Annotated in this window: 413 protein-coding genes and 2 pseudogenes (1 of these 415 running past the window's edge); 194 read left to right on the top strand and 221 right to left on the bottom strand. The window is 55.9% G+C overall.

The features are described from left to right. Positions 1-947 precede the first annotated feature (947 nt). A complete protein-coding gene (locus FWJ25_RS19585; protein WP_188093560.1) occupies positions 948-1,562 on the top strand; it encodes a glycosyltransferase in 615 nt (204 codons plus the stop codon). A 28-nt stretch (positions 1,563-1,590) separates the two neighbouring features. On the opposite strand, the gene FWJ25_RS04480 is transcribed toward FWJ25_RS19585, so the two are convergent. The 3 genes from FWJ25_RS04480 to FWJ25_RS04470 form a co-directional block, all read right to left on the bottom strand. After that, a complete protein-coding gene (locus FWJ25_RS04480; RefSeq protein ID WP_149599018.1) occupies positions 1,591-2,454 on the bottom strand; it encodes a glycosyltransferase family 2 protein in 864 nt (287 codons plus the stop codon). Between the two features lie 63 nt (positions 2,455-2,517). Next, complete coding sequence (locus FWJ25_RS04475) at positions 2,518-4,431, bottom strand: hypothetical protein (RefSeq protein WP_149599017.1); 1,914 nt, start codon at positions 4,429-4,431, stop codon at positions 2,518-2,520. 77 nt (positions 4,432-4,508) lie between these two features. Beyond that, entirely contained in the window at positions 4,509-5,234 is a 726-nt protein-coding gene (locus FWJ25_RS04470; RefSeq protein ID WP_281292517.1) for a pilin, read from the bottom strand. Between the two features lie 129 nt (positions 5,235-5,363). Between FWJ25_RS04470 and pilB the strand changes: the two genes are divergently transcribed. The 12 genes from pilB (at position 5,364) to yihG (ending at position 19,295) form a co-directional block, all read left to right on the top strand. Beyond that, positions 5,364-7,076: a type IV-A pilus assembly ATPase PilB gene (pilB, locus tag FWJ25_RS04465; RefSeq protein WP_149599016.1), complete on the top strand. Its 1,713-nt coding sequence runs from the start codon at positions 5,364-5,366 to the stop codon at positions 7,074-7,076. 2 nt (positions 7,077-7,078) lie between these two features. Beyond that, on the top strand, positions 7,079-8,296 hold the full coding sequence (locus FWJ25_RS04460) for a type II secretion system F family protein (protein ID WP_149599015.1): 1,218 nt from the start codon (positions 7,079-7,081) through the stop codon (positions 8,294-8,296). Between the two features lie 75 nt (positions 8,297-8,371). Beyond that, positions 8,372-9,241: a prepilin peptidase gene (locus FWJ25_RS04455; protein ID WP_149599014.1), complete on the top strand. Its 870-nt coding sequence runs from the start codon at positions 8,372-8,374 to the stop codon at positions 9,239-9,241. 3 nt (positions 9,242-9,244) lie between these two features. Beyond that, positions 9,245-9,844 (top strand): dephospho-CoA kinase, encoded by a 600-nt coding sequence (coaE, locus tag FWJ25_RS04450; protein ID WP_149599013.1) that lies wholly within the window; start codon positions 9,245-9,247, stop codon positions 9,842-9,844. Then, entirely contained in the window at positions 9,837-10,907 is a 1,071-nt protein-coding gene (locus FWJ25_RS04445; protein ID WP_306462851.1) for a hypothetical protein, read from the top strand. The genes coaE and FWJ25_RS04445 overlap by 8 nt, the downstream gene beginning before the upstream one ends. 19 nt (positions 10,908-10,926) lie before the next feature. After that, positions 10,927-11,670: a tRNA (N6-threonylcarbamoyladenosine(37)-N6)-methyltransferase TrmO gene (gene tsaA, locus FWJ25_RS04440; RefSeq protein WP_149599012.1), complete on the top strand. Its 744-nt coding sequence runs from the start codon at positions 10,927-10,929 to the stop codon at positions 11,668-11,670. Positions 11,671-11,740: 70 nt separating this feature from the next. Then, on the top strand, positions 11,741-14,065 hold the full coding sequence (locus FWJ25_RS04435) for a response regulator (RefSeq protein ID WP_149599073.1): 2,325 nt from the start codon (positions 11,741-11,743) through the stop codon (positions 14,063-14,065). A 44-nt stretch (positions 14,066-14,109) separates the two neighbouring features. After that, a complete protein-coding gene (gene yacG / locus FWJ25_RS04430) occupies positions 14,110-14,298 on the top strand; it encodes a DNA gyrase inhibitor YacG (protein WP_149599011.1) in 189 nt (62 codons plus the stop codon). 142 nt (positions 14,299-14,440) lie between these two features. Beyond that, positions 14,441-15,001 (top strand): YfaZ family outer membrane protein, encoded by a 561-nt coding sequence (locus FWJ25_RS04425; protein WP_149599010.1) that lies wholly within the window; start codon positions 14,441-14,443, stop codon positions 14,999-15,001. Positions 15,002-15,135: 134 nt separating this feature from the next. Continuing rightward, positions 15,136-17,328: a hypothetical protein gene (locus tag FWJ25_RS04420; RefSeq protein WP_149599009.1), complete on the top strand. Its 2,193-nt coding sequence runs from the start codon at positions 15,136-15,138 to the stop codon at positions 17,326-17,328. Between the two features lie 92 nt (positions 17,329-17,420). Beyond that, a complete protein-coding gene (locus FWJ25_RS04415) occupies positions 17,421-18,353 on the top strand; it encodes a glucosaminidase domain-containing protein (protein ID WP_149599008.1) in 933 nt (310 codons plus the stop codon). Positions 18,354-18,389: 36 nt separating this feature from the next. Continuing rightward, on the top strand, positions 18,390-19,295 hold the full coding sequence (yihG, locus tag FWJ25_RS04410) for a 1-acylglycerol-3-phosphate O-acyltransferase, YihG family (protein WP_149599007.1): 906 nt from the start codon (positions 18,390-18,392) through the stop codon (positions 19,293-19,295). A 6-nt stretch (positions 19,296-19,301) separates the two neighbouring features. Here yihG and FWJ25_RS04405 read toward each other — a convergent pair whose 3' ends face one another. From FWJ25_RS04405 to zapE, 5 genes are all read right to left on the bottom strand, one after another. Next, positions 19,302-21,992, bottom strand: coding sequence for a LuxR C-terminal-related transcriptional regulator (locus FWJ25_RS04405; protein WP_149599006.1), 2,691 nt, complete (start codon positions 21,990-21,992; stop codon positions 19,302-19,304). A gap of 254 nt (positions 21,993-22,246) precedes the next feature. Next, a complete protein-coding gene (locus FWJ25_RS04400; RefSeq protein ID WP_149599005.1) occupies positions 22,247-23,608 on the bottom strand; it encodes a DUF1329 domain-containing protein in 1,362 nt (453 codons plus the stop codon). Positions 23,609-23,646: 38 nt separating this feature from the next. Beyond that, complete coding sequence (locus FWJ25_RS04395) at positions 23,647-25,473, bottom strand: DUF1302 domain-containing protein (RefSeq protein ID WP_149599004.1); 1,827 nt, start codon at positions 25,471-25,473, stop codon at positions 23,647-23,649. Positions 25,474-26,041: 568 nt separating this feature from the next. After that, complete coding sequence (locus FWJ25_RS04390; RefSeq protein ID WP_149599003.1) at positions 26,042-27,226, bottom strand: thiolase family protein; 1,185 nt, start codon at positions 27,224-27,226, stop codon at positions 26,042-26,044. Positions 27,227-27,310: 84 nt separating this feature from the next. Continuing rightward, positions 27,311-28,408, bottom strand: coding sequence for a cell division protein ZapE (gene zapE, locus FWJ25_RS04385; protein ID WP_246166656.1), 1,098 nt, complete (start codon positions 28,406-28,408; stop codon positions 27,311-27,313). A 232-nt stretch (positions 28,409-28,640) separates the two neighbouring features. Here zapE and FWJ25_RS04380 point away from each other — a divergent pair, with 232 nt between their 5' ends. Beyond that, positions 28,641-29,084 carry a Z-ring associated ZapG family protein gene (locus tag FWJ25_RS04380; protein ID WP_149599001.1) on the top strand — a complete coding sequence of 148 codons (444 nt, stop codon included), beginning with the start codon at positions 28,641-28,643 and terminating at the stop codon, positions 29,082-29,084. A 214-nt stretch (positions 29,085-29,298) separates the two neighbouring features. Here FWJ25_RS04380 and FWJ25_RS04375 read toward each other — a convergent pair whose 3' ends face one another. From FWJ25_RS04375 to FWJ25_RS04325, 11 genes are all read right to left on the bottom strand, one after another. Beyond that, positions 29,299-30,042, bottom strand: coding sequence for a Nif3-like dinuclear metal center hexameric protein (locus tag FWJ25_RS04375; RefSeq protein WP_149599000.1), 744 nt, complete (start codon positions 30,040-30,042; stop codon positions 29,299-29,301). 174 nt (positions 30,043-30,216) lie between these two features. Beyond that, positions 30,217-31,269: a histidinol-phosphate transaminase gene (hisC, locus tag FWJ25_RS04370; protein ID WP_149598999.1), complete on the bottom strand. Its 1,053-nt coding sequence runs from the start codon at positions 31,267-31,269 to the stop codon at positions 30,217-30,219. Continuing rightward, the gene (gene hisD, locus FWJ25_RS04365) at positions 31,262-32,581 is read right to left on the bottom strand and encodes a histidinol dehydrogenase (protein WP_149598998.1); all 1,320 of its coding nucleotides are present in this window, start codon (positions 32,579-32,581) and stop codon (positions 31,262-31,264) included. The genes hisC and hisD overlap by 8 nt, the downstream gene beginning before the upstream one ends. 30 nt (positions 32,582-32,611) lie before the next feature. Then, the gene (gene hisG / locus FWJ25_RS04360; RefSeq protein WP_149598997.1) at positions 32,612-33,259 is read right to left on the bottom strand and encodes an ATP phosphoribosyltransferase; all 648 of its coding nucleotides are present in this window, start codon (positions 33,257-33,259) and stop codon (positions 32,612-32,614) included. Positions 33,260-33,288: 29 nt separating this feature from the next. Then, positions 33,289-34,551, bottom strand: a complete 1,263-nt coding sequence (gene murA / locus FWJ25_RS04355) for a UDP-N-acetylglucosamine 1-carboxyvinyltransferase (protein ID WP_149598996.1) — start codon at positions 34,549-34,551, stop codon at positions 33,289-33,291. A gap of 29 nt (positions 34,552-34,580) precedes the next feature. Beyond that, complete coding sequence (locus FWJ25_RS04350; RefSeq protein WP_149598995.1) at positions 34,581-34,823, bottom strand: BolA family protein; 243 nt, start codon at positions 34,821-34,823, stop codon at positions 34,581-34,583. Between the two features lie 104 nt (positions 34,824-34,927). Further along, the gene (locus FWJ25_RS04345) at positions 34,928-35,260 is read right to left on the bottom strand and encodes an STAS domain-containing protein (protein WP_149598994.1); all 333 of its coding nucleotides are present in this window, start codon (positions 35,258-35,260) and stop codon (positions 34,928-34,930) included. After that, positions 35,257-35,910, bottom strand: coding sequence for an MlaC/ttg2D family ABC transporter substrate-binding protein (locus FWJ25_RS04340; RefSeq protein ID WP_149598993.1), 654 nt, complete (start codon positions 35,908-35,910; stop codon positions 35,257-35,259). Before FWJ25_RS04340 ends, FWJ25_RS04345 begins: the two co-directional genes overlap by 4 nt. Positions 35,911-35,952: 42 nt before the next feature. Next, positions 35,953-36,402 (bottom strand): outer membrane lipid asymmetry maintenance protein MlaD, encoded by a 450-nt coding sequence (mlaD, locus tag FWJ25_RS04335; RefSeq protein ID WP_149598992.1) that lies wholly within the window; start codon positions 36,400-36,402, stop codon positions 35,953-35,955. A gap of 34 nt (positions 36,403-36,436) precedes the next feature. After that, positions 36,437-37,219 carry a lipid asymmetry maintenance ABC transporter permease subunit MlaE gene (gene mlaE, locus FWJ25_RS04330; protein ID WP_149598991.1) on the bottom strand — a complete coding sequence of 261 codons (783 nt, stop codon included), beginning with the start codon at positions 37,217-37,219 and terminating at the stop codon, positions 36,437-36,439. Beyond that, the gene (locus FWJ25_RS04325) at positions 37,216-38,028 is read right to left on the bottom strand and encodes an ATP-binding cassette domain-containing protein (protein ID WP_149598990.1); all 813 of its coding nucleotides are present in this window, start codon (positions 38,026-38,028) and stop codon (positions 37,216-37,218) included. Before FWJ25_RS04325 ends, mlaE begins: the two co-directional genes overlap by 4 nt. A gap of 216 nt (positions 38,029-38,244) precedes the next feature. Between FWJ25_RS04325 and FWJ25_RS04320 the strand changes: the two genes are divergently transcribed. The 12 genes from FWJ25_RS04320 to yjgA all read left to right on the top strand — a co-directional run bounded on the left by FWJ25_RS04320 (position 38,245) and on the right by yjgA (position 47,546). After that, on the top strand, positions 38,245-39,225 hold the full coding sequence (locus FWJ25_RS04320; protein WP_149599072.1) for a KpsF/GutQ family sugar-phosphate isomerase: 981 nt from the start codon (positions 38,245-38,247) through the stop codon (positions 39,223-39,225). Then, on the top strand, positions 39,225-39,794 hold the full coding sequence (locus FWJ25_RS04315; protein ID WP_149598989.1) for a KdsC family phosphatase: 570 nt from the start codon (positions 39,225-39,227) through the stop codon (positions 39,792-39,794). The genes FWJ25_RS04320 and FWJ25_RS04315 overlap by 1 nt, the downstream gene beginning before the upstream one ends. Continuing rightward, on the top strand, positions 39,791-40,372 hold the full coding sequence (gene lptC, locus FWJ25_RS04310; RefSeq protein WP_149598988.1) for an LPS export ABC transporter periplasmic protein LptC: 582 nt from the start codon (positions 39,791-39,793) through the stop codon (positions 40,370-40,372). Before FWJ25_RS04315 ends, lptC begins: the two co-directional genes overlap by 4 nt. Continuing rightward, positions 40,356-40,907 carry a lipopolysaccharide transport periplasmic protein LptA gene (gene lptA / locus FWJ25_RS04305; RefSeq protein WP_149598987.1) on the top strand — a complete coding sequence of 184 codons (552 nt, stop codon included), beginning with the start codon at positions 40,356-40,358 and terminating at the stop codon, positions 40,905-40,907. Before lptC ends, lptA begins: the two co-directional genes overlap by 17 nt. Next, on the top strand, positions 40,885-41,610 hold the full coding sequence (gene lptB, locus FWJ25_RS04300) for an LPS export ABC transporter ATP-binding protein (protein WP_149598986.1): 726 nt from the start codon (positions 40,885-40,887) through the stop codon (positions 41,608-41,610). Before lptA ends, lptB begins: the two co-directional genes overlap by 23 nt. Positions 41,611-41,800: 190 nt before the next feature. Continuing rightward, positions 41,801-43,327 carry an RNA polymerase factor sigma-54 gene (locus FWJ25_RS04295; RefSeq protein ID WP_149599071.1) on the top strand — a complete coding sequence of 509 codons (1,527 nt, stop codon included), beginning with the start codon at positions 41,801-41,803 and terminating at the stop codon, positions 43,325-43,327. 107 nt (positions 43,328-43,434) lie between these two features. After that, complete coding sequence (gene hpf, locus FWJ25_RS04290; RefSeq protein ID WP_149598985.1) at positions 43,435-43,743, top strand: ribosome hibernation promoting factor; 309 nt, start codon at positions 43,435-43,437, stop codon at positions 43,741-43,743. Between the two features lie 84 nt (positions 43,744-43,827). After that, positions 43,828-44,298 carry a PTS IIA-like nitrogen regulatory protein PtsN gene (gene ptsN, locus FWJ25_RS04285; RefSeq protein WP_149598984.1) on the top strand — a complete coding sequence of 157 codons (471 nt, stop codon included), beginning with the start codon at positions 43,828-43,830 and terminating at the stop codon, positions 44,296-44,298. A gap of 64 nt (positions 44,299-44,362) precedes the next feature. After that, complete coding sequence (gene rapZ, locus FWJ25_RS04280) at positions 44,363-45,247, top strand: RNase adapter RapZ (protein WP_149599070.1); 885 nt, start codon at positions 44,363-44,365, stop codon at positions 45,245-45,247. A 7-nt stretch (positions 45,248-45,254) separates the two neighbouring features. Further along, positions 45,255-45,524, top strand: a complete 270-nt coding sequence (locus tag FWJ25_RS04275; RefSeq protein ID WP_149598983.1) for an HPr family phosphocarrier protein — start codon at positions 45,255-45,257, stop codon at positions 45,522-45,524. Between the two features lie 104 nt (positions 45,525-45,628). Next, positions 45,629-46,993 (top strand): magnesium transporter, encoded by a 1,365-nt coding sequence (mgtE, locus tag FWJ25_RS04270; protein ID WP_149598982.1) that lies wholly within the window; start codon positions 45,629-45,631, stop codon positions 46,991-46,993. 19 nt (positions 46,994-47,012) lie between these two features. Further along, positions 47,013-47,546 (top strand): ribosome biogenesis factor YjgA, encoded by a 534-nt coding sequence (gene yjgA / locus FWJ25_RS04265; RefSeq protein ID WP_149598981.1) that lies wholly within the window; start codon positions 47,013-47,015, stop codon positions 47,544-47,546. Between the two features lie 16 nt (positions 47,547-47,562). Here the strand turns inward: yjgA and FWJ25_RS04260 are convergent, their stop codons facing one another. The 7 genes from FWJ25_RS04260 to FWJ25_RS04230 are packed head-to-tail and all read right to left on the bottom strand — an operon-like array spanning position 47,563 to position 56,733. Beyond that, positions 47,563-48,402, bottom strand: a complete 840-nt coding sequence (locus FWJ25_RS04260; RefSeq protein ID WP_149598980.1) for a carbon-nitrogen hydrolase family protein — start codon at positions 48,400-48,402, stop codon at positions 47,563-47,565. A 12-nt stretch (positions 48,403-48,414) separates the two neighbouring features. Continuing rightward, positions 48,415-52,179 (bottom strand): YhdP family phospholipid transporter, encoded by a 3,765-nt coding sequence (locus FWJ25_RS04255; protein ID WP_149598979.1) that lies wholly within the window; start codon positions 52,177-52,179, stop codon positions 48,415-48,417. A 40-nt stretch (positions 52,180-52,219) separates the two neighbouring features. Continuing rightward, the gene (rng, locus tag FWJ25_RS04250) at positions 52,220-53,698 is read right to left on the bottom strand and encodes a ribonuclease G (protein ID WP_149598978.1); all 1,479 of its coding nucleotides are present in this window, start codon (positions 53,696-53,698) and stop codon (positions 52,220-52,222) included. Further along, a complete protein-coding gene (locus tag FWJ25_RS04245) occupies positions 53,695-54,300 on the bottom strand; it encodes a Maf family protein (RefSeq protein ID WP_149598977.1) in 606 nt (201 codons plus the stop codon). Before FWJ25_RS04245 ends, rng begins: the two co-directional genes overlap by 4 nt. A gap of 2 nt (positions 54,301-54,302) precedes the next feature. After that, positions 54,303-54,779, bottom strand: coding sequence for a rod shape-determining protein MreD (gene mreD / locus FWJ25_RS04240; protein WP_149598976.1), 477 nt, complete (start codon positions 54,777-54,779; stop codon positions 54,303-54,305). Next, on the bottom strand, positions 54,779-55,663 hold the full coding sequence (gene mreC, locus FWJ25_RS04235) for a rod shape-determining protein MreC (RefSeq protein WP_149598975.1): 885 nt from the start codon (positions 55,661-55,663) through the stop codon (positions 54,779-54,781). Before mreC ends, mreD begins: the two co-directional genes overlap by 1 nt. 29 nt (positions 55,664-55,692) lie before the next feature. Next, complete coding sequence (locus FWJ25_RS04230; RefSeq protein ID WP_149599069.1) at positions 55,693-56,733, bottom strand: rod shape-determining protein; 1,041 nt, start codon at positions 56,731-56,733, stop codon at positions 55,693-55,695. 384 nt (positions 56,734-57,117) lie between these two features. Here FWJ25_RS04230 and gatC point away from each other — a divergent pair, with 384 nt between their 5' ends. The 3 genes from gatC to gatB are packed head-to-tail and all read left to right on the top strand — an operon-like array spanning position 57,118 to position 60,368. Continuing rightward, positions 57,118-57,405 (top strand): Asp-tRNA(Asn)/Glu-tRNA(Gln) amidotransferase subunit GatC, encoded by a 288-nt coding sequence (gene gatC / locus FWJ25_RS04225; protein ID WP_149598974.1) that lies wholly within the window; start codon positions 57,118-57,120, stop codon positions 57,403-57,405. A gap of 29 nt (positions 57,406-57,434) precedes the next feature. Next, entirely contained in the window at positions 57,435-58,892 is a 1,458-nt protein-coding gene (gene gatA / locus FWJ25_RS04220; protein ID WP_149598973.1) for an Asp-tRNA(Asn)/Glu-tRNA(Gln) amidotransferase subunit GatA, read from the top strand. 24 nt (positions 58,893-58,916) lie between these two features. After that, on the top strand, positions 58,917-60,368 hold the full coding sequence (gene gatB, locus FWJ25_RS04215; RefSeq protein ID WP_149598972.1) for an Asp-tRNA(Asn)/Glu-tRNA(Gln) amidotransferase subunit GatB: 1,452 nt from the start codon (positions 58,917-58,919) through the stop codon (positions 60,366-60,368). A 64-nt stretch (positions 60,369-60,432) separates the two neighbouring features. Here the strand turns inward: gatB and FWJ25_RS04210 are convergent, their stop codons facing one another. Then, on the bottom strand, positions 60,433-61,380 hold the full coding sequence (locus FWJ25_RS04210) for a LysR family transcriptional regulator (protein ID WP_149598971.1): 948 nt from the start codon (positions 61,378-61,380) through the stop codon (positions 60,433-60,435). 176 nt (positions 61,381-61,556) lie between these two features. On the opposite strand from FWJ25_RS04210, the gene FWJ25_RS04205 reads away from it, so the two are divergent. From FWJ25_RS04205 to FWJ25_RS04195, 3 genes are read left to right on the top strand one after another with little or no spacing between them, the layout of a single operon-like run. Next, positions 61,557-62,972 (top strand): acetyl-CoA carboxylase biotin carboxylase subunit, encoded by a 1,416-nt coding sequence (locus tag FWJ25_RS04205; RefSeq protein ID WP_149598970.1) that lies wholly within the window; start codon positions 61,557-61,559, stop codon positions 62,970-62,972. A 19-nt stretch (positions 62,973-62,991) separates the two neighbouring features. Next, positions 62,992-64,797 carry a sodium-extruding oxaloacetate decarboxylase subunit alpha gene (gene oadA / locus FWJ25_RS04200; protein WP_149598969.1) on the top strand — a complete coding sequence of 602 codons (1,806 nt, stop codon included), beginning with the start codon at positions 62,992-62,994 and terminating at the stop codon, positions 64,795-64,797. Positions 64,798-64,820: 23 nt separating this feature from the next. Beyond that, entirely contained in the window at positions 64,821-65,486 is a 666-nt protein-coding gene (locus FWJ25_RS04195; protein ID WP_149598968.1) for a carbonic anhydrase, read from the top strand. A 72-nt stretch (positions 65,487-65,558) separates the two neighbouring features. On the opposite strand, the gene rimO is transcribed toward FWJ25_RS04195, so the two are convergent. Continuing rightward, positions 65,559-66,905 (bottom strand): 30S ribosomal protein S12 methylthiotransferase RimO, encoded by a 1,347-nt coding sequence (gene rimO, locus FWJ25_RS04190; protein ID WP_149598967.1) that lies wholly within the window; start codon positions 66,903-66,905, stop codon positions 65,559-65,561. Between the two features lie 306 nt (positions 66,906-67,211). Here rimO and FWJ25_RS04185 point away from each other — a divergent pair, with 306 nt between their 5' ends. The 4 genes from FWJ25_RS04185 (at position 67,212) to FWJ25_RS04170 (ending at position 71,810) form a co-directional block, all read left to right on the top strand. Next, positions 67,212-67,619, top strand: coding sequence for a PilZ domain-containing protein (locus FWJ25_RS04185; RefSeq protein ID WP_149598966.1), 408 nt, complete (start codon positions 67,212-67,214; stop codon positions 67,617-67,619). A gap of 168 nt (positions 67,620-67,787) precedes the next feature. After that, entirely contained in the window at positions 67,788-68,696 is a 909-nt protein-coding gene (gene cysD / locus FWJ25_RS04180) for a sulfate adenylyltransferase subunit CysD (protein WP_149598965.1), read from the top strand. 1 nt (position 68,697) lies between these two features. Then, complete coding sequence (cysN, locus tag FWJ25_RS04175) at positions 68,698-70,356, top strand: sulfate adenylyltransferase subunit CysN (protein WP_149598964.1); 1,659 nt, start codon at positions 68,698-68,700, stop codon at positions 70,354-70,356. Between the two features lie 437 nt (positions 70,357-70,793). Beyond that, positions 70,794-71,810, top strand: coding sequence for a nucleoid-associated protein (locus FWJ25_RS04170; RefSeq protein ID WP_149598963.1), 1,017 nt, complete (start codon positions 70,794-70,796; stop codon positions 71,808-71,810). Between the two features lie 152 nt (positions 71,811-71,962). Here FWJ25_RS04170 and trmH read toward each other — a convergent pair whose 3' ends face one another. Next, positions 71,963-72,694: a tRNA (guanosine(18)-2'-O)-methyltransferase TrmH gene (gene trmH / locus FWJ25_RS04165; protein WP_149598962.1), complete on the bottom strand. Its 732-nt coding sequence runs from the start codon at positions 72,692-72,694 to the stop codon at positions 71,963-71,965. A gap of 180 nt (positions 72,695-72,874) precedes the next feature. Between trmH and miaB the strand changes: the two genes are divergently transcribed. The 5 genes from miaB to lnt all read left to right on the top strand — a co-directional run bounded on the left by miaB (position 72,875) and on the right by lnt (position 78,157). Next, the gene (miaB, locus tag FWJ25_RS04160) at positions 72,875-74,221 is read left to right on the top strand and encodes a tRNA (N6-isopentenyl adenosine(37)-C2)-methylthiotransferase MiaB (RefSeq protein WP_149598961.1); all 1,347 of its coding nucleotides are present in this window, start codon (positions 72,875-72,877) and stop codon (positions 74,219-74,221) included. Between the two features lie 85 nt (positions 74,222-74,306). After that, positions 74,307-75,293 (top strand): PhoH family protein, encoded by a 987-nt coding sequence (locus FWJ25_RS04155; RefSeq protein WP_149598960.1) that lies wholly within the window; start codon positions 74,307-74,309, stop codon positions 75,291-75,293. Then, complete coding sequence (ybeY, locus tag FWJ25_RS04150; protein ID WP_149598959.1) at positions 75,290-75,763, top strand: rRNA maturation RNase YbeY; 474 nt, start codon at positions 75,290-75,292, stop codon at positions 75,761-75,763. Before FWJ25_RS04155 ends, ybeY begins: the two co-directional genes overlap by 4 nt. Next, on the top strand, positions 75,760-76,605 hold the full coding sequence (locus FWJ25_RS04145; RefSeq protein WP_149598958.1) for a CorC family transporter: 846 nt from the start codon (positions 75,760-75,762) through the stop codon (positions 76,603-76,605). Before ybeY ends, FWJ25_RS04145 begins: the two co-directional genes overlap by 4 nt. After that, positions 76,595-78,157, top strand: a complete 1,563-nt coding sequence (gene lnt, locus FWJ25_RS04140; RefSeq protein ID WP_149598957.1) for an apolipoprotein N-acyltransferase — start codon at positions 76,595-76,597, stop codon at positions 78,155-78,157. The genes FWJ25_RS04145 and lnt overlap by 11 nt, the downstream gene beginning before the upstream one ends. On the opposite strand, the gene FWJ25_RS04135 is transcribed toward lnt, so the two are convergent. After that, positions 78,126-78,674 carry a zinc ribbon-containing protein gene (locus tag FWJ25_RS04135; RefSeq protein ID WP_149598956.1) on the bottom strand — a complete coding sequence of 183 codons (549 nt, stop codon included), beginning with the start codon at positions 78,672-78,674 and terminating at the stop codon, positions 78,126-78,128. The genes lnt and FWJ25_RS04135 overlap by 32 nt on opposite strands. A gap of 169 nt (positions 78,675-78,843) precedes the next feature. Between FWJ25_RS04135 and leuS the strand changes: the two genes are divergently transcribed. From leuS to FWJ25_RS04110, 5 genes are all read left to right on the top strand, one after another. Continuing rightward, positions 78,844-81,429: a leucine--tRNA ligase gene (gene leuS, locus FWJ25_RS04130; RefSeq protein ID WP_149599068.1), complete on the top strand. Its 2,586-nt coding sequence runs from the start codon at positions 78,844-78,846 to the stop codon at positions 81,427-81,429. 1 nt (position 81,430) lies between these two features. Continuing rightward, on the top strand, positions 81,431-81,997 hold the full coding sequence (locus FWJ25_RS04125) for an LPS-assembly lipoprotein LptE (protein ID WP_149598955.1): 567 nt from the start codon (positions 81,431-81,433) through the stop codon (positions 81,995-81,997). Further along, positions 81,994-83,001 carry a DNA polymerase III subunit delta gene (gene holA / locus FWJ25_RS04120; protein WP_149598954.1) on the top strand — a complete coding sequence of 336 codons (1,008 nt, stop codon included), beginning with the start codon at positions 81,994-81,996 and terminating at the stop codon, positions 82,999-83,001. Before FWJ25_RS04125 ends, holA begins: the two co-directional genes overlap by 4 nt. A 116-nt stretch (positions 83,002-83,117) precedes the next feature. Further along, positions 83,118-83,381 (top strand): hypothetical protein, encoded by a 264-nt coding sequence (locus FWJ25_RS04115; RefSeq protein ID WP_149598953.1) that lies wholly within the window; start codon positions 83,118-83,120, stop codon positions 83,379-83,381. Positions 83,382-83,563: 182 nt separating this feature from the next. Further along, positions 83,564-84,199, top strand: a complete 636-nt coding sequence (locus tag FWJ25_RS04110; RefSeq protein ID WP_149598952.1) for an endonuclease — start codon at positions 83,564-83,566, stop codon at positions 84,197-84,199. 65 nt (positions 84,200-84,264) lie between these two features. Here FWJ25_RS04110 and FWJ25_RS04105 read toward each other — a convergent pair whose 3' ends face one another. The 8 genes from FWJ25_RS04105 to bioB form a co-directional block, all read right to left on the bottom strand. After that, entirely contained in the window at positions 84,265-86,055 is a 1,791-nt protein-coding gene (locus tag FWJ25_RS04105) for an acyl-CoA dehydrogenase C-terminal domain-containing protein (RefSeq protein ID WP_149598951.1), read from the bottom strand. Between the two features lie 211 nt (positions 86,056-86,266). Beyond that, positions 86,267-88,066 carry an acyl-CoA dehydrogenase C-terminal domain-containing protein gene (locus FWJ25_RS04100; RefSeq protein ID WP_149598950.1) on the bottom strand — a complete coding sequence of 600 codons (1,800 nt, stop codon included), beginning with the start codon at positions 88,064-88,066 and terminating at the stop codon, positions 86,267-86,269. A gap of 277 nt (positions 88,067-88,343) precedes the next feature. Continuing rightward, entirely contained in the window at positions 88,344-88,997 is a 654-nt protein-coding gene (locus FWJ25_RS04095; RefSeq protein ID WP_149598949.1) for a putative metalloprotease CJM1_0395 family protein, read from the bottom strand. A gap of 9 nt (positions 88,998-89,006) precedes the next feature. Next, complete coding sequence (locus tag FWJ25_RS04090; protein WP_149598948.1) at positions 89,007-89,252, bottom strand: flagellar biosynthesis protein FlgE; 246 nt, start codon at positions 89,250-89,252, stop codon at positions 89,007-89,009. 50 nt (positions 89,253-89,302) lie between these two features. Beyond that, on the bottom strand, positions 89,303-89,995 hold the full coding sequence (gene bioD, locus FWJ25_RS04085; protein WP_149598947.1) for a dethiobiotin synthase: 693 nt from the start codon (positions 89,993-89,995) through the stop codon (positions 89,303-89,305). Positions 89,996-90,057: 62 nt separating this feature from the next. Then, the gene (gene bioC / locus FWJ25_RS04080; protein ID WP_149598946.1) at positions 90,058-90,849 is read right to left on the bottom strand and encodes a malonyl-ACP O-methyltransferase BioC; all 792 of its coding nucleotides are present in this window, start codon (positions 90,847-90,849) and stop codon (positions 90,058-90,060) included. After that, positions 90,846-92,021, bottom strand: a complete 1,176-nt coding sequence (gene bioF / locus FWJ25_RS04075) for an 8-amino-7-oxononanoate synthase (RefSeq protein ID WP_149598945.1) — start codon at positions 92,019-92,021, stop codon at positions 90,846-90,848. Before bioF ends, bioC begins: the two co-directional genes overlap by 4 nt. A gap of 173 nt (positions 92,022-92,194) precedes the next feature. After that, positions 92,195-93,268 carry a biotin synthase BioB gene (bioB, locus tag FWJ25_RS04070; RefSeq protein ID WP_149598944.1) on the bottom strand — a complete coding sequence of 358 codons (1,074 nt, stop codon included), beginning with the start codon at positions 93,266-93,268 and terminating at the stop codon, positions 92,195-92,197. Positions 93,269-93,426: 158 nt separating this feature from the next. Here bioB and FWJ25_RS04065 point away from each other — a divergent pair, with 158 nt between their 5' ends. Beyond that, positions 93,427-94,053: a ComF family protein gene (locus tag FWJ25_RS04065; RefSeq protein ID WP_246166641.1), complete on the top strand. Its 627-nt coding sequence runs from the start codon at positions 93,427-93,429 to the stop codon at positions 94,051-94,053. Here the strand turns inward: FWJ25_RS04065 and FWJ25_RS04060 are convergent. Beyond that, the gene (locus FWJ25_RS04060) at positions 94,050-95,177 is read right to left on the bottom strand and encodes an NAD(P)/FAD-dependent oxidoreductase (RefSeq protein ID WP_149599067.1); all 1,128 of its coding nucleotides are present in this window, start codon (positions 95,175-95,177) and stop codon (positions 94,050-94,052) included. The genes FWJ25_RS04065 and FWJ25_RS04060 overlap by 4 nt on opposite strands. A 103-nt stretch (positions 95,178-95,280) precedes the next feature. Between FWJ25_RS04060 and FWJ25_RS04055 the strand changes: the two genes are divergently transcribed. Genes FWJ25_RS04055 through cmoB form a run of 5 tightly spaced genes read left to right on the top strand, consistent with a single transcriptional unit; the run spans position 95,281 to position 98,937 of the window. Continuing rightward, positions 95,281-95,727 (top strand): hypothetical protein, encoded by a 447-nt coding sequence (locus FWJ25_RS04055; protein ID WP_246166640.1) that lies wholly within the window; start codon positions 95,281-95,283, stop codon positions 95,725-95,727. An 11-nt stretch (positions 95,728-95,738) separates the two neighbouring features. After that, positions 95,739-96,755: a serine/threonine protein kinase gene (locus tag FWJ25_RS04050; RefSeq protein WP_149598942.1), complete on the top strand. Its 1,017-nt coding sequence runs from the start codon at positions 95,739-95,741 to the stop codon at positions 96,753-96,755. 33 nt (positions 96,756-96,788) lie between these two features. Then, positions 96,789-97,187 carry a PA3694 family proteiin gene (locus FWJ25_RS04045; protein ID WP_149598941.1) on the top strand — a complete coding sequence of 133 codons (399 nt, stop codon included), beginning with the start codon at positions 96,789-96,791 and terminating at the stop codon, positions 97,185-97,187. Beyond that, the gene (gene cmoA, locus FWJ25_RS04040) at positions 97,180-97,932 is read left to right on the top strand and encodes a carboxy-S-adenosyl-L-methionine synthase CmoA (protein ID WP_149598940.1); all 753 of its coding nucleotides are present in this window, start codon (positions 97,180-97,182) and stop codon (positions 97,930-97,932) included. The genes FWJ25_RS04045 and cmoA overlap by 8 nt, the downstream gene beginning before the upstream one ends. A 12-nt stretch (positions 97,933-97,944) precedes the next feature. Continuing rightward, positions 97,945-98,937 carry a tRNA 5-methoxyuridine(34)/uridine 5-oxyacetic acid(34) synthase CmoB gene (gene cmoB / locus FWJ25_RS04035; protein WP_149598939.1) on the top strand — a complete coding sequence of 331 codons (993 nt, stop codon included), beginning with the start codon at positions 97,945-97,947 and terminating at the stop codon, positions 98,935-98,937. A gap of 71 nt (positions 98,938-99,008) precedes the next feature. Here cmoB and FWJ25_RS04030 read toward each other — a convergent pair whose 3' ends face one another. From FWJ25_RS04030 to FWJ25_RS03980, 11 genes are all read right to left on the bottom strand, one after another. Beyond that, positions 99,009-100,304, bottom strand: coding sequence for an adenylosuccinate synthase (locus tag FWJ25_RS04030; RefSeq protein WP_149598938.1), 1,296 nt, complete (start codon positions 100,302-100,304; stop codon positions 99,009-99,011). 81 nt (positions 100,305-100,385) lie between these two features. Further along, on the bottom strand, positions 100,386-101,567 hold the full coding sequence (locus FWJ25_RS04025) for an ATP phosphoribosyltransferase regulatory subunit (protein WP_149598937.1): 1,182 nt from the start codon (positions 101,565-101,567) through the stop codon (positions 100,386-100,388). Between the two features lie 179 nt (positions 101,568-101,746). Beyond that, the gene (gene hflC / locus FWJ25_RS04020; protein WP_149598936.1) at positions 101,747-102,622 is read right to left on the bottom strand and encodes a protease modulator HflC; all 876 of its coding nucleotides are present in this window, start codon (positions 102,620-102,622) and stop codon (positions 101,747-101,749) included. 2 nt (positions 102,623-102,624) lie between these two features. After that, positions 102,625-103,812: an FtsH protease activity modulator HflK gene (gene hflK, locus FWJ25_RS04015; protein ID WP_149598935.1), complete on the bottom strand. Its 1,188-nt coding sequence runs from the start codon at positions 103,810-103,812 to the stop codon at positions 102,625-102,627. A gap of 80 nt (positions 103,813-103,892) precedes the next feature. Beyond that, positions 103,893-105,191 (bottom strand): ribosome rescue GTPase HflX, encoded by a 1,299-nt coding sequence (hflX, locus tag FWJ25_RS04010; protein WP_149598934.1) that lies wholly within the window; start codon positions 105,189-105,191, stop codon positions 103,893-103,895. A 116-nt stretch (positions 105,192-105,307) separates the two neighbouring features. Then, on the bottom strand, positions 105,308-105,559 hold the full coding sequence (gene hfq, locus FWJ25_RS04005) for an RNA chaperone Hfq (RefSeq protein ID WP_149598933.1): 252 nt from the start codon (positions 105,557-105,559) through the stop codon (positions 105,308-105,310). Between the two features lie 33 nt (positions 105,560-105,592). Next, complete coding sequence (miaA, locus tag FWJ25_RS04000; protein ID WP_149598932.1) at positions 105,593-106,639, bottom strand: tRNA (adenosine(37)-N6)-dimethylallyltransferase MiaA; 1,047 nt, start codon at positions 106,637-106,639, stop codon at positions 105,593-105,595. Positions 106,640-106,645: 6 nt separating this feature from the next. Beyond that, positions 106,646-108,568 carry a DNA mismatch repair endonuclease MutL gene (mutL, locus tag FWJ25_RS03995; RefSeq protein ID WP_149598931.1) on the bottom strand — a complete coding sequence of 641 codons (1,923 nt, stop codon included), beginning with the start codon at positions 108,566-108,568 and terminating at the stop codon, positions 106,646-106,648. A 20-nt stretch (positions 108,569-108,588) separates the two neighbouring features. After that, positions 108,589-109,914 carry an N-acetylmuramoyl-L-alanine amidase gene (locus tag FWJ25_RS03990; protein ID WP_149599065.1) on the bottom strand — a complete coding sequence of 442 codons (1,326 nt, stop codon included), beginning with the start codon at positions 109,912-109,914 and terminating at the stop codon, positions 108,589-108,591. Positions 109,915-109,975: 61 nt separating this feature from the next. Further along, positions 109,976-110,473, bottom strand: a complete 498-nt coding sequence (tsaE, locus tag FWJ25_RS03985; RefSeq protein WP_149598930.1) for a tRNA (adenosine(37)-N6)-threonylcarbamoyltransferase complex ATPase subunit type 1 TsaE — start codon at positions 110,471-110,473, stop codon at positions 109,976-109,978. Further along, positions 110,470-112,002, bottom strand: coding sequence for an NAD(P)H-hydrate dehydratase (locus FWJ25_RS03980; RefSeq protein ID WP_188093558.1), 1,533 nt, complete (start codon positions 112,000-112,002; stop codon positions 110,470-110,472). The genes tsaE and FWJ25_RS03980 overlap by 4 nt, the downstream gene beginning before the upstream one ends. 148 nt (positions 112,003-112,150) lie before the next feature. Between FWJ25_RS03980 and queG the strand changes: the two genes are divergently transcribed. Next, positions 112,151-113,233: a tRNA epoxyqueuosine(34) reductase QueG gene (queG, locus tag FWJ25_RS03975; RefSeq protein ID WP_149598929.1), complete on the top strand. Its 1,083-nt coding sequence runs from the start codon at positions 112,151-112,153 to the stop codon at positions 113,231-113,233. A gap of 5 nt (positions 113,234-113,238) precedes the next feature. On the opposite strand, the gene orn is transcribed toward queG, so the two are convergent. Continuing rightward, positions 113,239-113,781: an oligoribonuclease gene (orn, locus tag FWJ25_RS03970; RefSeq protein WP_149598928.1), complete on the bottom strand. Its 543-nt coding sequence runs from the start codon at positions 113,779-113,781 to the stop codon at positions 113,239-113,241. Positions 113,782-114,026: 245 nt separating this feature from the next. Here orn and rsgA point away from each other — a divergent pair, with 245 nt between their 5' ends. After that, positions 114,027-115,082 (top strand): small ribosomal subunit biogenesis GTPase RsgA, encoded by a 1,056-nt coding sequence (gene rsgA / locus FWJ25_RS03965; protein WP_149598927.1) that lies wholly within the window; start codon positions 114,027-114,029, stop codon positions 115,080-115,082. A 6-nt stretch (positions 115,083-115,088) separates the two neighbouring features. On the opposite strand, the gene motB is transcribed toward rsgA, so the two are convergent. Continuing rightward, on the bottom strand, positions 115,089-116,045 hold the full coding sequence (motB, locus tag FWJ25_RS03960) for a flagellar motor protein MotB (protein ID WP_149598926.1): 957 nt from the start codon (positions 116,043-116,045) through the stop codon (positions 115,089-115,091). Positions 116,046-116,076: 31 nt separating this feature from the next. Next, complete coding sequence (motA, locus tag FWJ25_RS03955; protein ID WP_149598925.1) at positions 116,077-116,928, bottom strand: flagellar motor stator protein MotA; 852 nt, start codon at positions 116,926-116,928, stop codon at positions 116,077-116,079. A gap of 176 nt (positions 116,929-117,104) precedes the next feature. Here motA and asd point away from each other — a divergent pair, with 176 nt between their 5' ends. Next, entirely contained in the window at positions 117,105-117,959 is an 855-nt protein-coding gene (gene asd, locus FWJ25_RS03950) for an archaetidylserine decarboxylase (protein WP_149598924.1), read from the top strand. 12 nt (positions 117,960-117,971) lie between these two features. Here asd and epmA read toward each other — a convergent pair whose 3' ends face one another. Both epmA and efp read right to left on the bottom strand, forming a co-directional pair. Beyond that, a complete protein-coding gene (epmA, locus tag FWJ25_RS03945) occupies positions 117,972-118,937 on the bottom strand; it encodes an EF-P lysine aminoacylase EpmA (protein WP_149598923.1) in 966 nt (321 codons plus the stop codon). Positions 118,938-118,944: 7 nt separating this feature from the next. Further along, positions 118,945-119,520: an elongation factor P gene (efp, locus tag FWJ25_RS03940; protein ID WP_149598922.1), complete on the bottom strand. Its 576-nt coding sequence runs from the start codon at positions 119,518-119,520 to the stop codon at positions 118,945-118,947. A 45-nt stretch (positions 119,521-119,565) separates the two neighbouring features. Between efp and epmB the strand changes: the two genes are divergently transcribed. From epmB to FWJ25_RS03925, 3 genes are all read left to right on the top strand, one after another. Next, positions 119,566-120,600: an EF-P beta-lysylation protein EpmB gene (epmB, locus tag FWJ25_RS03935; RefSeq protein ID WP_149598921.1), complete on the top strand. Its 1,035-nt coding sequence runs from the start codon at positions 119,566-119,568 to the stop codon at positions 120,598-120,600. A 274-nt stretch (positions 120,601-120,874) separates the two neighbouring features. Beyond that, positions 120,875-122,674: a cyclic-di-GMP receptor FimW-related protein gene (locus FWJ25_RS03930; protein WP_497755917.1), complete on the top strand. Its 1,800-nt coding sequence runs from the start codon at positions 120,875-120,877 to the stop codon at positions 122,672-122,674. Positions 122,675-122,788: 114 nt separating this feature from the next. After that, positions 122,789-124,873 carry an EAL domain-containing response regulator gene (locus FWJ25_RS03925; RefSeq protein ID WP_149598919.1) on the top strand — a complete coding sequence of 695 codons (2,085 nt, stop codon included), beginning with the start codon at positions 122,789-122,791 and terminating at the stop codon, positions 124,871-124,873. Between the two features lie 61 nt (positions 124,874-124,934). Here the strand turns inward: FWJ25_RS03925 and serB are convergent, their stop codons facing one another. Both serB and parC read right to left on the bottom strand, forming a co-directional pair. Further along, the gene (gene serB / locus FWJ25_RS03920) at positions 124,935-126,167 is read right to left on the bottom strand and encodes a phosphoserine phosphatase SerB (RefSeq protein WP_149598918.1); all 1,233 of its coding nucleotides are present in this window, start codon (positions 126,165-126,167) and stop codon (positions 124,935-124,937) included. Next, positions 126,160-128,454 (bottom strand): DNA topoisomerase IV subunit A, encoded by a 2,295-nt coding sequence (gene parC, locus FWJ25_RS03915; protein ID WP_149598917.1) that lies wholly within the window; start codon positions 128,452-128,454, stop codon positions 126,160-126,162. The genes serB and parC overlap by 8 nt, the downstream gene beginning before the upstream one ends. Positions 128,455-128,670: 216 nt before the next feature. Between parC and FWJ25_RS03910 the strand changes: the two genes are divergently transcribed. Together FWJ25_RS03910 and FWJ25_RS03905 are read left to right on the top strand one after the other, a co-directional pair. Further along, the gene (locus FWJ25_RS03910; protein WP_149598916.1) at positions 128,671-128,913 is read left to right on the top strand and encodes a hypothetical protein; all 243 of its coding nucleotides are present in this window, start codon (positions 128,671-128,673) and stop codon (positions 128,911-128,913) included. Positions 128,914-129,048: 135 nt separating this feature from the next. Next, positions 129,049-130,686, top strand: coding sequence for a methyl-accepting chemotaxis protein (locus tag FWJ25_RS03905; protein ID WP_149598915.1), 1,638 nt, complete (start codon positions 129,049-129,051; stop codon positions 130,684-130,686). Between the two features lie 57 nt (positions 130,687-130,743). Here FWJ25_RS03905 and FWJ25_RS03900 read toward each other — a convergent pair whose 3' ends face one another. Both FWJ25_RS03900 and FWJ25_RS03895 read right to left on the bottom strand, forming a co-directional pair. Further along, positions 130,744-131,328 (bottom strand): YceI family protein, encoded by a 585-nt coding sequence (locus FWJ25_RS03900; RefSeq protein ID WP_149598914.1) that lies wholly within the window; start codon positions 131,326-131,328, stop codon positions 130,744-130,746. A 71-nt stretch (positions 131,329-131,399) separates the two neighbouring features. Further along, a complete protein-coding gene (locus tag FWJ25_RS03895) occupies positions 131,400-131,945 on the bottom strand; it encodes a cytochrome b (RefSeq protein ID WP_149598913.1) in 546 nt (181 codons plus the stop codon). A gap of 548 nt (positions 131,946-132,493) precedes the next feature. Between FWJ25_RS03895 and FWJ25_RS03890 the strand changes: the two genes are divergently transcribed. Next, the gene (locus FWJ25_RS03890) at positions 132,494-133,735 is read left to right on the top strand and encodes an EAL domain-containing protein (protein WP_149598912.1); all 1,242 of its coding nucleotides are present in this window, start codon (positions 132,494-132,496) and stop codon (positions 133,733-133,735) included. Here FWJ25_RS03890 and FWJ25_RS03885 read toward each other — a convergent pair. The 7 genes from FWJ25_RS03885 to FWJ25_RS03855 all read right to left on the bottom strand — a co-directional run bounded on the left by FWJ25_RS03885 (position 133,725) and on the right by FWJ25_RS03855 (position 145,118). Continuing rightward, complete coding sequence (locus FWJ25_RS03885) at positions 133,725-135,497, bottom strand: SLC13 family permease (RefSeq protein WP_149598911.1); 1,773 nt, start codon at positions 135,495-135,497, stop codon at positions 133,725-133,727. The two genes, FWJ25_RS03890 and FWJ25_RS03885, sit on opposite strands and share 11 nt — an antisense overlap. Positions 135,498-135,647: 150 nt before the next feature. Continuing rightward, positions 135,648-137,543, bottom strand: a complete 1,896-nt coding sequence (parE, locus tag FWJ25_RS03880; RefSeq protein WP_149598910.1) for a DNA topoisomerase IV subunit B — start codon at positions 137,541-137,543, stop codon at positions 135,648-135,650. Positions 137,544-137,610: 67 nt separating this feature from the next. Then, positions 137,611-138,096, bottom strand: coding sequence for a protease complex subunit PrcB family protein (locus tag FWJ25_RS03875; protein ID WP_149598909.1), 486 nt, complete (start codon positions 138,094-138,096; stop codon positions 137,611-137,613). After that, positions 138,093-140,774 carry a S8 family serine peptidase gene (locus FWJ25_RS03870; RefSeq protein WP_246166639.1) on the bottom strand — a complete coding sequence of 894 codons (2,682 nt, stop codon included), beginning with the start codon at positions 140,772-140,774 and terminating at the stop codon, positions 138,093-138,095. Before FWJ25_RS03870 ends, FWJ25_RS03875 begins: the two co-directional genes overlap by 4 nt. A 147-nt stretch (positions 140,775-140,921) precedes the next feature. After that, positions 140,922-142,973, bottom strand: coding sequence for a TRAP transporter large permease subunit (locus FWJ25_RS03865; RefSeq protein WP_149598908.1), 2,052 nt, complete (start codon positions 142,971-142,973; stop codon positions 140,922-140,924). A 17-nt stretch (positions 142,974-142,990) separates the two neighbouring features. Further along, positions 142,991-144,001 carry a putative solute-binding protein gene (locus FWJ25_RS03860; protein ID WP_149598907.1) on the bottom strand — a complete coding sequence of 337 codons (1,011 nt, stop codon included), beginning with the start codon at positions 143,999-144,001 and terminating at the stop codon, positions 142,991-142,993. A gap of 52 nt (positions 144,002-144,053) precedes the next feature. Further along, the gene (locus FWJ25_RS03855) at positions 144,054-145,118 is read right to left on the bottom strand and encodes a hypothetical protein (RefSeq protein WP_149598906.1); all 1,065 of its coding nucleotides are present in this window, start codon (positions 145,116-145,118) and stop codon (positions 144,054-144,056) included. Positions 145,119-145,492: 374 nt separating this feature from the next. Between FWJ25_RS03855 and FWJ25_RS03850 the strand changes: the two genes are divergently transcribed. Continuing rightward, positions 145,493-147,997 carry a penicillin acylase family protein gene (locus FWJ25_RS03850; RefSeq protein ID WP_149598905.1) on the top strand — a complete coding sequence of 835 codons (2,505 nt, stop codon included), beginning with the start codon at positions 145,493-145,495 and terminating at the stop codon, positions 147,995-147,997. Between the two features lie 65 nt (positions 147,998-148,062). Here the strand turns inward: FWJ25_RS03850 and FWJ25_RS03845 are convergent, their stop codons facing one another. Then, on the bottom strand, positions 148,063-148,686 hold the full coding sequence (locus FWJ25_RS03845) for a TetR/AcrR family transcriptional regulator (protein ID WP_149598904.1): 624 nt from the start codon (positions 148,684-148,686) through the stop codon (positions 148,063-148,065). A 152-nt stretch (positions 148,687-148,838) separates the two neighbouring features. Between FWJ25_RS03845 and FWJ25_RS03840 the strand changes: the two genes are divergently transcribed. The 8 genes from FWJ25_RS03840 (at position 148,839) to FWJ25_RS03805 (ending at position 160,241) form a co-directional block, all read left to right on the top strand. Beyond that, a complete protein-coding gene (locus tag FWJ25_RS03840) occupies positions 148,839-150,659 on the top strand; it encodes an acyclic terpene utilization AtuA family protein (RefSeq protein WP_149598903.1) in 1,821 nt (606 codons plus the stop codon). Next, complete coding sequence (locus tag FWJ25_RS03835; protein WP_149598902.1) at positions 150,656-151,522, top strand: SDR family oxidoreductase; 867 nt, start codon at positions 150,656-150,658, stop codon at positions 151,520-151,522. The genes FWJ25_RS03840 and FWJ25_RS03835 overlap by 4 nt, the downstream gene beginning before the upstream one ends. Positions 151,523-151,533: 11 nt before the next feature. After that, on the top strand, positions 151,534-153,150 hold the full coding sequence (locus FWJ25_RS03830; protein WP_149598901.1) for an acyl-CoA carboxylase subunit beta: 1,617 nt from the start codon (positions 151,534-151,536) through the stop codon (positions 153,148-153,150). A 252-nt stretch (positions 153,151-153,402) separates the two neighbouring features. Beyond that, on the top strand, positions 153,403-154,563 hold the full coding sequence (atuD, locus tag FWJ25_RS03825; protein WP_149598900.1) for a citronellyl-CoA dehydrogenase: 1,161 nt from the start codon (positions 153,403-153,405) through the stop codon (positions 154,561-154,563). 20 nt (positions 154,564-154,583) lie between these two features. Continuing rightward, positions 154,584-155,405 carry an enoyl-CoA hydratase/isomerase family protein gene (locus FWJ25_RS03820; protein ID WP_149598899.1) on the top strand — a complete coding sequence of 274 codons (822 nt, stop codon included), beginning with the start codon at positions 154,584-154,586 and terminating at the stop codon, positions 155,403-155,405. Positions 155,406-155,550: 145 nt separating this feature from the next. Then, the gene (locus FWJ25_RS03815; RefSeq protein ID WP_149598898.1) at positions 155,551-157,518 is read left to right on the top strand and encodes an acetyl/propionyl/methylcrotonyl-CoA carboxylase subunit alpha; all 1,968 of its coding nucleotides are present in this window, start codon (positions 155,551-155,553) and stop codon (positions 157,516-157,518) included. Then, the gene (locus FWJ25_RS03810) at positions 157,518-158,345 is read left to right on the top strand and encodes an SDR family oxidoreductase (RefSeq protein ID WP_149598897.1); all 828 of its coding nucleotides are present in this window, start codon (positions 157,518-157,520) and stop codon (positions 158,343-158,345) included. The genes FWJ25_RS03815 and FWJ25_RS03810 overlap by 1 nt, the downstream gene beginning before the upstream one ends. A 66-nt stretch (positions 158,346-158,411) precedes the next feature. Next, positions 158,412-160,241 (top strand): long-chain-acyl-CoA synthetase, encoded by a 1,830-nt coding sequence (locus FWJ25_RS03805; protein WP_149598896.1) that lies wholly within the window; start codon positions 158,412-158,414, stop codon positions 160,239-160,241. 188 nt (positions 160,242-160,429) lie between these two features. On the opposite strand, the gene FWJ25_RS03800 is transcribed toward FWJ25_RS03805, so the two are convergent. After that, positions 160,430-161,410 carry an NADPH:quinone oxidoreductase family protein gene (locus FWJ25_RS03800; RefSeq protein WP_149598895.1) on the bottom strand — a complete coding sequence of 327 codons (981 nt, stop codon included), beginning with the start codon at positions 161,408-161,410 and terminating at the stop codon, positions 160,430-160,432. A 265-nt stretch (positions 161,411-161,675) separates the two neighbouring features. On the opposite strand from FWJ25_RS03800, the gene FWJ25_RS03795 reads away from it, so the two are divergent. The 5 genes from FWJ25_RS03795 (at position 161,676) to FWJ25_RS03775 (ending at position 166,374) form a co-directional block, all read left to right on the top strand. After that, a complete protein-coding gene (locus tag FWJ25_RS03795) occupies positions 161,676-162,287 on the top strand; it encodes a trimeric intracellular cation channel family protein (protein WP_149598894.1) in 612 nt (203 codons plus the stop codon). A 178-nt stretch (positions 162,288-162,465) separates the two neighbouring features. Beyond that, the gene (locus FWJ25_RS03790) at positions 162,466-163,764 is read left to right on the top strand and encodes an NCS2 family permease (RefSeq protein WP_149598893.1); all 1,299 of its coding nucleotides are present in this window, start codon (positions 162,466-162,468) and stop codon (positions 163,762-163,764) included. A 30-nt stretch (positions 163,765-163,794) separates the two neighbouring features. Continuing rightward, the gene (locus FWJ25_RS03785; protein ID WP_149598892.1) at positions 163,795-164,337 is read left to right on the top strand and encodes an adenine phosphoribosyltransferase; all 543 of its coding nucleotides are present in this window, start codon (positions 163,795-163,797) and stop codon (positions 164,335-164,337) included. 20 nt (positions 164,338-164,357) lie between these two features. Next, entirely contained in the window at positions 164,358-165,020 is a 663-nt protein-coding gene (locus FWJ25_RS03780) for a fumarylacetoacetate hydrolase family protein (protein WP_149598891.1), read from the top strand. A 46-nt stretch (positions 165,021-165,066) separates the two neighbouring features. After that, the gene (locus FWJ25_RS03775; RefSeq protein WP_149598890.1) at positions 165,067-166,374 is read left to right on the top strand and encodes an ABC1 kinase family protein; all 1,308 of its coding nucleotides are present in this window, start codon (positions 165,067-165,069) and stop codon (positions 166,372-166,374) included. 77 nt (positions 166,375-166,451) lie between these two features. Here FWJ25_RS03775 and FWJ25_RS03770 read toward each other — a convergent pair whose 3' ends face one another. Both FWJ25_RS03770 and FWJ25_RS03765 read right to left on the bottom strand, forming a co-directional pair. Then, positions 166,452-167,126, bottom strand: coding sequence for an SIR2 family NAD-dependent protein deacylase (locus FWJ25_RS03770; protein WP_149598889.1), 675 nt, complete (start codon positions 167,124-167,126; stop codon positions 166,452-166,454). After that, on the bottom strand, positions 167,126-168,529 hold the full coding sequence (locus tag FWJ25_RS03765) for a D-2-hydroxyglutarate dehydrogenase (protein ID WP_149598888.1): 1,404 nt from the start codon (positions 168,527-168,529) through the stop codon (positions 167,126-167,128). The genes FWJ25_RS03770 and FWJ25_RS03765 overlap by 1 nt, the downstream gene beginning before the upstream one ends. Positions 168,530-168,719: 190 nt before the next feature. Between FWJ25_RS03765 and serA the strand changes: the two genes are divergently transcribed. After that, positions 168,720-169,949 (top strand): phosphoglycerate dehydrogenase, encoded by a 1,230-nt coding sequence (serA, locus tag FWJ25_RS03760; protein ID WP_149598887.1) that lies wholly within the window; start codon positions 168,720-168,722, stop codon positions 169,947-169,949. Positions 169,950-170,025: 76 nt separating this feature from the next. Here serA and FWJ25_RS03755 read toward each other — a convergent pair whose 3' ends face one another. Together FWJ25_RS03755 and FWJ25_RS03750 are read right to left on the bottom strand one after the other, a co-directional pair. Further along, positions 170,026-170,682, bottom strand: coding sequence for a YiaD family glycine zipper/OmpA-like lipoprotein (locus tag FWJ25_RS03755; RefSeq protein WP_149598886.1), 657 nt, complete (start codon positions 170,680-170,682; stop codon positions 170,026-170,028). A 41-nt stretch (positions 170,683-170,723) separates the two neighbouring features. Continuing rightward, complete coding sequence (locus tag FWJ25_RS03750) at positions 170,724-171,731, bottom strand: alpha/beta hydrolase (RefSeq protein ID WP_149598885.1); 1,008 nt, start codon at positions 171,729-171,731, stop codon at positions 170,724-170,726. 79 nt (positions 171,732-171,810) lie between these two features. Between FWJ25_RS03750 and FWJ25_RS03745 the strand changes: the two genes are divergently transcribed. Beyond that, positions 171,811-172,704, top strand: coding sequence for an alpha/beta hydrolase (locus tag FWJ25_RS03745; RefSeq protein ID WP_149598884.1), 894 nt, complete (start codon positions 171,811-171,813; stop codon positions 172,702-172,704). Here FWJ25_RS03745 and FWJ25_RS03740 read toward each other — a convergent pair. Genes FWJ25_RS03740 through FWJ25_RS03720 form a run of 5 tightly spaced genes read right to left on the bottom strand, consistent with a single transcriptional unit; the run spans position 172,682 to position 176,858 of the window. Then, positions 172,682-172,960: a GIY-YIG nuclease family protein gene (locus tag FWJ25_RS03740; RefSeq protein ID WP_149598883.1), complete on the bottom strand. Its 279-nt coding sequence runs from the start codon at positions 172,958-172,960 to the stop codon at positions 172,682-172,684. The two genes, FWJ25_RS03745 and FWJ25_RS03740, sit on opposite strands and share 23 nt — an antisense overlap. Next, positions 172,950-173,858: a DMT family transporter gene (locus FWJ25_RS03735; RefSeq protein WP_149598882.1), complete on the bottom strand. Its 909-nt coding sequence runs from the start codon at positions 173,856-173,858 to the stop codon at positions 172,950-172,952. Before FWJ25_RS03735 ends, FWJ25_RS03740 begins: the two co-directional genes overlap by 11 nt. A 51-nt stretch (positions 173,859-173,909) precedes the next feature. Then, on the bottom strand, positions 173,910-174,710 hold the full coding sequence (locus FWJ25_RS03730) for a mechanosensitive ion channel family protein (RefSeq protein WP_149598881.1): 801 nt from the start codon (positions 174,708-174,710) through the stop codon (positions 173,910-173,912). An 11-nt stretch (positions 174,711-174,721) separates the two neighbouring features. Then, positions 174,722-175,984 (bottom strand): hypothetical protein, encoded by a 1,263-nt coding sequence (locus FWJ25_RS03725; protein WP_149598880.1) that lies wholly within the window; start codon positions 175,982-175,984, stop codon positions 174,722-174,724. A 34-nt stretch (positions 175,985-176,018) separates the two neighbouring features. Further along, a complete protein-coding gene (locus tag FWJ25_RS03720) occupies positions 176,019-176,858 on the bottom strand; it encodes a 23S rRNA (adenine(2030)-N(6))-methyltransferase RlmJ (RefSeq protein ID WP_149598879.1) in 840 nt (279 codons plus the stop codon). 468 nt (positions 176,859-177,326) lie between these two features. Here FWJ25_RS03720 and FWJ25_RS03715 point away from each other — a divergent pair, with 468 nt between their 5' ends. From FWJ25_RS03715 to FWJ25_RS19995, 6 genes are all read left to right on the top strand, one after another. Next, a complete protein-coding gene (locus tag FWJ25_RS03715; protein WP_149598878.1) occupies positions 177,327-178,622 on the top strand; it encodes an imelysin family protein in 1,296 nt (431 codons plus the stop codon). A gap of 6 nt (positions 178,623-178,628) precedes the next feature. Then, complete coding sequence (locus FWJ25_RS03710; protein ID WP_149598877.1) at positions 178,629-180,029, top strand: di-heme oxidoreductase family protein; 1,401 nt, start codon at positions 178,629-178,631, stop codon at positions 180,027-180,029. Positions 180,030-180,038: 9 nt separating this feature from the next. Further along, positions 180,039-181,079: an imelysin family protein gene (locus tag FWJ25_RS03705; RefSeq protein WP_149598876.1), complete on the top strand. Its 1,041-nt coding sequence runs from the start codon at positions 180,039-180,041 to the stop codon at positions 181,077-181,079. Between the two features lie 14 nt (positions 181,080-181,093). Further along, positions 181,094-182,218 (top strand): DUF1513 domain-containing protein, encoded by a 1,125-nt coding sequence (locus FWJ25_RS03700; RefSeq protein WP_149598875.1) that lies wholly within the window; start codon positions 181,094-181,096, stop codon positions 182,216-182,218. A gap of 75 nt (positions 182,219-182,293) precedes the next feature. Beyond that, positions 182,294-183,610 carry an MFS transporter gene (locus FWJ25_RS03695; protein WP_188093556.1) on the top strand — a complete coding sequence of 439 codons (1,317 nt, stop codon included), beginning with the start codon at positions 182,294-182,296 and terminating at the stop codon, positions 183,608-183,610. Positions 183,611-183,817: 207 nt separating this feature from the next. Beyond that, positions 183,818-183,949 (top strand): hypothetical protein, encoded by a 132-nt coding sequence (locus FWJ25_RS19995; RefSeq protein ID WP_281292515.1) that lies wholly within the window; start codon positions 183,818-183,820, stop codon positions 183,947-183,949. A gap of 90 nt (positions 183,950-184,039) precedes the next feature. Here FWJ25_RS19995 and FWJ25_RS03690 read toward each other — a convergent pair whose 3' ends face one another. Both FWJ25_RS03690 and FWJ25_RS03685 read right to left on the bottom strand, forming a co-directional pair. After that, complete coding sequence (locus FWJ25_RS03690) at positions 184,040-185,452, bottom strand: thrombospondin type 3 repeat-containing protein (protein ID WP_149598874.1); 1,413 nt, start codon at positions 185,450-185,452, stop codon at positions 184,040-184,042. Between the two features lie 16 nt (positions 185,453-185,468). After that, complete coding sequence (locus tag FWJ25_RS03685) at positions 185,469-186,539, bottom strand: OmpA family protein (protein WP_149598873.1); 1,071 nt, start codon at positions 186,537-186,539, stop codon at positions 185,469-185,471. Positions 186,540-186,926: 387 nt separating this feature from the next. Between FWJ25_RS03685 and FWJ25_RS03680 the strand changes: the two genes are divergently transcribed. After that, the gene (locus FWJ25_RS03680) at positions 186,927-187,301 is read left to right on the top strand and encodes a DUF6316 family protein (RefSeq protein ID WP_149598872.1); all 375 of its coding nucleotides are present in this window, start codon (positions 186,927-186,929) and stop codon (positions 187,299-187,301) included. A 4-nt stretch (positions 187,302-187,305) separates the two neighbouring features. Here FWJ25_RS03680 and FWJ25_RS03675 read toward each other — a convergent pair whose 3' ends face one another. The 4 genes from FWJ25_RS03675 to FWJ25_RS03660 form a co-directional block, all read right to left on the bottom strand. After that, entirely contained in the window at positions 187,306-187,632 is a 327-nt protein-coding gene (locus FWJ25_RS03675; protein WP_438616552.1) for a DUF4870 family protein, read from the bottom strand. Positions 187,633-187,742: 110 nt separating this feature from the next. Further along, on the bottom strand, positions 187,743-189,383 hold the full coding sequence (locus FWJ25_RS03670; RefSeq protein ID WP_149598870.1) for a methyl-accepting chemotaxis protein: 1,641 nt from the start codon (positions 189,381-189,383) through the stop codon (positions 187,743-187,745). Between the two features lie 230 nt (positions 189,384-189,613). Next, positions 189,614-191,647: a PhoX family protein gene (locus FWJ25_RS03665; protein WP_149598869.1), complete on the bottom strand. Its 2,034-nt coding sequence runs from the start codon at positions 191,645-191,647 to the stop codon at positions 189,614-189,616. Between the two features lie 154 nt (positions 191,648-191,801). Continuing rightward, positions 191,802-192,059 (bottom strand): hypothetical protein, encoded by a 258-nt coding sequence (locus FWJ25_RS03660; RefSeq protein ID WP_149598868.1) that lies wholly within the window; start codon positions 192,057-192,059, stop codon positions 191,802-191,804. A gap of 218 nt (positions 192,060-192,277) precedes the next feature. Here FWJ25_RS03660 and FWJ25_RS03655 point away from each other — a divergent pair, with 218 nt between their 5' ends. Continuing rightward, positions 192,278-193,546, top strand: coding sequence for an alkane 1-monooxygenase (locus FWJ25_RS03655; protein WP_149598867.1), 1,269 nt, complete (start codon positions 192,278-192,280; stop codon positions 193,544-193,546). A 3-nt stretch (positions 193,547-193,549) separates the two neighbouring features. Here the strand turns inward: FWJ25_RS03655 and FWJ25_RS03650 are convergent, their stop codons facing one another. Both FWJ25_RS03650 and FWJ25_RS03645 read right to left on the bottom strand, forming a co-directional pair. Then, positions 193,550-194,329 carry a crotonase/enoyl-CoA hydratase family protein gene (locus FWJ25_RS03650; protein WP_149598866.1) on the bottom strand — a complete coding sequence of 260 codons (780 nt, stop codon included), beginning with the start codon at positions 194,327-194,329 and terminating at the stop codon, positions 193,550-193,552. Further along, on the bottom strand, positions 194,329-196,131 hold the full coding sequence (locus FWJ25_RS03645) for an acyl-CoA dehydrogenase (RefSeq protein ID WP_149598865.1): 1,803 nt from the start codon (positions 196,129-196,131) through the stop codon (positions 194,329-194,331). The genes FWJ25_RS03650 and FWJ25_RS03645 overlap by 1 nt, the downstream gene beginning before the upstream one ends. Before the next feature lie 114 nt (positions 196,132-196,245). Between FWJ25_RS03645 and FWJ25_RS03640 the strand changes: the two genes are divergently transcribed. Next, entirely contained in the window at positions 196,246-197,223 is a 978-nt protein-coding gene (locus FWJ25_RS03640; protein WP_149598864.1) for a GlxA family transcriptional regulator, read from the top strand. On the opposite strand, the gene FWJ25_RS03635 is transcribed toward FWJ25_RS03640, so the two are convergent. Continuing rightward, positions 197,191-198,348 carry an ABC transporter substrate-binding protein gene (locus FWJ25_RS03635; protein WP_149598863.1) on the bottom strand — a complete coding sequence of 386 codons (1,158 nt, stop codon included), beginning with the start codon at positions 198,346-198,348 and terminating at the stop codon, positions 197,191-197,193. The two genes, FWJ25_RS03640 and FWJ25_RS03635, sit on opposite strands and share 33 nt — an antisense overlap. Positions 198,349-198,533: 185 nt before the next feature. Here FWJ25_RS03635 and FWJ25_RS19580 point away from each other — a divergent pair, with 185 nt between their 5' ends. After that, positions 198,534-198,698, top strand: a complete 165-nt coding sequence (locus FWJ25_RS19580; protein WP_188093555.1) for a hypothetical protein — start codon at positions 198,534-198,536, stop codon at positions 198,696-198,698. A 42-nt stretch (positions 198,699-198,740) separates the two neighbouring features. Here the strand turns inward: FWJ25_RS19580 and FWJ25_RS03630 are convergent, their stop codons facing one another. Next, the gene (locus FWJ25_RS03630; protein WP_149598862.1) at positions 198,741-200,795 is read right to left on the bottom strand and encodes an NADPH-dependent 2,4-dienoyl-CoA reductase; all 2,055 of its coding nucleotides are present in this window, start codon (positions 200,793-200,795) and stop codon (positions 198,741-198,743) included. A gap of 349 nt (positions 200,796-201,144) precedes the next feature. On the opposite strand from FWJ25_RS03630, the gene FWJ25_RS03625 reads away from it, so the two are divergent. From FWJ25_RS03625 to FWJ25_RS03590, 8 genes are all read left to right on the top strand, one after another. Beyond that, entirely contained in the window at positions 201,145-203,946 is a 2,802-nt protein-coding gene (locus FWJ25_RS03625) for a monovalent cation/H+ antiporter subunit A (protein WP_149598861.1), read from the top strand. After that, on the top strand, positions 203,946-204,314 hold the full coding sequence (locus FWJ25_RS03620; protein ID WP_149598860.1) for a Na+/H+ antiporter subunit C: 369 nt from the start codon (positions 203,946-203,948) through the stop codon (positions 204,312-204,314). Before FWJ25_RS03625 ends, FWJ25_RS03620 begins: the two co-directional genes overlap by 1 nt. Beyond that, positions 204,311-205,828 (top strand): monovalent cation/H+ antiporter subunit D, encoded by a 1,518-nt coding sequence (locus FWJ25_RS03615; RefSeq protein WP_149598859.1) that lies wholly within the window; start codon positions 204,311-204,313, stop codon positions 205,826-205,828. The genes FWJ25_RS03620 and FWJ25_RS03615 overlap by 4 nt, the downstream gene beginning before the upstream one ends. Continuing rightward, positions 205,829-206,317, top strand: a complete 489-nt coding sequence (locus tag FWJ25_RS03610; RefSeq protein WP_149598858.1) for a Na+/H+ antiporter subunit E — start codon at positions 205,829-205,831, stop codon at positions 206,315-206,317. Next, a complete protein-coding gene (locus FWJ25_RS03605; RefSeq protein ID WP_149598857.1) occupies positions 206,314-206,583 on the top strand; it encodes a K+/H+ antiporter subunit F in 270 nt (89 codons plus the stop codon). Before FWJ25_RS03610 ends, FWJ25_RS03605 begins: the two co-directional genes overlap by 4 nt. A 39-nt stretch (positions 206,584-206,622) precedes the next feature. Beyond that, positions 206,623-206,955, top strand: coding sequence for a Na+/H+ antiporter subunit G (locus FWJ25_RS03600; protein ID WP_149598856.1), 333 nt, complete (start codon positions 206,623-206,625; stop codon positions 206,953-206,955). 108 nt (positions 206,956-207,063) lie between these two features. Beyond that, positions 207,064-207,345 carry a pyrimidine/purine nucleoside phosphorylase gene (gene ppnP, locus FWJ25_RS03595; protein WP_149598855.1) on the top strand — a complete coding sequence of 94 codons (282 nt, stop codon included), beginning with the start codon at positions 207,064-207,066 and terminating at the stop codon, positions 207,343-207,345. Positions 207,346-207,500: 155 nt separating this feature from the next. After that, positions 207,501-209,144 (top strand): fatty acid--CoA ligase, encoded by a 1,644-nt coding sequence (locus FWJ25_RS03590; protein ID WP_149598854.1) that lies wholly within the window; start codon positions 207,501-207,503, stop codon positions 209,142-209,144. Positions 209,145-209,206: 62 nt separating this feature from the next. On the opposite strand, the gene FWJ25_RS03585 is transcribed toward FWJ25_RS03590, so the two are convergent. The 6 genes from FWJ25_RS03585 to FWJ25_RS03560 form a co-directional block, all read right to left on the bottom strand. Further along, a complete protein-coding gene (locus tag FWJ25_RS03585; RefSeq protein ID WP_149598853.1) occupies positions 209,207-210,640 on the bottom strand; it encodes an alkaline phosphatase PhoX in 1,434 nt (477 codons plus the stop codon). 12 nt (positions 210,641-210,652) lie between these two features. Further along, positions 210,653-212,386, bottom strand: a complete 1,734-nt coding sequence (locus tag FWJ25_RS03580) for an alkaline phosphatase D family protein (protein WP_149598852.1) — start codon at positions 212,384-212,386, stop codon at positions 210,653-210,655. A gap of 185 nt (positions 212,387-212,571) precedes the next feature. Next, positions 212,572-213,825, bottom strand: coding sequence for a D-amino acid dehydrogenase (locus FWJ25_RS03575; RefSeq protein WP_149598851.1), 1,254 nt, complete (start codon positions 213,823-213,825; stop codon positions 212,572-212,574). 152 nt (positions 213,826-213,977) lie between these two features. Continuing rightward, complete coding sequence (locus FWJ25_RS03570; RefSeq protein WP_149598850.1) at positions 213,978-214,340, bottom strand: translation initiation factor Sui1; 363 nt, start codon at positions 214,338-214,340, stop codon at positions 213,978-213,980. 29 nt (positions 214,341-214,369) lie between these two features. Beyond that, positions 214,370-214,900, bottom strand: coding sequence for a DUF4136 domain-containing protein (locus tag FWJ25_RS03565; RefSeq protein ID WP_149598849.1), 531 nt, complete (start codon positions 214,898-214,900; stop codon positions 214,370-214,372). A 75-nt stretch (positions 214,901-214,975) separates the two neighbouring features. Continuing rightward, positions 214,976-215,581, bottom strand: a complete 606-nt coding sequence (locus FWJ25_RS03560; protein ID WP_149598848.1) for a YigZ family protein — start codon at positions 215,579-215,581, stop codon at positions 214,976-214,978. A gap of 13 nt (positions 215,582-215,594) precedes the next feature. Between FWJ25_RS03560 and FWJ25_RS03555 the strand changes: the two genes are divergently transcribed. Next, positions 215,595-215,786: a hypothetical protein gene (locus tag FWJ25_RS03555; RefSeq protein ID WP_149598847.1), complete on the top strand. Its 192-nt coding sequence runs from the start codon at positions 215,595-215,597 to the stop codon at positions 215,784-215,786. On the opposite strand, the gene FWJ25_RS03550 is transcribed toward FWJ25_RS03555, so the two are convergent. Next, the gene (locus tag FWJ25_RS03550) at positions 215,763-217,082 is read right to left on the bottom strand and encodes a sensor histidine kinase (protein ID WP_149598846.1); all 1,320 of its coding nucleotides are present in this window, start codon (positions 217,080-217,082) and stop codon (positions 215,763-215,765) included. The two genes, FWJ25_RS03555 and FWJ25_RS03550, sit on opposite strands and share 24 nt — an antisense overlap. Continuing rightward, positions 217,079-217,765, bottom strand: coding sequence for a response regulator transcription factor (locus FWJ25_RS03545; RefSeq protein ID WP_149598845.1), 687 nt, complete (start codon positions 217,763-217,765; stop codon positions 217,079-217,081). The genes FWJ25_RS03550 and FWJ25_RS03545 overlap by 4 nt, the downstream gene beginning before the upstream one ends. Before the next feature lie 178 nt (positions 217,766-217,943). Here FWJ25_RS03545 and FWJ25_RS03540 point away from each other — a divergent pair, with 178 nt between their 5' ends. The 3 genes from FWJ25_RS03540 to FWJ25_RS03530 all read left to right on the top strand — a co-directional run bounded on the left by FWJ25_RS03540 (position 217,944) and on the right by FWJ25_RS03530 (position 220,282). Then, positions 217,944-218,324, top strand: a complete 381-nt coding sequence (locus FWJ25_RS03540) for a hypothetical protein (protein ID WP_246166638.1) — start codon at positions 217,944-217,946, stop codon at positions 218,322-218,324. A 56-nt stretch (positions 218,325-218,380) separates the two neighbouring features. Next, positions 218,381-219,538, top strand: coding sequence for a GNAT family N-acetyltransferase (locus tag FWJ25_RS03535; protein WP_149598844.1), 1,158 nt, complete (start codon positions 218,381-218,383; stop codon positions 219,536-219,538). A gap of 75 nt (positions 219,539-219,613) precedes the next feature. Further along, on the top strand, positions 219,614-220,282 hold the full coding sequence (locus tag FWJ25_RS03530; RefSeq protein WP_149598843.1) for a hypothetical protein: 669 nt from the start codon (positions 219,614-219,616) through the stop codon (positions 220,280-220,282). Here FWJ25_RS03530 and FWJ25_RS03525 read toward each other — a convergent pair. Beyond that, positions 220,269-220,484, bottom strand: a complete 216-nt coding sequence (locus tag FWJ25_RS03525) for a dodecin (RefSeq protein ID WP_149598842.1) — start codon at positions 220,482-220,484, stop codon at positions 220,269-220,271. The two genes, FWJ25_RS03530 and FWJ25_RS03525, sit on opposite strands and share 14 nt — an antisense overlap. A 72-nt stretch (positions 220,485-220,556) precedes the next feature. Here FWJ25_RS03525 and FWJ25_RS03520 point away from each other — a divergent pair, with 72 nt between their 5' ends. Beyond that, complete coding sequence (locus FWJ25_RS03520) at positions 220,557-221,321, top strand: DUF3750 domain-containing protein (RefSeq protein ID WP_149599060.1); 765 nt, start codon at positions 220,557-220,559, stop codon at positions 221,319-221,321. A gap of 88 nt (positions 221,322-221,409) precedes the next feature. Here the strand turns inward: FWJ25_RS03520 and FWJ25_RS03515 are convergent, their stop codons facing one another. From FWJ25_RS03515 to FWJ25_RS03505, 3 genes are all read right to left on the bottom strand, one after another. Continuing rightward, a complete protein-coding gene (locus FWJ25_RS03515; RefSeq protein WP_149598841.1) occupies positions 221,410-222,732 on the bottom strand; it encodes an SPM autocatalytic domain-containing protein in 1,323 nt (440 codons plus the stop codon). 112 nt (positions 222,733-222,844) lie between these two features. After that, the gene (locus FWJ25_RS03510) at positions 222,845-223,156 is read right to left on the bottom strand and encodes an AzlD family protein (RefSeq protein WP_149598840.1); all 312 of its coding nucleotides are present in this window, start codon (positions 223,154-223,156) and stop codon (positions 222,845-222,847) included. Further along, positions 223,153-223,890, bottom strand: coding sequence for an AzlC family ABC transporter permease (locus FWJ25_RS03505; protein WP_149598839.1), 738 nt, complete (start codon positions 223,888-223,890; stop codon positions 223,153-223,155). Before FWJ25_RS03505 ends, FWJ25_RS03510 begins: the two co-directional genes overlap by 4 nt. Positions 223,891-224,468: 578 nt before the next feature. Here FWJ25_RS03505 and FWJ25_RS03500 point away from each other — a divergent pair. The 3 genes from FWJ25_RS03500 to FWJ25_RS03490 all read left to right on the top strand — a co-directional run bounded on the left by FWJ25_RS03500 (position 224,469) and on the right by FWJ25_RS03490 (position 230,625). Further along, entirely contained in the window at positions 224,469-227,951 is a 3,483-nt protein-coding gene (locus FWJ25_RS03500) for an indolepyruvate ferredoxin oxidoreductase family protein (protein WP_149598838.1), read from the top strand. Positions 227,952-228,021: 70 nt separating this feature from the next. Further along, on the top strand, positions 228,022-229,122 hold the full coding sequence (locus tag FWJ25_RS03495; RefSeq protein WP_149598837.1) for a Glu/Leu/Phe/Val family dehydrogenase: 1,101 nt from the start codon (positions 228,022-228,024) through the stop codon (positions 229,120-229,122). A gap of 90 nt (positions 229,123-229,212) precedes the next feature. After that, complete coding sequence (locus tag FWJ25_RS03490; protein ID WP_149598836.1) at positions 229,213-230,625, top strand: sodium-dependent transporter; 1,413 nt, start codon at positions 229,213-229,215, stop codon at positions 230,623-230,625. Positions 230,626-230,670: 45 nt separating this feature from the next. On the opposite strand, the gene FWJ25_RS03485 is transcribed toward FWJ25_RS03490, so the two are convergent. Continuing rightward, positions 230,671-231,573 carry an NAD-dependent protein deacetylase gene (locus tag FWJ25_RS03485; RefSeq protein WP_149598835.1) on the bottom strand — a complete coding sequence of 301 codons (903 nt, stop codon included), beginning with the start codon at positions 231,571-231,573 and terminating at the stop codon, positions 230,671-230,673. Between the two features lie 184 nt (positions 231,574-231,757). Further along, entirely contained in the window at positions 231,758-232,309 is a 552-nt protein-coding gene (locus FWJ25_RS03480; RefSeq protein WP_149598834.1) for a DUF1415 domain-containing protein, read from the bottom strand. A 305-nt stretch (positions 232,310-232,614) separates the two neighbouring features. Between FWJ25_RS03480 and FWJ25_RS03475 the strand changes: the two genes are divergently transcribed. Beyond that, positions 232,615-232,893 carry a peptidylprolyl isomerase gene (locus tag FWJ25_RS03475; RefSeq protein WP_149598833.1) on the top strand — a complete coding sequence of 93 codons (279 nt, stop codon included), beginning with the start codon at positions 232,615-232,617 and terminating at the stop codon, positions 232,891-232,893. Then, entirely contained in the window at positions 232,893-233,816 is a 924-nt protein-coding gene (locus FWJ25_RS03470) for a succinyl-CoA synthetase subunit beta (protein WP_149598832.1), read from the top strand. The genes FWJ25_RS03475 and FWJ25_RS03470 overlap by 1 nt, the downstream gene beginning before the upstream one ends. Before the next feature lie 2 nt (positions 233,817-233,818). Here the strand turns inward: FWJ25_RS03470 and FWJ25_RS03465 are convergent, their stop codons facing one another. Beyond that, complete coding sequence (locus tag FWJ25_RS03465; protein WP_149598831.1) at positions 233,819-234,997, bottom strand: M24 family metallopeptidase; 1,179 nt, start codon at positions 234,995-234,997, stop codon at positions 233,819-233,821. A gap of 139 nt (positions 234,998-235,136) precedes the next feature. Between FWJ25_RS03465 and FWJ25_RS03460 the strand changes: the two genes are divergently transcribed. Beyond that, complete coding sequence (locus FWJ25_RS03460) at positions 235,137-236,258, top strand: MBL fold metallo-hydrolase (protein ID WP_149598830.1); 1,122 nt, start codon at positions 235,137-235,139, stop codon at positions 236,256-236,258. On the opposite strand, the gene FWJ25_RS03455 is transcribed toward FWJ25_RS03460, so the two are convergent. Beyond that, positions 236,185-237,015 (bottom strand): DUF2059 domain-containing protein, encoded by an 831-nt coding sequence (locus tag FWJ25_RS03455; RefSeq protein ID WP_149598829.1) that lies wholly within the window; start codon positions 237,013-237,015, stop codon positions 236,185-236,187. The genes FWJ25_RS03460 and FWJ25_RS03455 overlap by 74 nt on opposite strands. Before the next feature lie 89 nt (positions 237,016-237,104). Here FWJ25_RS03455 and FWJ25_RS03450 point away from each other — a divergent pair, with 89 nt between their 5' ends. Then, complete coding sequence (locus FWJ25_RS03450) at positions 237,105-237,773, top strand: transglycosylase SLT domain-containing protein (protein WP_149598828.1); 669 nt, start codon at positions 237,105-237,107, stop codon at positions 237,771-237,773. A gap of 23 nt (positions 237,774-237,796) precedes the next feature. Here FWJ25_RS03450 and FWJ25_RS03445 read toward each other — a convergent pair whose 3' ends face one another. Continuing rightward, complete coding sequence (locus FWJ25_RS03445) at positions 237,797-238,699, bottom strand: LysR family transcriptional regulator (protein WP_149598827.1); 903 nt, start codon at positions 238,697-238,699, stop codon at positions 237,797-237,799. A gap of 150 nt (positions 238,700-238,849) precedes the next feature. Here FWJ25_RS03445 and FWJ25_RS03440 point away from each other — a divergent pair, with 150 nt between their 5' ends. After that, positions 238,850-239,044 (top strand): hypothetical protein, encoded by a 195-nt coding sequence (locus tag FWJ25_RS03440; RefSeq protein WP_149598826.1) that lies wholly within the window; start codon positions 238,850-238,852, stop codon positions 239,042-239,044. Between the two features lie 77 nt (positions 239,045-239,121). Here FWJ25_RS03440 and FWJ25_RS03435 read toward each other — a convergent pair whose 3' ends face one another. Both FWJ25_RS03435 and FWJ25_RS03430 read right to left on the bottom strand, forming a co-directional pair. Continuing rightward, positions 239,122-240,804, bottom strand: coding sequence for an AMP-binding protein (locus tag FWJ25_RS03435; protein ID WP_149598825.1), 1,683 nt, complete (start codon positions 240,802-240,804; stop codon positions 239,122-239,124). 360 nt (positions 240,805-241,164) lie between these two features. Beyond that, entirely contained in the window at positions 241,165-241,818 is a 654-nt protein-coding gene (locus FWJ25_RS03430; RefSeq protein ID WP_149598824.1) for a protein-L-isoaspartate(D-aspartate) O-methyltransferase, read from the bottom strand. A gap of 197 nt (positions 241,819-242,015) precedes the next feature. Here FWJ25_RS03430 and FWJ25_RS03425 point away from each other — a divergent pair, with 197 nt between their 5' ends. Continuing rightward, positions 242,016-242,681, top strand: coding sequence for an AbiTii domain-containing protein (locus tag FWJ25_RS03425; RefSeq protein ID WP_149598823.1), 666 nt, complete (start codon positions 242,016-242,018; stop codon positions 242,679-242,681). A gap of 8 nt (positions 242,682-242,689) precedes the next feature. Here FWJ25_RS03425 and FWJ25_RS03420 read toward each other — a convergent pair whose 3' ends face one another. Beyond that, on the bottom strand, positions 242,690-243,466 hold the full coding sequence (locus FWJ25_RS03420) for a TSUP family transporter (RefSeq protein ID WP_149598822.1): 777 nt from the start codon (positions 243,464-243,466) through the stop codon (positions 242,690-242,692). A 208-nt stretch (positions 243,467-243,674) separates the two neighbouring features. On the opposite strand from FWJ25_RS03420, the gene FWJ25_RS03415 reads away from it, so the two are divergent. The 5 genes from FWJ25_RS03415 to FWJ25_RS03395 all read left to right on the top strand — a co-directional run bounded on the left by FWJ25_RS03415 (position 243,675) and on the right by FWJ25_RS03395 (position 247,375). Next, entirely contained in the window at positions 243,675-244,748 is a 1,074-nt protein-coding gene (locus tag FWJ25_RS03415; RefSeq protein ID WP_149598821.1) for a PA0069 family radical SAM protein, read from the top strand. Between the two features lie 147 nt (positions 244,749-244,895). After that, complete coding sequence (locus FWJ25_RS03410; RefSeq protein ID WP_149598820.1) at positions 244,896-245,564, top strand: c-type cytochrome; 669 nt, start codon at positions 244,896-244,898, stop codon at positions 245,562-245,564. Positions 245,565-245,579: 15 nt separating this feature from the next. Further along, positions 245,580-246,560: a c-type cytochrome gene (locus tag FWJ25_RS03405; RefSeq protein WP_149598819.1), complete on the top strand. Its 981-nt coding sequence runs from the start codon at positions 245,580-245,582 to the stop codon at positions 246,558-246,560. A 51-nt stretch (positions 246,561-246,611) separates the two neighbouring features. Beyond that, a complete protein-coding gene (locus tag FWJ25_RS03400) occupies positions 246,612-247,070 on the top strand; it encodes a hypothetical protein (RefSeq protein ID WP_149598818.1) in 459 nt (152 codons plus the stop codon). A 23-nt stretch (positions 247,071-247,093) separates the two neighbouring features. Continuing rightward, positions 247,094-247,375, top strand: coding sequence for an Rdx family protein (locus tag FWJ25_RS03395; protein ID WP_149598817.1), 282 nt, complete (start codon positions 247,094-247,096; stop codon positions 247,373-247,375). Positions 247,376-247,377: 2 nt separating this feature from the next. Here FWJ25_RS03395 and FWJ25_RS03390 read toward each other — a convergent pair whose 3' ends face one another. After that, positions 247,378-248,286: a LysR family transcriptional regulator gene (locus FWJ25_RS03390; RefSeq protein ID WP_149598816.1), complete on the bottom strand. Its 909-nt coding sequence runs from the start codon at positions 248,284-248,286 to the stop codon at positions 247,378-247,380. A gap of 203 nt (positions 248,287-248,489) precedes the next feature. On the opposite strand from FWJ25_RS03390, the gene FWJ25_RS03385 reads away from it, so the two are divergent. From FWJ25_RS03385 to FWJ25_RS03375, 3 genes are all read left to right on the top strand, one after another. After that, positions 248,490-250,001, top strand: a complete 1,512-nt coding sequence (locus FWJ25_RS03385) for a CoA-acylating methylmalonate-semialdehyde dehydrogenase (protein WP_149598815.1) — start codon at positions 248,490-248,492, stop codon at positions 249,999-250,001. A 16-nt stretch (positions 250,002-250,017) separates the two neighbouring features. Next, complete coding sequence (locus FWJ25_RS03380) at positions 250,018-251,691, top strand: GMC family oxidoreductase (RefSeq protein ID WP_149598814.1); 1,674 nt, start codon at positions 250,018-250,020, stop codon at positions 251,689-251,691. 87 nt (positions 251,692-251,778) lie between these two features. Next, positions 251,779-252,399 (top strand): LysE family translocator, encoded by a 621-nt coding sequence (locus tag FWJ25_RS03375; RefSeq protein WP_149598813.1) that lies wholly within the window; start codon positions 251,779-251,781, stop codon positions 252,397-252,399. 3 nt (positions 252,400-252,402) lie between these two features. Here the strand turns inward: FWJ25_RS03375 and FWJ25_RS03370 are convergent, their stop codons facing one another. From FWJ25_RS03370 to FWJ25_RS03355, 4 genes are all read right to left on the bottom strand, one after another. Beyond that, on the bottom strand, positions 252,403-253,074 hold the full coding sequence (locus tag FWJ25_RS03370) for a Rossmann-fold NAD(P)-binding domain-containing protein (RefSeq protein ID WP_149598812.1): 672 nt from the start codon (positions 253,072-253,074) through the stop codon (positions 252,403-252,405). A 128-nt stretch (positions 253,075-253,202) separates the two neighbouring features. Then, the gene (locus FWJ25_RS03365) at positions 253,203-254,729 is read right to left on the bottom strand and encodes a tripartite tricarboxylate transporter permease (RefSeq protein WP_149598811.1); all 1,527 of its coding nucleotides are present in this window, start codon (positions 254,727-254,729) and stop codon (positions 253,203-253,205) included. After that, positions 254,729-255,175, bottom strand: coding sequence for a tripartite tricarboxylate transporter TctB family protein (locus FWJ25_RS03360; protein ID WP_149598810.1), 447 nt, complete (start codon positions 255,173-255,175; stop codon positions 254,729-254,731). The genes FWJ25_RS03365 and FWJ25_RS03360 overlap by 1 nt, the downstream gene beginning before the upstream one ends. Further along, on the bottom strand, positions 255,172-256,149 hold the full coding sequence (locus FWJ25_RS03355) for a Bug family tripartite tricarboxylate transporter substrate binding protein (protein WP_149598809.1): 978 nt from the start codon (positions 256,147-256,149) through the stop codon (positions 255,172-255,174). The genes FWJ25_RS03360 and FWJ25_RS03355 overlap by 4 nt, the downstream gene beginning before the upstream one ends. Positions 256,150-256,362: 213 nt before the next feature. On the opposite strand from FWJ25_RS03355, the gene FWJ25_RS03350 reads away from it, so the two are divergent. Both FWJ25_RS03350 and FWJ25_RS03345 read left to right on the top strand, forming a co-directional pair. Continuing rightward, positions 256,363-258,003 (top strand): ATP-binding protein, encoded by a 1,641-nt coding sequence (locus FWJ25_RS03350; protein WP_149598808.1) that lies wholly within the window; start codon positions 256,363-256,365, stop codon positions 258,001-258,003. Continuing rightward, positions 258,000-258,686: a response regulator gene (locus FWJ25_RS03345; protein WP_149598807.1), complete on the top strand. Its 687-nt coding sequence runs from the start codon at positions 258,000-258,002 to the stop codon at positions 258,684-258,686. The genes FWJ25_RS03350 and FWJ25_RS03345 overlap by 4 nt, the downstream gene beginning before the upstream one ends. On the opposite strand, the gene FWJ25_RS03340 is transcribed toward FWJ25_RS03345, so the two are convergent. Next, the gene (locus tag FWJ25_RS03340; protein WP_149598806.1) at positions 258,668-259,567 is read right to left on the bottom strand and encodes an alpha/beta fold hydrolase; all 900 of its coding nucleotides are present in this window, start codon (positions 259,565-259,567) and stop codon (positions 258,668-258,670) included. The genes FWJ25_RS03345 and FWJ25_RS03340 overlap by 19 nt on opposite strands. 121 nt (positions 259,568-259,688) lie before the next feature. Here FWJ25_RS03340 and FWJ25_RS03335 point away from each other — a divergent pair, with 121 nt between their 5' ends. After that, positions 259,689-260,732, top strand: coding sequence for a GlxA family transcriptional regulator (locus FWJ25_RS03335; protein WP_149598805.1), 1,044 nt, complete (start codon positions 259,689-259,691; stop codon positions 260,730-260,732). A gap of 53 nt (positions 260,733-260,785) precedes the next feature. Next, on the top strand, positions 260,786-261,805 hold the full coding sequence (locus FWJ25_RS03330; RefSeq protein WP_149598804.1) for a sterol desaturase family protein: 1,020 nt from the start codon (positions 260,786-260,788) through the stop codon (positions 261,803-261,805). A 6-nt stretch (positions 261,806-261,811) separates the two neighbouring features. On the opposite strand, the gene FWJ25_RS03325 is transcribed toward FWJ25_RS03330, so the two are convergent. The 3 genes from FWJ25_RS03325 to FWJ25_RS03315 form a co-directional block, all read right to left on the bottom strand. Beyond that, positions 261,812-262,591: a substrate-binding periplasmic protein gene (locus FWJ25_RS03325; protein ID WP_149598803.1), complete on the bottom strand. Its 780-nt coding sequence runs from the start codon at positions 262,589-262,591 to the stop codon at positions 261,812-261,814. 189 nt (positions 262,592-262,780) lie between these two features. Beyond that, on the bottom strand, positions 262,781-263,665 hold the full coding sequence (locus tag FWJ25_RS03320) for a DMT family transporter (protein ID WP_149598802.1): 885 nt from the start codon (positions 263,663-263,665) through the stop codon (positions 262,781-262,783). A 148-nt stretch (positions 263,666-263,813) separates the two neighbouring features. Beyond that, positions 263,814-264,053 (bottom strand): TIGR02647 family protein, encoded by a 240-nt coding sequence (locus FWJ25_RS03315; protein ID WP_149598801.1) that lies wholly within the window; start codon positions 264,051-264,053, stop codon positions 263,814-263,816. 52 nt (positions 264,054-264,105) lie between these two features. Here FWJ25_RS03315 and FWJ25_RS03310 point away from each other — a divergent pair, with 52 nt between their 5' ends. The 3 genes from FWJ25_RS03310 (at position 264,106) to FWJ25_RS03300 (ending at position 266,985) form a co-directional block, all read left to right on the top strand. After that, complete coding sequence (locus FWJ25_RS03310) at positions 264,106-264,801, top strand: pseudouridine synthase (protein WP_149598800.1); 696 nt, start codon at positions 264,106-264,108, stop codon at positions 264,799-264,801. 17 nt (positions 264,802-264,818) lie between these two features. Continuing rightward, positions 264,819-266,165, top strand: a complete 1,347-nt coding sequence (locus tag FWJ25_RS03305; RefSeq protein ID WP_149598799.1) for a dicarboxylate/amino acid:cation symporter — start codon at positions 264,819-264,821, stop codon at positions 266,163-266,165. Positions 266,166-266,286: 121 nt separating this feature from the next. After that, positions 266,287-266,985, top strand: a complete 699-nt coding sequence (locus tag FWJ25_RS03300; protein ID WP_149598798.1) for a lytic transglycosylase domain-containing protein — start codon at positions 266,287-266,289, stop codon at positions 266,983-266,985. Between the two features lie 42 nt (positions 266,986-267,027). Here the strand turns inward: FWJ25_RS03300 and putA are convergent, their stop codons facing one another. Both putA and FWJ25_RS03290 read right to left on the bottom strand, forming a co-directional pair. Then, entirely contained in the window at positions 267,028-270,657 is a 3,630-nt protein-coding gene (putA, locus tag FWJ25_RS03295) for a bifunctional proline dehydrogenase/L-glutamate gamma-semialdehyde dehydrogenase PutA (protein WP_149598797.1), read from the bottom strand. A gap of 171 nt (positions 270,658-270,828) precedes the next feature. Continuing rightward, entirely contained in the window at positions 270,829-274,353 is a 3,525-nt protein-coding gene (locus tag FWJ25_RS03290) for an NAD-glutamate dehydrogenase (protein ID WP_149598796.1), read from the bottom strand. Between the two features lie 160 nt (positions 274,354-274,513). Here FWJ25_RS03290 and FWJ25_RS03285 point away from each other — a divergent pair, with 160 nt between their 5' ends. Continuing rightward, positions 274,514-274,966: an Lrp/AsnC ligand binding domain-containing protein gene (locus FWJ25_RS03285; RefSeq protein ID WP_149598795.1), complete on the top strand. Its 453-nt coding sequence runs from the start codon at positions 274,514-274,516 to the stop codon at positions 274,964-274,966. A gap of 16 nt (positions 274,967-274,982) precedes the next feature. On the opposite strand, the gene FWJ25_RS03280 is transcribed toward FWJ25_RS03285, so the two are convergent. After that, on the bottom strand, positions 274,983-276,935 hold the full coding sequence (locus FWJ25_RS03280) for a sigma-54-dependent Fis family transcriptional regulator (protein ID WP_149598794.1): 1,953 nt from the start codon (positions 276,933-276,935) through the stop codon (positions 274,983-274,985). A 339-nt stretch (positions 276,936-277,274) separates the two neighbouring features. On the opposite strand from FWJ25_RS03280, the gene FWJ25_RS03275 reads away from it, so the two are divergent. Both FWJ25_RS03275 and FWJ25_RS03270 read left to right on the top strand, forming a co-directional pair. Beyond that, positions 277,275-279,071, top strand: coding sequence for a flavin-containing monooxygenase (locus FWJ25_RS03275; RefSeq protein ID WP_149598793.1), 1,797 nt, complete (start codon positions 277,275-277,277; stop codon positions 279,069-279,071). Between the two features lie 146 nt (positions 279,072-279,217). Continuing rightward, positions 279,218-279,673: a hypothetical protein gene (locus FWJ25_RS03270; protein WP_149598792.1), complete on the top strand. Its 456-nt coding sequence runs from the start codon at positions 279,218-279,220 to the stop codon at positions 279,671-279,673. 25 nt (positions 279,674-279,698) lie between these two features. Here FWJ25_RS03270 and efpL read toward each other — a convergent pair whose 3' ends face one another. From efpL to FWJ25_RS03250, 4 genes are all read right to left on the bottom strand, one after another. Then, entirely contained in the window at positions 279,699-280,265 is a 567-nt protein-coding gene (gene efpL / locus FWJ25_RS03265) for an elongation factor P-like protein EfpL (protein WP_149598791.1), read from the bottom strand. A gap of 72 nt (positions 280,266-280,337) precedes the next feature. Continuing rightward, the gene (locus FWJ25_RS03260) at positions 280,338-280,841 is read right to left on the bottom strand and encodes an acyl-CoA thioesterase (RefSeq protein WP_149598790.1); all 504 of its coding nucleotides are present in this window, start codon (positions 280,839-280,841) and stop codon (positions 280,338-280,340) included. A gap of 66 nt (positions 280,842-280,907) precedes the next feature. Then, positions 280,908-286,214: a two-partner secretion domain-containing protein gene (locus FWJ25_RS03255; protein ID WP_188093553.1), complete on the bottom strand. Its 5,307-nt coding sequence runs from the start codon at positions 286,212-286,214 to the stop codon at positions 280,908-280,910. 32 nt (positions 286,215-286,246) lie between these two features. Continuing rightward, positions 286,247-287,908 (bottom strand): ShlB/FhaC/HecB family hemolysin secretion/activation protein, encoded by a 1,662-nt coding sequence (locus tag FWJ25_RS03250; RefSeq protein WP_149598788.1) that lies wholly within the window; start codon positions 287,906-287,908, stop codon positions 286,247-286,249. Positions 287,909-288,153: 245 nt separating this feature from the next. Between FWJ25_RS03250 and FWJ25_RS03245 the strand changes: the two genes are divergently transcribed. Continuing rightward, a complete protein-coding gene (locus FWJ25_RS03245) occupies positions 288,154-289,104 on the top strand; it encodes a helix-turn-helix domain-containing protein (protein ID WP_223163215.1) in 951 nt (316 codons plus the stop codon). Positions 289,105-289,151: 47 nt separating this feature from the next. Next, positions 289,152-291,014, top strand: a complete 1,863-nt coding sequence (locus FWJ25_RS03240; protein WP_149598786.1) for an alkaline phosphatase D family protein — start codon at positions 289,152-289,154, stop codon at positions 291,012-291,014. 51 nt (positions 291,015-291,065) lie between these two features. On the opposite strand, the gene FWJ25_RS03235 is transcribed toward FWJ25_RS03240, so the two are convergent. Beyond that, positions 291,066-291,764 carry a crotonase/enoyl-CoA hydratase family protein gene (locus tag FWJ25_RS03235; RefSeq protein ID WP_149598785.1) on the bottom strand — a complete coding sequence of 233 codons (699 nt, stop codon included), beginning with the start codon at positions 291,762-291,764 and terminating at the stop codon, positions 291,066-291,068. Between the two features lie 179 nt (positions 291,765-291,943). Between FWJ25_RS03235 and FWJ25_RS03230 the strand changes: the two genes are divergently transcribed. Further along, positions 291,944-292,789: a DUF72 domain-containing protein gene (locus tag FWJ25_RS03230; RefSeq protein ID WP_149598784.1), complete on the top strand. Its 846-nt coding sequence runs from the start codon at positions 291,944-291,946 to the stop codon at positions 292,787-292,789. A gap of 55 nt (positions 292,790-292,844) precedes the next feature. After that, on the top strand, positions 292,845-293,714 hold the full coding sequence (locus tag FWJ25_RS03225) for a transporter substrate-binding domain-containing protein (protein ID WP_149598783.1): 870 nt from the start codon (positions 292,845-292,847) through the stop codon (positions 293,712-293,714). A gap of 29 nt (positions 293,715-293,743) precedes the next feature. On the opposite strand, the gene FWJ25_RS03220 is transcribed toward FWJ25_RS03225, so the two are convergent. The 3 genes from FWJ25_RS03220 to FWJ25_RS03210 are packed head-to-tail and all read right to left on the bottom strand — an operon-like array spanning position 293,744 to position 295,240. Then, complete coding sequence (locus tag FWJ25_RS03220; protein WP_149598782.1) at positions 293,744-294,541, bottom strand: SDR family oxidoreductase; 798 nt, start codon at positions 294,539-294,541, stop codon at positions 293,744-293,746. Positions 294,542-294,573: 32 nt separating this feature from the next. Beyond that, the gene (locus FWJ25_RS03215; RefSeq protein WP_149598781.1) at positions 294,574-294,897 is read right to left on the bottom strand and encodes a hypothetical protein; all 324 of its coding nucleotides are present in this window, start codon (positions 294,895-294,897) and stop codon (positions 294,574-294,576) included. A 34-nt stretch (positions 294,898-294,931) separates the two neighbouring features. Then, positions 294,932-295,240, bottom strand: coding sequence for a hypothetical protein (locus FWJ25_RS03210; protein WP_246166637.1), 309 nt, complete (start codon positions 295,238-295,240; stop codon positions 294,932-294,934). A gap of 166 nt (positions 295,241-295,406) precedes the next feature. Between FWJ25_RS03210 and FWJ25_RS03205 the strand changes: the two genes are divergently transcribed. The 3 genes from FWJ25_RS03205 (at position 295,407) to arfB (ending at position 298,041) form a co-directional block, all read left to right on the top strand. Next, complete coding sequence (locus FWJ25_RS03205) at positions 295,407-296,600, top strand: multidrug effflux MFS transporter (protein WP_149598780.1); 1,194 nt, start codon at positions 295,407-295,409, stop codon at positions 296,598-296,600. Between the two features lie 83 nt (positions 296,601-296,683). Then, positions 296,684-297,622, top strand: coding sequence for a GGDEF domain-containing protein (locus FWJ25_RS03200; protein WP_149598779.1), 939 nt, complete (start codon positions 296,684-296,686; stop codon positions 297,620-297,622). A gap of 8 nt (positions 297,623-297,630) precedes the next feature. Beyond that, positions 297,631-298,041, top strand: a complete 411-nt coding sequence (arfB, locus tag FWJ25_RS03195; RefSeq protein ID WP_149598778.1) for an alternative ribosome rescue aminoacyl-tRNA hydrolase ArfB — start codon at positions 297,631-297,633, stop codon at positions 298,039-298,041. Positions 298,042-298,048: 7 nt separating this feature from the next. On the opposite strand, the gene FWJ25_RS03190 is transcribed toward arfB, so the two are convergent. Both FWJ25_RS03190 and FWJ25_RS03185 read right to left on the bottom strand, forming a co-directional pair. Further along, positions 298,049-298,573, bottom strand: a complete 525-nt coding sequence (locus FWJ25_RS03190) for a cytochrome b (RefSeq protein ID WP_149598777.1) — start codon at positions 298,571-298,573, stop codon at positions 298,049-298,051. Between the two features lie 64 nt (positions 298,574-298,637). After that, the gene (locus FWJ25_RS03185) at positions 298,638-298,982 is read right to left on the bottom strand and encodes a hypothetical protein (protein ID WP_149598776.1); all 345 of its coding nucleotides are present in this window, start codon (positions 298,980-298,982) and stop codon (positions 298,638-298,640) included. A gap of 232 nt (positions 298,983-299,214) precedes the next feature. Here FWJ25_RS03185 and FWJ25_RS03180 point away from each other — a divergent pair, with 232 nt between their 5' ends. Together FWJ25_RS03180 and FWJ25_RS03175 are read left to right on the top strand one after the other, a co-directional pair. Further along, entirely contained in the window at positions 299,215-299,925 is a 711-nt protein-coding gene (locus FWJ25_RS03180; RefSeq protein ID WP_223163223.1) for a response regulator, read from the top strand. Beyond that, positions 299,922-301,364: a sensor histidine kinase gene (locus FWJ25_RS03175; protein WP_149598774.1), complete on the top strand. Its 1,443-nt coding sequence runs from the start codon at positions 299,922-299,924 to the stop codon at positions 301,362-301,364. Before FWJ25_RS03180 ends, FWJ25_RS03175 begins: the two co-directional genes overlap by 4 nt. A 17-nt stretch (positions 301,365-301,381) precedes the next feature. On the opposite strand, the gene FWJ25_RS03170 is transcribed toward FWJ25_RS03175, so the two are convergent. The 4 genes from FWJ25_RS03170 to FWJ25_RS03155 form a co-directional block, all read right to left on the bottom strand. Further along, positions 301,382-302,593, bottom strand: coding sequence for an MFS transporter (locus FWJ25_RS03170; RefSeq protein WP_246166636.1), 1,212 nt, complete (start codon positions 302,591-302,593; stop codon positions 301,382-301,384). Between the two features lie 136 nt (positions 302,594-302,729). Beyond that, positions 302,730-303,830, bottom strand: coding sequence for a helix-turn-helix transcriptional regulator (locus tag FWJ25_RS03165; protein ID WP_223163214.1), 1,101 nt, complete (start codon positions 303,828-303,830; stop codon positions 302,730-302,732). Between the two features lie 2 nt (positions 303,831-303,832). After that, the gene (locus tag FWJ25_RS03160; RefSeq protein ID WP_188093552.1) at positions 303,833-305,053 is read right to left on the bottom strand and encodes a helix-turn-helix transcriptional regulator; all 1,221 of its coding nucleotides are present in this window, start codon (positions 305,051-305,053) and stop codon (positions 303,833-303,835) included. A gap of 105 nt (positions 305,054-305,158) precedes the next feature. Further along, positions 305,159-305,776, bottom strand: a complete 618-nt coding sequence (locus tag FWJ25_RS03155; protein ID WP_149598771.1) for a pyridoxamine 5'-phosphate oxidase family protein — start codon at positions 305,774-305,776, stop codon at positions 305,159-305,161. A gap of 104 nt (positions 305,777-305,880) precedes the next feature. Between FWJ25_RS03155 and pdxR the strand changes: the two genes are divergently transcribed. Continuing rightward, positions 305,881-307,326, top strand: a complete 1,446-nt coding sequence (gene pdxR / locus FWJ25_RS03150) for a MocR-like pyridoxine biosynthesis transcription factor PdxR (protein ID WP_149598770.1) — start codon at positions 305,881-305,883, stop codon at positions 307,324-307,326. Positions 307,327-307,357: 31 nt separating this feature from the next. Here pdxR and FWJ25_RS19990 read toward each other — a convergent pair whose 3' ends face one another. After that, positions 307,358-308,578: a DUF6351 family protein gene (locus FWJ25_RS19990; protein ID WP_223163213.1), complete on the bottom strand. Its 1,221-nt coding sequence runs from the start codon at positions 308,576-308,578 to the stop codon at positions 307,358-307,360. A gap of 7 nt (positions 308,579-308,585) precedes the next feature. Then, the gene (locus tag FWJ25_RS19985) at positions 308,586-309,992 is read right to left on the bottom strand and encodes a DUF6351 family protein (RefSeq protein WP_223163212.1); all 1,407 of its coding nucleotides are present in this window, start codon (positions 309,990-309,992) and stop codon (positions 308,586-308,588) included. A gap of 294 nt (positions 309,993-310,286) precedes the next feature. Here FWJ25_RS19985 and FWJ25_RS03140 point away from each other — a divergent pair, with 294 nt between their 5' ends. From FWJ25_RS03140 to FWJ25_RS03090, 11 genes are all read left to right on the top strand, one after another. Then, positions 310,287-311,159, top strand: a complete 873-nt coding sequence (locus FWJ25_RS03140; protein ID WP_149598769.1) for a sugar phosphate isomerase/epimerase family protein — start codon at positions 310,287-310,289, stop codon at positions 311,157-311,159. A gap of 23 nt (positions 311,160-311,182) precedes the next feature. After that, a complete protein-coding gene (locus tag FWJ25_RS03135; RefSeq protein WP_149598768.1) occupies positions 311,183-312,199 on the top strand; it encodes a fatty acid desaturase family protein in 1,017 nt (338 codons plus the stop codon). 10 nt (positions 312,200-312,209) lie between these two features. Then, on the top strand, positions 312,210-313,085 hold the full coding sequence (locus FWJ25_RS03130) for an ABC transporter permease (RefSeq protein WP_246166635.1): 876 nt from the start codon (positions 312,210-312,212) through the stop codon (positions 313,083-313,085). A gap of 49 nt (positions 313,086-313,134) precedes the next feature. Continuing rightward, entirely contained in the window at positions 313,135-314,169 is a 1,035-nt protein-coding gene (locus FWJ25_RS03125; protein ID WP_149598767.1) for an ABC transporter substrate-binding protein, read from the top strand. 14 nt (positions 314,170-314,183) lie between these two features. Then, positions 314,184-314,975, top strand: a complete 792-nt coding sequence (locus FWJ25_RS03120) for an ABC transporter ATP-binding protein (protein WP_246166634.1) — start codon at positions 314,184-314,186, stop codon at positions 314,973-314,975. 11 nt (positions 314,976-314,986) lie between these two features. Then, positions 314,987-315,745, top strand: a complete 759-nt coding sequence (locus FWJ25_RS03115; protein ID WP_149598765.1) for an MBL fold metallo-hydrolase — start codon at positions 314,987-314,989, stop codon at positions 315,743-315,745. Positions 315,746-315,749: 4 nt separating this feature from the next. Then, positions 315,750-316,124: a LysR family transcriptional regulator gene (locus tag FWJ25_RS03110; RefSeq protein ID WP_149598764.1), complete on the top strand. Its 375-nt coding sequence runs from the start codon at positions 315,750-315,752 to the stop codon at positions 316,122-316,124. Between the two features lie 210 nt (positions 316,125-316,334). Beyond that, the gene (locus FWJ25_RS03105) at positions 316,335-316,778 is read left to right on the top strand and encodes a YtoQ family protein (RefSeq protein ID WP_149598763.1); all 444 of its coding nucleotides are present in this window, start codon (positions 316,335-316,337) and stop codon (positions 316,776-316,778) included. Between the two features lie 631 nt (positions 316,779-317,409). After that, positions 317,410-317,868 carry a MarR family transcriptional regulator gene (locus FWJ25_RS03100; RefSeq protein WP_149598762.1) on the top strand — a complete coding sequence of 153 codons (459 nt, stop codon included), beginning with the start codon at positions 317,410-317,412 and terminating at the stop codon, positions 317,866-317,868. After that, complete coding sequence (locus tag FWJ25_RS03095; RefSeq protein WP_149598761.1) at positions 317,868-318,932, top strand: HlyD family secretion protein; 1,065 nt, start codon at positions 317,868-317,870, stop codon at positions 318,930-318,932. Before FWJ25_RS03100 ends, FWJ25_RS03095 begins: the two co-directional genes overlap by 1 nt. Before the next feature lie 7 nt (positions 318,933-318,939). Next, on the top strand, positions 318,940-319,989 hold the full coding sequence (locus FWJ25_RS03090; RefSeq protein ID WP_149598760.1) for a DUF2955 domain-containing protein: 1,050 nt from the start codon (positions 318,940-318,942) through the stop codon (positions 319,987-319,989). 35 nt (positions 319,990-320,024) lie between these two features. On the opposite strand, the gene ovoA is transcribed toward FWJ25_RS03090, so the two are convergent. Next, entirely contained in the window at positions 320,025-322,190 is a 2,166-nt protein-coding gene (gene ovoA / locus FWJ25_RS03085; protein ID WP_149598759.1) for a 5-histidylcysteine sulfoxide synthase, read from the bottom strand. Positions 322,191-322,480: 290 nt separating this feature from the next. Here ovoA and codB point away from each other — a divergent pair, with 290 nt between their 5' ends. From codB to codA, 3 genes are read left to right on the top strand one after another with little or no spacing between them, the layout of a single operon-like run. Beyond that, entirely contained in the window at positions 322,481-323,764 is a 1,284-nt protein-coding gene (gene codB / locus FWJ25_RS03080) for a cytosine permease (RefSeq protein WP_149598758.1), read from the top strand. Continuing rightward, positions 323,765-324,388: a PucR family transcriptional regulator gene (locus FWJ25_RS03075; protein WP_149598757.1), complete on the top strand. Its 624-nt coding sequence runs from the start codon at positions 323,765-323,767 to the stop codon at positions 324,386-324,388. It abuts the gene before it with no gap. A 28-nt stretch (positions 324,389-324,416) separates the two neighbouring features. Then, a complete protein-coding gene (codA, locus tag FWJ25_RS03070; RefSeq protein WP_149598756.1) occupies positions 324,417-325,640 on the top strand; it encodes a cytosine deaminase in 1,224 nt (407 codons plus the stop codon). Between the two features lie 81 nt (positions 325,641-325,721). Here codA and FWJ25_RS03065 read toward each other — a convergent pair whose 3' ends face one another. Next, positions 325,722-327,635, bottom strand: a complete 1,914-nt coding sequence (locus FWJ25_RS03065) for a hypothetical protein (protein ID WP_149598755.1) — start codon at positions 327,633-327,635, stop codon at positions 325,722-325,724. 232 nt (positions 327,636-327,867) lie between these two features. On the opposite strand from FWJ25_RS03065, the gene FWJ25_RS03060 reads away from it, so the two are divergent. From FWJ25_RS03060 to FWJ25_RS03050, 3 genes are all read left to right on the top strand, one after another. Next, positions 327,868-328,503 carry an HPP family protein gene (locus FWJ25_RS03060; RefSeq protein ID WP_149598754.1) on the top strand — a complete coding sequence of 212 codons (636 nt, stop codon included), beginning with the start codon at positions 327,868-327,870 and terminating at the stop codon, positions 328,501-328,503. A gap of 111 nt (positions 328,504-328,614) precedes the next feature. Further along, complete coding sequence (locus tag FWJ25_RS03055) at positions 328,615-329,679, top strand: hypothetical protein (RefSeq protein ID WP_149598753.1); 1,065 nt, start codon at positions 328,615-328,617, stop codon at positions 329,677-329,679. 1 nt (position 329,680) lies between these two features. Continuing rightward, a complete protein-coding gene (locus FWJ25_RS03050) occupies positions 329,681-332,248 on the top strand; it encodes an EAL domain-containing protein (RefSeq protein WP_149598752.1) in 2,568 nt (855 codons plus the stop codon). Positions 332,249-332,251: 3 nt separating this feature from the next. On the opposite strand, the gene FWJ25_RS03045 is transcribed toward FWJ25_RS03050, so the two are convergent. The 10 genes and pseudogenes from FWJ25_RS03045 to FWJ25_RS03005 form a co-directional block, all read right to left on the bottom strand. Next, positions 332,252-333,391 (bottom strand): glycerate kinase family protein, encoded by a 1,140-nt coding sequence (locus tag FWJ25_RS03045; protein WP_149598751.1) that lies wholly within the window; start codon positions 333,389-333,391, stop codon positions 332,252-332,254. A gap of 1 nt (position 333,392) precedes the next feature. Then, complete coding sequence (locus FWJ25_RS03040; RefSeq protein WP_149598750.1) at positions 333,393-334,736, bottom strand: GntP family permease; 1,344 nt, start codon at positions 334,734-334,736, stop codon at positions 333,393-333,395. A 144-nt stretch (positions 334,737-334,880) separates the two neighbouring features. Next, a complete protein-coding gene (locus tag FWJ25_RS03035) occupies positions 334,881-335,969 on the bottom strand; it encodes a sugar diacid recognition domain-containing protein (protein WP_188093551.1) in 1,089 nt (362 codons plus the stop codon). A gap of 31 nt (positions 335,970-336,000) precedes the next feature. Then, positions 336,001-336,681 (bottom strand): monofunctional biosynthetic peptidoglycan transglycosylase, encoded by a 681-nt coding sequence (gene mtgA, locus FWJ25_RS03030; protein WP_149598748.1) that lies wholly within the window; start codon positions 336,679-336,681, stop codon positions 336,001-336,003. A 46-nt stretch (positions 336,682-336,727) separates the two neighbouring features. Beyond that, positions 336,728-337,105: pseudogene (locus FWJ25_RS20480) on the bottom strand (methyl-accepting chemotaxis protein); the annotation flags it as partial. A 162-nt stretch (positions 337,106-337,267) separates the two neighbouring features. Then, positions 337,268-337,951, bottom strand: a pseudogene (locus tag FWJ25_RS20475) (PAS domain-containing protein); the annotation flags it as partial. A gap of 255 nt (positions 337,952-338,206) precedes the next feature. Then, on the bottom strand, positions 338,207-339,778 hold the full coding sequence (locus FWJ25_RS03020; RefSeq protein WP_188093550.1) for a WG repeat-containing protein: 1,572 nt from the start codon (positions 339,776-339,778) through the stop codon (positions 338,207-338,209). 29 nt (positions 339,779-339,807) lie between these two features. After that, positions 339,808-340,809, bottom strand: coding sequence for a hypothetical protein (locus FWJ25_RS03015; protein ID WP_149598745.1), 1,002 nt, complete (start codon positions 340,807-340,809; stop codon positions 339,808-339,810). A gap of 66 nt (positions 340,810-340,875) precedes the next feature. Continuing rightward, the gene (locus FWJ25_RS03010) at positions 340,876-344,019 is read right to left on the bottom strand and encodes an efflux RND transporter permease subunit (protein WP_149598744.1); all 3,144 of its coding nucleotides are present in this window, start codon (positions 344,017-344,019) and stop codon (positions 340,876-340,878) included. A gap of 6 nt (positions 344,020-344,025) precedes the next feature. Beyond that, positions 344,026-345,147 carry an efflux RND transporter periplasmic adaptor subunit gene (locus tag FWJ25_RS03005; protein ID WP_149598743.1) on the bottom strand — a complete coding sequence of 374 codons (1,122 nt, stop codon included), beginning with the start codon at positions 345,145-345,147 and terminating at the stop codon, positions 344,026-344,028. Between the two features lie 341 nt (positions 345,148-345,488). Here FWJ25_RS03005 and FWJ25_RS03000 point away from each other — a divergent pair, with 341 nt between their 5' ends. After that, positions 345,489-347,489 carry a PA domain-containing protein gene (locus tag FWJ25_RS03000; protein WP_149598742.1) on the top strand — a complete coding sequence of 667 codons (2,001 nt, stop codon included), beginning with the start codon at positions 345,489-345,491 and terminating at the stop codon, positions 347,487-347,489. Between the two features lie 92 nt (positions 347,490-347,581). On the opposite strand, the gene FWJ25_RS02995 is transcribed toward FWJ25_RS03000, so the two are convergent. Then, positions 347,582-348,532: an adenosine deaminase gene (locus FWJ25_RS02995; protein ID WP_149598741.1), complete on the bottom strand. Its 951-nt coding sequence runs from the start codon at positions 348,530-348,532 to the stop codon at positions 347,582-347,584. A gap of 202 nt (positions 348,533-348,734) precedes the next feature. On the opposite strand from FWJ25_RS02995, the gene FWJ25_RS02990 reads away from it, so the two are divergent. Both FWJ25_RS02990 and FWJ25_RS02985 read left to right on the top strand, forming a co-directional pair. Continuing rightward, the gene (locus tag FWJ25_RS02990; RefSeq protein ID WP_149598740.1) at positions 348,735-349,361 is read left to right on the top strand and encodes a DUF6436 domain-containing protein; all 627 of its coding nucleotides are present in this window, start codon (positions 348,735-348,737) and stop codon (positions 349,359-349,361) included. Positions 349,362-349,378: 17 nt separating this feature from the next. Beyond that, on the top strand, positions 349,379-350,944 hold the full coding sequence (locus FWJ25_RS02985; protein WP_188093549.1) for a methyl-accepting chemotaxis protein: 1,566 nt from the start codon (positions 349,379-349,381) through the stop codon (positions 350,942-350,944). On the opposite strand, the gene FWJ25_RS02980 is transcribed toward FWJ25_RS02985, so the two are convergent. Further along, complete coding sequence (locus FWJ25_RS02980; RefSeq protein ID WP_149598738.1) at positions 350,934-351,830, bottom strand: alpha/beta hydrolase; 897 nt, start codon at positions 351,828-351,830, stop codon at positions 350,934-350,936. The genes FWJ25_RS02985 and FWJ25_RS02980 overlap by 11 nt on opposite strands. Before the next feature lie 209 nt (positions 351,831-352,039). Here FWJ25_RS02980 and FWJ25_RS02975 point away from each other — a divergent pair, with 209 nt between their 5' ends. Beyond that, complete coding sequence (locus tag FWJ25_RS02975) at positions 352,040-352,243, top strand: DUF3185 family protein (protein WP_149598737.1); 204 nt, start codon at positions 352,040-352,042, stop codon at positions 352,241-352,243. Between the two features lie 86 nt (positions 352,244-352,329). Here the strand turns inward: FWJ25_RS02975 and FWJ25_RS02970 are convergent, their stop codons facing one another. Both FWJ25_RS02970 and FWJ25_RS02965 read right to left on the bottom strand, forming a co-directional pair. After that, positions 352,330-353,130, bottom strand: a complete 801-nt coding sequence (locus tag FWJ25_RS02970) for a PEP-CTERM sorting domain-containing protein (protein ID WP_246166633.1) — start codon at positions 353,128-353,130, stop codon at positions 352,330-352,332. Between the two features lie 164 nt (positions 353,131-353,294). Continuing rightward, positions 353,295-353,981 (bottom strand): DUF6445 family protein, encoded by a 687-nt coding sequence (locus tag FWJ25_RS02965; protein ID WP_149598736.1) that lies wholly within the window; start codon positions 353,979-353,981, stop codon positions 353,295-353,297. A 137-nt stretch (positions 353,982-354,118) separates the two neighbouring features. Here FWJ25_RS02965 and FWJ25_RS02960 point away from each other — a divergent pair, with 137 nt between their 5' ends. After that, positions 354,119-355,678: a tryptophan halogenase family protein gene (locus FWJ25_RS02960; RefSeq protein ID WP_149598735.1), complete on the top strand. Its 1,560-nt coding sequence runs from the start codon at positions 354,119-354,121 to the stop codon at positions 355,676-355,678. A gap of 62 nt (positions 355,679-355,740) precedes the next feature. On the opposite strand, the gene FWJ25_RS02955 is transcribed toward FWJ25_RS02960, so the two are convergent. Then, positions 355,741-357,771 carry an NADPH-dependent 2,4-dienoyl-CoA reductase gene (locus tag FWJ25_RS02955; RefSeq protein ID WP_149598734.1) on the bottom strand — a complete coding sequence of 677 codons (2,031 nt, stop codon included), beginning with the start codon at positions 357,769-357,771 and terminating at the stop codon, positions 355,741-355,743. Positions 357,772-357,889: 118 nt separating this feature from the next. On the opposite strand from FWJ25_RS02955, the gene FWJ25_RS02950 reads away from it, so the two are divergent. Together FWJ25_RS02950 and FWJ25_RS02945 are read left to right on the top strand one after the other, a co-directional pair. Beyond that, positions 357,890-358,504, top strand: coding sequence for a TetR/AcrR family transcriptional regulator (locus FWJ25_RS02950; RefSeq protein ID WP_149598733.1), 615 nt, complete (start codon positions 357,890-357,892; stop codon positions 358,502-358,504). 198 nt (positions 358,505-358,702) lie between these two features. After that, on the top strand, positions 358,703-360,250 hold the full coding sequence (locus tag FWJ25_RS02945; protein WP_149598732.1) for an AMP-binding protein: 1,548 nt from the start codon (positions 358,703-358,705) through the stop codon (positions 360,248-360,250). 125 nt (positions 360,251-360,375) lie between these two features. On the opposite strand, the gene FWJ25_RS02940 is transcribed toward FWJ25_RS02945, so the two are convergent. The 6 genes from FWJ25_RS02940 to FWJ25_RS02915 all read right to left on the bottom strand — a co-directional run bounded on the left by FWJ25_RS02940 (position 360,376) and on the right by FWJ25_RS02915 (position 364,905). Further along, a complete protein-coding gene (locus FWJ25_RS02940) occupies positions 360,376-361,365 on the bottom strand; it encodes a porin (RefSeq protein ID WP_149598731.1) in 990 nt (329 codons plus the stop codon). A gap of 150 nt (positions 361,366-361,515) precedes the next feature. After that, the gene (locus tag FWJ25_RS02935) at positions 361,516-361,824 is read right to left on the bottom strand and encodes a ribbon-helix-helix domain-containing protein (protein ID WP_149598730.1); all 309 of its coding nucleotides are present in this window, start codon (positions 361,822-361,824) and stop codon (positions 361,516-361,518) included. A gap of 55 nt (positions 361,825-361,879) precedes the next feature. Continuing rightward, positions 361,880-362,461 (bottom strand): DJ-1/PfpI family protein, encoded by a 582-nt coding sequence (locus FWJ25_RS02930; RefSeq protein ID WP_149598729.1) that lies wholly within the window; start codon positions 362,459-362,461, stop codon positions 361,880-361,882. 96 nt (positions 362,462-362,557) lie between these two features. Then, entirely contained in the window at positions 362,558-362,989 is a 432-nt protein-coding gene (locus FWJ25_RS02925) for a DUF3010 family protein (protein WP_149598728.1), read from the bottom strand. Positions 362,990-363,053: 64 nt separating this feature from the next. Beyond that, the gene (locus FWJ25_RS02920; protein WP_149598727.1) at positions 363,054-364,382 is read right to left on the bottom strand and encodes a DUF2135 domain-containing protein; all 1,329 of its coding nucleotides are present in this window, start codon (positions 364,380-364,382) and stop codon (positions 363,054-363,056) included. Continuing rightward, complete coding sequence (locus FWJ25_RS02915) at positions 364,375-364,905, bottom strand: hypothetical protein (RefSeq protein WP_149598726.1); 531 nt, start codon at positions 364,903-364,905, stop codon at positions 364,375-364,377. Before FWJ25_RS02915 ends, FWJ25_RS02920 begins: the two co-directional genes overlap by 8 nt. Before the next feature lie 191 nt (positions 364,906-365,096). Here FWJ25_RS02915 and FWJ25_RS02910 point away from each other — a divergent pair, with 191 nt between their 5' ends. Together FWJ25_RS02910 and FWJ25_RS02905 are read left to right on the top strand one after the other, a co-directional pair. Continuing rightward, positions 365,097-365,594 carry a DUF2780 domain-containing protein gene (locus FWJ25_RS02910; RefSeq protein WP_149598725.1) on the top strand — a complete coding sequence of 166 codons (498 nt, stop codon included), beginning with the start codon at positions 365,097-365,099 and terminating at the stop codon, positions 365,592-365,594. 45 nt (positions 365,595-365,639) lie between these two features. Further along, positions 365,640-366,218, top strand: a complete 579-nt coding sequence (locus FWJ25_RS02905; protein WP_149598724.1) for a nucleoside 2-deoxyribosyltransferase — start codon at positions 365,640-365,642, stop codon at positions 366,216-366,218. Here FWJ25_RS02905 and FWJ25_RS02900 read toward each other — a convergent pair. The 5 genes from FWJ25_RS02900 to FWJ25_RS02880 all read right to left on the bottom strand — a co-directional run bounded on the left by FWJ25_RS02900 (position 366,206) and on the right by FWJ25_RS02880 (position 370,193). Further along, positions 366,206-366,385, bottom strand: coding sequence for a hypothetical protein (locus FWJ25_RS02900; RefSeq protein WP_149598723.1), 180 nt, complete (start codon positions 366,383-366,385; stop codon positions 366,206-366,208). The two genes, FWJ25_RS02905 and FWJ25_RS02900, sit on opposite strands and share 13 nt — an antisense overlap. 37 nt (positions 366,386-366,422) lie before the next feature. Further along, the gene (locus FWJ25_RS02895) at positions 366,423-367,223 is read right to left on the bottom strand and encodes an alpha/beta fold hydrolase (RefSeq protein ID WP_149598722.1); all 801 of its coding nucleotides are present in this window, start codon (positions 367,221-367,223) and stop codon (positions 366,423-366,425) included. A 107-nt stretch (positions 367,224-367,330) separates the two neighbouring features. Further along, a complete protein-coding gene (locus tag FWJ25_RS02890; RefSeq protein ID WP_149598721.1) occupies positions 367,331-368,635 on the bottom strand; it encodes a TRAP transporter large permease in 1,305 nt (434 codons plus the stop codon). Further along, the gene (locus FWJ25_RS02885) at positions 368,625-369,119 is read right to left on the bottom strand and encodes a TRAP transporter small permease (RefSeq protein WP_149598720.1); all 495 of its coding nucleotides are present in this window, start codon (positions 369,117-369,119) and stop codon (positions 368,625-368,627) included. The genes FWJ25_RS02890 and FWJ25_RS02885 overlap by 11 nt, the downstream gene beginning before the upstream one ends. 60 nt (positions 369,120-369,179) lie before the next feature. Next, positions 369,180-370,193 (bottom strand): DctP family TRAP transporter solute-binding subunit, encoded by a 1,014-nt coding sequence (locus FWJ25_RS02880; RefSeq protein ID WP_188093548.1) that lies wholly within the window; start codon positions 370,191-370,193, stop codon positions 369,180-369,182. Positions 370,194-370,397: 204 nt separating this feature from the next. Between FWJ25_RS02880 and FWJ25_RS02875 the strand changes: the two genes are divergently transcribed. Beyond that, positions 370,398-371,360: a DUF6635 family protein gene (locus FWJ25_RS02875; protein ID WP_149598719.1), complete on the top strand. Its 963-nt coding sequence runs from the start codon at positions 370,398-370,400 to the stop codon at positions 371,358-371,360. Positions 371,361-371,408: 48 nt separating this feature from the next. Here the strand turns inward: FWJ25_RS02875 and FWJ25_RS02870 are convergent, their stop codons facing one another. Further along, the gene (locus FWJ25_RS02870) at positions 371,409-373,682 is read right to left on the bottom strand and encodes an arylsulfatase (RefSeq protein ID WP_246166632.1); all 2,274 of its coding nucleotides are present in this window, start codon (positions 373,680-373,682) and stop codon (positions 371,409-371,411) included. A 101-nt stretch (positions 373,683-373,783) separates the two neighbouring features. Between FWJ25_RS02870 and FWJ25_RS02865 the strand changes: the two genes are divergently transcribed. After that, positions 373,784-374,632 carry an alpha/beta fold hydrolase gene (locus FWJ25_RS02865; protein WP_188093547.1) on the top strand — a complete coding sequence of 283 codons (849 nt, stop codon included), beginning with the start codon at positions 373,784-373,786 and terminating at the stop codon, positions 374,630-374,632. A gap of 24 nt (positions 374,633-374,656) precedes the next feature. On the opposite strand, the gene FWJ25_RS02860 is transcribed toward FWJ25_RS02865, so the two are convergent. Then, on the bottom strand, positions 374,657-375,550 hold the full coding sequence (locus FWJ25_RS02860; RefSeq protein ID WP_149598716.1) for a LysR family transcriptional regulator: 894 nt from the start codon (positions 375,548-375,550) through the stop codon (positions 374,657-374,659). 111 nt (positions 375,551-375,661) lie between these two features. Here FWJ25_RS02860 and FWJ25_RS02855 point away from each other — a divergent pair, with 111 nt between their 5' ends. Further along, on the top strand, positions 375,662-376,309 hold the full coding sequence (locus tag FWJ25_RS02855; RefSeq protein WP_149598715.1) for an NAD(P)-dependent oxidoreductase: 648 nt from the start codon (positions 375,662-375,664) through the stop codon (positions 376,307-376,309). A gap of 92 nt (positions 376,310-376,401) precedes the next feature. On the opposite strand, the gene FWJ25_RS02850 is transcribed toward FWJ25_RS02855, so the two are convergent. The 12 genes from FWJ25_RS02850 to FWJ25_RS02795 form a co-directional block, all read right to left on the bottom strand. After that, positions 376,402-376,704, bottom strand: a complete 303-nt coding sequence (locus tag FWJ25_RS02850) for a hypothetical protein (RefSeq protein WP_149598714.1) — start codon at positions 376,702-376,704, stop codon at positions 376,402-376,404. Positions 376,705-376,732: 28 nt separating this feature from the next. Then, positions 376,733-377,212 (bottom strand): FKBP-type peptidyl-prolyl cis-trans isomerase, encoded by a 480-nt coding sequence (locus FWJ25_RS02845; RefSeq protein ID WP_149598713.1) that lies wholly within the window; start codon positions 377,210-377,212, stop codon positions 376,733-376,735. 131 nt (positions 377,213-377,343) lie between these two features. Beyond that, positions 377,344-377,718, bottom strand: a complete 375-nt coding sequence (locus tag FWJ25_RS02840; protein ID WP_149598712.1) for a hypothetical protein — start codon at positions 377,716-377,718, stop codon at positions 377,344-377,346. A gap of 156 nt (positions 377,719-377,874) precedes the next feature. Beyond that, positions 377,875-379,656 (bottom strand): DNA repair helicase RadD, encoded by a 1,782-nt coding sequence (gene radD, locus FWJ25_RS02835; protein ID WP_149598711.1) that lies wholly within the window; start codon positions 379,654-379,656, stop codon positions 377,875-377,877. Between the two features lie 23 nt (positions 379,657-379,679). After that, complete coding sequence (locus FWJ25_RS02830; RefSeq protein ID WP_149598710.1) at positions 379,680-380,069, bottom strand: hypothetical protein; 390 nt, start codon at positions 380,067-380,069, stop codon at positions 379,680-379,682. A 17-nt stretch (positions 380,070-380,086) separates the two neighbouring features. Further along, positions 380,087-381,412: a hypothetical protein gene (locus tag FWJ25_RS02825; RefSeq protein WP_149598709.1), complete on the bottom strand. Its 1,326-nt coding sequence runs from the start codon at positions 381,410-381,412 to the stop codon at positions 380,087-380,089. A gap of 133 nt (positions 381,413-381,545) precedes the next feature. Further along, a complete protein-coding gene (locus tag FWJ25_RS02820; RefSeq protein ID WP_149598708.1) occupies positions 381,546-381,989 on the bottom strand; it encodes a PACE efflux transporter in 444 nt (147 codons plus the stop codon). A 266-nt stretch (positions 381,990-382,255) separates the two neighbouring features. Next, positions 382,256-382,498, bottom strand: a complete 243-nt coding sequence (locus FWJ25_RS02815; RefSeq protein WP_149598707.1) for a PA2433 domain-containing protein — start codon at positions 382,496-382,498, stop codon at positions 382,256-382,258. Positions 382,499-382,553: 55 nt separating this feature from the next. Next, positions 382,554-383,051 carry a flavin reductase family protein gene (locus tag FWJ25_RS02810; protein WP_149598706.1) on the bottom strand — a complete coding sequence of 166 codons (498 nt, stop codon included), beginning with the start codon at positions 383,049-383,051 and terminating at the stop codon, positions 382,554-382,556. A 16-nt stretch (positions 383,052-383,067) separates the two neighbouring features. After that, entirely contained in the window at positions 383,068-384,096 is a 1,029-nt protein-coding gene (locus FWJ25_RS02805) for a methionine synthase (RefSeq protein WP_149598705.1), read from the bottom strand. A 27-nt stretch (positions 384,097-384,123) separates the two neighbouring features. Then, positions 384,124-385,119 (bottom strand): DUF1852 domain-containing protein, encoded by a 996-nt coding sequence (locus tag FWJ25_RS02800; RefSeq protein WP_149598704.1) that lies wholly within the window; start codon positions 385,117-385,119, stop codon positions 384,124-384,126. A 181-nt stretch (positions 385,120-385,300) separates the two neighbouring features. Then, complete coding sequence (locus FWJ25_RS02795) at positions 385,301-386,893, bottom strand: L,D-transpeptidase family protein (RefSeq protein WP_149598703.1); 1,593 nt, start codon at positions 386,891-386,893, stop codon at positions 385,301-385,303. 151 nt (positions 386,894-387,044) lie between these two features. On the opposite strand from FWJ25_RS02795, the gene FWJ25_RS02790 reads away from it, so the two are divergent. Then, the gene (locus FWJ25_RS02790; RefSeq protein WP_149598702.1) at positions 387,045-387,773 is read left to right on the top strand and encodes a murein L,D-transpeptidase catalytic domain family protein; all 729 of its coding nucleotides are present in this window, start codon (positions 387,045-387,047) and stop codon (positions 387,771-387,773) included. 41 nt (positions 387,774-387,814) lie between these two features. Here FWJ25_RS02790 and FWJ25_RS02785 read toward each other — a convergent pair whose 3' ends face one another. From FWJ25_RS02785 to FWJ25_RS02770, 4 genes are all read right to left on the bottom strand, one after another. Continuing rightward, positions 387,815-388,231, bottom strand: coding sequence for a helix-turn-helix domain-containing protein (locus FWJ25_RS02785; RefSeq protein WP_149598701.1), 417 nt, complete (start codon positions 388,229-388,231; stop codon positions 387,815-387,817). Positions 388,232-388,236: 5 nt separating this feature from the next. Next, positions 388,237-388,407 (bottom strand): type II toxin-antitoxin system HigB family toxin, encoded by a 171-nt coding sequence (locus FWJ25_RS19835; RefSeq protein ID WP_281292518.1) that lies wholly within the window; start codon positions 388,405-388,407, stop codon positions 388,237-388,239. Positions 388,408-388,525: 118 nt separating this feature from the next. Then, the gene (locus FWJ25_RS02775; RefSeq protein ID WP_149598700.1) at positions 388,526-389,182 is read right to left on the bottom strand and encodes a DsbA family oxidoreductase; all 657 of its coding nucleotides are present in this window, start codon (positions 389,180-389,182) and stop codon (positions 388,526-388,528) included. A gap of 14 nt (positions 389,183-389,196) precedes the next feature. Beyond that, complete coding sequence (locus FWJ25_RS02770; RefSeq protein ID WP_149598699.1) at positions 389,197-389,583, bottom strand: DUF2750 domain-containing protein; 387 nt, start codon at positions 389,581-389,583, stop codon at positions 389,197-389,199. Positions 389,584-389,779: 196 nt separating this feature from the next. On the opposite strand from FWJ25_RS02770, the gene FWJ25_RS02765 reads away from it, so the two are divergent. Next, complete coding sequence (locus FWJ25_RS02765; protein WP_149598698.1) at positions 389,780-390,103, top strand: type II toxin-antitoxin system RelE/ParE family toxin; 324 nt, start codon at positions 389,780-389,782, stop codon at positions 390,101-390,103. After that, positions 390,100-390,390 carry a helix-turn-helix domain-containing protein gene (locus FWJ25_RS02760; RefSeq protein ID WP_149598697.1) on the top strand — a complete coding sequence of 97 codons (291 nt, stop codon included), beginning with the start codon at positions 390,100-390,102 and terminating at the stop codon, positions 390,388-390,390. Before FWJ25_RS02765 ends, FWJ25_RS02760 begins: the two co-directional genes overlap by 4 nt. 13 nt (positions 390,391-390,403) lie before the next feature. Here the strand turns inward: FWJ25_RS02760 and FWJ25_RS02755 are convergent, their stop codons facing one another. From FWJ25_RS02755 to FWJ25_RS02740, 4 genes are all read right to left on the bottom strand, one after another. Then, positions 390,404-391,036, bottom strand: a complete 633-nt coding sequence (locus tag FWJ25_RS02755; RefSeq protein ID WP_149598696.1) for an ankyrin repeat domain-containing protein — start codon at positions 391,034-391,036, stop codon at positions 390,404-390,406. Between the two features lie 111 nt (positions 391,037-391,147). Then, positions 391,148-391,447, bottom strand: coding sequence for a type VI secretion system PAAR protein (locus FWJ25_RS02750; protein ID WP_149598695.1), 300 nt, complete (start codon positions 391,445-391,447; stop codon positions 391,148-391,150). 270 nt (positions 391,448-391,717) lie between these two features. After that, a complete protein-coding gene (locus FWJ25_RS02745; protein WP_149598694.1) occupies positions 391,718-392,359 on the bottom strand; it encodes a DUF1294 domain-containing protein in 642 nt (213 codons plus the stop codon). A gap of 59 nt (positions 392,360-392,418) precedes the next feature. Then, entirely contained in the window at positions 392,419-392,748 is a 330-nt protein-coding gene (locus tag FWJ25_RS02740; protein WP_149598693.1) for a thioredoxin family protein, read from the bottom strand. A 287-nt stretch (positions 392,749-393,035) separates the two neighbouring features. Between FWJ25_RS02740 and FWJ25_RS02735 the strand changes: the two genes are divergently transcribed. Both FWJ25_RS02735 and rlmF read left to right on the top strand, forming a co-directional pair. Further along, on the top strand, positions 393,036-393,380 hold the full coding sequence (locus FWJ25_RS02735) for a PBPRA1643 family SWIM/SEC-C metal-binding motif protein (protein ID WP_149598692.1): 345 nt from the start codon (positions 393,036-393,038) through the stop codon (positions 393,378-393,380). Positions 393,381-393,408: 28 nt separating this feature from the next. Beyond that, positions 393,409-394,353, top strand: coding sequence for a 23S rRNA (adenine(1618)-N(6))-methyltransferase RlmF (rlmF, locus tag FWJ25_RS02730; RefSeq protein WP_149598691.1), 945 nt, complete (start codon positions 393,409-393,411; stop codon positions 394,351-394,353). A gap of 60 nt (positions 394,354-394,413) precedes the next feature. On the opposite strand, the gene FWJ25_RS02725 is transcribed toward rlmF, so the two are convergent. The 11 genes from FWJ25_RS02725 to FWJ25_RS02670 all read right to left on the bottom strand — a co-directional run bounded on the left by FWJ25_RS02725 (position 394,414) and on the right by FWJ25_RS02670 (position 405,483). Beyond that, on the bottom strand, positions 394,414-395,343 hold the full coding sequence (locus FWJ25_RS02725; protein WP_149598690.1) for a nuclease-related domain-containing protein: 930 nt from the start codon (positions 395,341-395,343) through the stop codon (positions 394,414-394,416). A gap of 378 nt (positions 395,344-395,721) precedes the next feature. After that, positions 395,722-396,054, bottom strand: a complete 333-nt coding sequence (locus FWJ25_RS02715; RefSeq protein WP_149598689.1) for a hypothetical protein — start codon at positions 396,052-396,054, stop codon at positions 395,722-395,724. An 88-nt stretch (positions 396,055-396,142) separates the two neighbouring features. Then, positions 396,143-396,961, bottom strand: coding sequence for a hypothetical protein (locus FWJ25_RS02710; protein ID WP_149598688.1), 819 nt, complete (start codon positions 396,959-396,961; stop codon positions 396,143-396,145). A gap of 67 nt (positions 396,962-397,028) precedes the next feature. Continuing rightward, positions 397,029-397,934 carry a Fic family protein gene (locus FWJ25_RS02705; protein WP_149598687.1) on the bottom strand — a complete coding sequence of 302 codons (906 nt, stop codon included), beginning with the start codon at positions 397,932-397,934 and terminating at the stop codon, positions 397,029-397,031. A 127-nt stretch (positions 397,935-398,061) separates the two neighbouring features. Beyond that, the gene (locus FWJ25_RS02700) at positions 398,062-398,352 is read right to left on the bottom strand and encodes a hypothetical protein (RefSeq protein ID WP_149598686.1); all 291 of its coding nucleotides are present in this window, start codon (positions 398,350-398,352) and stop codon (positions 398,062-398,064) included. After that, positions 398,333-400,357 (bottom strand): phosphotransferase, encoded by a 2,025-nt coding sequence (locus tag FWJ25_RS02695; protein ID WP_149598685.1) that lies wholly within the window; start codon positions 400,355-400,357, stop codon positions 398,333-398,335. Before FWJ25_RS02695 ends, FWJ25_RS02700 begins: the two co-directional genes overlap by 20 nt. Before the next feature lie 90 nt (positions 400,358-400,447). After that, on the bottom strand, positions 400,448-400,672 hold the full coding sequence (locus FWJ25_RS02690) for a hypothetical protein (RefSeq protein ID WP_149598684.1): 225 nt from the start codon (positions 400,670-400,672) through the stop codon (positions 400,448-400,450). Between the two features lie 157 nt (positions 400,673-400,829). Beyond that, on the bottom strand, positions 400,830-401,774 hold the full coding sequence (locus FWJ25_RS02685; protein WP_011784144.1) for an IS5 family transposase: 945 nt from the start codon (positions 401,772-401,774) through the stop codon (positions 400,830-400,832). 637 nt (positions 401,775-402,411) lie between these two features. Further along, positions 402,412-403,662, bottom strand: coding sequence for an NAD(P)/FAD-dependent oxidoreductase (locus tag FWJ25_RS02680; protein ID WP_011784143.1), 1,251 nt, complete (start codon positions 403,660-403,662; stop codon positions 402,412-402,414). Between the two features lie 73 nt (positions 403,663-403,735). After that, positions 403,736-405,076: a cytochrome P450 gene (locus FWJ25_RS02675; RefSeq protein WP_246166651.1), complete on the bottom strand. Its 1,341-nt coding sequence runs from the start codon at positions 405,074-405,076 to the stop codon at positions 403,736-403,738. An 86-nt stretch (positions 405,077-405,162) separates the two neighbouring features. Continuing rightward, a complete protein-coding gene (locus FWJ25_RS02670) occupies positions 405,163-405,483 on the bottom strand; it encodes a 2Fe-2S iron-sulfur cluster-binding protein (protein ID WP_031209878.1) in 321 nt (106 codons plus the stop codon). A 132-nt stretch (positions 405,484-405,615) separates the two neighbouring features. Between FWJ25_RS02670 and cypR the strand changes: the two genes are divergently transcribed. After that, complete coding sequence (gene cypR, locus FWJ25_RS02665; RefSeq protein WP_031209879.1) at positions 405,616-406,683, top strand: transcriptional regulator CypR; 1,068 nt, start codon at positions 405,616-405,618, stop codon at positions 406,681-406,683. A 41-nt stretch (positions 406,684-406,724) separates the two neighbouring features. Here cypR and FWJ25_RS02660 read toward each other — a convergent pair whose 3' ends face one another. Further along, complete coding sequence (locus FWJ25_RS02660; protein ID WP_011784139.1) at positions 406,725-407,339, bottom strand: TetR/AcrR family transcriptional regulator; 615 nt, start codon at positions 407,337-407,339, stop codon at positions 406,725-406,727. Positions 407,340-407,597: 258 nt separating this feature from the next. Here FWJ25_RS02660 and FWJ25_RS02655 point away from each other — a divergent pair, with 258 nt between their 5' ends. The 5 genes from FWJ25_RS02655 to FWJ25_RS02635 are packed head-to-tail and all read left to right on the top strand — an operon-like array spanning position 407,598 to position 413,585. Next, positions 407,598-408,083 (top strand): PaaI family thioesterase, encoded by a 486-nt coding sequence (locus tag FWJ25_RS02655; RefSeq protein WP_031209883.1) that lies wholly within the window; start codon positions 407,598-407,600, stop codon positions 408,081-408,083. Next, positions 408,080-408,571 carry a PaaI family thioesterase gene (locus FWJ25_RS02650; protein WP_011784137.1) on the top strand — a complete coding sequence of 164 codons (492 nt, stop codon included), beginning with the start codon at positions 408,080-408,082 and terminating at the stop codon, positions 408,569-408,571. The genes FWJ25_RS02655 and FWJ25_RS02650 overlap by 4 nt, the downstream gene beginning before the upstream one ends. Beyond that, a complete protein-coding gene (locus FWJ25_RS02645) occupies positions 408,561-409,463 on the top strand; it encodes an alpha/beta fold hydrolase (protein WP_011784136.1) in 903 nt (300 codons plus the stop codon). Before FWJ25_RS02650 ends, FWJ25_RS02645 begins: the two co-directional genes overlap by 11 nt. A 37-nt stretch (positions 409,464-409,500) precedes the next feature. Continuing rightward, positions 409,501-410,553 (top strand): efflux RND transporter periplasmic adaptor subunit, encoded by a 1,053-nt coding sequence (locus FWJ25_RS02640; protein WP_011784135.1) that lies wholly within the window; start codon positions 409,501-409,503, stop codon positions 410,551-410,553. Continuing rightward, positions 410,550-413,585, top strand: coding sequence for an efflux RND transporter permease subunit (locus FWJ25_RS02635; protein WP_011784134.1), 3,036 nt, complete (start codon positions 410,550-410,552; stop codon positions 413,583-413,585). Before FWJ25_RS02640 ends, FWJ25_RS02635 begins: the two co-directional genes overlap by 4 nt. Before the next feature lie 396 nt (positions 413,586-413,981). Here FWJ25_RS02635 and FWJ25_RS02630 read toward each other — a convergent pair whose 3' ends face one another. The 13 genes from FWJ25_RS02630 to urtA all read right to left on the bottom strand — a co-directional run bounded on the left by FWJ25_RS02630 (position 413,982) and on the right by urtA (position 425,716). Beyond that, entirely contained in the window at positions 413,982-414,557 is a 576-nt protein-coding gene (locus tag FWJ25_RS02630; RefSeq protein ID WP_149598683.1) for a HupE/UreJ family protein, read from the bottom strand. A gap of 44 nt (positions 414,558-414,601) precedes the next feature. Beyond that, positions 414,602-415,240, bottom strand: coding sequence for an urease accessory protein UreG (ureG, locus tag FWJ25_RS02625; RefSeq protein WP_149598682.1), 639 nt, complete (start codon positions 415,238-415,240; stop codon positions 414,602-414,604). A 164-nt stretch (positions 415,241-415,404) separates the two neighbouring features. After that, positions 415,405-416,118, bottom strand: coding sequence for an urease accessory protein UreF (locus tag FWJ25_RS02620; protein WP_149598681.1), 714 nt, complete (start codon positions 416,116-416,118; stop codon positions 415,405-415,407). After that, the gene (gene ureE, locus FWJ25_RS02615; protein WP_149598680.1) at positions 416,090-416,650 is read right to left on the bottom strand and encodes an urease accessory protein UreE; all 561 of its coding nucleotides are present in this window, start codon (positions 416,648-416,650) and stop codon (positions 416,090-416,092) included. The genes FWJ25_RS02620 and ureE overlap by 29 nt, the downstream gene beginning before the upstream one ends. A 21-nt stretch (positions 416,651-416,671) precedes the next feature. After that, positions 416,672-418,375, bottom strand: coding sequence for an urease subunit alpha (gene ureC, locus FWJ25_RS02610; protein WP_149598679.1), 1,704 nt, complete (start codon positions 418,373-418,375; stop codon positions 416,672-416,674). 155 nt (positions 418,376-418,530) lie between these two features. Continuing rightward, positions 418,531-418,842 carry an urease subunit beta gene (locus FWJ25_RS02605; RefSeq protein WP_036129940.1) on the bottom strand — a complete coding sequence of 104 codons (312 nt, stop codon included), beginning with the start codon at positions 418,840-418,842 and terminating at the stop codon, positions 418,531-418,533. A gap of 10 nt (positions 418,843-418,852) precedes the next feature. Further along, a complete protein-coding gene (gene ureA, locus FWJ25_RS02600; RefSeq protein ID WP_149598678.1) occupies positions 418,853-419,155 on the bottom strand; it encodes an urease subunit gamma in 303 nt (100 codons plus the stop codon). 25 nt (positions 419,156-419,180) lie between these two features. Continuing rightward, complete coding sequence (locus tag FWJ25_RS02595; RefSeq protein WP_149598677.1) at positions 419,181-420,074, bottom strand: urease accessory protein UreD; 894 nt, start codon at positions 420,072-420,074, stop codon at positions 419,181-419,183. Further along, positions 420,071-420,769, bottom strand: a complete 699-nt coding sequence (gene urtE / locus FWJ25_RS02590; protein WP_149599054.1) for an urea ABC transporter ATP-binding subunit UrtE — start codon at positions 420,767-420,769, stop codon at positions 420,071-420,073. The genes FWJ25_RS02595 and urtE overlap by 4 nt, the downstream gene beginning before the upstream one ends. A gap of 17 nt (positions 420,770-420,786) precedes the next feature. Beyond that, entirely contained in the window at positions 420,787-421,611 is an 825-nt protein-coding gene (gene urtD, locus FWJ25_RS02585) for an urea ABC transporter ATP-binding protein UrtD (protein ID WP_149598676.1), read from the bottom strand. Continuing rightward, positions 421,608-422,729: an urea ABC transporter permease subunit UrtC gene (gene urtC, locus FWJ25_RS02580; RefSeq protein WP_149598675.1), complete on the bottom strand. Its 1,122-nt coding sequence runs from the start codon at positions 422,727-422,729 to the stop codon at positions 421,608-421,610. Before urtC ends, urtD begins: the two co-directional genes overlap by 4 nt. Before the next feature lie 3 nt (positions 422,730-422,732). Then, complete coding sequence (gene urtB / locus FWJ25_RS02575) at positions 422,733-424,337, bottom strand: urea ABC transporter permease subunit UrtB (RefSeq protein WP_149598674.1); 1,605 nt, start codon at positions 424,335-424,337, stop codon at positions 422,733-422,735. A gap of 80 nt (positions 424,338-424,417) precedes the next feature. Next, entirely contained in the window at positions 424,418-425,716 is a 1,299-nt protein-coding gene (gene urtA, locus FWJ25_RS02570) for an urea ABC transporter substrate-binding protein (protein WP_149598673.1), read from the bottom strand. Positions 425,717-426,071: 355 nt separating this feature from the next. On the opposite strand from urtA, the gene FWJ25_RS02565 reads away from it, so the two are divergent. The 3 genes from FWJ25_RS02565 (at position 426,072) to FWJ25_RS02555 (ending at position 428,689) form a co-directional block, all read left to right on the top strand. Continuing rightward, positions 426,072-426,767 carry a GntR family transcriptional regulator gene (locus FWJ25_RS02565; protein WP_149598672.1) on the top strand — a complete coding sequence of 232 codons (696 nt, stop codon included), beginning with the start codon at positions 426,072-426,074 and terminating at the stop codon, positions 426,765-426,767. A gap of 546 nt (positions 426,768-427,313) precedes the next feature. After that, a complete protein-coding gene (locus tag FWJ25_RS02560; RefSeq protein WP_149598671.1) occupies positions 427,314-427,583 on the top strand; it encodes a ComEA family DNA-binding protein in 270 nt (89 codons plus the stop codon). Between the two features lie 152 nt (positions 427,584-427,735). Continuing rightward, a complete protein-coding gene (locus FWJ25_RS02555; protein ID WP_149598670.1) occupies positions 427,736-428,689 on the top strand; it encodes a DMT family transporter in 954 nt (317 codons plus the stop codon). Between the two features lie 8 nt (positions 428,690-428,697). Here the strand turns inward: FWJ25_RS02555 and gloA are convergent, their stop codons facing one another. After that, on the bottom strand, positions 428,698-429,246 hold the full coding sequence (gene gloA / locus FWJ25_RS02550; protein ID WP_149598669.1) for a lactoylglutathione lyase: 549 nt from the start codon (positions 429,244-429,246) through the stop codon (positions 428,698-428,700). A 136-nt stretch (positions 429,247-429,382) separates the two neighbouring features. Here gloA and FWJ25_RS02545 point away from each other — a divergent pair, with 136 nt between their 5' ends. From FWJ25_RS02545 to FWJ25_RS02525, 5 genes are all read left to right on the top strand, one after another. Beyond that, complete coding sequence (locus FWJ25_RS02545; protein WP_149598668.1) at positions 429,383-430,039, top strand: GntR family transcriptional regulator; 657 nt, start codon at positions 429,383-429,385, stop codon at positions 430,037-430,039. Positions 430,040-430,205: 166 nt separating this feature from the next. Beyond that, on the top strand, positions 430,206-431,222 hold the full coding sequence (locus FWJ25_RS02540; RefSeq protein ID WP_149598667.1) for a DUF6160 family protein: 1,017 nt from the start codon (positions 430,206-430,208) through the stop codon (positions 431,220-431,222). Between the two features lie 65 nt (positions 431,223-431,287). Next, the gene (locus FWJ25_RS02535) at positions 431,288-432,346 is read left to right on the top strand and encodes a lysylphosphatidylglycerol synthase transmembrane domain-containing protein (protein ID WP_149598666.1); all 1,059 of its coding nucleotides are present in this window, start codon (positions 431,288-431,290) and stop codon (positions 432,344-432,346) included. After that, the gene (locus tag FWJ25_RS02530) at positions 432,343-434,580 is read left to right on the top strand and encodes a glycosyltransferase (RefSeq protein ID WP_149598665.1); all 2,238 of its coding nucleotides are present in this window, start codon (positions 432,343-432,345) and stop codon (positions 434,578-434,580) included. The genes FWJ25_RS02535 and FWJ25_RS02530 overlap by 4 nt, the downstream gene beginning before the upstream one ends. Before the next feature lie 90 nt (positions 434,581-434,670). Continuing rightward, positions 434,671-435,618, top strand: coding sequence for a YbgA family protein (locus tag FWJ25_RS02525; RefSeq protein ID WP_149598664.1), 948 nt, complete (start codon positions 434,671-434,673; stop codon positions 435,616-435,618). Here FWJ25_RS02525 and FWJ25_RS02520 read toward each other — a convergent pair whose 3' ends face one another. The 3 genes from FWJ25_RS02520 to FWJ25_RS02510 all read right to left on the bottom strand — a co-directional run bounded on the left by FWJ25_RS02520 (position 435,619) and on the right by FWJ25_RS02510 (position 438,298). Continuing rightward, entirely contained in the window at positions 435,619-436,350 is a 732-nt protein-coding gene (locus FWJ25_RS02520) for a DUF481 domain-containing protein (protein ID WP_149598663.1), read from the bottom strand. It abuts the gene before it with no gap. A 20-nt stretch (positions 436,351-436,370) separates the two neighbouring features. Further along, positions 436,371-437,396, bottom strand: coding sequence for an oxygen-dependent tRNA uridine(34) hydroxylase TrhO (gene trhO, locus FWJ25_RS02515; RefSeq protein ID WP_149598662.1), 1,026 nt, complete (start codon positions 437,394-437,396; stop codon positions 436,371-436,373). Positions 437,397-437,566: 170 nt separating this feature from the next. Beyond that, positions 437,567-438,298 (bottom strand): DsbA family protein, encoded by a 732-nt coding sequence (locus FWJ25_RS02510; protein ID WP_149598661.1) that lies wholly within the window; start codon positions 438,296-438,298, stop codon positions 437,567-437,569. Positions 438,299-438,517: 219 nt separating this feature from the next. On the opposite strand from FWJ25_RS02510, the gene FWJ25_RS02505 reads away from it, so the two are divergent. Then, the gene (locus FWJ25_RS02505) at positions 438,518-439,318 is read left to right on the top strand and encodes a substrate-binding periplasmic protein (protein WP_149598660.1); all 801 of its coding nucleotides are present in this window, start codon (positions 438,518-438,520) and stop codon (positions 439,316-439,318) included. Here FWJ25_RS02505 and FWJ25_RS02500 read toward each other — a convergent pair. Further along, the gene (locus tag FWJ25_RS02500) at positions 439,294-439,653 is read right to left on the bottom strand and encodes a chaperone modulator CbpM (RefSeq protein ID WP_149598659.1); all 360 of its coding nucleotides are present in this window, start codon (positions 439,651-439,653) and stop codon (positions 439,294-439,296) included. The two genes, FWJ25_RS02505 and FWJ25_RS02500, sit on opposite strands and share 25 nt — an antisense overlap. Before the next feature lie 12 nt (positions 439,654-439,665). Further along, complete coding sequence (locus tag FWJ25_RS02495) at positions 439,666-440,625, bottom strand: DnaJ C-terminal domain-containing protein (RefSeq protein ID WP_149598658.1); 960 nt, start codon at positions 440,623-440,625, stop codon at positions 439,666-439,668. Positions 440,626-440,825: 200 nt separating this feature from the next. On the opposite strand from FWJ25_RS02495, the gene FWJ25_RS02490 reads away from it, so the two are divergent. From FWJ25_RS02490 to FWJ25_RS02475, 4 genes are read left to right on the top strand one after another with little or no spacing between them, the layout of a single operon-like run. Continuing rightward, positions 440,826-441,518, top strand: a complete 693-nt coding sequence (locus FWJ25_RS02490; protein ID WP_149598657.1) for a DUF3348 family protein — start codon at positions 440,826-440,828, stop codon at positions 441,516-441,518. Next, positions 441,515-443,473 carry a DUF802 domain-containing protein gene (locus tag FWJ25_RS02485; RefSeq protein ID WP_149598656.1) on the top strand — a complete coding sequence of 653 codons (1,959 nt, stop codon included), beginning with the start codon at positions 441,515-441,517 and terminating at the stop codon, positions 443,471-443,473. The genes FWJ25_RS02490 and FWJ25_RS02485 overlap by 4 nt, the downstream gene beginning before the upstream one ends. Further along, complete coding sequence (locus FWJ25_RS02480; RefSeq protein ID WP_149598655.1) at positions 443,473-444,144, top strand: OmpA family protein; 672 nt, start codon at positions 443,473-443,475, stop codon at positions 444,142-444,144. The genes FWJ25_RS02485 and FWJ25_RS02480 overlap by 1 nt, the downstream gene beginning before the upstream one ends. Next, positions 444,134-444,778 (top strand): DUF2894 domain-containing protein, encoded by a 645-nt coding sequence (locus FWJ25_RS02475; protein ID WP_149598654.1) that lies wholly within the window; start codon positions 444,134-444,136, stop codon positions 444,776-444,778. The genes FWJ25_RS02480 and FWJ25_RS02475 overlap by 11 nt, the downstream gene beginning before the upstream one ends. A gap of 33 nt (positions 444,779-444,811) precedes the next feature. Here FWJ25_RS02475 and FWJ25_RS02470 read toward each other — a convergent pair whose 3' ends face one another. The 5 genes from FWJ25_RS02470 to tkt form a co-directional block, all read right to left on the bottom strand. Then, a complete protein-coding gene (locus tag FWJ25_RS02470; RefSeq protein ID WP_149598653.1) occupies positions 444,812-445,642 on the bottom strand; it encodes a mechanosensitive ion channel family protein in 831 nt (276 codons plus the stop codon). 121 nt (positions 445,643-445,763) lie between these two features. Then, positions 445,764-446,828, bottom strand: coding sequence for a class II fructose-bisphosphate aldolase (gene fba / locus FWJ25_RS02465; RefSeq protein ID WP_149598652.1), 1,065 nt, complete (start codon positions 446,826-446,828; stop codon positions 445,764-445,766). 48 nt (positions 446,829-446,876) lie between these two features. Then, entirely contained in the window at positions 446,877-448,037 is a 1,161-nt protein-coding gene (locus FWJ25_RS02460; protein ID WP_149598651.1) for a phosphoglycerate kinase, read from the bottom strand. A 29-nt stretch (positions 448,038-448,066) separates the two neighbouring features. Further along, positions 448,067-449,101: a type I glyceraldehyde-3-phosphate dehydrogenase gene (gene gap, locus FWJ25_RS02455; RefSeq protein WP_149598650.1), complete on the bottom strand. Its 1,035-nt coding sequence runs from the start codon at positions 449,099-449,101 to the stop codon at positions 448,067-448,069. Next, positions 449,101-451,101, bottom strand: coding sequence for a transketolase (tkt, locus tag FWJ25_RS02450; RefSeq protein WP_149598649.1), 2,001 nt, complete (start codon positions 451,099-451,101; stop codon positions 449,101-449,103). The genes gap and tkt overlap by 1 nt, the downstream gene beginning before the upstream one ends. A 224-nt stretch (positions 451,102-451,325) precedes the next feature. On the opposite strand from tkt, the gene FWJ25_RS02445 reads away from it, so the two are divergent. The 4 genes from FWJ25_RS02445 to metF form a co-directional block, all read left to right on the top strand. Continuing rightward, positions 451,326-452,327: a metalloregulator ArsR/SmtB family transcription factor gene (locus tag FWJ25_RS02445; protein ID WP_149599053.1), complete on the top strand. Its 1,002-nt coding sequence runs from the start codon at positions 451,326-451,328 to the stop codon at positions 452,325-452,327. A gap of 151 nt (positions 452,328-452,478) precedes the next feature. Beyond that, positions 452,479-453,669, top strand: coding sequence for a methionine adenosyltransferase (metK, locus tag FWJ25_RS02440; RefSeq protein ID WP_149598648.1), 1,191 nt, complete (start codon positions 452,479-452,481; stop codon positions 453,667-453,669). Positions 453,670-454,144: 475 nt separating this feature from the next. After that, on the top strand, positions 454,145-455,539 hold the full coding sequence (gene ahcY / locus FWJ25_RS02435; protein WP_149598647.1) for an adenosylhomocysteinase: 1,395 nt from the start codon (positions 454,145-454,147) through the stop codon (positions 455,537-455,539). Positions 455,540-455,551: 12 nt separating this feature from the next. Next, positions 455,552-456,099: the 5' portion of a methylenetetrahydrofolate reductase [NAD(P)H] gene (gene metF, locus FWJ25_RS02430; RefSeq protein WP_149598646.1), read on the top strand. It continues 322 nt past the right edge of the window; the window shows 548 of its 870 coding nt (coding positions 1-548); it begins with the start codon at positions 455,552-455,554; its stop codon lies off the right edge, out of view.

Raw genomic sequence — 456,099 nt, 5'->3', positions numbered from 1 at the left:
TCGATGGGCCTGGTGGCTCCATTCCACCGCCTTGACCTTGAACTCAGTGCTGTATTGCTGTGTTTTCTTCCCCGTGATCATTTCCGGCATCAGTTTTCTCCTGCTTCGGAGTTATCGATGCGTGTCCACTAGATCGGGGGAAGTCCAAAGCCGACTTTCAGTAGTCGTTAGGTTAACAATAACCAAGAAATAACCCCCTTATTAAGAAAGGAAGATTTCGAGATAAAAATTCCAAATCTTCGAAACCAGTGAAAATCTCAAAATACAAACTCAAAGTAAACCCAAACTCGAACTACAGTCGTTTACCCATTAAAAAGATAGAGGTATAGTCATAAGGATCTGTCAGACCCGTCTTCGCATGAATAAAACCATTGCAAACTATCACTTCATACAACTACTATACACCTTGGCTCGCTACCTCGCTCGGTAAAAACTCAACTATGCCCTTAAAATATTCCGACCTGAAAATTATATACCATCATCCCCGAGAAATAACGCCATACGGCCTTTCCGGAAGCCAAGTCCGCCCGTATAAAATGCTTACAGCATTCAAACAACTCGGCATAAGAGTCACCGAGGTAACCGGCACCGCCAGCTCTCGCAAAAAAATAATGCGAGACACAATTAAGAGAATTCGCAATGGAGAACAGTTCGATTTTGTTTACTCGGAGAACTTAACCATCCCATTTTCTATGTCTGAATCACATAGGTTACCGTTACACCCTTTTTTAGATCACAATTTTCTTAGTTTCTGTAACTCATGCGGAATTCCGGTCGCACTATTTAACAGGGACGTGTATTGGCGCGATAAGTGTTACAGGACAATGCTCCCTTGGTGGCTACGTATCGTGACAATCCCATTACACTGGTATGACCATTGGCGCCAACTTCGCTACCTGGACACATTTTACCTCCCATCTCCATCTATGAGCAGCGTACTACCATGGATGCAGAAGTTCAAAAACGTTAAATATCTTCCGCCAGGAGCAGAAATCGATGATACCCGTCCACCTAAAATACAGGCGAACAGCAATGACCTTAAAGTTTTCTACGTAGGAGGCATAGAGCCTCCTACGTATGATCTTCGGCCCTTACTCTCTGCAGTCAATCAGGCTCCGTCATCAGTTACATTAACAATATGCTGCCGAAAGAAGGAATGGGATCAGGTAGGACACCTTTACCTTCCTCTACTAAATAGCAGGATCAAGGTTGTCCATAAGTCAGGTCAAGATCTTAACGACCTATACCGAGACGCAGATCTTTTCGCTATTGTAAGAAGCCAAGGTAGCTACCTTGACTACTCAGTGCCAATCAAGATTTATGAAGCGATTGGTTTTAGCCTACCTATATTATGTACTCCTGGCGGCGAAACAGCTCGGATTGTTGAATCGGAAAAACTGGGGTGGGTTAAAGATGAAAAAGATATTTCTGGCTTTCTAGAAACACTCTCTAAACAACCTCAAACTCTAAAAAGAACAAGCATGGAGATCAAAGATCGTCAAAACAAACATACTTGGCTACACAGAGCATCACAGGTTTGCGAAAACATATTAGGGCACTAGGATAGTGCCCGCAGTACTCACCTATTTATTACTTCCCACTATCTTTATACATAAGCGCCGTAATTTGTTCAGAAACCAACCCAACCATGAATATTACCAATGATGTTGTAAACATCAACGCACTCATATTAGTAAACTGATTAGCGGAAAAATAGGTATATCCATAATACAAAAGGCCAATCAAAAACACCGAAACTGAGACAGGAACAAAAACCTTAAGCGGAGAATAAAGGGTTCCTATCTTAAATATAATAAGAAGAAACCTTACACCATCTTTAATTGGCCGTATATGGCTTTTGCCTTCTCTTTTCGCTGCCTTTATTGATATATACCCAACTTGATATCCGGCTCGAAAGAATGCCATCGTTGAAGTAGTAGGGTAAGAAAAACCATTGGGTAATAAATAAAGAAATTGGCGAAATTTTTCAGCTCTGGCAGCACGGAAGCCAGATGTTAAATCGCTAACCCTCTCGCCCGTCATGTAGGTTGCGAGCCGATTATATAATCTATTAGCAAGCCCCCTACCAATGCTGGCCTGAGAGGCGCTATCCCTGGCTCCAACCACCATATCGAGCCCCTCATCTATACCAGCCAGAAGCTGCGGGATATCTCGAGGTGAATGTTGGCCATCGCCATCCATAAATACCAATATTTCTCCGGTAGAAGCCCTTACACCTGACTTTATTGCAGCGCCATTCCCTTTACTATTCTCATGCCTCACAACAATTAAACCATGCTCTTCAGCCACAATTCGAGTATCGTCAGTTGACCCATCATCAACTAAAATTACCTGCTGATCTCCATAAGCTCTCATCAAATCAGGCAAAAATTTCCGTAGATTAGAAGCTTCATTTTTAGCCGGAATTATTATACTAATCGGCGAATTAGCCATTAACCACCACCCTACACCTTAAATTAGAAATTCTAAAACCAACTCAACTTAACTTAACTTAACTCAATAACGCTCTGTCCTACTTTTCGCGTTATCAAGCGACTGCCGTTGATTTTCGGTCAATACCATATCATTGATTTTTTCGAATAGCTCCGGCATTTCATCTCCGCGACCGGATGAAAGGAGAAGCACTGCCAAGTTCACTGCTGCTTGGGGGTCCTCAGGATAGTGCTGATAAGCCACCACAGAGTAGTAAATTGCCACCTCCAGATCCGAAAAACTGAGGGCCACAGTAGATGCTGCCCCAGCAATAGCTGCCCTGTGAACCTTAGCGAGCTTTTGGTTGTCCATTGCTGCCGAAATCAAGAGGCTGATATCTTTAGAGGTAAGCTTACACCGGCCTTCAGACTGACAAATCAAAATGTCAACAAATGCCCTCCAATCATAAGGGCGCTGCCGCCCCTCTGATAGCTTTTCAGCAAGATCAAGCAGTAAACCGGAAGCTGGATACAAGCCTACATCTTGATACAAGATCACTAAGTGAGAATATCCAGCTACCCCTCCTTGAGGCGCCAACGATGCCTGCTTATAGAACAGCTTTGCTAGCTTAAACTCTTCTGACGACTCACTAGCCTTTCCTTCACTGTTCATTTTGTCAGCGAAGAAAGCAGCCGAATCAAGGTTTGCACGAGGAGAAAGCGGGCGGCGCTCTACTTCAGAAAGCACTAACGATTCTGCCGAATGCCAATCAATGGCCCGACTATGGGTCGCAGCCGCATATACCAAAACGAAGGAGCCACACACCACCAGGAGGGCCAGTCGTCTGCAATTCTCAAGAAGCCAGAACGCCCCGGCCCCCATCATCACAAACAAACCAACAGCAGGAAAATAGTTCCTATGCTCATGTACCAATTCCAAACCAACAAACGTTGATTCAATAAGATGTCCAACAAAGAACCACAGAACAGCCAAAGCAAAAAATGGGAGGCGTTTCTTAACAAGCAGTGCTGAAAGCAAAATTACACAGATGGCAGCAATACTAAAAACAACCACTGGGTCGAGAATTGAACTGCGTATTACGGTATCATCATGATATAGCGACATCGCTGATGGATCAGGCCATAACCAAAGCTTCAGGTAAAACAGCAATACACCCGACTCAGTCATCAATCGCTCGTACATTGAGAACGGACGCGTGCTGAAAACCACATCCCCCTTACTAATATTCCAGATCACATACAGCACAGCTAGCAACGCATATATTCGCATGCACCCCAACGAAAACAGGTATAAGCCATCCTTCCCCTTTACCCTATCCGGCACTATCGCCCAATGAAGAACCAGAGAAATCAAAGGAAGAATTAATGCATTCTCCTTTGAAAACATCGCCATAGCCCAGAATAATATATACCCGCCAATCAGAAAAAGACGATAACGAATGTTCGATACTGGCGAACGATAAAAAATAACTTGGCAAATCAATGCAGCAACCATAAATACGGCTGCCATGCTCGTCATACGCTGAACCACATATAATACGGACGTAAGTTGCAGCGGGTGAACCGCAAACAAAATACCTGCAATCATTCCTGCCCAAACCGTCCGACCCGAACTACTATATTTTAGCGCCAAGATCAGATATGACAAAACCGCCACTAAAACACTGCAAAGCCAGTGAACTGTGAGATTACCCCACTTATATGGCTGTGCACTATCACCGAAGATCCAGTCCGTTAAAATGAAAGAGGCCACGGGAATCGGCCGCTTTAGCGGTCCTGCATTGCCGGAAAAAGCACCACTTAAAAGCCCACTTATAGATTTCTCTGCACCAATTACAGCCTGTGACTGTACAATATTGGAATAATCATCGAAAACAAATGGCCCCGCCAGACCTGGCCAATACAACACGAGTAAAGCGCACCACATAAGTAGTGCAAATGCCGTGAAGTGTATGACCGTTTTAGCCTGTCCTGTCATATAAATCTCTTCAAACCAAAAAAAGAAGCAGCCCGAAGGCTGCTTCTATATCACCACTCTGTTATTGCCGGCTAAACTTAGTTACGGCAATCGGAGGGCAGATACTTATTTTCCAGAGTTGTGGAGTCGCTACCTTTATCGTCGATTCCAGACGGAGTAGCCGCTTTACCACAAATCCAGGCAATACCGCCAGCCTCGTTCAGACCGGGGCGGATCGTAAGAACACTGCCAGCGATCGCAGTGTTGGCGCGATTACCGTATGTAACATCGATAGCACCGGAATTACCAATATCAATAGCAGATACGTAGTTACCTTTGTAACTACCCGCTGCACTGGCAAGGCCGTATGCATCAAGCGTATCGACAAAATTACCGCGGGCAGAATGGTACTCGGACACTGCGGTCTTAATTTCAGAAGCCATGGTCATGCCTTCGGAGACCTGAGCACGAATTGTATAATCCTGATAAGCCGGAATCGCAACCGCTGCGAGAATACCGATAATCGCAACAACGATCATCAATTCGATCAGAGTAAAACCTTGCTGACCACGTGCCATTTGAATTGCTTTCATATTTTCCACCTCTAAATTGACATTTCCATATTTTGCAACTTCAGCGTAGCCAAGCCTGCGCCACTGCCGCAACAACCTCAACGAAAGATAAGCATCAGATGTGCCAAAAGCAAGAAAATTTGGCAACCAGTTGAAATAAATTGGAAATGTCGTTTGTCCTGAAACAAGTCCAGACAAGATGCGACAAGGTCGACCAGCCCCAGCGTGTCCAGTCGTGACAAATTTTGTCACCCAAGTGCCGCTCGCCAAACACAGCGGTTTGCGACTTACGCGGAGACAGTCCACTGCAAGCTTTCCAAAACGAGACAACGCATCTAAACTCTGTATTCAAATACTTACATGATCTTCTTCAGAGCACCTATGGCGAGCAAAAACCCAAACATCACCCTCACAGGACTGGCCCGCAGGTTTGTAGATGATGGACTATTGGACGACGACGTCGCCAAAGATGCATTTTTACAAGCATCCCAGAACCGAATTCCTCTAATCACCTACCTAACTCAGAATGAGCTGGCGGACAGCTCTAAACTCGCATTCGCAGCGGCGATGGAGTTTGGTGTATCAGTTCTCGACCTTGATTCGTTTCTACCCGAAATGACGCCGGAGAAAATCGTCGACGAAAAGCTGATCCGCAAACACAATGCGCTTCCTCTTTTCAAACGAGGCAACCGTCTGTTTATTGCGGTTTCAGATCCAACGAACATTCAGGCTCTGGACGAAATAAAATTCAACACAGGCCTCAGCACTGACGCCGTACTTGTTGATGACGCCAAGCTCCGGACTCACATAGATAAATACCTCGAAGCCCAAGATACGACCATGGGCGACCTCGATGACGCCGATCTCGAAGGTGTTGAAACCGAGGGCGGAGACCAGGACGATGATGGAGCAGTTTCGGCATCTGATGTCGACGACGCACCTATCGTCAAATACGTCAACAAGATGTTGCTCGACGCTATCCGGGGCGGGGCATCTGATATTCACTTTGAGCCTTACGAAAAAATTTATCGAGTCCGGTACCGTACAGACGGTATTTTGAAGGAGGTATCCAGACCTTCCATCAAACTCGCACCCAAGATTTCGGCACGCGTAAAGATTATGTCGCAACTAGACATATCCGAACGCAGGATTCCCCAGGATGGCCGGATCAAAATGAAGCTTTCCAAAACCAAAGCGATCGACTTCCGGGTAAACACCCTCCCCACTCTCTGGGGTGAAAAGATCGTTTTACGGATTCTCGATCCCAGCCAAGCCAAGCTGGGCATTGACGTACTTGGGTATGAAGAAGACCAAAAACAAATGTACCTTGAGGCGCTTGAGCAACCTCAGGGCATGATCCTGGTTACTGGCCCTACAGGCTCAGGTAAAACCGTTTCGCTTTATACCGGGCTTAATATCCTAAATACCAATGAGCGCAATATTTCCACGGCCGAAGACCCCGCGGAAATTAACCTGGAAGGTATCAACCAGGTAAACGTCAATACAAAAGTCGGCCTAGGTTTTGCCGAAGCTCTCCGTGCATTCCTCCGCCAGGACCCCGACATCATAATGGTTGGGGAGATCCGGGATTTGGAGACAGCGAACATCGCCATCAAGGCCGCTCAAACCGGGCATCTCGTTCTCTCCACTCTCCACACGAACAGCGCAGCAGAAACGCTCACCCGAATGATGAACATGGGCGTTCCCGCGTTTAACATCGCAACTTCAGTAAGCCTAATCATTGCCCAGCGCCTTGGGCGCAGACTCTGCAGTTGCAAAGAGGCTGCAGACATTCCAAATGACGTCCTTTTGAAGGAAGGGTTCACACAAGAACAAATTGATACAGGGTTCACGTTGTACCGCCCTAAGGGCTGTGATAAATGCAATGGAGGATACAAAGGCCGCGTCGGTATTTACGAAGTGGTCAAGATTACTGATGAGCTGGCGAATATGATTATGGAAGAGGCCAGTTCCATTAAAATTGCACAGCAGGCTCAGGCAGAAGGTTTTCGCAACCTCCGTCAATCTGCCCTTCTGAAAGTTATCGAAGGGGTGACGAGTCTTGAGGAAGCGAACCGCGTGACGAAGGATTAAGCATGGCAGAGAAAGCAACGAAGCTGGAAGCGTACGTTTGGCAAGGCAAGGACAAAAAAGGCAATAAAACGAAAGGCGAAATAGCCGGCACCAATATTGCCTTGGTTAAGGCCCAGCTGCGTAAACAAGGTATCCTCGCGGACAAGGTGAAGAAAAAGCCCAAGCCCTTATTTGGCAGTAGCAAAAAGATCACGCCATTTGATATCGCAATGCTCACCCGGCAACTGGCGACCATGATGAAAGCAGGCGTGCCTTTGGTTCAAAGCTTCGATATCGTAGCTGAAGGTCTTGAGAACAAGGGACTGCAGGAACTCGTCATAAACATCCGAAATGACATCGCTTCCGGCACCAACTTTGCCGGCGCATTGCGTCGACACCCGAGATACTTCGATGACCTTTACTGCAATCTGGTTGACTCCGGCGAGCAGGCTGGGGCACTTGAACAAATGCTTGACCGTATTGCGACGTATCTTGAAAAAACGGAACTGTTAAAGAAGAAAGTCAAGAAAGCGATGACATATCCTGCGGCCATTATCGTAGTCGCAGTTATCGTAACCGCAATCCTGCTGGTTAAGGTAGTTCCGCAATTTGAGAGTTTGTTCCAAGGCTTTGGTGCCGACCTTCCTGTATTCACCCAATTCATTATTCGAATCTCAGAATGGCTGCAGGAATGGTGGTTCATCGTGCTCTTGGGTATCGTTGGCGTTATCTTTTTATTCAAAGAATCGAAAAGACGGTCACCAAAATTTTCTGATTTTGTAGACAAGTATGTCCTCAAGTTGCCTATCATTGGGGAAATATTAGATAAGTCAGCTGTTGCGAAGTTCGGTCGGGTATTGTCGACCACATTCGCTGCGGGTGTGCCTCTGGTAGACGCGTTAGACTCCGTTGCCGGAGCCACAGGCAATGCAGTATACAGGGACGCCATTCAGAACATTAAAAACGACGTTTCAAGCGGCACCCAACTTCAAACGTCCATGCGCCAGCAAGGAATTTTCCCCGTTATGGCAGTACAGTTGACCGCCATTGGAGAGGAGTCAGGCAACCTGGATGACATGCTGACTAAAGTGGCTGAGCACTACGAGGGCGTAGTTGACGACATGGTCGATAACCTGACGGCCTTGATGGAACCCATGATTATGGCGGTTCTGGGCGTACTTGTTGGTGGCCTGATAATTGGCATGTATCTCCCAATCTTCCAGATGGGCCAGGTGATTTAATTTTTTCAACTCCTATGAGCCCGGTTTCTAACTGGGCTCACAAATTTCTTTTTTGATAAAGCCTTTGTCCAACCCATGCTTTCAGAACTACTCGCAAACCCCTGGCTGCTGTATGTCTCGGTAGCCTTGATTTCCCTCTGCATCGGCAGCTTCCTAAACGTCGTCATTCTTCGCCTGCCGAAGATGATGCATCAGGACTGGCGATGCCAGTGCGAGGAGTTTCTGGAGGTTCCGGAGCAACAGCGAAAGCAGGAAGAGCAGGTAACGCTCTCCAAACCAGCGTCAACCTGCCCCTCCTGTGGCCATAAAATACGGGCCTGGGAGAACATTCCCGTTATCAGCTATCTGATCCTGGGCGGCAAATGTGCCTCCTGCAAAACCCGGATTTCGCCTCGCTATCCGATTATCGAGGCGGCTACGGCAATCTTCTCCGTTATCACGGTTTGCCTGCTTGGTCCCACGGAATCAGCTCTGTGGGCATTGCTTCTGGTTTGGGCACTGGTCGCGCTGACGATGATCGATTTCGACACCCAGTTACTGCCAGACAGCATCACACTGCCGCTGATGTGGCTTGGGTTGATTCTCAATTACTTCGGTATGCTCACGGATTTCACCAGTGCGTTCTGGGGTGCTGTGGCGGGCTACCTGTCCCTCTGGTCGGTGTACTGGCTGTTCAAGATCGTAACGGGCAAGGAAGGCATGGGGCACGGAGATTTCAAACTTCTGGCCGCGCTGGGCGCCTGGCTCGGCTGGCAGATGTTACCCGCCATTATTATTCTGTCTTCCGTTGTGGGTGCCGTTGTGGGTATTACCTTGATGGCCGTCAAGAAGCATGGCCGCGAAGTGCCGATTCCGTTTGGCCCCTATCTCGCCGCCGCCGGGTTGTTAGCACTGTGGTTTGGCCCTGAGATTCAGGCGCTCTGGTTCAGTTATCTGGGTATGTAATTCATGGCAATTGTTGGTCTTACGGGTGGGATTGGCTCGGGCAAATCGACGGTTGTCCGGCAATTCGGTGAATTGGGCGTTCACTGGGTGGATGCCGATGATGTAGCGCGGGAAGTGGTCGAACCGGGCACGCCCGCTCTGAAAGCCATCGAAGCGCATTTCGGCAGAAGAATACTGCAACCGGATGGCTCTCTGGACCGGGCCCAACTTCGGCAAATCGTGTTTGAAACCCCCGATGAACGAACCTGGCTTGAAAGGCTGCTGCACCCGGTTATCAGGGAAGAGCTTATCCGGCAACTCAAGCCGGATAACTACCATCTTCCCTATGTGCTTCTCGTGTCTCCCCTGCTCCTGGAAACGGATCAGCACAACCTGGTGGATCACATTCTGGTTGTGGATGTGCCAGTCGAGGTTCAGCTCGAACGCACTATGGCACGGGACAATAACTCCCGGGAGCAGGTCGAACGCATCATTGCAGCTCAGATTTCAAGAGAGCAACGCTGTTCAAAAGCGGACGATGTGATTAATAATGATCGCCCGTTAGAGGTAGTAGAGCGTCAGGTTCGTGAATTGCACGACAGGTTTATGGTGGATTTTGGCTAACCGAGCCCTGGTTGTATTGTGTAGCTGTTTAGCACTGCCCACTGTTTACGGCGCCGAGCCCGTTTTCCGGATTCAGCAACGGGCAATTTCGGATACGCTCGCTCCGGAAACCCTTCCCGGGGATTTTTACGACTTCTCGCCGGACGAGTACTGGGCCGAGCCCCTGGATTCCTACTGGGTCAACTTCAGTAACTGGGTATTATCACAGGAGCGTACTCAGGGGCCGAGAGTTCAATGGCTTGGCCAATGGGCAGACCAGACACTCTCCGGCAGCACCCAGAGCCTGCCAAACAATGCGAGCTACCTGCGTATCGGTTTCGCCTCCGAGACCGAACAGGGGCGCCCCACGAAATTTGAACCGGAAGCCCGCTTCCGGCTCGACATCCCGACGACTCGCCGAAAGCTTCGCCTGGTTATTGAAAGTGAGAGCGAGGAACTCATCCCTCTCGAAGAACGACAACGGGACCGACAGTTAACACAGCCAGACCGGACAGAAACCGAAGCCACGGGTGCGCTGCGCTATCTCACCATGATCGGCGATGCGATCAATTTCTCAACGGATGTCGGTGCCCGGCTGCACATTCCGCCGGATGCCTTCGTGCGGGCGACCGCCCAGAAGAAGTGGCAGGCTGATGAACACTGGCGCCTGATCGCCCAGCAGAGGGTTTATTATTACCATCAGGACGGCTGGGGCGAACGTACCTGGTTTGCCGCCGGTCGGCCAACCTTTGATGACTGGTACTTCCGCACATCGTCCGAACTGGAGTGGGTTCACCGGGACCGGAAGTTTGTGGCTGCCCAGATATTTAGCCTGCAAAAGCAGGTCAGTAATCGATCTACGCTCACTCCGCGCATTGGCGTTCTGGGAGAGAACCAGCCCTCTTGGCGGACCACCTCCGCATTTGCGGATCTTACCTGGCGTTACCGGCTGCACAGCGACTGGGTCTATGGCGAGATCATTCCCGCCCTCACCTTCCCGCGTGAGGAGCGCTTCAAAGATCAGTCATCCATTATTTTGCGGGTCGAGATGTATTTTTCCGGTAGTATCCAATCCTCATACTGACCCCGAACCCGATTGCACCATGCCCAGACATCCTTCCCGCCCAGCAGACGAAGCGCTCACCCTCACGCCGATTGCCTACACGCATTCCTGTTTTCAGGATAAATTCGGCGTGCCCCGGCAACCCGGCCTTACGCGCTATGCCCGGGCAGATCTGGTGATCGAACCGCCCTTTGATCGGGAAGATGCTTTTCGCGGCCTGGAGACCGCCAGCCACCTGTGGCTGACATTCCAGTTCCATGAGGCAGTGCGAGCCGAATGGCGGCCGGTGGTTCGTCCACCGCGCCTGGGTGGAAACAAAAAAGTGGGGGTGTTTGCCAGCCGCTCTCCGTTCAGGCCAAACAGTCTGGGGCTGTCGGTTGTCCGCAACGAAGGACTCCTCAGGAAGGATGGCAGGCTGGTACTTCAGATCAGTGACCATGATCTGATTGAAGGCACCCCTATTCTCGATATCAAACCCTACCTTCCCTTTGCTGACTCGGTTGCAGATGCCTCTCTGGGCTGGGCAGAGACGCCACCAACTGAAAAGCTTCCGGTCGTCTTTCTTCCGGAAGCCGAGCAGCAATTGTCACAACTCCCTGCTGACAAGTACCCGGATTTACGACTGTTAATTGAAGATGTGGTCAGCTATGACCCCAGGCCATCGTTTCGACGCGGCCGGGAGGAAGAGCGGATTTATGGCGCACACCTGTATGATCTTAACGTTCGGTTTCGTTTTGTGAATGAGGGTTCATTGGACCGTGTCGAAATCCTGACGGTCTGTTAAACTCCGACAGGTGATTTTGTAGTCGACACAGGGAATTTGTGCATTGCTTTCTAACCAGTTTCTGAAGCGAATGGGCGTAAGGCCACTGGCAGCCAGGCTGTTGGCTTATGTCCTCCTGTTCAGCGTGGTTTTGTCCCTGGTTGCAACCGGCGTGCAAATGATTGGTGAGTTCGACCGACGCAAGGCGGATCTCGAAAGTTCACTGACCAAAGCCGCGGAGCTGGTTTCCGGCGGGATGAGCAACAATATCTGGCTGATGAATTTCAGCGAAGTAGCGAACGGCCTGGACGACATGAAGGCCGTGCCCGCCATTAACTATGCCCGGGTGATCACCTCTACTGGCGAAGAATTCACCACCGGCGTCTATCCGGAAGGCCGGATCATCACCCAGACTTACCCTCTGATTTTCAACCGCTCCAAGTTCCGCGCACCGGAAGAAGTAGGCAAGCTGACCCTGGTCGCCTCGGTTGAACAGGTTTACGATGAACTCAGGGATCGGGCCCTGCTCAATCTGCTTTTCCAGTCCCTGGTCGTCATGCTGGGGACCCTGGGCCTTCTCGTGATCGTGCGGCTGACCCTGTCGAGGCATCTCGAGAGCATGGCGGACTATGCTGCCCGCCTGAACCTTGATGCGCTTGTGGACCCCCTGAAACTCAAGCGTAAGCCCCGAAAATCTCCTGATGAACTGTCCGAACTGGAGCAGGCTCTTAACAAGATGCGCTTGCAGATCCTCGCCGACACTCAGGATCTCAGGCAGTCCACCATCCAGTCCCGGGACGAGCGGGACGAAGCGATCCGGGCCAACCACGCCAAGAACCAGTTCCTGGCCAACGTGAGCCATGAGCTTCGGATTCCTCTGCAGTCTGTTCTGGGCTATGCAAATCTGATGACCGATACGCCCCTGGATCAGGAGCAGCGTGAATACGTCCAGACCCTGCTCAGCGCGTCAGAAAGCCTGTCAGCCATCATCAATGACTTGCTGGACATCTCCAGTATGGAGGCAGGGAAGCTCGTCCTTGATGATCTTCCTTTTGATCTCCGGGAAACCCTGAACGATCTGGTTCATATGCTCGGCTCCCGCGCTCGGGAGAAGGGCCTGGCGCTGGAGCTTCGGGTGGACGAAAACCTGCCCTGGGCGCTCAAGGGCGATCCGGTACGCATCCGCCAGATCCTGCTGAACCTCACCGCCAATGCCATCAAGTTCACAGACTCCGGCCACGTGCTGATCAGTATTGAAGTGCTTGGCCGCCGGGATGATGTAGCCCGGATTCGTATCGCAGTCGAGGACACCGGCGTTGGCATCAACCCGGAAGACATCCCGCTGGTCTACGAACCCTACGTGCAGCTTGGCCAGCAGTTCCAGCGCCAGTTGCCCGGCGCCGGCCTCGGGCTGACAATCTGCCGCCAGTTAATCAACCTGATGGACGGTTCTCTGGATCTGGAGAGCCGCCCGGGAGAAGGTTCCACCTTCTGGATCGAGTTATCACTACCGGTGGCACCAGAAAGCTCAACCCGCGTGCGTCCGGACACCCGCATGGTGAACGGAACCCGCATTCTGGTGGTCGATTCCTACGAGCTTTCCCGGAAGATCACCCTGGAAATGCTGTCCCGGCATGATGTCCACATCGAAGCCGTCAAATCCGCAGGGGAAGCTCTGACATCCTTGCGCCAGGCATTCGATAACCATCAGCCCTTTGATGCTCTGATTCTTGACGGTTTCGTTCCGGATATGGACAGCGACCTGCTCTGCCGTCAGATCAGGAGTAACCCGCTGTGGTCAGACATGCGCCTGCTGATTCTGTCTTCCAACCCTCAGCGAGGTGACGCAGAACATTTCCGACAGGCAGGCGCGGATGCTTTCCTGAGCAAGTCCCTGCGTGAATCCTGCCTCACTCCCATCCTGAACCAGTTGTTCTCCGATGCCGCGAAAAAGGAACGGCGATTCCTGACACGATTCTCGCTGCAGTCCGTGAGCGATTCATCCCGGCGCAGAGAATTACCCTGTGGCCGCATGAAGGTCCTGCTGGTTGAAGACAATCCGGTGAACAGAACCCTTACCCGAAGGCTTCTCGAAAAGCTCGGGTGCGACGTCATGACCGCTAACGACGGCGAGGCAGCCGCCAGCCTCTGGCAATGGCATCCGTTCGACCTGATCTTCATGGATTGTATCATGCCCCGGGTGGATGGTTTTGAAGCCACCCGCCGCTTGCGGGAATGGGAGCAGGTTCGCAATCGTGGCCGGGTGCCCGTCGTGGCTCTGACCGCCAGTGCTATGGAAGAAGACGAAGAAAAATGCCGGCGCGCCGGTATGGATTCTTTCGTTGCCAAGCCTGTCAATATTGAAATGTTGCGGGCAGTACTGGAACAATACTGTAAAACCTCCGCCAACTCCTGAGCCGGCGGAGGGCCAAGCCCCTTTCATCGGACAGATCGCCAGCCATGAACGTAGAATGCCCGACTTGCCAAAAGTCCGTCGAATGGACGGACGCCAACCCCTACCGCCCGTTTTGCTCGGAACGCTGTAAACTCATCGATCTGGGCGCCTGGGCCAACGAGGAATACCGCGTGCCGGCAGAGAATGCGTCCCCGGACGACCTCGACCAGGGCGGCGAGACAACACGCCATTAAAGCTACCCGCCCGTTGGAACAGGCATCCTGCATGCGGGTTAACAGGGGCTTAACGCCTTTTAAGTTGAGCCCCTCAGGGGCCCCCGTATAATGGCGGCACATAGTCTAACGAAACACTCTAAAGCAAAATAAAGGTGCACGAATGAAAGCGTCCCGTATTTCCCTGATGGTTCTGTCACTGGCTGCAGCACCCGCTTTTGCCGGTGATGTCGATCTGAGCCTCACCGACGATTCCGTCAAGGGCCAGGTAAACTTCTTCGGCAACGATAACGACATTCAGCTGGGTACCGGTTACACCTACCATGAAGGCGGGCTGGATATCCTGAACGTGGATTTTCACGCCCAGGGCCGCACCGCAATCGGCAACCTGCCCACCACCGCGGGCATTGGCATGCGCGGACTGGCCTGGGATGCGGACCACCTCGACGGTGGCGCGATTGGCCTCGGTGGTTTCGGGACCGTCAACATTCCGGACGTTCCGGGCCTGTCCTTCACTGGCGCCCTGCACTATGCGCCGAGCATTCTGTCCTTCGGAGACTCGGATGACCTCACCAGCCTTGAGCTGCGCGCCAATTACCGTGTGATCCGTAACGCTGAAGTGTTCGCCGGCTACCGTTACCTGAACACCGATCTTGATGTACGCGGTGCCGGTGACGTTGATCTGGACGAAGGCATCATGGCTGGCATGAAGATCTTCTTCTGATTCCCCGCTCAGCCGAGCTTAAGATCTGATACAGGTACCCGATCTTTGGGTACCTGTTTCGTGCCCTCCTTCACGCTTTACACACTTTCCCACTGCTAGACTGACCGCCCGAATACGCTTCACGGACGGTAGCTATGCAACCTCGCTTCAGCTTGATTCTCTCTTGCACCATGCTCGTGATTGCGGGGTGTGGCGGCAGCGGCGATGCCATCGATGCGGTCAGATCCGACCCCAATGATTTTGCAGGCACCAGCAACCCAGTCGATGATTTCAGTTCCGGCAGCACCGGAGATTCCAGCAATGCCGGTGATCTGGCAAACAATGAAGTTCGCATCACTATGGAAGTGCCGGGCAGCATCGCACCCGATGCAGAACTGACCCGGAGAAACCTTCGTATTGTCCAGCCAGACCGCCTTAGCGTATACGAGACGAATCCAGCCCTGCAGAACCTCGGATCTGTAGACACGTCGACCCGAATTGACAGTAACGGCCACACCATCATCACCTTCGCCGAGGGACTGCCTCTCGCGCCAGACGTCATTATCGAAGCCAGCTACGGCAATATCCGTATGAGGGCCTTCGCGGCCGATGCCGACCAGGACGTCAAAGTAAATCCCTTTTCCGAGTACCTGGTGCGCAACACCCTGCCTGATTACACCTCGGGAGAGTTCCAGTCGATTCTCGACTGTGTCGGCGATGCGGGCGGCCAGTTATGCCTCAACAAATATGTGTGGTCCACCATTGCCGACCAGGTCCATGACTTTGAAATCGATATTCCGGATTCCGCCAACCTCGATAGCGCCTTGGCATTACTGGATGATCATGGCGATTTTGCCAGCTATGTTGCGTCCATGGCTGACTATGCACTGCTTAACGACACCTCGTCCGGCAAGATCAGCGCCACATCCGCCGATTACAACTCGGTTTTCCTCGGGGTTGAGCTGGGCCAGACGTTCATGGAAAGCTCCCTCTCCGGGTCTGGCCAGTGGGGTGTAAGAACAGCTCAGGAAGAGCTGGTACAGGACACCAATGGCAGCGCCTATATCTATCCGGGCCTCACACTGACCAGTTTTGACGCTTTCAACATCAAAGTGACCTCCCTGGCCAGCGACATTCCCTACGATCGTGAAACGCTGATCCATCAGGCAGGCAACACATTCTTCAGCCGCGGAGCAGACCAGTGGGAACTCAACACCCACGCCTCATCCCCCGGTGCAGCAACCCTTCTTTCGGACACCCGACTGCTCGCGGGTCGGGCCCTGTACCAGAGCATCACCGGCCGAAACAGCTCACGAATCATCGGCTGGACCCGAAACCCCTACTATCTGGATGCCTACACCAGCACTCCGGTAGACGATACGACCGGCCCGGATCGCCTGGTCAGCGGTTACTTCAGTTCGGGCAAGGCCATAGAGCTCCAGGCATCAGGGGATTCACTCTCCCGCCTGGAGGTATTGGAAAACCAGCACGTCTCGGTACTCGAGCTGGATCTTCTCAGGCAGGAAGGCTTTGACGCAGGTACGCTGGACAACCGGCACTACAATGTTGTCTATCTCGCCCTGCAATTCGATGATGGCGCCTTATCCCCCACTGCTCCCTCCACCGCAACCCTCACTGTCGAATCCGGCGTTGGTTCATGGCAGATTATTGATGGCAGCATCACCCAGTCACACACGACCGATACGGTCCTTCGCGATAACAGCGGCGCGGTCGGGACCGCAACGGGTACACGGAGCGGAACCTGGACGCTCAGCGATCGCACATCCCGGCTCAGCGATCAAGACAAAGACATCGGACGCCTCAACCTCGACATAACCACTGAATCCAGCGATTTCGAGCAACCTGATCTGGGCATCGGAGCTGCAACGCCGGATGGCACTATGATGGCGTTTAACCTGGACGACAGCCCCTTCGGTGATGGCCTGCTCATTGCTGCAGAGCGGACCGGTGTCGCCGCACCTTCGAGTGGACGATACCGGCTGCAGGGCCTGACAATGGGGTTAGGCGCAGACACCAATCACCTCCGGCATTTCGATAACGCTGAGCTGTCCATTACTTCTGCAGCAAGCGCAGCCCTGACACTCAGTACCCTCGACATCACTCACAAGGTCAGCGAAGAATCGGTTTCTTCGCCGGTATTAAACAATACGCCCGATATGCCGTTGGCGTACTCTGCTTCCGGGAACGGACGAGTGGAACTGTCAAACGGGGACCTCACGCTGGACGGCTTCCATACTGCTGACGGCGATCAGTTTTACTTCCGGATTCGTAACACCACGGGTGACGAAGAACAGATAGGCCTCGTCATAGCCACACGACTCCCTTGATAAAAAAGGCCTGTGCACCGCCTGAACCGTGAGGAAGACGAAACCGTACAACCTGTTATAATTATTGGCATATCGACTTTTCGCGAGGCAGTATGTCTGCAGGAAAACGGGCCCTTTTACTGGCAATACCCCTGATTGCAGTAGCAATTGGTGGTGGTTTCTATGTTCCCCCCAGCGGTATGAGTTCCAGCTGGTCCAGCACTGATTCGGAACTGGCGCTGGAATCCCTGCCCAAGCTACCCGGCTGGGCAAATACCGATCTGCCGGATTTTTCCCAATACAGTGATACCACCGAAAGGAAAGCGGCCTTTTTCTCATTTCTCTACCCGAGGATCGTACTGGCGAACTCCCGGGTGCTTCTTGAACGTCACTATCTCGACAGCCTCGCAGACAAATCCGAACTGACCGACGAAGAGCAGCAATGGCTCGACAACCAGGCCGAACGCCTGCGGGTAGATGCGGAAACCGGCAGCGCCAGACAGCTAACCCTGCTTCGCAAGCGCCTTGATGTCATTCCCCCATCACTGATCATGGCCCAGGCGGCGAACGAATCAGCCTGGGGCACCTCCCGCTTCGCAACCGAAGGCAATAACCTGTTTGGCCAGTGGTGCTTTACCAAAGGCTGCGGCCTGGTGCCAACCGCTCGTGGTGAAGACGCCACCCATGAGGTGGCCAGTTTCACCTCGCCATACCGTTCTGTTCGCGCTTATATACAGAACCTGAACCGCCATCCTACCTACCAGCAGCTCAGGGAGCTTCGGCATTCCGACCGAAACGACAATGAAGCGCTCTCAGGGCTCGAACTGGCCGGAGGCCTGCTCGGCTATTCCGAGCGGGGCGAAGACTATGTAGAAGAGATCAGGTCCATGATCCGTTACAACAACCTGGAATTCTACGACGACGATTTCAGGGAGGTGATCAGGGACCAAAGCCCGGACCATCTCGTTCAGCTGGCATCCTCCAGCCCTGAGACCGCACTGCTTCCGGGACAGAACGGAGCGGATGACATTCCGGCTGAAGGCTAGTCCACCCAATACAAAACGACCCAGAGATTTACCTGCATGCTGTATTTTTTGCCCGCGCCGCTCAAAGGAACCCTCGCGGTACTTCTGATTCTGCTCAACACACTGGTTCTGTTCCCGGTGCTCCTGCTGTTCGCCATCCTGAAGCTGATTATTCCGGTCACCCTCGTCAGAAAAGGTTGCACCCTCGTCCTTAATGGGATTGCCTGGATCTGGATCGGCTTCAACAACCTGCTGATGAAACTGCTCCACCGGGTGGAATGGGACGTTCGGGGGGCAGAGACTCTGGATTCCCGGCACTGGTATTTCGTTACCTGCAATCATCAGGGCTGGGCAGACATCCCCGCTATCCAGTTTGTACTCAACAGCCGGATCCCCTTGCTCAAGTTCTTCCTGAAAAAGGAGCTTATCTGGGTTCCTTTCCTTGGTATCGCCTGGTGGGCACTGGATTTCCCGTTCATGCACCGCCACACCAAGGATCAGATCGCCCGAAAGCCGGAACTCAAAGGCAAAGATATTGCCGCTACTCAGGCCGCCTGTGAGAAATTTCGTTATACCCCGGTCACCGTGTTCAACTTTATGGAAGGCACGCGTTTTACCCCGGCCAAACACAAGAATCAACGCTCACCCTACAAACACCTGCTCAAACCCCGGGCTGGGGGCACCGCCTTTGTTCTGCAGGCTATGGGTGAAATGATCCACACCATGCTGGATGTGACCATCGTATACCCGAATGGAAGTGCGGGAATATGGGATTACTTGTGTGGGCGCATTGACCGGATCATCATCGATATACGAACCCACGAGATCCCACCCCGGTTCCTGGGCATGGATTACGAGAACAACCGGGAAACACGGGTAGACTTCCAGCGCTGGGTCAGTGACTTGTGGGCCGAGAAAGATAACCGGATCGAAGCACTGAAGGGCAGCACCTCCGCGGGTTAATGCCCGTTAAAGCAGCCCAAGCTCACGGGCCCGGACAATCGCCTGGGTTCGTGATTTCACTTCCAGCTTTGCGTTGATCCTGCGGGCATGGGTTTTAACCGTATGCAGCGAGATATGCAGTTTGTCTGCAATTTCCTGGTTTGAAAGCCCCTGAGCAATCAGCTCCAGAACCCCTTGTTCCCGATAACTGATCGGTTCTGCCAACTCTTCCACAGGCGAACTGGCTGCGTTGAACCGGAACAGGCGGCCAAGATCTTCTTTGAAAGCTCCTTCAGGAATCTGAGCAAAATGAGCCTCAATAAGACTCTGAAGCTCAATCCGCAACTCTGCAAAGGGACTGATAAAGTGCTCCTGTGAAGCTTCTGTCACGACGGCCAGCAGAACCTTTCGAGACGAAGTAGGCCCTTTGTCGCCCTGGATCAACACGGCCTCGAGCAGGCGGATATGCAGTTCGACACCCCAGGGGATGGCATCTTTATAGCGCCCGCGGGTAGCCTCAAGCTTCTCCCGTGCCCGAACCAGATCGCCACGAGCAAGATCCACCCGGACCTGCATGCAATCCAATAATCCAGGCATCATCGGGAACAATTCGGGAACGCAGCCTGCTTCCCGGTATGGTTCCAGCTTCCTGACAGCCTGGGCTGCGCTGTCTATTTGTCCCTGGGAAAGCCAGCAACTCGCCTTCAGTGCTTCCAAGACCGGAACAAACAGGGATTCGTCCACCTGCCAGGCATGCATGGTTCGCTCCGCCCGACCAATCCAGACAAAGGCATCATCAAGACGCCCCTCAACCCGGCACATCAGCACACGGATCGTCATCACCAGCAACAACCCAAGGTCTCGAGCCTGTTCTGCATGCCTGCCACAGTTCACCAGCAAGCGATCTGCTTCGCGATACCGGCCCTGATGCCACAACACCAGCACCAGGTTGAGCTGCAGGCGGGTTTCACCCACTCTCGCAGGCCTCGCAAGCTCCTGCATCGCAGTATCCAGCCCAGTACGCAACAGCTGTTCTGCATGTTTCAGCGCCCCCTTGCCCAGCTCGATGCGGGCATGGGTGTAGACAGCAAGGGCCTCGGAACCGGAATCCCCTGCTTCCCGGGCGAGACGTGCCGTCGCTCTGTTCGCCTCCCGGGCTTCCGTAAAATTGCCAGCGGCACAAAGCGCACTGGAACGCACGATCTGGGTAACAAGACAGGCCTGGGGTGACAACTCACCCAACTCCAATGCCCGTTCCGCCATTTCCAGGGCTTCGCCTACACGCCCCTCTCCTCTGATGATAAAGGCTTTCAGCGCAAAGATTCGGGCTTCATGTTCCTTGAAATCTTCTTCTGAAAGGTCGTCAATCAGCGCTTTTGCCTGTCGGAACTGCCCACCAATAGCATGCACCCAGCTATAGACAATCCGAAGCCGGGCACTGCGTTCCAATAATCCGGCGGGCAAACTCTTGCGCAAACGCAATAGTGACGCGGTGTCCTGCCCGAGAAGCAGCGCTTCGGAGCCCTCAGACGCTATCTGGACCACTTCATCAATATTACTGGAAAGCAACGCGTACCGGAGTGCCTCCGGGAACTGATCACGGTGTCCGAACCATCGGCTGGCCAACAACATCCTTTCGGGATAGCCTGGCATAACCGGTGTTTTCAGCCATTCCTGAAGCAAAGGATTCAATCGATACCAACGCCCTCTTCCCGGCACGCTACGCAGAGGCAAACCGTGTTCGCGGGCAACTGACGGCACAAACCCGGTATCAGGTAGCGCCGGCTCTAACGCCAGGTAGAGATCGTCGGAACTTAACTCCAGTTCCGCCATCACCCGAAGCGATCTCTGCTGACCAGGCGCCAGGCCGCCCAGAACGGATTCCTTAAGAAAGCGTTCCACGCTCCCCGTTTCCTGTACCGGCTTACGCTCTCCATCCCTCGTGATTTCGCGCCGGTAAAGCGCAAGAGGTGTAACCCAACCTTCCGTCAAGTCGTAGAGATTGTCGATCGCAACGCTTGTCAGCTGATTGTTGTTCAGGATCGGTTGGAAAAACTCAAAGGTTTCGGAACGGCTCAACTCGAGAGCTTCAATGCCCAGGCGGGTAAACCGATTCTCCAATTCCAGCCCATGGCTCTCAAACGGTAGGGCTTTTCTGGAAATAAGAACGATCGATAGAGAGTCAGGTAACTCGGTAACCAGTTGTTGCAACAAAGCAACCACCGCCGGATTGGTCAGATAATGGAGATTATCAAGAACCACCACCTGACGATGCTCAGACGCCTTACGATGCAGAGCGATCAACATCATCGCAAGCGCGTCGGTAAAGCTGGCACCGGTTTGCAGGTTACTTTCCGGGGCTTCAGGGAGATCGAAAACAATGGCGATCAGGGAAAGAAAGCGGGAAGGCGAATTATCCTGCGCATTGAGAGAAGCCCAGCGAACGCTATTTCCCACGGACGAAACGGCATTAAGTCCGGAAATAACTGCATGAGATTTACCGTACCCACAGGGTGCCTCGATAAACACCGCCCCGCGGGGGATAAGGGCCTCGGTAATCAGGGAATCAAGATGTGATCGCTGCAGCGAGTCTGCCGGAATAGCCGGCACCTGGACCCTCTGCCGAAGCAGATCCCTGACCAGTTCTCCACGTTGTAACCCACTGTTTGCTGACTGAAACTCGTCGTTGGCCGCACTGCCATCATTAAATGGTTTCACTCACTGCCCCACTTGAAGCCGGCCAGAATTGTGTCCCTGTAGCCGGAAATTTGCGACGCTCTTCTTTGGATGCGCCTTTAGTATTAGAAGAAGGTTAAACCAAGTGAGGGGGTGGCTGCAAAATTTTGACGTGAAAGGAATTTCCGAGGCGGCAGTTTTTTAACAGATAGAGTGATTTCGGATTCACCATTTTCCAGATACAAAAACGGCGGGCTCATTGGCCCGCCGCTGAATTGCTACGTGTCGGGTACCCGTTAACGGGTACCCGCGCGACGCAGAGCTGCCGGAGTGTAATCACGGGACCGGCGCTGAACACCAAACTCATACGGATTGGTTTCTTCGTTGGTCAGACCCAGGGCCAGGTAGCGGCCTGACAGCAGGTCATAAAGGGTTTCGATGGCGTACCACGGCACGTCCTGATCGTAGAACTGCATCGCATGGGCTTCTGCCACACGCCACAGTTCACCACGGCCGTCGTAGTGGTCGATGACCGCTGCCTGCCAGGAGTCTTCATCAATGTAGAAATCACGCTGAGCATAGATGTGACGCTCACCTTCCTTCAGAGTCGCACGTACGTGCCATACGCGGTGCAGTTCGTAACGTGTCAGATCCTGATTAATGTGACCAGCCTTGATGATCTGATCGTAGGACAGGCTCTGGTCAACCAGCTTGTAGGAGTTGTAGGGGATGTACATCTCCTGCTTGCCCACCAGCTCCCAGTTGTAGCGATCCGGCGCGCCGTTGAACATGTCGAAGTTATCCGAGGTACGCATACCATCGGAAGCGGTACCCGGGCCATCGTAAGCCACCTGAGGCGCCCGGCGAACCCGACGCTGACCAGCGTTGTAGATCCACGCACGACGCGGTTCTGCTACCTGATCAATAGTTTCATGCACCAACAGCACGTTACCCGCCAGGCGGGCTGGCGCTGTGATCGCCTGCTTGAAATAAAACAGTACGTTGGCATCTTCACCAGGCTTGTAGTCATCCAGTGCAGTCCGCCAGGTCAGCTCGTCCTGGAATTTGACGATGGAAAAGTCACCGCTCGCGGTCGGAGTTGCCTGCCCGACGGTACGCTGCACAGAACCACCGCGGTAGCGGGTGATGTGGTTCCAGATAACTTCCAGACCATTCTGAGGGATCGGGAACGGAGTATCTGTCTCATAGTTACCGAGGCCGTTACCACCTTTGATCAGTTCAGACTGGGTCGCGTTCTTCACAGTCTGGTCCATCACCGCCTGCGGATAAACGGCAGATCGATGAGTCTGGTAGACCGGCATGACGTAATCAGGGTACTTCTTGATCATGGCAATCTGACCCGGCGACAGCTTGTCGGCGTACTGGTCAACATTGCTCTGATTGATGGTGAATTTTGGCGTCTCGTCAGCGAACGGGTTTACATAAACGCCGTCACCCTTGTAGCCAGCCGGGGGGCTTGAGAGGCCACCCGTCCAGGCTGGGATATCACCACCGTTGCCGGCTTTTTCAGCACCGATCGGCGTAAGCGTATCGCCGAGCTTGGCAGCTTCAGCAGCAGAAACAGCGCCGTAGGCATGGCTTGCAAAGAGGCTTGCAGCCAATACACCAGTCGCCAGTAGTTTCTTGTTCAGTTTCATTTAAGTTACCTCGTTAAACGAATTCGTTGCGGCCAGAATCAGAATGAGTAAGAAACACTCGCGCTCACGAAATCACGGTCAGTCAACTCGTTGTATGGCTTGCCACCGAAGAAGTTGGTGTAGCCGATGTCACCGGTGATCTTGTTCTGGTAAACCGCCTGCAGGGAGAGGCCGATTGCCTTGCTACCCTCGTTGAAGGCACCACCAGGCTGCGGGCTGTATCCCTTCACATCGTGGCTCCAGGCCAGCTGCGGGTTCAGGTTGATACCGGCAAAAGCGTTCGGGTAGTTCCAGACAAACCGGGCACGGTAACCCCAGGAGAAGTCTGTGGTCAGGCCATCAGTGGTGCAGTAATCTGAATTCAGGTTCAGCTGCTCACAGCCACCACCGGGCAGCGCCGGAATACCGAAGTTACCTGAACGACCGTACTGGGCTTCGTCATAATCCGGCAGGTCATGCACGTAGGTCGCACCAAATTCGGTAATGAACGACAGACGGCTGGCACCCATGACCTGATCGAAGAACTTGATCAGGGTGAACTGAGCCTGGGACACCTTAAAGCGATCATAACCGCTGGACTCCAGGCCACTGGTATCACTGATGCCCAGCTCGGCCTCACGCTGATCCTGCAGGAGACTGGCATTCTCACCCGTTACGGGGTTCTGCAGCTGAAGGCCCGCATAGATCAACTGGAACGCGTTCCACTGCAGCGGCACGTTATCCCGGAAGCTGTATTCCGCACCCAGAGACCAGCCACCCGGAGTCGTGGTGTTAACACTGATGCCGTAAAGGTTGATGTTTTCAGGGTACTCAACGTAGTAGGACGGGAACGAAACACCATTGGCCGGATCATTCACAACACCGCTGATGTAGGGGAGACGGCTGTTGTACTTGATGTAGTAGAAGCCGAATTCGGAGTCGTTAAGTTCCGGCACATACCAACGCATAGCCACACCGAACTGATCTTTTTCATCAGCCTCTTTATCGCCAACACGCGGAGTTACAAAGCCCTGCTGCAAAGCATCAAAGTCGGACAGTTGGCCGGCCAGGAGAACGGGGCCACAACCATCAGACACGATGTCTGTGGTCGAGAAGAAGGTACCACAATCGTCCGGGCGTACTGGCGCCCAGTCTGTTTGCACGAATGTTTCGATCGTAATGTTCTCAGTCACACCTGCAGACATGTAGAACATTTCAACCGGCAGCAATGCGTCTTTGAGCTCGGACCCCGGTGCACGGAAAGCAGGGACATCTACCGGGTTAATGACGTTAATACCGCCTTGGATGAAGGTGCTCTCGCCCCAGCTGACAACCTGCTTACCATAACGGAGACTGACGGGCACATTTCCCAGGTACCAGTCTGAAAACACGTAAGCATCGAGGATTTCACCACCGGAGGCATTGCCCTTGGCGGAGTCATTGAGTTCGCGAACATTGCCGCGGTAATCCGCAGCGCGGCTTTCGTCTTTGAGTTCAAAATCGTACCAGTAACGGCCACGGACCAGGCCGCCCACGCGGGTCAGCACATCGCTGTCGGTGTAGTAATCGAGGAAAAGTTCGGTGTTACCTTTGACGATTTTCGAGTAGGTATCGCCCTTTTCGAAGTTCAGGTTACCGTCATCAAAGTTGTTTGAGGAGGAACCAACGGCGGCGTTTTCCGGAGCCAGGTTACCCTGAGCGATCAGGCGCGCGTCGCGGTCAGATACCCGCCAGCCTGCACCGGCCGAGAGCGTGGTATTCAGAGAGGCTTCCACGTCCCCCATATAAAATGAAAACGCCGATGCGTGGCCAGATACCCCGGCGGCGATAGCGACGGCCAGCGGCAATTTTGTCCAACGCTGCCATTGATGTGTTTTTCTTGTCATTGGAAGGCTACTCCATTGTTGTTCTGAGTCGCTGCTCTGATTATTGGTGTTCACGATGTTTTGGAGGCTTCATGCACAGTGCTCGTGATGTTGGCACTATAGCTAACGCTGTCGAGTGCTTTGATCAGTCAAAAGTATGATTTTGCCCTCATTCCTCTCTGACACCGGGGTACTTGTTTGGAAACACTATAGACAACAAATGGGGATGCAACCACTTTGGTTTTTGTGGTTTTTTTAATTTTTCGAGGTGGGAATTCCGGATCTTTGGGGGGATGCATCAAGGGGGTGAATTCTTCTCCGGGAAACGCTACAAGCACATCCATGTGCGCTTGGCTCCGGCCATCCATGGCCTCCGACATTCCCGGAGAAGAATTCACCCCCTTGACGCTCAGACTCTGGGCTCTCCCTTCTTTGTGAAGGCCGACGCCGCCGCCTGATTGGCCGGTATGTTGGCCCGCCCCGAAACTGTCGGCAGCATGGATGCTGCCGTCAAGCGTACAGGGACGTATTTACAGCGGGTTTTGGGGCGGGCCAACATACCGGCCACACTCCAATGCCAAGACAACGATCAGATCAGCTCGATAGCCATGGCAGTAGCTTCACCACCACCGATGCAGAGGGCAGCTACACCTTTTTTCTTGCCGTAGCGCTGCAGGGCATACATCAGGGTAACCAGCAGGCGGGAACCGGTGGAGCCAACGGGGTGACCCTGGGCACAGGCGCCGCCGTGGATGTTGACTTTTTCCGGGTCCAGGCCGAGTTCGCGAATCGGCATCATCGCTACCATGGCAAAGGCTTCGTTGATCTCGAACAGGTCAACGTCTTCTTTGCTCCAGCCGGCTTTGCCCAGCAGGGTTTCAATAGCGCCAACAGGGGCACAGGTGAATTCTGACGGATGCTGAGACTGGGTGCTGTGGGCAACGATGCGCGCCAGCGGCTTAAGGCCTCGCTTTTCGGCTTCGGATTCACGCATCAGCAGCAGTGCGGAGGCACCGTCGGAGATGGAGGAAGCATTAGCGGCAGTCACGGTGCCGTCTTTGGCGAACGCAGGCCGCAGGGTCGGGATTTTTTCCAGGTTAGCGGTCAGCGGCTGCTCATCATCCTCAACAACCACCTCGCCTTTGCGGGTTTTGACGGTAACCGGGATGATTTCGTCTTTCAGCAGGCCTTCTTTGATGGCTTTCTGGGCACGCTTCAGGGAGTTAATGGCGTAATCGTCCATTTCTTCCCGGGTGTAGCCTTTCTTGTCAGCCATTTCCTGAGCAAAGGCGCCCATCAGACGACCGGTTTCCGCATCTTCCAGGCCATCCAGGAACATGTGATCCTGCGGCGCCGGTCCAGGACCCATACGGTAGCCTTTGCGGGCGCCCAGCAGAACGTATGGCGCGTTAGACATGCTCTCCATGCCACCGGCAACCATGATGTCATTGGTGCCAGCCTTGATGAGGTCGTGTGCGAACATGGTCGCCTTCATACCAGAACCACACAGTTTGTTGATGGTGGTGGCACCGGTGTTGTCTGGCAATCCTGCCTTGCGCATGGCCTGGCGGGCAGGACCTTGTTTCAGGCCGGCAGGCAATACGTTGCCCATGATAACTTCCTGCACATCTGCAGGCTGCAGGCCCGCGCGTTTTACCGCTTCAGCGATGGTGAGCGCACCCAGGTCAGTAGCATTTACATCGGCAAGGCTGCCCTGGAAGCCGCCCATCGGCGTACGTACACCACTGACGATAACTACGTTGTCGTTGCTCATAATCGGAATCTCTCTGTCACTCTGTAGAGGGTGTTTTTGTGTGTCCGCTGACGATTCAGTGTTCTGAATTCTTATCGGTTTTAATCAGGGTTTGTGCGGCGCCTCAAGGTATTCCTGAGACTGCATTTCCAACAAGCGTGACTCAGTCCGTTCAAACTCGAAGCTGAGGCGACCGCCTGCATAAAGCTCTGTAATCGGCGCTTCAGCCGAAATAATGACCTTGACGTTACGGTCGTAGAATTCGTCGATCATGTTGATGAAGCGACGGGCCTGGTCATCTTTATCGCCACCGAGGATCGGTACATTGCTGACGATAATGGCGTGGAACTGCCGGGCCAGTTCGATGTAGTCATTCTGGCTACGGGGGCCATCACAAACGGCTTTGAAATCAAACCAGACAACGTCATCCGCGTGGGCCACAGCCGGAATTTTGCGGCCGTTGATTTCCATGGAAGCGCTATGCCTTGCCGCCTCTACCGCAAGTGCGTCGAAACTTTTGTGCAGGCTGACATCCGCCGCATCATCCAGCGGCGCGTGAAACAACTCAGCTTGCTCCAGGGTACGCAGGCGGTAATCAACGCCGCCGTCGACGTTCACCACATCGGTATATTTTTTTACCAGCTCAATCGCTGGAAGGAAGCGAGCCCGCTGCAGGCCGTCTTTGTATAGCCCGTCGGGAACGATGTTTGAGGTACAGACAAGGCTCACACCGCGGCCGAACAACCCTTCCATCAGGGTTGCAAGGATCATCGCGTCGCCAATATCAGACACGAAGAATTCGTCAAAGCAGATGACCCGTGTTTCCTCGGCAAACTTCTTGGAAACCAGATCCAGCGGGTTCTTCTCGCCTTTCAGCACTTTCAGTTCGTTGTGCACCCGCTGCATGAAGCGGTGAAAATGCACCCGCATCTTGCGATCGAACGGAAGAGCCTCGTAGAAGGTGTCCATCAGGTAGGTCTTACCTCGGCCTACCCCACCCCAGAAATACAGGCCGGTTACCGGCTCTTCTTTGCCCTTCTTGAATTTCTTGCGCAGCCGGGACATGGCATTCGGACGTTCACTTTCGGCTTCCACCAGTTTGTCGTAAAGTGACTGCAAACGCCGGACGGCATCTTCCTGTGCTGCATCTTTCTGGAAATCCGGGCGTTCAAGATCCTTCTGGTATCTTTCCCAAGGGGTCAGGTTCGCACTGGTTTCGGAAGACATAGCTGCAGTCATTGAGACATTCCCGGAATGTTTAACAAAGAATTTGGGCGCCGTATTGTCGCTCATTTCACGATTTTTCGCCATGCCACTGGATTTTTGAAGCAATAAGACGATAGGCGCAGACAGGAGGCATGGGCTGTTTTGTCTTCGGGCGTTATACTGTTTCCAAGGGCTAGGCTCATTTAAAGGCAAAAGGACGACACAGCATATGACGAACCTGATTCTGGCAGCGATTGCCGCATTGGTTGTTGGCATTGTCATCGGGGTTTTTGTTGGCCGCTCCGGGCAGGGAACCACGCTTAGACAGCGTCGTGCGGAGCAACAGATAGAGGAGCTCAGGAGCGAATACACTCGCTACCAGGCTCAGGTGAATGAGCATTTCATGGAATCTGCCCATCTGCTCCGACGCTTCAATGATGCTTATCGCGATGTAAACCAGCACATGGCACGAGGCGCGAACCGTCTGTGCAATGATGAGGACTGGATGGAAGAGCTGGCCCAGGAGACTTCCCGGAAGCGCCTGGAAGAGGTCAGCGACGACGGCGTGGAGCCGCCTCGTGATTACGCTCCGAAGACAGATCCGGAAGCGAAAGGTACGCTGGCTGAGGATTATGGTCTGAAGAAAGGTGACAAGCCGGCTACCCAGGCCTGAACATTACAGGACTGAAGATTCTGGTGCTTGAGCAGGGTACGGCATGTTTGCCAAAACCCGCTCAAGCACGTCCATGTGGCGCTTGAGCTCCGCCATCCATGGCTCCGCACAGTTTTGGCAAACATGCCGCACCCTGCTCTCAAACCTTGTGCTTTCGCAGCTCTAAGTCAAACTACCGAATCAGCCGTCCTGGCAAATTGCTTTGTCTTATAAATCACACTGGATTATCGCAATCGACAAACTGGTGCTTCACCCCGAATTCGTTCGCTAACGCTTCTCCCAACGCCTGAACACCGTAACGTTCCGTCGCATGGTGCCCAGCCGCAAAGTAATGAATCCCGCATTCTCTGGCCGTGTGAGTCGTCGGTTCTGAAATCTCGCCGCTGATGTAAGCATCAAGACCTGCGTTCAACGCAGCATCAATGAAGCCTTGAGCGGCACCCGTGCACCAGCCTACCCGTTTAATCTCAGCAACGCCCTCACCTACCCACAAAGGTTCACGATGCAGCTTACGAGCCAAGTGCAGGCAGAACTTTTCAGGCGTCATCGGCTCGGACAACTCGCCTTCCCAGACCAGACCACCCAATGGCCGCGCATTCTGGATCTCCAGCACGTCGGCGAGTTGGCGGTTATTGCCGTATTCCGGGTGATCGTCCAGGGGGAGATGGTAGGCAACCAGGTTAATGTCATGATCCAGAAGCTGCTTGATGCGCTTCCGTTTCATGCCCTGGATTCGCTGATCTTCACCTTTCCAGAAGTAACCGTGGTGAACCAGGATCATATCGGCGTTCGCCTCAACGGCAGCGTCAATCAACGCCTGGGAAGCGGTAACGCCGGAGACGATGGCTTCGACCTGCTCCCGGCCTTCAACCTGAAGCCCATTCGGGCAGTAGTCCTGGAAGTTTTCTGGCTGGAGCCATTCAGCAATGGTTCTGAGGATTTCATGACGGGATGCCATAACTGTTCTCCCGGGTAGATTGAATATTTTCGAGGAGTTTGACGAGCGGTTCAGCCGCCACCTTCCGGGAATGTCGTAGGCCAAGGATGGCCGGAGACAAGCGCACATGGATGTGCTCGTAGCGGTTCCCGGAAGGTGGCGGCTGAACCGCTCCCCCCCCCCSAAATTAGAAGGCTAGAGCGAACGAAGCCCCGAAATCAAAGCATCATTCTGCTCAGGAGTACCAATGGTAATCCGCAAATAATCGCTAATTCGCGGCTTATTGAAGTGACGAACAATGATGCCCTGCTCTCTCAGCCCTTTAGCAATTTCCTCACCCGCTCTGGACGTATGGCGAGCAAACACAAAGTTCGCCTTCGAAGGCAACACCTCAAAAGACAGTTCTTCCAAAGCCGCCGTCAGACGTTCCCGCTCAGAGATGACACCGTTACAGCACCGCTGGAACCACTCTTTATCCTCAAAAGCCGCACGGGCACCCGCCAGCGCCAGACGATCCAGCGGATAACTGTTAAAGCTGTTTTTTACCCGATTGAGCGCTTCAATCAAATCCGGATGACCAACCGCAAAGCCCACGCGCAGACCGGCCAGAGAGCGAGCCTTGGAAAGGGTCTGACATACCAGCAGGTTCGGGTAGCGATCGACCAGAGCAATAGCCGTGTCGCCTCCGAAATCCACATAAGCCTCATCAACCACAACAACGCGATCAGGATTGGCCTTCAGTATCGCTTCCACATGCTCCAACCCGAGGTAACGCCCCGTCGGCGCATTCGGGTTCGGGAAGATGATGCCGCCATTTGGCTGCCTGTAATCGTCAGGATCAATTTCAAAACTGTCCGTCAGCGGAACAACTCTGGCCTCGATGTTGTAGAGCCCGCAGTAAACCGGATAAAAGCTGTAAGAAATATCCGGGAACAGCACCGGCTCTCCGTGCTGGAACAACCCATGAAAAATGTGGGCCAGCACTTCGTCTGAACCATTGCCGAGAAAGACCTGCCCCGAGCTGACATTATAATAGTCAGCAATGGTCTGACGCAGGCTTTCGCCTTCCGGATCCGGATACAGCCGAAGGCTATCGTTCAGCTCGGCCTGGATGGCTTCGATCACCTTCGGTGACGGGCCATAAGGATTTTCATTAGTGTTCAGCTTGACCAGATTGGCCATCTTGGGCTGCTCACCAGGAACATAGGGAACAAGGTCGTTGACCAGGGGGCTCCAGAACTTACTCATTGCTTTCCCCGGCAATCCGATATTCCGCTGAACGGGCGTGCGCTGTCAGCCCCTCACCGCGAGCCAGAACTGAAGCAACACGCCCCATCCGATCCGCACCCTGTGCACTGAAGCCAATCAGCGAGGAACGCTTCTGGAAATCGTATACGCCCAGAGGGGATGAGAATCTGGCCGTTCCGCTGGTGGGAAGCACGTGATTTGGGCCAGCACAGTAATCACCCAGCGCCTCGGCAGTATATCGGCCCATGAATATCGCACCGGCGTGGCGAATCTCCTCCACCAGCGCCACCGGATCTTCAACCGACAGTTCCAGGTGCTCCGGTGCAATCCGGTTTGAAACCTTCGCGGCTTCGCTGAGATCCGCCACCTGAATCAGAGCCGCCCGGCTACCCATGGACTCGGCGATGATCTCAGACCGCTCCATGGTCGGCAGCAACTTATTGATACTTGCCTGAACTGCGTCGAGAAACTCTGCATCCGGACTGACCAGAATGGACTGCGCCTGCTCGTCGTGCTCGGCCTGGGAGAACAGATCCATGGCAATCCAGTCCGGATCGGTTTTGCCATCACAGATCACGAGAATCTCGGATGGTCCGGCAATCATGTCGATTCCGACCACACCGAATACTTCGCGTTTTGCAGTCGCCACGAAGATGTTACCCGGGCCGACAATCTTGTCGACCGAAGGAATGGTGTCAGTACCGTAGGCCAGCGCCGCGACAGCCTGGGCACCACCGATGGTGAATACCCGATCCACACCGGCAATTGCCGCAGCGGCCAGGACCATGTCGTTCACCACACCGTCAGGCGTCGGAACAACCATGATCACCTCACCGACACCCGCTACCTTGGCCGGGATCGCATTCATCAACACCGAGGATGGATAGGCAGCCTTGCCGCCAGGTACGTACAGTCCCGCCCGGTCCAGCGGCGTTACTTTCTGGCCCAGCACCGTGCCGTCGGCATCTTCATACTGCCAGGATGTCTGATTCTGGCGTTCGTGGTAGTCGCGAACACGATCAGCAGCCTGCTCCAGAGCCACACGCTGGTCCTGAGGAATCGCTTTCAGTGCCTGCTGCAGTCGTTCCTGGCCCATTTCAAGCTCAGCAACACTGCCAGCCTTCAGGCGGTCGAACTTCTCGGTAAACTCCAGAACCGCCTGATCACCACGGGTCTTCACCTCATGCAGGATGTGACGTACCGACTCGTTTACCTGATGATCAACACTGTCATCCCATGCCAGCAGCGCGCTCAGGGCGCTGTCAAAATCACGTTGGGAGGCATTCAGTCGCTTGATACTCACGTCGGTCATTTCGTCATTCCTGCGTAAGGAGAGTAGTGCTTACTTTTCAGCGCGCCGTTTATCAACAGCCGCTGACATCTTTTCGATAATGGGGTTGATACGCCCATGCTTCATCTTCATGGAAGCACGATTCACCACCAGCCGGGAACTGATATGCTCAATCAATTCCCGAGCCTCCAGCCCATTGGCTTTCAGCGTATTGCCTGTGTCGACAATATCGACAATCTCGTCCGCCAGGCCAAGGATCGGAGCCAACTCCATCGCGCCATACAGCTTGATGATGTCAGCCTGCCTGCCCTGCGCGGAATAATAGCGACGAGCCAGGTTCACAAACTTGGTTGCCACTTTGATGCGGCCACCAGGCGGTTGCTGATCCTTCGGACCGGCTGTCATCAGACGGCAGCGGGAAATGTTCAAATCCAGCGGCTCGTAAAGCCCTTCCCCGCCATGTTCCATCAGCACGTCCTTGCCGGTTACGCCCAGGTCGGCGCCGCCATACTGAACGTAGGTTGGCACGTCTGTCGCCCGGATAATCAGCACACGAACATCAGGATCGGTGGTGGGGAACACCAGCTTTCGGGATTTTTTGACATCGTCGATCAGCTCAATCCCCGCCTCTGCCAGCAACGGCAGGGTCTCTTCGAGGATACGTCCCTTCGACAATGCAATGGTGATGGAATCTGTCATTCGTCCTTCCGGTTTCCCGTTTGAATCTGTTACGCCGGCAGCCGGCGGATGGTCGCACCCAGCAACTGCAGCTTTTCTTCAATACACTCGTAGCCGCGATCGATGTGGTAGATACGATCAACGATGGTGTCGCCATCCGCAACCAGGCCAGCGATAACCAGGCTCGCAGAGGCCCGCAGATCGGTAGCCATAACCGGCGCACCATTCAGGCGTTCGACCCCTTTAATAATGGCCGCATTCCCCTCGAGGGTAATATCCGCACCCATCCGGATCAGTTCCTGAAGGTGCATGAAACGGTTTTCGAACACGGTTTCGACAATGGTTCCGGAGCCTTCAGCCACCGTATTCATCGCCGCAAACTGAGCCTGCATGTCGGTCGGGAATGCAGGATACGGGGCCGTGCGAAGGCTAACGGCTTTCGGACGGTTGCCTTTCATATCCAGCTCGATCCAGTCCTTGCCGGTACTGATGTGAGCTCCCGCCTCTTCCAGCTTGAGCAGAACCGCTTCGAGAAGGTCATCCCGGGTATCTTTCAGCTTGACCCGACCACCGGTCGCCGCAGCGGCAACCAGATAGGTACCGGTTTCGACCCGATCGGGCAGGACATCGTAATGACAGCCGTGGAGACGTTCGACACCGTTAATCTCGATGGTCGCCGTTCCATGCCCCTTGATGTCCGCACCCATGGCAATCAGGCACTCGGCCAGATCCACCACTTCCGGTTCGCGGGCAGCGTTTTCAAGGATGGTTTTGCCGTCAGCCAGTGCGGCCGCCATCATCAGGTTCTCGGTGCCTGTAACAGTAACCGTATCCAGGAAGATGTGCGCGCCTTTCAGGCGACCGTTGGTTTTCGCCTTGATATAACCATTCTCAACCTTGATATCCGCGCCCATCATTTCCAGGCCATGGATGTGCAGGTTCACCGGACGACTACCAATCGCACAACCACCAGGCAACGACACTTCTGCCTCGCCAAAGTGTGCCACCAGCGGCCCCAGTACCAGAATGGAAGCCCTCATCGTCTTAACCAGCTCGTACGGAGCATGGAAGTGCTTGATGGTGTTGGCGTGAACTTCCACGCTCATTTTTTCATCAATCATCAGTTCCACACCCATGCGACCCAGTAGCTCGATCATGGTTGTTACATCATGCAGATGCGGCAGGTTGCCAACGGTTACCGGCTCATCCGCCAGCAGGGTTGCGGCCAGAATCGGAAGCGCTGCGTTCTTGGCGCCGGAAATCCGGATCTCACCGTCCAGAGGCTTACGCCCCCCAATCAGAAGTTTGTCCACAATGACTGTCCTGTTATTTATGGGCTCGATCAGCCCTGGCGCTCAGCCCACTCAGCCGGAGTAAATGCACGCGGATGCAAAGCGTGAATAGTGCCGTCCATTACCTGCTGGAACAGCGCCTTGTTGATCAGCTGCTGTCGTTTGATGGTCGACAGGCCTTCAAAAACGTCACCCACCGCAACGACCATATAATGGGTACCATCGACCTGAACCTGCACTTCGCATCCAGGCAAAGCGTCTTTAACCAAATCGGCGACTTCGGTGGCGTCCATAAAACATCCTCGGGTGTTTGAAAAAATCTGGGGCGAGATTGTAACCAATTACGGTGCCCGGGTCAGCTTTACCATACGGTAACCCGGGACCGGAATCAGATCAGTCAGTGCGGATGGGAAGAAGACAAATGGGCAAAGCCGCCCAATTGTTCATCTATATTACTGAGGGCGGCCAGAGAGGAGAGCCGATCGCTGACACCCTGGAAAATCAGAGATACCCCTTGTTGCCGGGCATAACGCTGCCAGCACAAGAGCATCGACAGGATAACGCTGTGCGCCGTTTCCAATTCGGACAGGTCAACGGTGAGCGAGCCCGACACGGTGCCTATCAGCGTCTCTCCTTCTTTCCGAAGAGCCACAACCTGATCCACCGCGACATTTCCGGTTACCGAGAGTACCTGATGACTCAGCTCTACTCCCGGCGAACGAGTACTCATGACTGATTCACTTCCTCATCCAGGTTCAGGGATTCAACGGCATCACTCCAGCCATCGATCACCGCCTGAATCTGGCCGCGATTCTGTTCCATCTCCTGGGTGAAGCGATCTCTGAATGCCAAACCGATGTTAACCCCCTCGACAATGACATTTTCCATCAGCCAGCGCCCTTCTCCGTTGCGGTACATGGAATAAATGACGGGATAACGGTTGCCTGAGGAACTGATCACTTCCATATCTACCGATGCGCGATCATCATGCTGCGGATGAATTGCCGCTTCCTTGACGACGATCTCGAAGTTATCTGCATTCACCAGCGCCTGAGCGTAGCTGTCAAACAGGCTGCGTTTGAACTTTGCAACGAACGCATCCCTCTGTTCCGGCGTGGTTTGCCGGGCATAACGCCCCATAACACGGGCGGCAATACGGCGAAAATCAACGAATTCGCTCAGTGCTTCATCCATGCTGGCGTAAAATGCTTCCGGATCCGATTCGTACAGTCCCTTTTCCTTGTTCAGTTTCTCAACCAGCTGCTGGGTGTTCTCATCGACGTACTGGCGCAGCTCGTCCGCCGCATCCGCCCGCACCGGGCCAACCAGCACCAGCGTCAGAGCCAGCAGGATCAGAAAACGCTGTTTGAATATAACCATCAGGATCTCCCTTGAAACCTTTCTGTCACTAGCCTGACCGGATCAGCGTCCGGAGGCGAAATTACTGATCAGCCGCTCAAGATTCATGGCTGACTGAGTAGAGTAAAACGTGTCGCCGTCCTGCAGCGAGTCCATATCTCCACCTATGGATATATCAATGTACTGCTCTCCGAGCAGACCGGATGTACGTATTACTGCGGAACTGTCCGCCGGAATGGTGTCGATATCCGACTGAATAGACATGGTGACCCTCGCCTGGAAGGTGTTCTTGTTCAGGGCAATCGACTCAATCGTGCCGACCGTTACGCCGGCCATGGAAACACGCCCGCGGGGTGTCAGCCCACCGGTATCGTTAAAATCCGCATACAGCGTGTAGGTACTCTCTGCTGCCTTTGGCGAAAGGCCGCTAACCTGCAGCGCCAACACCAGCAATGCCGCCAGCCCCGCTATCATGAACAGCCCGACAATGATCTCTGTTGTTCTCTGCGCCATTACCGGCTCCCATTCCTTTCGATTAGTCGTTTCATCAAAAATTACCGAACATGACCGCAGTCAGCACAAAATCCAGCCCCAGCACTGCCAGAGAGGAATAGACCACGGTCTTCGTGGTGGCAGAGCTGATGCCCGCCGAGGTTGGCACGCAGTCGTACCCCTGGTACACAGCAATCCAGGCGCACACAAAACCAAACACGATACTTTTGATGACTCCGTTCATTACATCATCAACAAAGTCCACTGAAGACTGCATGTTGCCCCAGAACGACCCTTCGAACACGCCCAGCCAGTCCACGCCGACAAGCATGCCCCCCCAGATACCGACCACGGAAAAAATCACTGCCAGCACCGGCATGGCAACAAAACCGGCCCAGAGTCTGGGAGCAATAACCCTACGCAACGGGTCGACCCCCATCATTTCCATACTGGAAAGTTGCTCTGTCGCTTTCATCAGGCCTATTTCGGCTGTCAGAGCGGACCCCGCCCGGCCAGCGAACAATAAAGCAGTCACCACTGGTCCCAGCTCCCGGACCAGCGTCAGGGCGATCATCTGTCCAATTGCAGCTTCCGAACCGTAGTCACTCAGGATCGTGTAGCCCTGAAGCCCAAGCACCATGCCGATAAACAGACCCGAAACCACCACAATCGCCAGTGACAGCACGCCAACGGCGTACAACTGTTTGACCAGCAGTGGAAAACCGGTTGCAGGATTCGGAACTCCGGCAAGCACACCGGCCAGAAAACGGCCCGAACGACCCAGCGAAGAGACAATATCGAGACCCATTCGGCCCAGTGAAGCAATTCTGGCAATCATGAATCACCTCCCATAAGACCGTAATCCTCGGCCGCATCGGTGGCCGGGTAATGGAATGGCACCGGCCCGTCGGGCTGACCCTGCAGGAACTGCTGAACCTGCCTCGAAGGGTGGTCGCGTAATTCATCTGGCGTGCCAGCCCCAATGACCTTGCCATCGGCGATAATACAGGCGTAATGGCAGATGCTCAGGGATTCCGGAACATCGTGGGAAACCAGCACACTGGTGAGCCCCATCGAGCGGTTCAGGTCGCGAATGAGTTTGACAAGCACACCCATGGCGATCGGGTCCTGCCCGGCAAAGGGCTCGTCATACATGATCAGCTCCGGATCCAGGGCAATACTGCGCGCCAGAGCGACACGACGGGTCATACCTCCGGACAGTTCTGAAGGCATCAGTTTCCGGGCGCCACGAAGCCCTACCGCCTCCAGTTTCATTAATACAATGTCCCGGATCATGTCTTCCGGTAAATCGGTATGAACCCTCAGAGGAAAAGCAACATTCTCGAACACACTGAGATCGGTAAACAGGGCTCCGCTCTGAAATAGCATGCCCATCTTTTCACGCAGGGCGTATAGCTGCTTCCGCCTGAGCGCAGGAACCTGGTGACCATCCACTTCAATGCTGCCGGAATCCGGGCGGAGCTGGCCGCCAATCAACCGGAGCAATGTTGTCTTGCCGGTACCACTCGGCCCCATGATCGCGGTGATCTTGCCACGAGGGATCTCCAGCGATACGCCGTCGAAAATCCGGCGACCAGAACGGGAGAAAACAACATCCTTGAGGGATACGTACGCCGATGAGTCCATAGTTCCTACCTTTGAGCGAGGGGCTACATTATGCCAAGAGGGCTTCAAGCTCAATCCGGAACAGGCAAAATGTATTGATCACCTTGCTCAGTTTGACTGAACATTCCGTAAGGACGGAGATTTATGCCGAAAATGATATACTTCCGGCAACCTATCAGAGCGCACTCTGTTTTTCGCAAACAAGGCACTCTCTACAGCAACAAGGCACAGGCCCAGATGACCGAGCAGACTGCACAGAATTTTCACAATTCCGCAATTCGCGCCATCCACATTGAACGTGATGCCATTGACGCGCTGACCCAGCGAATCAATGACCAGTTCAGCAAAGCCTGCGAAGTCATAATGGCCTGTAAGGGTCGGGTGGTCGTCACCGGAATGGGTAAATCCGGGCACATTGGCAACAAGATTGCTGCTACTCTCGCCAGCACCGGCACCCCTTCTTTTTTTGTGCACCCCGGCGAAGCGAGCCACGGAGACCTGGGAATGATCACCAGCCAGGATGTGGTTATCGCTATTTCCAACAGCGGCAACACCAGCGAAGTGGTCACTATCCTGCCACTGATCAAGCGCATGGGAGCCCCCCTTATCAGCATGACGGGAAATGCCGATTCGGTTCTGGCCAGAGAGGCCGTAGCCAATCTGGATGTCAGCGTTTCCGAAGAAGCCTGCCCTCTGGGGCTGGCACCAACGTCCAGCACCACCGCCACTCTGGTAATGGGAGACGCCCTCGCGGTTGCCCTGCTGGAAGCCCGGGGGTTCAGTGCAGAAGACTTTGCGTTTTCCCACCCCGGCGGCAGCCTTGGAAGGCGCCTGCTACTTAAAGTCTCCGACATCATGCACACAGGTGATCGCATCCCGAAAGTCAGTGAAGGCACGACACTTAGCGGTGCCCTGCTGGAAATTTCCCGAAAGGGACTGGGGATGACGACAGTCATCGACGCCAACGGGCATCTCTCCGGTGTCTTTACCGACGGTGACCTGCGCCGCACTCTGGACAGGAACATTGACGTTCACAACACTGCGATCGAGCAGGTCATGACCCGCAACGGAAAAACCATCGAAGCAGATCATCTGGCGGCCGAAGCACTCAACATCATGGAAGAGATGAAAATCAATGCCCTGCCGGTGACTGGCCCCAGCGGTGATCTGGTCGGTGCAATCAACATGCACGACCTTCTGCGCGCCGGGGTGATCTGATGCCAGACCATACCCCTCCCCTCACCAACGAATGGCCCGCTGAGCTGCTCAGGAAGGCGGACGGGATTCGCCTCATCGCGCTGGATGTCGACGGCATCATGAGCGACGGGCGCCTGTATTTCAGTGCAAAGGGTGACGAGCTCAAGGCCTTCAACATCCTCGACGGACTTGGCCTGAAGCAGCTGATGGCTGCAGGCATAACGGTCGCGGTGATCACCGGCCGAAGCTCGCCGCTGACGGAAAAGCGCATGAGAGATCTGGGCATCCCCCACCTGATGCAGGGACGGGAAGACAAGAAGGTCGCCCTTAAAGAGCTGGTCAGCACGCTGAGCATTCCGGCTGAGGCCATCGCCTACATGGGGGACGACCTCCCTGACCTGCCTGCCATCCGGTTCGCCGGACTCGGCATTACGGTACCCAACGGTTACTGGCTGGTTCGCCAGCATGCAGACTACTGCACCAGCGTAACCGGCGGCAGCGGCGCAGTGAGAGAGGCTTGCGATCTGATCCTCTACGCCCAGGGCAAGCTCGACGACGCCTTGTCAAACTATCTGGGGCCGGATGCATGACGCCGGCAGAGAGCCCCTGGCTCCGCACACTGGCACTTACGTGCACGCTCGCCGCTACTGTTTTCCTGCTCTGGCAAAGCGATGAACCGGCTATTGTTCAGAACGATGCGGCGGACCTTCGGGGCAACACCGAGCCCGATGGATTTGTGGTCAACGGGGAGTACACATCCTATGACGCCCAGGGTAACGTCAAGGTCCACTTCACCAGCCCTCGCATAGAACAGTTCGAAGAAGGCAGCGTGGCCACCATCATATCGCCACGGGCCGAGCTGTTCAGTGATCAGGCCAGCGAACCCTGGATTGTGGAGGCTGAAAATGGCAGCCTCCTGCAAAATGAGAACATCCTGTATCTGACCGGTAATGTGCGTGTGCTGCGCACCACCGGAGAGCGCCAGGCCACGCTGGCAACCTCTTCACTGACACTGGATAACGACACGGGCACCGTATACACGGACGCCCCGGTAGAGATCACTGACGCTACCGGGGTGACCCGGGCAACCGGCATGAAGGCCTGGATCGACAAACGTATTCTGGAACTCAATTCCCAGGTGGAAGGACGCTATGAAATCGGTCACTAAACAACTGCTGGCGCCGTTCGCGACTCTTGTGGTCCTGATCACCGCCACACCTGCAGCAGCGTTTGACCTCAATTCGGAAACCCCGATTCTGGTCAGCGCAGACAACGCCCGGCTTGACGATTCCAGCGGCGTTGCAACATACACTGGCACTGTTGAACTGACTCAGGGCAAAACGCGCCTGAACGCAGACAAAGTCACCCTGTACCGGGATAACGACGGGCTGAGCCGGATAGAAGCATCCGGTGATCCGGCACATTACCGCCAGCCGACCCGGGACGGAACCGGCGAAACAGACGCGAAGGCTCAGCACATCACCTGGTCTGCCAGCGACCGTGAGCTGACGTTTGAGCGGGAGGCGGTCATCGAGCAGAACGGCAACCTGTTCCGGGGCGACGTCATTCATTATGATACCGTCCGCCGGGTTGTCACCGCCGAAGGCGGCGCAGACACTGGCTCAGGCACAGGCCGTGTTGAAATGGTCATTCAGCCACGTAGCACCAAGCAGGGATCTGATGGCAATTCTGAGAGCCAGTAATCTGGCAAAAAGCTATAAACAGAAAAAGGTGGTCATCGATGTTTCTCTGGAGATTCGCAGCGGGGAAATCGTTGGACTGCTGGGCCCGAATGGTGCAGGTAAAACGACCTGTTTCTACATGATTGTTGGCCTGGTGCCCGCCGATCACGGACGGATCACGATCGACAGCGAAGACATCACACCTGAACCGATGCACGGCCGCGCCAGAAAGGGCATAGGCTACTTGCCCCAGGAAGCTTCGGTATTCCGCAAGCTCACGGTGCGCGACAACATCATGGCCATTCTTGAGACCCGCAAGGACCTCAGCCGCGCAGACCGGGAGCAGAAGCTCCAGGAGTTACTTGAGGAGTTTCACATCACCCACATCCGGGACAGTGTGGGCATGGCATTGTCGGGGGGGGAAAGACGGCGGGTCGAGATTGCCAGAGCCCTGGCCATGGAGCCCGCGTTTATTCTGCTTGACGAACCCTTTGCCGGTGTTGACCCCATCTCGGTCAGTGACATCAAACACATTATCCGCCACCTTCGCGACAAGGGCATTGGTGTCCTGATAACGGATCACAACGTCCGCGAAACACTGGATATCTGCGAGAACGCTTACATTGTCTCCGGCGGTCACATCATTGCGTCTGGTAACGCCGACGCAATCCTCGCAAACCAGCAGGTCAAGGAAGTGTATCTCGGCAACGAATTCCGTCTATGACACCTTTAGGCTGATTGTGTTGATGATCTGGAGCAAGTAAACTCGGCAAAGAACTTGCTAGGGTAACGCCTCATTCTGCGCTGCCCCGGCAAGTAACCGCCATAACTGGCATTTTTCTGAACACCTCGCAGCACAACGTAATTCCAGACACAACAAAGCGCTGACAAGTAACGGATCCTGAATCATGGTGATGAAAGCCTCATTACAACTAAAGCTGGGTCAGAGCCTGACGATGACGCCCCAGCTGCAGCAGGCGATCCGGCTACTACAGCTATCAACTCTCGATCTTCAGCAGGAAATCCAGCAGGCTCTGGAATCCAACCCCATGCTGGAAACCAATGAAGACGATGAGCAGCCGGAGCCTGCGGCGGCGGACAATTCAGAAACCAGCAATGACACCGACACCTCTGCCGACTCAGAAAGCCTGACGGACTCCAGTTCCGACTGGGACGAGCCAGAGGACGCACCGGACTGGGCCAGCGAGAATGAAGTTCCCGATAACATTCCTGACGACCTTCCTGTAGACACCGCCTGGGACGACATTTACCAGTCTGCACCGGCACCTGCAGTCAGGAACGATGACGAGAACGACCACGACTTCGAAACCCGGAACTCCCCGACGGAAACCCTGCAGGATCACCTGGAGTGGCAGCTGAACCTGACCCCTCTCAGTGAAGGGGATCTCGCGATCGCGCACTCTTTGCTGGATGCCGTGGATGAACGTGGATACCTCACCAGCCCACTGGAAGAGATTCATGCCGGGCTGATCGACGAATCGGATGAAGAACCACTGGAACTGGACGAAGTCGAGGCCGTCCTGCATCGGCTCCAGCACTTCGACCCTCCCGGGGTTTTCGCAAGAGACCTGCAGGAATGCCTGCTGATACAGCTCAACCAGTTGCCACCAGACACTCCCTGGCTCGCTCAGGCGCGACTGGTCATTACCCACTACATCAACCTGCTGGGTAACCGAGACTACGCTCAACTGCTGCGCAGGAGCCGTCTGAAAGAAGATCAGTTACGGGAAGTTCTCGCACTGATCACCGGGCTGAACCCGCGTCCCGGCGACGTCATTGATCGTGCCGAACCCGACTACGTCATCCCCGACGTTATTGTTCGCAAGAACCAGGGCCGCTGGAAAGTTGAGCTGAATCCGGAAATTGCACCACGCATTCGCGTCAATGCAAGCTATGCTTCACTTATAAAGCGTGCGGATAGTAGTGCTGACAACACGTACCTCCGGGATCAGCTGCAGGAAGCCAAATGGTTCATCAAGAGCCTGCAGAGCCGGAACGAGACCCTGCTCAAGGTTGCTACCAGGATTGTTGAGCACCAGCAGGGTTTTCTGGACCACGGTGAGGAGGCCATGAAACCTCTGATCCTTTCAGACATCGCTCAGGCGGTCGAAATGCATGAATCCACGATTTCCCGTGTGACCACGCAAAAGTACATGCATACGCCTCGGGGTATCTTCGAGCTGAAATACTTTTTCTCCAGCCACGTCAGTACCGACGAGGGCGGTGAATGCTCCTCAACAGCGATTCGGGCCATGATCAAGAAGCTGATTGCAGCAGAAACTCCGAAAAAGCCGTTGAGTGACAGTAAGATTGCAGCCATGCTAGGGGAACAGGGTATTAAAGTGGCAAGGCGGACGGTGGCAAAATATCGCGAAGCCATGCATATTCCGCCCTCGAATGAGCGAAAACGACTGGTCTAGGAAGATCCTGGTCTACTGATCTTCCCGCCAACAACAACCGCCGGCGCACGACGTGCCGGCATCAAGCCCGGTGAGGACCACCGGCACGATGACAACAGGAGACGCCTATGCAACTCAATATTTCAGGCCATCACGTAGAACTGACTTCTTCCCTGAAGGATTACGTTTCCGAGAAATTCGAAAAACTGGAGCGTCACTTCGACCACATCAGCAATTGCCAGGTAACCCTGGAAGTGGACAAAGTGCGCCAGATGGCGGAAGGTACGCTTCACGTGGTTGGCGGTGAAATCCACGCAAAGGCAGAAAGTGAGGACATGTACGCAGCTATTGATGCACTGGTAGACAAACTTGATCGCCAGATCCTCAAGCACAAGGAAAAGAACGTAGACCGGATGCACGGAAACGGCAGTCGTTAACCTCCGATTCCGTTTCTATCACCTGAACGCGCTGCGGCAAGGTCGACCTGCCGCAGCATTTTTTTACGGAAATGCAGTCGATCCATGAGCGACACAACCCTGACCATAGACAACATACTTGCTCCGGAACTCACCCTTTGCCGGGTGCAAGCATCCAGCAAGAAGCGGGTTCTGGAATTCATCGCTGAGCACATCCACGAACATGACAGTTCACTCAGCGACACCCAGATCTTCAACAACCTGGTCTCTCGTGAGCGCCTGGGCTCCACCGGTATCGGACAGGGTATTGCCATACCCCATTGCCGCCTGGAAGGGCTGGATCACGTTATCGGCGTACTGGTAACCCTGGAAGAAAGCATTGAGTTTGACGCCATCGACAACCAACCCGTCGATCTCGTATTCGCACTCATAGTGCCCAAAGAGGCGACAAGCGAACATCTTGAACTGCTCAGCCAGCTGGCCGAGAAGTTCAATGAGCGGACGTTTTGTGATCGCCTTCGCCAGGCCGAAGACCCAGCCACGTTGTACGAGCGCATGATCACCGAGAACACCTGAGAACGACCCATTTGGGGCAGGGTGAGACTGGGCAGTAGCTAGCAAGGAGACCACCAGGGTGACCATGAAACTGATCATCGTCAGCGGCAGATCCGGGTCCGGCAAGAGTACCGCGTTGCATGTCCTCGAGGACCTCGGTTACTACTGTATTGATAATCTACCCATCGGCCTGTTGTTCCCCCTGACCCGGGAAGCAACCGAAAAGGCAGCGCTTGGTCGTCTCAGCAAGATGGCGGTCAGCATTGATGCCCGTAATCTGTCCGGGGAACTGGCCAATTTCGAAGCCATTTATGACCAGCTCCAGCAAACCGGCGTCACGGTTGAAATCATTTTCCTGGATGCCGATGAGCAATCATTGCTCCAGCGTTTCCACGCCACTCGTCGCAAGCACCCGCTGAGCAACGAAAAAACCTCCCTTCGGGAAGCCGTTAACAGCGAGAAGCTTCTTCTTGAGCCGATCTCCAAGCTGTCTGACCTTTATGTGAATACCACCGGGATGTCCATGTATGAGCTCAGGGACATCATCAAGCAGCGGGTGGTCGGCCGCAAGGATCAGGAGCTGGCGCTGCTTTTTCAATCGTTCGGTTTCAAACACGGTGTGCCGCTGGACTCCGACTACGTTTTCGATGTGCGCTGCCTGCCCAATCCCTATTGGGACACCAGCTTGCGCAAGTTCGTCGGCACGGACCAACCCGTGATCGATTTTCTTGAGAATGAGCCTGCATCCGGCAAGATGCTCAATGACATCATTGCTTTCCTGGAAACCTGGCTTCCGTCCTTTGCTGACAGCAACCGAAGCTACATGACCATTTCCATCGGCTGCACCGGCGGCCAACATCGTTCGGTATACGTTTGCGAGCAGTTAGGCGCCCACTTCCGCCAGAACTACAGCAACGTTCAGGTTCGGCACACCGAACTACCACATCTGCAAAGCCGTGGGGAGATCTGAGGCAGAGATGATTCGCCAGCCGATTACCATAATCAACAAACTCGGCTTACACGCCAGAGCTTCAGCCAAGCTGGTTGCAACAGCATCAGAGTTCGACTGCAGCGTCCGGATCAGTGGTAAGGGTCGGGAGGTGGACGCAAAAAACATTATGCAGGTCATGATGCTTGCCGCAGGCCAGGGAACCGAGGTGGAGCTGATTGTGGATGGCACGGACGAACAGAAGGCAGTTTCAGCACTTTCCGAACTGATCAACGACTATTTTGGCGAGGGAGAATAAGCCGCATCAGGGCCTGTATTTCTGCGGCATTCACCTACAACTCCCTTTCACTGACAAAGCGTAACTCCGCTATAATACGGGCGTTTTCTGACTGTAGGTGACTCATGACCGATGATCTTCTGGAGAAAAGCCAGGCTCGCCAACGCCTTCGCTCACTGAGTGAAGCGCTGGACAGCGGCGCCCTGAAACAGGTAGCCCGGATCCTGAACGGTGGTCTGAGCCCCAGTGACATTGCCCACCTACTGGAGTCCTCCCCTCCCCGCCAGCGTGCATTGCTCTGGAACCTGGTGGAAAAGGACCTGGAAGGTGAGGTCCTCCAGTATCTCAGCGATGACATCCGAAGCTACTTCCTGAGCCAGCTGAACGCTCAGGAACTGGCGGATATTATCGAAGACTTCGAGTCGGACGATCTCGCCGACTTGCTCCAGCAGTTGCCCGATACGGTGATCCAGGAAGTTCTGGACACCATGGACGAACAGGACCGGCTGCGGGTAGAGGAAGTACTTTCCTATCCGGAAGATACCGCCGGCGGCCTGATGAACACGGACACCATCACGGTGCGCCCGGACATCAGCATTGACGTTGTTCTCCGATACTTGCGCAGGCACCGGAATCTTCCGCCCATGACTGACAGCCTGATCGTGGTCAGCCGTCGGGACGACTTTATTGGCATGCTGCCCATTACCACCATGCTGGTTTCCAATCCCGCTTCCACCGTGCGGGAGGTTATGGACACCGATATCGAACCGATTCCGGTCTCTCTCACCGACACCAAAGTCGCGACACTGTTCGAGCGCTACGACCTGATTTCCGCCCCGGTGGTGAACGAGGACGGCCGCCTGTTGGGCCGCATCACCATCGATGACGTCGTTGACGTTATCCGGGAAGACGCCGACCACTCGCTGATGAGTATGGCGGGGCTGGATGAAGACGAGGATACCTTTGCCCCGGTCTGGAAAACCACCCGGCGCCGGGCGGTGTGGCTGGGCATCAACCTGATTACGGCATTTATCGCCTCGGGAGTGATCGGCCTGTTTGAAGAGACCATCACTAAAGTTGTTGCCCTGGCCGTGTTGATGCCCATCGTGGCCAGCATGGGCGGTATCGCGGGCAGCCAGACCCTGACCCTGGTCATCCGCGGCATGGCTGTGGGACAGATCAGCGGCGCCAATGTGGGCTGGCTGCTCAACCGGGAGTTTCTGTCTGGAGCCCTCAATGGCGTATTCTGGGCCCTTGTAGTGGCCTCTGCTGCTGCGGTCTGGTTCCAGGACCTGCTGATTGGTGGGGTGATAGCCGCTGCGCTGATTATCAACCTGGTGGCCGCGGCATTGGTCGGAACCGTCTTACCACTGTTCCTGAAATCCCGGAACATCGACCCTGCCCTGGCGGGCAGCGTCATACTCACAACGGTTACAGACGTCGTAGGCTTCATGGCCTTCCTTGGCCTGGCTACCGTGTTTTACGCGTAACCCCTTTGCGGACTATCCAATGAGTCAACACGATCAAGAACACTACGAAGAAGACGAGTTTGGCAAAAGCAAATCCCAGCTGAAGCGGGAAATGCAGTCCCTGCAGGATCTAGGCAAACGTATGCTGGACCTGAGCGACGAGCAACTGGCGACACTGCCCATCAGTGAAAGCCTGCGCTCCGCGATTGTCGAATCCCGCCGTATTCGCCAAAACGAGGCGCGACGTCGGCACCTGCAGTACATCGGAAAGGTGATCAGAAAGGAAGACGACCCTGAAGCCGTACAAAGGGCCATTGATGCGTTTGATTCGGGAAGCGAAGAACACACCCGTCGCCACCATCTGGCGGAGAGATGGCGTGATCGTATGGTCGCCGAGGGAGACTCAGCCGTGGGAGAGTTTATCAGCTACTGCCCCGGCGCAGAGATCCAGCACCTGCGAAATCTGGCCAGAAATGCCAAACGGGATATCGAGAAGCAAAAGAATACCGGGCACGCCCGAAAGCTGTTCCGCTACATTCGGGAATGCATCGACGACGTTGAAGCCGCTGACTGAACCCGGAGTTCGCAGGCTATAGCCTGCGATGTTCCCAGACCGGCATCCGCTGCCTTAGTGCCTGCAGCCGCTGCAGGTCCAGTTCGGCCGTAACCACACCTGGCCCTTCTGCCCATTCAGCTACCACTTTGCCCCAGGGATCACAGATCAGGCTGTGCCCGTATGTGCGTCGACGCTCGCTGTTCTGGCCTCCCTGGCCGGCGGCCACCATCCATAGCTGGTTTTCGATGGCTCTTGCCCGAATCAGCGGATGCCAGTGCGCATCACCGGTCTGCCATGTAAAAGCACTGGGCAGGCAAACCCACTCCGCCCCCTGCTCCCGCAAGGCCCGGAACAACTCCGGGAAACGCAGGTCATAGCATATGGCCATACCCAGCTTTCCGGCCGGAGTGTCTACCGTCACAACCTGATTACCGGGCTCGAAGGTGTCCGACTCACGGTACTGGCCATGAGCATCTTCCACCATGGCATCGAAGAGGTGAATCTTGTCGTAGCGGGCAACTTCCGTTCCCAGGTCGTCGAACACCAGGCAGGCTGCCCGGACCCGGTGTCCTGCGGCCGTGCCATCGGGTCGACTGGCGATCGGTAACGAGCCGCCCACTATCCAGATGCCCAGTTCCCGTGCCTGGTCAGCCAGAAATTCCCGAATCACCGGGGCCGAGCCAGCTTCGATATTTCCACATTCCAGCATCTGCGCGGTTGCAAGCACCGCAAAGTTTTCAGGCAGTACCGCAACACGGGCGCCATCATCAGCGGCTTGGTTAAGCAGTCTTCGGGCTTCATCCAGGTTAGCGTCGAGATCCGATCCGCTCACCATCTGGATCGCTGCAACACGGCTGGAGACTGTCTCGTTCATTGCCTTACCCCGCTATTCGCCAGTATCAAATACCCGCTTCAGGTCCACCAGGGGATCATCCCAGGAGCCGGTAACGCTATAGGTAGCGCTCGTCAGCCTGCTTAAAGGATCGCCCAGAATCTTGTCGAGAACAAACAAAGCACCCCCAATCGGTGCTCCGGCTCCCATCAGCAAAGCCGCCAGCGGAAGATTTTGGGTCAGGGGGAGCACAACCACCAATCGCATATCCAGCGTTTCAGTGCTGATGTCGGTAACACCACTGAGTTTGAACGCTCCAGACGGCCCCACTACCTGCACCTCCGGATCAAGGCTGACCAGACCGTTTCGGATGTTTGCTTTGCCCGAAATGGCATCAAAGGCAACACCCCGTTCGTAAAGGTCGGAAAAATCGAGCTTCAGCCGCCGCCAGAGCGTGTCGGCATTAAGCAGGTTGAATATCCGGAAAAGCTGGGCCGTATTGTTCTGCTCCAGAATCACCCCTTCATCCAGCCGGAGACTGACACTACCGTTAAGTTCCGACAGGGAGAGCTCATCAGGGCGGCCAGGCCAGTCGATGGCCAGCTCGATGTTGGTTGCGTTATTGGTCAGCGGGATATCAGAGCCCAGCAGTTCATTAATATCCGCCAGGGCTCCTCCGGTCACAGAACCATTAAAACGACTGATCTCGCGCCCACCCTGAACTCCCCAGATCATATCCCCGAGCAGGGTCAATGAGCTGAGCCGCCCTTCAATCTCATCAACCGACAAGCGATCCGGCGTCGGCCTTAGCTTGAAGGACCAGCTACCCAGAGTGTCCTCGTTCAACTGCAGGTCCGCAATAGTGACATTTACATCCGGCCAGCGCCCAAGGTCCAGTTCGCGGAAGGTCTCAAGCTGCTCTTCGAGAGTCAGGCGCTGCGAAGCCTTCGCACTGTCTTCGGCCCTCACCAGACGAATCGTCTCAAAATCTGCCACTACCGGGCTATCATCCCCTGGCAATACGACCCGGCCCTTTGCCCGCTCGGACTCCGTGGATACAACCCAACGGTCACCCAGATCAAGAGCCTCAACACGAATGTCGCGCAGTGCATGTCGCCCCAGGTAGAGGTGACTGAAGTCGAGTTCAAACCCGGTATCCTTCCAGAGCAGGTCAAATGCCAACCGGTTTTCCCACTGGCCGCTCACCGCCATCCCCGCTGCCCCCCGTGGATCCAGAACAATATCAAGGGGAGCCGCTTCCTCAGCCGGCTTTCCCAGCGGCTCAGGCCAGTCAACCGAAAGCCCGACAAGGTCGGACCGGGCACGGATACCGGACGTCGAGTCTACCCCAACGTCCAGTGTTGCCGTGTAGGAGACCCTCCCTTCAAGACCAAACCCCTGCCCGGCAGCAGCTCCGATATCAGACAAGAGATCAGGAAGGGAAAGCACCCCAGACTGGCGAACAGACAAAGCATCGCCACCGGGGCTTTTACCCAGCTGGATTTCGACCGGAGAATCGAAAAACCGGGCATTCACCGGCCCGCCGGAAAAACCATCGACCGAGTGGTAAGTCAGCTCTCCCGCGATCTCATGCCAACTCAGGTTGGCGGGGGGATAAGTGATAGAGCCGCCCTGGGCTGATACCTTTGCTTCCACAATGGGGCCACTCTCTTTCCCCAGTGGCAGTTCAATGCCCAGATTCAGCCCATATTCGCCCTCGTACTGCAGCTTCGCTGCTTCCGTACCAGCCATGTCACCGAGCGGACTATTCTCCATCCAGTACGCCACGGCTTCTCCAGGCACCGTTGCATTTGCGTCCACCAGAATCGTGGCACCGTCTGCCCCCGGCACCAGCCGGACAAGACTCGGTGAAAGGCTCAGCCCTCCGGTATCTGCGGCATCCAGGTCTACCCGGGTATTGCCGTTATCAACCACGACCTGCCCCGATGCTCCGGTTACCTCTGGCCAGCGCTCATCATAGGCTACAGCAGCGTTTTGAAATTCGAATTTCATGGACGTCGAGAACGAGTGCCTTGGAGCCCCCCTGTCGATCTGGCCATGGCCGTAGAAAACACCTGACGTAATGTCGGCCTGCAGGATAGCGGTGGTCAGCCAGTCGTAAAGCTCGGGTTTAACCACTTTTGCCGGCACAAATTCTGCCAACATGTCCGCCCGGCCATTTTCAACCCCAACGCGCAGACCGAGGTTATCTTCACCTTCCTTATCCAGCCTGAGATCAAAGCCACCATTCAGGACAGTGTTCTCACCATAGGTCATACGCAGATTGTCAGCGTAAACCCGTGTTACAGGACCATCCAGCTCCCACGCAACCAGCCCTTCAGCTCCGGACAGCGACCAGTTATTCGAGAACAGCAGTGGGAAACCCAGATTCACAGGCTGCTCCGCATTTTCTATGCGGACGAAACCTGAGTGCCGGTCCAGATACAGAAAGCCATTGATGCCGGTTGCCCCCGGTGCGCCCTGATGAGCAGCAACACTCACTTCCCGCAGCTCTCCGGAGAGGTTAAATCCCTCTGAGGGGTTGTCAGGCAAATTCAGTTCCAGTCGGTCGATAAAACCACCGGGCTGGTAACTCACCAATGCACTGGCAGCTTTGTCTGGCAGCACCGGCAGCAATGAAACCAGTCTCCGCAGGGGATCCAGTGGCAACGCATCAGCGATGGCTGTCAGCCCGTTGGCACCGGGCATCAGGCGGAGGCTGAAGGCAGGCACATCTTCGCCATCCCAGGTCCACTGCAAATCCTGAAGGTGCCACTCCCCAGGCCCATTCTCCGGCGGTTGCCCAACCGTCTCCGTTCCCTCCTGCTCGGACAGAACATCTGCGTGTCGACGCCATCCGAACCGTGCCTGAATATCTTCCAGCGGCGCCAGGGATTCGCTGCCTACACCCAGCTGAAGATAAGGCGTTTTCACCGTTCCGGTAACCTGCTGCAGGGTTCCTTCCCGGAAGGTGAGCCAGGCCTCCCCACCCAGATCAAAACCTTCAACACGCACGGTCTTCCATTGGTACTCATCGATCAGGCCATCAAAAAGACGCCCGGAATCCACGCCGATATAGAGCTGACCGGTGAAATCACCCCTGAAGAAGCGCTGCCCCACCAGGCTGAAGCTCGCGAGCTGCTGTGTCGTCCCCGGCTGCATCGCCCGGCCGGAGGCCCTGAACAGCCCCTGGCTGTATACAAGATCGAGTTGGGGGATATCGACATGGCGAAAGCCGCCTTTGCTGTCCCGTATTCCAAGGTTGAAGCGGGTAATCTTGAGATAGGGATCGGAGAGCCACTCGCCTGCCAGACTTAGCCACCGCTGCATACGGTTGTGGGCGGGTTCGGGTAAGTCGGCACCGCGAACACCTACCTCCCCGGCAGCCGATTGATTGAGCGTCAGCTGTAACCCATCAACTTCAAAATCTTCAAAAACGACACGCAGCCGCAGAAGGGACGACAGGAAATCAAAGCGCACCCTGAGATATTCCACATCAGCTACCGGAATCCCGGTTTCCGGGTTGCTGACAGAGATATCCCGGGCAATAAAAGACGGGTCGAGCCAAATCCAACTGGATTCCAGGCTTCCTATCGTAACGCTCTGGCCAGTGCGGGTAGAGAGCTCATAAGCCAGTTCGTCAGTGAATGCATCAATATTGCGGGTGAGCTGTCGCCCGATACCGGCATAGAGAGCAAACAGCAGAAGAAGTGCCAGCAACAACCACCAGACCAGACTGGACAGCCTCGCCATAAGCCTGACCGGAGAGCTCTCCGGAACAGCCCTGGCCAATGGCGGCTCGTGCTTGGCGGATGACATCAGCTGCCGTTACCTCCAGAGCCAGCCATCCACTCCCTGATCAGAGCAGAACCACATCATACTGTTCCTGGCTGTAGAAAGGTTCGACCTGAAAACGGATGGTCTTACTGATAAAAGTTTCCAGATCCGCAACATTGTCGGATTCTTCGTCCAGCAGGCGATCCACCACACTTTGGGAAGCCATGACCAGATAGCTTTCAGTATCGTAGGCGCGGTTGACCCGCAGGATTTCCCGGAAGATCTCGTAACATACGGTTTCGCTGGTTTTAAGAAAACCGCGGCCGTCACACACCGGGCAGGGTTCACAAAGCACCTGCCCCAGGCTTTCCGTGGTGCGCTTGCGAGTCATTTCGACAAGGCCAAGCTCGGAAACACCGGTAATTTTGGTCTTGGCATGATCACGCTCAAGCATTTTCTCGAGCATACGATGCACCTGCCGCTGGTGCTCCGGATCATCCATATCGATGAAGTCGATAATGATGATGCCACCGAGATTACGCAGCCGGAGCTGCCGACTGATAGAGCGGGCAGCCTCCAGGTTAGTCTTGAAAATGGTTTCTTCGAGATTTCTGTGGCCGACAAAGGCGCCGGTATTTATATCAATCGTGGTCATCGCCTCCGTCTGGTCGATGATCACATAGCCGCCGGATTTGAGCTGGACCTTTCTGCTCAGTGCCTTCTGTATTTCATCTTCCACCGAGTACAGATCGAAGATCGGGCGTTCACCGGGGTAATACTCCACCTTGTCAGCAAATTCGGTCACGAACTCCTGAACAAATTCGATCACCCGCTGATAGCTCTCCCGGCTGTCGATCCGGACCTTTTCAGTCTGGGGCCGGATGAGATCGCGAATGGTACGGATGAACAGGGGCAGGTCCTGATAAACCACAGAAGGCGCCTGAGCCCTGGAGATACGCTCGTGAATGGACTGGCTGAGGCGATGCAGGTAGGCCATGTCGCCCAGCAGTTCTTCTGAAGACGCAGCCTCTGCGGCTGTACGGATGATATAGCCACCCTCAACCTCGTGCTTTTCGGCTGCAGCCTCTTCGAGTATGCCCTTGAGGCGACTCCTTTCGTTCTCGTCTTCAATACGCTGGGAGATTCCAACGTGGCTAACGCCTGGCATGAACACAAGATAGCGGGAGGGAATGGAGAGCTGCGTTGTCAGCCTGGCACCCTTGGTGCCGATTGGATCCTTGGTGACCTGAACCACCAGTGACTGCCCTTCCCGCAACAGTGTGCGTATATCCGGGACAGTCTTGGGGCCATCTCCTGCATCGTCTCCGGACTGACTAACAACCACGTCGGACGCATGAATGAACGCTGCCCGCTCCAGTCCGATATCAACAAATGCCGCCTCCATGCCCGGGAGTACCCTGACCACCTTGCCCTTGTAGATATTCCCTACAATGCCCTTGCGGCTGGTACGCTCAATGTAAGCTTCCTGCAGCATACCGTTTTCAACAAGTGCTACACGGGTTTCTACCGGAGTCACGTTGATCAGGATTTCTTCACTCATGTTCGGTTCTCCAACCTCCGGGGCCAGTTTTCCCATACCGGAACGCCGGCTTCAGCAATCAGGGCTGCAGTTTCCTGAAGGGGCAACCCGACAACGGCACTGTAACTGCCACGAATTTCCCTGACAAAAATACCACCAAGTCCCTGAATTCCATAGCTTCCCGCTTTATCCATCGGTTCACCACTGAAAACATAGGCTTCCACCTCGGGTTCTGACAGCTCTCGAAACCGGACATCGGTAACAACCAGTGTAGACTTGCACAGCCCGTTGCGAACCACAGCGACCCCGGTCATCACCTGATGAGACGCCCCGGAAAGTCTGCCCAACATCGCTACGGCATCGTCATGATTGTCAGGCTTTCCGAGTATTTCACCCAAAAGCACGACTGAGGTATCCGACCCGATCACCAGCTCATCGCCAGAGAGCCGGCCCGCCACAACCATGGCCTTTTCCCGGGCCAGACGCTCCACATAGCATTGCGGACTTTCACCTTCTTCAACCGATTCATCCACATCGGCAGGATGAACGGTAAAGTCCACACCGATCTGCCGGAGCAGCTCTGCCCGACGAGGTGATGCTGAGGCCAGAACAATATCAGCCATCCCTAACCCAGTTTCCTGTTGATATTGTCGAGAATGACGCAGACAAACGGCCAGGCGGCTGCACTGGTCAACGCCGGCCACAGGTAGCTGAATCCCGCATCTTCGCCACCAAGCACCTGCTTGATGAAATGAACAAGCATCTGGTTGATACCAAGCAACAGGAATACCATCAGGCACTGCTGCGGTAATGGATACATGCGCAGGCGCTGATGGACAGTCAAAACGAGGAAGGCAATCAAGCCCATGGCAAGGCCGTTAACCCCCAGAGGGGTAGCCTCCAGAACATCCAGCAACAACCCGAGGCACCACGCCAGCAGAATGCCGAATTGAGCCGGAGCCCTGAACGTCCAATAAAACACGACCAGCCCGAGCCATTCCGGCCGGAACTCAAACCAACCGACGGGAAACAGGGAAATACTGAAGACCAACGCTACGACCACCGACAGCGCGAACACCGGATAGCTGATTACCGACAACATCAGTTTGCTCCCTCCTGGGAATCCGGCGCCGGGGCGTCTTCAGTTTCCGACTCAACCTCTTCAACAGCGGCTTTTTCCGGTGGGAAAACCACCAGCACCAGTCGACTCTGGTTTAGCTCCGCCTTCGGCGTCGCCTCAATGGAGACAAAGGGTTCGCCCGGTTCCTTGGTAATTCTCGTTACTTCCGCTACCGGATAACCTCTCGGGAACAAACCACCCAGTCCAGAGCTCACCAGAAGGTCACCTTCACGGATGTCGGCAGTGTCCGGCACGTGCACCAGGTCCAGGCTGTCAGGATCTCCGGTACCCAGCAGAATCGCCCGCAGTCCGTTCCGGATAACCTCCACCGGTACCGCATGGCTGCTGTCGGACACCAGAAGCACACGGGAAGTCAGTTGACTGGTCTGCACCACCTGCCCCATCAGGCCATGGGCATCCAGCACAGCCTGCCCGACGCTCAGCCCGTCGCGCTGACCTTTGTTGATGATGACTTCATGGGAGAAAGGATCCGGTGATACGCCAACCACTTCACCAACGATGACACGGTCGTCAAGCACCTCAGAGGAATTCATCAGGCGCCGGAGTTCGTTGTTCTCGGAGGCAAGCGCTGCATACTTCAGGGCGCGGCGTTCGAGGATCATCAAGCGGGCCTTGAGGTCCTCGTTTTCCTGCTGGAGATCGTCCTTATTGACGAACAACCCGGCTACCCAATCGCTGAACTCGTAGGGCGCATTGCCAAGCCAGTAAACAGGGGCAAGCCCGGTCGCTATAACGCTACGGACAGGAGAGAGCTTCTCGAAACGCGCATCGGCAACCACGAGGGCTGCCGATACGAGAACGATTAGAAAGAGTCTGAAGCCCGGAACCGGGCCCTGGACAAAGATCGTTTTAATGGTGAATCCTCCCCACAGGATTATCCCTCCTGGGAGAACATTCCAATACCACCCCGATCAATCACTTCCAGCGCCTTGCCACCGCCACGGGCAACACAGGTCAGCGGATCTTCAGCAATGATAACCGGCAGCCCGGTTTCTTCGCTGATCAGTTTGTCCAGACCCCGCAGCAACGCGCCACCACCGGTCAGCACGATGCCTCGCTCTGCGATGTCAGACGCCAGCTCCGGCGGTGACTGTTCGAGAGCGCTTTTAACGGTCTGTACGATCTGGGCAAGAGATTCCTGAAGGGCGTCCAGGATTTCTTCGCTGTTCAGAGTGAACGCACGGGGCACACCTTCTGCCAGGTTGCGACCACGGACGTCGATTTCGCGGATTTCCAGGCCCTCATACGCACAGCCGATTTCATGCTTGATACGCTCGGCAGTGGTATCGCCGATCAGGCTACCGTAGTTACGGCGGACGTAGGTGACAATAGCTTCATCGAACTTGTCGCCGCCAACACGAACGGACTCCGCATAAACGATGCCGTTCAGAGAGATAATGGCGATTTCAGTGGTGCCCCCTCCGATATCCACAATCATGGAACCACTGGCCTCTTCGACCGGCAGGCCGGCACCGATGGCGGCCGCCATCGGCTCCTCAATAAGGAAGACTTCTCGAGCACCTGCGCCCAGGGCAGATTCTCGAATAGCCTTACGCTCTACCTGGGTGGATTTGCTCGGCACACAGACCAGCACCCGAGGGCTCGGAGTAATAAAGCTGTTCTCGTGCACTTTATGAATGAAGTGCTGGAGCATTTTCTCGGTGACAACAAAATCGGCAATCACGCCGTCTTTCATGGGCCGGATAGCCGTAATATTTCCCGGAGTACGACCCAGCATCCGCTTGGCCTCGGCGCCGACTGCGGCGACCATTTTCTGGGAATTGTTGGTGCGGATGGCCACCACGGAGGGCTCATTCAGGACGATGCCGCGCTCACGCACATAAATAAGGGTGTTGGCGGTGCCCAGATCAATGGACAGATCGCTGGAAAATAAGCCTCGGAGTCTTTTTATCAACATTCGTGTAGTTTCAACCTGAGAGTTGCGGTTGCAAAAGGATGCGGCAACTTTAGCAGTGAGCACCGGTACAGGCAAGGCGCCATCGGGCGCCAAGCCTTACGGTTCTCACACTTTCTCAGCAGTTTGGCCTCTCCCGCGCAGCCCCTAATCTGTTACCATAGCCGCTTTATTTCCGATGTTCAGTGCATCTCCGATGGGAGGGCTGTTCGAAGGGGGCCGTCCAAAACTGTGCGGAGCCATGGATGGCGGAGCCCAAGCGTCACATGGATGTGCTTGAGCGTGTTTTGGACGGCCCCCTTCGAACAGCCCGGAACCCCGGCAAAGATTTCAGAACTCAAACGCAATTAATTACAGACATTTCATATACCTGGGAGGCAATGCGTGACCATTTCCCGTAAGGACATAGAGAAAGTCGCTGTGCTCGCCCGCATCCGTGTGGACGAGGAACAAGTTTCGGCTCTGGAGAAAGATCTGGGCAATATTCTTGACCTGGTGGATCAACTGAGTGCTGCAGATACTGACTCTGTCGAACCTATGGCTCACCCGCTGAACGCCGTTCAGCGTCTGCGCGCAGACGAAGTGACCGAAACCGATCAGCGGGCCTCATTCCAGGCTATCGCCCCGGCTACCGAGAACGGACTGTATCTCGTACCTCGCGTTATCGAATGATCTGACGAACAGCGATTTCAGGATTTATCATGCATAACAAATCTGTAGCAGAGCTTTCCCGTGATCTGGAAAGCGGCAAGGTTTCCAGCGTCGAGCTGACCCGGGAGTTTCTTGACCGAATCAAGCAGGAAGACGGCAAGTACAACAGCTTTATTACTGTGACCGAAGAGCAGGCCCTGGCCGAGGCCCGCGCTGCCGACGAACAGCGGGCGGCAGGCAACGCCACCATCTGGACCGGCGTCCCCTTTGCTCACAAGGACATTTTCTGCACCAACGGCGTTCGCACCACCTGCGGCTCCAAAATGCTGGAGAACTTCATCCCGCCTTACGACGCCACCGTGACCGACAACTTCCGAAAAGCAGGCGCGGTCAGCCTCGGCAAGACCAACATGGATGAGTTCGCCATGGGCTCATCCAACGAATCCAGCCACTTTGGTGCAGTAACCAACCCCTGGGGACTGAGCAAGGGTGAAAAGCGCGTTCCTGGCGGCTCATCCGGCGGCTCGGCTGCAGCTGTGGCAGCCCGTCTTGTGCCAGCAGCCACCGCAACGGATACCGGAGGCTCCATCCGCCAGCCGGCCGCCCTGTGTGGCGTAACCGGCCTGAAACCAACCTACGGCCGGGTTTCCCGCTACGGCATGATTGCCTTCGCATCCAGCCTTGATCAGGGCGGCACTATGGCCCGCACAGCGGAAGACAACGCTCTGATGCTGAACGTGATGGCTGGCTTTGACCCCAAAGACTCCACCTCCCTGGACCGGGAAGTGCCGGACTACACCGCAACCCTGAACGAGCCGTTGAAAGGCCTTCGCATTGGCCTGCCAAAAGAGTATTTCTCGGACCAGCTCAGCCCGGCGATGGAAGAGCAGATTCGCTCTGCAGTAAAAGAATACGAGAAGCTTGGCGCCACAGTAAAAGAAGTCTCCCTGCCGAACGCCAGGCTCGCGATCGCAGCCTATTACGTCATCGCTCCGGCAGAGGCGTCCGCCAACCTGTCCCGTTTTGACGGCGTTCGTTACGGTTACCGCTGCGAAGATCCAAAAGATCTCATGGATCTTTATACCCGCACCCGGGCAGAAGGCTTTGGTACCGAGGTAAAACGCAGGATTCTGGTAGGCACCTACGCGCTGTCGGCTGGCTACTTCGATGCCTACTATCTCAAGGCACAAAAGGTACGCCGCCTGATTCAGCAGGATTTCATCAACGCCTTCAAGGACGTTGATGTACTGATGAGCCCGACGTCCCCTTCTCCTGCGTTTATTCAGGGCGAGAAGACCAATGATCCGGTGACCATGTACCTGGAAGACATTTTCACCATCGCCGTTAACCTCGCGGGCGTTCCGGCCATGTCGGTGCCTGCCGGCTTCATTGACGGATTGCCGGTAGGCCTGCAGATCATCGGGGATTACTTCTCTGAAGCCCGACTGCTCAACGCCGCCCATCAGTTCCAGCAGGTGACCGACTGGCACCAGCGCGAACCGCAATAAGCCCGATTAGAGGAGAGAAGCACTATGCAATGGGATATTGTGATCGGGCTGGAAATTCACGTTCAGCTCGCCACCAAAACCAAGATTTTTTCTGGCTCCAGCACCGCCTACGGCGCTGAGCCCAACACCCAGGCCAACGCAGTAGATCTGGCCATGCCCGGCACTCTGCCCGTTCCCAACGAGCAGGCATTTCGCTACGCGGTGATGTTCGGCCTTGCGGTCAACTCGGAGATCGAGCGTCGCTCTGTGTTCGAACGGAAAAACTATTTCTATCCAGACCTGCCAAAAGGCTATCAGACCACCCAGCTTGAGCGGCCAATCGTAGGCCCCGGCTATGTGGATATTGATCTGTCTAACGGCGAGTCGAAGCGTATCCGCATTCACCACGCTCACCTGGAAGAAGATGCCGGAAAATCCCTGCACGAGGACTTCCACGGCATGACCGGGGTCGACCTGAACCGGGCAGGCACACCGCTTATCGAAGTGGTTACAGAGCCGGACATGACCAATGCCGAGGAAGCCGTTGCCTTTGCCAAGAAACTTCACAGCCTGGTAACGTCACTGGGCATCTGTGATGGCGATATGTCTCAGGGCTCCATGCGCTTCGACGTCAACATCTCGCTCAAACCCAAAGGTTCCGACACGCTGGGTACCCGGACCGAAACCAAGAACCTGAACTCATTCCGGTTCATGGAGCAGGCCATTGCCCACGAAGTCGAGCGCCAGATGGACATCCTCGAGGATGGCGGCGTTATTGAGCAGGAAACCCGCCTGTACAATGGTGACAGGGACGAGTCCCGTTCCATGCGCACCAAGGAAGAAGCCAATGACTACCGCTACTTCCCCTGCCCGGATCTGCTGCCGGTCGAAATCGATGAGTCGTTTATTGACGATGCCAGAAGTCGACTACCGGAGCTGCCGGACGCACGCAAAGCTCGCTTCAAGGACCAGTATGGTCTGAACGACTACGACGCCGGCCTGCTCTCAGGCGACGCCACACTGGCAGCCTTCTTTGAGGAAGCAGTAGCCCACGGAAAAGACGCCAAACTAACGGCCAACTGGATTCAGGGCGAGTTTTCAGCGCGCCTGAATGCCGAAGAGAAGTCGGTAGCCGATTCGCCTATCACCGGCGCCCAGCTTGGCAACATGGTGACCCGCATATCTGACAACACCATTTCATCCGCCGGCGCCAAGAAGGTATTTGACGCCCTGTGGACCGGTGAAAACGACAATGTGGACGCCATCATCGATGCCAAGGGACTGAAGCAGGTGTCCGACACCGGCGCACTGGAGCAAATGGTGGATGAGGTTCTGGCAGGCATGCCGGATCAGGTGGCCCAGTTCCAGGCCGAGGAAGACCCCAAGAAGCGCAAGAAGATGCTTGGCGGATTCATGGGGCCGCTGATGAAGGTCTCCAAAGGACAAGGCAACCCGAAACTCTTCAACGAGATTCTTCTCAAGAAACTCGGGGGCTAACCCGGCTCCGCGCCGCCCGCTCCATCTGGCGGGCAGCGCGGCATCTCATTTCAATCCCGGGATATCAGTAACTCCGGCGCAGGAACATTTCCTCAAACTGGCGAATGTTCTGCTGAATATACTCCAGGAAGGTTCTCATGGCCGGTGTCGGATGCCTGGCCTGGGGGTACACCACACACCAGCTTCGTCGTAGCGGAAAACCGGCTACATCCGCCACTTCCAGGCTTCCCAGAGCCAATTCGGACAATATACTCAGCTTGGGCAATACAGCTACCCCAAGCCCCGCCAGCACCGCATGCTTGACCGCATCGTTGGAACCCAGCGCCATGCTGGGCATGACCCGCAACCCCTGCTGCTGACAGTGCAACTCAAGGGCCAGCCGACTTCCGGAGCCATGCTCCCGAACCAGCAGCTGACTATCCAGAAAGGCCTGAGCCGAGACACCCTTTTGACGGGCCAGGGGGTGACCCGCAGGCACCACCGGCACCAGCTCATTGTCCAGGAATGGTAACGATGCCAGAGGCTTCTCTGTCGGTACCATCCCCATGATAACGAGATCATCACGATTCTCGCTCAATCGCTCCAGCGCGGTGGCCCGATTCACAACAATGACCGACACCTGGACCTCGGGATTAAGATCCAGAAAGGCCCGCAGCAGATACGGCACGATGTATTGTGCGGTATTCACAGCGACCAGTTTGAGCTCACCAGCCACCCGCCCCTCCAGCGCTGCGAGCTTGGTCTGCACCCGCTCCAGTTCGCCAAATACGGAGCGAACACACTCCATCATCTCTTCACCGGCAGCGGTACAGTAGAGGCGGCGCCCCACGTACTCAAACATCGGCATTCCCAGAGCCTGCTCGAGATGGCGAATCTGACTGCTTACAGCGGGCTGGGTCAGCCCCAGCAAATCGCCGGCCTTGCTGTAACTCTCCAGCTCATACACAGCCTTGAACACCTGCAACTGCCGAAACGTCAGGCGGTTGCTTATCTTCTGAATACTAAGCGGCATCGGACAAACAGGCTCCCAGAGACATACATAACAAATATCTTATACATAAACTTAATATTATCAATTTTTACTTTTACACCCCACCCGCTAGTCTCTCTTCAACCTTCATTCGGGATAACGAAACGAGGAACCATTCATGTTGACGATGAATTTCCCAAGCTGAAGAGGAACTTGCCATGCTAAAGAAAGTTCTGATCGCAAACCGGGGCGAAATCGCGGTACGGATCATCAGGGCCTGCGCCGAGATGGGCATCCGTTCCGTCGCCATCTACACTGAGCCCGACCGTTACGGTCTCCACGTGAAACGCGCTGACGAATCCTACTCTCTGGGCGAAGACCCCCTGTCGGGCTATCTGGACCCGGCACGGATCGTCAACCTGGCCGTCGAAACCGGCTGCGACGCCATACACCCCGGCTACGGCTTCCTGTCCGAAAATGCCGAGTTCGCCCGCCTGTGTGAACAGAAAGACATAACATTCATCGGCCCGAAGTCCGAAGTCATTCACAAAATGGGGGACAAGACCCAGGCCCGCGACAGCATGCGGGCAGCTGGTGTACCTATCACTCCCGGCTCAGAAGGCAACCTGGACAGCCTGGAAGACGCCCTGTCCCTGGCCAATGACATCGGTTACCCGGTGATGGTGAAGGCAACCTCTGGCGGTGGTGGCCGCGGTATTCGACGCTGTGACACACCGGCAGAACTGAAAGCCCAGTACCCTCGGGTTATCTCCGAAGCCACCAAGGCATTCGGTTCCGCCGAAGTCTTCATGGAGAAGTGCATCGTCAATCCGCGTCACATCGAGGTCCAGATCCTCGCCGACAGCCAGGGCGAAGCGGTACATCTGTTCGAGCGGGACTGCTCTATCCAGCGCCGGAATCAGAAGCTGATCGAGATCGCTCCCAGCCCTCAACTCACACCCGAACAACGTCAGTACATCGGCGGCCTCGCGGTAAAGGCAGCCAAGGCGGTGGGCTACGAGAATGCCGGAACCGTAGAGTTTTTGCTCTCCGGCAACGAAGTCTACTTCATGGAAATGAACACCCGGGTTCAGGTTGAGCACACAATCACTGAAGCCATTACCGGGGTGGACATTGTCCGTGAGCAGCTACGCATTGCCTCCGGACTGCCACTGAGCTATCGCCAGGAAGATATCCAGTTCCGGGGCTACGCGCTGCAATTCCGGATTAACGCGGAAGATCCTAAAAACGACTTCCTGCCAAGCTTTGGCCGCATCACCCATTACTATGCGCCGGGCGGCCCCGGGGTGCGTGTCGACACGGCCATCTACACTGGCTATGAGATCCCACCTTATTACGACTCTATGTGCCTGAAACTGGTTGTCTGGGCCCTGACCTGGGACGAAGTGATCGCCCGGGGTAAACGCGCCCTGGATGATATGCGCCTGCACGGTATCAAAACCACGGCCGCCTATTACCAGCAGATTCTGGACCACGCGGATTTCCGCGCCGGTATTTTCAATACCAGCTTCGTGCCCGAACACCCGGAACTGCTGAATTATTCAACCAAGCGCGACCCGGCCGAAATCGCCCTGACCATTGCTGCCACCATCGCCGCACACGCCGGCTGGTAACTCGCAGGAGGAACAAGATATGAGCAACGCCAAGAAAATCGAAGTCACTGACGTTATCCTGCGCGACGCGCACCAATCGCTGATCGCAACCCGCATGCGTACAGAAGACATGCTGCCGATCTGCGAAAAACTGGATCAGGTTGGCTACTGGTCCCTGGAAGTCTGGGGCGGCGCCACCTTTGACGCCTGTGTTCGCTTCCTCAAGGAAGATCCGTGGGAGCGTCTGCGTCAGTTGAAAGCGGCGCTACCGAACACACGCCTGCAAATGCTTCTGCGCGGCCAGAACCTCCTCGGCTACCGCCACTATGCCGATGACGTCGTTGAGGCCTTTGTCCAGAAAGCCGCTGATAACGGTATCGACGTGTTCCGTGTGTTCGACGCACTGAACGATCTGCGCAACATCGAAACCGCCATGAAGGCGGTGAAGAAAGCCGGCAAACACGCCCAGGGCACAATCTGCTACACCACCAGCCCGGTTCACACGCCTGAGCTGTTCGTGAAACAGGCAAAAGACATGCAGGCAATGGGCGCTGACTCCATTGCGATCAAGGATATGGCCGGCCTGCTTACGCCATACGCAACCTATGAGCTGGTCAAAGCCATCAAGTCCGAAGTGGATCTTCCTCTGGTCGTACACAGCCATTCCACATCCGGCCTCGCGCCGCTGTGTCAGCTCAAGGCCATCGAAGCCGGAGCCGATCGTATCGATACGGCCATCTCATCCTTTGCCAGCGGCACCAGCCACCCGGCCACCGAGTCTCAGGTTGCCGCACTGAAAGGCACAGACTACGACACCGGCCTGGACCTCGAACTGCTTAGCGAGATTGCCGACTACTTCCGCGAAGTCCGCAAGAAGTATCACCAGTTCGAGAGCGAGTTCACCCGCGAGGACGTTTCGGTACAGATCAACCAGGTACCGGGCGGCATGATGTCCAACCTTGCTAACCAGCTCAAAGAACAGAACGCCCTGGAACGCATTCGGGACGTTTTCGATGAAATCCCCCGCGTCCGCAAAGATCTGGGCTATCCGCCGCTGGTCACTCCGACGTCACAGATTGTCGGCACCCAGGCTGTCTACAACGTGCTCGCTGGCCAGCGCTACAAAACCATCACCAACGAGGTGAAGCGTTACCTGCAAGGCGGGTATGGCCAGCCACCAGCGGACGTCAACGCTGACATTCAGAAAAAAGCGATTGGCAACGAATCCGTTAACGAAGGCCGCCCGGCAGACCTGCTTAGCCCCGAGTTGAACAAACTGCGGGACGACATCGGCGCACTGGCACAGAGCGAGGAAGATGTTCTCACCTACGCCATGTTCCCGGACCTGGGCCGCGAATTCCTGCAGCAACGTCAGGACGGCACCCTGAAGCCGGAAGAACTTCTGCCAGCAGAACAGCATGGCAAGTCTGGAATGGGCACCGCTGTGGCAACCGAATTCCGTATCGACGTCCACGGTGAGACTTACGAAGTGGCGGTGACCGGTGTCGGCGATTCCGGTGCTGGCAAGCGCAAGATCTACCTGTCGCTGGATGGCATGCCGGAAGAGGTAGTGTTCGAATCCCTCAACGAGTACGTCGCTGAAGGTGGAAGCGGCCGCGCGCGGGCATCCGAGCCGGGCCACGTAACCACCGCAATGCCAGGCAACGTCGTCGACGTACTGGTCAATGAAGGTGACACCGTGACCGCAGGCCAGGCCGTGCTGATCACTGAGGCCATGAAGATGGAAACCGAGGTGCACTCAAGCATCGACGGTACCGTAAAGGCCGTATACGTCACCAAGGGCGACCGGGTAACCCCGGGCGAAGTTCTGATCGATATTGCCTGATAACTACCTTAAGAGGAGTTCACATGGACCACATCGTTCGCGGCGTACTGGATTTCAAGAAGAACGTTTATCCGGAACGCAAAGACCTGTTTGGAGCTCTGGCCGATGGCCAGAGCCCCGAGGTGCTGTTTGTCACCTGCTCGGACTCGCGCATTGACCCCAACCTGGTCACTGGCTCCCATCCCGGTGACCTGTTCATCTGCCGTAACGCGGGCAACATCATTCCGCCTCACAGCAATGAAACCGGGGGCATGACCGCCTCCATCGAGTATGCAGTGGCCGTGCTCAAGGTACGTCACATTATCATCTGCGGGCACACGGACTGCGGAGCCATAAAAGGCGCGCTGGATGTTGAGGGCCTGAAAGGGCTACCCCACGTCAAGGAGTGGCTGGGACACTGTCGCTCAGCCATGGAGATTGTCCGTGAGCGGCACGACATCGATACCGATGCACGGCTGGACGGCAAATACCTGAACGAAGCTATCGAGCAAAATGTGCTTCAGCAGGTACAACACGTACGCACCCATCCCGCCGTAGCGGCCAAACTGGCCACCCAGAAGGTTCAGATCCACGGCTGGGTGTACGACATCAAATCCGGCGGCATACGCTGCTGTGGCCAGGACAGCGTTGACTTCCTGCCATTCGAAGACTTCTACGCAGATATTGTGGAGCGGGTCAGAGAAGATTAAAAAAGGCTAAAGGCTCTCCGGCCCAGCACAGGCTTTCCACCTGTGCTGGGCCGGCATCAGAACCAGCGAGAATCAGCAGAGCGTCGCCCAGAGGTCGTGCTCATCCGCATGATCAACAACCGCCCGAACCACCTGCCCCGGCTCAAGCTCCGTCTCACCATTCAGGTAAACCATACCGTCAATTTCCGGCGCATCCGCCTTGGAACGTCCAATGGCACCTTCTTCATCGACTTCATCAATCAGCACATCAATGGTTTTTCCGATTTTGGCCTGAAGGCGTGCCGCTGAGATCTCCGCCTGCTTGGCCATAAAGCGAGCCAGACGTTCCTCCTTGACGTCCTCCGGAACGGCACCTTCCAGTTCATTGGCTTTCGCCCCTTCAACCGGGCTGTAGGTAAATGCACCCACACGGTCCAGTTGCGCCTCGTCAAGCCAATCCAGGAGATACTGGAAGTCTTCCTCGGTTTCCCCCGGGAACCCTACGATAAAGGTTGAGCGAATCGTAAGCTCCGGGCAGATTTCACGCCACTTCCGGATACGCTCAAGCGTCTTACTATCGTGAGCGGGGCGTTTCATGGCCTTGAGAACCTTGGGACTGGCGTGCTGGAACGGGATATCCAGGTACGGAAGGATCTTGCCTTCAGCCATCAACGGAATGATGTCATCCACATGCGGATATGGGTAAACATAGTGCAGGCGTACCCACACCCCCATGTCACCAAGGGCTTCACAAAGCGCCTGCATTTTGGTTTTGACCGGACGCCCCTGCCAGAAGCCGGTGCGATACTTGATATCAACGCCGTAGGCTGACGTATCCTGGGAAATCACCAGCAACTCTTTGACCCCGGCATCGACCAGGCGCTGCGCCTCATCCATCACATCGCCAATCGGGCGACTGACGAGATCGCCACGCATGGATGGAATAATGCAGAAGGTGCACCGGTGATTGCAGCCTTCCGAAATTTTCAGGTAGGCGTAATGCCTCGGCGTCAGTTTAACGCCCTGGGGTGGTACCAGATCCGTGAACGGATCATGCTCCTTCGGCTTCGGTGGCACGTACTCGTGGACGGCACCAACCACTTCCTCATAGGCATGCGGGCCGGAGACTGCCAGCACCCCGGGATGAGTCTCACGAATTTTGTCCGCTTCTACCCCCATGCAGCCGGTCACGATGACCTTGCCGTTTTCACTGATCGCCTCACCGATGGCATCCAGGGACTCCTGTTTGGCCGCATCAATAAATCCGCAGGTGTTGACCACCACCACGTCTGCGTCGTCATAGGTCGGCACAACATCATAGCCATCCAGCCGAAGCTGGGTGAGTATGCGTTCGGAGTCAACCAGGGCTTTTGGGCAACCAAGGCTGATAAAGCCGACTTTACCGTTTGCGGCTGAGGCACTGGGGGTTTTATCTGTCATAGGGGAGCTTCGAAATTCCAGGGGCCGGAAACGGCCAGAAATGAATGAACGAGGCCGCTATTTTATCTCAGTTACAGGGCTGTCTGCAGCAAATCTCTCGATTCTGCCGGTTGCATTCATAACTGACTCGTATCAAATTTGTGACGCCTTGTTCACAAAAAAAGCATCAAATCTGCCACAATGAACGACAGGCTCTTGCTGATCACTAATTAAACAACTAAACTTTCAGACGTTTAAGTGTTTTTCTGGATGTAAATTATGGGAAAGGCAGCTGTATTCCAAACTAACCAGGCCAGAAGAGTAAACATGAAACCCGTTGCGAAACCGAACTTGCGCAATCAGCAGCGCGTTGACGTAACCACGAAGATTACCATTGAGAAACCGGATGGTGGCTGCCTGACCTGTTCGGTTTCCAATCTGTCCCGTACCGGCATCATGGTGTCCTGTAATCAGGAAGCCATCAAAGAGCTCATTCCCGATCAGCGCACGCCCGCACCCGGGCGCTGGATTTCCGTGAAAACCCGGTTCTCGGTTCCGGTTATCCCCACCCAACCCGTCTCTGTTATTGCCGATGGCAACATTGTTCACATGCGCCGCATCGCCCGTGATGAGTTCCAGTTGGGCATACAGTTTTCGGAGTTTGAGGGCAATGGATTCGACTACATAGACCGGTACGTAGGCAAGCTGCTTTCCGACGCGCGAACACTGCTCTGATCTCACTGATCAAGACGCTCTCCAGCCCCGTACAGCGGGCGTCTATTGCTATATTATTATAACCCCAAACTATACTTGCATCCCTTCTTATACCCTATCTGCCTCTGGTATAGTTGAGAAATCAATTCTCATAGTCATCAATGCCCGCACAGCGGCAGTTGGATTCCCATGACCTCATATAATCTCACTCACCTGAAACAGCTGGAAGCAGAAAGCATCCACATAATCCGGGAAGTGGCAGCCGAGTTCGACAACCCGGTCATGCTCTACTCCATCGGCAAGGATTCGGCAGTCATGCTGCATCTTGCCCGCAAGGCGTTTTACCCGGGCAAACCGCCGTTCCCGCTGATGCACGTTGATACCACCTGGAAGTTCAAGGAAATGATTGAATTCCGGGATAAGCAGGTCAGCAAATACGGCCTGGACCTCATCGTTCACATCAACGAGGAAGGCGTGAAGCAGGGCATTGGTCCTTTCACCCACGGCAGTGCCAAGCACACAGATGTCATGAAAACCCAGTCTCTGAAGCAGGCACTGAACAAGTACAAGTTCGACGCAGCCTTTGGCGGCGCCCGTCGTGACGAAGAGAAATCCCGCGCCAAGGAGCGGGTCTATTCGTTCCGCGACGAGCACCATCGCTGGGATCCAAAGAACCAGCGCCCCGAGCTGTGGAACATCTATAACGGCAAGGTCAACAAGGGCGAAAGCATCCGCGTCTTCCCCCTGTCGAACTGGACCGAGCTGGACATCTGGCAGTACATCTATCTCGAGAACATCGACATTGTTCCGCTGTACTACGCCGCAGAGCGCCCGGTGGTGGAGCGGGACGGCACACTGATCATGGTTGACGATGACCGCATGCCACTGAAGGAAGGCGAAAAGCCGATGATGAAATCGGTACGTTTCCGGACACTCGGCTGCTATCCACTGACCGGTGCCATCGAGTCTGAAGCCAACACCCTGCCCGAGATCATCCAGGAAATGCTCCTGGCGACCAGCTCTGAGCGCCAGGGCCGCGTTATTGATCACGACTCAGCCGGGTCCATGGAACAGAAAAAGCGGGAAGGGTATTTCTAAGATGTCACACCAGTCTGATCTGATTGCTGAAGATATTCAGGCCTACCTGAAACAGCACGAAAACAAGGAACTGCTGCGCCTCCTGACCTGCGGCAGTGTTGATGATGGCAAGAGTACCCTCATCGGGCGCCTGCTTCACGATACAAAAATGATCTACGAAGATCACATGGCCAGCCTCAAGACCGACAGCGCCAAAATGGGCACAACCGGCGAGAAGCTGGATCTGGCCTTGCTGGTAGACGGTTTGCAGGCAGAACGTGAGCAAGGCATCACGATCGATGTCGCCTATCGTTATTTCTCGACGGATAAGCGCAAGTTCATCATCGCTGACACTCCGGGCCATGAGCAGTACACCCGCAACATGGCAACGGGTGCATCCACCGCGCAACTGGCGATCCTGATGATCGACGCCCGCCACGGCGTGTTGACCCAGACTCGCCGACACTCGTACATCGCATCCCTGCTGGGCATCCGTCACATCGTCGTGGCGGTGAACAAGATGGACCTGGTGGACTTCAGCGAACAACGCTTCAATGAAATCAAGGATGAGTACCTGGCATTTGCCGCCAAGCTCGGCCTGAAAGACATCCGCTTCGTTCCTCTTTCCGCGCTGGAAGGCGACAACGTGGTGAATCGCAGCGAGAACACCCCCTGGTTTACGGGGCAGCCGCTGATGGACATCCTGGAGACGGTGGAAGTTTCCCGGGACAAGAACCTGGAACACTTCCGCTTCCCGGTTCAATATGTCACCCGCCCGGACCTTAACTTCCGCGGTTTCTGCGGCACCATTGCATCGGGTGTGATTCGCCCGGGCGACCAGGTGATGGCGCTTCCTTCACGCCGCACCAGCACTGTGAAAGACATCGTTACGTTTGATGGCAACATGGAAGAGGCCTACATCGACCAGGCCGTCACCCTGACCCTCAACGACGAAATCGACGTCAGCCGCGGGGATATGCTCGTCAAGGTAGAAGACGAACCCGAGGTCGCCAGCCGCTTCAATGCCAACATCGTCTGGATGACCGATGCCCCGCTGGAAACCGGCCGCCTGTATGACATCAAACTGGGTTCCACCTTTACCTCCGGTTCAGTGAAATCCATTCACCACCAGACCGATGTAAACACGCTGGAACAGCAGGCCAACCCGGCTCAGTTGCAACTCAACGAAATCGGTCTGTGCGAGTTGACCCTGAACCAGCCGGTCGCATTTGACGTTTACCAGCGCAATCACGCCACCGGCAGCTTCATCGTCATCGACCGCCTGACCAACGTCACCATTGGTGCAGGAATGATCGCCGGCTTCGCAGATGGAAACGAATCGCTGGACCCGGTCACCGCCGAAGAACGCGAACGCCGCCTGGCCCAGAAGCCAGCCATCATTGCCTGTAACGGCAAACAGGCCCCGGCTCTGGCACTCGCGCTTGAACGAGCACTGTTCGATCAGGGCAAGACCGCCGTGGTTGTGTCCGAAGAAAACGCCGGTGACGCCGACGAACGCCGTCGCGTTGCGCAGCTACTGACCGCTCACGGCCTGGTAGCCGTGGCCGTTAACCTCGGTTCCGATGTCGCTGCCGCAACAGCTTCGGCTGACAGCGAGGATGATATTCCTGCTGCCGTCAGCGCGCTGGTTCAGGATCTGGTTCGTTCTCGGCGGATCTGATTCTGGTTGTAGCCTTCTGGTAATAGACTGAGATACCTCCATCTTTGGTGTATGGCGCCGGGGTGGGGGTATTTTTTTCTTTGGAAAAATAACTCGCTTCGCTCAGACATCTTTTTCCGGCAGAAATAAATACCCCCACCCCACCGCCGTTCACTCATGGCTTAGGCCTGCCTTTATTTTGTCGAACAGGGAAACGCACATTGGGCAAAGCGTCGACTGAACGAGGTCCACACGATGTTTGCTGGTCGTGGGGTTGGGCGGTCTTTTTCTGCAGAAAATATGTCTGAGCGAAGCGAGTTGTTTTTTCGAAAGAAAAAGACCGCCCGACTCCGCGACCCACATCCAAATCAATCAGGCTACAAATGAATCCAACACCATTTCATGTCAAAATCCCGCTCCTCTAAGCCAACCGCACAAACCAACAGGAGCCGCACTAAATGGCCATCAAACACCTGCGCACCGCCTTTGCCAGCCAGTACCAACCGGGACAACCTGCCCGCCTTGTTGCCGGCGATGCCCTGCAGGAGCCCGGTGGTGATTACGAGGGTCTCCACAAGCAGATGAAGCGGCTGTTCAACAGCAAACCGGGCAAGAAATACGGTCGCTTCTCCGAGGATCTGGGCGAGTGTCCGTTCAGCAGTTGGTTGAAGGACTATCTGGAAGATAAGCAAAGCTTCAGTGCGATGACGGACCGTCTGTTTGGCCAATGGCAGGAGCTGCTGACCGGCTGTCAGGAGGAGTTCGACGGACACCTGATGATGGTCCACGATGCTCTGGCGGATGCCGAAGTGGTTTACTTGTTCATTCTGGAAACCGACAGCGCCATGCGTTTCGACGGTAACGAATCCCTGGATGCAACTGACGTACTGAGCCTTTCACGCCTGAACCTTGCTATTCGCATCGAGCTGGACGACTGGAAAAGCGACAATGCCAGCGAGAACTATCTCACCCTCGTCCATGGCCGCGGCACCGGTGAGCCGGGCGAGCTTTTCATTCGCCTCTCGGGGTTCACCAATCAGGTAGACGTTGACAAAGAAACCATGACGTTTCTTGATGCCGTAGAGGCGTTTGCCAAGTCATCCGAACCCGAAAAGGCAGGCGAAGTCCGCAGCAAGGCCTATGAATTCTGTAAAGAGCAGCATGCGCTGGGTGAGCCGGTCGAAATCGAGGCGCTGTCCGGATACCTGGATGAGAGCGAGCCGCAACGATTCAAGGAGTTCGCTTCAAAAACGGCAGAGTTGCCGGAAAGCGGCGTGCTGCACCCGGACCACCGCAAGGTCAAGAAGCTGGTTCGGATTGCGGGTTCTGGTGGCGGAATGAGTGTGTCGTTTTCTTCGGATCTGGTGAATCAGGCGGTTTACTATGACCGCGATAAGGATGCGTTGACGATTACGCGGTTGCCCAAGGCGTTGCGGGAGCAGTTGCAGCGGTATCTTGAGGCCCGGGAGGAGTAACAGTCCGCATTTTTTGTTTGGTGGCTGGCCAGGGGGTGGGAGCTCTTTCTTCTGGAAAAAACAACTCGCTTTGCTCAGACATTTTTTTCCGGCAGAAAGAGCTCCCCCCCCTGACCGATCTGACAATGAGCTAACAGCTCTACTGCCGAATGTCAGAGTGACGAAGCCTCTACTTCCCCGTTCCATCTGGGGCGATTCGCCCTCAATTTTCTGACTTCCTGCATCCAGCCTACGCCATCGATCAGGTCACCGGTTTCGAGGTCGATGGGCGGGTATGGGAGGTTGCGGTCGTCGCAATAGCGTTTGACGGTGGGTTGGCACCAGCTGAAAAAGAGACGGTCGTATTCGTCCTGCGGCAAGCGCTGCTGATCGAACATGCCGGCAAGTTTGCGCTGGCGCTGGGCTTCGGAGAGGATGATGGCGCAGGCGGCGGAAACGTTGAGGGATTCCACCATGCCCATCATGGGTACCACTATGTGCTCATCTGCGATGTCCGCCGCGCTGGCGCTGACGCCGTCTACCTCATTCCCCATGATGATCGTGCACGGCGCGGTGTAATCAGCTTCGCGGAAATCGATCGCCCGGCCCGACAGTTGGGCGGCATAGAGTTTGTGACCCTGGGACTTAAGCTCCGACACTGCGTCATCCATGGTGGGATGGGTATGAGTCGTCACCCAGTTGTAACTTCCGCCAGCCGTCTTCCTGAATGCCCGAAACCCCTCCTTCGGCCAGACTACGTGCATGTTGGCCAGCCCAAAGGCATCGCAGGAACGAATAATCGCAGACAGGTTTCGGGGTTTGTGCACCTGATCCGTCAGGACTCTCAAGTCCGGTTGGCGGGTGTCCAGGATGTGTTTGATTCGGGCAAGGCGTTCGGGGGTCATAATTCTTTGATGGTAATTTATTAAAGTCGGCAAATAATACCACACGATATCTAGCAACAAGCCGAGACAAAGGTGGTTGCAGAATAATCACCCCGTTATAATACGCAGTTCCTTTTTGCCAGCGCCCGCCGAGAGCTCTCGGTAATTCCGGCGCACCATACATCAGATAACGTGAGACCCATGGCCAAGAAGCTGTATATCAAAACCCACGGCTGCCAGATGAACGAGTACGATTCTGCCCGCATGGCGGACCTGCTCAAGACCGGAGAAACGGTTGAAATGACCGATTCCCCGGACGATGCCGACATTCTGCTGCTGAATACCTGCTCCATTCGCGAAAAAGCGCAGGAAAAGGTCTTCCACCAGCTCGGCCGCTGGAAATCCCTGAAAAACAGCAAGCCGGATCTCATCATCGGTGTGGGTGGCTGCGTGGCTTCTCAGGAAGGTCAGGCGATTATCGACCGAGCCCCCTACGTGGATATGGTTTTCGGCCCTCAAACCCTGCACCGGTTACCGGACATGATCACGGAAGTGCGAGCCAAGGGTAACGGCGTGGGAGTGGTGGATGTCAGCTTCCCGGAGATCGAGAAGTTCGACAACCTGCCGGAACCCGGTGCAGACGGCCCGTCAGCATTTGTGTCCATCATGGAAGGCTGCAGCAAGTACTGTACTTTCTGCGTGGTGCCTTATACCCGCGGAGAGGAAGTCAGCCGTCCGGTGGATGACGTCATTGCCGAGGTAGCGCACCTGGCCAGTCAGGGCGTGCGTGAAGTGAATCTGCTCGGTCAGAACGTGAACGCCTACCGTGGCGAGACCCACGACGGCGACATCATGGATATGGCAGAGTTGATCGAGCTGATTGCCACCATCAACGGCATCGACCGAATCCGCTACACCACCTCCCATCCGGTGGAGTTCTCCGACGCGCTGATCGACGTTTACGAGAAAGTACCCGAACTGGTCAGCCACCTGCATCTGCCGGTACAGAGCGGCTCCGACCGTATTCTCGCAGCCATGAAGCGCGGCCACACAGCCCTGGAGTACAAATCCAAACTGCGTCGCCTGCGTAAAATCCGTCCGGATATCAGCTTTTCGTCCGACTTCATCATCGGCTTCCCCGGCGAAACCGACAAGGATTTCGAGGACACCATGAAGCTGATCAACGACATCGGCTTCGATGTATCCTTCAGCTTTGTCTACAGCGCCCGTCCGGGTACACCGGCTTCGGATCTGCCGGATGACACGCCGATGGAGGTCAAGAAGCAGCGCCTGAGTATCCTGCAGCAGAGAATCAATCAGCAGGCAATGGACATCAGCCGCAAGATGGTGGGTACTACCCAGCGGATTCTGGTGACCGGTCTGTCCAAAAAAGATCCGGGGGAATACGCGGGCCGAACAGAGAACAACCGGATTGTAAACTGCCGGCACGAAAACCCCGATGTCATCGGGAACTTTATTGACGTGGAGATTGTCGAGGCTTTCCCGAACTCTCTGCGCGGGGTGCCGGTGAACGCCGAGTTGCTTTAAGCGTCGGCCTGACACCAGAGCACTACCCCAAGCCTGAAAGCCCTACTCGCCTGAAGCCGGGGTGAGACACTGAAACGGAGCAAGATTGAACACGAACGACAGCAGACAATTTGACCTGCACCCGGCAGACCAGCGCCGGCTGACCACCCTTTGTGGCCAGTTCGATGAAAACCTCAAGATGATCGAGAAGCGTCTCGAGGTAAAAATCGGGCGGCGCGGCCATCACTTCCGCGTGGAAGGCGCCACCGAACATGTGGCGGCTGCGGTGGAAGTGATTCGGCACCTTTACCGGGAAACCGAAGCGACCCAGGACATTTCTCCAGACACCGTGCATCTCTATATCCGCGAGACTGGTCTGGAACGTCTGCCGGACGATGTACCCTATGACGAGGGCGCCGTTACCGTCATCAAGACTCCCAAGCTGACCGCCAAGCCACGGGGCCGGAACCAGCAGAAGTACGTCCACAGCATCCGCACCCACGATATCAACTTTGGTATCGGGCCTGCCGGTACCGGCAAAACCTGGCTCGCAGTTGCCTGTGCAGTTGAAGCACTGAAAGATGAGCAGGTGAAGCGAATCCTGCTGGTGCGCCCGGCGGTTGAGGCTGGCGAAAAGCTGGGGTTTCTGCCCGGCGATCTGGCGCAGAAGGTCGACCCATACCTTCGCCCGCTCTACGACGCCCTCTATGAAATGCTCGGCTTTGATCAGGTAACCCGCCTGATCGAGAAAAGCGTCATCGAGATCGCGCCCCTGGCCTTTATGCGAGGCCGGACACTGAACAATTCGTTCATCATTCTCGATGAGAGCCAGAACACCACACGGGAGCAGATGAAAATGTTCCTGACCCGGATCGGCTTTGGTTCGACCGCCGTCATTACCGGCGATACCACCCAGGTCGACCTGCCCAGGGGCCAGGATTCAGGCCTCATCCACGCCGCAGGCGTGCTGAGCAAGGTCACAGGCATTGGCTTTACCCGCTTTGACTCCAAAGATGTGGTTCGCCATCCATTGGTGCAGCGCATCGTGGAAGCCTATGATTCCTTTGATGATGGCAGCGGATCAAGACGTTGAGCACACTGACAGTCGATTTTCAGAACGTGTACGATGGCTCTGGCGTTCCCGACGAAGCGCTCTTCCAGACCTGGGCCCAGAAGGCCTGGCAGGGAGAGCAGGATTCGGAAGTTACCATCCGGATTGTTGGCGCCCTGGAAAGCCAGTCGCTTAATCATGAGTACAGGGGCAAGGACAGACCCACCAATGTTTTGTCCTTCCCATTTGAGGCGCCAGCCGGTATAACGGTTCCATTGGCCGGAGATCTCATCATTTGCGCGCCAGTTGTCGAAAAAGAGGCCCACGAGCAACACAAAACATGCGTTGCCCACTGGGCTCACATGGTGGTCCACGGCATGCTGCACCTGCAGGGCTACGATCACATTGAAGACAGTGATGCCGAGGTCATGGAAGCCCTTGAAATCAGGCTGTTAAGCCAACTTGGATTCAACAATCCTTACGACGCAGAGGAAACGGAAACAGACTCATGAGCGACGATCAGTCGAGTCGCAGTCAGGGCAACAAGTCCTGGCTGGAACGCATATCACAGGCCTTCTCCAGCGGGCCTGAGTCCGTTGAGGACGTGCTGGAAATTCTGCGGGATGCCGAGTCCCAGGATATTATCGACACCGATGCCATGAGCATCATCGAAGGCGCCATGCAGGTCATCCACATGCGCGCTGACGAAATCATGATCCCCCGATCCCAGATGGTCACCGTGAAGGCTTCGCAGGAGCCCAAAGAGTTTCTCGGTGAAATCATTTCCTCTGCCCACAGCCGGTTTCCTGTCATTGGCGACAGCCAGGACGACGTGATCGGTATTCTGCTGGCCAAGGACCTGCTGCCCCTGGCCCTGAACAATGAGCTGAATTGGTCAGGCATCCGGGAAGTCCTGCGCCCGCCAACGTTCGTGCCCGAGAGCAAGCGTCTGAATCAGTTGCTCAAGGAGTTCAAGGAAAACCGTAATCACATGGCCATTGTTGTGGATGAATATGGCGGTACGGCCGGGCTGATTACCATCGAAGATGTTCTCGAGCAGATTGTGGGTGAAATCGAAGATGAGCACGATATCGACGAAGAAACCCAGATCAAGGCCCGCGGCGACGGTACCTTTGCCGTCAAAGCCGTTACTCCGGTCGAGGACTTCAACGAATTCTTCAAGACCGATCTGGATGAAGAGGAATTCGACACCATAGGCGGTCTGGTACTCAAGGAGTTCGGCCACCTGCCCAGACGGGGCGAGACGGTTGCATTCGGCGGTTTGCGCTTTACTATTGCCAACGCCGATAACCGTGTCATTCGTCTGTTGCAGGTAACGCGAAGTGAGCAATAACGTCGAAACCCCTCAAGGTCTGAAAACGCCACTTTCCAGTCATCGTTGGCTGGGCGTGGCCAGCCTCCTGGTGGCCGGAGCACTCCAGACCCTGACCTTTGCACCTTACTTTCTGTGGTGGCTGGGGCCTGTATCCGTTCTGCTGATACTCCTCGTCGCTGTCCCACTCGCACCGGAAAAGCTGTTCAAAGCTGGCTGGCTGACCGGTCTTGGCCTGTTTGGCACCGGAGCGAGCTGGGTGTACATCAGCATCAGCCATTTCGGTAACACATCCATCCCTGTATCCGTCCTGCTCACCATTGGTTTTGTCGCCGGACTGGCCTTATTTCATGCCATTGCCTTCTGGTTTTGGGGCATACTGGCCAAAGGCAGCGCGGTTCGCAGGCTGATTCTGTTTCCCGCCATTTGGCTCCTCGGTGACTGGCTACGAGGCTGGTTGCTTACCGGCTTCCCGTGGCTCTATATGGGCACAGCCCACACTGACGGCCCCCTTGCCGGACTGGCACCGCTGATCGGCGTTCACGGCATCACATTCTGGGTTACCGTCACCGGAGCTGCCCTGTATGGCGCCTGGTGGCTGATACGCCACTTACACCACGTAGCCGCCGCCGTCACACTGGTTGTTGCCGTGACTCCCTGGCTCTTCGCCCCTACCCTGAACCGCATTGACTGGACGGATATCAGCACCGAGCCCACCACCGTCGCGGCCATGCAGGGCAATATTCCACAACTCATGAAATGGGACCCGGAGTTTCTGAAAGATCAGATCGTGGCCTATCTGGGAATGACCGAAGAGCATTGGGAAACCGACCTTATCCTGTGGCCCGAGACCGCTATCCCCATTCCCCACAATCAGGCTGGCAAGATCATTGAGCACATCGAACAACAACTCGGGGAAAACAGCACGCTGATCACTGGCATTCCCTGGTATGGTTTCAGCGACCAGATTGAGGACTTTACGTTCCACAACAGCATCATGGCGATCGGAAACGGCGAGGGCATCTACCACAAACAGAAGCTGGTGCCTTTTGGAGAGTACGTGCCATTGCAGGGAATACTGCGGGGCCTTATCGGCTTCTTCGACTTGCCTATGAGCGACTTCACCCGGGGGCCAGAATATCAGGGCCCACTCATCGCCAATGGCATCCGCGTTATGCCTTTTATCTGCTACGAGGTGGCCTATCCCGATTTTGTCGCCTTTAACAGCCGCAACACAGATCTGCTGCTGACCATCAGCAATGACGGCTGGTTCGGCGACTCCATTGGTCCGCTACAGCACTTGCAAATCGCCCGTATGCGGGCACTTGAAACCGGCAGGTATATGTTACGCGGCACCAACAATGGGGTGACGGCAATCATCGACAATCGCGGACAAATCACCACTACCATTCCGCACTTTGAGCGCGCTACGCTGACAGGCGAAGTCTATACAGCGTCAGGCAACACGCCCTACATGCAGACGGGGTCGTGGCCGGTGCTGACCCTCGCCATTATCCTGGTGGTGTTTGTCCGCGAGCGGGTTATTCCTCCTTCCTCGGCCACCGGCTCGTAACCCGCTCGAAATAGTGGGAACCACAGGCCTCACAGGGTTCCAGATGGCTGGTCGCTGTGAGGCAAACCATGTGGCTGCAGTTCAGGCAGCGGAACATACCAGCCGTAGCGACTTCCCCGGAGATGTAGTGGCCTGCATCGTCATTCGCCAACTTCTGTTTTAACTCAAGGTTATCTACCAGGGTCTTATCGGCCACGGACAGCAACTGCTCTGCCAGTTGATGCTCCAGCAACGAAATATCCAGCTGAAGCCATTCATCCAGGCTTTCGCCGGTTTCACTGACAAAATGCAGCAGATGCTCCATGTCTCTTTGGACGTAGGCACCCAGAAGGTCCGCCTCCTCTCTGGTCATTTCTTCCAACTCATACTCAAACTCAACTGCCTTGACGATTTCGTCTTCCAGAGTCTTCAGGGTCGCTTCGGGGACAGCAGTCAAGCCTGTCTGCACTTTTTCCAGCATGCGGTTATAGACATCAAGCGCTTTACCGGACAGGTGATTACGTTCTGGTTCGGTCATAACGACTCCTATGTGATATCCGGGGAGTTGGCAGGCGCCTCCCCCTATAACTCTAATCATGGCACAGGAATCACGGATTGGCAGACTACCTGTCAGGCCTTCTGTGCGTTAGAATGTTCGGCCGCTCCGAACATCATTTTTAGACAGGTTGACTTTGGTAATGGCAGGAATGGACGAGCAATACAATCCAGGTAGTGTAGAACAGAGTGCCCGTAGCTTCTGGGAAGAGAATGAAACCTTCAAGGTAAAGGAAGAGCCTGGCAAGCCCAAGTACTACTGCCTGTCGATGTTCCCCTACCCCAGCGGCAAGCTGCACATGGGGCATGTTCGCAACTACACCATCGGCGACGTAATTTCCCGCTACCAGCGCATGCAGGGCAAGAACGTCATGCAGCCCATGGGCTGGGACGCTTTCGGCCTGCCCGCCGAGAATGCTGCCATTGCCAACAAGACGGCACCTGCCAAGTGGACTCGCTCCAACATTGACTACATGAAGCAGCAGCTCAAGCAGCTGGGCTTCGGGTATGACTGGAGCCGGGAACTGGCAACCTGCGATCCGGACTACTACCGCTGGGAGCAGTGGTTCTTTGCCCGCCTCTACGAAAAAGGGCTGGTCTACAAGAAAATGTCCACGGTTAACTGGGATCCGGTAGATCAGACCGTTCTGGCCAATGAACAAGTGGTTGATGGTCGCGGGTGGCGTTCAGGCGCACTGGTTGAACAGAAAAAGATTCCTCAGTGGTTCATTCGCATTACCGATTATGCTGAAGAACTATTGAATGATCTCGACGACCTTGAGGACTGGCCTGATCAGGTCAAGACGATGCAGCGCAACTGGATCGGCAAATCTGTAGGCACAGAGCTCACCTTCCCGCTCAAAGACAGCGACGACGGGCTGACGGTTTACACCACCCGTCCGGACACTCTGATGGGCGTGAGCTACATGGCCGTTGCGGCAGAGCATCCGCTGGCAAAGGCTTCTGCCGAACTGCATCGGGATGTTGCCGAGTTTGTGGATGAGTGCCGCAACAGCAAGGTGGCTGAGGCTGAGCTGGCCACCATGGAAAAGAAAGGTATCGACACAGGGTTCAAGGCCATCAACCCTCTGACCCACGAAGAAATTCCCGTCTGGATCGCCAACTTCGTGCTGACCGATTATGGCACCGGCGCGCTGATGGCAGTCCCGGGACACGATGAGCGTGACCATGAGTTCGCCCTCAAGTATCGCCTGCCGGTCAAGCAGGTCATCGCACCGAACGATAGCCGCGATATTGATGTCCAGGAAAAGGCCTTTACCGAGAAAGGCGTTCTCGTTTCGTCTGGCAAATACAGCGGCCTGAGCAGCGAAGAAGCGTTCGAGCAGATTGCAGATCATCTGGAAAGCAACGGCATCGGCAAGCGCACCGTGAACTACCGCCTTCGCGACTGGGGCGTATCCCGTCAGCGCTACTGGGGCGCGCCCATCCCGATGATGACACTGGAAGATGGTACCGAAATGCCGGTGCCTGACGACAGGTTGCCGGTTCGCCTGCCGGAAGACGTGGAGATGGACGGCGTCCAGTCTCCGATCAAGGCAGACCCCGAATGGTGCAAGACCGAGTACAACGGCCAGGCTGCCACACTGGAAACCGATACCTTCGATACGTTCATGGAATCGTCCTGGTACTATGCCCGTTTCTGCAGCCCCAATTATGATAAGGGCATGCTGGACCCGGCTGCTGCCAACTACTGGTTGCCGGTCGATCAATACATCGGCGGTATCGAGCACGCTATCCTGCACCTGCTTTATTCCCGGTTCTTCCACAAATTGCTCAGGGATGTAGGACTGGTCACCAGTTCAGAGCCATTTAATCGCCTCCTGTGCCAAGGCATGGTACTGGCTGAAACCTACTACCGTGACGAACAGAACGGCGGTAAAACCTGGTTCAACCCATCAGAAGTCACCACAGAAAAAGACAGCAAGGGACAGGTCATTCAGGCGGTACTCAAGGAAGATGGCCAGCCAGTTGAGATTGGCGGCGTTACCAAGATGTCCAAGTCCAAGAACAACGGCATTGATCCGCAGGCGATCATTGACCAGTATGGTGCCGATACCGTTCGTCTGTTCATGATGTTCGCAGCGCCCCCGGAGCAGTCCCTGGAGTGGTCTGACAGTGGCGTAGAAGGTGCTCACCGTTTCCTCAAGCGCCTGTGGCGGATGGTTAACGAACACGCTGAGAAAGGCCCGGCTCCGACACTCAATGTGGCCGAGCTGAACGATGCCCAGAAAGGCCTGCGCCGTAAGACCCATGAAACCATTGCCAAGGTGAGCGACGACATCAGCCGTCGCCTGACCTTCAACACGTCTATTGCTGCCGTCATGGAACTACTGAACGAAGTCGGTAAACTTCAGGACGATGAGCCACAGTCCCGCGCGGTTCGCCAGGAAGCCCTGAATACCGCCGTGCTGGTGCTGTCCCCGATCGTGCCACACATCAGCCACACGCTCTGGCAGGCCCTGGGTCATGAAGAACCAGTGGTTGATGCAAGCTGGCCCGCAGCGGACGAAAAGGCCATGGTCCGCAGTGAAGTTCAGGTTGTACTTCAGGTTAACGGCAAGGTACGTGGCAAGGAAAACGTAGCAGCCAATATCAGCAAGGAAGACCTTGAAAAGCTGGCCCTGGAAAACGAAAACGTGAAACGGTTTATCGAAGGCGCGACCGTCCGCAAGGTCATCGTGGTTCCCGGTAAACTAGTGAACGTGGTGGCCAACTGATATGCCCTTGATGAAAGCCGTTATCTCCCCGCTTGTGGTAACCCTGCTGGTAGCCCTTCAGGCAGGTTGCGGCTTTCAGTTACGAGGCGCGCCTCCGGTATCTGACGCCCTTCAACCCCTTGCGGTTGACTGCGGCTCACAGATTCCGGACAGCCTGTGCAGAACCCTGAAAGAACAGCTCAGGCTCGGGGAAGTTGCCCTCAGCGACGACGGCTCCGCCAGGTACCGCCTCAAGCTTTCCAGCTTTGAGCAGGATCGCCGGGCATCGGCGATTACCAGCCAGGCAGCTGCCGCAGAATACACACTACGGCACTCTGTCGACCTTGAAGTGGTCAGTGACGACAATATCCCTATGGTTTCCAAAACCCGCCTGACCACCAGCGAAAGCTATCGCTACGACGAGACCAACGTACTCGCCAAACAGCGCGAGGAAGACGCCCTTCGGCAACAGCTCAGCGACCGCCTGGCCCAGCAGATCATCTTCCGTCTGGCACCGCTGTCAGAGGCCCGGATTAATGCCATCCGGGAAGACTACAACTCTGCCAGCAACAACGCAGCGACTCCATGAAAACCCAGCCGGCCCAGCTTCCACAGCTACTGAAAAAAGGACTGGCTCCGGTATATCTGGTTTCTGGCGACGAACCGCTGCTTGTGCAGGAATGCTGTGACCAGATAAGGAAAGCCGCCAGGGCCGCCGACTTTCATGATCGACTGACCTTTCATGCAGACAACAACCTGGACTGGAATTCTGTCGCAGACGAATTCGGCGCCATGTCCCTGTTCGCCGAGAAACGTCGTATAGAAATTCATCTGCCGACCGGCAAGCTGGGTAACGGGCGTAACGTCCTGGAACGGGTCCTGCAGGACCCACCGGAGGATATTATCCTGCTGCTGATCAGCACTCGCCTGGATGCGGCGGAAACCCGGCGCAAATGGTACAAGGATCTGCAGAACAAAGGCGTCCATATTCCGGTCTGGCCGATCGACGCCAATAAGTTTCAGGGCTGGCTACAACAGCGCGCTACCAACCAGGGCCTACAATTGACCCGTGGTGCTTTATCAATGCTGTCTGAACGACTGGAAGGCAACCTTCTGGCCGCCAGCCAGGAACTGGATCGCCTCTCCCTTCTGACCAACGGCGGTACGATAGACGAAGAAACCATCGAACAAGCCGTTCAGGACAGTTCCCGCTTCAACGGATTTGAACTGGTCACTGAACTCCTCGCAGGCCAGGCAAGCCACGCGGGCAAAATCATCGGCGTGCTTCAGCAGGAGGGTGAAAACCCTCTCGGCTTGTTGAGCGTGCTGAGCCGGGACCTCAACCTTATCCTGGAACTCAAAGCCTCTTCCGGCACGGGCGAGGCACCTGCCGCTTTTCTCAAGAAACGCGGCGTGTTCCAGCCTCAGCGTGTACGCGCCATCGAACAGGCCAACCGGCGCCTGAACCGCAGCCAGCTCCATTCCGCGATTGAATTGTGCAGCACCATCGACCGGGCAGCGAAAGGCTTTGACGACCGCTCGCCCTGGCATCATCTCAGGGACCTGTCGACCCTACTGGCAGCCAGATCCTGATCTGGATCAAACGCCCGTCAGCCTGAGCTTTCCCACCACTTGACGCTAATGGTGTTCAGGCGCATTGTAAATCCACCATCAATGCATTTGACCGTCAACGCAAGGAGGTGTTTGAAATGAGTCTTCAAGACGAACTCAAGAAGCTGTCTGAGAAAATCAAACAGTACCGGGATGAGGCTCGTGTGCAGCTACACCTGGCTCAGGAAGACGTAAAAGATGAATGGGACGATCTTGAGCAGGACTGGGATCGTTTTCGGACAAAACTCGAGCAGGTTTTGCACGACGCTGAGGATGCATCCCAGGAAGCCAGGCAAACAGCCCATAAGCTCGGCGAAGATCTTAAATCCGGCTACGAAAACATCCGGAAGAAACTACAATAGCCGCCAACGCGATAGAACTGGATCACAAATATTGTATCCGGAGGCTCTTGCAACAAGAGCCTCTGTGCCATACTTCACAGTATAAATGAACAAAGCGTCATTTCTTTGGCCATCCCCGGACCTTTCCCCCAGGGGCCCGATTAGCCAAGGTGTTCTGTGATACTGCGAGGTATAAAAGGCGCATGAAACATCATCTGCTTCTCCCTGCAACGCTCGTCCTGTCATGCACTACCGGCCTGGTTATTGGGCAGAATACCCGTTTCAGTGACCCGGACACAGTGATCAAGGAACAGTTCTGGGGAAACCTTTACGCCGATGGCGGCCAATCCTTTTTCTGCGATACACCTTTCACCAGGAAGGGCTTCGTGCTTACAGACGGTTATGTCTATCCGTTGGCGGATATTCGCACCGCCCTTGATTGCGGAACATCCAGACAATGCGAGCAGGACAACCGTTATCGCCAGATCGCATCGGACCTTCACAACATGGTGCCGGTGCGCACCCGCACCGAGATGCAACGCAGAAATGTTCGTTATGAGGAGTTGGGCGAAAGTGTCAGCCCCGACGAGTGCAATATGCGCGAAAGTGCCGGCTTCTTCGAGCCACCATCTCGGGTTAAAGGGGACGTAGCCCGGGCAGTGGCCTATATGGTGGACACTTACGGACTGCCATGGCTTGGTGCGAAGCCCGTATTCAAGGGCTGGAACCGACAGGACCCTCCGGATGACACCGAACTGACACGGCATCGCCGAATTGTAGAGATCCAGGGCAACGAAAACCCCTTTATAACGGACAGAGGGCGGATGGAAGAGCTTTGATCCCGCTTAAAAGACACATAGAAAAGCAGACCCGAGGGCCTGCTTTTTTAACGCCAGGATCCTGATCAGATCTCTTCGACGGTCGGCGCCATCATGGAATCACTTCCACTACGGATACTTTCGGCCAGAGAAACCGTCTTCGGTAGCAGACGATCGAAGTAGAAACGAGCGGTCTTCAGCTTACCGGTGTAGAACCCGGAAGTGTCCCCTTCCGCCTTCTCTGCAGCAGCTTTGACCATCTTCGCCCACATGTAGGCCAGAGCAGTCAGACCGAACATGTCGGTGTAGTCCACAGACGCCGCTCCGATCTCGTTCGGATTCTCGGCGGAGACCTTGATCACATGCTCGGTGACGTCATCGAGACGCTCAACTGCGGCAGACAACTGCTCCAGGTAAGGACGCAGCTGCTCGTCACCGCTGTTCTCCTCAATGAAGCTGGCAATATCCTGGGCAAATAGCTCGTAAAGCTTACCTTTGCTTGCAACAACCTTACGGCCCATCAGATCCAGCGCCTGAATACCGTTGGCACCCTCATAGATCTGAGTGATGCGGCAGTCGCGAACCAGTTGCTCCTGGCCCCACTCACGGATGAATCCGTGGCCACCAAACACCTGCTGACCAATCACGCAGGCATCAAGCGCGCGATCTGTCAGGAACGCCTTGGCTACCGGAGTAAGCAGGGCAACCATGCCTTCAGCGTGCTGGCGACGTTCATCGTCTTCCGCGTACTTGGAGATATCCAGCCACTGAGCCACGTAGGTAGAGAACGCACGGCCCCCTTCAACGTAGCTTTTCATGGTCATCAGCATGCGGCGCACGTCCGGATGCACAATGATCGGGTCGGCGGCTTTCTCTGGCTGCTGAGCACCAGTGGGTGCGCGGCTTTGAATACGGTCCAGTGCGTACTCACGGGCATTCTGCAAAGAAGCTTCAGCAGCACCGATACCCTGGACACCCACACCCAGACGCTCGTAGTTCATCATGGTGAACATCGCCGCAAGGCCCTTGTTCTCTTCGCCCACGAGCCAGCCTCGGGCTCCGTCAAAGTTCATGACGCAGGTTGCGGAACCCTTGATACCCATCTTCTTCTCGATGGAACCACAGCTGAAGGTATTGCGCTCACCCAGGGAACCGTCTTCGTTCACCAGGAACTTCGGCACCAGGAACAGAGAGATACCTTTCGGCCCCTTGGGCGCATCCGGCAGCTTGGCCAGCACGAGGTGGATGATGTTCTCCGCCATGTCGTGCTCGCCCCAGGTAATAAAGATCTTGGTGCCGGTTACATTGAAGGAACCGTCATCATTGGGCTCAGCCTTGGTACGGATGATGCCCAGATCGGTACCCGCATGCGGCTCGGTGAGGTCCATAGCGCCAGACCAGACACCCGAATACATATTGGGAAGGTATTTTTCCTTCAGCTCCTGGCTGGCATGGGCATTGATTGCCAGACACGCTCCGGCGGTCAGCATCGGCGCCAGACCAAAAGAGATACTTGCGCCTTGCACCATTTCTTCAAACTGGGCGACCAGAGTCTTCGGCATCCCCATACCGCCAAACTCAGGGTTACCGCCCAGCCCGTTCCAGCCACCTTCCACAATGGTCTGGTAGGCTTCCTTGAAGCCTTCCGGGGCGGTCACTTCACCATCGTTCCACTGACTACCCTGCTCATCGGATTCGCGGTTGAGAGGCGCCAGTACGCCACTGGCAATCTTGCCAGCCTCTTCCAGAATGGCCTCGGCCGTATCCGGATCAACGTTTTCCGCCACTTTCGGCAGGGAAGCCCACAGCGCAGGCGCGTCGAATACTTCATTCAATACAAAGCGAATGTCACGCAGGGGTGCCTGATAATCAGCCATCTAAAACTCTCCAAATAATCCAGTCAGTCTTTACAGGTGGCAACACAGGACCAGATACGGCCGGCTCACCTGTTTGGGCTATGTGTCCGCTGAATATTTTTAATTATGGTCGCGTATTCTACCTCAAAAGCGGACACCAACTCATGAAAAAAGCCCGCCTCCTGAGAGCGCGGGCTTTCTTCATTCAGGATCGTCCGTTCTAGCCCGCGCCTTAAAGGGCGAAGGCTTCTTCCGGCATATCCAACAGGGTGTCGGCACCGGCCAGCATGGTTTCTGCGTGAGTCCGGGTACGCGGCAGCATGCGCTTGAAGTAGAAGCGAGCAGTCTGAACCTTGGCGTTGTAGAACATCTCCTCTGAGGTGCCTTCAGCCATCTTGTCCAGGGCTACCTTGGCCATACGGGCCCACAGGTATGCAAATACTGCATAGCCGGAGTACATCAGGTAATCGACAGAGGCCGCACCAACTTCCTCACGGTTCTTCATGGCGGTCATGCCAACCTTCATGGTCAGGTCGCCCCACTCCTTGTTGATCGCCGCCAGCGGCTCAACGAACTCCTTGAGTTGTTCGTTGTCTGCATTTTCCTTGCAGAACAGGTGAACGTGCTTGGTGAACACCTTCAGAGCCTCACCCTGGGTCATCAGAACCTTACGACCCAGAAGGTCCAGCGCCTGAATACCGGTGGTACCCTCGTAAATCATAGAGATACGGGAGTCACGGACGTTCTGCTCCATGCCCCACTCAGCGATGTAGCCGTGGCCACCGAAAACCTGCATGCCCAGGTTCGCAGACTCATAGCCCACTTCGGTCAGGAAGGCCTTGGCGATCGGCGTCAGGAAGCCCAGCAGTGCGTCAGCAGCCTTGCGCTCTTCTTCAGTTTTACCGGAGTGAACAACGTCAACCTGCTGTCCAGCCATGTAAATCAGGGCACGAGCACCTTCAGCGATGGCTTTCTGGGTCAGCAGCATACGACGGACGTCCGGGTGAACGATGATCGGGTCAGCAATGCCTTCCGGATTCTTCGGACCACTCAGGGAACGCATGGCCAGGCGCTCTTTGGCGTATGCCAGGGAACCCTGGAAGCCCAGTTCTGCTGAACCCAGACCCTGGATAGCCGTACCGATACGGGCGGTGTTCATGAAGGTGAACATGCAGTTCAGGCCCTTGTTCTCAGGACCGATCAACCAGCCCTTGGCGCCGTCAAAGTTCATGACACAGGTAGCGTTGCCGTGGATACCCATCTTGTGCTCCAGGGAGCCACAGGATACGGCATTGCGCTCACCAACAGAGCCATCTTCGTTCGGGATGCACTTGGGAACGATGAACAGGGAGATACCTTTGGTACCTTCCGGCGCACCCGGCAGACGAGCCAGAACGATGTGTACGATGTTCTCCGCCATGTCGTGCTCACCGGCAGAGATGAAGATCTTGGTACCGGTGATGCTGTAGGTACCGTCAGCATTCGGCTCAGCCTTGGTGCGCAGGGTGCCCAGGTCGGAACCACAATGCGGCTCAGTCAGACACATAGTGCCCGTCCACTCACCGCTGATCAGCTTGGTCAGATACGTTTGCTTCTGCTCTTCGGTGCCGTGTGCTTCAACTGTGTTGGTCGCGCCGTGGCTCAGGCCCGGGTACATACCCCAGGACCAGTTAGAGGTACCAACCATCTCGCTGATCACCAGACCGATGGAGTGCGGCAGACCCTGGCCACCATAGGTCACATCGGCAGTCATGGAAGGCCATCCACCTTCAACGTACTGCTGATAGGCTTCTTTGAAGCCTGTCGGGGTGGCAACACCGTCTTCACTCCAGGTGCAACCTTCCTGATCACCTACCTGGTTCAGAGGAGACAGTACCTGCTCACAGAACTTGGCACCTTCACCAATGATTGCTTCCACCATATCCGGAGTTGCATCTTCGGCACCTTCCAGGCTGCTGTAGTGCTGCTCGCTGTTCAGCAGTTCGTTCATTACGAATTTGATGTCACGCAGGGGCGCTTTGTACTCAGGCATCGGGTCCACCTCTAAATTATCGTCGGCCTCGGCTGATTCAGTAATGGCAGCCTGTGGCCCTGGTTTGCTCAGACACTGCAGCAGCATGCGCCGCAGCCTTAATTAAACACTTGTTTGAAACATACGTTTACTAGCACAGAATTGTCAATAGCCTGATAAAAATTTTGTTCGGGGAAAACATGCCGGAAACTCCGCCCAGCGCTGCGCTTAGCGGAGTTACAGCAAGTATGCATTCAGACCGGGAGGCGGCCTGAAGGAGACGAAACGAAAGAATGTTTCAGGCAGAAACCGACATCAAACCGGAGGACTCACCGGCAAGGGACGACGACATACCAGCAACCTGCTGATAAGTGTCACTGGCCCTCTGACCGGAACGGGTAATCTCGCGCTTAACCCCGCCTTCCTCATCACTATTCTCGTCTGATGAACTGCTTTTCTGCTCTGAAGCCAGCTCGGCCTGTGCCTGCAGCATGGTCTGCATGGCCTGGGCGGCAACGGCACGATCCTGTCCGGACGGCTCAGCCGGGGCCAACGCCGCTGCCCGCACCGTACGCATCTTTTCAATCGTCGCCTGGGGATTGCCCTCTACCGCGCCAACATCAATGGATACTTCACCGCCGACGGCATACTGGGCGCCGTCAGGACCTCTCTGGTAGGTGAAAGACATTGCACCAGCATGCTGGCCACCCGCGGCCTGATGAGCCGCTTCGTGGGCCCGAACCTCGCGATCACGGGCTTTGAGCTCCGCAAGTTGCTTGAGCTCTTCCGGGGCCAGGCCCTGTTCTGAAGCAGATTCCGACGTCGCTGACGGACGCTGCGATGTCGCCTCGGAACCACCAGCGTTATCATCTGCTGTTGCGGTGCGGCCAGCCGCTCCGCTGGAAGCTGAAGTGAAAGGATTAAGAGAAGGGATAGAAGAGAGCGTATTCACGACCAATGCTCAGGCCATAATATCCAAAAGCGTGCCCAGCGTTTCATCCGCTGCCTTCACGACCTGGGCTGAGGCCTCAACGCTACGCTCGTATACCTTGAGCTCCACAATCGGCTCGACAAGCCCGCCAGCACCATCGGACGAACCTTGAGGACCGTCGACACCACCACGGGCAATCTTGCGGGCCGCATTCTCCATTCCAGCCATGCCATCCTGCATGCCCTGAATGCCAATGCCGAGTGTGTTGTTGATCATAACCAGCTATCCAATGACCACTAATTGACACCAGTTAGCCACAAAACTGGTCAATTTTCAAACAAACATTGAATGTCCAGAGAACGCGCCAACACCCTGGGATCTGCGGACGACTCCCATGGCAACACACCCAGGCAGGGGGTTCCAAGGTGCTCGAGCAGGTACGTCAGCGTTTCACGCTCACAGCTCATTTGCTCCGGATCTGGCCGATTGGCCACCCAACCAGCAATCTTGAGACCATCCGCACGAATCGCCTCAGCCGTAAGCATAGCGTGGTTGATACACCCGAGCTTCAGCGAAACCACCAGCACAACCGGAATATCCAGCTCTCGGGGAACTGCCGAAAAGACCTCGCGGTCATTCAGCGGCACCCTCCAGCCACCCGCCCCTTCGATGAGCATCAGATCCGCAGGCTGCATCTGCAACCCACGACTGAAGCCAACCAGCCTTTGCGCCGTAATCGACCGCCCTGCCTGCTGAGCAGCAACATGGGGCGCAATGGCAGGCTCCAGTGCAATCGGATTGATCTGATCGTAAGAAAGCGATTCAGTCATCGCCTGCTGCAACATCAGGGCATCTTCATTTCTCAGTCCATCAGGTGTGGATTCACAGCCAGAGGCAATAGGCTTCATCCCCAGCGTGCGCTTACCCAACTGCCGCGCAGCTTCCAGAATGGCCGCGGACACCATGGTTTTGCCCACGCCGGTATCGGTTCCCGTCACAAAATAGGTTTTCTTCGCCATGCTCAACAATATCCCCGGCAGAGTCGCCGTTAACAGATGCCTTCAACAGATATAAAAGCGTGTTACAAAGATGCCGTTTCCCAGTAAACCCAGGCGGCCTCATAACTGGCCAGCACCCGTCCGTCGGGCTGGATCGGATAGCGCCGGCACATTTTCCGCCATCGCCCCGGCCCCGTCACCGACTTGCGCCGTTGCTCACTTTTGTAGCCCGCGCCCAGATTCTTGAGCTCACTGGCAAGATCCTGAGGGCTTTCATACGGCAATTGCAGCGTCCGCACCTCAAGACAAGCGCCCGGCAAAATATCATCCAGTCGGGACCGGAAATCGCTTTCAGACAGGAACTGATTGACGTGTTCGACACCGGGATCGACCTCGGACCAGGCTTGCCGTAACTCAGCGAGTGTGCCATCCAGCAGGGATGAGATCATCAAACGGCCACCCGGTTTCAATACCCTCTGACATTCCTGGAAGACCACCCGAGGATCCTGGCACCACTGCAGCATCAGATTGCTGAAAATCAGGTCGACACTCTGATCCGGAAGCGGAATGCTTTCAGCATCTGCCACCCGCCAGCAGAACTCCGGCCCACTACTTCGCCGGGCATGGGCAATCATACCGGGCGACAAATCCATGCCGGTTATTTCGGCGTCAGGAAAGGCCTCTCCCAGCTGTCGGGAAAACCAGCCCGTACCACATCCCAGATCCAGTATGCAGGTCGGCAGGACCGACTGCGCGCCCGACTGAACCTTCTGCAGCATGGTATTGCCCATGAACCGCTGCAGCCGCGACACTCCTTCATAAGTTTCACACGCACTACCGAAACCACGGGCAATATCCGGTTTCAGGGCGATCATACTGCCAGATCCGTGTTGTCCAGCAGATGCCGGCAACTATTCAATGCAGCCAGAAGGCGTTCAAGATCCTCAAAACTGTGAGTAGCACTGAATGTCACTCTTAGCCGCGCTTCGCCCACAGGCACGGTCGGTGGCCTGATGGCAGTCACCAGCAACCCCTGCTCTTCGAGCGCCTGACTGAGCGCCATTGCAGCCCAGTTATCCCCGACCATTATGGGCTGGATGGGTGTGCGCGAGTCCATCAGCGTATAGCCCATGGCCGTGGCCCGTACCCGGAACTCAGAGATCAGGCTGCCAAGATGATCACGCCGGGCATTGTCCCGTTCAATGAGATCAATGCTCGCGCAGGTTGCGATTGCAATCGCCGGTGGCATAGCGGTTGTATAAATGTAAGTACGTGCCTTTTGTACCAGATAGTCCATCAGCACCTCTGGGCCAGCCACAAAAGCACCACTGGTCCCCACGGCTTTTCCCAGCGTCCCGATGAGGACCGGTACATCGTCTTCGCTAAGCCCACACTCAGCGATACTTCCCCGACCCTCGGGGCCGAGCACCCCAATACCATGTGCATCATCCACGACCAGCAGAGCGTCATAATGCTTGCACACCCGCGCTAGCTCTTTCAGCGGAGCCATGTCACCGTCCATGCTGAACACGCCATCCGTAACCACCAGCTTGTGACCGGACGTATTGGCCAGCATGGTTTCCAGAGCGGCAACGTCGTTGTGGGGATAGCGGCGGATAGTCGCCCGACTGAGAATACAGCCATCAATAATGGAAGCGTGGTTGAGGCGATCGGAAAATATCGTATCGCCGCGGGCCGCCAACGCCGAGATCACACCCATATTGGCCATGTAACCGGTAGAGAAAAACAGCGCCGAACTGCGCCTGGTGAATGCCGCCAGCCGTTCTTCCAGTTGGTGATGAGCAGTATGGTGCCCGCAAATCAGATGAGAAGCAGCACCGCCCAGCCCCGTTTCAGGCAGTGCGTTCCGGAGAGCATCGAGGTTTCCCGGATGATTAGCCAGCCCTAGGTAGTCATTGCTGCAGAATGACAACATGGGCTTGCCATTGACCGTCAGCTCCGGTTGCTGCGGCCCGGACACAAGCCGACGAGTGCGATACAGGCCAGTCTGCTTTCGTTGTTCGATTTCTTCGGCAAAATTACGCATAACTATCGACCTCACCAATATCTGAAGGCGACTCAATAATGTGAGTAAAGGCCGGGCGGCTGCTTCCGGAACTGTTGAGGGCCAAGGACGGCCCGAAACAAGCGCACATGGATGTGCTCGTAGCGTGTTCCGGAAGCAGCCGCCCGGCCTTTACCTGCACCCATGCATCAGGCTCAGGCAGATTCGCGAGTAGCGTCATAGAACATGTGGCGGGTTGCCTCATACTCCACAGCGTCCGCAATGGCCTCTTCTTCCTGCTCCTCGGTTGCACACTGCTCCCGCTGCTCAGGTCGGATACCCAGCCGGCGGAACAACTGCATGTCCGCGTCGGCCTCGGGGTTCGATGTCGTTAGAAGCTTTTCGCCATAGAAAATGGAGTTGGCACCGGCCATGAAACACAGGGCCTGCATCTGTTCATTCATCTGTTCACGGCCAGCGGATAAGCGAACGTGGGATTCCGGCATCATGATGCGGGCAACGGCAATGATGCGGACAAATTCGAACGGGTCCAGGTCATCCACGTTTTCCATGGGCGTTCCCTTGACCTTGACCAGCATATTCACCGGAACACTTTCCGGATGATGCGGCAGGTTGGCCAGCTGAACCAGCAGACCAACACGATCATCCTCATCTTCACCCATTCCCATAATCCCGCCACAACAAACCTTCATGCCGGCCTTGCGAACGTTATCCAGGGTATCGAGACGGTCCTGGTAGGTTCGGGTGGTGATGATGTGGCTGTAGTATTTTTCGGAGGTATCAAGGTTGTGGTTGTAATAATCCAGTCCCGCGTCGGCCAGCTCCTGAGCCTGCTCTTCTTTGAGCATGCCGAGCGTCATACAGGTTTCCATACCCAAGGATTTGACCTGACGGACCATGTCCAGCACATAAGGCATGTCTTTTTTGGTCGGGCTACGCCAGGCAGCCCCCATGCAGAACCGGGAAGCGCCTTTTTCTCTGGCAACACGCGCTTCAGCCACCACCTTCTCAATTTCCAGGAGCTTTTCCTTATCAAGCCCGGTGTTGTAGTGACCACTTTGCGGACAGTACTTGCAGTCTTCCGGGCAGGCGCCGGTCTTGATGGAAAGCAAGGTACTGACTTGCACTTCATTAGGATCAAAGTGCTGCCGATGCACCGTCTGGGCGTGGAACAGAAGATCATTGAAGGGAAGCTCAAACAGTTCGCGAGCGTCTTGCAGTGTCCAGTCGTGACGAATCTCGCCAGCAGCGGCTTGGGTAGCGGTCATGAGAAAGTCCTGTTAACCTTTTCCGGTCTCTGGGTTTACGGATGAAACAGATGATAAAGGGACCAGATTTCCTGTCAACCATTAAAGGAATAATGGTTAACACCCAAAGGTCAGGCGGACGTTGCGTAGCCTGCCTATCTCAAAACAGCACGGACGGCTTGTGCCCCGCATGCCGCGATGACCTGCCAACCAATCATTGGTGTTGCCGTACCTGCGCATTGCCTCTGGCATTTCCGGGCAAGGAGCTGCAGTGCGGAGATTGCCTGAAGGCGCCCCCGCCCTACGACCGCTCCCGAATTCCATGGCGTTACCAATACCCCGTCGACAGTATGATCAGCCGATACAAATACCATGGGCAGCGAAAGTTTGTCCGCCCCCTGGTAACCGAGTTTGGCGCTTTCCTCGCAGAACAACTGGAAGCCTCTGAAGCGACGAGGCCAGACTGCCTGATCCCCGCCCCGATGCTGCCATCCAAAAGACGAAAACGAGGGTTCAATCAGGCGAAGGACATCGCTGAGCATTTGGGACGGGTGCTGGACATCCCCGTGAATAACCAGATTGTCCACCGGCGGAGACAGGCAATGGCACAACAGGGGCTAAACAGAGAGCAGCGACTGGCTAACCTTCAGGGGGTCTTCGAGGTAGAGAACCCTGCGCCCGAGCGTCTGGCTATCGTTGATGACGTGGTGACAACGGGTGCAACCGTCCGCCTGCTGGCCAGCCTTCTCCGTGATGCCGGCGCAAAAGAGATTGAAGTCTGGGCGCTGGCCCGAACACCGGGTTAATCCAGCTTAGCGGCAACCAGTTCAGCAATGGCCAGGCAAGAGGTGAGCCCGGGAGATTCGATACCAAACAGGTTAACCAGCCCTTCGACTCCATGCTCTTCCTGCCCGTCAATCCGAAAGTCAGCAGGGCCTTCGCCGGGACCACACAGCTTCGGCCGGATACCTGCATACGCCGGCTGGAGCCGACCCGCATCCAGCCCTGGCCACCATTGCCCTACAGCTTCAGCAAACGCGACGGAGCGCACCGGATCCACATGATAATTTTCGGATTCTATCCACTCCACATCCGGGCCAAACCGAGCCTGGCCAGCAAGATCCAGAGTCAAATGAATACCCAGGCCACCGGGTTCCGGCACCGGATACACGAGTGTGCTGAACGGATGGCGCCCGCTGTAACTGAAATACACTCCCTTCGCCAGCCATTGCTGAGGTGTGCGGCGCTCAGGCAAACCTTCCCAGACCTGCGCAATCCTCACAGCGCCCAGCCCGGCACAATTCACTACCCTGCGAGCGATTAGCGTGCATGGGGCACGACCACCAATACTCAACCGATGGCCCTCACGCCCGGTACTGGCGGCAACAACCGGCGCCTCACACACAAATTGCCCACCCGCATCATGGAGCTCTCCTAGCAGGGAAAGCATCAGCCCATGACTATCTACAATTCCGGTTTCCGCTGACCAAAGCCCTGCCACGGCATGGACGCCCGGCAGCTGTGCTTCAACGGCCTTCTGATTCCTGAATTCAAGGTGAACACCATTGCCCGCCGCCTTTTTCCTGATGCCTTCAAGAACCACGCGCTGAGACTCACCGGATCCGATGATCCATTTACCACAACGGCGGTACCCCACCTTCCGGCGTTCGCAATAGTCATACAACCGTTGCCGACCCTCAACACACATACGTGCCTTCAGGCTGCCTGCCGGATAATAGATCCCGGCATGGATTACCTCGCTATTCCGGGAGGATGTGCCCTCTCCGAACCTCGGGCCAGCCTCCAGCACCAGAACCTCCTGCCCTCGCTGAGCCAACGTCCTTGCGACGGCCAAGCCGACGACACCGGCGCCGATTACCACGGTTTGCGCTAGCAGGACATCCCCAGGCACAGTTTCCTCCCTCGTCATACACACTTGAACGTGAAGCATAACTGATCCTCACAGGAACAGCGCAAACGCCTCACGCCTGAGATTACTCAGGACGTTATACAGGGTATACTGGACGCCTTGAATGGATTCGGGAGCCAGGGAAATGTTGTCAGATAGCCGCCAGTTTGTTCTGGTGATGGTGGTAGCCGCTTTGTTTGTAGGCTGGCTGGGATGGCGAGGCTTTGAAGTCATCAGCCTGAACGAGCGCCTTAAAGCAGATAGTGTCGTCAGCAGCTATCCATACCAGCACCGCGTTCTCAGAGTGGAAGGCAATACCGCCATCATGAGTTCACTGCGGTCGCTGAGCACCCCAACCCAGCAGGCTCTGGAAGCCGTGTTCCCAAGCATGCGGAATCTTGGTGACAACCATCGTGACTGGCAGCGCGCCGAGCGTGAGCTGGCACAGTTGCAGGCAAAGGCTGCCGCGATCGTTCTTTCGGACCCGGGCATTGACCGCGTTCGATGGGAACTGGACAGGAACTGGTACCATCTGAAATCCATGAGATCCAAATACGAAGCAGCGCTCTGACAGCGACCCCCATGACAGCCGATGCCCCATTAACTCCGTCATCCCACCCCTACGATGCCCTGACCCCGGATCTCATTCTGGATGCCATGGACTCCGTAGGATTCCCCGCCAGCGGTCGACTGTTCGCACTCAACAGCTACGAGAACCGGGTTTACCAGATTGGCCTCGACGACACCTCTCCGGTCATTGCGAAATTCTATCGCCCCGGACGCTGGAGCGAAGCACAGATCCGGGAAGAGCACGATTTCACCCGTGAACTGCTTGCGGCAGATATTCCTGTTGTTGCCCCGCTCGAGATGCCATCCGGCGACACACTGGCGGAACACGGCGGATTCCTCTTTGCGGTTTTCCCGCAACGGGGTGGACAGGCGCCGGATACCAGCGTAACCGATACCCTGTATCGACTCGGGCAATGGCTTGGCCAGATGCATAACGTCGGCGCGGAACGGCCATTCGAGTACAGGCCCGCCATCGAGCTGCTCAATGGCATTGAGAGCAACAATAGGGAGTTGCTGGAGGGAAACTGGATCCCCACGGATCTGAGACCGGCCTGGGACAGCCTGATACCAGACCTTGTTCAACTCTGCGCCGCCCGCATTGATGAAGCTGGCCCCGTCGAAACCCTGCGAATCCATGGCGACTGTCACGCCGGCAACATACTGTGCCGGGATGAGCAAATGCTGTTTGTCGATCTGGATGACTGCCGTACCGGCCCCGTCATTCAGGATATGTGGCTGCTGCTGAACGGAGAGGATACTGAGCGGGGCGCCCAGCTTGGTGAACTGATTGAAGGTTATGAGATGTTTCGGGATTTCAACCGCCGCGAACGCCATCTCATCGAGCCCCTTCGCTGCTACCGGCAAATCGCTCACTGCGCCTGGCTCGCCCGTCGCTGGGATGATCCTGCTTTCCCACGCTTTTTCCCCTGGTTTGCCCAGCCCCGGTTCTGGTCCGACCAGATCCTGTCATTGCGGGAACAACTGTCCGCCTTGCAGGAACCCGCCATATCACTTCCAGGTCAATACTGACGTCCCGGAACATCCAAACATCAAGAGGTACCCATGAGCCAGAATGAAGCCCGATTCACCGTGCGCAGCCTGATTGTCACCGCAGTGGCTGCCGTTATCGGTACGGTACTGGTGCTGGAGGGCAGCGGCCGAATCGACCATTCCGACAACAAGGATTTTGTGCCTGTTGGCGATTTCCAGGCCATTCATATCAACCCCGATGAGCCATTCCGGATGTCTCCCAAATCATCAGAACTGCACGCAGTCTGCGAAGACGGCTACCTGGCCATTGCGGCTGATGCAGACCCCAACTTCCTGGGCATTCTGGTAGATTACAAAAACCGCGGTGTACGCTGCCACCGACGATCTCCGGCAGTGGCGGAGCCCGCAGAAGAGCAGCAGGCCGAAAAGGCATCGGCGGCCAGCATAGCGGAAGACGCCACCCATGAGTGATCCGAAACATCCAGAGCAGTTAACCGACCGCCTGTTTGCCACCGAGCGTAACCCGGAGGATTTCCGGTTTGATGCGTCGGTAGCCAGGGTGTTCCCGGATATGATCCGGCGTTCGGTACCGGGCTATACCACGGTCATCCCGATGATTGAGGTCATTACGGAACAGTACGTTCAACCCGGAACCAACTGTTACGATCTTGGCTGCTCGCTCGGCGCAGCGACCCTCGCCATGCGCCATGGCATTGCCCACGCAGACTGCCAACTGATTGGTGTCGACAACTCCAGCGCCATGATTGAGCGTTGTGAACATTACGTCGCGCTAGACGATCATCCGCTGCCGGTGACTCTTCGGTGCGAAGATATTCTCACCACCGAGCTCTCAAACGCGTCCGTCACTACGCTGAACTACACACTGCAATTTGTACCACCAGCGCAACGGTTGGGGCTCCTTGAGCGTGTTGCGGGCGCCACCCGGCCGGGCGGCGCACTCATCCTGTCCGAAAAGATCCGTTTTGAATCCGAGCAGGAACAGGATACCCAGACCCGCCTTCACCACGAATTCAAACGGGCCAATGGCTATTCAGACCTGGAAATCAGCCAGAAACGCGCGGCCATCGAACAGGTACTCATCCCGGAAACCCTCGAAACCCACAGGCAGCGCCTCTTGAAGGCCGGGTTTGACCAGGCTCTGCTCTGGTACCAGTGCTTCAATTTTGTGTCCATACTGGCAATAAAAGCGGAGTAGAACAGTTCAAATATGGCTACATTCGACTGGCAATCCCGATTCGCCTCCCTGTTTCAGTCATTGATCGACGCCGGCTATCAGGACTGGGTCCAGATTCTGGAGGAACAGCTCACCCGCCGGTTTAACGACAACCCGCACGGTGATATGGCGCGCTGGCTGACAGCTCTTGAAAAGCTCCCCGGTATTCCCGGGACCAGCGTTGACTTCAACAGCCCTGCAATCTCCGTACAATCTCCATCGGCACTGTCAGACAGTGAACGCAACCAGCTTGACGAAGGCCTCAGAGGGCTTATGCCCTGGCGCAAAGGCCCCTTCGACTTCTTCGAAACCTACATCGATACCGAATGGCACTCAGACTGGAAGTGGGACCGTGTGGCACCCTATCTTTCGGATCTTCAGGGTCGACGAATTCTCGATGTAGGGTGCGGCTCGGGATATCACTGCTGGCGAATGTTCGGGGAAGGCGCAGACCGGGTTATTGGCATAGACCCGGGGCTGCTGTTCATGTTCCAGTTCCTGAGCGTCAAGCGCTACACCGGAGACGTCCCGGTAGACCTGCTACCTATACGAATGGAAGACCTGCCGGAAAATCTGGAAGCCTTTGATACCACCTTCTCCATGGGAGTTTTGTATCACCGGCGCTCGCCTCTGGACCATCTGCTCGAGCTTAAGGGCACACTGCGTCGGGGCGGGGAACTGGTTCTGGAAACCCTCGTCGTGGATGGACCTGAAGGTTTTAGCCTGATGCCGGAAGACCGTTACGGTCAGATGCGGAATGTCTGGTTCCTGCCCAGCTGCGACACTCTGCTGCGCTGGCTGGACCGGACCGGATACCGCGATGCCCGGGTGGTTGACGTTACGGAAACCACGACCGAGGAACAGCGTTCGACAGACTGGATGCGATTCAATTCACTGCAGGACTTCCTGGACCCGGACGACCCCGGCAAGACCATCGAAGGTTACCCGGGCCCCAAGCGCGCTACGGTAATCGCTACCAAGCCCTGATATCGGGATACAAAAAAGCCGCTGCAGACTGTCTGCAGCGGCTTTTCACTAACGCCATTTGAGTCGAGCGATTATGCTCCGAACGGATGGCGTAGCGTAATGGTTTCAATCCGGTCCGGACCCGTCGAAATGATGTCGATCGGCGCTTCGATCTGCTCCTCCAGGAAGCGGATGTAGGCCTTGGCATTTTCCGGCAACTGATCAACGCTGGTCAGACCTACCGTGCTTTCGCTCCAGCCTGGCAGCTCTTCGTACACCGGCTCGATGTCCTTGAAGCTGTCACAGCCAATGGGTGGACGGGAAATTTCGCCATTCGGGGTCTTGTAGCCCACACACACTTTCACGGTTTCCAGGCCGTCCAGAACGTCCAGCTTGGTCAGACAGATGCCGGATACACTGTTGATCTGAATAGCGTGGCGCAGGGCAACGGCGTCAAACCATCCGCAGCGCCGGGAGCGGCCTGTGGTGGTTCCCACTTCGTTACCTTTAACGGCCAGATGCTCACCCATTTCATCAAACAGCTCAGTCGGGAACGGACCGGAGCCGACGCGGGTGGTGTAGGCCTTGGTGATCCCCAGCACGTAATCCAGGAACAGAGGGCCGAAACCAGAACCAGTGGCCGTGCCACCAGCAGTGGTGTTGGAAGAGGTCACATACGGGTAGGTTCCCAGGTCGATATCGAGCAGGGAACCCTGAGCACCTTCAAACAGGATATGTTCGCCACGCTTGCGGTAGTCGTGCAGCATGTCCGTCACATCCGCAGCCATCGGCAGGATTTCCTCGCCCATGGCTTTCAGTTCTGCCAGTGCCGCATCGATATCTTCGGCTTCTTCCTTGAAATACTGGGTCAACACAAAGTTGTGGTACTCCATGATTTCACGGAGCTTCGCTTCAAAATCAGCAGGGTTACACAGGTCGCCCAGACGCAAACCCCGACGAGATACTTTGTCTTCATAGGCGGGGCCGATACCACGGCCAGTGGTGCCGATCTTGTCGTTGCCACGGGCACGCTCGCGGGCCTGATCGATCCGCACGTGAGTCCGAAGAATGATCGGACAGGCCAGACTGATCTTCAGACGCTCACGAACGGCAACACCATTGGCTTCCAGCTCGCGAACTTCCTTCAGCAGGGCTTCCGGCGACAGGACCACGCCGTTACCAATCAGACATTGCACGTCCTGGCGCAGGATACCAGAGGGAATCAGGTGCAGCGCCGTCTTTTTGCCCTCAATGACCAGGGTGTGGCCGGCGTTATGGCCGCCCTGAAAGCGGACAACCGCCGCTACCTTGTCTGTCAGCAGGTCAACGATCTTACCTTTGCCTTCATCACCCCACTGGGTGCCCAGCACAACTACGTTTTTGCCCATGATTCTCTCTCAATACGGCAGCCCGAAGGACGCCCGTTTCGCAAGTTTACCTGAAATAGTCTTACCGACACCCAAAGGGCATCAGCCCAAATTCTCAACAACCCACTGGCCATCCCGCTTGACCAGTTGACGGTCACACCCCTGCTCGACAGGATTACTTCCGGCTCCGCCAGGTAGCTCGCATACCACCGTCTCAGTCATACGGAGACCGGAAATCACGCCTTTGAGGGCCGGATCCGGGTCCGCTGGTGCCCAGACAGCGCCGGGGCGGGTCTGAACGCGCTCACCCAAAGAAACCAGAGCGCGAATATCAAGACTGAAGCCAGTCGCTGGACGTGCGCGGCCAAAATCACTGCCAATCGCGTCGTAGCGACCACCCTTGGCAACCGCATCACCGTGCCCCGGCACATAGGCTGCGAACACCAGCCCGGTGTGGTAGTTGTAACCGCGAAGCTCACAAAAATCGAAACCGTACTGTACGTCAGGAAAATCCCTGGACAACATTTCGGAAACCCGGCCAAGCTTTTCCAGCGCGGCATCCAGTTCGGCAGACGCTCCTGCAAGGATGGAACGGGCTTCTTCAAGCGCCTCCGGACCCCCACTGACCCGAGCCAGAGCTCTCAACCTGGCACCTGCGGAGTGTTCGGGGCACTGCCCGAGCAGCTCATCAAGCTCCGGAACCGACTTGCGGGCCATCGCGTCAAAAATCGCTTCCTGGGTATCGCGGTCGAAATCGGCTTCACCAATCAGGCTCTCGTAGATGGACACGTGAGCAAGGTCAAGGTGAATACGGGGCAGCCCGGCTACACGAAGCGTCTCCAGCATCAGGCTGATGACTTCCATATCCGCCGCTTCAGACTCGCTGCCGAAGAGCTCACAACCAGCCTGGATCGGGGTACGACCGGTCAGCATATGGCGCGGACGAGTATGCAGAACATGCCCGGCGTAACACAGTCGGGTAATGCCCTCATGCCCCAGAGTATGGGCATCAATTCGGGCGGCCTGGGGTGTCATATCTGCGCGAACGCCCATCATTCGGCCGGTCAGTTGATCGGTGAGCTTGAATGTCTGAAGCTCCAGATCATGTCCGGTACCGGTAAACAGGGATTCGAGGTATTCAATCAGCGGTGGGATTACGAGCTGGTAGCCCCAACGCTGGCAGGTATCCATTACGTCCCGGCGCAGGGATTCGATCCGTCCAGCCAGCGGCGGCAGAATGTCTTCTACCCCGTCCGGCAGTAACCAGCGATCAGATACTGTCATGAGATTTCGTTGTCCGTCATGCCCGCACCGGCGTCAGCGCCGTGGGGATTTCACAGGATTTAAGGCGAATTCCGGGCAGGAAAACCCGGAACAAAACCGCCAGAATTCTACACGGTTGGCGCGCACAAAAAAACCGGAATACCGAGGTATTCCGGTTTTTCCAATCATCGCACCAAAGCTTATCGAGCGCCTTGGGGATCCTTAAGGAACTTCATGAAGTCACTTTCGGAATCAATGACCATGAGATCATCCTTGTTTGCAAAGGTTTTCTCATAGGCCTGCAGGCTGCGATAGAAGCTGTAAAACTCCGCATTGGAGCCGTAGGCGTCGGCGTAAATCTTGGCTGCCTGACCGTCGCCCTCACCGCGGGTCTGTTCTGACTGGGCAAAAGCCTCTGCCAGAATCACGGTACGCTGGCGGTCAGCATCCGCACGGATACCTTCTGCCAACTCCTTACCGCGGGAGCGGAACTCCTGAGCCAGTTTCTCCCGCTCGGTGGCCATCCGACGATAAACGTTGTCGCTGACCTGACCTGGCAGTTCGATCGCCTTGACCCGAACGTCAAGAACCTCAATGCCGAATTCCTGAACGGATGTCTCGTTCACACGGTCACGAAGAGTATGCATCAGCTCGTCACGCTGGCCCGATACCACTTCATGCATGGTACGAACACCGAACTCATCCCGGAGGCCGTTATCCACCCGGGACAACAGCAGGGATTGCGCACGGTACTCGTCACCGCCGGTAGAACGATAGAACTGATCTACATCCTTGATTTTCCAAGCGATGTAGGAATCAACATCCAGCGGTTTCTTCTCAACGGTCAGATACTGACGGGACGGAAGATCCATGGTCAGAACGCGGATATCAAATTCCCGAACCTGATCGATCACCGGAGTCTTGAAGTGAATACCCGCCTGAATGTCGGTTTCAACCAACTCACCGAAGCGCAGCAGGACGCCACGATGGGTCTCCGGGATGATGTAAACACTCGACAGCACCAGCAGGACAACAATAAGGGCGCCTGCAAGACCCACTACACCTTTAGGTCCCATGATTATCTGCTCCTTCTTGTACTGCTGGCCTGACGGGCATTGAGCTCCCGGATTACCTGATCGGTCAGGGACTGAATATCGACAGAATCGCTGCCATCAGACGACAACTGGCTTGCAGACCGCGACACTGATCCCTGACCCAGACGATCCAGCGGCAGGTACATCATGTTACCGCTACCCTCTGTATCCACCAGGATCTTGCTACTGTTCGAAAACACCGATTCAAGTGTCTGCAGGTACAGACGGTCACGGGTCACGTCCGGAGCATTCTCGTAAACGGCCAGCAACTCAGTGAAACGTGCGGTTTCACCGCGGGCACGGTCGATAATTTCAGCTTTGTAGGCGTTTGCCTCTTCGATCATGCGCTGGGCCTTACCACGAGCCTCAGGCACAACCTTGTTGCGATAGGTTTCTGCCTCTTCCTTCACCCGCTGCTCATCTTCACGGGCACGCTGAACTTCACGGAATGCGTCCTGAACTGCAGCCGGCGGCTGGGTACTTTCAACGTTCACGCGAACAATTTCCAGGCCGGTGCCATATTCTTCCAGGAAGTTCTGCAGGCGCTGTTCAACACGCACGGCCAGTTCAGCACGACCTTCTGTCAACACATCATCCAGAGATGAGCTGCCTACTTCGTGGCGCAGGGCGCTGTCAGTTGCAAACGCCAGAGCCTGATTGGAATCTCTCACGTTCAGCACGTAAGCCTGAGCGTTAGACACCCGGTACTGAACCTGAAGATCCACGGTTACCAGGTTTTCGTCCTGAGTCAGCATCTGCCCAGTGGATTCGGCTGTGCGCACGTTGGTCACACGAACCTTGGTCACGTCATCAATCAGCGGCACTTTGAAGCGCAGGCCCGGGCTTTCAGTCCGGTTGTACTCGCCGAAACGAAGCACTACGGCCCGCTCCTGTTCATCCACCGTGTAGAATGACTGGAAAATCACGTAGCCAACAATAAGAATGCCAGCCAGCGCCAGAATGGCACCGAAGCCGCCACTACTGCTACTTCCGGAACCCCCGTTACTGCCGGATTTTCCACCTTTTCCACCCAACATCTTGTTAAGCTTGTCGAGGCCTTTCTTCAGCGCCTCATCAAGGTCTGGCGGTCCCTGATCATTGCCGCGACGACCACCACCGTTCCCCCAGGGATCGTTGTCGTTACGGTTTCCACCCGGTTCGTTCCAGGCCATAGTGCTCTCCGTTCCTGACTAAATAGAATGGCTGCAAATACTAGGGATTAATACGCGCCCCGGCAATAGCCGGCTCTCTTTCAGGCCGAATCCTGCTCGAGACGCACCGATTCTTCATTAAGCCCTGCCCGACTGAGTATCTGTTTCCAGTCGCGGTTCTGCATTCGGACCTCGAGTACAGTATCACCTGAGTCCCGATATTTCTCTCCAAGCACCGAGCCGGCTTCATGCAGCAGCGCCCTCAGCTTTCCATCGGTGGGGCCAAGCACCACAAAGTGATGCACAACATCCTCCGCAAGCCGCTCCACGATGGCATCAAAGAGTATATCCATACCCTCGCCGGTGACCGCAGAAACCCACACCCTCACCGGAATGCCTTCCTCGTTGCGATCAACCCTGGGGGCGAAGTGATCAAGCAGGTCAATCTTGTTGAACACCTGCAATACCGGTATTTCGTCGGCACCGATTTCTGCAAGTACCTCTTCAACCTGCTCGATATTGTCGTCCCTGCGATCGTCATGACTGTCGATCACATGAAGCAACAGTGACGCTTCGGTCGATTCTTCCAGGGTTGCACGAAAGGCTTCTACCAGTTTGTGAGGCAGATGCCGGATAAAGCCCACCGTGTCGGCCATTACGACCGGCCCGATATCTGGAAGTTCCAGCCTTCTCAACGTTGGATCAAGCGTCGCAAACAACTGATCAGCGGCATAGACCGTTGATGTTGTCACCCGATTGAACAAGGTGGACTTGCCAGCGTTGGTATAACCCACCAGCGACACCGTCGGAATATCGGCCCGTTTACGGGCACGACGCCCCTGATCACGCTGACGGCGGACTTTATCGAGTCGTTTATTGATAGACTTGATACGCTCACGCAGCAATCGGCGGTCGGTTTCAAGCTGCGTCTCACCCGGACCGCGGAGACCGATACCACCCTTCTGGCGTTCAAGGTGGGTCCAGCCCCGCACCAGACGAGTGGACATATGCTCAAGCTGGGCGAGCTCTACCTGCAACTTACCCTCGTGTGTACGGGCTCGCTGGGCAAAAATATCGAGAATCACGCCAGTACGGTCAAGCACACGACATTCCAGCTCCCGCTCAATATTGCGCTCCTGACTGGGACTGAGCGCATGATTGAACAGGACCACATCCGCTTCATAAGCAGCAATGGCATCGCGGATTTCGTCGAGTTTGCCTTCGCCGACAAACAAACGGGGGCTTGGCTGTTTGCGAGTACCGCTCACCAGCGCGACAGCGTCAACGCCTGCGGAACTCACCAACTCCCGAAATTCATCGGGATCTTCAGCCTCATCATGGGAAGTGAAATCGATGTGGACGAGAATGGCCCTTTCACCGACATCAGGACGTTCAAACAAGTGGTATGGACTCCAATGGTATCTATTCTGTGTCTGCCAAAAAACAAACACCCGCGCCCCTCGGAACCCTGAGGCTCGTCGGAAACGCGGGTGATCAAACCGTCAGACTGGAAAGATCAGTCTTCCGACTCACCTTCACCTGCCGGGTTCTGCTGCGGGATACGCACGTTACGCGCGGGAACCACAGTTGAAATCGCGTGCTTGTAGACCATCTGGCTGACAGTGTTTTTCAGCAAAATCACGAACTGGTCAAAAGACTCGATCTGGCCTTGCAGCTTGATGCCGTTGACCAGGAAGATGGAAACCGGGATGCGTTCCTTGCGCAAGGCGTTGAGGTAAGGGTCTTGTAATGAGTGCCCTTTTGACATGTGTATTCTCCTGTTTTTAGTAAATGCAGATCGTCATAATCCAGAATTAAATGTGGTGCGTTGTCCGATTTTTTTCAAGGCTACCTTAGTGATAAGTTTGTCTTCACTATCGAGCCATTCCACGTCGGACCACTTCCGCAACCAGGTTAACTGCCGTTTGGCCAGTTGGCGCGTGGCAGCAACGCCCTTGCTTACAAACGTGTCGTAATCATAGTCACCGGCCAGGTAAGCCCAGGCCTGACGATATCCGACACAACGCATGGAAGGTAGATCAGGGTTCAAGTCATCCCTGGCCATCAGCGAACGCATCTCGTCAAGAAAGCCTGTTTCCAGCATTTTGAGGAATCGCAGTTCAATTCTTTCATGCAGCACTCGGCGCTCAGATGGCGCCACGGCAAGCTGCACAACAGTATACGGAAGCGAAACGCTTTCGTCTGCCTGCCATTGGGTGAAATAGGTGTAATCCTCGACCCGCCGGCCATCCTCCCCGGTAGCCGCACCAACAGGCTCTGACGCCCAGAATGAGGAAATAGGCTTCCCGGTCAGCCTTATCACCTCGAGAGCACGTATCAGCCGTTGACGGTTATTCGGGTGAATCAGCCGTGCTGCGACCGGATCAGCCTGCTCAAGCTCCCGATGCAACTGTGACCACCCCCGTTCTTCGGCCTCTTTCTCCAGCTGAGCCCGCAACTCCGGGTCTGCAGATGGCAGGCTGGACATCCCGTGCAGCAGCGCCTTGAAGTACATCATGGTACCGCCCACCAGCAGGGGAATTCGCCCCGCTTCGGTAATCTTCGCCATTTCCGCCAGTGCATCTCTGCGAAAATCCGCAGCGGAGTAGGTTTCTGCCGGATCACAAATATCGATCAACCGGTGCGGAGCCTGCGCCAGCTCTTCGGCGGTTGGTTTAGCAGTGCCGATATCCATGCCCCGGTAGATCATGGCGGAATCGACACTGACAATGTCACACGGAAGGTGTTCGCACAGTTCGATCGCCAGATCCGTCTTGCCTGACGCGGTCGGCCCCATCAGGAAGATCGCCAGAGGCGGCTTATCACTTTTCGCCGTTTGTTCGGTCATATCCGGTCACCGGCCACGCAGGAACAGCTTATCAAGCTCAGACAGTGTCACCAGAGTCCAGGTAGGTCGCCCGTGGTTACACTGCCCACTGCGTTCCGTCGCTTCCATATCCCGCAACAGGGAATTCATTTCCGGTATAGTGAGCTGGCGATTGGCGCGAACCGAGCCGTGGCAAGCCATGGTGCCCAACAACTCATGGGTTACAGCTTCTACCCGATCACTCTGACCGTGCTCAATCAGGTCTGCCAACACATCCCGGACGAGTTGCTCCGTATCGGCTCCCCGCAACAGGGCGGGCACCTGCCGCACAGCGAGGGTTTCCGGGCCGATACGTTCAATCTGAAGCCCGAGCTTGTGCAACTCTTCGCCGTGACTTTCTGTCAATGACGCCTCTTTCTGACTCACCGCGAGAGACAAAGGAACCAGCAACGGCTGACTTTTCAGATCCTGTTCCGCCAGTGCTCGCTTCATTCGCTCATAGGTAATCCGCTCATGGGCCGCATGCATATCAACAACAATGAGGCCAGCTTTACCCTGGGCGAGGATATAAATGCCATGAAGCTGGGCGATGGCGTAGCCAAGGGGCGGCTCTTCATCACTATCTACCGGTGGTGTCAGCCCCGGCGTCATGACCGGGGACGTTACCGGCTGCTGCGACTGACCATGATCAACTCCGCCGCCGGCGTTCAGAGACTGATAGAATGCCATCTGATCACTGGCACGCCACTCCTGCTGAGGCGCGCCCGCACCAGGCTGACCACCATAGCTATGACCTGAAACCGACGGCACAGATTGTCCGGATGCGGCCTGCCCCGGATGCCACGCGCTATCAGGCTGAGCGCTATGGATACCGGCACCAACTGGCTCCTGCGTCGCAGCTTCACGGCCAAATGACTGAGCAACGGCACCGCGCAGATGATCATCCGGGCGAACATCCGCCAGGGCCTTGTGCAAGGTACGGAAGATGAAATCATGGACCAGCCGCCCATCCCGGAAACGCACTTCGTGTTTGGTGGGATGCACGTTTACATCGACGGTTGCCGGATCCACCTCGAGGTAGAGCACAAACGCGGGATGGCGATTGTTGTAGAGCACATCCCGGTACGCCTGGCGAACGGCATGAGCCACCAGACGATCACGAATAACCCTGCCGTTTACAAAGAAATACTGAAGATCCGCCTGGCTCCGGGAAAACGTCGGCAGGGCAACCCAGCCCCAGAGCCGAAGCCCGGTGGCTTCGGCATTGATCACCACCGAGTTGTCGATAAACTGCTGGCCACACAGGGAACCAATACGACGCTCCTTGTCCAGCGGAGTCTCAGCCGGGCGAAGGCTTTGCACGGTTCTCTGGTTATGTCGCAGGGTAAAACCGGCATCAAAACGGCTCAGAGCCTGACGACGCACACATTCTTCAACGTGGTTGAATTCGGTCTTTTCCGTACGCAGGAACTTGCGACGGGCTGGCGTATTGAAAAACAGGTCGCGCACTTCTACCGTGGTCCCCACTGGGTGGGCTGCCGGAGAAATTCGCGCATCCATATCACGCCCCTCCACCTCAACCCTGGATGCAGCTTCCTGGGATTCGGTTCGGGAAGTCAAAGACAGCCGGGAAACAGAACTGATACTGGCTAGCGCCTCGCCACGAAAACCCAGCGAGGCCACTGCCTCAAGGTCTTCAAGGCTTGAAATCTTGCTGGTCGCATGACGACTGAGAGCCAGAGGAAGATCATTTTCTTCAATGCCGCAACCGTCGTCCCGGACCCGAATCAGTTTGACGCCGCCCTGTTCTACGTCAACATCGACCCGGTTGGCACCTGCGTCCAGAGCATTTTCAACCAACTCTTTAACGACCGATGCGGGGCGCTCCACGACCTCGCCCGCGGCAATCTGGTTCGCGAGCCGCGGCGAGAGCAATTGGATGTGGGGCATATTGCGGGAAAACCTCTTGATCAGGATGCGGGAATACGAATGGTTTGCCCTACCATAACACGGTCATCCCTCAAGCCGTTAAACTGCATGAGCTCGCTGACAGTTGTTTCGTTTTCCCGAGCCACGCCAGACAGGGTATCGCCGCGTTGAATCCGGTATTGGCTGACACTGGCACTACCGCGTCGCTGCTGTTTCTGCCAAGCCAGCAGTGTGCCTGGTGGCGGTGTTTTCTGAAAATATTCATCGACTCCACTCATGATGGCTTTCGCCAACTTATCCCGATACCACTGGGTCGAAAGATTTTTCTCTTCCTGGGGATTGGAGATAAACCCGGCTTCCACCAGGATGGAAGGAATATCCGGTGACTTCAGCACGACGAACGCGGCCTGCTCGACCCCAGACTTATGCAATTTTGCCACTTTCCCCAGATTCCCCAGTACGGAACTTCCCACCCCCAGGCTGGCGTTAATACTGGCAGTCATCGAAAGATCCAGCAAAACGCCGGCAAGGGTATCGTCCCGCCCGTCCAACGACACACCGCCGGTTAGATCGGAACGGTTTTCGGATTGCGCCAGCCAGCGCGCCGTCTCACTGGTTGCTCCACGCTGGGACAGGGCGAACACGGACGCTCCCTTGGGCTGAGGCGTGCGGAATGCGTCAGCGTGCACGGACACAAACAGGTCCGCGTTGTGCTTGCGTGCAAGCAGGGTCCGGTTACGCAAACCAATGTAATAATCACCCGTACGGGTCAGCTTCGCGGTATACCCCGGCTGCTTGTCAATCAGGCTGGCAAGTGTCCTCGCCATTTTCAGAACCACGTCTTTTTCCCGGGTACCACGAGGGCCAATCGCCCCGGGGTCCTCGCCACCGTGTCCCGCGTCTACCACTACCACAATATCCCGTTTACCCGCAGAATCCTGGGTAACCGTTGGCTTGGCCGGTTCATCAAACTTCCTGCCACCCTCGTCAATCAGATCCACCACCAGGCGGTGCCCATACTGGCCGTTCGGCTCCAATTGAAAACTTCTGGGCTTGATATCGGCCTTCAGGTCCAGCACAACCCTGAGGTCTGAGCCATTACGGGGCGCACTACGAATTTTCCGAATGGGGCTGCCGGACAGGTCCAGCCTGCCAAAGTCAGTCTTCAGGTCAGCATTTTTCAGGTCGATCACCAACCGGGACGGTCCTTTCAGGGAGAAGATGTTATGTTCAACCTGACCAGCAACGTCCAGAACCAGGCGGGTGTGATCCGGCGCAGGCCAGACCCTGACACCTTCCACACGGGTCGCAGACTGAGCAGCCATCGACAGGATCAACAACAGCGCACCCACCCCTGCCGCCAGCATTCTGACGTTGTTTATGTACAGTTTTTTCATACGGACATTCCGTTTTTTACAACCCGGGCCATCAGGCTTCTGGCCCAAACATATCGAGTTCATTGAGCATGGCCACACCCCGTTCGGAATGTACCCTCAAAATCGCTGAACGCCCCTGCCCCTCGCGGTCCAGATGAATTTCCAGATCCGGCTCTGGCAGCAGGCCATGCCCCCGCTCCGGCCATTCGATCAGGCAAAGGTTCTCGCTGGCAAAATAATCACGAATACCCATATACTCCAGCTCTTCCGGATCACCCAGCCGGTAAAGGTCAAAGTGATAGGCGGGCGGCTCCAGACTTTCATAGGGCTCAACCAGGGTATATGTCGGGCTCTTGACCGCCCCTTCATGGCCCAGTCCACGCATCACACCACGGCTCAGGGTCGTTTTCCCCATGCCCAGATCACCATCGAGATAAATCACCAGCCCGTGCCCTGACTTGCTCACCAGCTTCGCCAGTTCCCGACCCAGTTTCTCAGTCTCGTCTTCACCTTCGAGGTAGAGCCGCCGCTCATTCCCGAAAATTGTCATTCTTCAGACTCCTTGAACACCATAGGCAGTGCATCAATCACATCTGTAGGTAGCAAGCCGATGTACCCTCTTTCCTGTGATGCCCGGTCAGCAGCCGCCAGATGAACCGATGCCCCCAGGATTGCAGCCTGCGCCGGGTCGCCGAGCTGGGCATACAACGCACCAATGACACCGGCCAATACGTCGCCCATACCACCGGTAGCCATACCTGGATTGCTGCCGCTAACCAGATCCACCGGGGCATCCCCGGTGGCGATTACAGTACCCGCCCCTTTGAGGAGCACCACCCCACCGTATAGTGACTGCAATTTCTTGGCTGCTGAGATCCTGTCCGCCTCAATTTCCGGCACCAGGCATCCAAGCAGCCTGGCGGCTTCCCCCGGGTGCGGCGTCAGAACACGCCCATCAGCCCGGATCGCCACCCGTGACGACATCAGATTCAATGCGTCAGCATCCAGAACCTGAGCCTTTCCGCTGGCTAACACTTGCTCCAGCATCTGCTGCCCCCAGGCGCTACGCCCGATCCCCGGACCACAGACAATCACATCAGCGGGCTCCAGCAACGGAGGCAACTCCGAACCATGGATAACCCCGTGAACCATCACCGATGGACACCGGGCCAGCGCCGCCGAAACATGCTCAGGCCTTGTCGCCAGGGATACCAGCCCGGCGCCGGATCGCCCTGCGGCTTCCGCTGCCATCAAACCGGCGCCGCCAAAACCGCGATCACCGGCAACAATCAAGACATGCCCGAACCGTCCCTTGTGCGCATTGGCAGGCCTGGGCATAAGCCAGCGACGGGTCGACAACCAATCCCGGCGTGTTGCAATCGGGCACTCTCCACTGTCGCTGGCCCCTTGTTCTACTCCAAGCGCATCAAACTGAACCAACCCGCTCACAGCGGGCCCATGACCGGTAAAAAGTCCGGCCTTCAGTCCGATAAACGTAACGGTCATATCGGCACGGACCACTTCGCCATCCACCGCTCCGGTCGTTGCATTCAGTCCCGAAGGCAGGTCAATTGCCAGGACGGGGACTCCAGCGCCATTGCACCGGGCAATCATCGCCGAAAACGGCTCACGGGGCGCTCCGGACACGCCGGTCCCCAGCATGGCGTCAACAATCAGACCTGAGCCGGAGAAGAGCTGATCCAGAGCAGCAGCATCCAGCCCACCCAGCGCCAGGATTGAAACCCCGTCATCCACAGCCTTCTGCCATGCCTTGCGCGCATCGCCCGAGAGTTTGTCTGCAGGCGCAACTGAAAGACAACGAACCTCGAGTCCATGCCTGGCTGCGTTCGCGGCCACCAGATAACCGTCGCCGCCATTGTTACCCGAACCACACAGCACGAGAATCGGACCGCTCTCCGGCCAGCGCTGCACCAGCCGATGAAACGCCGCACGGGCCGCGGCCTGCATCAATTCGAAACCATCAACACCTTGCTGCTCAATAACATAGCGATCAATCGCCCGCACAGCATCGGCGGAGAACAACGCGTCTGGTAAACTGCTGGAAACGGACGACGCCATGTTACTGAGCTCCCGCTACAGAAACCGGTTTAAGAAAAATGGCCAGATACCTGTAAAGCATAGCAAAACGACCGAAAAGGTCATAACTTAATCAAATTAAAAAACGGCATGACACCCAGACCCTTAATCAGCCACGCCTACATAATCAATGACAACGACATCTGACGCCACCAATACGGCTGACGCTCTGACATCTGTGGCAAGCGATATCCGCGCCTGGGCCACTGAACTCGGCTTCTCCGACGCTGGCATTACCCACCCCGATACCGGCATTCACGGGCAGCACCTTCAGGACTGGCTTGCCGCTGGCTATCAGGGGGAAATGGAATACATGGGGCATCACGGAGACAAGCGCTACACCCCGAAGTCGCTGGTGCCCGGCACCGCTCGCGTCATTTCAGTTCGCATGGATTACATGCCAACACCGGACAGCCCGAAAGAAGCGCTCACTAACCGGGAGAATGCCTATGTTACGCGCTACGCTCTGGGACGGGACTACCACAAGCTGATTCGCAAACGGCTGGCCACACTCGCCAAACGCATCGACGACGCGGTCAGCGGATACGACTATCGTGCCTTTGTAGACAGTGCCCCGGTACTGGAGCGCGCGCTCGCTCAGCGGGCGGGACTGGGCTGGATTGGCAAGAACAACATGCTGATTCACCCCAAATCCGGCTCTTTCTTCTTTCTGGGGGAAATATTTACCAGCGCGCCTCTGCCTCTCGATGCTCCATTTGAGACCGACCACTGCGGCAGCTGTTCCGCCTGCCTGGACCTCTGTCCGACGGATGCCTTTGTTGGCCCTCACAAACTGGACGCCCGGCGCTGCATCAGCTACCTCACCATCGAGCTGAGAGGCAGCATCCCCGAAGAATTACGCGCCCCAATGGGCAACAGGGTATTTGGCTGTGACGATTGCCAGCTGGTCTGCCCCTGGCAAAAGTTCAGCAAGCCGACAAAAGAGGACGACTTTCACCCCAGACACGGTCTCGACAACACGTCCCTGGCCGAGCTGTTCATGTGGACCGAAGAACAATTTCTGAAACGCACCGAGGGATCGGCAATACGCCGCACGGGCTACGAAGGCTGGCTGAGGAATATTGCAGTGGGATTGGGCAACGCTCCATCCACCATCCCGGTGATTGAGGCACTCAGGAAGAGAGCGGACCACCCGTCAGAGATGGTCCGCGAACACGTGCAGTGGGCCTTGAGGCGCCACGGAATCCAATAAATCGCTTACAGCTTGAAGAACTCTTCCCTGTAATGGCGCAACTCGTTGATGGAATCCCGGATGTCATCCAGTGCCAGGTGGCTTCCCTGCTTCTTCACACCGGCCAGCACATCCGGCCGCCAGCGGCGGGCAAGCTCTTTGATGGTGGACACATCCAGATTCCGGTAGTGGAAGAAGGCCTCCAGCTTCGGCATGTACTTCACCAGAAAGCGGCGGTCCTGCCCGATGCTGTTTCCGCACAGCGGTGATTTTCCGGGTTCAAGGTACTTGGCCAGGAAGTCCAGAGTCTGCTGTTCCGCCTCTGCTTCTGAAGTAGTGCTGTCTTTTACACGCTGGGTCAGACCATTGGCACCGTGGGTGTTGGTACACCATTCATCCATCGCATCCAGCAGACTGTCTGGCTGGTGAATCGCAATCACAGGCCCCTCAGCCACGAGATTAAGTTCTGAATCGGTAACGATAGTCGCTATTTCGATAATCCGTTCTTTTTCCGGATCCAGGCCGGTCATCTCAAGATCAATCCAGACCAGACGGTCGTTTTCTGCCATAACTTGTAGCCTTCTGCCTTGGGTGGAGGTGGCGCTGAAGATAGCCCTTCCGAGAACCGCTACGAGCACATCCATGTGCGCTTGACTCCGGCCATCCATGGCCTCCGACATTCTCGGAAGGGCTATCTCCAGCGCCACTCAGACTTCGTGATCGCCTACCGGTCGCTATAACGAGCCGAGTATTCAAGTTTCGCGTATGATGGCACACCAACGGGAAAACTTTCATCAGGTTATCTGACCAGTTTATGGCGAAGCGTCGACTTAACAAGCAGCAGCAGTTCCGCATCCGGAAGGTTCAGGAAGAACGGGCTGCCCGGGCAGCCCGCAAGGAAAAGGCCATTCAGGCTCAGGCGGAGTCTGGCGAACTGGGGCCAGAGCAGGAAGGGTTAGTCATTGCTCACTATGGCCAGCAACTGGATGTCGAAGGGCTGGAAGGCGAACACATCGGCGAAGTTGTTCGCTGCTTCGTGCGCGCCAACATCGACAGTCTGGTGACAGGTGACCGCGTGGTCTGGCGCCCTGGCCATGACAACACCGGGGTTATTGTTGCCCGCTGTGACCGCCAGAACCTGCTGCAGCGCCCGGATAATTTTGGCGCCCTGAAACCGGTTGCCGCCAACATCGATCACATCATTCTGGTGATCGCCCCGGAACCAGAACCACACGATAACCTGATTGACCGGTATCTGGTGTCGTCTGAAATCACCGATATTCCTGCAGTCATTCTGTTGAACAAGACCGACCTCATCACCGAGAAAAACCAGGAACAGATCGACGCCCTGCTCGCCCGCTATGAAGCCCTGGGTTATCAGGTGGTTCGCACCTCAGCGGCGGAATCCGGCGACAAACCCTCACCAGAGGTGGAAGCCTTGGTCAAAGGCCAGACCAGCGTCTTCGTCGGTCAATCGGGTGTGGGCAAATCCTCGATCATCAAAACCCTGATGCCGGATGAAACCATCCGTGTGGGAGCCGTTTCCGAAGCAACCGGCAAAGGGGTTCATACCACAACGACCGCCAAGCTGTTCCATGTTCCGGTCGGCGGGGATCTGATTGACTCGCCGGGCATCCGGGAGTTCGGGTTGTGGCATATGACACCTCAGGAGATCGAGTACGGGTTCCGGGAGATTCGCGAGGAGATTGGTCACTGCAAGTTCCGCAACTGTCGCCACATGGGTGACCCGGGCTGCGCCATTGATGCCGCTGCAGACGCCGGGCGCATCAGCCCGGAACGGCTCAGAAGTTTCCACCGGATTCTTCAGGATATGGCGGAGCAGCAGGCCCGGGGCCTGAAAATAGACTGAACCGGGTTACCAGTTCAGTTCGCCGGGCTTCGGTTCCGGCTTTTCTTCCAGCCAGTTACCGCTCTCCAGTTTCGTTCTTGCTTCTTCTTTCTGCGCTGCGGTGGGTTCCGTCAGGTCGATGACGGGTTCACCGCCACCCGCACTGGACTGGATGCCCTGAGCGGCTTTTTTATTCAAGACGATGATGGAAATACGGCGATTCACCGGGGCCGTCGGATTATCTTTGTCAAACAGCACGGAATCACTAAGCCCCACAACCCGGGCAATCTGGGCGCCACGGACACCACCGGCTACCAGCGCCCTTCTCGCGGTATTCGCCCGATCTGCCGACAACTCCCAATTGGTATAGCCAGGACGTCCGTTGAAGGGTGTTGCATCGGTATGTCCGGTGATACTGAGTTTGTTATCGACGGAACCCAACGTCTTGGCCAATTCAAACAGAATGTTCTGGGAGTAATATTTCAGCTCAGCGCGCCCACTATCGAACATCGGCCGACCGGAGCGGTCAACGATCTGGATTCGGAGTCCTTCGTCGGTAATATCAATCAGCAGTTGATCCTTGAACTCCTGCAGGGTCTCGTTCTGCTCTATCCGCTCCTTCAGCTCCTGAAACAGCTCCTGCATCCGACGCTGCTCCAGCGTTTCCGAAAGCTCATCGACCACTTGATCCTCAATCTGGATCTGGCTCCGCTCGATGTCCATGGCAGATTCTTTCACCACCGACGCGCTGCCTTCCAGATCTACCGGATTGGGCGATCCGCCCTCGGTGAAGCCAACCGGGTCCTTGAAGTAACCTTCCACCGCACGCTTCTGTTCTGGTGATGCGGTCGCCGTAAGCCACAACACCAGGAAGAACGCCATCATGGCTGTCGCAAAATCCGCAAAGGCCACTTTCCAGGAGCCCCCATGGTGGCCTCCGGCAACAACCTTCTTGCGCTTAATGATTATCGGCTGGTCTTCCAAAGGTCAGCTCCGGGTGGTGTCGTTAGCCAGGTTACTTCGAGCGAACGTGGTCATTGAGTTCCTGGAAAGCGGGTCGCTTGTCCGTCGGCAATGCCTTGCGTCCAAACTCAATGGCCATTTGTGGAGCTTGCCCCGACACCGTGGCGACCACTGCGGATTTCACACATTCATACGCCTTGAGTTCGTACTTTGCCGCATGCTCCATTGCGATGGAGGTTGGCCCGATGAAGCCGTAGCCCATGAAGATACCCAGGAAGGTGCCCACCAGCGCAGCAGCAACACTCAAACCAATACGTTCGGGACCTTCAGAGAGGAAGTTCATGGTAATGACAATACCGAGGACCGCCGCCACTATCCCCAGCCCTGGCAGCGCATCGGCGATCTTGTTCACCGCATGAGCCGGTTCCTCAAGCTCATGCTGACGGCTGTCGATTTCATTTTCCATCATGCCTTCCAGCTCATGGGTAGCCATGTTTCCGGCGCTGATAATACGGAGATAATCGGTAATAAAGGCCATCAACTCCCTGGACTTCATAATGGCCGGGTAGCGGCTGAAAATCTGGCTCGACTCCGGATTGTCTATATCTTCCTCGATCGACATCACCCCCTGCTTCCGGGACTTGTCGAACACTTCATACAGCAGGCTTAGCAAATCCATGTAATAGGACTTGTTGTACGGTGAGCCGGTCAGCAGTCGCAGACCGCTTTTGAACACTTCCTTGATGGTGTGCAGCGGGTTGGCAATGACAAAGGAGCCAAACGCTGCACCGAAGATGATGAGTATTTCTGTAGGCTGCCAGAGTACCAGGAGGTTCCCGCCATGGAGTACATATCCGCCCATTACGCAGGCAAAAACGACAACTGCACCAATGATTAGAAGCATGAAGAGAACTAGCGCCCTTGTAATTGCTGGTTATTGACGGTAGCCGGACAGAATTTCCGGAAATATGTCCAGATAATAGCAAGGCTCTCGCATAACCGCGAAGCTGTGAAACAATTTCTATACAGTGGCCAGTCTTGCTAAACTTCGCGCCTTCGAGTGCCAAGGGTCCAAGATTAATGAAAGACAAGCTGTTTGTTCTGAGCCAGTACCTCACCCCGCAACTGGCGGTATCCCGCCTTGCCGGCCGGCTGGCAGACTATGATCGGACACCGGCGCTCAAGAATCGCGTGGTCAAATGGTTTATAGGCCGCTACGGTGTCAACATGAGTGAGGCCCTGGAGTCTGACCCTGAAGCCTACCCCAGTTTTAACGCATTTTTTACCCGTGAGCTAAAGCCTGGCATCCGCCCCCTTGCCGGCGGTGACGAAACCTTCGTCAGCCCTGTGGATGGCGCAATCAGCCAGTTGGGCCAGGTGAATGACGACAGGGTATTCCAGGCCAAGGGCCAGTCCTTCAGCCTGAACGAACTGCTCGGCGACGATCAACGCCTTACCCGGGAATTCGACGAGGGCGAGTTCGCCACTATTTACCTGTCTCCCAAAGACTACCACCGCATCCACATGCCAATGGCCGGCACCTTGCGGGAAATGATCCATATTCCGGGCAAGCTGTTTTCAGTCAATCCGGTCACAGCGGAAAACGTTCCCAACCTGTTCGCCCGCAATGAGCGGGTGGTTTGCATTTTCGACACAGAGGCCGGCCCTCTAGCAATGGTTCTTGTAGGCGCAATGATTGTCGGCAGCGTGGAAACCGTATGGAACGGTGTTGTTGTGCCAAGAGGCAACCAGGTCAGTGCTACCCGTTACCAGGGCGAACAGGCCCGCGCATTCGCCAAAGGCGAGGAGATGGGCAGATTCAGGCTCGGCTCTACCGTTGTAATGGTTATGCCCAAAGGCAGTGTTCGCTGGAACAAAGAGCAGGTAGCGGGAAAATCCGTACGCATGGGCGAGGCATTCGGCAGCCTCGACTGATCGAAATCGCCATCAGGCCCTTTCGAACGGGAAGCCCAGGACATCCGCGATATCCTGGGTGCCCATTTTCACCATCAACAGCCGGTCCAGCCCCAGGGCCACACCCGCGCAATCAGGCAAACCGGATCCGATGGCGGCGAGAAATGGCTCGTCAATCGCCATCACAGGCTTTCCAGCCCGCTTTCTCAAAACATTATCCGCTTCGAAGCGACGACGCTGCTCTTCAGGATCTGTCAGCTCCCAGTAGCCATTACACAGCTCGAGGCCGTCAACATACAATTCGAATCGGTGCGCCACACGAATGCCCTCGCATTCGGAAGTTCTGGCCAGAGCTGCTTGCGACGCCGGATAGGCGGTCAGAAATACAGGGAAGTCGCGCCCCAGATCAGGTTCCACGACAAAGCTCATGATCATATCGAGACAGGCGTCACGGCTCATGTCTGCCAGTTGAATGGGGTCAAGCCACTCTTCGCACCGACGCCTGAGCTGATGGTCAGACACATCGAACGGGTCCAGATGCGCATATGCGAGCAGAGCTTCGCGGTATGTCAGCTGCCGGGGCCGCTCACAACCCAGCCAGCCACAGACCAGATCGCCTACCTCGGACATCAATGACTGATCATCGAACCCCGGCCGGTACCACTCCAGCATGGAGAACTCAGGATTGTGGCGCCGCCCTCGCTCGCCATCACGAAACACCCGGGAAACCTGGAAGATGGGGCCCGAACCGGCCGCCAGAAGGCGCTTCATGTGGTATTCCGGAGAGGTCTGCAGCCAGCCGCCACTAACCCCTTGGGCGGAGACGTCAGCCTGAACGCTGTCGAGATTGAGATCCGTCACTGAGTGACGTCCGAGGATGGGCGTTTCAACTTCCAGGACAGATCTGTCAGCAAAAAAGCCGCGCACGTAGGCCAGCTGCCGTGCACGGCTTTCCAGGGCAGCCTGTGCGGCCGATGGCCGCCAGACAGTTCCGGTCATGGGGTAATCAGCTGCTCTTGACGCGGCTGACGTAGTCCCCGGTCCGGGTATCTACCTTCAGCACTTCACCAATGGTGATAAACAGAGGAACGTTGACGACAGCACCCGTCGTCAGGGTTGCCGGTTTGGAACCACCCTGAGCGGTATCACCTTTCATGCCGGGGTCAGTATCCACAACTTCCAGCTCGACGAAGTTCGGCGGAGTTACACTCAGGGGCGCACCGTTGTACAGGGTTACGGTGTAGACATCCTGCTCTTTCAGCCACTTGGTGGTGTCGCCCACGGCTTTGGCATCGGCTGCGTGCTGCTCGAAAGAACCATCGGTCAGCATGAAATGCCAGAACTCACCATCGGTATAAAGGTATTCCATATCCAGATCGATAACGTCTGCAGCTTCAAGACTTTCACCGGACTTGAAGGTACGTTCCCACACCCGGTTGGAGTTCAGATTGCGAAGTTTCACACGGTTGAACGCCTGACCTTTCCCCGGCTTTACGAACTCATTTTCAAGGATGATACATGGGTCACCATCCAGCAAAACCTTAAGACCACTGCGGAATTCATTGGTAGAATATGAAGCCATGAAATGTCCACCTGACAAAATGCTGTTAAAAATTCAAAGGTCGCTATGATACAGCGAACCCCCGCCCGTATAGAAGCCCACGTTGCGGACGATGATACCTCATGGCAACAACTGTTCTCCGAATCCGTCACCACCCCGGAGGCTCTGTTGCGCCGACTGGAACTGCCCCAGCAATGGTTTCAGGGCGCTCTGGCAGGGCATGAGCTGTTTCCGATACGGGTGCCCGAACCGTTTCTGAACAGAATGCGCAAAGGGGATCCCTCCGACCCCCTGCTGCGACAGGTTTTGCCCCTGGAGGATGAAACTGACGAGATGCCCGGGTTTGTCCGGGATCCTCTGCAGGAAGACTCAGCCATTAATATCACCGGCCTGATCCGGAAATATCAGAGCAGAGCCCTGGTGATGGTGACAGGGCAGTGCGCCGTCAACTGCCGCTATTGTTTTCGCAGGCATTTTCCATACGACGAACAACGACTGTCTCCCACAGATCGCCAGACCGTCATCGACACTCTGCACGCCAGCCCGGAAATCAATGAAGTCATTTTCAGCGGCGGCGATCCTCTGGCAGTGAACGATCGCCTGTTGGCTCAATGGGTGGAGGCCATAAGCTCGGTACCGCACATTCGCCGGCTGCGCATTCACAGCCGACTGCCAGTGGTCATCCCCCAGCGAGTCTGCGACGCCCTGCTGAAATGGATCACGTCCACCAAGCTCAAGGTCATCATGGTTCTGCACATTAACCATGCTGCAGAAATAGACATGGCAACCCGTCGGGCTCTCGGCTACCTGCGTTCTGCCGGCGTTACCCTGCTGAACCAGAGTGTGATTCTCCGGGGCGTGAATGATAACGCCAGTACCCTCGAAGAATTGAGCGAAACCCTGTTCGATGCCGGCGTGCTGCCGTACTACCTGCACGCATTTGATCCGGTTAGAGGCGCACATCATTACGACGTCTCCGACGAACAGGCTCGCCGACTGATGCGCGAATTACTGGAGAGACTGCCAGGATTTCTGGTTCCGCGACTGGTCAGGGAGATTCCCGGCGAGAAGAGCAAAACACCGATAAACCTGTTCCCGTAATACCTGTTAGAAAGCGGTCTACCAGTGTTTCCCGTGAAGCAATTTTCAGCACCACAGACAGGAAACTGTGAAAGATTGTCAACTAGTGAACTTCTCGCTTTTTGTCACGAGTTTGCTATTTTAAAGTTCGGTGACAACCAATCATAACAATATCGACTTTCGGTGCCCCCGGTTGTTACCGGACAGCAAAGATTAATCAGAAAAACATCTTTAAAGGCTGACCGCACCGGTTAATGACGACGAATGGCGCAATCCCAAGAAAGGCATGGAAGGCATGACCCTGAAACCAGATCTCAGAGTTCCTGAACAGAAAACACCGAGCCTGTCATTCTGTGACACGACCCCAAAAGCCTTCAGGGCCTGGGTCGAACAGCTACCAATGGCCAACATCGGTGAGGCATCACGCCAGCTCTACCATGCCATTATCGAGATCAATCATCTGTTCACCCCGCCCCAGCAACGGATTCAGTATCTGGAACTGGTTCGGGAAAAGATTCATTTTGTCTGCAACGAGTTATCCCGGCATTTTCTCGGTCTGGCTGTCGCCCTTCCGGAAAAGCAGCGCAAGATAGCCAACCTGGCGCAGGCTCTGCAGTTGCATCTGGCCTCAGGCTACAAGCTGTGCGTACTGGAGTTCCTGGACAACGGCGGACTGGAGAAGAACCGCAAACCGGTTGCGATGGCTATCCACCGGGCCATATCGGAGCTTGGCTCCACCATTATGCGATCTCACCAGCTGTATTGTCCCAGCCCGGCACAAAGCTGGCTTGAGTGCCACCGTCTTTTCCGATTCGCCAACCGCAACAAACTGGGCAGCCTTCAGATAGACGATGACACCCTGCAATATCGTCGCTCCAGCTCGGTGGCAGACAGTTATAAACGGGTTCTTCTGCTGGGCTGCGCACGCCCGAACCAGCTGCGTCAGCCAGAGCTGATACAGGCATACGAACTGTTTGAAAACTGGACGGACTTCACCAGCTTCGGGACTAACTCCAATTCCGACAGTCTTTTTGTGGTCAACATGGAAAGTGATACGCCGCCGGTGTACCGGAGCCTGCTCGGGCAGCAACCCGGTGAGGAAAGCCTGGATTTTGATACCCGGGATTTGTCCGCCAAGGTTTCCGAAACTCTGCAGGCACGGCGAAGCCGCACGGACACCGCCGCCGACCTCCAGATCCCGGCAAAAGTCAGCGACACTCTGCTGACGCACCTGAGCCAGGCTCTTGGCATTCTGGCGAAGCGTAACTTCAACCGGGTCGCCAGTGAAGGCACTCTGGAGATCTGTGTTGGCCTGACAGCCGCGCATTACTTTATTGCCGGCGAAAAAACCTTCACGGAATTCGTCAGTGGCAACAACAACGCCCCTCAAGACGAAGGCAACCTGTTCCTGCGCGAGCCCCGCAAAGAAGCAGATCCATGGGCCGGAGCCTACGACGCCGGGCCCAGTGACAACCCGGCGCAGAGATCCGACGCGCCCATCAATTTCCGGGACAGTAACGGAACCACACCGACTCACATTGCAGAACGAAATATTCCGGATTCCCACCATGCCTGGCTGATAAACACCAGTCCGGGCGGCTATTGCGTTGCCTGGGAGAGCGGCATTCCCAACACACTGCAGGCTGGCGAACTTCTGGGGGTCCGCGAACAGACCTCACATCCGTGGAGCGTTGCCATTGTCCGGTGGATACGGCAGATCAAGAACCAGGGCACCCATGTCGGTATTGAGCTGCTGGCTCCCAGCGCCTCCCCCTGCGGTGTGCGGCTGATCCAGAAGATCGGCAACAACAGCGAGTATCTTCGCGGCCTCCTGCTCCCCGAAATAAGCGTGGTTAACCAGTCAGCCACGCTGATTACTCCGCGACTGCCATTTCAGTCCGGAAGCCGGATTTCCCTGCTCCATGATGGCCGCGAGGATCAGGGTTACCTGTCCAGCAAGGTTTCCGCAACCGGCAGCATAAGTCAGTTTGAATTGAAATTGCAGAACAACAAAACTCTCTCGCCCGCCGCTGCACAGCAGGGGCAGCCGAGTACCAGCGAAGATGAGTTTGATTCTCTCTGGCCATCGCTCTGATACCCAACGGAGATCAAATTACAGGCATCCGGCGCGCCCTCAGGGTTGTTATTGCAGCATATCCCCTTCATCATTCAGCGTAAGTAACCGAGTACTCGACGAGATACATTACGAATGCAGAAGAAGAATGCGACCGTACACCTGCTGATTCTCGACCCGTCCCAGAATGATGCTGAATCACTGGTCAGCTTGCTCCGAAATTCCGGCAAAGCAACCCGGGCTCACCGAATCACGTCAGAAGAAGATCTTGAGGAAGCGCTGAAATCGGGAAACTGGGACCTGTTGCTTGCCCGGGATACCGAACAGGAGTTTGGTGCCGATGACGCCCTGGGGATGATTCGGAGGCTCGACAAGGACATTCCTTTCATTCTGCTGACCGAAGACCAGAGTCGCGAGCGAAAGGTGTCTGTCATGAAAGCCGGCGCCCAGGACACCGTCCCCGCCGATTACACCGATCTTCTGGTACTGGTGGTTAACCGCGAACTCGCAGCGCTGGAGGAGCGTCGGCGTCGTCGGGCACTCGACTCCCACCTGCGGGAAGCAGAGCAACGCTGCCAACTTCTTCTGGAAAGCTCCAAAGATGCCATTGCCTATATCAACGACGGCATGCACATCTACGCCAACCAGTCGTACATGGAATTCCTCGGCTATGACGACATCGATGATCTCATCTGCATCCCTGTTCTCGACACGCTCACCTCAGAGAGCCAGGACGCCTACAAGGACTTCATGAAATCCTTCGCGGATAAGCGTGAAGATGGCATGTCATTCAATTTTACCGCGGTCCGAAGCGACGATCAGGAGTTGAGCGTTACCGTATCCGTGTCTGCCGCGACCTACGATGGCGAAGCCTGTACCCAGATCGTCCTCCAGCCGGAACACAGCGATGCCGAACTGGAAGAGAAGCTACGCCAGATCAGCAGCCAGGACCTGCTAACCGGGTTGTATAATCGCCAGTACCTGATGGATGCCCTGGCCGAAAATATTGCCAAGGCCGGCAAGAACAACGAATCCGGCGCGCTTGCGTACATTGCTCTGGACAGTTTCATGAGCCTGAAGAGCAAGGTCGGCATTGCAGGAGCCGATCTGCTTCTCGGTGATCTGGCTAACCTGCTTAAAGAGCAGGTCAGCGACGACATCACTCTCGCTCGCCTGAGCGATGATGCGTTCTGTTTCATGGCCCAGCCCGGCGACGAGAAGTCCATGGCTGCATTCTGTGAAAAAGTACGCAAGGCCATCGAAGATCATCTGTTCGACATCAACGGACGCACCGTTCAGATCAGCGTCAGCATTGGTGTAGCAGCGATTACAGAGAACTCACCCAAAGCAGAAGAGCTGCTCGGACGAGCCCACACCGCATCTGCCGACGTCAAGAAGAAAGAGGGACACGAACAGGGCAACGGCGTCAACGTGTACAACCCTGCCGATTATGAATCCCTAGACGAAAGCAACTCGATCGAAGCCATCCAGAGAGCGCTTGACGAGAATCGCTTCAAGCTTCTGTTCCAGCCTATTATTAACCTTCGGGGCGAAGGCGAAGAGCACTACGAAGCCTTTGTTCGAATGCTGGACAAGGAAGGTAATGAAGTCTCACCTTACGACTTCCTCCCTCCCATGGGACCCTCGGATACGGCTATCAAGATCGATCGCTGGGTCATTCTCCAGACCATCAAACAGCTATCCAGCCACCGGTCGAGGGGGCACGATACCCGTCTGTTCCTTAACGTGACCGCAGAGACCCTGCAGGACAAGACCTTCACGCCGTGGCTCAGCGTCGCTCTTAAAGCGGCGCGTCTGCCAGGCGACTCGCTGATTTTCCAGATCCGGGAAGGGGATGCGAACAACTTCATGAAGCAGGCCAAAGAGTTCGCGAAAGCCGTTCACGAACTCCATTGCAAACTTTCGATCAGCCAGTTCGGATGTGCGCTGAATCCGTTCAACACCCTCAAACACATCGAAACCGATTATGTGAAAGTCGATGGTTCGTTCACTGAGGAAATCCAGAAGAACGAAGAAGCCAAGGAGCACCTCAAGGAAATGGTTCAGAGCCTCCAGAACGCGGGCAAACTCACTATTATCCCGTTGGTGGAAAATGCCAGCATTCTGGCTACGTTGTGGCAGGCTGGTGTGAACTACATCCAGGGTTACTACCTCCAGGCTCCTGTACCGGAAATGAACTACGACTTCGGGGATCAGTAACTACCGGTTCACACAAACAAAAACGGCGCCTCAAATCGGGCGCCGTTTTTGTTTCTCCAGATCAGAATCCCGACTTTTCGAGACTCTGGTTAGCCTCGCTTTCCCTGAACCCTATCAGGTAGAGGATCGCATCCAGCCCCAGAGTGGAAATAGAATGGCGCGCAGATTCTTTCACCAGCGGCTTGGCACGGAATGCCACCCCAAGACCCGCCTGGCTTAGCATCGGAAGGTCATTGGCACCATCACCAACAGCAATGACCTGCTCACGGGAGATATGCTCTTTCCTGGCGATTTCCTGCAGCAGTTCAGCCTTGCGTTTGCCATCCACAATCTGACCCGAAACCCGGCCAGTCACTTTTCCGTCTTCGATTTCCAGCTCGTTGGCATATACGTAATCGATTCCCAACTTGTTCTGCAGGTGCCGGGCGAAATAGGTGAATCCACCGGAAAGAATAGCAGTACGATACCCCAGCCCCTTGAGGCTACGGATCAGATGTTCTGCACCCTCTGTCATTTTCAGGCGGGCGGCAATACCCTCCAGCACCGATTCATCAAGCCCCTTGAGCAGCGCCAGACGCTCAGCAAAACTCTGGCTGAAATCCAGCTCCCCCTGCATCGCTCGCTCAGTGATTTCAGCCACCTGTTCTCCAACACCGGCCTCCATCGCCAGTTCATCGATAACCTCGGCTTCAATCAGAGTGGAGTCCATATCAAACACCACCAGACGTCGATTGCGGCGGAAGATGGAATCTTCCTGGAATGCGATATCGACATTCATCTCGCCGGCGATATGGAGGAAATCCGCCCGAAGCGTTTCCAGATCCGACGGCGTGCCCCGCACAGAGAACTCGACACAGGCGATGCGATTCTCCGATGAGTTCAGCGACGGGCGGGCAGATAGCCGGGATATATTGTCAATATTGAGCCCATGACGAGCAGTAATCGCTGACACCCGGGCTATCTGCTCTGCTTTGATATCTCTGGACAGCAGCGTAACGATGTAGCAGGCACGATTACGACCCGCAGCCCAGGCCTGGTACTCTTCAATGGTAATCGGCGCAAAGTGCACCTGCAGATCCAGTGCATGGAGCCGGAACAGCAGGTCGCGGATAACCGGCGACGACTTTGACTCATCTGGAATCTCGATCAGAATTCCCCACGTCAGATGATCATGGATAACGGCCTGACCAATATCGAGAATACGCACGTCATACTGACCCATGATGCCAGTAATTTCGGAAGTCAGTCCCGGCTTGTCGCGGCCGGATACGTTAATCAGTACCAGTTCACTCACTCTCGGAGCTCTCCTCTTCCTGGACCCTGGCCGCCGATGGAATGACATCAATGGCATCTACACGCTGAAGCCCTCTTGGCAGCTTGTGACCACGACGGCCACGCTCGCCCAGGTAGTGCTCCAGATCACTGAATTGCAGCCCCATCTTGCGTTTACCTGCCCGGATCTCCAGCTGGTCATCCTGGGCGAATACCGCAAGTGCAACGACATATTCCTCCCGGTTCATCACGCGGGCTGACGGGATACTGATGATCTTGTTCCCCTTACCCTTGGCCAGCTGAGGCAACTCACTCAACGGGAACACCAGCATCCGGCCCTCGTTGGAGACCGCACCGATAAACAGATCCTTTTCAGTATCGGGAATATCGACAGGCTCCATAATTTTCGCGCCCTTGGGCACAGAAACCACCGCTTTGCCGTTGCGGTTCTTGCTGACCATGTCGCCAAGGTTTGTCACAAAGCCGTAGCCACCATCCGTAACCAGAAGCACCCGTTTGGCGGCCTCGCCCATGAGCACCCCGGCAAAGGTCGCACCGGCAATCGGATTGATGCGGCCGGTCAGCGGCTCGCCCTGCCCTCGGGCGGAAGGCAGTGAATGCGCCATAAGCGAGTAGGCCCGGCCCGTGGAGTCCAGGAATATCGCCTGCTGGTTGTTCCGCCCCCGCGCAGCGAGAGCAAACCGGTCTCCGGACTTGTAGCTGAGGCCCTGAGCATCAATGTCATGGCCCTTGGCCGCCCTGACCCATCCTTTCTCGGACAGCACAACGGTTACCGGGTCGTTGGACACCAGATCCGCGTCGCTGAATGCACGGGCCTCTTCTCGCTCAACAATGGGCGATCGACGATCGTCACCAAAGGCTTCCGCGTCAGCCCGCAGTTCGTCTTTAATGAGTTCGCGCAGACGATCTTCTGAGCCCAGAATCGCTTGCAACTCATCACGTTCGGCAGCGAGCTCATCCTGCTCACCCCGGATCTTCATTTCTTCGAGTTTCGCAAGGTGGCGCAATTTCAGTTCAAGGATAGCCTCGGCCTGCTCAGCCGACAGACCAAAGCGCGCCATCAACTCCTGTTTGGGCTTGTCTTCGTTGCGGATAATCGCAATAACCTCATCAATGTTCAGATAAGCGATCAACAAACCTTCGAGGATATGCAAGCGCGCCAGCACCTTATCCAGACGGTACTGGAGTCGGCGGGTGACGGTATCTTTACGAAACGCCAGCCATTCGGTCAGGATCTGGACCAGCCCCTTCACACCCGGACGACCATCGTTGCCGATGACATTGATATTCACCCGGTAAGTCTTTTCCAGATCAGTGCTGGCAAACAGATGGGCCATCAGGCCGTCGAGATCCACCCGATTGGACCGGGGAACAATCACCAGTCGGGTCGGGTTTTCGTGGTCAGACTCATCCCGCAGGTCCGCCACCATCGGCAGCTTCTTGGTCTGCATCTGCTGGGCTATCTGTTCCAGAACCCGGGCGCCAGAAACCTGATGAGGGAGGTCGGTCACCACGACTTCGCCATTCTCACGCACCCACCGCGCCCGCATCCGCAGGGAGCCACGACCAGTCTCGTACATCTGCCGGATATCTTTGCGAGGCGTAATCACCTCAGCCCGTGTCGGGAAATCGGGGCCTTTAATGTGTTCACACAGGTCGTCGACGGTTGAATCCGGTTGATCCAGCAAGCGGATACTGGCGGCAGCTACTTCCCGCACGTTATGGGGAGGAATATCCGTTGCCATTCCCACCGCAATGCCGGTAGTACCGTTCAGCAACACGTGAGGCAAACGGGCCGGGAGTACAGACGGCTCATCCATCGTGCCATCAAAATTCGGGACCCAATCCACCGTGCCCTGGCCCAGTTCGCCGAGCAGTACATCTGCGAATGGTGCCAGACGTGATTCTGTATATCGCATGGCCGCGAAGGATTTAGGGTCATCCGGGGAGCCCCAGTTGCCCTGACCATCCACCAGCGGGTAACGATAGGAAAAAGGCTGCGCCATCAGAACCATGGCTTCGTAGCAGGCGCTATCACCATGGGGATGAAATTTACCCAACACATCACCAACGGTCCGGGCAGACTTCTTGTACTTGGAAGTGGACTTGAGGCCCAGCTCCGACATCGCGTAGACAATGCGCCTCTGTACTGGCTTCAGCCCGTCTCCTACGTTCGGTAACGCCCGATCAAGGATGACGTACATTGAGTAATCAAGGTAAGCCTTTTCTGTATACTCCCGCAGTGAAACCCGCTCAAAACCTTCATCCGTTGTCTGGAACTCTGGCATGGATGCCTCTTTCGCCTGTTTTGAATTCGCCGGTGATGCTACCCTCTGCGCCGCAAATATTCACGACACGGGCGCGACGCCACATTATATGGACGCTTGCGCGGATACACCAATTTCCAATAGCGGAATTCCCGAATGGAGAGCCTGTAATGTGCGCCGTATCCTCGTCCCCAGTGAGATAGAAGACCGTTTTACAATCCAGGCAAGCGGAACACTATGAAACCTAACCTCAAAGCCTGCGGGCAAGCCATGGCAACAGCGATGGTGAACGCGGTACTGGCGGTGGCTCTGATGCTCCTCGTGGAGTTTGCAATCAGTGGCAACTTTCAGGTGCCAGAGCCCTATCTTTGGGCAGGGCTGCTGATCTGGCTGGTCATTTTTGCAGGTCAGTTCTGGCGACAGCGCCATCTGTGCAACTCCTGCAAGACGCCCAAAGAATCATCCAAGCCGTCACACTGATCCGTCCGGGTACGGGCCAACCTATTCCGATGTTCAGGGGCAGTCGCCCCTGAAAATCTCTTTCTCAAACCCCACCTTGCGTTCTGATCCCTGCTATCATTCGAGGAAAACACGACAAATAACAAGAGGTGGATCTTGAAGTTCCTCACACGCCTTGGTCTGCGTACAAAAATCGCCCTACCGTTCATCATTACCGCCATAGCACTGGTGTTCGTTGGCCTGTACAGCGTCAACACCACCAGCAACCTGGTAGAAGACACTGACGATATCTCCCGCATTTACCTCCCGTCAGTCAGTGAGGTTCTGAACGGAGACCGGGATCTCTACCAGGCTCTGGTTGCCCAGATGGCATACATTGACGCGGTAGCAAACAACCGCGATGGCAACGAACTGGTCGGAGAGTTCAACGAGAATGCCCAACAGGCACTTGATCGCTTCAAGAAGGCCGCCAAACAACTCCAGAACACGGGTGTTGAAGAGGTCACAACGGGTTTTGATAGTGCTTACAACCGCTGGCTGACTTCCGCCAGAAAGGTCATCGAGTTGGCTGGCTCGGGCGATATCCGGGGTGCCCGGGCCCTGGAGCAGACGGAAACCAGTACTCGTTTTTCTGAATTGCGGGACTTTTTCGACAAGGTGGGCGCTCACGCCGACGAGCAGGCCCAGCAGCGCGCGGCAGATTCGTCATCCGAAGGACAGAGCAGCTCATTTGCCATACTGGTAATCACCATCATTGCCGTCATCATCTCAATCCTGCTGTTCGCACTTTTCCTGAAGGTTATTATCAACTCCATCAAAACCCTCAGAGATCAGTTGGATAACATTGCACAGGGCGAGGGCGACCTGACTCAGCGGGTACCCGTGGAAGCTGAAGACGACCTGGGCGAACTCGCCAGGAGTTTCAACCAGGTACTGCAAAACCTCCAGGGCATGATCGGCAGCATCCAGACCCTGAGTAAAGAACTCGGTCAGGGTGCGAGCGATCTGGCAACAGCAGCGAACGACAATCACGAAGGGGTTGCTAAACAGACTGACGCCATTTCCATGGTAGCGACCGCCATTAACGAAATGCAGAGTGCCATCGAAGAAGTGGCAGGCAACGCCTCACGGGCTGCAGAAAGCACTCAGGAAGCTGAGACCAATGGCCGCAACAGTGCTGAGATTATCCGCAACTCTTCGCAGCAGGTTCGTCGTTTGGCCGCCCAGATTGAAAAAGCGGTTGAGGTGATCCGTAAGCTGTCCGCCGATTCAGAAAACATCACCTCCGTTCTGGATGTGATTCGCGGCATTGCGGAGCAGACCAACCTGCTCGCACTGAATGCCGCGATAGAGGCCGCAAGGGCGGGAGAACAGGGACGGGGCTTTGCGGTTGTTGCTGATGAAGTCCGTACCCTGGCCCAACGTACCCAGCAGTCAACAGAAGATATCCAGACCATGATTACCACACTGCAGACCGGTGTATCAGATATCGTATCTGTCATGGAAAGCGGGAGCGCCGAAGCGGCCGAAACCGAAAAACTGGCCGCAGAAGCCGAGTCCCAGTTGCATAGCATTCTGGAAGCCATGGGCAATATCAGTGATGTGAACACCAGTGTCGCCTCGGCTACGGAGGAGCAGACTCAGGTGGTCGACGAGATCAACCGGAGCATCACGGAAATCAATGATCTGGCGGAAACCAGTGCGGCACGTTCGCGGGATATTGATGGAATCAGCCAATCGCTGGAAGGGTATGCGCGCCAGCTTCGGGAACAGACAGGCAGGTTCCGGGTTTAGCCCGGACCTGCCCTGTCTTGACCTGCGCCGCGCTGTGCTGCGTAGGGAAGATGAGGCTTACTGTCGGATACCCTCGACAGAAATAATGATTTCGACCGTTTCGGAGGCTTTACCAAGCTCCATCGGAATACCGAAGTCCTTCAGGCGCAATTCTGTTTCTGCCTCAAAACCCATGCGGTATCCGCCCCATGGATCAGCACCATGACCAATCATCTCTGCGTCCAGCGTCACTTCTTTGGTAACACCACGGAGGGTCAGATCACCAATGATGTCTGCCTCTCCGTCGTCGTCAACGACAACACGCTTGCTCTTGAAGCTGGCCTCCGGGAATTCGTCCACACTCAGAAAATCCTTGCTACGGAGGTGTTTGTCGCGCTCTGCATGGTTCGAGTCAACACTGCTTGTGTCGATGGTCACATTGACTGAGCTGTTTGCCGGGTTCGCTGCATCATAAACGAACTGGCCGTCAAAGTTGTTGAAGCGGCCGTAAAGCCAGCTGTAGCCCAAGTGGGAAATCCTGAACGTGATGAACTGGTGAGTTTGCTTGCTGTCGAACGCGTAGGTACCACCATGATCGTCAGCAGCCGCGGAACCAGCTACCAGAGCCATGGATACAGCAGAGGCAAGCAGAACTTTCTTCATGAATATCTCCTTTTCAATGAAACCCAAGCGGGCATGTACGACGAGAAATGTAAAACGTTTCGTTAGTCTGCTCAGTGACCGATCATGCGCTTCAAAGTTTCATCCCGATCGACAAAGTGATGCTTCAGAGCGCCCACGGCATGAATACCTGCAAGCACAACCAGAGCCCAGGTTGACCAATAGTGAACGACACCAGCGGTGTCTTCCATACCTTTGATCTGCCCTGTGACTGACGGCACTTCGAACCATCCGAATACACTGATCGATGATCCGTCGGCGGTAGAAATCAGGTAGCCACTGATCATCGCAACGAATAACAACAGGTAAAGGAACAGGTGAGCCAGATGCGCCCCCACGATCTCCCAGCGCTGATGGCCGGCCAAGGCTTCGGGTGATCGGTTCACGACCCGCCACACAACCCGGAACACCATCACAGCAAGCAGCAGGATACCGAGGCTCCGGTGAATATCCGGCCCCGTTTTGTACCACTCGCTGTAGTAAGTCAGGTCAACCATCCAGTATCCGAGAGCAAACAATCCAATCACAGCCAGGGCAACGAGCCAATGAATCACGACAACGACCAGGCCATAGCGGGACGCAGTATTACGAAGTTGCATAGTACGAGAAGACCTCATTCCCTGAAGAAGCAGTACGGCTGAATAACGGTACGGCAGAGTTTAGAAAGCTGTCAGCGCGAAACAAACTGAAATGTTTTGCAATGCAGCATCAGAATTTCTGACTGACTTTCCCGGGTTAGGTTCCCAAGCCTTTGGTCGAATACGGGTTCTACGGATTGTTCAAAATTATAGCAACGATAACATTTAGCAATATCAGGTAGCCCGATGACGGGACATCATCAGCAGCGAGGAAGAGACATGGAACTCGAATTCGACGAAAACGTAGTAGTACCCAGCAACAACTGATTGAGAAGATACAAACGGTTTCCATCTTCCATTATGAAATGGTGGTAATGATTGTCATTTTTTGGCAATCTCCGGACACTTCTCAGGGGCAAGCATCCATTGAAATTGTCCAATCTGAGCGTTGACAGTTCAGGCCTCACTTTCTGAGGCGACTGATGTGTTCGTTTACCGATTCAGAACCGTTTATGTCTTCATTTCTCTCTCAAAATCTGACAGTTCCGGAATTAGACCTGCTGTCGCCGATGCTAAACAAAGAGGGAGAATCATGGAGCGCCAGCTTCCAGGGCCTTACCCTGAGAACGGCGCTCCAACCGATATACAGTATCTCTCACAAACGCATCATTGGCTACGAAGCCCTTATCCGTGCGTTTGACACCGACAATTCCGCCGTTCTCCCCACGCACCTGTTCCAGCTTCCGTCATCTGATGCCGAGAACCTGCTGCTGGACCGTCTTTGCCGATATCTCCATATCCAGAACTATAGCGGCATAGAAGACCAGCTTAACTGGCTGTTTCTCAACGTTTCCCCCAGAGTCGTCACAACCGGTAGCCGCGCGGACTCGTTCTTTGGCCAGTTGCTGCAACGAACCGGGTTGCCACCCCACCGGATCGTAATGGAAATCGTGGAACAGCCGACAGACGATGCCGAACGACTGAAAGATACTGTTTCCTACTACAAAAAGCTGGGGTGTCTGACGGCGATCGACGACTTTGGCGCAGGCCACTCCAATTTTGAGCGTATCTGGAACCTGTCCCCGGACATCGTGAAACTGGACCGCACTCTGCTGACCCGGGCCACCGACGATCACAAAGCCCGGCAGATCCTTAACGGCATAGTATCCCTGCTTCACCAATCTGGGTGTCTGGCACTACTGGAAGGCGTAGAGACCCACGAACAGGCCATGATCGCCATTGATGCAGGCGTGGATTTTGTACAGGGTTTTTATTTCCAGAAGCCAACCACAGACCTTGGAGAGATCTCGCAGACACCGGCCAATTTTGATGATCTTCTGAAGGACTACAAGAACCGAAGGGCGGTCAGCCACGACCCCGCGCAGCAGTTACAATCCTTTTTCTCGCGAATATTCACTGATGTAACCGAGCAACTTATCCAAGGGCACAGCCTGCGGAATGCATGCTCAGAACTGTTGGCCCACCCGGCCGTCTCACGCAGTTATCTGGCTGATCACAGGGGCATCCAGCTTGAGGACACCATTATCTCCGACAGCCGGGCACGTTCACTGGATCCGCGCTTCCGCCCGCTCGAAAGTACCACCAGTGCAGACTGGTTCAGGCAACAATATCTGCGACAGGCACTCGCGCATCCGGGGCAGCTTCAGGTAACTGCGCCCTACCTCTGCGTAACCGGCGCCTACATGTGTGTCACTCTGTCGCTGGGCTTTTATCAGCAAGGAGAGCTCAGGGTTTTGTGCTGCGACATCCTTGCCAATGCCACAGATACCCTCGCGACGCTTAAAGACTGATACCGTATACCAGAGAGATCGTTGCTACGGTAACCAATCCGATGAATACATTCATCGGCAGCCCTACCCGCAGAAAATCACCAAAGCGGTAACCACCCGGCCCGAACACCATCATATTTGTCTGGTACCCCAGCGGCGTTGCAAAGCTGGCAGAAGCCGCCATCATGACCGCAATCACAAACGGTTCCGGGGTTACACCCATGGTTGTGGTCATGGAAAGTACGATGGGAATAACCAACACCGCGGCAGCGTTATTCGTGATCACCTCCGTCAATACCGAAACAGCAAAGTAGACCAGCAGTATGGCCAGCAACACATGGCCGTGACTCATGCTGAGAATACCTTCTGCCACATAAGTCGCAGCACCTGTTTGCTGTAACGCCGCTCCCAGGGCAAAAGAGGAAGCAATGGTAAGAACCACCGGTATATCCACTGCCTTCTGGGCCTGGATGACCGAACAACAGCCAAACAGGATCATCAGCGTCGCACCGAGTAACGCCGCATTAAGCATGGTGAGCACGCCACACGCCGCCAGCCCAACCAAAACAACCAGTATGCCCCAGGACAGCCACGCACGATCATGCCGGGGAGTTTCCGTATCCAGATCATTGATCAGCAGGAAATCCTTGTTGTAGCGCTGACGGCTGACAAACGCCGGACGCGCTTCCAGTAGCAGAACATCACCGGGCTTCAGGCGGATATTGCCGAGATTTCCCGAAACACGCTCACCACCACGAGCCACCGCCAGCACAACCGCACCGTAACGATCCCTGAAACGGGCATCCCTGATCGTCAGCCCCAACACATCAGACTGTGGTGACAGGGCCGCTTCTACCAACCGGCGCTCTGCCCTGTCCTTACTCAAACTGGGCTCATCCTCATGCACGGACGGCACAATGCCATTGATCCTCAGCAGATCAGAGATGGCCTGGGTGTCACCAGCAAACACAAGACGATCTCCGCCCCGCAGCCGCTCCTCTGACGGCACCGCTGTTACCACACTTCCATCCCGCTCGATCTCAACCAGATAGAGCTGCTCCAGTTCTCTCAACCCGGCTTCACCAACGCTTTTTCCTACTAGCGGCCCGTCAAACGACACGGCGACTTCCAGCGTGAACTCTCTCATGGCGCCAAATTTCTGCTGGTCCTTGCGATCTGGTAGCGTGCGTGGCAATACCAGCAGCATCACTGCCACACCAATAACGGCAACGGGCAAGCCCACGGAGGTAATGGAGAAGATGGAGAAACCTTCAGAGCCGGTGAGCTGCTGATACTGCCCGTTAACCACCAGGTTGGTACTGGTTCCGATCAGTGTCAGTGTACCCCCGAGAATGGCCGAATAGCTCAAGGGAATCATAAGCTTGGAAGGCGACACGCCGATTTTACGTGACCAGGCGTGTACCGCAGGAATCATGGTTGCAACGACAGGAGTGTTATTGAGAAAGCCGCTCAGGAAGGAAACCGGAAGCGCGATGCGCGCTTGAGCACTACGGACAGTTTTCGGCGAGCGGAGCAGGTATCGGACCAGAAGATCAACACCACCCGAATGATGAATACCGGAAGCCACCACAAACAGGGCCACCACGGTAATCAGACCGCTGTTGCTGAAGCCAGACAACGCCTGATCCGGAGACACAATACCGCTGACGCTCAGGATAACCAGTACACCCATCATAACCATATGGGGTGCAAATCGCCCGGAACTCATCAATGCCAGTGCGATGCCGGCCAATCCCAGCGAAAACCAGCCCTGCCAGTCCATTTACGGTATTCCCCGCGAAGAAAACTGGCAGCATAACGACTTTTGAGAAGACAGAAAAAGAATAAAGAGTGATTTTTAAATCACTACGAAGAATAAGCAGGCGAGCGAGGGAAATTTCAATCAGACATGCCGTTACCCCGAGGCGTTTAGTCAAACAGCAATATCGGCCATATTTCCATATGTTTCCAGCCAGGCCCGGCGGTCAGAAGCACGTTTCTTACCCAGCAGCATGTCCATGCGCTCGTCCGTCTGATCGCCGTCTTCCAGAGTCAGCATCACCAGACGTCGAGTGTCCGGAGCCATGGTGGTCTCCCGGAGTTGCAGGGGGTTCATTTCACCCAAGCCCTTGAAGCGGGTAACAGATACCTTGCCACGCCGATTCTCTGCGGCCAGGCGATCAATAATGCCCTGCTTTTCATGCTCATCAAGAGCGTAGAAAGTTTCCTTGCCAAGATCCACCCGGTACAGAGGCGGCATCGCGACAAAAACGTGTCCGGCAGCCACCAGAGGACGGAAGTGTTTGACGAACAGCGCACATAGCAAGGTGGCAATGTGTAAGCCATCGGAATCCGCATCCGCAAGGATGCAGACCTTATTGTAGCGAAGCCCGGTCAGGTCATCCGAACCGGGGTCCACACCGATCGCAACGGCAATATCATGGACTTCCTGGGACGCCAGAATCTCGCCGGAATCCACTTCCCAGGTGTTCAGAATCTTGCCGCGCAGCGGCATGACTGCCTGAATTTCACGGTCCCGGGCCTGTTTTGCGGAACCGCCAGCAGAATCACCCTCCACCAGGAACAACTCAGAACGGGCGGTATCGCCACCGGAACAGTCCGCCAGTTTTCCTGGCAGCGCGGGGCCGGAGGTCACCTTTTTACGGGCGACCTTTTTACTCGCTCTCAAACGGCGCTGGGCATTGGCAATAAACAGTTCGGCGAGGGCTTCAGCCACGTCTGTATGTTGATTCAGCCACAGACTGAAGGCATCTTTCACCACGCCGGAAACAAAGGCCGCCGCCTCCCGGGATGACAGACGCTCCTTGGTCTGACCGGAAAATTGTGGTTCCTGCATCTTGAAAGAAAGGACGTACGCCGCCCTCTCCCAGATATCTTCAGGTGACAGTTTTACCCCTCGCGGTAGCAGGTTGCGGAATTCACAAAACTCCCGCATCGCCTCTAGCAGCCCGGTACGCAGGCCGTTCACGTGGGTTCCGCCCTGGGCAGTCGGGATCAGGTTCACATAGCTTTCCATCACCGCTTCGCCACCTTCCGGCAGCCACTGGATAGCCCAGTCGACCGCTTCCTTGTTACCGGAAAACGAACCGGTAAACGGATCAAGGGGAACCGCCTCAATATCCGCGAGGGCAGTACGAAGATAATCCCGCAGGCCATCCTCGTAGAACCATTCATCCTTCTCACCGGTTTTTTCCTGCAGGAAAGTCACCGTCAACCCTGGGCACAGCACGGCTTTGGCCCGCAAATTGTGGCGCAGGCGACTCACGGAAAAATTCGGGCTGTCGAAATAACTCGGATCCGGCAGGAATTTAAGGCGGGTACCGGTATTGCGCTTGCCGACGGTATCGATAACTTCCAGATCTGTCGCCTTTTCGCCGTCAGCAAAGGTGATCCGGTGCAGCTGGCCATCCCGCTTGATCAGGACTTCCAGATGGTTGGACAGCGCATTGACTACGGAAACCCCCACACCGTGCAGACCACCGGAGAAATTGTAGTTACCCTGGGAGAACTTGCCGCCAGCGTGCAGGCGGGTCAGGATCAGTTCGACACCGGGCAGCCCCTCTTCCTTGTGCATGTCTACCGGCATACCCCGGCCGTCATCTTCTACGCTCAGGGAACCATCGCTGTAGAGCACAACGTCAATGCGACGGGCGTGTCCGGCCAGGGCTTCATCCACACTGTTGTCGATCACTTCCTGGGCCAGATGGTTCGGGCGGCTGGTATCGGTATACATGCCCGGCCGTTTACGGACAGGGTCCAGACCGCTCAGAACTTCAATGGCATCGGCGTTATATTGTTGCTGGCTCATAGACAGGAAGTGACTCCGCATTTGGAAAAATAAGCTGAGCCATAGCTTAGGGAATCGGCGGCAAAGATCAACGGTTGTTTTCCGCCTGGATCACACGGATATCGTCCCAGCCGCTTGCGGTAACCGCAATAGCAGCACAGGGGGTAGTCAGCACCTGGACGACCATGTCTCCGGGCCCGGGTGATTTTGTCGATACCGTTAACCTGAGTTCTTCGTTCTCTATCTCCGACCCCATCAACGTGACCGAATAGCCACCCGTCGGCTTCTGGCCCGCTGCAACCAGCACCACTTTTTCCTCAGCGAAGTCGATAGCCCTTAGCGGCGCAAGAGACAGGTTCCGCCCGGGCAGGCCTTCCAGTTTGTCCAGATCCTCTTCACGGGTCACCGTCAGATGACCTGGAGCTGAGAGTCCGCAATGAGCCGATTGGGCGATCTGCCTGGCCAGAGGCGCACCAGAAGCAGTTTCCGTTTCAATCTGACTAACGGCACACCCGGATGCAAAGACACCGGCAAGAAGAACGGTCAGCGTGTTCAGTGAAAAAGGTTTTGTCATGGAGTCGCAACGGTTTTCAGGGTTTGAGTATCAGCAGTCCTGTCCAGCAGGCGATACCCGGAAAAGTCCGGTCGTGGCAGCTGGTTTGGCGAACTGGCCGAGATGGTCGGCCGGGTATAGCTGGTTGTCATCCGGATTCCGGTAATGGGCTGCCCTTCTTCGATCGTAATTTCTTCCCGCAAGCCAGCGACCGGGTATTCCGCACAGGCTTCACCAGCGTGGCAGATCAGTCCATCGTTATCCAGATCGGTACCGGCAACCAGAATGTAATTGCCCGGTGGCACTTCGTTGATCAGGGTTGGAGAGACACCATCGTCCGGAATAAAGCTAAAGGTGTACAGGCCATCCTCGGCCACCGAACTGGTCTGGGCAACCGATTCATAGAAACCGTCAGCTGTCGGTTCCGGATTCACCAGCAACACAAAGTGGCGACCGGCATTGCGAGCCTGAAGGTCACTGACGGTTTGCCCGACGACCGGGATGTCCAGGGAGCGAGCCTGGTCGGTGGTGTAGCTGATGGTGACTGTCGCCCGCTCTGAAACACCACTGTCCAGCAACTCCGGATGCAACGTCATAACCAACTGCAAACTCGACACCGTTCCTGGCGGGTCCGGGCTGACGTCTACAGTCAGCCAGTCTGCTGCTTCTGTGACGGCGGTGATTGTTGCGTCGCCGCTTTCAGAATCCAGCAGGGAAACCGTCACGGTCTGTTGTAACGAACCTTCCGAAGACAGGCTCACAATAGCAGGAGATGCAACAAGGATAGCTGGAATAACGCCGTCAGTCGCAGCAAGCACCGCTTTGCCAGCATCCAGCAGGCCCCACCCCAACTCACTGGTTTTCGCGCAGGGTTCCGCAGCACAACTCGTCAGCTGACCGCTCTGCAGCAACGCGCTGATAGCGCCATACTCCAGAGTAGGCTTAACATTTTTCATCAGTGCAAGCACCGCAGACACATGGGGGGCCGCCATTGATGTGCCCTGGAGGCCGATGTAGGTTTCCTGCAAGCTGCCGTCAATTGATGTCGCACTGGTACTGCTGACCAGGTCACCGTAACCATCGGCGTTGCCATCGCGGCTGGCATCACCGCCCGGCGCAGCAACATCCACCCAGCTTCCATAGTTGGAGTAGGTCGAGAGCTGCCCGGCACCATCAACTGCACTGACCGCCAATACGTTATCAAAAGCCGCAGGGTAGGACGGGGCTGTTGAAGCTGAATTACCCGCCGCAGCGACAAATACGATACCCCGATCAGTCGCGGTGTTAATCGCAGACTGAAGGGAAGATATGTAGGGAAGTCCACCAAGACTGAGGTTCACCACATCCGCTCTGGGTGAACCCGCATCCGGCCCTGCGATCCATTGCAGTGCATCCAGCAGGTCCTCCGACGATCCGGTGCCTCCTTCTCCCAGAACCCTCACAGGCAACAAATTCGATTCATAGGCCACCCCGGCTCCTCCGGAACCGTTGACTACGGCTGCCACGGTCCCCGCCACATGGGTGCCATGATACACACTGCTACCAACGTCATTTCCCGGGTCTCTTGGGTCGCTATCGTCATCGACGAAATCAGCTCCCAGGGGCAGCGGTGAGAGGACGTTCGCGGCAATATCCGAATGCCAGGCTCCGGGTGAACTGGCGAACAGCCCTGTGTCCATCACCGCCACCGTGACCCCCTGCCCGCCATTACCCACGATTTGCCAGGCCGTTGGCGCGTTGAGCAGACTGTAATGCCATTGCTGACCTAAAGTCGGGCTGTTATACAAAGGTTCGTCCAGAGGCGTTGCCATGGCTCGCATCCGGTAGTTGGGCTCGGCTGATCTGACTTCCTGCCGGGAACGCATCTCCCGGATCCACTCCAGGGTGGCAGCCTTCCGTGACTGCTCATTCCCTGCCATACCGGCCGGAGGCATGGCCACGCGCCAGAGCCCTTTGCCTATCTCGCGCTTGAACTCCCCCGCAACTGCCAGACTATTTGCACCGGCCCGTTCATCGTCGGCCAGCGCAACAAGGGCTTCTCCTTCCACAAACTCGTAATCGGGCCACTCAAACGCACGGAATTCTCCGGCAGTGGCAACGGAACTGGAAAGCACATAGAGCATTGGCGTATTACCGCCAGCCGACACCGTTATCGTGTAGGTTCCATCCGCCTCGGTGGTAGGCAACGCCACACTGACCTCCGTGGAGTTGGCATCGGATGAGGCACTATCAATCACCGTCCCGCCTTCGGATAACACCACATCCAGGGAAGAAACACCTGCCCTTGAGGCAAAGGCTTGCAGGTAAATACGTTGTCCGGATTTCAGGTTAACCGTGTACACATCTTCCGGATCAGCAAAATACGGGGCGGCTGCAAACCCACTCAGAGGTGCATAGCTGCCATCCGTGGCGCTGACGTAGCCGGCAAGCAGATACTCCGGAGGCAGGACTTGTGGAGAGGACAGCGGCGTGTCATTCAACAGGAGAACGTCGGCGGTGTCTGCATCGACACGGGTGCCCACCTCGATATCGATCACGCCGGAAAGCGCAACGTTGACCGGCACAGAGCTGTCGCCAGACCCACCGCCACCACATCCGGCGATGGCACCAGCCAGGATAGCCAGCATTGCCGGCCGCAGAGGCCAAACCGCCATACATCCCAATGCCATTTCCAACCCTCCCCGTTCCCCTACAATCATAGAGCATCCTGCCGCCCTGATGGATTTACCAAGTATTCACGGTACTGTTCACTGTGCTGTCCATAGTGCGGGGCAAACACTATCCTCAGACAAAAAAGCCGCCTGACGAGTTCCCCCGCCGGCGGCTTTCACGGTATCCGTCAAAGGTTACAGAGCGTAGAACAGCATCGGCACGAAAGCCACCAGCAAAAGTGTCGGCCCCATCACAGCCAGAGGTAGCAACAGACGCTCATATTTGTGCCAGAACGATCCTCGCCGTTCTGCTGCCAGAACTTCCGTCTCTCCAACCACCTGGCGAGTCAGCAAGTGATTCAGCGCAACTGGCGGGCTGAGATAGCCCAACTCGAATGCCACCAGGCAAACCAGCCAGAAATGCAGTGGGTCGATGCCCAACTGGATGGCTGGCTGAGCAATGGTCGCCGATACCAGGATAACCGCGCCAAACGGGTCCATCACCATACCAATGAAGGTCAGCATCACCACGATCACCAGCATAGCAATCCACGGGCTGGTCAGATCCTCAGGGAACAACGCATGGACGATATCCGAGCGCTCAAGTATACCCCCAAGGCAGATCGAAAACCCGATCAACGCCAGCAAAGCCCCGATGTGAACAGCCGAATCGCTGGCAGCGGAAGCGCTCCGTGCCCAGAACGCCTGAGCCCGGGATTCGCCGTCGTTCCGGCTATCTTTACTGGCATCGAGGAACACCAGAGCAAGCATAACCAGAGGCAGAATCAGGGGCGCGCTGTACTCATTGAACTTCAGGCCCAGGATGATCCATATCGCCAGAATGACACCGGCACCGACAACGGCGTAAGGAGCCAGCGGCTTGAGCCGGGCAACGGACTCGCGAAGAGCGCCCGGCGCTGGACGTGGTTTCCAGTTCCCTTCGGTTTTACAGACAATGATCGAGAACAGCGTGGCTGACATGATGAAGATCCAGAAGCCCCAGCCGTACATCTCGGTGGTGGTTACTTCCTTGTTCAGGGCCGCTACAACCACAATCAGCAGGCAGGGGTTAAGGACCACACCAAGACTGCCGGACATTGCAGTTGTCGCCAGGGAGAGTTGGCGGCCCGCGCCCGCTCTGCGCAGTTCGTCGTAAACAACCCCACCCACGGCCAGGATGAAGATACCAGAAGCACCCGTAAAAGCGGTCGGGAACGCGGTCGCGAAGATAATTACCGAGGCAAGCATGGGCGCCGGCAGATTAAAGGGCTTAATGACGCTCAACAGCAGTTCCGGCAGGCGGGTCTGCTTCAGGATCATACCGACCAGTACATAGAGCCCGATGTTGATGAACATTGATGACAGGTTCGACATCATGCCGAAGTAGATAGCAAGCCCCGAGGCGTACCCGTCTACCAGGAAGAAATAGCTCATGGCAATCAGGCCCATGACGCAATACAAAGGCACCACCAGACCTGAAGACAGCGAGAGCTTACCGGCTTTCACCCGCGACGGAACATTGACGAACCGGATGGCGTTTATAATCATGAACAGACCAAACACCGCAGCCCATCCATACTGCAGATTCATCGTGCTATCAGCTTCTGGCGACGTGGCCAGCTTGCCGAGGTACGAATAAAGGGACGACACCATCAAGCCATTAACTACGAACTGGGCACCCTGACTCAAACGCCATTCGGCGCTGTTACGGGGCAGCCGTAAGGAAATATGGTCAGCATCCAGCGCCGCAATGGCAGCCGCCATGGCAAACATCGCCATGAACAGGAACTTGGTCAGGTCGATGTTATCCAGCAGGAATTTGGCCAACCCCTGCTCTACCGTCTTGAACACACCCAGCGCCGGCGTGGCGTTGGCCATGTTCTGCTCGAATAGCGCATACTCCTGGGCGCACAGCGCCATATTCCGTTCCAGAGAGGTGCGGATTGCATCCGGATTGGGCGGTGAACTGAAAAGATCATCGGGGTCAGGCTTGTATGCGGCCATCCGTTTCCGGATCTCAGCATCAACATCCATCTCCAACTGACAAGTCGGCTCCGTGGCATCTGGATTGAGCAGGTAGTAATTGGGCCAGGTTTGCTCCCCGATCCACAACAAACGTGAATGCAGAGAGTTGCCCATCCCCAACAAGAGGGTAAACATCAGGAGCAGGAGCAGAACCGCCCCGTGCATTTTATGCACGGGGTAGAGGGTTTTAGCTCCTGTCGCCGCCATTGCGCGCCAGTTCATTGAGAGTCAGCCTCGTATTATTCCCGGTTGTCCGCAGTACATTCGGACGCGGTCGGGTTGCTGGCACAACGGATCTTGGCCAGCAGGCTCAGCATTTTCGGGTCGTAGACGTTAGGAGCGCCGTTCTTACCGTCACGCATTTCCAGACGGTTCTCACGGAACATTTCCTGATAACCTTCGATATCTGCGTCGGATAGAGAGATCCACTTGTCACCAGGAATGGCTGCTTCCTGGGCCTTGATCAGGTCCATAGTCTGCGGGAACATTCCCCAGGCCACTTCCCGCGCTTCCTGAGCCTTGGCGTCGTCAATCACGTCGTCCTTGGCAATAACCTGAATCGTCAACTGGGCCAGCGGATATTTGACAACACCCCCGCCATTACTCAGTCCCTTGTATAGTTCAAGAGCCTCGTAGGCAAATGCCGGTGCATAGGCTGTATCCACGGAACCGTTGTTGAATTTGCCCGCAAAGTTGGTGATATCAGAAGGCACGACGGTTGCTTTTACATAGTTGACCATATGAATCGCGTCTTTCTGGTAATCCAGGGTGGCCATACGCTTACCAGCCAGTTCACCAGCCGTGTCGATACTGCGGTCATCCACAAACAGGTAACCCGCTCCCACCGGGAATATTCCGAGGACTTCATACCCGCCGCTTTTCATCAATGGCGCCGCTTTTGCCTGTGCAAGCGTTGCCAGCACGGTTTTAAGGTCGTCGTAGGTTGGCAGGGCACCCACCGCACTGACAGAACCGGTAAAGCGGTTGAATGGACGGGTCCGCAAGTCGGTGGCGATAACAACATCACACTGACCCGCATTGAAATCACCGACCGCAACGCCTTCGTCAGTGTAGGGTTTCAGTTCCAGATCCACGCCATGAGCTTTAAGCTCCAGAGCGTAGTCCTTGGCAACGTTGAACATATCACCGTTGGCTCCGATAACGTCGAAGACACAGGTCGGGATACTCTGAGCAGATGCCAGCGGAGCTGCCGCGGCAAGAGTGAGGGCTGCAAGGGATTTACGGATCATATCGACCTCCCGGTCATTTTTGTGGTTGTAATCCAGTCTTGGCATTTCCTGCTTAGAGCAGGTCATCCAGGCTCATAGTTTCGACATTTTCGGTGTCACGCTCTGGCGACATCTTTCCAAAAAAGCTCTGCGGTGTGCGGTAGCCGTAATGGGCAACCCAGTGTTTGTCAGAAGCGAACTGAACAACATTCCGAGCCACCTCATCTACGAGGCGATAGTCATCCCAGACTTTGACGGTTGACTCGGATTCTGCAAACTGGCCGATAACTTTTTCAAGAACGTCCGGGCGCCCAAAGGTTTCGGCAGCCACCGCTTCAAGAGCCATCGAGGCACGCATACCCTTGGCGATACTCAGCTCTGAGCTGTGTTCGAGCACCATCCAGGGATCCGGAGAGAGCGCTGGGCGGGTGTCAGGCAGCAACAGCCAGACCAGTGACCGGATTGCGTTGGGCAGGCCACCCCACTTCTCGTTGTCGACACACTGCGCGGCGCGCTCAGCCTGGGGAGCAATATTGCGGGGAACACCGGCCATGGAACCGGAGTTGGCATCGTTCACGATGGCCTGAAGACCGGTGAGCAGCCCCAGCAGGAAGGTCAGCTCATCCTGATCATCAAACAGGAACGGGCACTCGACGGGCTCCATGGACGGATCGAATTCGTAGGCTTCCATGGCACGCTGGAAAGAGAGATAACGCCGCTTGGCCGTCATCGCGTTCAAACGCTTGGCTCGTTCCCTTGCATCTTTTGCTGCCGGGACGATGCCTTGAAAATCTGCGCTGAGATACTCAAGCTCAGCCTCCCACGCCTTGGCTTCAGCACAGTTACCTGCGAGGAGCATCAGCAGCGAGCCGGTGGTGTTGGGAGCAGAGGTCACCCGGGAAAAGGAGTACAACAGCGGATCGAGCCCCTCACCCAATGAGCAGGCCATCTGAGTATCGGACATCTGCAACACGTAAGGTGTTGCCTCGCCCTCGGAGTAGCTCGACAGCACCGTACCAGTGGTGCTGTAGATGGGGTTTGCCTGACAGCCCGCAAGCAAAGCCAGCATGGCAAGGGACATGATTCGATAGGTGTTGCCGAAGGCCCACACCAGCATATTCGTCAGTGAAGAAATCATAATTCGCCCTGTTCCGCATTATTTTTATGTATCTGGGATACCATCTTTGGTGCCCGCCTCGATGGAACACACGCGACAAACCGAAAAAGGTTTCCCCCCACCGTGGTTTCCATGACACAAGAATGCGATCAAAGCCATAAGACCAAAATGGCAGGAATGCCGACACGGGCATGCCGATGAGGCCAATGGCCTCCGGGTGACATTCTTCAACTACTCATTTTTTGACGCAGATCAAAGACTTCCACAACCCACTGTTTCCCAGACAATTTCCACACTGAAATATTTACTTCCAAAAATTCCCGCCCAGCGGAACCTTTTAGACCTTCCTCCGTTTTTTCGAATGTCGTCACAAAAACAATACAAGGCAGACAAACATGGCACACACCAAGTCCATTTTTCCCTTACTACTCGGCGCTACACTGATGGCTGGATGCCTTTCCGATTCGTCGTCGCAGGCGCCATCGTCAACCCAGCCCTCTGATGACAGCGCACGTAACGTCGCCGGCGATCAACAACAGAACCCCCGCAAAGCCACTCTGAGGCGCACTTCTTTCGGCATCCCTCACATTGAAGCCAAAGATTTCAACGGCATGGGGTATGCCTATGGATATGTACAGGCCGAAGACAACCTGTGCCTTCTGGCCCGCGACACGTTAACCATCCGCGGTCTGCGCTCCCGGTATCTGGGGCCAACCGGTGATTACACAATTCCATCCAATGGCACTTCGACCACCAACCTGAATGCCGACTTCTTCTGGCGGGCGACCCTGACAGCCCAGGCAATAGCTCCGTTCCGCAACAACAGTGATCAGGAAGTGCTCGACGCCTCCAGTGGCTACGTTGAGGGTTTTAACCGCTACGTTCAGGAAATTCGGGACGGCAAACATCCGGGACGGCACGAGGAATGCAGAAACGCCGAGTGGTTGCTGACACTGGAAGACGACGACATGTACCGACGTTACCTCCGCCTTGCGGTGCTGGCCAGTTCGTCCGTGTTTATCGACGGCATTGCCAGCGCGCAGCCACCTGCAACCGCGGATCTGTCGCAACCGGATATCGAAGGTTTGATCAATGCTCTGTCCGACGTATCCGGAGATGCCCTGCCTTTTCCGGTCGGTGGAGAACTCCCAATCGGCAGCAATATGTACGGGCTGTCGGCCGGTGCCAGCCGTACTGGTGAATCTATCCTGTTCGGCAACCCTCACTTCCCCTGGAAAGAAACCGAACGACTGTACCTGGCCCACCTGAAAGTGGGTGACGACACAGAAATCATGGGTGCTACCCTGTATGGTCTTCCCGCGGTGCTGATCGGCTTCAATGACCATCTGGCCTGGAGCCACACGGTTTCTACAGCCTACCGATTTACTTTCTACGAACTCACCCTGAACCCGGCCGATCCGACCCAGTACCTCTATGAGGGCGAGTTTCTGGATATGGAAAGTTCAGATATCACCATCGAAGTTCTCGAAAGCGACGGAAGCATCGGGCAACGCTCGCGTACACTCTACCGCTCAAAATTCGGCCCGATGCTGACCTTCGAAGCCGCCGGACTTCCGATCCTGAACTGGACCTCGCTGAAGGCTTACACCCTCAGGGATGCCAATGCCGAAAATGATCGCCTGATGAACCAGTTTTTCCGATGGAATCAGGCCAACAGCCTGGATGAGTTTATTGAGCTCCATGGCAGTGTTCTCGGCGTACCCTGGGTCAATACCGTGGCCACTGGCCCGGGACAGCCCGCATACTACGGCGACGTAACAGTCGTGCCGAATGTACCCGATGCTAAAGTTGCCAGCTGCGCTACCGTGCTTTCCCCGGTTTTCGGGTTGTTGGCTCCCGGCCTCCCACTGCTGGACGGATCCCGGGCTGAGTGCGAGTGGGACACCGATGCCGACGCCCCCGCACCGGGCATATTCGGCGTAGGCAACCTGCCCACACTTACCCGCTCAGACTGGGTCCATAACTGTAACGACAGTTACTGGGCCACCAATCCGGCGCAGCCCCTCACCGGGTTCGCCGCCATTATCGGGGATGAAGAAACCCCTCGAACCTTAAGAACACGGAAGTGTATGCAACAGGTCGAGGAGCGTATCAGCGGAGCCGACGGCCTGCCCGGCAGTGTCGGCTTTGATATGGACAATCTGCAATCAGTGGTGCTTAACAGCACCGTTCAGTCCGAACAGCTGGCCCGCCAGTCTGTTCTTGATGCCTATTGCCCTATTGGTGTTCTGCTCAGTTCTTCAGGGCAGTTAGTGGATATCTCTGGCGCCTGCGAGGTGCTGACCCAGTGGGATGGAAGCAACAACCTGGGCTCCGCCGGTGGTCATATCTGGCGGGAGTTCTGGCGTGGTATTGATCCACTGCCCATCACTTCTCCAGACAAATGGCTGGTGCCGTTTGATCCCGCAGACCCGGTGAACACCCCTGCGGGACTGAACGTGGTCAGTCCACTGATTCAGGCGGCCTTCGCGGATGGTGTAAAACGTATTCAGGACTCGCCGATCGCCCTGAATGCGACGATGGGCGAGATTCAGCAGTCCGGAATTCACAACACCGCCATACCACTGTTTGGCGGTGAAGGATTTGAAGGCAGCTTCACTATCGCCAGCTCCCGACCGAACGATCTCAGAGACGGCACCTATGATGTGAACTACGGCAACAGCTATATTCAGACGGTCACCTGGGATGAGGGCGGAGCACCTGTAGCGGAAGGGTTCGTCACCTACTCCCAGTCAACCGACCCCGCTTCGCCTTACTACAAGGACATGACCGAGGCCTATTCGAAAAAGCAATGGATTAGCTTCCCCTATACTGACGAAGCTATCCGGTCCGATCCCGGGCTGGTGCAATACAATTTGTTCGAACGGGCGAACAACTAGGCCTGCAACAAAAAAACCGGGCGCCCGAGTGAGGCGCCCCGTTTTCTGATGCGACTGACAGGTTTTCAGTTCGCCGGAGAAAAGCCCAGCATCGCCATCACCTGATCCGTCAACCCATCCAGCGTCAGACCACCCCGTTCCGGGTGATACCAGGTGACAGTCCAGCTCAGTGCGCCAGTCAACATACGGCGCACAACAAAAGGTTCCGCCAGCAGTGCCCCCTCAGCCTTAAGGGTTCCAAGCACATCCAGCCAGAGCGCTTCATAGATCTCCCTCAGTGCAAGCACATCCGCCTGGGAATCCTCTGACAGACTGCGCCATTCAAACACCAGCACCGCCATGGCTTCTCCGGTCTGGCCGTTAATGGATTCCAGTTCCGCCCGCACCAGCGCTCTTAGCTTCTGCTCCGGCGTACCCGCTTCGTCCACCGCTGCCTGCATGATCGCAGTATTCAACCGGATGGTCTCAACCATCACTGCTTTCAGAATATCTTCCTTGGTACGGAAATGATGAAACAGGCTGCCAGACTGGATGCCGACAGCCGCCGCGAGGTCACGGACTGTTGTTCGTTCGTAGCCCTTGTCCCGAAACAATCGGGCCGCCTCCTGCAGCAGCCGTCCACGGGCGCCCTTTGGGTCCGAGACAAGATTTTCAGCGATGAGTGCTTTGAGAATGTCGGATTGGCTCACAGGTGATTTCCAGCAGTCGAATCAGGCCAACAATTCTACCTGACATTTTCAGGTTTACAAACCAAGCGCTTGCTTGGTATCGTCATTTGTATTGTGAGCCAGCCGCCTGGCCGAACCAAACTGCAAACCCAAAAACAAACAAGGCAGACATAATGGAAGACTCCACCGCCCGCAGGACAAAGCCCGTACGCATCGGCTGTTCAGCGGCCTTCTGGGGCGACACCGAAACGGCAGCCGCCCAGTTGGTCCGAAAAGGCAACATTGACTATCTGGTCGCGGACTATCTGGCTGAGATAACCATGTCGATCATGGCCGGCCAGAAGATGAAGGATCCGAGCCAGGGGTATGCACGGGATTTTGTCGAAACCGTGATGGCGCCACTACTTGGAGAAATAAAGGATCAGGGGATCAGGGTCCTGGCCAACGCTGGCGGCGTTAATCCCGTCGCCTGTCGTGATGCATTGCAGGCTGTGTGTGAAAGAGCCGGTGTGGAGATGAAGATCGCGCTTGTACTTGGTGACGATCTTCTACCCCAGAAAAAGCAGCTGACCGAGGCCGGCACCACCGAGCTCTCTACGGGCCAGGCCATGCCCCCGATGATGGTAAGCCTGAACGCCTACCTCGGCGCCCCGGGGCTGGTTGCGGCGCTGGCGCAAGGGGCTGACATCATCATCACAGGACGGGTTGCCGACAGTGCGCTGGTACTTGCACCACTCGTCCACGAATTCGGCTGGCACTGGACAGATTACGACAAACTCTCCCAGGGCAGCCTTGCAGGACACCTGCTGGAATGCGGGGCACAGTCCACCGGTGGCAACTTCACTGACTGGGAAGACATCGCCGATGGGTTTGCGGATATGGGCTTTCCAATTGCAGAAGTCAGCCCGGACTCCAGCTTCATCATCACCAAGCCCGCCGAGACTGGCGGTCAGGTCAGCCGGGGCACCGTTGCCGAGCAACTGGTTTATGAAATTGGCGATCCCCGTGCCTATCTGCTGCCCGATGTCACCTGTGATTTCACGGGTGTGTCACTTGAAGAAACCGGCCATAACGAAGTGCGGGTAACCGGCGCCCAGGGTAACCCGCCAACAGACAGCTACAAGGTTTCCGGCACCTGGCCGGACGGCTTCAAGTGCACGGTCACCTTCCTGATGGCGGGAATCGATGCTCCGGCCAAGGCGCAGACAGTGGCTGATGCCATTCTGACCAAAACATCCAGGATGTTGGCCGAGCGAGGGCTGTCGGACTACACCGAAACCAGCGTTGAGCTTCTGGGTACCGAAGCCACTTATGGTCCTCATGGCCTTCGGCATGATACCCGCGAAGTGGTGGTCAAAATCAGTGCGGCGCATGCCAGGAAACAAGCTCTGGTTCTGTTCTCCCGGGAAATTGCTCAGGCGGCTACCGGCATGGCGCCGGGCATCACTGGCATTGTTGGCGGGCGCCCTGCTGTCTGGCCGAAAATTCGGCTCTACTCCTGCCTGGTGCCGAAAGAAAACATCAGCGTTTCCATTCAGCTCAACGCTGACCCCCTACCGGTCGATATCAACACAGCCGGAGGTTTTGATCCTGCCCAACCTGAAGAGCAGCCTGCCAGTTATGACGCCCCGGCGACCGACACGACGGTTCCGCTCATCAGACTCGCCTGGGCTCGCAGTGGCGACAAAGGTGACCACAGCAACATAGGCGTGATCGCCCGGGACCCGGCCTATATGCCATTCATCGAAGCGGCGCTCACCGAGGATGCAGTCGCTCGCTGGATGGCACACACACTGAACCCGAAAACAGGCAAGGTCACACGCTGGGCCCTGCCAGGCCTGCACGCGTTCAACTTCCTGCTGGAACACAGTCTCGGTGGCGGCGGCGTCGCGAGCCTGAGGATCGATCCCCAGGGCAAGGCTTTTGCACAACAGCTACTCGAATTCCCTGTACCGGTCTGTCAGGCCACTCTGGATAAAGGACAGTACTCATGAGTTACCAATCCATTTTTCATCCCGATCTGTTCAAAGACCAGGTATTCATTGTGACCGGCGGCGGCTCAGGCATTGGCCGCTGCACAGCTCACGAGTTGTCGGCCCTTGGCGCCCGGGTGGCGCTGGTTGGCCGGAAGGTGGAAAAAGTCGAACACGTGAAGGCCGAAATTCTGGAAGACGGAGGCCAGGCTTCCGCGCACGTCTGTGACATCCGTGAGGAAGAGTCGGTCAAAGCGACCGTCGCCGCTATCCTCGAAGAACATGGCCGACTGAATGGTCTGGTCAACAATGCTGGAGGCCAGTTTCCGGCACCGCTCACCAACATCAACCAGAAGGGTTGGGAAACGGTGGTACGCACCAACCTCACCGGTGGGTTCCTGATGGCTCGCGAGGCTTACACCCAGGCCCTGGCCAGTACTGGTGGTGCGATCGTCAACATCGTTGCCGATATGTGGGGCGGCATGCCGGGTATGGGGCACTCGGGCGCAGCCCGAGCCGGGATGGTCAACTTCACCCAGACTGCCGCCGTTGAATGGGGCGTGTCGGGAGTGCGAGTCAATGCCGTCGCACCTGGCTGGATAGCGTCCAGCGGCATGGATAACTATCCGGAGCACATGAAACAGTGGATTCGCAGCCTTGGGGATAACGTCCCCATCAAGCGTATGGGAACTGAATCCGAAGTCAGCGCTGCCATCTGTTTCCTGCTCAGCCCCGGCGCCGCATTCGTCAACGGTGACTGCCTGCGCATTGACGGTGGCGCCTCCCAGGGCGGCCGGGTCTGGCCACTGCCAAAGGCCAAGAACAACGAACCCTTCAACGGGTTCCATCGGGCATTTACCCCCAAAGTTCTGAGCGAGGATTAAGGGTTACGTTTATGCAAATACTGGAATCCGGCATCAACACAAACTCCGATGAGTTCCGTGCCAACGTCTACGTTATGGAGTCCCATATCGGGGAGTTTCGGGCCGTTGAACAGAAAGTTCTGGACCTGGCAGAATCTGCCCGTGAGAAATTCACCAGCCGGGGAAAACTTCTGCCCCGGGACCGGATAAACCGGCTGCTGGATCGCGGCACCCCGTTCCTCGAACTCTGCTCCCTCGCCGGCTACAAAATGCATGATGACAAAGACGGCAGTATGGCCGGAGGCGGCATTATTGCAGGCATCGGCACCGTTAGCGGTGTACGTTGCCTGGTGGTCGCCAGCAACAGCGCCATCAAGGGTGGCACCATTACCCCGGCGGGGCTGGACAAGACCTTGCGGCTACAGCGCATTGCCATGGAAAACAAACTGCCCGTGGTGTCTTTGTCCGAGAGTGGCGGCGCCAACCTGAACTACGCCACAGACATTTTCGTGCAGGGTGCCCGGGGTTTTGCCAACCAGGCCCGCATGTCTGCAGCGGGCCTTCCGCAGATCACTGTGGTTCATGGCAACGCAACTGCCGGCGGAGCCTACCAGCCCGGGTTGTCTGACTATGTTGTGGCAGTCCGGGGCAAGGCGAAAATGTTCCTCGCCGGCCCTCCCCTACTGAAAGCCGCCACCGGCGAAGTGGCCACCGATGAAGAACTGGGTGGTGCAGAGATGCACGCCCAGGTTGCCGGTACCGCAGAATACCTTGCAGAAGACGATGCCGACGGTATCCGGCAGGCTAGAGACATCCTGGAAGCCCTGCCCTGGAACGAGCAACTGCCTCCGGTTCGGGAAACACAATGGGAAGACCCGCTCTACGCCGCAGACGAGTTGCTGGGCGTCATCCCGTCAGATTCGAAAAAGCCCTACGATGTCCGAGAGGTTCTTGCACGGATAGCCGACGGCTCGAAGTTCATGGATTTCAAAAACGAGTTCGACGACCAGACTGTGTGCGGCACCATCCGGATTGAAGGCCACTCCGTCGGCATCATCGGCAACAATGGCCCGATCACACCGGCAGGCAGCGCCAAAGCCGCTCAATTCATCCAGCTTTGTGATCAGGCAGGAACTCCTCTGCTGTTCCTGCACAACACCACCGGTTTTATGGTGGGTACTCATTCCGAACAGAACGGCATCATCAAACACGGGTCCAAGATGATTCAGGCCGTGGCCAATTGCCGTGTTCCCAAAATCGCCGTTGTGATCGGCGGGTCCTACGGCGCCGGCAACTATGCCATGTGCGGCAGGGGGCTGGACCCGCGTTTCATCTTCGCCTGGCCCAACAGCCGAACCGCGGTGATGGGGCCGGCTCAGGCGGGCAAGGTGATGCGTATTGTGGCGGAGGACAAACAGCGCCGAAACGGTATGGAACCGGATGCCAAGACCCTGGATTTCCTGGAGCAAGCGACGGCCAAGAAACTGGAAGATGGATCTACAGCGCTTTTCGGAACGGCACGGCTCTGGGATGACGGATTGATTGACCCGCGGGATACCCGCCGGGTTGTAGCAATGGTTCTGGATGTTTGCCGTGAGGCTGAGCTACGGCAGTTGCGGCCCAATACCTTTGGCGTAGGCCGCCTGTAGGCCTTGTTGGTCTGGCGTTGGAACCGGCTGGGCAGAGCGTTCCAAAAAACGCTACGAGCACATCCATGTGCGCTTGGCTCCGGCCATCCCTGGCCTCCGACATTTTTGGAACGCTCTGCCCAGCCGATTCAGGAACTACGGTGATGGCCTCAGTTCAGATAGAACAAAACAGAGTGCAACGGAATTAGCAGAGATAGCGGGCAACTAACAGATCCATCAGGCACGAACTCACAACATCAGGAGAACAAGAACGTGAAATTCACAGCCGAACACGAAGCCCTGAGAAAAACCGTACGGGATTTCGTTGAAAAGGAAATCAACCCGCATTGCGACGAATGGGAAGAAGCCGGCACGTTTCCCATCCATGAGCTGTTCAAGAAACTCGGCGGCCTTGGTCTTCTCGGCGTTCAGAAGCCGGAAGAATACGGCGGCATGGGTCTGGATTACAGCTACAACCTGGTAGTTGCTGAAGAACTCGGTATGGCCCACTGCGGTGGCGTGCCATTGGCAATTGGCGTGCAGACAGATATGTGTACCCCGGCCATGGCGCGCTTCGGCTCGGATGAACTGAAAAGAGATTTTCTGGCCCCGGCCATTGCCGGTGACATGGTCGGCTGCATCGGTGTGAGCGAAGTAGGTGCGGGCTCAGATGTCGCAGGCATGAAAACCACCGCCCGAAAGGATGGCGATGACTACATCATCAACGGCTCAAAAATGTGGATCACCAACAGCCCGCAGGCCGACTTTATCTGCCTGCTGGCCAATACCAGCGACGACAAACCCCATAAGAACAAATCACTGATCGTGGTACCCATGAACTCACCGGGCATCTCATTCAGCCCACACCTGAACAAACTCGGCATGAGGTCGTCCGAAACCGCCCAAATCTTCTTCGACGATGTTCGTGTGCCACAACGGAATCGGATAGGCGCCGAAGGTACCGGATTCATGATGCAGATGCTGCAATTCCAGGAGGAGCGGATGTGGGGTGCAGCCAACGTGATCAAGGCACTGGAAAACTGCATTAACCAAACCATCGACTACTGCCGGGAGCGCAAGACCTTTGGCCAACCGCTGATCGACAACCAGGTCATCCACTTCCGCCTCGCTGAGCTCCAGACCGAAGTCGAAGCATTGCGCGCCCTCACCTACCAGGCCTGCGAACTGCACATCGAAGGCAAGGATGTTACCCGCCTCGCCTCAATGGCCAAACTCAAGGCCGGACGTCTGGGCCGCGAGGTTACCGACAGCTGCCTCCAGTATTGGGGAGGCATGGGCTATATGTGGGACAACCCACTATCACGTGCATTCCGGGATGTACGTCTCGTGTCCATTGGCGGTGGTGCAGACGAAATCATGCTCGGAATCATCTGCAAGATGATGGGTACATTGCCTGGCAAAACCCGCTCTTAACGTTGGTGGAGGAACAGTCAATGGCATCCTTTCCTCATTGCGAAACACTGCTACTTGAGAAGAACGGCCCGGCGCTGCACGTCACCATCAATCGCCCGGACGTCCGCAACGCCATGAGCCTGCAAATGGTGGCTGAACTTTCAACCGTGTTCAGCCAGATCGAATCGGACCTGCACATCCGGGCCGTGGTCATTCGTGGTGCCGGTGGGCATTTCTGCGCTGGTGGCGACATCAAGGACATGGCCGGAGCACGGGGGCAACAGGCCGGAGATGGCGAAGCTGATCCGTTCTACCGGCTAAACCGGGCCTTCGGTCAGATGATCCAGCAGGTCAACGAATCCAGCAAAGTCGTCATCGCCGTAACCGAAGGCGCAGTGATGGGTGGAGGATTCGGCCTGGCCTGCGTCTCCGACGTCGCCATCGCCGGGGCAACCGCCAAATTCGGCATGCCGGAAACCACTCTCGGCGTCATACCAGCCCAGATTGCCCCGTTTGTGGTGGAACGCATCGGCCTGACCCAGGCCCGAAGGTTGGCTCTGCTGGGACTGCGAATCGGCGCCGAAGAAGCGTGTCGTCTCGGCATCGTTCATCAGACAGCACATTCCGATGACGAGCTCCGGGAAATGATCGGCCAGGCCATCGAACGAGTGCGTCACTGCGCTCCGGTGGCAACCGCTGAAACCAAAGCGCTACTGCACCGGGTCGGCCATGAATCCATGAGCGGCTTACTGGACAGTGCAGCGGAGAAATTCGCCGAGGCTATACGAGGCGATGAAGGCGCAGAAGGCACCCTGGCCTTCATGCAGAAGCGCCCGCCCGCCTGGGCAGGAAATCAAGAATGATCGCGGAGAGGGTATGCAGGTAGGGGGCATCAGAAAATGTTGGAGGCCAAGGATGGCCGGAAACAAGCGCACATGGACGTGCTCGTAGCGGTTTTCTGATGCCCCCTACCTGCATACCCGCCCCCCCCAAAGCGAGACCAGAACAATGCTAACTAAACTCCTGATAGCCAACCGAGGCGAAATCGCCGTCAGAGTGATTCGCACAGCAAAATCCCTGGGTTATCGCACAGTAGCCGTTTACTCGGAAGCCGACGCCAACGCCCTGCATGTCGAGATGGCTGATGAGGCCGTTTGCATAGGGCCGGCTCAGGTTTCCGCTTCGTACCTGAATGCGGGAGCCATCCTGGACGCCGCGAAGAAGACCGGTGCCGACTGCATTCACCCCGGCTACGGATTTCTGTCTGAAAATGCCGCCTTTGCCGAAGCCTGCGAGACAGCCGGTATAGTCTTCGTTGGCCCGCCAGCGTCCGCCATCGAACTTATGGGCAGCAAACGACGCTCCAAAATTGCCATGCAGGACGCCGGCGTTCCCGTTGTCCCCGGTTACGAAGGCAACAATGCCTCCGATGAAGAACTGATCTCCGCAGCCTCAGACATCGGCTACCCGCTGATGATCAAAGCCTCAGCCGGTGGCGGTGGACGGGGAATGCGACTGGTTCAGAACGACAGCGAACTGGCCGACAACATCAAACGTGCACGCTCCGAAGCCAGACAGGCCTTTGGCGATGACGAACTGATCCTGGAAAAAGCGGTTATCGAACCCCGGCACGTTGAGATACAGGTCTTCGCAGACCAGCACGGCAACGCCGTTTATCTTGGAGAGCGGGACTGTTCCATCCAGCGCAGACACCAGAAAGTGGTTGAAGAAGCCCCGTCTCCTTTCGTCACCCCGGAACTCCGGGAAGCGATGGGGCAAGCTGCGGTAAAAGCGGCGTTAGCCTGCCAGTACGAAGGCGCAGGTACCGTCGAATTCCTGGTGGACAAGGACCGGAATTTCTACTTCCTGGAAATGAACACCCGGCTTCAGGTAGAGCACCCGGTGACTGAATTGATTACCGGACAGGATCTTGTCGCCTGGCAGCTGTCAGTTGCCGAAGGCCTTCCGCTGCCGCTGAGCCAGAACCAGATAAAACTGGATGGCCACGCCATCGAAGTCCGCCTCTATGCCGAGGATCCCGCACAGGAATTTACACCTCAAACCGGTGTCCTGCAGCAATTCCGTCCAGCACAGGGCGATGGCATCCGCTTCGACACCGGCGTTCGCTCAGGCGACAGCGTTACCCCGCACTACGACCCGATGCTGGCAAAGGTCATTGCCTGGGGCTGCAACCGGGACGAAGCCCGGCGCCGGCTGATTCGCGCACTCGAGGATACGACGATTTTCGGCGTAACCACCAACCGGCACTTTCTCAGCCGCATCATCAGCAACGACACCTTCGGTGAAGGTGAGGCAACGACCGCGTTCCTGCAACAACACCTCAAGGGTGATCCGTCCACCTTGCCTCAGACAATGGGCATACGGGAACTCGCCATTGCTGGCGGCATTCTGAACCACGGCATTTCAGGCCAAGCGACCTGGAGCAACACGCTCACCACGGCGACACCACTGAAACTTGAAGCGGGTGAAAGCACCGTTGAATTAACCCTGAGCCACACTGGCAACCTATGGACTGTACGGTCTGGCACCAGCACACACAGTTTTGAAGTTGTAAGCATGGATCAGGATGAGCTGTGCATTATCGACAACGGCATTCGTCAGCGTTGCCAATATCATCGTCAGGGTGATTACCTATATTTGCAGGCATCCGGCCAATCCTGGTCTGTCAGAGATGTGACCCATCAACCGACAGAAACCACAGGTGGAACCTGCAATGGCCGGGTACAGGCAACTATGGACGGTGCAGTTATCGATGTGTTGATTGAACCCGGTGCCCAGGTGCAACGGGGCGACACTCTGGTGGTGCTGGAAGCCATGAAAATGGAGCATCCGGTGAAAGCCGGCCGTGATGGTATCGCGGGTCAGCTTCTGGTCAACAAAGGGGACCAGGTCCAGCGTAACCAGTTACTGATGGAAGTCATAACAATTGATAACACTGAACAGGAGAATGCCTGATGGACAAGTTAAGCAGTCGAACCATATTTATTACCGGGGGGAGCCGGGGTATCGGCAGAGCCATCGCTCTGGCCTGCGCCAAACAAGGGGCCAATGTGGTGATCGCCGCCAAATCCGACACTCCCCACCCTAAACTTCCTGGCACCATCCATACGGTTGCTGAAGAAATCGAGGCTGCGGGTGGCAAAGCCCTGCCTTTGGTACTGGATGTCCGTAATGAGGACCAGGTAAAGCAGCGGATAGATGAAGCCGCGGAACATTTTGGTGGCATTGACGCTCTGGTCAATAACGCAGGCGCAATCCGGTTAACCGGTGTTGAGAACCTGAAGGTCAGCCGCTACGACCTTATGCATCAGGTAAACGCCCGTGCGGTGTTCTCCTGCAGTCAGGCCGCTTTGCCGTATCTCAGGACTTCGGATCAGGCTCATATCCTCAGCCTTTCGCCGCCGCTGAACCTGGATAAAAAGTGGTTCGCCCAATATGGGCCCTACACCACAACGAAATATGCGATGACTATGCTGAGCATGGGCATGGCCGAAGAATTTAAACGTTACGGTATTGCTGTGAATACCCTTTGGCCGAAAACCCTGATATCCACTGCAGCCATCGAATTTGAGGCAGGTGGTGCAGAATTGATGGCCCACGGCAGGAAACCCGAGATTATGGCCGATGCCGCTGTCAGCATCCTGGGCAAGAGTGCCAGCGAACTCAGCGGTGAAAACCTCATTGATGAAAATGTCCTCAGAGCCGAGGGCGTAACGGACTTTGATCACTACCGGTATAGCGCTGGTAACAAACAACTGATGCCGGATCTGTTTCTGGAGTAACCCCATCTGACCCCGGGGCAAGGAACAGACAAAACAGAAAATAATGGACTGCCTACGGGAGCAATCATGACTGACAACACAGTATCAGCCCTGGACATCGCACGCAGCCTGCCTGGCGTCCTGCGGCGCCTGCCCTCTATTGCGAAAGGGTTTTACTACTACGCGGTCGACAATGAGAACAAGGAGTTAACCCTTGGTACTCTGATCGAACAAAACGCTGAAAAATACGCCCAACGCCCCGCCGTACTCTTTGAAGACCGCTCCCTGAGCTGGCGTGAATTCAACGGCTGGGCCAACCAGATTGCCCGCTTCTTACAGGCCCGGGGCCTGCAAAAAGGCGACGCCATCGCGGTATTACTGGAAAACCGGCCGGAGTTGCTGGCCGTCGTTGCCGGTGCAGCCAAGCTTGGCGTAGCCTGCGCCATGCTTAACACCTCCCAGAAAGGCAAGGTACTCACCCACTCCATAAACCTGATAGAGCCCTCAATGGTGGTGGTTGGTGAAGAACTCGTCGAAACGTTCAACGATGTTCGGGACGATCTGAAAACAGGACATGCCAACCCATTCCTGTTTATGGCAGACACCAATACACTGGCCGTTTTCGGCGACGAACCGGAGGGCTACCTGAACATGGCCCAGGCCGTCAGCACCTATAACCGCGACAACCCGGTCCTGAGCGACTCGCCAAAGATGGGCGACACGGCGGTATACATTTATACCTCCGGCACAACAGGACTGCCCAAAGCGGCACCCGGCTCACACCGGAAGTTCATCAAGGCCTACGGTGGTTTTGGCCTGATGTCCCTCTCCATGGAACCCGAAGACGTACTTTATTGCACACTCCCCCTTTACCACGCGACCGCTCTGATCGTCTGCTGGGGCTCGGTCCTCGCTGGCGGATCGGCGATTGCCATCCGGAGAAAGTTCTCTGCAAGCGCATTCTGGAACGACATCCGCCGCTACCACGCCACCACGTTCGGCTATGTTGGCGAGCTCTGCCGTTACCTGCTGAATCAGCCAGCAAGTGATCAGGATCGAAACCACAGCCTGACCAAGATGATAGGCAACGGCCTGCGCCCCTCGATATGGAAAGAGTTCAAGGATCGCTTTGGCATCGAAAAAGTCGCGGAACTCTATGCCTCCAGCGAGGGCAATATCGGCTTCAGCAATTTCTTCAACATGGACAACACCGTCGGTTTCTCCACGGCACCCTATAAACTCGTGAAGTTCCATGACGGCACGCGGGACCCGATCCGCAACAGCCGAGGCTTCATGGAAGAGGTCGACAAGGGCGAACCCGGGCTGCTGATCGGCGAAATCACCAAAAAGTGGGCCTTCGAGGGCTACACCCAGAAAGAAGCCACCGAAAAATCCATCCTGAGGGACGGGTTCAAAAAAGGTGACTCCTGGTTCAACACTGGCGATGTACTTCGTGAAATCGGCTGCCGCCACCTGCAGTTTGTGGATCGTATGGGCGATACCTTCCGCTGGAAAGGCGAGAACGTATCGACCACGGAAGTTGAAAACATCCTCGACGGCTCGGGCATGCTCGAAGAGGCCATCGTATACGGCATCGAGATTCCCAATACCAACGGCAAGGCCGGAATGGTTACGCTGGTTCCCCAGAACAATGGAAAGGACTTCGACATCAACCGGCTGTTTGCCTACCTGAAAGACAACCTGCCGCCCTATGCCATTCCCGTGTTCGTGCGCGTGACTCACGCCATCGAAAAAACCGGTACGTTCAAATACCGGAAAGTGGACATCCAGAAACTCGGCTACTCTCTGGATCGCCCCCACGAAGAGGTGTTCGCCTGGCTACCGCGCTCAGACGGTTACACCCGGCTCACACCGGAACTGGCCGGCGATATTGATTCCGGCAATGTGAACTTCTGACTTTCGGAATGAGCGGTCTCAAACGGCTCCCAGCCTGCGTGGTTGGGAGTTAGTGAGTGGTGGGGCCCACGCCCAAAAACCGCTACTAGCACATCCATGTGCGCTTGGCTCCGGCCATCCATGGCCTCCGACATTTTTGGGCGTGGGCCCCACCACTCACTTATCCGACCTTAGGGGGATAGGGATGTTCAGGAGCCGATTTTAAGCACCACTTTTCCGGTAGCCTTGCGACCTGTCAAAGCTCCCAGAGCATCAACATACTCATCGAATTCGTAGACCTGGCTGATCTTCGGATCGATCTTGCCTTCCGCGAACAGTTTCATCAGATCCATCATGTTCTGTGCATTCACTTCCGGTTCACGGCGAGTGAAGTCACCCCAGAAAACGCCCACAACGGAGCAGCCCTTGAGCAATGTGAGGTTGGCGGGGATTTTCGGGATGTCACCAGCCGCAAAGCCGATCACCAGATGGCGGCCGTTCCAGGCCATTGCACGCAGAGCTTGCTCGGTGAATTCACCACCGACTGGATCGTAGATAACATCCACGCCTTTGCCCTTGGTGAGATTCTTGGCGGCGTCCTTGAGGGACTCTTCCGAGTAGTTGATGACCTCATCTGCGCCCGCCGCTTTGGCGATTTCCAGTTTCTCCGCGGTGCTTGCGGCGGCGATGACCCGTGCGCCCATGGCCTTACCAAGTTCTACCGTTGCCAACCCAACACCACCACTGGCGCCCAACACTAACAACGTTTCGCCGGGCTGGATGTTCGCACGCTGTTTCAGAGCGTAGTAGGACGTGCCATAAACCATGGTGAACGCAGCAGCCTTCTCGTCTGACATGCTATCCGGCACCGGTAGCAACCGGTCTTCAGCCACCACAATTTCTTCCGCAAAGGCACCAAAGCCGGTCAGCCCGGCTACACGATCACCGGGTTTGAATCGGGTCACCTGCTCCCCGACTTCCATCACTTCACCCGACATTTCACCACCCGGTGAGAACGGAAGCGGTGGTTTGAACTGGTATTTGTTCTCGATTATCAGGGTATCCGGGAAATTGAGGCCGGCCGCTTTCACGCGGATTTTCACTCCACGCCCTTTCACGTCCGGGCTGGGAACGTCTTCAATGACCAGTTTGTCCGCCGTGCCGTATTCCTTGCATAGGATTGCTTTCATGGATGCTCCTGAGATGACGTTGTTCTTGATTTATATCGTTGACGCTAACCAGAGTAAGGCCATGAAGCAAATCATCATCGCTTATTGAACTTTATTAGTATTATTTATAGGCGGCCCGAAAGGTATCAATGAGGCACATACTGCTATCACAAGTTGATCACCGGACAGATGATTCAAAGCCCTTTTTTCGCTATCCTTCGCACACCTGTTTGGGGCTTGAACCGCCCCGTTGTTGCCGCTTTCCAAGTTCCCTTCAGGGCCTGCCATGTTCGATATTATCTACCTGCTTGAAATGATTGGAATTGTCGCGTTCGCCATCTCCGGCATGATCGTGGCACGCTCCAAGAACATGGATCCTGTGGGGGTATTCACCATCGGCTTTATTACGGCGTTGGGCGGTGGAACCCTTCGCGACCTGATGATGGACAACCATCCGCTGTACTGGATCAAGCATCAGGAGCAGCCGATTCTTATTCTATGCATGGCGATTGTATTCAGTTACTGGAACCGGGCCGAGCGTATCCGGGAATCCCGGATCGTGTTCCCGGATGCTATCGGCCTGGGGATCTTTTCAATCCTGGGGGCGCAGCTTGCCCTGGATCTGGGCCATTCCTGGTTCATTGCGTCGTTGCTCGGCGTGATGACCGGCACCTTCGGCGGCGCGCTTCGTGACACCCTCTGCAACGAAGTTCCGTTCATTTTCCGAAAAGATCAGATCTACGCCTCGATCTCATTTGCCGGTTGTTGGCTATATTTCGTGTGTCAGTGGTATTTCCATAACGAGACACTGCCGCTCACCATTGGCCTTCTGTTTATCGTAATTGTACGGATGGCAGCCGTACGTTTTGATATCCGGCTGCAACGGGACAAGGCCTGACGGGGCTTTGATATCCGGGCACTACCGATCCATCAGAGGCTACAACTGAACCACAGATCATCCCTTGGCCTGAGGATCATCAGCCGGTAACATTGCCGTTTTTTCACGCTAGTTCGGTTTCCGTTCAAACCAGATTCCCAAACTTTCACATTTTGGCACCCTGAAAGGCAGGCACGTCATGCTAGAGCGACTGTTCCAACTCCAGGCCCACGGCACCACTGTTCGCAGAGAAGTGGTCGCGGGCATCACCACCTTCCTGACCATGGCGTACATTATCGTGGTCAACCCCAGTATCCTGTCCGCCACAGGCATGGACTTTGGCGCCGTCTTCGTCGCCACCTGCCTGGCAGCCACCATCGGCACGCTGATCATGGGCTTGTGGGCAAACTACCCAATTGCCCTTGCTCCGGGTATGGGTCTGAATGCCTTCTTCTCCTTCACGGTAGTGGGGAGCATGGGATACAGCTGGCAGGTAGCGCTGGGCGCGGTCTTCCTGTCGGGCCTGATCTTCTTTCTGCTCAGTATCTTCAAGGTGCGGGAGTGGATCATCAACAGCATCCCGATGTCACTGCGTTTCGGCATTTCCGCAGGTATCGGTTTTTTTCTGGCGCTGATCGCACTCAAGAATGCCGGTGTGGTAGTTGATCACCCAGCCACACTCGTCGGCCTTGGCGATGTCAAAGTAGCCGAAAGCCTGCTGTTCTTCGGTGGTTTTGTGCTGATCTGCGCTCTGTCTTTCCGCCAGATTACCGGCGCTGTGATGATTGGCATCATCGCTGTGACAGCTGTTGCGATGATGCTGGGCATGGTGGAGTTTGATGGATTCATTTCCGCACCTCCGAGCCTGGCACCTACCTTCCTGGAGCTCGATATTGCCGGCGCTCTCAATGTGGGGCTGGTGAGCATTGTGTTTGCATTCCTGTTTGTAGATCTGTTTGACACCTCCGGCACCCTGATCGGCGCCGCCCAGAGAGGGAATCTGCTGGACAAGGACGGTAAGCTGCCACGCCTCGGTCGCGCTCTGATGTCAGACTCCGTTGCCACCATGTCCGGTGCCGCCCTGGGTACCTCCACAACCACCAGCTACATCGAGTCTACCGCGGGTATTGCCGCCGGTGGCCGTACCGGCCTGACAGCCGTTGTTGTGGCCCTGCTGTTCCTTGCCTGCCTGTTGCTGTCGCCTATCGCCAGCATCATTCCGGCCTACGCCACGGCTCCCGCCCTGCTCTATGTCGCCGTACTCATGGCCGGCGGCCTGAAACTGGTGGACTGGGATGACATCACCGATGCCGCACCTGCTGTCGTAACCGCACTGATGATGCCACTGACCTTCTCAATCGCTAACGGCATCGCCCTGGGCTTCATTACCTATGCGATCGTCAAGGCACTGAGTGGCCGCTGGTCTGATCTGAATGCCAGCGTGGTAACCATTGCCGTCATATTCATTCTGAAATTCATTTTCCTGGATGCGGCCTGATCCGCATCCTGAGTACCAGCGGGAACTGTCATGGATTATTTCTCCGAAAACATCAAGAAGGCCATTCGCACCGTACCCGACTGGCCAAAGCCCGGTGTTGCTTTCCGGGACATCACTACCGTTCTGCAGGACAAAACAGCTTTCCGGAAGCTGATTGACGCGTTCGTTCATCGCTACCACGGACAGCACATCGACGCTGTAGCCGCGGTGGATGCCCGGGGTTTTATCATTGGCTCAGCACTCGCCTACGAACTTAACGCCTCACTGGTACTGGTTCGCAAGAAAGGCAAGCTGCCGTTCGATACCCTGGTTGAAGACTACGAACTGGAGTACGGGACTGCCTCTGTCGAACTGCATAAAGACGCGTTCAAACCCGGCGACAAAGTGGTTCTGATAGACGACCTGATTGCTACCGGCGGAACCATGCTGGCAGCGTCCCGCCTTATCCGCCGGATAGGCGCAGAGATTGTGGAAGTCGCCGCGATGATTGACCTCCCCGACCTGGGAGGTTCACGCAAGCTGCAGGAAGAAGGTCTAGAGGTTTATACTGTCTGTTCTTTTGACGGCGAGTAACTGACATCAGGGGGAAGGCCATGCAGGATTACCAACACCACTGGAAAGATGGCACTCCGGTTCACCTTCCCCTTGGCAAGATCGTCTGCGTCGGGCGCAACTACGCAGAACACGCCCGTGAACTGAACAACCCGATTCCAGACGAACCTCTGCTCTTCATCAAGCCATCGACATCCGCGGTGTACATGACCCGACCGCTTGAGGTTCCCAGAGACCGGGGTGATGTCCACTTTGAAACCGAACTCGCAGTTCTCATTGGCCGCCCGCTCTCCAATGCCTCAGACAGCGAAGCGGAAGCGGCCATTCTTGGCTATGGCCTCGCTCTGGATCTCACCCTGCGCGATGTCCAGAGCCAGCTGAAGGCCAAGGGGCAACCTTGGGAACGAGCCAAGGCATTCGATGGTGCCTGCCCACTGTCACCGTTTATTCCAGCTGACAGGTTCACCGGAACCGACATCCGCTTCACCCTGGACATAGACGGCGACCGTCAGCAAACCGGCGATACCGGGGACATGCTGAACCCCATTATTCCGCTCATAGCCCACATGAGCAGCCAGTTTTCTCTTCTCCCCGGTGACGTGATCCTTACCGGGACCCCGAAGGGCGTCGGCCCGCTCATCTCTGGCCAGACCCTTTCTCTGGAACTGGAAGACCTGCTTTTCGTGGAGACGAAAGTAGCTTAACGTGTCTGTTGGAAATCCCGATCCGCATTAAGGACGTACAACAGGCATGGCCAAGAAACCGGTGACCTCCCGCAGTGGGCGATTCCTCAAACTCGCAGGCATGACAGCTTCTGTTGCCGGACAATATGCCGGTCAGAAAGCTCGCCGCATGTTCCGTTCGGAGAATGACGAAGGCGCCCAGAGCGAAAGTTATACCCGTATGGCAGGACAGATTGCCGATACGCTGGGAGAGCTCAAGGGCGCAGTGATGAAGGTTGGCCAGATCGCCTCCCAGACTCAGGACTTTCTGCCCCGGGAATTTTCAGAAGCCCTCGAAAAACTTCAGAAAGAAGCCCCTCCCATGCCGTTCGAGGTTATCGTCCAGCAAATTGAATCGGAGCTGGGCAAGCCCATCCCCGCGCTGTTCGAATACCTTCAGGAAACACCCTACGCAGCGGCTTCCATCGGCCAGGTACATCGGGGCCGGCTGCTCGACGGCACAGATGTCATTGTGAAGGTCCAATACCCCGGTGTGGATGAGTCCTGTGACTCAGACCTGAAACAGCTGAGATTAGCCCTCAAGCTTGGCGGCCTGCTGAAGATGCCCAAGGAGTCCGTCGACCAGCTATTCGCCGAGATCCGGGAACGACTCAAGGAAGAACTGGACTACGAGAACGAAGCCAGGAACCTCCAGATGTTCCGCGATTTCCACAAGGACCAACCCTGGGTCCATATTCCTCAAGTCATTTCAGGCCATTCCACTCGTCGCGTCCTCACAATGGAACTAATTGAGGGCGATCACGTGAGCAAGGTAAACCGCGACCGATATGACCAGGGCACCATCAACCTGATCGGACAGCGGATCTTCGAGTTGATGGCTGACCAACTGTTCCGGTTCCAGTGCATCCACGGCGATCCACACGCTGGCAACTTCGCGTACCGGCCTGATGGCTCAATCGTGATGTATGACTTTGGCTGCGTGAAAAAGCTCAAGCCAGAGATTGTCGAAGCGTACCGGAATGCGCTGACAGCCGCCCTGTCGGAAGACTATGAAGCCCTTGATCGTTACCTGATTGATCTTGGTGCCCGGGTCAGCAATCAGCCAGCGGTGGATGAAGCCTACTACGCCATGTGGCGAGACATTCTGATCGTGCCGTTTGAGCAGGAGGGATTCTATGACTTTGCCGAAGCCGAAATTCACAAGCAGGTAGCGGCCAAAACCAGCACGGTTTTCAAATACCTGGATCGATTCAAGCCTCCAGTGGAAAGCATCTTTATAGACCGCATGATTGCGGGTCATTACTGGATGCTGAAACGGCTGGGCGTACAGGCAGCCTTCCGAGCGGAACTGGACAAGTATTTAAACGACCACTAAACACTATCGTTTTGAATTGCCCGCTTTTTGGATTGCCCGACCCCAGTGGCCAGTTATTCACGAATTCAGGATCGCTTCTATAGCCGGCTGATCCATTCTGCAACGCCTTCGGAAGCCCGTTTCCGTATCACGCGGGCCCGGGACACCGAAGCCGGCTCACCAGGGTCAATAACCGTGATAGGAACATCAACGTCCACTTCGTGAACCAACCCCGCCGCCGGATACACCTGCAAAGATGTGCCCACAATCAGCAACTGGTCCGCCGTGCTCACAACCTCCGCCGCAGATTCCAGCATCGGCACCTCTTCACCAAACCAGACGATATGAGGACGCAGCTGAGCCCCGCGTTCACAGGTGTCGCCCGGTTTGATATCGCGATAGCCGATATCGTAAACCAGCTCCGGATAATGGGAGCTGCGAGCCTTAGTGAGCTCACCGTGAAGATGAATCACGTTGCTGGAGCCACCCCGTTCATGCAGGTTGTCCACATTCTGGGTGACCACAGTTACCCGAAAACGCTCTTCCAGGCTGGCCAGCAGCCGATGAGCCTGATTCGGCTCAACGTCCCTGAGCTGGCGCCGCCGTTCATTGTAGAAACGCAGTACCAGCTCCTGATTACGGGCGAAAGCTTCCGGGGTCGCCACGTCGTAGACACTGTGTTGCTCCCACAGTCCGCCGTTGTCCCGGAACGTGGATAGACCACTTTCAGCGCTGATGCCAGCGCCAGTGAGTACGACGATATGTTGCTGCATCAGTCGAAGATCTTGCCCGGATTCATCACACCGTTCGGGTCAAATACCTGCTTGATCCCCTTCAGGTAGGCAATCTCCGCCTCACTGCGGGTGTACTGCAGGTAGGGCTTCTTGGTCATACCAACGCCATGCTCGGCAGAAACACTGCCTTCATAGCGTTCAACAATCTCAAACACCCACTTATTAACCTGCTGGCATTTTTCGAAGAAATCTTCCTTCGCCATGTTTTCCGGCTTCAGGATATTCAGGTGCAGGTTACCGTCGCCGATGTGGCCGAACCAGATGATCTCAAAATCCGGATAATGCTCGGTGACAACGCTGTCAATTTCCTGCAGGAATTCCGGCACCCTGGAAACAATCACAGAAATATCATTTTTGTAAGGGATACGCGGCGCGATGGATTCAGAAATGCGCTCGCGCAACTGCCACAGGTTCTGGGCCTGGGTCTCACTCTGGCTGATTACGCCATCCAGCACCCAGCCATTTTCGACACACTGTTCAAACAGGGCCATGGCATCGTCCATCACCTGATCAGATACCGCTTCAAACTCCAGCAATGCGTAGTAAGGCGCTGCTGTTTCAAAAGGCGCCTGCACCTGACCGTGAGCCAGCACATGCCCCATTGCCTGATGGGAGAAAAACTCGTAGGCAGTCAGATCCAGCTTCTGCTGGAACGCTTCGAGTACGTCCATAGTGTTGGTGAGATCGTTCAGGCCCAGCACCAGTACAGTGAGATCATCCGGCTGGCGTGTCAGCTTCATGGTGGCTTCAGTAATGAAGCCCAGCGTTCCTTCAGCACCGATAAACAAGTGCCGCAGATCGTAGCCGGTGTTGTTCTTGGCCAGATCCTTGTTCAGATCCAGAATATCGCCCTTACCGGTGACCACTTTCAGACCCGCAACCCAGTCACGGCTCATGCCATAACGGATAACCTTGATGCCCCCGGCATTGGTGGACAGGTTGCCTCCCAGTTGACTGGAACCTGCCGATGCGAAATCCACCGGGTAATAAAGCCCGTTTTCTTCAGCAAAGTTCTGCAGCTGTTCAGTCACAACCCCTGCCTGGCAGCGAACGGTCCGATCGCTGGCATTGAAATCGAGGATCTGATTCATGTTGTCGAACGCAACAACCACTTCTCCATTCGCCGCGACAGCCCCGGCGCTCAGACCAGTCCGACCACCAGATGGAACCAGGGCAACCTGGTTATCATTGGCAAACTTCACCAGCGCCTGGATCTGTTCCGTGGTCTTGGGCAACGCGATCGCTAGTGGCTTGGGCGGATAGATTTTGGTCCAGTCCTTGCCATAGGTATCCAGGTCGTCCGGGTCCGTCAGCACCTTACCCGGAGCATCGCCGGTGGCCAGGAGGTCTTTGATGGCAGCAATGATCTGTTCGGAGTTCATGTGATGTGTCAGTCTCGTCAGGGTTGGGCCGGTCCCAAAAGTACTGGTATCAAGGGGAATTGACTCAGATAAACCGGCGCGCTGTGAAAATCTGCGTTTATGGTATCATACCGCCCCTGTTCTGTGATCCAGCCCGGACGGACGCTGGCCACAGGTCATTTCACGTGACGAAAGGTTCGGAAGCAAGCCCATGTCAAATACGTCTCTTGAAAAGAGCAAAATCCGGATTCTGCTGCTGGAAGGCGTTCATCAATCTGCGATTGATACCCTGAATGCTGCAGGCTACACCAACATCGAGTACCTGACTCACTCACTGGCTGAGGAAGACCTGATCGAGAAGATCGCAGACGCGCACTTCGTCGGTATCCGGTCCCGCACCCAGCTGACAGAAAATGTATTTGAGGCTGCCAAGAAACTGGTGGCAGTGGGCTGCTTCTGTATCGGTACCAACCAGGTAGACCTGAAGGCCGCTACACGCCGCGGTATTGCGGTCTTCAACGCGCCGTTCTCCAACACCCGCTCCGTTGCTGAACTGGTGCTGGCCCAGGCTATCCTGCTGCTGCGCGGCATTCCGGAGAAAAGTGCCAAGGCGCACCGTGGCGAGTGGATCAAATCCGCCAAGGACAGCTACGAGATCCGTGGCAAGAAGCTTGGCATTATCGGCTACGGCAACATCGGCACCCAGTTCAGTGTTCTTGCCGAAGCGCTGGGCATGGAAGTCTACTTCTACGACGTAGTCTCCAAACTGTCCATCGGTAACGCCACCCAGGTCGGCACCATGCAGGAACTGCTCAACATTGCCGATGTTGTTTCCCTGCACGTTCCTGAGACGCCGGCCACCAAGTACATGTTCAAGGCCGAGCAGTTTGCCCAGATGAAACCTGGCAGCATTCTGATGAACGCCTCCCGCGGTACCGTTGTTGACATCGAAGCGCTCGCCGACGCACTGAGCTCCGGCAAGCTGCTGGGTGCCGCCGTGGATGTATTCCCGGTTGAGCCGAAGTCCAACAACGAAGAGTTCGTCTCTCCGCTGCGTGAATTCGACAACTGCATCCTGACACCGCACGTCGGTGGCTCCACCATGGAAGCCCAGGAAAATATCGGTCGCGAAGTTGCCGAGAAGCTGGCCATGTATAGCGACAACGGCACGTCGGTTTCCTCCGTTAACTTCCCGGAAGTTGCCCTGCCCTCACATCCGGATCAGCACCGCCTGCTGCACATTCACGAGAACGTGCCGGGCGTCATGTCCGAAATCAACCAGGTGTTCTCCGAGAATGGCATCAACGTCTGTGGCCAGTACCTGCAGACCAAGGAAGATATCGGCTACGTCGTAGTAGACGTCGACAAGGCCTATGGCGAACTGGCGCTTGAGAAGCTACTCAAGGTCAAAGGCACCATCCGTTGCCGCGTACTGTTCTGAGCCGTCACTGACGGTTAATGAACAAAAAAGCCGGAGCTCAGCTCCGGCTTTTTTATATCTGCTGTCCTGCCGATACTTACTGCATCGGAACCAGGGTCAGCTCAACGCGACGGTTCTGCTCACGACCAGCCGCAGTGTCGTTTGAAGCAACAGGGTAACGCTCGCCATAGCCCACGGCACGGGTACGGCTGGACTGAATGCCCTGATTGAGCAGGAAGTCCCGGACGGAGCTTGCCCGCTTCTCACTCAGCAGCTGGTTATAGCTGTCAGAACCTGAACTGTCGGTGTGACCTTCGATCTGAATGATGGTCTTGTCAAACTCAGCCAGTACCAGAGCAACCGACTCCAGCGTGCCACTGAATGACGGCTTGATGGATGCCTGGTTCAGGTCAAACGTGATGTTGCCCGGCATAACCAGCTCAATCTGATCACCGTTGCGCACAACCCGGACACCACTACCTTCCAGCTTGGCCCGCAACTGGGCTTCCTGGCGATCCATGTAGTAACCGATACCACCACCCACAGCCGCACCACCCGCTGCGCCGATCAAGGCACCTTTGGTGCGGTCGCTCTTACTGGAGGTCGCGGCACCAATGGCAGCACCACCGATTGCACCAATAATGCTGCCGGTAGTGGCATTGGAAGTTTTTTCCTCGCCAGTGTACGGATCGTAGGTCATACAACCGCCGAGAGTAACCGTCGCAACGGTAAGCGCAAAAATAGTCTTTTTCACAGCATTCTCCTGTGCCGATTTATTTCCGGTGGACGCCCCTGTCAGCGGCGCGCCTCCGAGTCATTCATGAATGAGTCAATGATGGTATTGAACACGGTTGCCTGCAAATCCTGGGCTTCATTCACCAGATGGTGACGGCCATCAGGAACTCTCACTTCCTCTACCCCGGCGAACTTGTTCCTGATAATCCGGAGATTATGCTGCCAGTCCACCGTCTGGTCCTTCTCCCCCTGGACAACCGTAACCGGAAAATCCACGGGGCGGGCAGACTCAATATGAGGAACCCACTTTCGCAAGGCACTCACCCAGTCCACATGGACCGCCCGGGCCTGCAGAGGATCGTGATCCCGCAGGAACCTCAGGAAACGGGTGTTGCCACTATTCGCACCAAATACCCGACGCCAGCGGGAGATAAATGGTTTCATAACGCTATGTAATATTTTGGCGCCGAGCCAGCCCGCAGGCCTGACCAGTGGCGCCAGAAGTACCACCGAACGAAAGTCCGATGTTGCCCTCGAATGGTGGTTGGACAGCAGATAATCAATCAATATCGCACCACCGGTGCTTTGCCCGACTGCATACCAAGGGCCCCGAACTTTACCTTTCACCTGGGTGAGCACATCAGATAACACACCCTGATATTCCAGAAAGCTACCGATTGCAGCCGGTGTGCCACTAGACAGGCCATGGCCCGGCTGATCATAGGCCAACACGTCAAATCCGGCCCCGAGACAACGTTCAATTAACTGGCTGTACAGCCCGACATGGTCAAAATAGCCATGAAAAATAAAAACGGTACCCCGTTCACCACGGCTGTCCGGCAAGCGGTAATAGTGCACCATCACCTGGTGCCCGCCGGCGTTCACATAGCCCTGATGGTAGGTCACCTCAGGGTGTTCAACCCAGAGGTCCAGGCCGTAGAACCGGCAATAACCAACCATTTCATCGCTGAGTTCGCCGGAACTGGCCGGATCGAAGCGTACAAGACGTTCCAACAGGGAATGCCTGTCCCAATCTGGTATTTCTATGGTATCTGTTTTCCAGTACACGTAGAGTTAAACGCCTGTCATGATTGATTAGTTAGCTGATGGGTTTCTAATCGTAACCTATCACGGGGAGAGAACACAGATGCTGCAACACCTTCTGGAGGCCGGCCTGAGGCAGACCATGACGCGCCTGGTGCGTCCACTACTGACTCCGGCCCTGCCCGTATCACTCCAGAGAACGCTTATTGCCCAGGCTTACCGCAGCTCAATCCCGCCCCGGGGGAGCCTATTCACTAAAGAGATCCTAGCTACAGTACCCGTGACCCGGTGTCAGTATGGTGAAAGCACACGGGGCGTCATACTATACCTCCACGGCGGCGGCTACATCATAGGCTCCAGCAAAACACATCGCGGTTTGACCGGTCATCTGGCCAAGACCTCCGGCTGCGAAGTGATCGCTCCGGATTATCGCCTGGCCCCCGAGCACCCCTTCCCGGCAGCGCTGGAGGATGCTCTTGCGGTCTATCAGAGTCTGCTGTCACAGGGCTGCAACGCCGGCGACATTGCAGTTGCGGGGGATTCTGCCGGCGGTGGGTTGACCATAACCCTGGCTCTGCGGCTAAAAGAACTGGGGCTGCCACTGCCGTCATCCCTGACCGTATTTTCTCCATGGACCGACCTGACCCAAACAAACCTGTACTCACCGGAATGCGAACCGGTGCTACAGGAAGCCTGGACGGAGAAGGCCGCAACACTCTATGCGGGCAAAGAAGCTCTGACCAATCCCCTGATCTCCCCGGTTTTCGGCGACCTGAGCGGACTACCGCCATTGCTGATTCAGGTAGGTAGCGAGGAAATCCTGCTGAATGATGCCGAGCGGCTTGCGAAAGTTGCCGATCGGGACGATGTCGAGGTGCGGTTAGAGGTGTACAACAGCCTCTGGCATGTTTTCCAGGTGCACAGCGGCCAACTCGAAAGAGCGACCACCGCCCTGGAGGCCGCAGGCCGCCACATCAAAGCTCATCTGGCAGGCTGACGTCGCCACGAAGCAAGGCTTCTTTTCGTGTCCTGGGCCACTGCTTGATTCGGGCTTCCAGCCGCGACGCCCGGCTCCGGTCGCCCACCTGGGCGTGGAACTCCAAAGTTAGCGGACCTTTCCCTCTGAGACTCCGGGCGCCCTTGGGCGCGCCCGCCTGATGCTCGCTGAAACGACGCTGTACGTCCGTCGTAATCCCGGTATAGAGTGCGCCGCGGGCTGTCCTCACCATGTAGAGAAACCAGTCAGGCTTCATTGGCCAGCCCCCTTTCACGATTGCGCACCTTCACCTGCTGCAACCAAAGGCCGGCCATAATGAGAACCAACCCCACATAGGTCGAAGGCAGTATCTGTTCACCAAGAATGAAGTAAATGAATACCAGGGACAGGAACGGCGAGATAAAGATGAGGTTGCTGACCCGTGACGTGTTTTCCGCTTTCTTCATGGCGTAGGACCAGAGTACAAAGGCCACACCCATCTCGAAAACACCCACGTAGATCGCTGCTCCGAAGGCCGTCCCCGAGCCCAGCGAAAAGCCTTCGGTCCACCAGCAGATCAGCGTAATCACCGGCAAACCAAAAACAAAATTCAGAAACAGACCGACCACCGGGTCACGGGTATCTCTCGTGGCGATGATCCAGTACGAAGCCCATACCAGTGTGCTGGCAATGGCCAGAGCCACGCCGAGGGGATCAGAAAAACTCAGAGAGGTAACCGCGCCACGAGTCGCAATCACCACAACCCCCGTGTAGCAGATAAGACCCGCAATAATATCCAGGCGGCGCAACCGCTGCCCCAGAAACGGTACCGAAAGATAAGCCAGAACCAGCGCCCACGTATAGTTCAGCGGCTGCGCCTCCTGGGCCGGAAGGCGATCAAAGGCTCCGAACAATACGAAATAGTAGAGACAGGGGTTAATCAGCCCCATTCCGAAGGACTGGATATACTGCCTCCGGTTCAGTTGAAACACCTGTGACCACCGTCCCTGCAGCATCAGTATCACCGCCATTACAGCAATAGAGGACACACAGGCGATCAGCAGCATCTGCACGGGAGCCAGATCTCTCAGGGCCAGTTTGAAAGCGGTCGCCACAGTTGACCAAAGCAGAACGGTCGCGAGACCAAAAAACATCGCCTGCTTCTGGTTCGGCATCAGTAAACTCCTTGAATATCAGGAACAGTAAATCAGCAAGCGGAGAGGGCTTCAGTCGCCGGCTACCGGAGCAGAAACAAATCCTACTCCCTCTGCGGCCAGGACCCCAGCACCACGGGCAGTAAGGTCAGTGACGAAGTGAAACTGCTCCTTTGGCTCATTCGGATAGGCTTTTACCCGGTACTTCATTCCCCACGGCTGGTTCGAAACAACCACCGTTACCGGCATCCACGTGCGGGTCATGGGGCTGGTGAAGGCGACATCCCGCAGCAGGCTCAGCACGCGACGAACATCATGGTTCGGTTCCAGATAGAATTCCGCTACGCACATCAGATTATCAGTACCGTCGTTGCCGTTGGATATCAGCGAGTTCCAGAGGGTACTGTGGGGAATGATGACAACGGAATCGTCCGGCGTGACAATCTCTGCCGTGCGGGAACCGATGTAGCGGACTTCGCCGTATTTTCCGTCCACTTCGATCCAGTCACCCGGGCGGTAAGGCATTTCGTAGAGGGTCACGATGCCTGCAATGAGACTGTTAGCGTAGTCTTTCAGAGCAAACCCCACCGCCAGCCCAAGGGCCCCGAATATAGCCACCATGTTCTCGAAGGATGGCTCGATCAGAATCGGCACCACAATAATGATGGTGGCGATAATGATCAAAAGCCTCAGCAAAGGCACCATTGCCAGCAGGTACAGACGGGGTTTGCCCCCGACCTTGCCCGCCAGTTTTGGAAGGGCTTTCTGAATAGCAAAAACGAGCGCCGACGCGATCAAAATCACCAGCAGAGCCTGCAGCAATGCCTCAGAGGTTACGGTGGCAAACGCGTCTTTCAGGCCAAGATCACCCACATCCTACTCCTTCAGAAGCCATCAACCGGAAACCCCCAACTCTGCAGGTGGCGCCGAACCGTCAAATACCCCAGAGCGGTCACATGCCAGTGTCCGGCAGGATCGGCGCGGGAAACAATATCCGCCCTCATCAGTCGGGACAGCACATGGGCAATGCCATCGTTCGATAAGCCGGTGACCAGTTCCAACGACGTCTCATTCAGCCCGTCGTGCAACAGAAGTGCGTGCAGGACAAATCCCAGCTCCCGCCCATTGCTCTGCGGCATAACCGGAAAACTGAGTTGCTCCAGAGGGGCTACCCAACACTGGGGCAACCGGCTGCTGCCCTCCACAACGGTGTCACTTTCCTGATCTGCCTCTTCTTCGGGTCGAGCCCTGAGCGCACGCTGCCAGATCGCAAGAGCCACTCCATGAATACCACGGGAAGTGGATGCCAGATCCCGAAGAAAGGTGCTGCGTTTGAGCTTCTTTCCGGCCCTGTCGTCTTCAAGGGGCAACACATACAGACCGTCATTGGTCATGCGGGCGATCACTGGCTTTCGGCCACTCTGATGCGAAAGCGCCTCCAGCCAACAACCAAGATGTTCAGCATCCAGAGGGGCCGGGCAGCGTGGCGACACATGCAGATCCGGACAGTAGCCGCGCCAGAACTGCCAGCACCAGCTTGAGCACCCGACAATGCCCTGGCCGGCCGCACCGGCCGACAGCCGCCGCAACAACTCCCTGACCAATGCCAGGCCAGAGGTATGCCGCAGCCAGAAATCAGCCAGCTCCGGGATCACCCAGGGCTCTTCCAGATCCTGCCGATCCCACCATTGCCGGGCTGAAGCATCGTCCATCAGGAGCTCATCTGGCGGAGCAACTACCCGCCAACCGGATTGTTCGCTTTCTTTGCCAGAAACCACCGGTAGTCGTGCAAGCGCTTCCCGGATACCTGAAAATGGCGGGGCCACAATAAGCCGCACCGTCCCGACAGCTGAATTCCCACTGTGGTCAGACGTTAACTGCTCAAGGATGGTATTAGCGACCGCAGCGAAATCGGGCTCCGGGGCAAAGCGGTGGCGTTGAGACGCAGAGAGCACAGGAAGATCATCCAGACTCTGAAAGGGCTCATCCTCAACCGAAATACCTGCCCTGAGCTGATCAAGAAGGTGACGGATGCCGCCTTTGACCGTCCTGCGAACGGAGGTTTCCGGCAGTTTCCATTGTTCCGGAGGAATCAAACCTCCCGGCAAACTGGATGGTTCAGTGGCTGGTTTTTGATTTTCCGTCAATCACAATGCTCCTGCATAACCCTGCCCCAATCACTTATTCAGGGACCAGCCAATCCAGACGGTGTTTAACGTTCAGGCACTGCGCCCCGGAAACATCATCCATCATGGCCGACAACCGATCTCCGAACCCCCACGGAGGATTAACAATCAGCATACCAGACCCGGTCATGCCGCGTTCTGGTGGCAGTTTCAGACTCACCTCACTGCGTAACACCTTGGTGATGCCACTGTTTTCGATGGCCGATACCAGCCCTTGCTGCAACCCGCTTGTGAGGATCGGATACCAGATAAGATAGACCCCATGCCGACACTTTCGCCACGCCTTATGCACCGTGTCTGCAACATCAGAGTAATCGGATTTGATCTCATAGGACGGATCAACCAGTGTCAGCAACCTTGGTTGCCGGGGTGGAAGTTGTTTCAACAGGCCTTTCAGACCATCTTCCTGCAACACCCGGATTTTCTGTCCGGCTGCCCAGTCTGACAACCGGCCACCCTCGGAGGGATGCAATTCGAAAGTAGTGAGGGCGTCGTCTGTCCGGAGAAAGTGGCGAAACCAGGACGGAGACCCGGGATAGACACGAAGCCGGTCCTGTTTCGGATTCAACTGATCCAGCAACGCCAGCACAGGCTTCCAATCCTCAGAGACAAGATCCCTCCGACGCATCCAAAGAGCCTGAATACCCGTATCGGATTCCCCGGTCTTGCGGGCCCGGTCACTATTCAGATCGTATACGGCACTGCCGGCATGGGTGTCAAAACACGCTATACCTGATGCTTTGGCCTGCATCATAGACAGTGTCAGCGTCAGCGCGGCGTGTTTCTGCACATCGGCAACATTGCCGGCATGAAAGGCGTGTAAATAGCTCAGCATGGTCAGGCTCCCAGGTTTCGGGAGCCATTAAGCCCGACAGAGCCCTATCGGCGCAAGAGGACACCTTCCGGAAAGTCGCGCAGTAGAATTCAGCGCGCCTCATTGACCGATCTGCTGCGGGGCTTACCCCTGGCCTGATGCCGCCTCTTCCCTTTTTCTCCCGATCTGCTAAGCGACTGCCATGCCGAAAAGATGCTTTCTGGTGAGCCTGCCAGGTGAACAACCGATTCGCTCATGGTCTTTCCTCCATTGGTGTGAGCACGACCTGAACTGAATCTAGCACCTAAAGAACTTTTTGCAAATCATTCTCATTAAAATTTATAATTATCGCTTGTTGACTCACTCTCTCCCATCTACGCAATCACCAAGGCCTGCAAAGCCCCCTTGCGTTGTAGGGGATTAGACAACATAATCTAAACGATAACTCTTTCTATTTACATAAATAAGTACGAAAACATGGAGCGCACAATGAAAAGCACGTTTCGCCCGGCCCCGCTGGCGCTGACCATTGCAGCTGTAGTAACCGCCGGCTGCGCTAATACACCGTGGGCGTCAGACGATGCCCAGCCGGTCACCAAGGCTACCGTTGTCGAGCATTATGCAGACCTCGCCTACGCCAACTTTGAAGACGCGCTGATCACAGCGAAGGCTCTGGACGAGGCCACTGACCGTCTTATTGCCAACCCGACCGAAGCCAACCTGCAAGCAGCCAAGGAAGCCTGGCTGGCAGCCCGCGTTCCCTACCAGCAAACCGAGGTTTTCCGCTTCGGTAATACCGTTGTTGATGACTGGGAAGGCCAACTGAATGCGTGGCCTCTGGACGAAGGCCTGATCGACTACGTTCAGGCAGACGACTACCAGCACGAACTGGGCAATGCCGGTGCAACCGCAAATATCGTGGCAAGCAACAGTATCAACGTTGGTGGCGAAACGCTTGATGTTCAGGACATCACCCCCGAATTACTGGCAAGCCTCAACGAGATTGGCGGTTCCGAAGCCAACGTAGCGACCGGTTACCATGCAACCGAATTCCTGCTCTGGGGCCAGGATCTCCATGGTTTTGAAAGCGGTGCTGGTGAGCGCCCGGTCACCGATTACGCCACAGGCGCGGATTGCACCCATGGCAATTGCGAACGTCGCGGGCAGTACCTGGATGCCGTCACTGACCTCCTGGTCTCCGACCTCGAGTGGATGGTTGCCCAGTGGGCCCCTGAGCAAAGCGACAACTACCGCGCCAAGCTGATCGCCGCCGATGCCAACGAAGGTGTTCAGAAGATGTTGTTCGGTATGGGCTCCCTGTCTCTGGGCGAGCTGGCCGGTGAGCGAATGAAAGTGGCTTTGGAAGCCAACTCCTACGAAGACGAGCATGACTGCTTCAGCGACAACACCCACAACTCCCACTACTACAACGGTCAAGGCATCCAGAATGTCTACACCGGCACCTACGAGCGCGTTGATGGTAGCGAAGTCAGTGGTCCGTCACTGTCTGACCTGGTCTCCCGGACTAACCCGGAGCTGGATGTGAAACTGACTGCACAGCTGGAAGCTTCAATGCAAGCGCTGGGCTTGATGAAGAGCAAGGCTGAGAGCAGCGAGAACCCAACGAGCTTTGATATGATGATCGCTCCAGGCAATGCCGCCGGCGCGACTGTCGTCAACGGTGCAATCATGGCCCTGGTCGAACAGACCGGCTCCATTGAACAGGCGGCTCGCGAGCTGGGCATTCAGGCCCTGTCTCCGGATGATGCAGGTCACTCGTTCTGAGGTGAGATGAAACCAATTATTGTTTGGGGTGCCCTGGCGATAGCCAGCGCACCCGTTTTTGCACAATCCCATTCCGGCTACCCGATCCAGGCAACCCCCGCCACCGGCGGAGATGGTACCGTCGAACAGGCGGACACCAATGCCTATTCCCTGCCCCAGGGCAACTTGTCCATGACCAAGCGCCTGGACTTCAGCGTTGGCAACAGCTTTTTCCGCAATCCCTGGGTTGAAGCACCTGCCAGCACTGACGCCCGCGATGGCCTGGGCCCCCTGTTCAACACCAATTCCTGCCAGGGTTGCCATATCAAGGATGGTCGCGGACACCCCCCAGGTAAAGACGAAACCCCGGTTTCTCTGTTCCTGCGCCTGGCCGTTCCGGCTGACCCGGAAACCGATGCAAAGCTGCTCCGAATGCATGGCTTCAAGCCTGCACCGGTCTATGGCAGCCAGTTGCAGACCGCAGCCCTGCCAGCGGCAAAACCGGAAGCTGACCTGATCGTTGAGTGGACACCTCAAACCGAGATGTTAGCCGATGGCACCAAGGTCACCTTACGCAAGCCGGTATACCGAATCGAAAACCCCAACTATGGCCCGCTTCCCGAGAACCTTCTTATCTCTCCACGTGTCGCGCCTCAGATGATCGGCATGGGGCTTCTGGAAGCCATCGCCATCGAAGATATCAAGCAACTCGCAGACCCGGAAGACAACAATCAGGACGGCATTTCCGGCAAGCTAAATCAAGTCTGGGACCTGGCCAGTATGCAGACCGTGCCCGGGCGATTCGGCTGGAAAGCGGCGGAGCCCAATGTACATCAACAAAGCATGGGCGCTTTCGCCGGCGATATGGGGCTGACCTCATCCATTAAGCCAGCCACCGATTGCACTCCTGAACAGCAGTGTGAACGGTTCGCCGATGGCGGTACGCCGGAAGTGAGCGACAAGGTTGCCGGCTTTGTCACGTTCTACGCGAAGAGCCTGGCCGTTCCCGCCCGCCGGGATATGGATTCCGAATCCGTGCAGCGCGGTGCGGAACTGTTCAATGAATCCGGCTGCGCCGGGTGTCATACGCCAACCTTCAAAACCGCCACCGTTGCAAGACCGGATCTGAGCAACCAGACCATCTGGCCCTACACCGACCTGCTCCTGCACGATATGGGACCAGGCCTTGCCGATGGCCGTGACGAATTCCTGGCCAACGGCAATGAATGGCGCACACCGCCACTCTGGGGCATTGGCATGGCCCAGGTTGTTAACCCCAAATCCGGCTTTCTGCACGATGGCCGGGCCCGGACGCTGGAAGAAGCCGTGCTCTGGCATGATGGAGAAGCCAAGGCATCAGCAGCACATTACCGGGCAATGCGGGAAGACGAGCGCAAAGCACTCATCGATTTTCTGAATTCTCTCTGAGGACCCATCATGCAGGACCTGAAAAAGCTGATCGGCATCGCAGCGCTGAGCCTCGCCTCGGCCAACGCGGGCGCGAGCACAGAGGTAGACATCGAGCAACAGGCCAGAAGCCTATGGCACGACGCCATTCTGGCAGGCTATCAATCACTCGCGACCAACGCTGGCGACTTTTCCAGGGCTGCAGAGGCCTACTGCGAGTCTCCCGACTACGCCTCACGGAAGTCCGTCGAGCAGGCATGGCTGAACGCCTTCCTGTCCTGGCAAAAAGTCCGCTTCGTGGACTTCGGTCCTGTTGAGAACAACAATACCGCATGGCAAATGCAGTTCTGGCCAGATCCCAAGAACCTGATCGCCAAAAAAGCCAGGTACCTCATCAAGTCCGATGCCGAGGTAACGCCCGAGGTCGTTGATCAGTCGGGGGTAGCTGTTCAGGGGTTCCCGATGGCGGAATACCTGCTTTACGATGAGCCGCTCAACACGTCCGACACAGGGCTTCCCGCTGCCAACACCTGTCGTCTGCTGACCTCGGTGGCAGAGCACATCCAGAACAACAGTGAAGCTCTGGCGTCCGACTGGCAATCCCTCAGAGAGAGCTACCTGACAACGGAGCAGTACCGGGATGCGACCATCCGTGCCGGCATGGGGGCCCTGGAGATTCTGGAAGAGCGGCGCCTGGCGCAGCCCATGGGTATGCGTGGCACAGGAAAGCGGTCCAAGTATGACGCCGACGCCTGGCGTAGCGGAAACAGCCTGAAAACAGTTGAAGCCTCCCTGGAAGGCCTTAAAACCTATTTTCTCCCCGGGTTATCTCTGCTCCTCAATAACAGCAGCCAGCCCGAGCTGACCCAGTCCATCAAGGGCCAGTTCGATGAGGCACTCGGGCATTTCCCCGAATTGCGCGAACCGATGGCCACACTGCTTCAGGATGAATCATTTTCCCAGCTTCAGGGCTTCTACGTGGACCTGTCGCAGTTGGTTGTGCTGGTCAATGAGATGGCCTCCGTTGAGCTTGGCGTTGTCCGCGGTTTCAACTCCAGCGATGGCGATTGAGGGCGAGCTGAACCATGCATTCCAGAGGTTTCCGACTGAACCGCAGACGATTTCTTATGACCGGCGTGGCGGGTGGTTTGTCCGCCACTCTATCCGCCACTCTGTCTGGCTGCAGCCTGCTGCCACGAAAAGCTGACAACGGTCTGGCCCAGTACACTGGCGCTGTGGGCCTGGCGGATGGCAGCTTTGGTGTAGCGTCAATAGACCGCACGGGGCAAGTGCTCTGGCAATCTGCGGTCGATAGCCGATGCCACAGCGGCTGCAATCGCCCCGGTGGCGTGGCAGAAGTACTGTTTTTCGAACGCAGGCCCGGCTGGTCCTTTTATGTTCTGGATCAGGCAACCGGTAAGCGTCACCACCGAGTCAAAGCCGCACCCGGTGAGCACTTTGTTGGCCACGGCGTTTTTTCACCCGATGGTCGATGGCTATACGCCACCGCCAGCCGTTACGACCAGGGTGAAGGAATCATTGCGGTTTACGATGCTGGGAATCAGTTCAAACGGGTAAACACCTTTGAGCTGAACGGCATTGGTCCGCACGAGCTCACGCTGCATCCGGATGGCGAGACCCTGATCATCGGACTCGGCGGAATTCTGACCCATCCGGACTATGACCGCATCAAGCTCAATCTGGATACCATGAAGCCGTCGCTGATCCTGATGAACCGCAATACCGGAGCCATCGCAGGCAGATTTAACCCCTCCCATCACCAGCAAAGTACCCGCCACGTCAGTGTGAACAGCGAGGGCCGGGTATACGCTGCTTATCAGTATCAAGGCCCGTTGTACGAATCTCCCCCACTCCTGGCCCGCCTGCAAGACGGCAAACTTCAGGAAATCCGGTTCGACGACGAAACCCAGAAAGGTCTCGGCAACTACATTGCCAGTGTCGCCGCCCATCCCGAGAACGATCTTGTGGCAGCTGCATCCCCTATTGGTGGCCATGCGGTGATATTCCAGGGCAGTACCGGCGAGCTTCTCGCCAACGTGGCGATTCCGGACTGTGCAGGTGTCCACGCCCTTGGCGGCGGTGATTTCATGGTCTCTTCCGGCCGCGGCAAACTGGTAAGAATAAGTGTTAACCAACAACCCCGGGAGCTCGCCAGCCTACCAGTCCAGTGGGATCACCACCTCGTCTGATCAGTCCTCACCTGCCCTTAATGAGTGCCGGGGCACCTGCTATCCTTGGCGTTCATTTCACTGGAGGGCGGAAATTTGTCTGTGAAGAATCGGGATGCCATTGATCAGCTCTACAGCCTGATCGCGAATGAGGAAGATGCCAGGGTCTGCAAGGACATCCCCGACGAAGCCTGCCGGGAGGTGCCCCGCAATTTCTTCCTGGTTCTCACCAGCAACATTCTCACCAAACTCGGCGACCTGCTGATCAGCCCCAAGACGGTCCTTGCCTGGCTGATGAGCGCCGTGGGCGCTCCTGCCCTGGTCGCCTGGCTGGTACCCATTCGTGAGTCCGGCTCGATGGTACCCCAGATGGTTATTGCCGCGTGGGTACGGCGCAAAGCGGTACGGAAGTGGTTCTGGACACTCGGCAGTTTCGGGCAGGCACTCAGCGTCGCGGCCATGGCTGCCAGCGTCTGGTTCCTCCAGGGGTATGCCGCGGGGAGCGGGATCATCCTTGCGCTGATCGCGTTTTCCCTGGCCCGGGGATTCTGTTCCGTGGCCATGAAGGATGTGCAAGGAAAATGCATACCCAAAACGCGCCGCGGCCGCCTCTCCGGACTGGCGACAACCATCGGCGGTTCTCTGACAGTGATCATGACAGTACTGCTGTTCTGGGATCAGGGTGATCCCGGCCTGACCTTCTATACCCTACTCCTGCTATTAGCTGCTGTGCTCTGGGTCATTGCCGGCTTCGTGTTTGCCGGTGTTCAGGAGTTTGAAGGTGAAACCGATGGTGGCAGCAACGCTCTGACCCAGGCGCTACAGAGCCTCTCCCTGCTCAGAGACGACGTGCCTTTCCGGAACTTCGTTATCACCCGGGCATTGTTACTTTGTTCGGCGCTTGCCTCCCCATATTTTGTGGTTCTGGCGCAACAGGCTTCAGACGTTGGCTGGATGCTGGGTGTTTTCCTGCTTGCCAGCAGCCTCGCCAGCTCCCTCAGCGCCAGTTTCTGGGGCTGGATGGCGGATGTGTCCAGCCGCAAAGTCATGATCCGTGGTGCCGGGATGGCCAGTACCGTTTGTATCGGGGTCGGCATAATCGGTCTGATCTGGGGTACTGATGCCGGTGGTGCCTGGTTCTATCCGGTCGCCTTTTTCCTTTTGGGAATAGCCCATTCCGGCGTTCGTCTGGGTCGAAAGACTTACCTGGTGGATATGGCTGGCGGCAACAAACGAACCGACTATACCGCTGTGAGTAACACAGTCATTGGTTTGCTTCTTCTGGTGACCGGCGGGTTTACTGCCTGGTTATCCACCATCTCCGAGATTACCGTCATCATCGTACTCGGTGTCATGGGCGCAGCGGGAATGATCTTCGCTATCCGCTTGCCGGACGTAACCACTGACGTATAAAAGAAAAAGTGTTATAAACCGTAATCATTCCTACAAACGGGCTGTTTGTAGGAATGGCCGAATTTTCGTTAAAGGATTAGCAGAAGCCGTACAGGGAAGTGTCTCCAACAGAAGTATTCTCTAGCTAAAAAGTGGAGAAGTGATGAAAGACACTCTGAAGCCGGCTGAAATCACGCGCCGCCTTCCCGCCAGACGGGAGGCCGGGCAGTGAGTAACGCAGACAACGAGGGGCCTGAAGAGCCCTCTCTGATTCCTCCTGAGCGCCGCAAAAAGGTCATCAGCGCAGTGATTCTCCTTGCTCTGGGCCTTGTTGCACTGAGCTACGTGAGCGATCTTTGAGTTGCTGACACTGCATAAAAAAGAGCCGCAAATGCGGCTCTTTTTTTGTTCGGGGCCGTCAACTTCATGCCCCGTTGCTTACACCCGGGTTTACAAGTCAGTTTTGCTCGCACATACCGCCTGAACATTAACTTCGTTCAGCAGAGAGAGCAGAGACGGGGCAAACTCAACTTCGACTGAGTCGAAGCGCCTGTCGGTCTGGAATACCAGGAACGCTGTATCAGTACCTCCCAGCACACCGGATGCGCCAAGCAGGTCCAAATCCAGGATGCCGTCGCCGGAGCTTTCTTCCTGAGTCACGCCGTTGAGTTTGGTGCGAACAATCAGATTGCCGCCGATCAAATCAGCCTGAAGCACCTGGGCACTTTCGTTAAAGGCGATGCCGATAGCGTTGGATGCCGGGTAGGCAAACCCTGTCGTTGCCGCCACACGCAGCCTGACTGTAGACAGTCCCAGCAGATCGGTATTCCGCATGGTCGCAACGTTCGCCAGATCGGCATCGACAACATTTGTCGGAGACTGAACGTCACAGATCAGACCAATTCCCAAGAGGCAATCCGACAAATCTGAAGACGCAGATGCAGTCACATCCTCATCGCTGGCAAGCATAGGTGTAAACTGCTCGCCGTCAATGCCACAGGCATACTCGGCATCATTCACCAGGTCGCACGCATCACCGATACCATCGCCGTCTGTATCCGCCTGGTCAGCATTGACTACCAGAGGGCAGTTATCCAATGGCTGCCCAAGGGCATTTTCATTGTCGATACCATCTCCATCGGTGTCGGTGTCGCATACGTCACCTACGCCGTCACCATCGAGATCTTCCTGGCCAGGGTTCACATCAGCCGGACAGTTATCCCATGCGTCTCCAACAACGCCATCCGTAATGTACGGCTCTACGTTGGGATAGACGTCAGGAATGCCATCACCATCAGTATCTACGGTGCCGTCGCACAGCGCTGCATCGTTGCCCTCTACGTACGGACAAGCATCGCTATCATTATTGGTGCCATCACCGTCGATGTCAGTGTCACAGGCGTCACCGATACCATCTCCGTCCAGGTCCGCCTGAGACTGATTGGCAACCAGCGGACAGTTATCGCTGGCATCACCAACACCATCCCCATCATCGTCGCCATCACAGGCATCACCGTACAAGTCTGAGTCAGTATTGGTCTGGTCAGCATTAGCAACCGTCGGACAGTTATCTTCAGAGTTCAGAACCCCATCACCATCGGTATCGCTGGACGTGCCGATATTGGTATCACAGGCATCGTCAATGCCATCGGCATCCGCATCGACACCGGAGTTAGCAACGGTCGGACAGGAATCCGCGTTATTCAGAACACCATCGCCATCCGTATCAAAGGTTTGGGTATCACCAGCCACATCAGAACCGCTGCCCTCAACCACCGCGTCGCCGTCCGATGTGCACCCCGCCAGCCCTACAACCAGCGCAAACAGCAGCGCCGCAGACCATTTATAGTTACTTCCGTTCATCGTTACTTCTCCCACCTCATTTCGAGATCACATTGAACTCAACCCGACGGTTGCGCTCGCGCCCTTCTTCCGTGTCGTTGCTGCGAATCGGTTGCGATTCGCCGTATCCATTAGCCTCCAGTCGGCTTGGAGCCACGCCCAGATCGATCAGGTAATTCCGAACCGAGTCTGCACGCTTCTGGGACAACTGCTGGTTGTATTGGGCAGCGCCAACGCTGTCTGTATGACCGGCCAGTTCCACTCTCAGGTCATCCTGCCCTTTCAGAGCATCAGCAGTTTTGACCAGGATATCCCTGGCATTGGCTGTCAGACGCTCAGAGTTGAATTCAAAGGTGACACCGAGAAGCACCACGCTTTGTTCTTTATCCGTTTCAACACACCCCACCGCGTTAACCTGCAGTCCTTCAAGCGTATTGGGGCACTGGTCAACACCATCGACTACGCCATCGTTGTCCGAGTCGGCGGCTTCCACAACGCGCTCTTTCTCAACGATCACTTCTTTTTCGACGTACTGGACCTTTTCAACAATCTGGCGCCGGGTTGCGCCGATAGGCACGGTAACGCCTAAAGAGAAATGCAGATCCGACATGCCTGAGTCGTAGCTGTCGTAGAGGTATCGTGCTTCACCGCGGAGCCGAAGACCGGAGTCAGTGAATGGCGAGCTCAAAAGCCCGAGTCCGATGTTGCCGTAGCCGCCAATTTCACTGGCTGAGTTGTAGGCCACGTCATTTCGTGAAACGCCGGCACCCAGCAGGCCAAAGGGGGTAAAGTTGGAGTTGCCGAACAGTCGATAAACAATATCGACGCCCAGACCCTGCTGATAATAATCACTGCCGCCGTTACGACCCGTTTCGATCACGCCGGTAAACAGTGTCGGTTCAAGCCACCAGTATTCATTCAGACGAGCCCCGTAACTGGCTCTCATAGCCATGCCGTATTCGTCGGTTCGCTCGTCATCAGGCACGATGTAACTGCCCATCAGGGAAAACTCACTTTCGTGTTGAATCGTGTCTGCCTGTAGCCCGGCTGCTGCGAACACCAGACACCCTGCCGAGATTTGACTAACCAGTCGTCGCGCCCTGCTCATGATTTTCTATTCCTTTTTTTCGTCTACTCACACGGATACATGCGTATAACTGCTTATACGCGGTTCTCAGATTAGGCCAATTTGTCTAAAATGCACTTGGCCGAAACTTCATTGATCTGCGTCACAAAACACATAAGCATACAACCAAAAATTAGCACAGGGCCGGACTACCGCAATGTGAAAATGCTGTTTTTACAAAACGTTGCATTCGTCAAAAAAACACAGCGAACACCACCATCTCCCCTTGCTTCTGATACAGCCAGCGACAATCTTTTACATTTGGGAAAGATCCGGCACTTCTTGTTTGCTCGTGCAGCACAAAGAAATGCAACCAATTGCGACTCGCGGGCGTTATGGTTAGGGAAAGTCGGGTAAACAGAGTTTCTGATGATTAGAAAGGTCAAGCGGTCAACCAACCGCAACACAGGCTCACTGCCTGCAAACGGAGACATGCATCAGGGGAGCGATCCCGGCGTCATTCCAGCCGTTCCAGTTAAATCAAACCGTTTTCTGAAAACGACTCAGGGCTGGTATATAAGAACCCGGGAATGTAACGACCTTGGGCCGTTTGCCAGTGAGGAAGATGCCGTTCAGGCATTAAAAGATTATCTGGATGAAGCGGCTCGGAAAGGAACTGCCAGGCAGTTTCAGCCAACCCAGCTCTACGGCATCCAGATACACGATCCGGACGCCTGTTCAAAAGACCACTGCGCCCTGTGTGTTGAAGTGGAGCACTGGCAAAGCCGGGAACAGAAGGGGTAAAGCCTCAGACCGGAGCTTTACCCTCATTGAGCGCCAGAGCTCCTTTCACGATCCGGTAGATAATCCAGATCGATATCCCCAGCAGGAAGAACCAGCCGATAATCAGTGGAGTGGTCACAATGCCGATAACGGTCCAAAGCAGGCCAATCCAGAAGGTTCGGATCTGCCAGCGAAAGTGGCGTTCAATCCAGGTGTTGCGAACATCGTCCAGTTTAACGTAATTGATAATCACGCCAATCAGACCGGTAATCCCACCGACGAAGAACGACAGCGCCTGCAGGATATAGACCGCGACCGCCAGGTTACGGGCATAGTCCGAACGCTGTGCCATTGGGTCGGGGTTGGCGGGAATGTAGTCCTGGTCAGCCAAAGCAGTCTCTCCTTCAGATTGTCTGCTTCCAGTCTACCACATAGCCCGATGCCAGCCGCCAGTACCAGAAATCAGTGATTCTCCGGACGATAGCCCAGCCGGAACCCGCCCCAGTGTTTTCCATTCACGAAGATAGGCACAGACAGATCATGCATGATCTCGCCGGTGTCCCTCCGATAGGTCTGCAACAACATATCTTCGGTGTGAGTCCCGCAACGAATGCCTGTGCGATCATTGAACAGGCGCTTGCTGCGGCTCTTAACAAGGTCAACCTCCGGCTTTCCTGTTGGTGCGTTGGCAAACTCCCTGTTATGGGTAGGAACGTACCCATCCGGAGTGCAGGAAATCGCAAAGACCAGGGCCGGGTGTGAATCTTTGACCTGCTCCTGGATAGCCGGCAGGTTTTGATCGGTAAAATTATCAAAACGGCTTCCGTACTTGGGCGGCAGGGTGTTCGGAATAGCCTCACGGTTCTTATCGAACAATGAGGACTCCGGAAGTTGCCCCGAGTTGATGGCCTGCTCGAACAGTTTGCCGATCTGCCCTGCCCCTGCCTTGGCCTGATCGTAGAAGAAGCGGTGATAACTGGCCTCACTATTGAGCGCAAATGCCGCATTTGCCTTCTCAGCAAGCTCCATCTGAGTCCCTGCCTGCTCCGCCAGAGAGGCTACGCTTGCATCACTTTCCGAGATCTGGTCCCGCACGGTTTCGATGGCAGAGAACACCTGTTGCAGGCTTTGCTCGTTGTTCTGGTCGATTTCGGCGATACGGGCAACCTGCTGTTGTACTCGATCTGACTGATCACGAATCTGATCAAGCCGCTCGCCCACACTCTCCACCGATTCAAGACCTTCTTCCACACTGCGGGCCAGGTCTTCGATCCGCGACACAATCAGGGTGGTATCTGAGCGTACCTCCTGCAGGGTTTCAGCCACTTCGCCCGTCGCCTGGGACGTTCTGGCTGCCAGTTGACGGACTTCATCAGCTACGACCGCAAAACCACGGCCCTGCTCCCCGGCACGAGCCGCCTCAATGGCAGCGTTCAGGGCCAGCAGGTTGGTTTGCCCGGCAATCCCTTCAATCGTGGTCGTTACACCCTGAATCTTGTTGGACTTCTCGTTCAGCTCCTGAATCAGGCGCAGGTTTTCCCCGGACTGCTGATGCACAATGCGAATGCGTTCAATGGCGTCAATCAACGCCTGGCGTCCCTCGGCACTGGTCGCACTGGCCTGGTGGGCCATGGTAGCGGCCTCCGTGGCCTGTTCCGAAGACTCCCGAACCGTTTCGGTAATCTGACCCGCATAGTCCGCCATCTGGGCGGTTTCTTCTACCTGGCGGTCAAGACGTAACTTCAGTTGATCCGCAGCATAGGACACCTGGGCCGCAGAGATCGCATTCTGGTCTGCGCTGCCAGAGAGGGTTTTTACAAGAGCACGGCCGGCACTGGCTTCCGATAGCAGTTGCCGACATTGCTCCCGCAGTGGATGGTTCTGAGGGAGAGTACCGTCATTGAGTTCCCGGATTCCGCGTTCCACGGGTTCCAGAACCCTGACGATGAAAAAAATTAACGCGGCGAGCAATCCCACCGCCAGACCGATCATCAACGAGCCCGGGTCCAGTCCGATCATCGGTGCCACCGTGCCACCTGTAGCCAGGACGATAACGGACAGAGCCACGCCCCATACAACCGTCGTCCGATCAAGCAGAGCCATAACAACCTCATCATTATTATTTTATTGGTATTCATTTTGTTCAGAGCCATCCAGCAGCATAAAGAAATGGTATGAGTTTATAACTCATACTTTAGTGCTCCTAATTAGTGCGCTTTATGAGTATACCGGCAAGGAAGGGCGTTTCTGAAACGACAAAAGCCGCAAACCCGGCCAGCGCCATTAAGGCACAGACCGGGTTTTCGGCTTGCAGGTGATGGCTGGAGCGGTGCTTAGGCGCCGATCACACCACCATCGTCGCGGGTAACCAGAACACAGGCATCCCGGGGACGCGGATCGCTGGCGTCCGGCCAGTTGGCTGCCGGATGCTGGATGTTAACGAACATGCTCTTCACATCCGGAGTAGAGGTAACACCGGTAACCTCACAGCCCTGAGGACCAACGAAGAAGCGCTTGATCTCTCGGGTTTCAGGATTGGCGGCCAACATCATATCGTTACCGAAGATGTCTTTCTCATAGCCGTTGTCAGTCTGGATCCACAGGCGACCGTTATAGTCGAACCACAGGCCGTCGGGGCTGGCGAAGATGTTTTCGTCGGTCAAGGTGATTGCAGCTTCACCATCAACCACCGTTTCTGTACCTTCAAACCCGCCGAATACGAAGATATCCCATTCGAAGCTGACAGAGGTATGATCGTTGTCTGCTTCAGCCCAGCGAATAATATGGCCGGTCTGGTTATCTGGATTCGGGTTGGCTGCGTTCACATCGTCTTCGGTACGACGGCTATTGTTGGTCAGCGTGAAGTAGACCATGCCGCTGTTCGGATCTACGGCTCCCCATTCCGGGCGATCCATCGGCGTGCCGCCCGCAATATCAGCCGCCAGACGGGTGTTCAGGTGAATCTCGGCCTGGTTATCAAAGCCTGTGAATCCAGTGATTGAGCCCACATCCGTTCCGACAGCCGCATCAACCTTGGCCTTGAAATCAGCGTCTTCAAGATCCAGCGGCAGCCAGTCTCCAGAGCCATCTTCGTTGAAGCGGGCAACGTACAGAGTACCTTCATCCAGCAGGTAGCCACCTGCCGTGGCAGCGTAGTACGGCTGCTTTGAAACAAACTTGTAGATGCACTCGAAACGGGTATCGTCACCTGAGTAGCAAACGATCGGCTGGCCCTCAACGGCCGGTGCGAAGATCACGCCTTCATGGCCAAAGCGACCCAGGGCTGTGCGTTTCTGAGGCTTCTGTTCCGGAGTGAACGGGTCGATCTCGACCATGTAGCCATAGGTGTTGGCTTCGTTACGGTAGTCTTCTTGGGCCGTGGCGCCCTTAGTGCTGATGTCGAAGCGAACGTACTGATCAGCGCCGCTATCGGCCAGTTCCCAGTCGTAACGGCTTGAGCTGCCAACACCGTGACGGATCTGTTCGCGCGGCTGGGTGGCGTCGCTGTTGGCAAAGTAGCCGTGCCAGTTTTCTTCAGCGGCCAGATAGGTACCCCAGGGAGTCGGGCCCATTGAGCAGTTATTCAGGGTACCGCGGGTTTCCGTTCCATCGTTGCTGTACTTGGTCACCAGCTTTTCATAGCCACGAAGCGGGCCACGGATGTCCATTTCGGTGTTGCCGGTAACACGACGGTTGAACGGGCTGCCAAATACGATGTCCCAAACACCATTGTCATTCTGTTTGATATGCACAACAGAAACACCGTGAGCGGCGATTTCCTTACGCACCTCGTCAGCCGGGCGGTTGCCATTAACGTCATAAGTCGCGCCGTTAGCGTGCAAGGCGCTCTGGTTAATGTACTCATGGTTCATAACCAGCAGGCCTTCGGTGGAACTGTTTCCACCGGCCTTCTGATCGATAGGATAGAAGTGCATGCCGTCATGGTGCATGCCCATCTGCTGTTCCTGCTCTTCACCGGTGTTAGTACCGTCATTCTTGTATTCGGGATAAGAACCGGTGATAGGCGTGCCCCAGGCCAGGAAAGGCTGGGCAGAGTAGCCTTCAGGAACCACAACGGTGTTGTCGGTTGATACAGCTACCGCTTTGAATTCGATGGCAGTGCTTGAGCCAGTGTCCGTATTCGAACCGGTGTCGGTACCGGCAGTATTGTCATCATCGTCATCACTGCAACCAACCAGGCCCAACCCCATCACGCTGGCCAGTGCTGCGCCTGCGGTGCCTTTCATGACCGTACGACGCCCCATACGTGCAGCCAGAACCTGCTGAAAGGAGGTGTTGTCGGAATGGTTGACTACGGGCTCGTAGTTCGGGTCCATATAATTCGGGTCGATATCGTGCTTGGCCATCTCTTATCTCTCATCGTTAGGGAGGACACGTTTTAGAGAGGCCAGTTTCGTAACCGAATGTGACAGACGGCGAACAGAAAAAAGACAGTACGATTAACGTTTTTTGACAGATGCGCAGACAGCCAGCCCGGAATACGCTGCAAATATTCTTTCGTTAGTCCCCGGTTCCGGTAAGTTGGCACCCGTCAATCATCAGCACATGATCTATACCCACCAGGTTACCCCGGCCCAGCATAATAAAGTCCTCGCCGGCCCGGCTGAATAAATCACGTATTACGTCGTGGACAGTACAGATCTGCCCGGCACCATCACGATAAATCACTTCCGCGAGGCGCCCGGACATCAGGTAATCACGCAGCATACCCTGAACCACACAATCGGCGGTTCTGGCGGGAATGTTTGAGGCGGTCATGGCTTATTACCCTTTCTTCCGCTGTTTTTCTTGTTATCAAGTAGTGCCGAGCCGCTTCAGAGAACGGATATCCGAAGTCTGGCCCACAATTACCGGATTCGCCAATTCCAACCGGCATGTCATTACGTGCCAACCCTCATTCATACTTTCACCATTTGTTGCATTGCAAGATTGTCCGACATAAATTTTATAAAAGGCAGAGCAACGGAGAACAAGAGATGAATGCCAGGACACGCGCACCAAAGATCGAACAGTCAACGAAAGCAGAAGCCCCCCATCCTGCGACTGACTCAGAAGCAACGTGGAAGGATCCCAAGCGTTATATGTGGCTGCTGGGCCCGGCGCTGCCCGGCATCGGTCTGGCAGCGCTGACGGGGTATGCCCTCGCACCGAAAAAGCTGAAAGCTCTGGCCTGGACCGGGCCAGCTCTGGTACATGGGCTTATCCCCGCATTGGATCGCGCAATCGGCGAAGATAAGAGCAATCCACCAGATTCGGCAGTGAAATCACTTGAACAGGACAAGTACTACGAGCGGATCGTCAAGGCGTTCATTCCCACCCAATACGCAATGACCTTCATGGGAGCCTGGCTTGCCAGCCGGAAGAAAACACCACTGGAAGACAGGATAGGCCTGACCCTGACGGTCGGCGCCATAAACGGCGTTGGCATCAACACCGCTCACGAACTCGGACACAAGACCAACAAACTGAACAAACTGATGGCTATGGCAGCGCTGGCGCCCACCGGTTATACCCATTTTGTGGTTGAACACAATTTTGGCCATCACAAGCGAGTGGCGACGCCCGAAGATCCGGCCAGTAGCCGCATGGGTGAAAGTTTCTGGAAGTTCCTGCCGCGAACGGTGGTTGGGGGCATAAAGTCATCCATCAGAATCGAGAAGGCCCGGCTGGCGCGTAAGGGCAAGAGTTTTTGGAGTCTGGACAACGAATTACTTCAGGGCTGGGCCATGAGTGCGGGCTTCTTTGGCGCGACAACGCTGGTTTGCGGCCCCCGCGCCGTTCCTTTCCTGGCAGCGCAGGCTGTTTATGGTGCCAGCTTGCTGGAGAGCGTGAATTACATTGAGCATTACGGCCTGTTACGCCAGAAGGACAAGAATGGAAAATATGAACGCACTCAGCCGGAACACAGCTGGAACAGCAACCATATTGTGACCAACCTGTTCCTCTACCAGTTACAACGCCACTCGGATCACCACGCTCATCCAAGCCGCAGCTTCCAGGCACTTCGTCACTTCGAGAACGCCCCGCAGTTGCCCGGTGGCTACGCCTCCATGCTCCTGCCGGCTTACGTGCCCAAGTGGTGGTATGAAGAGATGGATAAGCGGGTCATTGAACACTACAAGGGCGATCTGACCAGAATTAACTGGGACCCGGATCGGAAAGATGAACTGATGGCCAGGTATGCAGATTTTGCCGCGGAGGTGGCCGCCCGCCATGCATCAGAGTCTGAAGAGCGGGCGGCCTGATCGCTAGCGACCTTTGAACGCGGCATCCCGCCGCTCAAGGAAAGACTGAATGCCTTCCTTTACATCGTCGCTGGACATGACCGGCTGCAACTCAGGAAACAGCTGCTGTTTGGCTGCTTCCTGACCTTCGCTGACCGAGATTTTCGACGACTTCAGGCTGCCTCGAACCCCCAACGGGGCAGCCTTCGCGATCTTCTCAGCAATGGAGTAAGCAACCGCGAACTGTTCCCCCGGCTCCACCAGTTCCTGAATCAGCCCCCATTTATGAGCCTGTTCGGCAGTCCATTCATCTCCGGTCAGCAAATATCGTTGGGCATTGCCCCAGCCGATCTCACGTGGCAACCGAATGGTCGCGCCGCCGCAGGCAAAGATTCCCCGTTTAACTTCCAGTTGGGCGAAGCGGGTGCCTTTGGCGGCAACCCGGATGTCCGTGTTGAGCATCATTTCGACACCACAGGTGAAACAGATTCCCTGGGCGGCGAATACCACCGGCTTGCTGAGGCCGGGCCCGGTTATGTGGAACGGGTCCAGTTCCCCCTCACCGGGTTCGATCCCTTTGCCGTTAGCAAATACGCCAGCCCAGTCGTCCAGCTGGAGACCACTGGTGAAATGGTCCCCTTCGGCGTACATAAGCCCTACCCGAAGCTCGTCATCCTGCTCCAACTGGTAATAGGCAGACGCAATTTCATGGTACATAGCCCGGTTCATGGCATTCATCTTGTCCGGACGATTAAGACCAATCAGCAGGATATGGCCTTTCTTCGTTACATTAACCAGACTCATCAGAACCACTCCGCTTTCATGTTCAGACAAGTATCATCCTGATTTTTCAGCAACACCAGGTCCTGGGCGACAGTGGGGAGTTCCCAGTGGAAGAAATACTGGGCAGCCTGAAGCTTCCCCTGGTAGAAGTTCCGATCATCATCGTTTACGGCTGAAGCCATCGCCATTTCGGCCGCGTTGGCCTGGCGCAGCCACATCCAGGACACAATGATGTGGCCAAACAGGTGCAGGTAACATGATGCGTTGGCCAGAACATGGTCCGGGTTTTCACTCATCAGGGACTTGCCAAGGCTTTGGGTGACCTTCACCGCCTGCTGCAGGGTTTCACTCAGAGACAACGCCCACTGCTGGCAACGGTCGCTGGATGCGGCCTGGAGATCCACCTGCATTTCCTGCATCAGTAACTGCAGGCCATGGCTCTGGTCCTGCCAGATTTTCCGGCCAAGCAGGTCCAGCGCCTGGATGCCGTTGGTACCCTCGTGGATCGGGTTCAGGCGATTATCCCGCCAGCACTGTTCGACCGGGTACTCCCGGGTATATCCGGCACCACCATAGACCTGAATAGCGAGATCATTGGCTTTGGGACCAAATTCTGACGGCCAGGCCTTGATGACAGGAGTAAGAAGGTCCAGAAGTTTGCCGGCCTCCATGCGTTTCTGCTGATCCGGATGAGTGTGCAGATCATCCATAAGCCGGGCACCATACAGGCAAAGCGCCAGCCCCCCCTCGCTGTAGGCCTTCTGTGCCAGCAGCATACGCCGCACATCAGCGTGCTCAATAATTGGAACCTGCGGCGCCTCCGGATTCTTCTCGGAAGGCTTGCGCCCCTGTAGACGGTCCTTCGCATATTCCAGGCTGTGCATGTAGCCACGATAACCGATAACTGCTGCGCCAAAACCGACCCCTACCCGGGCCTCGTTCATCATCTGGAACATGTACCTCAGGCCCTGATGGGGCTCACCCACCAGATAACCGTGGCAAGGAGCATCATCGCCGAAGCTCAGGGCAGTAGAGGTGGTTCCGCGATAACCCAGTTTATGGATCAGGCCAGCCAGGCTGACACCGTTGCGCCCCGTTGCCTTGCCGTCAGCATCCACCAGGAGCTTGGGCACGATGAACAGCGAAATGCCTTTGACGCCTGCGGGTGCACCTTTGATCTTGGCCAGCACCATGTGCACGATATTTTCCGTGATGGACTGTTCTCCGCCGGAGATGAAGATCTTCGCCCCTTTAATGAGGTAATGGCCGTCATCGGTCGGGGTAGCCGAGGTGCGAATATCCGCCAGGGAGGAGCCTGCGTGAGGCTCCGTCAGCGCCATGGTCCCGGTGAACCGGCCCGAAAGCATTGGAGGCAGGAAGGTAGCTCTCTGCTGCTCACTACCAAACACCCGGATCAGATTCGCGGCGGCCGTGGTCAGGAAGGGGTAACCTGCTGTGCCAGGGTTGGCGGCGGTAAAGAAGCCGTTGCAGGCGGCCATTATGGACTCGGGTAATTGCATTCCACCGAGTTCATAGTCGTATCGACCGGCAATAAAACCAGCCTCGGCATAGGCATCGAAGGCTTCCTTTACATCCGGCAACATGTCCACCCGACCGTCAACGAACCGTGGCTCGTTTTTGTCCGCAGCACTGTTATGAGTAGCAAATTTCTCCCGGGCCATTTTATCCGCGGTTTCGATAACGGCATCAAAGGTGTCCCGGCTATGCTCGCTGAAGCGCTCCCGCCCAGTCAGGCTCTCGGTATCGAGCACATCGTAGAGCTGGAACGCGAGGTCGCGGCGGTCGATCAGAGTGTCAGTCATTATTGGTCTCCTGTTGTTGGAACCAAGAGTGTCACAGGAGGTGGAAGGAAGAAACCGGCATATATGACATAATCATGGTCAATATCGCCAACCCCTGATAAACCATTAACACTTATGTATACCGTTTCTGTTATCGGATTCGACAGCGCCCTTGCCAGTGCCATAACCGGTATCATCGACCTGTTCCGGTTGGCAGGGGTTACCTGGGCTCGTATTCAGGGCGACAGCCCGCAGTCGTTTTTCCAAACCAGGCTGCTTACACGGGATGGCGGCCCCTGTCGCTGTATCAACGGCCTCACTCTGCTGGCCGACGGCTCCTGGAATTCCCCGGAAACTGCCCAGTCTGATCTGATTGTTGTCCCAACCATTGGCGGCCCCATCGTGCCCGTTCTGGAGCAGAACCCGGAACTGGTTACATGGCTGTCACATCAGAATAAAGAGGGCCTTCAACTGGCCAGCAACTGCACCGGAGCCTTCCTTCTCGGCGAAGCCGGGCTGCTGAATGGCCGGGAAGCAACCACACATTGGGGCTTCAGCAACCAGTTCCGGACGCGCTTCCCTTCCGTAATCTGTCGACCGGAGAAGCTGATTACCGTAGATGGCCCCATCGCGTGTGCCGGTGGAGGTATGGCATGGTGGGATCTCGGGGTTTATCTGGTGGAACGCTACGCCGGCCCGGAGGTCGCCCGGCAACTGGCAAAATCCTTTGTGATAGATGCAGGCAGAACCAGCCAGGCTCCCTACAGTGCCCTGCAGGCCAAGCGATATCATGACGATGCAGCGATCACGAAACTGCAGGATTGGCTGGACGGCAACTATGCCGCCCGGGTTACCCTTGAACGCATGGCTGATGAGGCTGGTTTGACCTGTCGCTCGCTGATGCGCCGCTTCAAGGCTGCTACAGGAGATTCACCAACGACCTACCTGCAATTATTACGGGTTGAGGAAGCCAGAAGACGATTGGAGTCATCGACAGCGACGATTGAAACCATCACCCGGGAGGTCGGGTACGAGGACGTCAGTTCGTTTTCACGGCTTGTCCGTCGGCACACAGGGCTGTCACCGAGCGATTACAGGGCTCGATTCCGCTGAGGCTTCGTATTCATCAAGGGCATCGAATACGTCCATGGCTGAAAACTCATGGGGCCCGTCCTGATTCCCCCTTACCCTGGAGTATCTCGCAAAATCTACCCGGCGAAGCCTGTCAGGCTGTTGCTCCAGCAATGACATAACCCGGCGAACTTTCGCCAGGTTTTCACGGGTGACAATCAGCAGTGGCGTTTTCAGATCATAGTATTCCAGGGACTTCGCCCCTTTGGATGCCATAACCGCATCGTACGCGACAACAACGGACCACGCCCCTTCCATAAAGTGTCCGCCTGCCGTCACCTCAATTTCGCCCCCCGCCAGTTCCTCCATGGCGCTGCCGCCGAAACCAAAGGAGTTAACCTTTACGTCTTTACCCGGCACCCACCCCGCCTCATGAAGGGCCCTGAGAACGCCCGACGTCGACCGGTAATTGCCTGACCATATGATCCGGGTCTCGGGGTACCGTTCCAGCAGGCGCTGCGTCCGGAAATGGGCATCATCCTCACTCCAGTCGGTGTAAACAACCTGATGCATGTGCAACCCGGGGTCTGCAGCCAGTACCCGATTCAGACCGGCAGCGCGATCGACTGCAGGCTGGTCAAACCGGTAACCGTTGACACCAAACATCTGTAGGGCCCCCTGGGGGCGTTGTTCGCGGGCAGACTGTACCAGAATCTGCGTCATTGTCTCGCTGGCATTGGCATCGCCCGGCACCAGGTGCGCAGCCCAGTATTGCAAGTGCTGCCCCGGCTTGCCGAGGGTTCTTCGCTCGTTGTCTTCAAGGTCCCCGTTGTAAAGAACACACACAATCCGGTTCAGTTCACAGGTTTTCAGGGCACCCGCCGCCGTTTTCAGGAAGTTGGGAAAAACCAGGGCGTCATAGCCCGATGTCTCGTCCGAGATCACCTCGTCCATCAGTTCCCGGAATCTCACCCGGTTCAGTTGCAGGTTGAACACATCAACATCGGCGTTCAGGCTATCTCCTGCGGCTTCAGCAAAACGACTGACCAATGTCCAGAATGGCGTATCCGCAACGGTGAATACGGCAATTCTTGGCCGCAACTCCGCCATCCCCGGATGAGAGAAAGCCATAAGCATCAAGGCAACCAACACTCTCATTCTGCACATCAAAACCTGTCCCTTTTCCCGAGATCCTTGATGGGTTTATACCAAAGTCATTACAGACGCTTTAATCCCGGCTCCCGATACGGGCACAACGTGGTATGGAATATGCGTTATTTTAGCTGAAAGGCCGGTTTTAACCTCTTTCAGTAAAGAATTTCGACACAGGTGTAACAGTGGGGAGGTTCGCCATGAACGCACCGATCAAATCAAGCCAGACAGATATTCTCAGCCGTCTCTACGACATGAAGCAGAAACAGCTGGCCCAGGCTGCGCAACAAGGCAACACGTTGCGCTGTAAAGTTCTGGAGGCCGAAGCCCAGGCCATTTCTGACGCGCTGAAAACCACACGGTAAGTGAATGACAGAATACGTCACCAACTGATCATTTTGGTCTGGTCACAGCCCGGCAGCAACCTCTGTACCCTGGCGGATGGCTCTTTTCGCGTCCAGCTCGTCCGCCACATCAGCCCCACCAATTAAATGAGCCTTTATTCCCTGGGAACTCACCGCATCAAACAGTGCCCTATCCGGTTCTTGCCCAGCACAGATCACCACATTCTCAACGTCCAGCACCCGGCTCTCGCAGACCTTCCCGCCTTTGTCCAGAATAGAAACGTGCAGCCCGGCGTCGTCGATACGGTCGTACCGGCATCCCCGTAACATTTCCACATCCCGGTGCTTCAGGCTGCTGCGATGAACCCAGCCAGACGTTTTCCCAAGGCCCGCGCCTACCTTGCCAGTTTTGCGTTGCATCAGGTAGATCTTGCGAGGCGCGGTCGTTGCCTGTCGCTCCGCCAGCCCTCCGGGCCCTTCGAATTCCGGGTTCACACCCCACTCCGCCTGCCACTCGGCAACGCTTACGGGCTCTCCTTCAGGATGCTGTTCAAAGTCATGACTCAGAAACTCGCTGACATCGAAGCCGATACCACCTGCACCAACGACCGCTACGGTACGGCCAACAGGCTTATTCCCCCGCAGCACATCCAGATAGCCCAGCACCTTTGGATGGTCGATACCTTCGATCTTCGGCGTTCTGGGTTTCACACCTGTGGCAATGATCACGTCGTCGTAGCCCCCGGATACCAGGTCGTCAGCATCAACCCTGGCCCCCAGGCAGAGGTCGATACCCAGTAACTCGATCTGGCGCTGGTAGTAACGCAGTGTTTCGTAAAACTCTTCCTTGCCCGGAATTCGTTTGGCGTAATTGAACTGTCCGCCAATGCGATCGTCCGCTTCAAAGAGCGTAACCTTAAGCCCCCGCTTTGCCGCCGTTGTCGCCGCTGCCAGTCCTGCCGGCCCCGCGCCGACAACCGCCACCCGCCGAGCAACGGGAGCCACGGTAAGCACCAGTTCCGTTTCATGACAGGCACGCGGGTTAACCAGGCAGGACGCACGTTTTGCCTTGAACACATGATCCAGACAGGCCTGATTGCAGGCAATACAGGTGTTAATTTCATCCGCACGGCCCTGCTCCGCCTTGCGCACAAACTCACTGTCAGCAAGTAACGGCCGGGCCATAGAGACCATGTCTGCCTTGCCCGCTGCAATAATTTCCTCGCCTTTCTCCGGGGTATTAATGCGGTTGGTTGTACAGACCGGAATGTCCACCTCGCCGTAGAACTTGGCGGTCACATCAGCAAAGCCGCCCCGGGGCACCGAGGTAACAATGGTCGGTACCCGGGCCTCATGCCAGCCGATGCCGGTATTGATGATCGTTGCCCCGGCCTGCTCTATGGCCTTCCCAAGCATGACGACCTGATCCCAGGTCTGGCCACCTTCCACCAGATCCAGCATGGACAGGCGATAAATAATGATGAACTCGGTCCCCACGGCTTCACGTATCCGGCGTACGATTTCCACCGGTAGCTGCATGCGGTTTTCATAGCGGCCACCCCATTTGTCCGTACGCTTATTGGTCCGTTCACACAGAAACTGGTTAATGAAATAGCCTTCCGACCCCATCACCTCAACGCCATCGTATCCGGCAAACTGCGCCAGCCTGGCGGCGGATACAAAGTCCCGGATCTGCTTATCGACGCCGCGGGAGGACAATGCCCTCGCCTTGAACGGGCTGATCGGAGCCTTGGTGGCTGAAGCCGAAACAATCAGCGGCTGATAGCCATATCTCCCGGCATGGAGCAGTTGCAGGCAAATTTTTCCGCCTGCTTCGTGAACAGCGCCTGTCACGTGGCGGTGGAGTATCGCAGTCCCGCGGTTATTCATGGTTGAGGCCAGAGGCGAGAGCTGACCCGCGACATTGGGCGAATAGCCGCCGGTCACCATCAGACCCACGCCACCCTCTGCCCGTTCGGCAAAATAGCGGGCAAATTTGTGGATATTCCAGAAACGATCCTCAAGACCGGTATGCATAGAGCCCATGAGCACCCGGTTATTTAACTCGGTAAAGCCCAGATCCAGTGGTTTCAGAAGATTCGGGTAAGTTGCACTCATGGTCTCATCTCACAGAAATTTATCGTCAGTATATCCTTGATCAATCACAAGTTGACTTGACCTTCGGGGCGCGCCACGTATCATCTGCAGTCAAGTTTGACTCACGGAGCAACCATGACCGCAAGGTCCTTCGGCTGCATGCATTACAATCGCCCTCCCATCATCGCCGATATCGCGCGACATCGGGGGCGTCTTCCGTATTTCCCGGATCCACCCGCCCGCCTCTAAGACGACTTTTTGCGCTACACACAGTGCCCGGTTCGGGTGCACGAGCGCTAACCGGAGACTAAACTCAGGCAAGCACCTGACTCCACACACCTGAAAAGAAGAACCGACTTAAGAGGTTGCGATGTCGCTACCGCTGGTTGTTTTACTCCCTTTCCTGGGTGCTATCGCAGCGCCCCTGTTCGCCCAGGGCGGCCGTACGGCAATTGCTATAGCATCTTCCGTACCTGCACTGATTGCTCTGGCAGCGCTGTATCCTCACTGGCAGACACTGGCCGAAGGCGGCGTGGTACTGCACAGTTACGAGTGGCTCCCGGCACTGGGTATTTCGCTCAGTTTCCGCCTGGATGGATTGTCGCTGCTGTTTGCCCTGCTTATTCTGGTCATTGGCCTGCTGATTATTCTCTATGCCCGCTACTACCTGAAAGCCAAGGAAAACGTCGGCAAGTTCTATGCTCTGCTGCTGTGCTTCAAGGGTTCCATGCTGGGCATTGTGCTTTCCAGCAACCTTCTGCTGATGATGATTTTCTGGGAACTGACCAGTCTGACATCGTTTCTTCTGATCAGTTTCTGGACACACAAACAGGATGCCCGACGTGGTGCCCGGATGGCACTGGCCATTACCGGTGGCGGTGGACTCGCCCTGCTGGCCGGTATCCTGCTGATCGGTAACATTGTCGGAAGTTTCGAGTTGGATGACGTTCTGGCTGCTGGCGACCTGATCAAAGCACATTCGCTCTACCCGGTGGCTCTAACCCTGGTGCTTCTTGGCGCATTCACCAAGTCCGCTCAATTCCCGTTCCATTTCTGGCTGCCCCACGCCATGCAGGCACCGACACCGGTTTCTGCCTACCTGCATTCGGCCACCATGGTAAAAGCCGGGATCTTCCTGATGGCCCGCCTTTATCCGGCCCTGGCAGGCACTGAACAATGGTTTTACATGGTCAGCTTCACCGGCATGGCAACACTCCTGCTGGGCGCTTATACCGCCATGTTCAAACACGACCTGAAAGGTCTGCTGGCGCACTCCACGGTCAGTCATCTGGGCCTGATCACCCTGCTGTTTGGTATGGGCACCAAGCTCGCCGCCGTCGCGGCAGTGTTCCACGTTATCAATCACGCGATTTTCAAAGCGTCTCTGTTTATGGCCGCAGGCATCATCGACCATGAGACCGGCACCCGGGACATGCGCCGCATCAATGGCCTGTGGCGCTATATGCCCCATACCGCCACCCTGGCCATGGTTGCTGCATCGTCCATGGCAGGCGTTCCGCTACTCAACGGGTTCCTGAGCAAGGAGATGTTCTTTGCCGAATCGCTGGAACTGAACCTGCCTGGCTTGCTTGCCTGGCTCCCGCCCATCATTGCCACCCTTGCAGGCATCTTCGCGGTCGCCTATTCCGCGCGTTTCGTTCATGACGTGTTCTTCAACGGAAAGCCCGTGGATCTGCCGATTTATCCACCCCATGAGCCACCCAGGTACATGAAAATTCCGGTGGAGATTCTGGCGTTTGCCTGTGTGATGGTGGGTATATTCCCAGCCGTCTCGGTTGGCCCGCTACTCTATGCCGCAGCCTCTGCGACCCTGGGCGGGGAGGTTCCGGAATACCACTTGACCATCGTCCACGGTTTTAACCTGCCGTTGCTAATGAGTTTCGTCGCCTTCTTTGGCGGTTTGCTGATGTACAGTCAACGCCAGCGTTTCTTCGATTTCCATGCCCGCTTCAAGGAAGTGGATGAGAAAGCGGTCTTCGAAGCGGTGGTTTCACGGGTTGTCGACAAAGCCCATGCCGTTACTGCCTGGATCGAAAACGGTTCGCTGCAACGCTATGCTCTGTTGCTGGTTGTCAGTGTTGTTGCCGTCTCGGCCATGCCATTGGTGGATATGGGCATTTTCATCGGCGAAAACGGTCTCACACCCGTGGACTGGCCCACGGGCATTGCCGCCGCGGTACTGGCGCTGTGTGCTGTAGCCACGGCAGTTTTCCATCGTGACCGTTTCTACGCCTTGATACTGCTCAGCGTAGTGGGCCTGGTTGTCGCCCTTGCGTTCGCCCGCTTCTCCGCACCGGACCTCGCCATGACACAGCTCTCTGTCGAGGTGGTTACGATCGTTCTGCTGATGCTGGCGCTCTACTACATGCCTTCGTGGACACCGATCGAAACCACGACCGCGCGCCGGATAAGGGACGTTTTGATCGCCCTCGTAGCAGGTGCAGGCATGACACTGGTTACTCTGGCCATGCTGACCCAGCCTTTCTCTTCGATCTCGGAGTTCTTCCTGGAAAACAGTAAGCCTGGCGGTGGCGGCACCAACGTGGTCAACGTCATTCTGGTGGATTTCCGGGGCTTCGATACCCTTGGCGAAATTACGGTGCTGGCGATTGCCGCGCTTGGCATCTACGCGATGCTGAAGAACACGGCACTGACGCCGCCTCCTGGTGATGGTCAGGGCCACGCCTGGAGCCGGGATGGCCATCCGCTGATGCTGAAACTCATTGCCCGCCCCATGCTGCCACTGGCATTGATGGTTTCGGTCTATATTTTCCTGCGTGGGCACAATATGCCCGGCGGCGGTTTTATCGCCGGCCTGATCACGTCTGTCGCGCTGATTCTCCAGTACATCGCAAGCGGCATGATCTGGACCCAGGACCGTGTGCGATTCAAATACCACAACATGATCGGTCTCGGACTGTTGTTCGCGGTGATTGCCGGTGCCGGCAGCCTCGCCTTCAGCTACCCCTTCCTCACATCTACCTTCGGGTATATCACGTGGCCCGTCGTTGGCAAGTTCGAGGTAGCCTCAGCCATGGTGTTTGACCTCGGCGTATACCTGACAGTTATCGGCGCCACGCTGCTGGCACTGGTCAGCATCGGTCGACTGTCTCCTCACTCAGCAATCAAAAGCAAGAAGGAGGGCGCGTAATGGAACTTCTGTTTGCATTGACCATTGGCGTGCTTACCGCATCAGGTGTTTACCTGCTGTTGCGGGCCAGAACCTTCCCGGTGGTGGTTGGCCTGACGCTGATATCCTATGCCGTCAACCTGTTCCTGTTCTCGACAGGTCGACTTGCGACCGGTGCACAGCCCATTATCGGCAGTACCGGAAGCTATACCGACCCGCTGCCCCAGGCACTGGTTCTGACGGCCATTGTGATCGGCTTCGCCATGACAGCGTTTGTGGTCGTTCTTTCACTTCGAAACCTTGCGGACAATGACGACGATCATGTGGATGGCCATCAGGGCAATGATCACTCTCAGCCGGATCAGTCAAAGGAGGTTACCGGTAAATGAATCACTGGCTTACCGCACCCATCCTGATCCCTTTGCTGGGCGGCATTCTACAGGTGTTCATGGGCTACGCCCCGATTAGCCTGCGACGCACACTGGCGATTGCGACGACCGTTCTGTTACTTGTATCGACCATCGTGTTGCTGGTTCTGGCAAATGATGACAGCTATCGGCTGTACGCATTCGGTAACTGGCAACCCCCGTTCGGGATTGTTCTGGTACTGGACCGGCTGGCGGCGCTGATGCTCGTATTGACCGCCATCCTGGCCCTGTTCTGTCACATCTTTGCCATCGGCGGCGCCGACGAGGGTAACCGGCAGTTCCATACGCTCTTCCTGTTCCAGCTGATGGGTCTGAACATCGCTTTTCTGACCGGCGACCTGTTCAACCTGTTCGTCGCCTTTGAAGTGTTGCTGATTGCCTCTTACGGTCTGCTGATGCACGGTGGCGGCACCGCCCGAACAGTGCCCGGCCTGCACTATGTGGTTTTGAACCTGGTGGGCTCTGCCGTGTTCCTGATCAGCGTCGGGATGATCTACAGCGTTACTGGTACTCTGAACATGGCGGACCTGGCGGTGAAAATCCCCCAGGTTTCCGGTGAGGGTCTGAATCTCGTCAAAGCCGGTGGCATGATGCTTCTGGTCGTGTTTGCCCTCAAGGCAGCCCTGATTCCTCTCTGCTTCTGGCTACCAAAAGCGTATGCCAGAGCGACCGCACCGGTTGCAGCGCTGTTCGCAGTCATGACGAAAGTCGGCATCTACGCCATTCTGCGGGTTTACCTGCTGGTCTTCGGCGACAGTGCGGGAGAACTGGCGAACCTGGGTATGGACTGGCTGTTCCCGCTGGCCCTGATCACCCTGGCGATGGGTGTTATCGGAGCCCTGGGAGCCGACAACCTGAAAACACTGGTTGCCTGGCAAGTCATCATCTCTGTAGGTACCTTGCTGGCGCCGATTGCCCTGGGTTCCGAGGCAGGCATTTCCGCGGCTCTGTTTTACCTTCTGAGCACCACCTGGACCGTCGCCGGCCTGTTCCTGGTCGCTGAACTGGTTGCTAACCAGAGGGGTACAGCAGGAGACAGAATCGTCACCGCTCCGAAAATGCGAAACCGGACCTTTCTCAGCGTCCTGTTCCTGATCGGCGCTGTCGCCGCTGCCGGACTGCCACCGCTGAGTGGATTCTTCGCAAAATTGCTGATTCTCAAGTCCGCCGTACCGGGCACCGACATGGCCTGGTTGTGGTCGGCCATACTGATTGGCAGCTTCTTCACGGTGATCGCCTACAGTCGCGCCGGCAGCATCGTGTTCTGGCGTACGGTCGAAGGCCATATCGAGAAGCCCAAACCCCTGAGCAGCAATGTGTCCGTCGCTGCAGGCACCCTGGTCGCCCTGAGCGTGGTGATTGTGGCACTTGCCGGGCCGATCAGTGACTACACCGACGCAACGGCGGCACAACTTTTCAACCCCGGGGGCTATCTCCAGATTCTGGACATGCCCATGACTCCGGAGGGCAAATAAATGCTGGACCGTCTCAGTTTTCCCCAACCGTGGCTCAGCCTGATCCTGTTCATCACCTGGCAGTTGCTGAGTGAAGGTATCTCCGGGGGCAGTCTGGTGATGGGTATTGTCCTTGCCTGGGCCATACCGCAGATTACCCACGGCTTCTGGCCCGAACGCCCGGCATTTATCAGTCCCTGGCGCATGCCGGCCTACCTGTTGCGGGTTCTTATGGACATTGTCGTTGCCAGCTTTCATGTGGCACGCCTGATTCTCAGCCCGAGAAAGCCACGGCCAGTGTTCGTATGCTATCCGCTGGAACTGGAACACCCACTGGCCATCAGCATCCTGGCCAGCACCATCTCCCTGACACCAGGTACCGTGAGCGCCGATATCAGCGACGACCAGAAACTACTGCTGGTGCACGCCCTGGACGCAGAAAGCGACCAGGAGGTCATCGATGCAATACGCACCCGTTACGAGAAACCGTTGCTGGAGATGTTCCAATGATCACGATCGTTCTTTACATCACCATCGGCATGGTGACGCTCGCAGCCCTGCTGAACGTCTACCGGTTGATCAAAGGTCCGGATGCACCGGACCGGGTACTGGCACTGGATACGCTATATATCAATGCCATTGCCCTCATTATTCTGCTTGGCATCACCCTCGGTACCCGTATGTACCTGGAGTCCGCGCTGTTGATTGCCGTGATGGGCTTTGTCGGTACGGTGGCCCTCGCCAAATATCTCAAGAGGGGGAGTGTCATTGAATAATCCCGGTACGTCACAAAGCATCATCGGAGGACCCCGTCCATGAGCCTGTTTGCCGAATATGCCATCTGCTTCCTGCTGCTGCTCGGCGGCGCCTTTACGCTTATCGGCGCTATCGGCCTAGCCAGGCTGCCGGATTTCTTCACCCGATTGCATGGTCCCACCAAGGCCACAACGCTGGGCGTCGGTGCCATCATGCTGAGCTCGGTGATCTATTTCACCAGCCAGGGCGAGTCGATTGGCATTTCAGAAATTCTGATCACCGTGTTCCTGTTCATGACGGCGCCTGTCAGTGCAAACATCCTGGCAAAGGCCGCCATGCACATTGGTGTAAAAACCACTGAGAACACAGAGGGCCAACCCTGGGAGCAGTGATGGATGCAGTGAAATCAACAGTTTCCATCCCGTCGTGAAATTTGTCATTGGACTTGCAGAAAATTGCCGTATAGTAGGCGCCCAAACCCTCTACAGGAGCGTGAACGCATGCTGACAGTCAACGAATACTTCGACGGCAACGCCAAGTCCATTGCATTCCAGACCGCAACTCTGCCGGCCACCGTTGGTGTAATCAGCCCGGGCGAATACGAGTTCGGCACGACAAAAAAAGAAACCATGACCGTCATCAGTGGTGCACTGACTGTCCTGCTTCCGGGCATGGACGAGTGGATGACCTACGGTTCAGGCGAAAGCTTTGATGTTGCCGCTCAGGCCAGCTTCAAGGCAAAAACTGATATCGACACCGCCTACCTCTGCACCTACGAGTAACACGCCAGTCCGCAGAGCGAACCCGGGGTTCTTCAGTAACCCCGGAATTCCCTTTCACTTTTTCGCTTTTCCCGGTTTCCGTTTCAGTCAATCTGTGTCAGATTTATCTCTGTTTCCCGAGATAACACCAACAACTGAAACAGAGGAAATCCGTGATGGCAACGACTCGCATACTTCCCCCGGCTGACAATGCCTACCAGTATCCGCTCCTGATCAAGCAGCTCCTGCTCTCCGGACCGCGTTACAATCCGGACCAGGAAATCGTGTATGCCAATCGCAGCAAGTACACCTACAGTGATCTGGTGGAACGCATCCATCGACTGGCCAATGCCCTGGCAGATGCCGGCGTAAAGCCCGGTGACACTGTCGCAGTGATGGACTGGGATACGCCGCGATATCTGGAGTGCTTTTTCGCAGTGCCAATGATTGGCGCGGTGCTGCATACAGTGAACGTTCGACTGTCCCCGGAACAGATCGTGTATACCATGAATCACGCTGAAGACGATGTGGTACTGGTACATGACGACTTCCTGCCGATCCTGGAAAGTGTCCGGGATGAAATCAAGACCGTTAAAACCTATATCCAGCTCACTGACGATGCCTCCGCCAGTAATACCAGCCTGGACACAGCAGGCGAGTATGAAGCCCTTCTGGCCAATGCCGGTACTCAGTTCGATTTCCCGGATTTCGACGAAAACAGCGTTGCCACAACCTTCTACACCACAGGCACCACCGGCAACCCCAAAGGGGTGTATTTCAGCCACCGGCAACTGGTTCTTCACACCCTGGCGATGACAGGCTCCCTGTCCGCCAATGACGAGATGCCGCTGCTGCGTTCATCCTCCGTCTACATGCCTGTCACCCCGATGTTCCACGTTCATGCCTGGGGTGTTCCCTACGCAGCTACCGTGATGGGCATCAAACAGGTTTATCCGGGGCGCTATGAGCCAGAGCTGCTGGTCGATCTCCTGAAAGCGCATAAAGTGACCTTCTCTCACTGCGTGCCCACCATCATGCAGATGATGATGGCAACAGAATCCATCAAGACTGCTGACCTCAGTAACTGGCATGTGCTTATTGGCGGCAGCGCACTGACCAAAGGCCTCTGTGATGCCGGAGCAAAACTGGGCATCCGCATGTATACCGGCTACGGTATGTCTGAAACCTGCCCGCTGCTGAGCACTACGCACCTGAAGCCGGAAGATCTGGACCTGCCACTGGAACAGCAGACTGCTATTCGGGTGAAGACAGGCGTCGCCGTTCCCATGGTGGAAATCGAGATCGTCGATCCTTCCGGCAAACCGGTTCCCCACGACGGCGAAGCGAAGGGCGAAGTGGTTACCCGCGCGCCCTGGCTGACCCAGAGCTATTTCAAGGAAAAGCAGAAAGGCGAAGAACTTTGGGAAGGTGGATGGCTGCACACCGGTGATGTTGCCAGCATGGAACCGGACAACAGCCTGACCATCAAGGACCGCATCAAGGATGTCATCAAAACCGGTGGTGAGTGGCTATCCTCACTGGATCTCGAAAACCTGATCAGCCAGCACCCTGCGGTCGCCGGCGCCGCCGTGGTGGGTGTGCCTGATGAAAAATGGGGCGAGCGCCCGTATGCACTGATCACACTGAAACCCGGCGAGATCGCGGGTCTGGAAGATATCCAGACCCACCTGCAAGCTTTTGTCGACAAAGGCGATATCAACAAATGGGCCATCCCACAACAGATGGACTTTGTGGATGACATCCCGAAAACCAGCGTAGGCAAGATCAACAAGAAGTTGATCCGCGATCAGTTGAAGTAACTTCCACACACAATACGGGGCCAGATGGCGTTGGTCATCTGGCCCCGTTTAGCGCACACGATTCAAATATCGTCGGGCAGGATCAGCTCGTAGACCATCCCCAGACCATTGGTGAAGCCCCCAAACCCATTCCGGCCACCGCGATCAGACGTGAAGTACATCCTGCGCCCATCCGGTGAAAACGCAATTCCCGCCACCTCGGATGCATCCTGCCCGACGATCTGCAACAAAGGCTTGAGAGTGCCATCAGGCAATATCACCACCACCTGCATATCCCCGCCGTCTTCAGCCACGAGAATATCGCCCAGGTCGGTCACAAACAGGTTATCGACGCCGGAAAGGATGTCGTTCGGCGCTTCGGCCGTTGCCAGGTCGTAAATAACCTCAATGGTCTGAGCCAGCGTATCCACCGCCCAGATCCTGTTGTCACCCTTGGTTGCAAAGTAGACGATGCCCTTGAAGAACCACACACCCTCGCCGCCGTCAAAGGCCGTTGAGGCGGGCAACCGGTTCTGATCCTGAGGTTCATGGGGATTCTGTACGTCCATCCATTCAATAGGCTGAGGGCCATCAAGAGCCGCCTCAATACCATCGCCCCCAACCGCCAGCACCTGGAGCCGACCAGACTGCAGTGCGGCACGCTCACTGCCTTCCGGCCAGTCTGCGGGGTCGGGCACCCAGCGATAGAACCGGCCGTCCGGCATGTCTTCCGTCAGGTAAAGCAAGCGCTCACCGGGGTCGATCGCAATGGCTTCATGGGAGAAGAAGCCCAGGGTTGGCACGGGAATTCCGTCACCTGCCTGGTAGGGATCACACTCCCACACCTGGCCATTGGGAAATTCTTCACAGGACAGCCAACTGTTCCAGGGAGTGACACATCCCGCGCAATTGAACGTGGTACCAGAGAGTATTGTGTACGAATCGATAATCGTACCGTCCGGATCAAACACCAGAGTACCTACCTGTGCCAGCCCCGGGGTAAACTCCTCAATCACATTGGTCAGCCCGCTAAGCTGCGGAAAGGTAAAGCCGATACTCCCGACACCCGGTACTTCGCTGTTGCTGATGTAGATCCAGCCGCCGTTTTCTCTCGGCACAACCCCCGCTCCATCTGGAAAGATATGCCAGGGGCGATTACCGATGCCGCCGGTTTGCGGGCCGCTTACGGCCATCCCGCCCGGCTGCGGCAATTCGCTGTTGATCGCGACAATACGTGTCGAGAAGCCTTCAGGCGTGCGCACCCCATGAATATCGGCTTCCCGGAGCGGGCCAATATCCTGGAACCGACCTACCAGCTTTTCAACCTCGTCGGGAACCGTGCCGGAATTAGCCTCTGTATCTCCGCCAACCGAAGGGCCCGGCACCACTACACCGTCAGAACCACCGCACCCGGTCAGCCAGGAGGCCGAGCCCACAGCGCCTGCGGTAAAAAACAGCGTTCGAAGCACATCACGGCGCTTCCAGCGGTTACCCTGGGGGATAAATGGATGAGACATGGGCACGACTCCTTAACTGACTGCCTGGCGTACGGGGGGATTGAACAGCGCTGTGCGAACTTCCCGGGGCTCTGACAGGGGGCGATCAGTGTATATGCGGCTGTCGCCACTATCGACACCGACAACTTTTGTCATTGCAGGATCGATCTCACCCACCGTGTCGGCACTGGAAATACTCCGCACGTAGTAGAACTCGGACTGCGTCCGCTCCCGGGTCACATCCACCAGAATGAAACCCGGTGATTTCAGTTCCACATATTTCATGTGCGGATTAACCAGTCGAACTGCAGCTGCAGCGAGATCCGCAATTTCTTCCGGGAATCCCGGAGAGGTCACTGAAGGTGTGACAAACTCCGCCGCCAAAGGACTGACCAGTGCATTTTCGAGAAGGTTGCCAGAGTCAGCATAGACCTCATTTGCCCAGGAAGTATGGATATCACCGGTGAAGATCACCGTGTTGGTCACGCCCTGCTCCAGGGTGTTCAGCACTTTTTCCCTGTCAGCCACGTAACCATCCCACTGGTCCATGTTCAGCGAAAGTAACTGGCCGTTGAATGTAGAGACATCCTCCATGCCCAGTGTCCGGGCGGCATCGAGGATGCGGAGGATGTTGAGTTCGGCAAACATCACCTGCTGCCCGATCATCCGCCAGTGTGCCGATGAGGATGCAAGGCCGCTGGTCAGCCAGTCCATCTGTTCGGCGCTCATGATTTGCCGGTCAGCATCAAACCGGGAAGGATCGGCTACGGAAGACACCTGCACATCCCGGCCTTCCAGCCTGGTATCCAGCATAAACAGGTCAATCAGGTTGCCGAACTGGAATTGCCGCCACAGATGTGTGGGTTCAGTATCCGCTTCGCGAATGGGCAGCCATTCATAGTAGGCCTGCACCGCCGATGCCCGGCGCTCAGACCAGCCCCCTTCGGTTGCCTCATCGTGATTTTCCGCGCCATCGCTGTAACTGTCATTGGCTGATTCATGGTCATCCCAGATGCATATCATCGGGAATTGCTGGTGAACTGCCTGCAGGCTTTCATCGGTCTTGTACTGGGCATGACGGGCACGGTAGTCTGCCAGATCGATGATTTCATGAGCCGGCAGCGGTTCGCGACCGGGGAAATCCCCATACTCACCGGCGCCATATTCGTAGATGTAATCACCCAGATGCAGAATGAAATCGAGATCGCGATGCTCACTGACGGCCTTGTACACCGAGAACAGTCCGTAGGCGTAGTTTGAGCAGGACACCACCGCGAAACGGGCGCGTTCGCTGGCCATCGACGCCGCTGGGAAGGTTCGGGTCCGGCCGATCACCGAGGTCTGGTTACCCACTGAAAACTGGTAGTAATACCAGGTATCCGGGCTCAGTCCGGCAACATCGACCTTAACGCAGAAATCCCGCTCCGGACCGGTCGTGGTGGTCAACTGCCCGACCTTGTCCGTCATATCACGGTCCCGCGCGACGGTCACCCTCACGGAAACACTTTCGACATTCCTGGGCAGGGAACCGGTTGGCGTCACCCGCGTCCAGAGGATGATGCGATCACTCAGGGGGTCGCCGGAGGCCACTCCATGGATAAAGGCTACTTTTGGGGTGGAAGGTTCAGGCAGAACGGAGCTGTCACCCGCGACAACCTCTGAATCATTCGGCCCTGAATCTGAACTACTACTGCCGCCACAGGCGGTCAATGCAGTGAAAGACGTAGCAGCAAGTCCTTTGAGGACCGCACGGCGTTGCCTGTCCATTCTGCTCTCCGATGTTGTATATCCGGGCCGGTTCAAGCGGCCGATTTTTAGTGATGGAGATCACAGGTTGAAGACAGTTTATGTACGATGGGTGACAGAAGCGTGGCTTTTCAGGCCAGAAAAACCACGCGGTTTGCAGAAAATGTCGCTGTTGAGATTATCGTTGTCGAGAGTACAACTTCCGGTCAGATACCGGTAAAAGTGAAATCTACCTCGGGTTTTCGACCACCAACTACATCTGCCAGCGCCGCAGCCGAACCGCAGGAATGTGTCCAACCGAGGGTACCGTGACCGGTATTCAGATAAAGGTTGGCGAAATGGCTTTTGCCGATATAGGGCACATTTGACGGCGTTGCTGGCCGCAGCCCGGTCCAGAATTCTGCCTGATCCCACCAGGCCGCATCAGGCATCACTTCAGCAGCCCTTCGGACAATGGCACGGCACCGGGTCATATCCAGTTCCCGACCATAACCATTCAATTCGGCGGTACCGGCAACCCGGAGGCGATCTCCCAAGCGTGAGTACACCAGCTTGTATTCATCGTCAGTCAGACTGACATTGAAAGCCGCTTCTTCGTTCTTCACCGGAACCGTGATCGAATAGCCTTTAGCCGGATAGATGTTGAGGAACAAGCCTATCTTACGAGCAAGAACCGCACTGAAACTTCCAAGGCTCAGCACGTAGGAATCCGCACGGAGGGTTTCGTGGTGACCTTCATGGATGGTGCGCACGCCCAATATCCGGTCACCGGCCTGCTCGAACCCGACGACTTCCGTACCGTAACGGAATTCCACACCGGCCTCGGCGCAAAGCTTGGCCAGGTTCTGGGTAAATTTACGGGCATCCCCGGACTCATCTTCTGCCGTGTAAGTGGCACCAGCAATGCGGCTCTGGATTGGTTTCAGTGCGGGTTCCAGTTCCACGGCCCGCTCAGCATCGATAATCTGCCGGTCGCAGCCCAGATCCTGCATAAGCCGGGTCGGCTCCCTGGCGCCATCAAATTCTGCCGGGTCTGTGTAGAAATGCAGAATACCCTTCTCCAGATGGTCATACTGAATGCCAGTCTCTTTGCGAAGCGCCTGGAGCTGGTCCCGGCTGTAGGTGCCAAGATTGACCATCTGACGAATATTGTGAGCGGCCCGTGCGGAGGTGCATTGCCCTAGAAAGGACAAAGCCCAACGCCACTGAGCGGGGTCCAGGCGGGGACGGAAAAGCAGCGGAGCATCCGCCTGGGTCAGCCACTTGAGCACCTTGAAAGGAGCTGAAGGATTCGCCCACGGCTCGGCATGGGATACCGAAATCTGCCCGCCGTTGGCGTAACTGGTTTCTACCCCGGCCAGAGTCTGTCTGTCGACGACAGTCACCTGATGCCCCTGCTTCTGCAGAAACCAGGCTGTAGTGATACCGACAACGCCCGCGCCCAGAACCAGTATATGCATGCTTGTCTCCGATAAAGGGAAACCCTCTCCGGATGACAACCGGAGATCCATTCCTTCAGGTTTCCGTAGTATTGAAATGCAGGGAACGACTATGCCCGATCTGCTTTGCCCGCTATTGTAGCGCGCTGTTCAGGGGCTTGTGTGTAAGACTATCAGCCACCGGCTCGTTTCACGGTCCATCCTTTGGCCTGCAATAACGGAACCAGAATATCCCGCTGATCGCCCTGAATCTCCACAACACCGTCTTTCACAGTACCTCCGGTGCCGCACTTGGCCTTCAAGACCTTGGCGTAAGCTTTGAGTTCCTTGTCGTCCATGGGAATTCCGGTTATCAGTGTCACGCCTTTACCTTTCCGGCCCTTGGTCTCACGGCTTACCCGGACAACGCCATCGCCTTCCGGTCGTGTGTGCCCTCCACAGGTGCACTCTGATACAGGGTTGCGGCAACCCGGGCACATGCGGCCCTGTTCCGTTGAAAACACCAACCCGCCTTCCGAACGATTCTTCATTCCCATTCTGTTAACCGTAGTTTCTTGCAGATCTGTCAGTCGAGGCCCGGAGGGTACTTGGAAAACATCTCGGTCACCACCTCGTCGATCAATTCTGAGCGGGTTTCCGGAGACTGGCTTTCAGTCAGGTAGCGCCGACTCGCTGCTCGCCACACCACCTGTTTGGTACTGGTATCAACCAACTCTATGACCAGTTTTCCTTCCTTGACTTCACGCACCGGTGGCGGCGCTGTCAGAGCCCAGCCAAAATGCCCGGTACCCACACCAAACCCGAGACCAACGCCGCTCTGATCCAGGCGATCTTCTTCTATGATTTTCCAGTTCACGAACAGATCGGCATCCGCTTCAGCCACGGATTTCATCGCCTTCCGGTTCAGTTCACGTTCGATCGCAGCCTGCACGCGCGTTCCATCCAGTGACAAAAAGGAGGAACTACCAGCCTCCGGCGCGTACGCCCAGCTTGAATAGTTACCAAACACGGCCGTTGAACTGTAATCCGTCACGACATTGCCTGCGCAGCCGGCCAGTACCAGAGCCAGTGCCGACATCATCAGAATACGCATCATGGCTTACCCTCTTTCCAGATACATCATGGTGTCAGTATACGCACACCAGACCGTCCGCGATGACCGTTTAAGGCCTCATCTGTCAAAACTGTAATCCAGTTTATGGGAATCGCAGAACGCCGAGAAATCATCAACGCTGCTTTCAGGCACCTGCAGGCGGGCCGTCACGGTCGCGCCATAATCCACGGACTCAACCGTCGCCGAATTTACCTCACACCAATGCCTGACAGGCTGCTCACTGGCAAACGGCATGCTTACCGTGGTCAGAACAACAGGTTGCTGCACCACCCGGTCTACCGCTGACAATACGCTCTCAGCCGCGCCCGCGTATGCCCGGACCAGCCCCCCCGCCCCAAGCTTGATGCCGCCAAAGTAGCGGATAACGATCACCAGTACGTCACCCATATCCTTGTGCTGGATAACATTGAGAATGGGTTTACCTGCAGTACCGGAGGGTTCCCCGTCATCATTCATCGCCGCTTCTGCTGCCGAACCCGGGCGACCAATCTGGTAACCCCAGCATACGTGGCGGGCATCGGGATGATCCCGGTGCGCCTGATCCACCCAGGTTCTGACTTCTTCCCGGGAACTGACGGGCGCTACGCGGGCGATAAACCGGCTTTTCTTCACTTCCGTTTCCCGCTCAAGGTATCCTGCCGGAACCGGGTAATCTTTACTCATACAGGAATGCCTTATGTCAGAAAACGATGAACACAGCAGCCCCGGGACTGCCCAACCGGCTAAAATCAGGAAAGCTGCCTGCGGTATCCGTTTTGACGAAGACGAGCTTCAGGAAGGAATCGATTTTTCCGGAGCCTCTGATCTTAAACCAGACGAAGAAAATCTTCAGGCCCCGGAAGGGTCAGTCCGCGGTAAAAAGCGGTAGCCAGACGGTCACCCGTAGTCCACCACGATCATCATTAGCAGCACTGATGCGGCCATCATGGGCACTGATGATGTCCCGGGCAATGGCCAGCCCCAGCCCCCAGCCCGCACCACCACGGGATTTGTCAGCCTGAAAGAATGGTTCAAACAGTTGGGAGAGAACCTCTTCGTTGGCGCCAGCCCCTTCATCGCGAACCTCAATCCGGACGCCTCCCTGATCCCGCTCGACGCCCACGTGAACCGAATGTCCCGGCGGTGTGTGATCCAGCGCATTCTGGACAATATTATCCAGAGCCCGTTGTAACAACCCGGAATCCCCAAGCACGGTCACACCGGCAACACTGTTGCTTGCCGTCAGGTGACAATCCACTCCCTGATGTTCCGCGTAGTCTGCCGCATCGCTCAGCACCTGATTAATCAAAGGGACGGGCTTAACCGGTTCCCGCTCGATATCCCCACCCTGATCAGCCACACGGTACAGGGTAAGAATCTGTGATGTCATGGTTTCAAGCCGTTCATTCTGGCGCAGGATACTCGCCATCAGCTCCGTGTCAGACCCGGCCTCACTGGCCAGCTCAATAGCCACACGCTGGCGCGCCAACGGTGTGCGCAAATCATGGGAAATATCCCGCAACAGGTGCTTCTGGCGTTCAAGCAGGCTACACAACTGGTCGGTCATGGCATTGAACGCCATGGCGAGCTGCCCCACTTCATCCCGGCGATTGGCAATGCGATCGTTTACCCGAAGTTCCGTTTTGCCTCCGGCAATTATCCTGGCAGTCCTTTCCATATGCTTGAGTGGGCGGGAAACAACCCGGGCAATCAACCAGCAGGCCAGGGTGATCATTACGAAGGCCAGCACCAGCTCAATCGCCCTGAAGACATCGGGCGCCAACCAGCCCTCACCGTGTGTACGGGGCCAGGCCACCACCTGATACCCGGAGTCCAGGTTGATCACTGCTGGTTTGTGGCGATACCAGCCCGACTTGATTCTGTCACGAATAGCATCCGGCAACCGCCGGTCATTCTCCCGGTTCTCCACCAGAATGATGTGCAGATTCAGCTGCTCACCCTGCTCCCGCATGAACCGAAAAGCTGCTTTCCGACCATCGGCCTGAAGCACTCTCATGGCTTCCATGCCGACATTCCGAAGCCCAATCTGGCGTTCGATCGTTTCCCGTTCACGATCCAGCAGCGCATGGGTCGCAAGATTGCCAACCACCACCGTAATCGCCATGGCAAGCCAGATCAGCAGGAAAATCCGCCAGAACAGCGGGAACATGAATCGCTTCTTCACGCAGACACCCGGTAGCTGTAGCCCAGTCCACGAACCGTCTCGATCCTCGGAGGATCCTCATTACCAAGTTTTTTACGCAGATTACTGATGTGCATATCCAGGGTCCGGTCGTAGGCCTCCAGCCTCCGCCCGAGAGCCCACTGCATCAGGTCCGTTTTCCTCACGACACTGCCAGCATGGGCAAGCAGCACCTGTAATACTTCGTATTCGGTGGCGGTGAGGTCAACGGGCAGATCATTCTGCAAGACCCTTCGGTGCTCTGGCTCGACACGAAGATCACCATACACCCGGGCACCATTAACCTCGTTTTTCTGGTCCCAGGCGATCCGTCTCAGCAGTGCCTGCAGGCGTGCCACAAGCTCACGGGGGTTGCAGGGTTTGGGAATGTAATCGTCGGCACCCACCTCAAACCCCACAATTCGGTCGGTTTCGTCCCCTCGGGCGGTCAGCAGCACCACCGGCAGATGGGTCTGGGCCCGGAGTTCTCGTAGTACTTCAAGGCCACTGATATCGGGCAACATGATATCGAGAATAACGATGTCACAGTCCTGCCCCAGCGCCAGACTCAGGCCATCCCGGCCATTGGCAGCTTCGCGCACCGTAAAGCCCTGATTGCCCAGATAACGAGCCAGCAACTGACGCAGTTCTTCGTCGTCTTCAACAAGCAATACCCGATTCTGCATTATCTACCTCCAAGCCCGATGACTGCAGTCTAACACGCGCATGCGAACCCGCCCTTGCACGGAATTTTCCTTTGCAGAACCTTTACAAAGCGCTGACGCTCGTTGACGAATGCCGGGGGTACCATGGCCCTGTCTCGTTAACCGACCACACAGGGTCACCCACGAAAAGGTATTGACTATGATCACACGTAAACACTCCCTGATGACCGCTGGCATTCTGGTCACCGCCCTGGCTGCTGCCAGCCCCTTCGCATTTGCACACGACCGCGATCACAAAGGCGACCACCATCGCGGAAAACACAACATTGAGCAGATGTGCGAACAGTTCCGCGATGGCGACGGCCCTTTCAATCGTGAAGATCGAATGGCTGAGATGCAGGAACGCCGCGCTGAAATGGCAGACCGGCTGAAACTGACCGATGAGCAGCGTCAGATCTGGGACGAAATGCACCAGGAAAAGATTGAAAAGCATCAGGAGCGCATGGAAAAGTTCCAAGAAAAGATGCAAGAGCGCTGTGATGATGCCGACAAGCGTCAGGACAAGTCTGAAGAAAAGTGATCACTGACCGGGATCTGGCGTATGGTATCAGGAGACTCAAAAGGAGCCCCTGATACATGCCAGCCCCCGGATCTTTCTCCATCCGCGTGGAAACCGCGGATTCTATTGAGGATATTCCCCGATCTGACTGGGAGCGGCTCGCCGGAACAGGCAACCCGTTCCTCCGCTATGAGTTTTTCCAGGCACTGGAATCGTCAGGTTGCACCACAGCCGACACTGGCTGGCAACCTGGCCATCTTCTGTTCCGGGTCGGTGGAGAACTGGTTGGAATCGCGCCAGCCTTTCTGAAAACCCATTCCATGGGCGAATACGTCTTTGACTGGGCCTGGGCAGACGCCTATCAGCGCTATGGCCTGGATTACTACCCCAAACTGCTGATGGCCATTCCGTTCACGCCTTCCCAGGGACCACGGCTCCTGCTGGAGGACACCCTCCGCAATCACCTGACGGCAGGCCACCTCCATGATCTGCTGGACACCCTGATTGATCGGTTAGGCGCCCATTCGTGGCACCTGCTTTTTCCCGATAGCCGGGATCAGCAACTGCTTCAGCAAAAAGAACAACTCCACCGTATTGGCTGTCAGTTTCACTGGCATAACCGAGACTACGTCGATTTTGACGCGTTCCTGGCCCAACTGACGTCTCGCAAACGCAAATCCATCCGCAAAGAGCGCCGTCAGGTGGCAGATCAGGGCATCCGATTTCACCGTTATCATGGGGCTGAGATCAACGATCACGTGCTGGCAGCGTTTTTCGTTTTCTACCAGGCCACCTACCTCAAGCGTGGTCGCCGCCCCTACCTCAACCAGACCTTTTTCTCACGGTTACGAGACCAGTTACCAGAGCATCTGCACCTGATCATTGCAGATATGAATGGCCAGATGATCGCTGGCGCCTTGTTCCTGAGCGGCGAAGGCACCCTCTACGGTCGTTACTGGGGGTGCCTGGAAGAATATAACCACCTGCACTTTGAAACTTGCTACTACCAGGGCATCGAACTGGCCATCGACCTTGGGCTGAAGCATTTTGACGCCGGAGCGCAGGGCGAACACAAACTGGTACGGGGCTTTGAGCCCACGTTCACCCACTCCTGGCACGGCATCGCTCATCCCGGATTCCGGGATGCCATCGCAGAATTTACCCGGGAGGAGGCGGAACAGGTGCAGGCCTACTTTGACGAAGCGCTGACATTATTACCATTCAGACAGCCGTAACCATTCCGTCAACCCAGCAGTGATAAACCTCTATACTGAGAGGGCAATGCGAGGCATCTAAAGGAGGCCGAAACCATGGACATGGCGTCAATTCAAACCCTGTTCGGCGAAAGCCAGTTGGCCATGTTACTGTCAGCACTGGCATTAATTGTCGCTTTGCTGGGGTTTTTGGCAACCTCCGCTGGCAAGCGCCGCAACGCTCAGGAAACCGAAGCGCTAAGGCAGAAAGCCAACGCCCTGGGCCGTGAGGTGGATGATCTGAGAGTCCACCAGTTCAATGCACCACAGTCCTCATCCCAGCCGCCCACTACAACTGACTCCGATTGTCGCTACCTCACCGAGAAAGCGGCCTACGAGCAAATCTGGCCGCAGGTCTGGCAACTCCATGACAGCCTTGGGCTCTTCCTGCGAGCCATTGAAAACCGGGAGTCCGCCGGGGACCTGAGACTGGAAGCCCGCAATGCCGCACTTGAGGCACGCCAACTGCTGAACCACAACCGGCCCTTTTGCGATCAGGAGGTCGAGGGGTTGATTACCCGGTTGATTGATACTGAAATCAAGGCACACCTTGCGGCCTGCCAATACCTGGATATGCTGAAGGAGGCGACCGGCGGTCCCTCTGAACATGACCGCCGGGTTCTGCAGGACAAATGCCACGCCCTCTATGACGGCGAGGCGAGAGAATTGATGAACCGGCTTGTTGAAGCTATCCGCCAGCGTATGCTGAGCGTCAGCTATTCATGATCCGGAACCCGACCTTCATGACCACCTGATAGTGGCCAACCTTGCCATCCACGATATGCCCCCGGGTTTCCTGCACCTCAAACCATTCCATGTTGCTGATGCTCTTACCACACTCCACCAGGGCATTTTCAATCGCATCCTCAATGCTTTTCTTTGAGGAACCGATGATTTCCACCTTCTTGTAAACATGATGATCTGACATGGTAATACTCCTTCTGGAGAGATGCCTGATATTCTGAGCCTAGAAGACAACCAGACAACGGGCAAACTACCGATGAAAAAGGCATTCAGATACGCCCGCTGGCCCCTGCTAGGGTTTATCGTACTGCTGGCCGGCCCACTGCTTCTTGCGGTAAGCGGACAACTTCAGGGCGCGGAAAGCTGGCGCACCGCCAGCCGGGAAAGTGCAGACATTGCGCCCAAGCCTGAGCAGTACGAGGGCGCCATTGTGCAGGTCTACGGCGCACGAACCTGGGGGTGGCGTGGCTACTTCGCGGTACACACCTGGCTTGCCACCAAAGAAAAAGGCGCCGATGAGTACCGGGTCCATGAGGTAACCGGCTGGCGACACTACGTGGTCAACTCCCGTCCCGGCGAACCCGACCGCCACTGGTACGGTGCGCGACCGGAGCTTTATGCGGATATTCGAGGGGCGGAAGCCGAGGCGTTGATTCCTGAAATCTACGAAGCGGTCAAGAGCTACCCCTACGCCACCACCTATGAGGCCTGGCCCGGCCCCAATAGCAACACCTTCACCGCCTGGGTTATCAAAGAGGTTCCGGGGCTGGATGTCGCCCTGCCTGGACACGCCATCGGCAAGGACTATCTGGGCAGCAGCGTCGTCGCGGAAGTACCCGGGGGAACCGGCTATCAGTTTTCCCTGGGTGGCTATTTCGGACTGATGGCAGGCGTGAAGGAAGGCCTGGAACTGAATGTTCTTGGCTTATCGATTGGAGTGAACCCTATGGCTCTGGGTATCAAGTTACCTGGAATCGGCGATCTGGGGTTCCGGAATCCGAACCCTATGCCCGAGTATTGATTACTTGACCTGCTTTTGGCCCCGGCCTTCGCAACTGACCAGACGGGCGGGGCGGGGATGAACGCCCCGCCCTGCATCAGAGGTGCCTTCAGGCTTTCGCGAATTCCAGATACCTGCTGGCAGCCTGTTTCTTTTCGTCCTGACTGTTCAGGAGTTCCAGTCGCAGTTTGTCGATGATTTTAAAGTAATCATCCAGCGGAGACTTTTCCTTGGCCATATCCTTGGATTTTTCGATAAACGCTTTTTGCTTTTCGCGGATTTCGTTGAGCTTTTTCAGAGCAGCACGAATGGCTTCGACACGGGCTTCGGCCAGGCCACTGTTGCCTCTCGCACGCCGCGTCTCCGGGGAGGACGAAGACAACACCTCTTCCGCAGCCGGGGCCTGCTCGGTGTTCTGTTCAGCCAGGTCGATTTCTTCCAGCGTTCTCACGTCGCCATCGGTGGTCAGATAGATACCAGACGCCTTGATTTGTCCCAGGGGCACACCCTGCCCATTGGCGAGGGTGAAACGATCGTCAGCGTTATCCACATACAGCGCCTGCACGCCGACTTCGTCCAGCGAACGTAGTTCGTCGTTGCCGTCGGCAGTCTGTACCCAGACAGCCAGCGACTGGAAGATCTCGTCATTGGCATCAATCCAGCGGTTGCCGTCGTCGTCATAGGCCGCCAGTTCGCCGAAACCGGAACCGCTTTGCGGGCCGAACAGTTCAGTGCCATCGTCGACTTTTCCATTGTCATTGCGATCCAGAACCAGGTATCCGCTGCCACTGCCTAGTGTGGCAAAGTGTGCGGTGTCACCATTGCCGGTCATATCAAATTCGAACAGGGTATCGGTCAACTGAGCCGTGGTGGCGCCAAAGTTGATGACCAGAGGATCGGTCATCGGCCGCTCCTGGATTTTGATCAGTTCAGAGTATTCGTAGCTGCGGGATTGCGATTGCCGTAGGGACAAGGTGAAGTCGATGGAGTCACCATTGTCCAGTTCGATGGTGCCGGTAGAGGCAAAGGAGCGGGATTCACTTTCCGAGTAGAACATGTACTTGCCGGCCGAGACCGACAGACTACCCTGCCCTTGTACTCCAGCGTCGCTGCCCAGCGCTGCGCGGCTGATGGTAATGGCCTGCTGCCCCATCAGAAACAGTTCCGAGCTTTTCTCAACCAGCTGGTCGGTGGTGAACACCGCTGAACGGTTGTCTCCGGTCACCTCGGCGGAGCTGCTGAACGCCAGCTGTTCCTGGCTACTGTATCGGTACGCAGCTTCACGAAGCAGGGTCAGCTCAGAGCCCCGGGAATTTTCGCTATTGCCGTTGTTCTGGGGCGCCTGCTGGCGAATGCGCAACTGGCTGCTGTCAAACGCCGATACCTGACGGGTGTTTTCCTGGAAAAAGGAAATCTGACTGGACGAAATCATGGTGCGGGAACCTCAATACACGTTACCCGTATATCGGCTCCCGTGCCGGAAACTTGAGCAGTTTTCAATCAGACCAGTCCGAACCGGACGGTCATGGCGAAACCACAGCGAGCTATAGGAAATAGCGAACCACCCCCGCCGCCACAATGCCTGCAGCAATGGAGGGAAGCGCCTTTTTGGTGGCCAGCATAACAACCGCGGTCGCGGATAACGCTGCGACTGCTCCGGCATCGCCGGAGAACGCCATGGGTACGATGATAGCAATCAATACCGAGCTGGCCATGGTGTTGATAAAGCTTTCGACGCGCGGGCTGATCCGTACGAAGGACATGGCAAACACACCGCCAAAACGGGTGATCAGAGTCACCAGAGTCATCAGACCGATCACCGCAAGAATGCCAGCAGAGGTCGTTTCAATACTCACGCCAGTTCCTCCTGAACAGCCTCATCGGCCGGTTTTTTATCCAGCCAGAAGTAGCCGATCACACCGCCCGCCAGAGCGCCCACCACCACGTGCATGTTCGGCGGCAACCATTTCCACGCTGCCAGGGATGCCAGAGCGGTAACAACCCAGGCCACCAGAACCCGGGGTGATTGCTTTCCACCCAGAGCCATTGCCAGCAGGAAGCAACCCAGCACCATATCCAGCCCGAGGCTTTTCGGGTCCTGTAACAAACCGCCGAAGTAGACGCCCAGCAGGGTACCGATCACCCAGGCCAGCCAGAGCACCACGCCGCCGCCCAGAATCACTTCCAGGTTATGACGACCATTCTGGTATTCCTGGGCAGATACCGCCCAGTTCGCGTCCGTTAGCACCAGAAGCAGGCCATATCGTTTCCCGGGAGAGACATGTTTCAACATCGGATAGAGCGACGCCCCCATCAGGAGGTGCCGGGAGTTAATCGCGAAGACCACCGCAAGCAGAGGAATAACGGACACCTCAGTGCCCCACATATCGATGGCCGCAAACTGCGACGCCCCCGCAAAGACCGCACCGCTCATGAGGATGGTTTCCAATGGTGTCAGGCCGGTCTGGGCTGCCGCCAGGCCGAACGCAGCACCAAACGCCACCACGAACAGCGAGATCGGGAGCAAACGAAAGAACTCAGCCCGGACTTTTTGCGGCTGAAGCTGATAGGAATAGATGGAGTCAGACATCGAAACAAGTTAAAGCCGGTTCTTTCGCTTGCGAATAAGTAGAAACCACAACACTCTAAGAAGAAAACTGGCACACCCCACCGGCAAAACATGAGGAAAATAACACTCCCTCCAGTTGACGTTCACGTAAATTAGGGATAGCTTTGCATTTGTCCAGCCCCACAAGGGCAAACCCGACGGAGTCCAGAGGACGCTAACCCCGGGATAAGGACTCTTGAAATCAGAACGCCGGCCACAAGCCGGACGACAACAACAAAACAACCACTGACGCCGAGATCCGGCGGGGGTGGGAGAGGATTTCAGCATGTCACAGTTAATCAGCCCCACAATCAGCCCTACAGTCAGCCCCGTGGGCAAACTGTCTGTTTTCGCAGGTGTTCCGAATGCCGGAGCCTGCCTCCACCTCCGTTTCCATCGGCCGCACCGGCCACACTCCGTATCGATTCAGCCTTACCAGCACCGGGCCTTCCGCATTTGCGGCTGAGCATTCCCGTGTTTGTCTGATTCCGAACTGAATTCCCGCACGCCTGGCGCAGGCCGCGCCCGTGCTTCGATGCATTCTGGAAACGGTGATACCCATGAACGAATTACGTAATGCCAGCCTGAACGACGTCTGGGAAAAAGAATCCGGGGCGGTCTACATGAACGGCAGCCAGGCGCTGGCCAGACTCCCGTTGCTCCAGGCTCAGCTCGACAAAGCCAACGGCCTGAACACCGCCGGCTTTATTTCCGGCTACCGGGGTTCTCCGCTTGGCGGGTTCGATAAGGTTCTCTGGAAAGCCAGGGATTACCTCAAAAAACAAAACATCCACTTCCTGCCCGGTATTAACGAAGACCTCGGCGCCACCGCCGTCTGGGGAACTCAGCAAGTCAATATTTTTGAAGGCGCCAAATACGATGGGGTCTACAGCCTCTGGTATGGCAAAGGGCCCGGCGTTGACCGGACCGGCGATGTATTCAAACACGCCAATGCCGCCGGCACCTCCCGCTTTGGTGGTGTTCTGGCCGTCGCCGGCGATGACCACGCCTGTAAGTCCTCCACCCTGCCCCACCAGAGCGATTACGGTTTCATGGATGCATCCATGCCGGTCCTCAACCCGGCAGGTATTCAGGACATTCTGGACATGGGACTCTATGGGTGGGCCATGTCCCGCTTCAGCGGTTGTTGGATTGGCTTCAAGGCACTGGCAGAGAACATGGATTCCTCCATCTCGGCCAACCTTGACCTCAGCCGTATCAACATCCGCATTCCAAGGGGCTTTCAGTTGCCGGAAGACGGCCTGAACTCCCGCTGGCCAGACAAGCCGATGGAACAGGAAGAGCGACTGCATCGTTACAAGCTGGAAGCCGCCAAGGCCTTTTGCCGGGCCAACCGGCTGGACCATACGGTACTGGCAGCCAGCCACCCCAGAATCGGCATCATCACCACCGGCAAGGCCTATCTCGACGTTATCCAGGCTCTGGCAGACCTCGGACTGTGCGACGAGGAGCGTGAAGCCATCGGGCTTGCCGTGTACAAGGTGGCCATGCCCTGGCCGCTGGAGCCCGAGGGCATTTTCGAGTTCGCCTCAGGCCTGGAAGAAATTCTCGTCGTTGAGGAAAAGCGCGGGCTGATCGAAGACCAGCTCAAGACCCAGCTCTACAGCTGGCAGGATCAGCAACGCCCGCTGGTGATCGGTAAGTGGGACGACAAGGGCCATGAACTGCTGCCGTCGATCTCCGAGCTGACACCGGCCATGGTCGCCAGAGCGATCGCCTCTCGCCTTAACGACCGCTATTGCAATGACACCCTGCGCCAGCGACTGGACTTCCTGACGGAAAAGGAAAACAGCCTGGCCAAACCGAAAGAACGTCTGGAACGCACCCCTCACTTCTGTTCCGGCTGCCCCCACAATACCTCGACCCAAGTGCCGGAGGGCAGTCGCGCACTTGGGGGCATCGGCTGTCACTATATGGCCACCTGGATGGATCGGGGCACCGATACCTTTACCCAAATGGGCGGTGAGGGAGTGACCTGGCTCGGTCAGGCGCCGTTCACCAACCAGAAACACGTGTTCCAGAATCTGGGTGATGGCACTTATTTCCACTCGGGTGCACTGGCCATCCGTGCGGCAATTGCCTCCGGCGCCAACATTACCTACAAGATTCTCTATAACGACGCGGTAGCAATGACTGGCGGCCAGCCGGTGGACGGCACGTTAACCGTGCAGCAGATCAGTCATCAACTTTACGGTGAGGGCGTTCGCCGTATTGCCGTGGTCAGCGATGATATTGAAAAGTATCCATCACGGGCAGACTTCGCTGACGGCACCACCTTCCATCACCGGGATGACCTGGATTCGGTGCAGCGGGAACTTCGGGACATCGAGGGCTGCTCCGTCATCATCTACGACCAGACCTGCGCCGCCGAGAAACGTCGTCGCCGCAAGCGCGGCACCATGGAAGATCCAAATCAGCGGGTCATTATCCATTCCGACGTCTGCGAAGGCTGTGGGGATTGCGGTATTCAATCCAACTGCCTCTCCCTTTTGCCAAAGGAAACGGAGGCGGGTCGCAAGCGCACCATTGACCAGTCTGCCTGCAACAAGGACTTTTCCTGCGTACGGGGATTCTGCCCCAGCTTTGTGACTGTGAAGGGCGGCAAGCTGAAAAAGCCAGCCGGTGTGCGCTCTGATGTGGACTTCCCGGAATTGCCGGAACCGGTGCTGGTGGACGGCCACAACCCATACGGCATTCTGCTGACCGGCGTCGGCGGCACCGGTGTAGTCACCGTCAGCGCTCTGCTCGGCATGGCCGCGCATCTCGAAGGCAAAGGGGTGTCCGTACTGGATCAGACGGGCCTGGCGCAGAAGTTCGGGGCCGTGGTGAGCCACATCCGCATCAGCGACAAACAGGAAGACATTCACGCGGTGCGCATTCCCGCCGGTGAGGCCGATCTGGTTATGGCTTTTGACCTTATGGTTGCCGCCACCGACGACGCCCTGGCGAAGATGGACAACCGTTTCTCCCGGGCCGTGGTCAACAGCGAGGCTGCCATGCCAGCCGCCTTCACCCGTGATCCGGACATTCAGTTTCCGGGCGAATCCATGGAACAGAGTGTTCGCGAGGCCTGCCGCCCCGATGGCAGCTGGTTTCTGGACGCCGGAGGCCTCGCCAAGGCCCTCATGGGGGATGGCATGGCCGTGAACCTGTTTACCGTCGGATTTGCCTACCAGCAGGGCCTGCTACCCCTCAGTGCCGCCTCAATAGAACGGGCCATTGAGCTGAACAATGTATCCATTGAGAAAAACAAGCAGGCATTCCTATGGGGCCGACGTGCCGCCCACGATCTGGAGAAGGTGAAAGCACTGGCTTTCCCGAAGCCCAAGGGCAACCCGGTGCAAATTCAGGAAACCACCGATCAGCTCATCGAACGCAACAAGGCTCACCTGACCGAATACCAGAATGCCGGGCTGGCGCGCCGCTACGAAAAGCTGGTTCGGAGTGCGGAGAAATCCATCTCCGAAAAGCTCGGTCGCGATCCATTACTGTTTCGCGCCGTTGCCGAAAACTACGCCAAGGTCCTCGCCTACAAGGACGAGTATGAAGTGGCCCGGCTGTTCAGCAACGGCAGCCTTCGCAAACAGCTTGAAGAGGAATTTGAAGGTGAGGTGGAGCTGGAATTCAACCTGGCTCCGCCGATGCTGAGCCGGGGTAAAAGCAGTGAACGCCCGAAGAAGCGTACGTTCGGTCCCTGGATGGAAACGATCTTTACCCTGCTGGCGAAGGCCCGGGGACTGCGCGGAACACCACTGGATCCCTTCGGCTACAGTGCAGATCGTCGTCTAGAACGACGCATTATCCGGGAATACGAAGCCGACGTGGCTTTCCTGCTCAGGCACCTCAGCAGCGATCATGCCGAGGCGGCCCGAAGCCTTGCCAGCCTGCCGGCGAAGATCCGTGGATACGGACCGGTGAAAGAGCACGCCTACGAGGCAAGCAGAAAAGAGCGACGCCAGTTACGGGCCGAACTGAACCCTGATGCAAGGGAACATCAACAAATCGCGAATGCCGCGGTCTAACAACTACAACAACCGACCGCCGCAGGCCCCACAAGGGTAGCGGCTGGTCACGGACACAAGGTGAAACGCCATGAACGTATTCAGCCATCCGGAGTTTGATAACCACGAACACCTGTCCTTTTTCTGCGACCCGGAAACCGGACTGAAAGCCATTGTCGCCATCCACAACACGTCCCGGGGCCCAGCCCTCGGTGGCTGCAGGATGTTCCCTTATGCCAGCGACGAAGACGCCTTGCGGGATGTCTTGCGACTGTCCCGGGGCATGACCTACAAATCCGCTCTCGCCAATCTCGATCTTGGCGGCGGTAAATCCGTGATTATCGGCGATCCGCGTCAACACAAAACCGAAGCGCTTCTGGAAGCCATGGGCCGACACCTTGAAGGTCTCGGTGGCCAGTACATTGCAGCAGAAGATTCCGGCACCAGCGTGACCGACCTGAAAGTGATGGGGAGACACACCGGGCACGTGGCGGGCATCGCTTCCCGCACCGGCTTCGACGGCAAACCGAGCAACGGTGATCCTTCTCCTGTGACCGCCTACGGTACTTTCATTGGTCTCAAGGCGGCGGTTAAACACCGACTGGGTAGCGATGATCTCAGCGGCCTGAAGGTGGCCATCCAGGGCATTGGCAACGTTGGTTTCCGTCTGGCGAAGCACCTGAAAGACGCCGGTGCCGACCTCTGGGTGTACGATATCCACGCCGACAACATGCAGCGGGCTGTGGACGAACTGGGTGCCAGACCGGCATCCGCCGAGGACATTCTGCTGCTGCCGGTCGATGTCATCGCCCCCTGCGCCATGGGGGCTGTCCTTAATGACAGCAGCATTCCCAATATTCAGGCAGGTATTGTTGCCGGTGCCGCCAACAACCTTCTGGACCGCCCGGAACACGACGCCATGCTGAAACAGCACGGCATCCTCTATGCCCCTGACTTTGCTATCAACGCCGGCGGCATCATTGACGTTTTCTACGAGCGCAAAGGCGCCTCTCCCGAACAGGTCCGGGCCCATGTCGACACCATCGGGGACACCCTGACCGAGATTTTCAATCGCTCTGACCAAACCGGCCTTCCGACCGGAGAAATCGCTAACAAACTGGCAGAAGAGCGCTTCCGAAAGCATACCGCGGGTGCCGGGCTGGCGCCTCAGCGGTTGGCTTGCGCCGGGTAACCTGACACCGGCGCTTCCCCCTGGGAGCCGCGAGGGGTCGCGGCTCCCCTTTTTTACCTGATACAAGAACAAATATCGCAGGAGATACGCATGTCTGTTACTTCATCCGGATCAGCCACATACAGTGGTGCAGTTGAGGGCGCCAACGCCAAACGCGGGCTCTGGTCCTCCCGGCTTGCTTTCATACTCGCCGCAACGGGCTCTGCCGTCGGGTTGGGCAACATCTGGAAGTTCCCCTACATAACCGGGGAAAATGGTGGCGGCGCGTTCGTCATCGTCTACCTGGCATGCATCGCCGTGGTCGGCATTCCCATCATGATGGCCGAGGTGATGATTGGCCGTCGCGGCGGTCGCAGTCCGGTGAACAGCCTGCGTCTGATCGCCGAGCGGGACGGCCTGAACCCGGCCTGGAAACTCGTTGGGGCTGTCGGCGTGCTGGCCGGATTCCTGATCCTGTCATTCTATTCCGTGATCGGAGGCTGGGCCGTTTCCTACGTCGGCACGGCGGCCAGCGGCCAACTGACCGGGCAGTCAGCAGACGCTGTGGGCGCCATTTTTTCCGGGCTTCTGAGTGATCCCGGCACCCTGCTGATGTGGCATACCGTGTTCATGGCGCTGGTGATGGTGGTTGTCGCCCGGGGTGTCCGGGCGGGCCTTGAACGCGCTGTCAGCATCCTTATGCCTGCGCTGTTTGTTCTCCTGCTGGTGATGGTCGGCTACGCCATGACCAGCGGCTCCTTCGGCCAGGCCGTATCCTTCCTGTTCCAGCCTGACTTTTCCAAACTGACCACGTCCGGTGTACTGATCGCCCTGGGCCACGCGTTCTTCACCCTGAGTCTGGGCATGGCGGTAATGATGGCCTACGGTTCTTACCTTCCGAAAAACATCTCAATTGCCAGGACATCCATTACCGTGTCGGTGATTGATACCGGTGTAGCGTTGCTTGCAGGGCTGGCCATCTTCCCCATCGTGTTCGCCAACGGCCTGGAACCCGGCGCAGGCCCCGGCCTGATTTTCCAGACCCTGCCCCTGGCGTTTGGCCAGATGCCCATGGGTAGCCTGTTCGGCGCGCTGTTCTTTATCCTGCTGATTTTCGCCGCCTGGACCTCCGGTATCTCGCTGCTGGAGCCGATTGTGGAGTGGCTGGAAGAGCAGAAAGGCATGAATCGTACTGTCAGTACCCTCGGTGCCGGACTGGTATGCTGGGCGCTGGGTATTGCGTCGATCCTGTCTCTGAACCTGTGGTCTGATGTGGCTCCGCTGAGCTTCATCCCGATGCTGGAAGGCAAGACCATTTTCGATCTGCTGGACTTCTTCACCGCCAACATCCTGCTTCCACTGGGCGGTCTGCTGGTGGCTGTGATGGCGGGTTGGGTGATGTCGAAACAGGCCATGGAGAATGAACTGTCGCTGTCTGAACCCGCGTTCAAACTCTGGCTCAGCACCGTGCGCTACGTTACGCCGGTTGCCGTTGCGATTGTCTTTATCTACAACCTGATCTGACGATATGATTTGAGTCGATCGCGGGGAGTCATGCGGCTCCCCGCTTTACAATTTGGCGAGGGTGGCTGCCAGGGTCTCCCCGATTCGCGCATTGAGTTTCAGGCTCACCAGATCTTCCGCCCGTGTGCGCCCCAGATTAAGGGTGGCCATGGGTTTTCCCCACTCGCTGGCATACCGGCAAAACCGGAATCCGGAATACACCATCAGCGATGAGCCAATGACCAGAAGCCCATCGCTGTTTTCAAGCGTGTCCAGCGCGGACTGAACCCTGTCTTTGGGTACAAAGTCTCCGAAAAACACCACGTCAGGTTTAAGAATGCCCGCACACGCCGGGCAATCGGCGGTCATGAAGCTGGAGAAATCCACTTCCAGATCGGCATCACCATCCGGAGCAGCATCTGCCCGGTAGTGGCGGAATGCCGGGTTCAGATCCGCACACCGATCATGAACTTCTTCTCGGGTACAGCGGTAGCCACAGCTCATGCAAAGCACTTCGTCAGCCCGGCCATGAAGATCCATTACCGCCCGCGTGCCGGCTTTCTGATGCAGCCGGTCCACGTTCTGGGTTACCACAAGGTTGCTATGCCCCCGATGCTCCAGCTCCGAGATCAGGTGGTGCGCAGGGTTAGGTGTCGCCTTCTGCATCACCGGCCAGCCGATAAGGCTCCGGCCCCAGTACCGCTGACGCGTTTCAAAACTCTCCATGAAGGCCTGATGTTGAACCGGCTGTTTACGCTTCCAGGCACCGTCGCCATCCCGGTAATCCGGAATGCCGGAATCCGTACTGACACCAGCGCCGGTGAGGATCATCAGTTTCGGGTTGTTGTGGATAAATTCTGCCAGCAACTCACCTGCCTGCTCGGGCTCGTGGGCGACATCTGGGGTTTGCTGTTCGGGGAGGCGCTGGGATGAGCTGAAGGGACGAACCTTGTGAATTGTTGCTGGCATATTGTCTCCGCATTGCTTCTGGACTTTGGACTTAGCGCAGTTGCTCTTCCCTCTTCCAAAACCCGCTCCTTCGGCACGTCCATGTGACGCTTGAGCTACGCCATCCATGGCTCCGCACAGTTTTGGAAGAGGGAAGACCAACCGCTTGTCCAATTACTCCCCGGGCGATCCCTTATGCTCTGATTCATGCAGACTGTTTCGTGCAGTTTTGCAGGATCGCCCTCATTTTTTCTACGCCGAGTTTTTCCATCAGTTCAATATTGCGCTGAGGAATGTCGTCCACATTCGGATAGCTGTCAATAGCCACCTCAAGGCTGGCTTCCCTTAATAGGTGCAGCATGGGAAACGGAGAACGGTTAGTGTAGTTCTCTGCTGACTCCGGTTCCGTGCCTTCAAACTGATAGTCCGGGTGAAAACTCGCAATCTGGTAGATACCTTCCATCTCGAGAAACGCCAACAGGCCATCGGCGGCGTCGAGGAATTCGTTGTAATCCTCAAACCCTGTCAGCACGCCGGGGTGGATCAAGAGCGTGGTTTCGATTTCCGGTTCGTCTTCAAGTCGGTGCAACTCCCCATGAAGGTCCTGGAGCAGTTCGTCTTCGTTCTGCGCTTCTGACACGACAAACCGCACCCGGTTCCGCACCAGTTCCCGTTTTGCAAATGGGCACAGGTTGTACCCGACGACAACGTCTTCCACCCACTTACGCGTCGATTCAACAACCACAGAGTTATCCAAAAAGCTCTCCTCAACCCCAAAATAGACAACTCGGGCCTTGATTGAGAGTGTGAGCCGGTGGTTCAAAAAATGTGCGGAGCCATGGATGGCGGAGCCCAAGCGACACATGGATGTGCTTGAGCGTTTTTTTGAACCACCGGCTCGCGCTCTCACAGCACCCAAGCCCGACCAATGACAGTATGTGTTCCATACTACAGGTAAACACTTGGAAATAAGATGACAGGCAAAAACCACTTGCCTCAGGCGCCCCGGGCGGGCAGCATTCGTCCCAGAAGTAACAGCCAACCAACAATGGGAACATAACCATGACTCAAGCAACAGCACGCCACATTCTGGTAGACAGCGAAGCCAAGTGCGAAGAACTGAAAAAAGCCATCGAAGGTGGCCAGGATTTCGCCGAAGTCGCCAAGCAGCACTCATCCTGCCCGTCTGGCCGCAACGGCGGTGATCTGGGTTCTTTCGGCCCGGGCCAAATGGTTCCCGAGTTCGACAAGGCTGTTTTCAGCAGCGAACTGAACACCGTCATCGGTCCTATCCAGACCCAGTTCGGCTACCACCTGCTGGAAGTTACCAGCCGCAGCTGATGCTCGCCACTCAGGCGACCAAAGGCGCCCAGACAGCTCAGCGACTTCGTTCGCTGGCGCTGCTGGGCGCTTTTTTGATTGCGCCATTGCTGTTTCTGGGCGGCCCGGGTTATTCCTCTGGCCCCCTGTTCAAATCCGCCTGGAACCTTGGCCACATTGGCCTGTTTGCACTCGCCACTCTTGGTATTCAACCCTGGCGATGGCTTCAGGGATGGCGGCTCTGGCTGATCCCCTCAGGGATACTGCTGATCATCGGAGTGGGGATCGAAGTGATCCAATCCGGGCTGGATCGACAGGAAGACTGGCACGATGTCGTGCGGAACCTGATGGGACTCTGGCTGGTTCTGGCATGGTTTCCCCAAGCCCGCCGTACCAGGCAGATCAAACTGGCCACTCTGGCAACCGCATTGCTCGTCGCGCTCGAAATACTGTCAACCGCAGTCGTTGCTTACCGACAATTTGAGGTTCACCGCCAGCTTCCCCGGCTTTATGACTTCAATCACGACAACCCCGGTCTGTACTGGGGAGGCCGGGTTTCAACTGAGCCCGCGCCCAACTCCGGGCTCCGCATCACCCTGGGCACTGAAAAATACTCCGGAGCGACGCTGAACAACCTGCCGAATAACTGGCGAGGCTATAAGACACTGGTGATCGGGCTGGAGAATCCCGATAACACGCCACTGGCTATGACACTCCGTATCCACGATGTCGCGCACGAGGACAATAACGCCTATTCAGACCGTTTTAACAAGCGCCTGCAGCTTGCCGCCGGCCACAACAGCTTCACGATACCCCTGGAGACCATCCGCCAGGCTCCAGAAAACCGAAATATGGACATGAGCCTGATTCGCAGGCTTGGGCTGTTTGCCACCCAGTTACCCTATCCCCGCTCGGTAATTCTCACGGATCTGCGCCTTCAATAGACTCAGCCCAGCGTCCAGGGGTTGTCGGTTATGGGCTCCGCTCCCGTGTCGCTGACAACAACCGTTTCACTGCATCCGATCCCCCACTTTCCCGGCACCCTCAAGCAAATGGGTAAATGGAAGACCATGCCCGGTTTGAATTCAGTATTTCCCCCTCGGGCAATGAAGCCAGACCCCTCGACCCAGGACGGTGGAAACTGAGCACCGACGGTATAGCCGAACACCCCGGAGAAAAAAACCTTGTCCACCAGAGGTTCCAGTGCTTTTTCAGCCGTCTCTGCGGCCGCATCAAAGGTCCCACCCGGCTTGATCGATGCCAGCAAAGCGTCAACGACCCTGCGGCACCCGTTGAATACCTGGTGCATTTCCGGCGTCGGCGAGCCCGCCACCACAGTCTGCATCATCGGCGCGGTATACCGGTTCCATGCTGCGCCGAATTCCATGAAGACTGAATCCCCGGATTCAATCCGGCAACGCCTGTGACTACTGTGAATCACACTGCTGCGCCGCCCGGTGGTGACAATGGGCTGCATACTCATGAATTCGCTGCCAGCGGCCAACATGGCCCGTGAACCCGCGGCCGCAATGTCGTTATCCGTAACACCGGCCTGCACGGCTTCGGTTGCCGCCCGCAAGCCAATAGCGGAGATCTCCGCGCTCCTGCGCAAATAACTCAGCTCCAGCTCGGACTTTACGATACGGACTTTCTTCACCAGCCCGCCGCTGTGAATGAAACGCACGCCCGGCAACCGGGATTTCAGGCCTTCCAATACGCCCTGCCTTAACGAACCGTGCCAGGCATCAATGCCTACGGTATCGGCGGCATGGTTGAGTTCATCAACCAGAGGCGTGAGTACCTCGCCGATACCTTCCCACCGATAGCCAGAAACCCGCTCCACCCGGGTAGTCATCACCGCCGGCCCCATTTCGATTGAGGGAACCTGTAGCATCAACGACGATTCGGTAACCACCAATGTGGTATGAACCGACACTTCAAAGGTGCTGTACCCACAGAGATAAAAGATGTCTGAGGGATCCGTCAGCAACAGGGCATCCAGGTCTGACACCGCCATCAGATCACGAACCCTGGCGAGACGGCGGGCATACTCTGCTTCAGGAAAGGGGCACTCCATGCCTCGCAGCTCGTTGGGGAGCGCTTTCTGATAGTCGTTGAAATCCATGGCACAACTCCTCAGTGGCATATACTTTGGAGATATATGTTGACGTCTATGTTGGAGAGTGGACCTAAATCACCAGATGTACAAATTATGACCAACCCAACCAAGAGCGCATACCTGAAACTGCGTGGAGTCTGGCGCTATGCCGCAAAAACCCGCTAAGCAAAGAGCCTTTGAAGTACGGGTCGAACTCGGCGCACTCACCAGTGTCGCGGGCGATCCACAAGTCGCAGTCCGTGTCGGCCCCGCTGCTGCGTCGCTCGTCAACGGCATTGGCGGCGATCCGCTGCTTCAACTGCGTTTACTGCACGAGTCCCGTAGCCTGCTGTTTGATATGGGCGATAGCGGCCGAATGGCCCTGCGTTCCGCCCACCAGGTCAGCGATGTATTCATTACCCACTGCCATGCCGATCACATTGGCGGTTTCATGTGGTTCATGCGCAGTAGAATTGGACACTTTCCTCCCTGTCGCCTCTATGGACCACCCGGGTTGCTGGGGCATATAGAGGGAATGACTCGCGGTATTTTGTGGGACCGGGTGGAAGATCGTAGCCCCCGATTCATCATCCATGAATACCACGGGGACCATCTGAAACGCTGGCAACTGGTGGCAGGCAATCACCCCATTCCTTTGCAGGACCGCCACGCCCCTGATGGTGAATTACTTCGCGAGCCGGAATTCCGGGTGCGGGCGACGACGCTCGATCACGGCACCCCCGTCATGGCCTATGCCTGGGAACCTTTCGGGAAACTGCAGGTAAAGAAAAACGGGCTCGACGAGCTTGGCGCCGAGGCAGGCCCCTGGCTCCATCACCTGAAGATGGCGATTCTGAAGAAACACCCGGATGGCCTGATCTGCCCCGGCAACGGGCAGACCTACAGGGCGGAGGATCTGGCAGCCAAGGTGTTGATTCAGGAACAGGGCCAGCCCATCGTCTATGCCACGGACTTTGCCGATACGCCTGATAATGTCCTTCGCCTCGTGCGACTCGCCAAGGGCGCGCACACGCTGTTCTGTGAGGCCTCATTCATGGTCGCAGACACCGATCAGGCCATCCGGACCCATCACCTGACCACCAGGGCGACCGCACGGATCGCCAACGATGCAGGTGTCAGGCAACTGATTGCCTTCCACTTCTCACACCGATATGCCCGTAGGCGAGACGACGTTTACCGGGAGCTCGCAGGCTTTACTGACCGTTTGCTGGTGCCGGAGCCAGAAAGCGGGCAATCTGACCGCCCATGGCTTCAATCGGATCAGTAATAGCTTGCTGGATGCTGTCGGTGACCACTGAGGAAAACGCCGAACCGGGCCCACTTTCCAGAAAATCCAGGTAGAGACCGAGTTCCTGGTCGCTGATGTTTTCGTAGGTATAGAGATAGCTGTCGTACACCTGCTGGCCCACCGTGCCCCGAAGCATCGACCTCTGGCCTTCAATCTGTTGTTTGAGGGTATCGTAATGTACCGAATCACTGCTCAGTGCGGCGACTGCCGAAGCCATGCTTAATTGCACTGCGATCGAAGTGTCCACCGCGCTCTCCGTTGCCCGCGAGGCGCGATCAAAGCGTTCGAACAGCTTTGCCCGCAGACTACCCTGGTACTTCTTGCTGAGTTCCGGAGCCCTGGCTTGAATGCCTTTCCAGGCAGAAGGGTCTGATGCGGCAATCTCGGCACTGGAAATTTTCTTCGCCACGGGCGAGGCATACCAGTCGTGTACCGCCTGCAGTTCAGAACCCGACAGGTTGCTTTCGAGGTTTTCCACTACCTGCTGTTCAATGTCGGCTGCAGAAAAACTGTTGCTGACGACGTACCCGACTGTCTCCGCCACCATCGGGGGAACCCCGCCACTCTGTTTCAGTCCCTCGCGGATACCTGCGCTCATCATGGCCGGGTACAGGGCCACAATATCATCGATCGGAGAGGCTTCCAGTACCTGTGAAGCACCAGGCGCAGCAGTCACTTGGCCAGCCATAAGCATGCTGGCAACTAAAACAGGTTTAACTAGGGTGCGAAGCATCATTTCTCTATCATCCTGAAGTATGGATACCCCGTTTATGACACGGCCGAACCGCGTTCGGCAAGCAAACAGCCCCTGTCGGAGATGACAGTTTGGTAGGAAAGATCCTCCGTTCCCGGCTGAGCTGGTACGGATTTCCAGTACTTGGCCTGGTCATTGGCATCTGGGCAACCCTGCGTTTCAGCCTGCTGGCACCGGACCCGCCGGCCAACCCGGAAAACCTGTGCGATATCTTCCGGGAGCATCCGGTGTGGTATGACTACGCCAGAGAATCACAGGAGCGCTGGGGCACACCGATAGCTACCCAGATGGCCTTTGTGTACTACGAATCATCCTTCCGCAGTCACGCACAGCCACCCCGACGGCGGCTGTGGGGCCTGATCCCCTGGAACAGGCCAACCACAGCGTACGGCTATGCCCAGGCGCTCGATCCTGCCTGGAATGAATACCTGCAGGCAAATGAAGGGAAATGGTATGTGGTCAGGACCGATATGGAATACGCATTGGATTTTGTCGGCTGGTACAACCACCTGACCCACAAACACGCAGGGGTGGCACTGTACAACCCGCGACATCTTTACCTGGCTTACCATGAAGGCCGGGGCGGATACCTGCGCGGTACTTACAAACGCAAACCGTCCGTCACTGCGCTGGCCCAGCGCGTACAGAATCGGGCCTTCCGCTACGACAACCAGCTCCAGAGCTGCAGGCAGGAATTCCAGTGCTGGCGATGGTACCAGTTCTGGCCGTTCTGCGGCTGACCGGACAGCCCCCTCCCCTCCGTTCAGAAGGTTGTACTGATTTCGATCGATGATTCCATGGCCTGGAGTCGTTCCACCAGATACTCCATCACTATGCGAACCCGCGCCATTTGCTGGGTATCCTGATTCACGTGCAACCAGAGATCGACACTCTCGCCCTCCAGAGGATCTGACAGGCGCCTGAGTTCCTTTGCGCTGTCTCCCAGGTAACAGGGAAGAACAGCCACTCCAGCGCCGGATCTTGCCAGCGAATGCATGGATTGCAGGCTGTTGCAGCGGATAAGCGACGTCACATTTTTCAGATGTTTCCGATACCAGCGCCCTGTCGCCAGGTAGCTGAAGGTTTCGTCCGGGACAATCCAGGTGACATCCTCCGGATTGTTCTCAAGGTCCATATTGCGATTACGTCTGCAATACAGGGCTGAACCGTAGACTGCGGACTCTATCGCAGCAATCCGTTCCCCCTCCAGCGTTGCCTGGGGTTTGTTATCCGGCCGCAAGGTGAGATCTGCCTCACGGTGGCTGAGGTTTGCCACATCGTTATCCGTGAGCACCTCCAGCTCAATATCCGGAAACTCGCGAACCAGCGCAGCCAGAACCGGACCAAGCAAGGTGTTCATCATGGCGTCTTCTGCCGCCACCCGGACCTTACCCACAGGAGCGGAATCATCCTGTCCCACCAGCTTGCGCTGAAGATTTTCCATTTCTACAGCCAGCTTTTCGGCCTTTCTGAAGGCCGTTTCGCCGATCGGCGTCAGTTGCAATCCATCCCTGTTGCGTTCAAAAAACTGAACGCCCAGAGACTCCTCCATCTGATCAAGTCTCCGTAAAACAGTGGTTTGGTGAACGCCCAGCAATTCTCCAGCCTTGGCAAGCGTTCCACCTATTGCCAGAGCTCGTATATATCGAAGATAATCCCAGTCCATAATTACTGCATATTTGCAACGTGAGTACGGATTTTAACGTATTTGAGCTGCAAAAAAGTATCCTTAGAATATCGTGTAAATTAAAGATAGATCGCTAATTAATTCATCAGACTGTTGATCAGTCCAGCCACCAGATAAGGGGGAGGCACCATGATTCAGAACCGTACCGCTACCGTAAACCCACTGCCGTCCAGTATCCTCCACAATGGTGCTGATGTGCGCAGCCAGTATACCCGCGCTGCAGCGGCTCAGGTGGTGAATTTTATCAGCCGCAAGATTCGCTCCTGGAACCGCAAGGCCGAAGCCGTTGCCCAGGACATGAGCCCGATGCAGGGCGAACACTGATCCCGGATCAGGCATACAAAAACGCCGGCAGTCTCTAACGAGAAGCCGGCGTTTTTTGTTTCAGGCGGTTTACCCTTTTAAAACTCCCAGATTACCTTCCGTTTCTGTCCGAACCAGTCATCCATTTTGCGAGTGTAGTATCCCTCGATCACGTTGCGCTTGATCTTCATGGTTGGCGTGAGCATCCCGTTTTCCATAGTCCAGGGTTCCCTCACGATGACCAGGAACGCCAGTTTTTCGTGGGCCTCGTTTGCTGCGTTTACAGCATCCAGTTCGGCCGCCAACTCCTGCTCTATGGCGGACCGGTCCGCCCCGGCCTCCAGCTGATCCCTGACCTCTTCAGACAGTAATACCATCAGGCACGGTTGCGGCTGATTCGCGCCCGCGACGCAGACAACCTCGGCCATCGGGTGGTTAAATCGGTTCTCGATCGGGACCGGCACCACATATTTGCCCTTGGCGGTTTTAAACAGATCCTTGACCCGCCCGGTAATTCTCAAACACCCGTCACCGTCTATTTCGCCCATATCCCCGGTTTTCAGGAAGCCGTCCGCGGTTACATCTTGCCGGGTTTTCTCCTCATTTTTGTAGTATCCCAGCATCTGGCCCGGACTTTTGACCTGAACTTCACCGCCCTCACCAATACGGTGCTGCACACCCGGGTTCGCCATGCCCACCGTGCCCACCTTGGCCTGACCCGGCCGATTGGCATGGGAGTACCCGAAGTTCTCGGACATGCCATAGACCTCCAGCAGTTCCAGTCCCAGGTTCCGGTACCAGGCAACAATCTCTGCGGACAGCGGAGCCGCGCCGGTCAGTGCTGCGCGGCAGTGTTCCAGCCCCAGTTGCCTGAGCACTTTCTTTTTCACCAGGGAACTGACAATAGGGAGGCTGAACAGAAGCTTCTGTTTTTTCGGGGGCAACTTCGCATTCACCCCGAGATAGAATTTCATCCACAACCTTGGAACCGAGAAAAAGAGTGTGGGCTTCGCCCGCTGCAGGTCTTCCTGAAATGTATCGAGGGAATTAGCAAAATAGAGGTGGAAGCCGTGATACAGGGACTGGGTTTCAACGGCAGCGCGTTCCGCCACGTGAGCCAGGGGAAGGTAGGACAACATGCGTTCATCGGCAGAGACCGGAAATAATTGCTGCAGACCATCGGCCACCGAAATCATGGTCCTGAAACTGTGCATGACGCCTTTGGGCCGGCCAGTACTCCCGGAGGTGTACACCATAGTTGCCAGTTCATCCGGTTCTGGCAGCCGGGGTTCAACCGGAGCCTGTTCTGCCACGATCGACAGCCATTTAGGCGTATCGTCACGGGGTGACATTGGAAAGGAGACGAGAGGGAGATCCCTGGGGATATGCGCCTTGATGTCATTCCACCCGTCAGCCGTGCCATCAAGTTTGCCCAGAAACATCAGCTTTGCTTCGCTGTGTTCCAGGACATAAGCCGCCGTGTCCCCGTTCAGGGTCGGGTAGAGTGGCACCGAGACGTAACCAGCCGCCCAGATAGCCAGATCAGCAAGTATCCAGTGCGCACTGTTTTTACCAAGGATTGCAATATTGCTGTTCGGCGGCAGGTTCAGGCCTCTGAGGTACCCCGCCATTCTCGACACCTGGTCAGCGGCCTCTTTCCAGGTTATGTCTTCGACCCGGCCGTCGGGATAGGGCTGAGTCAGATAGACTTTATCCGGCGCCTTTTCGGCCCAGTAATACAGACAGTGCACAGAGGTCTGCTTGTGAGGGTCAACGGCCATGAACGGCTCCTTGTTTATTGTTGTATTCGCGGGAGTTTTTGCTTCACTGCTTGCAAATCATACTAGTCCTATATGCTGTTACCTCAATAGCAATATGCGCCTCTGTCGATGGCCAATTCGGTCTCAATGAGATCCGCCTCACAAATTGTTGGATGACATTGATCAAGAATGATCTACAGTTATAAAGCAAGCGTATCGACTTACATCATTGCAGGAGGTGCACATGAGAACATCGACTCGCTCATTTATGGTTTTCCCCGCCTGGGGCATCATCCTTATCGGTTCCGCAGCATTCCTCTACTGTGCCTACGCAGGACTTTTGGGCTCCTGACCACGCCTGAACCGGCTTGACAACACGAGTTACGACCATCCTTCTCCACCGAGCAGAGGCACAAACCGCACCTGCCCAAGGTCGTCCATGTCAAAGCGGGTTTCGGTAAGGCGTGTAACCGTTTGCAGTGACTGAACACTGTGTTCCGGGCCAACAGGTATCACCAGTCGTCCTCCGACCGCTAACTGCTGCTTCAGAGACTCGGGCACAGCAGGCGCTCCGGCTGCCACACATATGCCATCGAACGGCGCCTGTTCTGGCCACCCCAACGTGCCATCGCCACAACGGACTGTCACATTGTCATACCCCAACTCTGCGAGCACACTCCCTGCTCTCTCCGCCAGCTCCGGGATACGCTCAATGCTGTAGACATGGCCCGCAATACAGGCCATCACTGCGGCGGCATACCCTGATCCCGTACCGATATCCAGCACGATTTCTCCACCTTCGAGCCCAAGAGCTTCCGCCATCAAAGCAACAATATAGGGCTGAGATATGGTTTGTCCGGCCCCTATCGGCAGTGGTCCATCCTCGTAGGCGTAATCAACGGTGCCAGGGGTGACAAATCGCTCCCGGGGGACCCGTCGCATGGCTTCGATCACCCAGGGCGAAGTGATCCCACGGCCTATAACCTGGTAATCCACCATCGAGGCCCGCCGGGCCTCAAATCCATCATTCGACATGGACTCTTCCCTCCGTTACCCACTTACCATTCATTACAAAGAACAACGGTTTTACAACGGCGAAATCATGACCTGCCGTCTAGCTTTTCAGGCACCATTCGCCGACCTGCCCCGCACTTCGGCGAATCCCCTAACAATAACAATAGACGGATAGCAGACAGGCGTGACCTGGCACTTTGCTATCTGTGGAGGACACTATGTCAGCATCCGTGAATAACCTTCAGGAACGCACTCAATCATCCGAAGAACTGCTGGACCAGATCATGCCTTCGGCGATCACCCTGGCCATGATGCTTCGCCACAAGAAAATGGCGGCCTGGCTCCGGACAGAACTGGACGGCTATCAGGACATCAGCACAGCACCGCCCTATCGCCGCGACCTGCCCGGGCACATCGTTGCCCGATCCCCTCAGTATGGCTGGATTCCAGCGCCGGTAAATGAAGAACAATCACGGGAATATGGTCAGTTGAGCCTGGTAGAGGGCACCAAGGCCCTGGAAAAGGTCTGTGTTGGGTGTAAGAAAGGTGATGGCAACCGGGTACTGCTCGAACGAGAAGCGATGGTTGTGCTTCAAAAGCAGATCAACCTGAGCGCGGAACTGGCCATTAACCTGAGCAGAGACACATATTGTCAGCTCTTGAGAACAGTACGTGCGGCAATCTACCTCTGGACCATAGAATTGCTGGGGCGGGGACTGGACGGTGAACACAATCACTACACCGCGGAACAGCGCGGGCAGGTCTCAGTTCTGGACGATCCACAACGTTACTGGCGACGGGCCATGGACGAGCTTAACGAACTGCCGATTCCGGATGTGAAAGCTGCCGGTTTCTTTGAACGGATGTTCGGGCGCGCCAGCTAGGCTGCCCGTCAACCCAGAACGCTGACCATACCGATGCTGCTGACCACCAGCAGCACAACACCCAGCACTCTGAAGAACACCGGTGTTTCGGCCTTCAGAATCCTGTCATGGACCTGCAGGCCGATGACATGTCCCACGGCAGCGCAAGGTAATAACCACAGGTGGTGAATCAGCTGAAGATCAACCCCGGCCCAGATAAACGCGGCCATTTTGATCACCACGAGAATGAACCAGAGCGCAAACAGCGTATCCCGGAGTTTCTCCCTGGGCAGATGCTGAGCCGCCACCGCGATGATCAGCGGTGCGCCGATCAATGACGTGCCGCTGATATACCCGCCAATCATCAGAAACACCGCATCAACGGCTTTGCTACCGCTCCTGAATGGCTTGTTCACGATGTATGAGATTGAATAGAGCGCCACAATCACGAAAATAATGGCGCTCAGGATATTCCCCGGCATGGTGATCAGCCCGAACACACCGATCAGCTTCGGCACAATCATGATGCCGAGAATTCGCCAGAGATACTTCCAGTCCACCGTGCTTTCTGCCGGAACACCGTCAGAATCCGGTCGCTTCCGGTTGTTCATCCAGATCGTGAGCGACGAAAATACCAGCAGGTGCACCGCAATGATGGGAAGAAATACCAGCGGCTGATCAAGTACCAGCAGCAGAAACGGCAATGAAAGCACCGCGCCGCCAAAACCCAGTCCCGAACGGACGAACCCACTCCACACGAAGATCAACGCGATGAGGGCATACTGAACAATACTCAGATCGGACATAGGGACCTTGGAGTGGGCGACAACGAGGGAAAACGAAGAAGTACCATACTATAAAGCAGGTACATTCTGCTGCAATCCCGGCTTTCGTCGGACACCTCTCGGACTGGCAGTTTACCTGCAGGACTCGGAGCTGTCCTGGTACTGGATTCGCTGACCACTGAGGTGTAGCATCACCGATACTGTACAAATAAACAGTATCGGTGATGACATGGCCAGCAACCCCAAAACCCGAGGCACCGCCCTCAACCCCAACAATCGCTTTCAGCCCATCGTGACGGATCGCGATATCGACGATGGCTGGTACCGCGACCCTGAAGATGACAGTTGCCCGGATTCCGTAGCCACCGAAATCATCTTCGAGAACGCTCGCTCAATCATCAGCCGTAACCAGTCACCGGACGTTCCCTTTGACCAGTCCATAAACCCCTATCGCGGATGCGAACATGCCTGCATCTACTGCTTCGCACGCCCGAGCCACGCATACTGGGATATGTCCCCTGGCCTGGATTTTGAAACCCGACTGATCGCCAAATCCAACGCTGCCCGGAAATTACGGGAAACCCTCGACCATCCCCGCTATCAGCCAACGCCCATTGCCCTTGGCATGAATACAGACGCCTATCAGCCTGTGGAAAGGGAACAGCGCATCACCCGTTCACTGCTGGAAGTGTTCGCGGAATACCGGCACCCGGTATCCGTGATCACCAAGGGCGCCCTGATTCTCCGGGACCTGGATTTGTTGTCCGAGCTTGCCAGCCAGGGCCTTTGTTCTGTCCGGATCAGCCTGACCACCCTCGACAATGATCTCAAACGCCGTATGGAACCAAGAACTGCCGCACCGGCAACGCGGCTGTCCATGATCAGAAAACTCAGCGATGCCGGTATCCCGGTCGGGATTCTGCTTGCGCCGGTGATCCCCTTCATCAACGACCGGGAAATTGAACAGATTCTGGATGCTGCAGCCAGGGCGGGCGCCACCCGCGCTGGCTGGGTGATGCTGCGCCTGCCCCTTGAGCTGGACGAACTATTCCAGGACTGGCTGCAGCGCCATTATCCGCAACGGGCGGAACACGTGATGAATCGAATTCGGGATCTGCGCGGAGGAAAAAACAACGACTCAACCTTTGGCCGCCGGATGACCGGAGAAGGCCCCTATGCGGATCTGATCCGGCAACGTTTCAATAACAAAGCACGCAAACTCGGGCTGAACAAGCAACGTGAGGACCCCCTCAGAACAGACCTGTTCCGTCGACCCGCAGGGGAGCAAATGGGCTTCTGGTGACTACCATCATACTCAGGTAGCATTTCACATATTCCTAAGTGTAATATCCTTATTCAAAATAAAATAGATAACAGGATCTACACTGGAAGAGTCAGCTTTCTATCGAAGCTCCCACCACTCCCGTACCGTGATCCTGCGGAGGTTAAAATGACGCGCCAATTCTCGCGCCTGCTGCTGGCAGGCTGTACCGCATTATTCATCACGCCCCTCAGCCACGCCCAGGGGGACCCCGACGCAGGTGCCCAACTGGTTAATCAGGGTGACGGCAGCGGCGCTCCCTGCATGGCCTGCCACGGGCCTGATGGCGGAGGTAACGCAGTGGCAGGTTTCCCACGACTGGCAGGGCTTGATGCCGGCTACCTGGCGAAGCAGATTCAGGATTACAACTCAGGGCGAAGAGTAAGCCCGGTCATGCAGCCCAATGTGGACAACTTCAGCGAACAGCAAGCCCAGGACATCGCAGCCTACTACGCGAGTCTGCCTGTACCAGCGTCAACCGCTGCCTCGAGTGCCAGCGAAAGCCAGCTGGCGATGGGTAAGAAGCTGGCTGAAGAAGGCGACTGGGACAACAGCATACCGCCCTGCTCTACCTGTCATGGCCCCGGTAACCGGGGCGTCGGCGATGCTTTCCCAGCGCTCGCCGGGCAACACCCGTCCTACATCAAGCAACAACTTGAAGCCTGGCAAAACGGCCAGCGCAAAAACGATCCGAACCAGCTCATGACCGCAGTCGCAGAGCGACTGTCGTCCGAACAGGTCGAAGCCGTAGCCGCCTATCTGGGCACCTTATCCACCCAACCGGCCAAAGCCCAGTAACAGGAGGACGGAGCCATGAACTACAAAGAGATCACCGCACTATTTACCGGCCTTCTGATCTCCAATGCCGCGCTTTCAGCAGAGCCTGCCGTTCCCGTCAATCTCCCTGAATTCAAGGAAGGGCAATATGTTCACCAGGCCCCGAGTGTGCAGGACCTGGAGAATAACGACAGCATTCATCCGGAGCTCAAGAAGGTCATCCTCAAAGGCCGTGACATGTTCATGAACACCCAGCAGTTCCGTGGCGAATACGTGTTCAATGATATGAACTGCAAATCGTGCCACATGGGTGAAGGCCGCCGGAACTGGTCCGGCCCGGTGTGGCCGGCAGCCACTACGCTGCCGGATTTCAGGGGCAAAAACCAGCACGTCAACTCACTGGAAGAGCGCATCGCCGGTTGTTTCTCGTTCTCCATGAATGGAACACCTCCGGCTTACGGCAGTGACGACATGCTGGCTATGGTTGCGTACCACAGATGGCTGGCGACCGGAGCACCTGTGTATGAGAAGAACATCGGCGGCCGTGGTTTCAGCCACCTGGGCAGAGAAAAGCCTGCGCTGGACTATGACAAAGGCAAAGCGGTCTATACCGAAAACTGCGCGATCTGCCATGGCGACAGCGGACAGGGCCAGCACAAGGATGGCGAGGTCGTCTTCCCTCCGTTGTGGGGCGACAACTCGTACAACTGGGGTGCAGGTATGACCCGGGTGTTCACCGCAGCTTCCTTTATCAAGAACAACATGCCTTTGGGCAAACCCGGCTCTCTGACAGACGATGAAGCCTGGCAGGTGGCCAACTACATCAATTCACAGGAGCGCCCTCAGGATCCTCGCTACACCGGCGATGTTAAGGAAACCCGGGAGAAATACCTTAATTTTCATAAACACACCAACTATGGCACCGTGGTGAATGGTAAGCTTCTGGGTGATCACGATAACACCGGAAGCAAGCCTTTCCTGAAACCCGACGCCCTGAAGCCCCGAACGTTCGACTGATTCCGGGCCAGGACTGGAAAGGCGCATTGCTCGCAGCTATTGGAGAGCACTATGCAGAAAACAGCGCCTTTTCTGTTTTCCCTCATGGTATTGGTACTGGCTGGATGCCAGTCCTTGCCTGAGGGCCCCAAGCCAACGGCCGATAATACAATCCTGCTCAGTTCCGAACACTGCCTGAGCGAGTATCTGAAAGATCTGGACAAGGAACACTACGGCCCGTGCCTCAGAATAACGGAAGTCAACGGCCAGCAGCCCGCTATCAGGGATGACGGTTTCATTGAACTGCCGGTTGCCCGGGCCCTGACCCTGAATACAAGCTGCGTGTACCGTCACGCAGACGGCACGCCTATCCCTCTCACTGTAGAAACCGCCGAGTTCAGGATAACCAACGAGACGTTCACCAAACCTGGCCAACGCTGGTACCTCCATGCCCAGGAGCAGGCCAGAGGCGTGATCGGATGCAAACCCACATTGTCCCGTTCAATATACCCAACCTACAAGACAGAGTGATCCATTCAGGAGACAAGTAAACAATGACGCACCGTGTCGATATCCATTACTGCACCGGTTGCCGCTGGCTGATGCGTTCCGCCTGGATGGCTCAGGAATTGCTGACAACATTCGAGGGGGAAATCAGTGAACTCACACTGCACCCGGGAACCGGGGGTATTTTTGAGGTATGGGTAGACGGCAAACGGATCTGGTCCCGAAAAGAACAGAACGGTTTCCCTGAAATAACCCAGCTCAAACAGCTCGTTCGCGATGAGGTCGATCCGGATCGCTCCCTTGGGCATTCCGATAAAAAAGCCGACTGACCTCAGGTTTCAGAAAGATCCCAAACGCCTGCCAGAGCTTCCAAAGCCTCCAGAAACATGGGTTCGCCACTGTGATCCCGATGCCAGACAAAACTCAAAGCACAAGGCAGGCGAACACCCTCAACAACAACCAGCCCCCGTTCCTGGCGCTCCGCTATAGCCAGTGCGTCCCTGGCGAGGCTGAGCCCGACGCCCGCCCGGACCAGATCCAGCATGCAGGCCTCCTGGTCCACCTGAGCGACGCCATTCGGCTCCACCCCCAAGGGGCTCAGCACGTCATTCAACAAACGGTTATGAACGGAATCTTCCGGAGTGACAATCCACGGCAATGCCGCCAGTGATTCCCACCGGGTATCGTTCACTCTCCCGGCCCATCCCGCCGGGGCGATAACATGATATTCAAACCGGGCCAGTTCGCGATGAGCCAGCTCCGGCGCGGCCTTACCGGGCCCGGTGCCCGGCGGCGACAGAAAAAAACCAACATCCAGATCACCATTGCGAACCTGCTCAAGAACACTGCCACTCATCCCCTGGTGAAGCTCCGTTTCCAACTGCGGCGCCCTGGCCACCAAGCGATTCAGGAATGCCCCCAGACGAATAAATTCAGGATCAACGATGGTGCCGATTCGAAGCCGGCCGCGTACAGTGCTGTGTAACGCCCGGGCGCTTTGCTCAAAAGCGGCAAGCCCGGCCAGGGCCCGTTCAGCAACCGGCAACAGAGCCTGACCATCGGCAGTAAGATCCAGACCCTGAGGCTTTCGCAAGAACAGCTTGAGGCCAATGTCCTCCTGCAGCTGTTTCAATTTCAGACTTACCGCTGGTTGAGTCAGGTGCAACCGCTCTGCCGCTCGGGACACACTCCCTTCCCTGGCCACGGTTACAAACGCTCGCAGTCCCTGTAACTGTTGCATATACCCACCTGCCAAATGCCTTAAAACACCCTCATGATATAAGCCTTTCTTATATCATCCTTTTGGAAAACTCAATTGCTTCCACACCGCAGTGGTCCTAAATTATCTGTTCATCAGACAAACAATAATGTTTAAACCATCCTGCCTTAGTGGCTTTTATAGCCACGACACAGGTAACAGATCACAAGCAGAACGAGGCGGCCATGACCAACCCAACCATTCAGCATTATATCAACGGGCAAATTTCACCGGGCAGCTCCGGCCTCAGCCAGGATGTATTCAACCCGGCAACCGGCAAGGTGTCGGGACAGGTTGCTCTGGCCAACAGATCCGACGTCGATCAGGCCGTGGCCGCCGCAGAGGCTGCTTTCCCGGGCTGGGCAGACACGCCGCCCATTCGCCGCGCCCGGGTGATGTTCAAGTTCCTGGAACTGCTGAACACACACAAGGATGACCTGGCTCGCGCCATTACCGCCGAGCATGGCAAAGTGTTCACCGATGCTCAGGGCGAGGTCAGCCGGGGTATCGACATCGTCGAGTTCGCCTGCGGTATCCCTCAGTTGCTTAAAGGCGACTACACCGAACAGGTCAGCACCGGCATCGACAACTGGACGACTCGTCAGCCCCTGGGCGTTGTCGCAGGTGTCACACCGTTCAACTTCCCGGCCATGGTACCTATGTGGATGTTCCCGGTTGCCATCGCCGCTGGAAATACCTTCATACTCAAACCCAGCCCACTGGACCCCAGTGCATCCCTGATGATCGCCGACTTGCTCAAGCAAGCAGGGTTGCCAGACGGTGTGTTCAACGTCGTACAGGGTGACAAGGAATCGGTTGAAGCGCTGATCGAACACCCAGATGTACAGGCTCTGAGCTTCGTAGGCTCCACGCCCATTGCCAACCTGCTGTACGAGAAAGGGGCCAAACACGGCAAGCGCATCCAGGCTCTCGGCGGCGCCAAGAACCACATGGTGGTGATGCCGGATGCCGATCTAGATAAAGCCGTAGACGCCCTCATCGGTGCAGCCTACGGCAGTGCCGGCGAACGCTGCATGGCCATCAGCGTTGCGGTCCTGGTGGGTGATGTGGCCGACAAAGTCGTGCCGCAACTGGCCGAACGCGCAAAATCCCTGAAGATCAAAAACGGCGAGCAGCTTGATGCTGAAATGGGGCCGATCGTGACCGCGGCAGCTCACCAACGGATTACCGGTTACATCGAGAAGGGTGTGGCAGAAGGCGCGGAGCTGGTCGTGGACGGACGGGATTTCGATACCAACACCACCGGAGAAGGCTGTGCCGACGGCTTCTGGATGGGCGGCACCCTGTTTGACCGGGTCACCCCGGACATGACCATCTACAAGGAAGAGATCTTCGGGCCGGTCCTCGTATGCGTCCGGGTAGCGGACATCGCCACCGCCATCAAGCTGATCAACGATCACGAATTCGGCAACGGAGTCAGTTGCTTCACCGAAAGCGGCAACGTCGCCCGTGAGTTCGGGCGCCGAATTCAGGTGGGCATGGTCGGCATTAATGTGCCCATCCCAGTACCTATGGCCTGGCATGGTTTCGGCGGCTGGAAGCGCTCACTGTTCGGCGATACCCATGCCTACGGTGAAGAAGGCGTAAAGTTCTACACCCGCCAGAAGTCGATCATGCAACGCTGGTCAGACTCTATCGACGCTGGTGCGGAATTTGTCATGCCGACTGCGAAATAACACCGGAGGTAGAGCCATGTCCGACAACAACAAGACATCAGGGCATCACGAATTCGACTACATCATTGTGGGCGCCGGCACCGCCGGCTGCCTTCTGGCAAACCGCCTCAGCAGTAATCCAGCCAACCGGGTGCTGCTGATAGAGGCGGGTGGCCGGGATAACTATCACTGGATTCACATCCCCGTCGGTTACCTGTACTGCATCGACAACCCACGAACCGACTGGCGTTTCAGGACAGAGCCGGATCCCGGACTGAACGGACGCTCCCTGATCTACCCAAGAGGTAAAACCCTCGGCGGCTGCTCCAGTATCAATGGCATGCTCTACATTCGCGGACAGGCCAGGGACTACGATCACTGGGCCTCCGTAACCGGGGAGAGTGCCTGGTCCTGGGAAAACTGCCTGCCGGATTTCATGCGCCACGAAGATCACTACCGCCTGGATGAGGGCGGCGACGCCGACCCCGAGCATGACAAATACCACGGCCACGGTGGCGAATGGCGTATCGAACGCCAGCGCCTGAAGTGGAAAGTACTGGAAGACTTTGCCAATGCAGCAGTTGAAGCCGGTGTTCCGAGAACACGGGACTTCAACCGCGGCGACAACGAAGGCGTGGACTACTTTGAGGTCAACCAGCGATCCGGCTGGCGCTGGAACACCTCCAAAGCCTTCCTGCGGGAAGCCGAAAAACGCCCCAACCTGACACTCTGGCATTCGAGCCAGGTACTGGGGCTGCAGACCGAGACTTTACCCGGAGTGGAACCTCGTTGTAGCGGTGTCCGGGTCGACCGCCCCGGGGCAGGAGAAACCCTCGCCAGCGCTTCCCGGGAGGTCATCCTCTCCGCCGGGGCGATTGGCTCACCGCAGATTCTTCAGCTTTCCGGAATCGGTCCGGCAAAACTCCTTGAAGAACATAATATTCCGGTAGTCGTCAATTTGCCGGGTGTGGGTGAAAACCTTCAGGATCACCTGCAAATACGCTCAGTGTACAAAGTGGAAGGGGCCACCACCCTGAACACCATGGCTAACTCCCTGATCGGCAAGGCGCGTATCGGACTGGAGTACCTGATTTCGCGTTCGGGCCCGATGAGCATGGCGCCTTCCCAGCTGTGCCTTTTCACACGAAGCTCAGAGGATTACGCACACGCCAACATTGAATATCACGTGCAGCCACTGAGTCTCGATGCTTTTGGACAGCCATTGCACGACTTCCCGGCGATTACCGCCAGCGTCTGTAACCTGAACCCCACCAGCAGGGGCACGGTCCGTATCCGAAGCCGTGACCCACGGGAGGCTCCGGCTATTGCGCCGAATTATCTCAGCACACAGGAAGACCGGAAGGTGGCAGCCGATTCGCTGAGAGTGACCCGCCACATCGCCAAACAACCAGCCTTCGCACATTATCAGCCTGAGGAATTCAAACCGGGCCTCCAATATCAGACAGATGAGGAGCTGGCAAAACTTGCCGGAGACATTGGCACCACGATTTTCCATCCTGTCGGCACGACCCGGATGGGACACGCAGCCGACGAGATGGCAGTGGTGGATCCACATCTGAGGGTACGAGGCATGAAGGGGCTGCGAGTTGTCGATGCCGGCGTCATGCCCACCATCACCAGCGGCAACACAAACTCACCGACCCTGATGATTGCGGAAAAGGCTGCTGGCTGGATACTGGCTGGAGAGTGACATCACACCCATTGCATTTTGCAGGTTTTACCGGGGAAGCAGGCTGCTAAACTTGGCGGCCTTCTTTAATTTCAAAGGATTGTAAGCATGACCCTCGCCACCTGGCTGACTGTTGTGACCATCTGCACTCTGGGCGCCATGTCCCCCGGCCCGTCCCTTGCACTGGTACTCAAGCAGACAATGAGTGGTGGTCGGCGTAACGGAATGACCACAGCCCTGTTCCATGGCCTGGGCATCGGAATCTATGCCTTTCTCAGCATTCTGGGACTGGCAGCCGTGATCACGACATCCCCTGCCGTTTTCTCTGCCCTGCAGTGGGGAGGCGCCCTCTATCTGGCCTGGATTGGTCTCCGTGGCCTGACTGCAAAACCGCCCGAAAACACCGAGCTTCCAGACATACCGACAACCCGAAGCGCCGCTCGTGATGGTTTCCTGATGGCATTTTTCAATCCGAAAGCGGCGGTGTTTTTCCTTGCTCTGTTCAGCCAGGTTGTCGGTACCGACACCAGCCTGCTGGCCAAAGTCGGCTATGCCGCAACAGCACTGGTTATCGATACCGGCTGGTATCTGATCGTGGCCTGGCTGTTTTCCAACCCGAAATGGCTGGAAGCGCTCCGGCGTCGTGCCATCTGGTTCGAGCGGATATTCGGCGCCGTTCTGGTCGCCCTTGCCGGGCGGCTGGTTGCGGGGATCTTCAGCGGCAAATAGATATTACCCGGCTAGCGCGGCAATATCCGCATACTCACGAACCTGAGTAACCTGCTCGGCAGACAACTGCGAAACCAACCCGCAGACTTCGTTCACCATGGCCTGAGCCACAACATCGGCCCCGATCGCTTTGTACCTGTCGAGGGGGCCGAACATAAAGCGATTGACCAGTGGCATGGCCTTTTGCCCCAAAGCTTCTCCCGGACGGCTCTCGCGCCTGTCACCCAGCAACAGACTGGGGTGGTAAATGGACAGGTAGGGAAAGCCCAGTTCGCGAACGGCATCTTCCAGCTCGCCTTTCACCCGGTTGTAGAAAATGGTGGAGTCTGAAGACGCGCCGATGGCGGACATCAGTAGCAGCGCATTTGCTCCCTGCCCTCTTGCCAGCCTCGCGGCTTCCAGCGGATAGCCGCAATCCACTTTGCGGAAGTTTTCCTGGGAGCCGGCTTTTTTGATGGTGGTGCCCAGGCAACAGACCAGCACATCTACCTTGAACAACCCCGGCATCTGTTCCAGTTCATCGAAATCGATAATGCGCTGCTCCAGCTTCGGGTGCTCAAACCCCAGCGGCTTCCTCAGCGGCACAATAACCCTGGAAACCTCTGGCCGTTCCAGCAGGCCCTGGACAACCATACTGCCAGTCAATCCTGTGGCGCCCAGTACCATGATAAGCATGCCTAGTGTTCCTCTGTGATATTTGCAGGAGTGCGTCGCTCAGAGTCTATCAGCCAGACAAAAAAAAGCACCGGGCGAACCCGGTGCAAGACTGACAACAAATCGTCAGTGGGAGCTGTAACAGATCGTCAATCGCTGACAGGTGTTTCTTTCATGGCTGCATTCATACGACGACGCAGAATCGGGCCCACAACGTAGGGCAATACAAGCCCGGCACCGGCCACTACCCAGAGCCCGATGGACAGAGGGCTTGCCCACAGAATGCTCCAGTCACCGTCAGACAGCACCAGTGCGTGGCCAAGATTCTTTTCCATCTCTGGCCCAAGCAGCAGACCGAGAATAATCGGCACCATTGGAATCTCCAGCTTGCGCAGGAAATAACCAGCCACGCCGAAGGCCACCATGAAATAGAGATCGAAGGTGCTGTGACTAATGGAGTAGATACCCACGAACGCTACCATCGTCACAATCGGCAGCAGGAACATCGGCGGTACCGACAGCAACTTCACAAAGAACCCCACCAGCGGGATGTTCAGCACCAGGAGCAGAACGTTACCGATCAGCAAGGCTGCAATAACACCCCATACGATGTCCGCATTCTGCGTGAACATCAGTGGCCCCGGCGTAATGTTCAGGGAGATCAGCATCGCCAGCAGAACCGCCGTGGTACCACTGCCCGGAACCCCCAGGGTCAGCATCGGCACCAATGCGCCGGAGGCAGCACCGTTGTTGCCTGCTTCCGGTGCCATCACACCGCGAATATCACCTTCACCGAACTTGCCTTTTTTGCCAACGGCCTGCTTTTCGATGGTATAGCTGATAAAGCTGCCCAGAGAGGCGCCCGCCCCCGGCAAAACACCGGCAATAAAGCCAAGAACACCACCACGCAGCTGGGTCGGGATGGTAGAAACCAGTTCTTTCAGGCTCAGACTCAGCTTTCCGACCGTCATCTTGTCACGGCCGCCACCCATGCGGTGCTCCACAAAGAACAGCAGCTCGGAGATGGCAAACAGACCCACGATGGCGAGGATGAAATCAATCCCCTCGTACAACTCCAGAACACCGAAGGTATAGCGTTGAGTACCCGTCGAGATATCGATACCCACCGTGGAGATCATGATACCCAGGGTCGCCGCAATCACCGTTTTGACCTGGTTCTTGCCAGTAATGCCACCCAGAGTCGCAAAGGCCAGCATGAACAGAGCGAAATACTCCGCCGGGCCGAATGTCAGGGCAAATTTCGCCAGTACCGGCGCCAGAAGAATCAGGCCCAGGGTTCCGATCATGCTTCCGACAAAGGAGGCGATCGCAGACGCGGCCAAAGCATCAGCAGCCCGGCCATTCTTCGCCATCGGATAACCGTCAAGGCAGGTCATCATGGCAGGCTCATCGCCGGGGATATTGAGCAGGATTGACGATATCCGTCCACCGTACATCGCACCGGCATACACCGATGTAAGCAGGATCATCGCGGTTTCAGGCGGCAGCCCCAGAGTAAAGGCCAGCGGGATAAGAATCGCCACACCATTTGCAGGACCAAGGCCCGGCAAACAGCCAATCAGCGTGCCCACAAACGCGCCGAACAGCGCAAACATCAGGTTGTACGGTGTGAACGCCACCGCAAACCCATCCATCAGGAATCCGATCGTTTCCATCAGTGCACCTCCAGCAGACCAGCCGGCAGGCTCAGGGACAGACCGTAGTTAAACAACACAAACACCACCACGGCACTGACCAACCCGGTGATAAAGGCCCGCTTTGGTGCAGCCCCCATGCGCCAGCTCAGCACGCCCACCGCAAGGGTGGTGGAAAGAACAAACCCAAGGGGTTCCAGCAGGAGGGCATACACCACCAGAACGACAACAGACACCACAAGTTCCAGTGCAGACTTGCCTACTGGCCACTGGGCATCCGGATCAGGTTTGATCATCAGATAGAGACTTCCCGCCACCAGTACCACAAAAAGAATGGTGGGGAAGGTTTCAGGGCCGACGCCCTCGGCGCCGCCGAACGGCTCGGGCCACTGTTGGGCAGCCCAGCCATAGGCGACGGCGAGGACCAGAAGGCCCAGGCCGAGAATACGATCACCGAGGCCCGTCATTTCAGCAACCCGATTTCGCGAGAGAGGTTTTCGATATCCTGCACCTGATCACGAACAAAGGTTTCAAACTCGTTCGCAGGCGGATGGAACGGAATCAGGCCATTACTGACCATAATCGTGCGCCATTCCTCACTGGCGTAGAGCTTTTCGACAGCATCAACCCAGTATTTCTTCGCCTCTTCGCCGGCGTCTTTTGGCATATAGAAGCCACGCCAGTTAGGACCAACGGCATCGATCCCCTGCTCTTTCGCTGTTGGCAGGTCGCTGAATTTTCCTGGCAGACGCTCGTCCGCCAGTACCGCGATAACTCGCAGATCTCCGGATTCCATGAAGCCGGTCGCTTCGGAAATGTCCCCGGTAAAAGCATCAACCTGGCCACCCACAACCTGAGTCATGGCTTCGCCACCGTTGTTATAGGACAGATAAGGGATACGGGGCAGGTTTTCCGCACCGGCCGCCTTGGCAGCGATCAGAACCTTGAGATGATCCCAACCACCACGGGCACTGCCACCGGCAAACTTGACGGATTTCGGATTCGCTTTGACCGCATCCATCAGTTCATTCAGATTCTGGTATTTCGAGTTTTTGCCTACCGCAATGATGCCGTAATCAGCACCCAGGGCGCCGACCCAGGTCACCATGTCGGCATTCATACCCGGAAACTGTCTCTGGGCAAGGCGGGTTGTCGTTGCAGTCGAGGCTGCAACCAGCAACTGGTCGTCGTCGGCCCGCTTGCTCACGGTATGGGCAAAGGCAACACCACCGCCAGCACCAGCCATGTTTACGGTCTGTACGCTGCCGCTGACAATTTCAAGTTGCTGCATAACGTTACCAACACTACGACAGGTAAAGTCCCAACCGCCGCCAGGATCCGCAGGCGCGAGACATTCGACTTTACCGGAGGGCTGCCAGGCATAGGCAGAAACAGAGACGGCGGCCGCCGCCACAAAGGACAGAGTTCGTTTGATCAGCATTGTTGCACCTCAATCAGCTTGTTTTTGTCGTCACTCCCGAGGTGGACCGAGTCCCTGGTGTTGGCAGACCAGAGGAGCGAGTGGCGGAAGATTAATAGGTAGAACCCGCTACACTGAAGCTTGTGAACGTAAGAGGTTTATTGGCTTTTAAACCCATTTTGTTCATAAAGATCACGGGCATCTTGTGAAGGGATGCATTAACCTGAGCCGCAAATGACAAAAAGCCTTTCCGGATCAGCATTGCATAAGACCAAACTCAAAACCCGAATGATCCTGACACTTGGATTGCTCGGCGCCTTTCAGACCATCCTGATCGGTGGTTTTGCCGGCTACTATCTGAGCAACTCTCTCTACGACGAGATCGCCCAGAGGGCATTGATGGTCGCTAAAACCGTAGCCGCAGCGCCTGCGACGATCAGTGGCATACAGTCACGGGATATCACCGGCCTCAATCAGTTAGCCACCCACCTTGCCGACACCAACGAGGCGCTTTTTATCGTGATTGGCGACCGGGAAGCCATCCGCCTGGCACATCCGGTAGAGGCCAAAATCGGCCTGTCGATGGCAGATGACGACGGCGACGACGGCCACGAGGCACTGGTGAATGGCAGCGCCTACGTTGGGAGGGCCAAGGGCAACCTTGGTGAGTCCATGCGGGGAAAAGCTCCGGTCCGGGTTCCCGACACCGGAGAAATCGTCGGCATCGTCTCTGTCGGCTACAGCCTGGCTCAGGTCGACACCACCATCCGCCGCTATAATTTTGTGCTCTATGGCGTGGTCGGGGTCATGCTGCTGGCCACGATCGTTGCAGCCATCGTGATTTCAGAACGTTTCAAGCGCGCCATTTTCGGACTGGAGCCAGAAGAAATTGCCCGCCTGTTCCGGGAACGGGAAGCAACCCTGCAGTCAGTGCGGGAGGGCATCATTGCGGTGAACCGGGAAGGCATCATCACTACAGCCAACCGGGCTGCCCATGAAACCCTGAACCTGCCGCCGGACAAACCTCTGGCCGGCACTCCCCTGCTCGACATACTGCCGGAAAGCAGCCTGATGTCGGTACTGGAAACCGGTCAGCCGGACTTCGACCGGGAGATCTGGTTACGGGGTCGGCAGATGGTAGTAAACAGGCTCCCGGTTCGTCAGGGAGACGACATCATTGGCGTGGTAGCAAGTTTTCGGCTATCCAACGAACTCGATCAGGTCAGCCGTCGGCTTACCCGCATCCAGCAGTATGCGGACACTCTGCGCAGCCAGACCCATGAGTACTCAAACAAACTTCATACCATTGCAGGACTCATTCAGATCGGCGCCAACGATGAGGCCCTGAGCCTAATCGGTAGCGAGGTCAGCGATCACCAGGCATTGCTGCACCTGCTGCTGGAAGCCGTGCCTGACCCGGTCATTGCAGGTTGCCTGTTGGGCAAGTACAACCGGGCAAGGGAAATGGGGCTGAATCTCGACATTGATCCCGACAGCCAGATGTCAGACATCCCCGAGTCCCTGCCACGGAATCAACTGGTCAGCGTTCTGGGCAACCTTATCGACAATGCACTTGAGGCCACCCGTCAACACACCGGAGAAGGCGGCCGGGTGAAACTGTCGATGACAGACCTCGGCGAAGAGCTCATCTTTGAAGTGGAAGATCAGGGGCCCGGCGTTCCGGAAGAGGCCCAACGGAAGATTTTTGAACGGGGAGTCAGTAGCAAGGGTGAAGATCATGGCATTGGCCTTCACCTTGTGCAGCAGTTTCTGAACCGCTGGGGGGGATCAATCACCGTGGAAAACCTGAACGAAGGCGGTAGCCGGTTTACCCTCTACCTGCCCAAACAACCGGAGGAGAGGACCAGCCTGTGACACCCATCCGGCTTTTGATTGTTGAGGATGATCGCAAAATTGCGGAAATCCAGCGCCGTTTTGTGGAACGCCTCGAAAACGTGGAGTTATGCGGTATCGCCCATACCCTTGCAGACGCCCGCGATCTTGCTGAAGTCATGGCGCCGGAACTGATCCTTTTGGATGTGTACTTCCCGGATGGCAACGGGCTTGACCTGCTACGGGAGCTGCGGGCCAGCGACAGCAGCAGCGACGTCATCCTGATCACCGCAGCCAAGGAAGTGGAAACCCTGCGCAGCGCTTTGCGCGGCGGTGTCTTTGACTACATCCTGAAACCCCTGGTTTTCGAGCGGCTTCAGGAAGCCGTCAACCGGTACCGTGAGCACCTGGACAGACTCTCAGGGCTTCACCAGTTAGCGCAAAAAGAGGTTGATGCTCTCCTGCCCCGCGGCACTGGCGAAGACGACCCGGCAAAAAGGGAACGCCTGCCCAAAGGCATCGACGCCCTGACTCTGGACAAAATCCGAGAGGTAACGGCTCGCGGCGGGCAGTGGAGTGCCGAAGAGATGGGAGGCGAAATAGGCGCCTCGCGCACAACCGCGAGACGCTACCTTGAATATCTGGTCGGTAACTCTGAGTTGCAGGCTGAAGTTACCTACGGATCGGTCGGACGCCCGGAAAGGCGTTATTTCCTCAAGAGCTGACCAAAGACGCGCTCAACCACGGTGGGATGCCAGAGCAGGCGAAAATGCCCGAGTCCCTGTGTCTGGAAAATCTCGCTCCCCGTCCACTGCTCCCTTACCCGCCGGCTCTGCTCCGGAGGAATCTGTGTATCGTCCTGATCGGCAATGATCAACGCCTGCCCTGACAGTTCCGCAGCCATCCCGTCAAACGAAAACTGCTGCCAGACACCTTCACCAAATCGCCGTTCCATACGCCCTCTCTGGCCCGCAATCAGCTTGTCCGAGAGCCCCAATAACTGACCAAATCCCGCCACAACGGATGCAAGATCCCGCGGAGGAGCCAACAGGAATGTCTGCTCAGATTCAACTCCGTCAACCAGAGCCCGAGCCGCCGCAAGACTGCCAATCGAGTGCGCAACGATGGCCTTGAGCGGCCCAAAACTGCCAGCTACCCTCTCCACCGCTTCAGACATTTCCAGCAAGTTAGTCTGCAATCCCTCGGCACGGCCGTGAGCAGGTGCATCGTAGACAACAACCCGATAACCGGCCTTGACCAGAGGGCCAATAAAGGCGCCGAACTGGATGCCCGACCCGGACCACCCGTGCACCATAAGGACAGTGGGCCCAAATCCCCAGCTATAGACCGGTATCCGCTGGTTTCCCGCCCAAAGCTGGGTATAGGCATCCGCTTCCTCGAAAAGGTGCTCATAGCGGGTTGGTACAGGCAACCGGCGCGGTGTAAAAAACAGGTGCTCCACAACATTTCCCGCAAATTCCGGCGCAATCCTCTGCAATCCGTTCAAGCCCCGCCCAATCAATGACGTTTTGGCTGAACCTGGAGCCACCCTGGCATCGGAAACCTGTGTCGCTGTTCGAGTATTGATATGCGTGTGGATTGTCATGTCCAGTCCTCCCTGCCCGGAAGGCCCTATGCCCTCCGTTAGTTCAAGGCCAGAATACGACTTGCTCCGAACGGATCAGAGTGGCATATTTGACACATTAAATGCGAAAAGGGCCAAAACCATGATCAAAATTGCCATCGTTGCTCTTCCCTACTGCCACGGTAGCGGCGTAATCGGAATCATGGATTTTTTCGCGGCTGCCAACTTCTGCGATCAGCCCACACCATCCGACGGCCCAAGGTTCGACTGCCAGATCGTGACTGTCGATGGTGCCCCGGTGACCACCTACAGCGGTGTCAGCATAGCCCCGACGACTGAGTGGCCAGACTACAACCCGGACCTGATCATCGTAGGTTCTGCTATGGAGGCCGTGCTGGGAGATCGGCACATCGACACGTCGCTGGCCCGTTCGGCACCCATCCATGACTGGCTTCGGAATAGCCACCAACAGGGCGCAACCCTCGCCAGTGTCTGCACAGGCAGCTTTGTTCTGGCCGAGGCAGGATTACTGGCCAATCAGGTGGCCACCACCCACTGGCGGGCAGCTCCGGCTTTCCGGCGCCGCTTTCCAGAGGTACGGCTGGAAGCCGATGAACTCCTGATCGACAACGGACAGATTATTTGTGCCGGTGGGGCAACGTCGTTTGTTGATCTTTGCCTCTACCTCGTGGAAAAGCTGGGTTCCCCTTCACTGGCCCTGGCCTGCAGTAAGTTGCTGATTCTGGATGCCCGGCGAACCGAGCAGACGCCTTATATGAGCTTCTACAGCAGCCTGGCACATCAAGACGACGCCATTGCGGAAACCCAACGATGGCTGGAGACACACTACAACGATCCACTCAGTGTTGATCAGCTTGCCGGGATTGCCGGCATTGGAACGCGCACCTTTAAACGGCGCTTTAAAGACGCAACCGGAGAGACACCCCTGCACTACATTCAGCAAATGCGGATCGAAGCAGCCAAACACCAGTTGGAGTCTACTCAGCAGCAGACATCCCAAATCATCTGGGGAGTCGGATATGAAGATACAAGCTCATTCAGGAGGCTATTCAAACGGACGGTAGGCTGCACCATGGAACAGTACCGTCGACGATTCAGCTACGTAACGCCACGGCTCACCAGCCACAAACAACAACCACTCGCTTCTGAGAACCACTCTCATTGAATTAATAAGCAAGTGCATCTATAATCCGACTCGTTTTTATGAGGGCACTCGCCGTGGATGCATTCCGAACAGTTCTGGAATACCTGAACCACTACATCATTGATCCGGTAACTGACCAGTTTCTTGGCATTTTCGACCTGAATGGCCGACTGGGCGTAGTGTTTCTGGGAATATCCCTTCTGGTTGCCTATGGCCTGTTTCGTTTTCGTATTCACCAGGGAACCGCGGCAGCCAGTACGTTCTGGCAATTCCTCGGCGGAAACCGGGTCAACTTCCATCGGTCTGCGCTTCTTGATTACCGCTACTACCTGATCCGGGCCATTCTCAAGGTAACGCTGGTGTTGCCGGTTGTCGCTCTGGTCGACCCTTATGTGTTCCGCTCGGGTGACTACATTGCCTTTTTCACCAACCTCTGGGGAGCTCGGCCTCAGCTGGGTGAAAACCTTTCACTCACTCTGCTCTATGGCCTCGGGCTGTTTCTTCTTCATGATTTCAAGCACTACTGGGTCCATCGTGCGTTCCACTCGAAGTGGCTCTGGGAGTTTCACAAGGTTCACCATTCCGCGCCGGTGCTGGTACCGGCAACTGCGAGCAGAATTCACTTTGTGGAAAAAATCGTGGAACGAATTGCCACGGCGGTTCTGGTTGGGGGGTATGCGGGGGCGTTCTGGTACGCCTGCGGAGGGGAGATCAGCCGCTACACACTCTTCGGCGTGACCTACCTGACGTTCATCTTCAACAGTCTGGCGGCGAACCTTCGCCACAGTCACGTGTGGTTTTCATTCGGTCCGGCACTGGAGCATATTTTCAACAGCCCGGCCCAGCACCAGATCCATCACAGCGACGCGCCCCGTCACTTTAACAAGAATTTCGGCACCAACCTGTCCCTGTGGGACTGGATGTTCGGCACCCTGTACGTAACCAGTGCCCAACAGGAAAACATCCGGTTCGGCACGGGAAGCCGCGATGCCGAGCGCTATCTCACACTCTACAGCCTGATCGTCACGCCGTTTGTGGACATTGCCAAAAGGCTGAAGCGACCGGCTCACACATCCGAACAAGAACCGGCCTGATCCTACTCACTCGTAACGGGCAACAATGGCATCCAGGTCTCCGGCATTGCGCGCGGAATCCAGCGCCTGTTGGAGGTCAGCTACGATAGCTGGGGATGTCTGTTTGTTCAGGGCCAGATACATCGGGGTTTCGCGGAAGACCAAAACCGACTTGAGCCCGGTAACCCCCTGACTTTCAGCCATCATCGGCCCGACCAGGCCGTCAGTAACCCAAAGATCCGCCTGACCCAGCTTCAGACGACTGGCGTTCACATCGCTCGACAGACTCATGACGACATTGAACCCCTGCTCGACCAGATACTCAGACATCACATCGCCTTTGTAACCGGCAATGGTAAGATCCTTTGCGTCCTCAAGACTGTTCAGCGTGATGGTCGAATCAGGCGCAGCAAACAATGTCCACTTGATGGATGCCATCGGCCCCACCCACTGGAACAGGTCCTCTCGTTCATCGGTTCGGGCGGTGCAGAAGAGGCCATGATTTTCCTTCTTCTGAACCCGCTCATAGGCAAGGCTCCAGGCCCGCATTTTCATGACATAGTCATAACCGGCACGAGCCAGCATGGTTTTCACCATATCGCCACAAATGCCGGAAATATCCTCGGCATTGTGAGCAAAGCCCTCACCGGTCGAGGAGGTGTTATAAGGAGGGTAATTCTCGGTAAAGATATACAGACGCTCTGCGGCCAGGGACGAACTCACCACGGCCGACAAAACCATACCGAACAGACTGCGCTTTACCAGGCCCGGCAACTTTGAGCCCATCAATGCTGTAGAGACTGACACTATTATGTCCTTTCCAACGATTCAATTTTGGCGTTTTTGGCCAATGAACCTGAGCGATTCTGCCAAGGCTCGTATCATTACCCGTCCCGGGACAAATGTCAGTGACAAAAAGTATCCAGCGGCTAAAAAACCGTGAAAAAAATAAAAAACTGATATAGATCAAGGCTTCCATGCCTTGTGACACCGGAATCATCCATTTTTGGCACGTTGCGTTACCGACAGGGCAACGCCGGTGATAGCCACCAGCCCACCCGCCATGGCGAGTCCACCAAGGCGCTCGTCAAAAAGCAGGAAGGCTTCCAGGGCGGTAACCGGAGGAACCAGATAGAAAAGGCTGGCGACCTGAGACGCCGCACCTTGCCGGATAAGCCACATCAGCAACAAGATGGCCCCTATCGATACCCCGAGAACCAACCAGGCCATTGAGAGCTGCAGTTGCAGGCTCCACTCGACTTGGCGGGTTTCAAACAGCAGGGCTCCAGCCGCAAATAACAGGGCCGCAGCCCCATATTGGATGACAGTGCCTGCTACCAGGTCCGCTCCGGTACCATGACGTTTCTGATATACAGTACCGATAGAAATGCCCGCCAGCGCCAACAGGGCCCACAGCAGAGACCAGGCCGAAAGCCCGACGCCCGCACCTCCGAACTTTTCCGCTAACACCAGCGCAACCCCGAGCAGACCCAGCACAAGACCAAGCCACTGCCTCCGGGTAACCGATTCGTTCAGGAATAACACCGCAGCGCCTGCTGTAACCAGAGGCTGCAACCCGACAATCAGGGACACTACGCCAGAAGCCATTCCTTCGGTAATGGCGTAGTACACGCCTCCCAGGTAACACCCGTGAACCAGAAGGCCAGTGACCGCCAAATGCCCAGCCCCCCGCCAGCCAGGCCAGCGGGTTTTCAACACCCCCGCAAGAGCAATCAACAGCCCCAGGGTGAGCAGCATGCGAATCAGCAATAGCGTAAACGGCTCTGCGTAGGGCAGACCATATTTGGCACCGATGAAGCCTGTACTCCAGAGCCAGACGAACAGGGCCGGTATGAAAAATGAGAAAAAAAGTGAACGCATGCGACCTAACTATTATTAAGACGATGAATGGACGAACACTTTAAAAATGGGAACGCAAACAAAACAGATACAGAAAACCGGGAATACGACCGGTACAGATACCTGTAACCGGTCTTAAGGGACTTCAACAGATTGCAAACAGACGTGCTTAGCCACCCTGCAGAATAGATTGCAGTTTCTGGGTCAGATCCACGGCCTCAGCACCCAAAGGGGTCAGGTAGCCCCCGTCCTTCTGGCTGATCAGTCCTTTGTCAAAAAGGTTCTCAGCGGCCTGTACCGTTTCAGGCGCCGCAGTATGGGCATGCACTTTTATGCCCTCCTGGGTGGAGGTTGAGGAAAACTGGGTAAGAAGATTGAGCTCAGCAAGGCAATCGGCAGAGAATGGCATGGCATTTCCTCGTATTATTATTGGGTCTTCACCTAGCATAGCCGATTCCCGAATGAAGCTCTCCCGAATTCTCAGTAACTGTAATGGCATCAGCCGAAAGCAGGCCAATGCACTGATTGCGGCCGGAAGAGTGACGGTTGACGGAGCAACCTGCCGGGATGCTGCCCTTGACGTCATAAAGTTCGCAAAGGTGCAGCTTGATGACCGCATCATTCAATCCGGGGAAACGGCTCATTACCTGATGCTCAACAAACCGGCCGGATATCTCAGCGCTACCACAGATGACATTCATCCTACCGTGCTGGATCTGGTGCCCCCTGAATTGCACCCCGACCTCCATATCGCCGGCCGGCTGGATCGTGCAAGCACCGGTCTGCTGATCCTGACCAACGACGGCAACTGGTCGCGCCGGCTGACAGAGCCGAAAATAAAGATTCCAAAACAGTACCGGGTAACCACCGTTTCCCCGATCAGCCCGGAAACGGCGAGGACGTTCGCCGACGGTATCTGGTTCGAATTCGAGCAGCTCAGGACTTCCCCGGCCCAGATTGAGGTACTCGGCCCGCACGAAGCCCTCGTCACCATCTACGAAGGCCGCTACCATCAGGTTAAGCGAATGTTCCATGCCGTGGGGAACCGCATCACTTCCCTGCACCGGGAATGCATGGGTGACATAGGCCTGGACCCGGGGCTTTCCGCCGGCCAGTATCGCCCGCTGTCCGGGGACGAAATCCAGTCGGTGCCCTGACAAGGAGTAAGTATCTGATGCCCAATACCTCATCTCTCGACAGCATCCGCCCGTTACGCCATCTGAGCATTTACCTGTCAGGGCTGGTCAAGGGGCGCCTCTGGCTGAAAGTGCTGGTGGGCATGTTCCTTGGACTCATCGTTGGCACATTACTCGGCCCCTCGGTTGGCCTGGTCGAGCCCGAAACCGGAACACTGATCGGTAACTGGCTGGCTTTTCCCGGCCAGCTCTTCCTCGCGACCATACAGATGATTGTGATCCCTCTGGTCATTGCCTCAGTGGTTCGGGGGCTGGCCGCCAGCGAAAACCTTGAGCAGCTGCGTAAACTCGGCGTCAGGGTGACGGTTTTTTTCGTCATAACAACCGGTATTGCCGCTTCCATCGGTCTCTGGGTGGGCGGCCTGATGAATCCCGGTCAGATGATGAAAGGGCTGGCTATCCCGGATACGCCTGCACCGGAAGCCACAGCCATGCCCAGCGTTATGGATCTGCCACAGACCCTGCTTGGTCTGCTACCCGGTAACCCTCTGGACGCCATGGTCGAAGGTCAGATGCTGCAAGTGGTCATTTTCTCCATCATCGTGGGCGTCGCGCTGGTCAGCATGGCTCCGGAGAAGTCCCGGCCGATGCTGGACCTTCTGGACTCACTCCAGCAGATCTGCATGACGGTGGTTCGCTGGGCCATGCGACTTGCGCCCTTTGCAGTGTTCGGACTGATGGCCCAGCTCACCACAACCATAGGGTTCAAGGCCATGCTGGGGATGGCCTCCTATGTGGTGACTGTCCTTTTGGGGCTTCTGGTGCTTCTCGCTTTTTACCTGATTGTTCTCAAGCTTCGTGCGGGAGAACCTCCACTCCGGTTCCTGAAGGACACACGGGACGTACTGCTGCTGGCCTTTTCGACATCCAGTTCAGCCGCCGTAATGCCCCTGTCGATCCGCACAGCAGAGGACAAACTTGGAGTCAGGCCGTCTGTCTCACAGTTTGTTATCCCCCTGGGCGCGACCATCAACATGAATGGCACCGCACTCTATCAGGCAGTTGCCACGGTATTCCTCGCCCAGGTTTACGGTATCGACCTCAGTATGGGCAGTATGGCTCTGGTTGTTGCGATGGCGGTTGGCGCTTCGATCGGGTCACCGGCGACCCCCGGGGTTGGCATCGTAATACTGGCCATGGTGCTGCAAACAGTGGGCGTACCACCCAGCGGAATTGCATTAATCATGGGCGTGGACCGGATTCTTGATATGTGCCGGACCGCCATCAATGTCACCGGCGACCTGGTAACCTGTCGACTGATGGAAAACTGGTCAGGGGAGCGCCTGCCGCCGGAAACATCGGTTGAGAGCAGCGGCGCGAAGTGAGAACTGGCCGACACCGTACCAATCAGTAACACATTTCGGACAATCTATGCCGTTTCATCCTTGCGACAGGACCGTATAATCATCAGCAACACCACTGTGAGCTTAATGGTTTGAGAGCAGCATGACGGGTTTCAGATCACCCTTGATTCTTTCCCTGGCCCTGACAGCGGCCATGCTGTCTGCGCAGGTATCGGCAGACAGCATCAAGCGTATTGTGCACCCGGATGGCCGTGTGGAGTTCACCAACGTCAAAAGTGATCAACCGCGCGCATCAACCGGCAACGATACGGTTTACCGTTATAAAGACGAGCATGGTGTCATTGCCTACAGCAGCAACCGACCTGCCGGCTCAGAGTTCGAGGTTATCCGCTTCCACTGTTACGCCTGCGACCCGAACTCAAAGGTCGACTGGCGCAAAACACCTCTGTTCACCAGCCCCTACCGCAAGGAAATCCAGACCGCCGCACAGGAGTTCGGGGTAGATCCCGCCCTGGTTCGTGCAGTGATTCATGCGGAATCCGCGTTTAACGAAAAGGCTCTGTCACCGGTGGGTGCCCAGGGGCTCATGCAGCTGATGCCGGCAACGGCCGAAGAGCTGGGTGTGAAAAATGCTCTCGTAGCTGCAGAGAACATTCGTGGGGGAGTGAACTATCTCGCCAGGATGCTGGACCGCTTCGATGGCGATATAAAGCTGGCTACTGCGGCCTACAATGCTGGCCCCGGTGCCGTAACACGCTATGGCAGCGTGCCACCGTACGCAGAGACCAAAGCCTACGTGGAGAGGGTGGGTATTCTTCACGAGCGTTACGCAGCCCGTTAAAAACTGACTGCGTAACGGCATGAAAAAACCGAAATCTGCCGCTTACTCAGAAGCGGCGATCAGGCTGGCGTTACCGCCGGCTGCAGTAGTGTCCACACACAGGTGACGCTCGATCACAAAACGCTGATCCAGCTTGTGCTCGGTAATGATCTGCAACAGCGCGCCATCACGCTTGGCAAGAGCCTGTCGGTACTGCTTCAGCAGGGATGCGTCCGCCACCGTCGTAACGGCTTCAAAGCCGCTGAGTACTGCCAGAGCTTCCGGATCCAGCAGACCGTTGGCTGCAACAATCGGCAAATCAGCCTTCACAGCACCCTCAGCCTTCTTCTCAACGTCTGGCGCAATCACCACTACCTTGTTGCCCTGGGACAACGCCGTTGCCGCCTGCTCCATCGCAGAATCAGCATCCGGCCCCAGACACAGAACCACACCACGGGCATGGTCGGATAGATGGTTCTGCTCCCCTGTCGGCCCGGGCATCACTTCATAGCCACTATCCAGCGGTGCAGGAACAGTACCGAAGAAGGGCTTGAGGATTTCCTGACGGTTTTCCGGCTTCGGAGCCTCCAGGCTATCGAGCTTGCCAATCAGCTTCTGAACACGGTCTGCAGACAGCGCCCTGGCACCTGCCTCGGCCGGCTTGCTGACCGTCGCGCCTTTCATAAAGCGGCGAACATAGTGTGGACCACCCGCCTTCGGACCAGTACCAGACAGGCCTTCCCCGCCAAAGGGCTGAGAGCCTACGATGGCGCCGATCTGGTTGCGGTTCACGTAGGTATTACCTACTTTGATGCGGCTGGTGATACGCTCAATCCGGCGATCTACACGGCTGTGCACACCGAAGGTCAGGCCGTAGCCTTTGGCATTGACAGAATCCACCACCTTGTCGATGTCCTTGGCTTCGAAGGTTGCCACATGCAGTACCGGGCCAAAGATTTCCTCTTCCAGCTCTTCAATACCACTGACCTTGAGCACTGCCGGAGACACGAACAGACCGTTGTTCGGTACGTCCAGTTTTTTCAGCAACTGGCCTTTCTGCTCGAAACGGTTGCAGTGCTCAGTGATTTTCTTGCGAGCATTTTCATCGATCACCGGGCCAACGTCGGTAGACAACAACCACGGATCGCCAATACCCAGCTCTTCCATGGCGCCATACAGCATTTCCAGCAGGTGATCAGCGATGTCTTTCTGGACGTACAGCATACGCAGGGCAGAACAACGCTGACCGGCACTCTGGAAGGACGACGCCAGAACATCCCGGACAACCTGTTCCGGAAGTGCGGTGGAATCCACGATCATAGCGTTCAGACCACCGGTTTCGGCAACCAGCGGTGCATCCGGGTCCATGCTCTCAGTCATGACCTTGTTGATGCGCTGAGCAGTCGCAGTCGAACCGGTAAAGCAGACACCGGCTACCCGTGGATCGGACGTCAATGCCGAGCCGACAGTCGCACCAGTGCCCGGAAGCAGTTGCATAGCAGCCTTGGGCACACCCGCCTGATGCATCAGTTCTGCCGCGCGGACCGCCAGCAATGATGTCTGTTCGGCAGGTTTGGCAACCACGGCATTACCCGCTGCCAGGTTCGCCAGAATCTGGCCGGTAAAGATCGCCAGCGGGAAGTTCCACGGAGAGATACAACAGATCACACCGCGAGCCTCTCCATCGTTCTGGTAGCGAATGCCTTCATTGGCGTAGAACATCGCAAAGTCGACCGCTTCACGGATCTCCGCAACGGCATCCAGCAACGACTTGCCTGCCTCACGGGTTGTCAGCGCGAACAGCTCGTAGGCGTGCTCTTCATACAGATCGCCCACTTTACGGATGATTGCGGCACGGTCTTCAGCAGAGAAGGCTGACCAGCTCTTGAAACCATCGCTGGCAGCATCCAGAGCGGCGCTTACATCAGCATCTGAGGCAAAGGTAATCTCCCCAACCAGATCATCCGGGTTGGCAGGGTTACGAACCTCGACAACCTGATCACTGGTGGCCTCAACCGCCATAACCGGGCCACCTTTCCACAGGTGCTCACGATACCGGCCACGGCCTTCTTCCACCTCGGCGATGGTGATTGGATCGGTGATATCCCAACCCTTGGAGTTACGACGCTGGTCACCAAACAACCTGGCCGGAGTCACAATAGCCTTGGAGGAGATGTTCACACCCAGACCATTCACCACGTCGATGGGATCTTTGGCGATTTCTTCCGGGGTGATGCTGGTATCAACAATCTGATTAACGAAAGAGCTGTTGGCCCCGTTCTCCAGCAGACGACGCACCAGATAGGCCAGCAGGTCGCTGTGGGCCCCCACCGGAGCGTAGATGCGGCAAGGTACACCGCTATCGGCAATAACCTGATCATGCAGGGACTCGCCCATGCCATGCAGACGCTGGAATTCGAATGCGCTGCGATCCAGTTCCTTACCCAGCTCCAGAACGGCAGATACCGAGTGCGCGTTATGGGTCGCAAACTGCGGATAAATACGATCCGTCATTCCCAGCAGTTGCTTGGCGCAGGAAAGATAGGACACATCACTGCACGCCTTGCGGGTAAATACCGGAAAACCGGTGAGCCCCATAACCTGGGCACGCTTGATCTCGGCATCCCAGTAGGCACCTTTGACCAGACGAACCATGATGCGGCGATCCAGCTTTACTGACAGCGCGTACAACCAATCCAGAGTCTGGGAGGCGCGCTTTCCAAAGGCCTGAACAACGACGCCGAAACCATTCCAGCCGGCCAGCTCTGAATCGGAAAGGATCGCTTCGATAACATCCAGCGACAGATCCAGACGATCCTGCTCTTCCGCATCAATATTGAAGCCCATGTTGGCTTTGGCGGCTTTCTTGGCCAGTGCCAGCGCACGGGGCGCCAACTCGCTCATCACACGATCTTTGTTGCCAAATTCATAACGGGCGTGCAGAGCAGATAGCTTGACCGAAATACCGGGGTTGGTCCGCACATCACCCTTGCAGTTCTTGGCAATGCTGTCGATGGCATCGGAATAAGCGTTAAAGTAACGAACAGCATCGGCATCTGTTCGTGCGGCTTCGCCGAGCATATCGTAGGAATAGGTGTAACCCCGCTGAACCTGAGCTTCGCCCCGCTCCTGGGCCTCTTCAATGTCGCGGCCGAGCACAAACTGGCGCCCCATCTCTTTCATCGCCTGCCCGGCAACGGTACGAACCACCGGCTCGCCCATGCGCTTGACCAGCTTGCGCAGGGTTTCACCAACGCTCTGCCGCTCGGAGTCTTTCAGCAGATTGCTGGTCATCAGCAGGGCCATGGTAGCGGTGTTGATCATACCGGACTGGGCCTTGCCCACGTGGGCACCCCAGTTGCCTGAGGTGATCTTGTCTTCAATCAGGTCGTGAATCGTAAGGTTATCGGGCACCCGCAACAGCGCTTCCGCCAGGCACATCAGCGCCACACCTTCTTTGGTGGTCAGCCCGTACTCTGCCAGGAACTTTTCCATGATGGTCGCGCGGGCATTCTTGCGAACGCTGCGCACAAGGTCGGCGGCGCGGGCAGAGATGGCTTCCCGTTCCGCCTGAGTCAACTGAGCGTCATCAATCAGTTTGTGAATCACCGCGTATTCATCGGCCAGATAGTTCTGCCGGATAGCCTGGCGATTTATGTTCAGGTCTGGATTCACCGATTGCTGCGCACTCATAGACGTACCCTCTTAGCTGTTGATCTTCTCTATCTCGCATTCTACCGAGAATAAAAAAGACGATTCCTCCATTAAACAAAAACTGACAGTTCGTTTAGACTTTATTCATTAAAAATATTTACTGATTGACCCTCAAAACAGATCATCTTCAGACCATCCAGATATTGCCGATCAGCAAGTTTCCAGAGCCAGCTCCCGCAAAACACTGTGGGCCACTGAAAACACAGCACAATCAACATCGCTGGTCGCCTGCATCTCACTCAGCATCTTTTTCCAGCGGTTCAGTGTCGGAAGTCTGGATTCACGCCATAACTCCAGCATACGCGAGGGGTCCCCCGCTTTGTCTACCGCAGCCTTTTGCCCTTCGCCCAGAACACAGGCTGTAAGGTTACGCAGTTGCTGATCCAGCTCATCCCGGAAATGTACGGTTGCCATCCGTTGCCAGTGCCCACTGGCGCGGAAGGCACGCATCTGCCGATCCAGCCAGATCAGGTTGAGACTTTCGCCAAGCCGGAAGTAAACCCAGGCGACGGACTCAAGGTCCTGGTCGAGCTGGAGAGAAATCTCGATCATGTCCATCAGCCAGTACCGGCTCTCGGCAGATGCGCAATAAGCCGCCAGCATCTCCGGGACATCCTGTTGTCTGTACTCAGCATAGTGCTCATTCCACCGACTTTCAGGTATCACTGACGAAAGTCTCTCGGTGGTCGACAGCACATCGCCAAGAGGAGCCTGGTAACGAGCCACACAATAGTCAGGATCAAGCTCAGGCTTCCGGTTATGAAGCAGCCAGCTGGTACTTCTTGTTACCAGCCGGATCACATCCCGGAACAGCGATGACTGAACCTGCGCTGAGATCTTGCCATCCAGGGCCTCGATCGCTCCCCAGCGACGATCAACATCGTGGATCTTCAGCGAGATCAGGTACGCAGCAGCAATACTGCCGTGATCAGCACCGGTGGTGTTGCGAATCTGATCAAGCCAGGTAATCCCCATACGATTGACCATGTCGTTGGCAATCTGGGTTGCCGAGATCTCCGCCCGCAACGGATGGGCATCAATAGCCTCGGGGAAAGCGGTTCTCAGAGTGACAGGAAACGCCGAACGCAGTGCCGCGACAAATCTCGGATCGTGGACGATCGGTGCCGCCAGCAGCGACTGTTTAAGTTCAATCTTGGCATAGGACAGCAGCACCGCTAGTTCCGGGCGGGTCAAACCTTCATTGCGTTCGCTGCGCTCCCTCAGAAGATCGTCGTCCGGCAGAAATTCCAGCGCCCGATCCAGCCGGCCTTCGGATTCGAGTCGGCGCATCAGGCGCTCGAAACTGTCCTGAGAGCCAACCTTGCCGCTACAGGCGAGGCTCAGCGCCATGGTCTGCCGGTAATTGTTCTGCAGCACCAGATCTGCCACTTCCGGGGTCATGGCACGCAGCAGCTGATTGCGCTCCGCCAGCGTCATTTGCCCGGCCAGCACCCGCTGGTTCAACAGAATCTTGATATTGACCTCGTGGTCCGAGCAATCGACGCCACCGGCATTGTCGATAAAATCAGTATTGGCTGAGCCCCCGTGGAGAGCGTAGGCAACGCGTCCCCGCTGTGTGAAGCCAAGGTTCCCGCCTTCACCAAGCACACGGCACCGCAGTTCTCCGCTATCCACACGAACCGCATCATTGGAACGATCACCAACGGATTCATGGGATTCACCCGGGGCTTTCACATAGGTGCCAATGCCTCCGTTCCAGATCATATCCACGGGCGCCTTCAACAGCGCCTGAACCAGATCATTAGGCGTGATCGTGCGAGCATCGATGTTCAGTGCAGCGCGCATTTCCTCCGAGACCGGAATCGACTTGGCGGAGCGGGAGAAAATGCCACCGCCGGCACTGATCAGCTCAGGATCATAATCAGCCCACGAAGAACCAGGCAGATTGAACAGCCGCTGACGTTCGGCAAACGACGAGCTGGCATCCGGCGTCGGATCCACAAAGATGTGCAGGTGATTGAACGCTCCCACCAGGCGGATGTGCTCAGAGAGCAACATGCCATTACCAAACACATCCCCTGCCATATCCCCGATGCCGACAACCGTAAAATCTTCACCCTGGGTGTCGAGCCCCTTTTCCAGAAAATGCCGTTTGACCGACTCCCAGGCGCCACGGGCAGTGATGCCCATTTTTTTGTGGTCGTACCCTTCACTACCGCCGGAAGCAAAGGCATCACCCAGCCAGAACCCGTATTCCTCCGCCAGTTGATTGGCAATGTCCGAGAAAGTCGCCGTACCCTTGTCCGCCGCAACCACCAGATAGGGGTCGTCACCGTCATGGCGCACCACGTCGGCGGGCGGCACCACCACATCAGCCTCCAGGTTATCAGTGACATCCAGAAGCCCCCGGATGAAGATCTGGTAACAGGCAACACCTTCCGCCCGCAGCGCATCCCGGGAGCCACCCGTCGGCGGCTGCTTAACGATAAAGCCGCCTTTGGCACCAACCGGCACGATCACCGAGTTTTTCACCTGCTGGGCTTTGACCAGTCCCAGAATCTCGGTCCGGTAGTCTTCAATCCGGTCAGACCAGCGCAAACCGCCCCTCGCCACCATTCCGGCGCGTAGGTGAACGCCTTCCACCCTTGGTGAATACACGAAAATCTCAAAGCGAGGCCGGGGTTTTGGTATATCGGAAAGCGAAGATGGATCAATTTTGAAGGACAGGTAGCCCTTGGCCTGGCCGGACTCGTCCGGCTGGTAGAAGTTGGTGCGAACCGTCGCCTTGATCAGGGCCAGGAACCGGCGCAGGATACGGTCGTCATCGAGACTTTCCACCTGCTCCAGCGCGCCGAGAATCGTTTGTTCCAAAGCCTCCGAGCGGGCTTCACGCCCGTCCATCGTCATCCCGACCGGCTGGAACCTTGCCTCAAACAAAGCGACAAGATCGGAAGCAATATCCAGATGGCGAGCCAGAGTATCGGCCATAAACGGCTGACTGAAACCAAAACGCAGCTGTTTGATGTAACGTGAATAGGCACGTAACAGCACCACCTGCTTCCAGCTCAGGCCTGCCATCATAACCAGTCGGTTGAACTCATCGTTCTCTGCAAAACCGTTCCAGATTTCCCGGAACGCCTCCTGAATAAGCGGAATCGACTGATCAGGCGCTTCGTTTGCTTCCAGGCCTCCTCCGGATGGGCACGCCACCGTAAAGTAGCTGACGCCAAACGTTTCACCGTCCCGACGGGTCACCCTGTAAGGGTGCTCCCCCAGAACCCGCATACCCAGATTTTCAAGAATCGGGATCACATCCGAGAGAATCACCGGGCTGCCCTGGCTGTAGAGCTTGAAGTTCAGCTCGCCCTTCCGGGCGTCTCCGGCCCGATAGAAACTCATCGGCACATCCGAAGTATCAGCAATCGACTGAATCTGCTGAATATCACCCAGGGCCTCACTAACCGGGAACCGCGCACGGTAGGCCGAAGGGAAACTGCCGCTGAACATCTGCGCACACCGACCACCGTGGGTGGCCCCCAGCTTCTCAACCAGCAAACTGTGAAGATCATCATCCCAGCACCGGGATTCCTCCATCATCCTGGCCACAACCTTGCGCAGATCAAGGGACTCGTCGGTCTCGACACTCTGTTCTTCCAGGGCATCCGCAAGCTGTTCCAGCAGGCTTTGTTGTTGTGTCGGGCGGGAATCGGTCATCAGTTGTCTCCGGGAGGTATCAGCAGGGCAATATGGGTCGATGCGCGTTTCAGTATACTGAAACCCCGAAAGTCGCTTTGACCTTATAGTTTCAAATTGCAGACAAATTACTTATATTCACCATTATCTTTAGACGCATATCTTGGCTGGATTCAGATTTATGGTCGAACTGGACAGAATTGATCACTCAATTCTTCGGGAGTTGCAGAAGAACTCCCGGATTACCGTCACTGAACTGGCGGCACGGGTGGGGCTGTCCAAAACCCCCTGCCAGGTGCGGATGCGTCGGCTGGAGGAACAGGGCTATATCACCGGTTACACTACCCTGGTCAACCAGACCAAACTGGGGCTCAGCCATGTAGCCTTTGCACAGGTGACCCTCTCCGACACCAGCAGCAAAGCGCTGGCAGCATTCAACGAAGCAGTGAAGCGAATATCGGCAGTGGAGCAGTGCCACATGATGGCGGCGAATTTTGATTATCTACTGAAGATCAGAACCCGGAATATGGCGGAGTACCGCCAAGTTCTGGGAGAACAGGTATCCAGCCTGCCCCACGTTCTGCAAACCAGTACCTTTGTGGTGATGGAAAGTGTGAAGGACACCGGAATCTGACCTGAACTCCGTCACTCTAATCTGGGGAATGCCCCAGAAAGCGGGGGGATGAAATCCCCTGCTGGTTCATCCAGCGATACACCGTTGGCCTCGAAACATTAAAGTGCCGGGCAACCCGGGAAATATTCCAGTGGTGCTCATTCAGCGCATCCAGTAGCGGGTTAGAGCCGGATGTCACATCATCGCGGCCACCGACGAACAGTGGGTGACAGGAGAGGCATTCTTCCGGCAGATCGGAAGCGGTAATTTCCCTACCATCGCAGGTTGCCTCGGCGAATGTCAGAGCGTTGACGAGTTGCCGTATGTTCCCCGGCCAGTCATGGGCCAGCAACGCACTCATGGCGTCTGCCCGGATGCGAACATCGGGCAATCCCCCGTCTGCAATCAGGTTCTTCAGAACGGACTGGATCACATGCTGCCGGTCGGCTCTCTGCCTCAAGGGTGGTAACCGCAAGGTAGCGCCATTCAGCCGGTAATAGAGATCAGCCCGGAACGCACCCTTATTGATCAGTTCTTCCAGATTCTGATGTGTGGCCGCAATCACCCGACAATTGATACGCACCGGAGACTGGGCTCCAATAGGCAGAATTTCCCCTTCCGCCAGCACCCGCAATAACCGGGTTTGCAGCTGTAACGGCATATCGCCAATCTCATCCAGAAACAGGGTGCCACCGTCCGCTTGCTGGATCAGACCTCGCATACCCTTGGCCCTGGCCCCGGTGAACGCACCGCTGACATAACCAAACAACTCACTTTCAATAAGGGATTCCGGGATCGCTGCGCAGTTCACGGCGACAAATGCCCGTTTGCTGCGATGGCTGGAATCATGAACAGCCCGTGCCAGAACTTCCTTGCCGGTTCCGGTTTCACCAAGAATCAGCAGGCCCACATCCCGGTTTCGGAGCCTTCTGGCCAGCCCGAGGGTACGCCGCATCACCGGATCATCCGCCGCCAGGGCATCGAGGCGGGGTACATTTTCCAGGACTTCCGGTGCTTCATCCCGATTCCGGCGAGCCAGGGTTGCCCGGGGTTGAACCAGGGCCGCAAAAAAAGTATCACCACTGCTCTGATGGCGAAACGCCCTTACCTGATCTTCCTGATCGAAAGGAATACTCCAGATATCCCGCAACTGGCATTCAAACAATTGGGTCAGACTTGGTCGTCCTTCACTTTCCGCCGCAGCCGGCGTATCCGAGATCAACGCACGACCAGCCGTGTTGCTGGCTTCAATCCGACCGTTATCGTCAATGGCGAAGAGATACTGGCCATTCACCTGCACAAACTCACGGGAGGCATCGCAGCGGAAAATCACCTGATTACGATACCGTCGCAGGAAATAGGCATCTTCGATCATCCGGGCATACAACTGAGTCAGATTGAGAGCGAATGTCTGGCTATGTCGGGCATGAGGGGAATCCAGCGCCGAAATATCGAGAACGGCCAGCAGTTTGCCGAAGGGGTCCAGAATAGGCGCCGAAGTACATGTCAGCTCAATATGGGTCGCATCAAAATGATCGACCCGGTGGCAGGTCAGGGCCTTCTGCTCCTGGATACAGGTCCCAACGGCGCAGGTGCCGGCATACTGTTCGCTCCAGTCTGCTCCCAGATACAGGCCCGCCTGGCGCAGACGCCTGTCGGAGTTCTTATCGCCAAGGTACTGGACGGTGACGCCGCGATGATCAGTCAGAAGCAACACATAACCAAGCTGCGCCACCATACCGTAGAGCTGATCAACACCGGCACGGGCCACATTCAGGAATTCATCCACTGAGTCCTGGTGTTCCCGCAGGGTCTGGTGGGTCACGATTCGGGCATTGCGAGGCCGGCAGGGATCGAGTCCGTATTCATGGATACAGCGCTTCCATGACCGGCCGATCAACTCACCCGGCAGGTGGCCAACTCTCGCATTATCCTCTGCAAAGCTGAGGATGGCGTCCATATGGTGGCGCTGTGCAAGTTGCATCGTCATGTTGGCTCCAGAACCGTTCGGTTCTTTTTGTTGTTATCTTTCAGAGTTACTGCGGCAACGAACCCTCACCTTATACCTTTCATGGCCCCCGGGCATCCTCCGTTGGTAGCGTTATTGAGTGTTACACCTGTAATACTGTCCACCCCTGCCCCTTAACAACTGTAACTGAAAAATCTGCGCTTGCTGCTCACCGCCGCAGTCTTCAGGCAACCCCAATCCAGATATTTCACTAGATAATTCAATAACATGAAACCATTGAAGCCTTAAAAAGCAAAATCTGGCACAGCCCGTGCTCTCCCTCCATTGCGAACAAAAACAAAGCAAACGTGGAGAACAGCAATGACACAGTACACCCCCAACCAGCAGGTCGAGCAATGGCTCGCCAGCTTCTCGGAAACACTCCAGTCCTCATCGCCGGAACAGGCCGCAGAGCATTTCGAAAACGGCGGCTTCTGGCGTGATCTGGTTGCAATGACCTGGAACATCAAAACCATGGAAGGCCGGGACCAGATCCGCGACATGCTGGCAGAAACCGCGGCCAACCGGGCTCCCCGGAACTGGCAGCTACTGGAAGACGCCACCGAACAGGACGGAGTGGTGGAAGCCTGGATTTCCTTCGAGACCAAAGACGCTCTCGGTAAAGGGCAACTACGGCTACGGGATGGCAAAGCGTGGACCCTGCTCACCACCATGCAGGAACTGCGGGAGTTTCCCGAGAAGCGCAAATTCCTGCGTCCCAAAGGTGCCCAACATGGCGCCAGCAAGTCCCGTCAGACATGGCTCGAAGCACGCCAGCAGGAAGAACGCGAACTGGGTTACAGCCGTCAACCGTACTGTGTGATTATCGGCGGCGGCCAGGGTGGTATCGGTCTGGGTGCCCGTCTGCGTCAGCTGGATGTGCCCACCATCATCATCGAACGTAACCCGAATCCGGGCGACTCCTGGCGCAACCGATACAAATCCCTCTGCCTGCACGACCCAGTATGGTACGACCATATGCCGTACCTGCCCTTCCCGGATCACTGGCCAGTGTTCTGCCCGAAAGACAAAGTCGGGGACTGGCTCGAGATGTACACCAAGATCATGGAACTGAACTACTGGAGCTCTACGGAATGCACCGGTGCCCGTTACGATGAATCTACCGAAGAGTGGGTGGTGGACGTAGTACGGGACGGCGAAAAAATCACTCTGCGGCCGAAGCAGCTAGTGATGGCGACCGGGATGTCCGGCATCCCCAACATTCCGGACATCCCCGGCATGGACAGCTTCGAGGGCGAACAGCACCATTCCAGCAAACACCCCGGGGGTGAAGCCTATAAAGGTAAAAAATGCGTCGTTCTGGGCTCCAACAACTCGGCACATGATATCTGTGCAGCGCTCTGGGAAAACGATGCTGATGTCACCATGATCCAGCGCTCGTCCACTCATATCATTAAGTCCGACACGCTGATGGATCTGGCATTGGGAGGGCTGTACTCGGAAGAAGCCGTGCAGAACGGCATCACCACAGAAAAGGCCGACCTGACGTTTGCCTCCCTTCCCTACCGGATCATGCCCGATTTCCATATACCCGTATACGATCAGGCCCGTGAACAGGATGCCGAGTTCTATGACCGGCTGGAAAACGCGGGCTTTATGCTGGATTTCGGTGACGACGGATCGGGCCTGTTCATGAAATATCTGCGCCGGGGCTCCGGCTACTACATCGACGTGGGCGCGTCCGAGTTGGTCGCGCAGGGCGAAATCAAGCTCAAGAGCAAAGTGACCATCGAACGCATCAACCCGAACTCTGTCACCCTGACGGACGGAACCGAGTTGCCTGCGGATCTCATCGTGTACGCCACCGGCTTTGGCTCCATGAACGGCTGGGCGGCACGTATCATTTCCCAGGAAGTGGCGGACAAGGTGGGCAAATGCTGGGGTATGGGTTCCGATACCACCAAAGACCCGGGCCCCTGGGAAGGCGAACTCCGCAACATGTGGAAACCCACTCAACAGGACAACCTGTGGTTCCACGGCGGAAACCTGCATCAATCCAGGCACTATTCTCTGTACCTGGCCCTTCAGCTGAAAGCCCGAAAGGAAGGTCTCGAGACACCGGTGTATGGCTTACAGGAGGTCCATCACCTTTCATAAACTGCTCCGCTTTTCCGCTCGCCACACCCCGAGGGCTGGCGAGCGGAGTTTATTACCAGACCATGAGCAAGCCGTAAGCGCATACCATCCCTGCTCCCTGTAGCCTGTGTCTCCAGACATTTCAGCGACTCAAGGGACACACCCCGATGCGAGACCTAATCAAATCCATTCCGGTACGAGCCATGTTCGCCCGACTGTTTTCGCTGGTGTTCTTCGTGCTGGCGTTCAGCCTGGTGTTTACCACCGTTGTTGAGGTCATCGGGCAGCTGAGAGACGGCGAGCAACTGATGCAGGCGTTGATCAAGGGGGTAAATGGCAGCGTGATTGCTCTGGCCGTTTACGAACTGGCCATGGTAATTCGCTCGGAGTACAGCGGGCGATCAGAGTCCCACGATGTGGTGACCATGCTGAGACGAACCTTGCCGAGATTCATTGGCACCGTCTGCGTTGCCATGTCGCTGGAAGGACTGATCATGATCATCAAGTACAGCCAGCTGGATCTGGCGGGCAATTTGTACTACCCGGTCGCAATCATCGCGAGTACGGCAATGTTGCTGACAGCTCTGGGGATTTTTCTGAAGATGGCGCCGCGGGAGGCATAAAGCTCCCCCACGGCGAAGCCGGGAATCAGGCCCGGCTGAGGAACTTGCGCTCTTCCACGTTGATCTTGATGCGGTCACCGGTGGAAATGTGCTCAGGCACCTGAACGACGAGGCCAGTGGTCAGTCGTGCCGGCTTGGTTCTCGCCGTTGCGGAACCGCCCTTGATAGAAGGATCGGTTTCTTCGATAACCAGCTCAACGGTAGGCGGCAGGTCCAGACCGACCGGAGAATCGCTGACCAGAACCACCATCAGATTCTCAGTGTCTTCTGCGATGAACAGCAGCTCATCTTCGATAGCGCTTTTATTGAGCATGTACTGGGTGTAGTCCTCTGCGTCCATGAACACATACTCATCGCCGTCTGCGTAGGAGAAGGTCGCAGGGCGGCGCACCAGATCGGCCAGGTTCAGCATGTCAGAGTCCTTGAAGGTCTCATCCAGCTTTTGATTGGTCACCACGTCGTACATGCGCATGCGATAGAGACTGCCACCGGCACGGCCCTGGGGTACGGAACGTTCGATATCCTTAACGAAATAGACCCGGCCCTGATATTCAACCGCCTGGTTCTTTTTGATCTCACTCGCTTTTGGCATTGGATAACTCCGAAATTTTGATCTTGGGGCTGCTTATTTACCACGACTCGGGGCGCTTGGCGAGAGCCAGGCTCAGGACTTGTCCGCCGCACGCAGCAGCTGTTTCCGTGTTTTCAGCCGGCCTTCCCGGCGGATTTCGGCATTCTCATAACGGCGTTTTTGTTCTTCAGTCCCTGGAATGGCTTCCGGCACATCAACAGGCCGGTCGTTTTCATCCAATGCCACAAAAGTGAAGAAGGCCGACAGGATATGACGGGTTTCCCCCGTATAACTGTTCTCCGCCTCCACCTTTGCCCCGATCTCCATGGATGAGCCCCAACTCCGGTTCAGAGACAGGCTGAACAACAGGGTATCGTTGCCTTTCGCCGGCGCACGGAAGTGGATGGAGTCTACCGAGGCGGTCACGCACACATGGGCGGAATGCCGCTCAGCCACCACCAGCGCCAGGCGATCACACTTGGCCATGATCATTCCCCCGAATACCGTGTTATGAGCATTCATATCGTTGGGGAATACCTTGTACACGTGCTTTTCGATCGCTGAGGCGGACACTGGCTTACTGGTTTTATCGGACATGGGTACCTTTCTCTCTGGTTGGCCAGTGAGAAGGCTATCACGATCCGATGGGTGGCCGCTTCGATCTTACCGGGACATACGCAGCGCATCCTCATCAATCTGCAACACGAACTCAGGCTCCTCGGGCAGCGAGAGCCGGCGCTCCTCTGAAGGTCGGCTGACCATCGCTGACTGATAGGCCTCCGAAGATCGGAACTCGAGGATATCCGCGTTAACGGCAGCCGGCAGGATCAGTTCATAGTTTTGGGCATCCAACCCTGCGAGCAGCGCTGTGAATGACACCGGCACATCGTCGCCCGCCAGGGAGCTGGCAAAAAACCCGTCAAGGATCAGCGACACATCATCACCCGTGACCAGGCCGTTCAGCAGGCCGCTCAGGGTAACGTTGTGAGTACCGTCAAACACCTTGTTCTGAGCGGTGACCTCAGCGGTTAACACCCGTTTACCAATGCTGCCTGTGCCATTCACGGTGCTGACCACATAGTTGTTACCGCCATTGCCATCAGTAACCGTCACATTATCAACGGTTACCGCTTTTACGGTGCCCGCGTTGGCATCATCGAAGGCAAAGTCAGCACCACTAAGAGTATCCGTACCGAACAGAGTGCCGCCGACCAGAACGGCAGTACCGTCGGCATTCGTGGTGCCGTCATAGACCCGGTTCACATCCGTTGTGGATACCTGAATGCTGGCCGGATCAATGATCAGTTCACCGTCCACAAAGGTCAGCTCATAGTTGTCAGCAGTGCCGGATGCACTGTGGGTGTACTCACCCGCATTGGTGCCAGTGCCGCCACTGGAGGTCACGCCGCTGAGGACGCTTTCATCCTCGCCGTTCACCAGGCCGGTGGCGGTGAAGCCAGTGACGCTCTGACTGGTGCCATTGTAGGTGACCGTATCACTATTCGCCGTCACCGTGGCATTGGCCTTATCAATGGTCAACGCACCGTCCACAAAGGTGAGGATGTAGTTGCCATCGGACCCGGACGCAGTGTGGGTGTAGCTACCCGCGTTGGTGCCGGTGCCACCACTGGTGGTCACGCCACTGAGCACACTTTCATCCTCACCGTTCACCAGACCGGTGGCGGTGAAGCCCGTCACGCTCTGACTGGTACCGTTGTAGGTAACCGTATCGCTATTGGCGGTCACCGTGGCGGCGGCCTTGTCGATGGTCAGGGCACCGTCCACAAAGGTCAGGGTGTAGTTACCATCGGTGCCGGACGCGGTATGAGTGTAGCTCCCCGCATTGGTGCCGCTGCCGCCGCTGGTGATGACACCGCTGAGCACGCTCTCATCTTCACCGTTCACCAAACCGGTGGCGGTGAAGCCGGTGACGCTCTGACCCGTGCCGTTGTAGGTGACCGTATCGCTGTTGGCAGTCACGGTGGCAGCGGCTTTGTTGATGACAAAATTACTGTCCGCAACCAGATCATAGCCCTGCTGGGTCGAATACAGCCCTGACATATCGACGCTGTAGGAGCCGGCATCCTGACCACCTCCGGCAATCTGGCCCAGTACCTGGTTTGCATCGTAAGACCCGACTATATTCCAGAGTGCGTTCTGGTAGGTGCCGTTGTAGGTGGTATCCGTGGCTTCTACGGTCAGCTCGGTCAAAAACGCCCGCAGCAACGGTGTGGTGTTACCTTCGTAGATCCGCCAGACACTGCCAGTGCCACCCTCGGAATCGATATCCCAGCCCTCAGCGGTGAAGGTGGTGAGGGTTTGCAGCTCGGCCAGCGTTTTGGGGGCTGCTCCGATGTTTGAGCCGCCAAACGTATCGTAATCGTGCCCAATTCCAGACAAACCAGCATTGATGGGGTTGCCACTCGCATCCGTGGTGGCGAAGAAGTTGCCGGTGACTGTGCCTTCGAATTTGTAGCCGATCAGGCCGCCAACATAAGAACTCCCAGAAACCTCCCCCGTGGCGTAGCTCTGGCTGACCGTGCCCGAATCGTTGCTGCCTATTACGCCTCCGACGTACCTTCCCCCAGAAACCGCCCCCGTGGCGTAGCTCTGACTGACCGTGTGCCTGTTGTAGCCGACCAGGCCGCCAACATCAGAACCCGACCCGGTCACGGCGACCGTGGCGTAGCTTTCACGAATTTCGGGCGAGGCGCCATTAACACCACTATTCGCCCCTACCAGGCCACCGACATAACTCTCGCCGCTGACGCTTCCCGTGCCGCTGACATAACTTTGGCGGATACTGCCCAGGTTGCTACCTGCCAGCCCTCCAACCTGTTGGTACCCGGTGATTGAGCTGTCCACCAGGCCCACGTTCGCCACGGTGGCCGAGGCGGCTGTGGTACCAAACAGACCAATATAACTCTGCCCACTACGGTCGATAGTCAGCCCACGGGTCTCATGCCCCTGGCCATCAAAACTGCCCGCGAAGCAAGTCCCACTGCACCCCGAAACCCAAGTACCAATCGGATCAAAACCCGCCCCGGCATGCCAGTTCACGGTGCCGCTGGCATCAATATCGTTGGCCAGAACAAAATCACTGTTCAGCAAGCTGCGGGATTCCATCCCTTGCAGGCCGTACACGTCGAAGATCTGATAGGGATCAGCCCCGGTGCCATTGCCCGCGAGCGCCCGCAGGAAGGTGGCAGTGTCTTCTTTGACACGGAAATCGTTGACGCTGAAGGAAGGCAGGCTGGCGCCCACCTGGGTCCAGCTGCCGCTGATCAGGTCGAACACGCTGCCGGTGCCACCGTCGATGGCGCCGATGCTGGTGATGGTGCCGGTGGTGTCGATTCTGAGCGTGCCGGAATCCCAGCTAACGCCATTGGTCAGGGCGATATCGCCGGCATTGGTCACGTTGTTGTCAACGATTGTTCGGGTTGTGATCAGATCATAACCCTGCTGATCCGAGTACAGGTTGGCTGTTGCATCGGAATAGGCCAGGAATTCACCGGCGGTATCACTGCCAGCCAGTGTTAATTGATCACCGCTACCCGGCGTGCCAAACAGGTGGCTGGCATCGGCAGCATCCCATTCGGTTCTATCCACTCCGGCAATGTTGTTCTGATGGGTGCCGCTGCCATCGTAGTCGGGCAGTACTTCCAGAGCGGTCAGGAAGCCCCGGAGCAGTGGCGTGGTGTAGCCATCATAGATCCGCCAGACACTGCCAGTACCGCCCTCGGCATCGATATCCCAGCCTGCGCCGGTGAAGGTGGCCAGGGTTTGCAGTTCCGTCAGGGTTTTACCTGCTACGCCGGTTGCCGCAGCATCGCTGCCCACGCCATTGAGGCCGGGGTTAGCCTCCTGATTCCAGAACACCTGACTCAGTGAAGCCGAGTCAAGCATAGAACCGACAACACCGCCGACGGCGCTACTGCCGCTTACCTGGCCCGTGGCATAACTATCGCTAATGATGCCAGCGCCATTATACTGTCCCACCAGACCGCCCACCTCGGATCCCGGGCTACTCACATCGCCGCTGGCATAGCTGTTGCTGATATTGGTCGAGCCGCTACCGAGTAGCCCACCGGCCACGCCGGAGAAGGTGCCATTTGCCTCTGCTCGCACCGCCACATCCGCGTAGCTGTTTTGAAGACCGCCCCCACTTCCGCTCCCGATCAGTCCGCCAGCAGCTTGAAACTGAGCGATTACCTGGCCATTGCTCGCAAAGCTGTTCTCGATGGAAGTGTCGGCAGCATAACCCACTAACGAACCAACGCCGATATACCCTACAAGACTAACATCGGATAACCCGACATTCCGCAGCCTGGCACCATTGGTGGTTCCAAACAGCCCAACTAGACTCTCAGTGGGTCGCTGAATGGACAAACCATCGATGATATAGCCCTGACCATTAAAATCGCCGGTAAATCTCTGCCCACTAATCCCAATCGGATCAAACCCCGCCCCGGCGTGCCAGTTCACGGTGCCGCTGGCATCAATATCGTTGGCCAGAACAAAATCACTGCCCAGCAAACTTTGGGATTCCATGCCCTGCAGGCCGTACACGTCGAAGATCTGGTAGGGATTAGTGGTGCCATCGCCCGCGAGCACCCGCAGGAAGGTGGCGGTGTCTTCTTTCAGGCGGAAATCGTTAACGCTGAAGGACGCCAGGCTGGCGCCTACCTGAGCCCAGTTGCCGCTGATCAGATCCAACACACCGAGGTTAACGGAACCGGTCACATCAATATCCCCGGCGGCGTTCAGAACCAGTTTACCGATTGCCCCGCTGACATCGCCGTTGATGGCTATGTTGTCGGCGTTCAGGGTCAGGGTGGTTCCGGCGCTCCAGTTGATGTCTGTATTGACGGTAATATTGCCCGGATCAGAGCCGGCGCTCGCCGTATCCAGCGTGACGTCGGTGGTATCAAGGTTATCAAGGACCGCGCTGCCCGGATCAATCACAATATCGGTGGGGTCAATCAACCACTCGCCGGTTTGGCCATTCGCCGCCAGCGTGTTCACCACAGTGCCGTCGGCAACGTCCACATGGGCACCGGAGGTGTCGATAAAGCCGCCATCACCTCCCCCGGTGTTCAGGGCTGCCGGGGCTGAGGCATCGAGGGTGCCTGCCACCTTCACAGTGCCGCCGTCAAATCCGCCCAGCAGCAGAATCCGACCCTCCTGGTTCTGGAGCGTCTGTGCTTCTATCACGCCCTCGTTGTTGACCACGGTTTCCAGAACAGCGTCGGTTGCCTTCGTGGTCATCAGCACCTGGCCGCCATTGGCCCGGATCAGTTCTTTGTTTTCGACAAGGGCATCAATGGTGCTCTCGTCAACGGTGACTTCCAGCAGGCCGTCGCCGGCAAAATCCAGGGTCACCTGATTGCCCGCCGCCAGAGCAACGCTGCCCATGTTGGCCTGGATCACCCCCTGGTTGCTCACATGGCCACCGAGCAGGGCCACGGCCCCGTTATCGGCCTGGATATGGCCACGGTTGATAACGGCGGCGTTGTCGCCGTCTCCGCGCAGGGTGTAGCGTTCGTTGAGGAAATCGTCGTCACTGAGGTTCAGGGTGGACGCCACCAGGCTGCCCACGTTCACACTCGCCCCCTGGCCGAACAGAACGCCGTTGGGGTTGATCAGGAAGACTTTGCCGTTGGCGTTCAGGTTGCCAAAGATGGCAGAGGCGTCTTCACCGATTACCCGGTTCAGGGCCACGGCCTGGTTGTCTGGCTGCTGAAAATTGACGGTATGCCCGGAACCGATGTTGAAGCTCTGCCAGTTGGAAATCAGCCGGGAGCTGTCCTGCTGAACGGTGAGGGTATCGCCGCTCTGGCTGATGGCGCCGGCGCCCGAGGTTATGGTGCCGCCGGTTGGCAGATCAGCCCCGAAAGAAGACGCCGACGCCAGGCTGACCGCAACGGCCAGTGCAGAGCGGGTGAATACGGTTCTGTTGGTGGCTTTCATCGGTGTGTCTCCTGCTTTTTTTGCGCCTTTCCTTAGAATGTCCATTGCACCTGCCCCCACACGTAGACGTCTTTCGGGTCATCACTCACGGCTTCTTCGGTATCCAGCGAGGTGGCGGCACTGGCGCTTACCCGCCACTGCGGGTCCGGGAACCAGTAGGCGGAGACACCGGCACCTGAGAGGTTTCGGTGGATGTCGCCGGTGGGCAGGGGTTTGTCGTTGTACTTGACGCCACCAAGGTCCATGAACACCCCGGCCTGCCACTTGGGATTGAAGATATGGCGAACCTCGGTACTGAGCAGCCAGCCTTCGTCACCGGAGGTCTCTCCCTGAGGGAAAGCCCGCACACCATAGGCACCGCCCAGGCTGAACTTTTCGATGGAATCCAGATTGCCGCCGGCCTTCTGCGCCCGGGCATCAATCTGCAGAAGCCATTTGGCCGCCAGCCATTGCTGGCGCAACAGCGCCAGGCTGACTTTGTGGTAGGTGCCTTCTGTTCCGTATACATCCGAGGCCTCTGCGAAGGGGCTGTCCAGGCGGAGATCGCCAAACGTCCAGTTCAGCCGGACGCTGTTGGAGCTGCCGGCGAGCACGCTATCCCGCCAGTAGCCGTTAATTACATCAAGGGTCAGGCTGTTCAGGGTTTTCTCGCTGACCAGTCCCAGTTGTTCGTCTTCCAGATCCCTGTACTGGAAGGTTAACCGGCTGGAGAGGCCCCAGGCGCGCTGGCGCCACCAGTTCTGATCAACGAACACGCTGGCGGTGGCAGCGTTGCCTTCGGCGTTCAGGTCTTCAAAGTCATCCCCAAGGCGGTATTGCAGCCACGAAACGGCGGTGCCCAGGCGGGTATTCCAGGGGCCAACCGGCAGGTCATACTGGCTTCGGATATAGGCTTGTCCTTCATCGCTCACCAGCCCCTGGAAGCCCAGGGAATCACCCAGTGACAGGGGGTTGGCGATGTTGACGCCACCGCTGAGACGATAGGCACCGTTGTAGGTGTTGCCGTAATTGTCGATGGCCAGGTTGCCGGTCACCCGATCCCCTTCGCTGACGGTTACGTCCACGTCGCTGGTTCCGGGTTCTGATCCGGCTGAGAGCCGTGACCCGACCCGGGTGCCCGGCAGAGCGTCGAGGTTCATCAGGGCGTTTTCCAGTGCGCCGATTTTTACCCCGTCTCCGCTTGCCAGACTTCTGGTAGCCCGCTGCGTCACGGTGCCTAGCACCTGGCTGTTGTTGTTCAGGCGGATCTCGCCGTAGCGGCCTTCAACCACCTGAATGGTCAGAACGCCTTCGGTGATGTCCTGCGGCGGCAGGACCGCCCGGGCCAGCAACCAGCCATGTTCGCGGTAATAGGCGGTGATCCGGCTGGCGGCTCCATAGAGATCTGAGAGGGAGAGTTCTACGCCGGTGTCGTCGGATAACAGAGCGGCCAGTTCGTCACTGCTGAAAGCGGTGTTGCCGTTGAAACGGAAACCCTCGAGGGTAACGGTGGCTGAACCGGCCTGCTGTTCGCTGTCTTCGGGCAGTTCTATCGACGGTGTTCCGACGGGTGGCTCCGGGGGAGGCGAAAGAGGTTTGGTTTCCAGTTCCCGAAGAACATCCCCAACCTGTTCTGCTGCCTGTACGCCAGATAATGCCAGACAAAGGCACGCGCACACTGCGCTGCGCCCCATAGCTACAACGACCTGTCTCACAATGGTATATCCCTATCCTGATTCTTCTCCCGGAATGGCCCGCACGCGCCCCTGATCTCGCCAAAACAGCGAAAACAATCCGAAAAATGACAGTAAGTTAACGATCTTCGTAGACTAGAGAGACTTGACTGGCGGTACTAGATAGGGCTTTTATGAATTTCGGAAAAGTTATCATTTCTCAAAACCTGGCCATGATAAATGGCCGACATTGAGGTCGATTTACCCAGACAAACATGGAAGAACGCATGAAGGAGCTGGCGACAGGTACGTTTCATCAAGTGGACATGGAGGGCGGTACTTCATTCGAATTGCCCGGGGTGAGGGGCCGAATGGAGAGGCTTGAGTTCAACAGCGGCGTTGTACTGTATCGCGTTGAATATCAGTCCCTTGAGGACTGCACCATTGAGGTTCAGAACAGCTTCGATCAGCCCTGGCTGGGGTCAGCCATGCATCTGCAGGGTCGTTCCGAACTGACCCATCCCAACGGTAATACCTACTCCCTCAATCAGGATGCCGCGTTGCTCATGCGCGTTGACGCCTCGGGCAGTCGTTTTCAACTGACTGAAGGGCAACTGATACGGCATGTGGGTGTTGCCACCACACTCGCCAGCCTGAAGGAGCGGCTCGGTGGCGCCTTACCAGACAGGTTGTCGCTGTTTGATGATGACACGTTCGGCGAGTTTCAGGCTGGCCAGTCCTTCGCACCAAGCCCTCGGCTGAGGCTGTTAGGAGGGCAATTGTTCGACGCCCATGCCCGGGGTACCTGCCGGTCGATGAAACTGGAAGGTATTGCCAACCTGTTTCTGGCTGAGATCATTGAGCTGTTCTGCACGGAGGTGGACGAAGACGACAGCATGATTGTCTGGGAGAACCAGGCGCTCAGCGACGTGCATGAATACTGCAGAAACAACCTCGATGGCGATTTATCGCTGCAGGCGTTAGCCAAAGTGTCGGGGCTCACTGAAAGCCGTCTCGACCAGCTGTTCAGGAACAAGTATCACCTGTCCTGTGCGGAGTATATCCGTAACGAACGGATGGTCTTTGCCAACCAGCTGCTGGAAGAGGAGCAACTACCTATTAAGCTGGTGGCCGCCAAGGTGGGGTACAATCACGTCAGTAATTTTTCCCGGGCATACAAGAGCCGGTACGGAGAATCCCCCGCCCGAACTCAGCGGCGGGTTGTCAGTCAAAGCTGATGTAACGAACAGAACACACCGTCGAATATCGGAAAAAGGATCTTTCCATGATGATATGTGGCCCGGTTGTGCGCCATGCCAACCGCAATGAGCTCAATGTCTGGTTTGTGCTGGATCATATTGCCGACCAACTGGAGCTCGCCGTTTTTGCCGATGATCAGAAACAGCAGGCTCTGAGCACTCACTGCGAATCAACCACGGTGGTCGCCGGCAGGCACTGCGTTTTCTGTATGTTGCGGGCGTCTCTGGATCTCGGCGATGGGCATGAGGAGGTTTTCTACGAGATAACCGTCGATGGGCATCCCTTCGGTGACCGCCAGCTGCAGGATTCCCTGTGCCTGACCGGGCAGGCCCTGCCAAGCGTTTATCTCCCTCGAATTCATCAACATTTTTTACAGGCGTCCTGCAGAAAGCCCCACGCCGCCCACCAGACATCCCGACCGGACCAGATGGCGCGGGCCCTGGAGCAGCTTCAGCAGAATCGGGGCACGGCCGCACGCCCCAGCCAGATGTTTCTCACTGGCGACCAGATTTACGCCGATGACGTTTCTCCACTGTTGCTGGATTACCTGCACAGGCTGAGGGATCATCTCGGGCTCAGTGACGATCTGGAACACATTCCTGCCGGCAAAGATGTGTTCCGCCTTGGCAAGCTTGATGCCCGGGAATGGGTGACCCGTGCCGGGCTGGGCTTTACCTCTTCGGCAAAATCCTCACACCTGCTCAGTCTCTCTGAGTACCTTTGCATGTACCTGTTCGCGTTCTCCGGCGCCGCGCCCGGAGACGATGACGGGTTTGCCAGCCACGATGACCTCAAGCCAAGGCTGGCGACCCACCCAAGAAACACCCGTGACGGCAAGACTCCACCCGTTCAGTACAAGTACGATCTGGCAGCCTATGAGGAGGATCTCGCCAACCTGCAGGCGTTCGCCACAACGGCGCGAAACGACGTCCGACGACTGTTTGCCAATATCCCGGTTTACATGATCTTCGACGACCACGAGGTCACTGATGACTGGAACCTGTCGAAAGCCAACAACCGGCTTCTGAGCACAACGGAGCTGGGCCGCTACACCCAGAGAAACGCCCTGGCCTCCTACTTTCTGTGCCAGCACTGGGGCAACCGCCCCCACGGGCCGGGACAGGAACTGGACGACGTGCAGGCATTTCTGAACGACACCCGGAACCATTCCCTCGACGCCTGGCTGTTCGCAAAATACTGGGGCTATGAGCTGGAGCAGACGCCTCCGGTCGCGGTGCTGGATACCAGAACCCACAGGGAGTTCAGCAAGCGGGGCAAACACTCGCTGGGGCTTATGTCTGATCAGAAAATTGAAGCTCTGGGAGACAAACTGGCTAACTTGCCTGCCTGCCCCACTCTGATCCTGGTATCTCCCACACCTATGTACGGGTTCAGCCAGATTGAGTACCTGCAACTGAAATTCCCGACCCTGAAGCGGACACTGGACAGAGAACCCTGGGCCGCCGATGAAACCTCGCTGGAGGCACTTCAGAAAGCGACCTGCCGGCTTCCCGGCATACAACAGGTCATGGTTTTCTCCGGTGATGTTCACTACGCCTTTGCCCGCCGTTTCCAGCCCCAGGGATCGAATGCCGTGTTCTGGCAGCTATGCAGCAGTGCCAGCAATAACGTACCGGTGGGTGCCGATGTAGGGCTTAAGCTGATTAACAAGCTCGGTAACTGTCTGAATGATCGCCAGATTCGCTACCTGTTGCCGGAAGGCGAAGGCTTCTTCCTTACCAGCGACAAGAACATTGGCACACTCACTCTGGACGCTCAGGGCAGGCCGCAGGAAGCACGACTGCTTTGCGCCGGTGCGGAAGGTTTGTATGAGAAAAGGTACGATCTTGAGAATTATCGGGAAACACTTTCTAACGCCTCCCAATAAGTAAAACAGGCCGCCCTCCGGAACCGAAGGCGGCCTGGTTCAGCCGTTCAATCAGCCGTTCAGCCCGAGGCTCTCAGCATCTTTCTCGATGGCGTCGTCCAGCGCAGCCAGGTAACCGGCTTTCGCCTTCACCTTGGTTTCGCGGTGGGCGCGCATGTTCAGGGTCTTGAAGTATTTGGCCAGCTCCAGCGCCCGCTCGGCCAGTTTGTCCTGGGCAACCACTTCATCCAGGAAGCCCGCCTCCGCAGCGCCTTCCGGGCTGTAGATTTCAGCGTTCACGACAGAACGATAGAAATGGGCCGGCACCAGGCGGTGGCGCGCAATTTCGAGGCCCGCATGGTGCATGGTCATGCCAATGGCCACTTCGTTCAGGCCCAGTTTAAAGGGACCTTCTATACCCACCCGGTAATCCACAGACAGCAGGATAAACGCGCCTTTTGCAATCGCGTGGCCGCTACAGGCTCCGATCACCGGTAATGGGAAAGCCGCAAGGCGGCGAGTGAAGGTGGAGCCAACTTTTACGAGAGCTGCCGCTTCGTTCGGGCCCTTCTGCATTTCTTTCAGGTCATAACCTGCAGAAAAAATGCCCGGCTGGCCGGTCAGGATAACAATGGCCTTGTCCTGCTCAGCCTGATCCAGTGCCTTGTTCAGGCCTTCAAACACCTCGTGGCCCATGGCGTTTGCCTTGCCATTGCTGATTGTAATCGTCGCAACACCATCAGTCAGATCGTAACTTACTAGGTCTGTCACCTGCCTTCCCTCGTGTTTCCACTCATTAAAGTGAGTGTTTGTTTACTTATTGAGAGCCCCGATTTTCGTTCACTCGCAGCAGACTTTCAATCCCTTTCCGTGTTTCACAGTTGGCGTGCTGACTTCAATTCCGTACGCTATGGCAAAACACCCGGACAACGACGGCCCATCTTCGCACTATGACCCTCCCCTACTTTCTGGGCTGCCCCCAATGGCAGGACCCCAACTGGGCACGTAGCCTGCCAGCAGGCAGCAGCCCGCTGGCCAGATACAGCTCCGTCTTTAATTGTGTCGAGGGCAACACGACGTTTTACGCCACGCCGACACAAGCTCAATGCGCCCAATGGCGGGCCCAGGTGCCGGACGATTTTCGTTTTCTGTTCAAGTTCCCTCGTCACATCAGCCACGACCGGCTGCTGACGGACTGCAGCGACGATGTGACAAGCTTCCTCAACATCCTCTCGCCTTTGAATGATGTGCTGGGCCCCTTCCTGCTCCAGCTACCAGCAGCATTCGGCCCGGCTCACCTCAACAACCTCTGGCAGTTCATCGATGCCATGCCCGGGGGGCTGACCTGTACGGTTGAGGTCCGAAACCCGGCTTTCTTTCAGAAAGGTGAGGAGGAAAAAGCTCTGAACCGCGGACTTCGGGACAGAAGCATCGCCCGCGTATGTTTCGATAGCCGGGCCCTTTTCTCGGCAGAGCCCGACAACGAGGCCACCCGGGATGCCCAGAGAAAAAAACCGCGGGTTCCTGTTCACATCCTGCCGGTAGATGCACCACCTGTTATTCGGTTCATCGGCCATCCCGATCTCGAGATTAACCGGGAGTTTCTCGCCCCCTGGGTGAAACGTGTGGGCGACTGGCTGGATGAAGGTATTCGGCCCTTTGTATTCATGCACATGCCGGATAACGGGGAGGCTCTGCAACTGGCCGAGCTGTGGTGCGATCTGTTAAGGGCGCGGGTGCAACGGCTGCCAAAGCTCGGGCTGGAAACCTGGCCAGATCAACCTGGCCTGTTCTAGCAGATTGCGCGTATGCAGGTCGGCTATACTGATATAGCTAACCTAGGAATAAACCATGCGTCGTACCCTTTGTGCCCTCATTCTACTCGCTGCACAGTCGTCATCACTGTGCGCCGCGACGTTTTATCTTGGGGTGCTCCACGGCGATGAAGAAGTCTTCAAATACGAAATTTCAGTCGTCCGCCTTGCCCTTGACTACGCTTCCGGCGACCACACGTTGGAGCTCGTACCGATGGTGGATACTTCTCAGGACAGGGTATTCCGACTCATGGAGTCGGAGGAAAGCGAGGTCAATGTCTTTTTCAGCGGGTACAGCCCCGAGCGGGAAGCCCGCTTCCTTCAGGTAGACATCCCACTAACCAGAGGCCTTCTGGGTTACCGTTTACTGGTGTCCAGAGAAGATCGGTTGGCCGAATTTGCTCATATTCAGACACTGAAAGACCTGCAGTCATACAGTATTGGCAGCGGAATTGGCTGGCCTGACAATGACTATCTGGAAGCCAATGGGCTTGAAGTTATTGCTTCACAGTACGCCAATCTCTGGCGGATGCTGCAACGAAACCGGTTTGATTTATTCCATCGGGGCATTCAGGAGGTTTTTGAAGAGCTGAGACGGCCGGAGGCCGAGGGACTGGCGGTGGTACCCGGCATTGTTCTGGCGTTCAGGTTTGACTACTTCATTTACGTCAATGCCCGGCGCCAAGACCTCCACGACATTCTCGAGGAGGGTCTTCAAAGAGCCTTTGATTCCGGGGCGCTCACACGAAACTTCAACGGTTCCCCACGGATTAAGGAAGCTCTTCGGGACAGTCACCTGGATCAACGCACCGTCATACCGTTGCAACTGCCGCAGGCCTACCGATCCCTCGACGAGATTCCCGCAAAATACTGGTACACCCCGGCAGCCATACAAGAGGAAAAATAAGACCTTCCACGGGGAGACCGAGCTGATATCTAGTTCATGGAGCGGGTGATTCTGAACAGCATTTCCGGCGCTAGGCGTTTAATCCACAGAGCCGACATCTCTTTGCCTTTGCCCACCGGAATTTCCCGCTTACCAGCGCTGAGCCCCTTCAAGATGACTTCAGCGCACTCGTCCACATCCATGCCACCGGCAATATTGTCATCTACTCTCCCAAATGCCGTGCCATCGGCTGACAGCGCATTGCGGGAAATGTCTGTTCTGATAAACCCAGGAACGATCGTCGATACCTGCACGCCCTCATCTTCAACTTCCGCTCGCAGAGCATCGAAAAAGCCCATCACCGCATGCTTGGCCGCACAATATCCGGTGCGCTGGGGCACACCAACTTTTCCTGCAACGCTGGCGGTTACGGCCAGGTGTCCCGAGCGCCGCTCAAGCATGTGGGGAAGGACGGCTTTGGTCAGCGCGATTTGCCCCATGACGTCCACATCCATCAACTTCTGATAGACAGACATGTCCGTATCCTTGCACAGGGAACGCTGAGAGAGACCCGCATTGTTGACGAGCAGGTCGATGGAGCCGAAACGGTCGATCACGGTTTTCACCGCCGCTGGCAATGTTTCCCATTCAGTAACATCCAGAGGCAGAACAAGAATCCGTTCGCTGGACATCCCCGCATCCACACAGCGCTGTGCAACCCGGTTTAGCTCTTCTTCCCTCCGGGCAGACAGAACAAGCGCACCGCCAGCGCGGCGGGCAAACTGAACAGCCAGTGCTTCACCAATGCCGGACGAAGCGCCGGTAATCCAGACAGTCTGGGCAGACATAGTTGATCCTTTTTATTATTGGTTGGAGTGTTTTAACCGAAATAATCCTGTATCCAGTCAAAGAGGGTATCCGCTGACATCGCGGAGAGCTCCATGGACTGGAAGTTATTACCCACTTCCTCATCAATCGTAATGAACTGATACAGGAGATTACCCGGCCGGGCATCGTGCAGAATGAGGGTGATTCGGCGCCGGGTTCGCAGACAATCGATGGTCATGACGTCGGCCGGGATACCAGAATCCCGCATGCCTCTGCGAACTTCCACCACAGGATTAATATGCTCATGGGTTGCCTGAATGCGGGCATGGGCATCGCTGGCCATATCAGACAGGGACTTGAGTGGATCTTCCGGCATACTGACAGCTCCCGAACTGAGTGGTGTTGAAGGTTCAGTTAACAGGCTGGCAGCCACGAACGGCTAGTGCAATGTTGGCACTCGCCTTGATCTGTTCGTAATACTTGGAGGCCTGATTTACCCCCATATCGGCATAGCCGCCAGCGGTCGGACTGATCAGGCGGCCAAGCTCGGCCAGAGCAGAGGCTGACTGGCGATCGCTGTTATAGGCATCAAACGCCTGATAAATCTCGTTGCAGGTGATGCCATCGCCATCGGTTGCGGCAGTCGACATGTAGGTGGATGTCTGGCAGCCGGTGAGAAGGATGGTTGCGGCAAAAGCAGTCAAAGAAAGCCGTTTCACTGGATCAATACTCCGATAAAGGTCTTAAATAATCGTCAGATGGTAACACCTGTTCACCATGATCAAACGATAATTCCGACCGGCATTCGGCAAAACCTCTTCGGAAATTGCTCATTGCAATAGATAGCTATTATCATTAGCTTTCTATCTACCAAGGAGGTAGACCGTGTCCCATCTCAAACTCGCTTTCTTACTCGGAATAACCGTTGCCCTCGGGCCTCTGGCACTGGACGCTTACCTGCCAGCTTTTCCGAGCATTGCTGATGCCCTGGGCATCCCACACGCTGATGTGGGCCTTACGCTCAGTGCCTACGTAACAACCCTCGGCCTTGCGCAACTGGTTGGTGGCCCTCTGTCGGACCGCTACGGTCGGCGCCCCATCCTTCTGGGGGGGCTCGCGGTGTTTGCCGTTGCCGGCGTCATGATATCTCTTGCTGACACGCTTTCGGATATGGTGATCTGGCGCGTTGTTCAGGGCGTTGGCGGTGCTTTCTGCGCCGTATCTGTGCCGGCAATTGTGCGGGATCAGGTCAGTGGCCAGGAAGCGGCACGGCTGTTTGGCCTCATTGGCCTGATCATGTTTATCGCACCGGCTGCCGCACCGTCACTGGGAGCCCTGATGCTGACCATGGGCGATTGGCACAGCATCTTCCTGATGCTGGCCGGCTACGCCGTGTTTCTCGCCGTTGCACTGCAATCGTTCCTGTTTCCGAAACTGGCACCACGCCCTAAAGCCACTACTCCGGTGCGGACACTGGTTACTAACTACATGCTGGTGCTTCGCCACAAGACCACCATGCGATTCGTTGGCATTCAGGTGATGTGTTTCAGCACCATGCTGTTGTTCATTACCCATTCGTCCTTTATTTATCAGGAGTGGTTTGGCCTATCAAACTCCATGTTTTCCATGCTGTTTGCCGCCAACATCATCCTGATGGCATTGCTGAATATGGCTAACCGCCCACTGCTTCGCCGCTTCAGTTCCGTGCTGCTGCTGCGGGCTCAGGTAACGCTGCAGTTTCTTGCTTTGATATGCCTGGTGGTTGCTGTTTCTCTCGGAGGCTCTCTCTGGGCCGTCGCCCCCTTTATCATCGCAACCATCGGTTGGCAGGGAGCCATTGTGCCGAACAACATGGCCAATGCCCTTGAGTTTTTCCCACACCTGGGAGGAACCGCCGCTGCGTTGCTGGGCGCTTCGCAATTCACCATTGCAGGGGGAATCAGTGCTTTGTCTTCCTTTATCGGGGGCGAGTCTCTGCAGGCTATCGTGCTGACGATGCTGGCGTGTTCGACGTGTGCGGTAATACTGGCGCTGGGCGCGCCAAAGGCGGTTGAACGGGAGCTGGACAAGGCAACCTGACGACAACAACGACAGAACAGTGTTTTTGTATGACAGAATGCACTATGGTTGTGGGTTTAAGACACCTCCCGGAGTAAAGCCCCGTGTACTCAAAACCCGCCGAGCTGGATGACAACAGTTCCGTCTACAAAACCCTGCTCGAATCAACCAAGGCCATCCCTTGGAAGATCGACTGGAACACCATGCAGTTCGCCTATATCGGGCCGCAGATCGAAGCGCTGCTGGGGTGGACTCCGGAAAGCTGGGTCAGCGTGGATGACTGGGCGACCCGAATGCATCCTGAAGATCGTGAATGGGTAGTGAATTTCTGCGTGTCCCAGTCGCAATCCGGTGTGGATCATGAGGCTGATTACCGGGCCCTTCACAAGGACGGCCATCACGTCTGGATTCGCGATGTGGTGCACGTTGTTCGCACTGACGACGGTGAGGTCGAGGCGCTGATCGGTTTCATGTTCGACATCAGCGAGCGCAAGAAAACCGAGCAGGAACTGGCTGAATTGCAGAAGCAGCTCGAAGAATACTCTTTCAAGGATGGACTGACCGGAATCGCCAACCGAAGGATGTTTGATAACGTACTGGAGGAAAGCTGGACTCACGCCCTGCGGAACAGCCAGCCTCTGTCCATCATTCTGATGGACCTCGACAACTTCAAGCAGTACAACGACCTGCACGGTCATCTGCAGGGAGACGAATGCCTGAAATCCGTTGCAAGCCTGCTATCAAAAGCCGCAAAGCGTTCGAGGGATCTGGTCGCCAGATACGGAGGCGAAGAATTTGTCATGATCCTGCCGGAAACCGATGCAGACTCGGCCCTGACCGTTGCCGAACGCTGCCGGGAACTGCTGGCAAAGGCGGAGATTCCCCATGGCGGAGATAATACCGGGCCGCTTGTCACATTAAGCATGGGTGTTGGTACACTGATTCCCAGCCGCGATGACAACCCAAAACGCTTTCTGGACATGGTCGACCAACGCTTATACGAAGCCAAGAATGGTGGCCGGAACCAGATCATAAGTTCCTGAATGACACCATGCTGAAAATTTCAAACGCCGTAGAAATAGCCGACTGGGAAATACAGATCACGCAGATCCGCGCTCAGGGAGCCGGAGGCCAGAACGTCAACAAGGTAGCCTCGGCGGTTCACCTGCGTTTTGACGTACCACACTCCACGCTGCCGCCGTTCTACAAGGAACGGCTGATGGCGTTATCCGACCAGCGCATGACCAAGGACGGCGTTATCATTATCAAGGCACAGTCCTTCCGAACCTATGAACAGAACCGGGAAGATGCGCTGGAGCGCCTGAAGGCGCTGATTCAGGAAGCCGTGAAGCAGCAGAAAGCCCGGCGGGCAACCCGGCCCACCAAGGCTTCCCAGCGCAGACGAGTGGATAGCAAAACCCGTCGGGGGCAGACCAAGGCCCTCAGGGGCAAGGTAATCTGACTGTCAGTCAGGCCATACGCTTCATGACACGGTCACCAAGCCAGTACTGATGAACTAGCGCTGCTGCAACATGAAGACCGATCATGATCCAGAAACCGGTTGCCAGGGCTTCGTGCAGGTCTTCACCGACCTCCTCGAGCCACTCGGTTTCCGGTCCCGGCGTAAAGATCATCCATCCGAAAAAGGATACCGGATCGCCTTCACCCAGCGAAACAGCCACCCCGGACAACGGCATGAAAACCATCAGACCGTAGAGGACAAAGTGCCCCAACCTGGCCACCCTCGCCCAGTTTTCTGGCAACGATATCTTTGAATGATTCAGCCAGCGCCAGGCTATGCGGATCAAAAGCAATCCGAAGACAGCAATCCCCAGGGTCTGGTGCCAGACCATCAGGTCGGCCTCCGAGCGACTGTGTTCCAGTGCTTCAAACCAAACCTCGGAGCTCAGATTTACCAGCAACAATATGGCCATAGACCAGTGTAAAGCCCGGGAAACAGCCCCGTAGCGATTTTCAGCGTCCATCATACTCATCATCGATCTCCTTCGGGACAGTCCGGGATACCCGATTCCGGGCTCCAACTCATATTCATGGGGCTCAGTCCTTACGAGGGTCCCGCACCGGATCTCCAAAACAGTTGAATTCGTGCTCACGTATCAGGTTTTTCTCGCTGTCACGCAGTTCCACCCGATAAGTACCATCAACCGTTTCATTCATGGCTACCTGCACCCCAGGGCCAAATCTTTGCAATGCCCTGCCGTGGGCCATGATGCGCATTTCCTCAGCGCTGTACTGCTCAAACCGGCCACCCATGGATCCTTCGTTGCGACGGTATTCATGTCGTTCATTTTCCCAACGATCATCGTCCGCAGACGCAGTCACTGGCAAAACGTTTAGCATTGCAACCGACGTCAGGGCGATCAGTGCCGTAGTCTTTTTCATACAAGAACTCCTTTCCGGGTTGAATCGAAATATCAGGCATCGGCCTGTGGAGTGCCATTCCATCAATAAACTGTCGCAGAGATATCTCCGTCCCTCGGCGGTTTTGTCGCAATTTGTCGCGGGAGCGGGAATTACGACGATTTACGACAACCTCATTCCCACGCCCCCGGTTTACTCCCCTATAATCGGAACGATCAAAAAACAGTCGGGGTTGAGAGTGAGCGTTTCTCCCATGATTCTGGTGGTGGACGACCACCGTGACATTCGTGATCTGGTCGGGCGGTATCTCCAGGAACATGGCATGCGAGTGCTTCTGGCCGATGGTGGCGATGCCATGAAACGTCAGCTTAAAGACCATGCTGTCGATCTGGTCGTACTGGACATTATGATGCCCGGCGATGATGGCCTGATATTGTGCCGGTACCTGCGGGAACACACGGAGCTGCCCGTCATCCTGCTCACCGCCATGAGCGAAGACACCGATCGAATCGTCGGCCTGGAAATGGGTTCGGACGACTACCTGACCAAGCCTTTCAATCCCCGGGAACTGCTGGCTCGAATCAAGGCCGTTCTGAGACGGACAGCCGCCCTTCCACCCCAACGAGCAGCCATGACCGGTCAACGACTCTCATTTGAGGGCTGGACCCTGGATGTCGACAGGCATCAACTGATTGATGGCGAGGGCGTGGAGGTTTCGCTGAGTACCGCCGAGTACAAGTTACTGCTCGCCTTTCTCGAACATGCCGGCCGGGTGCTTTCACGGGATCAGCTGATGGATCTGATACAGGGTCGTGAAGCCGATGCGTTCGACCGCAGTATCGACAACCATGTCAGCCGGTTACGGCGAAAAATCGATCCCGATGCCCGACGGCCGAAGCTGATCAAGACAATCTGGGGCGGTGGTTACCAGTGGATTGCCACCGTTGAGGGAGAGCCGGAATGAATATCTGGCCACAAAGAGCCGGCGGCCAGTTGGCCCTGCTCCTAATCGTCGTCCTGCTGGTCGCTCAGGGTATTACCATTGGAATACTCGCCGGTGAGCGTCAGGGTGCGCTTCGCAGCGCCAGTCAGGAACATGTGCTCGAGCGGTTTGCAGATGCGTATACTCTCCTCGACACCGCTGACCCTGAGCGCCAAAGCCGCATTCTGAGGGCTCTATCAACCCCGACCATGCGACTGACCATAGATACGTCACCTGCTCTTACCTCCGATGGGGCTCCCCCCATCACCGATCAACTGCAATCACAGCTGAGCCTGTCCAGGGATCAGCTACGCACTTCCGTCGAGAACGACAATCTGGCGTGCCTCCAGAACCACGACTCTGATCATGATGAAGACGACGAACATGACAAACATGAAGACAGGGAGGATCATCATGAACGCAATGAAGAGCATGAGCAACGGGAATGCCCGCCAGTGCTGAAGGCCTCTCTGGCACTATCGTCCGGGCAATGGTTCAATGCCAGTGCACAGCCTTCGGCTCCTTCATGGCTCTGGCTCAAAGCTACCCTGAGCAGCGTTGGCATTACGGCTGTTCTGCTCACTCTCACGATATTGCTGGCCATACGGAGAATCCTCCGGCCGGTCAACGAACTCAGCTCAGCTGCCCACGCCTTTGCCCGTGGCGAAAAAGTGCATATTGAAGAACGCGGACCGGAAGATATTCGAGAGGTCACGCGGGCTTTCAACCAGATGCAGAATCAGGTCAGCGCTGCCCAGAAAGACCGGGAGCGTCTGTTGGCTGCACTCGCCCACGACCTGAGAACTCCGATCACGTCGATGCGCCTGCGGGTGGAACTGCTGCCCGATGGCGAAGATAAAGAGCGCCTGCTCTCAGCACTGGAGGAAATGCAGACCCTCTCCGAGGCAACTCTCGACTTCATTCGCGGCAGCACAACCGAGCAATACCGGCGCTACGACATCGCTACCCTGCTAGATAGCCTCTGCTCGGATCTACAGGATATAGGCATGGCCGTGGAGTACCGGGAAAGTCCCCGGTGCGTGCTGCAAGGGCAGCCACAGGCGGTCAAACGTGCACTGCGCAATCTGGTTGAGAATGGGGTGACCTATGGGCGGCGCGTTGAGGTCAGACTTTCTACCGACGCCGGCAACGCCACCGTTGAGATCATTGATCGCGGACCCGGTATCCCTGAATCTGAGAGGGAAAAGGTGTTTGAGCCTTTCTACCGGCTGGAGCAATCCCGAAGCCGGGAAACCGGCGGTGCAGGCCTCGGGCTTGCTATTGCGCGCACTCTGATCAGAGGTATGGGGGGCGATATCCGGCTCAACACCGGGCCGGACGGCCTGGGACTGAAAGTATCGGTCACCCTGCCGAGGCCCGGGACCGACGAGGACTCATCGGTCAGGCAATCAGGCACTTAGCATCTGCGAGCAACCGGTCAAGCTGCTTCGCAGGCTGCCTCGGGATCACGCGGCCTGCTACTCCAGGCCACCAGAAAAATCAGGAATCCGGCAAAGGCTGTAGCTGCGCCGACATAGCCCGTAGACTGCCAGCCAAATCCCGCGGTGATGGCCATTCCGCCCAGCCAGGGCCCTAGGGCGTTGGCAACATTGAACGCCGCATGATGCGAGGCTGCGGCCAGAGTTTGTGCTCCGGTTGCGACATCCATGAGATGGGTTTGGAGACCAGGGCTCAGGGCCACCATCATGGCGATCATGAAACAGGCAACGAGCATGACGGGCAAGGAAGCGGTCGTCGACGGAAAGACCGCCAGTACCGCAGCGCTGCAAATAAGGATGACGCCAACAGCCCGAAACTGCAGACGATCAAATATCCAGCCTCCGACGATATTCCCAACAAAACCTCCCAGGCCGAAAACCACCAGCGCCGCAGGTATCCAGACAGGATCAACCCGGGTTACTTCCAGCAGTATCGGGGCGAGGTAACTGAAAACCGCAAACAGGCCTGCAAAACCGACCGCACCAATACCCAGTGCCAACCAGATCTGCGGTCGATTGAAGGCCCGGATTTCGCCCAGAGGGCTGTGTCTTTCTTCGGTCGGGTCTTTCGGTAAAAACAGGGCGACCAACAGAACAGTGACTACCGAAATAACGCCCACAAACCCGAATGCGTATCGCCAATCCAACGATTGCCCCATAAGGGTCGCCAGAGGGTTACCCAGCAACAAGGCCAACGTTAGTCCCATCATTACGCGGCTAACAGCCTTGGCTCGTTGATTGGCCGGTACCAGAGACGCTGCCACCAAGGCGGCTACGCCAAAATATGCCCCGTGTGGCAAACCAGCGATAAAGCGGAAGATAAGAAGGGTTTCGTAATTGCTGGCCATAGAACTTGCCAGGTTACCCAGGGCATAGAACACCATCAGCAGGATCAGGAGCTGTCGGCGAAACAGTTGTGCCCCCAGTATTGCCAGTATCGGCGCTCCGACCACTACGCCCAGGGCATAGGTGCTGATCAGATGCCCAACCTGAGGTTCAGTAACCCCCAGATCCTGAGCGACATTTGGCATGAGACCCATGATGGCGAACTCACCGGTGCCAATTCCAAACCCACCCATGGCAAGCGCAATTTCTATAAGGAGGGTTCGAAACCTTGATGGGGATGTGCCGGTTACAGCTGGAGTGTTCAACCTGGGCTCCTCGAGTAATAAAGCTGGAAGAACCCTTCATTCTCGGGATTGGGTCTGCAATGCCATATAGGCAATTATGACGATAGTAATTAGCACCCTAAGCTGCGCAAACAACGCACTGACCGGAACCGGTCGGCTAATGCAGCAAAGCCGACAGAATCCCGCTGACCAGTTCACCCTGACGGTGGTAACCGGTTTTAGCAAAAACCTGTTTCAGGTACGTGCGCAGCGTGGATTCGCTTCGGTGGCGCAGAGCGGCCACCTCTTTCAGGCTCAGTCCAGCCACCAGGTCTGCACACAGCTGCGCCTCCATGGGTGAGAGATTGAAGTAACCCGCAATCAGGTCAGCACTGGGGAGTGCCCGCTGCTCAGGGTCATACACCGTGACCAGCGCACCGCCGGCCAGCAACTCGCTGCTTTCAATGGGGCGAATTGCCAGTAACAGAGGCCTGCGCGTCTCCCGTTGCAGAATCAGCAGATCCGTCCGATAGTCAGCATCAGCAAGATGGCTGGAACGAACCACCTGTATGGAAGATCTGAGAAAAGAGTCCTGCACGTCCTTTTCCCCAAAACTCAGCCGCTGGTCCGAGATCTTCAGGCAGGTTTCCTTTTTGACCAGGGACCTGGCCGCGCGGTTCGAGTGCAGAATCAAAGCCTGGTCGTCCAGGATAAACGTCGCATCGGGCAATACATCAATAACCGCAGAGAGAGAACTGGCGGCCAGTCTCTGTTCACTGAGCTGCCGATACATCTGCACCGCCTGGCGGATAAACGGTACCAACCGGTCAAGCGCTTTCAGCTCTTCGGCAAGATAAGGCCCCTGGCTAACCGTGCGCTGAATGGTCAGGACGTGACAGTGGGATTGGGTTGAATGAACCACAAACCAGGCACTATCGAGCATGTCCTGATCGTTTTCCCACTTATCGTAATCTTCATCAACATTGCTTTCCGGCAACAGTGCCAGTGCGGACTGGAAGAAGCCTGGCGGCTGATGGATTGCATGATTGGAAACAACATCCTGGGCAATCATGTTGTTATCCAGATACCAGCCCAGAAACTCGTCGGACAAGCCATGGTGCCATAGGTGATCAATCCGCAACGGTTGCTTGCGGATAACCACCAATTGCGCGGCACAGCCATTTGCTGCTTCCGTCAATTGTTCGAGAAACCCGTGAAATCCTTGACGGTCAGTCAGCGAGCTGTACAGCGTTTGTAGCAAGGCAGGATCGTTAACCAAAATCACCCCAACGCACGAACCAGAGCACCCACCAGTTCTGCCTGCCGGCGGTAGCCATTTTTGGAAAGCAGGCTTTTAACGTAATCACGAACCGTGTGTACCGACAAATGCTCTGATTCCGCAATCTCATTGATAGATGCACCCTGCATCAACTGTCCTGCTATACGGGCCTCACTGCGTGTGCACTGGAACAACTCACACAGTTTGTCGATATCCGGTGGCGCCGTAACCGTAAAGGGGATGACTTCGGCAAGCGCACCGTAGCGCCCGGTCGCTTCTCCGTTTTCACGCTCCCCCATGGCCAGCGGCGTGATACAAATCGCTATACGTTCATCATCCGCTTCATCAAACAGTGTGATGATGTCCTGTACACCGTCCCGGGCGTTAAAGATACTCGTGATAATGGCGTCATTGAGTTTTCGGTTAAAGCCCGCATCCCGACTCTGTAACCGGGAATCCTCCTGGTCGTCTACGAACAGCCTCGGGTGAGAACGCAGAATGGATTCCGCCGCGGCATTGCACTGGACTATTCGTGCCATTTCGTTGAACACGACCATGGGTTTATTAACCCGATCCAGAGCCATGGTCAGCGTTTCATTGCTCGTGCGGGAGTGATACAGCTTATGGAACAGGTCCACCGCATTCTCGATATGCGGGGCCAGCATATTCATCTGCAGAAGTTCCTTCTGCGAGTATGGCCCCTCGCTCCGGTGCCGGTTAGCGAGAAAAACGATCCGGGAATCGTCATCCTTACTGATCAGCATCCCGGCGCTGTCTCCAAGGCCGATCTGCTCTACCCATTCCAGCGATGCATCAGTCAGTATCTGACGAAGATCAAACTCAGGATCACATTCGGCAAGAGAGTCGAACTTGCGCGGCGGTAGAGAGCTGAATCGCAACAGCGCAGCATCCTGCTGGGGCAAATCGCTGTTCACGAACCACTGCTCAAACCCTTCAGGGTAGCCAAACGTCCAGCCATACCGCATTCTGAGCGGAGCGCTGGTCAGGGCAAGAATTCCGCCCTGAAGTGCCCGGAACCGGGCACAGAACTCATCGAAGAAAGGTTGAAAGCCATCGTTGGTGTGCAAGCAGCGATACAAGGTAGAAACCAATTGGTTGTACCCCGTAAACTCTTCGACGCTGATGCTGCTATCAACCTCATTGCCCACTACCGGCAAACGGGCCGATTTATGAGCATCGCCTGCAAGCATACCCTTACCCATTTGACCGCCCACAGTTCTGCACCTTCTGGTTCTTTTTTGATCGTTACAATTGCGAGTTTCCTAGCGCCAGAGTATAGAAAGAAGATAAGAACTTTTACAGACAAATCATTTGCTTTGCTTCCCATCTATCGCTGATAGCGTCCCGTTCCAGACAGGCAAATCCATATCTGCAGGTTCTTCGACAGGGCCTCCGGTGCGGCTTTTGAAGGCCCCCTCTTCAATCGGTATCCGAAACAGCGCAGTCGCTTTGCGCTCCCGGGTATTCGGTGGCCTTACCTGATCCCAACGACCTGCCTCCAACTGATTGATGACCGCCTCGAACGCTTCATCAAACTCACTGTTATCGGTAATCTGGATAGCCTTGCCGAACAAGACCAGCGACTCATAGTTGGCACTGTGGTGGTAGGCGGACTTTGTCATCACCCATTCATTGGTTACGGCGAACGACAGACACAGTAATGCGCCTGAGGCCAGTACCTTGGACATTCTCCCGCCATTAAGGCAGTGCAGGTAGACATCGTCCCCATGGCGCCAGGCGGTCATTGGCACAATCCGCGGTTCGCCATCCTCTACAAAGGCAATATGGGCCGTTTTCAGGCGGTCAATCAGGGCATAAGCCGGAGCCCGTTCATAGCTGGCGCGTTGCGCCGCCCGCTTCACCCTGCTGCGCGGGCACACGGCCAGGGCGGGTTGTTGATCGGCGGCGTTTTCCACTGATTTCATCACATGCTCCCAGAACTCTGATGACAACAAACAGAGTTCTATTAAAGGACAACACTGATACCATATTAAGATCCACTTTCTACATTTTTATGGGGCCAGCTGACATGATAAACGACATACAGCTCAACAACGCCTCATCGCTCCAGCAGCAGCTTTACCAACAACTGTCCCAGCGCATACTCCACCAACGTTATCTGCCTGGCAGTCGCCTTCCCTCAAGCAGGCAGATGGCGATGGATCTGGGAATCAGTCGAAATACAGTGAATGCTGTTTATGAGCAGCTCAAGGCCGAGGGTTTTCTACAAAGCCGCGCAGGCAAAGGCATCTTTGTGCACCAGGATATCGGCAGGGCGATTAACCCGGCAGGTGAGACCGCCCAGCCCGAACGGATACCCTCCCCGGGCGCCTCCAGATCGCTTCCTTCCTTGCCGGATTACCCTCGTGACAAGCTTCGGCTCAATGCCGATGCCAACCTCCCCTTCCAGCCGGGATTACCTGATCTGGACGAGTTTCCGATAAAGGCATGGAACCGGATTCTTCATCACCAGGAAAGCCGTCGCGTGTTGCGCGGCTATGACAGCATTCAGGGATACCAGCCCCTGCGCTCGGCGATTGCCAGCTACCTCAGAACGTCCCGTGGGGTTCGCTGCAACGAAAGCCAGGTCATCATTACCAACGGTGCTCAACAGGCACTCTCGCTCATTGCCGATGTCTTTCTGGAGCCCGGCGACAGGATTCTGTGCGAAAACCCGGGGTACCGGGGTGCCCGCTATGCCCTCGGCCGCCATGGTAACCCTCTGGTGCCGGTACCGCTCAGGAATCAGGTTCTCGATGTGGATGCGCTGGCCGGGCTCGGACCCGCAAAGCTATTGTCCTGCACACCCACTCATCAATACCCGATGGGCGGCATTCTCGATCTCTCCCAGCGTATGGCCCTGGTGCAATGGGCTCAGCAAAACAATTGCTGGATTATTGAGGACGACTACGACAGTGAGTTTCATTTTTTCAACAAGCCCTTCGCAGCCATTCAGGGCATGTTCGATAATGCGCCGGTTCTGTACGTGGGCAGTTTCAGCAAAACCCTGATGCCAGGCCTGCGCGTGGGCTACCTTGTGGTGCCGGAGCCCGCTGTAGAGCCCCTGTTATGGGCGAAACAGATCAGCGGCGGGGAATCGTCCCTTATCACTCAGGCCACCATTGCAGAGTTTATCGAAAGTGGGCAATTCACCCGTCACCTGCGGCGCATGCGCCAGCTTTACAGGGACAAGTGGATTTATTTCCAGCAGCGGGTATCCGACACCCTGGGAAGCCAACTCAGCCCGGTGGCAGAGAGCGCAGGGATGCACCTGGTGCTGGAAGGAAGGTTCGACGATACGGCCATACACCAGTGGTTACGAACCCGAGGGTTTGGCAGCGCACCGCTGAGTGCACACTTTCTTGGGGAGGCGGCCCGCACTGGCCTGGTGATGGGATTTGCCAGTGCCACCAATCGCCAAATTGATGACTGTGTTGTGGCACTGGCCGAAGGAATTGCCCGCGCCTCAGGTTAGCCCCTGAGGCGCGGGCCTCTGGCACAGGTCTTCAATCGGTGCCCGGCGACAGACTCACCTCAAACGACGGCGCCGCCCAGCCCGATACAGACTTTTCGTGCTCTGGCAGCGGTTCGCCCCCGATCACCCGCTCGGACTCATCACCGTATTGCAGCCAGGTCACTGTGGGCACCTCACCCACGGGCGGCTTGCTGTAATCGCAGACGCCGTCCGGGAAGATTTTCGCCACTTCCCTCGCCATTGCTTCCGAGTCATAGGTGCCATTCAGCAGATTCGTCGGGTAGTCTGCCGGATCCACCGGCTTGAGCTGACACTTGTTGTTCAGGGTCGTGATGTCATCGCCCGCGACGGTGCGCGGTGTGCCAAATCGGGTCTGAACCAACAGTTGCTGAACGGACACGACAGTATCCGTCAGCGGGCTTAACGGATCTGCAATGATATCGGGAAGCCCCAGTTCGCCCAGGTCCAGACCACACACCTGCCCTGTAGCGATGTCCAGAATCTGGCCAAGCTCCGCAGGCAATTCAGGGAAGGACAACATATCCGCCTGGTTCCACGTAGGGTCAGGCGTCAGCAGGTTACCCGTATAGGGCACAAATGGGCCGTGCTCGCTGAGCAACGAAGACACTGGCAGGCACCGATCGCGGGCTTCCAGAGGTTTGTTGGCAATCACTTTGTCCGCCACGGAGCCGCTACTGGCATCTTCTTCAACATTGGACAGCCAGTCGTCCATTACATAGAGCGCTTCGGTGGTGTAGATGGTATCGCCCGCCAGCGGGAAGGCGCCGTACCAGATGGTGTGATTGCGGGAATGCCCCTGAGTTTTCTGCAGTCGCGCTCGTGTCTGCCACGAGTGGTAGGCATCATGGGCGATACCCGGATCAGGGCCCCGCAGGTCAATAATCGGAACGTTCGACAGATGTTCCGCCGTGTTGATTGCACCTGTGCGGTAAGCATTGGTCAGCGCTTCAGGATCAGCAACCGTGCGCCCTTGCTGGTAGTCGATATCCACATCGAAGCCACCGATTTCCCGGTTAACGGCCAGGAATTGGTCTGCGGTAATGACACCATCCTGCAGCGCTCGCAAACCATACTGCACACCAACGTTATCCAGTGGTATCCCGGTGAATCCCCGTGACAGCAATTGCTCATTGGGGGACCAGACCTCTGGAGTACGTATGCCGAACTGGGTTTTCATATAGTCGATCAAACCGCAGCGCAGGCCATCCGGGCGCTCCTGTTTGTCATACACTTCGGCCTTACCATTCAGCCCCGGGCAGTTTCTGATCGGGGAAGGCAGAGGGGAAAAAGGCGAGATCTGAGGCGATAGGATTAATCGGCAGATGGCCGTACAACGCTGGCCACTGCAACGCGAGATATTCTGATGTCAGCAGTTTTTCCAGGAACGATGTCAGATCCTCAGGGGACTCAGGCACCTGAGCTCCGAAGTAGTTGTTGAGCAGGTTGTAGTCCGCAAACTGCGTTGCGGTGGTCCACACATCCGGATAGGAACACTGCACAATCAATCCCTGATAAATACCAGGATAAGCATTGGCAATGTGTTGCTGTGCAATGGAACCGCCTGAACATCCCGTTCCGATGGTGTACCGGATTGGCCCGTACTGCTCGACAATGCGTTCCTTGGCCATTACCAGGGATTCTGCCGCAGTCACCAGATTCACGTTATGGCCAAGGTTTGCCTGCGCGGTGGACAACGTAACAAAGCCTTTGGACAAGGCCACCGAGATACTATCCCCCAGCAGCACCTCAAACCCGTCCGGAGCTGTGCCGGCGATGTCGCCGTTGGGCGGATTGCCCATGGCAAAGCTGACACCGACATTCCCGCCGTGATGAACCAGAACCTTGCCGTTCCATTGCTCTTGCGGCCGGGTGCCATCCCAGGATGTATCGGGCTGGTAAAGGGACATAATCTGGTAGCGATCCCGGTTCAAGACACCCCGTTCAACCCGGACTATAAACGGCACTGTCACCCCCTCATCGGTGGTAACCGTCGCAATATCCTCCTCCGCGGGCGGGTTAGCGGGATCGTAGGCAACGAATGCATCCGGAATCCCCGGAGACTGGGGATCAAAATTTGCCATGTACTGATCAAACACCGAGGCAGGGACGTATTTGATTTCATAGTCCGGCGCCTGATTACACTGCGCATCTATCGCGGCGGCGTTGGTGCAGGTCCAGGGCTGGACCTGTGGGCCGGAAAAGACAGGCCCGCCAGCGGGATGGTTAATAATGGTTTTGGTGACCACACCATGGCCAGGCAGAACCAGACGCAGTTCATTTTCCCCCAATGCGAGACCATCGATTAACGCACGGCTCACGCCTTCGCGATCAGCTACCGCAACAAGATCCGGATGAACCCTCGCTCCGTTCAGGTAGAGTTGAGCGCCGGCCTGGCTTTCTGGCTCGGCGATTTCAATTTCGATCAACGCGTCACCGGCGCTGATAAGATCAGGACGGTTCGAAAGTACCCGGATCACAGCATCTCCGCCCACTTCGGAGGCAGGTGTGTTCGAGGCTGGCGTATTGGTGACGACGTCGCCGGCGACACTACTAGAGGAAGGCACCGGGCCTTCGCCATCACCGCCCCCGCATCCTCCGAGGATAGCCAGAACGGCCAGCGCAAGTGCTGTTTTCTGATTCTTCATAGGATTCCCTTTTGTTGTTATTCAATGGGTGAATCAATCTCACGTCACGGGAATAACACCAAAAGGTTCACTTTTCGGCTGTGGCTCAACGGACTTTGGGGCTCGTCATTTTTGTGAACCATCTCGCACTATGCATGTGCACCTGCACCTTTGATTAGCATCCAAACCTCTTACTCCACCCCCAAAACACCCCATCTACATGCTGGCATGTATGTATATTGGCCATTTTCGCTTATGGCACAGGGGTTGCAGAGCATTTCATACATTCTTCATGGCATAGCTCGGTGACACCCAATGCGCTTAAAACGGTTCAAAACCCTCTGGGGACATAACGGTTCCCTGACAGATGCGGTCAAGCAGGTAAAAGCGGCAGATTTTGACGGCATTGAAGCTCCAGTGCCGAACACCCCCGAGGAAGCGGAAGCCTTCGGCAGGACCCTGACGGAAAACGGTCTGTTGTGGATTCAGGAAGTCTGCACTGCAGGCAGCTATGTACCCCGGCGTGACGCCAGCATCAGTGACCACCTGAACGACTTTGAAGCCAGGCTGAAACTCGCCGAAACAACGGGCCTTGTCCCGGAATTCGTCAACGTCATGGGCGGTTGCGACGCATGGCCGATTGAAGATTCTGTCCGATTCTTCACGGAAGCCCAGAATATTGCCGACCGACTCAACACTCCTGTGAGCTTCGAAACTCACAGAGGCAGGAGTTTCTTCAGCCCATGGAACACCATCGCCATTCTCGACAAGGTTCCACACATTGATGTCACCTGCGACTTCAGTCATTGGGCAGTCGTGTGCGAGCGCCTGCCCCACATTGAGTGGGAAAGCATTCTGCGCACTGCGCAACAGGCGAGACATATCCACTCACGGGTTGGATACGATCAGGGCCCTCAGGTCCCTCACCCTGCCGCTCCGGAATATGCCGAAGCGCTGGCCTCACACCAGGCCTGTTGGGAAGCCGTTTGGCAGTCCCAGGCGGAACGCGGCCTGGATTACACAAGCATGACCCCTGAGTTCGGTACCGATGGTTACCTGCACCTGCTTCCCTTCACACAGGCACCGGTTGCAGATCTCTGGAGCGTCAATCGCTGGATTGGTGAAGAGGAACTCGCCCATTTCGATCGTTGGCATTCAGCAGCCGTGAAGACTTCAAAAATTGCATAACACCCTGGAGGGAGGTTAAACCGATGGCCCATGTAACCCAGTATTTCAGACATTCAGACGGTGTCTGGCCCCTGACACTGGTCCTTAGCTATATCGTCGCGGCTTATGTCGGCGGCTGGGTGATGATGGCGCAACCCGGGGTTATCTTGCCAATACTGGGCGTGATCGCCTGTGCGCACGGGATGGTCATCGCTGCTTATCTTGTTCACGACTGTGCCCACAATGCGATCTTCAAAAACACCGCCCATAACACCCGGCTCGGCAAACTGCTGAACTGGATTACCGGCGGAAGCTACGGCACCTATGAAGACCTTCGCTACAAGCACATGCGCCATCACGTGGACAACACCGATCCCATCGCATTCGATTATCGGGCATGGCTGAAGGCCCACCCCAAAACGGAAAAACTGGTCTTCGCTCTTGAGTGGTGCTACTTCCCGGCCGTGGACATCCTGATGCACGCCATGCTCATGATTGCCCCGCTGACCTCTGTAGGAAATGCATCTCAACGGAAGCGCCTTTTGGGGGTACTCCTTACAAGGGCCGTAATACTGGTATGCCTGGCCTTCTGGAGCCTCAAAGCCGTGCTGCTCTATGCCATAGCCTATACGCTGATGCTCATGGTCCTGCGTTTCTTCGACGCCTACCAGCACAACTACGAAATCGTAGTGAACCTGCACGACCCGGACGCATCGTTCCCGTACAAAGGCAACCGGGAATACGAAGAGAACAATACCTACAGCAACCTGATTTCCCGACGCTGGCCCGTTTTGAATCTACTGATTCTCAATTTTTGCTATCACAACGCGCACCACACAAAGCCCACCATGCCCTGGTACAAATTGCCTGCGCTCCACAATGAACTCTACGGCTCAACCTACACCCGCACCGTTGGCCTCAAAGGTCAGATCAAGAGCTATCACCGCAACCGTATCGCCGGAATCTATGCCGAAACCTACGGCCAGGTGGAGGTACCCGAAGCGCTGCGGGAAGGGTCCGCAGTGCCGGTTTACGGGCTCAGTTTCCTGACCGCGTTCTGAGGCCAAATCCATGACTGCAAAACTCTCCGACAGAGCGACTGGACAAGCGCTGGAACCAGTAGTCCCTACCAGCGCCACACCGAAAAAGCGCCGGGGCTACTGGTTCGATTTCAATCAGTCACTTCCCGTCAATCAGCGATTGATTCTCGGAGCCGTTGGCTGGGTTGCCTTTTTCCTGCTGTGGCAGATCACCGCGCAAATGGATCTTGCACCTGATCGCCTGTATCCCGGGCCCGTTGCTGTGTTCGACTCGCTGAAAACGCTGTTCCTTGAACAGAACTTTCTGAGCGATGTGATCTCCAGTATCACCAGGATTGTTGCCAGCTTCGTGATCGCCGTTCTGATCGCCCTGCCGCTGGGCCTGCTGATGGGTTCCTTCGCCCGTGTTGATGGCGTACTCAACCCTCTGCTCGGTGCCTGGCGGTACCTCCCTGCTCCTGCCTTCATCCCGCTACTGCTTATGTGGCTGGGGACAGGAAATTCCCAAAAGATCACCCTGTTGCTGATGGGCGTCGTTTTCTTTCTGGTCATCATGCTGGCCGATGTCACCCGGCAAACACCCAAGGTGTTGATTGAAACAGCCAAAACACTGGGCGGTGGACGGCGAATCATCCTGTGGACCGTACTCTTCAGGCACTCCCTGCCGGGCTATGTCGACACTTGCAGGCAGATGCTGGCTGTCAGCTGGACTTACCTGGTCATCGCAGAAATCGTCGCAGCGACCGACGGCATCGGGGCCATGATGATGCGGGCAAAACGCTTTGTTCATGTCGACGACATCATGGCTGGCATTGTCACCATCGGCGTCCTGGGACTGCTGTTCGACGTTCTGTTCAGACTGATTTACCGAAAATGTTTTCCCTATCTCGGACGGTCCCATTCCTGATGGATGGGCACCTCCCGATTTGCATCCCAACCCCAAGAGGAAATACGTAATGGACTGGTTTAAACGTGGACTATCTGTCGCAGCACTGGCCCTGCTTTCCAGCAGCGCGCTGGCTGCAGAAACCGTACGGTTATCTCTGTTTTCCTGGCCCGGATACGGGTTCTGGTTTATTGCCCAGGAAAAAAATCTGGCACCGGATCTCGACTTCGAAATTTCCATCATTGAAGACCCTTACGAAAGTTTCGGGCTGATGGCCGCTGACGGACTGGATGTCACGTCCAGCACGGCAGAATACGCGCCGATAGCCGCAGACAAAGGTGTGCCGGTCAAAATGGTCACCTACACGAACCCTTCCTATGGCACAGACAAAATTGTACTGGCGCCGGGGATCGAGTCTGCGGAAGATCTGAAAGGTAAATCCGTCGCCGTTCTGGAAGGCGGTCTGACCCAGATTTTCGTGGGAAAATGGCTTGAGGCAAACGGGGTAGGCATTGATGAAGTCCAGTTTACCAACCTGATCATGGATGACGCCGTCGGCGCGCTGGTCGGTGGTGATGTCAGTGCTGCTGAATTCTGGGAACCTTTTGGCTCACAGGCTCTGGAGGCCCTGCCCGGCTCCAAGGTTGTTGCTTCCTCACTGGAGCCAGGCTGGATCGAAACGGCCCTGCTCGGTGACGCCATGTATATGAGCGATACCTTTCTGACACAACATCCGGAAACCGCAGCGAAAGCAATGCAGGCGTACTTCGATGCCGTGGATTACTGGAAAGCCAATCCGGCAGAAGCCAATGAGATCATCGCAAAAGGCCTCAATTTCCCGGTGTCTGACGTTGAGAAGGTGCTTGGATCGGACGGCGAGATCTACAAAGGCGGCATCTGGGTATTCGACAAGTCACAGGCGGCTAAATACATGGGTCTGATTCCGGGTGAACTGCCGCTGGGGCTGCCAAACGGCCAGGTCACAGAAAACTGGGATACCGTGACCGACTGGTGGCTGAAGTTCGGCCTGGTCGACGCCAGCCACCCTATGGAATCCGGCGTGAACATGGCACCCCTGAAAGCCATTATTGAGTCTGCGGAGTAACAGGAGTCATGACCATGCCTTCCAGTAACGGCCTCAGCATATCCAATGTTGGCAAGACATTCCGGTCAGGAGGCCGGGACATCCAGGCACTGGAGAACATTTCTCTGGAACTGCCGGCAGGCAAAGTTGGCGTGCTGCTGGGCCCCTCCGGCTGCGGCAAATCCACATTGCTGCGCATGGTAGCTGGCCTGGAAAATCCATCGGAAGGCACGATCACCCTCAATGGCCGGGCTGTTGATCAGCCCGGCCGTGACCGGGGCATGGTCTTCCAGGACTACACATCCTTTCCCTGGCTATCGGTGAAAGACAACGTCGCCTATGGTCTCAGAATAAACTCTGACCGCAGTGCACTGAACGAAGGCACCGTAGAGCATTTCATCCGGGCTGTGGGGCTGGAAAAATTTGCCGACGCCTACCCCCATCAACTGTCCGGTGGCATGCGCCAGCGGGTTGCCATCGCCCGCACCCTTGCCAACTATCCGGAACTCCTGCTGATGGACGAGCCTTTTGGCGCGCTTGATCCTGAAACCCGGTGGCAAATGCAGGACCTTCTGCTGGGTATTGTGCGCAAGGAGCGGACCTCCGTCATGGTGGTCTCCCACGACATAGAAGAGGCACTCTACCTCGGCGATGTCGTGTTCTTCCTGTCCCGTCATCCAGGGCGTCTCAAGGAAGTCATCCACACCGATTTTAAATCCGCACTGCCACCCAATGACCGGGAAGCATTCCTTCAGAGCGAAGAGTACCGACGGCTTGAGCTTCATATCCGGCGGTTGATGCAGGATGAAGGGCGGGATGCAGCCTGAAGGGCCACAACATGAAGATCGCAGACCGCTGGTTTGAAAAAAAGCGTATTGATGACCGGATCACACTGCTCTGGGAACCTCACGTTTGCCCGCTGGCCCGGTGCAATATCTGGCATGTCAGGGGACGGGATGCCGACATCCTGATCGACTCCGGCATGGGCATCAGCAATCTCAAAGAAGCCATGGCAGAGCTCCTGGACAAGCCTTTAATGGCTGTGGCCACCCACACCCACTTCGACCACATTGGCAGCCTGCACGAGTTCGATCAGCGGCTGGTCCATCCCCTCGAAGCTGACAATCTGCGCACTCCGGACGATTTCCCAATCCTCTGTGCCTGCCATTGGCCTGCCGGAATGCGCGAAGCCTTTGGCGGTGACAACTATGACATACCGGACCTGCTGATTGATGCCTATCCACACGCGCAATTCGATCCCGTGACCTTCCGCAGCGCGGCAACGGAACCCACCCGACTAATTGACGAAGGGGACGTTCTCGACCTGGGTAACAGTGCATTCGAAGTACTGCACCTGCCTGGCCACTCGCCCGGAAGTATCGGCTTGTGGGACAAATCTTCCGGTACCCTGTTCTCTGGCGATGCCATCTACGATGGCCCTCTGCTTGATGACATTGAAGGCGCCGATAAGCAAGCATACACTGCGACCATGGAACGCCTGAGACGGCTCCCGGTATCTATGGTTCACGGTGGACACGACCCGAGTTTTGGTAAAGTTCGCCTGCACGAACTTATCGACCAATACTTGAATAAATGACCAGATGAACCTGAGTGACATTGATCTACGCCTGCTTGACGTCTTCATTGCTGTTGTTGAATGCCAGGGCATAGCCAACGCCCAGACCCTTCTGAACCGTGATGCCAGCAACATCAGCCGACAACTGAGGCAGTTGGAGGAGCGCCTGCATCTTCGCTTGTGCGAACGAGGCCGCAGTGGTTTCGGGCTGACGCCGGACGGTGAGCAGGTGTACAGGAACACCCTCGACCTGAAACGTGCGCTCCGCAACTTTGAAGACGAAACGGAGATACTCAAAGGACACCTTTCAGGCCAACTTCGTCTGGCGATGATGATGAATGAAGGCGGGATCTTCGGAGCTGTATGCGAGCACCAGGACCTTTTGACCCACTGGGGTTAATCAAGGAACAACAACCGGATAGCGGTAGAGTTTTCCCACAGAAACTGTGGATAACTTTGTTGGCAACGAAAGGATACCCGGTGTAAACCGCATAACCATGCCTGTTCCCGGAATCGGAGGAATAATAGTCAATGTGTTTAAATCCACACACTGACTCAAATCGCCCTATCCAGTATGATGCGTTCCAGTTCACAAACTGAGGAAACTACCATGATCTGGACCGTATACCTTTCTGGCGAAATCCACACCGATTGGCGTGAGCAGATTCAGGCTGGCGCAAAGGCGGCAGGTCTGCCGGTTGAATTCACAGCTCCGGTAACCAACCACGATGCCAGCGATGCCGCAGGCGATGTACTGGGCAAGCCGGATGTTCCGTTCTGGCGCGACCATCAGTCATCAAAGGTGAATGGCATCCGCACCAAGACCATGCTGGAGCAGTGTGATCTCGCAGTGATTCGCTTCGGCGATAAGTACAAGCAGTGGAATGCAGCCTTCGACGCAGGATACTGCGCAGCACTGGGCACGCCCTACATCACTCTGCATGGGGATGACATTGTTCACCCCCTGAAGGAAGTGGATGCTGCCGCAATGGCCTGGGCACAGACCCCGGAGCAGGTTGTGGAAGTCCTAAAATACGTGACAACCGCCGTTTGACCATCCCATTCCCCCGCCTGACTCAGAACTGACCTCATATCCGGGTACTGTCACACTGACCCCCTCGTGACTTTGCCCGGATGCCTTGCCCGGATACTCACCCCCACCTTCCCGGACTTTTCCCACAAAAACTGTGGATAACGTTGTTGGAAACGAAAGGATACCCGGTGTAAACCGCATAACCACGGGGCCTGCAGAAAACGAACGAAATATAGGCAACCTGTTCAAGCCGTTACCAATGAGGACTTCTCGTGGTCATTTCCTCCACTTATTCACAGGTGAGTCTGAATTACCCCCAGGCTTAAGCGGGTTTCGCGGTGGACTTATGCACGATGCAGGTATTTTCCCACAAAAACTGTGGATAACATTGTTGGAAACGAAAGGATACCCGGTGCAAACCGCACAACCACGCGGCTCAGAGAAAGCGCAGGAAAAATAGTCAGTTGTTCAAAGAGCCAGGCAACCAGGCTTTTTCAGGCACGAACGTGGTGAGCCAGCCTTTACAGTAAGTCCTATCACTTATATTAGTTAGCTTGCTAACACACGCTCTCGTGGATACCATTGTTAGCACGCTAAATAAAACCTACATCCCACCGCTGTTCAGCGGTATCGGGAACCAAGGAATTCAGTTATGTCTACCCACGAACTCAAGCCTTCGATCGGAGGCGCCCTGGGCCGAATCCACCGGCTATGGCGGCAAGCCATCACTTCTGCAGTGTCTCCTCTGGAGCTGACGGAAAGCCGATGGGCGGTCATGGTACACCTTGACCATCTGGGTGACGGGTGCAGCCAGACAGCACTGGCAACCGCCCTTGCGATCGAAATGCCCTCGTTAACACGAACGTTGAATCAGCTTGAGGACCAGAATCTCATCGAGCGGCGCATATCTCCCAACGACCGTCGGGCTCATACACTCTGGTTCACTGAAAATGGCCGGCTGGTCATGAACGATCTTGAGGAAAGAATTCAGGCGGTAAGAACGGCCATCTACGGCAACGTCGATGATGAACAGCTTGATCAACTGGCCGCAGTCGTTTGCGCCATGGAATCTAACCTCCATCAGTACCTGAACACCAGGAGAGGTGCGTAATGACACCCGATCAGGCCTTTGCTCGCTGGGTCAGATTGTCACTGCTCGCTTTCGCCCTGCTCTTTGCTTACTTTCTGATCGCCGACCTTTGGATGCCTCTGACGCCTCAGGCGCGGGTTATGCACAGTGTGGTTCAGGTCGCGCCACAGGTTAGCGGCCAGGTTGCGGAAGTTCATTTGCGAAACAACCAACACGTCAAAGCCGGCGATCTGCTGTTTACCCTGGACCAGAGACCTTTCAGGCTTGCCATTGAGAAGGCAGAACTGGCACTGGAAGCCGCCAGCGTTCAGAACGATGGTTACGATGCCGCACTGGCCAACGCTGATGCCGCGCTGGCCGCTGCACGCGCAACTGAAGCGCAACTGGCCAGGGACAATGCCCGCATGCAACGTCTCAAAAGCCAGGGAGGCGTGTCGCAGCAGCAGGCTGACCAGATAGCATCAGAACACGAGGCCGCGCAGGCAAATGTCCGGGCCGCCCAGGCGCAGGTCAGGGAACTTTCGGTTCAGCGCGGACTGACGGACGAACAGAACCTGAGGCTCCGCCAGGCCCGTAACGACCTTGCTCAGGCCCAACTGAATCTCGCATACACAGAAATCCGGGCTCAGGAAAGTGGCACCATCTCGAACCTGCAGGTTCAGGAAGGCACCTACGCCCGGGTAGGCATTTCTATGGCGGCACTGGTGAGTGATCACGCCGACGTGATTGCAGACTTCAGAGAGAAATCTCTGGCCTACGTAGAGCCCGGCGATGAAGCGGCTGTCGTATTTGATGCCTTGCCAGGAAAGGTCTTCGACGCCGGGGTGGGCATCACGGATGCCGGTACACTGCAGGGCCAGCTTCTGGCAGACGGTACCCTTGCAGCCCCTGCCAGCACTGACCGCTGGGTTCGTGATGCCCAGCGCCAGAGACTGCACCTGGCAATGCCGGATCAACAGGACCTGCTGGCGCAACTCCCGTCCGGAGCTCGCGCAACGGTTCAACTATTCCCGGCTTCCGGACCCATGTCGTGGCTGGGCCATCTCCAAATCCACGCCATCAGCGTGCTCCACTACATTTACTGAGATCACGATGGGCCGTTTCAAACCAATCCTGTCGATCAGCAAACGCTCGATGAGCACCAATGATCTCCGCCAGTGTCTGAGGGTGGCCTTTGGCGGCGTTCTGGGTTTCATCGCATGCAAGCTTGCCGGAACCAGCTACGGCGCATTTTATACGGTGACACCGATGTTGCTCCTGGGCATGATCCCGATCCTGAATGCGCACATTCTCCGGCAGTTTGTCGCGGGGACGCTGCTGGTCAGCATCGTGGTACTGGTTGCTCACGGCGTACTGGGTGAGAAGCCTGTACCAATGATTCTGTTTGTTGCCGGGCTTTTTGCACTGCTGTTCCGGGCAATGGCCCGGGGACCAAACTTCCTGTTCGGTGCGACCAGTATTGTCAGCCTCTCCATGCTGCTGCACTTTGCGAGCTATCCAACATCAGACGTACTGGGTATGGTTGGTGAAAATCTGGAAGCGGGCCTGTTATCGCTGGCGATTGTCTTTGTGATGCACTGGCTGTTCCCGGATGTCGAACCCAGGGCGCCAAGGCCACGCCCGACAAAGCCACTGAGTAACCAGCGCCACGAAACCATTCTGGCAACAACGGTGGCGACGCTTTCCTTTATCGCCTTTCAGGTCATGGATCTTCGCGGTTCACTATCAGCGCAGGTTGCCACCATTCTGGTGCTGTTCCCTCTGACCTGGAAAGGAGCAGGGCCCGCAGGCTGGAATCGTGCTATCGGCACGCTGGTTGCCTGCAATGCCGGGCTGGTCATTCAGCTATTGCTATTTAACCACTTCAACATCCTGCCACTGGTGGCCTTTAGTTTGTGGTTGGGCCTGATGGTGTTTGCCCGTTACCACATGCTCGAAGGCGGAGTTTCGGGCGCCGGATTTGCCGGGCTCACGACTATGGCCATCCTGTTCGGCCAGTATCTGACGCCACAGACCGATTTGGTCTACAGCGACCTGTACCGTTTCAGTTCACTGGCGGTTGCCGTACTGGCATCGCTCATGGCGGTGTATCTCATGCACCACTTGCTGAACCGATTCGCCAGCACCCGGCTTCAGGAATAAGGGAGCCTTCTTGAGGCTCCCTCTGACCTGGACGCTTATTTTCCGGGCAGCCGCTCCCACACTGTCACCTCAGACAGCGTGTGCTGGAATTTGTGCTCCGTTTCCCGGATCACAAACGGCACTTTACGAGGCTGCCCTACCATCCTGAAATGAGCGGACAGGTGAGCTCTCAGGCCATCCAGGGTGCGGTGATTCTCCCCGTCCTTTTTGAAACCGCCAATCCACTCTTCTTTTGGCGTATGTTCCTCCATCCAGGTATACGGCGATGCAATCACCAACAGGCCACCGTCATTGACACGCTCATGAATGCTGTCCAGGAAACGCCTTGGGCGATAGAGCCGGTCCAGCAGGTTTGCGGCCAACACCAGATCATATCCCGTGAACTGGGGTTTCAGGTTGCAGGCATCACCTTGTGAGAATGAAACCTTCGCTGCACTGTCTTCCAGCCCCATGTCCCGCAAACTCCGGGTGTGATAGCTGACTAGGTCGCCTTCATCCACCAACGCATACCGGATGGTGCCCTGCTCGGCCATTTCAACGCCAAGCCGGATGAAGTTGGCGGAGAAATCAACGCCGTCCACTTCCTCAAATTTCCGCGCCAGCTCAAAGGTCGCGCGACCGCAGGCGCAGCCCAGATCCAGCGCCTTGCCGGCCGGTTTATCTGCAATTGCCTCAAGCGCCAGTTCTGCCATGGCTTTCGGAAAGTTATCGACGCCAAACCAGCGTTCACCAAAGTGGAACTCTGCGTATTCGGTCAGTAACCGGTCACTTTCGTAGTAGGCGTTGGGCTGAACGGCTTCAGCTTCCGATGCGATGTAACGGAAGCCGGCGTGCTGGAAGAAATGTCGCCGGAACGCGTAACGGGCTGCCAGCCTCGATTCATTGCCACACGAAATCCAGGAGCCGCCCTTGATCAGATTGTGCTGTCCATCGAAGGTCGGTGTGGTGAAGTCGTCGTAAAGCGGGTGCACTTTGAAGTTGTCAAACGGGTATGTTGGAGTTTCCACCCATTGCCAGACATTGCCTACCACATCGAACCATTCGCCGTGGCGAAAGCGGCTGACCGGGCAGGAAGACGCCCCATGATCCAGGTGCAGGTTTGAATTGGCGGTGCCCTGCCCGACTTCCTCTACGCCAGCGACGGTACAAAGCTGATGCCACTCATCCTCGGTGGGCAGACGGATGGGCAGCCCGGTTTCCTCGCGCTTCCATTCGCAGAACGCCTTGGCCTCGTGGTAGTTCACTTCCACCGGCCAGTCCCACGGCATTTCGACTTCTTCAGTCATCAGGCGGAGGTACCATCCGTTATCCCAGCGCCAGAACGTCGGGTGCTTCACATCAGCAAATGCACGCCAGGAGGCACCTTCCTCGCACCAAAAAGCATCATTCAAATAGCCGCCGGCTTCCACAAAGCCAAGAAACTCCTGGTTACTCACCAGATACTGGCTGGCACGGAATTCATCGACCTGGGCTTCATGCTCGCCGTATTCATTGTCCCATCCGTAATAGGGATCGTCATAGGGCTTGCCGATCCTGACCGTGCCCGCCGGCACCGCTAGCATTTCATTATCCGGCGCTTCACCGGTCTCCCGGCTCGGGGCCCATTCGTTCCGAGGTCTGACCTTATCAAGATCGTGCTGTCGAATCAGAACAGACGAGGTTTCAAGGTGAATCCGTTCGTGCTCAATCCCCATGATCACCGGCCACCAGGGGCTCTCCCAATTGATCGGGAGGGTCAGCGGCAAGGTGTCAATCAGTTCCAGAACGCTTTCCCGCACCTTCGCACGATAATCCAGAACCGCCTGCACACTGGGCCAGTCGTAATGTTCATCATCCAGATCATCCCAACTCATCTCGTCCACGCCGACGGCAAAGACAGACTCCATGTAGGGATCGATGCGTTCATGCATGAGTTTGGCGAGCACCAGCTTGTTGGTGAAAAACGTAGCGGTGTGGCCGAGGTAGAAAATCAGCGGATGTCGAAGCGGAATCGATTTCTGATAGTAGCCTTCATCACCTGCCAGGCAGTCGAAAAGCCGGGTATAGGTATCAAAGGTATTTATGAAGTAGTTCGCGATCTCTATGCGTTTCTCTTCCGGCGTCCCCTCTGCCAGGTTGGGTGTTCGCAATAAACCCGCTGGCTTCACAGATTCCGGGTGGTCTGGAGTGACAAACCGGGACTCGCCTGATGCTGATGTCATGATCAAACACATCCTTTTGTATGTGGAATACTGCTTAACTACGTTAAACCATACAGTGTTGGATCAGGCGTTTCACTCGGGAACAGTGATACGCACTAATCCGGTGCCCCCACCTCGTAATTGCACCAGCCATACACAAGTATCAAAGCATGAGAGTCTCCCTCGGGAGGCCGATGTGCACTTTGCACAATTTACCGACTGACAGATAGCGCCGATTACCACCCAGACCCGGCCATGGCACAAAGGTTGCCAACACTCTGCGTGTTAACCCTCGATACGGAGAGATCGGCATGACAACGAAAGCAACTTCAAAAGAACAGGATTATCCTCTCAGCCCGGTCCCAATGACTGAACGCAAAAGCGTCTGGTCGATGGGTCTGGTACTGCTGGGCTTCACCTTCTTCACAGCGACGATGTGGGCTGGAGGAAGCATCGGTGTCGCATTCGACTTTACAACCATGCTCATGGTGTTGGCCATCGGCAACCTCCTCCTTGGCGTTTATGCTGCCGTTCTCGGTTACATCGCGGCCAAGACCGGACTGAACACTGCACTTATGAGCCGCTTTACCTTTGGCGAAGTCGGCAGCAAGCTTTCGGACTTCATCCTTGGCTTTACCCAGATCGGCTGGTATGCATGGGGCACTGCCACCATGGCTATTCTGCTGGTTAAACTGACTGGCATGCCCGAAAGCCTGACAACACCACTGATGGTGGTGTTCGGCTTTGGTTTCTGCGTAACTGCATTCATAGGTTACAAGGGGCTTGAGTGGCTTTCCCGAGTGGCCGTTCCTGCCATGATTATTCTGGTCGCAGTGAGCATGACCATCGCTACCGCGGATGGCGGGGGATTCTCAGGTCTGCTGGCGATCGCGCCCACCGATGAAATGACAATGGCTGCTGCGATCACCCTCGTTTTCGGCACATTTGTCAGCGGCGGAACCCAGGCAACCAACTGGACCCGCTTTGCCAAATCTGGCAAAACCGCTGTTATTGCCACCTTGCTCGCGTTCTTCCTGGGGAACGGATTAATGACCCTGATCGGCGCTTTTGGCGCTCTCGTTTACCAGCAAGCGGATATCGTTGACATCATGGTGGCCCAGGGTCTGGCCACACTGGGTATCCTCATGCTGTTCCTGAACCTCTGGACCACTCAGGACAACACCGTCTACAACTTTGCTGTTGCCGGCTGCAACATGCTGCGCACACGACGACGCAAGACCGTGACCGTAGGCGGTGCTGCTATTGGCACCGTGCTGGCTGTACTCGGTATGTATGAGTGGCTGATCCCGTTCCTGATTCTGCTTGGCACCTTTATTCCGCCAATCGGTGGCGTGATCATGGCCAGCTATTTTGTCGGGTATAAGCGTTCATACCCTGCACTGAGTGACGTTACGTTACCGGCATTCAATATCACTGGCCTTGCGGCATACGTCATCGGATCCACTGCGGCCTACACCTCGCCCTGGATTGCGCCTATTGTCGGCGTCGTTGTTGCGGCACTCAGCTACTCGGTTATCCTGATCGCCAGCCAGGCGGTTCGTGAGCGTCGCACACAGGTTACAGGAGCTATCTGAATGCCCCTGAGATGCAGGGAGATACCTGATCTTCCCGGCCTCGAGGCCATCCGGCTTCGGGGCGGGAGTGCGGCGGGGAACAACACTGTACGCTGGCCATACGTCGCGGAAAACCGGTCGTTCAGGGACTGGGTCAAAGGCGGCGAACTTGTATTCGTCACCGGCATCAGCCGACACCGCAGTCCACAGAATCTTGCGGAATGCCTCTACGAAGGCCGGGAGTGCGCTATCTCCGGACTGGTGGTACTGACCGGTGACGCCTATATCGGCCAATTGCCAAACAGCCTGTGCCGACTGGCAGATGAACTGGCAATCCCTCTTTTTGAGCAACCTTATTCTCTGCCGATGGTCATAGTGACCGAAACCATCGGCCGGGCGATTGTCCAGGCAGAGACTTTCGGCGACATGGAATGCGTACCGCAGGTACTGGTCAGCTCAGGAGAATTGCTCGACGCCTGGATTACTTGCCGGGGTAACCAATCCGCAATGGCTGAAGCGCTAGGCTGCCACCGCAACACCATCCGAAACCGGCTTCAACAAATCACTGATCAACTGCCCGCCGGAAGAGATCCTGAAGAAGGGTTCAGAACATTGCTACTGGCTCACATGTTAAGCGGGAAGTAATACAACAGAGCCAATACCTGGAGACACCATGACCGAACAACTAAACGCTATAGTCAACGCACGCCTACCACGGCATGAAGGCCTCCACACGCTTTCGATATCCGGAGGCAGATTTACGCGCATTATGCCGCAAGCGGAACAGGTCGCGTCCGGAGAGCACCAACTGGATGCCAACGGCAACCTGGTCACCCCCGCCTTTGTAGAACCTCATATCCACCTCGATGCGGCACTGACGGCAGGAGAACCTCGCTGGAATCAGAGTGGCACCCTGTTTGAAGGCATTGAGTGCTGGGCCGAACGCAAGGCTACCCTGAGTCGTATTGATGTCATCAACCGCGCTACAGAGACCCTGAAGCTGTTTTCGTCCCAGGGGATCCAATATGTGCGCTCACATGTCGATGTAACCGACGAAAGTCTGACCGCACTAAAAGCCATGCTGGAAGTCCGCGAACAGATGGCGGAGGTTGTAGACCTTCAGATTGTTGCGTTTCCACAGGAGGGTATCTGGTCCTTCAGAAATGGTCGGGAGCTGATGAAAGAAGCTATCAAGCTCGGCGCAGACGTGGTGGGCGGCATTCCCCATTTCGAGTTCACACGTGATTATGGTGTTGAGTCTGTTCGCTGGCTGGTTGAACTGGCACACAAGCATGACCTGCTGGTAGACGTTCACTGCGATGAGATCGATGATCCACAGTCCCGGTTCCTGGAAGTGCTCGCAGCAGAAGCGCTACGACTGGATTACGGCACCCGTGTCACTGCCAGCCATACCTGTGCGATGGGCTCGTACGATGACGCCTATTGCAGCCGATTATTCAGGTTGCTCAAGAAATCCAGCCTGCGCTTTCTGTCCATGCCGACTGAAAGCCTCCATCTGCAGGGACGGTTCGACACATATCCCAAACGGCGGGGCATTACCCGCGTTCCAGAACTACTGGATGCCGGACTGAAAGTCGCATTTGGCCAGGACTCAATCAGGGACCCATGGTATCCCCTGGGTAATGGCAACATGCTGCGAACTCTCGATGTCGGGCTGCACGCTTGTCATATGCTAGGCATGAGCCAGATTGATACGGCTCTTGAACTCATTACCGAAAACGGCGCTGCGGCGCTCAACCTGTGCGAGTATGGCATAGCGGAAGGGTTGCCGGCCCGTTGCATCGTGCAGAATGGGAAAACGCCTTATGAAGTGTTGTTGGGGCAACACCCCGTGCTGGCATCAATTCGGGATGGAAAGCTATTGGTCGAGAGATAACAAGCCTTAAGCAACAATCGACGGGTGTTACTTATTTAGCTAACACCCGCCATTACTTCCAGATCATCACGCAGAAGCTGATTACTCGCTGCTTTCACCTTCCCAGCGAGCTACCTTTTCCCGATCGGCAGAGCCTTCCAGCGGTGACTCCTCCAAGGCCGCACGGGCTTCCGGCGCCACCAGGCCCTGAGCAGACATATCGCCGGTACGGCGCGCTTCCTGCTCGCGACGAATGTAATCGAGTCGCTCATCCTGATCAGCCCGCTTCTCATTGCGGAACTCTTCATTGCGCCGACGGAACTGGTCTTCCAGATCACCCACAACGCCATTAAGGAATCCATCGCACCCTCTAAGGGACAACAGATAACGTGGCTGTTCGAGATTTTGCTGGCCGGAAACAGCAAAGGTCGAGCTTACCGCTTCGGTTGCCAGGGCAAAGTAGGTGGCGTCAAAGGCGAACATATCCTGTTCTGAAGAGGCACTGTGACGATCCGCTCCACGGAAATGCGTGGTGCGCATCACAGTACCTTCACAATGCAGGTCAAACAGATTGGATTTGAAGAAAATTTCCGACCAGAACAGGTGGCAGATCCGTGCAATGGAACGACCAAAGCCCATCAGTAACAAAGCACCAAAAACAATCGCGACGGTGCCGCCGGCGGGAATCAGGAACAATTCGTTAAACACCTCCTGACTCACACCGTTCTGAACAAAGGCGGACATCATGGCAACATGCCCCATCGTCCGCTCCACGCCCAGCCACAACAGCAAGGCTCCAGCCAGCATCAGCACCTGACCAAGGATGGTTCCGGCAATCCGCGTCCAGCGCAGGGAGCCAGGCTCAGCTACTTCCTCCACCGACGGCTGAATTTCAACCACCATGTCGCCGTCGAACTGCTCGTTATCGCGATTGGCATCACCGGTGTTGTTTTTGTCGAGGTACATGCGGTTGGGCAGTTCCATCTGCCGGCGCTCCATCAGCACCAGATCACGCAGGGTGGTGAAGATCTGACGGGGGTGCAGGTCAAACCTCCAGCTGTTGTTCATTTCGGAACTGTTGGTATTGATCTGAACCAGGCCGATGCGCGCCTTTACCATGATGGTGGCAATCGCAACGGTCACCAGGCCCCCCACAATCGCGAGAACCAGAAGGCTGCCAGTGTGGAACATCGGAGCCAGCTGCGGGACCATCTCCGCCAGATTAGCCCGGACACCGCTCCTTGCCGATTCCCAGAACATGGTCCAACCCTGCGAGAACAACACCGGAATCACGATCGCGCCAATAACAACCAGCGCCAGGCCGCCGCTGGTAGCACTGTTGAGGCGAGTCATATTGCCACGGGAAAGCGGGTTAGGCAATTTGACCCACACCGCCGCCAGGTAGATGAACAGGGCTGCCTGCATGAGCAGCGACAGTACCGTATTACCCACACCACCACCGGCTGTTCCGGCAAACACCATATACACCACCAGGCTGGAAACCAGATAGGCCGCGATGGCAATCAGGCTCTTGGTCAGCTTCATAGCAACCAGTTGTGCCATGTTGCGGATTGGCCAAGGGGTTACGATCAGGTTGGGAAAAATGGAGTGGACAGCGCGAGCGAACCAGGTTTTCGGCTCCACAAACGTCGGGTTGGACTTGCTCATCATCATGTTATGAAGGCTGCGCGCATCGTACAGGCTCGGCTCTGCCTCATTGACCGCTTCACGCGCCACATTCTTTGCCAACGACGCAGGCGCTGCGCGGCCAACGAAAAAGCGCATCATCTGGAACAGACCTCCGCCCAAGGCCTTCAGACCTCCGGCAACATAAAGACCACCCAGAGCCAGACTGATCCAGGCGCTGGTTTTATCCGTCTGCAACAAGGACTGGATCTGCAGTAACAGATACACGCCAATGGCAAGCACAATCAGCCCGCGGACGGACCGAACCATTCCCTCAAACCGAAACGGATTTCGGATATTCAGTTTCTTTGCACCGTACTCAAATGCCATGAACACGTTTCCTTTGTATGGTTGGCGTGACAAAGCCTCCAAGTCTATCGGGAAAGCGATTGAGCGGTTATAAATTTTTTATAAAAGAATGCAAAAACCTCCCACAAATCAACTATTCGCAGAGCATTTCCTCTGGACGAGGAGCAACCGATAACAGTCATCGAAATTAACGGTTTGATAAATGTCATTGAGTCGAATAGGGTTGCGCCCCTTTTTGGTGCGCGAGCAAGCAATGGGAATCCGGAACGAAAAACTGCGATGGCAACTGGTTAGCGGTGTACTGAGAGCACTTCACCTCGAACGGCTGATGTCACGCTATAGTCCGAAGATCGTCATGGCGGTTTTCAACCTGATTAACAGCGGCCTGAGCATCGCTCTGGTCTCTTTGCTGGCACTAGTAACCCAGGAACCGTTCATCTTTCCGTCTCTCGGCGCCACTGCATTCATCCTCTTTCACGTGCCCATGGCGCAACCGGCGTCTCCCCGCAATGTCCTTGGAGGGCACTTTATCGGCGCACTGATGGGCCTTGTGGGCCTCTGCCTGTTTGGCTTGCAGGATGCCCCATCGGCCTTCCTGAACGGCGTCGACCTCAGCCGTGTTGGCGCCGCGGCTCTGGCCATGGGCCTGACCGGATGCCTGATGGTCGCTTTCAACATGGTTCATCCACCTGCCGGTGCGACCGCACTGATCGTGTCACTGGGATTGATGAGCTCTCTCGAGCAGCTTGCAGTTTTGATGGGCGGCGTAGCCATACTGTTGGTCCAGGCCTTCCTGATGAACCGCCTGGCAGGAATTCCCTACCCCATCTGGTCATCAAGACCAGCCCCAACATCCCACTCCGCCAGCGCACCCGGGAGCACATCATGACACGCTCTTTCGGGGAAAACATGCTTATCTGTGATTGGTTTATGGAAGCCTCCCCGGGATTGGTCCAGAATGTATACAAGTTCAATTCGCTTATGGATCACAGTCCCAGGGATGAAACTCAACTCACAAATGCATGGATACCAGACCAAAACGCCCGCGCTGCAGCGCCTGTCTACCCGATATAGAAGAACACTCTGGGTGAAGGCCCGGCGCCTGGCCGTCCTGTTGACCAACACCTGCCTTCGCTCTCTGGTGCATACTGCGGTGAAGCCCGAGTTTCTGTTCGCCGTCTATGGCAATGAAAAGCAGGTTGGTTCCTACTTCACACCCTGGATGGCCAACCGCCTGCCTCCCACGGTCATTCTCGGATACATCCGCAACGGCGACACCAAAGGCCTGCTGGTAGCCCCACATTTTTTTGAACACGAGTTGCAGGAAGATCCTGAAAAAGTCCGCCGGTATATGGATCAGCTACGTCTGGACTATCCGGGAGTAAAACGTATCGCTCTGGTGGGCCGCCTCCCGAACTTTGTTAAAAAAGCCGGTATCGACATTGCCGCTCCATTGGTTGATGGCAGCCTGGGCACCCGATACATGATCTGGGATGTGGCGAGACAAATGCGCGAACGCCCGGAATTTCAGGGCGCGAACAGCATTGTCGTTCTGGGCGGAGCCGGACGGATTGGTAATGCCGTGTGCGAGGACCTGACGACACTCTATGACAAGGTCATCGGCCTGGATCCACGCTACACTGTTGATGAAGAAGTGGTGACGGACCACGGCATGATTTTGCGCACTTCCAATCTGGAACACCTGCACGACAAGAAACTCTACATCGCCCTGACCCATCACGGCGACGTGGTACTGGACTTTTACCAGCACATCTCACCCGGCGCCCTGATCGCGGACGACACCCACCCCTGCATCACTCTGGATGCCCGCAAGCGCCTGCAGAGCCGGCAGATCAGTGTGGAAAAAGTGGTGTTGTCCCACGCCGAGTTCAGTATGCGCCCCCGGATGCCTGACTGGAACAGCCGGGATATTCCGGGGTGTCTGGTGGAAGCATTGGTTCTGCTTCAACAACCCGGGCTGGAGAACAGCCAATTTTCCAGCTTCTGCGGTAAAGCAGCGTCACTCGGATTCACCGGCCGACTAATCCGGCCTTTGGAAGAATAGGATGAGAAGACTGCAGACCACGATGATCCCGTTGCGTTGGTCCATTCAGGCAGTCACGATTCTGCTACTTACCATACTGTCGAGTTATGCCAGCGAGCGGGTTATCGAGGGTGACGTCAGCCACTATGAACTGAACGACAGCCTCCAGTACCTCGTCGACGACGGCGAACTGTCGCTCGCCGATGCCCTGCAGAGCGACGGCTGGCATCAAAACACCAGCGGCCGGGTACTGAATCTTGGGTTCACCGCTCAGACGCTCTGGGCCCGAACCTCACTCAACATCACCACAGCAACCGGCCATTGGTATATTGCCATTCCCTACCCGCTACTGGAGGAGGTTGAACTCTTCGTACTGCCTCAGGGGCAGTTACCGGCGACATACATCACCAGCCGAACCGAGACTGAAAAACAACAACACCAACCCCACAGTTATCAACTGGCACTACCACTTCCGAGAGAGCTCCACGGCGAAGTAGACATCGTACTCCGGGCACGTTCTGCCACCTCACTACAGCTCCCTGTTGAACTGTGGAGAGAAGATCCGCTGCTGAACCAGTTTGCCCAGGAAAGCATCTACTGGGGCATCTACTTCGGCATCCTTGGCGCCCTGGTGATCTACAACCTGTTCCTGTGCTTTTCTCTGCGGGACCGGGCCTATGGCTACTACGTTCTCTATATCGGCTCCATCGGGCTGTTGACCCTTTGCATATCCGGTGTCGGCTCGGCCTGGCTCTGGGCTGGAGAACCTTTGGTTCCCCGCTACCTGATTCCCGTCAGCACATCACTGGTCTCGATCTGTGCTTTGCTGTTTGCACGCAGCTTCCTGGAGTTACAGAAAATCTCGAGGAACTGGGATCTGGCCATGAAAACCGCATTGGGCCTGGCCGTTTCTTTGTTCTTTATCACCTGGATTGACCCCATTCATGGCGCACTGCTCTCCGGCGTTCTTGGTACGTTCGTTATTGCCCTTCTTATCGCCGTCGGTATCGCAGACCTTCGGGCGGGTCTTGTCATTGCCCGGTATTTTGTACTCGCCTGGACGAGCTTTGCCATCGGAACGTCCTTGTACCTGCTGAGCATTTTTAACCTGTTGCCGGTGAATTTCTTCACTAATCATCTCATGCAGGTGGGATCAGCCGCCGAAGTGCTTTTGTTGTCTTTTGCCCTCGCCCACAAAATCAAGGACGAGCGAGCACGCAAACTGGCCGCCATGCGAAAGCAGCAAATTGCCGAGCGTCAGGTTCAGGACCTGGAAATGCAGTCTCTTGAGCAGGCCATGCACGATTCCGTTACCAAGATGCCCAATACCTCACTGCTCAACCAACGACTTCAGTCTCTGATCACGAAAAGACAGCGATTTGCCCTGGTGCTGGTGCATTACCCCCAAGTGAAGGAAATTGCGTCCAGTATGGGACATAGCCTGGCCGAGGACATGTTCTGCCAGCTGGTGAAAAAGGTAAATCACACACTGTCCGGGCTCACTGGCCCAGTGTGCCTTGAACACCGGCTACCGGCCTATCTTGCGACGCCTGACCTGGGGTCCGCGGCCTTTGTTGTTGACCTTGATAACTTCGTCGGCCCCCTGGAATCCTTCATCGAACAAGTTGTCGGCTACCATGAGGTGTCGCTGCATTCTGTTCGCTTTCCGGTCTTCATGAATCTGTATTGCGGGGTATCGATCGCCCCCGACCACGGCGACACAACCGAGATCCTTTATCAGCATGCGGCAGCCGCGCGGGACCGCAGTCAGTCCAACCAGATCCCGGTTCAGGTCTACAATGAAAGTATTTCAGGTTTTGCCCGGCGACGGCTCGAACTGCTCACGGCGCTGCCGGGCGCAATTGATGCCAATGAGCTGGAACTGTACCTGCAACCGCAAATGGAAAAATCAGGCCAAAGCCTGGTTGGAGCAGAACTGCTCTTGCGCTGGAACAGTCCGCGATTTGGCATGGTACCTACCGAGGAAGTGATCAACATTGCCGAAAATGCCGGCCTGATCGACATCCTGTCCAGATATGTTGTGGATCTGGCGTGGAAAACGATGGAATCACTCAGGGAACGGCAACTGAACATTACCTGCAGTATCAACCTGTCGGTTCAGAACCTTACAAACAGCCAGTTTGTCCCCTATGCCCTGGCTGGAATCAAAGAATACGGAATCCCGATGGACAAGGTGATTTTTGAAGTGACCGAAACCTCCATGATGCACAACATGGAGGCTGTTATCGGCTCTCTGCTCCACATTGCGGACAGTGGATGCAAGGTTGCTCTGGACGACTTCGGTACCGGCTACTCGTCATTGGCCTACCTGAGCCGGCTGCCGATTCATGAGCTGAAGATCGATCGGTGTTTTATCAGCCGTATGAACACCAATCGAAATGAACTGGGAATTGTGAAAACCACCCTGAAGCTCGCGCAGACCCTACACCTGGAAGCGGTAGCCGAAGGCGTGGAAGATCAGGCCACTCTTGACCTTCTCAACGAGTTGGGCTGCCAGCGAGTACAGGGTTATCTGTTTGCCAAGCCTATGCCCTTCGAGGAATTTTGCATCTGGGCAGAGCAGGTGTAATGTTCAGTGACTACGGCTGAACGCGGCTACCACCCGAGCCAACTGCTCAGCGGCCTGTTCGAGGTTATCCTTACCCTCGGCAATCGCCTGTTCCAGCGTTGACGGCCCGTGCACCACAGAAAACGCAGCCGTTAGCCCCACTTCATAAAGTGGTGACAACTCAGCGCCTACCCGACCACCCAATCCGATAACCGGGACACCATGCCTGGCCGCCAATGCAGATACACCTGCCGGCGTCTTGCCATGAGCACTCTGGCTGTCGATTGCACCTTCAGCAGTAATCACCAGATCCGCCTCGCGGATATGCGCTTCCAGTCCCACGGTTTCCATAATCAATTCGATGCCGGCCTTCAGACCTGCACCCAGAATGCCGCCCAGCATACCGCCGATACCGCCAGCCGCTCCGCTACCGGCAAATGAGTGCATGTCAAAACCTGAACCGGTTGCCACAGATGACATACGAGACAGTGCCCGATCAAGCCGCTTCACCATGTCCGGCGTCGCCCCTTTCTGGGGGCCGAATACAGCCGCAGCCCCCCGGTCACCGAGAAGCGGATTGGTAACATCACAGGCGGCAACCAGTTCAATCCCGGCAAGCCGCGCCAGCGCCGGAGCGGCATCCATGGAAACCAACTTCTCCAGGCCTACACCGCCCGGGGGGACATCCCCGCCGTCTTCGTCCAGCAGGCGCGCGCCCAGCGCTTGCAGGATACCCGCACCACCGTCCGTTGTTGCGCTTCCGCCCAGGCACAACACCAGTCTCTCGGGGCCGTGAGCAATAGCTGCATTGATCAGCTCTCCAGTCCCGCGACTGGTTGCTGCCAATGCATCCCTGCCATTGGCCGGCACCAGATGAAGTCCGCTCCCCTCAGCCACTTCCACTATGGCGGTTTTTCCGCCATCGACCAAGCCATAGCACGCCCAAACCATAGCTCCGAGAGGACCGGTCACCTCCACTGTGTGCAGAGTCCCGCCCTGGGACTCTACCAGTGCAACGGTACTACCCTCTCCGCCATCTGCCAGCGGCACCTCCACGACTTCATCGTCTGGCGCACCACGTTTCCAGCCTGTGGCTATGGCGGAAGCAACGGCTCCCGCGTCGAGACATTCCTTGAACGAATCCGGAGCGACTACAATTTTCATATCAGAGTGCCATGAGTGAAACGAGCCAAACACACAGTATAGTCACCAGCCCCATCACAAGAGTGGCCGCGGTATGCGAACGATAGGCCGTCGCAACGTCCATCTTGCTGAACTGGGAAACAACCCAGAAATAACTGTCATTTGCATGGGAAACGGTCATTGCACCTGCACCGATGGCCATCACAGTCAGTACCCTGCCCAACTCGGAATCCAGTCCCAGCTGAGTCAGTAATGGAGCAACCAGCGCTGAGGTCGTGACGAGAGCCACAGTTGAAGAGCCCTGAGCCGACTTCAGCGCTGCCGCTACGATAAATGGCATGATGACTCCCAGCCCCAATGTGGACAGCGTATCGCCCAAGTACTCACCTAGCGGTGTCTGAGCCAGCACACCGCCGAAAGCGCCACCTGCACCGGTGATCAGGATGATTGGAGCGGACACTTCCAGTCCCTTCTGGGTATGGCGGGCAAACTCCTCCAGTTTTTTGTCTCCCTGCAATAGCATCAAAGCAAATGCCAGGCCAATCATCAAAGCATTCAGAGGTTTACCCAGGAAGTTCAGGAGTTCATAAAGACCACCGTCACCCAGTGGTGCTGTGGGGTAATTAGCAACCGATCCCAGGCAGATCAGAACGATTGGAACAAAGATCGGCGCAAACGCCGCCCACGCAGATGGCAACTCGCCGTAGCGCTCTCGTGCTTCTTCAAAGGCTTCCTCGGCCAGCTCCAGCTCTTTGCTTTCCAGATTCTTGCAGCGCGATGCCCAGAACAAGCCCGCAAACACTGCTATCACAGCGAATACGAGGCCGACGGCAATCACCAGGCCCAGGTTGTTCTCAAGCCCCAGATTGCCCGCTGCCGCAATCGGGCCCGGCGTTGGTGGCACCAGTGTATGGGTCGCAAACAGGCCAGTGGACAGGGCTACAGTCATCGCAACAGGAGAGGCAGACAGCGTGCGCGCCATTGAACGCTTGAGACTGTTCAGAATGACAAAACCGGAATCACAAAACACCGGAATAGACACAACGAAGCCGACCAGAGACATAGTGAGGGTCGGGAAGCGCTTCCCCAAGGCCTTGATGATGGTTTCAGCCATCACAATAGCAGCGCCTGTGCGCTCCAGGATGACACCGATGATGGTGCCAAGCACGATCACCAGGCCGATATATCCGAGAATATTTCCAAACCCGGTACGGATGTTTTTTTCGATGGCATCCACCGGCAGTCCGAAGACAAAGGCGGCCAGGAATGAAGCCAGAAGCAGCGTAATAAATGGATTCAGTTTCAGCTTGCTGGTCGCGAAGACAATAAACACGATCAGCGCCACAAGAATCAGAACCAGATGCATGGGCGAGTTCCTCTATAAATCTTTCTTATTCAAGGGGGATTCAGGACGAAACCGCCAGTTTAGAAGTTGAGTGCCCCAAGGTCGCTATCGAAACTGACAAAAACCCTTAGATTATGGAGTAATTTTTTGTATATTCCGACAATATCAGCGAGTATCCAAAGCGAGCTGCAGGGTCAGGAGGCTCGGCAAGTCAAAAGGAGAGAGCCCTGTTATGGCCTCAATGCGGCGAAGCCGGTATCGGACCGTATTAGCATGGACATGAAGGCGCTGCGAACACTCCACTACCTGCCCGTTACTCTCAATGAAGCGTTCCAGTGTTCTCAGGTAAAGCTCACCCTGACGGTGATTAAGGAGTTTGTTCACGGGAGCCTGAAGCTCCAGCTTCTGCCAGTCGGGCTGAAGGCTCTGCCAAAGGGCCGGGACACGAAGGTTGTCATAGTGAAATTCCCGCCCCTCAGGCACCTTGCGCTTGCCCACCTCCAACGTCGCGTTGGCGGACTGAAAACCTGCCCGAAAATCCCTTGAGAACACCTGTCCCACCGCAATCGTAATATCACTGTTCGGTGTGAGGTTCAGCACTTGCCTGAGTTCATCAGGGGACGTTCTGCCGGATTCGGCTTCAAGAAATATCAGCAACTGGCAGGGCGACGGGTGTACCGCAAGAACAGCCTTCTGCCGGTATTCGAGAGCTTGAAGAAGGGGGAGCAACACCCTATCGGCAGCTGACTGGGTAGCGGCTTCAAGGACTACAGCAACGCGATTCCGGGCAACGTCGATCCCCAGTTGCTCAAACCATACTGACGGCACCGGCTTTCCTTCACACAGTGCCAGCAAAGTTTCTTCAACCTGCCGTCGCCGGTGCTGTCCGGCTTCCAGAAGCGCGGCCTGCTCCAGCATCAATTCTGCCGTCATACAGACCAGATCAGCAAAATGGGCAACGTCCCGGGGAGAGCCTGAAATACCGACTACGGCCACCAGTTGATCCCCGACCTTGACCGGCAAATTAACACCCGGCTGAGTACCCGGGTATTCAGCAGCCTGCCCCCCATCAATCACCAGCGGTTCGCCTGTTTCGGCAACCAAACGCGCGGCATCATGCAAACTACCAACACGCTGTGGCGAGCCGGAGGCGATAATAACGCCGTCTGCGTTCATGACATTGACCGGGTAGCCAATGGCCCGCATCGTACGCTCTACGATTCGCTGGGCTGTAGTCTGATCCAGAAGAAGCACGGTCAAGAATCCTTGTAACGGCGCAGGGGTCCTACCACAGCCCGGAGAGCTGGGCCATTTGCCCGCGAATCCAGGCCACTCGCTCCCACACATAGGACGATGGCCTTGCAGCGTTCAGTACTTTGGGGTTGGGCAACACAGCAGCCAGCCTTGCTGCCTGATTGGCCGAAAGGTATTTGGCAGGCTTTCCGAAGTAGGCCTGACTGGCAGCCTCAACGCCGTATATTCCCGGCCCAAACTCGGCGATGTTCAGATACACTTCCATCACCCGCTCTTTCGGCCACACGCCATCAACAGCCAGAGCGAGCACTGCTTCGATTGCCTTGCGAACAAAACTGCGGCCATTCCATAGGAACAGGTTTTTGGCGGTTTGCTGGGTAATGGTACTGGCGCCGCGGAGGCCATTGCCCGCCCGATACTCAGAAAGAGCCTTGCGTATCGCCTCGAAATCGACACCCCAGTGATCTGGAAAACGCTGATCTTCGCTGGCAACCACGGCCAGCGGCATCCACGGCGAAATGTCGGACATTGCCACCCACTCGTGGCGGAGTGGCTGCTCGTGATGTTCCAACTGATACGCCAGCATGAACGCCGACGTCGGCGGGTTGATGAAACGCAACAACAGAAGTACCAGAAACATCGCCACAAAGGTGCCCGCGAGTAACCACCCGATCAGACGCACGGATTTCCTGACGATACCAGCTTTGGCCATTAACTTACCCAGCAGAATACTTTGGCCATACCCTACCTGTTGCTAACTACTTAGCCAAACGATTTGCAAACTGGGACACCGCATCGACCACTTCACGGGCCGCTTGCTGAATTTCATTGATAACGCCGCTAGCTTCGTTAACCAGCCCCCTCACCTCTTCAGCCTGGGATTTGCTCGATTCGATGATACTTACAGCCGCCGACGTCAACTCCTGGTTCTTGCTCACGACACCCACGATTTCATCGGTTGCCTCAGAGGTCCGGGACGCCAACTGCCGGACCTCATCCGCAACGACAGCAAAACCACGACCCTGTTCACCCGCCCTGGCTGCTTCAATCGCTGCGTTCAAAGCGAGCAGGTTGGTCTGCTCGGCAATGCTGCTGATACTTTCGATGATGGTATTGATCATATGGGACTGCTGATCAAGATTGCCGATACTCGTTACCGCGTCCGTCATCTGAACAGCCAGTTGCTGCATGACTTCTGCGGTATTCTCCATCACCTCGATACCTCGCTTGGCACTGGCGTCCGTGGCCTGAGAGGTATCAAATGCGACGCTGGCAGCATGAGCAACCTCCTGTTCCTGCTGCACTTGTTCAGTGATAACCGTGGCGAACTTTACAACCTTGTAGTATTCATCATGGGTATTTTTCAAGGGATTGTAAGAAGCCTCGAGCCACACCTCCCGGCCTGCCTTGTCTACCCGTTTAAACCTGTCGGCGACAAAGTCCCCGCCACGCAACCGATCCCAGAACCGCTCGTAGTCCGGCGAGTTGTAGATCTCTGGAGAGCAAAACATCCTGTGATGCTTACCTTTGATTTCATCGAGGGTGTACCCCATTGAGTCCAGGAACAACTCATTGGCATGCAGGACGTTGCCCTGAAGGTCAAACTCGATAACCGCCATGGACCGTTGCATGGCCGCAATCTGGTTCTCATGCTCCTTGGCGGTTTCGATGATGTCGGTGAGGTTATTGGCGTAGATGGTGAAGTGATCGAGATTACCATGGATGTTCTTTATCGGGCAGACGGCACCTCGAAGCCACATGGTCTCGCCCGTCAGATTCTGGATCTCCCAGTGCCCTATCCACAGCCGCTCATCCCGTATGGCAGACATCATGGGCTCAGCACTTCGAGCATTGCGAAGCTGGGGCGGCAACAGGTCCTGGACATGCTTGCCAACCAGATCCTGTTCGTTGCAGCCAAACTCCGATACACCAACCTTGTTGCAGGCAGTGATACTACCCGCCGGATCAAGGTCCAGCTCCATCAGCTCCAGCCCAACGTCCTCCAGGAACTGTTGAACCATGAAGAGCTCTTCCTTGAGTGATGCGTTTTCCTGACGAAGCTTGTTTCCGAACATGAAAGCCATCCTGGTTTTGCCGACGTTATTTGCCTTTACTCAGACTAGTCTATCGGCGGAAACCGGGTTCACTTTATTTCGGCCAAAGCGCCGACTCCTATAATGCCACTGGTCCGCCCCCATCGAATCGGGACAATGTCTTGGCCCCGAGGTGCGTGGATGTTAACGAAATGCCGTAGTTGGCTTGCCGCGCATGTCAATCTGGGCACATTCAGATTTACCTCTGCTCGTTTTGTTGCAAGCCTTCGCTGTTCCGAGCTTTGCATCAAAACGGTCCAGGCTGTCGTACTTTGCGGGAATCACCACGTTGAATCGGCCATCAAGTGCACCGTACTTGTTTGTATCTCTGTCCAGAAAGATAAGTCGGTTGCCGCGAAATGACTGATGCACAACGTAATAACGAGTAGAGTCCAGGCTTTTTACAACGTCAAAATGACGGTTGATAACCTGCCAATCACCGGTCGATCTTATCCATCCTGAGTGATCAAAATCTATATCGCCCTTGAGCACAGCCGCAAAACCGTCATCACTGAACCCGGTGGTCAAAGAATAGACAGCCGGAGTCAGCTGTCGGCCATTGCGATCGGCAAAATAATGCTTCGACCAGCCGCAAAAATAGCTGATGGTCGGCCCACCGAAGCCCAGACCATGGTGTTCGTATTCACCGCCGCACTCCTCAGTCGCCACAAACTCCGCTGTAAAGCTTTGTCCGGCACACGCACCCAACGCCTTCTGCATCTTGCCACCGGCTTCCCAGTCGCCGTTGATACGGGCAAGGCTCTCGCTGTCTGCGCAGGTGCTGTTCGGCAGACTGGCGATCATCTTTTCACGGTCGGCAGCGGCGTTGTCTGGCTTGGTAGCTTTTTTCTGATCCAACTCGGCGAAGGTCCGCTTTGCCTTGTCTTTCTGATAAACGGCGGTCATGAATGAATCAAAGGCGTCGTCACCTGCCTTGCCGTTTCTATCCACGAGGGTCGTCTTCTTTTTCTCGAATGCCTCCGCCTCGCGCTGCGCCCTTTCCGCACTCTCCCTTACAGACTTCCGGAGCCAGCTTTTAACCGCCCACAGGTTGATGGAAGCCGATTGCACGGAAGCCGGCCACTTATCAGCCGGCGACGACATCCACGAGAAAAACCCGCTTTTTTCCGACGAACGCTCCTCATAGGCCGAGAGCATGTCGACATACAGCTCCTTGGCACGCTGCGGTTCCTCGTAACGATCAGAGATATCGTTCCAGAACAACTCACTCCAGGACGGGCTGCTTGGGAAGTTGAAGCTTGGTTTGTTCGACCCGGCAGTTTTCATGATGCCCGCGTCGCACAGCATCAGACGGTTGTTTTTGATCGCCAGTCCGGGCGCCAGCGGGTAGGCAATGTCCACATCGTACAGAACAATATCGTTCAACACGGACGCTGGAAGCTTGGTTACGCTGAATGAACCCTGGGACGATCCGGTCAGCCCCGCATCAAAGCCGTCATCACCGGCATACACGGATAACAGCTTCCAGGACGCAACACAGGTGAAAACTGGTTCCCCGATGAGTACACCGACGGTCAGCCGGCTCTCTACCTGAACCACTGCGGAATACCCGGTGCCCGAATCTTTAACGGTCAGCTGATCAGCACTGAAGCTCACGGTATGGGGGCCAGCCGTTGGTGGTATCACCGCTGCAGACAAAGATGTGGAGAAGAGCCAGCAACCCACTACCAAAAACGCAACTTTCTTGGCAATCATGGACAATCCTGTTGAGATAATTCGCATAATCAGAGGAACGCCTGTGCTTCAGTCAGGTAGCCCTGATGACGGGGGTCCCGAAGGTACATCTGGGCGGCCCGACGTGCATTCTCGTTGTCCCCTACCAGGGACAGGGCTTTAGCGAAGTGGAAGTAGAACGTGGCCGGCAAATCTATCTCCAGATCCTGGATCTTGAAGAACTGTTTAACTGCACACTTATAGTCTGACTCATTCATGCACGAGCGAATCTGATGAACGTAGCGGCTATAGAGTTCGGGTTTCGTTAGCCACTTTTCGGAGAAGAGATTGAGAGAAGCCACCGATTTACTGCTGTAGTAGTAATCCGCAGCAGCCGTCGCTTCGCCAGCGTTCAGTTTGGCCGAAATGTAGAACTCTTCAGGCTCAAATGGCGATTCCAACAGAATGCCTTTCACGTCGAGCTTGGCTTGCCCTCCAGAGATCTCAGGTTTCAGGTTTTTCTCCCACTCACCTGACTTGCCCTTGGCCGTCAGCAGGACATCCAAAGACGCAGACGGATAGCCCAGTTCACCCGTCCGAATTTCCTCATCAACAACCCTCACAAACTCTTTATCGCCATTGTCGTATGGGCCATACCAATCGCCGTCCCGCCCAAAACATTCAGCTGGCTTATCGAGACAAATCAGCCAGATAAAAGGGTTCAGAATGTAGAACAGGTTGGGGTCTTTGCTGGTACGTACAGAATAGACGGGCTGGTTATAGAGGTTCTTGGTCACCCGGTAATCCTGCTCCAGTTTCATTACAAACTGACCATCACCCAGGTACAGAATTCCGGTTTTAATCGAAGTATCAACGACAGATACCCTTTTCGCTTCGTAATCAGGCTGCCATTCCTCAACCTGATTCACCCCATATCGCTTGTGGTCTCTTGTGGTGCCACATCCGCTCACAACCAGCACGGCCAGGATCAATATGAGCGGAGCCAGCCCCCGCATTGAGTACACACGGAAGGCCCGGACGGGCACAGCAAACGAAGTTCTGAGAGACGCCATCTTACTACTCGTTAGGTTGCCTGATCTTGAAAGATAAACGTTTGCATTATGCCTTTTGCAGACGGATCAATGTTTTATTTTTTGTTTCAGGCTCTCCCGCACACTCTGCACGATGGCGTAGAACGCTGGAATCATTGGAGTGCCGATCAACAATGCAGCCAGCATGCCCCACATGACGGTATGCCCCAGAGACAACTGACTGAACATGCCCGCTCCGCTGGCAAACGCCAGAGGGAGAATACCGAGCACAAAGGAAAGCGCAGTCATGCAAACGGCACGGAAACGTAGCCTGCCAGCCTCCGCAGCCGCTTCAAGGATAGACAACCCTTCTTGCTCCCGCCGCTCCTTGGCAAATTCAACAATAAGGATGGCATTCTTCGCCGCCAGCCCAATCAGAAGCACAAGCCCGACCTGGGCAAACAGGTCCAGAGCCCCCAATTGCGGAATCCCGATCTGCCCGACGAGCAACAACCCGCCAATGGCACCGGCAACCGCAATGGGCACGACCAGAATAATGGCTGTCGGGATGGACCAGCTTTCATACTGCGCCACCAGAAACAGGTAGATGAACACCATCGCCAGGGCAAAGGCGATGCCAATCTGGTTGCCCGCTTTACGCTCCTGATAGCTCTGTCCTGTCCATTCGACCTGATATCCGCCCGGCAGCACCTCATCGGCAATCCGCTCAAGCTCGGCCATGGCGTCTCCACTGGAAACACCTGTGCCTGGCTGAGCGCGCATAATCGCGGAACGATAGAGGTTGAAGCGGTTGCTGATATCCGCGCCGAGTACAGGCTCCATGGTAAGTACTGTTGAGAGCGGAACCATGTTTCCCGTGGTGCTGCGAGCGTAGAGACGTTCAATATCCCTCAGATCAGACCGGTAACCGGGGTCCGCCTGCATCATGACCCGGAAGGTCCGGCCAAACAGCGAGAAATCATTGATGTAGCTCGATCCCAATTGGCTCTGCAATGCGGAGAAAATATTGGTCAATGGCACCTGCAACGTCTTGGCCTTGTTGCGATCGATGTCGATACGATACATCGGTACATTGGCCCGGAAACTTGTATAGGCATTGCTGATCAGAGGAGACTGGTTAGCCGCCGACGTCAGGATCTGCATGGCGCCGGCAAGTTCTGCATGGCTGCGGCCAAGGGTGTCTTCCAGCACCAGTTCCAACCCACCCACCGCACCCATGCCGGGCACAGACGGCGGGGGAAAGGCCTGAATCTGGGCTTCCGGGATGGCTTTGTAGGCCTTTTGCGTGATACGTGCTGAAACCGCGAGGGAAATGTCCCGGAAATCCGGACGGTCATCCCAGTGCTTGAGGACCACAAAACCCGTACCACCGTTACTCTGCACGCCACCGGACAGCATGGAGAAACCGGCAATCATGGTTGCTGACTCTATGGCCGGATCATTGTCCAGCAGGGTTTGAAGCTGCTCAATCACTGCCTCCGTACGGTTAATCGAGGCGGCATCCGGCAACTGAACGTTCACCAGCAACAGGCCTTTATCTTCCGTTGGTACAAAACCTGTGGGAACGGCCCGCGCCGCAAAGAACAGGCCGACCATGATCAGCCCGTAAATTCCCAGGGTAAGCCCCCGCCGCCCCAGCAACGCGCCAACGACCCGCGAATAGCCTCCTGTCACCTTCGCAAAACCGTTATTGAAATAGCGATACCAGGCCGCATCGGCTTTGTCTCGGCGCAAAACCATACTGGCCACCGCGGGGCTCAGACTCAGCGCACAAACGGAAGAGATCACCACAGCCACACAAATAGTGACCGCGAACTGGTTGTACATCACCCCCGTGATACCTGGCATCAGCGCAACCGGCACAAAAACCGCCAATAGCACAAGCGTCGTTGCAATAATGGGCCCGGTGACCTCCTGCATCGTGCGGGTTACGGCTTCACGGGTCGATATATCAGGGTTTTCGTGAAGGTGTCGGTCTGTGTTCTCCACCACCAGGATGGCGTCATCCACGACGATACCGATGGCCAGGATCAGACCAAACAGCGTGATAGTATTGATCGACATATCGGCTACCAGCATCACCGCCAGGGTGCCAATGAGAGACACAGGTATGACGACCGTCGGCACCAGCGTCGGGCGCCAGTCCCCCAGAAAAATAAAGGTGATGAGCACCACCAGCCCGACAGCCATCAAAAGCGAGGTAGTCACCTGCTGGATCGCCACTTCCACATATCGGGTCGTGTCATAGCCAATGTCGTAGTCCAGACCATCCGGGAAGTTCTCACTGAGTTCGGCCAGCGCTTGTTTTAAAGCCTCACCGGTGGCCAACGCGTTGGCACCTGGAGACAGGTAGGCAGCCAGGACAGTGGTAGGGTGGTTCTGATAAGTGGCGGCAATGCTGTAGGAGAGCTGTCCCAACTCGATACGACTCACATCGCCAAGACGAACCATCCCTCCATTCTCGTCAGCCCTGAGGATGATATTTTCAAACTCCTTCACATCCTGAAGCCGACCCTCGAGCTGCAACGCATACTCGGTACTGAGGTTGCCATCAAAGGGCGGCGCACCAATCTTACCCGCGGGCGCCTGAACATTCTGTTCCTTCAAAGCATTCGAAATATCATCAGGCGTTATGCCCAGCGCGGTCATCTGCGGTGGATCCATCCACAGACGCATAGAGTAATCCGCCGCGCTGAAGACGCTGACATCTGCAATACCTTCCACCCTCTTGAGCGGATTCTGCACGTTGAGCAGACCGTAGTTCGCGATGAACAATTCATCGAGTGATCCATCCGGCGAGTAGAGGTTGATGGTAAACAGGATATCCGGAGATCGCTTATCAATGGTCAGGCCCTGAGCCCGGACCTCAGCAGGTAACGATGGTTCAGCCAGTTTAACTCGGTTCTGAACCCGCACCAGGGCCATATCCGGGTCTTCTCCGACTTCAAACGTAACGGAAAGACTGTAGCTACCGCTGTTGGAGGAACTGGAGGACATATACTCCATGCCCTCCACACCGTTGACCACATCTTCGATAACCTGCCCCACAGACTCCTCCATGATGGCCGCAGAGGCTCCGGGCCAATTCGCGCTCACAGAGATCTGTGGAGGTGCAACGTCCGGATATTCGGAAATCGGGAGAAGGCTCATCGCCAGCAGGCCGGCGAACGTAATAACCAGCCCCACCACCATGGCCAGCTTGGGCCGCTGAATGAAAACGCCACTAATCATGACTGATTACTCCCCGGTGTGAGCTTCGGTCGCCGGTTTGAACTCCGACGCTATGACCTCGTTTCCGGGGCGGACCTTCTGAATGCCCGCAACGATGACTTTAGTTCCGGCCTGCAAGCCGCTGGTGACCAGAACATTCTCGCCGTAGCGGTCGCCGGTCTGCAGGTTACTCCGCTGTACCGTGTGTTCGTCATTCACCGTAAACACGTAGGTACCCTGCTGATCCACCTGCAGCGCAGCCTGAGGAATCATCAGTCCCTGAAGGCTTTCCTTCATACGGACCTGTGCCTGCACATACATACCAAGCCGCAGTATATCCCGCGGGTTGGGGATCGCCGCTCTGACTTCCACAGTTCCCGTGTTGGTATCGACGCGATTGGATACATACACAATCTTGCCCGTGTAGGGGTACTCACCACCCCCCGGCATTTCCAGCACAACATCCATCTGAGACGGATCGGGGCCATCCTCATTCATCGCAGCCTCAGTGAGCAGGCGCTCAGGAATCTGGAAGACCGCCTGCATATCGTTGCCGCCCACCAGGGTGGTCAACGTTCCAAAGCCCGGACTCACAACATCGCCTACCGAAGCAACAGAACGGCCCACCCGCCCGGCCTGGGGTGCCTTGATGTGGGTATAGGAAAGATCCACTTCAGCGCTTTCAACAGCCGCCCGTGCCGACTGCTCAGCGGCTTCGGCTTCCTGGAGGCGAGACTTCAGGGTGTCGTATTCGGAGGCGGAGATGTAGTCTTTGTCCACCAGTTTATCTGCACGAGACAAGTTACTCCGCGCCTCTCCCAGCGTGGCCCTTGCTCTTTCATGCTCAGCCCGCGCTTTCGACAGCGCTGCCTGGTACGGCGCCGGATCAATATCAAATAACGGTGCTCCTGCCTCCAGATTATCCCCCTCGCGGAAGTGCACAGCCGTCAGTTTCCCGGACACCTGTGCGGTTATGTTTACATCGCTTCGGGAATCCAGACGGGCAGTAAACGTTCGCCCGGGTTGGTATGGCTGCTCACTGGCCGTCACCACAAACACCTCCTGCCTGGGAGTTTCTGGCGGCGCTGCCTCCTCACACCCTGCCAATAGCAAAAAAGTCAGCGGCAATCCGTACTTAATCCAGCGCATAAGGCTCTCCGTGTTACATGTCGGTGACAAAATTGCCCGACTCCCTATCGGTTTAGTGGTTGACGGATACTATAGCAATTCCTCCCGGCTACCGTGCCTACAACTTCGGTTTCCCTTCACTAATTGTGCTTAAGATCAAACCAGAATGAGTAAGGCTATGATGCGTCCAAATCAACTAAGGCCCCCCCTGAAACCCTGCTATTGTTTTTTCGGGTATCGACGGAGGCAGTAATACCTGATGCGGATTAAAACATTCAAAAAAGCAGGGCGGCTATTGTACTGATCCGGGTCATGACTGAGCGCGATCAGGGATGACGCCTTAATAAATCAAGGAGTGCATCATGGCGATAACGCGCGGATTCCGGTCACTGGCTGCAGTAGCTCTGTCTGCCACAGTGGCATTTTCGGCCCTGGCAGACGAGATCCACGTCTCCGACGGCTCCAGGGCAGACAACAAAAACCTGTTGCACGATACACCTCTGCCGGATGGCCATGTGCCATCAAACGTAAACTACGGGTTCAGCGTCATCGGCCGGGATACGCTCGGCGGCATATCCAGCGGTCTTTACACCGATGTCTGGGCCCACGAGGGCTATGCCTACATCGGCACGTTTCAGGAACCCGAGTGCACCCGGGCGGGTGTCTACATTTCCGACATCCGTGACCCTGCCAATCCGGTCACCGTCGGCATGATCAAGTCCCCACCACAAACCAGAATCAACGACGTTAAAGTAGCGCGAATTGGTGATAAGGACGTGCTGATTCACTCTCTCGAGCCCTGTGGCCCTCTGGTCGGCAACGACAGCCGTCAAAAAGGGCAATCAGGCATTTCGCTGTGGGATGTTACCGACCCCACCAATCCCCACGCCCTGAAGCAGAACTTTCTGGATTTTCCGGTTCACAACACCTTTGCCTGGACAACAGCCGAGGGAAACACCTACCTGCTGATCGTGGACGATGTCGACACAAATGATCTGAAGATAGCCGACCTCACCAAGCCCCAATCGCCGAAACTGATCACGGTGACCGGCATTCAGACCTGGCTCACAACCAATCCGGAAATCGCCAATGACGGGCAACTGTTTATGGGTAGCTTCGCCGTGCCCTTACTGCACGACATATGGGTTAACGACATGGACCCGGGCCCCGGAGAAAACTGGCAGGCGGTACTGTCCTACTGGGACGCAGGTTTTATAACCCTGGACATAAACGATCCCTACAACCCGGTGTTTCTTGGCGATTCGACCTATCCGGACCCGGACCCTGTCCACGCCATCTCGCCTCCGGAAGGCAATGCTCATGCCGCCGTGTTTGCCGGACCGGGGTTTGACAAGATTTTCGCGGGTGACGAAGACTTCGACTCCCAATTCACCGCAGTAACCGTGGAAGGGGAAGCCTACCGGGCCAGCCAGGGTAGCGATGTGCCCCAGATCGGGCCCGGAGCCGATATTGAAGAGCTTGTAGCTCAAACCGCCTATGTGGGCCTGGCCTGCGAAGGCCCCCTGCCCACCGCTTCTGAAACCGGAGCTGATATTGCCCTCATCGAACGCGGCAGCTGTGCCTTTACCCAAAAAGCTCAATCCATCGAAGCCGCCGGTTACAGCGCGGGCGTGGTTTTCAACTCCGCAGTCCCTGGCAACTGTGAGGCCACAGTGTCGATGCTTGTTGAAGGGGGCATCCCCATGTTGTTCGTCCCGCGCTCGAGCGGCTTTGCTGCACTCGGTATTGCCGGCTATGACGCAAGCCTTTGTCCTGAAGGAGAAGGTGCCAACCCGGCACTCCCAGCCCCTGGCACACTGGGACTGATTGCCACCCTTGGCGCAGAGTTTGACGGCTGGGGTTATCTGCACGCGCTCAACAACACATCAAGCCAGGTTACCGTCAACCGTGGAATGGGGCCCGATGCCGAAACCGTCACGGTGGATTACCTCGGAGAGATGGGCTATTACGCGCCAGCTGAGGCTACTGACCCAGCGCTGGCCTCCGGTGCTGGTGACCTCACCATGCATAATCTGGAAATTGACCCCACCTACCCCAACCGAACCTTCATAAGCTGGTACTCGCTGGGCATGCGCGCTGTGGAATGGCGGGAAGGTCATTTGCACGACAACAGCAAAGGTGAAGGGATTGTTTCCTGGAACATGCACGAAGTCGGACGTTTCATTGCCGGTGAGGAATACGGTGAAGCCGCAGGCTCTAATTTCTGGGGCGTTCATGTCACCGAAGTGGATGGAGAACAATACATCCTGGGCACCGACCGCAACACAGGCCTTTGGATATTCCAGTGGAGTTGTGAGGACGCCACCGACGTACTTTACTGCAACGCTCCAGTCACCCCCTGAGCATGCATGCCAGCCCGGGCAGTCAAGTACTGCCGGGGCTGGTTGATCGCGGCCTGTCAGGTTACTGAACCAAGCAGTCCGTGCGGGGTGCCTCAGACCAAACGGGCCTCCAGACTGTTCTCCGCCAGTTGACGAGCCTGATCTTCGGTCATTCCCAGACCATCCCTCAGGGCTACAAAATTCTCCAGAACGTAGCCACCGAAGTAAGCAGGGTCATCGGAGTTAACGGTGACCTTAACCCCTTTCTCCAGCAGCTTCAGGATATTGTGATCACGCATGTCATCAAAGACACAGAGCTTTATATTGGATAGCGGGCAGACAGTCAGGGGAATCTGTTCATCAACCAACCGCTCGATCAGACGGGGATCTTCAGCAGCCCGCACCCCGTGATCAATCCGATTGACCTTCAGCAGGTCGAGCGCTTCCCAGATATACTCCGGCGGCCCTTCCTCTCCGGCATGGGCGACCGCCAGGAAACCTTCAGACCTAGCCTTCGCAAAGACCCGCTCAAACTTGCTGGGCGGATGCCCCAGTTCGGAGCTATCCAGCCCAACGGCGAAGAAGGCATCCCGATACGGCATGGCCTGTTCCAGCGTCCGGAAGGCATCTTCCTCAGACAGGTGCCGCAGGAAGCTGAGGATCAGTCCGCTGCTGATGCCCAACTGGTCTCGCCCATCGCTCAGCGCTTTCGAGATACCATCGATAGCCACGCTAAAAGGAATACCGCGCTCGGTATGGGTCTGGGGATCATAGAAAGGTTCAACATGCACAACACCCTGCGCCTTGCAGCGTTGAAGGTAGGCCCAGGTCAGGTCGTAAAAATCCTGGTCGGTCCGCAGAACATTGGCCCCCTGATAATACAGGTCGAGAAATTCCTGAAGGTTGCCGAAGGAATAAGCCTTGCGCAGGGCTTCCACGTCCGTCCATGGCAGATCGATGGCATTGCGGTTGGCAAGACTGAAGAGCAAGTCCGGTTCAAGAGCACCTTCAAGGTGAAGGTGCAGTTCCGCTTTCGGTAAGGCTTTTAGCCACACTTCGTCCATTTTTCTCTCCCGATCAGATGATTCCGACCAGTCTACCGTCTTGAGCCCCGGATCACCTCCATCGGCCAACAAACAACACTATTCGATATTGCAATAATTTTGATTATCTTCTCATTTCTTAACACTTCTATATACAAAATAGACACACCCTGAATGAAAGCTTGCTACATTGATAAGAACTCTTTCAGATATTTAATAACAAATGAGCACAGGTCTACGGAACCAGATCGGGCTGGGACTGCTTGTTGCGTGGTTACTGGCATCAGCTCTCGGGTATTGGTGGTATCAGGCCCGCTACCTGACAACCTACCATTCACCCGATAGCACCCAATCCAAGCCGGATGAAGTGCGGGCGCGCCTGGAGGCTGGCTGGCAGGCCGTGGTTGAAGGGCAAAACCTGAGAAAGGCGAGCGCCACTCTGGTTCACTTCTCTATGCCCGGCTGTCCCTGTTCCGAGGCGAGCCTGCAGCATCTCAGGAGCCTGTATGAGAAATTCCGGCTCAGCGGCCTCCAGATTGTTCAGGCCGCTGATCAGTTCAGGGACTTCCCTGAACCGGTGAATGAGCAGACCCGGAAAATTGAGATGCCGAACTTGTGGTCAGAAGTGAAGGCAGTACCCGCAGCGGCACTGTTTGCGGAAGATGGCCGATTGATCTATTTCGGGCCGTACTCCAGCGGGCCGTCTTGCGGCAACGGCATTAACTTCGTCGATAACGAACTCCAGCAACTTTATCAACAACACAATCAGCAACGCACTGGCAACCAACTCTTGCCATGGATCAACAACCTGGCTTTTGGTTGTTTCTGCTCCACTGGCCAAAGAACCTAGCCCCGGAGAGTATTCGTATGGAAACGTCAATTGAAATACCTGTACAGTCCAGCCATCACAGAATAGCTTCTGAACCTCCCACGACCCAGCGTATCTACAGTCAGTCGCAACAACACAAAACCGCCGACCGACTGATGATTGGTGTCAGCTGGCTTCTCTTGCTATACGCCTTCGCCCTGGCGAACTGGCACAATACCTGGACTGCAGTACTCTGGTTCGGTCTCCCCGCTGTCCTGATTCCAACAGCCATCGGTCTGCTCTGCCCTGGTTCGAGATTATCCCGTGCAGGTTTTGGCGCTGGATTTATGATTTTCTCAGCCCTTCATATTCATCAGGCCCATGGCATGATCGAAATGCACTTTGGCATCTTTATGCTACTGGCGTTCCTGCTGTACTACCGTGACTGGCTCCCGATTGTCTTTGCCGCAGGCATCATTGCCGTCCACCATCTGGCATTCAACTATCTTCAGGTTTCCACGGATATTCCCGTTTACGTATTCACCGCTAACACAGGCCTTGAGATTGTCCTCCTCCACGCGGCCTATGTGGTCTTCGAATCCGCTATCCTGGTGGTCATGTCAATCAAGCTGCGCCGGGAAGCCCGGGAAACCGAAGATGTTTACGCAGTTGTTGGCAGCCTGCTCGAAGGAGGGGACCAGATTGATCTCCGGGGCTCCGGCCACATGCCCGGAAGCCTGATTGGCCGGGCTCTCCACAATGTGATGACACAAACCCGGAAGGTAATGCAGGACACCGGCAACGTGACCCGGGAGCTGGACGAGACCAGCACTCAAATGTCGACCCTCGCCGAAAACCTGGCGAAAAACTTCCGCGCAGAAGAAGCCAATACCGAACAGGCCACTTCGGCAGTGAGCGAAGCAACAACGGCTGTACAGCAGGTTGCCACCTGCGCCCGGGAAGCGGCGGAAGCAGCTGCAAACGTGGATACCGCCTCTCGGGAATGCTCCCGTGAGATCAATAACAGCCGGCAGGTTGTCGAGCATTTATCACGAAGCGTTCACCAGGCCGGTGAACGGGTCAGCCTCCTGAATGAAGACAGCCAGAGAATTGGTTCTGTGCTGGATGTGATCAGCAGCGTGGCCGAACAAACCAACCTGCTTGCGTTGAATGCCGCGATTGAGGCTGCCCGGGCAGGTGAACATGGACGTGGGTTTGCGGTTGTCGCCGATGAAGTCCGTGAACTCGCCGGGAAAACCCAGCAGTCAGCCCAGGAAATTCAGAACGTTATAGACAATGTGCGCCGAGAAGCCATGGAGGCGAACGACGCCATGGCAGAAAGCCGCAAAGCGAGCGAAGATACCGTCACGGTATTCGACGCCCTGACAGAGCGACTACATACCATTGCCAGCGGGATCGAACGTATCAACGTGGCCAACACTCAAACTGCTGAAGCAGCTGTTCACCAGCAGCAATTGATGGAAAACGGCAATAACGGCATGCTGGCCATTCGCGACGACATTCTGGCCAGTAGCGACGAAGTGAGTCACCTGGCCAGAGTCAGTGGCAATTTGAGAGGACTGGCAGAGCAGCTCATGCACCACTCTGCGCGTTTCAGCGTGTAGGCAGGTGCCGCCCGAGAAACGCCAACTGATCCTTGATCGACTGTGCCAGCGGCTCCCCGCGGTATACGTCAAAATGGCCCACCGGGTAGTGGAGTACTTCTGCCTTCGGCATTTTGGCGGCAGCTTTGACCGCAGCACTGGCTGGCGCGACTGTATCCGTGTCACAAATAAGCACCAATGCCGGACAGGTTACCTTGCTGGCGACGCTGGTAGGCCGGAACAACGGAACCGCATAGCTTACCCCGGCAGCTACCTTGTTCGGGGCATTGGGCGCCAACAGCGGCACGTATCCGTTCTGACAGTCGTCAGCAGTCATCATACCCAACTCCCCCGGATGCGCTGCCGACGCGATGTAGTTAGGAGACATCCCCAGTCCGCGGCGAATCCAGTCGGTCGTCGCATGATAGGTCAGGCGGAGGCCCTGCATCAGGCCCGCGTAGCCAATCACTCCCAACAGAGACGCCAGCCCATCCATCATCGGGCATTGGGAAATGGTGCATTGGACATGGCCATCCTTTGCCGCAGCTGAAACCACCAAGCCACCTGAAAACGAGGTTCCCCAGAGGCAGATCCGGTCAGCATCAATACGTTCCAGTTGCCGCACGAATGCTGTAGCCGCCAACCAGTCCTCAATCTCTTTGCCCGGGCTAAGCGCCTGGCGGGGCTCCCCGTCACTCTCTCCAAAGTGCCGGTAATCAAACGCGAAAACGGCATAGCCAGCGTCGCAGAAAGCCTCTTTGAACGGAGCGAGCCCACTGTCATGAGTCAGCGCAAAACCATGAGCCATCACGATACAGGGCAGATTTTTTGCGTCAGCATCGGGAGTGTATAAAACACCGCGGCAGATGATGCCATGGCTCAGGAATTCCAGGGGAGTTTCTATCATGGTTCAGCCCTTGTTAGTGGTTTTGACGAAGACAGAGTAATTCCAGGCTCCCATTCTCGGTACCTTCAAGCACGAATACTTAACGTTTTACGAAGAGTATTTGCCAGATTCCGACAGGGAACGCACCGCTTGCCCATCATCGCTGCAAGTGTCAGTCTAACGCTGAAAATTTGATAACAACCAGAGCCTTGGAACAAAGGGAACGCACAATGGGAAATTCCAAACTGATCGGCATCGTACTGCTTGTGGTGGGCATCGGCCTGCTCTACTTCGGCTACCAATCCACACAGTCCGTCGGTAATCAGCTCACTGAAACACTGACTGGCCGGTTTACTGACGAGACCATGTGGTACCTGATAGGCGGCGCGGCCGCCGCAGTGGCAGGAGCGTTTCTGACCTTTGTGAAGAAATAAGCAAGGCCGGAAAAGTGACGTAAATAAAAATACCCGGTCGTTTAAGGCCGGGTATTTCTTAGACTGGTGAAGGGGATAATAAAAGGTTATTTCTTTTTTGCAGATTTTCTGCGAGCGGCCAGAATCCCCAATAGTCCCAGCCCGGTCAGACCAAGCGTACCCGGTTCAGGAACAGCAACAGAATCGGCCGGATCAACAGGCTTGAGTTTTGTGTCGTAATCAAGATCAAGAAAGAGACTCAGGCTGTCAAAATGACCACTATCAATCGTGAAGTTGTAGTCCAGAATTCCATCAGACATCAAATCATTGAGTGAAAACTCAGAAAGCATGACCGAATCTGACACATCTCCCCACTCGTTACGATCGTAATAACGATTCCTGAGCAGACGATTTTCCTGAACTGTATTGATATACGTGTCAGGATTATTGGTTGAGCCACTTACCTGCTGGTCGCCAAAGTCGGCTATAACAACATCAGTCTCGCCATCACCTTCGTATTTGTTGTAGACATACTCGGTACCGTAGACAGGGTAGCCCGCCGCACCATAGCATGTGCGCCCCCAACCACAGTTATAAGAGTAGTAATAGGTATAGTAACCCACCTGTACCCTGTAACTTTCCGCATATTGAGTATATACGGGGGTTTCCATTTCACTGGAGTACCCAAAAAGCCGGATCGTTGCCTCATTTGCAGTTACATCAAGCCCAATGTCCGACTGTTCGTCCAGAAAGCCTGAAATATCAAAAGAACCAGACAGGGAATCGCCCTGGGAAAGGTAGGTATCAATGGACTTCTCAAATGTAATCAGTCCGGCATTTGCTGTTCCACTTACAAGTGCTGAAGACGACAGCCCTGCAGCGATTATATTTTTTTGAAGTTTGTACACAGCCTACTCCTTTCTATCGACCGAATTCGCACAAACGTCTCAAAAGCAATTTTCAAACCAGCTATTACAACCCTGTGATTTAAATACTTTTAACCAGGAACCAGTGCGCTACCGGCAGGAAAAAAAAGACTATATGTAAAGAAAATTGACACTCACTTCCTTGATCAGGCCATCCGATTAATTATTACTCTTTGCGTCAAGCGTTTTTCATTCAGAGAGCCCTGTTCAGGCGGCACTTTAACTTCAACCGAGTGCCAGACATTACCCGGCCAGATAACCAGGCGATTCAAGCGCCCCTCTATTGCCGTGACTTTCTCCCAGGCCCCTTGGGAGTCTGTAATATAGGTATCCGGGCGCTTTTCTGACTGGCTTTTTGTCACAGATTCATAGTGGGCCTTTTCAGCAGGACTCACTACTGTCATAGAACCTGTATCCCGATTTCGGAAAAAGACCGTTCCACCATAGTCCTGAACGTTCAGGTAGATCACACCCAGCATAGGCGTACCGTCAATATGTGGCTGGCCCTGGTTTTCCACCAGGGCATTCTCCGCAGTTGTTAACACCGAAAAGTCTGTATTTATAGATTCCGGAGAGATATTACGTTTAGTCGCATGACTAAGAACCTTTGAAACGAACACGCGAAATGGTGCAATGCCAGGCATACCCGGGTCGAGCGGCTGATGCCGACCAGGATAATACGCCTGAGAATCGGGGAAGCTTCGCTCGAAGGCAAATGCCCTGACCTTCTGGGGATCGACATAAAAATCATCAATAACAAATAGCGGGACCTCATGATCCCCAAGCCAGACCACTTCAGGCTTAGAGTGGAAATTAATTTCAAAAGGGGACATGCCAACTCCTTGAATATACATCAATAAAGATGAGAGATTACTTCCCTGATTGCGCCAATATAGTGCCTAAAAACCATAGCAGCTTTTTATATATACTAACCAGGATTCGATCCGTTCAGGAAACCAGGGACTGAGGTATGAAGCAAAGCGAAAAAAAAGTGATAAATATCGTCATTGCTGGCGGAGGTAGCGCAGGATGGATGGCTGCAGCGTTTCTAAGCGAGGCCTTCAAGACAAAAGACAATAAACAATACAAAATCAGCCTAGTAGAGTCCGACAACATAGCCCCTATCGGCGTCGGTGAAGCAACCATTCACACCATGAGGGGATTCCTCGGTGCCTGCGGCATAGACGAGGGAGAGTTTCTCGTTGCAACCGATGCCACATTCAAGCACGGAATACTGTTCAAAGACTGGCTCCAAAAAACCGCCCCAGATGTGCCTCCCCACCAATACTTCCACCCATTTGAGAGTTTCGTACACCTCTCTCCCGAGCCGCAGACCAGCCACTGGCTCAACGCAAGGTTACGTGGCGCAACTACTGAGAGATATGACCGCTGGGCGGGAATACAGGGGGCACTCGCTGCTTCAGGCTGCGCGCCTAAAACGTGGCAGAATTCCCAATACGAAGCGCCCGTCAATTACGGATACCATCTTGACGCCAACAAGTTTGCCGAATTCCTGAAGAAAACATCCATTCAAAAACGGGTCTCGCATGTTCGGGCAAACATCACCGCTGTCACGCTTGATGAGCTTGGCAATATCCGAAGCCTGGGCCTGGCCAACGGAGAATCGATTCAGGGCGATCTGTTCATTGATTGCACCGGTTTCTCAGGCTTACTGAACCGCGCTGTAGGCGCTCAATTCATAGATTACTCCAACTATCTTTTTTGTGATCAGGCAGTGACCCTTCGTTACCCCCGCACTGGCAAGGACTATCAGCCTCGCCCCTACACCACGGCGACAGCCCGTGAATCAGGCTGGACATTTGAGATTGACCTTCAGGAGAGGACGGGGCTCGGGCATATCTATTCAAGCAAACACTGCTCACCTGAAGCCGCCGAAACAGCGCTGCGGAACTTCTTCCCGGATATAGATCCTGCAGCAGAAGCTACGCACCTGAAAATGAAAGTGGGACGACTCGAAAAGAGCTGGAATAAAAACTGTGTAGCCCTGGGACTTTCCTCGGGTTTTCTGGAGCCCCTGGAATCCACCGGTCTTTATTTCATCGAAATTGCGCTACGGCTCCTTGTCGACTATTGGGATCCACTGTCCCAAAGCGCCGCCTGCCGAGAGCAGTTCAATTCTTCATTTAATGCGACTTTCGATGAAAGCATGGAGTTTATCGTACTCCACTACGTACTATCTGAACGCGAAGACACCGCATTCTGGCGAGATATTCAAACAGAGACCGGAGACCTGCCAGCGCTAAAAAGCAAATTGGCAATGTGGGAGCACAAACCGCCCACAGATGCCGACTTCAAGAACGAAACCATTGCATTCAGAGCACCCAACTATTCCGCCGTGCTCTACGGTATGAACTGGTTGCCCCATGAAATCCCTATTGGCATTTCCCATATTCCTCCAGAGAAAAGTCTGGAAAACTATACGACGATGAAAAAACTCCAAAAGATGGCTGTAGAGGGCTCACCCAAGCACACTGAATACCTGCAGAAGTTCACTGCCTCCTTTAGGTGAAGTGCCAGCGGAAAACCTGAACGTGGTACCGGTAGCTAACCGATACCACGTTCCCAAACACATCAGAGCGTACGAGCCAACTCAAGTCCGTCAGCGAACGCCACCTTGGCATCCATACCACGAGCGTCCTTGGCAGCACCGATGCGGTGAACGTTCACACCGCTACCTTCCAGTTCATCCGCCAGGTCGGCACGGGGGCGCTGGCCGGCACAGACGATAACCGTGTCCACTTCCAGAGCCTTTTCCTCGCCACGGTACTCAACACGCACCAGTTCGCTATCCACCTGCTGGAAGCTGACACCGCCCCACATCTGGACGTTGCGCTTCTTCAGTACTTCGCGGTGAATCCAGCCAGTGGTCTTGCTGAGATCTGCACCCACTTTCATATCACGGACCTCAAGCAGGAAGATCTCGCGATCCACTGCAGGCATCGGTTTCGGAGCCGTCAGACCACCACGGGTTTCAAACCGGGTATCGACACCCCATTCCGCCATGAACCCTTCCTTGCCCTGATGCACATGCTCATCGGACTCGGTCAGGTATTCAGCAACATCGAAACCAATGGGACCGGCGCCAATAATCGCCACACGCTTGCCCACTGGCTTGCCGTGCTCCAGTACATCCAGATAATCGAGATATTCAGCATTCTCGATACCCGGAATCGGCGGTGTCCATGGACGAACTCCTGTGGCGACAACCACATCGTCAAAGCCTTCGGCCAGCAGTTCGTCCTTGGTGGCTACTTGCCCCAGACGAACTTCCACACCGGCATTCTCGAATCGGGCTTTGTAGTAACGCAGAGTCTCGAAAAATTCTTCCTTACCCGGAATACGGGCGGCCAGTTCGTACTCTCCACCCAGGGTAGTCCGGGATTCGAACAGAGTGACCGAATGCCCACGCTCAGCAGCTGTCGCAGCTACCATCATGCCAGCCGGGCCTGCACCAACAACTGCAATGCGCTTCGGCGCGTTTGTCGGCTGAACTTCCGGCTCATCTTCACGGCAGGCTTCCGGGTTCACCAGACAGGTGGTCATCTTGCCTTCAAACACGTGGTCCAGGCAGCCCTGGTTACAACCAATACAGGTATTGATCTCGTCAGCTTTGCCGGCTTCAGCCTTGGCAACAAAATCCGGGTCTGCCAGGAACGGACGCGCCATGGAAATCATGTCTGACTGACCGGATGCAATCGCCTGCTCGCCAACTTCCGGCGTGTTGATGCGGTTACAGGTGATCACCGGTACCTTCACTTCGGAACGCAGTTTTTCGGTAACGCCGGTGAAGGCCGCGCGGGGAACGCTTGAGGCGATTGTCGGTACCCGTGCCTCGTGCCAGCCGATGCCGGTATTAATAATCGTGACACCTGCCTTTTCGACTTCCTTGGCCAGGGTAACCACTTCGTCCCAGGTGCTGCCTTCTTCAACCAGGTCAAGCATGGACAACCGGTAAATCACGATGAAGTCGCTACCCACTTTCTCGCGCACCCGACGGATGACTTCCAGAGGGAAACGCATGCGGTTTTCGTAGGAACCACCCCAACGGTCAGTACGCTGGTTGGTACGCGCCACAAGGAACTGGTTGATCAGGTAGCCTTCAGAGCCCATCAGCTCGACACCGTCGTAACCGGCTTCTTTCGCCAACTCTGCACCACGGGCGTAATCTTCAATCTGTTTCTCGACGTCCGCATCGCTCAACTCGCGAGGGGTAATCGGGCTGATTGGCGCGCGAATGGCAGAAGGTGCAACCGCCGCAGGGGTTGCGGCATAACGACCAGCGTGCAGCAACTGCATGCAGATTTTACCACCGGCGGCGTGGACAGCGTCGGTCACCATCTTGTGATGAGGCACTTCGGCTTCGTCGTCCATTCGTGCTGCGCCGTGAAAGACCACACCCTCTTCGTTCGGAGCGATACCGCCGGTCACAATCAACCCTACCCCTCCACGCGCACGCGCCGCATAGAAAGCCGCCAGCTTTTCAAAGCCACCGGGCTGCTCTTCCAGATTGGTGTGCATGGAGCCCATCAGCACCCGGTTTTTCAGTGTGGTAAAGCCCAGATCCAACGGGGCCATCAGATGCGGATACAGGTTTGCGGTCATGCTTGGTCTCTCCTCTCTACGTATTCGAACGCCGGACTGTTTTCGCCCAGTCGATTTTGACACCGTCAAGATATAGACCAAACTTGACAGCGTCAAGTTTCAATTCTATCGTCACCGGATGACTGCAACCAAACCCTACCACCACGGCGAACTGCGCCCGGCACTCGTTGCCGCCGCCAACGCTATCATTCGCGAAAGCGGTATCGAAAAACTGTCCATGAGGCGCCTGGCTGACCAGGTAGGCGTATCCCGCACTGCGCCGTATCACCACTTCAAAGACAAAAATGCGCTGCTTTGTGCCATTGCCGAGATGGGGTTTGAAGAACAGAACCAGATGACCCGAGAGATCCTCGATGATCCCGAGGACAACAACAATGAAGCCGTTTTTGCCCGCTGGGTCAGGGCCTATATACGCTTTGCTCACGAGAACCCCGAAACCTACGACCTGATGTTCGGAAGGGAAATCTGGAAAGGAGGGACACCGACCCCCTCACTGCAGGCAATATCCAAGACCAGCTTTCGGCTTTGGGTCGATCTTGTCGCAAAAATGCAGCAGCGCGGTGTTCTCCCAGGCAGCCATTCTGCGCTGCGAACAGCTCAGGCCAGCTGGGCAGCCTTGCACGGCATGGCCCGGCTGTTGATCGACGGGATCTATGTTCAGCGCGAAGACCTTGAGGAGATTGCAGAAACTGTTGTGGATCTACTGACCCGAACAACTCCGGACAGCCACTAGCGCTCAAGCCACGCCCCAACATTCGCAATTCGCGCGCCGCTTTTCATACCTGGAAGGCATACCCGCCATACAGGTCAAACAATGCTCCCGCGGCATAGCCACAATAGAACATTGACATTGGTTGCTTCCCAAACCGGTGACTAATCTTTTCAGGCCAAGCTGAAATGCTTCCCTATGGTTTGAAAAGAGACAACAATAATGATTCACAGCTGCTCTACAGCGCCACAGCTGTATCTGAGCGCTTTGCGCCAGAACCCCGAAAACATAGCCATTCAAACCGAAAACCGGAGCGTCACCTGTCGCCAGTTGGAAACCCTGGGCTGGCAAACCGTCCGTGTCCTCCAGCAACAGGGACTGCACACGGGCGACACGATAGCTCTGCTGATGAGCAATCGCCTGGAGTCACTGGTAGCGCTGCTCGCGGTTCAATTGATGGGGTTGAGATATGTTTCTCTGCACCCTATGGCCTCTCCTGAGGATCACAAGTTTGTGTTATCAGATTCCCAGGCCAACGCTCTGATCATCGATGACCAGAACTATAGCGACCGAAAACTGGCACTCGCTGATGCAGTTCCAACCATGATTGAGCTCGAGGGCACTGCTGACAGGCCGGGGCTGATGATGTTAGCTCCGGCAATGGATGACAGCCCTCTGACACCTCCGGAGGACCCCGGCATTAGCTACAGGCTTGCCTACACCGGGGGAACGACGGGCAGATCCAAGGGTGTCATCCATACCCACCGGACACTCACCACCATGGTTATGCAAATGCTGGCCACCTATGAATGGCCAGATACTCCGCGATACCTGGTAACAACCCCGATATCTCACGCCGGGGGATCGCTCGTAATACCGACACTGTTGAAGGGCGGCACCATTTACTTCATGGACAAATACAGCCCTGAGCTTTTCCTGCGCATGGTCGAGAAATACCGCATTAACTTCACATTCCTCGTTCCGACACAGATTTATGGATTACTCGACTACCCCAGGCTGAGTGAGTTCGACCACTCATCACTGGAACTCGTTCTTTACGGAGCATCTCCCATTGCGCCAAGCCGCCTGCAACAGGTGTTACACACCTTCGGGCAGGTGTTCGGCCAGATTTACGGCCAATCGGAAGCGCCGATGACAATCAGCTATCTCGCCCCAAAGGACCACATTGCAGACCAGCCAGAGCGCCTGCGTTCCTGTGGAAAGATCATTATCGGGAATCAGGTACAACTTCTCAGTGCAGACGGGAAACCTGTCCCGACCGGCGAGATCGGCGAGTTATGTGTGCGAAGCCCTCTCATCATGGAGAAGTACCTGAACCGACCAGAGGAGAACGAAAAGGTATTTGCCGGTGGCTGGCTGCATACCGGGGATATGGCGCGGATGGATACCAACGGGTACCTGTACCTGGTGGATCGCAACAAAGACATGATTATCAGCGGCGGGTTCAATGTTTACCCCAGCGAAGTGGAACACTGCCTGGCCCAACACCCCCACGTAGCATCGTCTGCCGTCATCGGAATTCCCCACGAGAAATGGGGGGAGCAGGTAACAGCTGTCGTGGTTCCAAGGCGGGACGTCGATTGCAGCGCTGAGGATCTGATATCCTACGTCACAAAACACAAAGGCGCGGTTAACTCACCAAAGCAAATCATCTTCGTTGATGAACTACCCCTGACTGCCGTAGGCAAGATCGACAAGAAAGCTCTGAGAGCACAGAGTTGGGCTGGCGAAGGCCGCCAGATACATTGATTCTGCAACCGGCCATAAGGTCGGTATGAAAACAAACGGGATACCCCAAGGCATCCCGTTTGCAAAAAAGCCGGAGCAAACGCCCCGGCAAATCCTGAGAACTCAAATACTGCAGGTAACACTCATTACATTGAGAATTTGTGCTCGAAGCCGATACCGAAAGTAGTATCTTCGCTGTCAGCCAGATCCGCTTCTACCTGGGAGAAGTAAGCAAAAGCCTTGCTGTTCTTCGCCAGTTTGTAGTCAGCACCCACAGCCATCAGGGTCAGCTCTTCGTCAGTGGTGTCAGCCTGGGTCAGACCGTACTGGGCTTTCAGCTTCCAGCGATCCAGCTTAACTGCGCCGCTCACCAGGTAGCTGGAATCTTCGCCGTTTCCAGCTTCTTCTTCAGCCAGTTGGTACAGCAGACCTACTTCAAACATGTCCATGCGAACCATACCGGTAGCGCGCAGGATGTTCAGCTTGCTGTCACCTGTCGGATCGGCTTCCAGCTTGTCCGAAATTTCGGAATCGTATGCCAGAGCACCGTAGAACGCGCCATTATCAAAAACCACAGAGCTTGAGATCGCATCTGCAACGCCATTGTCTTCAGCGCCAGCAGACTGGTCTTCACCCGGGATCAGGGCAACGTTAACTTTTACCATGTCAGCGATGGTCGGAGTGCTGTACTGCACAATGTTGCTGACGCGGTTATCGCCGGCCATGATGTTTTTCAGGTCACCCTGAATGTCGTTGAACTGGTCAACCTTACCCTGGGAAGTCTTAAGCGGGGTATCGAATTTACCGGCGATCAGAGTACCGGCCTTGGCGTGTTCAAAACCACCGTAGATGTTGCGCTGGGCGAACGTCTGGCCGTCTTTGTCGCCATCGTCGACAGAGATTTCAAACTCGGCCTTGTACACAGCTTTCAGATCCTGAACGTCCAGATCCAGGTCACCTTTTACACCCAGACGTGAAGCATTGCTCTGCAGCTTCCACGCATCGTTGGTGCCGTCGTCCTGATTCTCGTAGGAAACATTCACCTTACCGTAGACAATCGGGCCTTTGTCAGCCATAGCCACAGACGGTGCTACAACCATGGAACCAATAGCCAATGCCAAAAGACGCTTCTTCATTACTACCTCGCTATCAATGATCGGATGTGATCGGTGTTTAAGCTCGAGGCAAATATGACTTTTGGTTATGACAGGCTCATGACTATTAATTTGCAGTTATATTTCAGAATTAAGAAAACGGGAAGAGTCTGGGGATAAAGTGAACAATTCCTATCCAACGGCGTTCGAACCGACAACCATCAAAGGCACCGGTCTCGCCTCACGCTGAGCAAGATAACGGGTACAGCTTACCCTCAAAAAAGAAGCAAAGTTCTCGACTTCACCTCGCAACTCCATCACTTCTTCGTAGAGTTTGGTGATCAGCTGATTGGTGGTCATGCCATCCACTTCAGCAATTTCCTGCAGGATGTCCCAGAACTGGTTTTCGAGTCTCAGAGTCGTCACTACGCCGCGAATGCGCAAGGAACGAGATCGGCACTCATAGAGGATGGGGTCAGCTTTTACGTAGAGTTCGCACATGGGGTCCTTCTCCATTGAAGCAGGCAGCCGCAATGTGCGGCTGCCTCAAACCTGGCTAAAGGGAAATTTCAGCTCCCAGAAGTTTAGCAAACGCAGCCAGCCAGGCCGGATGAGCAGGCCAGGCAGGTGCTGTAACCAGGTTGCCCTGCACATGGGCCTGATCCACGGGGATATCCATGTAGGTCCCACCAGCCATACGTACATCCGGGCCACACGCCGGGTAAGCACTGCATTCACGTCCGTCCAGAACGCCAGCCGCAGCCAGTAGCTGGGCACCATGGCATACAGCTGCTATCGGCTTGCCTGCGGCGTTGAATGCCTGAACGACCTCAATCACCCTGGAGTCCAGACGCAGATATTCCGGAGCCCTGCCACCCGGTATCACCAGGCCGACATAATCCTCCTCGCGGACATCATCAAAATTATAGGTCAGAGCGAAGTTGTGGCCCGGTTTCTCGCTGTAGGTTTGATCGCCTTCGAAATCATGAATCGCCGTTTTGACGGTGTCGCCGGCCTTCTTGTCCGGACAGACCGCGTGGACTTCATAACCCAGCATGGTGAGAGCCTGAAACGGCACCATGGTTTCGTAATCTTCGGCAAAGTCGCCGGCCAGCAGTAACAGTTTTTTGTCAGACATAATGAGTTCCCCCGCTTGTTTGTGGCAACGAAAGTTCATCATGCGCCACTTTGCGGGGGGAGGGGTAACAGCGGAGTACTACATTTTCCGCTACATTTATTTCGTCATCTGCCCCACGTAGGCCGTCACAAATGCCGTTTCCTGAAACGCCTTTAACCCGGTTTCAACAAACGGTATCGGCAGCGGGTTGGCAGCCAGTGTTGATTTGATCTGGGCAGGGGAAACCAGGCTAACCTCAAGATCCGGAGAGCCGATCAACTGAATAGCGGCTTCAAGTTTGAAACTGACCGCCCCACCGGCAAACTTGCCTTTCTGCATGCGCTCCTTGATTACCACACGATTAACAGCATTGTCCGCCATTAGTCCCGCAAAGCTTTCCTGAAACTGCTTCAGGTCGTCTCGGGAGTGATTCTTCGGCAGCGTCACCTTGCGCACCTTGCTGTCCGGCAGGTTGAACTGACCCCGGTCCAGATTTAAAAAACACAAGACAGCATCACTGCCGGTCAGTTCTACACCGCAAACGTTCATCAAGTGCCCCTTACTACATCATTGTGTGACGCTGCCCGAATAGCAGCGTGTTTTTCAGATTAAATTATCGCGCTATAACCTCGTACATACCGGTTTCATCATCCTTCGTGACTTCTACGTCAAACATCATATGCGAAGGGGTGTCGCCGGTGGGGGAACCAAGCGTTACACTTTTGGTCCCAAGTACCCCATCCCGGAAGGATGCTATCTGGAGCGTGGCAGTACGACCGTCTGCTTCATCATAGTTTGCCACTCCGATCTGGTAAGTACCTACCTGGAGTTTGTCAGATTCGCAGGAGGCGAAGTAATGCTCTGGCCCATTCGCGACAGTATTATCCACATCCAGGTATCCTGAATCGCCGGTCATCGCTTGGTAGAACACGTGAGCACTGGACGCTTCATACACATGAAGGTCAACATCGCCTTCGCCATTCCAGGTAAGCGTAGCGGTAAAGAACCCGGTTTCGGCCTCATCGTCAATCTCCGGAGGCTGCAGGCTGGCGAGTTCAGCTTCAATATCCTGTACCACTGAAGAGCCTATGCCCAGCGCGGGGTTCAGATAGATTTCCAACAAGCCATGACCAAGAATATCCTTCTGCCCATTCAATCCTGCCGGCCGTATCAGGTAACCGGGGATCGTATTCGTAATACTGGCAACGCTGCCAGAAACCCTTAAGGCATTGATAACCAGATCCTTGTCTGCAAGTCGGTGAGGACCATTCAGTGTCGGAGATGCCGGTGCGATGTGCACCAACTTCAATGATTCAGCATCAGTTTTGTTGCTGGCGTAGCTGTATGCAGAATTGGCGAACAGGTTACCTTGGGAGTGTGCAACCAGCAGCAACTGTTTGCCTTCAACAATCCAGGTATCGAGCCTGGATCGATGCTCTGCGTAGTTGGCAAGTGTAGGCGGATTCCCGGCAAGAGTGGTCAGTGTCTGAACAATTTTGGCCTGATACCAATCCATGAAGTCATCGCGCGCATCAGGGATAGTCGTTGCAAGCTCCGCCAGCTTCTCCCACCACTTGCCGCCTCCATTGATTATTTCCAGAGCTAATTCATACCGACCTGCCAGAATTTGTTCATGCTCAAGAACACGCTGTTCAAAGGTTTCAACGAAATCATCGAAGCCATCGGTGTAGTTGTACATCACCTCGTAGCGGATATTTTCCCCATCGCCCCTTTCATCGCCATGAATCCTCCGGAACTCGTTCAGGGCCCGATTAGCCTCCCCTACCGTGGTCTGAACTCCATTAAAAAACGCAAAGATGATGCCCGATTCGCGGCACAGATTCCGTGCTTCGAGACTCTGGGCAACTGCCTGAAATGGGGTAAAGAAAATAACGAGCGCAGAAAGGACGACACTCACAAACTTCCGTGTTTGTTTACTCACAGCTGCTGCCCCCTTCTGGCAATGACCAGGAAGCACCGTCTAGCGCCTTGTTAAACTCCATGTACTTTTTCAGTCGTTCAGCGGTGTTAAACGAGATCGCTTCGAGGTCCCGGGAGACTTCTGCTGGCTCAATGCTGGAAGCGGACGTACCGAAGACCTCATAGATGCAGGCTGTGGCCCGAGAGAGTTTCTGGTTCGATTGCCGGATAGACGTTGGGTCTTGCAGGTCTGCCATCAAGACACTTTGATTGGCTCGGGCGGCTTGATTGGCCGCGTCAACCTGGGCAGCTCCCGAATAGTGCAGAGCAACGTATTCGTCGATGTCATCCCGGATTCCGTTGTTATCTGAGTCCAGGCCCTGAACATCATCACTGCGGTCGAGTTTGGGTATCGCTCCCGTATTTTCCAGTTCCTGAATTGTGGTGGGCGAGTTATCAGAAGGGGTATCAGAGCTGCTGTGTTCATCATTTGAACAAGCAGCAATCGCCAGCACCAAAGGCAGGCACAATAACGTTTTCTTCATCTTCAGCTCCATTGAATGTCAGGGCTCATCATTGAACCCGAGGCAATGATACACAGGCTGCCCCGATCACCTCAATTCACCATAGGATGAATTGAGCTCGCTATTTCGGTTTCCCCGCACTTTAATTGCACCGCAAGCAGTCCCATATTCAATTAGCAACCTCTACATATACCGCACAGGACGCACCTTTAATGAATTCAATTCTCAAGCAGTTCCTGCTCGTCTCCAGCATCTACCTTTTGGCCCCGAGCGCTGGCGCCTTCAGCCTTAATGATGCCATTTCAAGCGGGACACAGGCGCTTTCCACCACAACAGAAGCGACCGGCGAAGCACAACAGTTGGTGGGCAGCCTTCAGGACCAGCTGGGCGTTACCGAAACCCAGGCCATCGGCGGAACCGGCGCGCTGCTGCAACTGGCCCAGAACCAGCTCGGCACCGATACCATGTCCACCCTGACGGATAAAGCCACAGGACTCTCCAGCCTGATGGGCGGCGGCAGCAGCCTGAGTGACAGCCTGCTTTCAAACATCTCATCGATGGATGGTGTTCAGTCAGCCTTCTCTGCCTTGGGGATGGACAGCGCCATGATTCAGCAGTTTGTTCCTGTCATCATGAGCTTCCTGGGGGACCAGGGCATTGGTTCTTCGCTGCTGGGCCAGTTACAGGGTTTGTGGACTCCAGCTGGCTGAGGAGCATACCCTTACAACCTAAAATCCTCCGGAACCCAAGCCGCCATGGCCCAACCAAAACAGATCTACCTTGCCGGCCCGGAAGTGTTCTTCCCGCCCGATGAACATAGAGCCATCGTGGCTGAGAAAAAACGGCTGCTTCAGGCATATGGATTAGACGGGGTCGACCCGCTCGATACGGAGCTGGCCTTTGCAGACGACGATACCAAACCCGCCCGGGGCCACAGGATCTATCAGGCCAATCGGGAACTGATGGACAGTTGCGATGCCATTATCGCCAACCTGACTCCCTTTCGCGGTGTCAGCGCCGATCCGGGCACGGTGTTTGAAGTGGGCTATATGATCGGCCAGGGCAAACCAGCCTTTGGATTTACCCTCGACAATCGCCCCTATTACGAGCGGGCAGGGTCGCATGTGCTCGATGAGCACGGCCATACCATTGAGGATTTCGAGCTGAGCGACAACCTGATGATCGAGGGCGGAATCCACAACTCCGGTGGACAGCTATTCGTTGCAGAACTGGCGGGAGAGCACGGGTTCTTCTCATCCGAGCTGTTTGAGCGCTGCGTTAAGGCCGTGGTGCAACTGAGTAACGGACAATCCAGCGACACTCAGAAAAAGTAGTGACGAACTATCTGCAGAACAAGAAGCAGCGCCACAAGGGGAATAATCCATCGGGAAAGGGTGCCATAACCACGAGACTCACCCTTGGGGGCATATCGCTCAACCAAAGGGACGATGATGATCAACGCTACGAACAGCACCGCGAGAATCGTCAGTAAGGCACCCATAACCCATCAACTCCTTCGGGATTACTCCCACAAGTGATCAGACAGTTTCAGGGTACCGCTTGTTCAGGAAGTCCGCCAAGACGCTGTTTACTTCATCCGGGTGAGACATGTTGGCGGCATGACCTGCCCCCGGAATCACTGTTAACACAGAGTCTGAAATCTGATCCGCCATCAGCTGAGCCCGTTCCAGAGGAATCGCAAGATCCGCGTCGCCGTGGATGATCAGCGTCGGCTGGGTAACTTCCGACAGGCGGCCGGTAAGGTCATCACGGCTCACCAGAGTCTGGAAGTTGTTGCCAATGTGGGCTGACGGTACGGTTTTCCATTTGTTCTGCCAGTATTCGCTCTCCGGGTAGTCTCTCCCGAGGATGATACCTGCGATGGTGGCGCCTACGTCCGGAGTCAGACCCTCGGTCATAAAGGTGTTGATCAGTTGCTCGTAAATCGGCAACTTCTCTTCCTGCTCCCTGCCCGCCTGGCTATCCAGCATCACCAGCGCGGTTACCCGCTCGGGATGCGTCAGCGCACAGCGCAATGACAGAAAACCACCCTGAGACATGCCAACCAGCACGGCATTTTCGATGTCCAGATGAGTGAGCAAGGCAGCAAGGTCATCGGCGGAATCGTAATAGCTGAAAGGGGCTGGCTCTGCCGCCGCTGTCTGGCCGTGGCCACGCTCATCCCAGGTGATACAGCGGAACCGGTCCCGAAAGGCGGCTACCTGGGCGTCAAACATCTCATGGTCCATCAGCAGGCCGTGAGAAAACACGATAACCGGTCCACTACCGCCGGTATCTTCGTAATACAAACGTTGTCCGTTAACGTCGGCAAAAGCCATATCGCACCCTCTTTTGTTTTATTGTCGGATTAGCGTAGGCCCCTATCTTTGTTCAGACTATCCAATCAATCAAGTATCTTTCCGCAGACCGTTCCGAAAACTCACCCTTACCAGGCACCAACCACATAGCCCAGCTTCTCCGGCAACCACAGAGCAATGCCGGGCAGCAGCATCACCACCAGCAAGCTGGCAGCCATGGCCGCAATAAATACCAGCGCCCAGCCGATGGTGTGTTCGAGGCGGATATTGGCTATGCGCGTGGTAACCATCAAATTAACGGCAACCGGCGGTGTGAACTGACCGATCGCAATATTCATGGCCAGCAGAATACCGAACCAGATCGGGTTCCAGCCGAAATGATTCATCAGCGGCAGCACAATCGGGATCAGGATCAGGTAGATCGAAATCGCATCCAGCAGCATGCCGGCAATAAGGACAAGGATCATCACCAATCCGAGCAACACCCACCCGTTTTCAGACAGTGACAACAACGCTTCAGCCAGATGCTGGAAGGTACCCAGCGTGGTGCCTGCCCATGCGAAAATACCTGCCAATGCGATGATAAACATCACCACACCAGACGTAACAGCGGCTTCTGTCATCAGGTTCCAAAGGTCCCGGATACCAAGATTCCGATACAGCAGGCACCCAACAAGCACCCCATAGGTTACCGCCACCACGGCGGCTTCAGTGGGCGTAAACAGCCCCGAACGAAGTCCGCCGAGGATGATGACCGGTGCAAACAACGCGGGAAGAGCCGCCTTGAAACTGGGCCAGAGCGGTGGACGCTCAACAGTTTCCGGATCTTCCCAGCGATACTTCCGGGAAAAATACAGGGCCGGTGCCAGCAGGGATACGCCAGCCAGGATTCCGGGAAACAGCCCTGCGGCAAACAACGCCCTCAGATCCACACCGGGCACCACGATGGAATAAAGAATCAACGCAATAGAAGGCGGAATCAGAATGGCTGTCGATGACGAAGCCGCAATCAGCGACGCAGAGAATGGCTGTGGGTAGCCCGCTTTTTTCATACTCGGCAGCATCACCATCGCTACCGCTGCAGCATCCGCCGGGCCCGAACCACTCATACCCCCCATGATCAGGCATACAAGTACTGCAACAACAGTCAGGCCACCGTGCCGGGGCCCGATAATGGCCTGGGCAAAACGAACCAGACTGGCGGCCACCCCCGCCCTTTCGAAAATCAGGCCAGTAAGGATAAACAGGGGAATGGCGATCAGCGGGTACTTGGCCACGCTGTTGTAGGTGTTCGTTCCAAAGGTTCCCAACATTGCTGGCGGAAGACCGGCCACGATACCCACAACACCACCTACACCAAGCGCCAGTGCCACTGGCACACCCAATAAAAGCGCCAGCAGGAAACTGCCGATCATCAAAAGATCAGGACTCATGGATCACCTCCGGATCATTCTTGCCCCGAAGGCGATCAATAAGATTCTGGGTCGTACGGATAATAATGGCCACAGACAGCAGCGGCAGCCAGATCACGTAGATCCAGTTAGGCAATCCCAGACCGGGAGACAAGGACTCCCACTGGTATTCCTGCAGAGCAAACGTGCTGCCGTACCAGGTCATGATGCCCAGCACGACCACCCCCGCCAGCCACTGCAGAACGTATACAAGTTTGCAGCCCCACACGGGGAGGTAATGTTCGATCAGTTCAATGCGAATATGCTGATTGTGGCGTGCTGCCACAGCTGCCCCCGCAAACGTGAGAACCACCAGACAGAACACCGAAAACTCTTCGGTAAATGCAAACGATGCATCGGTGGCATAGCGGACAATCACATTGCCCAGGCTGATGGCACATATCGCAACCAGCGCGATAGTGGCCAGCCAGGCTTCAGGCCGAAACTTGGGAGAGCGGGAAGACATGTATACTCCGGGTCAGAAAAAACGCCCGCCAATGAAGGCGGGCGCGGTGGTGTGCAGGTCTTATTGGTTGCGGTTGGCAACGGCGTCCTGAGCCTGTTTGATCAGGTCCGCACCAATGCGGGAAGACCACTTGTCGTATACGGACTCAGTGGCCTTGATGAAGGCGTCACGCTGCTCCGGCGTCAGTTCGGTGACTTCCACGCCGCGCTCTTTGATTGAGGCGAGAATGCCATCGACTTCACTCCGGGATTTTTCGATTTCCCACTGGCCAGCATCAACGGCGGCCTGCTTCAGAAGAGCCTGATCTTCGGGCGAGAACTGATCCCAAACGCGGTTGCTGATGGCAAATACCAGCGGGTCTGCCATGTAGTGCCAACGGGTCAGGTATTTCTGACCAACCTGATCAATACGTGCCACATCAAACACAGACAGCGGGTTTTCCTGGCCATCCACAGCGCCGGTCGTCAGGGCCGGCTTGGCATCTGCCCAGCTCATCTGGGTCGGGTTTGCACCCAGAGCGGTGAAGGTATCCTGGAACAGCGGAGAGCCAACCACACGAATTTTCAGCCCGTCCAGATCAGTCGGCTCATCAATGGTCAGTTTGGAGTTAGACAGTTCACGGAAACCATTTTCACCCCACGCCAGCGGGGTTACACCACGCTTTTTAACGGCGGCGAACACCGCCTCACCCGCTTCGCCCTGGGTAATCGCATCGATAGCCGCATAGTCCGGCATCAGGAACGGCAGGGAAAACAGGTTCAGTTCCGGTACCTGAGGGGACCAGTTAATAGTGGAACCCACCGCCATATCAATCAGCCCGGAGCGCATTGCTGAAAACTCTTTGGTCTGGTCACCAGACACTAGCTGGGAGTTGCTGTAAATCTTCATATTGATGCGCCCTTCCGAGCGCTCTTTTACCAGCTCTACCCATTTATCGGCAGCCTGCCCCCAGGGGAAGGCAGACGGAAGCACCGTCGAAACTGTGTATTCATCCTTGTACTGGGCATGGGAAGCAGCACTGAACAGGAGCGTAGCTGCGGCTGTACCAGCCATAAAGGTGCGACGAGTAAACATAGAGCATTCCTTTTTATTGGAATTGGACGGGTCACCGCGAAGCGCTGCGGCGGCAGACTGACAGGCGATTATAGAAATGGAGGTACCGCGAGGCAATAGATGAGAAAGCTACTTATTCGCTAGCAGGGCATGCGATCCACGTTGACGAATTGCCCAAAGCAGTTCTGAATATAAGCCCCGTCACCACGCAGAGAGCTTGCCTCTATGGGCTCAGCCAGGCCACCAGAACAGAACATCTCAAGAGCCGAGATAGAACAGGCAATCCGCTCCGGGATAGAGCGTTACTTTGCCGATTGCAGGGTGCGGGTACCCGGGTTTATTGACCAACATTTTCATTACCCCGGCGCTATCGCCACTAACCGGGTCGCGCTGGGGTGGGACATGCTGCGCGCGCCCGTCAACCTGCTGTGGGCGCCGGTATACGCTATCGCCTGCCTGCTCAGAATCGTGATCCCAAAGCGCAAAGGATTGCGGTGGCTGAACACTCTGCTCGGAAGGATACCGGCCGGTTTCACCACCCGGGTGCAACACCATATATCCAGCCTGATACAGGTCGAATTGCTAAACAATCACCGGGAAGAACCGCTGCTGGAGAGCTATCTGGTGGATGCCCTGGAGACGGTTTACGCCCGACATTCGAGCGACTCTGTTGATCACCGGCAGTTCTCCAGGATGATGGAACCTCTGGTTGCGGAGGCTCTCAGCCAATACCGGGTAACCCGCACCGCATCGGCCGATATCACCAACAGCATTTCCTGCACGGTGCTCGGTGCTTTTGCGTTCCAGAAGTTTACCCCCGGCGGCATAGGGCTCGGTGTGGTGCTCGCCTCTATGCTGGCAAAGACGCTGGCCGCCAGGGATTTCATACTGGGTGAAACCATTGGGGGGTGGTACTACAACCTCTTTCCACCAGAGCCATCTCTGGGAACCATGGCCAGTGTGATGGCTGCAGTCATGGCCGCACTGGCTGCGTTTGCGGCGCTGTCCGGTATGATTTTCGATCCTGTGCAGGCAGCGGTCGGCTTGCATCGCCGGCGCCTGAACAAACTGCTGGATCACCTGGAAAGGGACATCACACAAAGTACCCGGAACAGCTTTCGTCCCAAGGACCAGTTTGTGGCGCGGATACTGGATGCCTACGACATGATCAGAGCGGGGATGCTGTAGGTAACAAGGCAGACCTGCCGCAACCAACAGGCCTGCCTCCATAACATTTTACTTCTTCACATCGACAACCACTTGCTCCAGCGTTCCCTGAAAATCAAAAGGTGGCGTGTAATCGTAAGTGACCGGGGTACCGGTATCGCTGCCAACGTCCTGATTCTCTGAAAGCGAGTATTTGAATGGAGTTGTACGCTCTATCGTGCCACGTCCGGCACGGCGACCGTCCACCAGCAAAGTGACCTCGCCGGACTTGCCCATTTCCTCACCCCCCTGGTAGCTGAACTCCATTTCCAGCTCATGTTCGCCCGCGGGGACATCAACCTCGCTTTCGATTGTGTATACCTGAACATCAATGAAGTTGTGGGCTGCCTTAAGGCGGCCATCCTTCATGTAAAACGCCCAGCCGCCGGTATTGCCACCCTGGGTAAAAATCATCCCGCTGGCCTTCTCATCCACAGTCACATTGGCCGTTATGCTGAACGATTTATTCTTCAGATCAGGTGCTGACGACTCAGGCAGACCAGTGAGCATGCCTTCGTAGACAAACCGGCTTCGATCACCGGCAAGATTCGGTTTGCCGGTAAACTCGGCGCTGAACCGTTCCGCGCCACGCCAGTCCAGGGGCAAGGCCTTGTTCGCGGCTGCCTGGGCCCACCAAAGCGCCTTGAGCTGCTCGAGTTTTTCAGGATATTTATCGGCCAGGTTATCGGCTTGAGAAAAGTCTTCATTCAGATTGTACAACTCCCATTCAGCGGTGAACGGATCAAATTCGCCACGAACCGGGTCCCAAGGCTCAAACGCAAGCGATGCTGCCCACCAGCCATTCTGGTACATACCGCGATTGCTAACCATTTCAAAATACTGGCTGGTACGCACTTCCGGTGCATTGGCATCGGACAGCGTCGAGAGAAAGTCTTTACCCTGAATGGGCGTCTGCACAGTGCCGTTCACGCTACGAGGCTGTGCGACACCTGCGGCTGCCAAAATGGTGGGAGCGACGTCAATCACATGCAGGAACTGGCGGCGTATCTGGCCACCTTTGCTATAACGTTCCGGCCACTTGACCAGCATCGGGTTGCGCACACCACCCAGGTGGCTGGCAACCTGTTTCGTCCACTGGAAAGGAGAGTTCATCGCCCACGCCCAGCCGGACGGGAAGTGGTTGAAGTGCAGTTCGGTACCTATCTCGTCAATCCGAGAGAGCATGTCCTCGGTCTTCATCAGATAAGCATTGAAAAAGGCATTCTCATTCAGAGTGCCATCAAACCCACCCTCTGCGGATGCACCATTATCGCCGATGATATAGATAATCATCGTATTGTCTGCGTCCGGGAGCGTCTCAACGTAATCCAGAACACGACCCACTTGCTGATCGACGTGCTCACCGTAGGCGGCAAACACCTCCATCATCCGGGTGTAGAGCCGTTTCTGATCCGCATTGAGGCTATCCCAGGCGGCCAGGCTGCCTGGTCTGGCCGTTAACTGGGCCGTTTCCGGGATAATGCCCATCTCTTTCTGCCGTTCAAAGGTCTGCTGCCGATAGACATCCCAGCCCATATCGAACTTGCCTTTATACTTGGCAATTAGCTCTTTCGGGGCCTGATGGGGAGAGTGAGTTGCCGCTGGCGCAAGGTAGGCGAACCAGGGTTTGTCTGGCTGGATCGCCTCGATCTCCTTGAGCCAGTTGATTGTATGGTCCGCCAGGTCGACACTCAGGAAGTAGTCGTCTTCCTCCGGTGTGCCAATCGCCGTCTGGTTTTCAAACAGGTAGGGGCGAATCTGATTGGTATCCCCCGCCATGAAACCATAGAAGTAATCAAAGCCCAGCCCGTTTGGCCAGTGGTCGAACGGGCCCACCTTGCTGGTCTCATAGATCGGCGTATTGTGGTTCTTGCCAATCCATGACGTGACGTAGCCGTTCTGCTTCAGCACTTCTGCGACCGTGGCCGTGTCCTTGGGAATGATACCCGTGTAACCGTCGTAACCGGTGGCCAACTCGGTGATCACTCCGGTGCCCGCAACGTTATGGTTACGCCCGGTCAATAACGCGGCCCGGGTTGGTGAACACAGGGCGGTGGTGTGAAAGTTGGTATAGGTAACACCTTCCTCCGCCAGCGTGTTCATTGCAGGCGAAGGCACCCCTCCCCCGGTAACGCTGAACTGGCCAAACCCGACGTCATCCAGAAGTACCAGAAGAACATTGGGCGCACCATCCGGTGCCTTGATGGGCGCGGGAAACTGTGGCGCGGGGGAAAAAATACCAACAGGCCTGATCGGGGATGTGCGTTCAGGCAAGCCAAGGGTAATGTCGTCGCGAATAGCCAAATAAATTTCGTGAAAGGTTAAGCATCCAGGGGACATCCCACTGAGACTTGATCGTCATCAAGCAATAAAAAACCAAACAATAAAAAGCCAAAGGTATGCTTATGAGCCTTCGTATAGACGACATGAATGGACTTCGTCAGACCTTCACTCGTGACGGATTTCAGCTTTCTTACCTCGACACCCATCCCGACGACAGTGCCAGGCCCGTTGTCCTGCTGATCCACGGTTTTCCAGATACGGCTTGCATGTGGGCACCCCAGATCAACGCCCTGACGGACGCAGGATATCGCTGCATTGCCCCCGACACCCTGGGCTGTGGCGAATCAGATATGGGTAACAAAGTGGATGACTACAACATCTTCACTATCATCGGAAACCACATCGCTTTACTCGACCATCTCAACATTGATCAAGTGGATCTGGCAGGGCATGACTGGGGTGCTGTGCAGGCCTGGTTCCTCGCGGCCTATCACCCCAAACGCACCAAGACCCTGTGTGCGATTTCCGTCGGGCACCCTACCGCTTATGCTCGGGCAGGGTTACGTCAGATGATGGCCGGCTGGTACATCGCGTATTTCAATCTTCGAGGCATCAGTGAACGATTCCTGCCCGGCAAGGGCCGTTTCTCCTTGCGTTCAATATTTCGCACTCATCCGAACATAAACGAGGTGATGAAACGCTTCGCGGAACCTGGCCGGCTAATGGCGGCTGTCAATATCTACCGGGCAAACCTTGTCCCCGTGCTGACACGCAGCCACCCCAAAGTGATAGCCCCGACTCTGGGTATCTGGAGTAAAGAGGACGTCTTCCTGACCGAGAAACAGTTGACCGATTCCGAAAAATGGACCACCGGAGACTGGACATACAAGAAAACAGACGGTGCCCACTGGATACCAATCACCGAACCGGAATGGCTGAACGCGCAGCTACTGGGTCACTTTCAGAGATGACGCCAGGACAGCACTAATGCCACCTTACGCGGCCTGCATCGCCAGCCATTGCCGATAGAAATCCACGAACATCCGGACCTTGGCCGGAATGAAGGAGCCCGGCGGGAATACCGCGTAGATACCACCTGAGGGGAGTTGCCAATCCGGCAACAGGGTCACCAGCTCCGGGTGTTGCTCGGCGACATTCCCAGCCAAAACGGACAAGCCAGCTCCGCTCATCACAAGACTGCGTATGGTGCTGGTGCTATCGACCTTGAGGTGGCTATTCATGTGAACCAGAACTCGTTCGCTGCCTTTTTCAAAGGACCAGGTCAATGGGCTGGGCAAGGGCGTGAACTCAACCCACCGATGTCGGCTCAGTTCACTCGGGTGCCCGGGTATTCCCATCTCGCTAAGGTAGCCCGCAGAGGCAACAACCGATTGCTGAAACTCCCCCAATTTCTGGGCTCGAAGGCTTGAGTCTTTCAGCCACCCCATGCGGATGGCCAGGTCAATGCCCTCGTTCACCATGTCTGAAACTTTGTCACCACTCCGAAGCTCTATGGTCAGGTTGGGATGCCGCTGACTAAACCCGGCGGCAGCTGGTGCCAGGCTCTGCTCCGCATGATCTGCCGGAGCAGTAATCCGCAAAGTGCCGCTGAGCATTCTAGCGCTCGTGCCGGCATCACTCAGGGATTCCCCCAACTGTGCCAGCAGGGGCTTACAGGTTTGATAGAGCTGATGGCCCGCCTCTGTGAGGGTAACTTGTCGGGTAGTTCGGTTAAACAGTGCTAGCCCCAGCTGACGTTCGAGCGCTCTGATATTGAGGCTGATCTTGGTTTTCGTGCATCCCAGCCGGTCAGCGGCACGGGTGAAAGATCCCGCCTCCACCGTGGTCACAAACAAAGGCAATACGTTGAGATCGATATCATCAATCATGGTTTAACCGTTATTGATTTCATAACAGTGAATTATTGATTGACCTGTTTTTCGAATCAATAACCAGGCACACAATAACGCAAAAGATCACTAATCATTGAGGACGAACACATGAACATTGCGATTATTGGCGCCAGCGGATTTATCGGTTCCAGCCTGCGTGAAGAGGCCCTGAGCCGAGGCCACACGGTTACTGGCCTGGTAGGCCGCCCGGAGCGCCTTGAGACCAGACCCGGGCTGACCGCACAGCACGCGGATGTACAGAAAACCGAGGCGTTGGCCGAGCAGATTAAAGGTTTCGATGCTGTACTGAGCGCTTTCTCCGGCCATGCACAGGAAGACGTGGAGGGCTACTATACCCGGGGTTTCGACAACATACTGTCAGCGGCCAGGAAAGCTGGCGTAAAACGTCTGATGATGGTGGGCGGGGCAGGCTCCCTGGAAGTGGCCCCCGGAATCCAGCTAATCGATACTCCCGAGTTCCCGAGCGAATACAAAGCCACAGCCGAGGGTGCCCGCTATGCACTCAACCAGCTTCGGGCGCAAGATGATGTCGCCTGGACCATGCTGTCACCAGCGGCCATCATCGCTCCCGGCGAGCGAACCGGATCCTACACACTTGGCAGTCATCAGCTTCTGACCAACACCAATGGGGAAAGCGCCATTTCCGTCGAAGATTACGCAAAAGCCATGATTGATGAAATGGAAGTCCCGCGCCACGAAAATGAGCGCTTCACACTCGCTTACACACAGGAATAAAACCCATCTGAGACAACCCTTTTGCGCCCATCCTGCCTGGGCGCAAAAGTCTTTACAGCAACAGCCTTCAGACCAGTGACTGGCGGGCAGCCCTATGGCACCAGAGCATAAGCCGCCTTCACCTGAATCATCGCAATCTTTGCATCCTCCGGCTTGAGGCCGTGCTTTCGTAGTTGTGGCATCACCATCCGTCCCACCTGCGGGCACCGGGCCCGGGCAATGCCGTGCTTTACAAACATGTCGGCAATAGAACGGGGATCTGCATCGGGACTGGATTTGAGTAATTGCCCGATGTCCCGAGCGCACGCCAGTTCCACAGGGTTTGCGTTCTGTTTACTCCGCCAGGCCACAAACCCGACAATGGCGACAAATAGCAAAATAATCAGGAACTTCATGACACTCTCACTTCTTCAATGAATCCGTTCAGTGGTGCCCACCCGGCCCATGTGCGTGGCCATGGGCCAGCTCTTCCGGATCAGCGGCACGCACGTCGATAATTTCGATATCGAAGGTCAGGGTTTTACCCGCCATCGGGTGGTTGGTATCCACATCCGCAAACTTATGACCAACCTTGGCAACGACTACATGGCGCGGCCCCTGCTCGGTCTGCACTTGAGCAATCATGCCCGCCTTCCAGCGTTTAGCTCCCATGAGATGCTTGATCGGCACACGCTGAATGGCATCTGGCCTGCGGGGGCCATAGGCCTTTTCCGGGGCGATCGTAACGCTGAATATATCCCCAGCCTCACGCCCTTCCATCGCTTCCTCCAGGCCCTGAACAACACCGCCGTGGCCGTGCAGGTAGGCATTGGGCTCGCCGCCACGGGAATTTTCAATGGCGTTGCCTTCATCGTCACTCACGCTATAGTGGAATAAAACCACCTGATTCTTTTCGATTGGCATAAGGCTCTGTGCTCCGTTTCAAAGTTGTCCATTATAACCAGCGAAGGCACCGACTTCTTTATAGAACCGCCACAAAAAAAGCGCCCGCAGGCGCTTCATTGAGAAAGGCGTGTTCCGCATAATCGAGAGGATTACAGCGGCCGCCAGCCATTCTCACTATCAACGAAGGTGATGGAGGTGCTGTCTTCCATAGTGTCACCTTCCTCGAAATCTCCCATGGTCATCTTCAACATGCCCAGAGCCATCTTTTCCAATCCTGATGATTCCGCCATCAGTTCGTCCAGGCCCTTGGTGAAGGTAAGCTCGTAGTTCACATCAACTACGTACCGGTTTTCACCTTCGGCATAGCCGTTCACCTTTTCGAAATCAGAGACTTCCGTGAAGGATTCCGAGTTCATCGCATTCAGGGCAGACTCAATATCGCTATTGCTGGGGGAATCGGAACAACCTGCCAAAAGGGCGAGAGAGAGAACTGCTCCCGCCAGCTTTACTGCTCTGGCTTTCATCGTTTTTTGCCTCTGGGTGGATAGAAACCGGCTGCACCTGCAACCTGGCGCAATCATACATTAAAACCCCGGACCCGATAGCCGTCGCCATCCTAACTTATTGAAAAACATTGTCATATCTGAACAACTCAGGTTACAAATTAACCAAAGGCCAACCTACGCGCCACGAGACACCTCATTCGCCTTACGATAGCCGCCCCGATAATCAAACATCCGTTCCTGCACCAGCCAATAGTGCTTTTGCTTGCGGGCGATCACAAAGTCCGGGGCCGGCAACAGGGCTTGCATCTCAAGCACCTCATCGGCGGTATTGAAGGTTTTCGGGGCCTGGCTATTGGCGAAACGACGCCCGAACAGCTTGTTGAACACGGTGCGCTGACCCGGCTTGCTGAAATCAAAGGATTCGTTGAGCTCTTCCCCGTCCTCACCATGATAGATGATCTTCAATTTGCTGCCGGCAACGCTTAACGTAATCCCGGCACAGCGGATCACCATCGCATCCTTGAGTTTGAGGGCATCCCGGAGCTGATCGTCCGGGTCGATAATGGCCTTTCGACACTGGTGACAGTTACGGGCCGCAATGTCGTTCTCGCCACCACAATGGGGGCATTCCTTGAACCGGAAACGATAGTCACACTGTTGCGCTCGCACGGTCTTCTCAGCCGTCTCAGCAGGCTCCAGCAGCCCTTGGCAACGGCGTCCGTAATGCTCGATCACACGGCCATCACTGTCCGTCTTTCCCCAGAATACATTGGCAAAACCGCAGCCCGGGCAGAACACCTGCACCGGTTCACTGTCCGGATTCGGTTTCGGCTCGCCCACCTCGGGGTGATACAAGTTCACACTGTTACCCGCGTAATCAATCACCAGGCAATCCCTCTTGCCTTCGTCCAGACGGAGCCCACGCCCCACAATCTGCTGGTACAGACTCACCGACTGGGTAGGCCGGAGAATGGCGATAAAGTCCACATGGGGCGCATCAAAACCTGTAGTGAGCACGGAGACATTCACCAGGTACTTTAACTCCCTCTGCTTGAAACGCTGGATCAGCAGATCCCGGTCTTTCAGGTCGGTCGCTCCGGTTACCAACGCCGTTTCCTGCCAGGGCAGATAGCCGGTGATCTCCCGTGCATGGTCTACTGTGGCCGCAAAGATCATCACACCCTGCCGCTCCGCAGCCAGCTCCATCACCTGCTCGATGATGGCTCGGGTTACACGCTTGTGTTTACTGAGAAGCTGATTAACGTCTTTCTCTGCGTATTCGCCAAAGCGATCCCGGGCCAGTGCAGAGAAATCGTATTGCGCCACCGCAGCGTTCACCAATTCAGGCCGGGTGAGGTACCCGCGGTTGATCATGTAGCTCAGCGGCAGTTCATAAATGCAATGCTGAAAAGGCTTATCGTGCTCCTCACCGGAGCCACGAACAAAGCCCCGATAGTGATAGCGATAGATCCAACCCATGGCCAGGCGATAGGGCGTGGCGGTCAGCCCGAGCACCTTGAGGGCGCCATTTTGCTGCCGCAGCAACTCGATGATCCGCTGATACTGGCTGGTGTCCTCACCGCTAACCCGGTGGCACTCATCAATAATGACCAGAGAATACTCATCCCGAAACGCATCCAGATTCGCGGAGACCGACTGCACACTGGCAAAGGTCACCTGATGCTCGTTTTCTTTGCGTTTCAGTCCGGCAGAAAAGATACCACCCGTTAACCCGTAACTCTGGTACTTGGCGTGATTCTGCTCAACCAGTTCCTTTACGTGGGTCAGCACCAGAATCTTGCGGCGGGCCAGGCGGGCCAGCTCAGCAATAACCAGACTTTTTCCCGCACCGGTTGGCAATACGATGACGGCAGACTCATCGGATTTGCGGAAGTGGCTTAACGTGGCGTCGACGGCTTCCTGCTGGTAAGGCCGGAGTTTGAAGGGTACGTTCATGATTCGCGAGCTATATCAGCCTGTCAGCTCCCGACATCGTTAACATCAAAGTGTCTCGCACGTACCGAACTCACATCGACATGAATGTGGCGGCTATTCAGACCGAAATCGGCCACGGCCTTTTTAACAGTGGTTTTAATCTCGCTGTAGGCTCGCTCCTCTTCTTCCGGAACAACCATCAGCATAATGGCAAACACAGACTCTTTGTGGACAACGCCGTCGTAGGCATCCTTGAACGCCTGGCCATCCTCGGCCCAGTATCCGGTCAGCGCTGACACTTCAGACCCACCCAGAACAGTGGCACCGCCAAACGCCTGCGAAAGCTGCCGGGCTATCTGCTCACTCGCCGCAGGGATCTGGCTCGGTTCGGCAGACATAATCACCCAGAAACGAACTCTTTCGCTGCCAGTCATAGCAAACTCCTTTTTCATCAGCGCTTCGCCAGGTAAATATAAACGGAGATCAAGACCAGAATGGTGGTGGACAAAGCGATGGAGCCATCCGGCTGAAGCCATTCGAAAACATCCAGAACCCCCGGAATATCATCTCGCCTGAGGCTCCGGGATGCCGTGGTCAGCGAGATGAACAGGTCGATGACGGCCACTCCACCAATACCCGCAAGGATCAGTTCCACGGACCGGTCAAGCTGGGCCTTGCGTGCTTCTAAAAGCCGCGAGATCTTCGAACGTATCAAGCTCGTGCGCTCCAGAGAACCCTGAATCAGTTCTTCCAGATTCCATGCCGAGTAAGCCGCTCTGACAACGTTGACCCGCTCGGCCTGAACCCCGATCACCGCCTCGTTGAATTCGAGCCGGGTGAATTCCAGATGATCCAGGGTTCTGGTGATGTCCTGCATGAGCTTGTGAAGATCTTTGCTCCGGCGCCTGGAGCTTGCGTAATCATTGAGTTCTGAATAACTCGATTTCAGGATTCCGCCATAGATCGACAGAATCGCATTGTACAGCTGGCAGATGGACAGCCCGCGCAACCAATTCTCCGACTGCGATTCTACATCCTCCGCCAGTGCGAGTATGTTTCCGGAACCCACAAACTGGCGCTCTTCAAGGAGCGTGTCTCGCGACCCCGTATACGATGCCCAGGCTTGCAGGCTGTCTCCAAGCGGGCCATCCAGGGTGTCTGGTTGCGTCACAACGTAACGCCCGGTCCATAGCACATACGACTCCGGCGGTTCTTCCGAATCGAACGATACGTCCTTGAACACCGTCAGTTTCTTCGGATCCCGGAGATAATCCACAGAGCCGGATGCACCTCTGCTCGCGGACTTCGCAAACTCGCGGGCGTAGTTGTGGAAGGCGGGATAAATGGCCTTTTGATAAACCTGCTTGGCAAGGGCAGAGAGCGCCCCGTCCAGACTATGACCATTCAGCAAATCGCAAAGCTGCGTTGCACTGGCCTGAAACGCGACATCCAGTTGAAGCAACGCCACCGTATCATCGTACAAATACAAGCAGCAGCGCTCTATCAACCCTCCATGGTTAGCCAGCAACTGACGGATGTCGTCAGGTAAAGAAACTCCCTCGGTATGAATCGAATAACAATCAAATGGCAGGAATAACGCGGGCAGATTGTCATGTTCAAGCGTTCCGTAACCGCTGGCCCACGGCCACTGGAAGGACTTCAGCGTGGCGGATTCGGCCAGCAGCCTGAGCGAGCTCGCCGTATCACCGGCAGCCGACATCTGCTTCAAAGCGTCCGCCGCACGACGCTCGCTGTCTGCACTGATCGGAGACCGCACGGGCGACAGCGTCCGCACTCTTAACAGATTAGCTTTATTATCTACCAACACTACACCTTCCACCGATGGCAAGACTCATACAGCTCCTCCCTGCAGAGGAGAATGTGAGAGATGAGCTTATAGGCCGCGCCAGCTATGCACAATCGCTCAGCGGCTGCTTGATGGTTTCAGGTACCGGAAAAATCGTGTCGTACGCCCAGGTAAAGAGAAAGGCGTAGAAGAGGTAGAAGACCACAAAGGCGATGTCCATAACCAGTGCTTCCAGCAGGGACAGCCCCAACCACCAGGCAATGACTGGCAGGAAAGCCAGCATCAGCACCGCCTCAAAGCACAAAGCATGAAGAACGCGAAGCCCCAACGTCTTGCGGGTAGTACCACGAGCACGCAACAGAGCGTGGTCAAACAGAAGGTTGAACACATAGTTCCACACCGTCGCCAAACTGGCACCGATGATTGTCAAAACCCCCATAGTCTCTATGGGCATATGGAATATCAGGGTACCCAAAACCGTGCTGAGCAAAATACCAATCACTTCAAAGCTAACGGCCTGGCGAACCCGGTCTGCTGTAGTACGCATGATCACGTCTCAAGAGTTCGGGTCGTCCCGGTTCAGTACTTGGCGGGGTGAGGTCGTCCTCACAATACATCGGGCATTTCAGTGGCCTAAGGCCACAAAGCCAATCAGAATTCTAGGGGATGGGAAAGTAACTCTCCATAGTAGAAAACCGGAGGGCGGACGCCCTCCTGGCTTCATCAGACCGTCGTTATTGGCCTGGTCCTACCACGCAAAATCCGCATTCAGGGTAAACCGGTGGCCAGGGTAATAGCCCTGGCAATTGGCTTCTACGAAGCAGCATCCAGTTCGCTCATTGCCTGCTTGAGCACTTGCACAGACTCGCTATGCTTGCCCTGGCTGTGCAGCGATTGTCCCTGATCCCGGAGTTCCTGAATTCTGGCCTTGGCGTCAGCGTCCAGCTGGGCCGACTGCAGTTGTTGGTCGATTTCATGAACCAGCGTTGGGCACTGCCCGGCAAGGGCACTGCCTGCAAAAAACAAGGTGAATAGAACAGCCACAAGATAACGCATGATGGTTCCTCCTCGTTTGCTCATCTTCATTCAGTCTAGCCTACACCCATACGAATTACCGGGACAGGTTGCAATATTGCCCTTTGAAGTAAAGCAGAGGCTGAGAAGCATCCGTTTCCTGCAGGTTTAACGCTTTCACTTCACCAATCACGATCAGGTGGTCACCTGCGGCATGTTCAGCGTGAATGTCACAATCAAGCCAGTGCAGGCAGCCTGCGATGACCGGATTACCCAGCGGCGATTTCTGCCACTCAACGCCGTGCCACTTGTCTGAGCCTTGCCGGGCGAACTGGTTGGAAATCTCAGCCTGCTCGCCAGACAGGATATTCACGGCGAACCGCCCTGCCCGGCGAATTTTAGGGTAGCTGTACGAACTGGCTTTTACGCTGAATGACACCAGCGGTGGGCTCGTCGACACGCTATAAAACGACTGGCACGTAAAGCCAATTTGCTCGCCATCAATGAGTGATGTGATCACCGTAATACCGGAGGCGTAGTGGCCGAGGGCTTCGCGAAAGCGCAACGGCTCGATAGCCGTATGGGGAAATGACATAGACCTCACCCCCGCGCTAGATCAAAAGTTCTTTGCGAACAATGTCGGCTCCTGCACTCAACGCACTCAGCTTGCCCCTGGCAACCTGACGAGACAAGGGCGTCATGCCGCAGTTGGTGCAAGGGTATAGCTTGTCGGCATCGACAAACCGGAGTGCTTTGCGCAGCGTATCGGCCACTTCCTCGGGTGTCTCAATGACATTGGTTGCCACATCAATGGCCCCCACCATCACTTTTTTACCTCGAATCAGTTTAATCAAATCCATTGGAACACGAGAGCTCTGGCATTCCAGTGATATCAAATCGATATTGGAGGCTTGCAGCTTGGGGAAAATCTCTTCATATTGCCGCCATTCAGACCCCAGCGTCTTTTTCCAGTCTGTATTGGCTTTAATGCCGTAGCCATAGCAAATGTGTACCGCCGTTTCACATTCGAGCCCTTCAATGGCTTTTTCCAGCGCAGCAATTCCCCAGTCATTCACTTCGTCGAAAAACACGTTAAATGCGGGTTCATCAAATTGAATGATATCAACGCCGGCCGCCGCCAGTTCATTGGCTTCCTGATTAAGGATTTTGGCGAATTCCCAGGCCAGCTTTTCCCGGCTTTTATAGTGAGCGTCGTAGAGCGTGTCGATCATCGTCATGGGACCAGGCAGAGCCCACTTGATGGGTTGATCGGTTTGCTCGCGTAAAAACCGGGCATCCTCAACAAACACGGGTTTCTGTCGACTGACAGCCCCCACCACCGTTGGCACACTGGCATCGTAACGATCGCGAATTCTGACGGTTTCACGCTTCTCGAAATCAACGCCATCGAGGTGTTCGATAAACGTGGTAACAAAATGCTGTCGTGTCTGTTCGCCATCACTGACGATATCAATCCCGGCCCGTTGCTGTTCTTGCAACGACACCTTCAGGGCATCCTGTTTGCCTTCAACCAATTCCTGCCCCTGCAATTTCCAGGGCGACCAGAGCGTCTCAGGCTGAGCGAGCCACGAGGGCTTTGGCAAACTGCCGGCGATGGACGTGGGTAACAATTTTTTCACGGTAAATAGCCTTGTGGTTCAGGTAGATCAAAGAGCGTGGTCAGGAATGACATTGGCAGACCATTGTTCAAGAATGGCCCGGTACGGCTTGATGAAACACTGCTCAGCAAATTTTCCCTGTTCCACGGCGAGCCGGCTGCGCTCTTCCCGGTCGTAAACAATATCCGTCACTGAATGGTTCTGGTTCTTCAGATCAGGTTGATAGGATGCGCCTGCCGCCGCATGGGCGTTGTAGATCTCGGGCCGATAAATTCTCTGGAAGGTTTCCATGGTGCTGATGGTGCTGATCAGCTCAAGACTGCTGTAATCATTCAGCAAATCGCCAAAGAAATAGAAAGCCAAAGGCGCAACGCTGCCTGCTGGCATGAAATAGCGAACCTGCAACCCCATTTTCCTGAAATAGCGCTCGGTCAGAGAGGATTCGTTGGGCAGGTATTCCACACCCAATACCGGGTGCTCGTTGTCTGTCCGGCGGTAGATCTTACTATCTGAAACGCTCAGGCAGATCACCGGCGGCTTGGCAAAACTTTCCTTGTAGGCCTTCGAGTTCACGAAATGCTTGAAGAGCTTTCCATGCAGATCCCCAAAGTTCTCTGGAATGCTGAATGTCGGTTGGTCCTTGTTGTGCTCCAGCAGCCATACGCTGAAGTCATAATCGCGCACGTAGGAGGAAAAGTTGTTCCCCAGAATGCCTTCAATGCGCTTGTTGGTTTTGCGATCGACAATGTTCGTCTTCAACACTTCAATCGCCGGGAAGGTGTCGCGCTTGCTTTGGCCATCCACCGTCAAATCCACGGAAACGATTTCAAGCTCGACAGAGTAACGATCCCCGTTCGGATTATCCCAATGCGCCAGGGCATTGAACCGGTCGTCAATCATCCTCAGGGCATTGCGCAAATTCTCCTGGCGCCTCTCCCCTCTGGCCAGGTTGGCGAAGTTGGTGGTAATCCGCGTGCTGTCCGACGGCTTATAGTTTTCGTCGAAACGAAGGCGCTTGATGGCGAATGTGAAGTCGTGGTTCATGGCGATCCCGTATCCTGATTCCTGAGATAAATCCTGAGCGCATTCTAGGTCGGGCCAAAGATGAATAAAAATGATTTAATATCATTAAATCATTACTTTCACTCATGCCATGAAGCGCAGCCAGGATGCAGCTTTCCCTGAAACCGGATACAGGTTTATAGAGTTTTCCGCCGCAGATGATTCATTCTGCTGTCATCTCTGCAAGCGTCGCGTGATCATCGCGATAGGGATCCGGGCGATAGCTCAGCACGCCATTTGCGTCTGCTTCCGCCGTCCAGTAGGCCATCAGTACGGGGATTCCCCGTGGCAGGTGAACATTCTCCGAAGCCCCCCTGGACCGCACCTGCTCCACTTTCCGCCAGGCCTTGGGCGAAGAGACCTCGAACAGGGTTTGAGCGAGGGTCATGGCATCTTCTACGCGAACACAGCCGGAGCTATAGAAGCGGTCATTGGTGTTGAACAACCAGGTGCTGGGGGTATCGTGGAGATAGACCGCAAACGGGTTGGAGAAGCGGATCACCACCTCGCCCAGGGCATTATTGGGACCCGGCGCCTGGCGCAGCAGAATCCCCCGGGGGTTGTTCCAGTTAACGTCAGAGGCTGACAGCTCCTCGCCCTGGTAGTTGTAGATGCCGATGTTGCGCTGTTTGAGGTAGTCCGGATTGCTGAGAATGTGAGGCAGCTGGTCTTTTACAAAAATCGAGGTGGGAATGGTCCAGCTGGGGTTCACAGTGATGTGAGTAATCACTGACTTCAGCTTCGGTGTCTGGCGCAGCGGCCGCCCAACCTGAGCCCTGCCAGACCAGGCCAGCTCGCCCTTGTTGTAGAACTCCAACCGGGCCGCAGCGATGTCCACCAGCAGCAGAGTATCATCCATATCCGCCGCCAGGCGTCGCAGACGATCCAGATTGGAACGAATCTGCTCCAGGCGCTCTTCAGGCTGAACGTTGAGCTGCGCCAGGGTCTGCGCACCGACTTTTCCGTCCACATCCAGATAATGCCGGCGCTGAAACGTCTCAATGGCACGGGTGACTGATTCGTCGAACCGGTTGTTCTCGATAGTGCCGGAGGTACCGGTGCTCTCCAGATACTGCTCCGCTAACAGCCGCTGTTTGAGAATGCCGACTCTGGGGGACTTCTGCCCTTGCTCCAGGGTGGCGCCATCGGGAATCATCGGCCAACTCTCTGGCAGGTTTTCCCGAGCGGTCAGATAGGCCTGTCGCAAATTGGTATACCGATCCAGATCCGGGCGGGCCTGTTCAAACGCCTGCGGTAAACTCTCCAGCCCCAATGCCGCCAATTCCATCAGCTCGCTCAGGCGCCGTCGCTCGCCCAGCATCGGGGCGTACCAGATCTCATCCGAGGTTTCTGTTTGCACGCGGCCAAATCGCAAGTCAGCCAATGCACTTAAATAAGCGTAGCTGGCCAGTTCGGCATCGCAGGCAAGCACTGCGCCCCAGGTGCCCTGAAACTCGCGAATATCCTTCAGTACCGGCACAAAGTAATCGGCGGGTGCCAGGCCATCACCCTCCAAAGTCTGTAACTGCTCGATCAGCGCACTCAGGCGCGGCTCGGAATTCCAGAAGTCGTCGCCCATGGCTTTGCCGAAACCAGACACCGACTCACCGAGCACGCCGGAGTCTTGCGGCAAAGCCACGCAGTCTTCGGGCTCCATACGAAAACTCGCAGAGCCCACCGCAGGGAACAGACAGGCGAGTGCGAGCAGAGCAATCAGCAGGGGGTGAACGTTATGTTTTGTATAAAAAACGTACATGTTGATGGCCGCCTCGGAATTCTTTGTTAGAATCCGGCAAATTTACTGGCAACGTAGTTGGGTTCCCGCTCGCTGTTCGTACCGCCCTTGTCCGGTCCGTTGAAGTCACCCACGCGCCAATGCACCATGTTACTTCAACGAGACTGCCTTAATGTTACAGATCCACCGCCCCCGACTACCCGCACTCCTGGCCAGTGTCTGGCTAACGTTTGTAGCGGGCGCCTGTATGGCGGATAGCCCCACCAAGCTTTACAGCCAACTCTCAGCCGCAGCACCGAACCTGAACCCGGCGGTACTCCAGAAAGCCCTGGCTGCATCAAGCTGTGCCGTTGCCCATGGTGTTGCGAGCCCGGAGCGACTGGCCGTCATCGACTTTTCCCTACCCTCCAGTGAACGCCGCCTCTGGTTGTTTGACCTGGCCCAGGGCAATTTGATCCTTCGCGACCTGGTGGCCCACGGCAAAAACTCCGGCATGGAAACCGCAACCTCGTTCTCAAACAATAACGGCAGTTACCAGTCCAGCATAGGGCTTTTCCGGGCCAGTGAGAGTTATCGGGGGAGCCACGGCTATTCCTTAAGGCTGGACGGGCTCGAGCCAGGGGTCAACGACCTGGCCCGCGAGCGCGCCATCGTGATCCACGGCGCCGACTACGTTGATCCGTCCTGGGTGGCGGAATACGGCCGCATCGGCCGCAGCCATGGCTGCCCGGCGGTGAGCCAGGGCGCAATCAGGGAAGTGGTAGACAGCCTGAAGGGCGGACAACTGGTGTTCAGCTACTATCCAGACCCGCAATGGTTGTCGTCTTCAACCTTCCTGAACTGCGATGCGGGGGCTCAAGTGGCAGGGCTGATGAGCGAAGAGGAATCTTCCGGGGGATGATAGTAGAGAAAGCTCAGTTGCGGGTACCCGATTTCTGCATCTTAGAAGAACAGCGCAGGGGGCACCCCAAAGCGCTTGCCCAAGGCTTCCATATGTTTACGAGTGAGCTTTTTCCCTTCCGCCCCATTGAGAATTTTGCTCACATTACCTTTTGATCCCAACTCTGGCAGATCAGCAACCCCCAGATCATGCTGAGCCATCAAGGTTTTCAGTACGGCGATGCCCTGGTCGGTTTCAGCGACAGCGGCATTAAAATCAGAAAACTCTGCGGCCAGATCTTCCCAGCGCTCAATGCTGACAGACAGAATCTCAATCAGCAGTTTATTGGCGTCGTAGTCATCCACCAACTGGTCCATCAGCTCCAGCGCTCGCTCGTAGTCATTCTGATCCTCAATACGAGCTATAAAAGGCACCTGCGCCAAGGCATCTCTGAATTCAACAAAAGCAGGCGATAACATAAGCCTCACTCCCTATTACGACGATACTTATCCGTCAACCGGTCATATTCGGCATGACTACAAATGTGTTTCACATACATGCGACGATCACGAAACTCTATGAAGGCAATCAGCCGTAAGTTATTGCCTCCGATGTCGATCACCCACCACTTATCCCGGTATTTAAAATTATCCAGGGATGGAAATACCTAGCGTAGCTCATCAGGCGTCTGAAACCTTCCACTTCGTAGCGTGGTGTATGTATTCACCAACGCTTCCTTGTCATTGGGAAACTGCCTGGCTGGATCGGCTGCCTCAGGACGCCTGCTCCGATTCGCTGGCAATTTCCTTGAAGGCGTTAACCAGCGTTTCTGGCTCCTGCGCCCCGGAGATCAGGTATCGGTTATTGATAATAAACGCCGGTACCGACGACACACCCGCCTGCTGATAGGTCGCCTCATCCTCCCGGACTTCCTGCGCGAACTGATCGCCGGCCAAGACCTCACGGGCCTCAGACACATCCAGCCCGGCCGCCTCAACGCACTCGGCCAGCACTTCAGGGGCTGACATATTCGCAGCTTTGCCGAAATAGGCTTCAAACAACGCCTTTTTCAGTTCGGTCTGCTTGCCGTAACCCGCTGCCCACTTAACCAGGCGATGGGCATCAAAGGTATTGCAGGTGTACCGCTCCTGCATCTTTTCAAAGTTCAGCCCCAGATCGGTGGCTATCCCGATCATCTGCTCCTGCGTGGCGCGCATCTCCTCTTCACTCCGGCCGTATTTTTTCGCCAGTGCCGGAAGGATAGGCTCGCCATCACCGGAGTGATCCGGATTCAATTCAAACGCATGCCACTGCACAGAAAACGCCAGCTCGGAAGCGAGGGCCTCCATGGCCTTTTCCAGCCGGGCGTAGCCAATGGCGCACCATGGACAGGCAATATCGGAAACGAGATCAATCTGCAGAGTTTTCATCAGGGCTCCCTCAATCAGAATGCGTTGGACATCACTTCCTGGAGATCGTGCTTGAGTTCCTCCGGGGAGGTAATCCAAAGCTCCTCATCTGCGCCCGGGAACACGCCCACCTCAATACCATCACGGGTTAAACCCGGCACCCATTTTCGGAAGAAATCCGGCAATGAAACCGCCTTCGGCGTAAGGCCATCGGCCCCGGCCGCGTAGTGCCCGGCAAACTCTTGGGTTGGCCAGACTGGCAGGTAAGCCACGCCGTCTTCTTCAGCAACGATTTTGAGGAACTGGTTGTCTACATTCACCAGAATCCAGACGTCCCGCTCATCCACAACGGCATCCAGGAAGTAGTCATACCGCCCTTCGCCATCCAGTCCGAGAATCTGTTGTAAGGGGTTATCGCTCATGAATGGCTCCGGTGCTGCTTTGGTGGCTTTGGTGGCTTTGGTGGCTTTGCTGGAGTCTAACGCATATTACGGCCCGGTGGCGTTTGGGGTTTACCGCAACATACCCTTCTGCTTTTTGATCAATGGGCGGGCCTTCGTCACGTTTACTCAATTGAGGTTATCATATAAGATAACCCCAAACAGGGAAGGAGTATAAATGGTCTGGGAAATTGAGTTCTACAGGAAAGTAGACGAGGACCTGGCGCGGATGCCACCTAAGATTCAAGCAAGATTGGTTCGTCTGATGGAGCTGATGGAAAAACACGGCGCCAACCTTGGTGAACCTCATACAAAGTCTCTTGGTAATGATCTATTCGAAATCCGCGCCAAGGCCAAGGAAGGGATCGGGAGAGGAATATTCTGCTATATGCATGGCAAACGAATCATTGTTTTACATGCATTCGTCAAAAAAGATCAAAAAACACCGAAGAAAGACCTGGAACTTGCCAAAGCACGGTTAAAGGAGGTCAGAAAATCATGAAATTCAGAGAATTTAAAAAGAAGGCACTGGAAAATACCGAGGTTCGTAAAGAGTACGAGGCCCTCCATGACGAATTTAACCTAATAGACCAGTTGATCAACATGAGAACCAAAGCAGGCCTCACTCAGGAAGACGTCGCCCGCAAACTCGGAACCAATAAAAGCAATATTTCCAGGCTAGAGCGTGGCAGGGGCAATCCAAGCTGGAGCACGCTCAATAAATACGCTGCCGCTTGTGGCTTTCGCGTAAAACTCGAGGCAGTAGAAGACGGCCGCGCATCAGCGTGATTCCTGGAGGCTCTCAAAGCCCGCGCCGCCAATCGGTAAGCGCTTTACAAACTGCCTGATAGACAGATTCATTCCGGGACTGCAGGAGCGCTGCAAACTCAAAAGCATCAAAACCGTGAAAATCCTTTTTAGGGCTCTCGATGGTTAAGTATGGGTCCGCACCCAGCTGCAGCAAAGCGCGAAGGTAATCAACGTTGGCGTAAAGTACCGCCTCATGCACCGGTGCGAGCCCATGGTAATAGCCATTAACGGGCTCGCCTCTTGCCGCGAAATGTTTGAGTAACCCGTAACCACGACGGCGCATAATGGAATCTTCGTCCTGCAAATCCAGGGATGCGCCGACAAAATTGATCAGAGGTTGTGAACACCCTTCCATCGCACTCATCGCTCTTCCGCACCTCTCATACGGCCAGTCGGAGTGCGTCAGAAGCCAATAGGCGGCAGCTGGCCGGATCAGCAGGCTATCGGAATTGAACGGGTTCCAAGGCACTTCCTCGGGATCAAGAAGCGCAATAACGGTGAGCCCCCAGGCATCAGAACCGAAAGCCCATGTGCGATAGGCCATCGGGAAAAATGTCAGGGCAATAGCCAGAAACACCCCAACAAAGGTGAGCGTTCTCTTACGGCGTGAGAAAAAGTTAATCAATGGGCAGCTCCTCCTTGAGCCGTGTACAAGTGGCATGCCCCGCCAATACCAACCGATCCCATTGAAGTAATCGCCTCCAGCAGATCGTAATGCTTAACGAGCAAACCGCGCTTAAGAGTGCGTATCACCAATAACAACACTACTACTGCCGATGGTGACACCGCCGCAGGAAATGGCACCGCCTGTCACAGCGGCAGGAATGCCATTGATCAGCACCGTTGCCGAACCGGCAGCGATAGAACGCGGATGGGGAGGATGTTTGGGTTTCGAGTGTGGGGCGAGAGGATCACCCACGCGGGCAACGGGTTTGCCGTCAATCAGTACATCGGGGGAGCCGGCGATAACCGGTGTAGGCGGGAAACCCTGGTGATCCGTTCCCAAATCGCCCAGCAATACAACTTTCTTGCTCATTCCTTTGTTCCTTCAGTCCTTGAAGAATCATCCATTTTCTATGGGCACCTTCACTGGTACCCATCGCACCCATGGTAAGCAAATGCTCAGCAATACCCAAGTTAAATTGGGGATTGCCACAAACGTTACTCACAAAAGCTGTGGATAACTTTGTTGGGAACCTAGGGTTAACCAGCTGGGAGCGTTACGCCGCAAGGGTTAGGGAAACTTGATGCAAAAATGGGCTATAACCTGCATTCGCCTCCATTCTGAGTGCGCACGCACTTCGAGCTACCAGATAAGCGGCCACAACGACTTCGACAAATCGAAGCCCAACTGCTGACGCATACTCATAGCCTCCGGAGCCACCAGCAACCAACCCAAGGCGCCCAGATTAGCCAGAACCGCCAGCCAGAACACGAACCGATAGCTCCTCTTCCGCGTCTTATGCCGGAAAGCCTGCTGGGCTAGCAAAGCACCCGGCCAGCCACAGCACACCTCAAACAAGTGCAGCGTGTTCTCAGCAATACGTTGGGCACCCCGCTGTGCTGCCCGCTTATCGATCCAGTACATGACAAACACCACCAGGCTCACCCCGCCGTAGGCTGCCAGGATCGCGACCGGCAGATAGCCCTGATGGAACAGGCCGGCCAGAGCTGCGAAAAACACCAGTACCACCGTAGCCGCCAACCAGAATCCAGGGGCCATGCTGGCACCCACCTTTGCCGCCCCAGCGTATTGGAAACGCCCTGCCCTCAGCTTGCCCTGGCGGTCCTTCGTGAGGGTGAACGTCACCTTTCGGCTGGCAACCGGACGGCCACGGCCCGCATAACTGCTGATGTGGGCAAACACCCGTTCACCACCATTCTCTGGGGTAATAAAACCAAACCCCTTGGCATCATTCCATGTGGCGAGAGTTCCTTTCTGATTCAATGCATTCTGCTCCTAAAAAGTCTTGTAGCCGTCACATGGGCACTGGCTCGTTTCAGCGTTCAAAGCATGAGCCGATAAGGTCGCTCCAGTGCTGAACGCACCTCACCAAGAGAAAACACCCTCACGAATACCGCGAATCGCTGCCCGCCAAACCAAAGCTGGACAACCGGCAGAGAAAAAATGCTGCGAGCAGCGCATACCGGTGCGGCTGCTTCCTGGCAATCAATGTAGGCCGTCACCAGTTTCGGGAATTCTTCATTCGCGAGCTTTTCGAGTTGGGGCTTAATAGCCTGGCAGACACCGCAGTGCGCTCCACCAAAGAGCAACAGCACCGCCGGGTTCGAACGCAGCAGTTCGGACAAGGCCTCTTCTGAACTAATGTTGATCATCGTTACATCCTGATGGGCATCGGTGTCTCATTGCTTGCTTGGCAACGTATCCACCCAGTGTAATTAACATTACACCCATGCCCTTCGTGAGCGCCTGCTCACAATTTATCTATACCGAGAAGCTGAGCGATCTCATCCGCGCCAGTGAACTCTTTGAGATGATTTTCCATATCAAAAGCCCTGAAAAATAGCTTTATCCCGGATTTCCCTATATCACCGTATCTGCAAGCATGCTAAAAGACTCCCCCCGGTAAGAGCCTGGGCATTTTCCCCATCAGGATATCAGCATGTCAGATAAATTCTTCTACAAGGGTCGGCAGGACGCGCGGCAGCACCATACCGCTTACGGCGGCTTTCAGACCAACGCCAGCCAAAAGAGCGGCAGCAAGAAGTATCCGCTCACACTGGTGGTGACCAGTGAAGCACGCAAGCAGGAAATTGAGGCCCAGGTGGCCAGCGCGAAGCTGCACGCGACTATTTCGGTTGATACCCGAGAGGGCGCCGTTGAATCCATCAACGAGCTCACCGCTATCCTGAATAAAGGTGGGACGGTCACCACGGCAAAATCGCCATCCCGCAACGATCCCTGCCCCTGCGGTAGTGGCATCAAATTCAAGAAGTGCTGCGGCTGACGAAAGCCGGGTATAGGGGGTAATGACTATGAACCCAAACAACCGCCCTGTTCCGGTTTCTAAAAAGCCCGCTCGCAAGGCCCTGCACCCACGGAATCTGCACAACCAGGGCTATGACTTCCAAGCCCTGGTAGAAAGCCACCCAGCACTCGCTCCCTATGTGAAACCGAATGCTCATGGCAACCTTTCCATCGATTTCGCAGACCCACTGGCGGTTAAAACCCTCAACGCTGCGTTGCTAAACCGGTACTACAACATTGTCGATTGGGATATCCCGGAAGGCGCCCTTTGCCCTCCCATTCCGGGCCGAGCCGATTATATCCACTACGTGGCCGACCTGCTTGGGCATCAACCTGGCCTTGAACAGCCGGGCATCAAGCTGCTCGATATAGGGACGGGCGCCAATGGCATCTACCCGCTGCTGGCCTGCCAGATTTACGGCTGGCAGTGTGTCGGCAGTGACATAAACACCCAGTCGCTTGAGAACGTCGCCAGGATTATCGCCAACAACCCCACCCTCAAAGACCGCTTCACGCTGCGCACCCAGCACGATAAAAACCACATGTTTGAAGGGATCATTCAGCCTGGGGAATTCTTTGACGTCAGCGTCTGTAACCCGCCCTTCCATGCCTCGCTTGATGACGCGATTAAGGGTAACCGGCTCAAGCGCAATAACCTTGCTCGGAGCCGCGGTGAACGAAAGACAAAAGCCGAGTCCCCGTCTCTGAATTTTGGCGGGCTGGAAGCGGAGCTTTGGTGTAAGGGCGGTGAACAGCTGTTTCTGAAAAAACTGATAAGAGAAAGCCAGACGTATTCAACTCAATGCCGCTGGTTCACCAGCCTGGTTTCAAAAGCCGACAATGTGAAGCCGGCAAAGAAGTTGATTCGTAAGCTTGGTGCCGTTGATTGTCGGGAAATAGACATGAAGCAGGGGAATAAGATGACGAGGGTGTTGGCCTGGACGTTCATCTGAGCCGATCAGGTCGCTCCAGCGCCGAGTATCCAGCAGTTTATTATCTTGACACTGGGGTTCTTAGCTGGAGCCGGCAGTTCCCCACTTAACAGAAAATGGTGTGCTTTTGCTGCAAGACTGGCAATCCAGGTACATATCGGATTTCGATTTCCGGGTCTTGGTAGAGCCCGATCCACAGGCAGGGCAAGCATGCTTCAGGGCGGTATTTGTTGAGCATTTGGCGCATTGCACGTAGTAGCCGTAACGGCCGTATTGCGCAGAGAGAGTGGCTGTTTCACCACACTTCTTACAGCTCACCGTGACGAACTCTTGTCCGGGACAAGTCGCCTCTTCAGCGGACGTACTGGATGGCTTGGCCTCCGGCTTTTGCAATGCTTCGCTGGACTGCTGGTAATCCTTCAAGAACGCGTATATCTGATCCATCTCTTCATCGCTAAAACGCGGCTCCGTCTTTGCAAAGCTTTTTAGACTACTTTGAGCTGCTTGCGTGAGGTCTTTGATCTTATCAATCAGAAACTCAGTTTTAACGATATGTTGTGAGATATCCGCAGGGATAGCGTCACGATCCAACCGTGCAGAACTGGAAATGGCCACCACCGTTTTGTACTGGCGTGCTCCAAAGCCTTGTTGTATTCCCAGAATCTTTCCGAGCATTTGGGCTCTGTTTTCCCGGAGAAGTGCCTTGAGGTTATCGATCTGCACGGCAGCCTGTTGCACTGGCGAGGGAATGCCAAACCACTCATCCTTATAGGATCGCTCCCACTCTCCCAGGGAATTTACCCTTACCGCGCCCTGAATGCTTTTACTCTCAACGACGATGAAGCCGGCCTTGTAAATGATCAGGTGATCAATCTGAGAGTTAAAACCATTCACCTCAATCTGGAGATTATTGAGGACTTTGTAGTTCTCGTCATGGCTAAAATACCGATCAAGGAAGTACGAAACCTGTGATTCCTGTTTCTCTCCCGCCATCCTTTTGTAATCTGGCATGAATACGCTTCCCTTCCTTTTACTCGTTTAGAAACCGCGAACAACCATTCGCGTGATCAAAGACTATATCGGTACCCCACCGTAACCGCATCTACCGTAAATAAATCTGTCCCGGTTTTACTACCGGTTTTAGCTCCCAGCCTTGATCAAGCCGCGCGACCAGGCCTATTATCCTCACCTGCCAGCAAGGTCCAGGTTATAGCCAAAGCACGCCCGGCTTTGACAAGCGTTGTGATCGTTACAGCAATTACATTCGTAACTAACGATGAGATAAGCGGCGCCCCGACAGGAACGTCCGGTGGACGGCCGGGAGGCCGGGAGGCCGGGAGGCCGGGAGGCCGGGAGGCCGGGAACGACCTTAAGCCGCTTGTTAGCAACTTAAAGCACCACGTCTATAATGGACCGATACAACGCTATTCGCTTTTCCGTATCCTTTTCACCAAGTAGACGCTCGGCATCAGCTTTTGTAACCCAGCCTATGGCTCTCCGAGCGCCCTGACTATTTCCCGCGCCGTAGTCCCGCCATCCCGCTATGCGCATTGCTCTTAGCCTTTCCAATGCCTCGGTGAATGTGTCGACATACTCACCAGTATCTTTTACCGGATTTTCCCCAACTTTATAGCCCTCTCTGGCTTTCTGTTTGAGGTTGAAAGGCACACAGCCGGTTTCTATCGTCGATACAGGAAACCGATTTTCTCTGGTTAGTTTCATCCTACTCACTCCTTGAGATTGGTTTAATTGCTAACGCTTGCAGCCGAACGCGACGTCAGGAGCGTCCCCTGACTGCAATTGTTAAAGGTCATTCCTCTTCGGGGTCGAAGGTGTATTCGGGGTAGTAGCGTAATACCTTATACATCTTCGGAACTCCCCGAACCGTTTCAACCTCAACGTCTACAACATATGCTAACTCGTGCCACTGCTTTTTAAATTCTTCAGATGGATGAAGCATGGCATCTTTCACCGCGTTATTCTCAAATATTACTTTCATGCTCTTTTTTGAGAGATCATCAATGATAGCTCGATTGCCTGTTTCTGAGTCGGGGTCAAACTTTGCTTGATACCAGTACATAACCTTGCGTCTGTGGATATGGTCTTGAGGCTCATCTAGCTGTTCAATCTTGCGGCTTATTTCATTTTGGATTGCGTTGGCTTCTGTAGAGTTGATGGTGAAATTATTGATTACAGTTCCACCATCGGAAACATTGATATTCATCTGGGAGCCATGATCTTTTGCAACGGGCTCGACGAATTTATTCCACTCCTGAAGGTCTTGTTTCGTCATTTCCTTTGGCGGCGACGCGATCTTACCTAGTAACCAATGGCAGATTCCCTGAACAACTCCCGACCACTGCGATAGCGTTCCACCATTCCAAAGTAGCGGAACAATGGGCGCAGCCTGCGAAACGAGCTCAATAACGATCGACCCCTTGCGAACCTCTTTAATGAGGAGCTCCGAACCAATGTCAGTTTCGCGATCGGTCTCAGATTCGACGAATTTATGAAACTGATGATTGAACGACAGTAGAGAAAGCGATAGATCTTTCAAGGAAACAGGGAGCTCGTTTTTTATGGTAATTTCCATTTTCTTATCAAGATCAACTTCCAAGATGTTGCTCATAGTTTCCTCTTACCTTTAACGCCTGCCATCAGCCGCGTGAGGTACGAGCGTCGGCTGCATGGCATTGTTAGTGAGCAACATTAAACCTCTCCAGCTCGGTACAAAGAAGATCTATAAATGGCTTCTTATCGCCCATATCCATCATCCGCATCGCACGATAGTAGTCTTGCCTTTCAGCCTTAAATGAGATCGGGAGCTTGAACAAAAAGCTGAGCTGTTCTTCGACCAGCATTCGCCCAATTCGACCATTTCCATCCAAAAATGGGTGAATTATTTCAAAGTCATGATGGAAATTAGCAATTTCATCAACTTTCACTTTTGCGGCCTGGCCGGCCAAGGATCCGATGATCGAATTCCAATGACCAAAAAGCCTGTCAAGATTGGCCTCGATTTTGTCATGATCAATGGGTTGCATTTTCGTCTCTGCCTGAGCCTGATCCACAATACGAGCAGCGGTACCATAAGTATCTACCACCCAAACGTGTTGGTTGCGAAATCTACCAGCCCACGGAAAATTATCTGGAAACAACTCTTTATGCACTGAGAGCAGTCTAGCTTTGGACAGCGCTCCACCATTTGACAAGATTCTTAATGTAAGCTGATCTGCGACCAATTCCGACCATCTGTCACCGAGCGCCTTGTATCTTAAGACCTCATCAATCCAAGAGTTGTCTTCGACGCGGCTTCGAGAAATCGCTGTTACAGACTCTTCCATCTTTTCTTTGATCTCGATTAAATCGGATAGTCCCGCTACTTCTTCATTAACCTTCCTCACAGATTCAATGACGCCTGCTTGTCTTATACCGTTTCTTAAAGCTTGTTCGTATATGCCATCCAATTTCGAAACCAACTCTGCGTGTGAGGTATTTGATTCGATGGATTGCTTTTTATGAAAGTGACGCGAGACAAAATAGCCTCCAGCAACGCCAGTTGCCAGAATCATCAAATCAGTTATTCCCACACTATCCGTCACGCTTTATCTCCAACTTGCTCACTAACGCTTTGCTCACCGGAAAATTGGGAGCGTAGCGAGTAATTTTTCCGTGTGCAGCAACTTGTTATACGGCATTTAAACGGATCTGGTTTCAACATCGCCGATATCAAGATTTATACTTTTCGTATTCATCTAGATACAGCCGCTCTGACTCATCACGAAACTGATTTCTTCTATTGTGTAAATCGTTAAGCTTTTCACTGATACTTTTATATATAATTTGATGAGCTTGGTTCTTTAGGTTATCTTCATTGTACTCATCGATTTTGAAGCCTTCCTCTAGAGCCGCATTAACTAACTTCAAAAGAATTGTCTTATCTATTTTATCGATAGTTTCATACGTACCGTCTTCTGTCAGGAAGTGTCCCTGACTATTTTCAATTTTTAATGCTTTCATAGCCACCTCTTCTATCAACATAAGCTTCTTCGCCAGCCTCCAGTGTGTTCATGGTAACCTGGAAATTGTTTATTGTTTTTCCGTCAACTGAACAAAGTTCTTTGTCAGATGGGTACCCTGAATACCTTCTATATACGATCTCATCATCTTCAATCTCTTTTGATGTGTACACCATATAATCTGCATTGATTGAAGCTCCAACTGTACTATTATGGGTGACAACGACTACCGGCATTGTCTTAGATATCTCTTTCAGCATTTGATTAGCTTCGCCTTTTAGGAAAAGGTTATCAAACGACGACTCTGGTTCATCTATCAACAGATAATCAAAGTTTTGTGCATCTTTGATTTCCTGCAAAAGACGAAATTCAGACCTTTCACCACCTGACACCTTGAATCCATCTCTGTTGAGTATTTCATATTCAATGCATGCAAAGTACTTATAAAATTCGGATTGAGTCCAAGCTCCATTTTCCTTTAATGCAATGAGATACTTATAAGGTGAAGCATATTCTTTATAGGCGTCGCTGAAACCAACCTTTTGCCCACTTACACGCAAAATTTCGCCAGCACCATTAAATGCTCGCTGCTTGCAAACCACCTTAAATCCCTGAATATTCTCCTGAAATATTACCTTCTCAGTTTGTAGTAACTTTGCAATTTGGTTGAATTTTAAAACCTTCCTGTGCTCAATCATAACCCTGTATAGGTCGACATCTTTAACTTGTGTCGCTGACGTTCTTAGTTGGAGCTTACTTTTGACATCTCTAACGATGTCATTTACAAAACTTCTCTTCTTTCTTTCATACGCTTTTGACCAAAGAAGCTCAATTAACTCCATTGCCAAAGCTTTCAAGTTATTTACATCAATATGTTTGTCAATGATCCCTCTATATTCGATGTTCTCTATCAGTTGTCGAACAGAACCGATAAGATCTCCAAGCCCCTTATCCTGGGCCACTTCAAATTGCGTTTCATTAAAGAGTGCCACTTTAGAGAATGCGTCATATTTCTCTGCCTCTTCTGCCGACTTTAGAAGTGTTGATAGATAATCTTCAACCTTTCGTTGATTAACTCTAAGATTAATATTTAACACATCATCGAGAACAGTCTTGAATGGAGTCAGATGCTTATCAGCGAATACACTCTTCTTCCGAGCGACATCGTCATTGAATTCTTTTTCATAGTTAACGTCATCTCTTTGAACAAGTGAAAATTGTGGAATATATTTTACATTTTCGCAGTCATTGCTTATCTGAGTTAGCGTTTCAGTCTTCCCTGAAGATCGTGCACCTAGAACAATATTAAGTCCGGTGGATAGCTTCTGACCATCGTCAAAAACCTGAAATAGTGAATTCCCCTCTGACCTAGATAGAGCTACTTTATTTCTATCACGCAAGCTATATTTCAATGAACTAAGGGAAATATCTCCACAGTCGATATATGTTTGTCTTGATGGGAACTTGCTCATACCTTCACGAATTCTTACATCACTAAAAATAACTGGCGTCAATTCTGTGTCATCTTTAGCCAAACGAATAAATTTTTTGGGGCTATCAACTTCACCAGCAGATATGAATTCGCCCATTTGGTCAATCGTCTGTCGCGATATGGATGGCTTTTTTTCATAATGGGGGATAAGCAAGTATTTATTGAGGTCACCAAAAATATGGAACAACTCATCTACGCTAATAAAGTCACCTATAACCTTGATTTTTTCAGTTACGGCTTGAGTTTTGATTTGAAACTCATCTAAATGTTCATTTTCAGAAATGAGAAGAATATGACCTTTAGCTAGATTTATCTCAATACCTGGAAAAACAACACAGTCAAGCGTTTTATCGATTTCTCTAAATTGTGCCAAATCGAACACGTCATGATTTGTTATTGCTATAGCGTCGAGTTCGGCTGTTTTAACATACTCCTCTAATTTCTCTAACGAAAAATCAAAGTGAGCATCACTAATCGTAGGCACTGTATGCATGTGAAGGTCAATTTTCTTCAATTTTTTCTCCATAAATAATTAGAAGAACGTACGATCCGAAACGCAAATTCGCACAATGCCGTATAACAGCGTATTAGATGGAATGCTTCGTTATTGCAAAAATACCGAACGCGGCATAACACTCATCGCCCGAAGCACCCAATAAAAATAATCATTCCAAAACAACACCTTACGAACCCGGAGTTTTACGGAGCCGCAATAGCGACGATTCGTCATTATTGCAATAATGCCGAACAAGCCGTCTTCAGTATTCCGAATAGGACTTCCCCACTTTTCCTGGCGTTCAACACCGCTGGGCTCACCATTCTTTGCCAACGCTCCAACTCCACTAGGGAAGGTCTGAATAACCGTCGATTTTCACCAGCATCCGTTTGAGCCAGCAGAAAACGGAAAATTCAGACGCAACTCTCCATTTATTTGTATGTTTTCTGCCCGTTTCCCGCCATTTTGGCGGAAAATAGGCACACTGCCCCTATGCCAGCAGGTATTTTTCACCGATTAACAGATTACTGAACGCGGCCAACAAGTGCAGCCGGTTGGTGTTTTTCGACAGGCCGCGATAGCGAACCTTGTTGTAGCCGAACACCTGCTTGATGTACCGGAACGGATGTTCCACTTTTGAGGGGATGCTGGCTTTGATTTTCTCGGCTTTCAGCTTGTCAGCATTCAGGGCCTTCCGTGAACCCGGGCGCTTGGCGATGAACCAAGACACATTTTTACGGTGCTTGTGCTCGCCTCGCTTTTGTATGCCGAGGTAGCCGGCATCACCAAAGACTCGGCGCTCTTCACCGTGCAGCAGTTTGCCGGAAGGCACAATGTCATGGACATTGGCAGCAGTGGTGTCGATGCTATGGATAAGGCCCAGTGTGTCGTCGACGCCAATGTGCATCTTCATGCCGAACTGCCATTCGTTGCCCTTTCGGGTTTGGTGCATCTCCGGATCGCGCTTGCCAGAACTGTTCTTTGTGGAGCTGGACGCAGAGATGATGGTGGCATCAACAATGCTGCCTTCACGCAGCATCAGGCCGTTTTTCTCCAGGTGCTTGTTCACCTCTTTGAACAGCACCTTGCCGAGACCATGCTGCTCCAGAAAATGACGGAACTTAAGGATCGTTGTTTCGTCTGGCAGACGATCGAGCTTCAGGCCAGCGAACTGGCGCATGGATTCGATCTCGTACAATGCATCTTCCATGGCCGGATCGCTGAGGTTATAGAACAACTGCATGCAGTGAACGCGCAGCATGGCAGACAAAGGATAGGGAGGCCGTCCGTTCTGGCCCTTGGGGTAATAACGGGCTACCTTCTTTTCCAGCTGCTTCCACGGAATCAGCTTGTCCATCCGTTCCAGAAAGATCTCGCGGCGGGTTTTGCGCTTTTTGGTCTGGTACTCGGCTTCGGAGAAGGTGATCTGATCCATGGTGGCAACGATCCTATGCGGTTGACGACGGCCGTATTATCGCTGATTTTGGGGACTTATTCAGAGTCTCCCTAAGTGACCCAAATCATTTCTTTCATCATATGTTCGAGAATTCCCAAACTTGAGGCCTACGCCAGCAGATATTTTTCACCGATCAAAAGGTTGCTGAATGCAGCCAGCAAACGTTATTTAAAAACCTCTAACCGTTTAGTTGAGTAATAGATTGCCATCAGCACTGGTACGTCCTTGCTATAAAAAACTGTTTCATTAGCGCCATACCTTTGATTCAATTGGTCAAGTGTCCTGATATCAATATCGGATGTCAGAACCCGCCTCCCATTTACATCTCCAAAAAGCCTGAATCTCACTCTGTTTGACTTACAGACTGCCTGCAGTTTGAACCCTGAGTAGCCCGTTCTTGGATGCCACTTTCCAACGGCTTCAACAGTGACACTTCCAACAGAAGAGGCCGAAAACATTAAGTGCTTGGTGTGATTTAACCAAGATTCAGTGATATACACCTCAACCCATAGCGGTCGCGCAAAGTCACAATCTTTTATTGTTAAGAGGATCAAGTTCATATTTATTGGCTCACTCCGGTGACTGGCTGCTTCGGTTGCCACGCAACATATTGCCTTCAACTCTGGAGCCTTCCGTTCACCAAAGATTTCAGTTCAGTATCCGGATCCTCTATTAGTTCCGGGTTGATCGTTCTGCGTTGTTGAACGAGTGTCTTGCCTACCAAAAAAGCAAGGGGCAGGTTGACCGCGTCAACAGCAATAACACAGCCTTCGCGGAGATAGAACACGGCAAATCCTTTATCCTCGGGGGTGCCTCGAACCACTCGCTGATCATGATTTTGCGACAATCCTACCATCTGCAGACGAACATCGTACTGGTTTGACCAGAACCATGGAACGCTATCATAGGGTTTCTCCTCACCCATCAGGGTTGCCGCGGCTGTACGAGCCTGATCGACAGCATTGGCGACAGACTCGAGTCGTTGCATCTTCTCGAAGAAAAGATTCCGGTGCCGGGTGCAGTCACCGATCGCCAAGATGGCGGGGTCCTCGGTACGGGTAAATTCGTCAACAATAATACCGTTATCACAGGGCAGGCCGGCGTCCTTAGCCAGAGCGGTTTCCGGGATAATGCCGATCGACACAAGGACGATGTCGGCCGGTACGGTGCTTCCGTCCGCCAACGTCACGCCAGCCACATGCCCCTGATCGCCCGCTTCGAAGCCGGTTACCGCTGTGTTCAGACGTACGTCCACGCCGGCGCCACGGTGTTTGTCGTAAAGGAACGCTGATATTTCCGGGCCCGTAACGCGCTGCATAAGACGTTCGGCGGCTTCTAGCACCGTGACATTAACACCTTTTTTGTTGGCACTGGCCGCCACCTCAAGGCCGATGTAACCACCACCCACGACGACCAGGCGCTTTCCAGCAACTAACTGTTCACGCAGTACCTCTGAATCAGCTATGTCGTGCAGGTAATGAATGCCATTTAAGTCAGCCCCGGGCGCGTTCAGGTGTCGAAGGTGTGACCCGGTGGCCAGGACCAGTCGATCGTATTGCAGCCTGCTCTGATCCGACAAGCTGATGGTGCTACTGTCCCGATCAATTTGTTCGACGCGCACACCGAGCCGCAACTGATGGCCTGCGTTCTCGTATACCGAGCGCGGTTTCAGGTACAGCGACTCCTGATCAACGTCTCCTGTCAGGTAATTCTTGGACAGCGGCGGTCGATGGTAGGGCGGATGAGGTTCATTCCCCACCAGAACGACCTCATGTTGATATTTTTTTTGGAGTAAGGCTGTCAGGAGGGCACCTGCTGCGTGCCCACCGCCAACAATGACCGTCCTCTCTTTACGTTTGCTTACCATAGGCTATCTCTTTCGCTGTGCCCTGGGATTGGACTCTCCACACGTTCGGATGCCATCCTGGTCAATCGGTTAATTAACTGTTCGGTGTCAGTTTGACCATCAACCTGGAATAGCCCCGCACGAAGTTGGACTGCACCCGCTCGGGCTCTTCGACGACTTCGATGTTGTCAAAACGCTTGAGTATTTCTTCCCAGAGGATGCGCAGTTGCAGTTCAGCCAGACGGTTGCCCATGCAACGGTGAACCCCATAGCCGAACGACATGTGGTTTCGTGCGTCCTTGCGATCAATGATGAACTGATCGGGGTTGTCAAATTTGCGCTCGTCCCGGTTACCCGACGCGTACCACATGACAACTCGATCACCCTTCTTGATGGTCTGGCCGCCCAGTTCGACATCCTGCTTGGCGATTCGGCGCATATAGGCCAGCGGCGTTTGCCAGCGGATGATTTCCGACACCATGTTCGGAATCAACTCCGGTTTTGCCTTCAATTTTTCAAATTCCCTGGGGAATTCGTTCATGGCCACCAGGCCACCACTCATCGAGTTGCGCGTCGTATCGTTGCCGCCGACTATGAGCAGCGTCAAATTACCGATAAACTCCATCGGCCGATTGATCAGGTCTTTCGTTTCTTTGTTGCTCTGCAACAGGCTGATCAAATCGAAACCGGGCTCCTCGCCTGCTGCGCGGCGCGCCTCCTTGTCCCGCCAAAGCCTGGAGAAAGACCGGGCCATGTCTGCCGCGTCGTCAAACATGGCATTTTCATCGGCAAACTCCCCGCCGGTGGCCGATGCTGCACCTGCCATTCTGTCCGACCACTCAACCAGCTTGTGGCGTTCCTCGTAAGGAAAATCCAGAAGCGTCGCCAGCATGCGGCCTGTGAGTTCCTTGGAAACAGCAGGTACCCAGTTAAAGGGTTTGTCTGTAGGCAGGCTGTCAAGCACATCGCCGGTGCGTGATCGGATCAGCCCCTCCATCTCCTTCAGGTTTTTCGGTGCCACTACTCCCTGCACCGAGCTGCGCTGCACATCGTGTTTCGGCGGATCCATCGCTATGAACATTTCCACCGACAGCCCCTCCGGAGGGTCACCGAGAATGATTTGCGGCTCGGCGGAAAACAGGTCGTGACTCTTATCCACGAACAGGATGTCTTCAAACCGAGTTACCGACCAGAAGGGGCCGAAAGGGCTGTTCTTCTGGTAATGGACCGGCGCCTCATCACGCAACCGTTTGAAATAGGCGCGCCACTGACCCTGCCGGTATAAAAACGGATTGCTGACATCGATGTCCTCAAGGGCCAGCGTGTTAACGTCCGGGATGGGTGTTTCAACGAATTCGGGCATCGGTCGGCGTGGGCCGAAGGTCTTCCTCTTGGCGCTCATTAAGAATTTCAGTCCCTGAATTTGCCTCTGCATCGGCACCACCCTGGAGGTGGCGTTAATCAGTCGGGACTGAATGTCGTCAAATGTTCTGGGCAGTGTTGGCATGCGTCCTCCTGTGTTCACATCTGGAACTCGGGTAAATGCACGGTCATGCCGTCCATTTCATCAGTCAGTACCACCTGGCAGCCCAGGCGCGAAGTGCTCGCCCGCTCCGGTGTCATTGACAGCATTTGTTCTTCCTCATTGCCAGGCGTGCCTGTCTTGCTGAACCATTCGTTCGTGACGATAACGTGGCAGGTACCGCAGGCGCACTCCCCCCCACAATCCCCGTCGATACCGGGAATGGCGCTATCAACAGCGATTTGCATTACCGAGGAACCAGCTTTGAATTCTGCGACATGTTCAGTTTGATCATGTTCGATAAACGTAACTTTGCCCAATGTTGTTCTCCTACCAGCATTGATGATTGACAGATATTGCCTGTCTGCCAGCATATTTTTCAGGTCATTTCTTGACAAGCAGGGGTCATTTGAAGACAAAATGGCGAAACTTTAGGAAGGGGGGTATCAATGATGGCGGCGCGGAAGAAAATGGAGGAGTTGCAAAGTCCCGGTCCGGATATTCCATCGAATTACTCACGGCTAGTTGCACGTGAGCTGAATCTGACAGCCAGACAACTTCCGCGTCTGCTGCGGGGCACTGGACTTGGGGTGACGCAATTTTTGAGCGAGGACGGACTGCTTACTGTGGCTCAGCAGATACAGATCCTGCGTAATGCAATGGATCTGTCCGGCCAGCCAGAATTTGGGTTAAGGCTGGGTAAACGAATGACTCCGGCAACCCACGGAGCAATGGGGTTCGTGGCTTACAGCAGCCCCGACCTCCTCACTGCTCTACACGCGATTCGGACATTCCTGCCCACGCGCGCGAGCTTCATCCAGTTGCACTTGCAGCAAGTCGGTGAGCGTTTGGAATGTATTCTGCAGTACCTGGGGCCATTAGACGATGACATACAGCGTTGCCTGTCGGATGCGATGGTCAAGGCACTTTTCGAATTCGGCGAGTTCATGGTTGGCCGCCCTTTGCGCGAGGCTGAAGTATGCTTTGCCCATCCGAAACCCGAGTATCACGCAACGTATTCGGACTTTTTGTCCGGGCAGATTCACTTTGATTGCAGCCAATTAAAACTCAGCTTGCCGATGGCCTTGTGTCGGGAACCAAACGCCTCTGCCAATCATGAAAACTATCATCTGGCCATGCGACAGTGTGAAGCCATGCTTGCGCAACTTCAGTCCGATAAGCCAAGCTACCAGACCCGGCTGAAGAAGATGATGTTGTCCCGGCCGCCGGGAACGCTCAGTGAAGAGGAAGCGGCTGCTTCTCTGTTCATCAGCAAACGCACCCTGGCGCGTAAACTCAACCATGAAGGCAGCAGTTTTCGAAAAATCCGTGACGAGATTCTGTCTCAGCAGGCAGCGCTATACCTGCGTGACAGCGAACTGTCAATCGAGGCCATTGCCGCGTTGATGAATTATCACGACAGTGCCAATTTCAGACGCGCCTTCAAACGCTGGTTTGGCCAGCCACCTGAGCAATTCAGGCTAAACGTCAGATCACACACCATCTATACACGTGATTAACAAACATAAACCGGCGCTAATTACGCTTGGGGAGCCAGTGCCTATGTTCGTACACTTTTCCTGATTACACCATCCATGATGACGTTCCAGACAAAATCACCAATGCCGTCGAGTGTATAGACACCTTTCGGATCAAACCAGGTTGCGACCCAGTTGAGCGCCCCGAGGCCGATTAGGCGAAGCAGGCGAGCATTGACATCCTTCCGAATCACGCCTTGCTCAATCATCGTTTCGATGATCTCGGCCCAAAGGGATTCATACTGGTCACGCAAAGCGATGATGTCCCCGCGGGCCTCCGCGCTCAGTGAACGCCACTCAAACAAAAGTACGTAAACCGTATCCGAATCAACCAGCAGGGCGTGCAAATGTGCGTTGATACAAAGACGCAATCGTTCCACGGGATCGTCCGAGCTGGCGTACGCGGTTTCAACCTCTGTTGTAACCAGGTCTACTCCCCGACGCATCAGCTCAACGAGCAGCGCTTCCTTGCTGCTGTAACGATAATACAGACTTCCGGGCAGCATATTGCAGGCTTCGGCAATCTCCTTTAGAGACGTCCTTTCAAAACCTTTCTCTCGAAAGAGCCGGGCGGCGTTAGACAAAACGTTACCCTGATCGCCTAATTTGCTTGCAGGGGTAATCTGTCTGTCAACCATGGCTTAACCATCTCCTGAGCAATCCCGTTTATTAATCATCAGAGCAGCCATCATTCGATTCGTTTCACTGATCGCACGCCATTACACCGGTGCCGTGCCATTTGGATTAACAAAGTGTTGACTTTTGGTTGGTTGACCAACCAAACTTTGGAAACAATGCTACTCACAAGAGAACGCCATGGCAATGACCTATGACAATCCACTGGTCCTCTACACTTCCGCCCCTGCGCGAAATGCATGTCAGACTGGGCGGATCTGATGAACGATCTGAACAAACTTCAGCACAGTGACGCTGTGACGACGGCGTGGCAGTTCACCGAACAGGTTCCTCACGGCAGGGATCTGGGCATGCAAGTTGTCTCGGTAGACCAGGGCCAGGTCTGTATGCGGCTAACCCCGCAGTCATGGATGTTCGCCCATAAGGATACAAAAGAAATCTGCACCAGCGTACTTTACTCGCTGGCAGACTCCGCCGGAGGCTTGGCGGTATTCGCGGGTGCCCTGGAGTTGATGCCCATTGCCACTCTGGATCTGCGCATGGATTATTTGCGGCCTGCCATCGGCGACCGGGCCCTGTCAGCGGTGGCCACCTGTCGTCATTTATCGGACGATGTCGCGTTTATTCATTGTGACATCCTTAGCGAGGGAAATCGCGAGTTACTAGCGACGGCAAACGCCACCTTCATGCGTAACACCCAGGGACAGCAATTGCATGCAGGTGGACCAGGAAAGGAGAGCGCATGAGCACGACTGGCGATTCGGCCCCACAAATCTCAGGCACTGCGGAAAGTGCGAAAGAATGTGCTGACTGGCAGGCTCTTCTGGAGCGCATTCCCTATGCACAGCACCTCGGGCTTGAGGTTCAGCGCGGTGATGTAGGCGTATTGGTTCATTTGCCGTGTCGTGAAGCGCTGATTGGCAACTTCATGCTACCAGCCCTCCATGGCGGCGTGCTTGGAGCCCTGATCGAACTCACCGCGCGGGTGGCTGCGCAAAGCCAGGATGCAGAGACACGTTGCCCGCGCATTCTCGACAGCCACATCAATTACCTCCGCTCCGCGAAGGCCCGATCGACGTTCGCCAGGGCCGACATTATTCGGCAAGGCAGGCGCACCAGCCTGGTCCAGGTGACCTGCTGGCAAGGCGATGATAAAAAACCGATCGCCACTGGTCAGGTTCAGTTATTGCTCCCGACAATGGCCGCCCAACAAGAAGACCGTCATGGACATTAAGCACAACACACCTGAACGCGACGAATTCCGGGCGACGGATGGCGCCGATATCGCACTGTGGCGCTGGCCGCAATCCAAAGCGCGACCCACACTGCACTGGGCCCATGCCACGGGTTTCCATGGCCGCCTGTACCATCCACTGCTTGACGAGCTCGCCACGGACGTCAATGTCCTGGCCTGGGACATGCGAGGACACGGGGCCAGCGTTGGTGCAGCCAACCTGTCGACATTCCGGGGCTGGGAAACCTATTATCGCGACCTGATCGCTCTGCTGGAATGCCTGGACGAACCGGTCTGGCTTGCCGGCCATTCCATCGGTGCCACCACCAGCATCATGGCCGCTGCCCGGCGGCCTGACAAAGTGCTGGGTCTGATTCTGGCGGAACCGGTGATCATGGATCCGGTGCAGGGCCTGAAGTTGGGGCTGGCCAAGCTGCTGCGTCAGTCACATCGGTTGTCGCTGGCCGCCGGAGCGGCACGTCGGCGCAGGGTATTTGATTCGCACGCTGCTGCGCTGGACAACTATCGTGGCCGCGGTGGCTTCAAGACCTGGCCCGAAGCATGGCTGAACGCCTACGTCCAACACGCCTTCGTGCCGCAGGGTGACCAAGTTCAATTGGCGTGTGCGCCCGAATGGGAGAGCACCACCTTTGCCCATACCGAACACAACCCCTGGCCCGGTATTCGTCAGTTGCGGTGCCCGGTTATAGCACTGGCCGCGGAACGCGGGTCAACCTTCTCACCAAAGGCACAAAAACGCCTGAAGGCCCTGCTGCCTTCGGCTGACGTCAGGGTTCTTGAGGGCACGACCCATTTTCTGCCTATGGAGCAGAAGGACATCGTTCGCGATGCTATCCTGCAACTAGCTTTATCTGGATGCCGCGAGAACTGATATCCACACCTTAATCTTGCCGATCGAGACATCTGCCATGCGCTTTCTGCTGACCCTGTTTATCTCGCTGCTCATTCTGTCAGGTTGTCAGCAGTCCGCGGAAACGCCTCCAGAGGCCCGCCCCCCTGTTCCCTGGGTAAAAACAGTGGAATTGAAGGAGGCAGGTCCAACATCTCAGAGGTTTTCAGGAACCCTGCGAGGCCGCCACGAAGTTCCCCAGGCCTTTCAGATCGCCGGCCGGATTCAACAACGTTTCATCGATCCCGGTCAGCGCGTGGAAAAAGGCGACTTACTGTTCAAACTCGATTCACGAGACCTTATCGCAACCGCGGAGGGGGCCGCCGCAGATCTGAGGCGTGCAGAAGCGGCCCTGGCCATTGCCACTAATGAGCTCCAGCGACAGCAGGAACTGGTAGGACGTCAGTTTGTCAGCGAACAAACCCTGCAACGCCTTGAACTGGCGGAGCGTGAAGCACGCAGCCAGGTGGAAACGGCTTCTGCACGAAATCAGCAGGCTCAGAATGCTCTGGGATATGCGGAACTAAAAGCCGCCAATGCAGGCGTGATCACCGAGGTCATCGTTGAGCCCGGCCAGGTTGTGGGTGTCGGTCAAACCCTTGCCGTTCTGGCTGAAGATCAATCCCTGGAAGTCGAGGTCTTTTTACCTCAGGGCAGCAACCCGCCCCGGCAAGGTTATGTTCCTTTACCCAATGGCGAACAGCTTGCGGTGAATCTGAGAGAGATTGCCGGGGCTGCCGACGCCAGAAGCCGGAGCTGGCGTGCCCGATACAGCCTGGAGGGGCCCTACCCTTCGTCTTTAACGCTTGGTTCAGTGGTGAGTGTCCGGCTGATGCAGAAACAAACCACGGCCAGCCATCGTGTACCGCTGGGTGCCCTTGATGAGAGAGGAGAAACGCCGCAGGTCTGGTTGGTCTCCGACGGCATGGTGACCCCCCTTGCGGTCGAGGTTATCGATTTGGGTGAGGAGTATGCGCAGATCCGGGCCAACATCAACGCGACTACGCCGATCGTCGCATTAGGGACACACCTGCTCACGCCTGGCATGGCGGTGCGGGAGCTGGCTCAATGAGCCTGCCTAATCTTTCCGCACTGGCAGTGCGCGAGCGTTCGGTCACCCTCTTTTTTCTTTTGATGTCCGTTGTTGCGGGCTTCTACGCGTTCTCATCCCTTGGTCGGGCGGAAGACCCTGCGTTCACTGTCCGGGCAATGGTGGTTTCTGTGGTTTGGCCAGGAGCAACCCCTGAGGTGCTACGGAATCAGGTGGTGGACCGCCTGGAAAAACGAATACAGGAAGTGGCGTATTTCGACACTGTTGAAACCACCATTCGGCCCGGACAGGCCACCATGCTTATCCGGTTCCAGGATTATACGCCTAGTGAAAAAATGCCCGATCTCTTCTATCAAGTTCGCAAGCGCATGTCCGATGAAAGCCCCAATCTCCCCCGTGGTGTCATCGGCCCCATCGTTAACGATGATTTCTCAGACGTGTATTTCTCCCTGATGGCCCTCACAGCACCGGGAATGCCAATGCGTGAACTGACCCGCGAGGCAGAAGCGATACGAGATCGCCTGCAACGGCTACCCGGCTTGCAAAAGGCACAGATCCTGGCCGAGCGTCCTGAGCGGGTGTATCTCGAGTTTGATCAGGACCGGCTCAACAATCTCGGCTTGTCGGCAGAAGAAGTGTTGCAGGCGATAGAGGCCAACAATCGCCTTGAGCCTCTGGGCTTTGTTGATCTTGCCGGCCCGCGGGTTTATGTCCGCAGCAACATTGACCTGTCTGACCTTGAGCGCCTCGCCTCAGTACCTCTGCGTATCGGAGACCAAGTTATCACCGTGTCTGATCTGGCCGAGGTGCGTTTGGGCTATGAAGATCCGTTGAACTACATCGTCCGTTCCAGCGGTGAGGATGCGATCCTCCTGGGCGTCGTCATGGAGGCGGGCGAAAATGGCCTGGAGTTTGGTGAACGGCTCAGTAAGTTTGTCAGCACTGAACAGGCCAGGCTGCCCCTGGGGATGTCAATACAGACCCTGACCAACCAGGCTGAGGCCATCACTCAGGCCGTTGATCTTTTTCAGGTCAAGTTTCTGGTGGCATTGGTCGTCGTAATGGGCGTCAGTATTCTGGCGATCGGCCTGCGTGCGGGTTTAGTGGTGGGCATTGCGATTCCCGTTACTCTCGGGCTGACCTTTTTATTGATGAAAATAGCGGGCATTAACCTGGACCGCATCACCCTGGGCGCGTTGATTATCGCACTGGGCCTGTTAGTGGACGATGCGATCATCGCCATTGAAATGATGATTGTGAAGATGGAGAGTGGCTGGGACCGGGTACGGGCAGCCAGTCATGCCTGGAGCGTCACAGCCGCGCCCATGCTGTCTGGAACGCTAGTAACAGTGGCCGGTTTTGTCCCCATCGGCTTTGCTCAGTCGGGTGTCGGGGAATACACCGGTAACATCTTCTGGGTGCTGGCTTTTGCGTTGCTGATTTCCTGGGGGGTGGCGGTCACCTTTACGCCTTATCTGGGCGTCAAGCTATTGCCCGATTACATCGGGCATACTGGCCAGGACCTTTATCAAAGCGCTTTTTATCAGCGGTTGCGTGGGGTGATTGCAGCGTGTGTAAGGTACCGGAAAACCGTCGTTTTTCTCACAGTGGGTTTACTGGCTCTCAGTGCTTTCGGTATGGCAGCCCAGGTACAGAAGCAGTTTTTTCCCAGTTCTGATCGCCCCGAGGTTCTGATCAGTGTCTATGCTCCGCAGGGGAGCGCTATTGCCACCACGGATCAAAGCGTCAGACGCCTCGAAGCGATATTGATGGACATGCCGGAGGTTAAAAGCCTGTCCGCTTACATCGGTGCCGGTGCACCCAGATTCTTCGTATCGGCAAACCCCGAGCAGCCGGACCCGGCGTTTGCCAAGTTGATTGCCATCGGGCAGGACGTTGAAGGGCGCGATCACATCATCTCGACGCTGGAGGCCAAAATCGCGGCGGGTGAGTTTCCTGAGGCGAGAGTGCGTGTAACGCGTTTGCTGTACGGCCCGCCGGTGGCCTGGCCGGTCAGTTTTCGAGTGTTGGGTCCGGAACCCGATCAACTCAGAGAGATCGCGCACCAGATTCGGACTCTCATGACCGGGCATCCGAACATCGTCATGCCGCACCTCGAATGGGATGAGCGTGTGCCCACGCTCTATCTTGAGTTGGACCCGGAAAACCTGGGCTGGATGGGCCTGACCCCGGCAGAGGTTGCACGGCAACTCCAGTTCCAGCTTCGCGGCGTGGCCGTTACCGAGTTACGCCAGGGCATAAGGAGCGTTCAACTGGTGGCGCGTAATGCCCGCGGTGAAATCATGATGCCCGAAGATCTTGAAATCAAAACCCGCGACGGCCGCAAACTCTCCGTAAAACAACTGGGGCAGTGGCAGGTTCGTTATGAGGAACCGGTTATAAAGCGTTACAACCGCGCCCCCTTCCTGGCCGTTCAGGCGGATGTGGAAGGCGCCCAGCCACCGGATGTCACCAAAGAGATCTGGAGTACGATGGCAGGCCTGCGTGAACGGTTACCGGACGGTTATCGTATTGAAATTGGCGGTACGGTGGAGCAATCCGCCAAAGCCAACGCCTCCATTCAGACTTTACAACCGGTGATGTTGGCGTTGATGCTGATTTTCATCATGCTTCAGATGCGTTCATTTATCGGCACCTTGACCGTTCTGGCCACCGCGCCATTGGGACTCATTGGCGCTGTGCTGGCTTTGCTGTTGTTTAATCAACCTTTTGGCTTTACCGCGTTGTTGGGGCTCATTGGCCTGGGCGGTATCCTGATGCGAAACACCATGATTCTGACGCAGCAGGTGCAGGACAACTTCACAACTGGGATGGCTGCTCGGGAAGCCGTGGTCGAGGCAGCCGTCCAACGCGCTCGCCCCGTGGTACTCACTGCCCTGGCGGCCGTTCTGGCGTTTGTACCTCTGACCTTTGACCTGTTCTGGGGGCCGCTCGCTTATGTACTTATAGGGGGCGTAGCAGTCGGCACTCTGATCACCCTACTGTTTGTTCCGGCGCTTTACGCACTCTGGTTTCGGTTAAAGGAAAAGTGAGCCAGGTGTTTGAGCTCCGAAGTAATCCTTACATAGCCGACGAAGCCAGAACCGGGAGATTCAGGGGTTACCTAGATAGCAACTTCTTTTTCTCGGCATGGACAAAGCGGAAACACGCGCCATCAAAGACGAGGCGTTCGAAAAGCAGTGCAAGGGTAAACAGCGGTACAAAATACCAGGCGGTATATGGAATAGAGTTCGGGAGAGTTGAGAGTAGCTGGCCAGCGCCCATCCGTTATCCTTAACAGCGGTTCAATCCGTTTCTTATCACTACACACTAACCTAACTTTCAGGAAGCTGACCACCCCGTGAGAGTAAAAATCTGTAAACCAGATATAGAAAAAGCCGCCCGGTTTCCCGGGCGGCTTTCATGGGTGTTCGCTTGTATCGGTGCGATCAAGCAGCGGCGAGATACGCTCCAGCAACCGCCAGCACACCACCAACACCACGGCTGAACTTGCTGTCCGCCTTCATCATCAGGCCACCCAGTCCGCGCCCAACCAGGGTGATGGCAAGGGTGGCAATGGAGAAGCCTGCAAGGTAGGCCGCCAGGGTTGCACCAGCCGGCATTTCTGCACCATGGGCAAAACCGTGGAACAGCATGAACGCACCGACAAGGGTGCCGCCCACAGCCGTCGGCAGTTTCGCCAGGGTGGCAATCAGGATGCCGGCCACCAGTACGGAGAAGGTGATACCGGTTTCAACACCCGGCAGGCTCAGGCCGCCCCAGGCGAGAATGGCGCCGAGGATCATGCCGCCGATTACGAAGGCGGGGGTGGCGTTTTTCATGGTGTTGCTCTGGCGTACGCTCCAGAAGCCGATGGCGGCCATGGCCAGCAGGTGGTCCAGGCCGAGCATGGGGTGCAGCAGGCCGCTGGTGAAGCCGCCTTCGGTGTGGCCGGGGTGGGCCATGGCGGTGGCGGAGGCGGTCAGCAGGGCTGCGGCGGTTAGGAGTTTGGCTGTGAGTTTCATGGTTGTCTCCTGGTGGCTCTCAAGTCGTTTTTGATTCGGTTGGCTCAGGCTGGCTCGGCCAGTTTTTCCGGCCGTCTTTCTGGCAGCATGCCGCGTTCGAGGATGAAGCTGATGATGGTGTCCAGCCCTACGCCGTCGTACAGGTTGGTGAAGACGAACGGGCGTTCGCCGCGCATTTTTTTGCTGTCCCGCTCCATGATGTCGAGGGAGGCGTGTACCTGTTCGGCGATGTCGATTTTGTTGATGATCAGCAAATCGGATTTGGTGATGCCGGGGCCGCCTTTGCGGGGGATTTTGTCGCCGGCGGAGACGTCGATCACGTAGAGGGTGAGGTCGCTCAGTTCCGGGCTGAAGGTAGCCGAGAGGTTGTCACCGCCGGACTCTACAAGCACCAGTTCCAGGTCCGGGTGGCGGCTCTGGAGGTCGTCGATGGCGGCGAGGTTCATGGAGGCATCCTCGCGTATTGCTGTATGCGGGCAGCCGCCGGTTTCTACGCCGAGGATTCGGTCTGCGTCGAGGGCTTCGTGGCGCAGGAGGAAGTCGGCATCTTCTCTTGTGTAGATGTCGTTGGTGACGACGGCGATGTTGTAGTGGTCTCGCAGGGCTTTGCACAGCTGGCGCAGCAATGCAGTTTTACCGGACCCTACGGGGCCGCCTACTCCGACTCTCAAACAATGTTTCATATCATTTCTCCTCAAAATTTTTACTCCGTGGCGGTCGGCGAGCAGCAAGTGCGGTTTGAAAACCGCTACAAGCACATCCATGTGCGCTTGAGCTCCGCCATCCATGGCTCCGCACATTTTCAAACCGCACTTGCTGCTCGCCTCCCCGGTCATTGGAGCGGCTTTTAACTTCTGAAAAGCCTCGAATACTGTGTTTCGTGTAACGCACTTCCGAGCGCCAGTCCCGGCAGGATGGGCCCGAGTTCGTGTTCGTCTCTTGCCAGCGCAACATCAACCGATTCCACCAGTTTCGGGCGGAGTTGTTCGGTGATGCGTTGCGCGGCGGTGTGGCCTAATGGCAAAGCCTTGCAGGCCACCGCGAGTTGGTTTTCCAGCCAGGCCCAGGCGAAGCCGAGTAGTGTTTGCCGAACGGGTACGATCCGTTTATGGGCGGCCCAGGCGAACATGGTGATGTAACCGGGCTCGTCCGGGATCAGTCCGCTTTCCGGCAGCAGGTCGAGGTTGCGCAGTAAAGTGACCAGGGCACCGCCGAGGCGGGTGTCTTCGTCGCTCAGTTCTGCGGTTTCCCGTGTGGCATGGAGCCAGTTGTTCCACTCGGCGATGGTGTCAGCGTCGCTTTCGGCCCAGGCCTGTTGCAGGCGTGCCAGTAATGGCAGTTCGCAGCGGCTGAGACCGTCTTCCAGTACGCCTTCGATCCACTCGGCCAGTTCGGCTTCGTTGTTCACCCAGCCCAGTTCGAACGCGCTTTCCAGTCCCTGGGACCAGGCAAACGCGCCGATGGGCAGTGCGGGGCTCACCAGTTGCATCAGGCCCAGCAGGGCCAGGTCGGCAACGTTGTCGGTGGCCGCCTCAGTGGGTGTGCGTGTGGCTGTGGCCATGGCTATGCCCGTGGTCGTGTGAGTGGTCGTGGCTTTCTCCGTGGCTATGGCTGTGGCCATGTCCGTGGGAGTACCCGGCCTGGGTGTAGGCGCCGGGTTCGGGGTCGAAGGGGGCGGTGTGGTGTACCAGGGTGGCCCCCAGGCGTTCCGCCAGTTCTTCGAGTACGTGGTCCGGGGTGATACGCACGTAGGCACCTTTGTCGTCCATGCCGATGGCGAGGGTGACGTGGCGGTTGCCCAGGTGATAGCACAGGCGCGCCAGGGGCTGGCCGTTTTCGATGCGGGCGGTCACTACCTGTTCTTCGGCGGCGCGGATGCGGACGATTTCGCCAGTCTTGGCTTGCAGCAGGTCACCGTCCCGCAGTACCGGGCCACGGTCGAGGAAGAGGCCTACGTCTACGTTGGTTTCGGTGGTCGCGCGGAGGCGGCCGCGGATGCGCAGTTCGTAGGGCAGGATGAGGTTATCGAGGATTTCGCTGCTGTCGATTTCAGCGGCTTCCTGTTCGTTGAGTCGTTTTGTCAGTTCTAACATGGTCGTTCTCCGGTTCCCGGCTCAAAACAAGTGGTAACGCTGAGCCAGGGGCAGTTCGGTGGCGGGCTCACAGGTGAGCAGCTCGCCGTCTGCGTGTACTTCGTAGGTTTGCGGGTCCACGGTGAGGTGTGGGCACGCGTCGTTCAGTTTCATGTCGCTCTTGCGCACTTCCCGCACGCCTTTACAGGCGGAGAGTGGGCTGTCGAGGCCGAGTTCTTCGCCGATGTTGGCGTCCAGTGCGGCCTGGCTGACGAAGGTCAGGCGAGTGGCACTGGCGGCTTTGCCGAAGGCACCGAACATGGGGCGGTAGTGCACGGGCTGCGGTGTGGGGATGGAGGCGTTGGGGTCGCCCATCGGGGCCGCTGCGATCATGCCGCCTTTGAGGATGCAGGCAGGTTTTACGCCGAAGAAGGCCGGGCTCCACAGCACCAGGTCGGCCAGTTTGCCCACTTCCACCGAGCCGACGTCATGGGCGATGCCATGGGTGATGGCGGAGTTGATGGTGTACTTGGCGATGTAGCGCTTGGCTCGGAAGTTGTCGGCACCCCGTTCTTCGTCTTCCGGCAGCAGGCCGCGCTGCACTTTCATTTTGTGGGCGGTTTGCCAGGTGCGGCAGATCACTTCGCCGACGCGGCCCATGGCCTGTGAGTCGGAGGAGATCATGGAGATCACGCCCATGTCGTGCAGGATGTCTTCCGCTGCGATGGTCTCCCGGCGGATGCGGGAGTCGGCGAAGGCGACGTCTTCGGGGATGTTCGGGTCCAGGTGGTGGCACACCATCAGCATGTCGAGGTGTTCGTCGATGGTGTTCACGGTGTAGGGCCGTGTCGGGTTGGTGGAGGACGGCAGTACGTAGTCTTTGGAGCACGCGGTGATGATGTCCGGTGCGTGGCCGCCCCCTGCCCCTTCGGTGTGGAAGGTGTGGATGCAGCGGCCTTTGAAGGCGGCCAGTGTATCTTCCACGAAGCCGGATTCGTTCAGGGTGTCGGTGTGGATGGCCACCTGTATGTCGTACTGATCTGCCACGGTGAGGCAGTTGTCGATGCTGGCCGGGGTGGTGCCCCAGTCTTCGTGCAGTTTGAGGCCGATGGCGCCAGCTTTGATTTGCACTTCAAGGGCTTCGGGGAGGCTGGCGTTGCCTTTGCCGAGGAAGCCGATGTTCATGGGCAGGGTGTCCACCGCCTGGAGCATTTTGCCCATGTGCCACGCGCCCGGTGTGCAGGTGGTGGCGTTGGTGCCGGTGGCCGGGCCGGTGCCGCCGCCGAGCATGGTAGTGACGCCGCTCATCAGGGCTTCTTCTACCTGTTGGGGGCAGATGAAGTGGATGTGGGGGTCGATGCCGCCGGCGGTGAGGATTTTGCCTTCGCCGGCGATGATTTCGGTGCCTGGGCCGATGACGATTTCGACGTCCGGCTGGGTGTCCGGGTTGCCGGCTTTGCCGATGGCGGCGATGCGGCCTTTCTGGATGCCGATGTCGGCTTTGATGATGCCCCACCAGTCGAGGATGAGGGCGTTGGTGATGACGGTGTCCATGACGGTGTCGTCACAACGCTGGCTCTGGCCCATGCCGTCACGGATGACTTTGCCGCCGCCGAATTTTACTTCATCGCCGTAGTGGGTAACGTCTTTTTCGACTTCGATCCACAGTTCGGTGTCGCCGAGGCGCACGCGGTCACCTACGGTGGGGCCGTACATGTCGGCGTACGCTTGTCTGCTGATTTTCATGCTATCCCTCTATTCTTAACTTGGGAGTTAGAGCAAGTGAGATTGGGTTTCCAAAACCCGCTCCTGGCGGCACATCCATGTGGCGCTTGAGCTTCGCCATCCATGGCTTCGCACAGTTTTGGAAACCCAATCTCACTCGCTCCTCCTACTCCGTGTTAGTTGTCCAGTTTGCCCATGACGTCGCCGCGGAAGCCGTAGATTTCTCTTGTTCCGGCGAACGGGATCAGGGTGACGGATCTCGTCTGGCCGGGTTCGAAGCGGATGGCGGTGCCGGCGGCTACGTCAAGGCGGAAGCCTTTGGCTTTGGCACGGTCGAATTCGAGCGCGGGGTTCGCCTCGGCGAAGTGGTAGTGGGAGCCGATCTGTACCGGGCGGTCGCCGGTGTTGGAGACGTCCAGTGTGATGCGTTCGCGGCCGGCGCAGAGTTCGATGTCGCCGTCCTGGATCATGTATTCACCGGGGATCATGTCAGGCTCCTTACACGATGGGGTTGTGGACGGTGACTAGTTTTGTCCCGTCTGGAAAAGTCGCTTCCACCTGCACTTCGTGGACCATGTCGGCTACGCCGTCCATGACGTCTTCACGGGTGAGGATTTCGGTGCCGGAGCTCATGAGTTCGGCTACGGAGCGGCCTTCGCGGGCGCCTTCCATGATTTCGGCGCTGATGAGGGCGACGGCTTCCGGGTAGTTGAGTTTGAGGCCCTTGGCTTTGCGGCGCTCCGCCAGCAGTGCTGCGGTGAACAGCATGAGCTTGTCTTTGTCTCTGGGTGTGAGTTCCATGGATGACTCCGTTTCTTTATATGCTTCAGGTAAGCCAGATTCTGGGTGTGTGGGCCTGCAGGCCGGTGAGCATGGGGCGCAGGATGTGCCAGGCCTGTTCGCACAGGGCCCAGGCTTCGTTGCGTTCGGTGCCCAGGTAGCGCAGTAGCAATACGCCACGGCGCCGGGTGACGGCCCAGCGGTTGTGTTCCGGTAGTTGTTCTCTGAGTGCTTCGATGGCGGCGGCTTCGTCCAGGCCGACGGCCCATAATGTCGCCTGTACGGTCGCGCCGCCCTGTCCCCAATGGCCGGTGAAGCGGCGGTGTTTGGGGTCGAGCAGTTGGCGTTCAAGCCATAACGGTTTGCCATCGAGGCTGAGGCGGAAGCGTTGTTCCAGTTCGCCGGTGGCGAACGGTAAGTCGCTTGCCGGGCGGCCAAGGGCGAGGACTTCCCAACCCAGGGTTTTGGCGCCGGTTTCGAGTTCGATGGTGGTGGTCTGTTCGCCCCGGGAGCCGTCAAAGGCGATGGTTTCCTGGGGCAGGTATTCGAGGGTGGCGTTTTTCGCGACCTTCAAGTGTGTGTGCTGGCCCCAGGCGACGCCGTGGCTGTCGGCTTTGTAGAGTTTGGCGGCTGCCGGGGTGGTCAACAGGGCGTGGCCGCCTTCAGCAACGGTGGCTTCGATGCGCAGTTCGTCGCCGCTCACCAGTCCGCCCGGTGGGTGCAGCAGGTATACGTGGCAGCAGCCGGTTTTGCCTTCCGGGTAGAACGGGCGCTGTACCCGCAGGGGGCCGACGTGGTGTCGGCGTACCAGGCGGGTGATGGGTGCAGCCGCGCCCTCGTTTCGGGATTCAAACCCGAGGGAAAGCGCGGCAGCCCAGCGTCGTTCTTTGTCGAAGCGGTGGCCGGAGGTGTGGGTGTTGATCGGCTGGTAGGCGGTCATACGGTCAGGTGCTGTTTGATGAGTTCGTCGGTCAGCCCGGCGATTTCGCCTTCGGCGACGCGGCGGCCCCGGTCGAGGATGGCGAAGCGGTCGGCGTATTTGCGGGCGAACGGGAGTTTCTGTTCCACCAGCAGAACGGTCAGGCCGTCTTCTTCGATCAGCTTGCGGATGACCTCGCCGATCTGGGCGACGATGTTGGGCTGGATGCCCTCGCCCGGTTCGTCGAGGATCAGCAGGCGCGGTTCGATCACCAGGGCCCGGCCGATGGCCAGCTGTTGTTGCTGGCCGCCGGAGAGGTCGCCGCCGCGGCGGTTTTTCATTTCCTTGAGCACCGGGAACAGCTCATAGATCCGCTCGGGGATTTTCTTGCTGCCGTCGGCGCGCACGGCCAGGCCGGTGCGCAGGTTTTCTTCCACGGTCAGTAGCGGGAATATCTGCCGGCCCTGGGGCACGTAGCCGATGCCCAGGCGGGAGCGGTCTTCGATCTTCTTTTTGGTGAGTTCCACGTCACCGGCGAATTCGATGGAGCCGTTTTTGACGCATTCCTCGCCCATGATGCATTTCATCAGGGTGGTCTTGCCCACCCCGTTTCGGCCCATCACGCAGGTGCACTGGCCCTGGGGTACGTCCAGCTCCAGGTCCCACAGGGTGTGGCTTTCGCCGTAGTACTGGTTCAGTTTGTCGATTTTTACCATCAGGTTTTCGCGAGACATCAGGCTTCCTCCCCGAGATACACCTTGACCACTTCCGGGTCGTTGGAGACCTCATCCATGGAGCCTTCGGCCAGCACGCTGCCTTGATGCAGTACGGTGACCTTGCGGGCGATGGAGCGCACGAAGCCCATGTCGTGCTCCACCACCACCACCGACTGTTTGCCGGCGAGGCTGGTGAGCAGTTCGGCGGTGCGTTCCATTTCCTGTTCGGTCATGCCGGCCACGGGTTCGTCCACCAGCAGCAGACGGGGTTTCTGCATCAGCAGCATGCCGATCTCCAGCCACTGTTTCTGGCCGTGAGAGAGGATCCCCGCCGGGGCGTTGCGCAGGTCTTTGAGGCCGATCATTTCCAGCACTTCCTCGATGCGCTCCCGGTATTCCGGTTTCATGGTGGCGGTCAGCGTCGGGAAGATGCGTTTGTCGGTGGCCATCGCCAGTTCGAGGTTTTCAAACACCGTTAACGCTTCGAACACGGTCGGCTTCTGGAACTTGCGGCCGATGCCGAGAGTGGCGATGTCCGGCTCGTTCATGGTGAGCAGGTTGTGGCGGCTGCCGAACCACACCGAACCGGTGTCCGGGCGGGTCTTGCCGGTGATGATGTCCATCATGGTGGTTTTACCGGCCCCGTTGGGGCCGATGATGCAGCGCAGTTCGCCGTCGTCGATGGTGAGGTTGAGGTTGTTGATGGCCTTAAAGCCGTCAAAGCTCACGCTCACGTCTTCCATGTACAGGATCGGGCCGTGGCGAACGTCCACCGGGGACTGTACCGGCGCGAGGAATTCGAATACCTGATCCCGGTTGGTGAGTTCCTGGAAAATGCTCATGCGGTGGCCTCCTGCGCTGACGGGGTGTCGGTATCGTCCTTCTTGCTACGACGGGACATCAGGCCGGCAATGCCCTTGGGCAGGAACACGGTGACCAGCACGAACAGGCCGCCGAGGGCGAACAGCCAGGCGTCCGGCATGATGCCGGTGAACACGGTCTTGGCGTAGTTCACCAGCAGCGCGCCGATGACGGCACCGTAGAGAGTTGCGCGACCGCCCAGGGCCACCCATACCACCACTTCGATGGAGAACAGCGGCGAGAATTCGCTGGGGTTAATGATGCCCACCTGGGGCACATACAACGCACCGGCCACACCCGCCAGCATGGCGGACACCACGAACACGAACAGTTGCACACGCTCAACCCGGTAGCCGATGAAGCGGGTTCGCGCTTCGGCATCCCGGCAGGCCACACTCACGCGGCCCAGCTTGCTGGTGACGATGCCACGGCAGATCACGTAGCCGATCGCCAGCGCGATGCCGGTGGCCAGGAACAGGCCAAGGCGGGTGGCGTCGGTGCGCAGGTCGAAGCCAAGGATGTCCTTGAAGTCGGTCAGGCCGTTGTTGCCGCCAAAGCCCATCTCGTTGCGGAAGAAGGCCAGCATCAAGGCGAACGTGAGCGCCTGGGTGATGATGGAGAGGTACACGCCGGTCACCCGGGAACGGAAGGCCAGGAAGCCAAACACCAGCGCCAGGATGCCCGGTGCCAGCAGCACCATGATGAAGGCGAACCACGCCATGTCGAAGCCGGCCCAGTACCAGGGCAGTTCCTGCCAGTTCAGGAACACCATGAAGTCCGGCAGAACAGGATCGCCGTAGACGCCGCGATCACCGATCTGGCGCATCAGGTACATGCCCATGGCGTAACCGCCGAGGGCGAAGAAGGCACCGTGGCCCAGGCTGAGGATACCGAGGTAGCCCCAGACCAGATCCACCGCCACCGCCAGCAGCGCGTAGCACAGGTATTTACCCAGCAGGGTGACGGTGTAGGAGCTGACATACAGGGCACTGTCCTGAGGCATGAACAGGTGCAGCGCGCTGACGATCACCAGGGCGCCGAAGAGCACGCCCAGGAAGATTTGGGTGGAACGTTCCTGCAAAGGTCTTGTTAACCACATAACTCAGCCCTCCGCAGCCCGGCCTTTTTGAGGGAAAAGCCCTCTTGGCCGCTTTTGAATGAACAGGATGATCAAAACCAGCACCAGGATCTTCGCCAGCACGGCACCCGCCCAGGGTTCCAGAAGCTGGTTGATGGTGCCGAGGGAGAGGCCCGCCAGCAGGGTGCCCCAGAGGTTACCCACGCCGCCGAACACCACCACCATGAAGGAGTCGATGATGTAGCTCTGGCCGAGGTTCGGGCCCACGTTGGTGATCTGGGAAAGGGCCACACCGGCCAGACCGGCCACGCCGGAACCCAGGCCGAAGGTCAGGATGTCCACCTTGGTGGCCTTGATGCCCATGGAGCGGGCCATGGCGCGGTTCTGGGTAACGGCGCGCACTTCCAGGCCGAGCCGGGTCTTGCGCATGATCAGCATCAGGCCGGCGAACACCACCAGCGCGAAGCCAATGACGTACATGCGGTTCAGGGTGAGCGAGAGGCCTTCGTTGATCATGACTGAGCCGCTCATCCAGTCCGGAGTGATCACGGTGCGGTTAAGCGGGGAGATCACCGTACGTACCAGTTGCTGCAGGATCAGGCTCACACCGAAGGTGGCCAGCAGGGTTTCCAGCGGGCGGCCTTTCAGGTGCTGGATCACGGTGCGCTCAATGGCAATACCCGCCAGCGCCGCCACCAGGAAACCGGCCGGTATGGAGAGAATCAGTGCCAGACCAGGCTGGCCCGGCAGCAATTGCTGCATGCCCCAGGTGGTGTAGGCACCCAGCATGATGAGCTCGCCGTGGGCCATGTTGATCACGCCCATCACGCCGAAGGTGATGGCCAGGCCAATAGCAGCCAGTACCAGTACCGAACCGAGGGAGAGACCAAAATACAGGGTCTCGGCGGCACGGTTCATTTTCAGTTTCTGTTCGATGCTTTCCATGGCCTTGGCGGCTGCGGCAGCCAGGGCGGGATCGTCGCTGTTCTGAGCCTGTTGCAGAGCCGCGCGAGCTTCTGAGTTGAGGCTGCCAGAAAGGGTAGCGACGGCCGAGACATCGCCCTGCTCTTCCACCCGATAGATGGCCAGGGCTTCGGTCAGCGCAGCCTGTACCGCGTCGCTCTCTTCAGCGGCGATAAATTCCGGCAGGCGCTCGGCCAGGGTGTCGTCCACGCTGCCTTTGAGGGCGCGGGCGGCGGTTAAACGGTTTTCCTCATCGGGGCTTTTCAGATCGATGACGGAAAGAATGCCTTCCAGCTCGTTACGAAGGGCATTGTTGACGCGGATGGTGTCGATGTCCCGGCGGGAAATTTCACCCAGATTGTCACCCGTGATTGCACTTTCGACGGTCCAGTCCCGACCACGGTTTTTCAGCACGATGACAAATTCGCCACTGGATTCGATACGGGCGAGTTTGTTGTCGCCATAGGCTTCCAGCCACGGGCGCGCACGTTCATCGCCGCTACTGGCAATGCGGTTCACTACGTCTTTCTTTTCCTTGAAAGACGACTCCGCCAGTGCCGTGAGCAGCTGTTGGGCTTCTGAATCGTCTACCTGTGCCGCCGCGACGGCTGGCAAGATCAGGCAGCAGACAAGCAGAAGCTGACTGAGCGATCGGATGATGCCCATGATTGTCCTGTCCTTGAAAAATGTGTTGCTGGTCAAAACGCGGATGGGGCTTTCACCCCACCCGCTGCTTCAGGCAGGTCTTAGTTGGAAGCTACGTCCGACTTGCCGCCACAGGTGCCGGAAACCACATTGAAGTTTCCGCAGAACAGCGGCTTGCGCCAGTCACTGATCAGGTCCTTGGAACCCGGCAGGAAGTCAGACCAGGCATCGCCAGCAACGGTTGAGGCGGTTTCCCAGACCACGGAGAACTGGCCGTTATCCTGGATTTCGCCAATCAGTACCGGCTTGGTGATGTGATGATTCGGCATCATGGTGGCGTAGCCACCAGTCAGGTTCGGTACGCTTACACCGATGATGGCGTCTTTAACTGCGTCCACGTCGGTAGTACCGGCCTTCTTGACCGCTTCCACGTACATGTTGAAGCCGATGTAGTGTGCTTCCATCGGATCGTTGGTGACGGCTTCTTCGTTACCGGTGTAGCCAACCCAAGCGTCGATGAAGTCGTAGTTGGCGTCGTTGTCCACGCTCATGAAGTAGTTCCACGCGGCGAGGTGGCCAACCAGCGGACCGGTATCGATACCGGAGAGCTCCTGCTCGCCCACGGAGAAGGCCACAACCGGGATGTCGGCTGCGTCGATGCCCTGGTTACCCAGCTCACGGTAGAAAGGTACGTTGGCGTCACCGTTGATGGTGGACACCACGGCGGTTTTCTTGCCTGCGCTGCCGAACTTCTTGATGTCGGAAACGATGGACTGCCAGTTGGAATGACCGAACGGGGTGTAGTTGATCATGATGTCTTCTGCGGCCACGCCCTTGTCCTTGAGGTAGGTTTCAAGGATTTTGTTAGTGGTGCGCGGATAAACGTAGTCGGTACCGGCCAGCACCCAGCGCTCAACGCCGATGTCATTCATCAGGTAATCAACAGCCGGGATCGCCTGCTGGTTGGGCGCAGCGCCGGTGTAGAAAACGTTTTCGGAGGATTCCTCACCCTCGTACTGAACCGGGTAAAACAGAAGGCCGTTCAGCTCTTCCACCACCGGCAGTACAGATTTACGGGAAACCGAGGTCCAGTTACCGAAGATAACGTCCACTTTTTCCTTGGCCAGCAGCTCACGGGCTTTCTCTGCAAACAGCGGCCAGTTGGAGGCCGGATCCACAACCACAGGCTCCAGCATACGACCATTGATACCACCCTCTTCGTTCTGCTTTTCGATCAGCATCAGCATGGTGTCTTTCAGGGTAGATTCACTGATCGCCATGGTGCCGGAGAGGGAGTGCAGGATGCCTACCTTGATGGGATCTTCAGCTGCAACGGTGTGCAGGGAGACTGAGAGTGCCAGCGCGGAGAGGCCAAGTTTCACGTGTTTTTTAATAGTCATTTTGTGCGAGTCCTATTCGTCGTTGATGTGTACTACGGGATTCATTCGCACAACGACCAGTGCATCAGTCGTTCCAACTACCCTTTAATCCTTTAAAAAACATGCCGTTATCTAGTATACAAGCTGAAAATCAGGCCTCTGGACACCGCAGAACCCGGCTTACGCCCCATTTGAAAGCAACCTATTTGGTGCGGGCGCACTATTTTGGGGCAACTCACAAAAATGAGCGCCAGACCACAAACTCCTCCATCCCTCTGTTTTTATTAGGTATTTGAAAAGTGTTCTGGCAATGGCATGGGCATTGCCATTGCCCATGTATACAAGCAGCGCGGGTTACAGCAGGGAAATCCGAGGTATGGCAACAGGCACTACACGCAAAGCCTCCATGGCAGACACGGTTTATGAAGCCCTCAGGGAGGATATTTTCGAGCTTCGCCTGACACCGGGAGACAAGTTCAGCGAAGGCGATGTGGGGCAAAGACTCAACGCCAGCCGAACGCCCGTGCGCGAAGCCCTGTATCGCCTTCAGCGGGAAGGCTATGTGGAGGTTCTGTTTCGCAGTGGCTGGCAGGTAAAGCCCCTGAGTGCGAGGCAGGTAGACGACCTCTACGAACTCAGAATCACACTGGAACAAGCCGCCATCCATAAACTGTGCTCGCCGACGAGCCCGGCGCCTTCACTCCCGATGCTAAATTCTCAAGCCACGCCTGTTACGAGCATCAGCCCTCTCGAGGAAAGAAACTTTCACTGTGACCTGGTTGCGGCCGCTGGCAACCAGGAAATGAGCCGGGTCCACAGTGAAATCATGGATCGACTCAGGCTGATTTCCCGCCATCATCCTGCTGACGCGGCACACGCCGGCGATGACCGGACTGAACACGCAATGATTCTTGAAGCCGTGAAAGCCGGTAATGAAACAGAGGCAGAACGCAGACTGATCAGCCACATCCGGATTGGCCAGCAAGCCGCCAGGAAATATACGGGAAACCAAGAAGATAGCACTGCAACGAACCTCAATGGCGAGCAAAAATCCGCCCCCAACGACGCGTAAATAGCGGTTTTTACTTAATTTTTCCCTGAACATCACAATCGCACGCAGGCTGTAGGAAATATCGCACACAGCCGCGAGCGATTGTCCGATTTTGTGAAATTACAGCTTGTTTAGAATTGTCTTCGTCAGGGATGACTAGCCAGCAAGGATTGCAGGCTCAGAAAGGAAAGCTCAGGAACGAGCATTCCAGGGATCGGATACGCCTGAAGGACCGGGCACACAAGGATAGTCGGCCGGCATGGAATGCTGGCGCAAGGATGATTACTCCAGGGACGGGAGTTGCCCAAAGGATCAGGGCATACAGGGAAGACTGCAAGGACGAAGCGCTCAGGATGATGCGCAGCCTGATGGACCAGGCAGGGGTCAGCCACGGATTCGCAGGATCACAGGGAATGTGGTCCTGATCCGTGCACATCCTCGCCCATATTTCTGTACCTCCCTCACCTCTCACCCACCAGATATCGTTCCCACCTGAGATCGCGCCTTCGCGGTGAAATGTCCCGGCACTCCAACAACGACATTATTCACACTCAGGAAGCAACTCACATGAAACGCACTCCCCTTTTCGCCACAGTCGTCCTGCTGCTCAGCCTGCTTACCGGCTTTGCCCATGCCCAGGATGCCGTTATCAACATCAACACCGCTGACGTAGCCACACTGGCCAGCCTCAATGGCATTGGCGAAAGCAAAGCCCAGGCGATCATCGACTACCGCGAAGCCAATGGGCCCTTTGCATCGACAGCTGACCTGGCCAACGTGAAAGGTATTGGTGCACGTACCGTAGAGAAAAACGCTGAAAGTATCACCGTAAAGTGATCCCAGCCGGGGCGGCCTGCCGCCCCCACTTTGTATCCCTGGCATACCATACAACGCCCTGTTAACCTCTACTCCTTCCAAAGCACGGACATCGAGCAGAAATCCGACTACGATGTTCACGCCCATCGAAATTCTTATTTACTGGTCACTGAATGATTCAAGGCGCCCTTCTGATCGCCCTGGCAGCCCTGCTGTGGGCCACGACAGGCATTGTCGCTAAATCCCTTTTTACAGGCACTGAGCTGCAACCTGTCACCCTGGGATTCCTCCGGTTGGTGGTGGCTGTACCCTTTTTCTGGCTGCTGATGCTGCGGGAACGGCAGCAGCTGAAGCGAACGGCTGAAGGCACCTCCGCAACCACCGGAGGGGTATGGAAAATGGGTAAAAAAGCCTTTCTTCCGCTGGCTGCTCTCGGACTTTTCCAGGCATTTTATCAGGGCAGCTACCTGCTGGCTGTTGACCTTACGGGCGCGGGCATTGCCACTTTAATTGCATTGTGCCTCCCTCCGGTTCTGGTTTCGCTATTGGCCGCCCCCCTTCTCGGAGAGAAGCCCGGCTGGCTGACCATAGCCGCCCTGATCGCGGCGATTATCGGCACGGGCATGCTGGTACTCAGCGATATGGACACCGCGGGCACCCTGCGCCTGGGCGGTATTCTGGTCGCATTGTTTGCAGCGGTTGTTTACAGCGGTTTCACGCTAACCAGCCGTTACAGCTCTGCCGGCACCGGCGTCTTTACCACAGCGTTTATCTGCTTCTTCACAGCCGCGCTGATCATGCTGCCGGTCGTCGCGCTATCCGGCGGATTCGAGGGCCTCGACTCGCTGGGGATCAGCCAATGGCTGATGATTGCGTACATTGGCGTGGTGCCCACGTGCATCGGCTATGTCAGCTTTTTCACCGGCATGAAGACAACCCCGGCAACGTTGTCGAGCATCATTGTCACCATGGAGCCGCTGTTTGTTGCGCTCCTGGCGTGGCTGTTCCTGGGAGAGGTTCTGGGACCTACAGGTATAGCAGGCGCCCTGATACTGACGGCAGCGGTGATCGTTGCCTCAAAGTATGGTGGGAAGAGCGGCACCAGCCAGAAGGCCGATGCCGGCTAGCATCTGAATCAGCTCTCGCGGGCCTGCTTCTGCACCATGTTCGGCTGCAGGATTTCAATCCAGTAGCCGTCCGGGTCCTTGATGAAGGCCAGGCCTTTCATCTTGCCGTCGTCCGGCTTTTTCACAAATTCCACATCCAGCGTCTCGAAGCGCTCCGCGGCAGCGTAGACATCCGGCACTGCAATGCCAATATGCCCGTAGCCCTGAGGTTGATCGTTGCCGTTGTGGTACGCAAAGTCCGCGTCTTCCTCGGTACCCCAGTTGTGGGTGAGCTCCAGCATGGCCTCACGACCGAAGGTAAACGTTGTGCGGTAATCATCGTCTGCCGGCACCTGCGCCGCCTGGCGGTCATCCAGGTACGCGAGGAAGTACAGGGTGAACTTCATTTCCGGGAAGTCCAGTTTGCGTACCAGGCGCATGCCCAGAACCCGGCTGTAGAAATCCAGAGACCGCTCGGGGTCCTTGATCCGGAGCATGGTCTGGTTGAACACGTACCCTTCGGTTTCGGGAACGGGGTCTTCATAGAGGCCCGGGGCCTGCTCGAAATGCTTGGGCATGATGCTATCCCTTTTGGTTCGCAGTGGGTAAACAGTATACCTGCGTGCGTTTCAGCCGGATTTCAAGGGGATGACAGAAACACCACTGTGATAGACTCACGCAATCAAATGACCCGAAGGACTCCAGCGAGCCCATATGGATTTTCAGGCACCCAATACACTGGCGGAGCAGATTGCCAACTACCTGGCCCAGCGCATCATGACCGGCCAGATCCGGCCCGGCGAGCGTATCCAGGAAGCCACCCTGGCCACAGAACTGAAAGTCAGCCGTGCATCGGTTAAAGAAGCCCTGTACACCCTGGAACGGTGGCATCTGGTAGAGATCACCCCGCGCAAAGGAGCGTCCGCCACACTTCTCGACGCGGAACACGCCTCTGAGCTTTACGATGTGTATATGCACCTGCTGCTGATGCTGGTAACCCGACTCTGCGAGCGCTGGCAGGAGCCCGACAAACAACTCATGCTGGATGTGGTTGCCCGGGTTGTCGCACAGACAAAAAACGCCTCGGCGGACGTAACCGCCATTGTTGAAGCCAGCTTCGATGTTATGGAATCCTGCGGCAAGGTCGTTGGCAATCCCTACCTCTCAGAAGCACTGTCCAATTTCAAACCCGCCGTCAGCCGGGCTTACTATCTGAGTGCCGAACGCTATCGACAGGACCTCAAAACAACCTCAAGATTTTTCACCGAACTGCCTCTGGCGGTCATTGCCCGGGATGCGGCCAAAGCGCGGCAATTGATCCGGGATTTTGCAGAGCACCAGAAGCTTCTGATCCAGCAAGCCCTCGCTTAAACCACAACTGTGAACAGACTCACAGACCTGTCGCCGCCTTACGCCTATCGTAACAACGTGTAACAAACCTCTTTATAGCTGCATTGGTTGTGCTGTCCCCTGCGGCCCGGATTGCAGACGCATCCGACGACAAAACAACAATCAGGAAACGGATTTTGGGGCCAACATGACGACGTTACCGACCCGCTCCGTACCCGGTGCCTTCCCGGCTCTGGTACTAGCTCTGACCCTCCCCTCAACTGCCCTGGCCGAATTCAGGCCAATGGACGACGGAGCCATGTCCAGCGTTACCGGCCAGGCCGGTGTCACCATTGAGCTGGAAACCCGGGTCAATATGGATCGCCTGACCTGGACCGACGAAGGCTCAATCAACGTCAACGGCCTGCGGCTTTCCGGACACAACGACACCACCCTGGACAACATGAAACTGACCATCGACATCGCGGGTCAGAATGAAGTGCTGGACTACGGTTTCTCAGAGATTGCCCGGAGAGCCGATACAGGTGTGCTGGATCTAGCTGCAAATGCAGACATCGCCGACGCTCTGACCACATACGACACCGGCGCTGGCTTCGGCAAGCAATTCAACAGTGGCGACCTGGTGATTCACCTTGGCGCGACGGACTACGGTGACCCCACCAGTCTGAACGACTACCTGCAGGCAGTGGATTTTGAACTGGCGGTCGACAGCATTACCGCGACCGGCAGCGAAGGCAGCGCTACCCTGTTCTCCAATGTTTTGCTGCAGGGATATGTCGGGCCAACGGACATTGTTATCCGCAACGGCGGCAATGCGACCCGAACCCTGGCCAACGGCAACACCGTTTCCGGTTCCGAGTTGCAGCTAGACACCCACTTCGAGATCACCAATGGCAGCCTGGACTGGGACGCAGCGGACCTGCTCCTGATCTTCAACTTTGCCGCCGTCGGTATTGAAGGTCTTCAGATTCATAACCGCCGGGGCAACGACACACTCGGCCATTTCGGCATGGCCAGCGCGACCGCCAAGCTGTCCCGGGGCACAGGCAGTGTGTCCGGTCAAGACGGGCTCTCTGTGCATGATGTGGAGTTCCGGGCCGATATCGACATGCCGGTTTTCCGGATCGGTCAGGCAAGCATCGGCAGTGTCCAGTTCACCGATTTTGCAATTACCGACACCACCCTGATGGTGTATGGCCACTAAGACGGCACTGGACAGCCCTCTCCTACTCTCCTGTACACTGCCCGTCTCATTCTGACGGGCAGCCCATGACCGAATCCAGCGATCACGACTACTCGAAGCAGACCTCCTGGCGAAGACTCATCGTTTTCAGCCTGATCTTCATAGCGATGACAGCCATTGGCGTCTACACCGTCTATGACCGTTTTGCCGGCCGCAGCTTCTCCTTCGACACTCAGCTGCTCAACCCGACAACACTGATTCTCGCCACCGCCCTGCTGCTGGTCTATTTCCTGTCGGATGGCCTGCGCCTGCACTACACACTCAGGGCACTCGGGCACAAACTTCCTTTTGCGGTGCTTTTCCGGCTGGTCTTCATTAACCTGTTTTTTTCCAATGTAACGCCCATGGCCACAGGTGGGGGCTTCGCTCAGGTCTGGTACCTCCATCAGCATGGCGTATCCATGGGCCGAGCCACCGCAGCCACTACGATTCGCACCGTTCTGGCGGTGGTGTTTATTTTCTCCCTGACACCGATTTTCCTGCTGACTCTGAATGCCCTCGAAGGCAGAACCATTGCAGGCAATGTGGGTGTCGCGCTGGCCATATTCATTGCCCTGTATCTCAGTTTCTTCGCGGTTGTGCTTTTCCGCACCCGATGGCTGATCGGCCCTGTTAGCCGCCTGTTTTCCGGACTCAGGTGCCTGAACCTGATTAACGAATCCCGACACAGGCACTGGCAGTTCCGGGTCCGGCGGGAAATGCTGCGTTTTGCCCACAGCTTCGGCGATTACCTGCGTGGAAGGCCATTATTCATTGGTCTGTCAGTGCTGTTTACTGCCGTATTCCTGCTCAGCCTGTTCAGCTTTCCTGCACTGCTGATGCTCGGCCTTGGTTACCAGGTGGATTACCTCGCCTCAGTGGGTCTGTTGGTGATCACCACCTTCATCATGTATTTCTCGCCCACACCGGGCGCATCCGGCATTTCAGAAGGGGTGTTCGGGAGTTTTTTCCGGGATATTCTGTCCGGTAATCATCTGGTGCTGGTCACGATCGTGTGGCGTGCACTGACTATCTACCTGGGCATGATCATCGGATTGATTGTGCTGCAAAGGGAACTGATCAAGAACCGAAGGAACCCGCAATGACCCGCCGCAATCCGCTCAAGTGGCTGTTCTATCTGAGCCTTTCCATTGTGGTTCTGCTGGTGGGCTACAAAACCTACCTGAACCTTTTCATGGAAGATTTTCAGGGTCTTCACACCCTTGAGGTCGAGCGGATTCAGTCAGCCGTCAGCGAGGACGCCCCCTTCAGCTTCGCGGTAGTGGGCAACATCAACAACTCGGTGGGTATCTTTGAGGGCCGGATTATCCCTGAGCTGAATGCATCGGATCTGGCGTTCATGGTTTCCGCCGGCAATGCGGTCAGTGGTGGCGGCGAAGACAAATACCGGGCGCTGTATGGCAGCCTCGGGCACCTGCACATTCCCTACCTGCTCACCTTTGGCGCCCATGAATACGACGACTTCGGCAGTTTTCGTTTCTACGATCATTTCGGGCCGCACTTTTACAGTATCCGGGCGGGCAGCAGCCGCCTGATTTTCCTCGACAGTACGGGCAAGACCCCATGGCAGTGGCAGATTCGCTGGCTGGATGACCTGCTGACCCAGGACGACTCCAAAGCAAGAATTCTGTTTATCGGGCACCCTCCCCTCACATCGGAGGATGCGCCGTTCGACCGCAAGAATGACTATCTCCAGCCGTCCGACTTCAGAACAGCACTGATGCAACAGGTCAAACAACACGGCATTGATCTGGTGTTCTCCGCCAACCTATCCACCTACGAAGACGAACTCGTAGGCGATACCCGTTTCATTACGACCGGCGGAGCGGGCGGGCTCGTGCTCAACAACGAAACCAGTTTTTATCATTATGTGCGGGTTGATGTGAGCCCTGACGGGGAGATCGGCTACAGTCTGAAGCGCCTGGAAGTGGGTCAGCACCCTGTTCTGAAACAACTGGAGAGCCTGTGGTTCTTCGTTTATTCCCTGCTTTACTCTGGCTACCTGAACTTCATCATTATCCTGGCGGTGTTTGTTGCCCTGACCATCAAACTCTACAGCGTGATTTTTGTCGGCAAGGACTACTATCCAGACTACGATCTGGACGCTGCTCCCTGGCTGGACAGGCCGATCCGGGTCGCCATGTTCACCAATAATTACCTGCCTTTTATTGGCGGCGTTCCGATTTCCATTGAGCGCCTGCGCAGAGGGCTTGAAGCATTGGGGGACAAACTGCTTATCGTAGCGCCACGCTACCGGGACCAGCCGCCTCATGAAGATGGCGTACTGCGGGTGCCTTCGCTTCTTGCACTGGGAGAAAAGCGCGAATTCCGACTCGCCAACATTTTCCTGGCCAGGATCCGGCGCGGAGTCCGGGCCTTCCGGCCCGATATTATTCACATCCATCATCCGTTCTGGCTCGGATCGCTGGGGCTGTTCATGGCCCGGATTCTGGGTATTCCTGCCGTCTACACTTATCACACGCGGCTGGAACACTATGCCCACTTTGTGCCCCTCCCCGGCATGCTGTTCCGCAACCTGATTTCCCATGCGCTGATCAAGCGGTTCGCCAACCGGTGTGACGGCGTGATCGTTCCGACCTACTCCACGGAGGAGTACCTGAGAATGATTGGCGTCAAAACACCCACCTTCGTGCAGCCAACCGGCATTGAGTACCAACGGTTTCAGGACGTCAGCACACAAGACGTGAACAAACTTCGGGAGAAACTGGGACTGAGGGACGACAAGGTATTTGTGAGCGTGTCCCGGCTATCGAACGAGAAGAATATCGACTTCATGATCGAAGCCATCGATACCCTGCGAAGCCAGACCCGAGTGCCTTTCCGGTTCCTGATGATCGGCGACGGCCATCAACGGGATCGCCTGCAGACGAAGATTGAGGAACGGGAGTTGACTCAGCACTTCACACTGGTCGGCGCCGTTCCGCCGGAAGAGATGGCCACCTGGTATCGTCTTGGAGATGCCTTCCTGTTTGCCTCCAAGTCCGAAACCCAGGGTATGGTGATTCTGGAAGCCATGGCAGCCGGCCTTCCCGTTGTCGCGGTGCGATCCAGTGGCATTGAAGATGTTGTGCGCCAGGGATTCAACGGATTCAAAACACCGGAAAAGCAGGACAAGTGGCTGGAACAGGTACAGAAGCTCCTTGAAGACGACGATCTGCGCCAGACGCTTTCAAAGCAGGCTCTGGAATTCGCCGCGGATTTCTCTGTGGAACAGTTCGCCCGGGATATCCGCGAAATCTACGGGACTACATTGGCACTGGTGGACAAAAAACGAACCCGGCTCTGGAGCAATACCTGACATTCACAGTCCGGGCATGATCGGTTTACACTGAATGCCCGTATCATCCTTCACATATCAATCAGACCGTTTTCATCACGGAGACTTCATGTGAGCGATATTCCCGTTGGCATCAGTACCTGTCTGTTGGGAGAAGAGGTTCGCCACGACGGTGGCCACAAGCATTCCCGTTTCTGCACCCAGGTTCTTGCCAGACACTTTGACTTCCGCCCCGTTTGTCCGGAAATGGCCGCAGGACTTGGCGTGCCCAGGCCAGCCATCCATCTCCGGGAGTATCCGGACGGAATACGTTTAATCGAATCAAAAGGCAGCACCGATCACACCAGAGCTATGCAGGCGGTGATCGAGAAGATCATGCCTACGCTGATGGATCTCCGTGGCTATATCCTGATGGCCAAATCACCGAGCTGTGGAATGGAGCGGATAAAAATCCACAATCCGGACGGGCAAGTCATTCGACGAGACGGGCAAGGTCTGTTTGCCGAGGCTTTGATGCGGACCTATCCGCTGATGCCTGTGGAAGAAGAAGGACGCCTCAACGACGACCAGTTAAGGGAGAACTTCATTGAGCGGGTTTTCGCCTACGATGACTGGATGCAGAACGTAGCCGGCGCCCAACTCACTCCCCAGGCACTGATTGAATTCCACACCCGCCACAAATTCCAGCTACTGGCTCATAGCGAGAAGATCTACCGGCGGCTTGGCCCCATGCTGGGCGACCTTAAATCGGAACCGCTGGAGAGCATCGCAGACAAGTATATTCATCTGTTCATGGACGCCATGAGCCAGAAAGTCAGCCGTGGCTCACATATGAACGCGATGCAGCATCTGATGGGTTATTTGCGGGATTCCATGGGCGACGAGGATCGCAAGGTGCTGCTGGAGCAGATGGAAGCTTACCGACGGGGCGAGGTACCGCTGGTGGTTCCCATGACGCTGCTGCGGATGGCGCAGCGCCGGGAACCGGTGGACTATCTGCACGTTCAGAAGTACCTGACGCCCTATCCGGATGAATTGGGCCTCAGGAACAACGTCTGATCAGAATCCGTAAAGCAGGGACAGGGACAGTTCCTTATCAGTGCTTTCGGAGCCGGCGGGGGGATCAGACACATGCTTCACCCGGTAGGCGGCTTTCATGGACAGGTTGCCAACGACGTTTGCCTGCAGCGCGGTTTCCGATTCGGTGATGGTATTGTTCTCATCCAGACCCACTTCGGTACTCAGTTTCTGGCGAAACAGAGCGTTATCGGACAAGGCATAATCGAACTGCCCCGCCAGCCGCGCAATGGCTTCCTTCTCGGTGTCTTCACCTTCTGCGTTGACCATATCCAGCTTGTTATAGCGATAACCGGCACCGGCCGAGAGGTCCAGAAACGAGCGGTCACCGGATTGCCAGACCCGGTTACCATAACCGGTGGTCACTGAAGACTCGAAGTCGTACCCGGAAAAGCGATCATCCTCGTAAGCGCCGCGCAAAAACCAGTACTGGCGCTCGTCGAATTTGTAGTCCGTTTCCGCAGAGGCCCGATACTCCTCTGCGGTAGTTTCATTTTCAGTTTCGGAGTACTTGGAACTCAATTCCCCGGTACTCCGCCACTTCTCGACTTCATGGGCCAGACCCAAGCGGCCATTTACGATGGTCTCATCGGTGTTGCCCGAGGAGATCAGCACTCCCAGTTCAGCCTCACCTTTCCAGTTGTCCCCCGTTTCAGCGTGCGCCAGAGGCGCTGCTGCGATGGCGGCCACAATGACGGAATGTCTGATACGCATAAAGTCTCCTTTCGGTTTTGTCAGGCGTTATCCGTTGTACGAGTCTTTTCGCCCGCCAGACTTTTCTGTGCCTGACGCTCACGTTCGGCCTTCTTCAATGCCTTGCGCTCGGCGATGATGCGAGCGGCCTCACCACCCACGTGTTCCTCACCGCGTTCCCGGGCCAGACGAATCTGGCGCTCGCGCTCCGCAAACCGGGCTTTCTGCTCTTCGGTCAGGGAATCAATGCACTGGTGACAGCTGACACCCTGCTCATATTCCGGCCGTTCCTTGTCTTCTTCGGTAATCGGCCGACGGCAGGCGTGGCACTGGTCGTATTCGCCACGCTCAAGGTCGTGATTAACAGTAACCCTGTCATCAAATACGAAGCACTCTCCGTGCCAGAGGCTTTGTTCTTTGGGGACATCTTCCAGATATTTGAGAATCCCACCCTTGAGATGGTAAACCTCTTCAAAACCCTGCTCTTTCAGATAGGCAGTGGACTTCTCACAGCGGATACCACCGGTGCAGAACATGGCGACCTTCTTGTGTTTGGCCGGGTCCAGGTTCTGTTTCACGTAGTCCGGGAACTCACGGAAGGTGTCCGTCGCAGGATTTACAGCGTTCTGAAAGGTACCAATCTCTACTTCGTACTGGTTACGGGTGTCCACCAGAACCACGTCAGGATCGGAAATCAGGTCGTTCCACTCTTTCGGTTCGACATAGGTACCCACAATCCGTTTCGGGTCGATACCTTCAACACCCATGGTAACAATCTCTTTCTTGAGCTTCACTTTGGTGCGTTTGAAGGGCTGGATGTCCACAAACGACTCTTTGTAGTCGATGCCGTTGAAACGGTCGTCACTGCCAATCCAGGCTTTGACCGCATCAATGGCTTCACGGCTGCCAGCAACAGTGCCATTAATGCCTTCCCGAGCCAGCAGCAAGGTGCCATGCACGTCTTTCTGAAGCATCAGATCCAGCAGCGGCTGGCGAAGGGATTCGTAATCGTTCAGGACTGCGAATTTATACATCGCGCAGACCACGACATTATTCGTGTTACTCATAACATTCTCCTGCGAGCCGGATCGTAAATCCGGAGCATGATTGGGGATAGACTATCTCTGGAAGGTCATCAGGTGCGGATCAGGCACCCGGGCCAGAGTGGGCGCAAATTTTAACCAACTCTGGGCCGGGTGCAAGTGCGGGTTGCCCGAAAGACGGGCCACCCCGAGGATTACTGCGCGGAGCCCGCCAGTTCCCGCTCAACAACCGCAGACAACTGGCCCCATCCCGGACGGGTGAGCTGAATGTTGTCCACCAGCACGGTCGGTGTGCTCATCACTTTCATCTGCACGGCAATCTGGCGGCTCTGTTCAATGGCTTCACGATGCAGTTCGGTGGTCATACAGCGGCGGAAACGGGGTTCCTGCAACCCAAGATCACCAGCATAGCGGCTGAATGTGGCCACTGGGTCATTCGAACCACTCCAGTCGCTCTGGGCATCGAAGAGCTTTTCGTGCATTTCCCAGTAGGCCTCCTGGTCACCGGCACATCGAGCTGCCTGCGCCGCAGGCATGGCATTCTGGTGCTGCTGTAACGGCAGTTCGAAATAGATGAAGCGCACCTTGCCCGCTTCAACGTACTGCTGCTTCAGTTTCTGGGTTGCCTCGGCAAAGCGGGCGCAGGCCGGGCACTGGTAGTCTGCAAATTCCCGAACCACAACCGGCGCGTCTTCACTACCTATCGATACACCGTACTGATCCAGTTCCGACGGGAAGGGCTTGGCGTTCGGCGCCGCAACCGGTAGCTCGCCGGATGTTGGCTCAGGTGTCGCCGTCAGAAACGACAGCCCAAAGACCACCGCGGCCACCACCAGCACACCAATACCGATCAACAGGGGCTTTTTTGAACCCGTTTTTCTGGGCGCCGGCGCTCCGGTTTCCTTCCTGCGTTTAGCTTCACCCATTCACAATCTCCTTACTGTCTCGATTTGGTCTTTCGGATTGCTAAGATCCTTTATACCCGGCATAAGTTCCAACAAAATAAGGAAAATTCATTGCGTTGACCAGCCATGAGAGCAGTTCCCATCGCACAGTTCTGTATCCAAGGCCCAATTTCGCTACAAAAACGAACATAACGCCCTGCTCAAAGCACAACTATACTGTCGGGAAGGACAGGAGGCTGTATGTTTAAAAGGATGACCGGAAGTGTTTTTTCCCCACAGTGGGTTCTTACTGCAGCCCTTTTCTGTGCTCAGGTGCAGCCTGCCAACGCCAATGACCACTCAACATATCGCTTCTGTGAGGTGGCGTGGCCGCCTTACACGATGGGCAAGGCCGGTCACTCGCCAACCGAAGGTATCGCTGTGGCTCTGTTCAGAGAGCTGGAATACAGGACAGGGTTTACGTTCGAGTTGATGCTGGCGCCCTGGAAGCGTTGCCTCCACTGGGCGAAAGTCGGGGAATTTGACGGCGTCATGCTGCTTACTCACAACCTGGAGCGAGCCCAGTATCTGGTTTTCCCTGATCCAGTGCATCGTGCAGCGAAACTGATCTGGTCTCGCCGGAACGGGGAGTTAGATCGGTCATTCGCTTCCTTCGAGGATTTCCAGGGGTTGCGCATCGGCACCGTCTCCGGAGTCAACTATGGCAAAGCGTTCGATGATGCGGTAGAGAATCACCACCTGACTATCGACACAGGCCCGGACCTTATCAGCAATCTGAAGCGACTGGATCTGGGGCGCGTTGATATCGTGGTGGCCACCCAGCTGACCGGCGAGTACGCACTGAAAGACCATCCTGACCTGCGGGCAAGACTTGAATATGCAGCCGGCCCGTTTACAACCGACCCCATCTTTATCGGGCTATCAGCTGTTTCCCCCGTCATCGAACGATACGGTGAACTGAACGCCGCCATCGCCGCAATGCGCGAGGACGGCACCCTGGAAAAAATCTTTGAACCTCAGTGGCCGCTTGACCCACCATAACACTGGGCCAACTGTTGCCGTAACTGTGCGATTTCCTTTCGCATGATTTCGACCTCATCGAGAAGGTCCAAAGACATCGCCAACCCGGCCAGGTTGATGTTCAGATCCCTCTGTAGCCGCAGAGCTTTCTGCAGCCTCGCCAATGCTGACACATCGAATTCCCACTGGAGTTCGGGGGTACCCTCAGCAGGAGCAATAGGTTCAACAATGCCGTAGCTCACCATTTTAATCACCAGCTCCGCATGGCAGCCGCCCCGTTCACAGACTTCGCGGAGCGTATATCGGGCTCCGGAATCCACCAGATCAACGGTCAGTATGTTCATTGTCCTGCTCATCCCCTGCCTCCGTTATACATGCAGCTTGCTTCGCGGATTGAAGTTCTTTTCGGCCTCAGCCAGCTGCTCATAAAGCTTTTCGGCTTCAGGTGTATGCTGTTCGGGCATCACCACCTGCAGCACCACGATCTGATCGCCAGGGTGCTGGCCCGGAAAGCCCTTACCTTTGAGCCTGAGCTTGCGGCCGCTGGATGACCCCTTCGGCACTTTCAGGTTCACTTTCGAGCCAACCGTAGGGACTGTAACCGAGGCACCCAACGCCGCTTCCCAGGGCGCTATAGGGACGGTGACGAGAATATCCCGTCCTTCCACGGCGAAGGTCGGATGTGGCGCCAATTCTATCTCCAGCAACAAGTCACCGGAATCACCTCCCCCTGCACCGGGAGAACCCTGCCCTTTCAGCCGCAAATGCTGTCCCTCACGCATGCCGGCCGGGATTTTCACCTTCAGGGTTTTCTGTCGGGGCACCGCGTGACCATGAGCATCGGACTCATACACGGTAAAGGAAACCTGCTTTTCACAGCCCTGGAACACTTCTTCGAGGAACAGGGCCAGGCGGGCATGAACATCTTCTCCCCGCATGCGCATACTCTGACGGAATCCGCCACCAGAGTAGCCACGCTGATGGCCACCACCAAAGATTTCCTCAAAGAAATCACTGAACTGGCGGGCATCGGCTTCGGTATATCCGCCACCACCAAAGCCCGACGCACTCTTCCAGCCTGGCGGCGGTTCAAAGGAACCATCAGGACGGGCACCGTACTTTCTCAACTGATCGTATTCAGCTCGCTTCTCCGGGTCTTTCAGCACTTCATAGGCCTCACCGACATCCTTGAATTTCTCGTCGGCGTTTTCCTCTTTACTGACATCCGGATGATACTTTCGGGCCTGCTTCCGGTAGGCCTTCTTGATCTCCTCGGGAGAGGCAGACTCGCTCACACCGAGCACGGCGTAATAGTCCTTGAAGTCCATTGCGATCCTCACATGAATGAGAGACGGGTATCTGACTATCTATAATTGACCCGCAACCGGAAATTGCAACATACGCATTTTCAGAACCACTGTGCGTCTGACGCTTCGGTCATTATCATTCCCGCCCTTTACCCAGTAAAATGGTGCTCTCCGGACGACCCGGCACCATATTCAACCGTTTCCCAGATGAATCATCAGCGATGAGCCAAGCGATTTCTGCCGACCCAGGGTCATCCACGGCCCGACTCATGCAGTTGCTGTCTGCAGCGGGTGCACCTGCAAGCGGGGACAACCTGCCCTGTTTCGGGGAACGCCTGAGCCGGTTGTTCGGGCTGGGAGATACCATGAGCCTGGATTCCGCCCAGGCCTTCCGCTCCCGACAGCCGGGCGTGCCACAGGCCGGAACGCTGGAGCTTTTGGTGCGGGAACTGGCGAACACCCGCAGGGCATTGGCCAAAAGAACCAGAACTTATGGCAGCGATATTGAAGCCGGGGATGACACCAGCTCCGAGCCTTACATCAACGCCCTGCTGGCCAGCCAACGCAAAATTGCAGCGACTACCCGCCAGTTGCGGGACAAAGTACGCAAGGCCATGCGAGATCAGGGGCAGACCCTGGCTCGACTGGCAGAAATAGACTCTGTGTTTGACCACACCATGGCCGCGTACACCGGCCAGTGCTTTGCACAAATTCCAAGGGTACTGGAACAACGCTTCCAGTCCTTGCATACATCCTTCGAGCAGGAATCCGCCTCCGGGGCCAATCCGGATAGCTGGCTCTACCGTTACTGTGAGGAAGCGCAGAATCTGTTACTCGCTGAACTGGACGTTCGGCTGGAGCCGGTACTTGGTCTTCTCGAAGCCTGTCACAATGAGGTTAGCATCACCCCATGAGTAAACTGTTTTTCACCCTTGCCTTCGCCATTGGCCTCGCCGTGGTGTGCTGGATTGGCGCCGGTTTTATCGGCTCGGACCAGCTCGCGCTGGCATTTACCGGCATTATCGGTGCGGTATTCTGTCTTGGTATTGGCGAACTGGTTGGCTTTCGCAGCACCACACTGAAGCTGTCCGACCGACTGGATCAGGCGCCCACCTCCGAAGATCAGCTCAACAACTGGCTGGACGGCCTGCCAGAGCCCATCCAGTTCGCCGTGCAACGCCGACTGGAAGGTCATGGCGCCGCATTACCCGGGCCGCAACTGACTCCCTACCTCACAGGCCTTCTGGTGATGCTCGGCTTGCTGGGTACCTTTGCCGGCATGATTGTTACCCTCAGCGGGGCGGCTTCTGCACTGGATGGCAGTACTGAACTCAGCGTCATAAGGAGCTCTCTGGCCGCTCCGATCGCCGGTCTTAGCCTCGCTTTCGGCACATCCATTGCGGGTGTTGCGGCCTCTGCCATGCTGGGCCTCGCCTCAACCCTGAGCCGGCGTGATCGCTCACAGGTTTCCCGAAAGCTTGATCGCTCGCTGCGTCAGAAACTTCACCACCTGTCCGCAGACTACCAGCGCCACCAGGCTTTTTCCGCCCTGGAAAGCCAGGCCAGGGCACTGCCGGAAATGTCGTCGGCCATGGAAACCATGACCGCCAGAATGGAGCAGTTGGGCAAGCAACTGGAACAGTCGCTAACCCGAAACCAGCAGGAGTTTCATAGCACCGTTGGCACTCACTATCAGACGTTGGCGGACTCCGTTGCCCAATCACTGAAGGAAGCTCTGGACTCCAGCTCACAGCAGGCAGCAGAACGCATTGAGCCGATTGTTGGCTCCGCCATGGATAAACTCACCCGCGACGCGGAATCCCTGCACAGCCGCTGGTCCGCCACCACTGAAACCCGGCTTGGGCAGATTATCGAAGCGTTCCAGACAACCACCGCTGAAGCCGGTAATCGCTGGCAGCAGAATCTGGACGCTCAGCAGAAGGCAAGCACAGAACTTCATCAGGCCGAGAGAGAGCACAGTCAGCGCAGCCAGAAAGCGATGCTTGAGCAACTGCAGCAATGGCTGAGCGCCATGGAACACAGCATTCAGAGCCATCAGGAACAGTTCCGCGAACAGCTATCCACAGCGGGCAAACAGTTGCTGGAAACCAGCGGAATCCTGATGACCAGACAAAGCGCAGGCCTCGAAGCACTGACCAGCACCGTCAGCGAGCAGTTGTCCGTTTTGCGCGACCAGGAAGCGGCCAGGGGCGAGGCCGCAGCTGAGCGACTAGCCTCGCTGGAAGCAACGGTTACCCGACATCTGAGTGAACTGGGTACGGCACTGGAAGAGCCAATGACACGACTGATCGAAACCGCCTCCGAAACCCCGAAAGCTGCCGCGGAAGTCATCAAACAATTGCAGACGGAAATTACCCGCAACGGTGAACGGGAAAATGAACTACTCGAAGAACGGAAACGGTTGGTAGAGGAACTCGACGGTCTGCTGGAAAGCCAGCGCACCAGCGCCGACGATCAGCGCCAGGCTGTCGACAGCCTGATATCCGGGGCCAGCGAAACCCTCGCAGGCATCAGCGAGCGCTTCAGCACACTGGTCAATGAGCAAAGTCAGCAACTGGGCAGACTGGGCGAGGACATTTCCGGCAGCAGCCTGGAGGTTGGCGCCCTCAGCGAGTCCTTCGAGGTAGCTGTTGAGCAGTTCATTCGGTCCAACGCCCAGCTGCAGGAAAGTCTTGCAGAAATTCAAAAGGCTCTGGATAGCGCCACTACACGTCATGACGAACAGTTGGCTTATTACGTCGCTCAGGCTCGGGAGGTGATCGATCTCAGCGTCAGTTCCCAGAAAGATGTGATTGATGCTGTAGTAGCACTGCACTCATCCGGTCCCGCGTCCAGTGAGGCGAACTGATGGAGGAACTTCATGACGGCGAGCAGCAGTCGACGCCGGTCTGGGCCATCTTCTCGGATCTGATGGCGGCCCTGGTTGGCATTCTGGTTCTGATTCTGGTCTGGGTTATTGGCGTGCAACTGGAGCTGAGCCAGTCCCTGGCCGCAGAGAAAGAACGCAGACTGGCCGAAGAACAGCGTCGGATTGCCCTTGAAGAGGCACTGGAAGACCCGCTCACCAAGGGGCTGGTCACGTTCCGGGACGGGCGAATTGGTATCAGTGGGAACGTGCTGTTCCAGCTGAACTCAGATCAGCTCCAGGCGGACGGCGAAGACGTTCTGCAATCTCTGGTGGAGCCGCTCGGCACCTATCTCGAGCATCACAACGAACTGCTGATGGTCAGTGGCTTCACGGATGACCTGCCTATCCACAGCGGCAACCGCTACGGCGACAACTGGGGGCTTTCAGCCCAGCGGGCGCTCACCGTCACCCGAGCGTTGATCGACAAGGGGCTGCCTAAAGACCGGGTATTCGCCGCAGCCTTCGGCCAGAACCATCCGGTGGTTCCCAATGCGGATGCGGACTCCAGGGCCATGAATCGGCGAGTGGAAATCAGTACCGTGCCAAGGCCCGAGACGGAATCGTCCCCAACTGAATCACAACCAGAGACCGGGCCTGGCGATGACCGCTAAAACCTCACCCAGGGACGTTGCTGACCAGCAGATTGCCCAACTGCGGCAGGCCGGTGCCGATCAGGCAGACCCGGTGCGTTTTCGTTATCTGGAAGCCCTGGACCGGCGCCTGCGGGAGAGGGAACAGAAACGCGGGCTGGAGGATCGCAAAGCATGGGGCAGGCTGCTGGAAGGGCTGAAGCAGTTCGGGTCGCAACATCTGGGCACTCCAGATCAGCCAGAGCAAGGCCACCCTACCCCACAAACTTCACCGCTTACCCAACTGCTGGACCTGCTGAACAGCCAGCAACCTGAACCAGCCAGGACTTCGTCATCCCCGCTGATGGGACTGCTGGCTGATTATGGCACGGATGCATTCGACAAAGAGCAGCCAGAAGAAGCAACCACTGCAAACGCCCCCCGCCAGCTAAAAGCCATGGCACGGGTAAAAGCACGGCAGGGGGAACTATCGCTGGAACACCGGATTCAGGCGGCGATTGAGCACGCACCCGCCAATGCCGGCCCGATGAATGCACACCGTCTGGTGAGCCGCGCAATCCTCGAAATGCAGCGACTCTCCCCGGATTATCTGCGGCGCTTTGCCAGCTACGCTGACACGCTTCTGGCCCTGGAGAAGCTCAACACCAAAGGTTGAGCCTCCAGCACCAGGGTAGTGCGGTTCTCGCGGCTATTCCTTTTCGTTGACCACAATAACTTTGCGGTGCGGGAACGGAATCTCAATACCGGCTTCGTCGAGAGCCTTTTTGATCTGCTCGGGTACCGAGTACAACACAGCGAAGTAATGCTCACCCATACAGAACGGACGCACAAGGAAATCCACCGAACTGTTATTCAGAGTTTCCACCTCAACGAACGGCGCGGGATCACTCAGTACATGGGGGTGATTCGCCAGCACCGTATCGATGACCTTGCGGGCTTCATCAATACTCTCGCTGTAGGCAATCCCGAAATGCATATCCACACCACGGACTTCATGATGGGAATGGTTGGTAATCTGCTGCCCCCAGATCTGGCTGTTGGGAATGATAATCTGCTGGTTGTCGAAGGTTTGCAGAATGGTGGTGAACATGTCGATTTCCGTCACCTTGCCAAATTTTCCCGCAGCATCGATAAAGTCTCCCACTTTGTAAGGTCGGAAGATCAGCAGCATCACACCCGCAGCGAGATTCGATAGTGCACCCTGCAACGCCAGACCTACAGCCAGACCAGCCGCACCGAGCAGGGCAATAATGGACGCAGTCTGAACACCAAAGCGGTTCAGCACCGCTATGCCAACAAATGCCAGAATGGTGTAGCGCACCACGCTGCCAAAGAATTTGAACAGTGTGTCGTCAAGCTGATTATGCTTGTTGGCGATATGGACAACAGATTTGTAGGCCTTACCCGCAATCCAGATGCCGATCACGAGAATGATCAAAGCCACCAGAATGTTGGTTGCCCAATCCAGGGCAGTGGGAAGGTATTGGTTGATATCCAGTTTATCGATGAATTCCTGCATGGCCCGTAGCCTCCTTGGAACAGAAGCTATTTAAAATAGATGAACTACACGGCTCAGGCAACAAACACGAAGGGGCGGGAGAATGCCTCCGGGAGGGGCCCCGGAGGCATATTGCAGCGATTTACTTGATCTTGGGATCCAGTTCGCCGGCTGCGTAGCGCTCGAACATCTGCTCCAGGTTGATCGGTTTGATCTTGCTGGCGTTGCCGGCGGTACCAAAGGCTTCATAACGGGCGATACACACATCGGTCATCGCAGTCATGGTTTCCTTCAGGAATTTACGCGGATCGAACTCGGCAGTGTTCTGGGCCAGGAAGCGACGAACAGCACCGGTGCTGGCCAGACGCAGGTCAGTATCAATGTTGACCTTGCGCACGCCGTGCTTGATGCCCTCAACGATTTCCTCAACCGGTACACCGTAGGTTTCCGGAATCTCACCACCGTATTCGTTGATGATCTTCAGCCACTCCTGGGGTACGGAACTTGAGCCGTGCATGACCAGATGGGTATCCGGGATGCGGGCGTGAATGGCTTTGATCTGATCGATGGCCAGGATGTCACCTGTCGGCGGACGGGTGAACTTGTAGGCGCCGTGGCTGGTGCCGATGGCGATCGCCAGCGCGTCCACCTGGGTTTTCTTGACGAAGTCTGCCGCTTCTTCCGGGTCAGTCAGCATCTGGCTGTGGTCCAGGGTACCTTCGGCACCGATACCGTCTTCTTCGCCAGCCTGGCCGGTTTCGAGGGAGCCCAGGCAACCCAGTTCACCTTCAACAGACACACCGCAAGCGTGCGCCATTTCAACCGTGCGGCGGGTTACGTCGACGTTGTATTCGTAGTCGGTCGGGGTTTTGCCGTCTTCGCCCAGGGAGCCGTCCATCATGACAGAGCTGAAGCCCAGCTGGATGGAGCGCTGGCACACAGCAGGGCTGGTACCGTGATCCTGGTGCATGACCACCGGGATATGCGGAAACTCTTCAATAGCAGCCAGAATCAGGTGGCGCAGGAACGGGGCTCCGGCGTATTTACGGGCACCGGCGGAGGCCTGAACAATCACCGGAGAATCGGTTTTGTCCGCCGCTTCCATGATCGCGCGCATCTGTTCCAGGTTGTTCACGTTAAAGGCTGGCACACCGTAACCATGCTCGGCGGCGTGGTCCAGAAGTTGCCGCATCGAAATCAGGGCCATGGGTTGTCTCCTTCAGTTAGACTTTTGAGGTTGATGGTCTGTAAATAGTTACGCGCCGCGCTCTTCCAGTACAGCAACAGCGGGGAGAGTCTTGCCTTCCACGAATTCCAGGAAGGCACCACCGCCGGTGGAAATATAGGAAATCTTGTCAGCTATGCCGTATTTGTCAACGGCGGCAACGGTGTCACCGCCACCTGCCAGGGAGAACGCATCGCTTTCTGCAATAGCTTCTGCCAGGGATCTGGTGCCGTTACCGAACTGGTCAAATTCAAATACACCCACCGGCCCGTTCCACAGGATGGTTTTGGCGTTCTTGAGCAGTTCCGCAAATTGACTTGCAGTTTGCGGGCCAACGTCGAGGATCATATCGCCTTCGCTGACTTCATCGATACCCTTGGTGGTCGCAGGTGCAGTTTCGGCGAATTCAGCGGCTACGACCACATCGACCGGCAGCGGGATTTCAACACGGGAGGCGATGTCCTTGGCGGTATCGATCAGATCATGTTCGCACAATGATTTACCAACCGGGTGCCCGGCCGCGGCGAGGAATGTGTTGGCAATGCCGCCACCAACGATGATCTGGTCACAGACTTTTTCCAGGGCGTTAAGGACGTCCAGTTTGGTCGACACTTTGGAGCCACCCACAATCGCCACAACGGGCTTGGCCGGGTTGTCCAGAGCTTTACCAAGAGCATCCAGCTCGGCAGCAAGCAGCGGGCCAGCGCAGGCTTCAGGAGCGAAACGGGCAACGCCATGGGTAGATGCCTGGGCGCGGTGAGCAGTGCCGAAGGCGTCCATCACGTAGATGTCGCACAGGGCCGCATACTGCTTTGACAGCTCTTCGTTGTCTTTCTTCTCGCCTTTGTTGAAGCGGACGTTCTCGAACAGAACCACTTCGCCATCAGCGACGTCAACGCCATCCAGATAGTCCTTGATCAGGCGGACTTCCTGACCCAGCAGGCCGGACAGGTGCTCGGCAACCGGTTTCATGGAGGAGGCTTCGTCGTAAACGCCTTCTTCCGGGCGGCCCAGGTGGGACATCAGCATGACTTTGGCGCCAGCGTCTTTGGCTGCCTTGATGGTCGGCAGGGACGCACGGATACGGGCATCACTGGACACCTTCCCGTCCTTGACCGGCACGTTCAGGTCTTCACGGATCAGGACCCGCTTGCCGGCGAGGTCCAGGTCAGTCATCTTTTTGATGGCCATAATCTTGTTTCCTTGATTGATTCAGCAGATCAGTTGTCAGTCTTTTCCAGCCAGCATTGGCTGACATCCAGCATCCGGTTCGCAAATCCCCACTCGTTGTCGAACCAGCACAATACTTTCACCATGGTTTCACCGGTTACCCGGGTCTGGCCGCCATCGACCACGCCGGAGTGGGCGTCGTGGTTGAAATCGGAGCTGGCCAGGAGTTCATCGGTGTAACCCAGAATACCTTTCAAGGCACCTTTAGCAGCACCCTTGAGGACATCATTTACCTGTTCGATGGAGGTGTGCTTACGCACATTGACCACCATGTCGATCGCGGACACGTTCAGGGTTGGCACACGCATCGCGACGGAGCTGAAACGGCCTTCCATTTCCGGCAATAAGCGCTCAATGCCTCTGGCGAGCCCCGTATCTACCGGGACAATGTTATGCAAAGCACTGCGGGTTCGCCGCAGGTCCTGGTGATGGTAGGCATCGATGACCGGCTGATCATTCATCGCAGCATGGATGGTTGTGGTGCTGCCCTGCTCGACGCCAAATGCATCGTCCAGAACCTTGACCACCGGCACCAGGCAATTGGTGGTACAGGAACCGGCAGCAACGATCGCATCGCTCTCGCTCAGTTCCTGATGATTAATACCGTAGACAACGGTGCGGTCCACATCGGATTCCGCAGGCTGGGAAAACAGAAGACGACCGGCACCCGCGTCCAGATGCTTCTGCGCAGTTGCCCGGTCGTTGAATGCCCCCGTGCACTCCAGCACCAGATCCACCTCCAGCAGACGCCAGGGCAAATCGGCCGGAGCCGGGTGTCGTAAAACCCGGATGCGGTCACCGTTCACCACCAGATCATCCCCCTGGACGTCGATCTCGCCCCGGAACCGGCCGTGGGTTGAATCGTAGCGTGTCAGATGGGCGATGGTGTCGATGTCGGACAACTCATTGATCGCGACCACCTGAAGGTGGTCGCGATAGCCATTTTCATAGAGCGCCCGCAACACGCATTGGCCGATTCGGCCGTACCCGTTAATGGCGATTCGAAAAGGCTTCGGGTTGCTCATCAGGCGTCCAGCAGTTCGTCAGCCACTTCCAGGATGTTGTCGACGGTGAAGCCGAATTCCTTGAACAGCTCGCCTGCCGGTGCGGATTCACCAAAGGTGGTCATACCGATCACACGGCCATCAAGGCCAACGTACTTGTACCAGTAGTCAGCAATGCTGGCTTCAATCGCGATGCGGTTAGTGACTTCCAGCGGCAGAACCTTTTGCTTGTATTCGGCGCTCTGGGCATCAAACACATCGGTAGACGGCATGGATACCACACGAACGACCTTGCCTTTTTCACGCAGCTTGGCGGCGGCTTCCTGGGCCAGGGCCACTTCGGAGCCGGTGGCAATCAGGATCAGTTCCGGCGTGCCTTCACTGTCAGACAACACGTAGGCGCCTTTGGCAACATCCGCCAGTTGCTGCGCACTGCGAGCCTGGTGAGGCAGTCCCTGACGAGAGAACACCATAGCCGTCGGGCCGTCATTACGCTCCAGTGCTGCTTTCCAGGCCACCGCAGATTCGACGGTATCGGCCGGGCGCCAGGTGCTCATGTTCGGTGTCGTACGCAGGCTGGCCATCTGCTCAACCGGCTGGTGAGTCGGGCCGTCTTCACCCAGACCAATAGAATCGTGAGTGAATACATAGATAGCGCGCTGCTTCATCAGAGCCGCCATGCGCACCGCGTTACGGGCGTATTCCATAAAGATCAGGAAGGTAGCGCCGTAGGGCACGAAACCGCCATGCAGGGCGATACCGTTCATAATGGCCGCCATGCCGAATTCGCGTACGCCATAGTAGATGTAGTTGCCAGACGCGTCGTCTTTGGTCAGGCCTTTGCAACCACCCCAGATGGTCAGGTTGGAACCGGCGAGGTCAGCGGAACCGCCCATCAGTTCCGGCAACAACGGTCCGTAGGCGTTCAGAGTGTTCTGGGAAGCCTTACGGGAGGCAATGGTTTCACCATTGTCCTGGCATTCCTGGATGTAGGCCTGGGCTTTCTCGGCGAAGTCCGCTGGCAGATCACCGGCCATACGACGGGTGAATTCAGCAGCCAGTTCCGGCTCAGCCTTTTCATAGGCGGCGAACTTCTCTTCCCACGCCGCTTGTGCTGCCGCGCCTTTTTCACGGGCGTTCCAGGCTTCAGCGATGTCTGCAGGAATTTCGAACGGACCATGGTCCCAGCCCAGCTGTTCGCGGGTCAGGGTGATTTCGTCGTCGCCCAGCGGCGCGCCGTGGCAGCTTTCTTTACCCTGCTTGTTCGGGGAACCGAAGCCGATCACTGTTTTGCAGCAAATCAGGGTCGGTTGATCTTTGTTGGCGCGAGCCGCCTCAACGGCGGCACGGATAGCATCAGCATCGTGGCCGTCAACTGCTGGAATAACCTGCCAGCCGTAGGATTCGAAACGCTGAGGCGTGTTGTCGGTGAACCAGCCTTCCACTTCACCGTCGATGGAGATGCCGTTGTCGTCGTAGAAGAAAATCAGCTTGCCCAGGCCCAGGGTACCGGCCAGGGAACAGACTTCGTGAGAAATGCCTTCCATCAGGCAGCCGTCGCCCAGGAATGCATAGGTGTAGTGGTCAACAATGTCGTGACCGGGACGATTGAACTGAGCTGCCAGGGACTTCTCGGCAAGGGCGAAACCAACCGCATTGGCAATGCCCTGGCCCAGAGGGCCAGTGGTGGTCTCAATGCCCGGAGTGTAACCGTACTCAGGGTGGCCCGGTGTTTTGGAGTGCAACTGACGAAAGTTCTTCAGGTCGTCAATGGATACGTCGTACCCGCTCAGGTGCAGCAGGGAGTACTGCAGCATGGAACCATGACCATTGGACAGCACAAAGCGGTCACGGTTGGCCCACTGCGGGTTGGCCGGGTTGTGGCTGAGGTAATCGTTCCACAGCACCTCGGCGATATCCGCCATACCCATGGGCGCACCCGGGTGGCCGGAATTGGCTTTCTGAACCGCATCCATGCTCAGCGCGCGAATGGCGTTGGCGAGATCTTTACGGGACGACATTGACATTTCTCCAGTGGTTTTCGGCAAAAAAGAAGACTGTGCAAAAAAGAGGCGCGTATTTTCGCCGATTAGTGTGTGCCGGGGCAAATCAACCTGCCCTCTTTTGCACATTCTTTGACCGTGGATTCCCGAAACAGGCCAATTTTCAGGATTTCCAAACCTATATCAAAATTTTTTGATATGACTATTGATTGACCAGAAAATCCCTCCTACACTTCGCAACCATGACATCGATGAATGCACACGCACACGAATTGTCCTCGGTGGACGCCCTGGCTCCTATCTTCAAAGCGAGCGGCGACCCCCTGCGCCTGGAAATTCTGCGCGTACTGCGCCGGGACACCTTCGGGGTACTGGAACTGAGCCAGCTGTTCGACATGCGCCAGTCTGGCATGAGCCATCACCTGAAAGTGATGCACAAGGCCGGGCTGTTGGAACCGCAGCGGGAAGGCAATGCGATTTTCTATCGCCGCCCACTGCACTTCGACACGGAAAAGCTGACAGACCAGACCGTCAGACAGATTTTTGCAACGGTTGACCGGGTACCCTTACCGGACCACTTGCAGGAAAAGATCGAGGCCATCAGAACCCAGCGCGCCGAGCAATCCCAGGCTTTCTTTGCCCGGCACGCCGAACAGTTCCAGGAACAACAGGAACTGATCGCAGCATTTGATTTGTACGCCACCCCGGTGGCAGAGCTGCTGCGGAAGCGTTCCACCAAACAGGCCTGGCAGACCACTCTGGAAATCGGCCCAGGTGAAGGCGCCTTCCTGAAAGTGCTGTCTGAGTTATCGGCCCACGTGGTCGCTCTCGACAACAGCCGGGACATGCTGGCAAAGGCCACCCGCACCTGTATCGACGAGCGCCTGAACAATGTCGATCTGATTGAAGGTGTGACCGACACCTTACTGGCCCGGGGCGACGCATTTGATCTGGTCGTGGCCAACATGGTGCTGCACCACGTACCAAGCCCCGCGGATATTTTTCTGGATGCCGCGGCGCTAATGAATAACGGCGGCTGTTTCGTGGTCAGTGAACTGTGCAGCCATGATCAGGACTGGGCCAAGGAGAACTGCGGCGATCTGTGGCTGGGGTTCGAGCCTGAGGAACTGACCGCCTGGGCTGCTGATGCCGGCCTGGTCGCCGGAGAACAACTGTTTATAGGCCTGCGCAACGGTTTTCAGGTGCAGGTTCGCGAATTCTGGAAGACAGCTGGTCATGACTGACCGGCACACTTGAAGGGAATATCAAAAAACTTTGATATGGGTGTAAGTAGTTCTACGTATACTCACATAACATCAACAACATGGTCGCCGGCACCTGTCATTTCTGACCCCTACCGGCACGATTTTGAATCGCTCAAAGAGGAGCAAACCTATGTCTGACTACAGCATCTTCACCTCCGAGTCGGTCTCCGAAGGCCATCCGGACAAACTGGCGGACCAGATTTCTGACGCAGTCCTCGACGCCATCCTGACCGAAGACAAGCACGCCCGCGTTGCCTGCGAAACCATGGTCAAGACCGGCGTAGCCATCGTCGGCGGCGAAATCACCACCAGCGCCTGGATTGATCTGGAAGAACTCGTTCGTGGCGTTATCAAGGACATCGGTTACACCTCATCAACTGTTGGTTATGACGGCGACACCTGTGGCGTTATCAACATCATTGGCAAACAGTCTGTCGACATCGCCCAGGGCGTTGACCGCCAGAAGCCGGAAGACCAGGGCGCAGGCGATCAGGGCCTGATGTTCGGATACGCCAGCAACGAAACCGACGTACTGATGCCGGCTCCGATCACTTTCTCCCACCGCCTGGTACAGCGACAGGCTGAAGCCCGCAAGAGCGGCCTGCTGCCATGGTTGCGTCCGGATGCCAAAAGCCAGGTCACCTGCCGCTATGAAAACGGCAAGGTAACCGGCATTGATGCTGTCGTGCTTTCCACCCAGCACGACGAGGACGTCAGCCAGGCCGACCTGAAAGAAGCCGTAATGGAGCTGATTGTTAAAAATGCCCTGCCAGCTGAACTGCTGCACAAGGACACCCAGTTCCACATCAACCCGACCGGCAAGTTCGTGATTGGCGGCCCTGTGGGTGACTGTGGCCTGACCGGCCGTAAGATCATCGTAGACACCTACGGCGGCATGGCTCGCCACGGTGGTGGCGCCTTCTCCGGAAAAGACCCCTCCAAGGTTGACCGTTCTGCGGCTTACGCTGGCCGTTACGTTGCCAAAAACATCGTCGCCGCCGGCCTGGCCGACAAGTGTGAGATTCAGGTGTCCTACGCCATTGGTGTGGCACAGCCTACATCTATCTCCCTGAACACCTTCGGCACCGGCAAAATCAGCGATGACAAGATCGTGGAACTGGTCCGCAACCACTTCGATCTGCGTCCGTACGCGATCACCAACATGCTCGACCTGCTGCACCCGATGTACCGGGCCACTGCAGCCTACGGACACTTCGGCCGTGATCCGTTCGAAATGACCGTTGGCAGCGACACCTTCACCGCGTTCCCGTGGGAGAAAACCGACCGCGCCGAAGCGCTTCGGGATGCTGCTGGCATCTGAGGCTATTTGAGATTTGACGCCAGACTCCGGGAGTCTGGCCGTTTGTTTTGACCCAGCCCGCTGCCCTTGGTGGTGGCGGTGCTGAGTGATTGCCTTCGGGGACACGCTACAAGCACGTCCGTGTGCGCTTGTTTCGGGCCGTCCATGGCCCTCTACAGTCCCCGAAGGCAATCACTCACCCCCGCTCCGAACTACGGAGAGGGCTTTTGCAGAAAAGGGCTCTCGTTTTGACCAAACAGAGAGAGCCAGGCATGTGAGGCGGCGCATCCATGACGGCATGCGCCGGAGGTTTGAAAAGGTGGTGGGGCATGGCTTCCCCGGAATGTCGGAGGCCATGGATGGCCGGAGTCAAGCGCACACGGACGTGCTCGTAGCGGTTCCGGGGAAGCCATGCCCCACCACCGAAGCCACCAATAGACAGCGGCACGGGGAACAAAACTCCAATGCCGAAAAAGAGACTGACAGGAGAACACCAATGAGCACTCCGGCAGAACAACTGAACAACGTTAGCGATTACAAAGTCCGCGATATCGAACTCGCCGGCTGGGGCCGTAAGGAAATCAGTATTGCTGAAGGCGAAATGCCTGCCCTGATGGCCCTTCGCAACAAGTACAAAACCGAGCAGCCGCTGAAAGGCGCCAACATCATGGGCTGCATCCACATGACCATCCAGACAGCCGTGCTGATCGAAACACTGGTGGAACTGGGTGCAAACGTTCGCTGGTCCTCCTGCAACATCTTCTCCACCCAGGATCAGGCAGCTGCCGCCATCGCGGCCAGCGGTGTACCGGTATTTGCCTGGAAAGGTGAGACTGACGAAGAATACGAATGGTGCCTTGAGCGTACCGTGGGTGCCGACGTTGACGGCTGGACACCGAACATGATCCTGGACGACGGCGGCGACCTGACCGCCCTGCTCCACGACAAGTACCCGGAAATCCTGGCCAACTGCCACGGTGTGACCGAAGAAACCACCACCGGCGTTCACCGCCTGCAGGAAATGCTGCGCGAAGGCACGTTGAAAGTGCCGGCGATCAACGTCAACGACGCCGTCACCAAGTCAAAGAACGACAACAAATACGGCTGTCGTCACAGCCTGAACGACGCCATCAAGCGTGCCACTGACCACCTGATGGCTGGCAAGAAAGCCCTGGTTGTCGGTTACGGCGACGTAGGTAAAGGGTCCGCCGCTTCACTTCGCCAGGAAGGCATGATCGTTAAAGTGACCGAAGCGGACCCGATCTGTGCCATGCAGGCGTGTATGGACGGCTTTGAAGTGGTCTCACCCTACCTCGACGGCGTGAACACCGGCACTGAAGCAGGTGTTCACAAGGATCTGCTGGGCAATACCGACCTGCTGGTGACCACCACCGGTAACGTCAACGTCTGCGACGCTCACATGCTCAAGGCCCTCAAGAGCGGCGCGGTTGTATGCAACATCGGCCACTTCGACAATGAAATCGACACCGCCTACATGCGCAAAAACTGGGAGTGGGACGAAGTCAAACCGCAGGTGCACGTGGTTTACCGTGACAAGGCTACGAACGACCACCTGATCCTCCTCTCCGAAGGCCGTCTGGTGAACCTGGGCAATGCCACCGGGCACCCCTCCCGAATCATGGATGGTTCCTTCGCCAACCAGGTGCTGGCGCAGATGTACCTGTTCGAGCGCAAGTTCGCTGACCTGCCGGAAGACGCCCGCGCCAAGGGTGTTTACGTTCAGGTTCTGCCAAAGCAGCTGGACGAGGAAGTGGCTCGCGCGATGGTCGAAGGCTTTGGTGGTGTCATCACCAAAATGACCCCGGAACAGGCCAAATACATCGGTGTACCGGTCGAAGGACCGTACAAGCCTGAAAGCTACAAATACTGATCGGACAGAGCCATGCAAAGTCAGACTCAATTCAAGCGTCGCTTCAGCTTCGAGTTTTTCCCGCCCAAGACCGATCAGGGCAAGGAAAAGCTCCAGGGTGTACGCGATCAGCTGGCCGCGGTGAACCCGGATTTTTTCTCGGTCACCTTCGGCGCCGGCGGTTCCACCAGGGACCGTACCATTGAAACCGTGCTGAACCTGCACAAACAGGGCATTTCGACAGCGCCTCACCTTTCCTGCGTCGGTGGTACCCGCCAGGAAATCGGTGAGCTGCTGGACCTGTACAAGGACAATGGAATCAACCGCATCGTTGCCCTGCGCGGTGACCTGCCTTCCGGTATGGGAGCCTCAGGTGAACTCCGCTACGCCAACGAGCTCGTGGAGTTCATTCGCGAGCACAGCGGTGATCATTTCAACCTGGAGGTGGCCGCCTATCCGGAATTCCACCCGCAGGCACGGAATGCGGAAGAAGACCTGCAGAACTTTGCCCGTAAGGTGAAGGCTGGCGCCAACAGCGCGATTACCCAGTACTTCTTCAACCCGGACAGCTACTTTTACTT

The sequence above is a fragment of the Marinobacter salinexigens genome, from assembly GCF_008370345.1.
In the GTDB taxonomy this organism is placed as follows: Bacteria; Pseudomonadota; Gammaproteobacteria; order Pseudomonadales; family Oleiphilaceae; genus Marinobacter; species Marinobacter salinexigens.
This window is presented reverse-complemented; position numbering and strand designations above follow the sequence as displayed.

What these genes read in the sequence shown, in the direction of transcription:
- FWJ25_RS19585 (WP_188093560.1), top strand. Translation starts at nt 948, where the DNA reads ATGCAGAAGTTCAAAAACGTTAAATATCTTCCGCCAGGAGCAGAAATC.
- FWJ25_RS04480 (WP_149599018.1), bottom strand. Translation starts at nt 2,454, where the DNA reads ATGGCTAATTCGCCGATTAGTATAATAATTCCGGCTAAAAATGAAGCT.
- FWJ25_RS04475 (WP_149599017.1), bottom strand. Translation starts at nt 4,431, where the DNA reads ATGACAGGACAGGCTAAAACGGTCATACACTTCACGGCATTTGCACTA.
- pilB (WP_149599016.1), top strand. Translation starts at nt 5,364, where the DNA reads ATGGCGAGCAAAAACCCAAACATCACCCTCACAGGACTGGCCCGCAGG.
- FWJ25_RS04460 (WP_149599015.1), top strand. Translation starts at nt 7,079, where the DNA reads ATGGCAGAGAAAGCAACGAAGCTGGAAGCGTACGTTTGGCAAGGCAAG.
- FWJ25_RS04455 (WP_149599014.1), top strand. Translation starts at nt 8,372, where the DNA reads ATGCTTTCAGAACTACTCGCAAACCCCTGGCTGCTGTATGTCTCGGTA.
- coaE (WP_149599013.1), top strand. Translation starts at nt 9,245, where the DNA reads ATGGCAATTGTTGGTCTTACGGGTGGGATTGGCTCGGGCAAATCGACG.
- tsaA (WP_149599012.1), top strand. Translation starts at nt 10,927, where the DNA reads ATGCCCAGACATCCTTCCCGCCCAGCAGACGAAGCGCTCACCCTCACG.
- FWJ25_RS04435 (WP_149599073.1), top strand. Translation starts at nt 11,741, where the DNA reads ATGGGCGTAAGGCCACTGGCAGCCAGGCTGTTGGCTTATGTCCTCCTG.
- yacG (WP_149599011.1), top strand. Translation starts at nt 14,110, where the DNA reads ATGAACGTAGAATGCCCGACTTGCCAAAAGTCCGTCGAATGGACGGAC.
- FWJ25_RS04425 (WP_149599010.1), top strand. Translation starts at nt 14,441, where the DNA reads ATGAAAGCGTCCCGTATTTCCCTGATGGTTCTGTCACTGGCTGCAGCA.
- FWJ25_RS04420 (WP_149599009.1), top strand. Translation starts at nt 15,136, where the DNA reads ATGCAACCTCGCTTCAGCTTGATTCTCTCTTGCACCATGCTCGTGATT.
- FWJ25_RS04415 (WP_149599008.1), top strand. Translation starts at nt 17,421, where the DNA reads ATGTCTGCAGGAAAACGGGCCCTTTTACTGGCAATACCCCTGATTGCA.
- yihG (WP_149599007.1), top strand. Translation starts at nt 18,390, where the DNA reads ATGCTGTATTTTTTGCCCGCGCCGCTCAAAGGAACCCTCGCGGTACTT.
- FWJ25_RS04400 (WP_149599005.1), bottom strand. Translation starts at nt 23,608, where the DNA reads ATGAAACTGAACAAGAAACTACTGGCGACTGGTGTATTGGCTGCAAGC.
- FWJ25_RS04395 (WP_149599004.1), bottom strand. Translation starts at nt 25,473, where the DNA reads ATGACAAGAAAAACACATCAATGGCAGCGTTGGACAAAATTGCCGCTG.
- FWJ25_RS04390 (WP_149599003.1), bottom strand. Translation starts at nt 27,226, where the DNA reads ATGAGCAACGACAACGTAGTTATCGTCAGTGGTGTACGTACGCCGATG.
- FWJ25_RS04380 (WP_149599001.1), top strand. Translation starts at nt 28,641, where the DNA reads ATGACGAACCTGATTCTGGCAGCGATTGCCGCATTGGTTGTTGGCATT.
- FWJ25_RS04375 (WP_149599000.1), bottom strand. Translation starts at nt 30,042, where the DNA reads ATGGCATCCCGTCATGAAATCCTCAGAACCATTGCTGAATGGCTCCAG.
- hisC (WP_149598999.1), bottom strand. Translation starts at nt 31,269, where the DNA reads ATGAGTAAGTTCTGGAGCCCCCTGGTCAACGACCTTGTTCCCTATGTT.
- hisD (WP_149598998.1), bottom strand. Translation starts at nt 32,581, where the DNA reads ATGACCGACGTGAGTATCAAGCGACTGAATGCCTCCCAACGTGATTTT.
- hisG (WP_149598997.1), bottom strand. Translation starts at nt 33,259, where the DNA reads ATGACAGATTCCATCACCATTGCATTGTCGAAGGGACGTATCCTCGAA.
- FWJ25_RS04350 (WP_149598995.1), bottom strand. Translation starts at nt 34,823, where the DNA reads ATGGACGCCACCGAAGTCGCCGATTTGGTTAAAGACGCTTTGCCTGGA.
- FWJ25_RS04345 (WP_149598994.1), bottom strand. Translation starts at nt 35,260, where the DNA reads ATGAGTACTCGTTCGCCGGGAGTAGAGCTGAGTCATCAGGTACTCTCG.
- FWJ25_RS04340 (WP_149598993.1), bottom strand. Translation starts at nt 35,910, where the DNA reads ATGGTTATATTCAAACAGCGTTTTCTGATCCTGCTGGCTCTGACGCTG.
- mlaD (WP_149598992.1), bottom strand. Translation starts at nt 36,402, where the DNA reads ATGGCGCAGAGAACAACAGAGATCATTGTCGGGCTGTTCATGATAGCG.
- mlaE (WP_149598991.1), bottom strand. Translation starts at nt 37,219, where the DNA reads ATGATTGCCAGAATTGCTTCACTGGGCCGAATGGGTCTCGATATTGTC.
- FWJ25_RS04325 (WP_149598990.1), bottom strand. Translation starts at nt 38,028, where the DNA reads ATGGACTCATCGGCGTACGTATCCCTCAAGGATGTTGTTTTCTCCCGT.
- FWJ25_RS04320 (WP_149599072.1), top strand. Translation starts at nt 38,245, where the DNA reads ATGACCGAGCAGACTGCACAGAATTTTCACAATTCCGCAATTCGCGCC.
- FWJ25_RS04315 (WP_149598989.1), top strand. Translation starts at nt 39,225, where the DNA reads ATGCCAGACCATACCCCTCCCCTCACCAACGAATGGCCCGCTGAGCTG.
- lptC (WP_149598988.1), top strand. Translation starts at nt 39,791, where the DNA reads ATGACGCCGGCAGAGAGCCCCTGGCTCCGCACACTGGCACTTACGTGC.
- lptA (WP_149598987.1), top strand. Translation starts at nt 40,356, where the DNA reads ATGAAATCGGTCACTAAACAACTGCTGGCGCCGTTCGCGACTCTTGTG.
- lptB (WP_149598986.1), top strand. Translation starts at nt 40,885, where the DNA reads ATGGCAATTCTGAGAGCCAGTAATCTGGCAAAAAGCTATAAACAGAAA.
- FWJ25_RS04295 (WP_149599071.1), top strand. Translation starts at nt 41,801, where the DNA reads ATGAAAGCCTCATTACAACTAAAGCTGGGTCAGAGCCTGACGATGACG.
- hpf (WP_149598985.1), top strand. Translation starts at nt 43,435, where the DNA reads ATGCAACTCAATATTTCAGGCCATCACGTAGAACTGACTTCTTCCCTG.
- ptsN (WP_149598984.1), top strand. Translation starts at nt 43,828, where the DNA reads ATGAGCGACACAACCCTGACCATAGACAACATACTTGCTCCGGAACTC.
- rapZ (WP_149599070.1), top strand. Translation starts at nt 44,363, where the DNA reads ATGAAACTGATCATCGTCAGCGGCAGATCCGGGTCCGGCAAGAGTACC.
- FWJ25_RS04275 (WP_149598983.1), top strand. Translation starts at nt 45,255, where the DNA reads ATGATTCGCCAGCCGATTACCATAATCAACAAACTCGGCTTACACGCC.
- mgtE (WP_149598982.1), top strand. Translation starts at nt 45,629, where the DNA reads ATGACCGATGATCTTCTGGAGAAAAGCCAGGCTCGCCAACGCCTTCGC.
- yjgA (WP_149598981.1), top strand. Translation starts at nt 47,013, where the DNA reads ATGAGTCAACACGATCAAGAACACTACGAAGAAGACGAGTTTGGCAAA.
- FWJ25_RS04260 (WP_149598980.1), bottom strand. Translation starts at nt 48,402, where the DNA reads ATGAACGAGACAGTCTCCAGCCGTGTTGCAGCGATCCAGATGGTGAGC.
- FWJ25_RS04255 (WP_149598979.1), bottom strand. Translation starts at nt 52,179, where the DNA reads ATGTCATCCGCCAAGCACGAGCCGCCATTGGCCAGGGCTGTTCCGGAG.
- rng (WP_149598978.1), bottom strand. Translation starts at nt 53,698, where the DNA reads ATGAGTGAAGAAATCCTGATCAACGTGACTCCGGTAGAAACCCGTGTA.
- FWJ25_RS04245 (WP_149598977.1), bottom strand. Translation starts at nt 54,300, where the DNA reads ATGGCTGATATTGTTCTGGCCTCAGCATCACCTCGTCGGGCAGAGCTG.
- mreD (WP_149598976.1), bottom strand. Translation starts at nt 54,779, where the DNA reads ATGTTGTCGGTAATCAGCTATCCGGTGTTCGCGCTGTCGGTGGTCGTA.
- gatA (WP_149598973.1), top strand. Translation starts at nt 57,435, where the DNA reads ATGCATAACAAATCTGTAGCAGAGCTTTCCCGTGATCTGGAAAGCGGC.
- gatB (WP_149598972.1), top strand. Translation starts at nt 58,917, where the DNA reads ATGCAATGGGATATTGTGATCGGGCTGGAAATTCACGTTCAGCTCGCC.
- FWJ25_RS04210 (WP_149598971.1), bottom strand. Translation starts at nt 61,380, where the DNA reads ATGCCGCTTAGTATTCAGAAGATAAGCAACCGCCTGACGTTTCGGCAG.
- FWJ25_RS04205 (WP_149598970.1), top strand. Translation starts at nt 61,557, where the DNA reads ATGCTAAAGAAAGTTCTGATCGCAAACCGGGGCGAAATCGCGGTACGG.
- oadA (WP_149598969.1), top strand. Translation starts at nt 62,992, where the DNA reads ATGAGCAACGCCAAGAAAATCGAAGTCACTGACGTTATCCTGCGCGAC.
- FWJ25_RS04195 (WP_149598968.1), top strand. Translation starts at nt 64,821, where the DNA reads ATGGACCACATCGTTCGCGGCGTACTGGATTTCAAGAAGAACGTTTAT.
- rimO (WP_149598967.1), bottom strand. Translation starts at nt 66,905, where the DNA reads ATGACAGATAAAACCCCCAGTGCCTCAGCCGCAAACGGTAAAGTCGGC.
- FWJ25_RS04185 (WP_149598966.1), top strand. Translation starts at nt 67,212, where the DNA reads ATGAAACCCGTTGCGAAACCGAACTTGCGCAATCAGCAGCGCGTTGAC.
- cysD (WP_149598965.1), top strand. Translation starts at nt 67,788, where the DNA reads ATGACCTCATATAATCTCACTCACCTGAAACAGCTGGAAGCAGAAAGC.
- cysN (WP_149598964.1), top strand. Translation starts at nt 68,698, where the DNA reads ATGTCACACCAGTCTGATCTGATTGCTGAAGATATTCAGGCCTACCTG.
- FWJ25_RS04170 (WP_149598963.1), top strand. Translation starts at nt 70,794, where the DNA reads ATGGCCATCAAACACCTGCGCACCGCCTTTGCCAGCCAGTACCAACCG.
- trmH (WP_149598962.1), bottom strand. Translation starts at nt 72,694, where the DNA reads ATGACCCCCGAACGCCTTGCCCGAATCAAACACATCCTGGACACCCGC.
- miaB (WP_149598961.1), top strand. Translation starts at nt 72,875, where the DNA reads ATGGCCAAGAAGCTGTATATCAAAACCCACGGCTGCCAGATGAACGAG.
- FWJ25_RS04145 (WP_149598958.1), top strand. Translation starts at nt 75,760, where the DNA reads ATGAGCGACGATCAGTCGAGTCGCAGTCAGGGCAACAAGTCCTGGCTG.
- FWJ25_RS04135 (WP_149598956.1), bottom strand. Translation starts at nt 78,674, where the DNA reads ATGACCGAACCAGAACGTAATCACCTGTCCGGTAAAGCGCTTGATGTC.
- leuS (WP_149599068.1), top strand. Translation starts at nt 78,844, where the DNA reads ATGGACGAGCAATACAATCCAGGTAGTGTAGAACAGAGTGCCCGTAGC.
- FWJ25_RS04125 (WP_149598955.1), top strand. Translation starts at nt 81,431, where the DNA reads ATGCCCTTGATGAAAGCCGTTATCTCCCCGCTTGTGGTAACCCTGCTG.
- holA (WP_149598954.1), top strand. Translation starts at nt 81,994, where the DNA reads ATGAAAACCCAGCCGGCCCAGCTTCCACAGCTACTGAAAAAAGGACTG.
- FWJ25_RS04115 (WP_149598953.1), top strand. Translation starts at nt 83,118, where the DNA reads ATGAGTCTTCAAGACGAACTCAAGAAGCTGTCTGAGAAAATCAAACAG.
- FWJ25_RS04110 (WP_149598952.1), top strand. Translation starts at nt 83,564, where the DNA reads ATGAAACATCATCTGCTTCTCCCTGCAACGCTCGTCCTGTCATGCACT.
- FWJ25_RS04105 (WP_149598951.1), bottom strand. Translation starts at nt 86,055, where the DNA reads ATGGCTGATTATCAGGCACCCCTGCGTGACATTCGCTTTGTATTGAAT.
- FWJ25_RS04100 (WP_149598950.1), bottom strand. Translation starts at nt 88,066, where the DNA reads ATGCCTGAGTACAAAGCGCCCCTGCGTGACATCAAATTCGTAATGAAC.
- FWJ25_RS04090 (WP_149598948.1), bottom strand. Translation starts at nt 89,252, where the DNA reads ATGATCAACAACACACTCGGCATTGGCATTCAGGGCATGCAGGATGGC.
- bioD (WP_149598947.1), bottom strand. Translation starts at nt 89,995, where the DNA reads ATGGCGAAGAAAACCTATTTTGTGACGGGAACCGATACCGGCGTGGGC.
- bioC (WP_149598946.1), bottom strand. Translation starts at nt 90,849, where the DNA reads ATGATCGCCCTGAAACCGGATATTGCCCGTGGTTTCGGTAGTGCGTGT.
- bioF (WP_149598945.1), bottom strand. Translation starts at nt 92,021, where the DNA reads ATGCGTAATTTTGCCGAAGAAATCGAACAACGAAAGCAGACTGGCCTG.
- bioB (WP_149598944.1), bottom strand. Translation starts at nt 93,268, where the DNA reads ATGACCGCTACCCAAGCCGCTGCTGGCGAGATTCGTCACGACTGGACA.
- FWJ25_RS04060 (WP_149599067.1), bottom strand. Translation starts at nt 95,177, where the DNA reads ATGACGAGGGAGGAAACTGTGCCTGGGGATGTCCTGCTAGCGCAAACC.
- FWJ25_RS04055 (WP_246166640.1), top strand. Translation starts at nt 95,281, where the DNA reads ATGGATTCGGGAGCCAGGGAAATGTTGTCAGATAGCCGCCAGTTTGTT.
- FWJ25_RS04050 (WP_149598942.1), top strand. Translation starts at nt 95,739, where the DNA reads ATGACAGCCGATGCCCCATTAACTCCGTCATCCCACCCCTACGATGCC.
- FWJ25_RS04045 (WP_149598941.1), top strand. Translation starts at nt 96,789, where the DNA reads ATGAGCCAGAATGAAGCCCGATTCACCGTGCGCAGCCTGATTGTCACC.
- cmoA (WP_149598940.1), top strand. Translation starts at nt 97,180, where the DNA reads ATGAGTGATCCGAAACATCCAGAGCAGTTAACCGACCGCCTGTTTGCC.
- cmoB (WP_149598939.1), top strand. Translation starts at nt 97,945, where the DNA reads ATGGCTACATTCGACTGGCAATCCCGATTCGCCTCCCTGTTTCAGTCA.
- FWJ25_RS04030 (WP_149598938.1), bottom strand. Translation starts at nt 100,304, where the DNA reads ATGGGCAAAAACGTAGTTGTGCTGGGCACCCAGTGGGGTGATGAAGGC.
- FWJ25_RS04025 (WP_149598937.1), bottom strand. Translation starts at nt 101,567, where the DNA reads ATGACAGTATCTGATCGCTGGTTACTGCCGGACGGGGTAGAAGACATT.
- hflC (WP_149598936.1), bottom strand. Translation starts at nt 102,622, where the DNA reads ATGGGACCTAAAGGTGTAGTGGGTCTTGCAGGCGCCCTTATTGTTGTC.
- hflK (WP_149598935.1), bottom strand. Translation starts at nt 103,812, where the DNA reads ATGGCCTGGAACGAACCGGGTGGAAACCGTAACGACAACGATCCCTGG.
- hfq (WP_149598933.1), bottom strand. Translation starts at nt 105,559, where the DNA reads ATGTCAAAAGGGCACTCATTACAAGACCCTTACCTCAACGCCTTGCGC.
- miaA (WP_149598932.1), bottom strand. Translation starts at nt 106,639, where the DNA reads ATGACCGAACAAACGGCGAAAAGTGATAAGCCGCCTCTGGCGATCTTC.
- mutL (WP_149598931.1), bottom strand. Translation starts at nt 108,568, where the DNA reads ATGCCCCACATCCAATTGCTCTCGCCGCGGCTCGCGAACCAGATTGCC.
- FWJ25_RS03990 (WP_149599065.1), bottom strand. Translation starts at nt 109,914, where the DNA reads ATGCTGGCGGCAGGGGTGGGTGCGCTGTTGTTGATCCTGTCGATGGCT.
- tsaE (WP_149598930.1), bottom strand. Translation starts at nt 110,473, where the DNA reads ATGACAATTTTCGGGAATGAGCGGCGGCTCTACCTCGAAGGTGAAGAC.
- FWJ25_RS03980 (WP_188093558.1), bottom strand. Translation starts at nt 112,002, where the DNA reads ATGGCGTCGTCCGTTTCCAGCAGTTTACCAGACGCGTTGTTCTCCGCC.
- queG (WP_149598929.1), top strand. Translation starts at nt 112,151, where the DNA reads ATGACAACGACATCTGACGCCACCAATACGGCTGACGCTCTGACATCT.
- orn (WP_149598928.1), bottom strand. Translation starts at nt 113,781, where the DNA reads ATGGCAGAAAACGACCGTCTGGTCTGGATTGATCTTGAGATGACCGGC.
- rsgA (WP_149598927.1), top strand. Translation starts at nt 114,027, where the DNA reads ATGGCGAAGCGTCGACTTAACAAGCAGCAGCAGTTCCGCATCCGGAAG.
- motA (WP_149598925.1), bottom strand. Translation starts at nt 116,928, where the DNA reads ATGCTTCTAATCATTGGTGCAGTTGTCGTTTTTGCCTGCGTAATGGGC.
- asd (WP_149598924.1), top strand. Translation starts at nt 117,105, where the DNA reads ATGAAAGACAAGCTGTTTGTTCTGAGCCAGTACCTCACCCCGCAACTG.
- epmA (WP_149598923.1), bottom strand. Translation starts at nt 118,937, where the DNA reads ATGACCGGAACTGTCTGGCGGCCATCGGCCGCACAGGCTGCCCTGGAA.
- efp (WP_149598922.1), bottom strand. Translation starts at nt 119,520, where the DNA reads ATGGCTTCATATTCTACCAATGAATTCCGCAGTGGTCTTAAGGTTTTG.
- epmB (WP_149598921.1), top strand. Translation starts at nt 119,566, where the DNA reads ATGATACAGCGAACCCCCGCCCGTATAGAAGCCCACGTTGCGGACGAT.
- FWJ25_RS03930 (WP_497755917.1), top strand. Translation starts at nt 120,875, where the DNA reads ATGACCCTGAAACCAGATCTCAGAGTTCCTGAACAGAAAACACCGAGC.
- FWJ25_RS03925 (WP_149598919.1), top strand. Translation starts at nt 122,789, where the DNA reads ATGCAGAAGAAGAATGCGACCGTACACCTGCTGATTCTCGACCCGTCC.
- parC (WP_149598917.1), bottom strand. Translation starts at nt 128,454, where the DNA reads ATGCCAGAGTTCCAGACAACGGATGAAGGTTTTGAGCGGGTTTCACTG.
- FWJ25_RS03910 (WP_149598916.1), top strand. Translation starts at nt 128,671, where the DNA reads ATGAAACCTAACCTCAAAGCCTGCGGGCAAGCCATGGCAACAGCGATG.
- FWJ25_RS03900 (WP_149598914.1), bottom strand. Translation starts at nt 131,328, where the DNA reads ATGAAGAAAGTTCTGCTTGCCTCTGCTGTATCCATGGCTCTGGTAGCT.
- FWJ25_RS03895 (WP_149598913.1), bottom strand. Translation starts at nt 131,945, where the DNA reads ATGCAACTTCGTAATACTGCGTCCCGCTATGGCCTGGTCGTTGTCGTG.
- FWJ25_RS03890 (WP_149598912.1), top strand. Translation starts at nt 132,494, where the DNA reads ATGCTAAACAAAGAGGGAGAATCATGGAGCGCCAGCTTCCAGGGCCTT.
- FWJ25_RS03885 (WP_149598911.1), bottom strand. Translation starts at nt 135,497, where the DNA reads ATGGACTGGCAGGGCTGGTTTTCGCTGGGATTGGCCGGCATCGCACTG.
- parE (WP_149598910.1), bottom strand. Translation starts at nt 137,543, where the DNA reads ATGAGCCAGCAACAATATAACGCCGATGCCATTGAAGTTCTGAGCGGT.
- FWJ25_RS03875 (WP_149598909.1), bottom strand. Translation starts at nt 138,096, where the DNA reads ATGACAAAACCTTTTTCACTGAACACGCTGACCGTTCTTCTTGCCGGT.
- FWJ25_RS03870 (WP_246166639.1), bottom strand. Translation starts at nt 140,774, where the DNA reads ATGATTGTAGGGGAACGGGGAGGGTTGGAAATGGCATTGGGATGTATG.
- FWJ25_RS03865 (WP_149598908.1), bottom strand. Translation starts at nt 142,973, where the DNA reads ATGAACTGGCGCGCAATGGCGGCGACAGGAGCTAAAACCCTCTACCCC.
- FWJ25_RS03860 (WP_149598907.1), bottom strand. Translation starts at nt 144,001, where the DNA reads ATGATCCGTAAATCCCTTGCAGCCCTCACTCTTGCCGCGGCAGCTCCG.
- FWJ25_RS03855 (WP_149598906.1), bottom strand. Translation starts at nt 145,118, where the DNA reads ATGATTTCTTCACTGACGAATATGCTGGTGTGGGCCTTCGGCAACACC.
- FWJ25_RS03850 (WP_149598905.1), top strand. Translation starts at nt 145,493, where the DNA reads ATGGCACACACCAAGTCCATTTTTCCCTTACTACTCGGCGCTACACTG.
- FWJ25_RS03840 (WP_149598903.1), top strand. Translation starts at nt 148,839, where the DNA reads ATGGAAGACTCCACCGCCCGCAGGACAAAGCCCGTACGCATCGGCTGT.
- FWJ25_RS03835 (WP_149598902.1), top strand. Translation starts at nt 150,656, where the DNA reads ATGAGTTACCAATCCATTTTTCATCCCGATCTGTTCAAAGACCAGGTA.
- FWJ25_RS03830 (WP_149598901.1), top strand. Translation starts at nt 151,534, where the DNA reads ATGCAAATACTGGAATCCGGCATCAACACAAACTCCGATGAGTTCCGT.
- FWJ25_RS03820 (WP_149598899.1), top strand. Translation starts at nt 154,584, where the DNA reads ATGGCATCCTTTCCTCATTGCGAAACACTGCTACTTGAGAAGAACGGC.
- FWJ25_RS03815 (WP_149598898.1), top strand. Translation starts at nt 155,551, where the DNA reads ATGCTAACTAAACTCCTGATAGCCAACCGAGGCGAAATCGCCGTCAGA.
- FWJ25_RS03810 (WP_149598897.1), top strand. Translation starts at nt 157,518, where the DNA reads ATGGACAAGTTAAGCAGTCGAACCATATTTATTACCGGGGGGAGCCGG.
- FWJ25_RS03805 (WP_149598896.1), top strand. Translation starts at nt 158,412, where the DNA reads ATGACTGACAACACAGTATCAGCCCTGGACATCGCACGCAGCCTGCCT.
- FWJ25_RS03800 (WP_149598895.1), bottom strand. Translation starts at nt 161,410, where the DNA reads ATGAAAGCAATCCTATGCAAGGAATACGGCACGGCGGACAAACTGGTC.
- FWJ25_RS03795 (WP_149598894.1), top strand. Translation starts at nt 161,676, where the DNA reads ATGTTCGATATTATCTACCTGCTTGAAATGATTGGAATTGTCGCGTTC.
- FWJ25_RS03790 (WP_149598893.1), top strand. Translation starts at nt 162,466, where the DNA reads ATGCTAGAGCGACTGTTCCAACTCCAGGCCCACGGCACCACTGTTCGC.
- FWJ25_RS03785 (WP_149598892.1), top strand. Translation starts at nt 163,795, where the DNA reads ATGGATTATTTCTCCGAAAACATCAAGAAGGCCATTCGCACCGTACCC.
- FWJ25_RS03780 (WP_149598891.1), top strand. Translation starts at nt 164,358, where the DNA reads ATGCAGGATTACCAACACCACTGGAAAGATGGCACTCCGGTTCACCTT.
- FWJ25_RS03775 (WP_149598890.1), top strand. Translation starts at nt 165,067, where the DNA reads ATGGCCAAGAAACCGGTGACCTCCCGCAGTGGGCGATTCCTCAAACTC.
- FWJ25_RS03770 (WP_149598889.1), bottom strand. Translation starts at nt 167,126, where the DNA reads ATGCAGCAACATATCGTCGTACTCACTGGCGCTGGCATCAGCGCTGAA.
- FWJ25_RS03765 (WP_149598888.1), bottom strand. Translation starts at nt 168,529, where the DNA reads ATGAACTCCGAACAGATCATTGCTGCCATCAAAGACCTCCTGGCCACC.
- serA (WP_149598887.1), top strand. Translation starts at nt 168,720, where the DNA reads ATGTCAAATACGTCTCTTGAAAAGAGCAAAATCCGGATTCTGCTGCTG.
- FWJ25_RS03745 (WP_149598884.1), top strand. Translation starts at nt 171,811, where the DNA reads ATGCTGCAACACCTTCTGGAGGCCGGCCTGAGGCAGACCATGACGCGC.
- FWJ25_RS03740 (WP_149598883.1), bottom strand. Translation starts at nt 172,960, where the DNA reads ATGAAGCCTGACTGGTTTCTCTACATGGTGAGGACAGCCCGCGGCGCA.
- FWJ25_RS03735 (WP_149598882.1), bottom strand. Translation starts at nt 173,858, where the DNA reads ATGCCGAACCAGAAGCAGGCGATGTTTTTTGGTCTCGCGACCGTTCTG.
- FWJ25_RS03720 (WP_149598879.1), bottom strand. Translation starts at nt 176,858, where the DNA reads ATGCTGAGCTATTTACACGCCTTTCATGCCGGCAATGTTGCCGATGTG.
- FWJ25_RS03715 (WP_149598878.1), top strand. Translation starts at nt 177,327, where the DNA reads ATGAAAAGCACGTTTCGCCCGGCCCCGCTGGCGCTGACCATTGCAGCT.
- FWJ25_RS03710 (WP_149598877.1), top strand. Translation starts at nt 178,629, where the DNA reads ATGAAACCAATTATTGTTTGGGGTGCCCTGGCGATAGCCAGCGCACCC.
- FWJ25_RS03705 (WP_149598876.1), top strand. Translation starts at nt 180,039, where the DNA reads ATGCAGGACCTGAAAAAGCTGATCGGCATCGCAGCGCTGAGCCTCGCC.
- FWJ25_RS03700 (WP_149598875.1), top strand. Translation starts at nt 181,094, where the DNA reads ATGCATTCCAGAGGTTTCCGACTGAACCGCAGACGATTTCTTATGACC.
- FWJ25_RS03690 (WP_149598874.1), bottom strand. Translation starts at nt 185,452, where the DNA reads ATGAACGGAAGTAACTATAAATGGTCTGCGGCGCTGCTGTTTGCGCTG.
- FWJ25_RS03685 (WP_149598873.1), bottom strand. Translation starts at nt 186,539, where the DNA reads ATGAGCAGGGCGCGACGACTGGTTAGTCAAATCTCGGCAGGGTGTCTG.
- FWJ25_RS03680 (WP_149598872.1), top strand. Translation starts at nt 186,927, where the DNA reads ATGATTAGAAAGGTCAAGCGGTCAACCAACCGCAACACAGGCTCACTG.
- FWJ25_RS03675 (WP_438616552.1), bottom strand. Translation starts at nt 187,632, where the DNA reads ATGGCACAGCGTTCGGACTATGCCCGTAACCTGGCGGTCGCGGTCTAT.
- FWJ25_RS03670 (WP_149598870.1), bottom strand. Translation starts at nt 189,383, where the DNA reads ATGGCTCTGCTTGATCGGACGACGGTTGTATGGGGCGTGGCTCTGTCC.
- FWJ25_RS03665 (WP_149598869.1), bottom strand. Translation starts at nt 191,647, where the DNA reads ATGGCCAAGCACGATATCGACCCGAATTATATGGACCCGAACTACGAG.
- FWJ25_RS03660 (WP_149598868.1), bottom strand. Translation starts at nt 192,059, where the DNA reads ATGACCGCCTCAAACATTCCCGCCAGAACCGCCGATTGTGTGGTTCAG.
- FWJ25_RS03655 (WP_149598867.1), top strand. Translation starts at nt 192,278, where the DNA reads ATGAATGCCAGGACACGCGCACCAAAGATCGAACAGTCAACGAAAGCA.
- FWJ25_RS03650 (WP_149598866.1), bottom strand. Translation starts at nt 194,329, where the DNA reads ATGAGTCTGGTTAATGTAACGAAGAAAGGCCATATCCTGCTGATTGGT.
- FWJ25_RS03645 (WP_149598865.1), bottom strand. Translation starts at nt 196,131, where the DNA reads ATGACTGACACTCTGATCGACCGCCGCGACCTCGCGTTCCAGCTCTAC.
- FWJ25_RS03640 (WP_149598864.1), top strand. Translation starts at nt 196,246, where the DNA reads ATGTATACCGTTTCTGTTATCGGATTCGACAGCGCCCTTGCCAGTGCC.
- FWJ25_RS03635 (WP_149598863.1), bottom strand. Translation starts at nt 198,348, where the DNA reads ATGTGCAGAATGAGAGTGTTGGTTGCCTTGATGCTTATGGCTTTCTCT.
- FWJ25_RS19580 (WP_188093555.1), top strand. Translation starts at nt 198,534, where the DNA reads ATGAACGCACCGATCAAATCAAGCCAGACAGATATTCTCAGCCGTCTC.
- FWJ25_RS03630 (WP_149598862.1), bottom strand. Translation starts at nt 200,795, where the DNA reads ATGAGTGCAACTTACCCGAATCTTCTGAAACCACTGGATCTGGGCTTT.
- FWJ25_RS03625 (WP_149598861.1), top strand. Translation starts at nt 201,145, where the DNA reads ATGTCGCTACCGCTGGTTGTTTTACTCCCTTTCCTGGGTGCTATCGCA.
- FWJ25_RS03620 (WP_149598860.1), top strand. Translation starts at nt 203,946, where the DNA reads ATGGAACTTCTGTTTGCATTGACCATTGGCGTGCTTACCGCATCAGGT.
- FWJ25_RS03615 (WP_149598859.1), top strand. Translation starts at nt 204,311, where the DNA reads ATGAATCACTGGCTTACCGCACCCATCCTGATCCCTTTGCTGGGCGGC.
- FWJ25_RS03610 (WP_149598858.1), top strand. Translation starts at nt 205,829, where the DNA reads ATGCTGGACCGTCTCAGTTTTCCCCAACCGTGGCTCAGCCTGATCCTG.
- FWJ25_RS03605 (WP_149598857.1), top strand. Translation starts at nt 206,314, where the DNA reads ATGATCACGATCGTTCTTTACATCACCATCGGCATGGTGACGCTCGCA.
- FWJ25_RS03600 (WP_149598856.1), top strand. Translation starts at nt 206,623, where the DNA reads ATGAGCCTGTTTGCCGAATATGCCATCTGCTTCCTGCTGCTGCTCGGC.
- ppnP (WP_149598855.1), top strand. Translation starts at nt 207,064, where the DNA reads ATGCTGACAGTCAACGAATACTTCGACGGCAACGCCAAGTCCATTGCA.
- FWJ25_RS03590 (WP_149598854.1), top strand. Translation starts at nt 207,501, where the DNA reads ATGGCAACGACTCGCATACTTCCCCCGGCTGACAATGCCTACCAGTAT.
- FWJ25_RS03585 (WP_149598853.1), bottom strand. Translation starts at nt 210,640, where the DNA reads ATGTCTCATCCATTTATCCCCCAGGGTAACCGCTGGAAGCGCCGTGAT.
- FWJ25_RS03580 (WP_149598852.1), bottom strand. Translation starts at nt 212,386, where the DNA reads ATGGACAGGCAACGCCGTGCGGTCCTCAAAGGACTTGCTGCTACGTCT.
- FWJ25_RS03575 (WP_149598851.1), bottom strand. Translation starts at nt 213,825, where the DNA reads ATGCATATACTGGTTCTGGGCGCGGGCGTTGTCGGTATCACTACAGCC.
- FWJ25_RS03570 (WP_149598850.1), bottom strand. Translation starts at nt 214,340, where the DNA reads ATGGGAATGAAGAATCGTTCGGAAGGCGGGTTGGTGTTTTCAACGGAA.
- FWJ25_RS03565 (WP_149598849.1), bottom strand. Translation starts at nt 214,900, where the DNA reads ATGATGCGTATTCTGATGATGTCGGCACTGGCTCTGGTACTGGCCGGC.
- FWJ25_RS03560 (WP_149598848.1), bottom strand. Translation starts at nt 215,581, where the DNA reads ATGAGTAAAGATTACCCGGTTCCGGCAGGATACCTTGAGCGGGAAACG.
- FWJ25_RS03555 (WP_149598847.1), top strand. Translation starts at nt 215,595, where the DNA reads ATGTCAGAAAACGATGAACACAGCAGCCCCGGGACTGCCCAACCGGCT.
- FWJ25_RS03545 (WP_149598845.1), bottom strand. Translation starts at nt 217,765, where the DNA reads ATGCAGAATCGGGTATTGCTTGTTGAAGACGACGAAGAACTGCGTCAG.
- FWJ25_RS03540 (WP_246166638.1), top strand. Translation starts at nt 217,944, where the DNA reads ATGATCACACGTAAACACTCCCTGATGACCGCTGGCATTCTGGTCACC.
- FWJ25_RS03535 (WP_149598844.1), top strand. Translation starts at nt 218,381, where the DNA reads ATGCCAGCCCCCGGATCTTTCTCCATCCGCGTGGAAACCGCGGATTCT.
- FWJ25_RS03530 (WP_149598843.1), top strand. Translation starts at nt 219,614, where the DNA reads ATGGACATGGCGTCAATTCAAACCCTGTTCGGCGAAAGCCAGTTGGCC.
- FWJ25_RS03525 (WP_149598842.1), bottom strand. Translation starts at nt 220,484, where the DNA reads ATGTCAGATCATCATGTTTACAAGAAGGTGGAAATCATCGGTTCCTCA.
- FWJ25_RS03520 (WP_149599060.1), top strand. Translation starts at nt 220,557, where the DNA reads ATGAAAAAGGCATTCAGATACGCCCGCTGGCCCCTGCTAGGGTTTATC.
- FWJ25_RS03515 (WP_149598841.1), bottom strand. Translation starts at nt 222,732, where the DNA reads ATGATTTCGTCCAGTCAGATTTCCTTTTTCCAGGAAAACACCCGTCAG.
- FWJ25_RS03505 (WP_149598839.1), bottom strand. Translation starts at nt 223,890, where the DNA reads ATGTCTGACTCCATCTATTCCTATCAGCTTCAGCCGCAAAAAGTCCGG.
- FWJ25_RS03500 (WP_149598838.1), top strand. Translation starts at nt 224,469, where the DNA reads ATGAACGAATTACGTAATGCCAGCCTGAACGACGTCTGGGAAAAAGAA.
- FWJ25_RS03495 (WP_149598837.1), top strand. Translation starts at nt 228,022, where the DNA reads ATGAACGTATTCAGCCATCCGGAGTTTGATAACCACGAACACCTGTCC.
- FWJ25_RS03490 (WP_149598836.1), top strand. Translation starts at nt 229,213, where the DNA reads ATGTCTGTTACTTCATCCGGATCAGCCACATACAGTGGTGCAGTTGAG.
- FWJ25_RS03485 (WP_149598835.1), bottom strand. Translation starts at nt 231,573, where the DNA reads ATGCCAGCAACAATTCACAAGGTTCGTCCCTTCAGCTCATCCCAGCGC.
- FWJ25_RS03475 (WP_149598833.1), top strand. Translation starts at nt 232,615, where the DNA reads ATGACTCAAGCAACAGCACGCCACATTCTGGTAGACAGCGAAGCCAAG.
- FWJ25_RS03470 (WP_149598832.1), top strand. Translation starts at nt 232,893, where the DNA reads ATGCTCGCCACTCAGGCGACCAAAGGCGCCCAGACAGCTCAGCGACTT.
- FWJ25_RS03465 (WP_149598831.1), bottom strand. Translation starts at nt 234,997, where the DNA reads ATGGATTTCAACGACTATCAGAAAGCGCTCCCCAACGAGCTGCGAGGC.
- FWJ25_RS03460 (WP_149598830.1), top strand. Translation starts at nt 235,137, where the DNA reads ATGCCGCAAAAACCCGCTAAGCAAAGAGCCTTTGAAGTACGGGTCGAA.
- FWJ25_RS03455 (WP_149598829.1), bottom strand. Translation starts at nt 237,015, where the DNA reads ATGATGCTTCGCACCCTAGTTAAACCTGTTTTAGTTGCCAGCATGCTT.
- FWJ25_RS03445 (WP_149598827.1), bottom strand. Translation starts at nt 238,699, where the DNA reads ATGGACTGGGATTATCTTCGATATATACGAGCTCTGGCAATAGGTGGA.
- FWJ25_RS03440 (WP_149598826.1), top strand. Translation starts at nt 238,850, where the DNA reads ATGATTCAGAACCGTACCGCTACCGTAAACCCACTGCCGTCCAGTATC.
- FWJ25_RS03435 (WP_149598825.1), bottom strand. Translation starts at nt 240,804, where the DNA reads ATGGCCGTTGACCCTCACAAGCAGACCTCTGTGCACTGTCTGTATTAC.
- FWJ25_RS03430 (WP_149598824.1), bottom strand. Translation starts at nt 241,818, where the DNA reads ATGTCGAATGATGGATTTGAGGCCCGGCGGGCCTCGATGGTGGATTAC.
- FWJ25_RS03425 (WP_149598823.1), top strand. Translation starts at nt 242,016, where the DNA reads ATGTCAGCATCCGTGAATAACCTTCAGGAACGCACTCAATCATCCGAA.
- FWJ25_RS03420 (WP_149598822.1), bottom strand. Translation starts at nt 243,466, where the DNA reads ATGTCCGATCTGAGTATTGTTCAGTATGCCCTCATCGCGTTGATCTTC.
- FWJ25_RS03415 (WP_149598821.1), top strand. Translation starts at nt 243,675, where the DNA reads ATGGCCAGCAACCCCAAAACCCGAGGCACCGCCCTCAACCCCAACAAT.
- FWJ25_RS03410 (WP_149598820.1), top strand. Translation starts at nt 244,896, where the DNA reads ATGACGCGCCAATTCTCGCGCCTGCTGCTGGCAGGCTGTACCGCATTA.
- FWJ25_RS03405 (WP_149598819.1), top strand. Translation starts at nt 245,580, where the DNA reads ATGAACTACAAAGAGATCACCGCACTATTTACCGGCCTTCTGATCTCC.
- FWJ25_RS03400 (WP_149598818.1), top strand. Translation starts at nt 246,612, where the DNA reads ATGCAGAAAACAGCGCCTTTTCTGTTTTCCCTCATGGTATTGGTACTG.
- FWJ25_RS03395 (WP_149598817.1), top strand. Translation starts at nt 247,094, where the DNA reads ATGACGCACCGTGTCGATATCCATTACTGCACCGGTTGCCGCTGGCTG.
- FWJ25_RS03390 (WP_149598816.1), bottom strand. Translation starts at nt 248,286, where the DNA reads ATGCAACAGTTACAGGGACTGCGAGCGTTTGTAACCGTGGCCAGGGAA.
- FWJ25_RS03385 (WP_149598815.1), top strand. Translation starts at nt 248,490, where the DNA reads ATGACCAACCCAACCATTCAGCATTATATCAACGGGCAAATTTCACCG.
- FWJ25_RS03380 (WP_149598814.1), top strand. Translation starts at nt 250,018, where the DNA reads ATGTCCGACAACAACAAGACATCAGGGCATCACGAATTCGACTACATC.
- FWJ25_RS03375 (WP_149598813.1), top strand. Translation starts at nt 251,779, where the DNA reads ATGACCCTCGCCACCTGGCTGACTGTTGTGACCATCTGCACTCTGGGC.
- FWJ25_RS03370 (WP_149598812.1), bottom strand. Translation starts at nt 253,074, where the DNA reads ATGCTTATCATGGTACTGGGCGCCACAGGATTGACTGGCAGTATGGTT.
- FWJ25_RS03365 (WP_149598811.1), bottom strand. Translation starts at nt 254,729, where the DNA reads ATGGAAACGATCGGATTCCTGATGGATGGGTTTGCGGTGGCGTTCACA.
- FWJ25_RS03360 (WP_149598810.1), bottom strand. Translation starts at nt 255,175, where the DNA reads ATGACGGGCCTCGGTGATCGTATTCTCGGCCTGGGCCTTCTGGTCCTC.
- FWJ25_RS03355 (WP_149598809.1), bottom strand. Translation starts at nt 256,149, where the DNA reads ATGCTGATCAAACGAACTCTGTCCTTTGTGGCGGCGGCCGCCGTCTCT.
- FWJ25_RS03350 (WP_149598808.1), top strand. Translation starts at nt 256,363, where the DNA reads ATGACAAAAAGCCTTTCCGGATCAGCATTGCATAAGACCAAACTCAAA.
- FWJ25_RS03340 (WP_149598806.1), bottom strand. Translation starts at nt 259,567, where the DNA reads ATGACAATCCACACGCATATCAATACTCGAACAGCGACACAGGTTTCC.
- FWJ25_RS03335 (WP_149598805.1), top strand. Translation starts at nt 259,689, where the DNA reads ATGATCAAAATTGCCATCGTTGCTCTTCCCTACTGCCACGGTAGCGGC.
- FWJ25_RS03320 (WP_149598802.1), bottom strand. Translation starts at nt 263,665, where the DNA reads ATGCGTTCACTTTTTTTCTCATTTTTCATACCGGCCCTGTTCGTCTGG.
- FWJ25_RS03315 (WP_149598801.1), bottom strand. Translation starts at nt 264,053, where the DNA reads ATGCCATTCTCTGCCGATTGCCTTGCTGAGCTCAATCTTCTTACCCAG.
- FWJ25_RS03310 (WP_149598800.1), top strand. Translation starts at nt 264,106, where the DNA reads ATGAAGCTCTCCCGAATTCTCAGTAACTGTAATGGCATCAGCCGAAAG.
- FWJ25_RS03305 (WP_149598799.1), top strand. Translation starts at nt 264,819, where the DNA reads ATGCCCAATACCTCATCTCTCGACAGCATCCGCCCGTTACGCCATCTG.
- FWJ25_RS03300 (WP_149598798.1), top strand. Translation starts at nt 266,287, where the DNA reads ATGACGGGTTTCAGATCACCCTTGATTCTTTCCCTGGCCCTGACAGCG.
- putA (WP_149598797.1), bottom strand. Translation starts at nt 270,657, where the DNA reads ATGAGTGCGCAGCAATCGGTGAATCCAGACCTGAACATAAATCGCCAG.
- FWJ25_RS03290 (WP_149598796.1), bottom strand. Translation starts at nt 274,353, where the DNA reads ATGACCGATTCCCGCCCGACACAACAACAAAGCCTGCTGGAACAGCTT.
- FWJ25_RS03285 (WP_149598795.1), top strand. Translation starts at nt 274,514, where the DNA reads ATGGTCGAACTGGACAGAATTGATCACTCAATTCTTCGGGAGTTGCAG.
- FWJ25_RS03280 (WP_149598794.1), bottom strand. Translation starts at nt 276,935, where the DNA reads ATGACGATGCAACTTGCACAGCGCCACCATATGGACGCCATCCTCAGC.
- FWJ25_RS03275 (WP_149598793.1), top strand. Translation starts at nt 277,275, where the DNA reads ATGACACAGTACACCCCCAACCAGCAGGTCGAGCAATGGCTCGCCAGC.
- FWJ25_RS03270 (WP_149598792.1), top strand. Translation starts at nt 279,218, where the DNA reads ATGCGAGACCTAATCAAATCCATTCCGGTACGAGCCATGTTCGCCCGA.
- efpL (WP_149598791.1), bottom strand. Translation starts at nt 280,265, where the DNA reads ATGCCAAAAGCGAGTGAGATCAAAAAGAACCAGGCGGTTGAATATCAG.
- FWJ25_RS03260 (WP_149598790.1), bottom strand. Translation starts at nt 280,841, where the DNA reads ATGTCCGATAAAACCAGTAAGCCAGTGTCCGCCTCAGCGATCGAAAAG.
- FWJ25_RS03255 (WP_188093553.1), bottom strand. Translation starts at nt 286,214, where the DNA reads ATGAAAGCCACCAACAGAACCGTATTCACCCGCTCTGCACTGGCCGTT.
- FWJ25_RS03245 (WP_223163215.1), top strand. Translation starts at nt 288,154, where the DNA reads ATGAAGGAGCTGGCGACAGGTACGTTTCATCAAGTGGACATGGAGGGC.
- FWJ25_RS03240 (WP_149598786.1), top strand. Translation starts at nt 289,152, where the DNA reads ATGATGATATGTGGCCCGGTTGTGCGCCATGCCAACCGCAATGAGCTC.
- FWJ25_RS03230 (WP_149598784.1), top strand. Translation starts at nt 291,944, where the DNA reads ATGACCCTCCCCTACTTTCTGGGCTGCCCCCAATGGCAGGACCCCAAC.
- FWJ25_RS03225 (WP_149598783.1), top strand. Translation starts at nt 292,845, where the DNA reads ATGCGTCGTACCCTTTGTGCCCTCATTCTACTCGCTGCACAGTCGTCA.
- FWJ25_RS03220 (WP_149598782.1), bottom strand. Translation starts at nt 294,541, where the DNA reads ATGTCTGCCCAGACTGTCTGGATTACCGGCGCTTCGTCCGGCATTGGT.
- FWJ25_RS03215 (WP_149598781.1), bottom strand. Translation starts at nt 294,897, where the DNA reads ATGCCGGAAGATCCACTCAAGTCCCTGTCTGATATGGCCAGCGATGCC.
- arfB (WP_149598778.1), top strand. Translation starts at nt 297,631, where the DNA reads ATGCTGAAAATTTCAAACGCCGTAGAAATAGCCGACTGGGAAATACAG.
- FWJ25_RS03190 (WP_149598777.1), bottom strand. Translation starts at nt 298,573, where the DNA reads ATGAGTATGATGGACGCTGAAAATCGCTACGGGGCTGTTTCCCGGGCT.
- FWJ25_RS03185 (WP_149598776.1), bottom strand. Translation starts at nt 298,982, where the DNA reads ATGAAAAAGACTACGGCACTGATCGCCCTGACGTCGGTTGCAATGCTA.
- FWJ25_RS03180 (WP_223163223.1), top strand. Translation starts at nt 299,215, where the DNA reads ATGATTCTGGTGGTGGACGACCACCGTGACATTCGTGATCTGGTCGGG.
- FWJ25_RS03175 (WP_149598774.1), top strand. Translation starts at nt 299,922, where the DNA reads ATGAATATCTGGCCACAAAGAGCCGGCGGCCAGTTGGCCCTGCTCCTA.
- FWJ25_RS03160 (WP_188093552.1), bottom strand. Translation starts at nt 305,053, where the DNA reads ATGGGTAAGGGTATGCTTGCAGGCGATGCTCATAAATCGGCCCGTTTG.
- FWJ25_RS03155 (WP_149598771.1), bottom strand. Translation starts at nt 305,776, where the DNA reads ATGAAATCAGTGGAAAACGCCGCCGATCAACAACCCGCCCTGGCCGTG.
- pdxR (WP_149598770.1), top strand. Translation starts at nt 305,881, where the DNA reads ATGATAAACGACATACAGCTCAACAACGCCTCATCGCTCCAGCAGCAG.
- FWJ25_RS19985 (WP_223163212.1), bottom strand. Translation starts at nt 309,992, where the DNA reads ATGAAGAATCAGAAAACAGCACTTGCGCTGGCCGTTCTGGCTATCCTC.
- FWJ25_RS03140 (WP_149598769.1), top strand. Translation starts at nt 310,287, where the DNA reads ATGCGCTTAAAACGGTTCAAAACCCTCTGGGGACATAACGGTTCCCTG.
- FWJ25_RS03135 (WP_149598768.1), top strand. Translation starts at nt 311,183, where the DNA reads ATGGCCCATGTAACCCAGTATTTCAGACATTCAGACGGTGTCTGGCCC.
- FWJ25_RS03130 (WP_246166635.1), top strand. Translation starts at nt 312,210, where the DNA reads ATGACTGCAAAACTCTCCGACAGAGCGACTGGACAAGCGCTGGAACCA.
- FWJ25_RS03125 (WP_149598767.1), top strand. Translation starts at nt 313,135, where the DNA reads ATGGACTGGTTTAAACGTGGACTATCTGTCGCAGCACTGGCCCTGCTT.
- FWJ25_RS03120 (WP_246166634.1), top strand. Translation starts at nt 314,184, where the DNA reads ATGCCTTCCAGTAACGGCCTCAGCATATCCAATGTTGGCAAGACATTC.
- FWJ25_RS03115 (WP_149598765.1), top strand. Translation starts at nt 314,987, where the DNA reads ATGAAGATCGCAGACCGCTGGTTTGAAAAAAAGCGTATTGATGACCGG.
- FWJ25_RS03110 (WP_149598764.1), top strand. Translation starts at nt 315,750, where the DNA reads ATGAACCTGAGTGACATTGATCTACGCCTGCTTGACGTCTTCATTGCT.
- FWJ25_RS03105 (WP_149598763.1), top strand. Translation starts at nt 316,335, where the DNA reads ATGATCTGGACCGTATACCTTTCTGGCGAAATCCACACCGATTGGCGT.
- FWJ25_RS03100 (WP_149598762.1), top strand. Translation starts at nt 317,410, where the DNA reads ATGTCTACCCACGAACTCAAGCCTTCGATCGGAGGCGCCCTGGGCCGA.
- FWJ25_RS03095 (WP_149598761.1), top strand. Translation starts at nt 317,868, where the DNA reads ATGACACCCGATCAGGCCTTTGCTCGCTGGGTCAGATTGTCACTGCTC.
- FWJ25_RS03090 (WP_149598760.1), top strand. Translation starts at nt 318,940, where the DNA reads ATGGGCCGTTTCAAACCAATCCTGTCGATCAGCAAACGCTCGATGAGC.
- ovoA (WP_149598759.1), bottom strand. Translation starts at nt 322,190, where the DNA reads ATGACATCAGCATCAGGCGAGTCCCGGTTTGTCACTCCAGACCACCCG.
- codB (WP_149598758.1), top strand. Translation starts at nt 322,481, where the DNA reads ATGACAACGAAAGCAACTTCAAAAGAACAGGATTATCCTCTCAGCCCG.
- FWJ25_RS03075 (WP_149598757.1), top strand. Translation starts at nt 323,765, where the DNA reads ATGCCCCTGAGATGCAGGGAGATACCTGATCTTCCCGGCCTCGAGGCC.
- codA (WP_149598756.1), top strand. Translation starts at nt 324,417, where the DNA reads ATGACCGAACAACTAAACGCTATAGTCAACGCACGCCTACCACGGCAT.
- FWJ25_RS03065 (WP_149598755.1), bottom strand. Translation starts at nt 327,635, where the DNA reads ATGGCATTTGAGTACGGTGCAAAGAAACTGAATATCCGAAATCCGTTT.
- FWJ25_RS03060 (WP_149598754.1), top strand. Translation starts at nt 327,868, where the DNA reads ATGGGAATCCGGAACGAAAAACTGCGATGGCAACTGGTTAGCGGTGTA.
- FWJ25_RS03055 (WP_149598753.1), top strand. Translation starts at nt 328,615, where the DNA reads ATGAAACTCAACTCACAAATGCATGGATACCAGACCAAAACGCCCGCG.
- FWJ25_RS03050 (WP_149598752.1), top strand. Translation starts at nt 329,681, where the DNA reads ATGAGAAGACTGCAGACCACGATGATCCCGTTGCGTTGGTCCATTCAG.
- FWJ25_RS03045 (WP_149598751.1), bottom strand. Translation starts at nt 333,391, where the DNA reads ATGAAAATTGTAGTCGCTCCGGATTCGTTCAAGGAATGTCTCGACGCG.
- FWJ25_RS03040 (WP_149598750.1), bottom strand. Translation starts at nt 334,736, where the DNA reads ATGCATCTGGTTCTGATTCTTGTGGCGCTGATCGTGTTTATTGTCTTC.
- mtgA (WP_149598748.1), bottom strand. Translation starts at nt 336,681, where the DNA reads ATGGCCAAAGCTGGTATCGTCAGGAAATCCGTGCGTCTGATCGGGTGG.
- FWJ25_RS03020 (WP_188093550.1), bottom strand. Translation starts at nt 339,778, where the DNA reads ATGATTGCCAAGAAAGTTGCGTTTTTGGTAGTGGGTTGCTGGCTCTTC.
- FWJ25_RS03015 (WP_149598745.1), bottom strand. Translation starts at nt 340,809, where the DNA reads ATGGCGTCTCTCAGAACTTCGTTTGCTGTGCCCGTCCGGGCCTTCCGT.
- FWJ25_RS03010 (WP_149598744.1), bottom strand. Translation starts at nt 344,019, where the DNA reads ATGATTAGTGGCGTTTTCATTCAGCGGCCCAAGCTGGCCATGGTGGTG.
- FWJ25_RS03005 (WP_149598743.1), bottom strand. Translation starts at nt 345,147, where the DNA reads ATGCGCTGGATTAAGTACGGATTGCCGCTGACTTTTTTGCTATTGGCA.
- FWJ25_RS03000 (WP_149598742.1), top strand. Translation starts at nt 345,489, where the DNA reads ATGGCGATAACGCGCGGATTCCGGTCACTGGCTGCAGTAGCTCTGTCT.
- FWJ25_RS02995 (WP_149598741.1), bottom strand. Translation starts at nt 348,532, where the DNA reads ATGGACGAAGTGTGGCTAAAAGCCTTACCGAAAGCGGAACTGCACCTT.
- FWJ25_RS02990 (WP_149598740.1), top strand. Translation starts at nt 348,735, where the DNA reads ATGAGCACAGGTCTACGGAACCAGATCGGGCTGGGACTGCTTGTTGCG.
- FWJ25_RS02985 (WP_188093549.1), top strand. Translation starts at nt 349,379, where the DNA reads ATGGAAACGTCAATTGAAATACCTGTACAGTCCAGCCATCACAGAATA.
- FWJ25_RS02980 (WP_149598738.1), bottom strand. Translation starts at nt 351,830, where the DNA reads ATGATAGAAACTCCCCTGGAATTCCTGAGCCATGGCATCATCTGCCGC.
- FWJ25_RS02975 (WP_149598737.1), top strand. Translation starts at nt 352,040, where the DNA reads ATGGGAAATTCCAAACTGATCGGCATCGTACTGCTTGTGGTGGGCATC.
- FWJ25_RS02965 (WP_149598736.1), bottom strand. Translation starts at nt 353,981, where the DNA reads ATGTCCCCTTTTGAAATTAATTTCCACTCTAAGCCTGAAGTGGTCTGG.
- FWJ25_RS02960 (WP_149598735.1), top strand. Translation starts at nt 354,119, where the DNA reads ATGAAGCAAAGCGAAAAAAAAGTGATAAATATCGTCATTGCTGGCGGA.
- FWJ25_RS02955 (WP_149598734.1), bottom strand. Translation starts at nt 357,771, where the DNA reads ATGACCGCAAACCTGTATCCGCATCTGATGGCCCCGTTGGATCTGGGC.
- FWJ25_RS02950 (WP_149598733.1), top strand. Translation starts at nt 357,890, where the DNA reads ATGACTGCAACCAAACCCTACCACCACGGCGAACTGCGCCCGGCACTC.
- FWJ25_RS02945 (WP_149598732.1), top strand. Translation starts at nt 358,703, where the DNA reads ATGATTCACAGCTGCTCTACAGCGCCACAGCTGTATCTGAGCGCTTTG.
- FWJ25_RS02940 (WP_149598731.1), bottom strand. Translation starts at nt 361,365, where the DNA reads ATGAAGAAGCGTCTTTTGGCATTGGCTATTGGTTCCATGGTTGTAGCA.
- FWJ25_RS02935 (WP_149598730.1), bottom strand. Translation starts at nt 361,824, where the DNA reads ATGTGCGAACTCTACGTAAAAGCTGACCCCATCCTCTATGAGTGCCGA.
- FWJ25_RS02930 (WP_149598729.1), bottom strand. Translation starts at nt 362,461, where the DNA reads ATGTCTGACAAAAAACTGTTACTGCTGGCCGGCGACTTTGCCGAAGAT.
- FWJ25_RS02925 (WP_149598728.1), bottom strand. Translation starts at nt 362,989, where the DNA reads ATGAACGTTTGCGGTGTAGAACTGACCGGCAGTGATGCTGTCTTGTGT.
- FWJ25_RS02915 (WP_149598726.1), bottom strand. Translation starts at nt 364,905, where the DNA reads ATGAAGAAAACGTTATTGTGCCTGCCTTTGGTGCTGGCGATTGCTGCT.
- FWJ25_RS02910 (WP_149598725.1), top strand. Translation starts at nt 365,097, where the DNA reads ATGAATTCAATTCTCAAGCAGTTCCTGCTCGTCTCCAGCATCTACCTT.
- FWJ25_RS02905 (WP_149598724.1), top strand. Translation starts at nt 365,640, where the DNA reads ATGGCCCAACCAAAACAGATCTACCTTGCCGGCCCGGAAGTGTTCTTC.
- FWJ25_RS02900 (WP_149598723.1), bottom strand. Translation starts at nt 366,385, where the DNA reads ATGGGTGCCTTACTGACGATTCTCGCGGTGCTGTTCGTAGCGTTGATC.
- FWJ25_RS02895 (WP_149598722.1), bottom strand. Translation starts at nt 367,223, where the DNA reads ATGGCTTTTGCCGACGTTAACGGACAACGTTTGTATTACGAAGATACC.
- FWJ25_RS02890 (WP_149598721.1), bottom strand. Translation starts at nt 368,635, where the DNA reads ATGAGTCCTGATCTTTTGATGATCGGCAGTTTCCTGCTGGCGCTTTTA.
- FWJ25_RS02885 (WP_149598720.1), bottom strand. Translation starts at nt 369,119, where the DNA reads ATGTCTTCCCGCTCTCCCAAGTTTCGGCCTGAAGCCTGGCTGGCCACT.
- FWJ25_RS02880 (WP_188093548.1), bottom strand. Translation starts at nt 370,193, where the DNA reads ATGTTTACTCGTCGCACCTTTATGGCTGGTACAGCCGCAGCTACGCTC.
- FWJ25_RS02875 (WP_149598719.1), top strand. Translation starts at nt 370,398, where the DNA reads ATGGGCTCAGCCAGGCCACCAGAACAGAACATCTCAAGAGCCGAGATA.
- FWJ25_RS02865 (WP_188093547.1), top strand. Translation starts at nt 373,784, where the DNA reads ATGAGCCTTCGTATAGACGACATGAATGGACTTCGTCAGACCTTCACT.
- FWJ25_RS02860 (WP_149598716.1), bottom strand. Translation starts at nt 375,550, where the DNA reads ATGATTGATGATATCGATCTCAACGTATTGCCTTTGTTTGTGACCACG.
- FWJ25_RS02855 (WP_149598715.1), top strand. Translation starts at nt 375,662, where the DNA reads ATGAACATTGCGATTATTGGCGCCAGCGGATTTATCGGTTCCAGCCTG.
- FWJ25_RS02850 (WP_149598714.1), bottom strand. Translation starts at nt 376,704, where the DNA reads ATGAAGTTCCTGATTATTTTGCTATTTGTCGCCATTGTCGGGTTTGTG.
- FWJ25_RS02845 (WP_149598713.1), bottom strand. Translation starts at nt 377,212, where the DNA reads ATGCCAATCGAAAAGAATCAGGTGGTTTTATTCCACTATAGCGTGAGT.
- FWJ25_RS02840 (WP_149598712.1), bottom strand. Translation starts at nt 377,718, where the DNA reads ATGAAAGCCAGAGCAGTAAAGCTGGCGGGAGCAGTTCTCTCTCTCGCC.
- radD (WP_149598711.1), bottom strand. Translation starts at nt 379,656, where the DNA reads ATGAACGTACCCTTCAAACTCCGGCCTTACCAGCAGGAAGCCGTCGAC.
- FWJ25_RS02830 (WP_149598710.1), bottom strand. Translation starts at nt 380,069, where the DNA reads ATGACTGGCAGCGAAAGAGTTCGTTTCTGGGTGATTATGTCTGCCGAA.
- FWJ25_RS02820 (WP_149598708.1), bottom strand. Translation starts at nt 381,989, where the DNA reads ATGCGTACTACAGCAGACCGGGTTCGCCAGGCCGTTAGCTTTGAAGTG.
- FWJ25_RS02815 (WP_149598707.1), bottom strand. Translation starts at nt 382,498, where the DNA reads ATGCGTTATCTTGTGGCTGTTCTATTCACCTTGTTTTTTGCAGGCAGT.
- FWJ25_RS02810 (WP_149598706.1), bottom strand. Translation starts at nt 383,051, where the DNA reads ATGTCATTTCCCCATACGGCTATCGAGCCGTTGCGCTTTCGCGAAGCC.
- FWJ25_RS02800 (WP_149598704.1), bottom strand. Translation starts at nt 385,119, where the DNA reads ATGAACCACGACTTCACATTCGCCATCAAGCGCCTTCGTTTCGACGAA.
- FWJ25_RS02795 (WP_149598703.1), bottom strand. Translation starts at nt 386,893, where the DNA reads ATGTACGTTTTTTATACAAAACATAACGTTCACCCCCTGCTGATTGCT.
- FWJ25_RS02790 (WP_149598702.1), top strand. Translation starts at nt 387,045, where the DNA reads ATGTTACAGATCCACCGCCCCCGACTACCCGCACTCCTGGCCAGTGTC.
- FWJ25_RS02785 (WP_149598701.1), bottom strand. Translation starts at nt 388,231, where the DNA reads ATGTTATCGCCTGCTTTTGTTGAATTCAGAGATGCCTTGGCGCAGGTG.
- FWJ25_RS02775 (WP_149598700.1), bottom strand. Translation starts at nt 389,182, where the DNA reads ATGAAAACTCTGCAGATTGATCTCGTTTCCGATATTGCCTGTCCATGG.
- FWJ25_RS02770 (WP_149598699.1), bottom strand. Translation starts at nt 389,583, where the DNA reads ATGAGCGATAACCCCTTACAACAGATTCTCGGACTGGATGGCGAAGGG.
- FWJ25_RS02765 (WP_149598698.1), top strand. Translation starts at nt 389,780, where the DNA reads ATGGTCTGGGAAATTGAGTTCTACAGGAAAGTAGACGAGGACCTGGCG.
- FWJ25_RS02760 (WP_149598697.1), top strand. Translation starts at nt 390,100, where the DNA reads ATGAAATTCAGAGAATTTAAAAAGAAGGCACTGGAAAATACCGAGGTT.
- FWJ25_RS02750 (WP_149598695.1), bottom strand. Translation starts at nt 391,447, where the DNA reads ATGAGCAAGAAAGTTGTATTGCTGGGCGATTTGGGAACGGATCACCAG.
- FWJ25_RS02740 (WP_149598693.1), bottom strand. Translation starts at nt 392,748, where the DNA reads ATGATCAACATTAGTTCAGAAGAGGCCTTGTCCGAACTGCTGCGTTCG.
- FWJ25_RS02735 (WP_149598692.1), top strand. Translation starts at nt 393,036, where the DNA reads ATGTCAGATAAATTCTTCTACAAGGGTCGGCAGGACGCGCGGCAGCAC.
- rlmF (WP_149598691.1), top strand. Translation starts at nt 393,409, where the DNA reads ATGAACCCAAACAACCGCCCTGTTCCGGTTTCTAAAAAGCCCGCTCGC.
- FWJ25_RS02725 (WP_149598690.1), bottom strand. Translation starts at nt 395,343, where the DNA reads ATGCCAGATTACAAAAGGATGGCGGGAGAGAAACAGGAATCACAGGTT.
- FWJ25_RS02715 (WP_149598689.1), bottom strand. Translation starts at nt 396,054, where the DNA reads ATGAAACTAACCAGAGAAAATCGGTTTCCTGTATCGACGATAGAAACC.
- FWJ25_RS02710 (WP_149598688.1), bottom strand. Translation starts at nt 396,961, where the DNA reads ATGAGCAACATCTTGGAAGTTGATCTTGATAAGAAAATGGAAATTACC.
- FWJ25_RS02700 (WP_149598686.1), bottom strand. Translation starts at nt 398,352, where the DNA reads ATGAAAGCATTAAAAATTGAAAATAGTCAGGGACACTTCCTGACAGAA.
- FWJ25_RS02685 (WP_011784144.1), bottom strand. Translation starts at nt 401,774, where the DNA reads ATGGATCAGATCACCTTCTCCGAAGCCGAGTACCAGACCAAAAAGCGC.
- FWJ25_RS02680 (WP_011784143.1), bottom strand. Translation starts at nt 403,662, where the DNA reads ATGGTAAGCAAACGTAAAGAGAGGACGGTCATTGTTGGCGGTGGGCAC.
- FWJ25_RS02675 (WP_246166651.1), bottom strand. Translation starts at nt 405,076, where the DNA reads ATGCAGAGGCAAATTCAGGGACTGAAATTCTTAATGAGCGCCAAGAGG.
- cypR (WP_031209879.1), top strand. Translation starts at nt 405,616, where the DNA reads ATGGCGGCGCGGAAGAAAATGGAGGAGTTGCAAAGTCCCGGTCCGGAT.
- FWJ25_RS02660 (WP_011784139.1), bottom strand. Translation starts at nt 407,339, where the DNA reads ATGGTTGACAGACAGATTACCCCTGCAAGCAAATTAGGCGATCAGGGT.
- FWJ25_RS02655 (WP_031209883.1), top strand. Translation starts at nt 407,598, where the DNA reads ATGAACGATCTGAACAAACTTCAGCACAGTGACGCTGTGACGACGGCG.
- FWJ25_RS02650 (WP_011784137.1), top strand. Translation starts at nt 408,080, where the DNA reads ATGAGCACGACTGGCGATTCGGCCCCACAAATCTCAGGCACTGCGGAA.
- FWJ25_RS02645 (WP_011784136.1), top strand. Translation starts at nt 408,561, where the DNA reads ATGGACATTAAGCACAACACACCTGAACGCGACGAATTCCGGGCGACG.
- FWJ25_RS02640 (WP_011784135.1), top strand. Translation starts at nt 409,501, where the DNA reads ATGCGCTTTCTGCTGACCCTGTTTATCTCGCTGCTCATTCTGTCAGGT.
- FWJ25_RS02635 (WP_011784134.1), top strand. Translation starts at nt 410,550, where the DNA reads ATGAGCCTGCCTAATCTTTCCGCACTGGCAGTGCGCGAGCGTTCGGTC.
- FWJ25_RS02630 (WP_149598683.1), bottom strand. Translation starts at nt 414,557, where the DNA reads ATGAAACTCACAGCCAAACTCCTAACCGCCGCAGCCCTGCTGACCGCC.
- ureG (WP_149598682.1), bottom strand. Translation starts at nt 415,240, where the DNA reads ATGAAACATTGTTTGAGAGTCGGAGTAGGCGGCCCCGTAGGGTCCGGT.
- FWJ25_RS02620 (WP_149598681.1), bottom strand. Translation starts at nt 416,118, where the DNA reads ATGGCCACAGCCACACGCACACCCACTGAGGCGGCCACCGACAACGTT.
- ureE (WP_149598680.1), bottom strand. Translation starts at nt 416,650, where the DNA reads ATGTTAGAACTGACAAAACGACTCAACGAACAGGAAGCCGCTGAAATC.
- ureC (WP_149598679.1), bottom strand. Translation starts at nt 418,375, where the DNA reads ATGAAAATCAGCAGACAAGCGTACGCCGACATGTACGGCCCCACCGTA.
- FWJ25_RS02605 (WP_036129940.1), bottom strand. Translation starts at nt 418,842, where the DNA reads ATGATCCCCGGTGAATACATGATCCAGGACGGCGACATCGAACTCTGC.
- ureA (WP_149598678.1), bottom strand. Translation starts at nt 419,155, where the DNA reads ATGGAACTCACACCCAGAGACAAAGACAAGCTCATGCTGTTCACCGCA.
- FWJ25_RS02595 (WP_149598677.1), bottom strand. Translation starts at nt 420,074, where the DNA reads ATGACCGCCTACCAGCCGATCAACACCCACACCTCCGGCCACCGCTTC.
- urtE (WP_149599054.1), bottom strand. Translation starts at nt 420,769, where the DNA reads ATGGTAAAAATCGACAAACTGAACCAGTACTACGGCGAAAGCCACACC.
- urtD (WP_149598676.1), bottom strand. Translation starts at nt 421,611, where the DNA reads ATGAGCATTTTCCAGGAACTCACCAACCGGGATCAGGTATTCGAATTC.
- urtC (WP_149598675.1), bottom strand. Translation starts at nt 422,729, where the DNA reads ATGTGGTTAACAAGACCTTTGCAGGAACGTTCCACCCAAATCTTCCTG.
- urtB (WP_149598674.1), bottom strand. Translation starts at nt 424,337, where the DNA reads ATGGGCATCATCCGATCGCTCAGTCAGCTTCTGCTTGTCTGCTGCCTG.
- urtA (WP_149598673.1), bottom strand. Translation starts at nt 425,716, where the DNA reads ATGACTATTAAAAAACACGTGAAACTTGGCCTCTCCGCGCTGGCACTC.
- FWJ25_RS02565 (WP_149598672.1), top strand. Translation starts at nt 426,072, where the DNA reads ATGGCAACAGGCACTACACGCAAAGCCTCCATGGCAGACACGGTTTAT.
- FWJ25_RS02560 (WP_149598671.1), top strand. Translation starts at nt 427,314, where the DNA reads ATGAAACGCACTCCCCTTTTCGCCACAGTCGTCCTGCTGCTCAGCCTG.
- FWJ25_RS02555 (WP_149598670.1), top strand. Translation starts at nt 427,736, where the DNA reads ATGATTCAAGGCGCCCTTCTGATCGCCCTGGCAGCCCTGCTGTGGGCC.
- gloA (WP_149598669.1), bottom strand. Translation starts at nt 429,246, where the DNA reads ATGCCCAAGCATTTCGAGCAGGCCCCGGGCCTCTATGAAGACCCCGTT.
- FWJ25_RS02545 (WP_149598668.1), top strand. Translation starts at nt 429,383, where the DNA reads ATGGATTTTCAGGCACCCAATACACTGGCGGAGCAGATTGCCAACTAC.
- FWJ25_RS02540 (WP_149598667.1), top strand. Translation starts at nt 430,206, where the DNA reads ATGACGACGTTACCGACCCGCTCCGTACCCGGTGCCTTCCCGGCTCTG.
- FWJ25_RS02535 (WP_149598666.1), top strand. Translation starts at nt 431,288, where the DNA reads ATGACCGAATCCAGCGATCACGACTACTCGAAGCAGACCTCCTGGCGA.
- FWJ25_RS02530 (WP_149598665.1), top strand. Translation starts at nt 432,343, where the DNA reads ATGACCCGCCGCAATCCGCTCAAGTGGCTGTTCTATCTGAGCCTTTCC.
- FWJ25_RS02520 (WP_149598663.1), bottom strand. Translation starts at nt 436,350, where the DNA reads ATGCGTATCAGACATTCCGTCATTGTGGCCGCCATCGCAGCAGCGCCT.
- trhO (WP_149598662.1), bottom strand. Translation starts at nt 437,396, where the DNA reads ATGAGTAACACGAATAATGTCGTGGTCTGCGCGATGTATAAATTCGCA.
- FWJ25_RS02510 (WP_149598661.1), bottom strand. Translation starts at nt 438,298, where the DNA reads ATGGGTGAAGCTAAACGCAGGAAGGAAACCGGAGCGCCGGCGCCCAGA.
- FWJ25_RS02505 (WP_149598660.1), top strand. Translation starts at nt 438,518, where the DNA reads ATGTTTAAAAGGATGACCGGAAGTGTTTTTTCCCCACAGTGGGTTCTT.
- FWJ25_RS02500 (WP_149598659.1), bottom strand. Translation starts at nt 439,653, where the DNA reads ATGAGCAGGACAATGAACATACTGACCGTTGATCTGGTGGATTCCGGA.
- FWJ25_RS02495 (WP_149598658.1), bottom strand. Translation starts at nt 440,625, where the DNA reads ATGGACTTCAAGGACTATTACGCCGTGCTCGGTGTGAGCGAGTCTGCC.
- FWJ25_RS02490 (WP_149598657.1), top strand. Translation starts at nt 440,826, where the DNA reads ATGAGCCAAGCGATTTCTGCCGACCCAGGGTCATCCACGGCCCGACTC.
- FWJ25_RS02485 (WP_149598656.1), top strand. Translation starts at nt 441,515, where the DNA reads ATGAGTAAACTGTTTTTCACCCTTGCCTTCGCCATTGGCCTCGCCGTG.
- FWJ25_RS02480 (WP_149598655.1), top strand. Translation starts at nt 443,473, where the DNA reads ATGGAGGAACTTCATGACGGCGAGCAGCAGTCGACGCCGGTCTGGGCC.
- FWJ25_RS02475 (WP_149598654.1), top strand. Translation starts at nt 444,134, where the DNA reads ATGACCGCTAAAACCTCACCCAGGGACGTTGCTGACCAGCAGATTGCC.
- FWJ25_RS02470 (WP_149598653.1), bottom strand. Translation starts at nt 445,642, where the DNA reads ATGCAGGAATTCATCGATAAACTGGATATCAACCAATACCTTCCCACT.
- fba (WP_149598652.1), bottom strand. Translation starts at nt 446,828, where the DNA reads ATGGCCCTGATTTCGATGCGGCAACTTCTGGACCACGCCGCCGAGCAT.
- FWJ25_RS02460 (WP_149598651.1), bottom strand. Translation starts at nt 448,037, where the DNA reads ATGGCCATCAAAAAGATGACTGACCTGGACCTCGCCGGCAAGCGGGTC.
- gap (WP_149598650.1), bottom strand. Translation starts at nt 449,101, where the DNA reads ATGAGCAACCCGAAGCCTTTTCGAATCGCCATTAACGGGTACGGCCGA.
- tkt (WP_149598649.1), bottom strand. Translation starts at nt 451,101, where the DNA reads ATGTCGTCCCGTAAAGATCTCGCCAACGCCATTCGCGCGCTGAGCATG.
- FWJ25_RS02445 (WP_149599053.1), top strand. Translation starts at nt 451,326, where the DNA reads ATGACATCGATGAATGCACACGCACACGAATTGTCCTCGGTGGACGCC.
- metK (WP_149598648.1), top strand. Translation starts at nt 452,479, where the DNA reads ATGTCTGACTACAGCATCTTCACCTCCGAGTCGGTCTCCGAAGGCCAT.
- ahcY (WP_149598647.1), top strand. Translation starts at nt 454,145, where the DNA reads ATGAGCACTCCGGCAGAACAACTGAACAACGTTAGCGATTACAAAGTC.